At 53.8% G+C, this 461,373-nt stretch carries 390 protein-coding genes, 2 rRNA genes and 16 pseudogenes (2 of these 408 only partly in view); 209 read left to right on the top strand and 199 right to left on the bottom strand.

Annotated elements, in window-relative coordinates; genetic code table 11:
• On the top strand, positions 1-91 hold the end of the coding sequence (locus KRAC_RS48960) for a helix-turn-helix domain-containing protein (RefSeq protein ID WP_007920095.1). 425 nt of this gene lie to the left of the window's left edge; only the last 91 of its 516 coding nucleotides appear in the window; its start codon lies beyond the left edge, outside the window; its stop codon occupies positions 89-91.
• Between the two features lie 978 nt (positions 92-1,069).
• Here KRAC_RS48960 and KRAC_RS48950 read toward each other — a convergent pair.
• On the bottom strand, positions 1,070-1,354 hold the full coding sequence (locus tag KRAC_RS48950) for a hypothetical protein (RefSeq protein ID WP_007920093.1): 285 nt from the start codon (positions 1,352-1,354) through the stop codon (positions 1,070-1,072).
• 362 nt (positions 1,355-1,716) lie between these two features.
• Here KRAC_RS48950 and KRAC_RS48945 point away from each other — a divergent pair, with 362 nt between their 5' ends.
• A complete protein-coding gene (locus KRAC_RS48945) occupies positions 1,717-2,085 on the top strand; it encodes a hypothetical protein (protein ID WP_157508012.1) in 369 nt (122 codons plus the stop codon).
• 257 nt (positions 2,086-2,342) lie between these two features.
• On the opposite strand, the gene KRAC_RS72935 is transcribed toward KRAC_RS48945, so the two are convergent.
• Together KRAC_RS72935 and KRAC_RS48935 are read right to left on the bottom strand one after the other, a co-directional pair.
• Entirely contained in the window at positions 2,343-3,122 is a 780-nt protein-coding gene (locus KRAC_RS72935) for a hypothetical protein (protein ID WP_007920092.1), read from the bottom strand.
• A gap of 119 nt (positions 3,123-3,241) precedes the next feature.
• Positions 3,242-3,850, bottom strand: coding sequence for a hypothetical protein (locus KRAC_RS48935; protein ID WP_007920091.1), 609 nt, complete (start codon positions 3,848-3,850; stop codon positions 3,242-3,244).
• A gap of 310 nt (positions 3,851-4,160) precedes the next feature.
• Between KRAC_RS48935 and KRAC_RS48930 the strand changes: the two genes are divergently transcribed.
• Positions 4,161-5,489, top strand: coding sequence for an integrase core domain-containing protein (locus KRAC_RS48930; protein ID WP_007920089.1), 1,329 nt, complete (start codon positions 4,161-4,163; stop codon positions 5,487-5,489).
• A gap of 877 nt (positions 5,490-6,366) precedes the next feature.
• Here the strand turns inward: KRAC_RS48930 and KRAC_RS48925 are convergent.
• Together KRAC_RS48925 and KRAC_RS48920 are read right to left on the bottom strand one after the other, a co-directional pair.
• Positions 6,367-9,558, bottom strand: coding sequence for a hypothetical protein (locus KRAC_RS48925; protein WP_007920087.1), 3,192 nt, complete (start codon positions 9,556-9,558; stop codon positions 6,367-6,369).
• A 167-nt stretch (positions 9,559-9,725) separates the two neighbouring features.
• Complete coding sequence (locus KRAC_RS48920) at positions 9,726-10,274, bottom strand: hypothetical protein (protein WP_040447381.1); 549 nt, start codon at positions 10,272-10,274, stop codon at positions 9,726-9,728.
• Between the two features lie 165 nt (positions 10,275-10,439).
• Between KRAC_RS48920 and KRAC_RS48915 the strand changes: the two genes are divergently transcribed.
• The 4 genes from KRAC_RS48915 (at position 10,440) to KRAC_RS48900 (ending at position 14,213) form a co-directional block, all read left to right on the top strand.
• Entirely contained in the window at positions 10,440-11,567 is a 1,128-nt protein-coding gene (locus KRAC_RS48915) for an ISAs1 family transposase (RefSeq protein ID WP_007920083.1), read from the top strand.
• 330 nt (positions 11,568-11,897) lie between these two features.
• Complete coding sequence (locus tag KRAC_RS48910; RefSeq protein ID WP_007920081.1) at positions 11,898-12,320, top strand: hypothetical protein; 423 nt, start codon at positions 11,898-11,900, stop codon at positions 12,318-12,320.
• A 42-nt stretch (positions 12,321-12,362) separates the two neighbouring features.
• Positions 12,363-12,590 (top strand): hypothetical protein, encoded by a 228-nt coding sequence (locus KRAC_RS48905; RefSeq protein ID WP_007920079.1) that lies wholly within the window; start codon positions 12,363-12,365, stop codon positions 12,588-12,590.
• Positions 12,591-13,481: 891 nt separating this feature from the next.
• Entirely contained in the window at positions 13,482-14,213 is a 732-nt protein-coding gene (locus KRAC_RS48900; RefSeq protein ID WP_211221471.1) for a GNAT family N-acetyltransferase, read from the top strand.
• Between the two features lie 498 nt (positions 14,214-14,711).
• Here the strand turns inward: KRAC_RS48900 and KRAC_RS48895 are convergent, their stop codons facing one another.
• From KRAC_RS48895 to KRAC_RS48885, 3 genes are all read right to left on the bottom strand, one after another.
• Positions 14,712-15,968: a protein kinase domain-containing protein gene (locus KRAC_RS48895; protein WP_007920076.1), complete on the bottom strand. Its 1,257-nt coding sequence runs from the start codon at positions 15,966-15,968 to the stop codon at positions 14,712-14,714.
• Between the two features lie 588 nt (positions 15,969-16,556).
• Positions 16,557-16,796, bottom strand: a complete 240-nt coding sequence (locus tag KRAC_RS48890; RefSeq protein WP_007920075.1) for a hypothetical protein — start codon at positions 16,794-16,796, stop codon at positions 16,557-16,559.
• The gene (locus KRAC_RS48885) at positions 16,789-17,604 is read right to left on the bottom strand and encodes an adenine nucleotide alpha hydrolase family protein (RefSeq protein ID WP_007920074.1); all 816 of its coding nucleotides are present in this window, start codon (positions 17,602-17,604) and stop codon (positions 16,789-16,791) included. The genes KRAC_RS48890 and KRAC_RS48885 overlap by 8 nt, the downstream gene beginning before the upstream one ends.
• Before the next feature lie 196 nt (positions 17,605-17,800).
• Here KRAC_RS48885 and KRAC_RS69815 point away from each other — a divergent pair, with 196 nt between their 5' ends.
• The 3 genes and pseudogenes from KRAC_RS69815 (at position 17,801) to KRAC_RS80380 (ending at position 19,502) form a co-directional block, all read left to right on the top strand.
• Positions 17,801-18,598 carry an ISL3 family transposase gene (locus KRAC_RS69815; protein WP_083815154.1) on the top strand — a complete coding sequence of 266 codons (798 nt, stop codon included), beginning with the start codon at positions 17,801-17,803 and terminating at the stop codon, positions 18,596-18,598.
• A pseudogene (locus tag KRAC_RS80385) lies at positions 18,510-18,860 on the top strand (helix-turn-helix domain-containing protein); the annotation flags it as partial. The gene KRAC_RS69815 and the pseudogene KRAC_RS80385, both read left to right, overlap by 89 nt.
• Before the next feature lie 189 nt (positions 18,861-19,049).
• On the top strand, positions 19,050-19,502 hold the full coding sequence (locus tag KRAC_RS80380) for a transposase (RefSeq protein ID WP_040445295.1): 453 nt from the start codon (positions 19,050-19,052) through the stop codon (positions 19,500-19,502).
• A 39-nt stretch (positions 19,503-19,541) separates the two neighbouring features.
• Here the strand turns inward: KRAC_RS80380 and KRAC_RS48870 are convergent, their stop codons facing one another.
• The gene (locus KRAC_RS48870; protein WP_211221469.1) at positions 19,542-19,748 is read right to left on the bottom strand and encodes a hypothetical protein; all 207 of its coding nucleotides are present in this window, start codon (positions 19,746-19,748) and stop codon (positions 19,542-19,544) included.
• 474 nt (positions 19,749-20,222) lie between these two features.
• Here KRAC_RS48870 and KRAC_RS48865 point away from each other — a divergent pair, with 474 nt between their 5' ends.
• Positions 20,223-20,582 carry a hypothetical protein gene (locus tag KRAC_RS48865; RefSeq protein WP_007920070.1) on the top strand — a complete coding sequence of 120 codons (360 nt, stop codon included), beginning with the start codon at positions 20,223-20,225 and terminating at the stop codon, positions 20,580-20,582.
• Positions 20,583-20,599: 17 nt separating this feature from the next.
• Here KRAC_RS48865 and KRAC_RS48860 read toward each other — a convergent pair whose 3' ends face one another.
• The gene (locus KRAC_RS48860) at positions 20,600-20,818 is read right to left on the bottom strand and encodes a hypothetical protein (protein ID WP_007920068.1); all 219 of its coding nucleotides are present in this window, start codon (positions 20,816-20,818) and stop codon (positions 20,600-20,602) included.
• 321 nt (positions 20,819-21,139) lie between these two features.
• Here KRAC_RS48860 and KRAC_RS48855 point away from each other — a divergent pair, with 321 nt between their 5' ends.
• Entirely contained in the window at positions 21,140-21,523 is a 384-nt protein-coding gene (locus tag KRAC_RS48855; protein WP_007920061.1) for a VOC family protein, read from the top strand.
• Between the two features lie 292 nt (positions 21,524-21,815).
• Entirely contained in the window at positions 21,816-22,643 is an 828-nt protein-coding gene (locus tag KRAC_RS48850) for an SMP-30/gluconolactonase/LRE family protein (RefSeq protein WP_007920060.1), read from the top strand.
• 541 nt (positions 22,644-23,184) lie between these two features.
• Here KRAC_RS48850 and KRAC_RS48845 read toward each other — a convergent pair.
• Entirely contained in the window at positions 23,185-24,756 is a 1,572-nt protein-coding gene (locus tag KRAC_RS48845; RefSeq protein WP_007920052.1) for a hypothetical protein, read from the bottom strand.
• A gap of 310 nt (positions 24,757-25,066) precedes the next feature.
• Between KRAC_RS48845 and KRAC_RS48840 the strand changes: the two genes are divergently transcribed.
• Entirely contained in the window at positions 25,067-25,576 is a 510-nt protein-coding gene (locus KRAC_RS48840) for a zinc ribbon domain-containing protein (protein WP_007920051.1), read from the top strand.
• A gap of 53 nt (positions 25,577-25,629) precedes the next feature.
• Here the strand turns inward: KRAC_RS48840 and KRAC_RS48835 are convergent, their stop codons facing one another.
• The 7 genes from KRAC_RS48835 to KRAC_RS48805 all read right to left on the bottom strand — a co-directional run bounded on the left by KRAC_RS48835 (position 25,630) and on the right by KRAC_RS48805 (position 37,157).
• A complete protein-coding gene (locus KRAC_RS48835) occupies positions 25,630-27,216 on the bottom strand; it encodes an APC family permease (protein ID WP_007920050.1) in 1,587 nt (528 codons plus the stop codon).
• Positions 27,217-27,348: 132 nt separating this feature from the next.
• Positions 27,349-28,845, bottom strand: coding sequence for a gamma-aminobutyraldehyde dehydrogenase (locus KRAC_RS48830; protein ID WP_007920049.1), 1,497 nt, complete (start codon positions 28,843-28,845; stop codon positions 27,349-27,351).
• Between the two features lie 151 nt (positions 28,846-28,996).
• A complete protein-coding gene (locus tag KRAC_RS48825) occupies positions 28,997-30,505 on the bottom strand; it encodes an amino acid permease (RefSeq protein WP_007920047.1) in 1,509 nt (502 codons plus the stop codon).
• Between the two features lie 183 nt (positions 30,506-30,688).
• Positions 30,689-31,987, bottom strand: coding sequence for a 4-aminobutyrate--2-oxoglutarate transaminase (gabT, locus tag KRAC_RS48820; protein ID WP_007920045.1), 1,299 nt, complete (start codon positions 31,985-31,987; stop codon positions 30,689-30,691).
• A 102-nt stretch (positions 31,988-32,089) separates the two neighbouring features.
• Complete coding sequence (locus KRAC_RS48815) at positions 32,090-33,697, bottom strand: PucR family transcriptional regulator (RefSeq protein ID WP_007920037.1); 1,608 nt, start codon at positions 33,695-33,697, stop codon at positions 32,090-32,092.
• A gap of 122 nt (positions 33,698-33,819) precedes the next feature.
• Positions 33,820-35,769 carry a primary-amine oxidase gene (locus KRAC_RS48810; RefSeq protein ID WP_007920030.1) on the bottom strand — a complete coding sequence of 650 codons (1,950 nt, stop codon included), beginning with the start codon at positions 35,767-35,769 and terminating at the stop codon, positions 33,820-33,822.
• Positions 35,770-35,933: 164 nt separating this feature from the next.
• Positions 35,934-37,157 carry a macrolide family glycosyltransferase gene (locus KRAC_RS48805; RefSeq protein WP_007920028.1) on the bottom strand — a complete coding sequence of 408 codons (1,224 nt, stop codon included), beginning with the start codon at positions 37,155-37,157 and terminating at the stop codon, positions 35,934-35,936.
• A gap of 118 nt (positions 37,158-37,275) precedes the next feature.
• On the opposite strand from KRAC_RS48805, the gene KRAC_RS48800 reads away from it, so the two are divergent.
• The 5 genes and pseudogenes from KRAC_RS48800 (at position 37,276) to KRAC_RS48785 (ending at position 42,156) form a co-directional block, all read left to right on the top strand.
• The gene (locus tag KRAC_RS48800) at positions 37,276-38,781 is read left to right on the top strand and encodes a DEAD/DEAH box helicase (protein ID WP_169461043.1); all 1,506 of its coding nucleotides are present in this window, start codon (positions 37,276-37,278) and stop codon (positions 38,779-38,781) included.
• A gap of 32 nt (positions 38,782-38,813) precedes the next feature.
• Positions 38,814-39,443, top strand: a pseudogene (locus KRAC_RS48795) (IS607 family transposase); the annotation flags it as partial.
• Positions 39,444-39,449: 6 nt separating this feature from the next.
• Positions 39,450-40,118 (top strand): hypothetical protein, encoded by a 669-nt coding sequence (locus KRAC_RS80375; protein WP_420795878.1) that lies wholly within the window; start codon positions 39,450-39,452, stop codon positions 40,116-40,118.
• A gap of 11 nt (positions 40,119-40,129) precedes the next feature.
• On the top strand, positions 40,130-40,699 hold the full coding sequence (locus tag KRAC_RS80370; protein ID WP_420795864.1) for an RNA-guided endonuclease InsQ/TnpB family protein: 570 nt from the start codon (positions 40,130-40,132) through the stop codon (positions 40,697-40,699).
• Positions 40,700-40,884: 185 nt separating this feature from the next.
• Positions 40,885-42,156 (top strand): DUF790 family protein, encoded by a 1,272-nt coding sequence (locus tag KRAC_RS48785; protein ID WP_040447375.1) that lies wholly within the window; start codon positions 40,885-40,887, stop codon positions 42,154-42,156.
• Between the two features lie 2 nt (positions 42,157-42,158).
• Here the strand turns inward: KRAC_RS48785 and KRAC_RS48780 are convergent, their stop codons facing one another.
• Positions 42,159-43,139: an NADPH:quinone oxidoreductase family protein gene (locus KRAC_RS48780; protein WP_007920019.1), complete on the bottom strand. Its 981-nt coding sequence runs from the start codon at positions 43,137-43,139 to the stop codon at positions 42,159-42,161.
• A gap of 142 nt (positions 43,140-43,281) precedes the next feature.
• On the opposite strand from KRAC_RS48780, the gene KRAC_RS48775 reads away from it, so the two are divergent.
• The gene (locus KRAC_RS48775) at positions 43,282-44,079 is read left to right on the top strand and encodes an NAD-dependent epimerase/dehydratase family protein (protein ID WP_007920013.1); all 798 of its coding nucleotides are present in this window, start codon (positions 43,282-43,284) and stop codon (positions 44,077-44,079) included.
• Positions 44,080-44,173: 94 nt separating this feature from the next.
• On the opposite strand, the gene KRAC_RS48770 is transcribed toward KRAC_RS48775, so the two are convergent.
• The 4 genes from KRAC_RS48770 to KRAC_RS48755 all read right to left on the bottom strand — a co-directional run bounded on the left by KRAC_RS48770 (position 44,174) and on the right by KRAC_RS48755 (position 49,521).
• Positions 44,174-45,577, bottom strand: coding sequence for a GH1 family beta-glucosidase (locus KRAC_RS48770; RefSeq protein ID WP_007920011.1), 1,404 nt, complete (start codon positions 45,575-45,577; stop codon positions 44,174-44,176).
• Between the two features lie 61 nt (positions 45,578-45,638).
• Positions 45,639-46,649, bottom strand: a complete 1,011-nt coding sequence (locus KRAC_RS48765) for an ABC transporter permease (RefSeq protein ID WP_007920010.1) — start codon at positions 46,647-46,649, stop codon at positions 45,639-45,641.
• 3 nt (positions 46,650-46,652) lie between these two features.
• Positions 46,653-47,648, bottom strand: a complete 996-nt coding sequence (locus KRAC_RS48760; protein WP_007920009.1) for an ABC transporter permease — start codon at positions 47,646-47,648, stop codon at positions 46,653-46,655.
• Positions 47,649-47,799: 151 nt separating this feature from the next.
• Complete coding sequence (locus KRAC_RS48755) at positions 47,800-49,521, bottom strand: ABC transporter substrate-binding protein (RefSeq protein ID WP_007920008.1); 1,722 nt, start codon at positions 49,519-49,521, stop codon at positions 47,800-47,802.
• A 392-nt stretch (positions 49,522-49,913) separates the two neighbouring features.
• Between KRAC_RS48755 and KRAC_RS64100 the strand changes: the two genes are divergently transcribed.
• Together KRAC_RS64100 and KRAC_RS78835 are read left to right on the top strand one after the other, a co-directional pair.
• A complete protein-coding gene (locus KRAC_RS64100) occupies positions 49,914-53,087 on the top strand; it encodes a tetratricopeptide repeat protein (RefSeq protein WP_169461042.1) in 3,174 nt (1,057 codons plus the stop codon).
• 241 nt (positions 53,088-53,328) lie between these two features.
• A complete protein-coding gene (locus tag KRAC_RS78835) occupies positions 53,329-55,119 on the top strand; it encodes a LuxR family transcriptional regulator (protein ID WP_007920005.1) in 1,791 nt (596 codons plus the stop codon).
• Here KRAC_RS78835 and KRAC_RS48740 read toward each other — a convergent pair.
• Complete coding sequence (locus KRAC_RS48740; RefSeq protein WP_157508008.1) at positions 55,088-55,918, bottom strand: GNAT family N-acetyltransferase; 831 nt, start codon at positions 55,916-55,918, stop codon at positions 55,088-55,090. The genes KRAC_RS78835 and KRAC_RS48740 overlap by 32 nt on opposite strands.
• Positions 55,919-56,369: 451 nt before the next feature.
• On the opposite strand from KRAC_RS48740, the gene KRAC_RS48735 reads away from it, so the two are divergent.
• The 4 genes from KRAC_RS48735 (at position 56,370) to KRAC_RS48720 (ending at position 61,197) form a co-directional block, all read left to right on the top strand.
• Positions 56,370-57,302, top strand: coding sequence for a ZIP family metal transporter (locus KRAC_RS48735; protein ID WP_007920001.1), 933 nt, complete (start codon positions 56,370-56,372; stop codon positions 57,300-57,302).
• Between the two features lie 207 nt (positions 57,303-57,509).
• Complete coding sequence (locus KRAC_RS48730; RefSeq protein WP_007904801.1) at positions 57,510-58,094, top strand: IS607 family transposase; 585 nt, start codon at positions 57,510-57,512, stop codon at positions 58,092-58,094.
• A complete protein-coding gene (locus tag KRAC_RS48725) occupies positions 58,081-59,379 on the top strand; it encodes an RNA-guided endonuclease InsQ/TnpB family protein (RefSeq protein ID WP_007919998.1) in 1,299 nt (432 codons plus the stop codon). The genes KRAC_RS48730 and KRAC_RS48725 overlap by 14 nt, the downstream gene beginning before the upstream one ends.
• A gap of 150 nt (positions 59,380-59,529) precedes the next feature.
• Positions 59,530-61,197: an ATP-binding protein gene (locus KRAC_RS48720; RefSeq protein ID WP_007919997.1), complete on the top strand. Its 1,668-nt coding sequence runs from the start codon at positions 59,530-59,532 to the stop codon at positions 61,195-61,197.
• Positions 61,198-61,257: 60 nt separating this feature from the next.
• Here the strand turns inward: KRAC_RS48720 and KRAC_RS48715 are convergent, their stop codons facing one another.
• The 5 genes from KRAC_RS48715 to KRAC_RS67970 form a co-directional block, all read right to left on the bottom strand.
• Entirely contained in the window at positions 61,258-62,088 is an 831-nt protein-coding gene (locus KRAC_RS48715; protein ID WP_157508006.1) for a hypothetical protein, read from the bottom strand.
• Positions 62,089-62,230: 142 nt separating this feature from the next.
• A complete protein-coding gene (locus tag KRAC_RS48710; RefSeq protein ID WP_007919993.1) occupies positions 62,231-63,466 on the bottom strand; it encodes an alpha/beta hydrolase family protein in 1,236 nt (411 codons plus the stop codon).
• 209 nt (positions 63,467-63,675) lie between these two features.
• The gene (locus KRAC_RS48705; RefSeq protein WP_052569242.1) at positions 63,676-64,257 is read right to left on the bottom strand and encodes an IS200/IS605 family accessory protein TnpB-related protein; all 582 of its coding nucleotides are present in this window, start codon (positions 64,255-64,257) and stop codon (positions 63,676-63,678) included.
• Positions 64,250-66,046, bottom strand: a complete 1,797-nt coding sequence (gene ltrA / locus KRAC_RS48700) for a group II intron reverse transcriptase/maturase (RefSeq protein WP_007905969.1) — start codon at positions 66,044-66,046, stop codon at positions 64,250-64,252. The genes KRAC_RS48705 and ltrA (KRAC_RS48700) overlap by 8 nt, the downstream gene beginning before the upstream one ends.
• 582 nt (positions 66,047-66,628) lie before the next feature.
• Positions 66,629-67,141, bottom strand: a complete 513-nt coding sequence (locus KRAC_RS67970) for a hypothetical protein (protein ID WP_244422539.1) — start codon at positions 67,139-67,141, stop codon at positions 66,629-66,631.
• A 10-nt stretch (positions 67,142-67,151) separates the two neighbouring features.
• Here KRAC_RS67970 and KRAC_RS77390 point away from each other — a divergent pair, with 10 nt between their 5' ends.
• The 3 genes from KRAC_RS77390 to KRAC_RS64085 all read left to right on the top strand — a co-directional run bounded on the left by KRAC_RS77390 (position 67,152) and on the right by KRAC_RS64085 (position 68,328).
• The gene (locus KRAC_RS77390; RefSeq protein WP_007919991.1) at positions 67,152-67,376 is read left to right on the top strand and encodes a hypothetical protein; all 225 of its coding nucleotides are present in this window, start codon (positions 67,152-67,154) and stop codon (positions 67,374-67,376) included.
• A gap of 255 nt (positions 67,377-67,631) precedes the next feature.
• A complete protein-coding gene (locus KRAC_RS72925; protein ID WP_007919989.1) occupies positions 67,632-67,778 on the top strand; it encodes a hypothetical protein in 147 nt (48 codons plus the stop codon).
• 97 nt (positions 67,779-67,875) lie between these two features.
• Positions 67,876-68,328 carry a DUF4383 domain-containing protein gene (locus KRAC_RS64085; protein ID WP_007919988.1) on the top strand — a complete coding sequence of 151 codons (453 nt, stop codon included), beginning with the start codon at positions 67,876-67,878 and terminating at the stop codon, positions 68,326-68,328.
• A gap of 72 nt (positions 68,329-68,400) precedes the next feature.
• Here KRAC_RS64085 and KRAC_RS48685 read toward each other — a convergent pair whose 3' ends face one another.
• From KRAC_RS48685 to KRAC_RS48675, 3 genes are all read right to left on the bottom strand, one after another.
• Positions 68,401-69,051 (bottom strand): YoaK family protein, encoded by a 651-nt coding sequence (locus tag KRAC_RS48685; RefSeq protein WP_007919987.1) that lies wholly within the window; start codon positions 69,049-69,051, stop codon positions 68,401-68,403.
• A 114-nt stretch (positions 69,052-69,165) separates the two neighbouring features.
• On the bottom strand, positions 69,166-71,265 hold the full coding sequence (locus KRAC_RS48680) for a chloride channel protein (protein WP_007919986.1): 2,100 nt from the start codon (positions 71,263-71,265) through the stop codon (positions 69,166-69,168).
• Between the two features lie 117 nt (positions 71,266-71,382).
• Positions 71,383-71,985, bottom strand: a complete 603-nt coding sequence (locus tag KRAC_RS48675) for a TetR/AcrR family transcriptional regulator (RefSeq protein WP_007919985.1) — start codon at positions 71,983-71,985, stop codon at positions 71,383-71,385.
• Between the two features lie 275 nt (positions 71,986-72,260).
• Here KRAC_RS48675 and KRAC_RS48670 point away from each other — a divergent pair, with 275 nt between their 5' ends.
• Complete coding sequence (locus KRAC_RS48670; RefSeq protein ID WP_007919984.1) at positions 72,261-72,758, top strand: hypothetical protein; 498 nt, start codon at positions 72,261-72,263, stop codon at positions 72,756-72,758.
• A 41-nt stretch (positions 72,759-72,799) separates the two neighbouring features.
• Here the strand turns inward: KRAC_RS48670 and KRAC_RS72920 are convergent, their stop codons facing one another.
• Positions 72,800-73,654, bottom strand: coding sequence for a helix-turn-helix transcriptional regulator (locus tag KRAC_RS72920; RefSeq protein ID WP_007919983.1), 855 nt, complete (start codon positions 73,652-73,654; stop codon positions 72,800-72,802).
• A 76-nt stretch (positions 73,655-73,730) separates the two neighbouring features.
• Between KRAC_RS72920 and KRAC_RS48660 the strand changes: the two genes are divergently transcribed.
• Positions 73,731-75,509, top strand: a complete 1,779-nt coding sequence (locus KRAC_RS48660; RefSeq protein WP_007919981.1) for a glycoside hydrolase family 2 protein — start codon at positions 73,731-73,733, stop codon at positions 75,507-75,509.
• A gap of 163 nt (positions 75,510-75,672) precedes the next feature.
• On the top strand, positions 75,673-76,791 hold the full coding sequence (gene ribD, locus KRAC_RS48655) for a bifunctional diaminohydroxyphosphoribosylaminopyrimidine deaminase/5-amino-6-(5-phosphoribosylamino)uracil reductase RibD (protein WP_007919979.1): 1,119 nt from the start codon (positions 75,673-75,675) through the stop codon (positions 76,789-76,791).
• A gap of 140 nt (positions 76,792-76,931) precedes the next feature.
• Here ribD and KRAC_RS72915 read toward each other — a convergent pair whose 3' ends face one another.
• The 3 genes from KRAC_RS72915 to KRAC_RS48635 form a co-directional block, all read right to left on the bottom strand.
• Positions 76,932-78,146 carry a hypothetical protein gene (locus KRAC_RS72915; RefSeq protein WP_157508002.1) on the bottom strand — a complete coding sequence of 405 codons (1,215 nt, stop codon included), beginning with the start codon at positions 78,144-78,146 and terminating at the stop codon, positions 76,932-76,934.
• A 259-nt stretch (positions 78,147-78,405) separates the two neighbouring features.
• Entirely contained in the window at positions 78,406-79,107 is a 702-nt protein-coding gene (locus tag KRAC_RS64080; protein WP_007919977.1) for an HAD family hydrolase, read from the bottom strand.
• 109 nt (positions 79,108-79,216) lie between these two features.
• Positions 79,217-79,774, bottom strand: coding sequence for a ribonuclease FAU-1 family protein (locus KRAC_RS48635; protein WP_007919975.1), 558 nt, complete (start codon positions 79,772-79,774; stop codon positions 79,217-79,219).
• Between the two features lie 288 nt (positions 79,775-80,062).
• On the opposite strand from KRAC_RS48635, the gene KRAC_RS48630 reads away from it, so the two are divergent.
• The gene (locus KRAC_RS48630; RefSeq protein ID WP_007919974.1) at positions 80,063-80,569 is read left to right on the top strand and encodes an NUDIX domain-containing protein; all 507 of its coding nucleotides are present in this window, start codon (positions 80,063-80,065) and stop codon (positions 80,567-80,569) included.
• Positions 80,570-80,653: 84 nt separating this feature from the next.
• Here KRAC_RS48630 and KRAC_RS48625 read toward each other — a convergent pair whose 3' ends face one another.
• Complete coding sequence (locus KRAC_RS48625; protein ID WP_007919972.1) at positions 80,654-81,601, bottom strand: aldo/keto reductase family protein; 948 nt, start codon at positions 81,599-81,601, stop codon at positions 80,654-80,656.
• 230 nt (positions 81,602-81,831) lie between these two features.
• On the opposite strand from KRAC_RS48625, the gene KRAC_RS48620 reads away from it, so the two are divergent.
• The 7 genes and pseudogenes from KRAC_RS48620 to KRAC_RS69780 all read left to right on the top strand — a co-directional run bounded on the left by KRAC_RS48620 (position 81,832) and on the right by KRAC_RS69780 (position 88,447).
• Positions 81,832-82,911 carry a hypothetical protein gene (locus KRAC_RS48620; RefSeq protein WP_040447367.1) on the top strand — a complete coding sequence of 360 codons (1,080 nt, stop codon included), beginning with the start codon at positions 81,832-81,834 and terminating at the stop codon, positions 82,909-82,911.
• Positions 82,912-82,980: 69 nt separating this feature from the next.
• Positions 82,981-84,132 (top strand): annotated as a pseudogene (locus KRAC_RS80365) (IS3 family transposase).
• 221 nt (positions 84,133-84,353) lie between these two features.
• A complete protein-coding gene (locus tag KRAC_RS48605; RefSeq protein ID WP_169461041.1) occupies positions 84,354-84,752 on the top strand; it encodes a hypothetical protein in 399 nt (132 codons plus the stop codon).
• Between the two features lie 392 nt (positions 84,753-85,144).
• Positions 85,145-85,942 carry an SRPBCC domain-containing protein gene (locus tag KRAC_RS67965; RefSeq protein WP_007919967.1) on the top strand — a complete coding sequence of 266 codons (798 nt, stop codon included), beginning with the start codon at positions 85,145-85,147 and terminating at the stop codon, positions 85,940-85,942.
• Between the two features lie 188 nt (positions 85,943-86,130).
• A complete protein-coding gene (locus KRAC_RS74150) occupies positions 86,131-86,298 on the top strand; it encodes a hypothetical protein (RefSeq protein ID WP_007919965.1) in 168 nt (55 codons plus the stop codon).
• Positions 86,268-86,582, top strand: coding sequence for an SRPBCC family protein (locus KRAC_RS48595; RefSeq protein WP_040447364.1), 315 nt, complete (start codon positions 86,268-86,270; stop codon positions 86,580-86,582). The genes KRAC_RS74150 and KRAC_RS48595 overlap by 31 nt, the downstream gene beginning before the upstream one ends.
• A 387-nt stretch (positions 86,583-86,969) precedes the next feature.
• A protein-coding gene (locus KRAC_RS69780; protein ID WP_085954444.1) for a transposase occupies positions 86,970-88,447 on the top strand; the annotation gives its coding sequence in 2 pieces (ribosomal slippage) (positions 86,970-87,843 and positions 87,843-88,447; 1,479 coding nt in all).
• A gap of 295 nt (positions 88,448-88,742) precedes the next feature.
• On the opposite strand, the gene KRAC_RS74985 is transcribed toward KRAC_RS69780, so the two are convergent.
• Complete coding sequence (locus KRAC_RS74985) at positions 88,743-89,054, bottom strand: hypothetical protein (protein ID WP_007919955.1); 312 nt, start codon at positions 89,052-89,054, stop codon at positions 88,743-88,745.
• 570 nt (positions 89,055-89,624) lie between these two features.
• Here KRAC_RS74985 and KRAC_RS48580 point away from each other — a divergent pair.
• Positions 89,625-89,891: a hypothetical protein gene (locus tag KRAC_RS48580; RefSeq protein WP_007919954.1), complete on the top strand. Its 267-nt coding sequence runs from the start codon at positions 89,625-89,627 to the stop codon at positions 89,889-89,891.
• A gap of 115 nt (positions 89,892-90,006) precedes the next feature.
• Here KRAC_RS48580 and KRAC_RS48575 read toward each other — a convergent pair whose 3' ends face one another.
• Positions 90,007-90,420 (bottom strand): nucleotide triphosphate diphosphatase NUDT15, encoded by a 414-nt coding sequence (locus KRAC_RS48575; protein ID WP_007919952.1) that lies wholly within the window; start codon positions 90,418-90,420, stop codon positions 90,007-90,009.
• A 413-nt stretch (positions 90,421-90,833) separates the two neighbouring features.
• Positions 90,834-91,589 carry a DUF4253 domain-containing protein gene (locus KRAC_RS64065; RefSeq protein WP_007919950.1) on the bottom strand — a complete coding sequence of 252 codons (756 nt, stop codon included), beginning with the start codon at positions 91,587-91,589 and terminating at the stop codon, positions 90,834-90,836.
• Between the two features lie 238 nt (positions 91,590-91,827).
• Between KRAC_RS64065 and KRAC_RS80360 the strand changes: the two genes are divergently transcribed.
• Genes KRAC_RS80360 through KRAC_RS48555 form a run of 4 tightly spaced genes read left to right on the top strand, consistent with a single transcriptional unit; the run spans position 91,828 to position 93,582 of the window.
• Positions 91,828-92,148 carry a transposase family protein gene (locus tag KRAC_RS80360; protein ID WP_075164576.1) on the top strand — a complete coding sequence of 107 codons (321 nt, stop codon included), beginning with the start codon at positions 91,828-91,830 and terminating at the stop codon, positions 92,146-92,148.
• On the top strand, positions 92,060-92,749 hold the full coding sequence (locus tag KRAC_RS48565) for a transposase (protein ID WP_040447361.1): 690 nt from the start codon (positions 92,060-92,062) through the stop codon (positions 92,747-92,749). Before KRAC_RS80360 ends, KRAC_RS48565 begins: the two co-directional genes overlap by 89 nt.
• On the top strand, positions 92,736-93,164 hold the full coding sequence (locus KRAC_RS72910; protein WP_040447359.1) for a hypothetical protein: 429 nt from the start codon (positions 92,736-92,738) through the stop codon (positions 93,162-93,164). Before KRAC_RS48565 ends, KRAC_RS72910 begins: the two co-directional genes overlap by 14 nt.
• On the top strand, positions 93,139-93,582 hold the full coding sequence (locus KRAC_RS48555; protein WP_052569237.1) for a transposase: 444 nt from the start codon (positions 93,139-93,141) through the stop codon (positions 93,580-93,582). The genes KRAC_RS72910 and KRAC_RS48555 overlap by 26 nt, the downstream gene beginning before the upstream one ends.
• Before the next feature lie 620 nt (positions 93,583-94,202).
• On the opposite strand, the gene KRAC_RS48550 is transcribed toward KRAC_RS48555, so the two are convergent.
• Complete coding sequence (locus tag KRAC_RS48550; RefSeq protein WP_007919948.1) at positions 94,203-95,840, bottom strand: hypothetical protein; 1,638 nt, start codon at positions 95,838-95,840, stop codon at positions 94,203-94,205.
• Positions 95,841-96,325: 485 nt separating this feature from the next.
• Here KRAC_RS48550 and KRAC_RS48545 point away from each other — a divergent pair, with 485 nt between their 5' ends.
• Positions 96,326-97,066 (top strand): dienelactone hydrolase family protein, encoded by a 741-nt coding sequence (locus KRAC_RS48545; RefSeq protein ID WP_007919946.1) that lies wholly within the window; start codon positions 96,326-96,328, stop codon positions 97,064-97,066.
• Positions 97,067-97,219: 153 nt separating this feature from the next.
• Here KRAC_RS48545 and KRAC_RS64060 read toward each other — a convergent pair whose 3' ends face one another.
• On the bottom strand, positions 97,220-99,967 hold the full coding sequence (locus tag KRAC_RS64060) for a membrane dipeptidase (protein WP_157507998.1): 2,748 nt from the start codon (positions 99,965-99,967) through the stop codon (positions 97,220-97,222).
• A gap of 119 nt (positions 99,968-100,086) precedes the next feature.
• The gene (locus KRAC_RS48535; protein ID WP_007919939.1) at positions 100,087-100,635 is read right to left on the bottom strand and encodes a hypothetical protein; all 549 of its coding nucleotides are present in this window, start codon (positions 100,633-100,635) and stop codon (positions 100,087-100,089) included.
• 193 nt (positions 100,636-100,828) lie between these two features.
• Between KRAC_RS48535 and KRAC_RS67940 the strand changes: the two are divergent.
• Positions 100,829-102,366: pseudogene (locus KRAC_RS67940) on the top strand (zinc ribbon domain-containing protein).
• A 258-nt stretch (positions 102,367-102,624) separates the two neighbouring features.
• Here the strand turns inward: KRAC_RS67940 and iscB (KRAC_RS48515) are convergent.
• Positions 102,625-103,449: an RNA-guided endonuclease IscB gene (iscB, locus tag KRAC_RS48515; protein WP_244422538.1), complete on the bottom strand. Its 825-nt coding sequence runs from the start codon at positions 103,447-103,449 to the stop codon at positions 102,625-102,627.
• Between the two features lie 365 nt (positions 103,450-103,814).
• Between iscB (KRAC_RS48515) and KRAC_RS48510 the strand changes: the two genes are divergently transcribed.
• The 9 genes from KRAC_RS48510 to KRAC_RS48470 all read left to right on the top strand — a co-directional run bounded on the left by KRAC_RS48510 (position 103,815) and on the right by KRAC_RS48470 (position 114,901).
• Positions 103,815-107,141: a glucodextranase DOMON-like domain-containing protein gene (locus KRAC_RS48510; protein ID WP_007919926.1), complete on the top strand. Its 3,327-nt coding sequence runs from the start codon at positions 103,815-103,817 to the stop codon at positions 107,139-107,141.
• Between the two features lie 148 nt (positions 107,142-107,289).
• Positions 107,290-108,366: a hypothetical protein gene (locus KRAC_RS48505; RefSeq protein ID WP_007919925.1), complete on the top strand. Its 1,077-nt coding sequence runs from the start codon at positions 107,290-107,292 to the stop codon at positions 108,364-108,366.
• A 340-nt stretch (positions 108,367-108,706) separates the two neighbouring features.
• Positions 108,707-109,342, top strand: a complete 636-nt coding sequence (locus KRAC_RS64055; RefSeq protein WP_007919924.1) for a TetR/AcrR family transcriptional regulator — start codon at positions 108,707-108,709, stop codon at positions 109,340-109,342.
• A 26-nt stretch (positions 109,343-109,368) separates the two neighbouring features.
• Positions 109,369-111,105 carry an MDR family MFS transporter gene (locus KRAC_RS48495; protein ID WP_007919923.1) on the top strand — a complete coding sequence of 579 codons (1,737 nt, stop codon included), beginning with the start codon at positions 109,369-109,371 and terminating at the stop codon, positions 111,103-111,105.
• A 224-nt stretch (positions 111,106-111,329) separates the two neighbouring features.
• The gene (locus tag KRAC_RS48490) at positions 111,330-111,704 is read left to right on the top strand and encodes a hypothetical protein (protein WP_007919922.1); all 375 of its coding nucleotides are present in this window, start codon (positions 111,330-111,332) and stop codon (positions 111,702-111,704) included.
• Positions 111,701-112,831, top strand: a complete 1,131-nt coding sequence (locus tag KRAC_RS48485) for a DUF4097 family beta strand repeat-containing protein (RefSeq protein WP_007919921.1) — start codon at positions 111,701-111,703, stop codon at positions 112,829-112,831. The genes KRAC_RS48490 and KRAC_RS48485 overlap by 4 nt, the downstream gene beginning before the upstream one ends.
• 232 nt (positions 112,832-113,063) lie before the next feature.
• Positions 113,064-113,843: a COG4280 domain-containing protein gene (locus tag KRAC_RS48480; RefSeq protein ID WP_007919920.1), complete on the top strand. Its 780-nt coding sequence runs from the start codon at positions 113,064-113,066 to the stop codon at positions 113,841-113,843.
• A 30-nt stretch (positions 113,844-113,873) separates the two neighbouring features.
• Complete coding sequence (locus tag KRAC_RS48475; protein ID WP_007919919.1) at positions 113,874-114,104, top strand: hypothetical protein; 231 nt, start codon at positions 113,874-113,876, stop codon at positions 114,102-114,104.
• A gap of 173 nt (positions 114,105-114,277) precedes the next feature.
• Entirely contained in the window at positions 114,278-114,901 is a 624-nt protein-coding gene (locus tag KRAC_RS48470; protein WP_007919917.1) for a Chromate resistance protein ChrB, read from the top strand.
• Positions 114,902-114,949: 48 nt separating this feature from the next.
• On the opposite strand, the gene KRAC_RS48465 is transcribed toward KRAC_RS48470, so the two are convergent.
• On the bottom strand, positions 114,950-115,306 hold the full coding sequence (locus tag KRAC_RS48465; RefSeq protein ID WP_007919915.1) for a DoxX family protein: 357 nt from the start codon (positions 115,304-115,306) through the stop codon (positions 114,950-114,952).
• Between the two features lie 296 nt (positions 115,307-115,602).
• Here KRAC_RS48465 and KRAC_RS48460 point away from each other — a divergent pair, with 296 nt between their 5' ends.
• The 5 genes from KRAC_RS48460 (at position 115,603) to KRAC_RS48440 (ending at position 120,385) form a co-directional block, all read left to right on the top strand.
• On the top strand, positions 115,603-116,220 hold the full coding sequence (locus KRAC_RS48460) for a TetR/AcrR family transcriptional regulator (RefSeq protein WP_007919914.1): 618 nt from the start codon (positions 115,603-115,605) through the stop codon (positions 116,218-116,220).
• Positions 116,221-116,459: 239 nt separating this feature from the next.
• Positions 116,460-116,906, top strand: a complete 447-nt coding sequence (locus tag KRAC_RS48455; protein WP_007919913.1) for an SRPBCC family protein — start codon at positions 116,460-116,462, stop codon at positions 116,904-116,906.
• Between the two features lie 172 nt (positions 116,907-117,078).
• Positions 117,079-118,323: a M20/M25/M40 family metallo-hydrolase gene (locus tag KRAC_RS48450; RefSeq protein WP_007919912.1), complete on the top strand. Its 1,245-nt coding sequence runs from the start codon at positions 117,079-117,081 to the stop codon at positions 118,321-118,323.
• Between the two features lie 86 nt (positions 118,324-118,409).
• Entirely contained in the window at positions 118,410-119,990 is a 1,581-nt protein-coding gene (locus KRAC_RS48445) for an ATPase domain-containing protein (protein ID WP_007919911.1), read from the top strand.
• Positions 119,987-120,385 carry a response regulator gene (locus KRAC_RS48440; protein ID WP_007919910.1) on the top strand — a complete coding sequence of 133 codons (399 nt, stop codon included), beginning with the start codon at positions 119,987-119,989 and terminating at the stop codon, positions 120,383-120,385. The genes KRAC_RS48445 and KRAC_RS48440 overlap by 4 nt, the downstream gene beginning before the upstream one ends.
• A 5-nt stretch (positions 120,386-120,390) precedes the next feature.
• Here the strand turns inward: KRAC_RS48440 and KRAC_RS48435 are convergent, their stop codons facing one another.
• The 5 genes from KRAC_RS48435 to KRAC_RS48420 form a co-directional block, all read right to left on the bottom strand.
• Positions 120,391-121,440 (bottom strand): LLM class flavin-dependent oxidoreductase, encoded by a 1,050-nt coding sequence (locus KRAC_RS48435; RefSeq protein ID WP_007919909.1) that lies wholly within the window; start codon positions 121,438-121,440, stop codon positions 120,391-120,393.
• 106 nt (positions 121,441-121,546) lie between these two features.
• Entirely contained in the window at positions 121,547-122,863 is a 1,317-nt protein-coding gene (gene iscB, locus KRAC_RS48430; RefSeq protein ID WP_007919907.1) for an RNA-guided endonuclease IscB, read from the bottom strand.
• A gap of 364 nt (positions 122,864-123,227) precedes the next feature.
• Entirely contained in the window at positions 123,228-123,797 is a 570-nt protein-coding gene (locus KRAC_RS48425; protein ID WP_244422537.1) for a fumarylacetoacetate hydrolase family protein, read from the bottom strand.
• Positions 123,680-124,120 carry a hypothetical protein gene (locus tag KRAC_RS77380; RefSeq protein WP_244422536.1) on the bottom strand — a complete coding sequence of 147 codons (441 nt, stop codon included), beginning with the start codon at positions 124,118-124,120 and terminating at the stop codon, positions 123,680-123,682. Before KRAC_RS77380 ends, KRAC_RS48425 begins: the two co-directional genes overlap by 118 nt.
• 159 nt (positions 124,121-124,279) lie before the next feature.
• Positions 124,280-125,362, bottom strand: a complete 1,083-nt coding sequence (locus KRAC_RS48420; protein WP_007919905.1) for a potassium channel family protein — start codon at positions 125,360-125,362, stop codon at positions 124,280-124,282.
• Between the two features lie 100 nt (positions 125,363-125,462).
• Here KRAC_RS48420 and KRAC_RS48415 point away from each other — a divergent pair, with 100 nt between their 5' ends.
• Positions 125,463-126,239 (top strand): acyl-[acyl-carrier-protein] thioesterase, encoded by a 777-nt coding sequence (locus tag KRAC_RS48415; protein ID WP_007919903.1) that lies wholly within the window; start codon positions 125,463-125,465, stop codon positions 126,237-126,239.
• A gap of 56 nt (positions 126,240-126,295) precedes the next feature.
• Here the strand turns inward: KRAC_RS48415 and KRAC_RS64050 are convergent, their stop codons facing one another.
• Positions 126,296-127,183 (bottom strand): alpha/beta hydrolase, encoded by an 888-nt coding sequence (locus tag KRAC_RS64050; RefSeq protein ID WP_007919901.1) that lies wholly within the window; start codon positions 127,181-127,183, stop codon positions 126,296-126,298.
• 51 nt (positions 127,184-127,234) lie between these two features.
• Positions 127,235-128,188 carry an LLM class flavin-dependent oxidoreductase gene (locus KRAC_RS48405; RefSeq protein WP_007919899.1) on the bottom strand — a complete coding sequence of 318 codons (954 nt, stop codon included), beginning with the start codon at positions 128,186-128,188 and terminating at the stop codon, positions 127,235-127,237.
• 101 nt (positions 128,189-128,289) lie between these two features.
• On the opposite strand from KRAC_RS48405, the gene KRAC_RS48400 reads away from it, so the two are divergent.
• Positions 128,290-129,504, top strand: a complete 1,215-nt coding sequence (locus KRAC_RS48400; RefSeq protein WP_007919898.1) for a threonine synthase — start codon at positions 128,290-128,292, stop codon at positions 129,502-129,504.
• 70 nt (positions 129,505-129,574) lie between these two features.
• On the opposite strand, the gene KRAC_RS77375 is transcribed toward KRAC_RS48400, so the two are convergent.
• From KRAC_RS77375 to KRAC_RS48385, 4 genes are all read right to left on the bottom strand, one after another.
• The gene (locus KRAC_RS77375; RefSeq protein ID WP_244422535.1) at positions 129,575-129,715 is read right to left on the bottom strand and encodes a hypothetical protein; all 141 of its coding nucleotides are present in this window, start codon (positions 129,713-129,715) and stop codon (positions 129,575-129,577) included.
• Between the two features lie 114 nt (positions 129,716-129,829).
• On the bottom strand, positions 129,830-130,081 hold the full coding sequence (locus KRAC_RS77370; RefSeq protein ID WP_244422587.1) for a zinc ribbon domain-containing protein: 252 nt from the start codon (positions 130,079-130,081) through the stop codon (positions 129,830-129,832).
• The gene (locus tag KRAC_RS48390) at positions 129,969-131,249 is read right to left on the bottom strand and encodes an RNA-guided endonuclease TnpB family protein (protein WP_007919896.1); all 1,281 of its coding nucleotides are present in this window, start codon (positions 131,247-131,249) and stop codon (positions 129,969-129,971) included. The genes KRAC_RS77370 and KRAC_RS48390 overlap by 113 nt, the downstream gene beginning before the upstream one ends.
• Positions 131,250-131,284: 35 nt before the next feature.
• Complete coding sequence (locus tag KRAC_RS48385) at positions 131,285-131,887, bottom strand: IS607 family transposase (RefSeq protein ID WP_007919895.1); 603 nt, start codon at positions 131,885-131,887, stop codon at positions 131,285-131,287.
• A gap of 300 nt (positions 131,888-132,187) precedes the next feature.
• Between KRAC_RS48385 and KRAC_RS64045 the strand changes: the two genes are divergently transcribed.
• From KRAC_RS64045 to KRAC_RS48330, 11 genes and pseudogenes are all read left to right on the top strand, one after another.
• On the top strand, positions 132,188-133,147 hold the full coding sequence (locus KRAC_RS64045; protein WP_007919894.1) for an aryl-sulfate sulfotransferase: 960 nt from the start codon (positions 132,188-132,190) through the stop codon (positions 133,145-133,147).
• A gap of 143 nt (positions 133,148-133,290) precedes the next feature.
• Positions 133,291-133,863 (top strand): annotated as a pseudogene (gene cysC / locus KRAC_RS48375) (adenylyl-sulfate kinase); the annotation flags it as partial.
• Positions 133,864-133,959: 96 nt separating this feature from the next.
• On the top strand, positions 133,960-135,126 hold the full coding sequence (gene sat / locus KRAC_RS48370) for a sulfate adenylyltransferase (RefSeq protein WP_007919892.1): 1,167 nt from the start codon (positions 133,960-133,962) through the stop codon (positions 135,124-135,126).
• A gap of 112 nt (positions 135,127-135,238) precedes the next feature.
• Positions 135,239-136,294, top strand: a complete 1,056-nt coding sequence (locus tag KRAC_RS48365; protein WP_007919891.1) for an ABC transporter substrate-binding protein — start codon at positions 135,239-135,241, stop codon at positions 136,292-136,294.
• A gap of 162 nt (positions 136,295-136,456) precedes the next feature.
• Entirely contained in the window at positions 136,457-137,299 is an 843-nt protein-coding gene (locus tag KRAC_RS48360; RefSeq protein WP_007919890.1) for an ABC transporter ATP-binding protein, read from the top strand.
• A complete protein-coding gene (locus KRAC_RS48355) occupies positions 137,292-138,110 on the top strand; it encodes an ABC transporter permease (protein ID WP_007919887.1) in 819 nt (272 codons plus the stop codon). Before KRAC_RS48360 ends, KRAC_RS48355 begins: the two co-directional genes overlap by 8 nt.
• Before the next feature lie 40 nt (positions 138,111-138,150).
• A complete protein-coding gene (locus KRAC_RS48350) occupies positions 138,151-138,603 on the top strand; it encodes a hypothetical protein (protein ID WP_007919885.1) in 453 nt (150 codons plus the stop codon).
• Positions 138,604-138,818: 215 nt separating this feature from the next.
• A complete protein-coding gene (locus tag KRAC_RS48345) occupies positions 138,819-141,251 on the top strand; it encodes a vWA domain-containing protein (protein ID WP_007919884.1) in 2,433 nt (810 codons plus the stop codon).
• A 189-nt stretch (positions 141,252-141,440) separates the two neighbouring features.
• On the top strand, positions 141,441-144,128 hold the full coding sequence (locus KRAC_RS48340; RefSeq protein ID WP_007919882.1) for a tubulin-like doman-containing protein: 2,688 nt from the start codon (positions 141,441-141,443) through the stop codon (positions 144,126-144,128).
• Between the two features lie 14 nt (positions 144,129-144,142).
• On the top strand, positions 144,143-146,674 hold the full coding sequence (locus tag KRAC_RS48335) for a hypothetical protein (protein WP_007919880.1): 2,532 nt from the start codon (positions 144,143-144,145) through the stop codon (positions 146,672-146,674).
• Positions 146,613-147,455, top strand: a complete 843-nt coding sequence (locus tag KRAC_RS48330; RefSeq protein ID WP_040447345.1) for a hypothetical protein — start codon at positions 146,613-146,615, stop codon at positions 147,453-147,455. The genes KRAC_RS48335 and KRAC_RS48330 overlap by 62 nt, the downstream gene beginning before the upstream one ends.
• Positions 147,456-147,624: 169 nt before the next feature.
• Here KRAC_RS48330 and KRAC_RS48325 read toward each other — a convergent pair whose 3' ends face one another.
• A complete protein-coding gene (locus KRAC_RS48325) occupies positions 147,625-148,110 on the bottom strand; it encodes a DinB family protein (protein WP_007919875.1) in 486 nt (161 codons plus the stop codon).
• A gap of 339 nt (positions 148,111-148,449) precedes the next feature.
• Here KRAC_RS48325 and KRAC_RS48320 point away from each other — a divergent pair, with 339 nt between their 5' ends.
• Positions 148,450-149,616, top strand: a complete 1,167-nt coding sequence (locus tag KRAC_RS48320; protein WP_007919874.1) for an RNA polymerase sigma factor — start codon at positions 148,450-148,452, stop codon at positions 149,614-149,616.
• A 3-nt stretch (positions 149,617-149,619) separates the two neighbouring features.
• A complete protein-coding gene (locus KRAC_RS48315; protein ID WP_007919872.1) occupies positions 149,620-150,924 on the top strand; it encodes an MFS transporter in 1,305 nt (434 codons plus the stop codon).
• A gap of 277 nt (positions 150,925-151,201) precedes the next feature.
• Here KRAC_RS48315 and KRAC_RS48310 read toward each other — a convergent pair whose 3' ends face one another.
• On the bottom strand, positions 151,202-152,515 hold the full coding sequence (locus KRAC_RS48310) for an RNA-guided endonuclease InsQ/TnpB family protein (RefSeq protein ID WP_007919870.1): 1,314 nt from the start codon (positions 152,513-152,515) through the stop codon (positions 151,202-151,204).
• Between the two features lie 59 nt (positions 152,516-152,574).
• Here KRAC_RS48310 and KRAC_RS48305 point away from each other — a divergent pair, with 59 nt between their 5' ends.
• Both KRAC_RS48305 and KRAC_RS48300 read left to right on the top strand, forming a co-directional pair.
• Complete coding sequence (locus KRAC_RS48305) at positions 152,575-153,159, top strand: hypothetical protein (RefSeq protein ID WP_007919868.1); 585 nt, start codon at positions 152,575-152,577, stop codon at positions 153,157-153,159.
• 119 nt (positions 153,160-153,278) lie between these two features.
• Positions 153,279-154,283 (top strand): aldo/keto reductase, encoded by a 1,005-nt coding sequence (locus KRAC_RS48300; RefSeq protein WP_007919866.1) that lies wholly within the window; start codon positions 153,279-153,281, stop codon positions 154,281-154,283.
• Between the two features lie 145 nt (positions 154,284-154,428).
• Here KRAC_RS48300 and KRAC_RS74980 read toward each other — a convergent pair whose 3' ends face one another.
• On the bottom strand, positions 154,429-155,262 hold the full coding sequence (locus tag KRAC_RS74980) for a CHAP domain-containing protein (protein WP_007919864.1): 834 nt from the start codon (positions 155,260-155,262) through the stop codon (positions 154,429-154,431).
• Between the two features lie 382 nt (positions 155,263-155,644).
• Between KRAC_RS74980 and KRAC_RS48285 the strand changes: the two genes are divergently transcribed.
• Positions 155,645-156,619, top strand: coding sequence for an aromatic ring-hydroxylating dioxygenase subunit alpha (locus tag KRAC_RS48285; RefSeq protein WP_007919857.1), 975 nt, complete (start codon positions 155,645-155,647; stop codon positions 156,617-156,619).
• Between the two features lie 120 nt (positions 156,620-156,739).
• On the opposite strand, the gene KRAC_RS48280 is transcribed toward KRAC_RS48285, so the two are convergent.
• Both KRAC_RS48280 and KRAC_RS48275 read right to left on the bottom strand, forming a co-directional pair.
• Complete coding sequence (locus tag KRAC_RS48280) at positions 156,740-158,497, bottom strand: peptide ABC transporter substrate-binding protein (protein WP_007919856.1); 1,758 nt, start codon at positions 158,495-158,497, stop codon at positions 156,740-156,742.
• A 427-nt stretch (positions 158,498-158,924) separates the two neighbouring features.
• On the bottom strand, positions 158,925-161,000 hold the full coding sequence (locus KRAC_RS48275) for an alpha-amylase family glycosyl hydrolase (protein WP_007919854.1): 2,076 nt from the start codon (positions 160,998-161,000) through the stop codon (positions 158,925-158,927).
• A 614-nt stretch (positions 161,001-161,614) separates the two neighbouring features.
• Here KRAC_RS48275 and KRAC_RS48270 point away from each other — a divergent pair.
• The 7 genes and pseudogenes from KRAC_RS48270 (at position 161,615) to KRAC_RS48245 (ending at position 166,690) form a co-directional block, all read left to right on the top strand.
• Positions 161,615-162,451 (top strand): LLM class flavin-dependent oxidoreductase, encoded by an 837-nt coding sequence (locus KRAC_RS48270; RefSeq protein WP_007919852.1) that lies wholly within the window; start codon positions 161,615-161,617, stop codon positions 162,449-162,451.
• Between the two features lie 122 nt (positions 162,452-162,573).
• Positions 162,574-162,759, top strand: a pseudogene (locus tag KRAC_RS80355) (PadR family transcriptional regulator); the annotation flags it as partial.
• Between the two features lie 30 nt (positions 162,760-162,789).
• A complete protein-coding gene (locus KRAC_RS67930) occupies positions 162,790-163,149 on the top strand; it encodes a virulence activator alpha C-terminal domain-containing protein (RefSeq protein ID WP_007919850.1) in 360 nt (119 codons plus the stop codon).
• Positions 163,150-163,195: 46 nt separating this feature from the next.
• The gene (locus KRAC_RS48260) at positions 163,196-163,585 is read left to right on the top strand and encodes a WD40 repeat domain-containing protein (RefSeq protein WP_007919849.1); all 390 of its coding nucleotides are present in this window, start codon (positions 163,196-163,198) and stop codon (positions 163,583-163,585) included.
• 474 nt (positions 163,586-164,059) lie between these two features.
• Complete coding sequence (locus tag KRAC_RS48255) at positions 164,060-164,884, top strand: DUF4097 family beta strand repeat-containing protein (protein WP_007919848.1); 825 nt, start codon at positions 164,060-164,062, stop codon at positions 164,882-164,884.
• Between the two features lie 111 nt (positions 164,885-164,995).
• On the top strand, positions 164,996-165,910 hold the full coding sequence (locus KRAC_RS48250; protein ID WP_007919847.1) for a serine/threonine protein kinase: 915 nt from the start codon (positions 164,996-164,998) through the stop codon (positions 165,908-165,910).
• A gap of 93 nt (positions 165,911-166,003) precedes the next feature.
• A complete protein-coding gene (locus KRAC_RS48245) occupies positions 166,004-166,690 on the top strand; it encodes an NUDIX hydrolase (protein ID WP_007919846.1) in 687 nt (228 codons plus the stop codon).
• A gap of 193 nt (positions 166,691-166,883) precedes the next feature.
• On the opposite strand, the pseudogene KRAC_RS80350 reads toward KRAC_RS48245, so the two are convergent.
• The 5 genes and pseudogenes from KRAC_RS80350 to KRAC_RS48225 all read right to left on the bottom strand — a co-directional run bounded on the left by KRAC_RS80350 (position 166,884) and on the right by KRAC_RS48225 (position 171,041).
• Positions 166,884-168,057 (bottom strand): annotated as a pseudogene (locus KRAC_RS80350) (RNA-guided endonuclease TnpB family protein).
• A 50-nt stretch (positions 168,058-168,107) separates the two neighbouring features.
• The gene (locus tag KRAC_RS48235; RefSeq protein ID WP_007919845.1) at positions 168,108-168,707 is read right to left on the bottom strand and encodes a DUF6939 family protein; all 600 of its coding nucleotides are present in this window, start codon (positions 168,705-168,707) and stop codon (positions 168,108-168,110) included.
• A 25-nt stretch (positions 168,708-168,732) separates the two neighbouring features.
• Complete coding sequence (locus KRAC_RS48230; protein ID WP_007919844.1) at positions 168,733-169,461, bottom strand: HAD family hydrolase; 729 nt, start codon at positions 169,459-169,461, stop codon at positions 168,733-168,735.
• Between the two features lie 230 nt (positions 169,462-169,691).
• Positions 169,692-169,937, bottom strand: a pseudogene (locus KRAC_RS67925) (GNAT family N-acetyltransferase); the annotation flags it as partial.
• A 171-nt stretch (positions 169,938-170,108) separates the two neighbouring features.
• On the bottom strand, positions 170,109-171,041 hold the full coding sequence (locus KRAC_RS48225; protein ID WP_274532216.1) for a WD40 repeat domain-containing protein: 933 nt from the start codon (positions 171,039-171,041) through the stop codon (positions 170,109-170,111).
• A gap of 126 nt (positions 171,042-171,167) precedes the next feature.
• Between KRAC_RS48225 and KRAC_RS80345 the strand changes: the two genes are divergently transcribed.
• Positions 171,168-171,404, top strand: coding sequence for a hypothetical protein (locus tag KRAC_RS80345; protein ID WP_420795885.1), 237 nt, complete (start codon positions 171,168-171,170; stop codon positions 171,402-171,404).
• 256 nt (positions 171,405-171,660) lie between these two features.
• On the opposite strand, the gene KRAC_RS48215 is transcribed toward KRAC_RS80345, so the two are convergent.
• Complete coding sequence (locus KRAC_RS48215) at positions 171,661-172,578, bottom strand: alpha/beta hydrolase (RefSeq protein WP_007919837.1); 918 nt, start codon at positions 172,576-172,578, stop codon at positions 171,661-171,663.
• A gap of 127 nt (positions 172,579-172,705) precedes the next feature.
• Between KRAC_RS48215 and KRAC_RS48210 the strand changes: the two genes are divergently transcribed.
• A complete protein-coding gene (locus KRAC_RS48210; RefSeq protein WP_007919836.1) occupies positions 172,706-173,125 on the top strand; it encodes a winged helix-turn-helix transcriptional regulator in 420 nt (139 codons plus the stop codon).
• Between the two features lie 355 nt (positions 173,126-173,480).
• Here KRAC_RS48210 and KRAC_RS48205 read toward each other — a convergent pair whose 3' ends face one another.
• Positions 173,481-174,446, bottom strand: coding sequence for a phosphotransferase enzyme family protein (locus tag KRAC_RS48205; protein ID WP_007919835.1), 966 nt, complete (start codon positions 174,444-174,446; stop codon positions 173,481-173,483).
• A 317-nt stretch (positions 174,447-174,763) separates the two neighbouring features.
• On the opposite strand from KRAC_RS48205, the gene KRAC_RS48195 reads away from it, so the two are divergent.
• Complete coding sequence (locus KRAC_RS48195; RefSeq protein WP_007919834.1) at positions 174,764-176,017, top strand: MFS transporter; 1,254 nt, start codon at positions 174,764-174,766, stop codon at positions 176,015-176,017.
• Between the two features lie 693 nt (positions 176,018-176,710).
• Positions 176,711-177,511 (top strand): hypothetical protein, encoded by an 801-nt coding sequence (locus KRAC_RS48190; RefSeq protein ID WP_040447339.1) that lies wholly within the window; start codon positions 176,711-176,713, stop codon positions 177,509-177,511.
• Between the two features lie 142 nt (positions 177,512-177,653).
• Here the strand turns inward: KRAC_RS48190 and KRAC_RS48185 are convergent, their stop codons facing one another.
• The 6 genes from KRAC_RS48185 to KRAC_RS48160 form a co-directional block, all read right to left on the bottom strand.
• Positions 177,654-178,451, bottom strand: coding sequence for a GNAT family N-acetyltransferase (locus KRAC_RS48185; RefSeq protein ID WP_007919831.1), 798 nt, complete (start codon positions 178,449-178,451; stop codon positions 177,654-177,656).
• 279 nt (positions 178,452-178,730) lie between these two features.
• A complete protein-coding gene (locus tag KRAC_RS48180; protein WP_007919829.1) occupies positions 178,731-179,618 on the bottom strand; it encodes an ABC transporter ATP-binding protein in 888 nt (295 codons plus the stop codon).
• 46 nt (positions 179,619-179,664) lie between these two features.
• Positions 179,665-180,459, bottom strand: coding sequence for a hypothetical protein (locus KRAC_RS48175; protein ID WP_007919827.1), 795 nt, complete (start codon positions 180,457-180,459; stop codon positions 179,665-179,667).
• Between the two features lie 14 nt (positions 180,460-180,473).
• Positions 180,474-181,214, bottom strand: coding sequence for a hypothetical protein (locus KRAC_RS48170; RefSeq protein WP_007919822.1), 741 nt, complete (start codon positions 181,212-181,214; stop codon positions 180,474-180,476).
• A 40-nt stretch (positions 181,215-181,254) separates the two neighbouring features.
• Positions 181,255-182,457: a HEAT repeat domain-containing protein gene (locus tag KRAC_RS48165; RefSeq protein WP_007919821.1), complete on the bottom strand. Its 1,203-nt coding sequence runs from the start codon at positions 182,455-182,457 to the stop codon at positions 181,255-181,257.
• The gene (locus tag KRAC_RS48160; RefSeq protein WP_007919820.1) at positions 182,421-183,050 is read right to left on the bottom strand and encodes an RNA polymerase sigma factor; all 630 of its coding nucleotides are present in this window, start codon (positions 183,048-183,050) and stop codon (positions 182,421-182,423) included. The genes KRAC_RS48165 and KRAC_RS48160 overlap by 37 nt, the downstream gene beginning before the upstream one ends.
• A gap of 565 nt (positions 183,051-183,615) precedes the next feature.
• Between KRAC_RS48160 and KRAC_RS48155 the strand changes: the two genes are divergently transcribed.
• The 17 genes from KRAC_RS48155 (at position 183,616) to KRAC_RS48075 (ending at position 205,544) form a co-directional block, all read left to right on the top strand.
• On the top strand, positions 183,616-185,184 hold the full coding sequence (locus KRAC_RS48155) for a DMT family transporter (RefSeq protein ID WP_007919818.1): 1,569 nt from the start codon (positions 183,616-183,618) through the stop codon (positions 185,182-185,184).
• Positions 185,185-185,219: 35 nt separating this feature from the next.
• Complete coding sequence (locus KRAC_RS48150; RefSeq protein ID WP_007919817.1) at positions 185,220-187,280, top strand: hypothetical protein; 2,061 nt, start codon at positions 185,220-185,222, stop codon at positions 187,278-187,280.
• A gap of 117 nt (positions 187,281-187,397) precedes the next feature.
• Entirely contained in the window at positions 187,398-188,183 is a 786-nt protein-coding gene (locus KRAC_RS48145; RefSeq protein WP_007919814.1) for a hypothetical protein, read from the top strand.
• 52 nt (positions 188,184-188,235) lie between these two features.
• Positions 188,236-190,158, top strand: a complete 1,923-nt coding sequence (locus KRAC_RS64035; RefSeq protein WP_007919812.1) for a PP2C family protein-serine/threonine phosphatase — start codon at positions 188,236-188,238, stop codon at positions 190,156-190,158.
• A 69-nt stretch (positions 190,159-190,227) separates the two neighbouring features.
• The gene (locus KRAC_RS48135) at positions 190,228-193,239 is read left to right on the top strand and encodes a winged helix-turn-helix domain-containing protein (protein WP_007919811.1); all 3,012 of its coding nucleotides are present in this window, start codon (positions 190,228-190,230) and stop codon (positions 193,237-193,239) included.
• A 108-nt stretch (positions 193,240-193,347) separates the two neighbouring features.
• Entirely contained in the window at positions 193,348-194,307 is a 960-nt protein-coding gene (locus tag KRAC_RS48130) for a tetratricopeptide repeat protein (RefSeq protein WP_007919810.1), read from the top strand.
• Between the two features lie 335 nt (positions 194,308-194,642).
• The gene (locus KRAC_RS48125; protein ID WP_007919809.1) at positions 194,643-196,181 is read left to right on the top strand and encodes a zinc ribbon domain-containing protein; all 1,539 of its coding nucleotides are present in this window, start codon (positions 194,643-194,645) and stop codon (positions 196,179-196,181) included.
• Between the two features lie 122 nt (positions 196,182-196,303).
• Positions 196,304-196,750, top strand: a complete 447-nt coding sequence (locus tag KRAC_RS48120; protein WP_007919808.1) for a hypothetical protein — start codon at positions 196,304-196,306, stop codon at positions 196,748-196,750.
• Between the two features lie 659 nt (positions 196,751-197,409).
• Positions 197,410-197,853: a preQ(1) synthase gene (queF, locus tag KRAC_RS48115; RefSeq protein WP_007919807.1), complete on the top strand. Its 444-nt coding sequence runs from the start codon at positions 197,410-197,412 to the stop codon at positions 197,851-197,853.
• Positions 197,854-197,868: 15 nt separating this feature from the next.
• Positions 197,869-198,627: a 7-cyano-7-deazaguanine synthase QueC gene (gene queC, locus KRAC_RS48110; RefSeq protein ID WP_007919806.1), complete on the top strand. Its 759-nt coding sequence runs from the start codon at positions 197,869-197,871 to the stop codon at positions 198,625-198,627.
• 88 nt (positions 198,628-198,715) lie between these two features.
• On the top strand, positions 198,716-199,171 hold the full coding sequence (locus KRAC_RS48105; protein ID WP_007919805.1) for a 6-pyruvoyl trahydropterin synthase family protein: 456 nt from the start codon (positions 198,716-198,718) through the stop codon (positions 199,169-199,171).
• 104 nt (positions 199,172-199,275) lie between these two features.
• Positions 199,276-199,881 (top strand): GIY-YIG nuclease family protein, encoded by a 606-nt coding sequence (locus KRAC_RS64030; protein ID WP_007919803.1) that lies wholly within the window; start codon positions 199,276-199,278, stop codon positions 199,879-199,881.
• Positions 199,878-200,621 (top strand): 7-carboxy-7-deazaguanine synthase QueE, encoded by a 744-nt coding sequence (gene queE / locus KRAC_RS48095; protein WP_007919801.1) that lies wholly within the window; start codon positions 199,878-199,880, stop codon positions 200,619-200,621. The genes KRAC_RS64030 and queE overlap by 4 nt, the downstream gene beginning before the upstream one ends.
• A gap of 72 nt (positions 200,622-200,693) precedes the next feature.
• The gene (folE, locus tag KRAC_RS48090) at positions 200,694-201,311 is read left to right on the top strand and encodes a GTP cyclohydrolase I (protein ID WP_007919799.1); all 618 of its coding nucleotides are present in this window, start codon (positions 200,694-200,696) and stop codon (positions 201,309-201,311) included.
• Between the two features lie 242 nt (positions 201,312-201,553).
• Positions 201,554-202,642, top strand: coding sequence for an energy-coupling factor transporter transmembrane component T family protein (locus tag KRAC_RS48085; protein WP_007919797.1), 1,089 nt, complete (start codon positions 201,554-201,556; stop codon positions 202,640-202,642).
• 160 nt (positions 202,643-202,802) lie between these two features.
• Positions 202,803-204,575 (top strand): ABC transporter ATP-binding protein, encoded by a 1,773-nt coding sequence (locus KRAC_RS48080; RefSeq protein WP_007919795.1) that lies wholly within the window; start codon positions 202,803-202,805, stop codon positions 204,573-204,575.
• A 198-nt stretch (positions 204,576-204,773) separates the two neighbouring features.
• Positions 204,774-205,544, top strand: a complete 771-nt coding sequence (locus KRAC_RS48075; protein ID WP_007919793.1) for an SDR family oxidoreductase — start codon at positions 204,774-204,776, stop codon at positions 205,542-205,544.
• Between the two features lie 74 nt (positions 205,545-205,618).
• Here the strand turns inward: KRAC_RS48075 and KRAC_RS48070 are convergent, their stop codons facing one another.
• The 9 genes from KRAC_RS48070 to KRAC_RS64025 all read right to left on the bottom strand — a co-directional run bounded on the left by KRAC_RS48070 (position 205,619) and on the right by KRAC_RS64025 (position 215,115).
• Positions 205,619-206,413, bottom strand: a complete 795-nt coding sequence (locus KRAC_RS48070) for an SMI1/KNR4 family protein (protein WP_007919791.1) — start codon at positions 206,411-206,413, stop codon at positions 205,619-205,621.
• On the bottom strand, positions 206,400-206,816 hold the full coding sequence (locus tag KRAC_RS72895; protein ID WP_157507992.1) for a hypothetical protein: 417 nt from the start codon (positions 206,814-206,816) through the stop codon (positions 206,400-206,402). The genes KRAC_RS48070 and KRAC_RS72895 overlap by 14 nt, the downstream gene beginning before the upstream one ends.
• 591 nt (positions 206,817-207,407) lie before the next feature.
• The gene (locus tag KRAC_RS48060) at positions 207,408-208,505 is read right to left on the bottom strand and encodes a WD40 repeat domain-containing protein (RefSeq protein WP_007919787.1); all 1,098 of its coding nucleotides are present in this window, start codon (positions 208,503-208,505) and stop codon (positions 207,408-207,410) included.
• Positions 208,506-208,659: 154 nt separating this feature from the next.
• Complete coding sequence (locus KRAC_RS48055; RefSeq protein ID WP_007919785.1) at positions 208,660-210,153, bottom strand: PfkB family carbohydrate kinase; 1,494 nt, start codon at positions 210,151-210,153, stop codon at positions 208,660-208,662.
• Between the two features lie 252 nt (positions 210,154-210,405).
• Positions 210,406-210,591, bottom strand: a complete 186-nt coding sequence (locus KRAC_RS80340) for a hypothetical protein (protein ID WP_157507988.1) — start codon at positions 210,589-210,591, stop codon at positions 210,406-210,408.
• A complete protein-coding gene (gene iscB / locus KRAC_RS48050) occupies positions 210,542-211,855 on the bottom strand; it encodes an RNA-guided endonuclease IscB (RefSeq protein ID WP_007919784.1) in 1,314 nt (437 codons plus the stop codon). The genes KRAC_RS80340 and iscB (KRAC_RS48050) overlap by 50 nt, the downstream gene beginning before the upstream one ends.
• 592 nt (positions 211,856-212,447) lie before the next feature.
• Positions 212,448-213,107, bottom strand: a complete 660-nt coding sequence (locus tag KRAC_RS48045) for an MOSC domain-containing protein (RefSeq protein WP_007919782.1) — start codon at positions 213,105-213,107, stop codon at positions 212,448-212,450.
• Between the two features lie 625 nt (positions 213,108-213,732).
• Positions 213,733-214,590: a DMT family transporter gene (locus tag KRAC_RS48040; protein WP_007919781.1), complete on the bottom strand. Its 858-nt coding sequence runs from the start codon at positions 214,588-214,590 to the stop codon at positions 213,733-213,735.
• A 246-nt stretch (positions 214,591-214,836) separates the two neighbouring features.
• A complete protein-coding gene (locus tag KRAC_RS64025) occupies positions 214,837-215,115 on the bottom strand; it encodes a hypothetical protein (RefSeq protein ID WP_052569230.1) in 279 nt (92 codons plus the stop codon).
• An 858-nt stretch (positions 215,116-215,973) separates the two neighbouring features.
• Between KRAC_RS64025 and KRAC_RS48030 the strand changes: the two genes are divergently transcribed.
• Positions 215,974-216,675 (top strand): DinB family protein, encoded by a 702-nt coding sequence (locus tag KRAC_RS48030; protein WP_007919778.1) that lies wholly within the window; start codon positions 215,974-215,976, stop codon positions 216,673-216,675.
• Here KRAC_RS48030 and KRAC_RS48025 read toward each other — a convergent pair.
• Positions 216,667-220,701 (bottom strand): DUF6788 family protein, encoded by a 4,035-nt coding sequence (locus KRAC_RS48025; protein WP_007919774.1) that lies wholly within the window; start codon positions 220,699-220,701, stop codon positions 216,667-216,669. The two genes, KRAC_RS48030 and KRAC_RS48025, sit on opposite strands and share 9 nt — an antisense overlap.
• 332 nt (positions 220,702-221,033) lie before the next feature.
• Positions 221,034-221,471 (bottom strand): RidA family protein, encoded by a 438-nt coding sequence (locus KRAC_RS48020; RefSeq protein WP_007919772.1) that lies wholly within the window; start codon positions 221,469-221,471, stop codon positions 221,034-221,036.
• Positions 221,472-222,072: 601 nt separating this feature from the next.
• On the opposite strand from KRAC_RS48020, the gene KRAC_RS48015 reads away from it, so the two are divergent.
• Both KRAC_RS48015 and KRAC_RS72880 read left to right on the top strand, forming a co-directional pair.
• Positions 222,073-223,260: an MFS transporter gene (locus tag KRAC_RS48015; RefSeq protein WP_007919768.1), complete on the top strand. Its 1,188-nt coding sequence runs from the start codon at positions 222,073-222,075 to the stop codon at positions 223,258-223,260.
• 87 nt (positions 223,261-223,347) lie between these two features.
• The gene (locus KRAC_RS72880) at positions 223,348-223,524 is read left to right on the top strand and encodes a hypothetical protein (protein WP_007919766.1); all 177 of its coding nucleotides are present in this window, start codon (positions 223,348-223,350) and stop codon (positions 223,522-223,524) included.
• A 370-nt stretch (positions 223,525-223,894) separates the two neighbouring features.
• Here KRAC_RS72880 and KRAC_RS48010 read toward each other — a convergent pair whose 3' ends face one another.
• Positions 223,895-225,088 carry an RNA-guided endonuclease InsQ/TnpB family protein gene (locus tag KRAC_RS48010; RefSeq protein ID WP_169461038.1) on the bottom strand — a complete coding sequence of 398 codons (1,194 nt, stop codon included), beginning with the start codon at positions 225,086-225,088 and terminating at the stop codon, positions 223,895-223,897.
• Between the two features lie 124 nt (positions 225,089-225,212).
• Here KRAC_RS48010 and KRAC_RS64020 point away from each other — a divergent pair, with 124 nt between their 5' ends.
• The 4 genes from KRAC_RS64020 (at position 225,213) to KRAC_RS47990 (ending at position 232,303) form a co-directional block, all read left to right on the top strand.
• Complete coding sequence (locus tag KRAC_RS64020) at positions 225,213-225,506, top strand: hypothetical protein (protein ID WP_007919762.1); 294 nt, start codon at positions 225,213-225,215, stop codon at positions 225,504-225,506.
• A gap of 95 nt (positions 225,507-225,601) precedes the next feature.
• A complete protein-coding gene (locus tag KRAC_RS48000; RefSeq protein ID WP_007919760.1) occupies positions 225,602-230,458 on the top strand; it encodes a cation-translocating P-type ATPase in 4,857 nt (1,618 codons plus the stop codon).
• A gap of 20 nt (positions 230,459-230,478) precedes the next feature.
• Entirely contained in the window at positions 230,479-230,943 is a 465-nt protein-coding gene (locus KRAC_RS47995; protein ID WP_007919759.1) for a hypothetical protein, read from the top strand.
• 19 nt (positions 230,944-230,962) lie between these two features.
• A complete protein-coding gene (locus tag KRAC_RS47990) occupies positions 230,963-232,303 on the top strand; it encodes an NRAMP family divalent metal transporter (RefSeq protein WP_007919758.1) in 1,341 nt (446 codons plus the stop codon).
• A 178-nt stretch (positions 232,304-232,481) separates the two neighbouring features.
• Here KRAC_RS47990 and KRAC_RS72875 read toward each other — a convergent pair whose 3' ends face one another.
• From KRAC_RS72875 to KRAC_RS47960, 7 genes and pseudogenes are all read right to left on the bottom strand, one after another.
• A complete protein-coding gene (locus tag KRAC_RS72875) occupies positions 232,482-232,655 on the bottom strand; it encodes a hypothetical protein (RefSeq protein ID WP_157507984.1) in 174 nt (57 codons plus the stop codon).
• Between the two features lie 288 nt (positions 232,656-232,943).
• Positions 232,944-233,405, bottom strand: a complete 462-nt coding sequence (locus KRAC_RS47985; protein ID WP_169461037.1) for a hypothetical protein — start codon at positions 233,403-233,405, stop codon at positions 232,944-232,946.
• 363 nt (positions 233,406-233,768) lie between these two features.
• On the bottom strand, positions 233,769-233,912 hold the full coding sequence (locus KRAC_RS74135; protein ID WP_007919755.1) for a hypothetical protein: 144 nt from the start codon (positions 233,910-233,912) through the stop codon (positions 233,769-233,771).
• A 964-nt stretch (positions 233,913-234,876) separates the two neighbouring features.
• Positions 234,877-236,013, bottom strand: a complete 1,137-nt coding sequence (locus tag KRAC_RS47975) for an RNA-guided endonuclease InsQ/TnpB family protein (protein WP_007919754.1) — start codon at positions 236,011-236,013, stop codon at positions 234,877-234,879.
• 453 nt (positions 236,014-236,466) lie between these two features.
• Positions 236,467-237,630: an RNA-guided endonuclease InsQ/TnpB family protein gene (locus KRAC_RS47970; protein ID WP_007919753.1), complete on the bottom strand. Its 1,164-nt coding sequence runs from the start codon at positions 237,628-237,630 to the stop codon at positions 236,467-236,469.
• Positions 237,590-238,240 (bottom strand): IS607 family transposase, encoded by a 651-nt coding sequence (locus KRAC_RS47965; RefSeq protein WP_040448096.1) that lies wholly within the window; start codon positions 238,238-238,240, stop codon positions 237,590-237,592. Before KRAC_RS47965 ends, KRAC_RS47970 begins: the two co-directional genes overlap by 41 nt.
• A 211-nt stretch (positions 238,241-238,451) precedes the next feature.
• Positions 238,452-239,368, bottom strand: a pseudogene (locus KRAC_RS47960) (AraC family transcriptional regulator).
• 190 nt (positions 239,369-239,558) lie between these two features.
• Here KRAC_RS47960 and KRAC_RS47955 point away from each other — a divergent pair.
• The 7 genes from KRAC_RS47955 (at position 239,559) to KRAC_RS47925 (ending at position 244,963) form a co-directional block, all read left to right on the top strand.
• Positions 239,559-240,326: an SDR family oxidoreductase gene (locus KRAC_RS47955; protein WP_007919745.1), complete on the top strand. Its 768-nt coding sequence runs from the start codon at positions 239,559-239,561 to the stop codon at positions 240,324-240,326.
• Positions 240,327-240,495: 169 nt separating this feature from the next.
• Complete coding sequence (locus KRAC_RS47950) at positions 240,496-240,957, top strand: SRPBCC domain-containing protein (protein ID WP_007919744.1); 462 nt, start codon at positions 240,496-240,498, stop codon at positions 240,955-240,957.
• A 77-nt stretch (positions 240,958-241,034) separates the two neighbouring features.
• Positions 241,035-241,433, top strand: coding sequence for an ArsR/SmtB family transcription factor (locus KRAC_RS47945; RefSeq protein WP_007919743.1), 399 nt, complete (start codon positions 241,035-241,037; stop codon positions 241,431-241,433).
• Positions 241,434-241,509: 76 nt separating this feature from the next.
• On the top strand, positions 241,510-242,235 hold the full coding sequence (locus tag KRAC_RS47940) for an SDR family NAD(P)-dependent oxidoreductase (RefSeq protein ID WP_007919742.1): 726 nt from the start codon (positions 241,510-241,512) through the stop codon (positions 242,233-242,235).
• Between the two features lie 158 nt (positions 242,236-242,393).
• The gene (locus KRAC_RS47935) at positions 242,394-243,176 is read left to right on the top strand and encodes a DUF899 domain-containing protein (protein ID WP_007919741.1); all 783 of its coding nucleotides are present in this window, start codon (positions 242,394-242,396) and stop codon (positions 243,174-243,176) included.
• Between the two features lie 56 nt (positions 243,177-243,232).
• Positions 243,233-244,006: a DUF2182 domain-containing protein gene (locus KRAC_RS47930; RefSeq protein ID WP_007919740.1), complete on the top strand. Its 774-nt coding sequence runs from the start codon at positions 243,233-243,235 to the stop codon at positions 244,004-244,006.
• Between the two features lie 120 nt (positions 244,007-244,126).
• Positions 244,127-244,963 carry an SDR family NAD(P)-dependent oxidoreductase gene (locus tag KRAC_RS47925; protein WP_007919739.1) on the top strand — a complete coding sequence of 279 codons (837 nt, stop codon included), beginning with the start codon at positions 244,127-244,129 and terminating at the stop codon, positions 244,961-244,963.
• A gap of 356 nt (positions 244,964-245,319) precedes the next feature.
• Here KRAC_RS47925 and KRAC_RS47920 read toward each other — a convergent pair whose 3' ends face one another.
• A complete protein-coding gene (locus KRAC_RS47920) occupies positions 245,320-245,733 on the bottom strand; it encodes a hypothetical protein (RefSeq protein WP_157507982.1) in 414 nt (137 codons plus the stop codon).
• A gap of 209 nt (positions 245,734-245,942) precedes the next feature.
• Between KRAC_RS47920 and KRAC_RS47915 the strand changes: the two genes are divergently transcribed.
• On the top strand, positions 245,943-246,545 hold the full coding sequence (locus KRAC_RS47915; RefSeq protein WP_007919735.1) for an IS607 family transposase: 603 nt from the start codon (positions 245,943-245,945) through the stop codon (positions 246,543-246,545).
• A gap of 35 nt (positions 246,546-246,580) precedes the next feature.
• On the top strand, positions 246,581-247,999 hold the full coding sequence (locus KRAC_RS47910) for an RNA-guided endonuclease InsQ/TnpB family protein (protein WP_007919733.1): 1,419 nt from the start codon (positions 246,581-246,583) through the stop codon (positions 247,997-247,999).
• 16 nt (positions 248,000-248,015) lie between these two features.
• On the opposite strand, the gene KRAC_RS47905 is transcribed toward KRAC_RS47910, so the two are convergent.
• On the bottom strand, positions 248,016-248,459 hold the full coding sequence (locus KRAC_RS47905) for a GNAT family N-acetyltransferase (RefSeq protein WP_007919731.1): 444 nt from the start codon (positions 248,457-248,459) through the stop codon (positions 248,016-248,018).
• A 135-nt stretch (positions 248,460-248,594) separates the two neighbouring features.
• A complete protein-coding gene (locus KRAC_RS47900) occupies positions 248,595-249,749 on the bottom strand; it encodes an RNA-guided endonuclease InsQ/TnpB family protein (RefSeq protein ID WP_007919729.1) in 1,155 nt (384 codons plus the stop codon).
• A 263-nt stretch (positions 249,750-250,012) separates the two neighbouring features.
• Between KRAC_RS47900 and KRAC_RS47895 the strand changes: the two genes are divergently transcribed.
• The 3 genes from KRAC_RS47895 (at position 250,013) to KRAC_RS72870 (ending at position 251,469) form a co-directional block, all read left to right on the top strand.
• Positions 250,013-250,471 (top strand): hypothetical protein, encoded by a 459-nt coding sequence (locus KRAC_RS47895; RefSeq protein WP_007919727.1) that lies wholly within the window; start codon positions 250,013-250,015, stop codon positions 250,469-250,471.
• A gap of 205 nt (positions 250,472-250,676) precedes the next feature.
• The gene (locus KRAC_RS47890; protein ID WP_007919725.1) at positions 250,677-251,237 is read left to right on the top strand and encodes a dihydrofolate reductase family protein; all 561 of its coding nucleotides are present in this window, start codon (positions 250,677-250,679) and stop codon (positions 251,235-251,237) included.
• A 79-nt stretch (positions 251,238-251,316) separates the two neighbouring features.
• Entirely contained in the window at positions 251,317-251,469 is a 153-nt protein-coding gene (locus KRAC_RS72870; RefSeq protein WP_157507967.1) for a hypothetical protein, read from the top strand.
• Between the two features lie 85 nt (positions 251,470-251,554).
• On the opposite strand, the gene KRAC_RS47885 is transcribed toward KRAC_RS72870, so the two are convergent.
• Positions 251,555-252,823 carry a chitinase gene (locus KRAC_RS47885; RefSeq protein WP_007919723.1) on the bottom strand — a complete coding sequence of 423 codons (1,269 nt, stop codon included), beginning with the start codon at positions 252,821-252,823 and terminating at the stop codon, positions 251,555-251,557.
• A gap of 905 nt (positions 252,824-253,728) precedes the next feature.
• Between KRAC_RS47885 and KRAC_RS47880 the strand changes: the two genes are divergently transcribed.
• Positions 253,729-254,268, top strand: a complete 540-nt coding sequence (locus tag KRAC_RS47880) for an RNA polymerase sigma factor (RefSeq protein WP_007919722.1) — start codon at positions 253,729-253,731, stop codon at positions 254,266-254,268.
• A complete protein-coding gene (locus KRAC_RS47875; RefSeq protein WP_007919721.1) occupies positions 254,268-255,602 on the top strand; it encodes a hypothetical protein in 1,335 nt (444 codons plus the stop codon). Before KRAC_RS47880 ends, KRAC_RS47875 begins: the two co-directional genes overlap by 1 nt.
• Before the next feature lie 86 nt (positions 255,603-255,688).
• Here KRAC_RS47875 and KRAC_RS47870 read toward each other — a convergent pair whose 3' ends face one another.
• Both KRAC_RS47870 and KRAC_RS47865 read right to left on the bottom strand, forming a co-directional pair.
• Complete coding sequence (locus tag KRAC_RS47870; protein ID WP_007919720.1) at positions 255,689-256,480, bottom strand: phytanoyl-CoA dioxygenase family protein; 792 nt, start codon at positions 256,478-256,480, stop codon at positions 255,689-255,691.
• Positions 256,473-256,763 (bottom strand): hypothetical protein, encoded by a 291-nt coding sequence (locus KRAC_RS47865; protein WP_007919719.1) that lies wholly within the window; start codon positions 256,761-256,763, stop codon positions 256,473-256,475. The genes KRAC_RS47870 and KRAC_RS47865 overlap by 8 nt, the downstream gene beginning before the upstream one ends.
• A 287-nt stretch (positions 256,764-257,050) precedes the next feature.
• On the opposite strand from KRAC_RS47865, the gene KRAC_RS47860 reads away from it, so the two are divergent.
• The 7 genes from KRAC_RS47860 (at position 257,051) to KRAC_RS47830 (ending at position 265,049) form a co-directional block, all read left to right on the top strand.
• Positions 257,051-257,857: an AraC family transcriptional regulator gene (locus tag KRAC_RS47860; RefSeq protein WP_007919717.1), complete on the top strand. Its 807-nt coding sequence runs from the start codon at positions 257,051-257,053 to the stop codon at positions 257,855-257,857.
• A 300-nt stretch (positions 257,858-258,157) separates the two neighbouring features.
• Entirely contained in the window at positions 258,158-258,946 is a 789-nt protein-coding gene (locus KRAC_RS64015) for a DUF6585 family protein (RefSeq protein ID WP_007919715.1), read from the top strand.
• 443 nt (positions 258,947-259,389) lie between these two features.
• The gene (locus tag KRAC_RS47850; RefSeq protein WP_157507966.1) at positions 259,390-260,088 is read left to right on the top strand and encodes a zinc ribbon domain-containing protein; all 699 of its coding nucleotides are present in this window, start codon (positions 259,390-259,392) and stop codon (positions 260,086-260,088) included.
• Between the two features lie 315 nt (positions 260,089-260,403).
• Positions 260,404-260,937: a hypothetical protein gene (locus KRAC_RS47845; protein ID WP_052569222.1), complete on the top strand. Its 534-nt coding sequence runs from the start codon at positions 260,404-260,406 to the stop codon at positions 260,935-260,937.
• A 582-nt stretch (positions 260,938-261,519) separates the two neighbouring features.
• Positions 261,520-263,316: a group II intron reverse transcriptase/maturase gene (gene ltrA, locus KRAC_RS47840; protein WP_007919712.1), complete on the top strand. Its 1,797-nt coding sequence runs from the start codon at positions 261,520-261,522 to the stop codon at positions 263,314-263,316.
• A complete protein-coding gene (locus KRAC_RS47835; protein ID WP_052569220.1) occupies positions 263,309-263,890 on the top strand; it encodes an IS200/IS605 family accessory protein TnpB-related protein in 582 nt (193 codons plus the stop codon). The genes ltrA (KRAC_RS47840) and KRAC_RS47835 overlap by 8 nt, the downstream gene beginning before the upstream one ends.
• A 4-nt stretch (positions 263,891-263,894) precedes the next feature.
• Positions 263,895-265,049 (top strand): PD40 domain-containing protein, encoded by a 1,155-nt coding sequence (locus KRAC_RS47830; RefSeq protein ID WP_007919710.1) that lies wholly within the window; start codon positions 263,895-263,897, stop codon positions 265,047-265,049.
• Between the two features lie 344 nt (positions 265,050-265,393).
• On the opposite strand, the gene KRAC_RS72865 is transcribed toward KRAC_RS47830, so the two are convergent.
• A complete protein-coding gene (locus tag KRAC_RS72865) occupies positions 265,394-265,561 on the bottom strand; it encodes a hypothetical protein (RefSeq protein ID WP_007919708.1) in 168 nt (55 codons plus the stop codon).
• A gap of 719 nt (positions 265,562-266,280) precedes the next feature.
• Here KRAC_RS72865 and KRAC_RS72860 point away from each other — a divergent pair.
• A pseudogene (locus tag KRAC_RS72860) lies at positions 266,281-266,424 on the top strand (IS1 family transposase); the annotation flags it as partial.
• 121 nt (positions 266,425-266,545) lie between these two features.
• On the opposite strand, the gene KRAC_RS47825 reads toward KRAC_RS72860, so the two are convergent.
• The 4 genes from KRAC_RS47825 to KRAC_RS47810 all read right to left on the bottom strand — a co-directional run bounded on the left by KRAC_RS47825 (position 266,546) and on the right by KRAC_RS47810 (position 269,021).
• The gene (locus KRAC_RS47825) at positions 266,546-267,097 is read right to left on the bottom strand and encodes a transposase (RefSeq protein WP_157507754.1); all 552 of its coding nucleotides are present in this window, start codon (positions 267,095-267,097) and stop codon (positions 266,546-266,548) included.
• The gene (locus tag KRAC_RS47820; protein WP_007921833.1) at positions 267,079-267,678 is read right to left on the bottom strand and encodes a helix-turn-helix domain-containing protein; all 600 of its coding nucleotides are present in this window, start codon (positions 267,676-267,678) and stop codon (positions 267,079-267,081) included. Before KRAC_RS47820 ends, KRAC_RS47825 begins: the two co-directional genes overlap by 19 nt.
• A 210-nt stretch (positions 267,679-267,888) precedes the next feature.
• A complete protein-coding gene (locus tag KRAC_RS47815) occupies positions 267,889-268,440 on the bottom strand; it encodes a transposase (protein WP_157508172.1) in 552 nt (183 codons plus the stop codon).
• On the bottom strand, positions 268,413-269,021 hold the full coding sequence (locus tag KRAC_RS47810) for a helix-turn-helix domain-containing protein (RefSeq protein WP_040447325.1): 609 nt from the start codon (positions 269,019-269,021) through the stop codon (positions 268,413-268,415). The genes KRAC_RS47815 and KRAC_RS47810 overlap by 28 nt, the downstream gene beginning before the upstream one ends.
• 256 nt (positions 269,022-269,277) lie before the next feature.
• Here KRAC_RS47810 and KRAC_RS47805 point away from each other — a divergent pair, with 256 nt between their 5' ends.
• The 4 genes from KRAC_RS47805 (at position 269,278) to KRAC_RS47785 (ending at position 276,755) form a co-directional block, all read left to right on the top strand.
• A complete protein-coding gene (locus KRAC_RS47805) occupies positions 269,278-271,167 on the top strand; it encodes an ATP-binding protein (protein WP_040447323.1) in 1,890 nt (629 codons plus the stop codon).
• Positions 271,168-271,894: 727 nt separating this feature from the next.
• Positions 271,895-274,042 carry a serine/threonine-protein kinase gene (locus tag KRAC_RS64010; RefSeq protein ID WP_007919702.1) on the top strand — a complete coding sequence of 716 codons (2,148 nt, stop codon included), beginning with the start codon at positions 271,895-271,897 and terminating at the stop codon, positions 274,040-274,042.
• Between the two features lie 17 nt (positions 274,043-274,059).
• Positions 274,060-276,126: a serine/threonine-protein kinase gene (locus KRAC_RS64005; protein WP_007919700.1), complete on the top strand. Its 2,067-nt coding sequence runs from the start codon at positions 274,060-274,062 to the stop codon at positions 276,124-276,126.
• 272 nt (positions 276,127-276,398) lie between these two features.
• Positions 276,399-276,755: a hypothetical protein gene (locus KRAC_RS47785; RefSeq protein WP_007919698.1), complete on the top strand. Its 357-nt coding sequence runs from the start codon at positions 276,399-276,401 to the stop codon at positions 276,753-276,755.
• 10 nt (positions 276,756-276,765) lie between these two features.
• Here the strand turns inward: KRAC_RS47785 and KRAC_RS78815 are convergent, their stop codons facing one another.
• From KRAC_RS78815 to KRAC_RS80335, 3 genes are all read right to left on the bottom strand, one after another.
• Positions 276,766-276,990, bottom strand: coding sequence for an IS1 family transposase (locus KRAC_RS78815; protein WP_157507964.1), 225 nt, complete (start codon positions 276,988-276,990; stop codon positions 276,766-276,768).
• A gap of 64 nt (positions 276,991-277,054) precedes the next feature.
• Positions 277,055-277,360, bottom strand: a complete 306-nt coding sequence (locus tag KRAC_RS78810; RefSeq protein ID WP_083815135.1) for an IS1 family transposase — start codon at positions 277,358-277,360, stop codon at positions 277,055-277,057.
• Positions 277,361-277,411: 51 nt separating this feature from the next.
• The gene (locus KRAC_RS80335) at positions 277,412-277,522 is read right to left on the bottom strand and encodes an IS1 family transposase (protein ID WP_075164632.1); all 111 of its coding nucleotides are present in this window, start codon (positions 277,520-277,522) and stop codon (positions 277,412-277,414) included.
• 300 nt (positions 277,523-277,822) lie between these two features.
• Between KRAC_RS80335 and KRAC_RS47775 the strand changes: the two genes are divergently transcribed.
• Together KRAC_RS47775 and KRAC_RS47770 are read left to right on the top strand one after the other, a co-directional pair.
• Positions 277,823-279,007: an IS256 family transposase gene (locus KRAC_RS47775; RefSeq protein ID WP_007919696.1), complete on the top strand. Its 1,185-nt coding sequence runs from the start codon at positions 277,823-277,825 to the stop codon at positions 279,005-279,007.
• Positions 279,008-279,195: 188 nt separating this feature from the next.
• The gene (locus KRAC_RS47770; protein ID WP_157507962.1) at positions 279,196-280,062 is read left to right on the top strand and encodes a DinB family protein; all 867 of its coding nucleotides are present in this window, start codon (positions 279,196-279,198) and stop codon (positions 280,060-280,062) included.
• A gap of 2,239 nt (positions 280,063-282,301) precedes the next feature.
• On the opposite strand, the gene KRAC_RS47765 is transcribed toward KRAC_RS47770, so the two are convergent.
• Entirely contained in the window at positions 282,302-286,420 is a 4,119-nt protein-coding gene (locus KRAC_RS47765) for a DUF6788 family protein (protein ID WP_007919687.1), read from the bottom strand.
• Positions 286,421-286,975: 555 nt separating this feature from the next.
• On the opposite strand from KRAC_RS47765, the gene KRAC_RS47760 reads away from it, so the two are divergent.
• Positions 286,976-287,464: a GNAT family N-acetyltransferase gene (locus KRAC_RS47760; RefSeq protein ID WP_007919686.1), complete on the top strand. Its 489-nt coding sequence runs from the start codon at positions 286,976-286,978 to the stop codon at positions 287,462-287,464.
• Between the two features lie 129 nt (positions 287,465-287,593).
• On the opposite strand, the gene KRAC_RS64000 is transcribed toward KRAC_RS47760, so the two are convergent.
• The 3 genes from KRAC_RS64000 to KRAC_RS67900 all read right to left on the bottom strand — a co-directional run bounded on the left by KRAC_RS64000 (position 287,594) and on the right by KRAC_RS67900 (position 289,252).
• Positions 287,594-288,487: a pentapeptide repeat-containing protein gene (locus KRAC_RS64000; RefSeq protein WP_007919685.1), complete on the bottom strand. Its 894-nt coding sequence runs from the start codon at positions 288,485-288,487 to the stop codon at positions 287,594-287,596.
• Positions 288,488-288,695: 208 nt separating this feature from the next.
• Positions 288,696-288,878, bottom strand: a complete 183-nt coding sequence (rpsU, locus tag KRAC_RS47750; RefSeq protein WP_007919684.1) for a 30S ribosomal protein S21 — start codon at positions 288,876-288,878, stop codon at positions 288,696-288,698.
• A gap of 5 nt (positions 288,879-288,883) precedes the next feature.
• Positions 288,884-289,252 (bottom strand): zinc-ribbon domain containing protein, encoded by a 369-nt coding sequence (locus KRAC_RS67900; protein ID WP_007919683.1) that lies wholly within the window; start codon positions 289,250-289,252, stop codon positions 288,884-288,886.
• 383 nt (positions 289,253-289,635) lie between these two features.
• On the opposite strand from KRAC_RS67900, the pseudogene KRAC_RS80330 reads away from it, so the two are divergent.
• A pseudogene (locus tag KRAC_RS80330) lies at positions 289,636-290,842 on the top strand (RNA-guided endonuclease InsQ/TnpB family protein).
• 119 nt (positions 290,843-290,961) lie between these two features.
• On the opposite strand, the pseudogene KRAC_RS47735 reads toward KRAC_RS80330, so the two are convergent.
• The 8 genes and pseudogenes from KRAC_RS47735 to KRAC_RS63995 form a co-directional block, all read right to left on the bottom strand.
• A pseudogene (locus tag KRAC_RS47735) lies at positions 290,962-292,333 on the bottom strand (zinc ribbon domain-containing protein).
• 199 nt (positions 292,334-292,532) lie between these two features.
• Positions 292,533-293,516 (bottom strand): integrase core domain-containing protein, encoded by a 984-nt coding sequence (locus tag KRAC_RS47730; RefSeq protein WP_040447319.1) that lies wholly within the window; start codon positions 293,514-293,516, stop codon positions 292,533-292,535.
• Positions 293,461-293,868 carry a helix-turn-helix domain-containing protein gene (locus KRAC_RS74130; RefSeq protein WP_040442046.1) on the bottom strand — a complete coding sequence of 136 codons (408 nt, stop codon included), beginning with the start codon at positions 293,866-293,868 and terminating at the stop codon, positions 293,461-293,463. The genes KRAC_RS47730 and KRAC_RS74130 overlap by 56 nt, the downstream gene beginning before the upstream one ends.
• A 324-nt stretch (positions 293,869-294,192) precedes the next feature.
• Positions 294,193-294,390 (bottom strand): annotated as a pseudogene (locus tag KRAC_RS79100) (hypothetical protein); the annotation flags it as partial.
• 550 nt (positions 294,391-294,940) lie between these two features.
• Positions 294,941-295,294 carry an IS4 family transposase gene (locus KRAC_RS77340; RefSeq protein ID WP_244422530.1) on the bottom strand — a complete coding sequence of 118 codons (354 nt, stop codon included), beginning with the start codon at positions 295,292-295,294 and terminating at the stop codon, positions 294,941-294,943.
• The gene (locus tag KRAC_RS77335; protein ID WP_244422586.1) at positions 295,222-295,797 is read right to left on the bottom strand and encodes an IS4 family transposase; all 576 of its coding nucleotides are present in this window, start codon (positions 295,795-295,797) and stop codon (positions 295,222-295,224) included. Before KRAC_RS77335 ends, KRAC_RS77340 begins: the two co-directional genes overlap by 73 nt.
• Positions 295,715-296,320: an IS4/Tn5 family transposase DNA-binding protein gene (locus KRAC_RS77330; protein WP_040447314.1), complete on the bottom strand. Its 606-nt coding sequence runs from the start codon at positions 296,318-296,320 to the stop codon at positions 295,715-295,717. The genes KRAC_RS77335 and KRAC_RS77330 overlap by 83 nt, the downstream gene beginning before the upstream one ends.
• Before the next feature lie 234 nt (positions 296,321-296,554).
• Positions 296,555-297,970, bottom strand: a complete 1,416-nt coding sequence (locus tag KRAC_RS63995) for a pentapeptide repeat-containing protein (protein WP_007919674.1) — start codon at positions 297,968-297,970, stop codon at positions 296,555-296,557.
• A 404-nt stretch (positions 297,971-298,374) separates the two neighbouring features.
• On the opposite strand from KRAC_RS63995, the gene KRAC_RS47695 reads away from it, so the two are divergent.
• Positions 298,375-299,334 carry a sigma-70 family RNA polymerase sigma factor gene (locus tag KRAC_RS47695; protein WP_007919665.1) on the top strand — a complete coding sequence of 320 codons (960 nt, stop codon included), beginning with the start codon at positions 298,375-298,377 and terminating at the stop codon, positions 299,332-299,334.
• A 154-nt stretch (positions 299,335-299,488) separates the two neighbouring features.
• On the opposite strand, the gene KRAC_RS47690 is transcribed toward KRAC_RS47695, so the two are convergent.
• A complete protein-coding gene (locus tag KRAC_RS47690) occupies positions 299,489-299,998 on the bottom strand; it encodes a pyridoxamine 5'-phosphate oxidase family protein (protein WP_007919663.1) in 510 nt (169 codons plus the stop codon).
• A 384-nt stretch (positions 299,999-300,382) separates the two neighbouring features.
• Entirely contained in the window at positions 300,383-301,696 is a 1,314-nt protein-coding gene (locus tag KRAC_RS47685) for an RNA-guided endonuclease InsQ/TnpB family protein (RefSeq protein ID WP_007919661.1), read from the bottom strand.
• A 152-nt stretch (positions 301,697-301,848) separates the two neighbouring features.
• On the opposite strand from KRAC_RS47685, the gene KRAC_RS47680 reads away from it, so the two are divergent.
• Positions 301,849-302,232, top strand: a complete 384-nt coding sequence (locus tag KRAC_RS47680; RefSeq protein WP_157507961.1) for a hypothetical protein — start codon at positions 301,849-301,851, stop codon at positions 302,230-302,232.
• Positions 302,233-302,426: 194 nt separating this feature from the next.
• The gene (locus KRAC_RS47675) at positions 302,427-302,843 is read left to right on the top strand and encodes an MGMT family protein (protein WP_007919659.1); all 417 of its coding nucleotides are present in this window, start codon (positions 302,427-302,429) and stop codon (positions 302,841-302,843) included.
• 82 nt (positions 302,844-302,925) lie between these two features.
• Here the strand turns inward: KRAC_RS47675 and KRAC_RS63990 are convergent, their stop codons facing one another.
• The 9 genes from KRAC_RS63990 to KRAC_RS47615 all read right to left on the bottom strand — a co-directional run bounded on the left by KRAC_RS63990 (position 302,926) and on the right by KRAC_RS47615 (position 316,627).
• Entirely contained in the window at positions 302,926-304,341 is a 1,416-nt protein-coding gene (locus tag KRAC_RS63990; protein WP_007919657.1) for a PP2C family protein-serine/threonine phosphatase, read from the bottom strand.
• A gap of 116 nt (positions 304,342-304,457) precedes the next feature.
• Complete coding sequence (locus KRAC_RS47665; protein WP_007919655.1) at positions 304,458-304,706, bottom strand: hypothetical protein; 249 nt, start codon at positions 304,704-304,706, stop codon at positions 304,458-304,460.
• A 1,512-nt stretch (positions 304,707-306,218) separates the two neighbouring features.
• Entirely contained in the window at positions 306,219-307,229 is a 1,011-nt protein-coding gene (locus KRAC_RS74975) for a hypothetical protein (RefSeq protein ID WP_007919653.1), read from the bottom strand.
• The gene (locus KRAC_RS47655; RefSeq protein ID WP_007919651.1) at positions 307,213-307,971 is read right to left on the bottom strand and encodes a ParA family protein; all 759 of its coding nucleotides are present in this window, start codon (positions 307,969-307,971) and stop codon (positions 307,213-307,215) included. The genes KRAC_RS74975 and KRAC_RS47655 overlap by 17 nt, the downstream gene beginning before the upstream one ends.
• Positions 307,972-308,242: 271 nt before the next feature.
• Positions 308,243-308,557: a hypothetical protein gene (locus KRAC_RS47650; RefSeq protein WP_157507959.1), complete on the bottom strand. Its 315-nt coding sequence runs from the start codon at positions 308,555-308,557 to the stop codon at positions 308,243-308,245.
• A gap of 96 nt (positions 308,558-308,653) precedes the next feature.
• On the bottom strand, positions 308,654-310,060 hold the full coding sequence (dnaB, locus tag KRAC_RS47645) for a replicative DNA helicase (RefSeq protein WP_007919649.1): 1,407 nt from the start codon (positions 310,058-310,060) through the stop codon (positions 308,654-308,656).
• 11 nt (positions 310,061-310,071) lie between these two features.
• A complete protein-coding gene (locus KRAC_RS47640) occupies positions 310,072-311,037 on the bottom strand; it encodes a P-loop NTPase family protein (RefSeq protein ID WP_007919648.1) in 966 nt (321 codons plus the stop codon).
• A gap of 105 nt (positions 311,038-311,142) precedes the next feature.
• Entirely contained in the window at positions 311,143-313,221 is a 2,079-nt protein-coding gene (locus KRAC_RS47630) for a hypothetical protein (protein ID WP_007919647.1), read from the bottom strand.
• Between the two features lie 2,116 nt (positions 313,222-315,337).
• Positions 315,338-316,627, bottom strand: a complete 1,290-nt coding sequence (locus KRAC_RS47615; RefSeq protein ID WP_007919642.1) for a hypothetical protein — start codon at positions 316,625-316,627, stop codon at positions 315,338-315,340.
• Positions 316,628-316,891: 264 nt separating this feature from the next.
• On the opposite strand from KRAC_RS47615, the gene KRAC_RS47610 reads away from it, so the two are divergent.
• A complete protein-coding gene (locus tag KRAC_RS47610) occupies positions 316,892-317,683 on the top strand; it encodes a DUF1838 family protein (RefSeq protein ID WP_007919640.1) in 792 nt (263 codons plus the stop codon).
• Positions 317,684-317,795: 112 nt separating this feature from the next.
• On the opposite strand, the gene KRAC_RS47605 is transcribed toward KRAC_RS47610, so the two are convergent.
• On the bottom strand, positions 317,796-318,227 hold the full coding sequence (locus KRAC_RS47605; RefSeq protein WP_007919638.1) for a MarR family winged helix-turn-helix transcriptional regulator: 432 nt from the start codon (positions 318,225-318,227) through the stop codon (positions 317,796-317,798).
• A gap of 328 nt (positions 318,228-318,555) precedes the next feature.
• Here KRAC_RS47605 and KRAC_RS47600 point away from each other — a divergent pair, with 328 nt between their 5' ends.
• Positions 318,556-320,295, top strand: a complete 1,740-nt coding sequence (locus KRAC_RS47600) for a peptide ABC transporter substrate-binding protein (RefSeq protein WP_007919636.1) — start codon at positions 318,556-318,558, stop codon at positions 320,293-320,295.
• A gap of 78 nt (positions 320,296-320,373) precedes the next feature.
• Here the strand turns inward: KRAC_RS47600 and KRAC_RS63985 are convergent, their stop codons facing one another.
• Positions 320,374-321,051, bottom strand: coding sequence for a hypothetical protein (locus tag KRAC_RS63985; protein WP_007919635.1), 678 nt, complete (start codon positions 321,049-321,051; stop codon positions 320,374-320,376).
• A 128-nt stretch (positions 321,052-321,179) separates the two neighbouring features.
• Here KRAC_RS63985 and KRAC_RS47590 point away from each other — a divergent pair, with 128 nt between their 5' ends.
• Both KRAC_RS47590 and KRAC_RS47585 read left to right on the top strand, forming a co-directional pair.
• Complete coding sequence (locus tag KRAC_RS47590) at positions 321,180-321,692, top strand: hypothetical protein (RefSeq protein ID WP_157507954.1); 513 nt, start codon at positions 321,180-321,182, stop codon at positions 321,690-321,692.
• 32 nt (positions 321,693-321,724) lie between these two features.
• Entirely contained in the window at positions 321,725-322,384 is a 660-nt protein-coding gene (locus KRAC_RS47585) for an RNA-guided endonuclease InsQ/TnpB family protein (RefSeq protein WP_052569215.1), read from the top strand.
• 153 nt (positions 322,385-322,537) lie between these two features.
• Here the strand turns inward: KRAC_RS47585 and KRAC_RS47580 are convergent, their stop codons facing one another.
• From KRAC_RS47580 to KRAC_RS47560, 5 genes are all read right to left on the bottom strand, one after another.
• Positions 322,538-324,106 carry an amidohydrolase family protein gene (locus KRAC_RS47580; protein ID WP_007919634.1) on the bottom strand — a complete coding sequence of 523 codons (1,569 nt, stop codon included), beginning with the start codon at positions 324,104-324,106 and terminating at the stop codon, positions 322,538-322,540.
• Positions 324,107-324,162: 56 nt separating this feature from the next.
• Positions 324,163-325,800, bottom strand: a complete 1,638-nt coding sequence (locus KRAC_RS47575; protein WP_007919633.1) for a serine/threonine protein kinase — start codon at positions 325,798-325,800, stop codon at positions 324,163-324,165.
• 98 nt (positions 325,801-325,898) lie between these two features.
• Positions 325,899-328,028, bottom strand: coding sequence for a hypothetical protein (locus KRAC_RS47570; protein WP_007919632.1), 2,130 nt, complete (start codon positions 328,026-328,028; stop codon positions 325,899-325,901).
• A gap of 123 nt (positions 328,029-328,151) precedes the next feature.
• Entirely contained in the window at positions 328,152-328,949 is a 798-nt protein-coding gene (locus KRAC_RS47565) for a hypothetical protein (RefSeq protein WP_040447302.1), read from the bottom strand.
• A 1,350-nt stretch (positions 328,950-330,299) separates the two neighbouring features.
• Positions 330,300-330,797, bottom strand: a complete 498-nt coding sequence (locus KRAC_RS47560; protein ID WP_007919629.1) for a hypothetical protein — start codon at positions 330,795-330,797, stop codon at positions 330,300-330,302.
• 802 nt (positions 330,798-331,599) lie between these two features.
• Here KRAC_RS47560 and KRAC_RS47555 point away from each other — a divergent pair.
• Entirely contained in the window at positions 331,600-333,165 is a 1,566-nt protein-coding gene (locus KRAC_RS47555) for a hypothetical protein (protein WP_007919627.1), read from the top strand.
• 135 nt (positions 333,166-333,300) lie between these two features.
• Positions 333,301-333,798, top strand: coding sequence for a YiiD C-terminal domain-containing protein (locus KRAC_RS47550; protein WP_007919625.1), 498 nt, complete (start codon positions 333,301-333,303; stop codon positions 333,796-333,798).
• 30 nt (positions 333,799-333,828) lie between these two features.
• Here the strand turns inward: KRAC_RS47550 and KRAC_RS47545 are convergent, their stop codons facing one another.
• The 3 genes from KRAC_RS47545 to KRAC_RS47535 form a co-directional block, all read right to left on the bottom strand.
• Positions 333,829-334,266 carry a hypothetical protein gene (locus KRAC_RS47545; RefSeq protein ID WP_157507952.1) on the bottom strand — a complete coding sequence of 146 codons (438 nt, stop codon included), beginning with the start codon at positions 334,264-334,266 and terminating at the stop codon, positions 333,829-333,831.
• A gap of 106 nt (positions 334,267-334,372) precedes the next feature.
• On the bottom strand, positions 334,373-335,065 hold the full coding sequence (locus KRAC_RS47540) for an HAD family hydrolase (RefSeq protein ID WP_007919620.1): 693 nt from the start codon (positions 335,063-335,065) through the stop codon (positions 334,373-334,375).
• An 86-nt stretch (positions 335,066-335,151) separates the two neighbouring features.
• Positions 335,152-335,601, bottom strand: coding sequence for a GNAT family N-acetyltransferase (locus KRAC_RS47535; RefSeq protein ID WP_007919619.1), 450 nt, complete (start codon positions 335,599-335,601; stop codon positions 335,152-335,154).
• A gap of 226 nt (positions 335,602-335,827) precedes the next feature.
• Between KRAC_RS47535 and KRAC_RS47530 the strand changes: the two genes are divergently transcribed.
• Complete coding sequence (locus KRAC_RS47530) at positions 335,828-336,856, top strand: phosphotransferase enzyme family protein (protein ID WP_040447300.1); 1,029 nt, start codon at positions 335,828-335,830, stop codon at positions 336,854-336,856.
• A gap of 37 nt (positions 336,857-336,893) precedes the next feature.
• On the opposite strand, the gene KRAC_RS47525 is transcribed toward KRAC_RS47530, so the two are convergent.
• Both KRAC_RS47525 and KRAC_RS47520 read right to left on the bottom strand, forming a co-directional pair.
• Entirely contained in the window at positions 336,894-337,793 is a 900-nt protein-coding gene (locus KRAC_RS47525; RefSeq protein ID WP_007919615.1) for a transketolase family protein, read from the bottom strand.
• Positions 337,794-337,870: 77 nt separating this feature from the next.
• Positions 337,871-338,551, bottom strand: coding sequence for a thiamine pyrophosphate-dependent enzyme (locus KRAC_RS47520; protein ID WP_007919613.1), 681 nt, complete (start codon positions 338,549-338,551; stop codon positions 337,871-337,873).
• 347 nt (positions 338,552-338,898) lie between these two features.
• Between KRAC_RS47520 and KRAC_RS47515 the strand changes: the two genes are divergently transcribed.
• The 3 genes from KRAC_RS47515 (at position 338,899) to KRAC_RS47505 (ending at position 342,320) form a co-directional block, all read left to right on the top strand.
• A complete protein-coding gene (locus KRAC_RS47515) occupies positions 338,899-339,861 on the top strand; it encodes a class I SAM-dependent methyltransferase (protein ID WP_040447299.1) in 963 nt (320 codons plus the stop codon).
• Positions 339,862-340,130: 269 nt separating this feature from the next.
• Positions 340,131-340,970: a helix-turn-helix domain-containing protein gene (locus KRAC_RS47510; protein WP_007919599.1), complete on the top strand. Its 840-nt coding sequence runs from the start codon at positions 340,131-340,133 to the stop codon at positions 340,968-340,970.
• Between the two features lie 105 nt (positions 340,971-341,075).
• Entirely contained in the window at positions 341,076-342,320 is a 1,245-nt protein-coding gene (locus KRAC_RS47505) for an MFS transporter (protein ID WP_007919598.1), read from the top strand.
• Here KRAC_RS47505 and KRAC_RS47500 read toward each other — a convergent pair.
• Entirely contained in the window at positions 342,317-343,285 is a 969-nt protein-coding gene (locus tag KRAC_RS47500; protein ID WP_007919596.1) for a GNAT family N-acetyltransferase, read from the bottom strand. The two genes, KRAC_RS47505 and KRAC_RS47500, sit on opposite strands and share 4 nt — an antisense overlap.
• Positions 343,286-343,568: 283 nt before the next feature.
• Here KRAC_RS47500 and KRAC_RS47495 point away from each other — a divergent pair, with 283 nt between their 5' ends.
• Both KRAC_RS47495 and KRAC_RS47490 read left to right on the top strand, forming a co-directional pair.
• On the top strand, positions 343,569-344,366 hold the full coding sequence (locus KRAC_RS47495) for a GNAT family N-acetyltransferase (protein ID WP_007919591.1): 798 nt from the start codon (positions 343,569-343,571) through the stop codon (positions 344,364-344,366).
• 120 nt (positions 344,367-344,486) lie between these two features.
• The gene (locus KRAC_RS47490; RefSeq protein ID WP_007919590.1) at positions 344,487-345,311 is read left to right on the top strand and encodes an SDR family oxidoreductase; all 825 of its coding nucleotides are present in this window, start codon (positions 344,487-344,489) and stop codon (positions 345,309-345,311) included.
• Positions 345,312-345,422: 111 nt separating this feature from the next.
• On the opposite strand, the gene KRAC_RS47485 is transcribed toward KRAC_RS47490, so the two are convergent.
• Positions 345,423-346,268, bottom strand: a complete 846-nt coding sequence (locus tag KRAC_RS47485) for a sugar phosphate isomerase/epimerase family protein (RefSeq protein WP_007919588.1) — start codon at positions 346,266-346,268, stop codon at positions 345,423-345,425.
• A gap of 282 nt (positions 346,269-346,550) precedes the next feature.
• Here KRAC_RS47485 and KRAC_RS47480 point away from each other — a divergent pair, with 282 nt between their 5' ends.
• The 4 genes from KRAC_RS47480 to KRAC_RS47465 all read left to right on the top strand — a co-directional run bounded on the left by KRAC_RS47480 (position 346,551) and on the right by KRAC_RS47465 (position 356,071).
• The gene (locus KRAC_RS47480) at positions 346,551-347,558 is read left to right on the top strand and encodes an NADP-dependent oxidoreductase (protein ID WP_007919587.1); all 1,008 of its coding nucleotides are present in this window, start codon (positions 346,551-346,553) and stop codon (positions 347,556-347,558) included.
• A 787-nt stretch (positions 347,559-348,345) separates the two neighbouring features.
• Positions 348,346-349,823: ribosomal RNA gene (locus KRAC_RS47475) — 16S ribosomal RNA — on the top strand.
• 297 nt (positions 349,824-350,120) lie between these two features.
• Positions 350,121-353,093 (top strand): 23S ribosomal RNA (locus tag KRAC_RS47470).
• The 16S and 23S rRNA genes sit together here, the layout of an rRNA operon.
• Positions 353,094-353,503: 410 nt before the next feature.
• Positions 353,504-356,071, top strand: a complete 2,568-nt coding sequence (locus tag KRAC_RS47465) for a LuxR C-terminal-related transcriptional regulator (protein ID WP_007919585.1) — start codon at positions 353,504-353,506, stop codon at positions 356,069-356,071.
• A gap of 16 nt (positions 356,072-356,087) precedes the next feature.
• On the opposite strand, the gene KRAC_RS80325 is transcribed toward KRAC_RS47465, so the two are convergent.
• The gene (locus KRAC_RS80325; protein WP_420795877.1) at positions 356,088-356,219 is read right to left on the bottom strand and encodes a CPBP family glutamic-type intramembrane protease; all 132 of its coding nucleotides are present in this window, start codon (positions 356,217-356,219) and stop codon (positions 356,088-356,090) included.
• 159 nt (positions 356,220-356,378) lie between these two features.
• Here KRAC_RS80325 and KRAC_RS47460 point away from each other — a divergent pair, with 159 nt between their 5' ends.
• From KRAC_RS47460 to KRAC_RS47450, 3 genes are all read left to right on the top strand, one after another.
• On the top strand, positions 356,379-357,014 hold the full coding sequence (locus tag KRAC_RS47460) for a Yip1 family protein (RefSeq protein ID WP_007919571.1): 636 nt from the start codon (positions 356,379-356,381) through the stop codon (positions 357,012-357,014).
• Positions 357,015-357,181: 167 nt separating this feature from the next.
• A complete protein-coding gene (locus KRAC_RS47455) occupies positions 357,182-357,598 on the top strand; it encodes a hypothetical protein (protein WP_169461036.1) in 417 nt (138 codons plus the stop codon).
• A 6-nt stretch (positions 357,599-357,604) separates the two neighbouring features.
• Positions 357,605-358,117, top strand: a complete 513-nt coding sequence (locus KRAC_RS47450; RefSeq protein WP_007919567.1) for a hypothetical protein — start codon at positions 357,605-357,607, stop codon at positions 358,115-358,117.
• Positions 358,118-358,265: 148 nt separating this feature from the next.
• On the opposite strand, the gene KRAC_RS72845 is transcribed toward KRAC_RS47450, so the two are convergent.
• A complete protein-coding gene (locus KRAC_RS72845) occupies positions 358,266-358,430 on the bottom strand; it encodes a hypothetical protein (RefSeq protein WP_007919565.1) in 165 nt (54 codons plus the stop codon).
• Between the two features lie 626 nt (positions 358,431-359,056).
• On the opposite strand from KRAC_RS72845, the gene msrB reads away from it, so the two are divergent.
• Together msrB and KRAC_RS47440 are read left to right on the top strand one after the other, a co-directional pair.
• Positions 359,057-359,467 (top strand): peptide-methionine (R)-S-oxide reductase MsrB, encoded by a 411-nt coding sequence (gene msrB, locus KRAC_RS47445; RefSeq protein ID WP_007919560.1) that lies wholly within the window; start codon positions 359,057-359,059, stop codon positions 359,465-359,467.
• A gap of 45 nt (positions 359,468-359,512) precedes the next feature.
• Positions 359,513-359,719, top strand: coding sequence for a TOBE domain-containing protein (locus tag KRAC_RS47440; RefSeq protein ID WP_007919559.1), 207 nt, complete (start codon positions 359,513-359,515; stop codon positions 359,717-359,719).
• A gap of 65 nt (positions 359,720-359,784) precedes the next feature.
• Here the strand turns inward: KRAC_RS47440 and KRAC_RS47435 are convergent, their stop codons facing one another.
• On the bottom strand, positions 359,785-360,180 hold the full coding sequence (locus tag KRAC_RS47435) for an NUDIX hydrolase (protein WP_007919557.1): 396 nt from the start codon (positions 360,178-360,180) through the stop codon (positions 359,785-359,787).
• A gap of 368 nt (positions 360,181-360,548) precedes the next feature.
• On the opposite strand from KRAC_RS47435, the gene KRAC_RS47430 reads away from it, so the two are divergent.
• Positions 360,549-361,763, top strand: a complete 1,215-nt coding sequence (locus KRAC_RS47430) for an IS110 family RNA-guided transposase (RefSeq protein ID WP_007914655.1) — start codon at positions 360,549-360,551, stop codon at positions 361,761-361,763.
• Positions 361,764-362,050: 287 nt separating this feature from the next.
• Here the strand turns inward: KRAC_RS47430 and KRAC_RS47425 are convergent, their stop codons facing one another.
• Positions 362,051-363,022, bottom strand: coding sequence for a DMT family transporter (locus KRAC_RS47425; protein WP_007919555.1), 972 nt, complete (start codon positions 363,020-363,022; stop codon positions 362,051-362,053).
• Positions 363,023-363,142: 120 nt separating this feature from the next.
• On the opposite strand from KRAC_RS47425, the gene KRAC_RS47420 reads away from it, so the two are divergent.
• The 3 genes from KRAC_RS47420 (at position 363,143) to KRAC_RS47410 (ending at position 366,384) form a co-directional block, all read left to right on the top strand.
• Entirely contained in the window at positions 363,143-364,033 is an 891-nt protein-coding gene (locus KRAC_RS47420; RefSeq protein WP_007919553.1) for a LysR family transcriptional regulator, read from the top strand.
• A gap of 176 nt (positions 364,034-364,209) precedes the next feature.
• Positions 364,210-365,865 (top strand): FAD-binding dehydrogenase, encoded by a 1,656-nt coding sequence (locus KRAC_RS47415; protein WP_007919551.1) that lies wholly within the window; start codon positions 364,210-364,212, stop codon positions 365,863-365,865.
• 60 nt (positions 365,866-365,925) lie between these two features.
• Positions 365,926-366,384: a MarR family winged helix-turn-helix transcriptional regulator gene (locus KRAC_RS47410; protein ID WP_007919549.1), complete on the top strand. Its 459-nt coding sequence runs from the start codon at positions 365,926-365,928 to the stop codon at positions 366,382-366,384.
• A gap of 54 nt (positions 366,385-366,438) precedes the next feature.
• On the opposite strand, the gene KRAC_RS47405 is transcribed toward KRAC_RS47410, so the two are convergent.
• Positions 366,439-367,065: a hypothetical protein gene (locus tag KRAC_RS47405; RefSeq protein WP_007919547.1), complete on the bottom strand. Its 627-nt coding sequence runs from the start codon at positions 367,063-367,065 to the stop codon at positions 366,439-366,441.
• Between the two features lie 479 nt (positions 367,066-367,544).
• Between KRAC_RS47405 and KRAC_RS47400 the strand changes: the two genes are divergently transcribed.
• Positions 367,545-368,573 carry an RNA-guided endonuclease InsQ/TnpB family protein gene (locus tag KRAC_RS47400; protein ID WP_007919545.1) on the top strand — a complete coding sequence of 343 codons (1,029 nt, stop codon included), beginning with the start codon at positions 367,545-367,547 and terminating at the stop codon, positions 368,571-368,573.
• Between the two features lie 237 nt (positions 368,574-368,810).
• Here KRAC_RS47400 and KRAC_RS47395 read toward each other — a convergent pair whose 3' ends face one another.
• From KRAC_RS47395 to KRAC_RS63980, 5 genes are all read right to left on the bottom strand, one after another.
• Positions 368,811-370,241 carry a phytoene desaturase family protein gene (locus tag KRAC_RS47395; RefSeq protein WP_007919543.1) on the bottom strand — a complete coding sequence of 477 codons (1,431 nt, stop codon included), beginning with the start codon at positions 370,239-370,241 and terminating at the stop codon, positions 368,811-368,813.
• 211 nt (positions 370,242-370,452) lie between these two features.
• Positions 370,453-371,199, bottom strand: a complete 747-nt coding sequence (locus KRAC_RS47390) for a hypothetical protein (protein ID WP_007919541.1) — start codon at positions 371,197-371,199, stop codon at positions 370,453-370,455.
• Entirely contained in the window at positions 371,196-371,606 is a 411-nt protein-coding gene (locus tag KRAC_RS47385; protein ID WP_007919539.1) for an STAS domain-containing protein, read from the bottom strand. The genes KRAC_RS47390 and KRAC_RS47385 overlap by 4 nt, the downstream gene beginning before the upstream one ends.
• Positions 371,607-371,660: 54 nt before the next feature.
• Positions 371,661-372,032 (bottom strand): STAS domain-containing protein, encoded by a 372-nt coding sequence (locus tag KRAC_RS47380; RefSeq protein WP_007919538.1) that lies wholly within the window; start codon positions 372,030-372,032, stop codon positions 371,661-371,663.
• Positions 372,013-373,683, bottom strand: coding sequence for an ATP-binding SpoIIE family protein phosphatase (locus KRAC_RS63980; RefSeq protein WP_007919537.1), 1,671 nt, complete (start codon positions 373,681-373,683; stop codon positions 372,013-372,015). The genes KRAC_RS47380 and KRAC_RS63980 overlap by 20 nt, the downstream gene beginning before the upstream one ends.
• 229 nt (positions 373,684-373,912) lie before the next feature.
• Between KRAC_RS63980 and KRAC_RS47370 the strand changes: the two genes are divergently transcribed.
• Positions 373,913-374,275, top strand: coding sequence for an STAS domain-containing protein (locus KRAC_RS47370; RefSeq protein ID WP_007919536.1), 363 nt, complete (start codon positions 373,913-373,915; stop codon positions 374,273-374,275).
• Positions 374,276-374,285: 10 nt separating this feature from the next.
• Here KRAC_RS47370 and KRAC_RS47365 read toward each other — a convergent pair whose 3' ends face one another.
• Together KRAC_RS47365 and KRAC_RS47360 are read right to left on the bottom strand one after the other, a co-directional pair.
• Positions 374,286-377,267, bottom strand: coding sequence for an ATP-binding protein (locus KRAC_RS47365; RefSeq protein WP_007919535.1), 2,982 nt, complete (start codon positions 377,265-377,267; stop codon positions 374,286-374,288).
• 241 nt (positions 377,268-377,508) lie between these two features.
• On the bottom strand, positions 377,509-378,870 hold the full coding sequence (locus KRAC_RS47360; protein ID WP_007919534.1) for a hypothetical protein: 1,362 nt from the start codon (positions 378,868-378,870) through the stop codon (positions 377,509-377,511).
• A 604-nt stretch (positions 378,871-379,474) separates the two neighbouring features.
• Here KRAC_RS47360 and glk point away from each other — a divergent pair.
• The 3 genes from glk (at position 379,475) to KRAC_RS47345 (ending at position 382,665) form a co-directional block, all read left to right on the top strand.
• Complete coding sequence (glk, locus tag KRAC_RS47355) at positions 379,475-380,452, top strand: glucokinase (RefSeq protein ID WP_007919525.1); 978 nt, start codon at positions 379,475-379,477, stop codon at positions 380,450-380,452.
• A 748-nt stretch (positions 380,453-381,200) separates the two neighbouring features.
• The gene (locus KRAC_RS47350; RefSeq protein WP_236600994.1) at positions 381,201-381,428 is read left to right on the top strand and encodes a helix-turn-helix domain-containing protein; all 228 of its coding nucleotides are present in this window, start codon (positions 381,201-381,203) and stop codon (positions 381,426-381,428) included.
• A gap of 487 nt (positions 381,429-381,915) precedes the next feature.
• Positions 381,916-382,665 carry a YjbE family putative metal transport protein gene (locus KRAC_RS47345; protein ID WP_007919516.1) on the top strand — a complete coding sequence of 250 codons (750 nt, stop codon included), beginning with the start codon at positions 381,916-381,918 and terminating at the stop codon, positions 382,663-382,665.
• Positions 382,666-382,684: 19 nt separating this feature from the next.
• Here KRAC_RS47345 and KRAC_RS47340 read toward each other — a convergent pair whose 3' ends face one another.
• The 3 genes from KRAC_RS47340 to KRAC_RS69765 form a co-directional block, all read right to left on the bottom strand.
• Complete coding sequence (locus tag KRAC_RS47340; RefSeq protein WP_007919514.1) at positions 382,685-384,310, bottom strand: thiamine pyrophosphate-binding protein; 1,626 nt, start codon at positions 384,308-384,310, stop codon at positions 382,685-382,687.
• Positions 384,311-384,490: 180 nt separating this feature from the next.
• On the bottom strand, positions 384,491-384,967 hold the full coding sequence (locus KRAC_RS63975) for a PLD nuclease N-terminal domain-containing protein (RefSeq protein ID WP_007919512.1): 477 nt from the start codon (positions 384,965-384,967) through the stop codon (positions 384,491-384,493).
• 188 nt (positions 384,968-385,155) lie between these two features.
• Complete coding sequence (locus tag KRAC_RS69765) at positions 385,156-385,404, bottom strand: CGNR zinc finger domain-containing protein (RefSeq protein WP_007919510.1); 249 nt, start codon at positions 385,402-385,404, stop codon at positions 385,156-385,158.
• A 58-nt stretch (positions 385,405-385,462) separates the two neighbouring features.
• Between KRAC_RS69765 and KRAC_RS47325 the strand changes: the two genes are divergently transcribed.
• A complete protein-coding gene (locus KRAC_RS47325) occupies positions 385,463-386,695 on the top strand; it encodes an RNA-guided endonuclease InsQ/TnpB family protein (RefSeq protein ID WP_007919508.1) in 1,233 nt (410 codons plus the stop codon).
• A 26-nt stretch (positions 386,696-386,721) separates the two neighbouring features.
• Positions 386,722-387,426, top strand: coding sequence for an MFS transporter (locus tag KRAC_RS80320; protein ID WP_040447298.1), 705 nt, complete (start codon positions 386,722-386,724; stop codon positions 387,424-387,426).
• Here KRAC_RS80320 and KRAC_RS67885 read toward each other — a convergent pair.
• Entirely contained in the window at positions 387,314-387,658 is a 345-nt protein-coding gene (locus tag KRAC_RS67885; RefSeq protein WP_007919506.1) for a PLD nuclease N-terminal domain-containing protein, read from the bottom strand. The two genes, KRAC_RS80320 and KRAC_RS67885, sit on opposite strands and share 113 nt — an antisense overlap.
• Positions 387,659-387,921: 263 nt before the next feature.
• Complete coding sequence (locus KRAC_RS47315) at positions 387,922-388,281, bottom strand: thioredoxin family protein (RefSeq protein ID WP_007919504.1); 360 nt, start codon at positions 388,279-388,281, stop codon at positions 387,922-387,924.
• 437 nt (positions 388,282-388,718) lie between these two features.
• On the opposite strand from KRAC_RS47315, the gene KRAC_RS47310 reads away from it, so the two are divergent.
• The 4 genes from KRAC_RS47310 (at position 388,719) to KRAC_RS47295 (ending at position 393,777) form a co-directional block, all read left to right on the top strand.
• Positions 388,719-389,630 carry a hypothetical protein gene (locus tag KRAC_RS47310; RefSeq protein ID WP_007919502.1) on the top strand — a complete coding sequence of 304 codons (912 nt, stop codon included), beginning with the start codon at positions 388,719-388,721 and terminating at the stop codon, positions 389,628-389,630.
• Positions 389,631-390,097: 467 nt separating this feature from the next.
• Positions 390,098-391,309, top strand: a complete 1,212-nt coding sequence (locus KRAC_RS47305; RefSeq protein WP_007919501.1) for a 6-phosphofructokinase — start codon at positions 390,098-390,100, stop codon at positions 391,307-391,309.
• Positions 391,310-391,461: 152 nt separating this feature from the next.
• Complete coding sequence (locus tag KRAC_RS47300) at positions 391,462-392,778, top strand: phospholipase D-like domain-containing protein (protein WP_007919498.1); 1,317 nt, start codon at positions 391,462-391,464, stop codon at positions 392,776-392,778.
• 33 nt (positions 392,779-392,811) lie between these two features.
• The gene (locus tag KRAC_RS47295; protein ID WP_007919490.1) at positions 392,812-393,777 is read left to right on the top strand and encodes a D-alanyl-D-alanine carboxypeptidase family protein; all 966 of its coding nucleotides are present in this window, start codon (positions 392,812-392,814) and stop codon (positions 393,775-393,777) included.
• Between the two features lie 65 nt (positions 393,778-393,842).
• Here KRAC_RS47295 and KRAC_RS47290 read toward each other — a convergent pair whose 3' ends face one another.
• The 7 genes from KRAC_RS47290 to KRAC_RS47260 form a co-directional block, all read right to left on the bottom strand.
• Entirely contained in the window at positions 393,843-394,772 is a 930-nt protein-coding gene (locus KRAC_RS47290; protein ID WP_157507950.1) for an alpha/beta hydrolase, read from the bottom strand.
• Positions 394,773-394,972: 200 nt separating this feature from the next.
• Positions 394,973-395,863 (bottom strand): ABC transporter ATP-binding protein, encoded by an 891-nt coding sequence (locus KRAC_RS47285; RefSeq protein ID WP_007919487.1) that lies wholly within the window; start codon positions 395,861-395,863, stop codon positions 394,973-394,975.
• A 19-nt stretch (positions 395,864-395,882) separates the two neighbouring features.
• Entirely contained in the window at positions 395,883-396,674 is a 792-nt protein-coding gene (locus KRAC_RS47280; RefSeq protein ID WP_007919485.1) for a hypothetical protein, read from the bottom strand.
• Between the two features lie 4 nt (positions 396,675-396,678).
• On the bottom strand, positions 396,679-397,416 hold the full coding sequence (locus tag KRAC_RS47275; protein ID WP_007919483.1) for a hypothetical protein: 738 nt from the start codon (positions 397,414-397,416) through the stop codon (positions 396,679-396,681).
• Between the two features lie 74 nt (positions 397,417-397,490).
• Positions 397,491-398,597 (bottom strand): HEAT repeat domain-containing protein, encoded by a 1,107-nt coding sequence (locus KRAC_RS47270; RefSeq protein WP_007919481.1) that lies wholly within the window; start codon positions 398,595-398,597, stop codon positions 397,491-397,493.
• Positions 398,561-399,184 (bottom strand): RNA polymerase sigma factor, encoded by a 624-nt coding sequence (locus KRAC_RS47265; RefSeq protein WP_007919477.1) that lies wholly within the window; start codon positions 399,182-399,184, stop codon positions 398,561-398,563. Before KRAC_RS47265 ends, KRAC_RS47270 begins: the two co-directional genes overlap by 37 nt.
• Before the next feature lie 189 nt (positions 399,185-399,373).
• On the bottom strand, positions 399,374-399,919 hold the full coding sequence (locus KRAC_RS47260) for a hypothetical protein (RefSeq protein WP_007919475.1): 546 nt from the start codon (positions 399,917-399,919) through the stop codon (positions 399,374-399,376).
• Positions 399,920-400,269: 350 nt separating this feature from the next.
• On the opposite strand from KRAC_RS47260, the gene KRAC_RS47255 reads away from it, so the two are divergent.
• The gene (locus KRAC_RS47255) at positions 400,270-401,106 is read left to right on the top strand and encodes an isocitrate lyase/PEP mutase family protein (RefSeq protein WP_007919473.1); all 837 of its coding nucleotides are present in this window, start codon (positions 400,270-400,272) and stop codon (positions 401,104-401,106) included.
• Positions 401,107-401,110: 4 nt separating this feature from the next.
• Here KRAC_RS47255 and KRAC_RS47250 read toward each other — a convergent pair whose 3' ends face one another.
• Together KRAC_RS47250 and KRAC_RS47245 are read right to left on the bottom strand one after the other, a co-directional pair.
• Positions 401,111-401,986, bottom strand: coding sequence for a metallophosphoesterase (locus KRAC_RS47250; protein WP_007919471.1), 876 nt, complete (start codon positions 401,984-401,986; stop codon positions 401,111-401,113).
• A 277-nt stretch (positions 401,987-402,263) separates the two neighbouring features.
• A complete protein-coding gene (locus KRAC_RS47245; RefSeq protein WP_157507949.1) occupies positions 402,264-402,713 on the bottom strand; it encodes a hypothetical protein in 450 nt (149 codons plus the stop codon).
• A gap of 238 nt (positions 402,714-402,951) precedes the next feature.
• On the opposite strand from KRAC_RS47245, the gene KRAC_RS47240 reads away from it, so the two are divergent.
• Positions 402,952-404,184, top strand: coding sequence for an RNA-guided endonuclease InsQ/TnpB family protein (locus tag KRAC_RS47240; protein ID WP_007919468.1), 1,233 nt, complete (start codon positions 402,952-402,954; stop codon positions 404,182-404,184).
• A gap of 186 nt (positions 404,185-404,370) precedes the next feature.
• On the opposite strand, the gene KRAC_RS47235 is transcribed toward KRAC_RS47240, so the two are convergent.
• Both KRAC_RS47235 and KRAC_RS47230 read right to left on the bottom strand, forming a co-directional pair.
• On the bottom strand, positions 404,371-407,598 hold the full coding sequence (locus KRAC_RS47235) for an ABC transporter permease (RefSeq protein ID WP_007919467.1): 3,228 nt from the start codon (positions 407,596-407,598) through the stop codon (positions 404,371-404,373).
• Positions 407,595-408,374: an ABC transporter ATP-binding protein gene (locus KRAC_RS47230; protein WP_157507947.1), complete on the bottom strand. Its 780-nt coding sequence runs from the start codon at positions 408,372-408,374 to the stop codon at positions 407,595-407,597. Before KRAC_RS47230 ends, KRAC_RS47235 begins: the two co-directional genes overlap by 4 nt.
• Positions 408,375-408,690: 316 nt before the next feature.
• Between KRAC_RS47230 and KRAC_RS63970 the strand changes: the two genes are divergently transcribed.
• The 3 genes from KRAC_RS63970 (at position 408,691) to KRAC_RS47215 (ending at position 411,589) form a co-directional block, all read left to right on the top strand.
• Positions 408,691-409,986 carry a sensor histidine kinase gene (locus tag KRAC_RS63970; RefSeq protein WP_007919465.1) on the top strand — a complete coding sequence of 432 codons (1,296 nt, stop codon included), beginning with the start codon at positions 408,691-408,693 and terminating at the stop codon, positions 409,984-409,986.
• A complete protein-coding gene (locus KRAC_RS47220; protein ID WP_007919464.1) occupies positions 409,946-410,620 on the top strand; it encodes a response regulator in 675 nt (224 codons plus the stop codon). The genes KRAC_RS63970 and KRAC_RS47220 overlap by 41 nt, the downstream gene beginning before the upstream one ends.
• Before the next feature lie 114 nt (positions 410,621-410,734).
• Positions 410,735-411,589, top strand: coding sequence for a methyltransferase domain-containing protein (locus tag KRAC_RS47215; RefSeq protein ID WP_007919463.1), 855 nt, complete (start codon positions 410,735-410,737; stop codon positions 411,587-411,589).
• Positions 411,590-411,678: 89 nt separating this feature from the next.
• On the opposite strand, the gene KRAC_RS47210 is transcribed toward KRAC_RS47215, so the two are convergent.
• The 3 genes and pseudogenes from KRAC_RS47210 to KRAC_RS67880 form a co-directional block, all read right to left on the bottom strand.
• The gene (locus KRAC_RS47210; RefSeq protein ID WP_007919462.1) at positions 411,679-413,520 is read right to left on the bottom strand and encodes a S8 family serine peptidase; all 1,842 of its coding nucleotides are present in this window, start codon (positions 413,518-413,520) and stop codon (positions 411,679-411,681) included.
• A gap of 181 nt (positions 413,521-413,701) precedes the next feature.
• Positions 413,702-414,760 carry a nicotinate-nucleotide--dimethylbenzimidazole phosphoribosyltransferase gene (gene cobT / locus KRAC_RS47205; protein WP_420795876.1) on the bottom strand — a complete coding sequence of 353 codons (1,059 nt, stop codon included), beginning with the start codon at positions 414,758-414,760 and terminating at the stop codon, positions 413,702-413,704.
• 130 nt (positions 414,761-414,890) lie between these two features.
• Positions 414,891-416,428: pseudogene (locus KRAC_RS67880) on the bottom strand (zinc ribbon domain-containing protein).
• A 512-nt stretch (positions 416,429-416,940) separates the two neighbouring features.
• On the opposite strand from KRAC_RS67880, the gene KRAC_RS47185 reads away from it, so the two are divergent.
• The gene (locus tag KRAC_RS47185; RefSeq protein WP_007919460.1) at positions 416,941-417,594 is read left to right on the top strand and encodes a hypothetical protein; all 654 of its coding nucleotides are present in this window, start codon (positions 416,941-416,943) and stop codon (positions 417,592-417,594) included.
• A 366-nt stretch (positions 417,595-417,960) separates the two neighbouring features.
• Here KRAC_RS47185 and KRAC_RS47180 read toward each other — a convergent pair whose 3' ends face one another.
• Together KRAC_RS47180 and KRAC_RS47175 are read right to left on the bottom strand one after the other, a co-directional pair.
• Positions 417,961-418,617 carry a nitroreductase family protein gene (locus KRAC_RS47180; protein WP_007919459.1) on the bottom strand — a complete coding sequence of 219 codons (657 nt, stop codon included), beginning with the start codon at positions 418,615-418,617 and terminating at the stop codon, positions 417,961-417,963.
• A gap of 59 nt (positions 418,618-418,676) precedes the next feature.
• Entirely contained in the window at positions 418,677-419,756 is a 1,080-nt protein-coding gene (locus KRAC_RS47175; RefSeq protein ID WP_007919458.1) for a LacI family DNA-binding transcriptional regulator, read from the bottom strand.
• A 349-nt stretch (positions 419,757-420,105) separates the two neighbouring features.
• On the opposite strand from KRAC_RS47175, the gene KRAC_RS47170 reads away from it, so the two are divergent.
• The 3 genes from KRAC_RS47170 (at position 420,106) to KRAC_RS47160 (ending at position 423,919) form a co-directional block, all read left to right on the top strand.
• Positions 420,106-421,788, top strand: a complete 1,683-nt coding sequence (locus KRAC_RS47170; RefSeq protein ID WP_007919457.1) for an ABC transporter substrate-binding protein — start codon at positions 420,106-420,108, stop codon at positions 421,786-421,788.
• A gap of 152 nt (positions 421,789-421,940) precedes the next feature.
• Positions 421,941-422,927, top strand: coding sequence for an ABC transporter permease (locus KRAC_RS47165; protein ID WP_007919456.1), 987 nt, complete (start codon positions 421,941-421,943; stop codon positions 422,925-422,927).
• Positions 422,928-422,941: 14 nt separating this feature from the next.
• Positions 422,942-423,919 carry an ABC transporter permease gene (locus KRAC_RS47160; protein WP_007919455.1) on the top strand — a complete coding sequence of 326 codons (978 nt, stop codon included), beginning with the start codon at positions 422,942-422,944 and terminating at the stop codon, positions 423,917-423,919.
• Between the two features lie 104 nt (positions 423,920-424,023).
• On the opposite strand, the gene KRAC_RS47155 is transcribed toward KRAC_RS47160, so the two are convergent.
• The 3 genes from KRAC_RS47155 to KRAC_RS47145 form a co-directional block, all read right to left on the bottom strand.
• Positions 424,024-425,202 carry a S53 family peptidase gene (locus KRAC_RS47155; protein WP_007919454.1) on the bottom strand — a complete coding sequence of 393 codons (1,179 nt, stop codon included), beginning with the start codon at positions 425,200-425,202 and terminating at the stop codon, positions 424,024-424,026.
• Positions 425,203-425,684: 482 nt separating this feature from the next.
• Positions 425,685-426,473 carry an ABC transporter permease gene (locus KRAC_RS47150; RefSeq protein ID WP_007919453.1) on the bottom strand — a complete coding sequence of 263 codons (789 nt, stop codon included), beginning with the start codon at positions 426,471-426,473 and terminating at the stop codon, positions 425,685-425,687.
• Entirely contained in the window at positions 426,433-427,371 is a 939-nt protein-coding gene (locus tag KRAC_RS47145; protein ID WP_040447294.1) for an ABC transporter ATP-binding protein, read from the bottom strand. Before KRAC_RS47145 ends, KRAC_RS47150 begins: the two co-directional genes overlap by 41 nt.
• 759 nt (positions 427,372-428,130) lie before the next feature.
• On the opposite strand from KRAC_RS47145, the gene KRAC_RS47140 reads away from it, so the two are divergent.
• Complete coding sequence (locus tag KRAC_RS47140; RefSeq protein WP_007919451.1) at positions 428,131-428,463, top strand: hypothetical protein; 333 nt, start codon at positions 428,131-428,133, stop codon at positions 428,461-428,463.
• Between the two features lie 180 nt (positions 428,464-428,643).
• Here KRAC_RS47140 and KRAC_RS47135 read toward each other — a convergent pair whose 3' ends face one another.
• Positions 428,644-428,841 (bottom strand): hypothetical protein, encoded by a 198-nt coding sequence (locus KRAC_RS47135; protein WP_157507943.1) that lies wholly within the window; start codon positions 428,839-428,841, stop codon positions 428,644-428,646.
• Positions 428,842-429,501: 660 nt separating this feature from the next.
• Here KRAC_RS47135 and KRAC_RS47130 point away from each other — a divergent pair.
• The 3 genes from KRAC_RS47130 to KRAC_RS47120 all read left to right on the top strand — a co-directional run bounded on the left by KRAC_RS47130 (position 429,502) and on the right by KRAC_RS47120 (position 432,999).
• Positions 429,502-430,701, top strand: coding sequence for an RNA-guided endonuclease InsQ/TnpB family protein (locus KRAC_RS47130; RefSeq protein WP_007919449.1), 1,200 nt, complete (start codon positions 429,502-429,504; stop codon positions 430,699-430,701).
• Between the two features lie 660 nt (positions 430,702-431,361).
• Positions 431,362-432,321 carry an aldo/keto reductase gene (locus KRAC_RS47125; RefSeq protein ID WP_007919448.1) on the top strand — a complete coding sequence of 320 codons (960 nt, stop codon included), beginning with the start codon at positions 431,362-431,364 and terminating at the stop codon, positions 432,319-432,321.
• A 42-nt stretch (positions 432,322-432,363) separates the two neighbouring features.
• Positions 432,364-432,999 (top strand): pyridoxamine 5'-phosphate oxidase family protein, encoded by a 636-nt coding sequence (locus tag KRAC_RS47120; protein WP_007919447.1) that lies wholly within the window; start codon positions 432,364-432,366, stop codon positions 432,997-432,999.
• 72 nt (positions 433,000-433,071) lie between these two features.
• Here KRAC_RS47120 and KRAC_RS47115 read toward each other — a convergent pair whose 3' ends face one another.
• Positions 433,072-433,968 (bottom strand): LysR family transcriptional regulator, encoded by an 897-nt coding sequence (locus tag KRAC_RS47115; protein WP_007919445.1) that lies wholly within the window; start codon positions 433,966-433,968, stop codon positions 433,072-433,074.
• 159 nt (positions 433,969-434,127) lie between these two features.
• Between KRAC_RS47115 and KRAC_RS47110 the strand changes: the two genes are divergently transcribed.
• The gene (locus KRAC_RS47110; RefSeq protein ID WP_007919444.1) at positions 434,128-435,213 is read left to right on the top strand and encodes a YeiH family protein; all 1,086 of its coding nucleotides are present in this window, start codon (positions 434,128-434,130) and stop codon (positions 435,211-435,213) included.
• Positions 435,214-435,326: 113 nt separating this feature from the next.
• Positions 435,327-436,310: a DMT family transporter gene (locus KRAC_RS47105; RefSeq protein ID WP_007919443.1), complete on the top strand. Its 984-nt coding sequence runs from the start codon at positions 435,327-435,329 to the stop codon at positions 436,308-436,310.
• A gap of 64 nt (positions 436,311-436,374) precedes the next feature.
• Here KRAC_RS47105 and add read toward each other — a convergent pair whose 3' ends face one another.
• Together add and KRAC_RS47095 are read right to left on the bottom strand one after the other, a co-directional pair.
• Entirely contained in the window at positions 436,375-437,430 is a 1,056-nt protein-coding gene (add, locus tag KRAC_RS47100) for an adenosine deaminase (protein WP_007919442.1), read from the bottom strand.
• A 578-nt stretch (positions 437,431-438,008) separates the two neighbouring features.
• Positions 438,009-439,676, bottom strand: a complete 1,668-nt coding sequence (locus KRAC_RS47095; RefSeq protein ID WP_007919441.1) for a serine/threonine protein kinase — start codon at positions 439,674-439,676, stop codon at positions 438,009-438,011.
• A gap of 208 nt (positions 439,677-439,884) precedes the next feature.
• Between KRAC_RS47095 and KRAC_RS72835 the strand changes: the two genes are divergently transcribed.
• The 6 genes from KRAC_RS72835 (at position 439,885) to KRAC_RS47075 (ending at position 443,366) form a co-directional block, all read left to right on the top strand.
• Complete coding sequence (locus KRAC_RS72835; RefSeq protein ID WP_157507939.1) at positions 439,885-440,031, top strand: hypothetical protein; 147 nt, start codon at positions 439,885-439,887, stop codon at positions 440,029-440,031.
• A gap of 21 nt (positions 440,032-440,052) precedes the next feature.
• Positions 440,053-440,178: a hypothetical protein gene (locus tag KRAC_RS78805; protein WP_274532187.1), complete on the top strand. Its 126-nt coding sequence runs from the start codon at positions 440,053-440,055 to the stop codon at positions 440,176-440,178.
• A gap of 610 nt (positions 440,179-440,788) precedes the next feature.
• On the top strand, positions 440,789-442,465 hold the full coding sequence (locus KRAC_RS47085; protein WP_007919431.1) for a phospholipase D-like domain-containing protein: 1,677 nt from the start codon (positions 440,789-440,791) through the stop codon (positions 442,463-442,465).
• A gap of 66 nt (positions 442,466-442,531) precedes the next feature.
• The gene (locus KRAC_RS67870) at positions 442,532-442,678 is read left to right on the top strand and encodes a terminase gpP N-terminus-related DNA-binding protein (protein ID WP_083815127.1); all 147 of its coding nucleotides are present in this window, start codon (positions 442,532-442,534) and stop codon (positions 442,676-442,678) included.
• Positions 442,666-442,872, top strand: a complete 207-nt coding sequence (locus KRAC_RS47080; RefSeq protein WP_040447293.1) for a hypothetical protein — start codon at positions 442,666-442,668, stop codon at positions 442,870-442,872. The genes KRAC_RS67870 and KRAC_RS47080 overlap by 13 nt, the downstream gene beginning before the upstream one ends.
• Positions 442,873-443,060: 188 nt before the next feature.
• Complete coding sequence (locus KRAC_RS47075; RefSeq protein WP_040447292.1) at positions 443,061-443,366, top strand: hypothetical protein; 306 nt, start codon at positions 443,061-443,063, stop codon at positions 443,364-443,366.
• Positions 443,367-443,513: 147 nt separating this feature from the next.
• Here the strand turns inward: KRAC_RS47075 and KRAC_RS72825 are convergent.
• From KRAC_RS72825 to KRAC_RS47050, 4 genes and pseudogenes are all read right to left on the bottom strand, one after another.
• Positions 443,514-443,636, bottom strand: a pseudogene (locus KRAC_RS72825) (IS982 family transposase); the annotation flags it as partial.
• A gap of 174 nt (positions 443,637-443,810) precedes the next feature.
• Entirely contained in the window at positions 443,811-445,364 is a 1,554-nt protein-coding gene (locus KRAC_RS47065) for an NAD(P)/FAD-dependent oxidoreductase (RefSeq protein WP_007919426.1), read from the bottom strand.
• A 417-nt stretch (positions 445,365-445,781) separates the two neighbouring features.
• A complete protein-coding gene (locus tag KRAC_RS47055) occupies positions 445,782-447,140 on the bottom strand; it encodes a hypothetical protein (protein ID WP_007919422.1) in 1,359 nt (452 codons plus the stop codon).
• Between the two features lie 278 nt (positions 447,141-447,418).
• On the bottom strand, positions 447,419-447,841 hold the full coding sequence (locus KRAC_RS47050; RefSeq protein ID WP_083815126.1) for a transposase: 423 nt from the start codon (positions 447,839-447,841) through the stop codon (positions 447,419-447,421).
• A 35-nt stretch (positions 447,842-447,876) separates the two neighbouring features.
• Between KRAC_RS47050 and KRAC_RS63965 the strand changes: the two genes are divergently transcribed.
• Positions 447,877-448,815 (top strand): hypothetical protein, encoded by a 939-nt coding sequence (locus KRAC_RS63965; protein ID WP_169461016.1) that lies wholly within the window; start codon positions 447,877-447,879, stop codon positions 448,813-448,815.
• A 99-nt stretch (positions 448,816-448,914) separates the two neighbouring features.
• Here the strand turns inward: KRAC_RS63965 and KRAC_RS47035 are convergent, their stop codons facing one another.
• The 3 genes from KRAC_RS47035 to KRAC_RS77325 form a co-directional block, all read right to left on the bottom strand.
• Positions 448,915-449,478, bottom strand: a complete 564-nt coding sequence (locus KRAC_RS47035; RefSeq protein ID WP_040447288.1) for a phospholipase D-like domain-containing protein — start codon at positions 449,476-449,478, stop codon at positions 448,915-448,917.
• A 147-nt stretch (positions 449,479-449,625) separates the two neighbouring features.
• Entirely contained in the window at positions 449,626-449,745 is a 120-nt protein-coding gene (locus KRAC_RS80315; protein WP_420795875.1) for a hypothetical protein, read from the bottom strand.
• Complete coding sequence (locus KRAC_RS77325) at positions 449,699-450,271, bottom strand: hypothetical protein (RefSeq protein ID WP_244422529.1); 573 nt, start codon at positions 450,269-450,271, stop codon at positions 449,699-449,701. The genes KRAC_RS80315 and KRAC_RS77325 overlap by 47 nt, the downstream gene beginning before the upstream one ends.
• A gap of 200 nt (positions 450,272-450,471) precedes the next feature.
• On the opposite strand from KRAC_RS77325, the gene KRAC_RS47025 reads away from it, so the two are divergent.
• From KRAC_RS47025 to KRAC_RS47010, 4 genes and pseudogenes are all read left to right on the top strand, one after another.
• A complete protein-coding gene (locus tag KRAC_RS47025; protein WP_007919412.1) occupies positions 450,472-451,884 on the top strand; it encodes a glycoside hydrolase family 32 protein in 1,413 nt (470 codons plus the stop codon).
• A gap of 70 nt (positions 451,885-451,954) precedes the next feature.
• A pseudogene (locus tag KRAC_RS47020) lies at positions 451,955-452,125 on the top strand (MerR family DNA-binding transcriptional regulator); the annotation flags it as partial.
• Between the two features lie 77 nt (positions 452,126-452,202).
• Positions 452,203-453,498, top strand: a complete 1,296-nt coding sequence (locus tag KRAC_RS47015; protein WP_007919409.1) for an RNA-guided endonuclease InsQ/TnpB family protein — start codon at positions 452,203-452,205, stop codon at positions 453,496-453,498.
• Positions 453,499-453,721: 223 nt separating this feature from the next.
• Positions 453,722-454,693 carry a carbohydrate kinase family protein gene (locus tag KRAC_RS47010; protein WP_007919406.1) on the top strand — a complete coding sequence of 324 codons (972 nt, stop codon included), beginning with the start codon at positions 453,722-453,724 and terminating at the stop codon, positions 454,691-454,693.
• A 153-nt stretch (positions 454,694-454,846) separates the two neighbouring features.
• Here KRAC_RS47010 and KRAC_RS47005 read toward each other — a convergent pair whose 3' ends face one another.
• The 8 genes from KRAC_RS47005 to KRAC_RS46970 all read right to left on the bottom strand — a co-directional run.
• A complete protein-coding gene (locus KRAC_RS47005) occupies positions 454,847-455,131 on the bottom strand; it encodes a hypothetical protein (RefSeq protein ID WP_007919404.1) in 285 nt (94 codons plus the stop codon).
• A gap of 174 nt (positions 455,132-455,305) precedes the next feature.
• Entirely contained in the window at positions 455,306-456,127 is an 822-nt protein-coding gene (locus KRAC_RS47000; protein WP_007919402.1) for an energy-coupling factor ABC transporter ATP-binding protein, read from the bottom strand.
• Positions 456,124-456,999, bottom strand: coding sequence for a cobalt ECF transporter T component CbiQ (gene cbiQ / locus KRAC_RS46995; protein ID WP_007919400.1), 876 nt, complete (start codon positions 456,997-456,999; stop codon positions 456,124-456,126). The genes KRAC_RS47000 and cbiQ overlap by 4 nt, the downstream gene beginning before the upstream one ends.
• Positions 457,000-457,019: 20 nt before the next feature.
• Complete coding sequence (gene cbiM, locus KRAC_RS67855) at positions 457,020-458,351, bottom strand: cobalt transporter CbiM (protein ID WP_007919399.1); 1,332 nt, start codon at positions 458,349-458,351, stop codon at positions 457,020-457,022.
• A gap of 401 nt (positions 458,352-458,752) precedes the next feature.
• On the bottom strand, positions 458,753-459,265 hold the full coding sequence (locus KRAC_RS46985; protein ID WP_007919396.1) for a pentapeptide repeat-containing protein: 513 nt from the start codon (positions 459,263-459,265) through the stop codon (positions 458,753-458,755).
• Between the two features lie 131 nt (positions 459,266-459,396).
• Positions 459,397-459,831: a hypothetical protein gene (locus KRAC_RS46980; RefSeq protein WP_007919394.1), complete on the bottom strand. Its 435-nt coding sequence runs from the start codon at positions 459,829-459,831 to the stop codon at positions 459,397-459,399.
• Between the two features lie 247 nt (positions 459,832-460,078).
• A complete protein-coding gene (locus tag KRAC_RS46975) occupies positions 460,079-461,086 on the bottom strand; it encodes a phosphotransferase enzyme family protein (RefSeq protein ID WP_007919392.1) in 1,008 nt (335 codons plus the stop codon).
• Positions 461,087-461,122: 36 nt separating this feature from the next.
• Positions 461,123-461,373 carry the final stretch of a helix-turn-helix domain-containing protein gene (locus KRAC_RS46970; protein WP_169461034.1) on the bottom strand. The gene runs 610 nt beyond the window's last position, so the window shows 251 of its 861 coding nt (coding positions 611-861); the start codon falls outside the window, past its right edge; it ends in the stop codon at positions 461,123-461,125.

Below are 461,373 nucleotides of genomic sequence, written 5' to 3'. Positions count from 1 at the left end.
GGCAGCCGCCCAAGAGACGGGTTTGCTCTCCAAGCTGGAAACGGCGATCACCTCGTCAGGGAGTGAGCCTTTTGCAGAACTGCATATTTAGAATGAGATAAGTTCAGGTGTTATTGGCAAGCGAAAGATGCTCAGCGATGGAAGTCTGGGAGCAACTTCGTACTCATTTAGTAGCCAGGAGTGTGCCTTTATGATGTAGGCATGCCTTCTCGCTCTCTGTCCCAGGGCGATGGGGAATATTCCCGGTTTGACTGGGACTTTCTTCGGGACCAAAACAGGGCCGTCGTCACCTGACGGTGGGATACGCCACCGATTATGCTCCTGATAAGATCACTGCTAAGGGCGTTCCCAACTCTCAAAATGTTTTCACAAGTTATTTGTCTTGTCATTACTATTCCTGCTTCAAGAGGAGAAATTACAGATGGGATCAATACTGAGAGCAACTTGTTCTTGTGGCTTTATACAAGAATGGATCCCGCTAGGTGGTGGAATGAGGAACTATGAAACTGTATGCTCGGCGCCAGCACTCTGCACATCTTGCGGTTTACTTGTTTGTGCCAACTATCTCGATGACATGCCCAGGTGTCCGTGTGGTGGAACAGTTCGCTTTTACAATGACCCGGCCCTCTACCGCACACCTGTTGGGGAACTCACTGTCGCTGATTGGAATATTCGTGAAAAATCCTTCTCGCTTCCAGACACCCACTACCTCTGTCCGAAATGTAGCGAGATGAATATGCACTTTCGCTTCGCAGGATGTTTTGATTAGGTGAATTGAGTTCATGTTCTCCGTCTGCTGGAAAAAGGAACGGTAATCGACCGGTATCTGAGCTATGAGGGGTTCCGACATTTTTCCCGCTGTTTTCTCCGCTAAGCAAGAGAGGAAATAGGCAGCATCAGAAGTATTTGGGGGAGAGAATGGGGCTCTTACAAGCCTATCTGGGCGCCAGAGAAAGAGGAAAAAGCGGTTTGCCACGCAAAATTGAGGGTTCACGCGGCTCCTCGGCGTTTCTTGGCTCAGCACGTGTCTTGAAATACTCTTTTTCACTTCTTATGCATGTACTGCTGCCTACTTGGCGGGAAAAACAACGAAAAAAATGTCGAGAGCCCGTGTTCGGTACAGCGGGAAAGAGAGGAGAACGCCCGTCACACCAATATGCCAATGTTCCCCTGGAAGAAGAGGGCCCACACTTTCCTGGATGAGAGGGATGATGCCAGGAATCCAGGGAACTAGTAGGCCCGCTGCCCCAAAAAAGCCGATCAGGCACAGCAAGGCAAACAAGGCGGCGACCACAGCGAAGACCATCACGCGCCACTTTTTGACCGAACGTTCTGGTGTCGTTATCACAGACATAAGTAGACTCCTTTCGATGGAAGAGATTGTTCCTGGAAGATGAGCCACTCTCATCTTCCAGGTCTACCCAGAGCATAATCGGTGGCGTATCCCACCGTCAGGTGACGACGGCCCTGTTTTGGTCCCGAAGAAAGTCCCAGTCAAACCGGGAATATTCCCCATCGCCCTGGGACAGAGAGCGAGAAGGCATGCCTACATCATAAAGGCACACTCCTGGCTACTAAATGAGTACGAAGCTGCTCCCAGACTTCCATCGCTGAGCATCTTTCGCTTGCCAATAACACCTGAACTTATCTCATTCTAAATATGCAGTTCTGCAAAAGGCTCACTCCCTGCTAACGTACTATAAAAATTTCAAGTCAGTGCTGGGTGAGAAGCTTCCGGCATTAATTCCACAAGTATATTTGCATTTTGATCCGAAGACCCTAAAGGAATTACAGGGAAATAGAAGAATACCAAGGGAGCGAATGGATTTTCTTCTTCTTTTTTCAGATCGGGATAGGGTGGTTCTTGAAGTTGACGGAAAACAGCATTATGCTAAGGGAGATATAGCAAACCCTGAAGAATATGCTCGTATGGTTGCAGAAGATCGCAAGCTTCGGCTGCGTGGGTATGAGGTATACCGATTTGGTGGGTATGAGTTGGCAACTGGGAAAGGGCGAGCCATTATCGATAACTTTTTCCATGTTCTCTTTGAGAAGCATGGCATTATGCCGCTTGTCACCCACTAATAGGGGTTGCGACATAAAAAACCTTCTAAATTCCGATGCCCCTCAGTGTACCGTCCCTCATCTCTTGCCGACGAGAATGAAAATCTCACTTTATGAGTTCGTTTTACCCGAAAATGGGTAAGAATGCCGGTGTTTTCCATGTCCGGAAGCGAGAAGAGAAAACGATCGTTTTCTCTTCCCTCTTTGGACAAAAAATAGGGCAGGAGGAGAATACCTCACTGCCTATAAGAGGGTTACTTTGCGATTGGTGACAACTACTACTGACAATTTGTAGTGTTTCCAAATACATACCCGCGCCAGAACCACTGACCCGTATGATTTGGTTGCTCGAAAACGAATACCACGCTGTCAGGTGGCTCACTTTTTTCTGGTATGGATGAAAAAATTGATCCTACATCATATGCTACATTTGCATTGGGAATATCCATAAGCTTGTATCCTTTCACAGTTACCCCACTTGTACCATAGAAGGCCCCATTGCAATTAAATTTGGCCTCCTCTGGTGTAATGACTACGCGTCTGATGCTGATGGTGATATTACCACTCATAAGATCATGATAGGTATACCCCCACCCTAAATCCCAATAATCAGCTGGATGGATTGGGGTCAATCGAAAGTTCTTTTGATCTGCGACCTTCTGAATGTCATTATAGTCGTAGTTAGAGTTTGCTGTGGAGAATCGACCTATAAAAGTTGGGAAGTCTGATGTTTGCAATGGGTTACTTGTGTTAACTGTAGGTGTAGAAGTTGTAGTTGCTGGCTGAGTTGTTACTGTATGTGTTGTTATCGATGTGGGGGTCGTAGCTATTTCTGCGTGAAATTTGAGCCAGATGACAAGTACACTAGCACCAATCACGCATAACAGGAAAGCGATAAGTACATAATACCAGGGAGAACGTTTCTGCTTCCTATAGGGATCATAGGGATTGGAGTACCATCCAGTAGGAGGCGGAGGAGGCGGAGGAATAGGAGTTCGCTGAGCTGTTATATCATAAGGGCCAGCAGGATACTCGTGATAAGGTTCTTCGTTGGACATACAAATTCTCTCCAAATCTGATATGAATGGTGTTGTGCCATAGTATACCAGAAAAAAAGCGAGCAGGAGGATGATACCTCACTGCCCTGGTGTTCTTCGATTTCTACCTTATAAATGGGCTAACAGTAGGTCTTCGTCCCCAGCGTGATCAGAATGCTAGAGACCTGATTCTCATCTACAGGATAGGCTGCGCCTCCCGATGCTGTTTCATTATTTTCTGTCCCATCGGTCCTTGAATAGAGGGGAAAGAAACTAATGGTGACTGAGCCAGCTGGAGCCAGTCCTCCTTGCTTATCCAGGAAATCCTGGGGCGGGAAGAGTTTGGCCAGGGTCTTGCTGGTATAGGTGAGTGCCTGGCACTGAGAATTTTTGAAATCATTCTCGTGGGGATCATAGGACTGGATAATAGAAGGACTAGAGGTATCGGTTGGGAAAAATCCCTGGGCAATCGCCTGAGCCTGCGCAAGGGTCGTCGGATGTTTGTTCCCGGCGATAAAGGAAATCTGGACTGCACGTGGCTCCTGGTCGATGCTTCCCTTATCAAAAGAAACAATAACACCATTGCCATCAGGGAATGTATCCATACTCCCACGAAAGACATAGATCGTTGGCGCCTCCGACTGGGCAAGTGGTGCACCATATTTCTTGGCCCACGTTGCAGGCAGGGTTCCAAGTCCTGGAGTACGTACTCCAGGCTGATCCTTCTCCTGATCCGCTGGAACAGTCACTGGAGCAGTGGCCTTCTTGTCTTTATTCTGCCAAAGGAAGTTATATCCAACGGGATTTGCAGGAATGCCTGTATGGCATCCCGATAACACCACACAACACAAAACTAAGACTACTGGTAAATAAGGTGACGAGTGATCAGGTTTTAGGGCGAAGAGTGATCACTCGGTGTATGACTTTGCGTCATCGTCACTTCAGCGCGGTAGCGACTTCGTGTCCATCTCATCCAGGAGAGGGAAGAGAGAACGTGGAGGAAAGGGGTAGAATCAGCACAGAAACTAGTTTCGAGACTCCTCATCTTGGAGGAAGAAAATGATGGAAGAAGAATGGATGCGCGATCGCGCTCGCTTGCGCGATGTGCTGATGCGCTACCCCGATTGGAGGGTGCAGGACTACGCCCAGGCCGTCGGACGGTCGATCAGTTGGGTCAAGAAATGGCGCAAACGCTTGCGCCAGGCCGATCCCCATGATCTACAGGTCCTCTTGTCCCGCTCACGTGCCCATCACGCTCCGTATCCGTCCTGGGACCCACGTGTGGAGGAGCGCATCGTCGAGATGCGCCAGACTCCTCCAGAGCATCTTCATCGCGTACCAGGACCACGCGCTTTGTTGTACTATCTGCAGCGTGATCCAGAGTTGCAAGCCTTGCACGTGCTTTTGCCGCGCTCAACGCGCACCGTGTGGAAGATGTTGCACAAACATGGTTGCATCCTGGAGCACCTCACGCCCAAGAAGCAGCCTCTGGAGTCAAGAGCGCCGCTCGAAGAGATCCAGATGGACTTTAAAGATGTCAGCACGGTTCCCAGCAGTGAAAGTCAGGAAGGGAAGCGGCAACACATTGTGGAGGTGTGCAACTTTATCGATGCTGGCACCTCGGTGCTGCTTTGCGCTCAAGCCCGGGAAGATTTCCATGCGCAAACCGCGATGCAAACTGTCATCGGCTTCTTGCGTGAGCATGGTCGACCGCCGATGATGTCCTTTGACCGCGATCCCAGGTGGGTTGGAAGCAGCAGCGGACGGGATTTTCCCTCTGCCCTTCGTCGCTTGCTGCTCTGTCTGGGCATCCAGCCCAATGTGTGCCCGCCTCACCGACCAGACAAAAATGCGTTTGTCGAGCGGTATCACAAGAGTTACGGGCAAGAGTGTCTGCACGTCCAACGCCCCGGTACCTTGCAAGAGGTTCGAGAGGTCACCGAAGCCTTCATCCAGCACTACAATTGGGAAAGGCCACACCAGGGGTGCGCTTGTCGCAACGTTCCGCCACGGGTGGCCTTCCCAACGTTGCCGACGTTGCCTGCGCTTCCGCAGATGGTGGACCCCGATGCCTGGCTTCAAGCCATCGAGGGACAGATCTTCGTTCGTAAAGTGGGAGCAGATGGGTGTGTGAACGTGGATCTGGCCCCCTACTACATCAGTCAGCAGGTCGCAGGGCAATACATGGCCCTACAGGTGGTGGCGAGCGAGCGAACATTTCTGGTCTGGCATGGCCCCACCATGCTCAAAACAGTGCCCATCAAACATCTCTACGGGCAACAGATGCCCTTGGAAGACTATTTCGCCCTCATGATGCAGGAAGCCCTGGCCGAGGAGCGTCGCCTCTCGGCCAGCCAGCGCCATTTTCGGCAACTGGCGCTCTGGTGAAGCGGAGCTTGGACGACGAACACAACGGAGACGTTCTCTGACCTGTTCAGCTCTGCGGCTGAACGGTTGGAGCCGTATGGCCAGCGACGTCCTCTGCACATCACTTCTCACCACGTCCACACTCTCTCAACCTCAACCATCCACACTCTTTTTTCCGCTTTTCATGAGCAGGGACATATCATGTTCAGGTCTGTTGCTTCTCTTCCCTGATGTGGTTTCAATGAGGCTACTTGGTTGGGGAGACGATGACGCAAAGTCATACACCGAGTGATCACTCTTCGCCCTAAAATCTGTCAACTCTTCGCACTTACTACCCAGGGCAATCGCATCTACTGACCTCGTCATAAACAACTAGTGCTGCTTTTGTTAAATCCACCAGTAACAAAAACAAGCAGGCTTATCGCATGATCCGGTTCTAGAAGCCAATCCGTTTTGCTACTGCACTTAACGAACGGAGCACTAGTCCTACAGTGGGAGTTAGCTTGTGAGTCGGCCTGAGAAGCGCCTTGATGTCTCCACTGAGGGAGTCAGCAAACATCGCCTTGCAAGCCATCTCAGACGAAATTTCTCTCCTAACTCCCACTGTAGGACTAGTGCTGCGTTCCTCATTGGCGCTGACATTCCTGCTAGCTAAACCTATGGGTAAGGCATGCCTGCTTTAGCCCTAGACCTTGATTCAGCGTTTTATTCATACCAATGAGGAACGCAGCACTAGTAAGAGACAAGAGTAATCAGCACTCTTCTACAAACTTTGATGAGCTTTTGTGATCTCAGTTCTGACAGAACCCTCTGCTCTGACGCTGCGTCCTATGTGACCGGCGTCACCCTGCCCGTCGATGGCGGGTTGGTCGTGCCGTAAATGTCGTCTCTCCGTGTGCTATGGGACAAAGGTAAATTGTGCCTGTTCCGCGACGAGGGGCGAAGGGTCTGCCCTATATCCATTCAGCCGCGCGATGACCTCTTCGCTCCATCCGCTGGCCTGCTGCGTTTGCGCGATCAGGGCTACGAGGGCGAGGCGGCGCAGGCGCTCATCGTTGCTGCCAGCCAACGCGCTTTCCAGGCGAACAAGGTCAGCATCCGCCCGCGTGGCTGCTTGCTCAATAGCCTGCTCCGCTTGCGCCAGGGCATCGGCGTGTAGTTCGCTGGAGAGCCGGATGACCTCTGGCGCGATCTCTTCCCAGGGCAGACCCGTGACGACCAGCCTGATGCGCAGCGAGATGGTAAGATGATCCTGGGCAAGGACTGCCAGGATCGCGCGCGAGGTCGGCTCAAGGGCCTTTCTATCGCCGGGCAAAGCGGAGAGGAAGTTGTTACAGGCCGTGTTCAGGGCGCGGCGGTTCGGGAGCAGGGTACGCATAGTCTCGCCTACAAGCTCTGCATCTCTGCCTGTATACGTCTCGAAGACAACTCTGGACGCAAAGGAGCTTTCTCGCGGTACCGTTGAGTCCATCAGCGCGAGCAGGCGCGCATAGCAGGCCCGCCCGGCATCGTTTACCGGATGCGAGAGACAGCGTTTGAGCGTCTCCATGCGCACCTGGATATCAGGATGGTCGAGCAGGGAGGCTATCAGGCTTGCGAGCTTCCCCTGGGCCTGTGGCGACATACCATCAGAAGGGACATGGATAACACCCTTGGCGATGGCGACATCCGTCGAGCGCGCGGCCCCGGCGAAGATCTCCCAGGTTTCGGCATGTTCGACGTAGGGCCAGAGGGCGCGTAACAGGGCCACACGAGCGTCGCGGTGCAGGTCACGTTCGTTCAAGATCAGCAGTTCGCGATAGGCCTCTTCCGTCTCCAATTCGCCAATCAGGCGGATAGCCTCCTTCGCCACCGTGACCCGCTCGAAGGGTACGCTGCGCAGGATGTTGAGCGCCTGGGACTGTGGCATGGCGAGTAAGGCCCCGCGTAGGGAGTAGACGGCAACGCGAGCGCGCTGATCGTTCAGTGCCTCCAATAGCGTTGGTATGCCCTGCCCAGCATCCAGCTTTCCAAGTGCTTGCAGCGCACTATCGCGCATGGGCGAACGCTCATCGCTGGCGAAGGGGATGATGTACGCAGGATCGAGCGCGGGCATGGCGGCAAGCTGGTCGATGACATTGGTCAATGAAGCTGTCGCTCGCTCGTTATCCCGGGATATCTCTAGCAGGGTGAGCGCGAAGAATTCCTGTTGCGTCGGCGTCCAGCGATAGAAGCCATCGCGTATTCCCATGACGAAGCGTGTCTTACCCGTCCCGAAGCGTCCCTGGAAAGCGTTCTGTCCCAGGAAGGGCGTCAGGAGATCCTGGCGCTTAGCATGCAGATAGTTGTAAACGATAAAGATAGTGATACTGCTTGGGTCCTGTTCCACCAGGCGCGGAACGAGTATGCTCAGGCGCTCAGGCATATGATCGGCAAAGACACTGATGACGCCGCTGATCGTTGAGGCGCTGCGCGTGTGATCGAGCAGCGAGGCCAGGATATCGGCCAGTTCATTGAAGACCCGGAAGCGACGGCCAAGAGCGCGGGCCACGTTGAGCAGTTGTGATTCGCGTTCCTGTTTCTGCCACGCCTGCAGAATGGGAAGGAGCGGAACCGCGAGAAGCCGGACATGGGCCTCGGTGAGATAGTCTTGAAGGTCCCGCGTCGTCACGTTCCCGCGCGCACGCCAGAAGATAGCCAGTTGCTCCGCGCACCACTGAGGGTGAAATGCGAAGAGTTGTAGGATAATGCGTTCAGCCTGACTCGCGGTGTACGCGGAAAGGTCTCTGGCGTCGAGTGTGTCCTGGATGATCCGCGCGAGATCCGACAGGTGCTCGGCATGCCATATACTACGTGGTAGCTCGACAAGCGCGGCAAGCATGGCATAACGTACCGGGTCCTGCTCATTGCGCCGCGCGCGTACCAGTTGCAATACGTCCGCCAGGTGGTCGCGCTGGTAACGGGCTGTTGTAATCAGGGCTTGTAGGGCCAAGATCCGTAAGTCGGCGTCAGGAGTGTTGAGTGTGCTGGCAAGCGCGGCGCGAGCCTCATCCCACGGTAGGGCGGCGGCATATTGGAGACGCTGGGAAGGGTCCGCTTGTAAAGCGGGAAGCTCAAGGTGACGTCGCCCTTCCCGAACACGCTGCTCAGTTGGCAGGTGCGCGACAACCTCGTAAGGCAGAGCGCTATCTTCATCGCGCCAACCTCGATGGCAGGCGGTATACGTCGCTAGGCGCTGCTCTGGCCTGAGTTGTGGAAAATATTCTGTGCTGATATTGTCTGGAAAGCTCGTAAATAGGGTTACAAGTCGCTCGCTATCCAGGCGATGCGCGATATCGTCAAACTCAAGATCAGTTTTCACGCCCGCCTGGATCACGAGATCCACGACCTCGGCAGGACGTCTTTCAAGCAATGGCTGGAGGCTCAGGTGGTTCAGAGGAAATACCGATGCCATGGTGCGAACGAGGTCTAGTCCCAGGTCGGGGGCCAGGCGAGCCAGGAGTGGCATGACCTCGTTCACCTGTTGGACAAGGTAGATATTGGGGCCGTCAGCCGTGGTGGCGCGAGCCTGCAATTGCGCGACCGCTATTGCAGGGTAATACCGAGTCAACCGCTTCCATTGAACCATCCCAAACGCCTCTATCACCTGCCCAAGGTGGCGCGTGACGACCTCTTGCGAGGCGAAAGGAAGTACATTCTTGAGGTATGTGTCATGGCGTGTGGCAAGCATCTCAATATACGCATCAACCGGGGCCTGCCTGCTGCGCTGGGCGAGCGTGGTGAGCAGCACATCGCGCAGGTCCTGCGGGAGCGTGTCAAGCGCGCCCGGTAGCTCCGCGTCACCACAAACGAGCGCGGCAATACTCGTAGCAAGCTTGCGCACACTGAGGGACGGATCGGAGAGCGCGTGTAAGATCAGCTTGGAGTCGCGGCTCCCGTGGCATGATTGTACCGCCAGGACTCGTTCATAGACATTGCCACGCGTCAGGGTCGCGATAGTCTCGCTCACGCTGGCGTCACTGGCAGCCAGGCGACCAAGCTCAACCATGCGGCGCGTGCGTCCGACATGGTTGAGTCTCTCACACTCTTGTAATAGTTGTTCCGGCGTCATTGCTTCTCCTTCGCATCTATAAGCCATTTTGTGTAGTATTTGCATGTATGAGTATAGTATGCGTCTGAAACAAAGCTGTCAATCAGGCCACGTGGAAAAACAGGGCAATCGCATCTAAATGAAAGTAGGAATGAAGAGGAGAAGAGCCGATTTGAGTAGCAGATACCTCAAGAATTGTTTTGAGGAGGTTTGTATTGCATGGAAATAAGCTTTCCTGACCGTCCATCAAGGATAAATTCTGCCGGTCCAGAGAAACTGCCACCTATTGGAGCTTGTGAAATGCTAATAATGTCGCCTTGTACCGAAGAAATGCTGATAGTGTCCTGACTCAGTTCTTCTGATTCCCACACAAGCCTGGCCTCTTGATCATAACAACACACCCGCTCATTTGTCGTCACAAACAGATATTCGTCAGTTGGATACAGATGGTGAAAAAAGCCCCAGGAAGGCTTGTTGATGATCTGTCGCTGATCTGCATCCAAGGAGATGAAAGAGACCTCTCCTGGAGATCGAAGCACAAGCCATTGCTTCCATATGCATACATCTATATCATGGGTATAGGCATTGACGAGAAGGTAGGGCTCTTCATCCTGAGTAACCACACAATAATATTCTGGAGTTCCCAAACCCTTTGGAACCTCTCCCACAAAGAAAGGTTCCAGAGTGGTCCATGGTTCTTCAATCGTTCGTCTCAGCCACGCGTGAAAATACTTCACAAGAATCGTCCCCCTTTTTTGCATCGGAGGATAGTATACCATTCAGTCAAATGAAGAGCGACTATTGACGCGAAAAGAGAAACCCAGAAGAAAACCCTCCAGAGCAATTACATTGCTCTTTTGAGGGGATGATAAAATAAGGTCTAAAAACCAGGAGACGATGGGATGAAAGAAGTGATGCAAGCGCTGGAAACCGTCTTTGCTCAGGTAGAAGACCCACGTATCGAGCGAACGAAACAGCACCGGTTGCGGGATATTCTGATCATAGCGATCTGTGGCGTAATCTGCGGAGCAGAAGGATGGGTGGGGATTGAAGAATTCGGAAAGGCCAAGGAAGCTTGGTTCACCGAACTGCTCCAGTTACCAAATGGAATCCCTTCACATGATACCTTTGGTCGGGTTTTTGCTCTCATTGATCCCAAACAATTTGAAGCCAGTTTTGTGCAGTGGGTGCAGGAGATCAGCCAAAGGGTCAAAGGCGTGATCGCCATAGATGGGAAGACCCTTCGACGTTCGCATGACGGAGCCACCAAGAAGAAGGCCTTGCATGTGGTCAGTGCCTGGGCAGTGGAAAACCGCCTGGTTTTAGCTCAGCTTGCCACCAAGGAAAAGTCCAACGAAATCACTGCCATCCCGCTGCTTTTGCGACAACTGGCACTGGAAGGGTGTCTTGTCACCATTGACGCCATGGGAACGCAAACCAAGATTGCGGAACAGATCATCGAACAAGGGGGAGAGTATGCCCTGGCCCTCAAGGATAACCACAAAGATCTCTGTCAGGAGGTCATCGCGACCTTTGCGCTAGCAACAAAGGATGCTGAGGCATCGGTTGAATCTCTGCGCACGGTGGAAAAAGGGCATGGTCGCCTGGAGATCAGGGAGTATCAGACCATTTCTGATCCAACCATCCTAAGCTACCTTGATCCAGGGCAGTGCTGGAAAGGGTTGCGCGGGATTGGCAAGGTCCAAGCAGAGCGTCGGATTGGTGAGAAAGTCAGTCGAGAGACCCGCTATTTTCTGCTTAGCTTTCCTTCGATCAAAACGTTTGCTGAGGCCGTGCGCAGCCATTGGGGGATTGAAAACAGTGTGCACTGGATCCTCGATCTGGCTTTCCGTGAGGATGAATCCCGTGTTCGCCAGGGGCATGCTGATGAAAATCTGGCGGTGTTGCGTCACATCAGCCTCAATCTCTTACATCAAGAAAAATCGTCTCGTGTTGGCATCCAGACCAAACGTCTCAAAGCCAGTTGGGATCAGAACTATCTTCTTCGCGTTCTGGATGGGGTTAATTAGATGCGATTGCCCTGACTTACTACCAACTACAACGAGGGGAAGAGCACGCATCATGCGCATAGTTATCCTAACTCCTTTTCCACATAACAGAGAAACATTAACTCATGAGTATGCTTAGTATAGCAGAAAGGGTGACAAGATTGAATCCTGCCACCTTCTTCTTCTTTCTCAAGTTCTGATTTAGCCGAAGAATCGGAACTTCTACTTATTCTTGGCAATACTTTTGCAGTGATCCATTCATCCCACTGGCACCATTTACAATGATCAACCTTCAGCTTGATCGTTCTGCATAGAGAAGATGTATATTCTCGCCTGGAGGAGAAAGAATCTATGCCACAGCCACAATGGCGACCAATCAGCTTTTTGCCCACGCTTGCCACTCACATCGATGGGATGCTGGAAGCTGACCAGGAACAATACCACAATCTGTTGCAGGCAAAAGACAAACCTTATATCCTCGACGACTACACTGTCGGCAGAGTGAAGAACGCCTTCACCACCGCGAAGAATGACTTGCCCCTTTTTGATGAGCAACTAAGACGTTGGGGAGCGGAAAAGACGACGGACGCCCAGCGCCAGGAAATTATTCGGCTCAAGGAGCAAATGCAAAAGTTACACGAGGCTGTTGACCAGGTGCTAGCGTTGGCCGATGAGCTAGCAAAGAGTACGATTGAGAAACAGCTTGCAAAGTCTGATGAGGAGTTAGGGATAGAGTATCTGATGAGGATGCTTGGTGGCGAGCAGAAGTTATAGGTGCAAACGTATTGCTGCTAGCGAGCGAGGAAAGACAAACTGATGCCTTCAGCAGATAGTATGTATGAGCAAGCAGCACAGGCAGCGAGAGCCAGCCGAGGGACGCTTTGGTATCTCGACAAAAAGCTTTCCGAGGGAGAGATTACGCTACCGGAAAATCTCCCAATACGCATGTGGATTTTCACGATGAAGCACCGGCTCGCTGGCCATATGAGCTATGAAATCGTCGTCTGGAACCGAACTCGCTTTATTTCCATTGAAATGCAGTAGTTCCGGGAGTGTAGATTGTACGTATAAGTTTTGCGCTTTCGGTACATGAGTTTTGCGTACAACTGCCATTCGTCAAAGGGTAGGCCCTTGAGTATTAACGGACCGGAATACCACGCTAAGTACTTAGCGTGGTATTCCGGTCCGTTAATACTCAAGGGCCTTTTGGTGCATTCATAGAAATGGAGGATACGAGAATTAGGTTATATTGCATAGATGTTTTTTGTCACCAGAAAAGAGGGCTCCGCGTCATAAATAAATGAGACCACAAATGTTGAGGTTTGTGGTCTCGTCCCTTAGATGTCACAGAACTTCGTCGGCAAACAAAGTTCTGCACTCCCTTAGCAAAAGGAGATAATTTTAATTGTCTACATTCTCGAACGGAGGAGGCGACTCACACGTCACAAATTCTCTCGCCAGCTCCAGGTCCAAACATAAGAAAAGGCCATCTACCAAACTTAGCCAAGCCCAATGGTTCCTAACCCTCTGCACTCCTGTTTATGTATGCATGGCATTTGTTAGCTATCTCATCACAAGAGACATAGTTACAATCGGAGCAACAACTGTCTTCTCAGGGCTGGCCTACATCGTGTACCGCTACCATTTTCGCTAACCTAACTTATTAGACGCCAAAGAGCCAGGTCTTGTGACATTTTCCACCTGGCTCTTTACCACCTAACCGGTGTCGATGTCCTTTGCCAGAATGATTTGCCGAATCGTGCCATAAAGTTTGCCGCCACGAAGAAAGCGGTGATATGCTTGGGAATGGAAGCGGAACTTGTCTTGTTCGAAGAATGATGGAATGAATCGAAAGGAATGCTTGTGGTGTCGTCACTCTTGGATTTCTCAGGCACGGAGAAACCTCGCCAGATCCAGGAAAACCTCATGGCGTACATGCGTCTGTTTGCTGGGCTGTCCGGTACGATGCTGTATGACGCGGAGTCGTTCTGGTTCGTGAGCAACACGTCCGCCCCCGGCAACATCATCCTGCGAACACGTTTCGACGCTTCTCGCATAGAGGAGCAGATAGATACCATGCTCGAACAAGTCGGCCACTATAGTGATCAGATCGATTGGTTTGTCTTCCCGGACGACCAACCTGCCGACCTGGGGAACCATTTGGAAGCACGTGGGATGCCGGGCGGTCCGGGCGGGAACTGGTTGTGGGCCGATCTGACCTCCCTGAGTGCTGACCCCATCTCGCCGAACCGTTTTCGTGTCGAACAAGTCCTCAACGATCAGATGCTGGCGCAGTGGGTCCACGTCTCGAAGGCCGGCTTTGGCTCAGACCTGGCGCTGTTCTACGATGCCTATGCACGGCACGGGTATGGGCCAGATGCCTTTTCGCTGCACTACATCGGGTATCTGGATAACACGCCGGTAACTTCTGGCACGCTGTTGGATGCGGGAGGGTGTGCGACGATCTACGATGTCTCGACTCCACCAGCTTTCCGCCGTCAGGGGTTTGGGAGAGCGATCACACATGTTTTGATGCAGGAGATTCGTCGCCGAGGCTATGCCGATACCTGGATGTGGTCCTCGAACATGGCAAAAAGCGTTTATCAAAAGCTCGGATATATTGAGGTTGATTTTGGCTTACGGGAACATTCATGGCAGAAGCGATAACGAATCAGATCAGGTGGCAGAACATCGGGATCAAGGGTCGAACAAAGCGGCAACATTTATGGCACGATTCGGCAAATCATTCTGGCAAAGGGCAGTCGAGGAATTTACACAGAGGTAAGGGTTCCCTCCCAAAAACAAAAAAGCCCTGCTATGCGCTTCTCAGGGCTTTACGACACCCAACAAAGAGAGGAGCAATCGTCATGGAGGCCTCAGCTGCCGGGTGCGGCAAGGTTTTTTGCGTGAGGCGGAGTTCAGGCAACAAACCGCCACCACAAGCGGCATCGACACATTGAGAGCTTTCTTGAAGAGATGATCATGGGAGATCCGTATGCAACATCGTGTTCTGGCGTGATGGGCCTTCCTCCTCCTCTTCGCTTCAGGCTCGTTCTGGCAAGCAGAACTGCTATGCCTTTTGTTTTGTTTGCTGTTCTCAGTATTCTCTGTCGGCATCAGATCGGTGTCAGATGCTCTTCTAGCTTCTGCCTAAGATAAGTATGTCTAGATTCCTGGTTGAATGTCTCGCGCTTTTTGAAACGCCAGTTCTGCTTCTGTTGTTTGCCCCATCTGTTTGAGCACAAAGCCTTTGTTATAGTGGGCAGTGGCATCTGTCGGGTCAAGGCGAATGGCCTGCTCATAGGCGAGCACCGCCTCCTCTGGTCGCCCGAGCTTGTAGAGCACATTGCCTTTGTTATAGTGGGCATCGACATGCGTTGGGGCAAGGGAAATGGCCTGCTCATAGGCGAGCACCGCCTCCTCTCGCCGTCCGAGCTTGCCGAGCGAGAATCCTTGGTTATTGAGCCTTCCTGCTTGTATTTTGGCAGGTGGAGGCATTTCACGTGGATATGGGTGTCCTTCCAGATGAGCATAGATCACCTGCACGTCCGTTGCCACTTCCAGCAGTGTAGCGGGACGCTCCTCTGCTCGCCACGCAAAACAGCGTGCGAGCAGTTTCACCAGTTCGGTTGGTATGGGCGGAATGGCTTCATCCTGCGGTTTGTGGCTTGCCAGGACCTCACGCGCCTGTATGCCACTCTGCCAGGTCACCTCGCCCACAAACATTTCGAGCACCAAGACCCCCCAGCTCCAGATATCGGTCTTGCGGCTCAAGGGACGTCCTGCTGCCTGCTCTGGTGAACAATAGGCCGGGGTCATTCCGCGCGAGCTCACGAGAATGCTCTCAAGCCCTTCTGTTTCCCTTTGCTCTCCTTGCTCACTCGCTCTTACTCGGGCTTTCGCCAATCCGAAATCGGTCACTTTGGCAATCCCCCACGAGGTCATCATCACATTGGCTGGTTTGACATCCTGATGGACCAGCCCCTGTTCATGGGCTGCGTGTAGTCCCCAGGCACACTGGATAGCGATATCAAGCATGCGTTCTAGCGCACGCGCTGTTCCTCCCTGGTACAAGGTTTGTCGGCGAATCCAGTCCGCAAGGCTTCCTCCATCGATATATTCAACGAAAATCCGTGGGATGTCGTCTACCATCTGCACAAAAGCACACCGGACGATGTGAGGATGATCATTCAGGTTCACCCACGTTTCCGCCTCACGCATGAAGCTCTCTTTGCCTCCTGCCTTGGTGAAGACGTCTGGTTTGGGGCTCTTGACTGCCAGGACATTGTTCCAGTAGCGCAAATGCACCTTGTAGACAACGCCCATACCCCCTTCGCCCAAGATGCCTCTCACTTCGCACACATCCTGGATGATAGGGATGATATCGCCAATCTTCCAGACGAAACGCTGTTTGCTCTTCATGTCCTGTCCTCTCCTTGTGATCGTATCATGGGTGCATGACCTGGTGAGAGACCTGTTCATGCGTTGCTTCTGTAGAGATACGTTTCTATTGTAGTATCTTCTAGAAGTCTATGGCTATGGTCACACTCTGGAAATCTGGTGGAAACACGATGGAGAACGAACGGGAGGAGGGCACAAGATGTGTAAAACGTTCTCACTATGAGCGATTTTTATACGTCTCCTGGACCTTCCTCAATGACCTTAGCAGAAGTCGAATCCTAGCGTTCTAGAGGGCATGAGCAAAAATAAAGCAGGCAATTTGACGAGGTTTCTTTCTGCTTATGGATCTTTGTGGAAATGAGAACATCCTTTCCCTCGCTCAAAAAAATCCTCACGTGCAAAATCGTTCCGCTACACCTCAATCGCGTTGTTCTCTCTCATTGTACCATCTCTCTATGCCCAGATGAGCTCGACGCAAAAAAACTTGCCGCACCCTCAGCTGCCGGCGGGATGACGATTGCCCCGTGTACTCTGACCATTCCTATTTGTTTTTTTTTGCATATCCCCCCGAAACGGTGTACTCGTTTCGGGGGGATATGCAAAAACCCCCTATTTAGCTCTGATCGCTCGGCCAGTAGCGACCGACAAACGATTCCGGTACGGCTCTGGAGTTGCAGGCATGTCAGGAAAGCGAACCTGATACAATATCCCCTTTTCACCAGTCCTGGTGTTAATCACTACTTCCCATGCTTTTGTCACCACGGCTTCCACCCAACCGTACTCCGATGAGACTTCAACCGTCTCACCGCCTGTAAAGCGGAACTCTTTGTCAACAATAACTTTATTCATAGCTAGGATCTCCTTCTTGCACCTCCAGGATTTGAGCAAGCGAATACCCATGCTGTATTGTATGGCCCGTTGCAGCCTCGACCTCCAGGGCACGTTCTATCACTGCGCGCCCCTCCTGCACATAGTAGCTTGCCCGTAGCTGCCCAGGTGACTTGAGGAAACACATCACGCAGGACATACGAGGGCCGCCCTCCTTGTCTACCTCATACATCTGATACTGCGTCATCCCCTGCGCCTCATAGCAGTAGTGAGGCTTTACATCATACTGGCGCATCTTGCGAAAGACTTCTATGCGCTTCCAGGTAAGGATAGGTCGGTACTCATCCATCCATCCCTGTTTCAAGCCAGATCGCCCACGCCACACTGGTAACTTTGCCCGCCCTCGCGACTTCAGCGCCCGCTCGCCCATACAGACGACTGGCGAATCCCCCAGCATCTCAGCGTTGGCTCTGGCCCACGAGTTGAAGTTATCGCGCTTAAAGTAGGATGTACAGAACCTGACCGCCAGAGAGGGCCATGCTCGCCGCCACTCAACAAGATCAAGTACACTCTCAACCTGGCGCAAGTATGCCGCTTTGTGTGAACCACACTGGCGACACCAAGGCGAGGCAGAGCTGGTACAGGAAACTAAGTAATGGTTCTGGCACTCCTGGCATACGTAGCCGCTGTATCGCGCCTGGGTGCTAAAGAGCGGGACACCTAAGAGGCCGCATATGTCCTCGCAATATTCGACCGTTCCCGGCCAGTCCTCCAGTACAATTTGATGATGCGCAATAAGCTGATCACGCGAGATTATGCCCTCCTGCACCTGTAAATGTGATTACTTGATGGCGTAGTTTTTTGATAATTATATGACACCTATTACAAACAGCTCTCTTAATGGAAGAGAGCTTAGACCAGCCAGCAAAGCTCTCTCCATCGCTAAGGGAAGAAAAAGGCAATGCTGGTATTATGCCAAATAATTATCAAATTTTGCGGTTCTTTCTCACTTTCCGTGAAAAGGGATGAGTGATAGAATAAGATCCAGCAAAAGTTTTGTTCCACTTGTTCCCCACGAAGAAAGATACTCACATTCCATGATCTCTCCGTTCGTCTTTCCTTCTTCCAATGACCTCTTGCTAGAAGTGGTCTCCTGGGAGAAGGATACTTTGCTTTTGCACGTACGATCTTCTCAGGCAGAAGGTACTTGCCCTGGGTGTCATCAGATCTCTAGACGTGTTCACAGCCGATATATGCGTACGCTTGCTGACTTACCTTGCCAGGCGCAGGTGGTTCGTCTGCATCTGCAGGTTCGCCGCTTTTTCTGTGATGAGGCCACCTGCCCGCGCAAGACGTTTGCAGAGCAATTTCCCACGTTTGCGCTCCCATATGCTCGTCGCACCTCGCGACAGGCCAATGTGTTACGCGAGGTAGCATTTGCCCTGGGAGGAAAGCCAGGAGCTCATCTGGCGGAAAAGCTTCGGATGCCTGCAAGTTTGCATACCCTGTTACGTCTCATTCGCCGCTCTGCAGTTCCTGATCCAGTGCCGCCACGGGTTGTTGGGATGGACGAGTGGGCATGGCGCAAAGGACGTCGGTATGGCGCAATTCTTTGCGATCTGGAACGGCATATTCCTATTGATCTCCTCCCTGACCGGGAGGCCGACTCGGTCATCACCTGGCTGAAGGCGCATCCCAGTGTGGAGATTGTCAGTCGAGATCGCAGTACTGAGTATGCCGATGCAGCCCGACAGGGAGCTCCTCAAGCCATTCAGGTGGCAGACCGTTTTCACGCGGGTCAAGAATTTGGGAGATGCACTTGAACCCATTCTTGACCGAAACAAAGGGTGTCTTCGCTTCACGGAAGAGCCTAGGCCAGATGCCCAAAGGGAGGGGCAAGCATCCCCCCCACAGCCTCCAGTTCTCAGTGAGATCCGTCCTGCACCCAGCAAAAAGGCTGAGGGGATCCGTTTAGCACAGCGCCAAGAGCGTCAGGAACGCTATGAGCAGGCTATCGCCCTGCGTAAACAAGGCTTCAAAATTGCAGAAATTGCCTCTCGCATTGGTGTCCATCGCAGAACCATTGAACGCTTTCTTGCCGCACCGTGCTTTCCAGAGAAAAAGCGCCGCCGTGCCGAGCAAACCAAACTGGAGGCGTATCACTCCTACCTCTGGGAGCGATGGCAGGCAGGGGTACACAATGCCTCTCATCTGTTTCGGGAACTCACAACTCTTGGCTACAAGGGAAGCTATGCTTCAGTCAATAAGTATCTCGTGTGTCTGCGCACCGGGGCCCGTTTGCCTGCTACTCCGATACCTCCTGCTGTTCGAACGCTGACCGTCAAGCAAGTGCGTTTCCTGTTTTTACGCTCTCCTACCGACTTACAACGAGAAGAACAGCAAGATCTGCAGAAAATCTTAGACCGCAGTGCTGACCTGGCTTTGATCTACCAACTCGTCCAGCAGTTTCGGGAGATGCTCCACCACCGTCGTGCTGATCAACTTGACGACTGGTCACAACAAGCTCTTCAAAGCTCGTGTCCCGAACTACATAGTTTTGTCGCTGGGCTTCGCAAGGACTGGAAGGCTGTCGTAGCAGCCTTCACTTTGGAATGGAACAACGGAATGGTTGAAGGACATGTGAATCGCCTGAAATTGATCAAACGACAAATGTACGGACGGGCTGAATTTGACCTACTCCGCCAGCGAGTCCTTCATTGTGCTTGACCTTTTCACGGAAAGTGAGAAAGAACCATTTTGCCGCCATCAAGTAATCACATTTACACCCAGGGCGAGGAGGTCAAGCTCTGCATCGAATTGTGAGATTGTTACCCAGCGAGGGATGACGCAAACAGTATTGCCATGGAGCATCACTTGGCCGCGTACCTGGATATGCACGACCACCTGATATTGTTCAGTGTAGAGGAGTGCTGCGTGACGTATAACGTCAATGCGTCTAGGAAGCGGTAGCACGACGGACTCTCGTATGCCCAAAGCACCCATGACTTATCCCCTTGTCAGTCAGTAGTAGAAGTGTAGCACCATTATAGCCGCTTGCTGCCTCTGGTGCCACAGTGTACGGAGCCGATCACCCCGGCGAGCGTGACGCCTAATTCCGGGTCACACGTTCCACCTGGCGCTCGGATTGTGACCCGTGTCCAGCCGTCTCACTTGCGGCTCCAGCTCGTTCGAGTGACAGCCGCCAAAAGTCACAAGGCTTGCGCCTGGCTGAGGATGTGACCACGGCAAAAGGGTAGGAATAGGGTACAATGGAGGCGAAGCGACAATTTTGTGAAGGAGCAGCTTACCATGAGTGAGGAGCAAGCCCCCTACCATTCCTCTAGCCAAAGAGGGGTGAAATGAGCGAAGCTGTCATAGCCCGCAAAGTAAGTAAAGGGCAGCGAGTGCGTCGCCCTTACCATATTGAAAAGAATGAGGGGTGTCATAATGTCTAAGCACAGAGACTATATAACTTGGGTAGATTCAAAGACAAATGAGCGTAAATCGCTTATCGGCGAACTTCTTGATGCCGACCAAACCGAAGCAGGAGGGGCAAATAAACTTCACATAGAAGGGCTGCCCCCTCACGAGCAGTATGCTATCTTTATGGCAATGATTAAAAGGGAAAACAAGGCCCTGACATCAGTCAATGAGGTGTTTGAAAGCTATGTAAAGTATGCCCGTGAAAAGGGAGCGCCGCCTGTGGCAAGGGATAGATTTATAACTGAGACGAAGGCAAGGAAGAATGCGACCCTGGTTAGGATCGGAGACAAAGACTATTTTCTTGGCCTCGGCCTAAAAAAGTAGCGCCTGGTGGATCCAATTTACTTACGTGCTACTTTGCGGGCTATGACAGCTTCGCTCATTTCACCCCAAAGACAGCGCCCCGGAGCCAAGGGCGAGACAAAGGTTTTTTTTTGCATATCCCCCCGAAACGAGTACATCGTTTCGGGGGGATATGCAAAAAAAACCACCTTGCCCCCATTCGCGCGAAATTCCTCGATGATCTGCCGATTCCAGGCATTAAAGTTGGGTTCTGCCATAGGCACCTCGCCGTAACATGCTTGACGTATGTGGCCAGTGCAAAGTGAGCAAAAAACTGGAACAGGAACGTGGCGTTTGACGCGCCTGACGCGAGGGGTATCATGGTCGGTGTGAGATCTGGCAGAACTGGGTAAGATCCAATAAGCTGCTGATTTTTTGGCAATTGTTCTGTTGAAAGCATCTCTTCTTCGTCTGCCGAAGGGCAAGATTCGAGAAGTTTTTTCTGCTCACCAGGAGTATTCTGTTTCTACTTGCAAAATGCAAGAATAATTATGTACATGATCGAAGGAAAGTGTACTGTAAATAACAAGGAGAGAGATATGTTTCAACCAAAAACAGCATTTAGCGGGTTTTCAGTGAATGATCTGGCAAAAGCTAAGGCATTTTATATTCAGGCTCTAGGGCTACACGTGGTCGAAGAGGGCGGCGGCCTCCGGCTTCATTTGCCTGGTGGAGGCACAGCGTTTGCCTATCCAAAAGACAATCACCAGCCAGCGACGTTCACGATGCTGGATTTTGTCGTTGATGACATTGATGCTGCGGTTGAAGAACTCAAAAGCCGAAGCGTCAGCTTTGAGCGCTATGAAGGAATGGTGCAAGATGAGAAGGGCATCATGCGCGGCATCTCTCAAAAGATGGGGCCTGATATAGCCTGGTTTAAAGACCCGGCTGGGAACATATTAGCCGTGTTACAGGCGGAATAACCTCATACTGACATGGCTTCATCGCGTTTCTCTATAGTTCGATCATTAGTTGTAAATTATGGAAATAAGCTTTGATTTCTTGCCCATTATGCTAGGCGGTTCTTGCTTCACGTTCTCGCGGGATGAGGCTCGCGAGAATGACTTCATAGGCGAAAGAAGAAGAGATACTTTCAACAGAACAATTGCCAAAAAATCAACAGCTTATTTCCATAATTTGCACTCTACTTGCAAGGTGCAAATAGAAACAGGAGGACAGAGATCCTGTGAATCTTTTGATAAAAGGAGTCTTCACATGCCTGAACTGCAAACCTTGTTGACTGGTCTCGCGTTCGGCGAGTCGCCGCGTTGGCACGAGGACCGTCTGTGGTTTTCCAACTGGGGCACTCAGGAGATCGTTGCCGTCGATCTGGAGGGCCAAAGCGAAGTCATGACCCGCGTGCCGACCACGATTCCCTTTTGCATCGACTGGCTGCCCGATGGGCGTCTGCTCGTCGTCTCAGGGCGTGAGGGACTTCTCCTGCGCAGGGAGCCCGACGGGGAGCTGGTGACCCATGCTGACCTGCGCAGCCTTGCTGACATCTGGAACGAGATCGTCGTGGATGGTCGCGGCAACATCTACGTCAACGGTGGCAGCTTTAATGCTCCTGGAATCATTGCGTTGCTCACCCCCAATGGGTCGGTGCGCCAGGTGGCTGACAACATTGCTTTTCCGAATGGGATGGCCGTGACATCCGATAACAAGACACTGATAGTCGCCGAGTCCCACGGGAACCGTCTCACGGCTTTTGACATCGATGGAGACGGCGGTCTGTCGAATCGGCGAGTCTGGGCCGCGCTCGAAGGAGCTGCCCCTGATGGTATCTGTCTCGACGCTGAAGGTGCCGTTTGGTACGGTGATGTCCCGAACAAGTGTTGCGTGCGGGTGAGAGAAGGTGGTGAGGTTTTGCAGACGATCCATCTTGACCGTGGCTGCTTCGCGTGTATGCTCGGAGGGGGAAAGAAGCAAACGCTGTTCCTGATGGTAGCCGAGTGGCGTGGTTTTGAGCACATGGCAGACCAGACACGAACGGGCCAGATCCTCACCACCCGTGCGCCCGCACCAGGCGTCGGGTGGCCGTAGCCGAGGAGCAGCGCGGTGCGATCTCACGAGAATGAGGCAGTTCTAGAGAGCACATAGGGGGTTTTTGCATATCCCCCCGAAACGAGTACACCGTTTCGGGGGGATATGCAAAAACCCCCTATGTGCTCTCTAGTATATTATCTCGGCGCATCCCATGCTCAGTGTCACGAGGCCACTCCCCTGATCACCTTCTTCTCCGCCAAACTCCTCACGCTCTCATGCCTGACAGCTCGTCGTCTGCTGCGCAGATTCGGGGCCGGTTCCGTATTCAACAGTTTGCTTCTTCCTTCTTAAAAAGGTACCTGGTTCTCCTTCCTCGCTACGGGTTAGCACCTCGCTGTGCATCACGTGGGCAGATCCACTTTTTACCTTATTTACCGCCCGCCACTTGCGTACGCGGCTACTCCACATTGGCTTGCCAGGGCGGCGCATCCAGTAGCAGTGGTCACCCGTATTATTTACATGCATACTACTTTTCAAGGAGGTCATGGGTATGTATTCTGAGGCCTCTCCGGCATAAATGCACGGAGGTTCCTGTTCCTCACCCACCGTTTCCGGCCTCTCCCGAAGGAGAAACCGGCTCTTGGTGGAGATAGGCAGGACTTTTAAGCCGACGCGCTCTGGCACGGGCAGCTCCGCTTTTGCGTCGAGCCACTAAGCCCATGCTTCGGGGCAAGTGCTGCCCCTCATTCGCACGTTGTTGAAGCTCCTCCATCACGGCTCGCAGGCGCGGCTCCGCACCTTCCCAGACGTGCTGGGTGATGGAGGGTGTTGTTTGCTCAGGTTCCAGGTGGGCAATCAGGAAGGCCGAATACAGATCACGCTGCACTGGTCCCAACCCGCACTCACAACGGTGCCAACGCTCAGATCGTGGCTTCTTGTGATACTGCCGACACTGATGGCAATATTGAGACAGTCTGGTCTGGTAGGCTGAGGCTTCGTGCAGGGTGCCGCCAGTTTTTGCAACTATGCGAGTCAAATGCGCTACAAACATCCCTGGGGCACGGAGTCCGATGCTCCGACCATACTGCTTCTGCCATCCTTTGAACGAGGTTTTCTCTATGGTGATCGTGTTCCCCACCGAAGCGATGCGATGAGCCAGATTGCCATGCAGACTCTTGCGGTGAGCGGCGAGTCTGCGCTCAGCATTGGCGTGTTGTCGCCTACTCGCCTGGTATCGCTTACTCTCCTTCCAGGCTCGGCGACCTTTTTTTACACGTCCCTTTTCGTCGTAATTGTTGGGATTCGTGGCGCGTCTTTGCCGCTCCATCTTGCGCTGCAACCGGCGTTTTTTGCTGGCATTGGGGGAAAGCTCCTGGCAGAACGTGACCAGGTCCGCCTTTGCTCGACGAGGGACAAGAGCGAGGGTCGATGGGCCAATATCCAGGCCAATCGTGTCTTTGCCTCCCTCCTCATGCTTCGGTTTGACGAAGGCATGGCCCTCTAAAACCAGTTGCACGTAATAACGATTGCTGTCTTTATCGGCTCCCTGTGCCTGTGGTGAGGAAGCTTTGCGGCGAACCAGGCGCACATACTTGATCTTGTGGCGCATGCCATGCTGCACCACCGGGTCTCGCCAGTCGATGATGGCTGGGATGACCTCTTGGTTCCAGATCAGGAAGCCGCCATCGCCCGCATTGGGATCAAACACGAAGCGCATGCCGACATCGTTGCGTTTGCCCTCCACGCTATCGATGCCACGTCCCTTGCTGCGGAAGCGTACGCGTTTGGCTTTCCCGACACAGACCCGATTGACCGCCTGATAGGCGCGAGTCGCAAGGGTTTGAGCCATCGTGCTCTCAATGTGGTCGACGATCCAGGAAACACGGGCAAGCTTGGCATACTCGTGTAGCTCGTATTCCGAGAAGTGATACTTCTTGCGTAGGGCAGAGAACGCTTGTGCGCGTTCCTGCTTTTTTGAGTGAGGGAGAGCCCGCGCCTTGTTCCATGCCGGATCATTGCGCATGCACAGGAGCCGCTTCATGGCTTCAGAAAGCAGAGCGTTGTAGAGGCACCGAGCCGCTTCCAGGTGCGCACGTACATGGTGTTCCTGGCTCCAATCGACCTGGAGAGGGAGTTCAAGAAGAAAGGTCGGTGTTTTTGTTCGCTTCATGACGTGCGTTGCCTTCCAATGCAAAGTATCTCTTCTGAAAGTGAGGGGACTGCTGCCCGCCCCTGGTGTCTTTCTCCACGTTCACATGCCTACACAGCTATTCCAGTTGGGCAGGCTTCTTCCGGTCACTCGACGACGTACCGTTCGGAAATGGCTTCGTGAGAAACAACTCCGTGCTCTTACGTGAGGTCGAAGAGGAGGATACCATATCCGGCGCTCTGACTTCAATGAGCTTCGCGCGCAAGCGTGAGACAAGAAAAGACGATGATCTTTCTTCATCCTGTGGAGAACACAGTGCGAAAGAAGAGCGATGCTTCCTCTCCACCCACCCAGCCCGAAAGGAACGCCCATTCATCCCCGCCTTAGAAAGAGCGGGGCTTTCTGGGCCGTTCTCTGTAATGCTTGCGGTAAAAGGGTGAAGGATGGCGCGCACTTCTGCGAAAACTGCGGTGCGGCGCTTCGGGAGCCTAATGCTATCACGTCCTACGCGCCTCAAGCGCCTGGAAGGCACAGTAGTGGGGATACAGCTGATCCCTATAAAGATCAGATTGCCGCGCTCAAGCTTGAGATCAAGCAGCTCAAACTTGAGCTAAAACATGTGACCAGCGGTATGTCTAACACGCGCTCACAATATTATCAGACCGCGGCATTTGTGCCTCATGGTCTGCTCAGGCTTGGCTACAAATGGTTCGAGGATCTCCGACTGCTGGGTCCACAGCAGCAGAAGCAGCGCCTCCAGCAAGAGGTTATGCGCCTGGAACAGGAACTCATCGACTTGCAGCAGGCCCAGATGGGATGGAAAACAGGGAGACGAGGCTAGCCTCATCTCCCTGTTCTTTAATAATGCTCAAATAATGCTCAAACGATTTTATTTTATGCCTCAGACGGTTCACTCAAGACTGAGTGCGAGGCCTCTTCGCCAGAGTTCAAATCGAGTTCAACCACTACGTCTTTGTTGCGTTTCTCGCTCTGCCCCCAGATAAAGAAGACGATGGCGAGCAACAAAATCACCACCAGCGGCGTAAACTGCGTCAACTCATAAGTCAGACGCGTCAGACCCTTATAGTTTGCCACGGTATCGTCGGTTGGGATTAAAATGAAGTAGGTAGCAATCCCCGCGTACAGGAAGGTCAGGATCGTAACGGCCCATGCCCCAACCATGCCGCCAGGTACCTTGTACACACGCTTCACCTGGGGATACTTGTAGCGCAAGATGAGGAAGGCCGGGAAGACAAAGAGATAGGCCATCGTCGCTGTCGAAATCGAGAAACCAAGCACCAGGGTAAAGAGCGTGGCAATATTGGGGTCGCTCGAAAATGAGTTGACGGCAATCGCAGCGGCCATGGCAATCGTAGCAACGATACCCGACATAGTATTAACAACGATAGGCGTGCCAAATCTGCTGCTGAAGCGCCCCAGAAAGACTGGAGCAGTGCGATCAAGTGAGGCAATGGCGTACGTACGGTCGGCGCCAATCAGCCAGGTACCACCGCTGGAGGCCAGGCCGATGACCAGGGCCAGGGCCACCAGGAGTCCCAGGCCAGTAGCTACCGGGGCAGGAAGCACGCCAGAAACCACCTGAAAGGCGCTCAAGAAGCCTGTCGCGTTTGAGAGCTGTGATTTTGGCAGGGTAAAGAGAATGATGGCGATAGGAATGGCATAGGCCAGCGCCACACAGATGCCCGCGCGAATGATGGAACGTGGAATATCGCGCTGCGGATTATGCATCTCCTCGCCCGCGCCACTCTGTGTCTCAAAACCCGCCCAGTTAAAGATCAGCACCGGAAGAATCACACTGAAGATCACACCGAAGTTACCCGTAGGCACGAGATCGCCCAGGCCCAGGTGTTCGCCCGAGGAATGACCGCCAAAGAAGAAGACCAGTGCCAGGATGCTAAATACAGCGAAGAGAGCTAATTTGGCGTAAGAGCCGAGAAGTGAGAGCCACTTCCCTACATGCAGAGAGGTAATTGCACACCAGGTCGTACCCCAGATAAAGACGAGGGCCACACCCATCTCCAAAAGGGCATCGCTCAACGCACTCCCACCCCAGAGAATATTAGGATTACCAAACCAGAAGGTCTTGATAGCGGCGATAGAGGTGACTGCCAGGGTTCCACCAACCCACAGCGGATTTGAGATCCAGTATAGAATCGATGCAATGGCACCATAGAAGCGCCCACCTGCCAGTTTACACCACTCATAGACGCCTCCCTCTTGCGGGAAGGTACTACCCAGTTCAGCGGTCAGCAGGCCATAGGGGATAAGAAAGGTTACTGCGGAGATCAAGAGCCAGGTTAACGCCTGGCCACCATTGGAAGAAACCGCGCCAAGTGTATCTACATTGATAATAGCGGCGATGGTGTAAAAGACCAGGTCGAAGAGGCGTAGCTCTTTACGGAGCTTCTTCTTTTCCTGTAGGGTTGCCTCGGTGGTGACTTCGCGGATACTCGTGTCCATACGAATGGTCTCCTTTTCCGGTCATCATGAAGATAGACATCTTCTCATGCAGACATAGGTTTGTACCTGACTAGTGCTAAGAGATGTGGTGGTGGGCTGGCTTCGCCAGCCCACCACCACATCTTGACTACTTTAGGCGGGGTCGCCGAAGATGGTGTAGTGCCAGCCTTTGCGAGCCTCGCCTGAGAGTTCGATCATGACATGCTTGATCTGGGTGTACTCCTCGAAGGAGTAGAACGACATGTCCTTGCCGATACCGCTCTCTTTGTACCCACCGTGCGGCATCTCGGAGGCTAGAGGGAGATGATCATTGACCCAGACGGTGCCAAATTGCAGGGTCTTACTGGCGCGCATGGCTTTGTAGATATCTTTCGTCCAAACCGAGGCAGCTAGGCCATACATTACCCCGTTGGCCTTGCGCAAGACCTCCTCCTCAGACGAGAAGCGGCTCACGACCACGACGGGACCAAAGACTTCAGATTGCACAATCTCGGCGTCCTGCCGATCCTCCGCGATCACAGTTGGCTCGAAGAAAAAGCCCTTCTCAAAGCCAGGGAGAAAGGCGCGTTTCCCGCCAGTCAAGATATTCGCGCCCGCGCGCAGAGCGCGCTCGACATAGCCCTCAACGGCATCGCGCTGTTTGGCTGAGATGAGCGAGCCCATGTCAGTGCTCTCCTGGGCAGGATCGCCAACACGAATCTGCTTGACCTTGTTTAAGAAGGACTCCATGAAGCGGTCATAGATGCTCTCATGGACATAGATACGTGTCGCCGCGGTACAATCCTGGCCGCAGTTGACATAGCCACCAACCACGGCACCATAGGCGCTGGCCTCAATATCCGCGTCCTCATAGACGATGAAGGGGGCCTTGCCGCCCAACTCCAGGTGAACGCGCTTGACCGTCTCAGCGGCGGCACGCATGACATACTTACCGCTGCGAGTGCTTCCCGTGATCGAGACCATGTTGACACCTGGGTGGCTTGCCAAGCTGGGAGCAACCTCCGGGCCATCCGTAATGATATTAAGTACGCCATCAGGGATGCCCGCCTCCAGGGCCAGTTCGCCCAGCTTCAAAGCGGTCAGAGGCGTCTCCGGCGAGGGCTTGAAGACAACGCTATTGCCTGCCGCCAGGGCGGGTCCAATCTTCCAGGCTAGCATCATAAAAGGGTAATTCCAGGGCGCCACCGAGGCCACGACGCCCACTGGCTCACGCCGGATCACGCTGGTATGCCCACCTGAGTATTCGCTGGCGGCAACGCCCGCGAGGTGACGAGCCGCACCTGCAAAGAAGCGCAGGTTATCGATGGCAAAGGGGATATCGCTGTCGCGCGCCAGCTTGATGGGTTTACCTGTATCGCGCGATTCCAGTTCGGCCAACTCTCCCGCGTGAGCCTCCACCAATGAGGCCAATTTCTCAAGCGTAGCGGCACGCGCACCGTGAGGCAGGTTCGACCAGCGACCATCATTGAACGCTTCGCGGGCAGCGGTAACCGCATGCTGCATATCCTCAAGCGAACTCTCAGGAACCTGGGCGATTACTTCACCACTGGCAGGATTGAGGTCATCAACCATCTTGCCCGTACTACTTTTGATAAGCTGCCCATTGATCAGCATATTGTATTCGGCCATAGCTGCTACCCTTTCAAATGACAGGAATACCTCTACGAGAGATACCAGAGGCTCCAGAGAATGCTAGCACACCAGTCATTTAACATGACTGGCATGCTGGCATTGTTCCTCTCACCCGGTGCGAGAGGAATGAAGCCTATCAATATTTAGCTTAATCCGCCTGGGAAGAGGCGATTCCAGGCTCTTCTTCTACTGATGTTCCCTCTAGGGGTAGCGTCTTCAATACCTGTGGGCGCCTCACCAGCATATAGACGAAGTAGATCAGGCCAAGCGCGAACATAACTAGCGAGTAGAGCCAGGGAGTCTGGAACGAGGCGTCGCGGAAGATCGACAACTCAAAGACTAGCCAGACCAGTGCCAGGATCATCACTGGCCATTCGAAAGCTCTCAGGCTAAAACCCTGCGATTTCGGTAACTTATGTCTGGTGCTAATATAGAGAATGACAGTCGCCAGGTAAACGATCGCAGGTAGCAGCGAGGAGGCACTAAACAGATTCGTCAGAGTATTGGTCTGTGTAGCGAAGACCGCCAGGACAATCTCGATCACGATGCCACACAGAATGGTGGCGGCCAGGGGAGTGCTAGTATGGCTATCAACACGCTGGAAGAGACGGTAGGCGGGGAAGCGCTCGTCGCGCGACATGGCCCACACCAGGCGCGTCGCGGTGATGAAAATCACCAGGCCACAGGCAAAAATCGAGAAGGTCACCAGGATCAAGAAGATGTCACCGACGACCGTACCCAGGGTCTGAGTCACGATATCAGCAACCGGGGTGGCCGAGCCAGCCAGGGCCTTGAGATCGCCCGAGGCCAGGTTCAGAGCAATCAGGAAAAACATGCCGACGATGCCGCTTAAGACCACGGCGGTCCACATCGAGAACGGAACGACTTTGTGCGCGTTTTCCGTCTCTTCGGCCAGGTTGGCGGCGGCCTCAAAGCCTACGATGGTATAGGAACCTAGCAAGAAGGAGAAAATAAACGGTCCGACGCTTGTCAGCGTGCCAAGGTTAAAGTAACCAGCCGCGGGGACAGCACCCATGCTAAAGAGGTGATCTGGATGCAGGCCACCCCGCACGAGTCCGACGATCAGCAAGAGTAGGGTAAGACCCACGATGCCAATCACTTCGGTGCCAACAGCCGTGTTATTGATACGCGTAGACCAGGTCGTGGAAAAAAGAATGAGGAGCATCTGCACCAGGACAATCGCAGCTGTCACGATCCATGCATTGACGGGCGTCTCTGTATAGTGGAAGAGGCTCGGGAAAATCGTCTGTGCAATGCCATAGTCTACCGAGACAACAACGACGATCAGATAGGTGAACGAGAGCCAACCAATGAGCCAGCCAATTTTGGGGTTCGCCAGGCGCGACATCCATTGATAGGAGTAGCCCGCGATAGGAATGCGCGAAGCCAGGGCTGCAAAGACGAGGGCGACAAACAACTGGCCAATCGCGACAAAGGGCCAGGTCCAGATTCCCAGGGGACCACCCCAGTTTAAGACGCCGCCATAGGTGGAGAAGATACCAGTGGTAATGGAAATAAACGAGAAGCCAACCGCGAATGAAGCGAAGCGTTTGAGGTCGCGACGAAACTCTTGCTTATAACCGTATTTTTGCACGTTTGCCTCGGATTGATCCGAGACATTATCTACCAGTGACATGGTCTGTTCCTTTCGGTGTAAAGAATAGAAGATAATCAGGCCTGTCAGAAGCGCGAATATATGAAACGACGTTGTTTACTCTAAGCGCTTTACCACAGGCTCCGACAACGCTGGGAGCCTGTGGTAGGGTATATACCTATACCAAGCTGGTAAGAAAACTTTGCCCTCCCTTCCCCAAAAGGTTTATTTCTGCTGCACGACTCCTTTTACCACAGTACGCAGGATCTCCAGCGAACGAGAGATGAGTGGCTCTTCAACCACCAGGGGTACCAGGATGCGTACCACATTCCCATACAGACCAGCCTTGAGCAGCAGTAATCCTTGCTCGCGTGCCTGCTTCACAACCTGGTCGACAAGCTCAGGGGCTGGCTCTTTGCTCTCGCGGTCGCGCACAAACTCGAGGGCAAGCATCATACCCAGACCACGTACATCGCCGATCTCGGCAACCTCCTGCTGTAGCGCCTGGCATTGGCTCGAAAAGCGCTCCGCCAGTTGTTGCGCGCGTCCAAGCAGATTCTCCTGCTCGAAGACGTCCAGCACGGCCAGGCCCGCGGCACAGGCCAGAGGGTTGCCCGCGTATGTACCACCCAGGCCACCCGGTTCGGGGGCGTCCATGATCTCGGCGCGACCAACCACCGCCGAGAGTGGGAGGCCGCCAGCCAGGCTCTTGGCCAGCACGACCATGTCTGGCTCTACGCCGCTGTGCTCGATGGCGAACATCTTGCCCGTGCGCCCAAAGCCCGTCTGCACCTCGTCGGCGATCAGCAAGATACCATGCTCCTGCGTGATGCGTCTCAGCTCACGTAAGAACTCCGCTGGCGCAGGTACAAAACCACCTTCGCCAAGCACTGGCTCAATAATCACCGCCGCAATTTGCTCTGGCGTTACTTCGGTCAGCAGCATCTCCCGGAAGGCGGCCAGCGCTCGCTCGCTATTCCATCCACGATAGTCATAAGGATATGGCGCATGGTACACTTCGGGAGCGAAGGGACCAAAATTCTGCTTATAGGCCGTGGCCTTGCCCGTCAGACTCATACCCATCAAGGTACGTCCATGGAAGCTGTGCGTGAAGGCGATGACTGCGGGTCGCTTTGTCGCGGCCCGCGCAATCTTGATCGCGTTCTCGACTGCCTCGGCACCCGTGGTCAACAGAATCGTCTTTTTTGCCTCAGCACCAGGAACCAAGGCATTCAAGCGCTCCGCCAGGCGCACATAGGACTCATACATGGCAACTTGAAAGCAGCTATGCGTTAGACGCTCTAGCTGAGCCTGCACGGCCTGTACCACTTTGGGATGGCTATGGCCTACATTCAATACACCAATGCCACCCACAAAGTCGATATACTCATTGCCGTCTATATCCCAGAGTTGGGCGCCCTGCGCGCGCGCGGCAAAAATAGGATGCGTGTTTGCCACTCCCCGTGGCACCTGGTCCCTACGGAGTTGCAACAGGGTCTCCGTACGAGATTGTTCTTTGAGCATGAGACCTCCCTCGCTCTCACTGCAGGTTTTTCTTTTAGGTAGACGTATATTGAGAATATAGATGGAAATACGCAGAAAAACTAGTGCTTTGAGCGATAAAGTTTAAAGAGTCTTTTTATCTTGCAAAGATAAAAGATGAACGGCAAGCTGTAAACGGAAACGCGTCTCAGGGTCCGCGAGATCAAGCCTGGTAATATCGGAGGCACGTGACAGGCGGTATTGCAGGGTTTTAGGATGCACGCCCATACGCTCAGCTACCATTGTGGAATGAAAGCCTGTCTGTGCCCAGGTCAGCAGGGTTTCGCACAACACGTCGCCATTGCGCTGCTCCTTGAGCCGACCTAGAAGCATATCCAGAAAAGCCTGCTTGGCATCCTGATCTCCCACCAGAACCCGGGGCAGAAGCAGTGTCTCGTAGTAGCAGAACTTTTCGGCCGGTATATACGGCAGCAGGGAAAGTACCTCGCGATAACTACGCTGCACTCCCTCAATTCCAGCATACGGCAGGCCAAAAGCCAGCGAGATTCCCTTCCCTTTTAAGACATCCCAGATGCGCTGACCAGCATAGCGCTCCGGCAGGAGGAAAATAATCTGGTTGAGCGTGACAGTCAGGAGGGGAGCGGTATCGAGAACGCGCAGGCGCTGCCTTAGCTGTACGACCAACCGCTCGCGCCTGAGAAAGCCCTCGCGTGATAACGGAGTCGGCTCATCCAGCACGACCAGGCCAACCCGGTACTTGCTATCGGGCGAGAAGCCTAACAGTTGGGCTCGCTCAAGTGCCTGGGGGGTTGCTTCAAAGCGACCCTCCAGTAGAGAATCCAGGAAGGTATAGCCAAAGCGCGTCTCCAGCGAGACCAACTCACGTTGATGGGTAATATGTAGGGCCGCTACCATAGCCGCATGTTCCGCTGCCCGTACATCAAGCTCGCTCAGCTCCTGCTCGCCCTCGATGATCCAGACGAAGCCGACCAGCTGGCCTTTGGGGCGAATAGGACAGATAATACAAGAGACCAGACCAACCTCTGGAGCGGCAGGGATATGTAGCGATTCATTGCGCGTGCGCAGCTTCTGGAGATACCCCTGCTTCTCCAGATACCCTACATACCCAGGCAGGCTCTGTTCAAGCGCGGGTAGGGTCTTCACAACACCTGGCTCTTGCGACTCATAAGCGGCGGTCGCCAGAACACAGGCGCTTTCATCCACAAAAGCAATAGTACGTTGAATCAGGCTGCTGAGCGTCCTGGCAAGATCCTGTAAACTGCCCGCCTGGAGCGCGGCGCGTGTGAGCGCGCTGTGAATAGCTTCGGAGTGTTCTATGACCCGGTACTGTTCGGCGAGGATGGCGCGATGTACATCTTCCGTAATGCGCGCGAAGGGGATATCCCAGGGAATTTCGAGGAGGGGCAATTGGGCCGCGTCGGCCTCCTCACGTGCCGCCTCGGAGAAGTGCTCAAAGAAATGCGGGACCGCCAGGCAGATACCGGCAAGGCCGCGCTCGGCAAGCGCGCGTACAATAGCCCGCTCATCCGCTTCTTCCCGTGGCCAGGCATAGCCCGTAGTCAGCAGCAACTGTCCCGGGCGTACCCAGGGCAGAAAATCTGGCAAATCGGTAATATGCACCCAACGCACATCGCGTTCCAACCCGGTTTCGCCTGCCACGACACGGGTACCTTCCAGCACAGGCAGTGAGAGGACATCAACAAGTTTCACAGGCCCAGCCTCCTCTTGAAGCCACTCTGCTACGGATATAGGGGAACTATGCTTTCATTATGCCATGCAACTCTTCAATATACAATGCCTTCGCGCCTACGGCGCGAGCCGTATGAAGGCGATTAGTGCTCGCAGCAGTGATCATGGCTGCTGGTGGGCGGCGGCACGTCCAGAGAAGGGTTGCGATCAAAGAAGCCAACTGGCTTGAGCATAAAGCCAATGTAGGTCGTGGGCATCACGGGCCAGTCCTCGGGGCGCGTTACATGGTGCGCATTCATGACATACCAGAGAACCACGTCCGTATTCTCCAGGGAGCGATTGGCCTGGGTCCAGGCTGGCAGGCCCTCGCCGCCCGCGTGCTGGTTAGGATAATCGCCCGCGGGATAGAGTTCCTTTTCATGGTATGGCGTGACCCAGAGGTTTTTCTTGATAAAGCCAGCACGCTTCATGATGCTTGACTCTGGGTGCAGGAAAGGCAGAGCGTTATCGCCAGGCATCAACTTATAGGCCACAGGTTCACCCAGGCGATTCTGCACATTGGGGTTGGCAACCTTCCAGTAGCGCGCGGAGAAAGGGTCAATCGTCTGCTGAGCTTCGATCTCGGTTGCCAGCAGAGTCGACTTGGCGAAGAAGGCGTTCCCATAGGGATTCTCTGGCCCCAGCGGCTCGGCCTCGGTATGGACCTCGTACACCGAATTATTAACGCCATCAATCATCATATCCATACGGAGACAGAAGATATGCTGGTGAATAGGAGCATTGACCTGGGGCGCCACCAGTTGCCCATACTTTGGCTTCACACCAGGAGGGACCGCACCCGTGCTCACGATACCAGTCAATTTGGCCTCAAACTCGATATTGCCATCCTGATAGAGATACCAGAAGAAACCGTACTCATAGTTATCAATGGTAGCGATAAAGGAGATGACCAGGCGACGCGAGCGGCGCACCTCAGTCCGATCCACGCGCCAATCGGCATGCTTCCACAGGATACCGAAATCTTCTTCGTGCATACAAATGGCGTTGGGCAGGCGCACCGGATTGCCGAAACCGTCTGTAACGAGCGCGTCAAAATAGTGGATATAGCCCAGGCAGTCGCAGCCCATTTCAAGCGCATTAGCCAGGATACCCACGCCATATTCGCCGACATCAAAGGCTGTCTTACGATAATGGCTGACGCCTGGATCACCATAGGGTACAACCATTTCAGCCAGGGATGCCCGGTACATGACGGGGCGTATCCGGCCCTGGTCCTCGTAGCCCAGCGTATGTAGCACCAGCCCCTCACGCGTGGTAAAGCCAATGCGGAAGCGCCACTTCTGCCAGCGCACCTCATGTCCATGCACACTAAAGCTTGGCCCCTCGGGCTGGGTAATCTGGATTGGCTTTAGATCGGTACGCATCTCTCCCACAGCCTCAGGCGTGTATTCGCCTGCCTCGGGCGGTACGGGAACAATGCCGTGGTCTTCAACCCGGATAACCTCCATCTGATTGACATCGATAAAGGCAATAATGCCTTCAATGGGACGGGCATAGCCATTGTCCGTGGGATTGTGGCGCAAATACGCCAGGGAGCGCAGGATACGCCGCGTCCGCTCCTCCTCGTTGCCATAATTCCCCACGGTCCAGGTATCAACCATCACCAGGTCCAGGTCAGTGATGCCACGCCTGCGCAATGCCTCCTGAAACTCAGGATGCGCCTTGAGCACCTTTTCGCTCTCTACAACCTCTTCAAAGAGCACGGCGGGCTGGACGCTGGGGATACGTTTCCAGATCTTCACGCGCTTCTCCGTCACCGAGACCACAGCCTCATAGGTTGCCCCCGATGCTTTATCGAGTAGCACTATAAACGCCTCGCGTGCAATCTCGTCGCCCTCCTTAAAGTTCAGGACGATCTCTTTGGCTGGCTCATGCAGGTTCACCGAGACGAAACGCACATCCGTACTGAGCTGCTGCTCCGCACGCACAATGTCGACCGCGGCAGTAATCTCTTCAAGGGTAAGCGGCTCCAGAGGATGCAAGATTATCTCAGATAGAGAAAGGGCATCAGCGGCCTGGTGAATATCTGTCATAAGGACTTCCACCTCTTCTTTATTAGTGAATCAAATATGGGGCTTCTACTAATATAGATGGAAATAAAAGAGAAAGCCATAGATATCATAGATAAATTTAGCGCCACTTTCTTATCTCTTTCAGATAAGAAAGTGGCGCTCTGCGCTTCTATTCCGCTCTAAAGCTATGCCCTTTGCAGGGTTTTCTGAGTGTGGCCCATAATAGCGTCAGCAGCCTCGCGATAGCCGCCCGTCTGCTGGATGGCGCGCTGCATCTCTTGCGCGCGTACGTGGAAGCTGACATCCTGGCGGACACGCTCGACGGCCTCGCGTAGCTTCTGGGCGGAGTCAGAGCTAGACTCTAGCATGACGCCCAGGCCCATCTCCGAGACGCGGCGCGCCGTCATCTGCTGCTCAACCATCTGCGGAAAAACCACCATCGGCACACCATAGTAAAGGCTCTCCATGGTACTGTTCATACCACCATGTGTAACGAAGACGTCGGTATGCGCCAGGACCTCTAGCTGAGGGGTGTAGGCCGAGGCAATAAAGTTGGTAGGCAGTGGACCCAACTCGACTGGCTGAATGCGTTTGCCATAGGAAAGCACCACCTTCTGCTCAGTTCCTCCAAAGGCCTCGATACAGCCCTTAAAGAACTCAAGCTGATTGTTAAAGACCGTTCCCATAGAGATGTAGAGCACCGGCGCGCCTTCAAGCGCCTCCAGTGGGAAAGCGCTCTTCTCATGCCGTGGGCGAATTGAGGGGCCAACAAAGACAAAGCGCTCATCGAAGGTCTCGCCCGCGGGCTGAAAGGCTCTGGGCAGAAAAACGATATTGAGCGGCTCGGCATGGCCAAAGATCCCCTGAAGATCAAAGGGCGGAAACTCATACTGCTCACATAACGTGGCAATGTCCTCACGGATCTGCTGCATAAATGGAGGCGGCACCGGGCCACGCGCTCCATTTCCCGGCTCCATCGGAAAGAGCTTTACATGCTCATTGACGGCATAGGATGGGCGCAACTGAATAGCTGGAATATGCAGTACCTGGGCCGCGATCCGCGCCCAGAGGCACATTGGATCATACAGAATCGCGTCTGGACGTTCCTGCCGCAGTTGCTCCAGGACCTGAGGGAGGATACGCTGGCTCTCCTTGATCATACGAAATGGCAGGGCATTCTGGATCTGGAAGCCTGGCATCTGTCCCCCCTGACCCATAGCCGGAGGCGCCATATTACTTAGATCTAGCTCATAGGGCCTGAACGTCGCGCCAACGGCCTCTACCGCGTCCTTAAACCCCTCCGGTACATAATAGATGATCTCTTCGCCCCGCGCCACCAACTCCTCCACTACCGGCAAGGTTGGATTGACATGCCCAAAACCTGGCACATTCGCAAGTATATATTTCATATTCTTCTTGTATACTCTCTTTCAAGCTGAAAGCTCTGACTATCCCCTCAGCAAACAACCACCTTTACCCTGCTCAAAGTATACAATATTACAATATATCGTATTGATAAGTGATGAGGTGTCTGATCCAGGTGCGGCGAAAGCCGCACCTGGATCAGACACCTCATCACTTATTATCTCGAGCACCGCAGGCGCGAGGGAAAACTTTTCCCTCTGGACGAAGCGCGTTCATGCTGCTATGCTAAGCAGCATGAACGCGTCAATCTTCTTTCAGGGCGGAACGCTAGTGCTGCGACATGTAGAGCCTAACGCATCCATTCCCCCACCATTTCAATTCATTAAAGGCCTGTGGCGCTGCGAGGCATATCACTATCCCAGCATCCGCCCGTGGCTACAGGAGAACCAGGTGCGCGATGACGTTCCTCGCTGGAAACGCCTGGCACTCAACCTGCATGAGACACGAGAGCCACATGACTACCAGATAGCCGCCCTGGAGGCCTGGAAGCAACATGAGCGACGCGGCAGCATCGTCCTACCCACGGGCGCGGGCAAGACCTTCCTGGCAATCCACGCCATCTATGAGGTAAAGGCTTCGACGGTCATTATTGTGCCTACCATCTCCCTGGTTCACCAGTGGTATGCACGCCTCGTCAACGCCTTCCAGACAGAAATCGGCGTCTACTACAGCGGCGAGAAGCTGCTCCAACCCATTACCGTCACCACCTATCACTCCGCAGGCGACCTGATCGCTGCATCTGGAAATATCTTTCGCTTACTTATTTTTGACGAGGTGCATCACCTGCCTGCGCGTACCTGGGGGGAGGCCGCATTGATGACGCCAGCCCCCTGCCGCCTGGGCTTGACCGCGACCTATCCCGAGGAAGAAGAGCAGACCAATGGCCGCTGGCGCGTCGATGAGCTGCTCGGCCCCACCGTCTATAACCTTCCCCTGCGCGACCTGGTGGGGCAACAGTTGGCCGACTACCGGACGGAGCGCATTCGCGTCAATCTGACGGAGAAGGAGCGCGTGGACTATGACGCGGCCTACGCCACCTATACCGGCTTTATCCGCGAGCGCCGCCTACGCCGTAGCCATGGCCCACACTGGTTGCGCGAGCTGATGCGCCTCTCGGCCTTCGATATCCAGGCACGACAGGCCCTACTGGCCCGTCAGCGTTTACTTGAGATTACCTGGAACTGCGAGGGCAAGTTTGTCGTGCTTGATGAACTTCTGCGCGAACACGCGGGCGAGCGCATCCTGATCTTTACCGAGAGTAATGCCGTGGCCTACATGATCTCGCAACAGTGGCTCATCCCTGTCATCTCGCACGAGACCGGAGTTGCTGAGCGCAAACATATCCTGGACGCCTTCCAAAATGGCACCTATCAGGTACTTGTGACCTCTAAAGTCCTAAACGAGGGCATCGATGTGCCCGCAGCCAAAATCGCCATCGTCCTGGGCGGTGGATCGAATAAGCGCGAGTACATCCAGCGCCTGGGGAGAATTCTGCGCAAGCAAGAGGAGCGCGAAGCCGTACTCTTCGAGGTGCTTGTGCGTAAGACGATTGAGGAAGGCAAGGCCCAGCGTCGTCATGTGCGAAAGGGAGATCCGTCTAGGTATTGACAAAGTGTGCGAAAGTGAGCTACCATTATTACATGTACTCAGCCGCACAGTTTGCCAAGCAGGTGGGCGTCAGCGTGAAAACCTTGCAGCGCTGGGATCGGGAAGGCCGTCTCAAAGCCAAACGAACGCTTTCTGGGCGTCGCTACTATGATGAGGCCGATCTGGCTACGGCGCTCAACCTTCCGAAGCCGCCAGCCATCCGCCGAACGGTGGCCTATTGCCGGGTGTCGAGCCCTGCTCAACGGCCGGATTTACAGAACCAACGGGCCGCCTTAGAGCGTTACGCAGTTTCCAAGCAACTGGTGGTCGATGAGTGGATCGTGGAAATCGGCGGCGGCCTCAATTTTGAGCGCAAACGGTTTCTCAGGCTTGTAGACGCCATTGTCGAGGGAGAGGTTTCGTGCCTGCTCATCGCCCATCAGGATCGGCTGGCTCGCTTTGGCTTTGCTCTGATCAAGCATCTGTGCGAGACTCACCACACGGAATTGGTCGTGATGAACACCCAGACGCTCTCGCCCGAACAAGAGTTAGTAGTGCAGGACTTGATGAGTATTATCCACGGTTTTAGTTCACGATTGTACGGTCTCAGGAATTACCGCAAAGCCTTAGAGAAAGCGCTCAAGGATGAAAACCGCGCACAAGATCAGGATGACCCCACCCCTGAACAGGTGGAGTATCTCAAACGAGCCTGTGGTACCAGACGTTTTATCTACAACTGGGGGCGGGAACAGTGGGAAAAGCAGTATCAGGCGTACAAGCTGGAACAAGAAACGGTCTTCGAAGAGCAGCGCGTGCTCACGCCTCCCAATACGTTCGCGCTCAAAAAACAGTTCCACCAGATTCGGGAACAAGACTATCCTTGGACCTACCAGGTCACCAAATGTGTCGTAGAAGGAGCCTTCGCTGACCTCAAAAGCGCCTACGACAACTTCTTTGCGGGGAGATCGAACTACCCCCAGTACAAGAAAAAGGGGAAGTCGCACGAGTCGTTCTATCTCTCCAACGATAAATTCACCGTGGGGACCCATTGGATCTCTATTCCCGGACTTGGTCGCTTCATCCTCGATCAACGCCAAACGAAGAAGGACCGAGGCAAGCTCTTACGCAGACTGGGAGCGGTGAACGTCGCCGAAAAACTGCGCTTCGTCGAAAAGGGGAAAGCCACCACTCCCGCGAAGAAGCGCAACAAGCGCAAGCAAGTCGTGTGCGAACGAGTCAAGATCCTGGGGGCGACTGTCTCCTGCGAAGCAGGTCATTGGTACGTCTCCATTCAGGTTGAGATCAAGAAACAGCGCCCTCTCACTCCCACGGCTGTCGTGGGGTGGATGTCGGATTAAAGCAGGCTGCCGTGGTCAGTGATGGACGCAAGCTTGAGAACCAAAGGCCATTGGCGCTCCATCTCAAAAAACTTGGCAAACTGCAACGAAAGCTGTCAAAGAAACAGAAAACGAAAGATCCCGAAACCAAGCGAACCGTGTTTAGTAAGAAGTATGAGAAACAACGGCTCAAGGTGGCACGCAAGCATCAGCAGATTGCCAACATCCGGCGGGATGTGCAGCACAAGTTCACCACCGAGCTGGCGCGGACCTGTGGGAGCATTGGCATCGAAGATCTCAACATCCTGGGAATGATGGCCAACCGGAAGCTGGTCAGAGCGGTTGCTGATGCAGCGATGGGGCAACTCTTGCGGTTCCTCAAGACCAAGATCGCCAACGCGGGAGGAGATCTGTGCATCGCCTCCCGCTGGTTTCCCTCGACCAAACGCTGTTCGTGCTGTGGGCATGTCAAGAAGAGGATGCCGCTCAAACATCGCACCTATCACTGTCTGGTGTGTGGGCTGGTCATGGAGAGGGATTTGAACGCAGCCTTGAATTTGCTGTGGTTCGCAACAGAACAGCTTCGCCAGCTTCACGCGTAAAGCTGGTCGTCCTGGAGAGTGGCTACCGCCGGACGTAAAATGCCTGGGGAGTTGATGTGAGACCGAAACGGGAGGGCCGATCCAAAGGTTCCCGTGCTCTGGCTATCGACGGTGAAGCAGGAAGAACTGACCGCTTGAGGGTGGGTTCGCTCACGTTCAAGTATGAGAAAGGTAGCAGATTAAGCATGCTCACCAGTGAGCTTATCCGGCCTCGCCTGCGCCTCTCTGAGACCACGCTCTCAGTCGAGATGGTCGATCCAGAAGATCCTAAACTGCAACAGACGGCGCAAGAGTTAATCGATATCCTGCACAAACATGTGGGCTGCACACAGGAGGCCCTGGAGAAAGCCTTCGCGCTCTATGAGGGCGCACGGGTTGACTATGTCTTCCTGCGTGGCCTGGCCAAGGTGCTTATGGATGGCGCGACCTTTACTCCACGCGCGACTCCCCTGCCACCCAAGAGCATTCGCGAACAGGCCTTTGCCTATGGCCCCGTCTTCAAACAACCCGATGTGTTCAGCCCCCGCAGCCGCGAAGAGGTACTTACAGAACTGGCGCAAACGCTCGCCATTGAACCAGGGCAGTTCGATTCTATGCTCTTCGCCGACCGCAATGCCTTCTATCTACTCACCGATGCTGGGCCTGCCTGGACACCTTCCGGCCTCCTCGCACGCTATAATCTTGAGCTGGCACGCGGCGTCCTCTACTGGGCCTCGCACATTACCATCGAGGCCTTTAGCAACTACAAAGACTTATGGCATTTTATCAAGTTTTTCCAGCTCATGTTCTGGGCCGAGGCGCTGCCCGAGGGAGGATACCGCGTCGAGTTGGATGGACCAATCTCGCCCTTTGTCGCTTCGACGCTACGCTACGGGCGGCAGATGGCCGCCTTCCTACCCGCGCTTCTCTTATGCGACCAATGGCGCCTACGTGCCTCTGTCCACCCGCCACAGGCGCGCCAGGAGCTACGCTACCATCTGGACTACACCTCGGAGCTCCGCTCGCATTTCAAAGCCTCCGGCCCCTTTGATAGCCGCCTGGAGGCCGACTTCGCCCACGACTTTGAGCAAAAAATCGGCCAGAAACGCAAGCACTGGCGCCTGGAGCGCGAGAGCGAGGTCCTGCTCCTGGACGATACCGTGATGATACCCGACTTCACCTTTATTGACGAGCAGGATGAGACGCGCCGCATCCTTGTGGAGCTGGTTGGCTTTTGGCACCCCACCTACCTGCGGCGCAAAATCGAGAAGGTGAAAGCTGCACAGTGCAAGCACCTGCTCTTACTGGTCTATAAGGGCCTGAACGTCACCGAAGAGGACTTTCAGGAAACGGAGAGCGAGGTTCTCTTCTTCCAGCAGAAACCCGTGCTCAAAGACGTCATGGAGCTTGTCGAGGCCATGGCAGAGCGCATGTATGGTCCCCGACCAGCACAAACACGTAAACGTAAACGTAAGTAGGGTTACGGCTCTGCGACTAGCACAACCTTGCCCTTCACCTTACGCTCCATCATATCTCGTAACGCCTCGGGGGCACGCTCAAGTGGATACTTTGCCGAGATCAGGGGCTTGACCTTGCCAGCTTGCAACCAGGCAAAGAGTTCGCTTAAATACTCCTGGTTGCGCTGCGGCTCGCGGGCCGTGAACGAACCCCAGAAGACCCCAACAATCGAGCAGCCTTTGAGGAGCGTGAGGTTGAGTGGGATGCGTGGAATCTCGCCTGTGGTAAAGCCTACTACCAGGTAGCGCCCGCCCCAGGCCATGCCGCGCAGCGCAGGTTCCGCGTAAGCCCCACCCACCGGATCGTAGACCACGTCCACGCCCTCGCCATTCGTCAGGGTTTTGATGCGCTCACGCAGGTCCTCGCTAGTATAGTTGATAACCTCGTCCGCGCCATATTGCCTGCATATATCCAGTTTGTCAGCGCTGGATGCAGCGGCGATAACGCGCGCTCCCATGGCTTTTCCAAGCTCTACCGCCGCCAGACCCACGCCTCCCGCGGCTCCCAGCACGAGCAGGGTCTCGCCTGGCTGAAGCTGCGCTCGCCCTTTGAGGGCGTAATGCGAGGTGCCATACGCGAGCACAAAAGATGCCGCCAGGGGAAAATCTACTTGTGGCGGCATGGGAATAAGCTGTGAGGCCTCAGCCACAACCTCCTCGGCGAAGCCACCATGCCCCGTGAAGACGATAACCGGGTCGCCTACCTTCACTGACGCTACGCCTGGTCCAACCTCTTTCACAATACCCGCGATCTCGCTGCCCGGTGAAAATGGCAGGGGTGGCTTGAACTGATACTTCCCTTGAATGATCAGGGTATCAGGAAAATTCACGCCACACGCCTTGACTGAGACTACTACCTGGCCCGCGCCCGCCTGCAACGGCTCATGCTCCTCAACGACCAGGCTTTCAGGCGGTCCATATGCCTTACATATAACGGCCTTCATAAACATACCTCCTTCTCAACATCGAGAAATAAGCATCTACCTTTATCTATTGGCATTGTACCATGAGGCTAGATTTATCACCGCTTGCCACATACGTATGCTCCTGATATGATACGAACTAAAATGAAAGGTTTCAAGCGGCATGGACAGTCATCAAACTTCGTCATGTACAAGAATTTTGTTAACTGGTGCTGCCGGGGGGATTGGCTCAGCCTTTTTCGCTGCCACCTCCTCGCGGTATACGTTTCGCCTGGCAGATAAAGCACCGTTTACTCTGCCCGAAGAACTGGTAAAGGAGCACGAAGTCATCACGCTGGATATCGCCGATCCCCTGGCATGCCAGGAGGCATGCCGCGATATCGATATCGTGGTACACCTGGCAGCTGACCCTAGTCCCGAGGCCGATTTTTACTCGTCACTCCTCCCCAACAATATCCAGGGCGTCTACAACATCTTTCGTGCCGCTAAAGACCAGGGATGCCAGCGCGTGGTTTTCGCCAGCAGCGCGCATGTTTTCTCAGGCTATGCGGAGGATATACAGGGGCACACCGAGACTCCTGTCCGACCTGGCAATATGTACGGAGTGAGCAAATGCTTTGGTGAGGCCGTGGCTACCTATTTCGCGCATAGTGAAGGCCTCTCAAGTATCGCGATCCGTATTGGCGCCTATACTAGAAACGGCGTTGTTCCCGAGTGGATGCATAAATACCCAGATCCACGTGGGTTAAGCGTATATCTTAGTGAACGTGACTTTAACCAGCTCCTCATTGGTTGCATTGAGACCCCCAATATCCCCTTTGCCATCGTTCACGGTATCTCCGATAACCACCTGAAACGCCTGAATATCAATAGCACGCGCGAACTCGTCGGCTACGCTCCCCAGGATGACGCCTTTGACCTCTTTGAAGAGATCCTCCAGGCCTGGCTACAGAATAAGTGAAACCATAAGCAAAAAGCGGTGCTTGCTCACATAGCATATGTAGCTATATGGGCAAGCACTGCCGTTCAGGCGGGTGGTTGTGATGATAGGCTGCTTATGAAACCGTATTAGCGCGCCAGGCTTCAAGCAGTGCGCTGTACCAGAGGCCACTATCCTTGATAATCCGGCGCTGCGTCTGGTAGTCGACATAGACGATGCCAAAACGCTTGGCATAGCCCTCGGCCCACTCAAAATTGTCCATCAGAGACCAGACGAAATAGCCGCGCACGGGCGCTCCCTGCTCAATCGCGCTAGCAAGCGCGCCAATATACTCCTGCATGTAGGCAACGCGCCGGGGATCATGTACCTGGTCGCCGCCATCCCAGCTATCCTTAAAGGCCGCGCCATTCTCCATAACATACAGGGCCTGCATGCCATACTCGCGGTGCAGGCGGATCAGCAGGTCAGCCAGGGCCTGGGGATAGATCTCCCAACCCATCTCGGTATAGCAAGCTCCGGGAACGGGCCCTACCTTGATCGACTCATTAGCGCGCGCGGACATGGTCCCCCCACGCACGACATCGCGCGTGTAGTTGTTCACGCCCAGGAAGTCTATAGGTGCCCCAATGAGTTCTAGATCCCCGGCCTGGACGGGGGGAGGCTCAACTTCCAGGGCAGCAAAGAGGCCATCAGGATACTGCCCCCGTGCAAGCGGCTCGATAAACCAGCGATTGACGAAGAGGTCCGCGCGCTCGGCATCGCGCAGAGTCTCAGCACGCTCATCGGCAGGATAAATGGGGGTGAAATTAAGTGAGATGCCTACTGGAACGTTGGGCGCGCTAATAGCGCGCAGGCGCGGCAGGGCCAGGCCATGCGCGAGCAGGAGATGATGGCCGGCATCTATGGCCTGTTGCAGGTCCTGCTCCCCTGGCGCGTGAATGCCGATGCCATAGCCTAGATAGGCCGAACACCACGGCTCGTTGAGGGTCATCCAGCCAGCCACGCGATCTCCCAGGCGTCGGGCGACGATCTCAGCGTACTCAGCATAGGCGTAGGCCGTAGCACGATTCGTCCAGCCTCCCTCCTGGTGTAACGCCAGGGGCAGGTCCCAGTGATAGAGCGTGGCGAAAGGGGTAATGCCCTTGGTAAGCAATGTATCTACCAGGCGATCATAAAAATCCAACCCGGCGGCATTGACGGCGCCTCGCCCCTGGGGAATAACACGCGGCCAGGCGATAGAGAAACGATAGCCGCCCAGGCCCAGTTGCGACATTAGTTCTACATCTTCTTGCACCAGGTGATAGTGGTTATTCGCGATAGCGCCATTATCACCTTGATGCACCTTGCCCGGGATAGCCGCGAACATATCCCAGATGGAGGGTTCGCGTCCATCTTCCTGGGTCGCGCCTTCAATCTGATAGGCCGCCGTCGCCGCACCCCAGACAAAGTTCTTTGGAAAGACTCTTGCTAAGGCCAGGTCTGCGGATGATAACGTCTGGATCTGTTCTGTGCTACTCATATATGCTCCTGTCTCTCCATGTGTGGGCATAGGGGTTTAATGCCACACATGGGTAGAGTATTTATGCGACAACCTTCATCCTCTTTGTGAGCCTCAACAACTTGCGCAGACCACGTTCTGTACGCAACGCTGGATTCGCGAACTCGTCGATCCCAAAGTTGATAAAGGCCAGGCCCGCACACAGTACAGCGACACAGAGGCCCGGTGGCACAAATTGCCACCAGCCACCAGAGAGCAACGCGTTCTCCGATTGTGCCCAATAGAGAATTACACCCCAGGTGGGAGTCGTGGCATCGCCCAGGCCCAGGAACTCCAACGCGACCTCTGTCAGAGCAGCATAAATGAAGGTGCCCACAAAGCCGGATGAGACAATGGCGATCTCATTAGGCAGGATTTCGGAGAAGATGATCCGCCAGGGCCTCTCGCCCATGAGTCGGGAGGCACCCACGAACTCGCGCTGGCTGATCGAGAGCGTCTGCGCACGCAGGACACGCGCCCCCCAGGGCCAGCTCGTCAGCAGGAGCACCGCGATGATCGTCCATGTTCCCTTCACGGCAAAGGCTGCGATGACGATGGCCAGGGGTAGCCCTGGCAACACCAGGAAAATGTTGGTCAGGAAGGAGAGCACATCATCGACCCAGCCGCCAAAGTAGCCTGCGGTCAAGCCTATTACCATAGAGAGCAAGGTTGATCCAATCGCCGCGACAAAACTGATCAGCAGTGAGGAGCGCGTACCATAAGCCAGCTGCGCGAAGATATCTTCACCGCGTGGCGTTGTACCCAGCCAATGTTTAGCTGAAGGACCTTGAAACAGGTCATTTGAAAGCCCGGTCGGATTATAATGGGCAAGGAAGGGACCTACCAGGCCTAACAGGACAAAGAAGCCCAGAATACAGAAACCAGTCGTCATACGCGGGTTGACAGTCACAACCGAGACGAACGTCTTCCAGAGGCTCTGCTTCTTCGCGGGCACAATCACGATTCCAGGACTCGCTGTTGTTAAAATGCCTGGCGCAACAGGTTCATTGAGCACGCCCTGTGTATTGGGCGGCGTTCCTCGATCTATCCCCATCAGTTAGCCCCTCTCATTCCGCACGCGTGGATCTAGAAGCATATATACGATCTCAGATATGAAGTTTGCCGCCAGCATCGCAAGCGCGATAAACAGGAAGATGCCCTGGATAAGGCTATAATCGAGATGGTGGATGGCATTAAAGAGGTCGAAGCCAACCCCCGGATATGAGAAGACCATCTCCGTAAGCAAGGAGCCACCCACAACATAACCAAGCGACATACTAAAACCGGTAATGCTGGGGAGAATGGCGTTACGCGAGGCATAGGCCATCATGACGCGACGGTCAGAGAGTCCTTTGGCACGCGCCATGTGCACATAATCTTCCGAAAGCGTGGTAATCATTGAGTTACGCATACTCAGCATCCAGCCCGCGATCGAACTAATGACAATCGTGGTGGCGGGTAAGATTGCATGTTGAATCACACCAGCAATAAAGACCGGGTCCCAACTAGGACCAATATCGCTCGTCGTGTCATAGCCCGAGTCAAGCGGGAAAAAGCTGTTGCGGAAGGCAAGCAGGTAGATTAGTCCAAGCGCCAGCCAGAAGTAAGGAATAGCGGAGAAAAAGGTCAACAAAGGGGCGGCAACGGTATCAAGCAAGGAGCCACGACGCCAGGAGACAAACACACCTAGAAGTGTGCCCAGAAGAAAACTAATCACAGATGCCGTACCAACCAGGCCCAGCGTCCATGGGATATCGGAGGCAATCACCGAGAGCACGGGCGAGGGAAAATGCGAGATCGAGACGCCCATTTTTCCCTGGAGCAGGTTTGTTAGATACTGGAAATACTGAACAGGCAAAGGCGCATCACTTAAACCAAACTGGACGCGCAACGCCTGGAGCGTGGCCTCGGTAATATTTCCTTGCCCACGCAAGTTCGCGACGTATGCCTGGATCGGATCGCCTGGCATCAACCTGGGCAGGATAAAATTAATCGTAACCGAGGCCCACAATGCGGCCACATAGAAGATTACGCGGCGGAGCAAATGACGCATTGGGGTTCCTTTTTCTAGTCCATGCAAGCATGGACTCTACATGTTCTAGCAACTATGGACCCTACATGTTCAGTCACCAACATGGGCCATAAATACCTCGTAGGGTCCATGCTTGCATGGACTGCAAACCGGACCCTACAGGTTGTACTACCTAGCTATTTGCTGGTGACAGGTGGAGAACGATGTTCTCGTTGTCGGGTGCATCGAACGGCGAGCCATACGCGTATGGGTTGCTCTGGTCGGGCCAGCCCACGGCGTTCTTCGTCGTATACTCGAACCAGCCGACGTTGTAGTCCAGCGGGATAACCGGCAACTGATCAACCATGGTCTTCTCGATGCCCTGAATGGCCTGTTTCTGCACATTCGGGTCGGCCGAGGCCAGGTACTGATTCAGCAATTTGTCGGTAGCGGTATCCTGCCAGTGCTCCCAGTTGGTCGAGCCACCAGCAATCACCTTGCCATTACCCCAGGTCTTGTCGCTGCGCAGCAGGTCGACAAAGGTGAAGTACGGAGATGGACCCTTATCCGTCCAGGAGATGGCGGCATCATAGTCGCCCTTGTTCAGAGCTGCTGTGTAAACATCGGGTGTAGCCAGGGAATTAGGCTTAGCGTCAATACCAATCGCCTTCAGGTTATCTGAGATAACCGCGAGCGTGGCCTCCCAGTCAGCCCAGCCGCTAGGCACAATCATCTGGAAGGAGATCTTCTTGCCATTCTTCTGATAGATGCCATCGCTTCCCTTGGTGTAGCCAGCCTCTTTTAACAGAGACTCAGCCTTGGCGGCGTCAGGTGAGAACTTCACGTTCTGATAATCAGAAGAGAGGAAGGCCTTGTGAGAGGGCAGCACAGCCGTTGGGTTGGCGGGATCGGCGTAGAGTGCGGCCTTCGCATGAATGTCATCCCGGTTGATCGCAAGGCTGATGGCCTGGCGAACCTTGAGATCATTAAAGGGAGCGTGCGTCAGGTTCAGGTACAGCATGACGGTGTTATTGCCAGGGAACCAGTGATGATAGTGCTGAGGGTCAACCTGGGTAAAGCTGGCATCATACTTGGGATCCCAACCCACACCGGCCCAGTCAATCTCACCCTTGGAGATCTTCAACTGCGCAGCCGTATTATCGCTCGTGGCCAGGTAACGCAGTTGGTCAATCTTTGGCAAGCCCGACTGCCAATAGGTGGTATTCTTCTGCAAGGTATAAGCCTGTGGACCAAAGGACTTCAGAGTGTAGGGGCCGGTACCAACTGGCTTATCATTGGTATATGTTGTCGGGTCAGACACCGAGGACCAGGTATGCTTAGGGATGATGTAGAGCTGGGAGAAGTTCCAGAGTGCGATGGAGTTGGGACTCTTGAAATCAACCTTGACGGTGTTAGAGTCAGGGTTTGTGACATCTTTAATAATGTTCGTCCAGAAGCCCTGCTGATCGAGAGCGGGGTATTGCTTCAAGAGATTGAGCGTGAACGTGACATCATCGGCGGAAAAAGCCTGGCCATCATTCCACTTGACACCTTTACGAATCGTGAAGGTCACACTGCTGGCATCATCAGCAATCTTGTGATCGGATGCAAGCATGTCGGTAACGGTGCCATCATAGCGATTCATGTAGATAAGCGTCTCGTAGATCATGCCCTGTGCGCCATACATCGCGCCGTTATTAGGGTCGATAAACGGATTGAAGTTACTGGCCTTAAAATTTCCGTTGGGCGAGGCCAGAATATTCAGGGTCGTCGTCTTCGTGCCTGAATTGCTGGCATTGCCACCGCCACATGCTGAGAGCAGCATGGCAAAGATAGCGGCCAGTGAGAACAGGACCATCCTGCCTTTGCCATGGCCCCCTTTACGAGGGCTTCGCGACAATATATTGGGAGTCATACAACCTCCTCAGTCAAAATATCAACGTTGATTTGGTAAGAGAATCTCTGCTGCGATGAATTTGTAGACATAGTGTATCTGGAGACCAGCCAGTCAGACAGGCAACAAAAGTAGTATTTGTGGGTTTATATTTTAAGTAGGTGTAGTGGCATGGACTACAGGCTTGCCCCATAATCCATGCCACTACACCTACTTAAAATATGATTAACCGCTGTTGAGAAGCGGGAAATAATGTAACTAGACATATTTATGGATGTGTATTATAGTATACGTACCGTTAGGTAACCCTGGGAACCAGAAAAGCATCTGACATCGATGAACACACACGGCTATCTCCCTATAGGCACACACTCATGCCCGACTTACCAACACCCTTAACCACAAATACAAATATGCCGCGACCTGAACCAGAAAGCAGAGATATCTTCCTGGTTCATTTAACGCCCCTTATTGGGCGCGAGCGAGAGATAGCCTCGGCAGTCACGTTGCTACGCGAGCCGGCTATGCGTTTACTTACTATTACTGGTCCCGGGGGGGTGGGTAAGACGTGTCTGGCGCTACAAGTCGTGGCAGAGCTCGAACCTGCATTCTCTGATGGTGTACGCCGCATCGCCCTGGCCTCAACCTCTTCCTCCGAGTTATTTATACCCACCCTGGCGCAATCGTTGGGTCTCGTAGAATTCGATGAGATGCCGCTCCTGGAGCGCATCAAGCGTTATCTGCGCGAGAAGCATGTCTTACTCCTCCTCGATAACTTTGAGCAGGTCATCGCTGCGGCGCCGCTTATTACGGAGCTGCTCGCGACCTGCCCGGCTCTGAAAATTCTCGTAACCAGCCGGGAGGTACTGCACCTGCGGGCGGAACACGAGTTTGCCTTGCCCCCACTAGCCTTACCAGATCTAAAACTTACGACCGACCTTGAGGCCCTCGCGCATAACGCGGCGGTCGCGCTTTTCGTCCAGCGTGCGCGCTCCGTCAAAACCGATTTTCAACTCACGGCTGAGAATGCGCAGACGATAGCTGAAATTTGTACGCGTGTCGATGGCCTGCCTCTGGGTATTGAGCTGGCGGCGGCCCGCATCAAAATTCTGCCACCAGGAAAGCTACTCGCTCGCCTGGAACACCGCCTGCAAGTTCTTACGCATGGTGCGCGTGACCTCCCCCGTCGCCAGCAAACGCTACGCGCCACCCTGACCTGGAGCTATGAGCTTCTCGATCCGCAAGAGCAAAAGCTCTTCCGCAGCCTCTCCGCCTTCGTGGGAGGCTGCACTCTGGAGGCCGTCGAGCACCTCTGCCAGGCCATCGATGCCGATGAGGGTGATCCGCTCACGCCTATCACCTCGCTCATCGATAAGAACCTGTTGCGCATGGTTGAGCGCACCAACGAAGAGGCGCGCCTGGTTATGCTGGAAACCATTCGCGAATATGGTGAAGAGACGCTCCGAGCCAGTGCAGAGGCCCAGGTGGCTTATGATGCCCATGCAATGTACTATCTCGCCCTGGCGGAGGAGGCCGAGCCACACCTGCGTCAGGCCCAGCAGGTTCAATGGCTTGAGCGTCTCGAACAAGAGCATGATAATCTGCGCGCCGCCCTCCAGCGCCTCCTGACCCAACCCCAAAGCGAGTTGGCACTACGCTTAGGGAGCGCGCTGTGGCGCTTCTGGCTCATTCGCAACCATCAGAGCGAAGGACTTCAGTGGTTAGAAAGGGCCTTACAGAGCATGATGCCCGCCCGGGTCGCAAAGCATATCCTGGCACGTGCCTGCTATGCCGCTGGCGTCCTGGCGGACAGCCAGGGTCTCTATCAGCGCGGAACCGAGTTGCTAGAAGAGGCCCTGGGTTATTACCGCGAGCTACAGGATCAAAGAGGCATTGCCACAACGCTGCATCAACTCGGCTGTTCCTATGCCCGCACCTCACCTTTTCAGGGTCATGCCCTGTTCGAAGAGAGCCTGACTATCGCGCGCACGCAGGAGGATCTCTATACCATCGCCGATGTCCTGGCATCTCTGGCCGATGAGGCCGTCGCGCTGGGTTATCATCTAGAAAAAGCCCGGACCTACTACGAGGAGAGCCTGGCCATCGCCAGGCGTTTGCAAGATAAACGTAGTATCGCCTACCGCCTGAGTAAGCTAGGCCAGGTTTTAACGCACCTGGGTAGCTATGCTCCTGCTTACCAGTTGCTCACCGAGAGCCTGAAGATCCATCGCGAGGTCGGTGACCGCGTTGGTATCGCCTTCGTCCTCGTTCCCCTGGGCATGTTGACGTTCTATATGGGAGATTACTCAGCAGCCAAAACATGGTTCGCGGAGAGCTCAGCGGTCTCCAGAGAACTGGGCAATGAGAATAAGATTGCTCAGTATCTTGGGACATTGGGCGAGGTTGCCCTCCACCAGAAGGGCGAGGATCAGGCCGCGTGGACGCTTTTAGAGCAGAGCCTGGCGATCTTTCGCGAGACAGAGAACGAAGAGGGCATCGCCTCCCAGCTCTTTACTCTCGGCAGCGTCGAGTTTAATCAGGGTAACCTGCAACTCGCCATAACCTTACTCAACGAAAGCCTAGCAAGCATGCGTCGCCTGGAAAACCATGCCATGACCGCTGCCTCGCTCAATATGCTAGGTCACGTTGAGGCTCATCGCGGCAACTATGACGCGGCACGCACCTACATGGAGGAGAGCCTGGCAATCTCACGCGCCATTAATGACCGCGAAGTTATCTCGCCCCGCCTGATCCAGCTTGGCCTTGTCGTCCTCAACGAGGGCCAGAACACGCAGGCCCGCCAGCTCTTTACCGAGGGACTCAATATTGCACGTGAAGTCAGCGATAGACGCCAGATCGCCGATGCCCTGGGTGTCATGGCCCTGCTCTACATGATCGAAGGCGACTACGAGACCGCGCAGAGGCTCCTGGAAGAGAGCTATAGCGAAAACGATATCCAGACCAATTACTATCGCCTGGCCGACCTCGGCATGCTCGCCCTTCTTCGAGGCGACATGGCGAAAGCCCGAACCTTAATCGTAAAAAGTCTGGAGATTTCCATCCAGATTCGCAATCGCTGGTTTATCGCCTCCTGCCTGGAGCGCCTGGGCGAAATCTGCGTGGCCCAGGGACAGCCCGAGCAAGCGGCGCGCCTCTGGGGGGCCGCAGCTACCCTGCGTAGCGCTATGAGCGCCCCTATTCCGCACATCGAACTCGCTTATTATCAGCTTGCCCTGGCACAGGCCCAGACCCAGCTGGGAGAGACACGCTTTCAAGCCGCCTGGCTCGAAGGCCAGCACATGACTCCAGAACAGGTGTTTACGCAAGAGAAGCAACCCGCAGTTGACACTCCGGTATCTCAGGCGCAACCAACCACATCGACTCTCACCCACCTTGATGACCTGACCGAACGTGAAGTCGAGGTCCTGCGTTCCCTCGCCACTGGCCTTACCAATGCCCAGATCGCCGAGCAACTGGTAATTAGCCCGCGTACCGTTCAGGCCCACCTCAGCTCTATTTATAACAAAATTGGCGTCTCCTCCCGCAGTGCCGCCACCCGTTATGCCCTCGAACACCACCTGACCTAAAAGATTTAATAGATGAGCGTGTTGATATGGCATGTGGGCTTCGCCCACATGCCATATCAACACGCTCATCTATTAAATTGGATTGCAGAGTAAGCATATAGGCCTATATGCTTACTCTGCCAGCTCTCTCTATAAATTAGGCATATATGCGGATGCGTCCGGCACCCTTGATCAGGTACAGTTGAGATTGTTAGAGAGGCTCTTTATTGCATGATTCTTCATAGATGAGGAGTTGCGGGCTATGCTGCGACAACCTATACCACAGGTCTTTGACGACCACTTATACTTACAAGACTACTTACCAGACCATCCACGGGGCTATACACAACACACAACACCGAGAGTCACAGTCGGATCACATCAGTGGCATACCTGGCTCGCCGATGCTCAGAACAAGTCCTTCACCTTCAAGAGCCACTTTGGCTCCTTCACCGCTCGCCACGAGCGTCAGCGTAATAGCTGGTACTGGTATGCCTATCGCAAGCAACAGGGCAAAATTCGCAAGATGTACCTGGGGAGGCCACAGGAACTTACTGCCGAACGCCTCAACTCTATCGCGATTAATCTCTGTACCTACTCTTCCTGCCAGCACAACTACCAACTCTTCGAGGCCAAGTTACGTACGCCATCCCTGGCCAGGGACGTTTTGCCTCGCCCCCATCTGCTCACAAAGCTACAAAACAGTCTGGAGACAGGCCTGACCGTTATCACCGCCCCCGCCGGTTGGGGCAAGACGACCCTCTTACGTCAGTGGCATAATGAGGTAGTCTCGCAGAGTTACGCATGTAGCTGGCTCTCGCTAGACAAAGAGGACAATCAGGCTACCAGGTTCTGGTCACACTTTATCGCGGCCCTCGAACAAGTTATGCCCGGCCTCAGTGACCTGGTATCCATTGAGCTTTTTTGCGCACATGCAACTCTGACGCAGGGTCTACACGCTCTCCTACATGCACTTGACGGACTTTCTACGCCTGCTACGCTGGTACTCGATAACTATCATGTGCTCTATGCACAGGAGATCCACCAGGCACTCACAACACTTATTGAGCTGATGCCACTCCAGCTTCACCTCGTGATCGTCTCGCGCACACGTCCAGAGTTACCCCTGGCCCGGCTACGCGCGCAGCGGCTCCTGAATGAGTTGCATATGGATGATTTGCGCTTCTCGCAACAGGAGATGCTTCAACTCCTGCCGCGGCTGCTCGCGCAGCCTCTCACCACGGAACAATACGTCACCCTGGCAACCCGCGCCAATGGCTGGATTACGGCCCTGCACCTGCTGGTAGCTTCTATCCATGAGGGGGGAACTATAGAGGAGGTATGCTCACTTCCCCAACGCCATCTCAACGATTATATGGTGGAAGAGGTACTGCTACAACAGCCCGAGGAGGTACAGCGCTTCTTACTGGCAACCGCACCTCTAGATAGCTTCGATATCTCGCTCGCCAGCGCGGTCTCACTCCAGGCCAATAGCGAGGCTATGCTCGACTATTTAGCGCGACATAATATCTTCATTGAAGCGCAAGATTCCCAGAGAGGCTGGTTCCGCTATCAGCCTTTGTTCGCAGAGGTCTTACGTGGCTACCTGCGCCAGCAGAACGCCTCCCTGCTCCCTGAGCTTTACCTGCGCGCCTGCACCTGGTATCAACAAAATGGCCTGCTCAACAACGCGCTCTATTACGCCACGCAGGCCACCGGAAACGCGATGATTGCCCTACCCCAGGCGGATAACCAGCTCGGCAACCTGACAAACTATTATTCTGCGGTCCAGACGACACCAACCCTGAAGCACGCAAGGCGCGAGCTATTTACGCAACGCGAAAACGAGGTTATTAATCTGCTATTGCAAGGAGCTTCCAATCGCGAAATAGCCGCGAAGTTAATTATCAGTGAGGGGACAGTGAAGAAGCATGTGGCCAATATCTGCGGTAAACTTGAGGTAAAAAGTCGGACGCAGGCGCTCGCCAAACTTATGCCTCAGCTCACACCTGCATTAAACTCTAGAGACGTACCAGCATCTCGTGCTGGCTAAAGAACTCGATGAAGCCAAGCCTGAGACAGCGCGCATATAGGGCGCTACTCGCAGGTTCATTATAGATCTGAATCTTCGCATGCTCGCCCGCAGCCTCGCGCAGGAGGCTCGCCAGCTCCGCGTCAGTCAGTTCGCTCTGTAGCACGGCGGCCTGCACACGGGTGACGCCATGAGAGCGCTGTATGACCAGGCCATTCATACCACGACCAGGGCCGGGCGCGACAATCGTCTCAGTGCTCAACGCTAACAGGCCCGCCAGTTCACGTCCCCAGCAGGGAAGCTCCGCGTCCTGGCTCAGCCAGGGCAGCAGTGCCTCAAGCGGCACACGCTCAACATGCAGCGACTCGGCCTCTGGCAGCGTCGCGGTCGCGACTTCGAGTCCCAGTAGCCGACGGCGAGCGACGAAGCCAGCCTTCTTGTAAGTCTTAATCGCACGCTCATTCTGGGATAAGACTTCCAGTTGCAGCGTCTCAAAGTTAGCCTCGCGAGCTACATGCACCATCTGCTCCGCCAGGAGATGGCTTACGCCCCTCCCACGAAAGGCGGGCGCAATCCCAAATCCTCCACACCAGGCACGCGTCCCACGTACCCCCAGGCGTGCCAGGCCTACAAATTCGCCCTCAGTGCTATGCATGGCAACAGAGTGATTGGCATCGATATGATTGATGCGCCAGAAGTCTGCAAGCATCTGCGGCGTCATGTGCATAGGAAAGAAATAATCGGTAAAGCTACTATTATGCATCTCGCTCAACTGGGCGAATGTATAGTCCGTCACATCAGTAAAAAGATATTCGCTCATACGTTTGGTCTGTTCCTTATATATGTATTTCCAGCGCATATTCTCCTGGTACCGCCAGTGTAGCACATGTAAAAACGAGGGTGCCACATCTCCTCAGGGCTTCTCAAAAGTTTTTTCTTCGCGCCTGCGGCGCTCAGGGTAGAAGGGATGGGCATGTGACATGGGCAAATGCCCGTGTCACATGCCCATCCCTTCTACCCCTCGGCGAGCTTGCGAGCCGAGAAGAAAAGGTCAAATAGCGAAACGAATCTTCGTCACATCCTGAGAATTTCTTCCTCACCTCTTGATTTTTTTGGGGATAAAGTGCTAAAATCCCAAGCATAGCAGTCGGATATTAGCATGCCCTAATATCACTATTTGCCGACGCAGAAAAACAAAAATACATATACATGTCGTGTCAATCCTGCCCCTCTTTGAGAGATACAGATGCTCACGACGAAAGGATTCAGTTGTGCCTACAGGAACCATTATCCTTCTAGGAGCCTTCGCCGGACTCACTATTTACCTCGGTCTCCCTCTAGCCTTTCTCAAAAAAGCCCCGCAGTCGTTCAAGACTTTTGCCAGTATGCTGGCGGCGGGCGTACTGGTCTTTCTCTTCTATGATGTGATCAGCAAGGGAACAGAACCCATCAATAGCGCTATAGAAACTTTGAGCCAGAAGCATACTGGTGCCAGCACTGTCTTCCTCGAAGCTTTCTTGATGATCGTAGGTTTTCTGGTTGGCCTGCTAGGCCTCGTATATTTTAATAAATATATCATCGCGCGCTACAAGCCTGGCAAACGCGTAATCATCGAGGCTGATAGCGCTGAGGCATCGCCTGCACTTGTTGGGGCTGCCGCAAGCAAAGCCGCCATGTCTGCGCAGACGGAGCAAGCCCAGGCTGTGGCGACAGGTGGTGCCGTGGCGACAGCGATCAAGTCAGCCAGGACGCCATCTCCCAAACTGCTAGCGCTCATGATCGCTATCGGCATCGGCCTACACAACTTTTCTGAGGGCCTGGCTATTGGTCAGTCAGCGGCCACAGGGGCGCTCTCGCTCGCGGGCATCCTCATCATTGGCTTTGGCCTGCATAACATGACGGAGGGCTTTGGCATCGCCGGTCCTCTCACAAACGAGACCGTCTCCTGGAAGTTTATTGCCCTGGTCGGCCTCATTGGTGGTGGCCCGACCTTCCTGGGCACCGTTGTCGGCATGGCCTTCCAGTCTGATCTGCTCTTTATCCTCTTCCTGGCCCTGGCGGCTGGCTCGATTCTCTATGTAATCGTAGAACTGCTCGCCGTCGCCAAACGCATGGCCTCCAACGAAATTATCATGTGGGGGCTCTTCGTCGGCTTTATGCTCGGCTATATCACTGACCTCATCGTCACCTACGCAGGTGCGTAATCCCCTCACCCAACATCAAAAAACTGCTTAAAGGCTTTCTGGCTTGTAGAGACCCGGAAAGCCTTTTCTCTTGCTAAAATTACTGGCTGACCTTAAGTTTTGGCAATTGCGTTCGATTTGTATATACAAAGAGAAGGGTATTGAAACCGATCATTGAAGTTATAGCGAATCCTTGACAATCACTGAGCATCCTGGTACACTTTTCCTATGAAACTCAGTGATTACGCAAAACAACAAGGGGTCCGCTATGAGACGGCCTGGCGCTGGTTCCGAGACGGCAAGATTCAGGGTCGACGCGTGGGAGCGCACACGATCCTGATCGATGAACCTGCAAGATCCGCCAGCCCGGTGAAAGCTGCGACGGTGGTGTACACCCGCGTCTCCTCAGCCGAGAACAAGGCGAACCTGGACAGTCAGGCGGAGCGGCTCGTGGCGTACTGTGCGGCTCGTGGCTATCAGGTGAGCAAGGTGGTCAAAGAAATTGGTTCGGGGGTCAACGACAATCGGCCCAAGTTTCTGGCGCTCCTGGCTGATCCCAACGTCGGGCGGATTGTCATTGAACACAAAGACCGGGGGACGCGCTTTGGCTTTCGCTATATTGAGACGCTCCTCACCGCTTACGGGCGGGAAATCGAGGTGGTCAATCAGGCCGAAAATGGGACCGAAGATCTGCTCACCGACCTGACGAGCATCATTTATAGCTTCTGTGCCAGACTCTATGGGCAGCGTCGAGCGAAACGAAAGACCGAGCGCATTGTCCAGGAATTGGAGGCGCAAGATGCAACTGGTTGAAAAGCATGTGATTGCGCAGACCGATCCGCGCTTTGCCTGCGTGGATGCAGCCTGTTTTGCCTCCAAGAATCTCTACAATGCCGCCCTCTATGAGTTGCGTCAAACCTTCTTTTTGACCAACACCAGCCTCTCCTATCCTGCGCTGGATAAGCGGATGCAAGAGCACGAGGCATACCGGGCGTTGCCTGCCAAAGTCGCGCAACAGGTGCTCAAGCAGGTCTGCACCGCCTGGTCGAGTTTCTGGGCGGCGCTTCTGGTGTATCGAGAGACCCCGGCAAAGTTCGTGGGGCGTCCTCAACTCCCAAAGTACTTGCCCAAGGCGAAGGGGCGTAACCTGCTCGTCTATACCATGCAAGCGGTGAGCCGGGGCAAACGGACCCTGGATCGGGGGATCATCCAGCCCTCGCAACTGGGCATCCAGGTGAAAACCCGGCAAGACCCCAAAGCCATCGCGCAGGTGCGCGTGGTTCCCAAAGTGGGCTATGTCGTGGTCGAAGTCATCTCTGAACACGAACCCACCGTCACGGCGGTTGATCCTGATCTGCTCGCCGGACTCGATCCGGGTATGGATAATCTGGCCACGCTAACTTCAAACAAACCAGGCTTTGTCCCGGTGATTGTTAACGGGCGCGGCATCAAGTCCTGTAACCAGTATTATAACAAACAACGAGCAGTGCTCCAGAAATCCCTCGGACATCCTGGCCGAAGTCGGCGCGTGGAACAGTTGACGACTCGACGCAACCGGCGGATCGAGCACGACCTGCATACGGCCAGCCGCTTCCTGATTGATCTGTTGGTCGCCGAGGGGATCGGGACGTTGATCATGGGCAAGAATCCGTTGCAAAAACAAGAGATCCGCTTAGGGAAGCGCACCAATCAGCACTTTGTGCAGATCCCGCATGCGCGCTTCATTCAGATGCTCCAGTATAAAGCGGAACTGGTCGGCATTCGCGTGATCCTCACCGAAGAGTCGTACACGAGCAAAGCCAGCTTGCTTGATCTCGACCCCCTGCCCGTGTATCGCAAAGGCGAGCAGGTGGCCTACCAGTTTAGCGGCAAGCGCATCGAGCGGGGACTGTATCGAGCAGCCGATGGGCGGGTCATCCATGCTGATGTCAATGGCGCAGGGAATATTATCCGCAAAGTAGCTCCTGGAGCTTTCGAGCGCAAGGGAGTAGAGGATGGGGAGTGCAGGGTCCATCTGCCGGTAGTCCATCCGGTGAGGAAGTCATTCCCTCACAAACCCGCTCGCGAGAAAATCCTGGCTCCTGTCAGGATTCGCTAGTCGCGACGGAACTATTATCAGCTCAAACACAAGCTCCTATTAGAGTCTCTCCCTTTTAAAGGCTATACACATATACTGCATGGTGCTTGCAGTTACGAGCCTCACATAAAGTGATGTGCTCCAGCGGCTAAAACCTCGAAGGAGGCCTATATGCACACAATCAAGCACAAAAAATCAACCTCAACGCTCCAAGAACAGGTTTCACAGCATCCTGCATCTTCTATTGAGCAGAACACTTGGCGCATAAATCCAGGCAATCAGGGTTTCTGGAAACGCCTGTATGCGTTCTGGGGAGCCTCAGTCTTTACACCGTCATATCTGCCAGCCCCTCTACGCCGACCTTTAGCTGGCTATATGTTGGCTCTACTGCTGCCTTTCCTGACAGTTCTGGGAATCTTCTACCTTAAAGGTATCGCTCCGGAATTAAGCTTTGTTAGCGCACCTGTAGTGCTGGGCATCCTCATCGTCTCTCTGGGCTGGGGAGCACTTCCTGGCCTGCTTGCGACACTCTGGGGTACGTTCCTGCTAGGCTTCCTGGTCCTACCACCGCATATCTCGTTGGCACTTGAGCAGATTGAATTTTTCTATAGCATGTTTATGTTTACCCTGGTTGGCCTGGGCATAACCCTGCTGAGCACTCAGGTACAACGTGCGCATCACCAGACAATCAAAGCTCGCGCCGATGCAGAGGCTGCACGCGCGAATCTCTCGCGCATCCTGATGCAAGCCCCTGTTTCCATTATCGTCCTGAGCAAAGATGAGCAGCGCTTTGAACTTGTTAATCCCAATGCCTGGCAGGCCTTTGGTCAGCGCCCGGTTCTGGGCAAAACCTTGCAAGAAACCCTGCCTGAGTATGCCTCTCAAGTCGCGCCCGTGATTCAACAAGTACGTACAACTGGCAAAGAGCATTCGATTGTCGAACATCGTGTTCTTGTCGATCAGCACAACGACGGCTCCCTGGTTGAACAGTACTATAACGTAGCGTATCAGCCTATGCTTGCTTCTGATGGGAACGTCAATGGTGTGATTATCATCGGCTCCAATGTTACCGAGCAGGTGCAGGCACGCCATAAGGTAGAGCACCTATTGGCTGAGCTAGATAACTTCATCAGTGTCGTAGCACACGAGTTACGTACGCCAATTACCGCAGCAAAGATGTGTGTTCAGGTCTCTGAACGCAAGGTACAGCGCGTGCTTGGCAGCCAACCACAGGTAGAGGAGAAGAGTGACCTGCTCTCTCTGTTACGGAAGAATCTCCTGCGCATCGAGCATCAGCTTGAGCTGCAAAACCGCCTGGTTCATGATCTCCTCGATGCCTCGCGTGTGCGCGCCGACCGCATGGAACTGCGCCCGCGTCTATATAATCTCGTCGAGAGCCTTCAGGATTGCGTCGAGGACCAACGCACGCTGCATCCTGATCGCATGATACAGCTCATAATGCCTGAGGAGGCTGAAATACGGATCAAGGCCGATCCCGAGCGCGTGCAACAGGTCATCAACAACTACCTGACCAACGCGCTGAAATACTCTGACACCGATAAGCCCGTCGCCGTCGAGGTTACTCTAAAATCAAACGCGGTCTCTGTTTCTGTACGTGACGAGGGGCCTGGACTGAATGAGGAACAGCAGAAACGAATCTGGGAACGCTTCTATCGCGCCCCCGGCATTCATGTACGCAACGGTTCCGGGGTCAGCCTGGGCCTGGGCCTCTTCATCTGCCGCTCAATTATCGAGCGCCAGGGTGGACGCGTCGGTGTCACCAGCACCCCAGGACTGGGCTCAACCTTCTGGTTTACCCTCCCTCTAAATAAATCATAACGTAAAAATAGTGAGAAGCCAGTTAGGCGGCCGCCTAACTGGCTTCTCACTATTTTTACGTTAGTTATCAAGATCTTTGGGAGCATGGCGCTTAATGACGCGCTCATTAGCCACCATGACCTTCTCCACTTCGTCAACCTCCGCAACGACCTCGTACCCACCATACAGGAATGGCTGCACAAAGAAGTCCTGCGCCAGGATATGGTGAATACCATAATGGGGATGGCGGTGATGGACATCACACAACACCATCATATTCGCCTCGGAATCAACGAAATCCTCGAGAGATTCGTAATCCTTGACCTGGGGAAAGATGTGATGCACCTTCTTTGGATCACAGGCGTTTAGCAGGCTCCGCTCGATTGGATAGTGGTGCGTCTCAATATCCTGCGCGCCAAAGGGATTCTCCTTGGGATCTTGCAGGGTTGAATTACGCACGCCACAGATCGCGCAGGGCGTGTCCAGAACATGCACCAGGTGATGATGCGTGCGCTGGTAGATTGGCGTCTCCTCACGTGGGGGATGAGGCGGCGTCATCTCAATATGCGTGACATCTTCGATAGTCGTATGCACATGCATCAACGTTTCACTTGGCACACCATCACTCTCAACCCTCTTGACCTTAATGTCCTCAGTGATGCGCTCATGAACCTCGGTCGTCGTCTCGCCCCTCCTCCGCTCGACCTTCACGTCTTTCTGGATATTTTCACGTATACGCGTCTCTTTGAGACCCTTGGGGGTCGCCTGAACCTGATCTATCTCCACTTGCTCATCCACATGCACACGCGCATGCTTCTTCGCATTATGCGCCGCGTGAGGAGTCAGGCGCAGGTGAGCCAACCCTGGAATAGCCTTGAGAATGGGATCAAAACGGAGCGGCTTAAACATCATGTTTCTCCAAAGACGTTCTCGAAATTATTAGAATAGCAAACATACAGGCTCATCTATCATAAAATTAGAAGATGAGCTTGTCAAGAATGTATGGCCTCTGTAGGCGAAAACAACTATTAGCTGTAGCGGCGCCACTCCTCTGCTACAATTGATCAAAACGTACTTCAGGATACGCCGAGGCCGGACCACGCAACAATGGCGAAGGCTTCTGGTTGAGATAGGTGTCAAAGAAGGCCCGTACATAAGCACTGGTAATACTTAATCCTCGTGCTCCATCAATGGGACCGAGTATTCCCATAAGCTTAAAGGGCGAAAACATGACCGAGAAGTCAGAGAAATTCATGTGTTTCATGCCTTCAACGCCAAGTATGTATTTCTCGCCCGTGGGTACCGTTCTCAGCACAGAGCGAGCTTGCGTAAACAGGTCCTTGCAGTCGTTACAATCGTCTATAGTACCATGATGCATAAAGAGGAATGGCTTTGTAAGCCCTTGCTGCACAACATTGCCAAAAAGGTTTCCATCCAGGTCAATGCCAGCCTTGCAACGCTCGTCCAGGTGACAGACCTCCGCGGCGGTCGCTCCACCAAAAGAATGCCCGAAGAGGCCCAGGCGCTCCAGGTCTAATCTGCCAGCAAGCAGGCTCTGCCCAACACTATTCAAGTGCTCTAGTTGATTCATGACGAAGATCGTATCCGCGGCCCAGATCTTCTCAATCTGCTGGAGATGCGCATTGATAACATCTGCCGGGTCGGAGTCGTTGCCGCCTTTCCCCTCTTCAGTCGCCTGGACCACACGACCATCAGAGAAGACCACGGCGGAGGCACTATAGGTCGGAGCGATGCCTACGACGATATAGCCATGACTTACCAGGTCTTCAATCAGAGTAGTATAATCTGTGGGCAAGAGGCCCATGCCAGGCGAGAAAATCAGCACTGGGTAGCGAGCCTGGTTCGTGGCGAGTGGCACATTCTCAAATGCATGTGCGTGAATAGTTTCGGCTCGCGAAATAAGCCAGTCTCCAAAGAGAGAACCGCCATGATACTGGTTCCAGGCCTGCGCCCACTTAGAGGGAAGATAACTTGCCGCCTCCTTGCTCGCGCCTGACTGCGCGGGATACCAGACCCAGACCATCAGTTCTCGCTTGACCCCGGGCTTATGGGCAAAAGTCTCGGGCCGCGCCTGGTCGACCCAGTCAAATACGGTTCGCCCAATCGCATACGGGCCGCCTGGCTTTGGCAATTCGCGCGCCGTGTGACTCATGATGCCACAATAGATCAATCCACCACCTCCAAGCACTATACCTCCAAGAATAAGACCCCCAGCCACCTTTAACAGCAGCCCTCCCCGCTTCTGCAAAAGCTTTCTTAAAAAGGTCATACAGCCTCCTCCATGAGGTACACCATTCAGCTCTGGCCCGTTTCGTAGGCCTTGTTGTAGGTAGGAATGTGGCGTGTTTTTGCGGGCTGAGCCCGCAAAAACACGCCACATTCCTACCTTATTAACAGAATAGAGGAAAGCAGTTCGACCAGGCAATGTCCTGCTACAGTATCTTAAAATGATGACGAATATGCCTATAAGTCATCCGTTCAGACGGCCAGCCGTCTGGGGAGAACTGCGGCTCCCGCTACTCCTCGCCCCACTTGCAAAGGGTCGGAGCTACTTTTGCGTAAGATGTTGTAGGATCCGTTGATATCGGCATGAATGAGGCGTCCATCCCTGGCACGATACCAACTGCGAGCCACACGCTTGCCTGAGAACACCGGCTTCTCAGCCGTGTTGGCTTCATAGGTTGGGATGGGGTCGTCGTCCAGAAAACTGGCCTTGCTGGTGTAGCTTTCTTCTTGAAGGATGACCCTGATCCCCACCAGGTGCGCTTTGTAGGTCAACTGCTCAATGAAACGAGCATGGGGAAGCTGCACAAACTGCTGGTTGTTCCTGCGTCCCATGGTCACCTCTTGTTTCCACAAGGGATTCTTGCCAATCACCAGCGTTCCGATGCCTTCGCCCACCAGCAGATCAATGATCCGACGGCTGGCCGTGTGCAGATACGCATCCACACGGCGATTGCGCTTCGTCGTCACGCGATCCAGCTGGCGTGAAGTGTATCGGTTCTCATGCGCGAGGCGTTGCTGCTGCTTGGCGCGCTCTTTGTTGTTAAAACTAAGCATGAGTGTCACCACTCCTACTCGTCTTCAAAACCGTGCTTGACAGTTTCCCGTCACACGGCTCCTCAGTAACATGGCCTTTGTCGTAGGTACCGTTGGCCTTTTTCGAGTGGCGCTCGTCGTGGCAATGACGATGGAGAGCGAACTTGTTGCTCAATTCCTCTCCGCCTCCTTCACTTTTCGGGGTAATGTGATCGATCTCTATGAGGTCTTCATCTTTGAAGTACAGTCCACACCAACGGCATTTTCCCTCTTGCTTCTGTAAAAGTTTTGCTTTAACTCCGTTAAGAAGCGGGTGTTTCTTGAGTCGCTGGCTCCAGTAAAGAAGATTTCCGTCATATGGGCTGGCAGTTCCTTTCACTTTTACATGACGCCGGATGTATGTTTGTTGGTGGTTTCGTAGTTGTAGGTCGGGGGTTCGGAAGATCCATCCCTTTCCTTCATCCACTTTCCAATACTTTTGCATAATCCAGTGTCGATTTTTGTTTGGGTGCCTGCGATTCGCCCATCTTTCCAGTTGTCGAAAAAGTACCATGTCGCAGTGCTTGAATGCCCTTCTTGCACAGATGCTTCGGTAGTAGTTTGCCCATCCGTAAATGACCGGGTTCAACTCTTTAATGAGCTTTTCCTGTTTCATGCTCCGGTGCTCTGCTACCAGACGATGCGTTTCTTTCACATGGTGCGCAATCGCTTCCTTACTGGGTCTGATGAGTGTCTTGAAGCCAAGTGGTTGACCATTAGGCCGCTTTCCGGTGTGTGTTTTCCCCATCGGATACTGGCGTATGGTGAAACCAAGGAAATCAAATCCCGTTTTTCCCTGATATTCCATCAAGGTGTGCGTGATCCGTGTCTTGCTCGGCTTGAGTTCTAGTCCAATGCGCTGTAACCATTCCGAAAGGATTTCTTTTGCTTTTTCGACGCCTTCGAGCTTGGGATGGAAAACCACCAGATCATCGGCGTAGCGGACAAATTTGGGTCGTCCCTCCTTCCACCGGTAGGCCGCTATCAAGTCCGTTTCCATACCATGAAGCGCGATATTCATAAGTAATGGTGAGATGACTCCCCCCTGCGGGGTTCCTTTCCGGGTCTCGTCAAATATGCCATTATCAATGATTCCCGCTTTGAGCCAAGCTTTCACAAGCAGCCTTACTGCGGGATAGGTGTCGAGTTTGGCGAGAAGTGCCTGATGATCAATATGATCAAATGCTCCTTTAATATCGGCATCCAGGACATACTTTGCCTGTGTGCAGATATTGGTGTGAATGGTTTGAATTGCATCATGACAGGAACGTCCAGGGCGGAAACCAAAGCTATTGGGTTCAAATTTGGCTTCCCATTGTGGCTCTAAAGCGAACTTTACGAGGCACTGGTGCGAGCGATCTCGCATGATGGGAATCCCCAAGGGTCTTTTCTCATCCTTTCCAGGCTTGGGAATATAGATCCTTCGCACTGGTTGGGGTTTGTATTGAGACCATTGCTTGGGGTGGATTTGTTCAGCCAGAGTGAAACGCTGGGCCGGTTTGACTGATTTTACTCCGTCAATGCCTGCTGTGCGTTTTCCCTGGTTGTCTTGGGTCACTCGTCGAACCGCTAAAAGCCTTGTCGCTCTGGATTTCATCAGAAGTTTCTGTAGTTTGTGGACTGCTCTTGTGTTGCCACGGCTCTCGGCTTTGAAGATGCGCTTTTGTAGGCGGTAAACATGCTGCTCGAGCTTGCGCCAGGGCAGTTTGTTCCAACTTTCACTCTCAGGGTCAGGTGGTAGCTTGATCTTGGGTGCCTTCGTTTTCACCATACTACTCGTTTCTCTTCATTCCATGTTACCGTGCCTACGTCAGCATATCCTGGGCATTACCCCAGGCATTGGCTTTTTAGGCAATCCTTCTCGGAGGCAGCTTGCGGATGGTTTCCTGCTCATCGTATCGACCTCCAATGAGAGCGTACCTTCGAGTTACTCCGTTCCGATTATCTGTTTTGCGCTGCCGTAGGTTTGTGCTATCCACCGGGTACGCTAGTGAGTGAGGCAGGGTATCACTACACTACCCTTTCACTTTCTCCATTGTTTCGCAGATTGGTACCTTACCTTTTGGTCAAGTCTATCAGCCTGTTTGACTTGTTCAACCTAACGATGGTTCCGTTGCACATTCGCGTTATTCATTCTGTTGAATGAACTGCTAACCATAGCCGCCTGACTCGGAGATGGGTCTGCTTCAGACTAGCAGTTTCCTCTCCTGGATACCCGCTTTACGGATTGAGGACCAGTCGCTACCGTAGGGCATCGTCTTTCCGTGCTCACTTCACAGGTGAGGAATTGCACCTCACGTCAGATAATCAGTTATCAAGACATTGATCAATGTCTTGCCAGCCTTCCCCTTACTTATCCAGCAAGTTTCGGCTGAACGGATCGCACGTAGCACTGATTGAGGCTTTTGAGGGGTTTGCCACTCACCAGGCGAGGCACAAAGCCAGGTTTGTCGCTGGTGATGGCTGCCAGCACATTGACACCCACATCCACGGCTGCTCGAAGCTGCGGGTTGACCGCAGCCGGTTGGAGCTCCTGCTCATAGACGACCTCCAGCATGTAGCCATCAGCGCGTGGAACGATGCGAACCTGCCGGATGGCTTCCCAGGTGATCTGAGTCGCGATCTCGATCGGAAGTCCTGATGGGACCAGCTTGCCCGTGCGCTTGAATACCCTCTTGCCCAGGGCTTTTTTCTCGTAGATGAGCAGGAAACGGCCCTTGGCCTTGTCTTGATAGCCAGGGATCTTGGGGCGTCCCGTGAAGGTAGAGGGGTCTTCGCGATAGGCCTCCATCACGCGCAAAAAAGCTGACCCAGTTGTGGTGGAGCTGAATGAGGATGGCATTACTGACTTTGCGAGGCAGGGCACAATAGGCCTCATGGTGTTTCAAGCGATGGAAGATGGCAGCGTAGGGCAGGTAGGTTCCCTCGTGAATGAAGGCTTGTCGGATCTGGTAATTGGCCTGGTTATAGAGGTTCTTGGAGGCAAAGGCTGCTCGATCAATGACGGCAAAGCGTGCATCCTGATGACGAATGAGATGTCGTTCGACCAACTGCACCTGGTGCCTCCTCCCTTTCCAACAACACGTCCTTCGTGTTGGTGAACCTCTCTTGGCGTTTCATGCAAGAACATTCTTTCTAACGAAACTCTACCAGAGATGTCTCCATTTGTCAATATCTGGCATGATTCCTTGGAAACCACGTACCATCTTCTGCTCTTCTTCCTTTGTTTTGAATGTAGAACAAATATACCACAAAGCCGCTGCTTTTGCAAGGGAAGAGAAGTCCATGGATGTCTTTCTTTGTCTACACGCTCGAAAACAAATTATAGTCCTTCCTCCACGCGAGGGTTACAGGCGATGCTATTGCTGGTATACCTGCTGGGCGCGTTCATTAGTGGGTTAATCGTGCTCAGGTGGCCCACGCTGGCCTTGCTCTTTCCCGGTAGCGCCATTGTGACTGTCTTGCTGGCTGCGTTTTACCATCACAGCCATCAGCATAGGTAAGTAGATACATAGTTCAGTCACCTTCTGCCCTGGTCAGGCGTGTGCCCTCGGTAAAACATGTTTTAGCGAGCTTTCATCGCGAAAGAGAGGAGCACACATGGCAGCACCATTACAGCAGAGATCGACCTGGACCGCTAATCGCCGGATTGCATTACTTATTGGCGTCGTTTTTACGCTCGTTGGACTTGCTGGTTTCTTTATTGCTCCCGGTATGGCGCCACGTAGCTTGCTTGGTTTGGACGTGGATCGTGTGCATAATATTGTGCACCTGGTAACTGGACTCCTGGGGCTTATCGCGGCCTTTACCGGCTGGTCACGCCTGTTTAATCAAATCTTCGGCGTGGTGTACCTGGTGATTGGCCTGGCGGGGCTGGTCTATCCAGCATTTTATTCGCATGGTATGCTCTTTGGTGTCATGCATGTTAATGCCGCGGATCATGTGTTTCACCTGGTCGTCGGCGCAATTGCCGCCTATGTAGGCTACTTTGTGCATGACTATAGCCGGGTCGAGGAGCCTTATGCCAGGGAGAGCCAGAGGAGAACTTATTAACCATCCCTGTCTGATAGACGCGCTGGAGAAGCATACAAGTGCTTTCCAGCGCTCTTTTTGTCTACTGCTACTCTAAGTGCTGAATTTTAAGCACCCAGAGCCTGAAAGAAGGTGTGATAAACGGATAATATACCCTCTCTCCAAAGAGGCATGAGCAAGCTGCCTATGGGGGTACCCCATCACCTGTCGCACCAGGCCGCCAACAAAATTATGGATCGTGCCAGTGATATTGGTTGTCACTACTCCGCTAATTGTTAGCTGGGCAACAGCGCAGCTTTGCAGACCCATAGCCAGCGCAGAGAGCAAGAGGAGTATACACAAAACAGGAGCGGTGGGCGCTGGCAAGGCATACCAGAGCACACAAAAGACGGCAAACACCAGCGTTTCAAGCGCGAGCAGCTTGGTAACGTGAAACGGCCAGGTAGTAGAGCGAGTATCCTGCTGGGGGATAATCGCCCCACTGGCGACGCCAAGGCAGAAACCTACCAGGGCAACGCCGGTGTAGAGCACATCCTGCATTCTTCCCCGGCCTAACGCCAGGCCCAATAAAATGGTGTTGCCCGTCATATTCGCAATAAAGACATGCCCCAGTTTGAGATAGCTAAGCGCATCCATGCTACTGGAGACACAGGTCAGAAACAGCACCATGAGGTTGCGCCCCCGAATCGTTGAGAGCGACAAAGAAGCAGCGATATGCTCTTGCCGATCATGATCCTGTTGCATAACCATCCTCATTCTCAAGACTACTCGCCGCTACGTGGCTCGCTGGGGTATTAGGGATATGGTGAAGCAATGCCTGCGGCATTGCTTCACCATATCCTATACTCTATAAGAATCTTAATCCCCTGCAGGCAGGACAGGTGCTTCACGCCAGGCAAGGTAGCGATGTAATTGTTCTTCAGCCTTGATGCTTACCATGAAGGTCACAACATCTCCCGGCTCAATAACACTGCTTCCACGGGGAAACAGCAACTCGCTCGAGCGGCGAATAGAGACCACCAGGGTTTCAGGCGGCAACTGTGCCTCGCGGAGCGCTACCCCTGCCAGGTGCATGCCCGGCTCAATCGTCGTCTCAATCATGACTGTACCCTCTACCAGGCCACGCATGCGCCGCACGTCCTTGGTGACAGTTTCGCGATAGAGATGCACAATATCCGCGACCGAGATCAAACCCAGCACGCTACGGTCGCCGGTCAGCCCCTCGGCATCTATCACAGGCGCCCAACTTACACGACGCGTACTGAGCCCCTCCAGCGCCTCATCAAGTGTGTCATCTGGATAGAAGGTTAGAACGTCGTTATGCATTGCCTCATTGACAAAACGTTGCGCGCGCTCCTCGCGCGGGATACGCTCGATATCCGCCATTGTTAATACACCCACCAGGTTACCAGCCTGGTCTATAACTGGCACGCCACTCGCCTTATGCTGCCCAAGCAGCACCTCCGCCTGCGAGAGAAACTGTCCAGGCGCAAATCGTAGCATGAGCGGTTGCATCGCCTTCTGGACAGAGAGGGTCGAGAGCAGCGGGAAGGAGAGTTGCAGACGGTGCGCAGGCGAGTCGGCCCGTGTCGGTACCTGGCTGGTATACATCGTGGTGCCACCCACCAGAATAGTGGCGATACCAACCGCGATCATCGCGGGCGCCAGCATGGAGAGGTTTCCGGTCATCTCGGCAACCATCAGCATGACCGCCAACGGGGCATGCGCGATTCCACCAAAGAGAGCCATCATACCTACAATCACAAAGGGTGCGGGCGTCGCGGGCAAGCCGGGAAAGACATGGTAACAGAGCCGCCAGAAGCAGGCACCCACCATACCACCAATCACCATGCCCGGACCAAAGATGCCACCTGAGCCACCCGAGCCAATCGAGAGGCCAGTGGTGAGAATCTTGGCAAAAGGGAGAAGCAAGATCACCCACAACGGGAGTGAAAGCAGGCCCGCCCCCATACTGACCTGAACCCATCCATAGCCCATGCCCAGCGCCTGCGGCATCACCAGCCCGATCAAGCCCACAAGCAAACCGCCGATCCCTGGCTTAAACCACTTGGGAAGCTTCAGGCGATGGAAGATATGCGTGATACCATAGAAACCACGCGCATAGAGCAAGCCCAGCAGACCACAAAGCACACCCAGGACAACATAGTAGAGCAACTGGGGCGGCGAGGTAAAGGCCAGGTTAGGCGGAGTAGCAAAGATAGGTTGCCAGCCAGACCAGGCACCGAAGACACTATAGCCAATGATGGAGGCCATAAGGGCGGGAATAATCGTCTCCACCTCCAGGTCATCTTTATAGAGAATCTCAGCCGCCAGGATCGCACCTCCCAGGGGTGCGCGGAAGATAGCACCGATACCGGCCCCAATACCAGTCGCAAGCGCGATACGCCGATCCTGGACATCCAGGCGCAATACATTAGCAAGGATCGAGCCAAAACCCGCACTGATCTGCGCCGCTGGCCCCTCGCGTCCCGCCGAACCACCTGTACCAATCGTAATCGCCGAGGCCACCAGTTTGACCAGGGGAATACGCGCCCTAATCGCTTTACCTTCGTGGAAAGCGGCGATGGCCGCATCCGTTCCATGCCCCTCTGCCTCGGGCGCCAGGTTAAAGACGATAATACCTGAGATCAAGGCACCAAGGGTCGTCACAACGGGCAGGAGCCAGGGACGCGTCGCCGACCAGAAGGACATCACGGTCGTCTGCCCGCCCTCACCAGCAGGGCTGGGCGGAAGATAGCCGATAAGACGCCCCAGGAAGAAATCAGTCGCAAAGTGAATGGCCGCGTAAAAGGCGATGGCCCCCACGCCCGCCACTAGGCCAATCAAAGTGCTGATAAGCAGCCACTTCAGCAGATACCGTGGGCTTTCAAAACTGCGCCGGCCTCGCCTGATATGAAAGAGGCGCCGCAAAAACGTCACAATAGCAGATGCATTCATAGACCAGGGATAACCTCCTGCAAAAATTCTTGTCCCCTCATTACAATTCTTCTACCAACAATTATGAGTGGGCGGTCGTTCAATAAAAAAGCAAAAAAAGAGCACGGTATTGTCCCCTTATGTAGAGGCAATACCGTGCAGCACCATTTCAGCGACCTTGTTGGCCTGCTGGAGAATAACCTGTTCGGATTGTCCCAGCACGTTAGCTGAGAGCACAAAGGACTCCATGAGCGAGAGTATCATAAGCGAGGTCGACTCTATGTTTGCGCAGCGGATCTCGCCTCGGGCATGGCTCTGCTCCAGCATAAAAGCGATGGTCGCAAGATAATCCCGCATCAGTTTGGTCGCCTCAGCCTGGAAAGCTCGATTCACGCCGTAGAGGGCGCTCATATGGACGTTAAAGCTATCCCGCTCCTCCTGAGCGAGTTGCACAAAAGCGCAGAAAAGACGCTCCAGGCGCTGCTGAATACTTCCATCGGTCGCGAGGGCCGCGCGAATCGCCACCAGGTGATCTTGCGCGATATAGCGCAGCATGGAGAGGAAGAGCTCACGCTTGTTCTCGAAGTAGAGGTAAATGGTCCCCTTGCCAATGCCTGCCTGCTCGGCTATCATGTTGATGTTGGCCTGGTCGAAACCCAGGCGCGCAAACTCGCTCGCCGCCTGGCGGATAATATGGCGACGCGTGGCCTCACGCATCTGCTCATCAACAACTTTTGGCATAGGCTTTCTTCCCCTCAACAAGGCTTCGCCATAAAATGGGCTACTGGTCAGTTATTTCTCTTGTAGTATAGATGACCGGCAAACCACTGTCAAGCACAAATTAAATCAATGTAAGTGATGCTGAAGAGGGCGACTCACTCCAAAATTATTTTACCCAGCGCGCACACAAATCATATACAGTTCACGTTCCCGGTGAGCACTGCGGCAATGGCAAAGATTACTGGCTCGACGATGACTCAGATGACTCCTATATCTGTAGAAACGATGGCTTGCTTATGACGCGGAAAGATAAGCAGTATGGTGATTGGGAGTGGTTCACCTTTGTTCCTGATAAATTGACCACACAGGACGCCTTTTCAGGCTACAACTACTTTCCACATCACTATCGCGTCCAGGTAAAGACTACAATTATTGCAAGTAGTCCAGATACCTGCGTTGCGCTGGCGGTTCATGTGCAAGACTTTGAAGGTCGTCAAAATTTCGATATATGCGTAGACGGCAACTGGTATTATGGGCACTGTGATACGCAATGCAAAACATGGACACAGATGGACTCGGGTCAGCTTCCTTCTGTAAAAACGTCACATCTCATTAGCATGGATGTCTCCGCTAACATCATCGTCTTGAGTATCGATAATAAACCGGTGGCATCTGAACACGATAGCATGTATGAAACAACCAATCAGTTGGGATTTAGCTTATATGGCAACGAGGACACCAAAGAGGTTAACACGGTCCTCCTCTCAGATTTCTCATATCAGCCAGAACCATAAGAGAGCTGGAAGAAGCTATTGAAAATGCACACTTCCTCACCTCAGCGGCTCGCTGATCTCCGTATCTGCTCGCGGTAGGTGGAGGGGGAGACGCCGACGTGGCGTTTAAAGGCGGTGCTAAAGGCGAAAGCGTTGTTATAGCCGATGCGCCAGGCGACCTGCTCGACGCTGTAGGAGTCGCTGGAGAGCAGGGCCATGGCGCGGCGCATGCGTAAGAGGGCCAGGTACTTCATCGGGCTCTGGCCCAGTTGCTGCTGACAGAGGCGGCGTAGCTGCTCGCCGCTGATCCCCAGCCGTGCTGCCAGTTCTTCGCCAGTCCAGTCGTTGCTGATGTCGTTATTCACGGTCTCCCAGAGCTGCTGCAAGCGCCGTTCCTGGCGCTCGGGTCCAATGATGCGCTGGGCATACAGGGCTATAAGCTCGGTCCATTGCTGCATGGCAGCCTGCTCGGCCTGGTCTATATACTCACGGTAGAGGCCTGCGATGACAGTAGCCAGGGGCTGCGGGTCGACCTGGACCTGACGCGGAGCCTCACCTATGATGACTGGCTGCTCCAGGCTGTCATCATAGGCAACCCAGCAGACGGTCCAGGGCACCTCTTCGACAGCGCGATAGGCATGCAAGACTCCTGGCGGTGTGAGATAGGCTGTGCCAGGTGTGCAACGTCGCCACTCGTTCTCCACCAGGATCATGCCCCAGCCTTCCAGGCAGAGCAGCACCTGGCTGGTTGCCGGTCGCTGGCGCACAAAGCGGAATGGTGACTGAGCTTGCGAGATTCCTACCAGGCCAATTCGATGCAAGGCAAAGGCCTGGCATGCCTGCTTGCCCACCATTTGCTCGTGTGTATGCGACCCAATGATGTGGGTTTCACAAAGGTCTATTTGGAATTCACTCATGGACTCGTCTCTCATTTCGCTGTATTCTACCATAAAGAAGAAACACTGTGGTTCGATTTCACAAAGGAGAGATCCTATGAGCATACCTCGTCCAGAATACCCTCGCCCTCAGTTTGTCCGTTCTGAGTGGCTCAACCTCAATGGTGAATGGCAATTTGAGATCGACGCGGGTGATAGCGGCCTTGAGCGCGGATTGGTGCAGCGTGAACTACAAGATCGTATCCTCGTTCCCTTCTGCCCCGAGTCCGAACTCTCTGGCATCGGCAACACCGATTTCATGCCCGCGGTCTGGTATCGCCGTACCGTGACCATTCCTAGTTCCTGGGGTGAGCAACGCGTGCTACTCCACTTCCAGGCAGTTGATTATGATACCACCGTCTGGGTCAATGGCACTGAGGTAGCTCGTCATCGCGGCGGCTTCACACCCTTTAGCTGTGAGATCCCCTCTGGCCTGGCTGGCAGCGATGTGACCATCGTCGTGCGTGCGCGTGATACCGCGCAACCTCCTCAGCCACGCGGCAAGCAGTCCCAGCGCTATGAAAACCACTCCTGCCTCTACACGCGCACAACTGGCATCTGGCAGACAGTCTGGCTGGAGCCAGTCCCCACCGTCTCGCTCAAGCGCCCACGCATTACGCCCGATGTGGCACATGGCTGCTTCAACTTGACCCAACCTCTGAGTGCCCTGGGCACGGGTTTAACCCTGCGCGTACGCCTGAAAGATGATGCGGGCGAGATCTGCACTGTGAGCGTGCCCGCCGACCGTGATTTCTCTCCCAAGGTGACGCTGCCTATTCCCGAGGAGCGCCGTCACTACTGGTCCACGCAGTCTCCCTATCTCTATGACCTGGAGATTGAACTCCTCAACGGAGAGACGGCCGTTGATTCCGCGACCAGCTACGCGGGCCTGCGCAGTGTGACCATTGATGGCAAGGCCGTCAAAATTAATGGGCAAACCGTTTTCCAGCGCCTGGTGCTCGACCAGGGCTACTATCCCGATGGCATCATGACCGCGCCTAGCGATGAGGCCCTGGTCCATGACATCAAGCTTGGCCTGCAGGCTGGCTTTAATGGAGCGCGCCTCCATCAGAAGGTCTTTGAGGAGCGCTTCCTCTACCATGCGGACCGCCTGGGCTACCTGGTCTGGGGCGAATTCCCCGATTGGGGCTGCGGCGGATATGGGCGCGAGGATGATCACCAGCAGCCTGGCGCGACTTATGTCACTCAGTGGCTAGAAGCGATTGAACGCGACTACTCTCACCCCTCGATCGTGGGTTGGTGTCCCTTGAATGAGACCTGGCAGGTCCTCACCGACCGTACCACTGTGCTCGACGATGTTACCCGCGCAATGTTCCTGGCCACTAAAGCCATGGATAGCACACGCCCGGTCCTCGACACGTCTGGCTATAGTCACCGCGTTCCCGAGACCGATATCTACGATAGCCATGATTATGAGCAGGACCCGGTCAAATTCGCGGCCAACCACGCCGGAACTGGAGAGAATAAGCCCTTCATTAATCGTCACCGCGAGCAAGTGATCTCTGTCCCATATCGCAACCAGCCCTACTTTGTTAGCGAGTTCGGTGGCATCTGGTGGAATCCTGAGGTCGAGCCAGGCAAAGATAGCTGGGGCTATGGTGCCGCGCCCAGGTCCCTCGATGAGTTCTACGACCGCTTCAAGGGCCTCTGCGACGTCCTCCTGGATGATGCCGCGATGTTCGGTTATTGCTACACCCAGCTCACTGATGTCTACCAGGAGCAGAACGGCATCTATACCTTTGACCGTAAAGAGAAGTTCGATATAGAGCGCATTCGCGACGTCCAGACGCGCATCGCTGCCATCGAGAAAATCTAATGAGGGAAGTAAGCGACAGGGGAGGTTGCGGGCAGCGCCCGCAACCTCCCCTGTCGCTTACTTCCCTCATTATAACTTATAATTAAAGGAGCAAAATATACTGTGATCGATGAGTGTGTAAACATTCGCAGCGCAGCAGGCTTAATATTCACAGGAGGAAGACATGGACGATCAGGAAGCGATGCGCCTGGCGATTGCTCACGCGCACTCGGTTGAGGGGCGTACAGCTCCACGCCCACCCGTAGGGGCCGTTGTGGTGCGCGATGGCGTCGTCGTAGGACAGGGAGCAACCTCACCCCCTTACGGACCCCACGCCGAGGTACACGCCCTCAACGATGCTGGCGAACTGGCACGAGGGGCCGACCTCTACGTCACACTTGAGCCATGCTGCGTCACAATTCACACGCCACCCTGTACCAGGGCCATCCTGGCGGCAGGCATCCGGCACGTCATCGTCAGCTCGCTTGATCCCAACCCCCTGGTCAGCGGACAAGGACTGACACAGTTGCGCGAGGCTGGGGTCGAGGTCACAGTGGGCGTCGGGGCCGAGGAGACAGATGAGATCATCCGCCCCTTCGCCACCTTTATACGCCAGCAGCGCCCCTATGTGACCGCCAAATGGGCCATGACCCTTGATGGCAAGATCGCGACCCATAGTAGCGATGCCTACTGGATCAGTGGATCAGAGGCCCGGCGTTGGGTTCATAACCTGCGTGACCGTGTGGACGCTATCCTGGTCGGCTCTGGCACGGTCCGTGCCGACGATCCTATGTTAACGGTACGCCTCACGGACGAGGAGCGCCTCTATGCACGCGCTCCCCGCCAGGGGCCTTTGCGCGTCGTCCTGGCCTCCCAGGGCGCGCTACCAGCGCAGAGCAAGCTGCTCCAACCTGACCTGGCGAGCGATACATGCATTATCGTGGGAGAAGACTGCCCGGTAGAGCAACAACAACGGCTACGCGACACCGGCGTCGAGGTCATTCAGGTAGCCAGCAACAATACCAGCCAGTTGGATCTCACATCGGCCCTCTCCGCCCTGGCCCAGAAGGGCGTGATGCATGTGCTCATCGAGGGCGGCAACAGCACGTTGGGGAGCGCCTTCGACCAGCAGCGTATTGACCATGTCGCGGCCTTTATTGCCCCCAAGCTTGTTGGAGGCGAGGCCGCGCTCTCGCCCCTTGGAGGAAAAGGACTCGCTTTCATGCGCGAGGCCCTACAACTCCAACAAGTACGCATACAGATCATCGGTGAAGACGTTCTAATCGAAGGCGACCTCACCTAACTCTATGTGCAACTTTTTCTGGGTAGGAGGTGTGCTGCGGGTTGGCAGCCGAAGGCTGCCAACCCGCAGCACACCTCCTACCCAGGCGAGCGCCTCAGGCGCGAGAAGTCATGCTAAGCAGTTACCCATGATGTGACCCCTTATGGAAACTTCTGCACAAAGAAAGAAGCATTCACAAAGGAAGGCTGCTGCCCATCCTGGGGAATTTGCAGGTACACCTGGCTGCCCGCGCGGTTTTGCAGCGTAAGGAAGCTATTGGCTGGCAGAACCACAAGCACCAGGCCGGTATTCTGCTGATACTGGTCGCCTGAAACGTAGGTCGCTCCTACAATCTCGCTCGTTCCATTGAGGAAGACACTAAACTGGTTAGGGCCAATACCAGACACCGAGAACTGAATCAGGTAGAGTCCAGCACTCGCAATAGCGACCTTCTCCGGGCTGGTCGTCGTACTATGTGCAATGCCTGTCGTTAGTAGACCAGTGTTATTGAAGGCTACCACGCCCCATGCAGCCACAATCTGCGGTCCTGTATTAAAGACATAACCCGCGGCACCACTCACGGTCGGAGGTGGTAGTGGAGGCGGGGTCGTCTGGGGCGCGGGCGGTGGCGATGACGGAGTCTGGGGCAGAGACGCGGCCAGGCGTTGCCCCTGTTGTGGTTTGGTCTGTGAACCCGGATAGCCACCTGGATTCTGTTGTGGAGAACCTGGATGACTATTGGGAGTTGGCTGTTGTTGTCCTGGGTGACCATTTGGATCCTGCCGGCCTGGCCCCGGCTGCTGGCCTGGATAGCCTCCTGGACCTTGCTGCCCTGGATACCCTCCTGGTTGCGGATAGCCGGGATACTGCTGTTGCCCGGGATATCCTGGATACCCTCCAGGTCCTGGTTGTGGATAGCCGGGATACTGCTGTTGCCCGGGATATCCTGGATACCCTCCAGGTCCTGGTTGTGGATAGCCGGGATAGCCATCTGGCCCTTGCTGTCCTGGATAGCCCCAGGGGCCAGGGTAAGGCCCTGGATACCAGCCTGGCCCTTGCTGCCCTGGATAGCCCCAGGGGCCAGGATACGATCCTGGATACCCTCCTGATCCCGGCCTTGGGCCAGGATATCTGCCGGGTCCCTGCTGTCCTGGATAACCATTATGGCCCGGATAGCCGGGATAACCGGGATAGCCGGGATAGCCCGGATAGCCATTAGGGGCTGGAGAATTGGGGTGAGTGTTCGTATTTTGCGGACTATACCCACCGCCAGGAGGCTGCCCTGAAGCAGAATAGGCACCCGGCGCTTGGGGGATAACGGACATGATAAAATCTTCCTCGCCTATGGCTGCATCCTGGTCAAATGATTTGTTCAATGCATCTTCCACTCTTCCACCACCTTCATCCAGAAGAAGAGAGTCACCATACATAGAAGCAATGATTCAACTAGGTTGTGACTCTCTTCTCACAACGAGTACTCTTTTATATGAAAAGAAGTGTTACAACTTCTATCTATAGTATGTACTTCTTCTTACCAAAATTGCAATACCCTAGCGTAGTATTCACGTAAATGGATAAATGATACGTCAATAAGCTGTAGGATTCAAGCTTGCTCGGGCTCTTTCTGCCAGGTCATCAAAGCTGAAGCAGAGGAAGCAGATCCTTCATGCTATTGATCACATGACCATTCCATGTAGTAAGATCTGCGCGCTGTTGATCATAGGCGTCATGCAGCGGAGTTTGAATTAGAACGGGATGCATTCCAATCGCCTTGGCACCCGATAACTCGCGGTCGCTACCATCACCAACATAGAGACAATCCTCAGGCGTGACATTCAGACATTCAGCTGCTAAACGATAAATACGCGGATCAGGCTTCTGCCAACCCGCTTGGCATGAGAAGATAGGCACATCGATGAGTTGAGCAAAAGGTGTCTGTTCCCACAAATGGACGACATCAGGCGAGCAATTACTGACGAGACCCAGCTTATATCCCTGCTGCTTGAGGGTACTCAAAGTTTCAACAACGCCAGCTAGCGGTTGAAGAGCCTGGCGCGTAAATTCATAGCGCACATTGATAACCTCTTTGAACTTTCCATCCTCTAGCTCAATGGCCAGCTCTCGACAAATAAAGGACAGCGCCTCATCAATAGTCGCCAAGCCACCGGTACTCAACTGTTGATAAGTTCCCTCCTCCCATAGGTAGGTAAAACGCTCATGAGGGGCTTGCATCATCTCTGCCATAGTAGTAACCGCTGTTTTAAAAGCCGTCACCGAAAACACGCCGATCAGAGTCCCAAATAAGTCAAAAATAACGGCCTTATACCTTCCATGCATAAGCAGCCTCTTTTCTTTCCTTCTCAAATGGTTCTATAATTTATTGCTAAAATTTATTGCTAAGTGATAAATAAATTGAGCGCAGCAGGCAAGAAGTTATGTGGCAACCTCAAGCCTCTGCAAGGGGCATCTGTGCCAGCAAGCTAGCTCTATACTGCTCAGCCAGCAATACCAGGGGGAAACGCTGCTCTTCAAGCCGCGTCAAGAGGGCGCTGGCCTCATTCCAGGCCAGGTTATACTCATCATCCGAAATAATGCCTTGCTCCAGGGCCTCATCCAGTTCATCGACATCTATTAATTCAATCTTGTCGCCAGGCAGAAAGATAATATCCAGGTACAGGTCTTCATACCACAACACCCCTTGCTCATCCACAAATGTACGTTTACATATGTCGATATACCACTGCACAATCTCGCCTTGCGCATTAAACATAACCGTGGCGGCGTGCCTGGCTCCCTGCGGAAAGAGTTGCAGCCAGGAGTAGCTATCATCCACAATACAGATACTCTGCCCGGCGTAGGGTACCCAGAGCGGTTCCCGCACCTCATCAAAATAGATCAGGCTCGCATGCCCCTGGAAAGTCTCTATCTCGCTTGACTGTAATACAAATCGGTACTTGCTGATACGCTTCCAGCCATCGCCTCTATCTGCGCGCTTTCTCTTCATTGCACTCCTCTCGCCCGCTTTTTTAAAGCACAGCATACCACAATTTCCCACTCAACAGAGGAGAGAGAACAGCTGGGTCATGCAACCCAGAGTGAGAAATCCCTGAGCGTAAGAGGCTCAGGTCTGGCAGTATATCCACATACATGATATTGTTACATCACGTGCAAAATTTTCATCTGAGAAAAACATGGATTCCATCTATGAGCGAGTCATGGCCTTCTTATCTGACCCATTGTATCAACAAGAAATCTAGAACAGAAAACACATTCGATTTAGGAGTGATATGTTATGCCTCATCTTACATTTACCTATTGCCCACTCTGCGCAACGGCTCTTATCGAGAAAGAAATACATACTATTCGCCGCCTCTTCTGTCCAGGATGCCAGTATATTCACTATCCACAGCCAAAGTTAGTCGCGTTAGTGGTAATTGAACACGAGGAAAAGCTATTGCTACTCAAGCGAAATATAGAGCCAGCGAGAGGTTTATGGAATTTTTGTGGCGGCTATATTGAGCTTGGAGAAACCGTTCAGGAGGCGGTCATACGTGAAGCGAAGGAAGAAGCCAATATTGATATTCAATTAGACAGGCTGATCGGTATTTATGGTGGAGAAGAAGGCTCGAATGTCGTGGCTGCATTTCACGCGCAACTGCTTAGTGATCAGGTCAGTCACTTAGCCGTCCAGCCTGAAGAGGCGAGCGAGCTGGCTTTCTTTGCCTGGGAAGAACTCCCAACCCTCGCCTTTCCCGTCCACTACCAGATCCTACGCGATTGGAAAGCAATTAAATTATAGAGATGCGCTACTGACGTATGCGCCTACGCTGGGAGCTAGCACACTGCCCCTGGGCGTAGGCGCATATGTCATGCGTCCCTCCGCCTACGCGAGGATGGCGTCGATGCGCTGGAGCACCTCATTGCCGAGCTTCTCGACGAAGTTGATAGCCTGCACATTGTCCTCGACCTGCTCGGGGCGGGTAGCGCCGATAATGGCACTGCTTACGCCGGAATTGCGCAACACCCAGGCCAGTGCCAGTTGCGCGCGGTTGGCGCCAAGCTCGTCAGCAATCTCTTTGAGCTTGCGTACACGAGTCACATTGGCGTCGTTGAAGAAGCGATCGCGCGCCCATGTCTCGCGGTGGAAGCGTGTACCTTCATCAATACCTTTATCATACTTACCTGTCAGCATGCCCTGACCCAGGGGTGAGAAGGCAACCAGGCCAATACCACGCGGCTCAATAATTGGCAGAATCTCGCGCTCAACGCGCTCGCGCTCGAGCATGGAATACTGTGGCTGCTCGGCAACTGGTGCATAGAGGTTGTAGCGCTCGCAAAGTTGATAGACCTCGGCGATCTGTGAACCCTCCCACATAGAGGTTCCCCAGTAGAGTACCTTGCCCTGGTGAATCAGGTCGTCCATGGCACGCGCCGTCTCCAGCAACGGAGTCTCTGGATCTGGGCGATGGCAGAAGTAGATATCGATGTAGTCCGTGCCAACGCGCTTCAGGCTCTTTTCCACACTTTCCATGATATGTTTGCGCGAGAGCCCCCGGTCATTCACATCATCGCTCATGGGCCAGAAAACTTTCGAGGCAATTACCAAGGTATGACGTGGGAAATCACGCAGGACCGCTCCCATCTCCTTCTCCGCCTCACCACGACCATAAACATCCGCGATATCAAAATAGTTGATGCCCTTCTCATACGCCGTGCGGATAACCTGCTGCGCCGCCTCCTGGGCTGTTTTCCCCTCACCGTAGTTGATCCAACCTCCCAATGCCACGCTGCTCACTTTTGTACCCGTGTTACCAAGACGACGATACTGCATATATCATAACCTCCATAAAAACAATTTAAACAACGCCTCTACATAGGCATTATAAGCACCTTCGAGCTACAATGTCCAATCAATCCACATCCATAAAAGTCTAAGCTACCTAAGTTTCGCCCAAATTGACGACAGTCCAGCGAGCCAGTGCAGAGCTTGCAAAAAGCAGAGCGATACTCCATAGCTAATGAAGGAACAAAGGAGCTTTCATTAGAAAAAGGAGTATCACCATGAACGAGTCTATCACAACAACAACGAACCATTTCACTGGATGCGCCATCCTGGCCGCCATAGGAGCCAAATTGCAGCAATTGGATGTCTTGAGCCCGATCCGCAAGAGAGTGCAGATCAGGCAGAAAACCATCAAGCATACGCCTCTCGACAAGCTGATGGATGCGTTTATCAGTCTGTTGGCTGGAGCCCATGGACTGGTAGAAATCAACAGTCGGCTGCGAGCCGATCCGGGCTTGCAACGAGCCTTCGGTCGAACCTCTTGTGCTGAGCAGTCGGTGGTGCAAGAGACGCTTTCTGCCTGTGCTGAGGAAAATGTCCTTCAGGTGCATCAGGCGCTCGATGAGATCTACCGCGCTCAGAGCCAAGGCTTTCATCATGACTATCAGGCCGCTTTTCAACTCTTGGACGTGGACCTGACGGGCATGCCTTGTGGACCAAAAGCGGCGTTTGCCACGCGCGGCTATTTTGCAGGACTCTATCATCGCCGAGGGCGGCAATTGGGTCGTGTGCTGGCGACCCAGTATGAAGAAGTCGTGGTCGATCAGCTTTTTGCAGGCAATGTCCAACTGATCAAGGCTCTGCAACCGCTGGTAGAGACTGCTGAGACGACCTTGCAATTGGACGATGCCAAACGCAGACGGACCATTATCCGTGTCGATGCAGGTGCGGGAACCGAGGACGACCTCAATTGGCTGCTCTCCCGAGGCTACGAGGTCATGGCGAAAGAATACTCGGGACGACGTATCACGCGACTGTCTCAAACGGTCAAGGAATGGGTCCAGGACCCCACCTGGTCGGAACGTTCCTTTGGCTGGGTGAGCGAGGAAGCCGCTGGCTACGTCCGTCCCATGCGACGTATTGCGGTACGCTGTCGCAGAAGAGATGGCACATTTGCTTATGGCATTCTGATGTGTTCGCTCTCGATTGAGCAGGTTCTTCCCCTTCTGGGATGGGAGGCATCGCAAGCACCTGATCCCACGGCGGTGCTCTTGGCCTATGTGACCTTTTATGATCAGCGTGGTGGAGGCATCGAAACCTCCTTCAAGGGTGATAAACAGGGATTGGGACTGACGTGAGATTGCCCCGATTTGAAAGAGTCCCTAAAGCTGAGATATACTCGAAGCAGATCAGAAAGGGGCTTATCAATGGGAAAGAGCCAAAAGGTCTACACAAAAGAATTCAAAGAGGAAGCCGTGCGGCTGGCGCAAACATCAGGCAAGCCGATTGCACAAATAGCGCGCGAGCTGGGTATCTCCGACAGCGCGATTCATGGGTGGCGCAAGGAATTAGCAGAACATGGGAAAGAAGCATTTCCAGGCAAAGGGCATCAAACCACGCTTGAGGAAGAAAATCGTCGCTTGAAACGCGAAGTCGAAAGACTCCAGCAGGAGCGTGACATACTAAAAAAAGCAGTGAGCATCTTCTCACGGGAATCCAAATGAAACATCAATTTATTGAACAGCACAAGCATGAATTCTCCATTGTTATCATGTGCGATGTGCTCGGAATCTCGGAAAGCGGCTTTTATGCCTGGCGCAAACGTTCAGCCTGCCTGCGCGAACGAGAAGATGCTCATTTAACGCAGAAGATACGGCAGGTGTTTGTAACTCATCAAGGACGATATGGAAGCCCACGCATTTTGAGAGAGCTGCGTGACGAAGGGATCACCTGCTCACGCAAACGGATCGCCAGGCTCATGCGGCAGAAGAACCTTTCTGCCAGACGTAAACGGCGTCGAGTAGTGACCACAAAAAGAGATATGGCTCATCCAGTCGCTCCCAACCTTTTAAATCGGGAATTTCGTGCTGAAGCGCCAAACAAAAAATGGGTGACGGATATCACGTATATCCCAACTCGACAAGGATGGCTCTATCTCGCGGTCATTTTAGATCTGTATTCACGAATGGTTGTGGGATGGTCGATGTCGAGCAATTGCGATGAGAGATTAATAGAACAGGCACGCTAACCTTGCCCTTGCCCGCCGTCGCCCTAAAGCGGGGTTGCTGCATCACAGTGATAGAGGAAGTCAGTACACTTCAAGAGCGTATCAGGCGTGTTTAGAACAAGCTGGAATACAGTCAAGTATGTCACGTAAAGGAAATTGTTGGGACAATGCCGCGATGGAGAGTTTCTTTGGAACCTTAAAAGATGAATGTGTAGGGGAACGCATTTATTCATCACATGATGAAGCGCGATTAGCACTCTTTACCTACATGGAAGTCTATTATAATCGTGTTCGTCGGCATTCTACACTCGGATACGTAAGTCCACTGAATTATGAGCGGACGGGGAATTAAAAAACATAACGTAACGTTTGACGTAGTACAATTTTTATACTATAATAAAAACGTTAACGTCACGTTGCGTCAAAACATTTTTCACTCTCCTCACCTCAAACCTCTAGAGACTCTACGAAAACGGGGCAAGCTCACTTCATCTGATGTTTGATGATGTGGCCTAGCTCTCAGGTATCCATTCGAACATGTATTGGTTTGGAAAGAGCATACAAGAGATGAACATGTTCTTTAATGATGTGATCTTTGCGGAGTTGCATACTTGGTCAATTCTCACAACAATAAGTGCTAGTTTGCCCATCATAGGAACAACCTTCTTTCTGCTAGCCGATCTCATCAGACGTAAAAACATATGGTGGCAAGATAGCCTGTTTTTTCTTGAGCTTATCATAAGCATCTGGTCTCTTGTGGTTGCTCTCAACTTTTATCAGCAGTGGAATGATATTGTTCGTCATGCCCCAACTCATGGCGTTATTGTTTACGAGCTATCTATTAACGATACCTATCGTGCTGCTATCCAAAGATGCCAAAGTCAATTCGTTATTACTATCATATTGATAGTAATCCTCCTTTTTATTACAGGATGGCGATTATTCCGGCCTTTTCAGCCCAAGGCAGCTTAAACTTAAATCGTGCCCTCAACGTTTCCGCTTCCTGATCTCCCCATGCAGGAAGGCATCGTAAGGGTGGAGCAAATATTTCCGTCACATCACGATCCGATGCCAGCGATTGAGCCAGGAGTTCGCCGCTCTGGAGATTGTTCAGGTAGGTGGTTGTCTTGTTTTTTTCTAGGACCGCATTGTTTGCTGGGGAATCCTACGCGAGAGCCTCTTAGCTCATGGATAGTGTTTGTTCAAAAGAGGTTTTTTCCCGTCAATATATTCTTCTGCTAGGTTTCTGCAACTCTTCTTGGCATTGATCTCCATCGTATTCTCTCTTCACTTTGAAGCACCAACTCTTGCATTTCTCGATAATATACGTTACTATATAGTAACGTGACAAAGGAGTAACCTATATGACGGCAAACGATGACTTGATCTGGAAAGCCTTAGCTGATCCCACGCGACGGCAACTCTTAGATTTGCTGCGGGATCGTCATCAAACCACCAGTGAATTAAGTGCCCATTTTGCTCCTAGACTCTCACGCTTTGCGATAATGAAGCATCTTCAGGTCCTCCAACAGGCCGACCTTGTCGTTGTTCGCCAGCAAGGACGTGAACGGTGGCACTCCCTCAATGCGGTCCCACTTCGTCACGTCTATGAACGCTGGGTCAGTGTGTACGCCTCGGATTGGGCTGCATCCTTAGTGCAGCTCAAACGAGCCGCAGAACATGATCCCTCAACATATCAGGAGGAACGAGCCATGAAAACGTTGCAAATCGAACAAGAAGTGCTCATTGTGGCAGAACCTCAGCAGGTCTTTGAGGCCCTGACGACGCACATTGATGCCTGGTGGATGCAAGGCTATGCCAGTCCCCACTCCACCTTTCACCTGGAACCTCTGGCCGGGGGACGCTTTTACGAGGATTTTGGTCCGGGGAAGGGCAGTGCCCTGTACGCCACCGTGACTTATCTTGAACCTGGCAAGAAGCTGCTTTTGACAGGGGCAATGGCGATGCGTGGTCCAGTGCTGGGAACCGTCCGTTTTGACCTGGAGTCAGAGGCCCACGGAACCAGGCTCAAGCTCTCTCACCACATTCTGGGAACCATTGATGATTCAGATCGTGAGATCTACACCACTGGCTGGCAGGAATTGCTCGGACAGCACCTCAAGCGCTTTGTTGAACAGCACCAGGGCTATCGGGAGGTGTGATGAGGAGCAGATAACCGTCATAGCCAGCTATCCGACTCCAGGACCTGCTCTCCGTGGCTTAGCCTGGGATGGGAACGTCTCTGGCGTGTTAATGAACAACTCCAGCGCTTGTTCAAGCTCGATGCCCATACTCTCTATACTGAAGAGAGTTCGCGGGCTTCATGAAGATGAAACGAAAGAGAGCACATATGGCTGTAACTCAATTGCCCTCCGGGTTCGACATCCTTCTGGTTGAAGCAGATTTCCTTTCGGGAACTCCCCATACCCTGACTATTGGACTCAGCCGACGTTGCTTCAGCAGTGGTGGCCACAAGAAGCCGAGCTTGTGTCGCAAGCCGGAGGAGCCTACCACTTGAGTTGGCCTCAGATGAACTGGCATCTACGTGGGCACTACACTTCTTTCGACCCTGGAAAGCGGCTCGGTTTTACGTGGAAGTGGGATCATGACTCGCAGGAGGCTGGCGAGCGAGAAGTCACGATTATCTTTGAGCCAGTCGCACCTGATGGGACACGGCTTCGCCTCACTCATGGACCCTATATTGACACTCCAGAGGATCAAGAACTCCGTATTGAGCACCACCTGGCTGGATGGAAGCATTTCCTTTCACGCTTACAACAATTGCTTGGAGCATCAAGGTAAGAAATACCGATTCATTCTGGAGCATCGGCTTGCTAGATATATCAGCAAGCGAGCAGCGCCAGAATCGCGGAAGAGCAGGACTGGGCTGACTTACGTGGGATGGAAGCCATTTCTGGTATGCCGATGCTCGGACAGATACCATTCAGCGCCTTTCTTGTTCAGCGCTTCCCTCGTGAAGGTTCAGCACCATGTGGAGAACTGCTGCGCATTACGATGATGGAAAGGCAAGACCACCGTGTCTTTGACACGACCAAGGAGTGTTCTTCTATGGCTAGACCTTCCGTAGCTTCTCACGGGCTTCTCGCAGAGACGTTACTCCCCACGCAGCGCACCTGCCGTCTCTGCCACCATTCGGCACACATCGCGTATTACACCCATCGTACGGTAATGACGCTCAGTGGAGGATATCGCTTGCGTCTCGCTGTCCGCCGCTGTCAGAACCCTGAATGCTTGCAGTATCATCGTCCGTATCGGCCAGAAGAAGAGGGAGGATGGGCACTGCCACACGGAGAATATGGCCTGGATGTGATTGCGCTGGTTGGCATGTTGCGCTATCGTCAGCATCACAGCTTAACGGAATTGCATCAGGCACTCCGCGACCGGGGAATCTCCATTGGAGAACGAACCGTCCTTCATCTGCTGGCGCGCTATGAAGAATTAGTATCCGTCCATCTGGCGAATCAAGACCGTCTGCATAGCATCCTTTCCCAACAAGAATATGTCATTCTGGCCCTCGATGGGTTACGCCCAGATATCGGTCATGAAGTGCTATGGGTCTTGCGTGATAGCGTGTCTGGAGAAATTCTGCTTGCCCGCCCTCTCTTGAGTGAGTGTGAGGCTGATCTGGTTGTGTTAATTACGGAAGTACAAAAGATGTTACCCGTACCAATCCGAGGCGTGATTTCCGATGGGCAACATTCCATTCGGAATGCAGTCGCCTCTGCTTTGCCAGAAATACCCCATCAACTCTGCCACTTTCACTACCTGCGAGAAGCTGCGAAACCCGTCTATGAGGCGGATCGCCATGCCAAGAAGGAATTGAAAAAGCAGGTGCGTGGAGTGCGCCCGATTGAGCGGGTCGTCGAGAAACGGAACGATGACGAAGCTGCGATCATTCGCAGTTATTGCTCGGCAGTACGCAGCTCGCTCACCGATGATGGGCATCCCCCACTTGCTGCCCCCGGACTCACGTTGCATGAACGACTCACGCTCATCGTTGCCTCCCTTGAGAGGGGGGCGAAAAAAGGGGCTTCCCGACGGAACTTGAGTGCCTCCATCAACTTCTGACGAAGGGATTAACTACAACTGCTGCCCTCTGGCCCGATGTGCAAGCTGGGTACGCATGGGTGCATCGAGCTGCACACCTGCTCGCCAACGCTGAACAGCAAGCCGCCAAGGAGGTGCAAGAGAACTACCTGTCCCTGCTCGATGAGATGCGACAGGAAGTAGATACATCTGAACCGCTTCGAAAAATGATTGCCACCTTTCTCAAGGTCACAGACAGTTATCGGCCAGGACTTTTCTTCTGCTATGATGAACCTGATCTTCCACGGACGAACAACGACCTGGAACACCTCTTCGGCTCAACACGCTATCACGAACGGCGAGCCACAGGCCGCAAACAGGCATCACCTGGTCTGGTTGTACGAGGGGCCGTGCGCATTGTCGCCTCGGTTGCCAGCCAGCGCTACCACTTCAAAGGCCCAGAACTCCAACCGTGTAATCTCACGCAATGGCGAGCGTTGCGTCACCAGGTGGAAAATCGCCATGAAGCTCGTCGAGAGCAATATCGTTTCAGAAAGGCTCCTGCGGAATATCTCGTAGCTTTGGAGGAGAAACTTTCCCAGCGAACAATGCGGTCCTAGTTTTTTTCGCGCTTGATCCAGAGACAGAGTTGATTTTCCTCTTGTTTGAGAAGAGAGATCTCGGGGATGTGAGAGGCGCAGCGATGGAGATAAATCAAGAACACAATAAGGTGTCAAGTTCAGGTGTCAAGTAATTTTTATTTGAACACAAGACAGGTCCAGAACTGAAGGCAGTGACGCACACATTTTGATATACGTATCATCAGGGGCTTTCTCAGTTCTATAAAGGCGAGCCGACCAGATCCGTTCCACTTCGCTACACGGAGCTGGCTCGGGTCGCCTAATTTTCTACTTTTTAACGGAAGCGGCCACCAAAGCGACCGTAGCCGCCTCCGTAGAAACCACGACCGTAGCCGCCTCGCCAGCCGTAATAATACGGGCGATAGTATGGGTAGTAGTACGGGCGGTAGTACGGGTAGTAGTACGGGTAGTAGTATGGGTAGTAGTATGGGTAGTAGTACGGGTATTGGGTAGCTGTTGCTGTCTTGCTTGGCATCGTCGTTGTGGTACTGGCGGCTGATGCTGATTGTGTTGAACCTATGAGTAGCAGCAGTGCAAACAGCCCACTGAACACGGTCAGCATAACTACCTTTGTAGAGAATTTCACTGAACCCTCCTTTCTGCATAAAAGCATTAAGTTTGAATTTAATGCTTTTACACTAAGAAAAAACTACTGTTGAGATTCATATGCGCAAGCACTACAAAAACCTTTTACTTCGTATGTTTCTATTCATAGCACCAAGAACAAACTCAAGATACATAAATGTAAATGCAACAAACCCTATGTTGACCCATAAAGAATTATGTGAGAGAAAAAGACAAGAAAATAGACATCAATCAACAGGAAAACATGCTGGAACCGCTTGTAGACTAAAAAAACATTTTCTTATAATACTACAAAATGGAGAGCCGACCAAGGACGTTCTACTTTGCTATACGGAGCTGGTTAGAGTCCCTAATTTATAGGTAATGAACTGGTTTCAAAAGACAAATTTTCTGGTCTACAGCAACCAATAAAACTACTTTACTTCTACCGATCTTCCACAATAAAAGGGTATAAAAAGAATAAAAGGCAGAGCAAAACAAGGAAGAAGCTCTGTCTTTAAATTTACGCAGGACTACACTCTATTTTTCTCCACAGACTCATAAAACTATAAGATAAGGAGTGGTCCAACACATGGGATATACGACCTGGTTTACTGGACACCTGAAATTTGACAAACCACTAGCGCCTCCCCATCTGACCTATCTTCGAGCATTCAATGAAATGCCTCATGTTTACTGGGATGTTGAACTGATAAAAGATGTTCCAGATCCTATTCGTGAAGCCGTAGGACTGCCACTCGGTGAGAATGGATGCTATTTTACAGGGGAGGGCTTCAGAAGCAGATATAGCTTTACCGGCTGTGTCTATCGAGGAGCGCCCGATCCAGGCTACCTGTAATTTGGCCCATAAATTCGCCGAAAGGGGGAGATATGTGTCAATATGACAATTTGGCGATTTTATAGGTCAAAAATCTAATCTTGTGCTTGTAGTCTTTGAGAAAACCAATTCGCTCTCAGTCTTCTTTGCCAAGAATATATCCTTGGGAGAGCAGATGCTCTAGCGGGAGAAAACGTGGAGTTGGCAAGGCACTCCAGGAGAACCATCCGACCTCTGACATCTCACGAGCGGATTTGGCCCGTGCTTCTCCAGAAGCATAGGTTCCCTCCATCCAAAGGGTCACATAATGCTTTCCTTCCTTCTCAAAAATATCATTGGTGATCGTGCAAAAGGTGAGGTCAGTAATCAGCACCCCAACCTCTTCCTCAGCTTCACGAATGGCGCACTCCTCTGGTGATTCCCCATACTCTAAATGGCCTCCAGGCATAGACCAGGTTCCACCTCCATGAGAGTTTTGGCGCTTCATGAGAAGGACATGGTCACCCTTTCTGATAATCACACCAACGCCTACAGAGGGGCGTTCTGACATAAGCTTTTCCTCCATTATCTGTTTTTCAATATGTTTGTCCTTGTCAATCGCCTGTACAGGCCCTCGGGCTAAGAATACTTAATTCTTGGTCTAGAAACAAGGTGTTGACGCATTTTCTGATTCTTACGCAACCTCGCTGATGACAAATGTGGTAGACTGGGAGCTTGAACAATTTTTCTCTCCAACGAGAAGGTGATAACCATTTTCCCCGAACTTTTTGAGCAAGAAGGAACTTCGATGAATAAGTTAACCTCTTACCATATCACATGTAGAATCAGCGAAGTGGCGTAAAAACCGATGGCATGTCCTCATAGGACAGCATATGGTAAAAGCATGGTGTAGACATGATTTGGGTAAATAATGATGAATTGATTCTGCTGCCAGGGAACCATTACCTATGTCAATCCACGATATCAGTCCCACCAGAAGCCCCACACTGAAGAGCTAAGCAATTTGGCAGCTAAATCTTCAAGCGTCTCTATACCTGGGGCGACTCCGATCGTATCGGAGCAGTACGCAAACTGTTCCCAAGCGAGTTGCAAGGCACTCTCTCGATCCTGTGGAGGACGTGATACATACATTGCAACAGTATCACTTCCCATGAACATGATTTCGGCTCCATAATGTTCCTGCCAGTGCTTCATCATACAGACGTGTGCTGGAGAATATGGGCATCCATTCCAACCACCGAAGTTCAGATAGGCCGGAACTCGCCACCCTTCTGTCGTAGGGAGCAATATGAAGGGTTCAAATCGTGGTGCTTCGCTCCCTTTTGTCGTGGAGCTGTTCTTTGGTGTGGTCTTGCCCTGGGTCTTATCCGGCCACTCACCGCGAGGGACATCATGATAGTAAAATGAGCGATACTCTTCGATGCTTTGGTGGACCCAGTTCTCTGCATTGAGGCGTAGTCCCTCATCGATGATCTCGTGTGGAGGACGTCTCTTTCCAGACTGATACTCCATGATGTCTTCCAACGACCTATGAGTCAAGAGCGGCCAGTACCCGGTCACATCGACCAGACTGCGCAATGTCTGCCAAGTTGTAATGTCATTTCTACTCTGGACCTCTCCCTGGTAAGATAGGCCGTCCTCAAAAGCCACGGATGGCAGAAATGAAGACATCCTCGTGTCATACTGTTGGTGAAGCGCCGCAAGTGTTTTTTGATCCATCAAGGTCTCTCATGCATTTTATTTCAGTAAGTTAGTTCTTTCTTGCTCAAAAGTTCGGGGAAAATGGTTATCACCTTCTCGTTGGAGAGAAAAATTGTTCAAGCTCCCAGTCTACCACATTTGTCATCAGCAAACTTGCGTAACAACCAACCTTGCTGGTGAGTAATGTGGTATACCAAAAAGTTGAACATTTTTTCGCTTTTTTTTCAGAGCTTTTTTGAGGACCCCAAAACATCCCATGATCATTTTTCCAGACCTTCCCAATGTTGAAGTGGAAGGAGTAGAGGGAGCCGAGGAGATCATCCTGACCCTACGTACGACATCCCCAACAGCCTCTTGCCCCTCCTGTGGAACCGCATCTTCGCGTCTCCAAAGTCGCTATACGCGGACGTTGCGCGATCTTCCCTCCGTTGGGCACTCCATCCGCCTCATCATGCATGTCCGCCGTTTCTTTTGTAAAAAGAGTACTTGTGCGCAAAAGATCTTCGTTGAACGGCTTCCAGAGCTTTGTCGCCCTCACGCGGAGCCGCACCAAACGGCTGCAAAAAGCCCTTTGTGAGTTGGGACTCAAAATCGGGGGCCAAGCCGGAGCGGATGTAGGAAGTGAACTCGGCATCAGCGGAAGTCGCGATACGATCTTGCGTCTGGTTCGCCAATCACACCCGTCGGCTCAGTCAGCACCACACACTATTGGTCTCGATGACTGGGCACGCAAGCGCAGGCTGCGCTATGGAACCCTGATCTGTGACCTGGAATTGGGCCTGCCCATTGACCTGCTTCCCGACCGCTCGGTCAAAACGGTCTCCGCCTGGCTGCTCAAGCATCCCTCCATCAAGGTGGTCAGCCGCGATGGCTCCTCGGAATATGCGTCAGCTATTCAAAAAGGGGCTCCCCAAGCTGTACAGGTACGTGACCGCTGGCATTTGGTGAAGAATCTAGCTGCATGTGTCTCAGTGCAATTGACCCAAAGCCTGATGCAACTGCGTCGTGCTGAGCAGGCAGAAGCCAAGACCCTCGACGGGCAGCAACCCTCACCTGAGCGTCAAAGTCATCCCAGGACACGCGGCTCCGAAACGAGCACAACACGCTCGTCAAGCGGAGCGAACAGCTCGTTACGAGCAGATGATGGCACTGCAACAGCAAGGGATGAAAAGCATTGAGATTGCGGCTCACATGGGCATGGCACCACGAACCGTTCGGCAGTGGCTTGATCGGGGAGATATTCCTTATTCCGGTTCCCGCAAGCCTCGAGCAAGCCTCATCGATCCCTACAAGACCTATCTCCTGGAACGCTGGCAACAAGGGTGTCGCCAAGGAGCACAACTGGAAAGAGAACTGAGAGCAAAGGGATATAAAGGGTCACCACGAGCCATCTATCGCTACCTGGAGACGGTAGATGCGTTGAGCTTTCCTGCCCGCAAAAGCAGTTCCCCATCAGCGACGAAACCGCTCAATCCCTTGTTGGCTCTCTCGGCACCACAGGCCACCTGGCTCTTTTTCCGCAAGCAGGAGGATTTGCGCGGAAGAAGAACAAGAGAACCTTCGGCAGTTGAGGCAAGCGAGCCCACACCTTGAGACCGCCTACCAACTGGTGGAGATGTTTCTTCACATGGTGCGTAAGCGCACTGGAAAACAGCTTGACGCCTGGTTGGCAGCGGTGAAAGCCAGCCATCTTGAAGCGTTTGAGTCCTTTGTGACGGGTGTGCAGCAAGACAAAGATGCCGTTCTTGCGGGATTGACGTTACCTTGGAGCAATGGTCCTTTAGAAGGAAATGTGAATCGGCTTAAGCTCACCAAAAGAAGTATGTATGGTCGCGCCGAAGTCGATTTGCTCAAGCTTCGTGTGCTCTATCAGAGCAAAACGAGTCGAGACAGAAAGGACAAGAAGAAAAAGATGCAAGGGCAGCAGGTGGTTCATCTGAAGAAACCACAGAGCATGAAAAACGATGCAAACTCTCAGCATATCACAACTGCGATCAGCAAGGTTGCGTAAGATTCATTTTATGGTCTTTCTGACACTACCTTGGTCCTCTAGCACCTGGAAAACCAACACGCCGTTGCGATTGGATACCAAGCGACGATGGAGCAGAGTTAGAGGCCGGTGTAGATAAATTCTATGGGTATATTGAATGGCTCCAGTATCTACTCGACCATTTTATTATTTCTTGGGGCTACGAGCTAAACGGCTCATTGGATTGGCATGGAGAATTCGAAGAGGATAAAGGACGTATAGCTGTCACGAAAAATAAATTGACAGTAACTAGATTCAACTTAGACGAACAGGGAAAATAAGCCTGACCAGAAAAAACAAATAAGGTGTCAAGTTCAGGTGTCAAAACCTTTCATTAGAAAGGTCAAAGAAGCTCAGAACCGGACGCAGCATCTCCCACCCTTAGATACTGCATATATCTAAGCTCCTTCTCAGTTTTTCCATTGCTGTACACATTGTTCTGCCATAAAAAAACACGTCGGTAGCTCAGATTTATTCCCGGGAGGAGCCATTAATCAACGCGGAGTTGCTTAAGTGCCTAGCGTTGCTGGCGTTTATTATGCAGAAAGCGCAAGGCAGGCATAAATGTCTCCTTCTCTGAAGCTAGTATGTATCTCCCCGCGCTAAAGCGCTGGGGGTTCCAGGGATTCGTTCCACGCTTCCAGTCCTTCCCACTGATGCAGGAAAGCTGGCTCTTGTGGTGGTTCCCCTGGACTTTTGGACAGACGCGCTCCGGCTCTGGGGATGCCAAAGCTTCGGGGCAAGGACTGCCCCTCTCTCGCGCGTTGTGCTAGACGCTCGTGTGCTGCCCGCAGGCGCGCTTCCGCACCCTCCCAATACCCCTGGTACCGGACACACGAGGGAGTGGGTTCTGCTGGATCGAGATAGGCGGCAAGGAAGGCCGAATACAGGTCGCGTTGCACCGGTCCTACGCCGCATTCGCAGTGATGCCAGCGCTGAGAAAGCGGCTTCTTGACCCGTCTGCCACAGCCGTGGCACCATTGGCTCAGCGCCGTCGTGCATGTGGGAACCTCGACCAGGATGCCGCCCGTGCTTGCAACGGTGCGTCTCAGGAGTTCCACAAACATCCCTGGTGCTCGCAGTCCCACGCTCTTGCCGAAACGTTTCTGCCATGCCTTGTAGGAGACCTTTTCGAGGATGATGGTCCTGCCCAGCGCGACCACCTCGTGCACCTTGCGGCCGTGCAGGCTCTTGCGGTGCGCCGCCAGCTTGCGCTCCTTGGTCGCCTTGCGCCGCCGGGTCGCCTGGTAGCGCTTGCTGTTCTTCCAGGGCAGACGCTTCTTCCCCTGTTTCTTGACGCGCCCCTTCTCGTCGTAGTGCTCTGGATTGCCCGCTCGCCGCTGCCGATCCATCTGCCGCTGCAAACGGCGAATGGCACAGGCCTCAGGAGCCAGTTCCGCGCAGAACACCTGCAAGCTCGCCTCCCCTTGCTGGGGAACGAGCGCCAGGGTCGAGGGTCCCAGGTCAGCCCCAACGATGCCCTGGCCAATCGTGTGCTTGGGTTTGTGGTGGGGCTTGCCCTCCAGGGCCAACTGCACGACGTAGCGAGAGCCCTGTGCATCGGCTCCGGCCGCTCTGGGGCTGCTGGCGGGACGTTGGATGAGGCGGGCGTACTTGATGCGGTGCCTCAAGCCATGGGTCACCACCTCATCCTTCCAATTGATGAGGGCGGGCAACTGGTCTCCGTTCCAGAGCAAATAGCCGGCGTTGCCTTCAGAGGCGGGCTGCAGGACAAAGCGGAGACTGGTATCGTTGCGCTTATTCTCGATGCTGGAGAGGCCACGTCCTCGGCTCTTGAAACGCACCCGTTTCCCCTTGCCCAGACAGACGCGGTTGAGAGCGCGGTAGGCGCGAGTGGGCAGGGTTTGGGCGAGCACGGCCTCGATGTGCGCGGCAATCCAGCCCACGCGCAGCCTCTTGACGGCTTCATGTAGCGCGGCTTCGGAGAAGCCATGCGCCTTGCGCAAGGCGGAGAAGGCTGCCACTCGTTCCGCTTTGTGGGTGCGAGGAAGGGTGCGGGCCTCTTGCCAGGCTGGGTCAGACCGCATGCGGCGCAGGCGCTGTTGTCCTTGGGAGAGGATGGCGTTGTAGAGCTGACGAGCGGCTTCCAGATGAGCGCGCAGGCGGGCGGCTTGCCCTGCATCGACGGCCAGGGGCAGTTCCAGCAGAAAGGTGGGCGTCGCCGGTCGCTTCTCCTGCTGTTCCTTCTGTTTGCGTTGTCCCTGACACTTCTTCGGCATTCTTGCCCCTTCTTCGAACATACACGTGATCTCGATCCACTGACGTCTATTGTACCAGAGGAACGAGAAGAACGCTAGTTCTAGGTATCTGACCCTGCTCTCTTTCCTCTCATCCAGCAGAGGCGGCGATTCATCCCCGGCATCAATGACCGGGGCTTTCTTGCCGCGTTCTCTGTAACATACACACTTATGCTCTGTCTTCAGAAGAGACACGTATCACTAGCAGAGAATGATTACCTTTGAAAATGTTTGAAGCACCTCGCCTCTGCGAGTACCTACATCCTTTTCACAACATCGTCTGGAGATATGACTATACTATAGGCAGATAGCAATCAAACGGCTATCCCGTTACAGAGGTATGGGTTGTCCGTGCAGAAAGGCCTGCGGTCTTTCTGCACGGACAACCCATACCCCTGCGAGCCACATAGTGGCCAGAAATTTCGAGGAAGTGTATCATCCCTAATACTAGAAAGTGTGCTTAGAGTATGTGTCATCCAGGTGATAATAGCGGTTACAATCACGAGACCGAACAGAACGTAGAGCTACCAGGGAGTGGTCGTACGATCCCAACCGTCGCCTATGGCTACCAGCCTGGTGAACAGCGGCCAGCCGTCATTATCTTACATGATATCTATGGCGTGAACCCTTTTTATCGCGATATGGCCCGGCGTCTTGCTGAGCAGAGTTACGCAGCTCTATTGCCAGATCTCTTCTCGCGCGAGGGCAGCATCCCTAATCGCGACCACGAGGCCGCTATCACCCGCTTAAGCAAGAGTAGCCTTGCAACCCAACTAGAAGATGTTCAGTCCATCGTTACTCAGCTCAAAAGCGAGGGACGCAAGGTGGGTGTCATCGGCTTTTGTCTGGGTGGCACGCTGGTGATGCACGCAACATCACGCACCTCGGTCATTGACGCGGGCGTTATCTACTATGGCTTCCCAGTCAACAATAATCCCATTCCCCAGCGACGCGAGAGCCCTATCGACGAAGTAGAGCAGCTCCAGGCTCCCCTCATTGGTTTCTTTGGCGCGGACGATACGGGCGTGGGCGTTCATAATGTCCTCGCATACAAACAGAAGGCTCTGGCCGCCCATAAAGATATTGACTTCACCATCTATCCCAGCGTTGGCCACGCCTTCCTGACCTTTGAGCAAGAGGGACCAACCGTCGCCGCCAGCCAGGAGAGCTGGAGCAAGGCCCTGGCCTTCTTAAAGAAACATCTGTAGAAGAGAGCAAAAGCCCGCTACTGGGGTAGCCGCGTACGCCAGTAGCGGGCGCCTACTAATTACTGTTTCTGCCTCAGAAAACACTTGCCAGGCTACTAATATACCCTGGAACTTTAATTAATAGCACATGGCAAAAATTTTTCCTTCCCACCATCATTTGTCTTTGCTCTCAACTATGGCCCGGCTTCGGCGGTCACACTTCTCCCATGTTCGTATGTAATCCTCAGCCGAGCGGAAGAGGGGAATCAGGTCTTCATGCGTCAGGCCAACGTTCTTCAGGTCCTGGAGCAGATCGGGCAGCAGACCATAGTGCGCGACGCCATCTAGGTTGATGTCAAAGTCGCGCTCACCCGTATAACAGCGCTTGAGAGGAGGATTATCTCCCTCCATCTGCTCCCAGCGCCGCCAGATAGTCATTACCCTGGGATACATCTCGTGGACTGGCTGTGGATCACGCTCCGTCGTCCCCGGTTCCTGGCCCGTTTTCACCAGGAAGGCGACGCGTTGCTCCCACGGCTCATTCCCAGTGAGGAGGCCTGGCCGCTCCAATTGCGCATCATCCAGGGCGAAGAAACCCTTCGCAAAGTGTACCGCTCGATTAAAATAGTTTAGAATATTCGGACTTTTCCAGGGATCACAGCCCGCTTTGTACAGGCCAATAGCCTGCCAGACATCACGCTGTAAGCCATCATAGACATCGCCCTCAAGCACGCCTTCAAAGCGGTAGTGATGAGTATTAGCTAGAGGCTCATCATAGCGCACGCCGTTCCCCTGCGCCTCGACCTGCTCTCTCCTCAAGGATCTGCGCCTGGGATCGCGCCCCATGCCCGGCACATCATAGTCCAGGAAGTAGCTTGCGTTCAGGCCAAAGCGCGGAGCGTTAAACTTGGCGAACCCATTAGTATCGGTGCCAAAGCCAACGCCACGTCCACCCATTTTCTCGACAGCGTAGAGATACGCCTGCGCCCAGGACTTAGACGAGCCAGCACAGTCTCCGCGCACCTTCCCCTGTAAACTGGGAATGACCTCGCCTACTTCCCGCACATCGGCCTGGCAGGCAAGTGGCCCCACGATCCCTCCCAGTTTGGCGATACGTTCTATCTGCGAGGCCGTCTTCAGGCCTTCGCTGGCACACTTCTGATTACAGGCTGTCTCTTCATTGCGCTTCAAAGCCAGTTCGCGAAAACCTGTATGTCCAGCGACCACGGGATAGTCATACTGCTCCACCAGGTCCAGCGTCGCTTCAACAGCTTTATGAGACATATGGTCAACCTCTATGAGCATCCCCAGACTCATCATCTGGCACAATAAGAAGTGTCCCAGTTCGGTCAAGCCCTTACCATTCATATGGCCTCCACTTACCTGGCGATAAGGCGGGTTGTAGCCCTGCATCACACGCGCGATATCGATGGCCAGGCCCGGATCTTCCTGCAAGCGATACTCTATGCCATAGACGCTGCCATCCTCAACCTCGAAATAGTCCTTATGCAGATGATGATTGACCAGGCTAAAGAGATCGTAATAGATCGCCGAACCAGAGAAGATATTATCCGCCATATGCACAGGGAAGAGGTGGCGTACGCCGAGATTATGATAGAGGTGCGCAAGGTAGGTGCTGATCTCCTCTTCCGTGGGCAGTTGCGGCTGCTTCCAGTTCCCTAGCGAGTCTACCTCCACGCCAAGTACGATAGCCAGTTTGTTCTGGTGAATAATCCGTCGGGCCTCGGTGGGCGTATAGGCTATCTCCATCCAGTCATGATACCGGGCCGCCAGTTCTTTCATGGCCTCGATCTGGCGCTCAACCACGCTTTTATCATCGTATGGCTCCTGCCCATTGTAGCTGTTCGCCAGCATCTCATTATTGACCGCGTGCGCGACCAGCAGGCGTAGACCACCATCAAAAGCACGCCGTATCCAGTCGATATACATTTGCTGGTGTACAAGCGTGGTAAAGCGTGGCCAACCATCAAACTGGGGATAGCCACCAACCAGGTGTCCTACATTTATGCCATAACCAATCTGCTCAAAGAAGGACATTAAGATGCTGCTGTGGCGACCAGCGATGCCTGTACCGGCGATGCCATGAGCCTTCACACACTTCGCCATAGCCTCATCTACAGGGCCATCCGGCTGCCCCCAGAAGATGACACCCCCAAAGGCCAGGTGCGCCATCGGATGCGTATGCAGATCGGCGTAGCCCCACACGGGCGCATCGGGATCTATTTCGCCCGCCTCCGTCTCCAGGGTCAACGGAGCCTCAGCCGAGAAACACACATCAGCGACATTAATATGCTCGCTGATCGAACTATCGCTTATACGCACACAAGCCCACTCGCCCACGAACTTCTGGGCATAGAAGACCACTCTCCGCATCATCTCATGGCCACGGCTCGTAGCTTGAAATACCTGGAAGAAGTCGCTGTTCTCCCTAGCTATATAAATTCTGGAATAGCTATCGCTCAGGCAAGAACTATTACTCTCGCTGGCCTTGATCAGGAGAGAGATGCTACAGGCATCGTTGACGTCACTACCACCAAGCAGACAGGTAAACCAGGGAGAAGAGGCTTCGAGGATAAATGTCTCTGACGTCAGGGTGCCCGTTAAATGATCCTCTGTGCTAATCCAATACTCGCCCCGCTGACCCACGGGATATGGACCATCCCAGTAATCTCCGCCCAATGGCACAAGCCCCGGCTTGACCTGGCTCGCGCGAAAGCGGTCACCGCGCACCGGCTGCTCACGAAAAGCCTCGCCCTCAGCATGCCATCTCGACAGATCACCCCCAGCGAAATCTAGACGTAGCTTTCGCTGCGTCTGCTCGCCTTCAGACACTCGATCACTCGCCCCACAAGCACAATTCCCCGCTACAAACTCTTGTAAACACACCCTACACTGTAACATATCCACAACAATCTTCCTCCCCACCACAGCGCCAACGTTTTCTCTAAAAATAAGCTATCCACACCTCCAAAGTAAATAGGAACCGTTTACATATGCAACATTGTTACCACAAACATCGTTTAGACATGGAGCGTCAGCACACCCTCAGCTTCAACCAGGCGTTGAGAAAAATCGCTGGCCATATCGACATAAGCATACCCGAAACGTTCAGCTTCCTGGCGAATGAATGCGCTCCAGCACGGGACATCCTCCACGATCTGGCGGCGGAGTTCCTCAGGCAGACGACCATACCCCGAGCGCCCTGCATATTGATTGAGATCCTCCAGCGTCAGACGAGAGCATCCTAGAAACACTGCGCGGATCGGATACTGAGTCGAGAGCTGTGCTACCTGCGCTGGAAGAAAGTCGACGCCTTCGATCACGTAATTATCTACAAGCGAGCTAACGCCCCAAACAAAGCGCTCTAAATACGGGAAAAACCATTGCGCATTCGTTGTGATGGCCTCGGGGGCCGCGTCCCACTTCATTTTGCGACCGGCAGCGTTCGCAACTCTCAAGAGTTCCATCAGAAGGTCCGTTGAGACCCACCCAACTTTTAAGGTGGTGCAGAGCCGTTGACTCAGGAGACTCTTCCCTGCCCTGGGGGCTCCGACTATGAAGTAAATCATGTCAAGCCTCTTAAATGACACAACGGGCTTTAGCCCGCCGCAAGCTGCGCCGTTTCAACGACGGCAGTGAGGCGTGTCCCGGCTTTAGCCCTTGCATAGCACAATATAGAACATATGTTTGACAACTCCAACGTATTGCAGTATACTCTAAAAGAGACACATATATTTTTTTTTTGAGATGAAAGTACTAAAAATGGCAAAAGCCACGAAAACAATCAGACAAGCGTTGCAGTATCCGCCACAGTTAACCCACTCCTTCGCGGAGCATCAGGCGCTCTACAATCGTGTCGTGGCCTTCTACTTTGAGGTCATCCAGGCCCATGAGGGCATCCTCTCTCTCAAGAACAAGGAGGCCCTCACCGCCCTGGAGAAACTCACCCATGCGACGGAGAAGGGTCCCCATCCCATTCTGCCACTCTCCGACATCGCCCCGGATATCCCCGCGATGTTCCGGCGCGCCGCCATCAATGCGGCCCTTGGCTCTGCTCGTGCATTTTTCTCCTCGCTCAAAACGTGGCGAGCACGCAAAGAGAAGCACGAGGCCAAACCATGCAAAAAGGGCAAGCAGAAGCAGCCGTTCAGGGAGCGGCCACCGGTCCCGCCGCGCACCTGGAACAAGTCGGTCTCCTTCTACGCGGGCTTGTGGAAAGAACGCTCTCAGCACTCCATCATGCTCAGAGTGTGGACCGGCTCGTGCTGGTCCTGGCTCAAAATTGGTGCGCTTTCTCGCGATATTCCCAAGGGTTACACAATAGGGAGCCCGCAACTGGTTCGCAAGGGTAACCGCTGGTGGTTGCATACTCCCATCGAGAAAACGTTGGAGTCCCCCGCCAACGTTGTTGAACAGATAGCATCCAAAGAGACACATCTCTGCGCGGTCGATTTGAACCTCGACCAGCATGTAGCCGTGTGTACCGTCCAGGCAGTCGAAGGCACCATCCTGGCTACTTCCTTCATTGGAAATGGCACAGCGGTATCGGGCACAAGGCGCGCGACTGCTCGGACGCATTGCACACAAGCGATCTCAGACTGGCATCATTGCCCAAGGGGAACAGGACAATGCTGATCTGTGGCGCAAGATCAAGCACGTCGATGAGCACATCGCGCACCAGGTGAGCGCCCGCATTGTCCAGTTCGCCATCGAGCAGCAAGCAAGCATACTGGTCTTCGAGCATCTAGGCAACCTGCGCCCGCAAAAAGGCACGTATTCGCGCCGCAGCAACATGAAACGCGCCTACTGGATGCGCAGGGCGCATCTTCAAGTACTCGAAGTACAAGGCGTGGAATGCAGGTGGTCTCATCACGTGCCGCGTCAATCCGCGCAATACGAGCCGGCAATGCCATCGCTGTCACGCGCCCGTCATTCGCTACAATGAGGGCGAGCCGGTTGAGGGATACACGCCCGGCGCGGTGCTTTGCCTGTGCCTACAATGCCAGATGCGCGACCATGCCGACCGCAATGCCAGTCTGAGAATCGGGCAGCGCTTGATCGAGCGCTCCCAAGAACCGTTGAAGGAAAAGCCTCATGCTCGTTCGCGACGTGCGATGAGGGGGTCGAAAGACCCAGGTGTTGGGATCTCTCAGGATGCCGAACGCGAAGGGCAACCATCTCTTGCTCAAGCAAGGCAAGGGGATCACGCCAACGGGCCTGGCACCGCCCAGGGGGGATTGCGCCGGATGGGTGCGCGCCTCTCAGATATGGCTACCACACTACGCCTCCATTTTGAGTAGTCCCTACGGGACATGTCTCACGGAGGCGCTTACGGCGCCGTGTCAGAAGCTGCTGGGCTTTAGCCCATGCGGAGTGTCACTGGCTAACAACTTGCATTAAAGAACAATCCACAGAAATACGGGCCAGGGAGCTCCGGTCTTTGCAAGCCGGGGTGGAACCCCCATAGGGGGCACGGTGGCCGTTCCTTACGGGGCTGGTTGGGGTTGGGGCAGCGTGCTGTGTCCCAACCTGGTAGGCGTAGCCAGTGCTGCGTCCGATCAGCCGGCAAAAGCGGTGAGGCACATCGGTGACCTTGCCGTGCGCCGCGTGATGGTGAAGTAGCCGCTGGCTTTCACCGCCACACGCCCCACGTGGGTGCCCCGGCAGGCAAAGCGCTCGGGGACCACGGCTCGCACCAGGTCCCCCGTTTGATACCCAAAGTAGCGTTTGCGGCGCTTGCGGTAGCTGACCGGGAATCCCAGCGCATTGACGTTGCACAGCCGCCGATGCCCACGCCCCGTCGCCCGCACGAGCAGGGGCACGACGTCCCCCGTGCGCAGGCGCTCAGGCGTGGAGACTCCCACAACTGCCGCGTCGAGCCAATGCGTCTTCGGGAGGGCCTGCCTGGTTCGGTTGTACTTGGTCAGGCCTCCAGACCCCGTTTCCACGGGCAGGCCGGTCGCATTGAGCCGCTCGAAGAGTTTCCAGCGCGTGACATTGACGGCCGCCGCCTCTTTGAGCGGGGTCTTCGCTTGCCTGAGAATGCGCTCCAGGCGCGCAGGATCGCGGGCGAGGAACACGCGAATATCCTGGGTGCCCTTCTTGCGGTTGCAGGCTTCACACGCCAGGGTGAGGTTGGAGACCCGCTGGCTGCCCCCCTTGGCGCGCGCAACGATGTGTTCCAGTTGGAGTGGGACGCCCGTTGCCCCGCAGTACGCACATGCCCTTCCCCATTTCTCCAGGCAATACTCACGCACTTCGTACCCGAACAGGGCGCCCTGCTGATACTCGATGCCGGAGATGTCCGGGTGCTCCATCTTCTGCCCAGTGCTCATGTCGAAATGCGCAAATACACATACAAGTGTGCTACACAGATAGCACACTTGTCTTCAGCACAAAACCCAAGTGCCTTAAGAACATTTGGTTTGGTGGTCAATAGTAGACTTGCTAACCACCATCAAAGAGCCATTCCCGCCCTCTCTGCATAATTTCTTCTTTACTAGCTTGTGTGTAGCACACTTTCTGGCATAAAAATTGCTTTCTCTAATATTTACAACTATGCGGGTGTCACATGCCATTGCTATACGAAAATACATAGCTTAGCTGAAGCGCTATATAAGGCGCGCATCGATGGCTGACTATACTCGCAACGCTCATTAAACCCCTGTTTCGATGGCGAAACATAGATGCTGTTCTCATTAGATCTGTAGATAAACAATGGTTAGTTTTAAAAAAGGATTGGCTTTCAATGCAGAAAACCGGTATGGATGCCACGCCCACGCGGCGCTTCTCGCGCTGGCGTACCCTCCTGGGTCTGGCCTTCGCGCTCCTCTTGCTTGGCCTGGGAACACGGGTAACTCTGGCCGCTCAAGCCGCCAGTTCTTCCGCGCCCGATGGTCCAGGCACGCTCTCCTACTTCGACCAGGCGCGCAAAGACTGCCTGGGAACGGCTCGCAATACGACCTCTAAGGTCTGGTTTACGCTCGCCAATGGCGTATTGAGCGATGTCTATTACCCGACCATCGACAATACCAATGTCAAGACACTGCAATACGTCGTGACCGATGGCAGCAGCTTCACAGACTTGCAGACACGCGATATGACCTACAGCGTGCAGGCGCTCAATGGGCCTGAGCTAGCCTGCCGCGTGACGGCGACTGCCAAAAGCGGCAAGTATCGCCTCGTGACCGATTATCTGACCGATCCCAACGCCAATACAGTGGTGATGCGCCTACGCTTCCAGCCTCTGGCCGGGAAGCTCTCTGGCTACAAACTCTATCTGCGCTACGACGCCACTATCAATGGCAATGGTGGGGGCGGCTCCGCCAACGGCGGGAACGATTCCGCTACTGTCGATACCTCGACGGGACACCAGGTTCCCATTGCCTTCGATACCAATACAAAGTCCAATGCCGCCAACCGCGACTATGCCGTTCCGGTCTATAGCGCACTGGATGCCTCACAACCCTTCCTCCAGGCGACCAGCGGTTTTGTGGACGGACAGAGCGATGGATTGACGCAGTTGGACAAGTCCCACAGTCTGACGGCGCTCTATACGGATGCCAACAATGGCAACCTCGTTCAGACTGTACAAGCCGATCTCTCACATAGCAGTAACCTGACCTTTACCCTGGGCTTCGGGCAGACCCAGGCCGACGCAGTCAAGGCTGCTGAGAGTTCACTGAAGCGCGACTTTGATAAAATACTGGCTCAATATACCCTGCAATGGGTGCAGTACGACGCCCAACTAAAGCTTCGGGCAATCAAACAACCACACCTCTCCGCTGACCAATATAAACAGTTGCTTGAAGAGTATTATCTGAATGCGAATGTGATCAAAGCCTCGGAGGATAAGACCTATCCTGGCGCGGTAGTGGCCAGCCTGGCTTCTCCCTGGGGACAGGCTGTCTCGGCAGGTGATCCTAATAACAGCTACTTTGGCTCTTATCGCGAGGTCTTCGCGCGCGACCTCTATGAGGCCTGGACCGGCTTCTATGTGGATGGCGACCTGGCGACGGCGCGCGCGATGGTCAACTATCTCTTTGACCGCCAGCAGCAGGCCGATGGCTCGATGCCACGCAATAGCCTGCTCAACGGCAAGACCGCGCCCGACTCCTTCGGGACCCAGCTCGATGAAGCCAGTTACCCCATTCTGATGGCCTATCAGCTCAATATGACTGACGCCACGCTCTATACTCAACATATCAAGCCTGCCGCCAATTTTGTGATCAGTCACGGTCCAAGCTTTGGCGTGGAGCGCTGGGAGGAACAAGGTGGCTACTCACCCTCGACGATTGCCGCCGAGATTACAGGCCTGGTCGCGGCCTCAGATATCGCGCTGAAAAATGGCGATATACAGAGCGCTAAAATCTGGTTGGGCGTGGCCGACGACTGGCAGCGCTCAATTAAGAAATGGACTGTGACGACCAATGGCTCGCTCTCGAGTCAGCCCTACTTTATCCGCCTCTCCAAGACCGGTGATCCCAATGCCAGCATCAGCTATAATCTGGGCAATGGTGGCCCCACGCAGGATCAGCGGACCGTTATCGACGCGGGCTTCCTGGAACTGGTACGCCTGGGCCTGCTTCCCGCCAGCGATAGCGATATCCAGAACTCTTTGAACGTCGTCGACAAGACCATCAAGGTTGATACCAGTAGCGGCAGCGGTTGGTATCGCTACAATGGTGATGGCTATGGCGACAGCTCCAAGGATGGCCATCCCTGGGCACCCAGCGGACAGGGCAATGGACACCTCTGGCCGCTGCTAACCGAGGAGCGCGGCGAGTACGACGTATCAAGCAGCAACTACGACACCGCCGCGACCCTGCTGGACACGCTGCGCAAGTTTGGCTCTGGCGTGGGCCTGATCCCCGAGCAGGACTGGGAGCAACCCGACCTGGCGGCCTCGCCCTACGGGACCGACCCCACGGTTGCCTCCATCGGCTTCCAGAACGGGAAGCCCGCTGGTTCGGCGGCTCCCCTGACCTGGGCCTCGGCCTCCTATGTGCGCCTCTTCAACAACCTAGCGGCGCAAAAGGAGCTTGAACGACCCAGCAACACCTACGAGCGTTACGTTATCAATCACACTAGCCAGACCTCGCTCACGGTAAACATGCCGCAGAATTTCTCGTCGGTCAATGGCTCGCCCGTCACGGTCACGGGTACGACCGCGCCCGGCAACACGGTCTATGTCGCCGCGACCAACACCGATCAGAAGAGTGTAACCACGACCTACAGTACAACCGCGAGCGCGGATGGCTCCTTCTCACTGCAAGTCGCCGTCACAGGCGGAACCACAGTGCTCAACACCGTTGCCGTCAGTCAGAATGGTGCGACCGCGCACGATACGCGTAGCATCGTGTACGACTTCACACCGGGCAAGCTCCTCTTTGAGAGGACTGACCCGAGTAACGACGATAACGGCCCAGGCAACTACGCCTATCCGACCGCCAGCGACTTCCATCCTGGCGCCTACGATATGCAGGACTTCCGCGTCTACGATGATGGCACCAACATCATCTTCAAGGTGCAGGTGACAGATCTGACACCGACCTTTGGCAGCCCGCTGGGCGCGCAGCTCATCGACGTCTACGTACACGAGCCTGGAGCCAGCCAGACCTCGATCGCAGCGGCCTATCCGCAGCGTAACTATAGCATCGATCCAGGTGCGTCCTGGAGCCAGCTCTTAGAAGTCCAGGGCTTTGGTCAGCGCTACGTCGACGCTAGGGGGACAACGCTGGGCACGATCAACATCAGTGCCAATGCCATCTCGCGCTACATCACCTTCAGCGTACCCAAGGCAACGCTGGGCCAGCCCGGCTCCGGCTGGGGCTTCACGGTCACCCTGACCGGGCAGGACGGCTACAGTCCCGACCAGGCGCGCAGCTTCGCCTCGACGCCCCAGCCCTACAACTTTGGCGTCTGCGCGACGGCGAGCAGTGATCCCCACTGCACAGTCGATCCCGCCACCGTGCCCAAGGTCATGGATGTGCTCACCCCCAGCAACGTGCAGCAGTCCAGCGAGCTTGACTACACGAAAGGCCCAGTCGTCCTCCAGGACGTGGTCATACCCTAGACTATTCCTGATTCCTCCACCCTCATGTGGACCCTGAAGCGAAGATGCTTCAGGGTCTTTTTTCTATCCCTCACACTTCCTACTTGTCGCCGCGTGGGTCGTATATATGTTGTACGATAGAGGGAAAAAGTTAGATAGAGGGATGTTCATGCTGGAAAAGGAACGCTTTATCGCTTTCCTGGAGCGGCCAAGTGATCTGAAAGAGATGCAGGCGGGCCAGGAGGTGTTCGCGAGGCAAGAGGTGCACTACTTTATTCGTTCGATACAGGATGTTGACGAGGCATTGCGCGAGCTAGCTCCGTTACTGACCAATGTGGATGGCTTTCACGCGGGGGCGCTGGCTCTACTGTGTGGTTCGCTGGTGGAGCGAGGCGGCAACGTTGCGCTCCCAATTGAGGCGGCCCTGGAGCTTACGCAGCGCCAGTTGCAGCAGGCCCTGAACTATAGGAAAGTCTGTCGTGATTTGAGCGGTGAGGAGCTCTTCCTGCACTTTCCGGAGGCCACACGGGCGCACTATGCACTGAACTTTACGCTCCTGGCGGCGATGACGATGCTCTCACGCGATAAGCAGAAGCGCAAAGAATGGCAGCAACGCCAGGATATACGCGAATTTGTGGGTGATGTCTGGAGGCTATGTGAGGAGCAGAATGAGCGCTATGATCCGCTGGTCTACATCAAAGAGCTGCTGAATCTGTTGGATGATAAAGAGTTGCTCGTTCTCGATCCGCTGGATAAGCGTGGTTTCCTGGTACGCCTGGAGGGTGTGCAGGATCGCATGTATCACTGCTATGCCCTGTTGCAGTATACACTTCTGGAACATGTGGGGCCTGGCTACCTTAACGCGAAGCCTGTTGATTCAGAGGCCGTGCGCTATGCGCAGAATCGCGATCTGACGCCCGAGGATCACCAGCGAGCAGAGGAGCTAAGCGATGAGCAGCGCTTTGCCTTTTACTATCCCGGCGCGCTACAGCAGGATGAAGAGGGCTATGAACTCAACGCCTTTGCCTTCTTCCCTGGCTCCGCCAGCTTCTATGAGATTCCCCGCTTCGATGGTATGCCAGTTCTCCTGATTGGTGAGAAGACGACGACCTTCACCTGGCGGCCCAATAATATGTATCCCGTGCTGCATGATGCCTTGAAGTCTCGCGTCAGGATTATGCGTGAGCTTCCTCTCGAAGAGGTTGAGGCCATGCTCCAGCGTATTGTGGAGCATACCCATTCATAGTGTATGTGATAGCTATCCATCACACTTTGTGTCGTGACTTCTCGCCACTGCGTGGCTCGCAAGAATAAAGAAGTGCCAGCGACGTGCGGGCTGATCGCCCGCACGTCGCTGGCACTTCTTTAAGTATATTTGTGTGCGTGGTCCGCTTTATCAATCACACTTGGGCGTCGACGGCCTTGAATGAAACACACCCATCTCCTCTTGACAGATTGGTGACCTTGTCGTAAAATAATGACTATGAAGTCATAAAATATGAGATGGTCAAAAACCATCTTTGTGGTCAGACTATTACTCACGCGTCTGAATAGCCGAGAAGACACAGTAAAACCTGGATAGACCTATGCAAACACCTACACCACATCTCACATTAAAAGAAAAACAACGTCAGGAGCGTGAGAACCTGATATTACAGACCGCGGAGGAGGTCCTGGAGGAGAAGGGCTACTACGAGACCTCTATGGACGAGATCGCTACACGCGTCGGTATCGCCAAGGGTACGATCTATACGCACTTCCCGAGTAAGGAAGAGCTGGTCGCTACCATTTTCGCGCGTGATATGCAGAAGTTTCTACAAGGCTTTGATGCCATCCTGGAGGCAGAGCTGACACCGCGCACCAGGCTAGAGAATCTCATGTCCTATCTACATGAGGGCTTCTATAGTCGGCGCGCCAAACTGCTCTCCTCGACCTATACCGGCGTCGATCTTAAACGCCTGGTAAACGAGAAGAACGGCTCAATTCGCGAAATGTGGGAGTGCCTGATCTCGAAAGTGAGTAAGCTGCTGGATGAAGGGAAGGCCGTGGGCGATTTTCGCACGGATATCTCGACACGCGTCATGCTCTTCGCAATGCTCAGACTCTTCTCACCGCGCGCCCATGATCACGTCTTGCTGGAACATGATCTAACGCCAGACGAGCTACTACAACAATTAAATACACTCTGCTTTTATGGTATGACACAAAATCAGCCAGAATAACTAATAGAATAGATATGAGGGTATGTATGGAAACAATAACTCATGACGAGGTACAGTCCACAACCTCGTCCCCTGTACAAGATGTAGAGGCGCCTCGCTTCACTCGCCGCGAAACGCTCCTCACCATGGCTGGCGTGCTGCTTGTAATGCTGCTGGCCTCCCTGGACCAGACGATTGTCGCGACGGCGATGCCGCGTATCATCTCAGAGTTGCAGGGCTTTGATCGCTATACCTGGGTCACGACCGCCTATCTGCTGGCCTCCACGGTCATGGTGCCAATTTATGGCAAGCTCTCTGATCAATTCGGTCGTAAACCTATCTTTCTGATTGGTATCGTGCTCTTCCTGACTGGCTCGGCCATGTGTGGCGCCGCCCAGTCAATGAACCAGTTGATTGCCTTCCGCGCCTTCCAGGGTCTGGGGGCGGCGGCCCTCCTGCCTATCGCTATCGCCGTCGTGGGTGATCTGTTCTCACCACGCGAGCGCGGCAAGTGGCAGGGCGTGACTGGTGCCGTTTTTGGTCTCTCCTCCATCCTCGGGCCAACGGTCGGCGGCTGGATTACGGATAACTCGACCTGGCGCTGGGTCTTCTACGTCAACCTGCCCATTGGCATCATTGCCCTGCTGGTACTCATCTTCCTGATGCCTACTTTAAGATCCAAGAGTAAGGATACACGCATCGATTATATTGGTGCGGCGCTCCTGATGGCAGGCACCATTCCCCTGATGCTGGGTCTGACCTGGGCCGGGCAGGAATATGATTGGCTCTCCTGGCAGATCCTGGGGCTCTTCGCTATGGCAATCGTCTTTATGACGCTCTTCTTCTTCTACGAACACATGCTTGAGAAGCGCGACGCGCAGCCTATCATCGAGCCAAGCATGTTCAAGAGCAGCGTCTTCTCCGTCTCGGTAGCGATCACTATGATCACCAATATCGCGATGTTTGGCAGCATTCTCTTCCTGCCGCTCTATGCGCAGGGTGTGCTGGGCATCAGCGCCACTAATAGCGGCCTCCTGCTCGCGCCACTGATGCTCTCACTGATCCTTGCCAGCGTCATTTCGGGTCAGCTCGTATCGCGCTTTGGTCGCTACAAATGGATCGCCTTTGTTGGCATGATCATTACTGTTGGCGGTATGCTCCTATTGCTGCGCCTGGGCGTCAGTTCTACACAGGCAGATTTGATCATCGCCATGATCGTGCTTGGCCTCGGCCTTGGCTTCGGTATGTCGCTATATACACTGATCGTGCAAAACTCGGTCTCAGCCAAAAAGATTGGTCAGGCCACCTCGTCGCTGACCTTCTTCCGCCAGATTGGTGGCTCGGTTGCCAGCGCGGCCCTGGGTTCGGTCTTGCTCAACACCTACAAGCCAGCCTTCCATAACGCGCTAACAACCGATGTGAAGAGCTTCTTCGACATGATTGGTGGCCACGCTCCTGGCGGCCTGGGTGACCAGCTTCTCTCTAGTTTTGATAATCCTAACATTTTGCTCTCGACCGATGCTCAGACGAAGACCGCGGCGTTCTTCGCCAAATTTGGCCCTGCGGGCAAGACCGTATACGGCGAGATCCTGGGCGCGGTCAAAGATGGCTTAGCGCTGGGTATCCATAACCTCTTCCTGATCTCGCTCGGGCTTACCATCGTTGGCTTCGTTCTGCTGTTCTTCCTCAAAGAGGTGCCGCTACGCGGTAGCAGCCAGAGCCAGGCCACACAAGAGGCCGTCGCGGGCAGCGAAGAGATCGCAAATCCAGTATTGACGCATTAGATTTGATAGATGCACTAAGTGCACTAAAATCCATCCTCCAGTAGACATCCATCGGGGGTGGTGATAACCAGCAAGAGAGCGCCGACGACCCTGTCGGCGCTCTCTTGCTATGTTGATGTGACTAATCCCCCAAACGTACGTATATCTTAGTGTACCCAGACTGAACAGTTACTACCTGGTACATTCCCCAGGCATACGATATAGATGGAAAAGGAAAAGTGAGTATGAGCGATAGCAAAACCTTTGGTTTCTTACGTACCTGTATGGATAAGCGCTTCGTGGCCGCCACGCGGGCTGCCTTTGAGCGCGCAAGCGGACTTAGCTCCAACGACTACTGGCATGAGTCCTATGCTGGTGGCTCGGCCGTGCCAGCGGCTAATAACGTGGGCGAGGAGTATGCCGCGGAGCATGGTGCAGCCATCTTTGGCTGGCAGGCCCATATTAACAACTGCGGCGGACAGCCAGGTGTGAGCGATCAAGAAATTGAGCAGCGCCTGGACAGCGTCATTCAGGAGAAAGTGCAGAAATACCCACAGGCCAGGCATTTTCGTATCGTCGCCTCTGAGGCTGGTATTGACATTCGCGAGGTATCTCAATGAGCAACCAGGAATCTATGTATCAGCCGCCGGAGCAATCCTCTGGCGGTCAACAGATCTACAATAATGATCCTTATGAACAGCCTCAAGCCTCGTATGAGGCCTACAATCACGCATCCTCTAAATATAATGGGCCTGCCTCGGGGCAGCCCCATCCTGAGGGATCGGATCAGGAGCGCGCCTACCAGGAGGGCTATAACGGAGCCTCCACTTATAATGAATACGCACAGGAGGCAGGACAGCAGGCATTTCCCTTCATCCGGGCGCGCAACCTTTCAGCCGGGCAAATCGTCTTGCTTATCATTGGCCTGGTCATATTGTCCAGCATCGTACAGGGCCTGTTTTCAGGTGCCTTTGGCTCAATCTTCGGCCTCATAGGTATTATCGCTATTGCTTTTGCTATCGCCAAATTTGGCTTCGACCGGGCTACCCCATTGCATCCACAACAGTTTGCCGTCTCCGGACAAGCCACGCTCCATATTAATAATCCAGCGGGACCAATTCGTATTCAGCGCGGCGAAGGAGATAAAGTCGTGGTCCAGGCCGTCAAGCATATCAGTAGTGTGCTTGGCAAAAACGAAGACCTGGTGCTCGATTGCCAGCAAGAAGGAAACAACATCAGTATCGTCAGCCGCAATATTGCCACACAGGGCATTAAGTCGGGACACATGGACCTGAACATCTTTGTCCCTGAGCACTGCCAGGTACATCTTGATAGCCAGGCTGGAGCCATCCATATACAGGGCATTCAAGGCTACGCCAGGGTCAAAACCAATGCCGGCACCATTCACGTTTCTCAATCTACACTTGAGGCAAACAGTGACCTGCACAGTAACGCAGGCACGATTCATCTTGAGGGGGTCAAGCTTGCGGGAAACACAAATGTCGATACCAACGCGGGTACGATCCACTTCGATGGCGAGTTAGGGGGAGCGTACGACTACCGCCTGCACACCAACGCGGGCACGGTTCATGTCGCCCTTCCCTCCACAAGCGCCTTTGCCCTGAAGGCAAAGACCAGTATGGGAACGGTAGATAACGATTTCGGCAGCGAAATCGTTGGAAATGCGCCCCTGGCGCGCCTCAACCTGAGTACCAATGTCGGCACAATTAAGGTCCAACGCCGGTAGCAGTCCATGCTGGCATGGACCCTATAGGAAGGGGTGTGGTGGAAAGACAGGGCCAAGCCTGTCTTTCCACCACACCCCTTCCTGTTTTATATGTAACACTTGCTACAAATCAAAACATGTTACATAATAGATAGGGAGAAGCCCCCTGGCTTCTCGTTGTCCCCGGAAATATTGGTTGATTTTTACAACAGAGCAAGCAAACACCTGGAGCTTATCGAGGAGGATTTGACTCATGCAATGGGCCATCACTATCCCAGCCTTTCTGGCGTCAGTGGTTGAATTTGTTGAGGCCTTTACTATCGTTCTTGTCGTCGGTGTCACCATCAACTGGCGCAGTGCCATTGTAGGCACGCTGGCAGCGGTGGCAGCCCTGGCCGTTATCGTGGCCATCTTTGGCGTCACCCTGGTTCAGTATGTTCCACTCGACGCACTACGCCTGGCGGTCGGCTGTATTCTTATACTCTTTGGTTTGAAGTGGCTCAAAAAAGCCTTGCTGCGCTATAGCGGGCTGAAGGCTCTTCATGACGAGGAGGCTATCTTTGAGGAAACCATGGCTGAGCTAAAGGCGAGTGGGCAGACCATTACGCAGCGCTTACAGCCTACTGCTGTCGCCCTGGCCTTCAAGTCGGTCTTCCTGGAGGGACTTGAGGTGGCCTTTATCGTCATCACCTTCGGTAGTACCGTCGTTACCCAGAAAGGGATCGGGGGCATCGCCTCAGCCACGATTGGGGCTCTCGCGGCGGGTCTACTGGTCATCCTTGCTGGTGTGTTGATCAAGGCTCCGTTGACCAAGGTACCTGAGAACACGCTGAAATTTGTGGTTGGCATCATGTTAACGACCTTCGGCACCTTCTGGACCGCCGAGGGCTTTGGCTTTGCCTGGCCGTTCGCGGACGCCTTCTTGATCATACTGGCCGCGCTCTACCTGCTGGCCTCACTGGCAATCATCTTCTGGCTCAAGAGTGTACGCCAGCGTCAATTGGCCGCGCCCGCCAACGTCGCTCGCTCATAGTCTTCTCTCATTACGTGGAGGCAAAGCAACATGGTTGTACTCAGACCTATTCTCAATGCTATCAAAGCAGTATATAATTTTATCGTTGGCGATATGATTATCCTTGTGGGAATCTTGATCGCCTTCATCCTACTCGCGCTCATCTACACAGTAAGTGCGTTAGCCGCGCTGCGACCATTTAGTGGCTTCATACTCATCATAGCCGCGCTGGTCGTGCTCATTGCTACCCTGAGTCGCGAGGCGTATAGCCGCCATCGTTAAAGGTTAAAGTTTTAGCATAAAAACGGTGGCGGTGGGCCATGTATAGCCCAACGCTGCTCAAGCACGCGTCTACATATAATGATACGGGCATGGTGCCCATTTATATGTAGACGCGTGCTTGAGCAGCGTTGGGCAGTGGCTTTCTACATACTGCTACAAGCAAAGGTGAAAAAGTGGATTCTCATCAATATATCCTGCTCATCTACCAGGTACCAAGCCAGCCTTCGGCAGCGCGCGTCGGCATCTGGCGCGAGCTAAAACGCACTGGCGCGCTCTACCTACAACAGAGCGTTTGTATCCTTCCACATACTGAGCCGCTGCTCACGACGCTGGAGAAGGTCTGTGAGCGTATAGCAGAGCTGGGAGGGAGCTATCACTTGTTCCCACTCCATGATCTGCCAGAAGAGGAGGAGCAGAAAATCATTGATGGCTTCCTGGCTCAAAGCAACCTGCAATACGACGAGATCATCGAGAACTGCCAGGTAAATTTTACGAAAGAGATCGAGTTCGAGACCTTTCGCCAGAACTTTACCTATGCTGAGGCCGAAGAGATTCGCCAGGAGCTAGACAAAATCCGGCGCTGGTATGAGCGCACGGTTGAGCGCGATTGGTTTGGGGCCGCCAGGCGCGATGAGTCCTTACAGAGCATTGAACAATGTGAGAAATTGCTGGAGGAGTTTGAGGAAAAGGTCTTTCTCAAGCAGGAGGCCGACGAATCACATGGCGTGCCACCTGTAGAGGAGAAGAAGCGCCTGCACCCTCGTCGTCTCGAGCGCCGCTCGGATACACATCGCTAAACGTTGTGGCCTGGTTCTCCCACGGCCACAACGTCCACCACGCTAAACCTATGCCAAAGGATGATGGATGGCCAGCAGGGCAACCGCCAGTATGAGCAGGACCGCCGCTGGAGCGATACCAGAGATCGCGTCCTTCAGGCGAACATGCGTCAGGACCGCACCCAACATGATACAGACCAGGAGCACCGCGCCCAATGTAGCCAGAATCGGTACCCAGATACCCACAATCAAACCCAAGGCAGCCACAATTTCAAGCGCACCGGTCAGGACCATGAACCAGAGGGGATAGTGATAGTGGTTCTGAAAGTTCTCCACCATCTGCTTACTACGTGTTATCTTCGAGAAACCGGCCGCGAGAAATGCCAGCCCCAATAATACCTGCAAGACAAGCGCAACCCAGTACATAAATATTCGCCCTTCTTTACGGACCCTCAGGCCCGACTATATCCATTTGTCAACACTTGTTGACTTACTAGGAAAACTATAAACTATCTCATTCTATTTTGTCAACATCTGTTGACTATGTTATGATTGATAATGAAAGCGGTGGTATAGGATGTGGTGGAGCAAATGCCGCAGGCATTTGCTCCACCACATCCTATACCACCGGAGAAGCGTCGCAGGCGCTGAAAACACTTTATGACAGAGGGACTGAGTAGTTGCTAGAGGTACATGCGGGTCCAGGAAGATGAGGAGTCGAGATGAGTTTACGAGATACCGCTAAAAACACTTTTCGTCGTTGTCGTCGCGAGCGTGACGCGGGCGTGACACGCCAGGCCATCTTAGAGGCGGCACGCACGCTCTTTGCGCACGATAGCTATGAGCGCGTCACTATTCGCGACATCGCCACTAAAGCTGGTATCGATCCCGCGCTGGTCATTCGCTACTTCGGTTCAAAAGAAGATCTCTTCCTGGCGACATTGGATAAAGGCAATGGCTGTATTGGGCTTCCCGGTGGAGACAGAATGAGCCTGGGTCATAGTCTGATTCACCACTACATATCACATTGGAGCAAGCAGGACGCCAGTGATCCGCTCCTCATTATGATCCGCTCCGCGTCGAGCAACGATAGCTCTGACATGCTCCGCAAGGCTCTAAACGAGCAATTCCTGCAACCTATCGCGGAGAAGGTTGGCGGACCCGATGGGTGCCTGCGCGCCGAACTGGCTCTATCTCAGCTTATTGGCGTCAATATTATGCGCAGCTTGCTGCATACCGAGGCCCTGAGCACAATTCCTGACGAGCAACTCATCAAGATTGTTGGCTCCGTCTGCCAGCACTATCTTAGTGGTGATCTTGAGGAGATGAGCACATCTTGAGCATATCTAGGTGTGAGATATCATTAAGCTACTGTCATAGAGGCAAGGGGTGTGGTGGTTTGACGGAGCCAAACCACCACACCCCTTGCCTCTATGACAGTACTATTTAGCATCTTCATTGATAAAAATAAATATTCAGACATATAATAGAGTGCAAATGTAAGTAAAGCGCGAGGCGATCGGAGCCAACCGCTTTCTGCAAAATATATAGTATCATCTATTGTGAGGAATTGATCAGAATGGATTTCACAGGAGAACAGCGGATTCCAGCTCCGCGTGCCACCGTCTTTAACGCACTCCTTAACCCTGAAGTACTCAAGAAGAGTATCCCTAACTGCCAGAGTGCAGAGTATGTCGATCTCCCCAATGGACGCTATCTTAAACTGAATATCACACTCAATTTTGCGATTCTTAATGGTTCATATGATGTCTTCCTGCAAACCACGGATATCGTAGAGCCTTCGCACCTCGTGCTTGTCGCCGAGCCTCGGAGCTCCCTGGGCAGCGTTAGCGCTCGCTGCTCCGTCGACCTGGCCGAAGAGGGTACAATCACCCTGCTCAGCTACAAAGCGACCGCCAGCCTCTCGGGCAAGGTCGCCGCTGTTCCTGAACTTATCGTCAAGCCCGCCGTTAAAGGTATGCTCGACCAGTTCTTCAAGAACTTCGACAAACAGGTGAACGCGTAAGAAGTATGGACGTGGATTGCGGGCGAATGCCCCTAATCCACGTCCATATATCTTTACTCACATCTTGCGACGCCCAATCCTACTCTCTTGCATCGTAGTATATCCTCTGTTACACTTAATCATGCCTGAGCCGCTAATGAATTGTTGTGCTTTTAAGTGAAAAGGGGTTGCCATGCTTCAGCCAGAGGAGAGATCGGAGTCGCTTTTCCTGGATACCCGCTATGCCATTGATGCCTCAAATCCCGTCCAGGCCGTAGTCACAAATGGGCTGGCATACATGCAAGAGGCGATACCACGTTTCACAGAAGACCTGCACAGACTCACGCTCATTGATTCCCCTTCCGAGCATAAAGAGGGTCTGGATACGATGGCGGACCAGCTCGCGGTTCTCCTCCAGCACTTTGAGATGCAAACAACCATCGTAGAACATGCACGCGGCAATGCACTCATTGGCACCCTTGTGGGCGATAATCCTCACGCCCCCACCTGCCTCCTCCTTGGCCACCACGATACCGTTCACCCGGTAGGTTCCGCCCAGACACGCATACAGCTTGATAAAGATAAATTCTATGGTCCGGGGACCGTTGATATGAAGGCCGGGCTGCTCCAGGGGATCTATGCTCTGGAGATCCTCAAGCAACATGACTACAGGAATTTTAAGAAGCTGATCTTCTTATCTGTGCCCGACGAGGAGATTTCGAATCGTTACCAGGCCAGCCTCGTACGGCAGATAGCTCGTGATGAGAAACCGTATGTACTTGGACTGGAAGGCGCAAGTGCTATTGGGACTGTGGTAACCAGGCGCAAGGGATGCGCGCATTATCGCCTTACCGCCGAGGGCAGGGCGGCGCACGCGGGTAGTAGCCCCGAAAAAGGGCGGAATGCAGTTCTAGAACTGGCTCACCAGATTGTCCAGGCCCAGAGCTTTATGGGCTGGCGTCCAGGCTTTACCATTAACGCGGGTCCGATTCAAGGAGGATCACGCGCCAATATTGTGTCCGACTTTGCCCAGATCATGTTTGATATCCGCTTTCTGCGCCTTGAAGACCGCTTCGACGCCGAGGCACGCTGGCGCGAATTATTACGCAATCAGCTTGTGCCAGACGTCCAATTAACATTGACCAGTGAACCTGATTCTATGGTTCCCATGGCTGCAACGGATGCAAGCCTGGGCATGGCTGAGAAAATACGGTTTATCACGGAAAACATTCTGCATACACGCTTTGCCCCGGAGACGCGTGGCGGCGCCTCAGACTGCTGTAAGACGGCGGACGAAGGGTGCCCAAGCATTGATGGGTTGGGCGCAATCGGCTCAGGTGCTCACACAACTACAGAGTATGTTAAACTTCCTCCCATTCCTAAACGCGTGGCGCTGCTGGCTGGTCTAATCGTCGCCATTACCAGCGAAGAGAGTTAGCTGGAAGGCAGGCCGTTAACACTGGTCAGATGCAAGCATTTTGTGTCATACTAATAAGTAGCAAGCAATGATTAGAAGAGGAAAATGTGAGTACACCATCATCCGATGCGGATCAAACGCCAACCTGGTCTTCATCGTCAAACATGACTGAAGCAACAGGCGTACCTCAACTTGATATAGTGTTAGGGGGGGGATTACCCAAAGGCTCGCTCGCGATTATTCTTGGCTCACCCGGCAGCGGCAAGACCACCCTGGCAAGCCAGATCGCGTTTTCTGTCGCCAGGCATGGGCAGAAGGCCCTGCTTTTAACGGCACTTTCAGAGCCAACAACGAAGTTGCTTAGTCATCTCCAATCATATAGCTTCTTTGCCCCCGAGCTGGTAGGGAATGAGGTACAGATCTTTAGCATACAGCAGTTTCTGACACAGGGAAAGCTACCTGCGGCGCAGGATATTGTGGCTGCTGTCCGTCAGACGCGTGCGAATCTGGTCGTTCTGGACGGCTTTCAGGCAATTCGCGCTCTGGAACCAGACTTTGTTACAAGCCGCCAGTTGCTGTATGACCTGGGCGCACGCCTGAGCCTGCTCGGAACGACAACGATCATCACGACAGAAGCTGATCCGCGTGATCCAACCCTCTTCCCCGAGATGACCACCGGTGATTTGCTTATTGGCCTCTATTTCACCCTTAACGGGACACGTGCCTTCCGCAGCCTGGAGATACTCAAAGTACGTGGACGCGCACCAATGTTGGGTCGACATAGTATGGTACTAGGTAAGGATGGGGTGCAGGTTTATCCTCGCCTTGAAGACCGTAGTCATATGATTGATCATTCCAGCACAAGGGTCGCAGCGAGCAAAGAAGATCGCGCCACCTTTGGGCTTCTCGAACTCGACACACTCCTGGGAGGCGGTCTTACGCGCCGGACCAGTACGCTCCTGGCTGGCAGCCTGGGAACAGGCAAGACACTCCTCGCACTCCAATTCGCGCTTTCAGCCATTCCAAAAGGCGAGAAAACCTTATTCCTCAGTTTCCGCGAAACACGCGACCAGCTTCTGCTCAAAGCCGAGTCTTTCCATCTCGGTGAACAGCTTCGCACAGCCCTGGCCCCTGGTGGTGGCCTGATATTGCAACGCTGGGAGCCTGTTGAAATTGATCCTGACGAAGTTGCGACAACCATGCTCAACACGCTCAATGAGAACGGCATACGACGCGTCGTCATTGACAGCATCGCCGAACTCGAACGGGCCGTGGTAGAGAGTAGTGGCAGGGATCGCGTCTCCAACTACCTGGCAGCGCTGTTGGCCATGTTAAGGTCCAGGGACATTACCTTACTCGCACTCAAAGAGGCCCCCAAGGCTATCTCAACCGACGTTGATTTCTCCGCCGACACGCTTTCTATCCTGGCGGAAAACGTCATCCTGGTACAGCACCTCGCGGTCAACAATAGTCTGCATCGCGTCATCTCTGTGCTCAAGATGCGTTTTTCAGCCCATGACCATAATGTACGTGAATTTATCATTACCTCGCCTGAAGGCATTAGTGTCCTGACTCCTCAGGAGAGCGACCTGGACACGCTAGCGGGCCTCACCAGGGAGGTAAGTCGAAATTCTGGCTACCTTTCGCCAACCTACCAGGAACCTCCCTCAGATAGGGGGAGTGTATGACGTTACAGGGCCGTGCTCATGTCCCCACCTCATCATCCCCCATTCTCATTGTCGATGATGAGGTGGCTATTGCCGAAACACTAGCCGAGTTTATTACAGAGCTAGGGTATACACCAGTGCTTGCCTACAATGGGCAAGAAGCGCTCGCGCTGGCTATTGAACGCTGGCCACTACTTGTCATTACAGACTATATGATGCCAGTCCTCAATGGGGTTGACTTTGTCAAAGCCCTCCAGGAAGAGGCCGCTGATAGGGGGCAGGCTCTGCCTCCTATCATTATGCTCAGCGCCGTGAGCGCAGCTCGCGCTATCAAAGGAATTCACGTTGAAGCCATCCTAGCCAAGCCCTTTGATTTGGATGAGTTAGAAGACCTTATTCAACGCCTCCTCAAATAGGGTGCTTACCCCCAGGTCAAGCCGCCTTCTACTGTAGCTGGTGCGGAAAGCTCAAAGGCCTCGGCCAGCAGTTCGTAGGTTCTGGCCCGGTTCGCATATCCATACACCATAGCAGAGAGCATCAGTTCATCCGCACCCGTCTCACTCACCAGGCTCAGCAGTTTCTCGCGTATCACCTCGGGACGACCAATCATCTGCCGCGAGCGATACTCATGCACCACTTCCTCCTCCATCGCCGTATAGCGATACGCTCGAACCTCCTCCGGGCTGGGCAGGGGGGCAGGCCGCCCCGTACGCAAACGCACCCAGGCCAGCGCCATAGAGTCAGACAGTTCCTGCGCCTGCTCATCAGTCTCCGCGCATACGACGGTTGTTGTCAGAATAACCCTGGCTTCCTGCAAGCGTTCAGAGGGCGTAAATAGCTCGCGGTACATCTGGATTGCGGGCACAGCAAAAGCGGGATTGATATGGTGCGCAAAGGCGAAGCCTACGCCAAGCGAGGCCGCGGCCTGCGCGCTATAGTCACTGGAACCAAGCAGCCAGATGGGTGGAAGGGGGACATCGGTGGGAACCGCCTTGACTGACTTAAAGGGATAGCCCGCTGGAAGCTCTTCGCCCTCGTCGGCATAGGCCAGTAGCTCAGCCAACTGTTCAGGAAAATCATCGGCTCCCAGCGCGGCCCGTGAGCGGCGTAGCGCCAGCGCCGTTTTACCATCCGTGCCGGGCGCGCGCCCAATCCCCAGATCGATACGTCCAGGATGGAGTGCCTCCAGAATACGGAAATTCTCCGCCACCTTGAGGGGTGAGTGATTCGGTAGCATGACGCCACCAGAGCCAACACGAATATGCCTGGTAACCTGGGCCACATGTCCAATCATGATCTCAGGGGATGAGCTGGCGAGCATGCTGCTATTATGATGCTCGGCCAGCCAGTAACGCGTATATCCCAGCCGGTCCGTAAGCTGGGCCAGCTTGAGGGTGTTCTGGAGTGCCTCGCGGCTATTTGAACCTGCCTCAACCGGCGAGAGGTCAAGCACAGAGAGTGGTAGTGCCATCTATGTTATATCCTTTTTCGCTTTTTCAGATAGAATTTCTCTAAAGATACACAACAATGGCATGGCCAGATTTATTCACCAAACGGCGGCACGGAAGCCCCGGCGTTCACGCCTGGGGAGGAAGTGCCGCCTCTCCTTGCGCGTAAGCGTAGCCATCGTTGCGATGGACCGGCCGACAATATCGTGCGTGAATTCCCTCGACCATGCCGAACGGACGCCCTGTCAGTTTCAAGTACCCATCCGACTTGATCGCCACACGCCCGACATAGGTGCCGATCTTCTTGCCTTTCGTGACCACCGCACGGACCAGATCGCCTGTCCTCAATCCGCAGATGCCGCTGGGTCCTTTGGCTTTTCCTCGCGGGAACCCCCGTTTATCCACATTGACCATGCGACGAGCCTGCCGCCCCTGTGCCTGAATCAGCCAGGGACGAACATGCCGGATCTGGAGGCGTTCTGGCGTTGATCGCCCTGTGCATGCGGCATCGATCCAGTGGGTCTTCGGAAGGTTTCGGCTTTGTCGGTTCCACTTAGTCAGACCGCCAGACCCCGTCTCGACCGGCAAATCAAGGGCTTTGAGGCGCTCATACAGCTGCCACCGCGTGCTGTTGACCGCCGCTGCATCATGCAGTGGGGCGCGACGCTGCACCTGCACGCGAGCGAGCACGTCTGGTCGGTTTGCCAGAAAGGACTCAAGGGGTTGATCGCCTTTGGCTTGGTTGCAGGGCCGACACGCGATGACGAGATTTGCGATGCGATGCGATCCACCTTTCGAACGGGGAGACACATGGTCGATTTCCAATGGCACCTCGCTCGCCTGGCAATATGTGCATCGATGCTGCCATTTGTCGAGCAGATACTGGCGTACTTCCGTTCCCCACAAGGTTCCGCGTTGGTATTCGACCTCCTCAATGGAAGGGTTCTGCAGCAACGCCAGATCAAAGCGCACGAGTTCCAAGGAGAGCGCGCCAACCGGACACCAGCGGGACAGGCGCTTGACCCAGGTCAGCAGGTGAAGCACGCGACTCTCAAGCGAGGGCGCGAGCCACCCTTTGGGCCGCCTCCGATTGGCAAACCGTGCCGCACGGTAGCGGGTATGGCGGCTGCGTCGAGATCGGCGCACAGCACGCCGCTTCGCGAGCGCCTCGCGAAGCGGCGTGCTTCGATGAGTCAGCTCCGCCGCCCACATCACCTCACCTGATTGTTCATGGAGCACGGCAATCCCGCTGGTTTTGGACCCAGGATCGAGTTTGACGCGCAGCGGCTCCACCACGGCCTCTGGCCTCGCCTCGCGCAAAATCAGCACAAAGGGAAAGCGACGCAAGATGGCTGCCTTGCCCGCCTTGAGCAGAAGACGGGCGCGGGCAGGAGTGCAGGGCATGAGCGGCCTGCGCTCTGCATCCACAATCAATACACGCGACATGGTTTTGTTCCTGTTCTCCCCTTGCGGGGGCCTCGTAATGAGGCATCGCGTTGGTGTGCGCCTTCCTGTCCAGCACACACGAACGGTAATGTTTTCCTCGCCCGGGTGTCAGAAGCGGCGATCTTTGCTCAGCACTGGCTTTGGACACCCCATCAACCTGTTTAACTGAGCAATTAAAGAGCCGGGAGCTGGAAAAGCCACTCCAGGGTCTGCTTTTTCGCGCTCCTTCTGAACGGCTCCGGTGTGCGAGCACACCGGGGGCTGGTCAGCATCGGGGCTCGCAGCCAAGACCACTCAGGGTAGTCTCCCACAAGCCCCCCGGTTTACCGGTGGGGTCGCTGACTTCGATACTCATGGATGAGCATTAACGCATGCTATTTACCAAGCGACCAAGCTTCTCGATCTCAACAACGACCTCATCTCCGGGCTTGAGCCACTGTGGATCTTGCTTGCCCATAAGCACCCCTTCGGGCGTGCCGGTGCTGATCACGTCGCCAGGCTCCAGCGTGAGATACTGGCTTAAATAACTGATAATATAAGCCACGGGGAAGATCATATCGGTGGTAGTAGAATCCTGGCACAGCTCTCCGTTAAGCCAACAGCGGATACCCAGGCGCTGAGGATCGCCGACTTCATCGGCTGTGACCAGGTAGGGACCCACGGGAAGAAATTTATCGAGAACCTTGCCCAGCAGCCACTGGCTGGTGCGGAACTGGAGGTCGCGCGCGCTCAAATCGTTGGCATTGCAGTAGCCCAGGACCGAGGAGAGGGCCTCTTCGACGCTAACAAAGCGCGTCTGCCGCCCAATGACCACGGCTAGCTCCGCCTCGTAATCATACTGAACAGCGTTCTCGTGCAAGGATACCTCCTCGCCACTGGCGGCAAAACTATTGGCATATTTAGGGAAGAGCACCGGGCTTTCAGGGGCCGCCATGCCCGATTCAGCCGCGTGACGCCTGTAGTTAAGACCAACACAAATGATCTGCCGGTACGCGGCACACAGAGGCCATACTGGAGGGACTCTTCAGCCAGCAGCCACGTCCCCGGCTGCTCCTGAGCCTCCACAGCCTTCAGCAGATGGCGCAAGGCCGCAAGGCCTCGCTCGCCTGTGGCATATACTTCTTCAATGGTATCAGGCACAAACTCCATCGAGTGTGCAAGCAACTGCTCGCGCGCGACCACGACATCCACAACGCCTCGTGTGGTCTGGATACCCAGGCGTGGCCCGACAGGCGATTGAAAAGTAAGCAAGCGCATATAAAATATCCTCCTTAATAGTGGCTTGTTCAAACCGTACCATGCGCCACAGCTTACTGTCAAATTTGGGAAGCGTGCTCTTTAGCGCCTGTGACTTCTCGCCACTACGGTGTTGAGGAGATACATACCAGTAAGACAAAGAGACCATTTTAAGCTACACTACTCCTCCTGAAACGTCTGCTTATGGGGCGCTCCCATGTGTTTGTGGCAAAAGGCGGTTATCTGCGCTAACTTGCCAATAACGACCACGCTATCTCCCCTGGTGATGACCAGGCGCTGTGTAGGAGTGCTCAACATAGACCCGTTGCGCTTAAGCGCTACCAGCACTACCCCCTGGTGCAATAGTATATTCTGGGCATCTCGCATCGTCTGACCAATAATCTTTGCCGTTGGCGCAAGCTCCACCTCCTCAACCACTAGGTCTCCAGTCTCAGCTTGCATGATCGCTTCAAAGAGTTCGACCATGGCTGGCTCATAGACCAGGTTAGCCATATAGTGACCACTGATAGTGTAGGGTGAGAGCACGCGATTCGCCCCCGCTAGCTTCAGCTTGATTTTTGTTTCATCATGATTGGCGCGCGCTACAATGAATAACTCACGCTTGAGATGGCGAGCCGAGAGGGTGATCGAAATATTGTGCGCATCATTATCGGTCGCCACCAGCACGGTCCGCGCATGCTCAATGCCTGCCTCGCGCAAGATATCATCCCGCGTCGCATCTCCCTGCAGAGCCAGGTAGCCACGTTGCAGACAGATCTGAATATTCTGCTCATTCTCATCGACCACGATAAAGACCTTCTGCTCCTCCGTGAAATCATCGGCTATCTGCGAACCAACACGTCCAAAGCCACATATAATACAATGGTTGCGTAAGGCCCCGATTTTTCTATCCATGAGATGCCTCCTGACCGCCTGGTTAAAATGTCCCTCGATGATAAACTCCATGCCCGCGCCAAAGGTATAGAGGAGCGAACCGACGCCAAAGACGACGATAAATAAGGTAAAGATGCGACCAGCCTCGGTATCTGGATGCGAGCTACTACCTATTGTGGCCATCATATCCACAGTGGTATAGAGGGCATCGAAGAAGGAGAGTTGCTCAATCTCCATATACCCAACCGTGCCTCCAATAAGCACAGTCAGTACCAGCACAATCGCGATACGCAGGTGCCGAAAGGATGGGACCCGCGAAAAGCCACGCGAGGCAGGTGTGTGCGCATGTGACGATCGTCTACGGATCATTGAATGGCACCAATCTCTCAATTAGGAATGACAAAGATTCGGCTTGTGTTCTATAATCTAGAGAATTGCAGAGAAATTGGATAAAGGAACTTATGGGAGAATGAATCGACAATTCTATCATACACATACCGTTCGCTATGATGAATGTGATAACTATGGCTATCTCACTCCAGCGGCATTCTTACGCTATATGCAGGAGATCGCTTCTCTAGATGCTGAGGACATACAACTGGGGGGAGAGGGCTACTGGATCGTAAAGAGGACCGTTATTTCCTTCGCGACTCCGATCAAGATACATACCAAACTTGATTTAAAGACCTTTGGCATGGGCTTCACACGCATTACCGCGCAGCGTGGCTACGCGGCCTACCTGGCGGGCGAACCACACGATACGCCCGTAGTTAGCGCGCGCACGCTCTGGGTCTATGTGGACAAGCGTGGGCGTCCCACGCGTATGCCCGAAGGCACAGCCGAAATATGGCTACCGGATGGTCCGCAACCTCAGCAGCCAGAGGCGCCACTACCCACCTTTCCTGAAAGCGAGCCCCACCGCTCTGAGGCTACAGTACGCTTCTCCGATACCGATTTAATGCAGCACATGAACAACGCGGCCTATGTTGAGGCATTGGATAATGCCGCCTGGGAGGCCTATGCGCAGGCTGGCATTACGCCTGACAAGGCCATGCCCCAGATCCGCTCCTACGACATCGAATATGCCGAAAGTATTCGCTTTGGCGAGCAATTCGCAATCCAGAGCTGGTTCGACCCCTGGCCTACGGCTGGAGAGGAGTTCAGCCGCCTGCAACGCATCACGCGTAATGGAACAGTAGCGGGACGCGCGTACTCCCGCTGGCTCTGGCATGCTCAAGAGCTTTAGAAAAAAGATAAGGATGTGCAGTAGCGGCTGGCAATGCCAGCCGCTACTGCACATCCTTATCTTTTTTCTTTTAGCCAGGCAATCAGGTCGGCATCCAGGAGGGAGCGGTCAGGCTCAAACTGGCTATCATGGTGGTAGCCGGGATAGTCTTTCCAGGTCTTATCGCGACTGGCCAGGTGCTCGTAGAGCTTCCGGTTGGTCTCAATAGAGACAGCGGCATCATCTTCAGCCTGTAAGACAAGCGCGGGGATCGTGACCTGCCTGGCCCGGGCGAGCGCCGCGAGACGCATCTGCAAGATCTGGATGAGCATGGCAGCCGTCTGGCGCTTGCCCCAATAGGTATCCGCCTCGAGCATACGTATAGCCTCTGGATTGATTGTCATTGACTTTGCGCCATCACCAACCGTCCAGTAGCGCCGGGAACCCAGGAGGCCACCCACGAGGATTTGCAGCACGATTAGCGAGGGAACCTTCGCCGTGTCCTGAATCCAGGAGTTGAGCAGGATCACCCCGGCCAGGTCCTCGCCGTGTCGAGCCGCGACATAAGTGGCAAAGAGGCCGCCCATGCTATGTCCCAGGAGATATATAGCCGCCTCTGGATGACGCTTGCGTATTTCGGCGAGCATAAATACAACATCATCTATATATGTGCGATAACGGTCAATATGACCAGCCATCCCACCCGAGCGGCCAAAACCGCGATGATCCATGGCGTAGACCGTAATGCCCTGCTCAGCCAGGACATTGCCCAGGTCAATATACCACCCGCTATGTCCGCCGAGGCCATGCAGGATCAAGAGCACGCGCGTGGCATGCTCATTGACCCAGCCACGCACAAAATGCGGGCAACCGTCCGCCGTGAGCAGTGTCTCGGTGGTCGCACGCACGTCAGGGATCTCTCGCATGGCGCCCCAATCACCCGGCGCCTCTGGCTGAAAAGACATATTCAGACCTCCTCAAAACAGTACGAGCATCCCGGGCGCGCGCTCCTGGTATTATATTTGACCGATCAAGCGAGCCAGGCGCTCTCGTTCATCTTTGGCATTTGCCACAGCGATGGGCATCACCAGCAATTCATCCAGGCCGGATGCCAGTAGCTTCTTTAAGTGCTCCGTAATCGCGGCCTCATCCCCTGTGACAACCAGGTTCTCAAGCAGCGCGTCACTCAGCTCACCCTCGGGTGAAACGGGGAAGCCCGCCTCGGCAAACATACTGACATAGAAGGGCAGGTGTCCATAATGCCCCAATTGCTTGTGCGCCGCCGCGCTCACCGCCTGCCGATCCTGGCTGAGGGCCACCGGAATATGCGCCACCAGAGGTGGGACCGGGCGTCCAGCCTTCGCAGCCCCGGCTCGTAGCGCTGGCAAGGACTTCTCAAGCAGGTAGGGAACCGGGCAAACCCAGGAGAGCGCACCATCGGTCAGCTCACCCGCCAGGCGAAAAGCCCCCTCGCGCAAAGCAGATATCAGAATCGGCGTATGCGGCGTGCGCGGAAGCGTGCCCTTGACCGTAAAGAAGCGCCCCTGATGCTCAACTTTACCATCCCAGAGCGCCGCACGCAAGACGGTCACATACTCACGCAGGTGCTCCTGTGGGCTATGCATAGGGATACCATAGCCCCCCTCAATAATCGGCCGATGGCTTGGACCCACACCTAGACGTAAACGCTCTGGAGCGATGTCATTCAAGGCCAGGGCTTGCTGCGCCAGCGCCAGGGGATGACGTGGATACGTTGGCACGATAGCCGTTCCCAGGCGAATGCTTTCTGTCTGTACCGCGGCGGCCGCGAAGAGAGTTAGCGTATCGGGAGACAGTCCCCCTTGCGTCATCCATACCTGGCGCACGCCAGCCTTTTCAGCCGCCACAATCGCGGCAATGGCCTCGGACGAGGTGGCGCCAAATACCGCCAGCCCTACGCGCTCACGCGTGGTTTTCTCATGTGTTGACATCCCATGTATTTCCTTTCAAGCCTTGTAATCGAGAGTGGATGTGTTGTAATACTAGTAACAATCATACCGATACCTTATTCTACTAGATTGGATGGTATACCTTGGCCTTTAGCTTTCTTCACCAGCTCGAATGCCCGCGTTGTCACGCGAGCTATGATCCAGATACTCAGGCACATCTCTGTACCTGTGGCTCACCCCTGCTCGTACGCTATGACCTGGAGGCTGCAAGCAAGCAGCTCAGCAAGCAAGAGTTACAGAGGCGTGAACCCTCGCTCTGGCGCTATCACGAGCTGCTGCCAGTTCGCTCGCCAGAGAACGTCATCACCCTGGGCGAAGGCATGACACCCCTTATTCCCCTCAAGCGCCTGGGGGCGCAACTGGAGATGCCTAATCTCTATGTAAAAGATGAGGGCGTGATTCCTACGGGCAGTTTTAAGGCGCGCGGCGCCGCCGTTGGCGTGTCACGTGCCAAAGAGCTGGGCGTTAAAACTCTGGCCATGCCAACCAATGGCAATGCCGGAGGCGCCTGGGCGACCTATGCCGCTCGAGCGGGTATCGAGGCCGTTATCGTCATGCCCGAGGGAGCGCCAACTATTACGCGTAACGAATGCGCTATCAATGGCGCGAGGCTCTTCCTGGTCAATGGCCTGATCAATGACGCGGGAGCCATCGTCGGGCGTGGCGTCAAGGCCCATGGCTGGTATGAGGCCTCGACCCTCAAGGAACCATACCGCATCGAGGGCAAGAAGACAATGGGCTATGAGCTCGCGGAACAGTTCGCCTGGGATGTCCCCGATGTCATTCTCTACCCCACCGGTGGCGGCGTAGGCATCATCGGTATTTACAAGGCCTTGCGCGAGCTACAGCAGATGGGCTGGATTGGTGAACGCCTGCCACGGCTGGTCGCGGTCCAGGCCACGGGCTGCGCCCCCATTGTCCAGGCCTGGCAGGAGGGCAAGCCTGACTCCCAGCTCTGGCCCAACTCGCGCACCATTGCCTTCGGCATCAACGTTCCCAAGGCCCTGGGCGATTTTCTCGTGCTCGAAGCGGTCCGCAACACCGATGGCTGCGCCATCGCCATCAGCGATGAAGAGCTGCTCCAGGCTCAATCCAGGCTGGCCACCACGGAGGGCCTCTTCGTCTGCCCCGAGGGCGCCGCTACCCTCGCCGCCGCGGAGCAACTACGCGCCAGCGGCTGGATCAAAGCTGACGAGCGTGTAGTCCTGCTCAACACAGGCACCGGCCTCAAATATCCCGATACGGTCCAGGTAGAGGTCCCACTGCTCCAACCGCAGGATAACCTGCCAGTAACTTAAAGGAGCCATATGGGGCACAACGCTGCTAAAGCATGCGTCTACATATAATGATACGATATTCTCCGTGCCATTATATGTAGACGCGTGCTTCAGCAGCATCGGCCAGCTCTACCTCTACATAGTGGAGAGTGTGATGGCAGCCTGGCTCCGCCAGGCTGCCATCACACTCTCCTTTCCTTGTGCGCCGCAGGCGCGAAGGCTTACCAGACAAGAAAGCCTCTCTTATACCGTTCTCCGACACTTGGACAAATATGGACAAGCCACATTCACCCGGATCGGTTCCTGCTTCACCGAGGGCAGTTTCACTGAACCATCTCACGACGGATCAGCCAGAGCTGCCCTCTCCGACAGGCGTTTCACCCTTCCCGAGGAACTCCCGGTAGGGACCTGGCTGCCCGCTCAGATACAAGATCGCCAGCGCTGCCAGGTTCAGCGCGGCATTGAGGTCACGATCGATCACCAGCTCACAGGCCGGATGCTCGCAGACATAGATGCGCTCTGAAAGGTCTATCTCTTCTTTGATATGGTTGCAGCCAGAGCACAGTTTGGTGGAAGCAAACCAGCGATCTGCCCACAGCAGGTTTTCTCCTTGCCAGAACGTTTTGTAGCCCATTTGCCGCTTGAACTCGCCTAATCCGACATCGCTGATTGCCAGAGCCAGCTTGTGGTTCAGTGCGCATCCCTGCCACATGGAGGTCTTCAAGCACGACCACGGCAGGACGCCTCTGGGCATCCAAGGTGCGAGCCTGGCGCAGCAGTTTTTTCATCTGCTTGGCTTTGACCTTGTTCGCAATGGTTTTCAGCAGGGGTTCTGGGGGCGGCTCCTTCTTTGATCGCTTGCCACGCTTTGGCTTCACCTTGGCTTTCGGCTCTGACAACGTAGCAGCAATCTCAGCTTTGCGGATTTCACGTTCTTCTGGCGTCAGTTGGGCGCGGGTGAGCTGGCTCGTGCCTTTGTGGAGGGCATCCTCGCGCACATGAGAGACGCGGGCATACTTGCGCGCTAATTTTTGACGGGCTTTGGCGCGGTTCTTGCTCCCTTTCTGTTTCCGGGAGAGCCAGCGATGCAGCCGCTTGATCCGCTTGAGTTCGGATGTGAGGGCTTTGGGGTTGGCAATGGCACGCCCATCGGAGCATTGGGCCAGGGTTTTGATCCCGGTATCCACGCCGATCGGCGGACCAGATGCCTGTGGGGGATCGGGCACCTGCTCACTCACCTGCACCGAGACAAACCAGCGCCCTGCCTCTTCACTGACCGTGGCCGAGAGCACAGCGACGCCGCTGGTAGGCAGATAGCCACACTCGTGCAGGCGCAGCCGTCCGAAGCGCGGCAGTTCAATGGCTTGCTCGTAAATATGAATGCTGCCTGTCAGTCGGAAACTGCCCACTCCTTTCCGTTTGGTCTTGGGCTTGGGGAACCCCGGCTTGCCCTTCCACTTGCCTTCTTTCTTGAGGCCACAGCGGCGGAAAAAGTTCCTGTAGGCTTGATCCAGATCGCGTAACGCCTCCTGCGGCGCGGCTTTTGACACCTCGTACATCCAGGGAATCTCGGTTTGCTTGAGCGTGTTCAGTTCCCGGTGCAGTTCCATCGCGCTGATCCAGCGTTTCTCCTGTTGATAGACCTCTTGCTTGCGTCTGAGCCCCCAATTCCAGGACCAGCGCACTGCGCCTGCATGCTGTTTGCAGAGGGTGATTTGTTGGTGATTGAGATCTAATTGCGTGCGATAGCCGCGTGTAATCAGCATCGATCCGGTCCTGCCTGCATCTTAAGAACGCCTCATCAAACGCACTCCTCGGTCCGCTCCTCTTTCATGAGAGATTCCACGCACTGCTTGATGCGTTCGGCTCTGTGCCGAGAGCCGCGCCTGCCGTACATCCGGGCCGCCATACTGGTAATGAGGCTGACAACGTCATCGACGAGATCGTCCTGCGTCTCATGGGGAAAGATGGCTTCGATGCGGCGTCCCTGGGCTTGGAGCAGCGTTGTGAGATACCTCCACCCAAAACGGGTGCCACGATCGCGGTGTTCGACAAGAATGGTGCCAATACTTGGGTCGGCCAGCAGCTTGAGGAATTTCGGGCGGTTGTCGTTGAGGCCCGATGCAATTTCGACGACGTCTTTGGCCACTGGGTAGCCACGGGCCGCCGCGTAGTCGCGCAGGCGTTGCACCTGGCGCTCGAGATCGCTTTTTTGATCAGCAGAGGACACGCGCGCATACAAGGCGATGCGCCCCGTCTCTGGCTTCTCCGTCACCGGATCGCGCACGATCACCGTCCCTGCGGGCGTTTGGTAGGCATCGAGGGTCCCGGCTTTATACCACCGCCAGGCGGTTTTATAGGTGACTCCCGTTTTTTTGGCATACTGACTCAACTTCATGTCCATAGATTACCATGAAATATCCATATTAGTCAATGTACTCTAAAATATTTTTAACCCCCCAGAATTGAGAAACTCCGTTTTAGTGTACTTCAGCAATTGACAAGCAAGAATCCTATACGGTATAGTTAATAAGGATATTATTAGTATCTTGATAAACTAAGTCAACATATTTTGCGGTAGCGGCATAAGAGCATGAGCGCAAAGGGGCGACTTGCAGGCTTCCATAGAGGGAACAGGGTGTTGATTTAGGTCATAACGATGACAGGCTATCCTGATAGGCATATAGGTAAACGGAGTTCCTGCATGAAGCTATTGCTCAGTTGCATTTCTACGCAACACTCGACGCTCAAACAACACTGGACCCAGACACGCGAGGAGACCTCCTGCCCGCTGACCGTCCTTGGAAGCAAACAGAAGCCTGGGGGTGATCTCGGCGGCTTGGTCTGCCTTATCGATGACCTGGGAGCCACACAGAAGGTGCTCAACCTGAGCATGGCGGCTGGACTGGCACCATTCGAGAAGGATGTCCTGGTCACCACCTTTGATAGCATCCACCGGGTTGATACGCAACTGCAAACCCTTCAGAGCGATTTTATTAGCTCTCCGCTCTTCAATGCCCTGCACTCTGTCTCACGCACCCGGCGCGGCTATCTCGTCGCCAGCACAGGCATTGATCTCCTGGTCGAGTTCAGCCCTACGGGCGAGGTACTCTGGACCTGGTGGGCCACCGACCATGGCTTTAGCCACACTCCCACAGGCGAGCTCCGTGAGCTTGATAAAGAGGCCGATCACCGCATCATCAAATACGGCACGCTCCAGCAGACCACGCATGTGAACTCCGTGGCTGAGCTACCCGATGGACGCGTCCTGGCGACCCTCTTCCACCAGGGTACGGTTATCGCCATTGATCGCGAAAGCGGGAAGTGGGAGACCATCCTTGAAGGACTGGACCATCCCCACTCGGTACGCATCCTGGATGAGGAGCATTTTACCGTCGCCGACACCGTCCACGGCAAAGCCTTGCTCGTACGCCTCAATTCCTCCGGTCACGGCACCACGATTGAGGAAGAGGTGGATGCAGGCACAAGCTGGCTCCAGGATTGCAGCTACAACGCACAGCATAACGTCTGGGTGCTTGTCGATGGCAAGCATACGCGCATCCTCCTGAAACGTGGGCGCAGGAATGGCGAGGTCGCGCAGCAGAACATTGCTCAATTCGACCTCAATCCCGAGTGGCGTCTCTACGAAGCCTACGCCTTCTAGGCACAAGTCACGCGTATTTTTATTCAACACAATGCACATTTTTCCGAGTTGTTGGTGTGGTGGATGCTGGCAGCCTGTGGCTGCCAGCATCCACCACACCAACAACTCGGGCGAGCGCCGCGGGCGCGAGAAGTAAGGAAGAGAAGTCAAGCATGGCAAATACAGGATTTACGATCTGGTTCACAGGCCTCTCAGGGGCCGGAAAAAGCACCCTCTCCGATGCCCTTGAGAAGCGCCTGCGACAGCATGGGCGCAACGTTGAGATTCTTGATGGCGACATCGTGCGTACCCACCTGAGCAAGGGCCTGGGCTTTAGCCGCGAGGACCGTGATACCAATATCAAGCGCATCGCCTTCGTCTGTGGCCTGCTCACACGCAATGGCGTAGTGTGCATCTCCGCCGCCATCTCGCCTTATCGCGAGGCCCGCGAGTGGGCGCGTCAGGAGATCGGCAACTTTGTCGAAATCTACGTGAAATGTCCCATTGAGGTCTGTCGCGACCGCGATGTCAAGGGTCTCTACAAACTGGTGGACGAGGGCAAGATCAAGAACTTTACAGGTGTGGATGATCCCTATGAGGAGCCAGAGCATCCTGAACTGATCATCGAGACCAATACCGAGACAATCGAGGAGAGCATGCAGCGCATCCTGCACAAACTCGTGGAGCTAGAGTACCTGGATGCCAGCTATCTCGAAACGCCAATTTCAACCCTGTAGGGGCCATGCTTGCATTGCCTTAGTCCGAGCAAGCTCTGACCCTACGACATCGCACCCATAGAATTCTTATTTACAGTAAAGGCAGGATAGATACTCATGACAGACGGCTTGATTGCTCCTCATGGCGGCACATTGATCATCAACCTCGCCAGCCAGGCCGAACAACAAGAGCTTCGTGAACGCGCCCAGGCTCTTCCTCAGATTGTCATCGGCTCGCGCCAGCTCGCGGACCTGGAACAACTGGCGAATGGCGCCTATAGTCCCTTGAAGGGTTTCCTCAACCACGCGGACTATGAGAGCGTCGTAAACACGATGCATCTTAGCAATGGCCTCCCCTGGTCTGTACCCGTGACCCTGGCAGTCTCAAGCAAACAGGCTGAAAAGCTCCAAGAGGGTTCCGAGGTCGCGCTCGTGGATCAGGCAGACGAGTTACAGGCTGTACTGACGCTGGAAGAGAAGTATACCTATGATAAGCGACACGAGGCACGCCAGGTCTACCGCACTGAGGAAGAGGCCCATCCAGGCGTCAAGGTTGTCTATCAGCAGGAAGATGTCCTGCTTGGAGGTCCCGTGCGCATCGTGTCCTTGCAGCAGCAGAACTTCGCGCAGTATCGCTACACGCCCACGCAATCGCGCCAACTCTTCGCCGAGCGCGGCTGGAAACGCGTTGTAGGCTTCCAGACTCGCAATCCCGTGCATCGCGCGCATGAGTATATCCAGAAGTGCGCCCTGGAAACCGTGGATGGCCTCTATCTGCATCCCCTTGTCGGCGATACCAAGAGCGACGATATTCCCGCCGATGTGCGTATGCGCTGCTACGAGGTGCTGCTGGAGAATTACTACCCGGCGGACCGCGTGCTCCTGGGCGTGCTCCCAGCCTCGATGCGCTATGCTGGCCCACGCGAGGCCATCTTCCACGCCTTAATGCGCAAGAATTATGGCTGCTCACACTTTATCGTGGGCCGCGATCACGCGGGTGTCGGCAACTACTACGGCACCTATGACGCACAGAAGATCTTTGCCGAATTTGATCCTGCCCTGCTCGGCATTACACCCATGTTCTTCGATAATTCCTTCTTCTGCCGCGAGTGCCAGTCCATGGCGTCGCAGAAGACCTGTCCGCATGGCGCGGAACATCATGTGACTTTAAGCGGAACAAAGGTACGCCAGTTGCTGCGTGAGGGGACGCTCCCACCACGCGAGTTCTCGCGTCCAGAGGTCGCCCGCATTCTTATCGAGGCCATGCGCGAACCCGTAGCGTAAGGACGCGCCACATACCTGCTCTGTGACAAATACAACGGCGTATGCGAAGCAAGCTTTCACCTAAACGAGTTCTCTTTACTCTATTAACTTTTTTCAAGGAGTAATCAAAGGAATGAAACAGAAGCTCCCACACAGCTGGAGCATCCTGGCCCTGTTTGCTTTGCTCGCCGTTGCTCTGCTTGGATGCGCCGGGCAGGACGCGAATGCCAGCAGCAATGGCAAGGTCACGGTCCATCTGGGGTATTTCCCTAATATCACCCACGCGGTCGCGGTCGTCGGCGTACAGCAAGGGACGTTCGCCAAGGCGCTTGGATCAAACGTCACACTGCAAACCACGACCTTTAACGCGGGACCCGCGCTCATTGAGGCGCTCTTCGCCAAGAGCATCGATATCGGCTATGTCGGCCCCAATCCGGCTATCAATGGCTATATTAAGAGCCAGGGTTCAGCCCTGCGCATCATTGCCGGGGCCGCCAGCGGTGGCGCCTCTTTCGTGGTACAACCGAATATTAACTCGCCCGCTGACCTGGCCAATAAGAAGCTGGCCACCCCCCAGCTTGGCAATACTCAGGACGTTGCACTACGCAACTACCTCCAGAATCATGGTCTGCAAAGCACCGATAAGGGAGGCAATGTCCAGGTTATCCCAACCGATAACGCCAATATTCTCTCCTTGTTCAAACAGGGCAAGATCGATGGCGCCTGGGTGCCTGAACCTTATGCCACCCGCCTGGTGGTGGAGGGCAAGGGCAAAGTTCTTGTCAACGAGAGCACGCTCTGGCCCGGAGGGCAATTTGTGACGACCAATGTTGTCGTACGTAAAGCCTTCTATGATCAGCATCCCGACCTGGTCAAGAAGTTCCTGGAGGCCCACGTCGATACCGTTGGCTATATCCAGAGCCATCCCGACGACGCCAAGAAGATCATCAACGGCGAGCTCAAGCGCCTCTCAGGCAAAGCGCTCCCACAAAATGAACTCGATCAGGCCTTCGCCAATCTGAATATCACCTATGATCCACTGCCCAATGCCCTGTACAAGGCCGCTGACCAGGCTTTCGCGCTCGGCTTCCTGGGCAAGAGCAAGCCAGATCTGAAGAGTCTGTATCAGCTCAGCGATCTCAACGCGGTCCTCTCTGCCAAAGGGAAACCGACCATCTCTACCCCGTAAAAAATATTGTTTGTTGGTCAGGAGCGTGCCTCCGGCACGCTCCTGACCAACAAACAAGACCCGTGTGTAAATTATTTCGGGTTGTGAGTGTAGTGCAGTAGCCGCGTACGCCAGTAGCGAGTTACTGCATCACATCCACAATCCGCAGGAGGAAGAGAGATAATGCTTCGGCGCTCGCCAGTTATTGAGTTACCATCCCAGTTCCAGAGTGTATCTGTAGAGCCTAATGGGATTCCTTTGAAAATAGAGCAGGTCAGCAAAACCTACGCCGGGCGAGCACAGGCCGTCGAGGCATTGCGCCCAGTTAGCCTGGAGATTGAGGCGGGCGAGTTTGTCTGCTTTGTTGGTCCCAGTGGCTGCGGCAAATCGACCCTGCTCAGCATTATCGCGGGCCTGGAGAGCGCCAGTAACGGTACGGTCTGGGCCAGCAATAAGCCTGTGCAGGGACCGGGTACCGATCGCGTGCTGCTCTTTCAGGAGGCGGCGCTCTTTCCCTGGCTCGATGTACGCGGCAACGTCGAGTTTGGCCTGCGCCAGGCTGGTCTCCCCGCGAAGAGACGGGCCTCGCTCACACAGAAGTTCATCGACATGGTCCACCTGACCGGCTTCGAGAAGAGCTATATCCACCATCTCTCAGGTGGCATGCGCCAGCGTGTGGCTATCGCGCGCGCCCTGGCCATCAATCCTGCTGTACTGCTGATGGATGAACCCTTTGGCGCCCTGGATGCTCTGACGCGCGACCGCATGTATGTTGAACTCGAAAGCATCTGGTCGGCAACACAAAAAACGATTGTCTTTGTCACCCATAACGTGCATGAAGCGGTGGCCCTGGGCGACCGCGTAGTTGTCTTCTCACCCCGGCCTGGCACGATTGTGCGCGACTTCCGCATTGATCTCCCCCGGCCCCGCTCGCTGGAAGATCATCGCCTGGTAGACCAGGCCGCCGAGATCCTGGCGGTTCTAAAGGATGCCATGGGAGAACAAGAGGTAGTACACAATGGCTAAGGCGACCGCTCAACTTTCGACACCGCAAACAGCGACACATCCAGCATACGCGGCAATTGGCCCCTGGCTGCGCCGCCTCGTATTCTACGCGCTTTTACTCCTGGCCTGGCATATCATCGCTATCCTGAATATCTGGCCCTCCTATTCTCTGCCGGGTCCGCTGGCGGTATTCGCCTCCCTAGTAGATGGCATCAGTAGCGGCCAATATATTCAGGGGGCGCTGGTAAGTGTGCAAAGGCTGGCGCTTGGGTATGCGATCTCGCTCGTGCTAGGGGTGGCGCTAGGCGCGCTCATCGGGCGCTTCCGTCTGCTGGAGGAGACCGTGGGTTCGCTCATCCTGGGCCTGCAAGCCCTGCCTAGCGTGTGCTGGCTTCCCCTGGCCATCCTATGGTTTGGCCTCTCGGAACAGGCCATTACCTTTGTTGTCGTAATGGGTGCCCTCTTTTCGATCACACTTGGCGTCGTCAATGGCATCAAGAATACACCCCCGCTGTATGTCAGAGCGGCGCGCACGCTTGGCACACACGGTATTCCCCTGGCCACACAGGTCATTCTCCCGGCCGCGCTACCCTCTATTATAGAGGGGCTGAAACAGGGTTGGACCTTTGCCTGGCGCTCACTGATGGCCGCTGAACTGATCTATGGTACGCTGAGCCTGGGCAACCTGCTCAATGACGGGCGCAACTTCGATGATGCCGCCCAGGTCATAGCCATTATGCTCATTATTATCGTCATCGGCGTGGCGATTGATACGCTAATCTTCGCCAACATCGAACGCGGGATACGCGAACGCCGTGGGCTCCAGGGTTAAATAGAGCTTTTTATAAGCATGAGAAAGGCATTACACCTCTATGCGCGTGGTTTTGACGATTGCTCGCTCCATTCGCGACGTATACATCCTCATCGGCGTATTCGCCACGTTTCTGGTCGCGCTGGCCCTGCACTTCGCCGCGACCTGGAGTACAAACGTGGCGCAAACCTGGATCGCGCAACCTGGACATTTGATCGCAGTCCTCATCTTCATCGATGGCCTCTTTGTCTGCTGGCAATTTACCGAGAGCATCGCCCAGGACCGCCGTGATACCCGAGGCTGGCATCGCTGGGCTACGATTGTCCTGGTCACAGGCGTGCTGCTGGCGGTAATCGGCGTCGCGCTAGCCCTCTATGCCACACCGATCACCTGGAGCACGCTACTCTTTCTCATGGCCGCCTCGCGCCTGCTCTTCATCCTCATCCCCTTTCTCCTACTGGCTGCCCAACAGACGCTAGAGGAGCGCCTATCAGCAGATAAGCGCTCCATCTAATGTATAAAGCCTGAGGAACGCCTGAAGCCAAAGAGCAGGGAAGCGAGCGCAAATGACGCAGCAGTAATCGCCTGGCTTGGATGTGGGGACTATAGTGAGTAGAGAGCAGTCAACTTAGAATGGTATGCAGGAGCATGGAGCCGCGCGTAGCCCGACGCGTGCTTTAGCAGCGTCGGTCAGCTTCTTCCCGTGTCCCTGCCCGGAAATGTGTGGTGATGAAGGCCTTCTTCCACATTTGCTACATACTTGGCGCACTCCTCAGTGCTCTCTTACTGACAGGTTCCATTGCTTCTCCCGCTTCACAGGCGTTAGCTCAGACGACACGCAGAGAGGCTGGCCTGACACCTGCTGAGCAGAACTCAGTCACGATTCTTGTCCTGGATATGTCAGGCTCGATGAGCACAAGCGATCCCGCTGGCCTGCGCTGCTCGGCGGCCAATGCCTTTATCGATCTAAGCGGACCCGGCAACTATATCGGCGTTGTGGCCCTCGATGGTAATGGCGCAGCCGGCGGACCACATAATTTTCCCCTTGCTCAAAGCTGGGCCGCCCCTGGCGAGATGGCGACGCCCTTGCAGCGCCATGCTCTGCAAAAGACCATCATGGAGCAGTCACATCACTGCCAGCCCGATAACACGACACCGACCTATGACGCGCTACACCAGGCGCTTCAGATGCTCCAGCAGACCACCCAGGATCAGCCGCGCGTAGGCTCGGTCGTGCTCTTAACCGATGGCAATCCCGATCCAGGCACGAATGACCAGGTAAATGCCATTCAGAGCGAGCTTCTCCCACAGTTTAAGCAGCACAATTGGAGCATCGATACCATCGCGCTGGGCAATAACGCTCCTATCCAGGCCGGAACGCCCTACCACTCATTCCACGAGTTTCTCAGTGGCCTCGCCAATGCGACCTCGGGCAAGTTCTATGACGATGCCAACGGGGTTATCCAGGGTCAGCCCTCGCCCCTGAATATCGCGCCCTTCTTTGTGGATATCTTCGCCCGCCATAATCACCGGACGATTGGCGATGACATCGGGCTAACCCAATCCAATGGCAGCATCAGCCGCGCCTTCAATGTGACCAGTTATACCGATAACCTGGACGTAGTCGTCATTAAGGATCAACCAAGTACCACAGTCGCGCTCCAGGATCCGCAGGGGCATACCATCAGCGCGCAATCAGGCGTCTTTGTCTCCAACGCCGACCCCCACTATGTCATCTACTCAATTGACCGCCCCCAGCAGGGAGACTGGAACCTGACCGTGACCGGCTCGGGACGCTTCCTGATGAAAAGCTTAAAGGCTTCGTCGCTGGCACTCTCAGCCCTCGATATCTCACAGGCCAACCTGCAAAGCGGCGCACAATCAGCACTGGCCCTGGGCCAGCCCATCACGGTCAGCACTTACCTGACCTATCATGGAGAAGCAATCACCGATAATACCGTCTCGCTCAGTGGTCATGTCGCCTATAACGGTGCCGGGGGCCAGTATAGCCAGGACTTCGCGCTCGATAGCAAGGCAACGCCTGGAACGTATACGGGCACCATCTTTGTGCCTGAGAACGCCCCCTCAGGCTCCTACGATATCACTGTCAATAGCTATAGCGTCAGCCTCGCGCACACACTCAGTAGTCAATTGCGCTCGCTGCGCCTCGAACATTTTCCCGAGCCCAACTTGCTCTCCCCAGCGACACAGCAACCGACCGATCAGGAGATTACAGTCCAGACAGTTGAGTGGGACCCGGCCCTGCGTCTACTCTATGGCCTTCCATTCCCGCCCATAGCGCGGCTGAGCCAGTGGCCGCTCCAGGGAATTCCAGCTCAGCCCGCCACCTCGATCGAGGGGCAGACATTGCTACGCCAGCAAGCATATACTCACGCCCAGGTGCGGGCCGAGGCGATCCTGCCCAACGCGAAAGATCCAGTTCCCGTGCAGGTACAAAACCGCCAGGGTGGACGCTTTGCGCTAGCACTGCCCAATGTACAAAGCGGACCTTACCGCCTGCTCTTCCATACGCGCGGAAGTTTCGCCGATAGCCATGGTGACTTCGGAACGATTCGGCGCTCCCTGCGCGTCGCCCTGGTCGCTCCCACCTGGCTTCAAACGCTGCGGGCCTGGTTGATTACTCTGCTCTATGGGCTGCTCTTGCTGCTCCTGGTGTTACTCGTGCGCTATGCGCTCCTGCCCCATCCCTTCGGCGAGGTGCTGGTCAGCCAGGAGGGCGAGGCTGTAGGCAACATCCGCCTGCGACGCGCGCGTCGCAGTCCTCTCCAGGCGCTGCTACATCCCCAGCTCCTGCGCTCACGCCAGGCTGGTCTCCCATCCGGCCTCCGCTTCCGCTTCAAACACGGTGGCGGTATCGAGGTGGCAAGGGATGACTCTGCTGGCACCTCCTGGCGCAAGAGCGATGGCGAGCCAGTCCAGCCAGCTTTCCAGGAGCTACACGAGCTACATTATCGCCCTCCAGAAGAAGATCCAGGCGATGCGATGGCTACCTATCATATTCAAGCCCGTCACGCTCCCGACACAGAGGAAATTGATAAGCTAGAATCAGACCGGCCCAATATCTCCTCTTCCAGGTTCCACAAGCATCAGAGGAGGCTCAAGGCCACGCCCATAGACAACTATGAAGACGACATCTTTTAGAGTGTTACATAGAGAGGAGAAAAAGCCTGTAGGGGCAGAGCAAGCTCGGCCTCCGAGCGCAGCGACTTGCCAGCGTCAGGGTATCGGCCTGCGAGGCGGGCGAGTCCATGCCAGCATGGACCCTACTTTTCACGCCATTATATGTAGACGCGTGCTTTAGCAGCGTCGGCCCACTAGAAAGAGATCTGTATGGCCAGTATGCATGAAGATGAGATCCGTTTAGAGTCTGAACTTCCGGCGACGGTCGCGGCGTCACGCGTCCTGACACCTAACCTGGTGGTGCTTCTTGGGAGCACCTCGTCCCTGACCGGTCTCGAACTGATGCGCCATATGCTCTCCCTCAAGCCGGGCGATCAACAGCGCGTGGCCCTGGTCTATATCGATACCGACGATCCTCCGGCCCCCCTGGTCGAGTTTCGCCACCAGCACAACAATGTCTTCCTGGAGTTTCCCCTGCGCATCTCGGTCCCCATTGGCATCTCCAGCGCCACGCGCATCGATGCCAGTGACCAGCATACCTTTATCCAGCAACGCGTACCACAATACTTTACCAATGGCTCAGGCGGCATCCGCAACAACGGTCATGTCGCGGCCTGCTTCAATTATCAATATATTCATGAGGTGCTAGAGCACGCCCTGGTGACCGTGGCGCGCCTGGGGAGCGAGCAGAATATCTCTAAAACCGCGGGTGTGCAGGCCAATATTGTCGCCTTCCTCGGCGGCGGCACCGGTAGCGGCATCCTGGTAGATATCGCCGTCATGATTCGCGAAATTCTGACGCACCACCAGTATAAACAGCGCATCAATGTCTTCTGTATGCTTCCCGAGGCCGTAAATGGCGCGACCGCCAATGACCTGCGCTGGCGCAAGAGCAATGCCACCGCCTGCCTGCTAGAGGTACTGGCCTATAGTCGCGCCGCCGCCACTGCCCCCACTGGCGAGTATCAGAAATACATGCGTAACCGCATGCACCGTCTGACCAACGATCCCATCGCTAACGAGATCTATCTGATCGGCAATGCCTCTATGAACGATAGCATCGATACGGCGCGCATCGTCGGCATGGATCTCTTTCAACGTACGACGAACGCGGCTGGCGTTGGTTTCCTGGAGCATTCAAAGTGGCTTGATCGCCGCACCCTTGGCTCGACGGATGACCGTGGCCTACCCACGCTTTTTGGTACGACCTGTCCGCTTGAGGTACGCTTCCCCGCTACCGAGACGGCTCAAGCCTTCGCCCAGGTCTCGGCCTCCTACCTGCTTCCCCTCCTCGCCAGCTGTCAACCTGCCACAAGAGAGGCGGGCGAGAACGAGCGGCGCGCCTGGAGCAAGGAATGGAATAGCGTGGGGCGCATCGAGGCCGACGAGAGCAATCCCTTTGCCGTGCGCCTGGGGGTCTTCCGCAGCAGCGATTTCGAGGAAGCCTCGCAGGCCCACCTCGATCTCCTCTGGGCGAAACTAGAGCGCTTCGAGCGCAACACCGAGGCGCGTATGCAAGAGGTCACTGACGTGAAGGCCCATGAAGAGCATCGACATATTGAAGGCGTCGGCACCTTTGAGGAGGATGATACGGGTCAGACAAGCCTTTTTAACCGGCGCGTGCAGCATCTGCGTTCTCTCCAGCAGGAGTACCGCTTTATGCTTGAGCGCTTGCAGGAGGGAGAATCGCCCAGGGTCCCCATGCGCCCCTATGAGCTTGAAGAACGACTTGTGCACCAGCCTCATCTGCCTGGCGCCCTGCGCCGCGTCACACGTGACTATGCCAGTGCCCTGGCCGAGGCTTACAATGAGCGCCTGCGCCGTCATGCCCTGGCCACGCGCTACCACCTGCTAGAGCATCTTTTGCATGGCCTCAATGAACGCGTGCGCGAGGCCCTCAATCAGTCACTCTCCTGGTTTCAGAGCGCCAGCACCACCGAGCGGGCGCGTGAATTGCGCCTGAAGGGCCAGGCTAGCCTCGCCTGGTATGGCAAGCTAGAAAACCCTCACCCTCACCAGCGCCATCTCTTCGACTTGAGCACGCTGCGTACACTCAATGATCACAACGTCGCCGTGGAGCGCCTCTATCGCTGGTCCACGACTGGAGACATGCCGCTGGAAGATGAGAAACAGGCCATTAACTACCAGGGCTTCATCAAGCCCTGTACCGAGTTTCTTGCGCGCACGACCAACGCCCCCGGCAGTAATACGCTCTCCATTGAGCGCTATATCGCCGCCCGCCTGGCGGATCGCGTGGTCGATTTCTTTCGCGAATACTATACCAAACGCTTCGCGGATATGAATCTCTTTGAGCTCCTGGATAAAGCCACGCCACCGGCGTATAACGTGCAGACGCGTGGCGAGCAGATCAGTGGCTACTTCATCGCGCACCTGGAGCACATCTATGGCCTGCTCTCTAGCCTCGTGACCTTTGAGGCCGAACTCTGGCCGGAGGGCCTCTCTACGCTGGATAGCTCGCTCTTTATGGGGCTTGACTGGCGCGATGGCAGTCAGGAGGCTCTCTTCAAGCAAGCGCTACAGCACCTAAGCGCCTTCGCCAGTCATGGGCAGATCCCGCTGGTCAACGTCATGCATGATCCACATCGCCTGCAAGTCAGCTATGGTCTGCACGCACTGAGCCTCAGCACGGTGCGCGACTTCTATCTTGAGCACAATAGCGCTATGGAATGTTACCAGCATTTCCAGCGTGCCTGGGAGGAGAGCCACGGCACGGGTCTGATGCCGGTCCATAGCTCAGGTGAGGCTGAACGCCTGGTCACAGACAGAAATGCGCTCGGCTATGCTCTTCCCCTGCCCGAGATGGTCATCCGCCGCTCCTCGACTCCGGTGACACAGCCAACTTCGACAACAAGCGCTCAGAAGCTCGCTGAATCTTGAGAAAGGAGGAGACCATGCGCGCGCCTATTCATCTCCGTTTTCGCCCGGGACTGGTCATCTTCGTCGATGAGACGGGGCAGCATATTTGCGCACAGCTCATGTCGCTCCTCCAGCGGACAAAGCCGGACAGCATTCTCTGCCAGTGTATGGCCCTGTTTCAGCTCGACACACAGAAACGCACGGCAACCCAACTCCCCCTGACCTGGTCACTTGAGCAGGCGCAAATACCCCCAGCAGAGGCACGACCTTTTGAACTCCTGGTCACACAGACCTTACAAGAGATCCAATCCAACCGGCTCATCACGGAGATTACACGCGCGGGCTATCCTGTACCTGATCCTCGCGCGCAAATTTATATCGTTGGAGATCCCACGCGCAGCCCTCTCGCCCAGGTTCAGCAAGCCCTACAGGCTCAACTACAACGCAACAGTAACCATTCGTTCATCTGCTCTATGCTCCGCACCCAGCAGAGCACCCAGTTGGAAGCACCCCTGAATCTTGCGCTCCCAGCTCACTTCTGCTATCTCTATCAAGGGAACTCGATCCAGCCACAGCAGGCCTTTCTCTCGGAGGACGAGACCTACTATGCCATCGCGGAGGCGCTCTTTACCCTGCTACTCACCAGTATCACGACCGAACCCTTCTTCATAGAGATGATTCGTGGTGGCACCAGTCCGGCCACGCCAGTTGTTGTGGGTAGTCTTAGCACTAGCCTGGTGCTCTCTCCCCGAGAGGCCATTCAAGACTACTGTACGCTACGCCTTGGCAGAGACCTCCTTGAGCAATGGCGGCCCGGTCTCCAGGAAACGCCTATCGCGACAAGCAGGCGGGAGGAGCTGCGGGCGGGGGCGCGTGGCTTCGCCCAGACGCTTACCCACTGGCTGGAGGAGAGCCAGGAGCGTCCCCTCACCAATACCAAACACGGCTTACATTGGAGCATGCATCCACGCCAGCGCCCAGAGCATCTCGCCCCCAACCTGGATGGACTCTGCTCAACGCCTCCATCTCAGGTACCAAACTCTGAAGACACAGCTCGGCTACACAACCAGCTCTCAGAGCAAGCGCAGGCGCTCTTCACCTGCTTCTGGCCCGAAGCAGTACAGCACGCCTCCACTCGCCAGCCTGGAGCGGCTATAAACTGGAGTGAGTTGGTCACGTGCCGCGGGAAGAAGGCTCCTGAGCGCTATAACGCGTGGAATGCAAGCGCCACGCTCGCATGGCAGGCCATGACTACACTCATCAACACGAGGCTTCAGCAGATCATTACAGAGACCAGCCAGGTTGATGAGACCGGGCTGCATCTCGCCATACTCTATATCGACGAATTCGCCGCGCAGGTGGCACAACTCGAAAGGCGTTGCCTCGCCTGGCAGAGCCGCCATCAACGAAGCTATAACGAGACCATGCGCACATTTGCGACACGCGCTGGCCTCCCTCAAGCCACACCCGGCGCTCTCGAAGAGCCGCCTCAAGCAGATAAACAGCCTTCGCCAGGCCTGACCGCTGAAGAGGCAGAAATCGCTCAACGCCTGGGGGAGCGTGTCACTCGGCGTGAGGCCCGCGTACCTTCTCCAGCGGCCCAGGTCCTGATCGCACTCCCTTTTCTCATTGCCGTACTCATCACCCTGCCTCTCATATATCCCATAAGCATATTAGCGAACATCATAGCAAGCATGAGCACAGCTACATTCCTCGCGCATGGCCTCTTTCATTATCAACGTCAGCAGGCCGTGCGCGTTGCCCGATCCGACCGGCTAGGCTTCCATCGCCTGGCGTATATCCACCGCTGCGAGCTTCGCGAGGACGAACTTCGCACAAAGCTCTTGCAGGAGCTACAGGGCAGCGTCCACGATCTAAGCGAGCGTCTGCATGACCTGGCCCCATTCCTTGTAACCCTACGCGACCAGTTTAATGAGCAAGCCGAGCGCCTTCAGCAGGAACTCTACAACAGTCCTGCTGGATCGCGCGATGTGCTTGTGGTCAATGGAGAACTCTTGCAGCGTAGGTCGAGTAATACACTTGAGGAGATCGTCGAGCAGGTGAATAAGATGCGCACGCTCGCGCCCATACAGCCCTGGCATCAGACCCTGCCCGCCATCCAGCAGCACTTCTTGCGCGCGCTTACAGCGACAGGCCAGAGCCTATCTACCAGCAACCAGGATGACCTGCGCCGCCAGCTCATAGCCTTTGCCCGGGAGATCGTACAACCATACTGTTCCGGCGAGATGGCAGAACTTGGTCCCGCTCTTGCGAAGGATGATGCCTGGCGCGAAGCCTTCACGCAGGCGCGCAGGCTACTCTACCAGCCTGGGCCTGGCATGTCTGAGCAGAGCATGACCTTTGTGTGTGGGCGTGAAAGAGAGCTACAACGGAATGCGCTCCATATCCCTGACGACGCCTACCCGGTATACCTGTCCGAGGCACATCCCTGGCTCATTATCGCCACCTTTAGTTACGGCAACTTGCTTACAATGGAGGAAAGCTATGCCAGAACCTACACCCACGCCCACCACGACAGCAACCCAGCCAGTTCAAACTCAGAGTGAAGAGCCATCGCCTGAGTCCCTGCGAGATATCATTCGCCAGTATGCCGGTTGGTACCCACGCTGGTGGCTCCTGGCCGCGTTTCTCTGTACATTTGCCATTGTCGTGGGCATGCTAACCTGGGATGTCCTGCTCTGCCCCTCGGTCAAGATTAGCAGTAGTGACGCGCTCATCTGCCACGTGCCAGATGTTCCCTATCTCTTCCAGATCCTGCTCATCTGGCTGCTCTTCGGCCTCCTCTGGCTCCTCACCTTCACCTTTGGCTTCAAACTCGCCGAGCTGCCTACCGACCAGCCAGGCACATTCAGATTCAGTAAAATACTACGCGCCTGTACGGCCTTTGAGCCGCTGTATCCCATGCTCCTGGCTCAAGGGGTTATCTCCTGGCTCCTCATTAACATCATGTGGTGGCACGACAACTCACCGCCCATCTCTTTCGCTCTACTGGCGATCAGCGTCTTCATCGCCCATTGTAGTCTCTTTCACCACAGCCCATCTGCGCGACATCGCCTCTATCTCAGCACTTACGGCCTGCTCTGCCTGCTCCTATTGCTTGCCGAGGTTCTCTTCAAGCGCAATTTTCAAGCCCACCTGGGAGATGAATGGCTGCTCCTGACCATCGAGATCCTGCTTCTATTCGTCGGCATTGGAGCCATCTTCTGGCGCGCCCAGCCCACCAGGCCAACCAGACACCAGCTACCTGTCACCGTGAACGCCTCCATCTCGCCCCTCACCGTCCTGAGCAGCCTCTGGCCCTTTAACCACCTCTTCCCACCACAATAGTAATTGCCGACCTCCCATATCGGCACGCGCCCAAAGACTCCACTGGGAAATTTTGTCCGAACAAATTGCCACGTAAGAACCTGGGACAGTCATCGTGTGCGATGACTGTCCCAGGCCAACCACCAGTAGCCGCGTACGCCAGTAACGCGCCCCACACCCCGCAGGCGTGCTACCGCTGGCTGGCTGTATATGCGGCGTTATTCTGCTCGATCTGGCGAATGTGGACGAGATCGTGCTCGGCCCAATGCTCAAGCCACTTCTCGACGGTAAATTCGCCGTAGCCGGTGTGGAAGCCTGTACGCGCCCAATCTTCCTCGCTCAGGAAGGTCAGGATGTTCAGGCTGGCCACACGCTGGATGGCAAAGTCATGCAGCAGATCGCTCACGGCGTCACGTGAGGTGTTGCGATGGCTATGCCACTTCTTCTCATCGTTATCAGCAAGCGTAGGGTGCTCCTCTTTGACCATGCGCTCCACACGCATACGCATGATAAACATCTCGTCGTCTACCAGGTGAGCCAGGATCTCGCGTGTACTCCACTCCTCCGCGCCTGGGCGAAAATCCAGCGCCTCATCGCTTAAGCTCGCGGTCAATTCGGCCAGCGCCCCATGTGTCTGCTCCAAAGTAGTAATTAACTGAGCACGATTTGCATTCATACTTTTATCCTCATCTCTCAAAATAAGCGATTCAACTATCCTTACTCTAACACACCTACAAGCCCAGGCGTTAGCAATAGTTTTCGATTGCAATCATCATTTTTTTTGATACTGGAGGAAAGTTCTCAGCGTCTACGACGCTCGCAAGGGGGGTATGGTATGTGGTGGAAAACTGCCTGCGGCAGTTTTCCACCACATACCATACCCCCTTGCGAGCCACGAAGTGGAGAGAAGTATTGAGAAGATACAAAATTCGGCCAAATTTTGCGTTAAATCGCGCCCCTAAATCGCGACATAGAAGTAATAGACATGATAGACTACTTCGAGAGGGACATATCGATGGAGAATATGGACGAAGTCATACACAATATAGAAACCATCCTTTGCAGCGAGAGGCCGCGCCTGCTGTGCCTCTGCACTCGCCTGGCAGGTGACGCACACATAGCAGAGGACCTAGTACAGGAAACGCTGCTAGAGGCCTGGAAACATCTAGAAGGCCTGCGTGAGCCAGAGAAGATTTCTGCGTGGCTATCAGGGATCGCGCGCAACGTCTACCTGCGCTGGGCGCGCAAGCAGGGACGCCAGCAGGAGCAAAGCCTCCAGCTACAAACAGAGGCGGACGAGAGCCTGAACGTGCTTGAAGAGACGCTGGCCGATGACTTCGACATGGAGGTTGAGCTGGAGCGCAAAGAGCTGGCCGAGCTACTAGACCGCGCCATGGACCTGCTCCCACCCGAGACCCGCGCCTCGCTCCTTGAGCGCTATGTGCGCGAGTCATCGCTCTCCGAGGTCGCCAGCCTGATGGGGGTCAATGTTCATACCGCCTCCATGCGCCTCAAGCGCGGCACGCTGGCCCTGCGTCGCGTCCTGACCGACGAGTTTAAACTGGAAACGGAAACTTATGCCCCCAATGAGAACGCCGAATGGACCCAGCTCGCACTCTGGTGTCATCACTGCGGACAACAGCGTATGCTGGGCAAGCTCGACCCGGTGCAGGGCGACCTTTACTTAAAGTGTCTCACCTGCTGCCCACGCCCAAACGACTATGTCTCCTGGAACACCGGCATTAAGTTTCTGGAAGGCCTCAAGACCTTTAAGCCCGCACTCTCACGCCTGGATAAATGGGCCAGTAACTATTACCGCACCGCTCTACGTGAAGGCTCCGTCACCTGCATTGATTGTGATCACCCGGTGCCTCTCAACTTTGGCATACCCACCGAAACCTCAAGCTGGGTTCGTCAACGCAATGCCATCGTCATTGATCTACTCTGTAATCACTGTGGCTCCCGCTGCCATACCTGTATAGATACCCTGGCCTTCAACCTGCCAGAGGTCCAGGACTTCCGCCGTCGCTATCCGCGTATTCGCCTCCTGCCACCTCGCCAGATTGAGGCCGAGGGCGTGCCCGCGCTCGTCGCCACCTGCGAGAGCATTACTAGCGCGGCCAGGATCGAGGTCGTCGCGACTCGCGAGCGTTTCGATGTGCTCAACATCTATGGAGGTTAGGCAATGGGAGCAAGCATAGAACAGGAAAAGAATCTTCAAGCAGAGCAGGACACAGAGCTACTAGAGAAACGTGTGCTGCCCATCTACGCGCTCTTCCTCGCCAATACAGTCTCCCTGATTGGCGATAGATTGATGTTTATCGCTATACCCTGGTTGGTCCTACAGACCACGGGCAGCGCGTCCAAAGCGGGCATTACGGCCTTCTTCGAAACGCTCGCAGTCGTGCTCTCATCCTTCTTCGGTAGCCAACTTCTTGATAAACTGGGATTCAAGCGCGTCAGCATCCTGGGGGACGTGGCCAGCGGCATCGCGATCATGCTCATTCCTCTGTGTTATGAGACTATCGGCCTCAGCTTCTGGCAGTTGCAGGTTCTGGTCTTCCTGGCAGGCCTGCTTATGACGCCGGGCAGTTCGGCACGCTATGCCCTCCTACCAGACCTGATCAAGCTCTCGCGTATGCCTGCCGAGCGGGCAAACTCGTTCTATGATGGAGTCAGCCGTGTCTCTGGCTTCTTTGGCGCGCCCCTGGCTGGCGTACTGATCCTCGTTATTGGCACCAGCAACCTGCTCTGGGTGGATGGCGCGACCTTCTTCTTCTCGGCCCTCCTGCTCGCCTGGAGCATTCCCGCGAGCAAAGCAAAGCCGCGTGAACAGGGACAAGAGCAGGGCAACTATCTGCAAAATCTGAAAGAGGGGCTGACATTTCTACGCCGCACGCCAGTCATGTTCGCCATTGCCATCACCATCATGATTACCAACATGCTTGACCAGGGCATGTCAGGTGTGCTAATACCAAGCTATGGCCAGAAGGTGCTTGGGAGCGCAGTTTCGCTTGGCTGGCTAATCGCGGCCTGGGGAGGCGCAGCCTTCGCGGGAACCCTCCTCTTCGCCGCCATTGGTCATCACCTCCCCAGGCGGCTCACCTTCGGCCTCTGCTTCTGCTTTTCGACGATCCTGCGTTTCTTCGCGCTGGCCCTGGGCCTGCCTCTGCCTCTGCTCATCATCTCCTACGCCATAGGCGGTATAGCAATCGGCCCCATCAATCCCATCTTGAGCACCATGGAGCAGGAGCTAGTCCCAACTGAGCTGAGGGCGCGCGTCTTCGGCGCCCTCACCGCCATGGCCTTCCTGGGCATGCCCCTCGGCGGCCTGGTCGCGGGCTTCCTTGCTGATTGGCTCGGCATCACACCAGGAATCCTCATCTTCGGCTGCATCTACCTGCTCTCAACCATCTCCCTCCTCTTCAATCCCAGCCTGAAGGGGATGGATCAACCTAAAAGGACTACCATCGCAGATGGTGTACAATAATGTGCCTTGATGAATACATAAAAAAAGGAAAATAGAATAATTGCAATCACTTACTCAATTAGCTGCATATAATAACGCCGTCTGGTGCGATACTATCTGCCGATCTCATAATATCCTGGGAGAGTTTCATGATGATTTCTGGATTTGTCAACGACAAACGCCAATCTATTACCCCAATCTCGTGACGCTTACGCCAAAAGCCAACATTAACCTTGAGCATAACACTCTCGCTGAGTTTCTTACTACCAAAAGGGAATACAGTGTTTCTGTCAGTACCCTACGGCGAAAGCCGAGGGCTTGGAGTTGTGTCTGAACTCCACCGCAATTCAGCATACCTTTTCAGGCGTGCGGCTTTGGCTTCATCGTCCGACACATCAGGGCGTACTGACAAGAGGCCCGTTCCTATCCAGTCTTGCCGGAGAAGAAGCGTTCGCATCGCAATGTTTCTTGCACCAACCAGATCGGCATGGAGCGTGTACTGACAATTCTGACAGACGAAGAGCAATCCTTTGTTGGGTCTATTCTCTTTGCAGGTGTGCCCACATTTGGGGCACGCTTGCGAGGTGTAGTTGGCATCCACCTTGATCGCCATACTTCGATGTAAGAGCGCTTTATAGGCAATCATGCTATGCAACTCAGCGAAGGACCATTTGGAGAAGGTACGATTGGCTTTTCGCTGTTTTGCATTTTTGCCTTTGCGTCGTTTGGTACGCTCTCGAATGTCTGTCAGATGCTCCAGTCCAATCAAGCTTTGAGGGTGCTGTAGGACAATCCGCTTACTCACGACATGATTGGTATTCTGCTTCAACCGTCTCTCTCGTCCACTGATGGCAACGAGCCTTCTTGTCGCTGAACGAGTGCCTTTCTTTTGCAGACGTTTTCTCAGTCGTGCGGAGTGGTTTGCCTTGGGGACAATCTGTTTGCCTGAATGGAAGGTGCAATCCCCTTGCATCGTCGCCGTGACGGCAAGGTATCGCATCCCCACATCCACGCCAACGACTTGCTTGTGCGTTTCAGGTGTAGGATCAGCCGTCTCAATTTCAAGAGAGACAAGGAGGTAAAATTGTTTCTTGGGCTTGTCATACCAGAGTTTCGATGCACCAATCTCCGCTCCACGCTGGATCAATGCCACATGCTTATTGTAGCCAGTATAGGGCACGATAACACGTCCCTCAAGGGTCAGGATGCTCACCTGCTGCTCTTTCTTGAAGGTGTAGTCTTTCTTGTACTGATAGGTCAACGTGGGGGAGATGAACTTGGGAGCCTTATCAAGCCCTTTGTAGCGTTTCTTGGTCTTCCCTTCCTTACGATGAACAGCATTGTTCTTGACCTTTGTCCAGAGGGTTTTATACGAGGCTCCAACTTGGCGAGGAACAGAACAGGCCATTTGCGAAGGCAGATGAAAACGGAGGCGGATCTCTTCGTAGGTGGCATCTTGCAAACGAACAGCATTGCTCATCTTGCCATGCTCAAAGGCATACTGGCTCACATAGTTGAGAGAATCCCGATATGCCAGTTGCGTTGTACGTAATGCCTTGAATTGCTCGGGCGTTGTATTTAATTTGAGTTTCGCTGTTACTACCGTTTGCATACGCTAAATTATACCATAGTTTTCATCTGACTGTCAACAATACATGAGCAGATGAGAGAATGTCTACGGCGTATTCCACCCAAGCCACCTACAAAGGAACGCCGCATTCCTCCCCATGCCTGAAAGGGCAGGGGCATCCTGCGGCGTTTTGGGTGAAGGATAGTTTCGCGATCCTGGATCTCGCCCCCTTTGGGTTTGAGCAGCTCTTTCAAGCGCAATGGATTCTTAGAGAAATATCTGGAGAAACTGCCTCGACGAGAGACACTAATCTCCAATGGCGGCAAATCACATCAGAGAAGGAACTGCTACGTTGGGAAGAGGCATGGTCCCAAACATCTTTGTCTCAAAATCAGCTTTTCCTCCCAACACTCCTGCATGATGAGGACATTTGCTTTATAGCAGCTTACAAAGCAAAGCAGATCGTAGCAGGAGCGATTGCTAATAGAACTACCGGAGTAGTAGGCATCTCCAATGTCTTTACTCCCGAGCAAGAGCCGGAAAAATACTGGGAAGAATTGGTCAGCATGATAGCTACCTGCTATCCTGATCTTCCTATTGTTGGATATGAGCAGGATGAGAGCCTGGAAACTGCATTACGCGCTGGCTTTACGCCCCTGGGTCCATTAAGCGTGTGGCTAAAATAGCAAAGAGATATATCGATAAACTTAAAAACGTGACATACTAATAGGGGAACAGGTGCGGTCGCCTGGCTGCTCCTGGTGGTAAAAGTAAGTGTGTATTTTTGCTAGAAAGCGATGTATGTATGTCTGATACGCAAGTGACGAGTTTTGCTGAAGATCGCTATGAGCGGATGCAGTATCGCCGTAGCGGCCGTTCAGGGCTGCGCCTGCCGGCGATTTCGCTGGGGGCCTGGGAGACCTTTGGTGGCTATCGCGGTGAAGAGGTGGCGCGCGCCTGCCTCTATCGCGCCTTCGATCTGGGCATCACCCATTTTGACCTGGCCAATAACTATGGTCGCCCTGCGGGCAATGCGGAGAAGGTGGTGGGGAAGATCTTACGCGATATGCCACGCGATGAGCTGATTATCTCGACTAAGGCGGGCTATTATATGTGGCCCGGTCCCTATGGGGATGGCCTCTCGAAGAAATATCTTGTGGCGAGCCTGGATCAGTCGCTGAAGCGCCTGGGTCTGGAGTATGTGGATATCTTCTATGCGCACCGTCCCGATCCCGAGACGCCGCTGGAGGAGACGATGGCTGCCCTCGATCTGATTGTGAAGCAAGGCAAGGCGCTCTACATTGGCGTGAGCAACTTCACGGGTGCGCAGTTTGAGGAGGCAGTGGCGATCACTAAACAGATGGGCCTGGCGCCTATTACGATCCATCAGCCATACTATAACATGCTGGGACGCGGGCCAGAGCATAATCTCTTTGATCATACGCTGCGCGCGGGGAGCGGTGTCATTACTTTCAGCCCCCTGGCGCAGGGTCTGCTGAGCACCAAGTACCTGGGCGATAATATCCCCAGCGATTCACGCGCGGCTGAATGGTGGGACAAACAGCATGCCGAAAGGATGCTCACACCTGAGAAGCTAGAGCAGATTCGCGGCCTGAATAAGATCGCCCAGGAGCGCGGCCAGAGCCTCGCGCAAATGGCACTGGCCTGGAATCTGCGCCACAAGGCCGTGACCAGCGTCCTGATCGGGGCCTCGAAGGTCGAGCAGATCGAAGAAAACGTCGCCGCGCTGAAGAACCTCGAATTCAGCGAGGACGAACTCAAGGCCATTGATAAGATCTCGCCCGTGTAAGTGTAGGCGAATCATACGCGGTGCACCCAACATGTAGGGTCCATGCTGGCATGGACGCGTCCGGCCCGCAGGCCGATACCCCCGACGCGGGAGATCGCTGCGCTCGGAGTCCATGCCAGCATGGACCCTACGGAGTGGGGCAAGGCTAGCTCGCCAGTGAGATGAAGGCGATATCGACGGAGGAGTTATACTGGAAGTCCCAGTAGGAGCAGATGCCCCAACCTCCTCCGTCAGCATACCAGTTGTAGTTACTGGTATGCACACTCTTATTGCCAGTTATTGACTCGACGATGCCGACATGGCCCAGGCTGCCCGCGCCCTGCACATAAGGTTGAAGGGCGATAATGGCGCCTACCGTTGGCGTGCGCGAGACTACCCAGTTGTTACTCTTGGCCTGGTCAGGCCATTTCCACGCATCGCCAAGCCAGGGCACCCAGACCCCATGTACCTGGTGAAAGCGGTAGGCCCCCCAGTAGGTACATTGTCCTGCGGGAAAATTGTTACTCTTGCCAGCCACTGGCTTCTTCACAGGTGGTGGCTTAGGAGCAGGCGTGGGCGTTGGAGTCGGGACGGGAGTTGGGGGTTGTTTAGGAACAGGAGTGGGGGTTGGCGTTGGAGATGGAGCCGGGGTGGGTTGAGAGGGTGGGACCGGCGTTGAGCCTTGGGGCAAGGGGTGGTCAATATGCATAAAGTAGACATCACCACTACCAGGGGGACGGTCATATGTGTGCTGAGGATCGTAGGCTAGAATGGCGCGCTCAAATTTCTGGTATGAGCGAGGCTTGCCAGGCTCAGGCGTGTAGGCATTGCCCAGAGGCAACCCGATATGCGTCAGGCCATTCATGCCAGTAGTACCAAAGAGGCGGTAAAAGTTCAGGATATTCCCGGCGATAATATAGCCTGTCTGCTTACAACACCAGGTGTTGCTATCAACCGCGCTAAAAAATTTCGCGACCAGAGGATTATCTAGACCAAGCATTCTATTCTCCTCCACCATCACATATCCACGTCCAGGATCAGTAGAAGTGTCTATTCCCTACATTAGTGTCGCTATATTGTGTTGAGAGGCTCAAAATAAGTATACTCTATAAATCGTGTATTTGTATAGTGTATGTTTTCTCCCAGGTAAGTTCTTCGCGCCTGCGGCCCTCAGGAGTAAGGGGTGTATGGGTGGTAAATGCGGCAAAGCCGCATTTACCACCCATACACCCCTTACTCCTGAGGCGAGCTTGCGGGCCGGGGAGTAGTGGGGCGAGAACGGCGCTGCCCCCCACAACATTAGGCATTGCTCTTCAGCCTCTTTCGGGTTAAGATACGCTTTAACAAGCGCACAAGCGTAATCCTGGAGAGAGCTAGTAACTATGCTGATTCAAGATACTGTCTTAATTAATGATTGGCATCCTATTGCCCGTTCTGCTGATATTGTCGAGGGGGAACCGGTCGCGGCACGTTTACTGGGCGAGGACCTGGTATTATGGCGTAGCGCGGATGGGGAGATCCATGCCTGGCGCGATCTCTGCATTCACCGTGGCGCGAAACTCTCGCTGGGCAAGGCAACCAAAACGACACTGGCCTGCCCATATCACGGCTGGGTCTATAACGGCGAGGGGCGTTGCATTCGCTTCCCCGCCCATCCTGAGCAGTGTCCGCCCGCCAAGGCTCAGGCGAAGGTCTACCAGGCCCGTGAGCGGTACAACACCATCTGGGTCTCGCTGGGAGAGCCAGAGCGCGATATTCCCGTCTTTCCAGAGTGGGACGACCAGAGGTTTAAGGCCGTCGTCTGTGGCCCTTACAAGGTGCAGGCCGGAGGGCCACGCCTGATCGAGAACTTTCTGGATGTGGCACACTTCCCCTTCGTTCACCAGGGAAGCCTGGGCGACCTGGAGCATACAGCTCTCTCTGATTATCAAGTCGATGTGACGCCAGATGAGATTGTCGCCAACGACATCTGTGTCTGGCAGCCCAATCCCATTGGTGTAGGCCAGGGGGCGTATATGCATTATATTTATAAAGTTCTACGCCCTCTTACGGCTTACCTGGCGAAACAGGACGAGGATAATTCAGGGCTGGCCCTGCTCTTTACCATCACACCTGTAGATATCGATCACTCCCTAGTCTGGACCTATGAGGCGACAACGACAAAGGATGAGTCGGACGAGGAGATCATCAAGTTCCAGGAGGGCATCCTCTTCGAGGATATTCCAGTCGTCGAATCACAGCGGCCCGAACTCCTGCCCCTGGACCTCCAGGCCGAGCTACACCTGCGCTCAGACAGGCTCTCTATCGCCTACCGGCGCTGGCTGCGCGAGAAAGGCGTCACCTTCGGTACAGCTTGATAAAGCGAAAAAGGGAGAGGTGCGTTAGCGCACACTCTCCCTCGCATGTTCCCGGCAAGAGGGCATGAAAGAACAAGCGATATGTCTGTCTCCCTGCTAACCTGTACTATCAGGAACATCCTATTTATAGGCGTTTGTGTTAGCACAGGGGGAATCGCTGGTCTTGTAGACCTTGGCCCAATCGCCAGGAGGCACAAGACTCTGCGCGTTGTCCACAACTCCCTGCACGCAGGGCTTGAGTACATAGCTCGTAGCACGCTGGTCAATGGGAATCCAGGCGACGTCATCCACAAGTTGCTGCTCAATCTGGTTGTACTGGGCAAGACGCTCAGTATTGTTCTGATTGACGTCAGCCTTCAACATCAGCTCCTGCATCTGCTTCTGGATCGCGACCGTCTTGGAATTCCCCATCCCATAATTGGTCGAGTCGTTGGTTGAGCCATTGCCAAAGAGCAGGGTCGTCCAGTCTTCGGGATCGGGATAGTCCGCACCCCAGGCCGCAAACCACATCTGCAATTTGCCATTGCCCACGGTATTTGAGACATCATCCAGGCGTTTGTTAAAGTCCTCGTCGTTGATGGTGACCGTGACACCCAGGGTATCCTTCCACTGTTGCTGCGCAAACTGGAAGAGATTCTTGGCAGTCTGTGAGCCACCAGAGGCGACCGTCACCGTCACAGCAGGGAAGTTTGAAAGGGTGTAACCCTCCTCCTGCATACCTTGCTGGAAGAGCTGTTTGGCCAGGTTTTTATCGCCCTTCGTGCTGGTCACGCCACCAGGAGCCTTGAGGTTGGGATTATACCCCGGCATTCCTTGAGGCACGATGTGGTTGGTCGCCAGGCGCGCACCCTTGTTGATGCGATCCTGAATGGCGTTTTTATCGATGGAGAGGGCAAAAGCCTGGCGGATCTTGATATTGTTAAAGGGCTTGGCCAGGTAGTTCATCGCAAAGTAGTCGATGGTCAACTGAGGCACCTGGCGATACTGCTTATTGGGTAGAGAGCGTGCCTCATCCAGGTTAGCAGTTGGCACACCAGCCTGGTCGACCTGGTTGGTCTTGTAGGCTTTGTAGGCCGTCTGTGGATCTTTGTAGAAGGCGTATACCAGTTTCTGCAATTGAGGCTTGCCACCCCAATAGTTGCTGTTAGGCACAAAGCTAACCTGCTTACCAGAGATATGCTGGTCCAGTTTGAAGGGACCTGAGCAGCCACCCTCGTTCAGGTGCTTAAGAAAATCTGTATCGCCATACTTCTGCACAAAGCTCTTCTCCACGACATACGATGTCGGGTAGGTCAGGGCTTGCAGGAAGTACTGCGCGCTCTGGCTGGTCACAATCTTGACCGTTGTAGGATCGGGTGCGAAGAGGCTATCATTGATCAACGTGGGAACCTTGCCTGCAAAGCGCTTATCTGAATCCTTGATCAGGCTCAGATAGGCTGGAGCCACCGTCGACTTCAGTTCCGGCTTGAGCGCACGGTCAATGCTGAAGATCACGTCGTCTGCGGTGATGGGATTGCCATCATTAAACTTGAGGCCGTCGCGCAGCTTAAAGGTCCAGGTCAGACCATCGCTGGAGGTGCTCCAGTTCTGGGCCAGTTCGCCATACACTTTCAGATTATCATCGAGCTGTACCAGGCCTACAAACATCAGATTGAGGGCGTTAATCGAAGGGGCATCGGTCGAGAGGGCCGGATCGAGTGTCGCGACATCCGATATACCGCTCACCGGGATGACGTACACCTGCTTGTCGTTAGAGAGCTTGGCTCCAGACCCATTACCATTTCCCCCTGAGCCGCCACCACAGGCGGTAACAAGCAGGGCCAGCAAGGTAAGAAGCACTGGCCAGATAAGCATAGAGCGTTTTCTACCCGAAGGCATAACATTAACTCTCCTTTGAGGCTATAACGTACACTAAATCACAAAAAAGACAATGCAACTACAGAACAGGTTGTCGATATGAACTGACTACCTGATGCCACGCGAGAAGTTACGTGTACTGCCCTATCAGTTGTTGTGAAGCCAATAACGCGGAGAAAGAAAAGTCGATCCTTCGCTCTCGACCAGCATCTGCCTGCGCCCTTCAGGGTATTTCGCAGTGCCAAGCCACTATAGTATGGCTTCTCTTCACCCAAAATGTATACATACGTTGCTTAACTATCCTACACTAATTATACGTCGTTAACTTCGTAGATCTCACATAGAAAGAAATATCAAGGAATAAAAAGAAACAAAATGCTTGATAGAAGAAGGTATGAAGAAGGGCATATAACCGGCTCCCCAGACCTGGGGAGCCAGTTAAGTGATGCTATTCTGCGACGTAGACGCGCGATTCCCAGGGAAGAATCGGCTCGCGCCCGGCACGCCTGGTAGGCACAACGCGATCCTGAGTGACCTCGCGCCAGCGCTTGCCTCTGGGCAGTTGAGGCCAGTTGTTGATGACGTATTCCGAGCGCTTATCCTTAGGGTTTGGGGTCCCGTAATCACTAAAGTTAGCTACGATGACCACCTTATTGCGGCTATCTGGCTCACCACGCACCCAGGCCATAATCCGCTTGCCATCCGCGAAATCGCTATGGATAAACTCCGTCTCGTTGACCCAGAGGGACTCGCAATTGGTGCGCAGGCGCACGAGGCGGGCCACGTGATCTACAATGCGCGTACGCCAGGGATCGTAGCGCCGCTCAAAGTTTACGGCATCACGCTGCTTCTCCGGTCCCTCCGCAGGCGTGTCATGCTGGTCGGCAAACTCCTCGCCAGCCAGAATCATCGGGACACCAACGGAGGTAATCAGGCAGGTAAAGGCTAGCTTGATGCGCTGCTCCTTCTCGTTGACCCCGCAGCTATTCAGGTAATCGAAGAGTCGCTCATTCCCATAGCCCTCGACATCATGCGAAGTGACGTAGTTGATGGCCTGCGAGCCATCGCCAAAACCGACCAGGCGGCAATCCACCATCTTCTTGACGGTATCCTCGAAGCTCTCCTCGTCGGGATGCTGCTGACCGATAATGGCCGCGCGTACATAGCGTTTAAAGTACTCGTTCCACAGGCTATCCACGCGATGCTGATGCACCAGGTCGAGGGGCATGTCCAGCTCTTCACCGGTGACAAGGAAACGCGCGCCCGCGATCTCAGGCTCGTTGTCCTGCTCCACCCAGCGCGCCTGGTAGACGCGATGCCCCAGGTCTTTAAAGCTCTCGACAAAATCCCAGCTCGCAATATTCACGATGCTATCGATGCGCACACCATCGATGCGATAGTAACGCATCCAGTGGTCGAGATAGGCCAGCATAAAGGAGCGCGCCGGAATAAATTTACCCGGCTCTCCGGTGAATGGATCATAGCCCTCGACCGCGTGATTATACTTGAACAGGTCGCTGCCAAAGCCATCGCGCTTGATATCCCCCACATACTCTTCGGGATCACCAGAATTCGCCTTGACAAAGAAATCGGCGTAGTTGATTGAGCGATAGGGATTGCGAGCCGCAAAGGCCATGACAACATCCGCGAAGAAACGCACGCCATTTTGATGGCAGGCACGAATCAAGCGCGCCAGCTCGGTCGTTGGTGCAGGCCGCTTACCCTTCCCATAACTGCCCAGGCTATAGTCGGCGGTAAAGTAGTTCGTAGTGGCATAGCCCCATCCACCATCGACATAGCTATCGGCGGGCGGCAACAACTCCAATGCCGTAATGCCCAGGTCGCGGAGATGCGCTCGCCCCTCCTGCAAGACAGTCAGGCCAAAGAAACTGAAAGGTATGGCCCCGGGATCGACCAGCGCCAGAACATCACGGAAGTTGCCGCCCGCGACCTGCACTCCGCCCTCTTTGCGCATTCTAGCCCAGGCTGTGGGCAGCTCATAGATAACCAGTTGCGTGTTGACCGGCAGGCTCTCCAGAGGGGGATCATTGCGCCAATCGGGACTCTGGCCCTCGGGATCGCACGGCACCAGCTCGCCATCCTGATACTTCACCACGCTCGCTGGATAGCGATCCTCGTTGCTAAACGCGTCATCTTCTGGCTTTGGCGAGAGCAAGCGCCAATCGACATTGAGGGCGAAAGGATCGGTGCAGAGGATACGCGGGTGACTTTCCTTGTAGGCATTGCTATCGGTGACCTCAAACCAGTAGTGATAGATCTTACCGTTTTCGAGCTGGCAGTCCTTAGCCGCGATATCCCATAATCCCTCACCTTTTGCCGAAGGAGACAGGGTAAAAGCCTGCTCCTGGCCTAGTGTTGGCGGCTCCCCAGGCACAAACTCACCAATAAGAAGCCTGGGAGCGGGATCGGTAACGGCGGGGCGCCAGAGCGCGAAGTGGGTTCTCTTATGTACCAGGAGGTCGGCCTCCGGCTGTGCCTCTGCCGGAGCTTTGATTACTTGCATCTATTACTACCTTTCACACGAGGTGGGTCTGCTCATTTTATAGGGGCGTGGCGAGAAAACCACGAGGTCTTCAGCCTCGTGGATGAATCGCCGGACCGCCCCCTGTTCTTTTGAACAAAAGACGATCCATTGACTCAAAAAGCTCTGCCCGAAGGCAGGTGGTGCGTATCCCTTCGCTCTGACCACGAAGGGAATCCGGCTTCATCTCGACAAGGTTCAAAAGGCTTTTTACACCGAGAGCACCGGCCCTTCCCTCAAGCCTACTTAACTCTCAGCGACAGAGCAGCGGTCTGATGCGTCAACCGCAGGTGTCATGACCTATCGAACGGAGCTCCCATTTCTGGGGCACAGTCTGGTGAACTCAAACTTCCGAAGAAGTTACTGAACCAAGTCTTCAGTGACTTCCGAAGAAGCCACTGCGTCTTCAGCTCAGTGGTAGTTCACGTAAGGGAATGGCATCGCAAGAATACCCCCACATATATAACTCGTATCACAGGCATAAATAGTCTCAACAAGACGACTTGAGTCTCTAAGTCAAACCAAACGCCTTGCCTCTACCAGTAAACAGGCATACAATACAGGCATAGCAAAAGCGAAAAGGATCAATCTACATCATGAAATTTGCGCTTAATACCCCCAACTTTGGCGCCTATAGCGACCCCCGCTTGCTCGCGGAACTCGCCCGGGAAGCAGAGGCTGCCGGTTGGGATGGCTTTTTTATCTGGGACCATATTCATCCGGGCCGCAACCTCGTAGAGCCAACAGCCGATCCCTGGATCGCGCTGGCCGCCATGGTCATGACAACAAGCAAAATTACACTGGGTTCACTGGTAACTCCCTTGCCACGCCGTCGTCCCTGGAAGCTTGCTCGCGAGATCGTCACTCTTGACCACCTCTCGCAGGGACGCGTTATCCTGGGGCTGGGCATCGGCTCCGACCGCCGCCAGGAGTATAGCGGCTTTCAAGAGTCCGCAGACAGCAAGCGCCACGGCGAGATGCTCGATGAGGGTTTGGAGGTGCTTTTGGGACTCTGGAGCGGCGAGCAATTCAGCTATACGGGCAAACACTACCAGGTCAACAAAGAAGTTTTCCTGCCCAGACCAGTTCAGCAGCCACGCATCCCCATCTGGCTGGCAGGAACGTGGCCACATAAGAAGCCCTTTCAACGCGCAGCACGTTGGGATGGCATCAATCCTATCTGTTGGGATAAAGCCTTGACCGCCGAGGATTATCGCGAGATTCGCGCATATATCCAGCAATATCGCACCAGTGACGCGCCTTTTGATGTCATCGCGAGCACACTTGAAACAGGCACGGACCCCGAAAAGGACCGCACAACCGCCAGGGCCTATATAGACGCTGGCGTTACCTGGATGCAAGAGCGCATTGAGTGGCATACCAGCGTACCGCAAGCACTCACGCGTATCAGGCAGGGACCCATCCGCATCTAGCCAGCCAATGAGATTAAACCTCTTTGAAGGAACGCATGTCTATATGCCTTCCCTCTTCTCTTTTCTCCGCCAATAATGCTATTATTCCAATATTGGAATAATAGCATTATTGGCGGAGAAAGATTATCACGACTCTAGGCTACGCTCTTCTGGCACTTCTCGCTCGCCAGGAGTCCTCTGGCTATGACCTGGCTCAACGCCTTAAACGACCTATTGGCTTCTTCTGGACTGCTCATTCCAGCCACATCTACAGTGAGTTGGCCCGCCTGGAAGAGGGGGGATTTATTACCGCGCAAGTGGTCGCGCAACCTACTCGCCCGGCCAAGAGGCTTTTCTCCGTGACAGAGAGTGGTCTTGCCGCCTTACGCACATGGGTGACCACACCCATTGAGCTATCACCGCCACGAGATGAGCTTGTGCTCAAGGCCTACGCTATCTGGCTAGCTGACCCTTCGCAGGCTATCACGTTGTTTCGGCAGCAGGAGAAGCAGCACGCGGCACGTCTGGCTGAGTATGAACACATCCTGGCCCGAATCGAGCACAAGCATGGCGAGCAACTGGATATTACGCTGCCCGATTTTGGCAATTATGCGACTCTCCATGCGGGTGTGTACGCGGAGCAAGCCTCAGTCGCCTGGTGTCGTTGGATGGTGGAGCAGTTGACAAACCATTCTCGACAGGAAGCAGAGCAAGGATAGTCGCTTACTTACTCACATCTCGAACCGCTATGATAAGTACACATTTATGTGGGACACCCAAAGTAGTAAGATTACCCACCAGCTCCCACCCCAGGACCAGCCCAATGGCGTTGCTTACTCGCCAGATGGACAGTTTGTTGCCACATCAAACGACGCTGGAACTGTCCAGATCTGGGATGCACAAGGCAAACTTGTACGTGTTCTAACCGGTCATACAGATGCGGGCTGGGCTTATCCCGTCGTGTGGTCGCCTGATACCTCACTCCTGGGCACCGCACGCGCCTATGGCCTGGTACAACTCTGGGAAGTGCAAAACGGGCAAGAGCTGGCCGCCATTCAGAGACACAACGCAGGTGTATTTACAGGGAGCTGGTCGCCTTCGGGTACTGTTATTGCTACTGGCAGCGACGATGCAACGGTTCGCCTCTGGGGGTAACGCGGTAAAGCCCTTATCTGGTACTGCTCAAGTAGGCGAAACACTGGGTTTACGAAAAAGAATACCTTATTCACAGTTGGAGGAGCCGCCCCTTTTTCCTCCTTGTCTACACCTCTCTGTCGCATGCATGTCAGTTCAGATTGCTGCACGAGTGTAGACTATGCTAGTCCTAAGGTAGAGAAAAGTCGCAATGATACTGCCTCCCATGCTCTTACATTGCATCGACACTACTGGCCAGAGATCCCAGAGGCCGAACGGAAAACCCGCATCCTTTCTGGCTACTCTAAACTTTCCATTTGTAGAGCTGTAACCTCTTTTCACTTACATTATAGGCTAATGCCTACCAGATCATTATTAACTACATTTGCATGCAGGAGTATAATTTTGAGTGAAGCATACTCTCGCTACACGTGTTCGGCAAATCTTATCTTCGAGAGAGTATCAGTGCAGGTGGAAAAGGTGGAGGTAAAGTAGATGTGTCTTCTATTTTCAAACTATAAAGCTGCGTGCAAATGCCTGATCAATGCCTCGGCGCGTGCAGGCTCGCTCCTGCTCTTCATGGGCCTGCTTTTGCTCCTCGTGAACGCATGCAGTGGAGATACGATCTCGCATTTTTTCTACAATGATCAGCAGGATGTAGAGGTCTCGCAGGATATGTATACCGTCTCTGGGCACCCCTTAATCTCCATCCAGAGCGATGCGGCCAGTATACATATCCATAACGGACCTACTCAACAGATCATCATTAAGGGCACGAAGCATACCGCACACGGCGATACCATCGAAGCCAATTACTCACAACAAGGCAATACCATTACAATTACCTCGCACATCAACCGGGCTGAGGCCAGGAAGGAGGCTTCCAACCTCACTTATAGCAGCGAGACAACCTTCCTGGAGCTTGACATCACCACGCCCGAAACGAGCGACACCAATATTCAGGATGCCGCTGGCTCTGTCACGCTAGAGAACCTTTCGGGCCAACAAATCGTCAAAAGCGAGGGAGGTTCTATTATTCTCAACCAGACCACCCTTACCCGTGCCTCCTGGATAGAGACTATCGCAGGCACCGTCACCTTTGATGGAGATGTCGCCCCTCAAAGCAACATCACCATGAAGACCACCGCCGGCACGATTGAAGCTACTCTCTCCAAAGATGACCTCGTTGATGTCAGCGTCGATTCCATGCTGGGACAGGTGCAAAACGATTTTGACTCCTCAAGCACATCGCCAACTCAATCGACCCTGCACATCGAGAACACAACCGGCTCCGTCCTCGTCCACCAGCGCACCAACTAGATCTATAAAATCCCCATCACAAACGTACTAAGCAATTGACAGCTGAACAATCGTAACATAAAATCGAATAGAAGATATATAGGTGGCAATGGCTTTAGCAACGGGACGAATATGCAAATTACGGAGAACACGCAAGACCTGGATCGAGATATCGATGGCTACCGCTTGCTCAAACTCCTGGGGCGCGGCGATGGCTCAGAAATTTATCTCGCGCAACGGGAAGGCCAGCAGCTTCCTGTCGCAGTAAAAATTCTCCCAGGGCAACGCGCAGGTGACGACCTGGCGCGCTTCTATGTTCATGCCGCTCGCATCAAGCGCCTACAACATTCACATATCGTATCCGTACGCGACTACGGCACACGGGACCACTTTACCTATCTCGTCATGGACTATATGCCCAATGGCAATCTGCGTGAGCGCCATGCCAGGGGTAGCCTCGTCCCTCCAGCCACGGTTATTCGCTATACCCAACAGCTCACGCAAGCCCTGAGCTATCTGCACCGGCAGCAGCTTATCCATCGCGACCTCAAGCCGCAAAACATGCTGCTCAACGCTCGTAACGAAGTTGTGTTAAGCGACTTTGGCATCTCAGTAGTCTCGCACAGTCTCGATCCCATCGCGCCAATTCAGCATGATTTTGAGGGAACTGTGATCTATTGCGCACCCGAACAACTTCTAGGCAGGCCACGGCGCGCCAGCGACCAGTATGCTCTAGGCGTGGTCGTGTATGAGTGGCTCTGTGGCGCGCGACCCTTTACTGGCGCCTTCGATGAGATGGTCGAGCAGCACCTGCACCATATGCCCCCTCCATTGCGCAGCCAAAATCCCTCACTCTCGCCCCTGATTGAGCAGGTGGTCATGAAGTCCCTGGCCAAGAGTCCCGAGAAGCGCTTCCCCAGCGTCGACGACTTCGCCCAGGCGCTCACCTGGGCCATCGAACAAGATTTGCCGGAGGCGCTTCCCCCACCTCCCGAGACGCCACGCCCCGAGCTCCTGCGCCAATTCAAGCGACCTGGCCTATTTTAAATCTCTGAAATAGCCTATGCTATGCTGCTACCAGCACGAAAATAGCATATTCATGCCGTGGAAAAGATTTCCTTTCAATAAAGGTGACGAATAATGACGACCAGAGAGTATCTGACCTTTGCCCAAAAGCACCCTCAACTATTCGTGAATCCACCAGGCGTAATCTTCACAATCCTACTGGACGAAGACAAAATACAGCAGGCGGAAGCGGAGATGACCAGGCGCCTGGCTGCACATAATTTGCCAACAGAGTGGGCAAAGGTGGGAATCGTCTATCAAGATCAATATTTGCTTTTACTGCGCGATGCAGTGTGCTTCCCCGATGGCTCTCTAGGCACGTATATACGCTTTGTGAATCCTGGTGGAGATCCAGGCGTCATTATCCTTCCCGTCTGCCAGGGGCGTGTGGTGCTGCTGCGTCATTTTCGTCATGCAACGCGCACATGGCATTTAGAGGTTCCGCGAGGATTCGGCGAGCAGGGATCGTCAAGCGAAGCAAATGCCAGGCGAGAGCTAGCCGAGGAGATTGGAGCGGCTGGTGCTGGAGTACGCCTCGTCTTTTTAGGAGAAGTCTATAGTGATACTGGAATCAGTGCGGCATCTAACAAACTCTATTATGCAGAGATCGAAACATACCACGAGGCAGAACTGTATGAAGCCGTTGCCGAATTACACGTGGTACCAATAGCAGAATTTGAGCACCTCATCCGTGACAATGAAATTATAGATGGCCTGACGCTCTCAGCGTACGCGTATGCAAAAGCCAGAGGACTTTTCTAGCACAATTGATACAACTCCTATACCACTCTTTTAACGCGTCGCCTCTTCAGAGGAGAGTGCCTGCCTGGCCTCCTCTTCATCCTTCGCCACACTGATCCTCCCCACTAGTGCCTTCAAGGCATTACGTAGGCCAGTTGTTCTCCAATTGACATCCTCCCCATGGCTGGCAGCCAGGGGATTCCTAGAGTCGCCTCTAGGGTTTCCTGCTTCGCTGAGTCTTGCCTGAACGAGACAAAGCCCGTCCAGGTCTTATGGACTCTCCACAGGCGAGGACCGTGAGCCCCACGGTCACAATATTCTTGGCAGCGTTGATATCGCGGTCATGATGGACGCCACATTCCGGGCAGTCCCATTGACGGACATCAAGCGCTAAGGAGTCGAGGAGATAACCGCAATCGAAACAGCGCTTACTGGAGGGATACCATTTGTCAATCTTGACCACGTTTCGACCATACCAGTTGGCCTTGTATTCGAGTTGGGACACAAACTCGCTCCATCCCACATCGCTGATCGCTTTGCTGAGGGTTGGGTGCTTGACCATGTTCTTGACTGCCAACGACTCGACACACACCACTTGGTTCTCGCGTATGAGTCGGGTCGAAAGTTTCTGCAGGAAGTCACGGCGGCGATCAGCGATACGGGCATGAATGCGTGCTACTTTGAGACGTGCCTTGTCTCGGTTTTTCGAGCCCTTTTTCTTCCTGGCATGACAACGTTGGGCTTTGCCCAGTTTCTTTTCATCCTTGTGGAAGAACCTGGGATTGCCCACCACTTCGCCTGTTGAGAGGACCACAAAGGACTTTAAGCCAAGATCAGCACCAATCGCCTGCTCATTGGCAGGTACATGCTCAATCTCATCTTCCACAAGGATGCTGATGCGCGTAACGGCCAGCACAGTCTTTGGAGATGGTCACACTCGAAGGGGGGGCATCTTTTGGCAGAGGGCGCGACCAGCGTATATCAAGGGGGTCGTTCATCTTGGCGAGGGTGATAGCTCCATTGTGCCAGGTAAAAGCGTTTGCGGTATAGGTGGCGGATTGCTTGTTGCGTTTTTTGTGGAAGGTGGGGTACTTGGCACGCCCTTCAAAGAAGTTGAGAAACGCTTTGTCCAGGTGACGAAGAGCTTGCTGCAAGGGCACGCTAGAAACGGCGTTCAACCAGTGTGTCTCTTCTTGCTTTTTCAAGTCAGTCAACAGGAGACTCAACTCTTTGTAATAGAGTCGCTGATGGTCGTTGTAATAGGCATCGGTTTTCTTGCGCAATGCCCAGTTATAGACGAAGCGACAGCACCCAAAGGTTTGAGCAAGGATCTGCTGTTGTTCTGGCGTGGGATACACGCGGTACTTGAAAGCGCGTTTCTGTTTCATAGGTTACATTATAGCAGTTACGGTGCAAAAATGCAACAATTTGCACTGCCCTATCCACCCCAAGAAAGGAGCGCGCCATTCATCCCCATGTTTGCGCAACAGGGGTCTTCTGGCGCGGTTAGATAAGCTTTAATGAGTGCGGCGTGGGAGAGGGGGCGACGCAGGTCATCAATGTTGGCATTGGTCTCGTAATCTAAAAGAATCACACTCGCCTGGGCGGAAAGCTGGCGCAGGGTCTCTAGCTCGGGCTGGAGCTCATGCTCCAGGACCCAGCGATAGGTGGGCAGGTAGATGGCCGAACGCGCCTCGCGGTAGCCAAGCAACCGCTCACCATCCACGCCCTCGCGATGCCCAAGCACACCGCCCAGGCTGCGACCGGAGCGCTTGATACCCTTCATATTGGCGATACGAAACTTGCTCACATCCACGCCAGCCTGCTCAAAGACCTTCAAGCCCTGCCAGACACCCTCGACGCTCCAACTGGTATACCCAGGCGAGAAAGGCACAGGAATATCGCCATGCGGATAGAAGGGGCTGAAGCGCACCCAGGGATCAGCCCCACGCGATGTAACATCGATAACCTGCACCTCGCCATGACGATGCTTGATCGTCTCACCACTGAGGCGATGGCTCTCAACAAATACTGGCATGCTGCTTTCTCCCTGAAAAAATGCGCTACTGACGCACGCGGTCCGCTTGCAGGGTGAAGCGGGCATATTTGGTGCCATCAGCCTGGATGACGAGGGTGCTGAAATCGCTCACACTGGATGGCGCCAGATGCATAGAGCGGAAGTCGGAAACGACGAGGGTGGCTCCAACATCGCGCAGGGCCTGTGCTCTCTCGGTGTCATCCTGGATACCTACGCAGGTCGCGCCGGCGGCGTATCCGGCGCGAATGCCGCTGACAGCGTCTTCAAAGACGAGGCAATCCTCGGCGGCTTTGCCAAGCAGGCGCGCTCCAAGCAGGTAACATTCTGGATCGGGCTTACCGTGAGTGATATTCTCTACGGTCACGATGGCGTTGAAGAGTTCGCTAATGCCAATATGCTGGAAGGCGAGATTGACGCGCCAGCGTCTGCCACTGGTAACGAGCGCGGTAGGAATACCCTGGCGCTTAAAGTCGCGCAGGAGGTCGACGACACCCGGCATGGCCTGGTAATACATGTTGCGCTCAAAAACCATGATATCTTCATGGATCGCCAGCCGCGTCTCGGCGCTCATATGTGGGAAGAGTCTGGTCAGGGTATGCTCCGCCGGGCAACCATAAATATGATGCTTAAAATCTTCTTCGCTCAGTGTGATGTTTTCGCGCCGTGCCAGCATATACCAGAAGTCTCTAACCGATTGATTGGTATCCGCGACAACGCCATCCATATCAAAAAGTGCTGCCTGATAGTTTTTCATAATTTTTTTCTGTGTGATCCTTTATAAATTTGGTCTGGCTACCTCTTCTATTATGTTCGCACGCTTTCTGGCTCAACGCAAGCTAACAAGACAACACCACAGGATAGGCCTCGGCTCGCAAGCTCGCCAGGGTAAGGGGTGTGGACGTGGAAAATGGAGCAAAGCTCCATTTTCCACGTCCACACCCCTTACCCTGAGCGCCGCAGGCGTGAGGCTCTTCTGGAAGGGCTTTACGTTTGTTTGCGATAGCGGGGGAGGGTTTTGACGAGCTGGAAGCCAAGCTTCTCATAGAGGGGTCTAGCCCGGCGGTTCCTTTCGGCGGTGCTGATGCTGACATGTGTCACGCCACGCTCGCGAAGGCGGTAGAGGGCATGTAGAATCAAGCTTCTTGCCAGGCCCTTGCGCCGGTAGTCGGGATGGGTGCTCACTTCATCGATAAGGCCTCTGAGTATTAATGGACCGGAATACCATGCTAAGAGCTTGGATGGCGATAACGTTCGTTATCGCCATCCAAGCTCTTACAGCCTATCCGAATAACCCTGTCAACAGAAGCGTGTGTACGAGAAGATGTAACCCTTTCCAACCGGGAGGGAATCCGTAACCAGGGTTCTGTTGCTCACGTGTTCATTTATTTTGAAGGATCTTGCTCAGGAGAGCTTCCAGATGCGAACGGTCTGGTCGTGGCTGGCCGTGGCGATATGGGTACCATTGCTTGACCAGGCGACGCTATTGATCCCCTCCGTGTGGCCAGTGAGCATGAAACAAAGTTTGCCCGTTTGGGCCTCCCAGATGCGGGCAGTCCTGTCTTTGCTGGCAGTCACAAGATACATGCCATCAGGAGACCAGGCGGCACTTTCGACGAGGCTGGTGTGGCCACGAAAGGTATGGAGCATCTGACCAGTTGCAGTGTCCCAAATGCGGCTGGTGTGGTCGGCGCTGGTAGTGGCGATCTGCTGGCTATTCGGCGACCAGGCCACACTATACACGACGTTTATGTGACCCGTAAGGATACGCGAGGATTGTCCTGTTAGCGCATCCCAGATGTGAGTCGTTTGGTCATCGCTGGTAGTGGCGATCTGACGATTATCCGGCGACCAGGCGACGCCATTGACAGGCTGCGTGTGACCAGCAAGAGGATGCACCAGTTGGCCGGTCAGCGCATCCCAAATGCGGGCGGTCGTGTCCCAACAAGCCGTGACAATCTGATGACTTTTGGGCGACCAGGCTATGCCATGAAGAGGGTGCGTATGGGTGAGCGTGAGCAAGGATCGACCGGTCGTCGTATCCCAAATGCGGGCAGTGGTATCCTGGCTTGCTGTTGCGATGAAGCGGTTATCGGGAGACCAGGCGGCATTTTCGACACCTGCCGCGTGGCCTGTCAGGGTGAGCAGAAGGTGACCCGTCTGAGCGTCCCAAATGCAGGCGTGCGCATCCTGGTCGGTAGTAGCGATGCGGAGGCTATCAGGGGACCAGGTGGTGCCCCAGATAGACCCCGTGGTATTGGTAAGGATAAGGATTGTCTCTCCTCTGGAGAGTTGGCTCATAAAAGTTCGCCCTTCCGTGAGCTCGCCTGATACCAGGCGAGTTTTGGTACTTGATCTTTTTCATTGCTCGTCAGGCTGTTGTTTCATGGGTACACCAATTATACCCTCCAAGTCATCCTTGATGCTAACAGCCTCTTTGAATAACCTGCTACAATAGAAGTCATGAGCAAACAAGAAACGAAGAAGCGACAGCGACAGCGCACGCCCAACAACCGCACCACGACCGGGTTTCGCATCTCTGATGAGTTGTGGGCTCTGCTTGAGCCACTGCTCCCCGTCTACGTCAATACCCATCGCTTTGGTGGAGGCCGACCACGCAGGGCTGATCGCACCTGCGCCGATTGTTGTTTGTCGAATAAAACGGATCTGGCACACTTTGAGGGTAGACTAAGATCCTAGCGATTTTGGTAACTATTCAGAAGACCCATGTAGAAGACACAAATCGTGCATGCGCTTTCGCTTTTGAGCTTGATATGGCTGCGAACATAACAGCATTTGCACGTAATAATGCTTTTACTCCACCCTTCTGAATAGTTACCGCGGTTCAGTTTATGCAAGAACGGAGAACAAGTTGGATTATTTCAGCCACACTTCCAGCGCCAGGAGCTTTGATGCAGCTTTTACAAAGTGGTCAGCTTGATGTCAGGACTTTCACTCATAATGTCCTTGTCTGAGAGCGGATAAACCTTCCCATGTTCTCAATTGATTGCTGTCCTTCAGGTAAGACGGAAGCGTATTGCTGGAAGACGTGCCACAGGCCCTCCCAGACGGTCAGTTCGACCGGAACCTGCGCGGCTCTGGCGTGTTCCGCGAGCTGAAGAGAGTCATCTAAAAGGACTTCATCATTGCCCACCTCGATCAGCAGGGGTGGGAAACCGTGTAGATCTGCGTAAATGGGCGATAGCAGTGGATTATGTTTCTCTTCCGTCCCAGCATAGAAATTCGCCAAAAAGTTAATCAAGCTACCAGAAAAGATGGGATCGGCCACGTCACGTGTCGCTCGACTGTCAACGGCGCCAGCGAGATCGGTCCAGGGGGAAAGGAAAACTGCCCCTGCTGGCATGGGAAGGTGTTGATCACGCACGACTTGCAGCAAGGCAAGGCCCAAGCCGCCACCCGCCGAGTCACCAGCAAGCACGATCTGCTCTGGTCTGGTCCCGTGAGCAAGGAGCCAGCGATAAGCCGTCAGGGCATCATCGAGCGCGGCCGGAAAGACGTGTTCGGGCGCGAGACGATAGTCAACCTGCAAGCTGCGGACCCCAGCCGCAGCGCTCAGACGCGCGACGAGCTCACGATGTGAGGTGAGCGAACCGAGGACATACGCCCCCCCATGGAAGAACAGAACCACGCGTTCCTGGTCCGCGCCAGCCGGGCTAATCCATTCCGCAGGGATGCCATCGATGTCCACAGACTCAATGCGTGTTCCTTCTGGTAAGGCCAGAGGATGCCCCACATAGGTTTCGATGCGCTTCTCATAGGAAGCGCGCTGCTCTGCCAGTGGCGCTGGAGCGCCTTGAGCAGCCTTGAGGGCCAATAAGTAGGATCGAATCTGCAAGCTTTCTGGGCTAGGCATCAGGAAATCTCCTTTTTCATATGGATATTCATCTAATAAGATGAGTGGATAACCTCTCACTGGTAGTTACTATAGTTGAAAAAATGGTTTCTTGTAAGAAGGAACCAAAAAGTGATAGACTTACCTTATGGTAACAAAGAAGCAATCACGCCCTGATATTTTCCGGGCCGACTGCCTATCGCGGGATACCCTCCAATTGATCGCTGATGAGTGGACGCCCCTGGTCGTCTATGCATTGGAAGAAGGCGCGATGCGGTTCAGCCAGATACTCAAACGTATCGACGGCATTTCGACCAAGATGCTCACGCAGACCTTGCGGGCAATGGAACGCAATGGCCTGGTCCAGCGCGTCGTCCATGCCGTTGTGCCTCCAATCGTCGAATATTCCCTCACGCCTCTGGGACAAACACTGGTTAAGCCCGTGAATATGCTCCAGATGTGGGCATACGAGCATTTGCAGGAGGTCGCGCGAGCGCGTATGGCCTATGATCAGAGCGATCATCCTCCGATCCAGGAAGAAACCGCTACCCGTGTTCAACAGCGATAGTGGTGAAAAGCCCAGCACCTATCATTCTAAGATTTACACTCAGGGTCATAATGCCTCTTCCGCGAGGGAATACCCATGACGATTAGAGCAGAAAGGGTTTCTCATTACGAGTGCAGTCGCGTCCCTTCTCTAGAGAAGGGGCATTTGTTTTTATAATTGGCAAATGAGCCACTCACGAGACCTTTCTGACTGAGAACTCTTGGCATTTCTGAGGTATCTAACAAGGTCGTCAGACCAGGTGTGGACACTACTCACCGCCCTGTGGCATAAGAGCAACATCCCTCCTACGTGGGTTCTTGGACACTTTCGGTGTGCCTCCCACATGGGCCCAGCAGATAGATGGAGTCGTTTGAGACTATTCTGTCTTAGAAAGGACAGATTGCACAGGTATCACAGCAAGCGATTGCTCCAAGAGATGCTCAAGCGTCGTTCTGTTTTCTCTTAGCGCCAATTCATTGGCCAGGGGATCAGGATTACCGAGAGTCGCTTGATGCGCCAGACGCCAGGCGAAGAACTTTGCCAATTGCGCATGGTGCAAGGCCTGGTAGAATTTCAACCCTTCCAACTCTTGTGGCTCGATCGGGGCTTCAGCCAGATAGCTCTGCAAGAAACAGTCAGTTTGAGCCTGGCTAAAAGAGAAAAGCTCTGCTGTAAGAGCCACATCGAACAGAAGCGGTCCCCAGCCAATCGCTCCCCAATCGATCAGGCCCACTTGATGTGTTTCTCGGTCATAGAGCACTTGCAAGCTGTCTCCATACAGTGTTCCGTAAGTGACCTGGGTGCGCACTTCAAAGGCTTCTACAGCCTCAACGGCTCTTTGGAGCAGGGTAGGTAAGCCAGTCTGAGCAGCCACCTCCACCGTTTCTTCTTTCAGATAGGCAAAGAGGCGGTCGCCGCTTCGTGGCCTGAACTGTTCACGGAGCAGAATGGTGTGGATACGTCCCAACAGGGAACCTGCGAGGTACGCACTCCCTGGCTGTTTCACGTCCAGAGGTTCTCCTGGAACAAAATGCAGAAGGGCTAAAGGATGAAAGAGGGTCGGTGGTCCCTCAAGCATGACGGTTCGTTTCCCAGCCACAGTTCGTAGCGGTGCGCCACTCGCAATACCAGCACGTTCGATGATCTCAGCAGCTTGCAGCCCAGCCTCGAACGCCTCCTGAGTGTCATAAGCAAATTTGGCCACGAGGCGTCCCTGGCTGGTATCCACATACCAGATATCACCCGTAAACCCTCCGGCAATGCGGGTGAGCGTCAGTGGCTGGGGAAGCGACCAGACAGTCAGAGCCGAAACCAGAGCTGCATCAGGCAAAGTAAAGGGCATGTTGCTTTCCTTTCATTCGGCTCAAGGATCCTCATGAGCCTGATCTTTCACAAAAACGTTCTTCTCCCTAACGAGCAGCACACCGAATGTGTCCAAGAACCATAATCTGGCGTGGTATCGGGAATAGTTCTTTTTCTGTTCTTCCCTTCTCTTCTTCGTCAGATCTTGCTGCTCATTCGCCAAGATATTTGGGAAATGCGCCAACAAATGGTTAACAATGGTCGCATTGCTGGCAAATCTCAGGTATACTTACCTATGGCCAAAAGGCCTCTCAGTGTCTTTTTGACCAAAAGATAACAAAAAAGGGCGAGCATTGTATGGAGTACTCCCGTAGAAAAAGCCTTTGGTCGCAGAGCAATTTTCTCAAACTCTGGACAGCTCGGACCATCTCCCTCTTTGGTTCCGCGATTACGACGCTCGCACTTCCGCTGACAGCAATTAGCATACTGCATGCAACGCCATTTCAAATGGGATTGCTTCTCGCGCTGGGGCAGGTCCCTCAGCTCCTCTTCGGATTTGTGGTGGGAGCATGGGTTGATCGTGTACGGCGGCGTCCCTTGCTGCTGATCGCGGACCTTGGACGAACAGTGCTCCTGGCCCTTATCCCCCTCTTGAGCTTTCTGCATTTTTTAGGAATCGAAGCACTCTATGTATTGAACTTTTTCATTGGTGTGCTGAGCGTCATTTTTACGATTGCTTCCACTTCGTTTCTCCCTTCGCTGGTTGAGCGTGAGGATCTGGTTGAGGCCAATACTGCGCTTCAGGTCAGTCAATCGGCCGCGCAGATTGCTGGTCCCAGCCTTGCGGGTATTTTTATTCAGTTGGTGACGGCGCCCATGGCGATTATTGGTGATAGTATCTCCTTTTTTCTTTCTGCCCTCTTTATCTGGCGTATGGGTGGGAAAGAAGGGGGTGACGTTTCCCTGGCCTCTCGGCAAAATCTCTGGGAACAGATTCGCGTCGGACTCGACGCTGTGGTCAAAAATCCTATTTTGCGTGCGCTTGCCATGGCGAATGGAGTGGCGAATATCTTTTGGGGAGCGCAACTCTCGCTGTTGTTGGTCTACATGACTGAAGTCCTCAAAATCAACTCGCTGTGGATCGGGATCATCTATGCGTGTGGAAATGCAGGCTTTCTGATAGGAACACTGCTGGCAAAACGCGTGTTGCAATGGTGGGGTCTGGGGTGGTCGCTGTGCGCAGTGCCTCTTTTGAGTATCAGCGGGGCACTTCTGGTCCCTGTTGCCCATGGTTCGTTCCTCGAAGTCGCTCTGGCCCTGGCATTTGCCCAATTTCTGACGGTGTGTCCACTCATCATCTATCACATTCACGAGGTGAGTCTTCGCCAGTCGATCACACCGGATGCCCTGCAAGGGAGAGTGAATGCAACGACGCAAGTAGTAAGTTGGGCAACAACTCCTCTTGGAGCGCTCCTGGGAGGATGGCTTGGAGAATGGATAGGCATACGCTCAACCTTGTTTCTCATTGTTGGTGGTCTCCTTTTAGCTCAACTCTGGCTCTGGTTTTCTCCTGTCCGTACTCTGCGTACGCTTCCACAGGAGGAAGAGTAGAAGTACTGATGCTGGGATGTTACGAGATAAAGCATCCAGTGCTCAATGAACTCCCCATTTTCCCATTGTCGCTTCATGGGGTCACAATATTTTTACCCAGCAAAATGGGGTCCCGACATAAAAGCCCTTCTCAATTCCGGTAAGAGCGACCCTACCCTTAGCGGATTCTAGAGTTTTTTATGCCGTGACCCTAATTAAACGAGAGAGGCTCAAAAGTGGCAGAAACATCCAATTTGACTTTATTCGTCCATATTTGTTAAAATAGATCTCGATACTTTGTAGATACAAAATTTTTCACAAAGGAGCTATCTATGCCGGGTCATTGCTAATGTGTGCCAGAGATAACAGGAGAAAAGCTACACTGTTGCTGTAGGGCAGCAGGATTTTCTTTTGCGTCTCAATGATGGATGGCATCACATTAGCAGCTTCATCGCAAGGATCGGCATTGCTCACTTCTCGCTATCTCGCAATCCTCTGAAGTTGCCTCCCGTTGCAAAACAGCACATGGATGCTTTTTTGTGCATATCTCTGGCATATCATCCTTTCTCCCTCTCTCCCGTAAAAGTGTGTGCAACCCATGCTTGGCATATGATTTCTCACATTGTAGAAACCCTGAGAGCGCCGCAGGCGCGACACCGGGCCGGAAGCGGGAGCATTACAAACGGATTCACAAAAGATAGGAAAGGAACGATTATGTCATCATATTCGCGTAGAGACTATGCCCGCAACAGAGATGAACACTTGGAGCAGATTCTTGCCTTTTTACGCAACGATGAGCGTTTCGTCGCAGCCTGGCTCACTGGCAGCATTGGGCGAAACGAAGGGGATGAGCTGAGCGATTTTGACCTGCGCGTCGTGGTCGCCGACGCTTACGCGGAACAGTTATGCGCTTGTAGTCCACAGCAGGTAGGAACCGTTACCAGCGCCGAGCGACTTGCTCTCTATAAGCAGTTTGGTCAACCGCTGGTCCTTTGTGAGGCTCCAGGCTTTCCGCCAACGGGGGGATGTTTCAATCACGTTGTCTATCGCGAGACGGCCATTACGGTTGACTGGGTGCTGATTCCGCAAAAAGACGCGCAAATCCAGCAACAGGAGTGCCGCTTGCTGCTCGATAAAGTTGGCCTCCCCAGCGCGCCCCCAGCCTCAGAATCCGCCGAAGAGCGTCTCCGGCTCGCGTCACGCGATGTAAGCACCTTCTGGATGATGACATCTATCAGTATTAAATATGTTCTGCGTGGAGATCTCATCATGGGAGATCGCTTCATATTTGGCAATGCTTACTTGTTGCAGGATGTGAAACAGCGCGTTGCAGGAGAGACGCTGCACTGGCAGCGTTTGAACATGTCCTTTGCCACGACGCGAGCGGAGCAGGTGGCACTGATCAGGCAGCTTTGCACGGAAATGCAGGAGGAGATGAGGAAGCTCGTAGCCCAGGGTGGGCAGGTCCCCGATGATCCGATGTCAATCATCGAGGTCTGGCTCTCGATTGAGTGACCTTTTAGAGTGACCCTCTGGGGTCCCGCCATATTTGCCTCTCTAGATCTCGCTAGGGGCAGGGGCGCTCTTACCGGAATTGAGAAGGTTTTTTATGTCGGGACCCCAAATTCCTTAGCGTGCGTTTTCGTTCCATTCATACTCAGAGGCCGATAACGCCTATATTGCCTATTATACTCGTCTGTACGGTAGCAACGGGACGCTCGCCCGCGAAGAGCAGGTACCAGAGTGTAGGATCGACGCGCCCCTGCTCAAAGTTGGCGAGATACTCCTGATAGGCCGCCTCGTCCATAGCCTCGATGCCAAAGGCGCTCTGATCGGCCCAGAACTCGTTATGCTGCGCCTCCCACAGGATACGATAGAGTTCGGGACGAATGGTGCTCACGCTATATTCAGCTTCAAAGCTCGCCTGGGACAGGTTCGCCAGGTCATATAGCTCATAGATCACGCCTGTCCAGGCCTGGTGGTAGCCTTCATGCTGGAGCAGCTCGGTGGATGAAGTCTTTAAGCCAGAGGGATTGGCAGCATACTCCCATTTCTCGACATCGGGATTGCTGCTCACCAGTGCGCGCAAGCGCTCCTCGGCCCAGTGAAGCAGGCCGGTTCCCAGGCCACGCCCGCGCCAAGTGGGCACGACACGCCCCATATGCAAGTAAGCCCAGGTACCCGAATCTTCAGGCCACCAGTTCAGGCGCACAAAGCCAATGATCTCCTCTCCCGCGCAGGCCACAAGCATGTTCGCGGGATCGATCTGTTGGAGCAGTTCCCGCACATCAGTGAGCGTCGGCATACTCTCAAGTGTACTCACGCTAACGATCTGGTCGGTCTCACGACAGGCCTCAAACAGGGCTACCAACGCCCCGGCATCCTCCACACCACGCGGCTGCCGATACGTCACACCTTCAAGCACAGGCAAATAGGGCGAGAAAATAGCAGTCATAGCAAACAGCACCTTCCCGAAAATACACTAGAAATACACTATATCCTGGAAGCATACATATTATCTAAAATAACCAAGCAGACTTTCATAATATCATAACACCTGATTTTTGTCGATTTTCCAAAATTCATTCATTTCCGATGGGTAAGGGTGTGTGGCGGCGCGCTGGCGAGGCCAGCGCGCCGCCACACACCCTTACCCATCGGAAATATTCAGCTATGAAGCGCTCTTATGTATGGGCAGTTTTGAACTCTTTGAACCCTGAAGCCAAAGCAGGCTCTAAACTGTTTGAAATGAATGCTGCTCACGCATCAACCAGACGTAGCCATCTTCTAGACCTGGTTCAACAGGTGTCGCATTCGACAACGAACTCAGTTCACCAACCACGCGGTATTGGATATTTCCTCCCATATTGAGGGTCGAAACAACCGTAAAGTTTCCCCGGGGCTTAACACCATTGGGCATAGAGATAACCCATACTTTACCATGTGCTTCCTGTAAAAGCTGGGCAATAGTTCCCTGAAAGACCACTGCTCCGCTGTTCATCACAGCTAGATTATTGCATGCCTGCGCGATATCCTCTACGATATGGGTGGAAAGTAATACAGTTCGGTCGCCGCCCAGGTCAGAGAGCAGATTACGGAAGCGAATACGCTCTTCAGGGTCCAGACCCGCAGTCGGCTCATCAACAATCAATAACTGGGGATCGTTCAAAAGCGCCTGGGCAATCCCAACACGCCGCTTCATGCCACCCGAGAAGGTCTTAATCTTGCGTTTTGCCACATCACTCAGCGCGACCATGGCCAGTAAGTCTTCAACCCGCTGCTGGCGTTGCTTACGATTGTCCATTCCTTTGAGGATGCCGATGTAATCAAGAAATTCACGCGCAGAGAGATCAGGATACATCCCCAGGTCCTGCGGTAGGTAACCTAATATGCGTTTGATTTCTGTGCGCCCATGCTCTGTCATCCCATTAAGCTCACCGATACGCAACATACCATCGGTTGGACGTAGAATACCCGCCATAATACGCATCAGCGTGGTTTTGCCCGCACCATTAGGGCCAAGCAAGCCAAACATCCCATTTGGGATGGTCAGGTGAATGCCCTTGAGGGCTTGCACATTACCACGATAGGTTTTCGTCAGGTTTTGAATTTGAATATTCATGAAGAACTCAACTCCTTCTCTAAAGTACTCGGAGACTTCCACGCCACTATTGGCGAGCCTGTTGCCATTGCAAGTAACGCGTCAAGGCAAGCATGACAAGTAGCGCCGTCCCAACGAGGACCGCTATACTGGCAAGGCCAAGCGCAGGTGTAATGTGCAAGCCACGTGTATCAAAGCCAGCATGTCCGAAGAGGCCAAAGGCCATAAAGATACCGATGGGGGCAATAATCGTGCGACCAAGCGTTGGGATTTCGGGTCGAAACCAGAAGATGTTTCCCCAGAGCCAGTAACCAATAAAAAGGAATTGATAAATTGGCACTTTCATCACAGCCGGACACGCAATAGAGAAGGCGCTGATAAAGAGCATACCCGGTATGACAATAGCTAGAAATGTGACCACGGCAATCGGTATGGTCATTATATTTTGTGAAAGAACAGTGATGTAAATTGTTCCAATAATGTAGAAGAGCACCATCGGCATTAAGGTTGCTGACATCGCTCCCAGATACTTTCCCAGAAGGCGGACATTTAACCCCGCAGATGTGGTTGTGAGCAGTTCATCAACCTTAACGCGGTGGTCACGTGGGAGGCGATCAGCCAGCAGAACACCAACGCAGATTGGCAGGTACGTGTTGATATACAACGTCCAGAAAATGATCACCGTTACCAACGAGGTCTGCGCCAGGAACGCAGGCACATCCTTGAGAATATCGGAGGCGACAAAGAAAAGTGAAAAGAGCAGAAAGACGACCGTAAACGTGATCCAAAGGGCACGTCTGCGTACCTGCATCAGGAACTCGTAGCGGAAGACCCCCAGAAAAGCGGACAACTGATTGCTCACGGGAAACACTCCTTCTATTCTTCAGTTGATCCCTGTAAAAGACGCTCTGTGTTGTGCGACAAGAGCCAACCGAGTGGTAAGAGAACAATTGCAGTGGCAAGCACCTCAAAGCGCGGAACCAGCCACTCGTCCTGCCAGGCAGCAGGCGTGATGGTCGTGATGTACTGATATGCGGTAAAGGTTGGAAAGAGCAGTATTGGTCGTAACCAGCCCGTCTCCAGAATGAAGCCTGTCGAGGCGAAATCGATCATCCAGATGACGCCAAGCAATGCGCCTGTAGCAGTGCGGCTATTTGTCAGGAGCGAAAGGCAAAAACCCACAGCGATAAACCAGAGCAAGGGCGCCAACCAGACGAGCTGTAGCAGCAGGAACTGTAAGAGAAATGGCCAGCTACGTGTAAAAGGGGGTTGCTCAAAGGCGCCAGCTAGTCCCAAACCGCTGATGAAAAGTAGAGCAATCAGCGCGCTCCAAGTGAAGATGAGCCCTACACGCAGTAGCCCTGTATGATGATATTTTCTTGGCATAGTGAGTTGGAGCTCTAGCGCTGGCTCCTGAGCCAGTGTGCTCCCCACGATGACCCCCGCTGCCAGTGGGAGAAACATTTCAAATGACGTGAGAAGCAGAAGCATCGGACCTTTATGCATAACGCGAAGCAGCACGGCAACAAGGCCAATACCTGCCATAATGAGCAGTGGTGTCAGGATCAAGGTCGTCCAGCGCAGCTTGATCTCGTAACCAAGACGATCTAACGACATAGATTCCCTTTCTCTTCAAAGTCGAATACACAACGGGCCGCTACATTTCTCTGGCGTTATGTAAGAGACGGCTTTGCTTTGGTAAGTACAGGAAGGTAAAGAGCAGGCATACGAGTGCCAACCAGACTGGCAAAGCTGAACTATTCTGCCAATGAAGCAGAAAGACCTGCCCATCGGAGCCAATCGGTAGCAACTCCAGGAAAAAAGTGAACAGAAAAGAGAGCCATGAGCCAATCAGCAGCGCTGAAGCCAGCGTTAGCGAAGAAGCGAAGAGCATCGGGCCGAGCCAAAACTGCACCAGACTCCACAATCCTTGTGCGTATATCTGAGCAACTATCATTGACGCAAACAGAGAAAGCAGCAAATGTGAACCGATAACGATCAGAAAACGGCAGAAGGTGATCAGGCGTAACGAGGTGGGAGTGGAAAGGGTAATTTCCAGCCCGGCATCTAACCTCGCATTCGAGGTAAAGGCAATACCCATTGCCGATGAGAGAGTAGTCACCAGTGTCAGGATAAAGGCTATGTTATGCACGTTACGCTGTTGCCAGATCGTAAACACGACAATGCTATAACTCAGGACCTGAACAATAAAGCACGCCACCCAGTAACTTTTGAGCACCTGAAATTGTCGTGTCAGAACCAACCAGCTATGGGTTATGCTCTGTACAAAACGCTGATAATGTGCTCTTTTCTCTTGAGAATGAATATGCTGTTTCGTATCTGATGAGGAAACATCCCCAAATCGATGCATTGCCTCCTGAGCGACTTTGCGTACAGCCTCATGTGAATCTTGTAAGGCTGCCAGGAGAAGCGAATGCCTTGTTTCCTCCGCGAATGATGAGCAGTCAGCAAGAGCCATAACTGCCCGTTCACGAACCTGCCAATCGTGATCACGTAATGCGAGAAGCCATTGCTCCAAAGGGATATGCGTACGGGAACGAGCAAAAGCTTGAACAGCAGTGATACGCACAGATATGTCCTCGTCGTGTAATGCCTCCAGGAAAGGATCAAGGGAAGAATAGTTTTTACGCTCGCCCAGTGCATGCAGAGAGATCGCACGGATGTCCCAACTATCAGCATGAGTTGCGCGCAACAACTCGTCTTCCGATGCCTGTTTCTGATGCGCATGTAAGTGGTCAACACGACCGAGTATGGTAGCAAGAAGTGTATCAGGAGCTTGATGCATGCTCTCCTGAGCGGCATTTAGGCCTTGCGGCTTTTGGGGATGCTGCTGTTCCATGTTTTATCCTCCTTCCCGGCAGGTAATCGCACTGCCATTTGTGCGCGCAAAAGACGCAGTCCACGGGAAATATGCGACTTTACCGTTCCAAGTGGCTGGTTGAGCAGATCAGCGATATCTTGATAGCTAAGGTGCTCGAAATAGAAACACAGCACAGGAACACGATACCGCTCAGGCAGGGCAATAATCTGACGCTCCAACTCCTGGGCTTGTTCTCGCTGTTCAACGTGTATTTCGGGGCTCGTTACCGTTGTATCCTCGATTTCTAGTACCTGGCTCTCCTCCTCTGAAGGATCCATGGAGACAATATGGAAATGTGTCCTACGGGTATGCCGATGAAACTCATTGAGTGTGACCTTATAAAGCCAGGGCTGAAGCTTCAACGCCTGAAGGCGCTCTTGAGGGTATGTTACCAGTGCGATATAAGCACGCACAAAAGCTTCCTGAACAATATCTTCAGCATCGGCCTGACTTCCCACTAAGCGATATGCAAAAGTGTAAAGGCAATGCCCATAGCACTCTACAAGTAGCGGAAACGCCTGGTGGATATCAGTGGCGAGCAGAGCCAATACATCCTGCTGGCTACACTCCATAATTCAACCTTTCATAGAGGGAATCTAAGCTCCTAACTTATAGAAACCCAAAAATGGCTCTAAAGTTGCAAAAAATGTAGTTGGTAAAGCATAAATTGGGTGCAAAGTGTAGAATAACACTGTAGTTAGAGCAAGCTGGGGCTGCTCAGGAAGACACTTCTTTAAATTTGTCGATACAAGATTTATGAGTATAATAAATAGCAGAAACAAATTTTCATGTTACAAGACATGTATCTCTCTACTACTTCTGGTGACGTGTGCCTGTTGGCTGGTAAATCATGGGGATCGCTGGCATCTACCTGCCGAGATGCTTGCAGTTATTGTTTACCAGCCAGACTGGCATACTCTCCTTCTCTTCTGCGAACCATACAGTGTCATATCTTCTCTGAATTACGCGGTACCACATCCAAATATTTGACGAGGCAGGTCACAAATTATCATCCCCTCCTGGTTGCCTTCGGTGAGTACACAGTGCCAAAAAACCGCAAAAAAGGCCTTCTATGCGCTCTTAAACAGCTATACTTCTCCCTAGAATGTCATGAGCTGCTTGAAGGGAGTCTACCGTATGCGCATGAAGTTACTGGCCTGTGGCGCGTTCTTCCTCAATACCTTTCTCTATGGCACCTACTACGCGGTCTCGAAGGGGTCGCTGGGGCGCATTGATCCGATTGTGTTTACCTTCTTTGTGATGCTAGCCCTCCTACCCCTGGCCCTGTGTATTATTATCTATTCCTGGCACGAGATTAATCGCGAGGTGATAAAGAGTGGAGTATTGCTGGGAAGCTGCATCTGTATCGGCCTGTTTACGCTCTCGGTGGCGTTGAAATACAATAGCGCGACGAGCACGGCCTTCTTCCCCTCGCTCAATGGCTTCCTGGCGGCGATCTGCGTCTGGCTCTTTATGCGCCAGCCCCTGCATAAGGCGACATGGTTCGCCGGGCTGGTCTCGGCCTGTGGCGCGCTTCTGCTCATCTTGAATTCACCCATCGGCGGCCTGCGCGGTGCGCTGATCGCCTTTATCGGGGGCCTCTTCTGCACATTCTATGTCTTCCTGGCAGACCATGAGCAGCGCGGCAAGGCCTATCTTCCTCTCTTCGGCATTCAGTTGCTAACAATGGCCATCTGGGGCAATTTCATCGCTCTGCTCTTTGGTAACTGGCAGGATGTGCATCCACTGCTTCCTAATGATCTGTGGAGCGTGCTCTATATTGCCTTCGGCACGACCTGCCTCCCTACGCTGATTACGGTACGTTTGCAGAACTACATCTCGCCAATAACGGTCTCTTTCATCTATATCCTGGAGCCGGTGCTGGGCGCGGCCTTCGCCAACTACTACCTGCACGAGGTTCTCCCCCTGGATGGCTACCTCGGTGGGGCCCTGATCGTGGCCGGTGCCTTAATCAATACCTGGGGTTCGGCGGAGCGGCCAGCAACACAGGGAAAGCGGAGCATGGCACTCTTTGGCGATCGCCTGATGCAGACCTGGCGAGGCAGTGATGGCGGCTTGATCCTGCCCGTTCTGGGTGTGATCGCTGGCGCCTTTGCCCTGCTGCGCCTGGGTGGCTTCCCGCCCGCGGCCTGGATTCTGTTGGCCCAGGTGTGGCCGGAGTACCAAACCATTGTCGCGCATGGGCATGGCTCAATGCTGGCCCTGGTCATAGGGCAAGCGCTCTGCTGGCTCCTCGCCTGGATCGCGGTCGCGGGACTGAGCATGCTTAGCTTACGTCGGCTGATCCGGCTCTTCAATACGCCTACAGCTGCAAGATCTATCCCTTCCACTATCCCACGTGAGCATGAAGCTAATACACAGGAGGTATCTGACATGGATGTCCTGGCAAGGTCATTTGAGGTCGAGGATGTACCAATGGAGCAAGCCCCCACCGTAGCCTACACCCTGGAGACCTGGGACGAGCACGCGCGTCACCAGCCCGGCACAACTCCCGCCAGCATCTACTGGCGCCCAAGGCAGCGCGAACGCAAGCGCCTGCTTCACCAGCATCACCAGGAGGCCCGGGCCTCCGCCGGGCTAGCCAATAAAGCTCGCCTGCGCCGCCAGACGGTCGATCTCTCGGGCCTGCACGCCGACGCCATCTTCGGCGAAGAGCTACCCGCGTACGACCGCCTCGACCGATAAACAGTAGCCGCGTACGCCAGTAGCGGGAGGAACGAATGAAACGAAGTGATACAGGCGACTTCTGCGTACTCTACCTGGAGGCCGCCGACAATAGAGCCACCCTGAGTCAGGCCTTGAGCGAGCTGCGCAAGCCAATAGTCATCATGCTGGCGGAGCAGGGACGCCTCTTCCAACGACCAGATGACTTCTCGGCGCTTAAGCATATCAAGCGCCAGCTCGATATACCCGTGATCTTTGTCATTCCTAATAGTGCGCATATAACACAGCTGGCGACACGTTTTGGCTTCCCTGTCTATCCCTCTGTAGATAACCTGGCGAACGCCCTGGCCATGGGCCAGCTCTCACGTCAGCGCACCCATACAGGGCAAACGAGCCCACAACGCATTACCGCCCCGCTTAGTCCCACGGCCTCCCTGCACACACTCAAAGCCGATCTACGCAGTACGGGACCACGCGGATCAATCAGCCAACCCCTTCATACAGCCAGCGAGAGCGAGCCGGTAATGGAGTTGTCCGCGGGTGGACAGCCACTTGATGCACGCGAGCGCACGACAGGCCATATGCCTCCCATCTCACAGATGGATGTGCCTCCACGTGTGGAGAAGCGACCAACCGCGAGTCCACAGCCCTCCCTACCACGCGAGCGGCTGAGGCATAACCCTGCGCTAGAGAGGTTTGATCCATACACCCAGGCACTTCAAGACGAGAAGTCAGAACTGGAACCTCTCCCAGAACCTCTCATACTAGAGCGCAATGCTCCACCTATGCGCCGGAACGGAGTCACACAAAGAGCGAGCACGGGTATGCTCGTCGAAAAGACACAGCCCCCACCACGCAAGGAGCCACTGGCTCCAGCGCCACGGGCACCCAGGAATAATTTCGCCAAATTTGTGGCTATCGTGGCCATCATCGCGCTCTCGGTCGCGGGCCTGAGCTACTTCCTGGTCTTCTATCACCAGTGGCCGACAAGTACCACGACGGCTGGCACTATGCCATCTATCGTCGGCGACGTCTCATATGCCAGCAGCAACCAGATCAGCGAGAATAGCAGCCAGGGCATCTCCGACCAGGTAACTATCGACCTCCAACAATTAAACTCACCCGCCAGCGGCAAGGCCTACTATGCCTGGCTGCTGGGAGATAAGAGCCAGAGCGAGGCGCACACTATCCTGCTGGGACGCCTAAACGTGAGTAATGGCAAGGCACACCTCTTCTATGGAGGCGACCCTCAGCACAGCAACCTGCTGCTTAGAACGAGCCGCTTCCTGGTGACTGAGGAGAGCGCCTCGGTCACCCCCATCTCGCCCACGCCCGATTATAACGCCTGGCGCTACTATGGCGAGGTCTCGCAGGCCCCAATTAACGAGCCCGATAACACCAACCATTTTAGCTACCTTGATCACCTGCGGCACCTGCTGGCCAGCGACCCCACGCTGGAGAAGCTGAACCTTCCCGGCGGGCTGAACACCTGGTTCTACCGCAACACGGCTAAGCTGGTGGAGTGGACCACGAGCATGCGCGATCCCTGGGAGGCGAACAAAGACATTAACTATGTACGGCGCGGGACAGCCCGCACGCTGGCCTATCTCGATGGTGCATCCTTTGTTGGGCTAGACCTTCCACCTGGCACACCTGCGCTCGTCGATGGCCGGCTGGCCCAGATAGGTCTGATCCAGGTCAACGGACCCGACCAGGAGCCACCCTGCTACCTCTCGCATGTCATGAAGCACCTGAACGGACTCTTGCAGGCGCCGGACGCACCGACCTCTCTGCGCCAGAACGCGACCGATATCGTCAATGCTCTGAGCAACGTCAATCGCTGGCTCAACCAGGTGCGTAGCGACGGCAAGAAGATCATGCAGATGAACGACAACCAGTTACGCCAGCCCTCGACGCTCTCGCTCATCAACGACATGATCGTCAATGCCAACAACGCCTACATCGGACAGACCGACGCCAACACAGGGCAGACACTGCACGGGGCGAATTGGATTCACGACCACATGCAATCCATCTCCACCTTCCAGGTCTCGCCCTACCACCCCAGCCCACAATCGATCCAGATGATTCAAGATATTCTCCACGCCAAGGCATAAATGCCTGGTAGGTGGTGCGGTGCGGGTTGGTAGCCGTAAGCTACCAACCCGCACCGCACCACCTACCAGAGCGAGCGCCACAGGCATGAGATTTCACAGTCAGAAGGAAGGCCAATCATGACAAGGCGTGTCATCGCCATAACACTCTTACTAGTGCTGATGCTCCTCGGCTTAACGGCGGGCGTCTTCGCGAATACAATTCAGCGCTCGCTTACCCTCCCGGACATGCAGCGCATGTTTCACGACGGGCCAGTGGGCAAGCCTACGGTAGTGGCACAGAAGCCCATGACGCCCACAGGCAAACCGACCACGCCAAAAATAAATGTACTGGCCCAGGATACCTTTCAACGCCAGAACCAGCCCTTCTGGGGCCAGGCCAGCGATGGCCATACCTGGACGGCCGACGCTAATGCGCTGGCGATCTTCTCAGTCCAGAATACGGCTGGCTCCATCACCGATGGTAACGGCACATTTAACGCGGTGCTGGGGCCTGCCAGCGACAACGTTGACCTGCTGATCAATGGCTCACTGAACAAATTCACGGGCCAGAATAACTTTGGCTCGGTCCTGCGCTGGCGTAACGTCAATAACTGGTACAAGGCCTATATCGATGGCAATCACCTGATCATTATGCGCCGGGTCGCTGGAGTCAATCAGCAATTGGTCAGTGTGCCCTTCGCCGCTCAGAGCGGTGCGAGCTACGCACTCCGCTTCCGCGCTCTTGGCAGCCAGCTTATGACTCGTGCCTGGCAGACTAACACGCCCGAACCAGCCACCTGGCAGGCAACGATCAAAGATGCCTCGCTCAACAAAGGGCAGGCGGGCGTACGTGTGCTCATCCAGCCAGGTACGCTGGTCAAAATAACGTCCTTCACGGCCAGTGCCGCGACTGGCACAGTGTGAGTGATAGAAAATTTCAACAGCAAGCGCCACGAGCGCGAGAAAGAGCGGACCTATGCAGCAAGAACTAAAACAACTCTATCAAACTCAGGTGGCGGTGCGGGTAGTGGTCTATGGCTGCTTACTGCTCTGTGCCGTCCTGCTTTACACGCTGTCTGGGGGCTTCCCTCCCTGGGCCTGGCGCTTCCTGGCCTCGCTTTTGCCACGCCTCTCCGAGCTGTGGCGGGCCCAGGGACCAGCCATGCTGATCCCCTTTACAGGCCTGCTCCTGCTCTCGCTCTCGCTCCTCATCCTGTGGATGATATTGCTCACAGTGACACTACGCCTACTCTTTCACCAGTGGCGTGAGCGTTATGAAGAACAGCGCTTCGCCCGCGAGCTGGCCGAGGCTGATGCCCTGTCTGAGGAACTCCTTGAAGATGTGCTGGATAATGAGTACACACAGCCAGAGCGCGCAGCAGCCCCCACCATGCCGCGTACCTCGCGCAGGCCCTATATAACGCAAGCAGCTCGCCTCACCGCCAATAATATGTATGAGGACATAGAAGATGATGTGTACGAAGAGGAGGAGCCTCAGCCAGCCTCTATAGGGCTACGTTTGCGCGCCTCGCAACCTGTCTCGCCCCTGGCGCCCACGCAGGAGGTTGATGTGCCTCAGCGCGAGGGACTACGTTCGGCACGCGCCCAGGTCGCCAACCGAGCTGCTAGAACCTCAGCCACGTGGGAGGAGCTAGAAGAGCCACGCCGCGCGCCAGCGCAGGCCTTTGGTTCCTCCACACCTGCTATCATCCCCGCGCGCCCGGTAGCCAGGCAGGCCCCAGCAGAAACGCCAGTGCCAGAATGGCCAGACACAGCCTATCCAGCGATCCCATCCGGGTCATCAGCGTCACCTTCAGGGCAATCCTATACCGGGTACGGCTTCCAGTTCGCCACAGGTATAGAGAAGCATGCGCCCCTGCCCCAGGCCGTCAATGGCACGCCACAGTCAGTGCGCGCACAGCAGGCAGCGCCAATAGAGCTGGCCACGCGCCAGCGTGCACGTGTCGCTGGCACAGTAAACAATATCAGCCAGGCCAGTATCGCGCCAATCTCAGACGACATCGAGGAGTATGACACACGCCCTGTCCAGGCTGAGGAGGAGGAGGAAGAATACGTCGAAGATGAGATGCTTCCCCAAGAGGCCAGCAGTGAGCCACAGTATCGCCTGAGCGTAGGCATGGGTCTGGACCCTGGCCTCGTACGCAAAGACGCGCCCAACGAGGATAACATCTTTGCCATGCAGGGCATTCGCCCAGGATCGTCTGGTCCCGAACCCGTGGGACTCTTTGTCGTCGCGGATGGCATGGGAGGCCACGCCGATGGGCAGGAGGCCAGTCGCCTGGCCATCCAGATTATCAGTGATATCGTCTCGCCAACTTTGCTGCGCGAGGCGGAGCTTGAGGAGTCCTTCGGCGGCATCATCAAAGACGCGACGCATCGCGCCAATCTCACGCTCTACCAGCGCAATCGCCAGAAAGAACATATGATGGGCACTACTCTTACCACGGCCCTGGTCGTCGGCACCATGGCCCATGTTATCAACGTCGGCGATAGCCGCACCTATCGCTATCGTCCCTCGGAGGGCCTGACACAGATTACCCGCGACCACTCGGTCGTAGCGCGCCTGGTCGAGAAAGGGCTGCTAGAGCCACACGAAGTGTATACTCACCCCAAGCGCAACCAGATCTATCGCTGCCTGGGCGAGCACGCCTCGGTCGAGTTTGACTACTTCAAAGTCGAGCTACAAGAGCATGACATACTGCTCCTCTGCTCAGACGGACTCTGGGAGATGGTGCGCGATCCCGAGATTGAGCGCATCCTCTCTGGCGCAAGCCCCCATGCCTCGCGCGCCAGCTCCCTACTCATCCAGGCAGCCCTGGCCCACGGCGGCCACGACAACATCAGCGTCGTCATAGCCTGCCTGCTTGCGGAAGAATAGCATCTTGACTCATGCTCAGCGTCATGCTATGTTTTGTGTAACTTTGTGCGACTTCAGGGGTGAGCATCTATGGCCCGCATGACGGCGAGAGTTCAACAGGGGTTACTCAATACACATGATGATACACAGGCGATATCCATTGACTCGCCAGCCTGGTTTGTCTGGCTTAAGGAGCACCGCGTTTTCAGATTCACATCGCCGAATGGTAACTTTACTGCGCGTAAGGAACAGAGGGCTGTAGGTTGGTATTGGTATGCCTATCGTCGTCAGCATGGCTCGCTGCGAAACGCCTACCTGGGCAAAAGCGAGGAGCTAACCCTCTCGCGTCTCACGGAAATCGCCAACACACTGAACACAGTACCAACGTTTTCCAGACAAAATGCGAGTTCCCTCGCCCAGCAAATGCTACTCACAACAAAAATAACTCCCCCTGCACTCTCCCCCACAATTATTGCACGTCCACGGCTCACGGCGTTATTACACGAGTATGCCTTCTGTAAACTGCTCCTGGTGACTGGACCCGCCGGTTCCGGCAAGACAACACTGCTTTCTTCATGGCTATACGAATCATCTTTGCCAGTGACCTGGGTCTCACTAGATGAGAGCGACAATGATCCAGGCCGTTTCTGGGGCTACTTACTCACTGCTCTACAAAAACATTTCCCTGGCTTTGCCAATCACCTGCTTACGCTTCTACCCACATTACAGACTGATACTCTGGAGCCATTTCTGGTCCTCCTGATAAACGCTCTGGCGACTTTACCCAACGAAATCGTGCTTGTCTTAGATGACTATCATCTACTGACCAGTCAGCCAATACATAAAAGTGTGGCCTTCCTGTTAGAGCATATGCCTGAACAATTGCGCATGGTTGTGGCCAGTCGCTTTCTTCCACCGCTTCCTGTAGCTCGCCTGCGCGCACGTGGAGTGCTAGCTGAGTTCGACTTTGCTGATCTTCGTTTTACCCCCCAGGAAACCAGGGAGTTACTGGAGGCACTTATCGGCGACTTCCTGCCTGACGAAAATTTCTCCAGGCTGCTAGAGCGCATGGAGGGCTGGGCGACTGGCCTGACCCTGGCAGCCCAGGCCTTGCGCGCTGGACATAGGAGGACATATGCGCAGGCCCCTCCTCAGAGAGATTCTCAAGCAATCTTCGAATATCTCGCCAGTGAAGTCCTGTCTCATCAATCCGCGCAGATGTGTGATTTTCTTTTACATACCTCGATTCTGGAGCGCTTCCATGGAGAGCTGTGCGATACAGTAACCTTACAAAAACAGAGCCAGGATCTCCTGCGACAACTGGAGCATGAAAATCTCTTTCTCTCTCCTCTCGACAAGCATCATCTCTGGTATCGCTATCACCAGCTTTTCACGGACTTCCTGCGTAATCGCCTGGAACAGACCTATCCAGCGCAAATTCCAATGCTTTATGGTCGGGCGGCTCACTGGCATGCGCAAAATGATATGCTGGCCGAGGCCATCACATATGCCTTACAAGGCCAGGATTTCGCCCTTGCGGCACAACTCATAGAGAAACAGGGGCAGGATGTGCTCTTGAGGCACGAGATCATTATGCTAGGAACGTGGCTGCGCGCCCTGCCGGAAGAGGTCATTTGTGATCGCCCACATCTCTGCATCTTTGCGGCCTGGACGCTCCTGCATACCTCGCATACTGGTTCCATAGAGCGCTATCTCCATGCTGCTGAACATGGCCCTGGTAATACTTGCCTGGAGGAAAACGAGCGTCGCTTACTCCGGGGAGAGATTGCCGCTATTCGAGCACGCGTGGCGATCTATCAGAATCGCATAGAAGATGGCGTTACTCTCGCCCGCCAGGCCCTGGGCTGGCTCTCGAAGGACGACCATTCAGCGCGCGGCGAAGCTGTCCTGAGCCTGGGCACTGCGAGTGAAGTGCTGGGTGAGACGCAGGTAGCCGAAAATGCTTATCGTGAAGCGATTGAACATAGCAAGCAATGTGGCAATCTACGCGCAACCATGTTGGCGTTCCGCTCCCTGGCGATGCTTTACAGGGATCAAGGCAGGCTGCACCTGGCTCGTAAGCTCTATGAGGATGGTCTTGAATACGCATTACAGACACGCCAGGAACATTTGCCACCCGTAGGTTTCCTCTATGTTGGCCTGGGAGAACTGTTCTATGAATGGAATGATCTTGAAGCTGCCGAACATTATTTGCGCAAAGGAATTACATTAGGTCAGCGCGGCGGCGATGTAAAGATCTGGCTGCTAGGCTATGTTGGACTGATATATACGACGCTAGCATGCGGCAAACATGAGCAAGTCTGGTCGCTCTTTGTCGAAGCCGAACGCCTTGCTCGCCAGACAAACTTCACGCGTGGCATCGCCTGGTTAAAGTTGATCCGCCCACGCTTGAGCTATCTCCAGGGTGACACAGTACCCCTCCTGGATTGGGCCCAGGAGTGCGAATTGGACCTTGATTCGGAGCTAGATGGTTTCTACGAGTATGACTATCACCAGCTAGCCCAGGCTTTTATTGAGCTCCATAAACCGGATCTCGCACTACACCTCTTGCACCGGCTACAAGCTAGATCAGAGCAAACCAGGCGGCCTGGCCTCAAATTATCCCTTCTCCTGAGCATGGCTCGCGCCTATGATCGGCAAGAAAGACCTGATCGGGCATTAGCATCCCTGGAAGAGGCACTCAGTCTTGCGGAACCGCAGAGATATATGCGAACTTTTATTGACGAAGGGCCACAGATAGCATCCCTTCTTAAACGATTGCGCCAGTCCTACCAACAAAGCACCTCGGCAGCACAGTCTTGCTCCCTTGGCTATCTCAATCGCCTGCTCTCAGCCTTCCACGGCACTCATGCACCTCAACCTGTTCAGGAAAACGTTATCTCCCTTACCGAGCAATTAAGCCAGCGCGAACAGGAGGTTCTGCACCTCCTCGCTAGCGGCCACTCGAACGCGGAAATTGCTGAAACGCTCATTATTGGCCTCAATACAGTCAAGACTCACTTGAAAAACATCTATGGCAAGCTAGGAACACATAATCGCACACAGGCCATCGCTCAAGCTCGTACTCTGCATCTGCTCTGATGGCAATCCTCCACGCCCAATCCTCCTTTCAGGTGATGTACTTCAGCTCTTCAGACACTATCCTATGGAAGTAGATCGAACACAAATATGAGAAATGAGGTTCCTACTATGTCGCTATCTACAGAAGCTATCTCCGAGCGCTACGCTACCTCTCTCAAAGCCACGAGCGAGATCGCCAATGCATATTACTTCCAGGGTAGCATTGACGAGGCTTTGCAGCTTTTCCAGGCTGGCGAGCGTATGCTCTCGTTACAAGAAGTGTCTCAGGAGGATAAACTAAACTTCCTGCTAAAAGACGGACAATTCATGATACATTACTACTTCCTGACCAATCGCGAGGAAGAGCGCATGAGCTCGCTAGCACAGCAGGCGCGGCAGCTAGCAGAGGCCAGGCAAGATGAGCCTGGGATCGCCACCGCGCTCTATCTCATCGGTCAAACACTGTATTACCATAACCTGCAAACAGGTGAGAGTGATTATCTCGAAGCACGTAGCTACTTCGAGCAAGCATCGACCCGCTATGAGCAGCTTAACGATACGTATCACCTGGCCGAGTCCCTCTTCTACACTGGCCTGACCTATGAACGCCATCATCAAGATATACAGGCTCAGGAATATTACCAGCGCGCTCTGAAGCTTGCAGAAAACTCTAGCAATGCCTGGGGAGCCTCTGAGGCCACGCGTCATCTGGCGGGCCTCTACATGTCTATAGACCTGGAACAGAGCCTGGGTTACGCATTGAAGTCCCTGGCTCTTCGTGAGGAGATAGGCTTCAAAAGAGGCTTGCCTCCGGCTCAATTGTTAGTCAGCGACGTCTATGTCGAACGGGGCGACCTGGAGCAGGCATTAGAGTATTGCCAGCAAGCCCAACAGCTTGCCTGGGAGATGAACCTCCAAAACTACCTGGTCTATGCGCAAGTCGTACATGGCGACATCGCCTACAAGCAAGGAAAACGCGACGAGGCCCGCGCCCGTTTTGAGGAGGCAGCCAGCCTTGCGCGCCAACTCAACATTGCCTTTGCCATCGCAGTGGTCAATGAGAAGCTAGAGATGCTTAAACAAGCCTAGCCTTAGCGCTCGGCGACACTGAGGGTGTGATGGATAGGCTGTGCGACGCGGGCGAATGCCCGCGTCGCACAGCCTATCCATCACACCCTTTTAAAACCGCATGAGAAGAAGCTTTTATCAGAAAGAGAAATATGGTAATATTCTGAGATAATACATGACAGGAGAGGGCTTGAGCCCGCCGCAAGCCACGATTCTTTAGACCGTGGTCAGGCGTGTTATTGGGCTTGAGCCCTTGTAAAATATAGCACTATATAGAACGGATGTTTGACGATTTCAAATCAGTCTGGTACTCTCTAAGAGAGATACCATATATTTTGCGCGAGGAGGTACTGAACATGGCAAAAGCCACGAAAACCATCAGGCAGGCATTACACTATCCACCGCAGTATGCTGCCTACTTCGCGGCAAACCAGTCCCTCTTCAATCTGGTTGTGGCCTTTTATTTTGAAGTCATCCAGGCACACGAAGGTCTTCTTGCCCTCAACAATAAGGAGGCCCTCACGGCCCTGGAGAAACTCACGCATACAACGGAGTCCAACCCCAATCCAATCATGCCACTCACCGATCTCGCGCCAGATATCCCTGCTCTGTTCCGACGCGCTGCTATCAATGCCGCGCTCGGCTCGGCTCGCTCCTTCTTCTCCTCTCTCAAAACATGGCGAGCACGTAAGGAGAAACATGAAGCCAAACAAACGAAGAAGGGCAAGAGGAGGCCGTTCAGGGTGCGGCCACCAGTCCCGCCCCGATCATGGAAGAAGTCGGCTCCCTTCTACGCAAGCCTTTGGCGCGAGCGTTGTACCCGTTCTATCATGCTCAAAGTCTGGACCGGCTCGTGCTGGTCCTGGCTCAAACTACACACGCTCGGTCGCGATCTCCCTGATGGTAATCTGATGGGCAGTCCGCAACTCGTCCGCAAGGGAGATCGCTGGTGGTTGCATACCCCTCTCGAAAAGACATTCGAGGCGCCCGCAAAAGTCAGAGAGCAACTCACCGCCGCCCAGACACGTCTCTGCGCGGTGGACCTCAATCTCGATCATCATGTAGCTGTGTGCAGCGTCCAGACCGTTGACGGCACCATCCTGGCTACTTCCTTCATTGGAAATGGCACAGCGGTATCGGGCTGTAGGAAGAAACTGCTTGGACGTATTGCGTGTAACCGATCTCAGACTGGCATCATTGCCGAGAACGAACAGGACAATGCCGACCTCTGGGCCAAAATCAGGCACGTTGACGAACAGATCGCGCACCTGGTGAGCAGCCGCATTGTCCAGTTCGCTACCAAGCACGAGGCGAGTATTCTCGTCTTCGAGCATCTAGGCAACCTGCGACCAGAGCAGGGCAAGTATTCGCGTCGGGGCAATACGAAACGGGCCTACTGGATGAAGGGCCGCATGTTCCGCTACGCAAACGCAAAGTACAAGGCGTGGAATGGAGGCGGTATCATCACCTGCCGTGTGAATCCGCGCAATACGAGCCGGAAATGCCATCGTTGTCATGGCCTGGTCGTGCGCTACAACCAGGGACAACCCCAGGAGGGCTATACTCCCGGCGCCGCCCTCTGCTTCTGCCCACAGTGCCAGATGCGCGACCATGCCGACAGAAATGCCAGCCTGAGAGTCGGGCAGCGCTTGATCGAGCGTACGCAAGCACCTTTGAAGGAAAAGCCTCGTGCTCTGACGCGACGTGCGAAGAGGGAGCCGAAAGGCTCAGGTGTTGGGATCTCCCAGGATGCCAAACGCCAGATGGGACCATCTCTCCCTGCGGCAAGGCGTGGAGATCATGCCAACGGGCATGGCACCGCCCAGAGAGGAAGGCGCCGGATGGGCGCGCCCCTCTCAGATATTGTGTCCCAACTACGGATTCACTTTGAGTAGTGGCTACGCCACATATCTCACGAATCCGACTACGGCACAGTGTCAGAAGCCGCTCGGCTTTAGCCGACGCGGAGTGTCACCGTCTATACAGTCGCGCGGAATGTAGCGTAGAAGGACTTCCCATGAATTACGAGAAGAGCCTGCTTCGTAAGCGTATTCGGATGTATCTGGCTCTGGCATTGTTTGGCGCGATGATCGCCGCCGATATTTTATTTGTCATAGGTTTTAGCAACAATGTCGTCACCCCCTGGATCACGATTTCTATCTTCGTCTTCGGCTTTACTGGTCTCCTTACCCTCCTGGAATATTTATTCGCGCGCGGCCTGCGCGCGGTTGGCAACGCCCCCTTTAGCTCCTGGTTTTCCCGCCCCGCCATGCTGGCCTTTCTCCTGGCGGCCTGCGCCTATCTGCTGCTGCTGGGCGGCTATGTGCTTGGCGTTCTCTCCCAATTTAGCCATCCCTTTGTCACACCCATTCTAAGCCTGGCCTTTCTCCTCATGGCCAGCGTGGCATCCTATCTCGTCCTCAGCTTCTGCCGCCACCTCTATATACAGCTAGCCTCCAGGTAAGCTGTAAGACCTCTCGCCACTACGTGGCTCGCCAAGGGTAAAGGGGTATCCGTGGAAAACGGCAATGCCGTTTTCCACGGATACCCCTTTACCCTTATACGATGCACCGCAGGTGCTGAGGCGTCATGATATCAGCATGTTGTAGCTCACAGGTGGGCCACAACATGTTATAATACTTTTCGGCATTTATCAGTGAGTGGTTGGTTGGGTTGAGGGTGTTGTATCAGGGGATGCTGATCTTTGCATACAGGCAGGTATAGGGGAAGCGGTGCGTGGTCAGAAGCCTTTCTACATCATGGCGTTCTCACGTTCATAGACTTCGTGCTTTTCTTGGACGTCCGCCCCAAAAGCACATGCAGCCGCTGAAAAATTAGCTTGCAGTGTGGCCTGTCGTCACGGAAAAAAGACCTTTATGGACCAGCTTTCCATGGTATCTTTTGTGAGGGATAGCGAACAGGGTCCTCCAGGCTCTGCCAGTGATACCTACAGCGTAGAGGGTTTTGAGTTTCCACCTCTTATATGTAACGTCACGGTCGTCACAGAGCCCACAGATTACTCTGGCGTTCTGTAGGTATCCCCTCCCTTATTTAGACTTTACGGTTTGGCGCATTAGGCAAGTAGGAATAAGAGAGATTAGCATATAAAGGAGATAAGACAAGATGGAGAATGAACAGCAGCGCGTCCCTGGACGCTATGGCTTCGATGAGATCAAATCGAACCGCCTGGAGCCGTGGCCTAATGCCTATCCAGAGAGCAAGTATGTAGTGCATTTTGAGATTCCCGAGTTTACCTGTCTCTGTCCACGCTCTGGCTTCCCGGACTTCGCGACGATCATTATTGACTATGTTCCCGGTCCCTCTGTCGTGGAGCTGAAGAGCCTTAAGCTGTATATCAATAGCTATCGCGAGCGCCAGATCAGCCATGAGGCGTCCGCCAACGAGATTCTCAATGACCTGGTGACGCTGCTCTCACCCCGCTGGATGCGCGTGGTTGGCGATTTTACCGTTCGTGGCAACATCAAGACTATCATCTTTGCCGAGCACGAGGAGTCGGGTTATAATGGTCCCCGACCCGAGTATCGCCGTTATCAACAGTATGTCTAAGTGAGGAGCATTCCTATGACCACGAAGAGGCGCGGAGAGAGCGCAGTTTTGATCGTAAGCGGCGGCATGGATAGCTGCGTGCTGTCCCATTACTATGCCGCGGCAGGCTTCGACCTGCACCTTCTCTCCTTTAATTATGGCCAGAAGCATGTCAAAGAGTTAACCTATGCCGAGCGCTATATCAGCGCGCTGCGCGAGCGCTATAGCAACCTGGAGATCCAGCACCAGGTGGTGGCGCTGCCCATCGCACACCTCTCACCTAATTCTGGCTCGGCCCTGCTCAACCCCGATCAGAGCATGCCGCACGGGCACTATACCGATGACAGCATGAAGGCAACGGTCGTCCCCTACCGCAATCCGAACATGCTCTTACAGGCGGCCACCGTGGCCTGGAACGAGAACGCGCGTGTCGTGGCCTTCGCCGCGCACTATGGCGACTATGCTCAGTATCCCGATTGCCGCCAGGAGTTCGTCGACGCGTTTAACACCATGCTCAATCGCGCCATGGACTCGGACCAGGTCACGGTCGAGGTTCCCTTTATGCGCTTCTCTAAGGCCCAGATCGCCCGCTTCGGTGCCAGCCTGGATGTCCCCTTTGAGCTGACCTGGAGCTGCTACGAGGGCGGTAGCGAGGGCTTTGGCGATAAACACTGCGGCCACTGCGGCACCTGCGTCGAGCGCTATGAGGCCTTTAAACATGCCGGCGTGGAAGATCCAACGCAGTACGCCAATGATCCCGAGTTATTCCTGAATATCCCTGGCCAGCGCGCTTAATCTCGCAGACACGCACAGTATTGGGGCACTCAGACAGCCAGGGAGGTGCACCCACGCTGCACCCAGTGTTTCCCGTAAGGAGGGACCTATGCCAAGATACGCTATCGTGACGCGCGAGTTCAATTTTGAGGCCTCGCATCACCTGCCCAATCACCGGGGGAAATGCCGGCGTCCACATGGGCATTCCTATCGCCTGGAGGTCTCTCTGCGCGGACCCATTATCGAAGCACCTGGCGAGTCGAGCGATGGCATGGTGATGGATTTCGAGGATCTGAAAGAGATCGTCAACCACTGCATTATCGAGAGTCTATCTGACTCTGTGCCACGCGGGCCCGAAGCCATACCAGTTGAGAAGGGTGGCATGGATCACAATGACCTCAACGCGCTCACGGGTATCCGCACTACCGCCGAGAACCTGGTCCACTGGATCTGGGACGCCCTGGTGAGCGGCGGCGTGCGCGAGGAGCTGCTCTACCGTGTGCGCCTGTGGGAGACCGCCAAGGGCTATGCCGAAATTACCCGCGCTGAGCGCGGCCTGGAGTAGATTCTTGTAGATTAGGTTAGTATCACAAGTCGCCTAATAGCATAAATACAGTGATTTGCATTAATAAGTATACTTTTCTCATCAGGAGAAAGGTCGTACAACAGATGACAGAGAAGCCCGGGATTTATGCTATTAGACACCTTATATCTGGAAAAGTTTATATTGGGAGTGCCAGTAACATTAGTAAGCGTTGGCACAGGCATAAGAAGGATCTACGTTTAGGTCGGCATAAAAATGAGCATTTACAGTATGCTTGGACAAAGTATGGAGAAGAAGCTTTCGTCTTTGAAATCTTGGAGCTAACGAGTGAGCTAGATCTAAGAGAACAATTTTGGATAGATTACACGGGATGTATCAATCCCGATAAAGGCTACAACCGTTGCCCTACTGCACGCTCATCTCGTGGCTTCAAAAGAGGTCCTGAGTCGGAGGAGTATCGAAAAAGAAAAAGCCTATTCCTAAAGGGAAAATGCGGAATAGGTAATGCTTCACCTGTACATAGAGGTGTCGATAACCATCTTGCAAAATTAACCGAAAATGATGTTCATGAGATAAGGAGAAAATATGGTCAACATACATTTAATGGTAAAGGGAGAAAAGAGGGACGCAACGGAGGAGTGACTTATCAGTCATTAGCGGATGAATACGGGGTATCTATGTCAACAATTCATGATATTATTCTACACGTTACTTGGAGGCATGTTACATGAGCGCGAAAGATCATATCCAGATTTCAGAGCTATTTGGGTGCACTATCCAGGGAGAGGGCGCGTTGATTGGCAAACCAACTGTCTTCGTGCGTACAGGTGGCTGCGATTACCGCTGCCAGCGCTGCGACACCCTCTACGCCGTCCTGCCGGAGCATCGCGGCGAGTGGCAACAGATGACGACACAGGAGGTCTTCGCCCAGGTACGCGAGCTCGCCCACAACCGGCCCATCCTGGTGACGCTCTCCGGCGGAAATCCCGCCATGCAGCCACTGGAGGAGCTACTCGACCTGGGGCATACCGAGGGTTACACCTTCGCCATCGAGACCCAGGGCAGCATCGCCCAGCCCTGGTTCGCTAAACTAGACTACCTGACCCTCTCGCCCAAGGCCCCCGGGATGCAGAATCCCCAGCCCACGAACTGGGAGCGCCTGGACCGCTGTATCGCCTATGCACGCACAGGTCATAACGGCAAGCAGCCAGCCATCTGCCTGAAGATCGTCATCTTCGACGAAGAGGACTACCAGTACGCCAAACACGTGGCCGAGCGCTACTCCGATATCCCGCTCTACCTGCAAGCGGGCAATCATACGCCGCCGCACCTGGCGAATGAGATCGATATCAACGGTATTCTCAGCCGCATGGACTGGCTGATCCAGCGCGTCGTCGAGGACCAGTGGTACGAGGTCACGATCCTGCCGCAGCTGCACACCCTCCTCTGGGGCAACAAGCGCGGGGTATAGAAGTTTCTGCGGAACCGCGTACGCGGTTCCGCAGAAACAGGATGTGTTTTGTTTCGAGTGAGGGAAGCAAGAATGACAACACATATGAACAAAGGGCAGTTGAACGGCCATGCCTCTTTAGAATCGCTGCTGACCGCCGGGCAGAAGAAGGTCGATTATCCCAGGCTGCTTGAGCTGGGGCGCGAACTGCTGATCGCGATTGGCGAGGACCCGGACCGTGAGGGATTGTTGGACACGCCACGCCGCTGGGCCGACTCCTGGCGCGAGTTTGTGGAATATGATCCAGGTTCGACCGAGACTTGCTTCTCATCAGCCTCGACCGACCAGATGGTCTGCGTCTCGGGCATGCGCGTCTTCTCGATGTGTGAGCACCACTTGATGCCCTTCTGGTGCGATGTGGCCATTGGTTATATCGCGGGCGACAAGGTCCTGGGTCTCTCCAAATTCGCGCGCATCGCGCACCAGTTCGCACACAAGCTCCAGCTACAAGAGCGCATCGGTCATGAGATCGCCGACGAGATTACGCGCATCACAGGCTCGCCAGATGTGGCCGTGGTACTGAAGGGTGAGCATATGTGTATGACAGCGCGTGGCATCCGCACACCCGGCGTGATGACCTCTTCGGTGATGCGCGGCGTCTTCCGTAGCGAGAGCGAGGCCCGCCTGGAATTCTTACGCCTGATTGAGTAAAAATCTGGGGCGTTTCCCCAGGCCCCTCATTCTTGCCCCATCGCGCCTGCGGCGCAAAGGGGGTAAAGGGTGTCTGGGGGCGGGCTGGCTCCGCCAGCCCGCCCCCAGACACCCTTTACCCCGAGGCGAGCTTGCGAGCCTCTAAACGAACAACCCGGTACTATACCATGAAGTTTCAGCATAAATCAGCTATACTAGATGCTATAGATACATGTGTTTAAAAATGCTGAAGGAGGCTTATTGTGAAGGGCAGCAAGGGCCTGCGCACACCGCTCCCCATATTTATGGATGTGCCTCCGGGGCGACGCTATGTGCGCTCTTTTATCTTCTCACGGCGCGTCAATGCCCCGTTCGCTCGCTTTCATCTGCTGGTACGCTTCCTGCTCGTGATTTGTATCTCAATTGTCCAGTTACGAGCGATTGATGTGGCCAGGCCTGATCCGCTGGCGGCGGCGCTGCTGAGCCTACTCTCGCTGGCGATGTTCCTGGGGAGCGGCATGCATAGCCGCGTGGCTCGCATCTACGTCCTGCTGACCATTCCCACGCTGATCAGCCTCTTCTCAACCTGGATTGTCTTTAATCCGGTGTTAGGGCGTGTTACGCTGTTAGAAGCGCCAGTGTATAGCGGGCATCTCGACCTGGGCATCTCGACCTGGTTCCTGCTCTGGCTGGGACTGACGCTGGGCTATTTCCTCTGGACACGCAAGGTCATATTGGGCCTGGTGCTGGCGGCCCTCTTCACCTTTATTGGCTCACACTTCCTGCCGCTGTCCGCCTGGACCTTCGCGCAGGTCCCTTTCTTCCATCCCCTGACCCTCCTGGTCAGCGATCATGGCCTGCTGATCGCGCTGACGAAGGTCATTGGCTACTCTGGACTGATCTTCTCGACCATCGCGCTCGTGGTCTCCAGCCGCGATGCGGAGTTGATTGGCGCCCTGCGCCAGTTGCGCGTACCACAACCTGTGATCTTCTTTATCAGTACCGTCTTTCGCGCGCTCGACCTGGCCCTGGTCGACTACCAGACCATTCACCAGGCGCAACTGGCCCGCGCCATCAACGCGCGCCCGCGCAGCTTCCTGCGCCAGCTCAGCGATCTTGCAAGCATCTCGGTACCCTTGATCGCAGTCATGATCCGCCGCTCAGGCGAGATTGGCGACGCCCTCATGGCGCGCGGCTACCGCATCAACCAGGTGACCAACGATTTCTATGAGACCCAGCCCTGGAGTGTGATGGATTGGAGCGCCATCGTTCTCTGCCTGCTCCTGTTCTACCTCTCCTTAGGCACCCATTTTAACCTGACAGCCCTCCTCTGGCCAGCGATACTCGTTTGAGGAGACAACCTTTTCAGCACCTGCGGTGCTACAAATGGGGTAAGGGTGTGTGGGAGCGGCGTGGCGGAGCCATGCCGCTCCCACACACCCTTACCCAACGAGCCACGTAGTGGCGAGAAGTCGCATTTCGATGATATGCATGGAAAGAGAGAAGATACACATGACGAGCGCGGTCTCCGTATCTGGCCTGTGGTGGCGATATCCAGACTATGGTGAGGGCAAGCCCGGCGAGAAGACGCGCCCCTGGACGCTGCGCGATATCGCGCTCCAAATTGAGCCGGGAGAGTGCTTCGGCATTACGGGTCCCAGCGGCGCAGGAAAAACCACGCTCTGCCGTATGCTGATGGGCATTCTTCCCTATAGCGCACGCCTGAGCACTGAGCAGCTACGCTCGCATTTTCGCGGCAGCCTTGAACTACTCGGCGAGCCTATTACCTCGAAGACCGCCACCAGCCACAAGGTGGGTATGATCATGCAGGACCCCGAGAACCAGTTCCTGCGCATGAGCCTGCTGCATGAGCTGGGCATCGGCTTGCAAATTCAGGATATACCCAGGGAAGAGATACTCCAGCGCGCCCACGAGGCCCTGGCATGGGTTGGCCTGGAGCGACTCTGGCATGGCGCGTTCTATACCCATCCCGCCGACCTCTCGGGCGGGCAGAAACAGCGCATAGCCATCGCCGCCTTCCTCGCCATGCGCCCCCAGATCTTGATCCTCGATGAGCCAACCAGCGATCTCGATCCCGTGGGCAAACGCGAGGTCATCAAAACCATCGCTCGTTTACGCCATGACTACAAGATAACCGTGATCCTGGTAGAGCAGGACCCCGAGATTTTGAGCGCCTTCTGCGACCGCATCGCCCTGCTCCATGGTGGGCGCATAGAGCTGGTCGCCTCGCCAGGAGAGTTTTACGCGCGCCAGGACATTCTGGAGCGTTACGGGGCCTCAGTTGGTGAGCTGACACGCATCTCCTGGGAGAGCGGTTGTACCTTCCAGGGTCGTCCCCCGCTCACGCTTGACGAGGCGGAAGAGGCCTTCGCCCCCCTCTTAACGTCCGGCGATGCCCATAGTTCTGCGCCTGGCGTGGTTGAGGAGGAGCCAGGCGAGCCAGTTGTCTGTGCCGAGCAGGTGGGGTATAGCTACGAGGATGGCACCATCGCACTCAAAGGCATCGACCTGAGCTTGAGGCACGGCGAGATGTTGGCCCTGCTGGGTCCCAATGGGAGCGGAAAGACAACCTTCGCCAAGATCCTGGCGGGCATCTATCGCGCCAGCTCGGGACGCGTGCAGGTCCTTGGGCAAGACCTGGCAAATAAACGTATGCGTAAACGTCTCCCCTCCTATGTCGGCTATGTCTTCCAGAATCCTGATCACCAGCTCTTCTGTCGCAAAGTGAGCGATGAGATCGAATATGGTCTGAAGAACCTGGGCCTCTCGGCTGAGGAGCGTAAGACCAGAGTGCGCGAGACACTGGAGGCCGTAGACCTGGTCGATTACGCCGACGAGGACCCGCTCTTCCTGAGCAAGGGGCAGCGCCAGCGCCTGGCCGTCGCCGCCGTGCTCGCCATGGGACCTGATATCCTCATCGTCGACGAGCCAACCACAGGCCAGGATTACCGCTCTGTCAACAGCATCATGCAACTACTGCGCGCCCTCCAGCAGCAAGGAAAGACTATTCTGATCATCACGCACGATATGACGCTAGTGGCGGAGCATTGCCAGCACGTAGTTTCCTTCCGCGATGGGCAGGTCGTCTTTAGCGGCACTCCGCTCCAGCTTTTCAGCGAAGAGGAGGCCCTGCAAACCACAGGCCTGCGCGCCCCAATCTCGGCCATGCTCTCCACACGTCTGCAACAGCGCGACTCGCGCCTGCCCAACTTTATCACCGTCGAGCAGGTAGTCACCCTACTGGCTCTCCAACCGCGCTGCTAAAGCACGCGCCTTCATATAATGGTACGAGGCAAACGCGCCATTATATGAAGACGCGTGCGTTTAGCAGCGTCGTCGTGCCACACAGATCTTTAAATTGGCGTATCCACTCTTGTTCGCCATACGTGTTGTAGGTGGACAATCACGGCATTGAACATCTTTTATAGCAGAATATTCTCGCGAGAAAGGATACAGAAAAGCATGGGATTACTTGAGCGAAGGGTCGCGCTTGTCACGGGCGCCGATAGCGGCATTGGGAGGGCCATCGCGCTCTTATTTGCTCGGGAGGGCGCCTCCGTCGTAGTTAACTACGCGCATAATGAGCAGAAAGCCAATGAAGTCAGGAGCATGATCGAGCAGCAGGGCGGAACCTGCTTTGTACAACAGGCGGATATCTCACAGTACCAGCAGGCCCAGGGGCTGGCGCAGCGCGCCTCAGAGCAGTTTGGGCGCCTGGATATCCTGGTCAATAACGCGGGCATGGAGATTCACAGCCCCTTCCTGGATGTCACGGAAGAGCAGTTTGACCGCGTCGTCGATACCAACCTCAAGGGGGCTTTCTTCTGCGCCCAGGCGGCGGCGCGCGAGATGGTTAAACAGAATACACGAGGCCAGATCATCAACATCTCATCGGTGCACGAGGATTTGCCCATGCCCGAGAACGTCCCCTACTGCTGCGCCAAGGGCGGGATGCGCATGATGATGCGCACCATCTGCCTGGAGCTAGCCAAGCACAACATTACCGTCAACAACATCGCGCCAGGCGCCATCGACACACCCATCGACGCCGACGTAAAGTCTGATCCCAACAAATACAAGGCCCTGATCGACGAGATTCCCCTGCATCGCATGGGCCAGCCCGAGGAGGTCGCGCACCTCGCGCTCTACCTGGCCTCCGGCGCCGCCGAATACGTCACCGGCTCCACCTTCGTCATCGACGGCGGCCTCATGCGCAACACTGGCGCGCTATAGCCCACCTTCTCATTATCAAGAATAGAGGCATGGATTTCGGATGCGTGTCCAAAATCCACGCCTCTATGCTCTATTTACAAAAATTGGAGTTGCTCGCCAACCAACCAGCGCTCAAGCCACTCTTCGAGCGAGGCCGCGACCAGAAGGTCCGCGCCTCGCATACCCTGAAATATCTGGCCAGTAGCCACATTCATATACGTGGTAATATTGCACCCCCATTGGCAAATTGGTAGGAGTTCGCTGGGCCAGGGAGAGCCCATAAGCACGGGATTTTCCACCTCTTCCTCCTCCAAACCGGCAAGCTCTTCAGCCTCCCAGAGTTCTCTTGATCCAATGCCATCATCCCAGAGCACCTGACGCTCCTCAGGTGTTAAGGCTTTCCATCCACCCTGGTCTATGTGAATAAAGGCATTAGCGAAAGTTATTTCAAAGCGATACCTGTGAGCCACACTCCCAGGAGTGTTATCAATTCCCCCATAGCCGCCTTCCGCGCCCAGGATACCATAGCCTGGACCAAAGCCCCCATTGGCGACCTCAGTGTAGAGCAGCCGGAGCAGCGGCGGCAGTGAAAAACCTAGCTTCTGCTCGGTCTCCATGATCTGCTGCTGGGTCGCGGGAGGAAAGGCCAAATTTGGATCTTCTGTCTGGCTAAGGGTGTTGGTAAGAAGGATATATGTAGTGTTAATCCGCCAGCTTTCATAACCATTTCTTTTTCTGCCAGCAGATACCTTGAGATCACTGGTATCTTTCGCACGCCATATACGCGACTGATAGTCCAGCACAGCCCAGATTGCCTCCTCACAGTGAGCGCGAATACGAGCCAGGAGGTCGGCATATTGAGTGTGATTCTTTTCGTTATCGCTGACCATATCTACCTCGCATTGCCAGCTTCATCGCGCGTTCGCGGGCGCGCTTTTGCGCGGGTAGACGCAAATCATAGAGGGGAAGACCTGTCTTCGCTACGATGAGAGAGGCAAGCGGCTCGGTCTGCCTATCCCGGTCTGAAAAGGCGACTCTACCAGAACGGAGTAAGCTGTCATGTTCAAGGAAGGAAGCCGCGAGCCAACAAATGATGTTCTCGCCATCGCAGAGCTCATAAACCTCGCGGTTGAAGGCGCCATTTGTCGTGAGCGCCTTCTCAAACATCGCGCTACTCGTCAGCCCAAAGTAACGTACATCCCGCCAGCGCATAGTGATGGCCTGGCGCCCATAATGGGCTGTGATGCCATCCTCATCGATAGAGAGTGAGGGATACAAATAACGCTTCAGCATCCAGGGCTGAACTACTCTAAATATTCCAGGAATGCCAAGTACCGTTCCTGGCCCAAAAAGGAACGCTACCATAAGCAAATAGAAGGGAAGCATCGAGAAGCCGTAAACAACAGCTGTATAGCTCATGCTTAAAGCAAAAATAAAGATCACACCGCCAATAGCTGGTTTTATTAGAGAAACTGACTTCACCTCGCGCTCAATATGAAGCGGTAACGAGAGCTCACTCAGCGCACGAGGCTGAATTGGAGCGAGTAAAAAACCATTTTCCTTAAGTGCTGCTTGCCGTAAGGCCTTCCTCTCTCGCTTCTCCCGTCTACTCCTAATAAAAGAAGAGCATGGAGAGGCTAAACCACAAACAAATACAAGTACACTCAAGGCAATAAAAACTGTCAGGTTAAATTCAATAAAAAAGAGGTTATTGTATAGTGGAAACAAGGCCACGCCAACAGGTACTGTTTCAGCCCAAAGCAGAGAGACAACCAGGTTCCACTGAGAAATTTCTCTTACGGGATCATAACCACGCAGCATACGTGCTTCACCTTTACAGGCTTACCAAAAGAACAACAAAAGCTTCAGCAGTTGATTTGGATGCTACATCCAGTCCCAGTTCTCCTGGGCATAAAATGTGCCAATGACAACAATGTGTTTCCCATCTCTTGACCAGCCAAGTGCCTCAGGAACATACGCCGTACCACGATTAAATGAGTGTATGGTCTTTTGTTGAGTGATATCCCATACGTTAAATCGACTACCAAGAGAGGCAGTCCAAAAGTCCATAAAATCGCTTGCATCTATTACAGCTAAGTACTTACCGTTCGGGGACCAGCACATTTTCCCATGATCACTCTCTGTCAGTAAGTAGCTAGAAGAGGTATTTTTAGTCTGGATAATCTGCAATTGTCCACCACCCCAGGCCGCAATGCGATTACCATCTGGTGACCAGGCAAGTTGAGAATTATAAGAGTTAGGATGTCCTTGAAAAGCTATCTCCTGGCTCTTGCGGCGCGACTGGAGGTCCCAGATCTGCACACTCCAGGCGCTCTGTTCGGGAGTGCTTATGATGAAAGCTAGCTTCTGACTATCAGGGGACCAGGCAAATGTTCCTACCGCAGAGGGTAATTCCAGGGTAAATAGTGGCCAAAGGGGTTGGGCAGCCAGCAGCAGGAGCTTGTTTTGATCTCGGCTGAGCAAGGCTATTTTGGAGCCATCAGGAGCCCAGCAAACCAGGTCAGCCTCTCCATACTTTTCATTAGCGTAGCTAGATACCTTCTGCCTGGTTTGAATGTCCCAAACATACATAGAAACACTATTATCGCCCTGGCTCTCTTGATAGAACAAATACTGACCATTGAACGACCAGGCCGATGTGTTCCAAAGTGGGGTGGCAGACAGTGTGATCATACGCTGTTGCTGATAGTTCCAAATATACAACTTCCCATCGTGATCAGATTTAGTTAGCGCCGCCAAATTCAAATCCGCTGAACAGCTATAGAAATCTAAGTCGGCAGCAGAGGGAGCCGCTTTCGCGTTAAAGGCGACTTGTAGGTTCTGGGCCAGGTGTATAAGCGGCGGGCTGCCCAGGCCCAGAATGACGCCGCTACCTAAAATAGCTGTGAGGAATTTCCGCCGGCTTGATGGGCGCACAATTTTTATATGTGGTTCGTCTGCCTCTGCGTGTAGCTCTTCCATAAAGGGGAGACCTCCTTGCCTTCCGCGCTGGCTCTGTAAGGCCCAGCGCTTGCTTTATAACAGAAGTATACGCAAAGCTCAGCCTGATATCAAATATGCTGCTAGCCCGCTGCGTACGAACCGTGCGCGGCGGGCTAGCAGCATATTTGATATGTTAACTCTCTTGTTGGGCGACGATGCGTTCAATGACGTTGCTGGTGCTGGCGCTGCCGACGAGGGGGAGGATGACGAGGCGGCTGCCGGATTCCTGGATGGCAGCTGCTTCTGGGATGGCCTCATCGCTGTAGTCTCCACCTTTGACGTAGACATCGGGGCGGAGCGTGCTGATAATCGAGCTGGAGGTGTCTTCGTCGAAGAGCAGGGTGTAGTTGACGGGGTCGAGCGCCGCGACGAGGGCCAGGCGATCTTGCTCGCTGTGAATGGGCCGGCCTGGACCCTTCAGGCTGCGTGTACTGCGGTCACTGTTGATGGCCACGACGAGGACATCGCCCAGCTGTCGGGCCTGGCGCAAGAAATGAATATGTCCGGCGTGCAGAATATCGAAGACGCCATTGGTAAAGACGATGGTTTTCCCGCGCAAGCGTTCGATTTCCAGCGTGGCGCGAAGCCTCTCAAGCTCATCTTCCTGGGTTTGCAAGACAGCCGTGAAGGTACGTAAACTCGCCCGTTGCAGCAGTTCCTGTTGTGAGACAAAGGCCGTGCGGGGCTTGGTGACCGCGATGCCCGCGTTATCAAGTCCGATCTGGGCAGACTCTTCGATGCTTCCCCCGGCGGCCAGAGCTAGTGAGAAGGCGGCGGCAAAGGAATCGCCCGCACCGACGTCCTGGGCGTTCTCGACCGGGCGAGTAGGTACATGCAGGCCGGGGGCGTCACCGCGCGGGCGCAGGTAGACGCCATGTTCCGCCAGCGTGATGGCGACATAGTCAACATGCAGGATCTTATGAAGCTGCTGCGCAAGCTCTTCCCAATCCTCGGCGGGTGTCTCTCCGCCCAGTTCAACGAGGCGCTGGGCTTCGGCGTGGTTGGGGGTGACAACCGTGGCCGGGAGATGCTGGAAGCGCTGCAAGGCCTGCGAGTCGATCAAGATGGGCTTGGGTTTGCGCCTGGCAAGGGCTGTGAGTTGTTCGATGACTGGCTGCGAGACAACGCCATAGTGGTAGTCTGAGATCACGACCACGTCACAATCGGCGTAAAGCTCTTCAATATATTGATGTAAGCGAGTGCGGAGAGCTTCATTCGTAGGGCGCACGGTCACGCCCTGGCGCGCGCCATCGTCGAGGCGAATGACATACTGACCTTCGGCAAGGATACGCATTTTATGGGGAGTCAATGGCGTGTCGTCTTCCAGCAACCATTGCGGGTCGATGCCCATATCCTCCAGTTCGCCACGCAAGAGAGACCCGGCGTAATCGTTACCGATCACACTGAGAAAAGAGACGTGAGCGTTCAAGGCCTTGAGGTTGGCGGCGACATTGGCGGCGCCGCCCGGGGCATGCTGTTCTCTCGTCTTCCACAGGAGCGGAACTGGTCCCTCGCGACAGAGCCGCGAGGCCTCTCCCTCCAGATAGGTATCCAGGAGCGCATCGCCTATAAGAAAGACGCGCTCCTGGGGAAACTGCCGCACAAGGTCTATTGCTCTCTGACTCATACTGGTCCTTTATTCTAAAGATGGTTTATCTTTTTATAGAGGCGTGGCGAGAAAACCACGAGGTCTTCAGCCTCGTGGATGAACGCCGCGCTTCACCGCTGACTTCCGATATCCTGACGGATAGTCTCCTGACTGATGTTTCCAAGAGTACGGCAGACGTATCCATTACTCCAAAATGTCCGCTCTTTCCAGAACTTCGTTTTCAACGTTTTGCGCATGCCTTTGTCATCCCTGAACGGTCGATTTCTGTTTTCATGGACGGACAAGAGCCAGCGGTAACATGCGAGGTTCGCTTTTCACCAAGCCGTGAAGATAGTCTTGACCTACTTCAATCGCTTCAAAAGCAACATGCGACCGATTTGCCATTTCTTCAAGCACCAGCTTTCCCTCATCTCCAGAGAAAACCAGCAGCTTTTTGCGACCCTTCCGCACGAACATGAGGTGGGAGAGGATCAACAACCTGGCATGGTTTTTGACTGATCATCCATGTGGATCGTGCACTCACGCGCTTCATCTTCTCAAATTTGGGAATGGGCTTCAGATCGACCTTCTTGCCGTCCAGTCCCATCAGGATCGCATAGCCGGTCGACATGCGTCCCTTGATAAAGTATTCCTGGCCCCGGTAGCGAACGGTGTCGAATTTGCGAAAGCCCTGGATTTTGCCCGTGGTGATGGGCTGCTCACTTCGCACCCCTTTCGTCTGCTGGTAATCCCCATCCGAGATACATTTCTTCTGGAGCACCTGCGTCGTGCAGAAAATCGGCGCGATTCCTCGTGTGGCAATGATGGCGGCGTCATGGGCATGGGTTTTGGGTAGACCTGCCAGCATCCGATGCTCTTTAGTGACAAATCCCCACGTTTCTTCGGCGCGAAGACGCTTGAGCAGTTGCACCCGGATGCTATTCATCTGCGTGGCATGTCGCAATGTTCCTTTCTTCTTGCCCTTCTGTTTGAGGGTGATCGTTCCTGCATGCAGGCCATCATGACAGGTTTTGCAGAGGGTAAGCAAGTTCTCTGGCTCATTGCTTCCGTTCTGGCTACGGAAGATGATGTGGTGAACTTCCAGTCGTCGGTCTTTTGATTTCCCTTTGCACTGTTGGCAGGTGTAATCATCTCGTGTGAGCACAAATGCTTTGGTGTTGGCAAACCCATAATTGATCCCCTGTTGATACAACCACTTCTTGCGCAAGACCTCCGGGTGTTTGAGGGCATGCGGGTCAAAAGTGCCTGTTTCTAACACAATATGCGTGATCGGGAAGATTGCTTGCACAAAGCGAAATTCCCGCAGGTGTCCCTCGATTTTGCTGCCCATCGTCGGGGAGAATCTTCCCTGCTTCGTCGAGTTGCGACGGTTGTTGAAGCGTGCTGGACGATAGCGCGTCTTCCGTTGGCGTCGGTTGCGCCGTTTGGCTGCCCGTTCTTTCATGGTGGTGGTGATATCGTTGCGCAGTTCCGCTTCAGAAAGGTAGACTACCTTTCCCTGCTCATCGGCAACGGCTGCGCCTACCACCGTGCTCCCTGTATCCATACCCAGGGTCAAGGGCTGAGTATGCTCGTGTGTTAGGGGCACAAGCAGTTTGATGGTAAAGGGGGTACGCCGCACCACTTTAGCTTTGCCTGCTTTGAGCAGCAGTCGGGCGATGGGCGGGAGGCATGGCATCAAGGGCCTGCCATCCGAGTTGAGAACAGAAACAAGAACCATACAGCGTTCCTTTCGGAAAAATGCTCTCCCCGAAGGGAGGTGGTGCGTATCCTTTGGCTGTGACCACCAGAGGAATCCGGCTTCATCTCGACAAGGTTCAAAAGGCTTTTTGCACCTGAATCACCGGACTTTCCCTCAGTCCTACTTAAACCCAGGCGACAGAGCAGCGGTCTGATGCGTCAACCGCAGGTGACATGACCTAGCGAACGGAGCTCCCATTTCTGGGGCTGAGTCTGGTGAACTTGAGCTTCCGTAAAAGCGACCAAACCTCAGACCCGACGACTTCCGAAGAAGCCGCTGCGTCTTCAGCTCAGCGGGAGTTCACTGATACTCTTCTAGACTACTTATATCGTACGGCCTATCTCATCGTCAAAAATATGGCTGCGAGATACGCAAAAGTCACACCTACCTGGTCTCTTCGCACCTACGGCGCTCTTAGAGTAAGGTAATGGGCGATGGTTTTCTTGCGCAACGCGCAAGAAAACCATCGCCCATTACCTTACTCTGTTTTGAGAGGTACGCGCCTCAGTAGCCGTGAAGCCAGTAGCAAGCCTCAGCGCGCGAAAACCATCGCCCATTACCTTACCCTGTTTTAGACTAATGCTTCTTTTCTGCGTAGGGAGCGGGCAAAGATGGCGCGGACCTTGGGAGGGAAATGCTCAAGTTCGGCGGCGCGGCGCAGGGCCACGAGGTCGCTCTTATCGCCGATGACCGCTGCGACTTCGGCGATGCTCATACTGGTCTCGTCGCGCTTGAGCAGTTCAACTAGATCACCCGCTGCGACATCGCCCTCTTCAAGCACAGCCAGGTAGAAGCCGACGAGGCCACTATCTTGAAAAGGCTTGATAAAGCGCTCCTGCTGGAGGCGCGCCTCTAGCTTATAGCAAGGGGTGCGCGGCTGTGTGACCTGGAAGATTGCATTGCCTATACGAAATATATCGCCGATGCGTACCTCGCGCTCGTTGAGGCCTGTGAGAGTCAGATTCTCGCCAAAGGAACCCCAGGGCAGTTCATCACGATTCAGTTCTCGCTGCCAGTAGGGATAGTTGTCGGCGGAATAAGCGTAGACGGCTTTATCAAACCCACCGTGGTTCTTCAGGTCAGTCTGGCGGTCACCGTCTAGGTTCTCTTTGCGCACACGTACACGCCCTTCTACCGGCTGCTTATAGATGGCGGTCTGGAATTCTTTGCCTTCCCAGTTGACCGTTCGCGGCAACCCCACGTTGACCGAAATAACCCGCATAGTTGGCATATGTATATTTCTCTCTTCCTATTTTCGCGGCGTTCTCTATTGTTGCTAATAGTATATCTTATACTACTCATGATATACTCTTCAATTTCTAGGCGAAGGAAACTTTCCTTCTGTTCTTGGCTTCTACTGAATTGGAGTAACGCCGTAAGCACATACCCGATACGCGGCTTCTGTGGAGCCATAACCGCATCTAATGCCTCTGTAGCGATACCTTCCTGACATTTATTGAAAGCGGCAAGGACATATCGCCAAAAGGAGAGGAGATAATTGTCACCTTTATCAAGCGTTACCCAGGCCGTAAACACCGACTTCTGCGAAAGTGCTTTCTGCCATTGTGCAAGTAGCGTTGTTTTGCCGAAACCAGCTGGCGCTGAGACAAGAAGTAGTTGCCGCTGCAATCCTTGATTGAGCAGAGTGGTCAGCCGAGGACGAGTCATCAAGGCATGTGGTGAAATGGGAATGGCAAACTTGGTCTCCAACAACGGATCGTGTATAAACGTATACGCCCTCCAACATCTACAACTACTTCCTTTCGCCTCTTCTTTATGCTGCCCAGTAAACACAAAGTATGACTATCACGAATATATGGTAGCATAGTTTCTTGCTTTTTGATGCAAAGGGTGTCTCAACTATTGACAAGAAAAATTCCCAGAAAAATGGTACCAATTCCCAGCCATTGCCGCCAGAAGAGTTGTTCATGCAAGACAAACCAGGCCAGTAGGACGGTGACAGCGCTAAAGAGGGAGCCAAGCACGCTCACAAGGGAAACTTGAGCCAGCGTAAACCCGAGCGCATTAGCGACAAAGGCACCCGTGTCAAGAAGACCTATACCTATGAGATATTTCCAGACTGGGTAGGGCGGCAACTCAAGAGATTGCTCAAGCGGACGTGCTCCCAACATGAGCAGGACTGGTGCCACCAAGCGGAGCAGCCAGATTGGCGTGATCCCACCCAGCGTTGGTGTAATATGGAAACCTAAGATCCAGAAGGTGAAGCCCAGACCGATGGCTGCACCTATGGCCCAGCCAATGCCGCGTGCTCGCATCTTAGACTTCTCTGTTCCTGAAGCTTGCGGAATGACTGCGAGTAGTACTCCCACAAGAGCAAGACTTATACCCAATACATGAAGCCGGGAAAGTTGCTCACCACTCACAAACGCGAGCAGCGTCGTAAGAGCCGCGTAACTGGCTGCGATAGGAGAAACCAGGGCAAGCTTGCCAACTTCAAAGGCCCGGTAAAGCGCCAGTGTGCTTCCAGTATAAAGGAGAGCCGCCAAGCCCATCCAGATCCAGATGTCACCCGTCAAGCGAGAGAGAGATTGTAGAGACCCAGTTGCAAACATGACGACACTCAAACCAGCCAGGCCAATGAACTGAATGAAGAAGAGCGTGCGATAACTCCCAATATAACGCGTAGCATACCGTGCAAGAAAATCGGCGCTTCCCCAACCAATCGCGGCAAGTAATCCTAAAATGCCTCCCATAGATGTTTGTTTGCTCCTTATAGCCAGTCTGTTTTTCGTTGTAAATCTTCAAACATATTTTGCCAATGTAGACTGTGTATTGAAGACATTTAACCTCTCAAAGAGAGAGCGAAATTGTTGCTCAAGTGCTTTCCTGATGGGCTGCTGCTTGTTCCATCCCTCTTCCCACTCCCCCTGGCAGTTATTCTCTGCCCACTGATACATGCGTGTGCGCAATTCCTCTGGCAAGCTGGCGTAAAGCGTATTCTAAAATCCGGTCGCCAGGTGAATCTCAAGCGTTTGATGCCTGGGAAACTGGTCAAAGAGTTCGTTGGGAAGTGTTGACGCACCGTGTTGTACTACTCCACAGATGTGATACTTCTCACGCGCGACCTGCCCAGTCCGTTCGAGAACTGAGAAGTCGAGTTTCACTTCGGCCATTCCCCCATCAGGCAGGGGTACGCCGCCATGGCTGGTCCCAGTTTGGACGCTAATCTTACTGATACCAGGAAATTGTGTTCCTATGGCTTGAGTATAGCCACGCATAAAGGCATCTAAATCCTCTGGTGTACTGTTCTTCCCTCCAATATGACCTATCTCTGCGCCAGTAGTATAGGACGTACCTCACGACGTGTCATGGCCTAAAAGGTGTATCGCCTGTGATTAAAAAGATGTAATCCTGTTTCCCTCAGCTTCCTCCATGCCAACCCCAGCACCATTTACAATGAAGCTTCGCGTACTACTTACTTTAGGCCATAATTAATTTGAGCAAAGAGCAGATTACACCTCATATGTTACTTATTTTTGGCCATAAAGACCATAGTACAATTCGTTCATCTTAAGTGATACTGACTGCTCTGCTTGTCTCCAAGAGCTGCTTTCAGGCCAAAATGCGCCAGCATTTCTTTAAATTGAGTGGTTCGGCGTGTATATTATTCAGCGAGAGCATTCCCGCTCTGCAAAGGTCCTGTAGAAGCAAGTTTGCTGTATGCAAGAGAAGCGGCGCACCTAGCAATCGAATGGTGCGTCCGCTCCTTATTTCTCTCGTCTTTGCGATATCTCGGTATGATTGTATCCTCATGTAGCAGATCCCTTACTCTTTTTTTTACCTTGCTAGAAGCGGGGCATTCTGGTATACTCGGCTTATTGGATGACGTTTTTGCTAGACTGAAAGGAGGTGCGCTTTATGAGCCGTTTCTTTAGGCCTTCAATGGGGCTCTGCATCTCAGGTGTCAGGAATATTTGCTGCTGATAGGCAAGCGTTATATCCTCTCTTCCGGTGCATTGCCTCCTTTTGTTCTCTCCCATCTTTAGATATTGTGATGTTAGATGTTGCTTGCAGGGCTATGTATGCCTTGCGTATGTTCCCATTTCATTCAAACAATGCAAGGAAGAAAAATAACCATGAGCAAACAGGCTTTTAAACCCATTTTACTTGACCTCTTACGCCAGGCACAGGCTGAGCAGAATGCCTTTTTTCAGGGACTGCCTTCCGCCGAGCTGGCTGCTATTGGCGAGCCTGACCACTGGTCTGCCAAAGACCATGTGGCGCACCTGTCGTTCTGGCGGCAGCGACTCGTGCTCAAGTTGCAGGCCCAGTTACGCCAGGAGCCACAGCCGGAGGAGATTGGGCATTTTGAGCAGATCAATCCCGTCGTCTTCGAGGAGAACCGCTATCACTCCTGGCCAGACATTCTCGCTGAATCCAACCAGGTATATGCCGATCTCATCGCGTTGACCGAGCAATTCTCAGAAGAGGATTTGACGGCCTTCAAGCGCTTCGACTGGGTGCAAGAAGGTATGCCACTCTACCTCTCCTTCATGGGAATTTGCTACGAGCATACCCAGATTCACCTGGGGTATTATCTCCTCGACCGGCACGACGTTGCAGGCGCGCTACACACATATGAGGCCTGGGCGGGCAGGGTCGTAGAGGGTGAGGTGCCCGACACGCTAAAAGGTTACATGCTCTATAACCTGGCCTGCTTCTACGCTACGCATGACCAGCTAGAGAAAGCCAAGACGACGCTACAACAGGCCTTCGAACTCTATCCTGAAAGCAGGGAATTTGCCCCCACCGACCCCGACCTGGTCGAGCTACACTAATAGGCGCTCGCTTTGTTGGACGAGGGAAACGAGGTCGCAGGCGCGGGCCTCGTGGAGAGCCTGGTGCAGGTGTTCGCGGGCATCAGGCTGCTCCAGGAGGAGTTCAGCGTGGGCGTGGGCCAGGTGAGCACGCACACGGGTCTCGGCTTCGAGACCTTCGAGGGCGAGGGCACGCTTCAGGTTGTGCAGGGCGTGTGTGAGCAGGCGACGGCGAATGGTGGGTAGGGTCTCCATGCCCAGGGCTTCGGCGATGCGGTAATTTCCCAGGCTGACAAGGGCACGCCCCAGGCTGGGGTTGTTGCGGATAACACGGGCGGTCCTGACGGCTTGTACGATGCAGTTCGCAGCCTCCGCAAGTTTGTCCTCTTCAAGGAGGACGGCGGCCAGGCGACTATTCCATTGGCTGATATAAACCTTGTCTTTATGGCTATGAGCATAGGCCAGGCTGCGGCGATACCAGTTCTCGGCCTCGTCCAGCTCGTTTTTCATGGCATACAATTCGCCGTAGTTGCTGCATATGACGCCGATAAGGGGAGCATCGTCGACGCTCTGGGCCAGGTTGAGGGAGTGACGCAGCTTGGCCTGGGCATCTTCAAAGTCGCCCTTCTTGATCTGCACATAGCTCAGGTCGCAGCAGACGTGCGCGATCAAGCGCTTATGCTCGGCTTGTTCAAAGATGATGAGGGCGGTCTCCAGGTGCTCCAGAGCGTCTTCGGCGTGTCCTTCAGCATCGGAGAGTGATCCCAGGAGGCGGTGGGTATTCCCCAGGTCAACGGGATCACCGGCCAGGGCACGCTCCAGGCGCGTGGCCTGAATAATGGGGCCCACCAGGTGCATGGTCTGCTGACTATCGAAGAAGTCCAGCGATTCGCGCGCGGCCTGGCGACCCTCGCGATAGCGTCCCTCCATGCGATAGATGCTGCCTTGCTGGTAACGCAGGCGCGCCCAGGCGGGTCCACTGGTAATGCCAGCCTCCCGCAAGACGCGCTCGCCACGCTCACAGCAGGTGCGAGCCATACTGGTATCACTGGCATTGCGCCAGCAGCGACCAACCTCGCCCCAGAGCAGGGCCTGTTTCTGGGCCTCGAAGGGCGCCAGGGGCTGCTCTGAGTCGCGCATCTGCAAGACACGCTCATAGAGCGCGCGGGCCTCGCTGAAGTGCCCGCGAATCATGGTACACTCCGCTAGGCGCTCAAGGAGGCTAAGGCGTAGATTATGCTGCTCCTCTGATTCAGGTATAACAGCCGAGCTGTCGCGCCTGGCGAAGGGACGCTCCGGCGCATCGAGCTGCTCCAATGCTAGCCGATAGTGGCGCTCGGCCTCGGCATATGCGGGCAGGGCATAGGCATGCTCAGCAGCAAGCTGCGCGTAGTAGACAATACGTTCCGCGGGAGCACCTGCGGCGACGAGGTGGCGTACAATGGTCGCGGCAGCCTCGTCTTCATGCCCCTCATACATTTCTTGCAAGACATTGGCGGCTCGCTGGTGCAGGCGAGCGCGACGAGCGGCGGAGACATGGTCATACAGATGGTTGACCAGCAGGGGGTGCCAGAAGTGATAGATAGCACGTACGCCCACACGCTCCTCGCTCAATACGCCAGATTCCAGGGCCTCTTCCAGATACTCGATCACGGTATCCTCATTGACCGGGCTAGAGGAGGCAGATTCCATGGCATAGAGTGTAGTAAACTCGAACGATCCTCCCAGCACGGCGGCGCTCCCCAACAACTGTCGGCAGGCGTGACTTAATGTGCGAACACGATGCTCAAGCGCGGCGGTGATGGAAGAGGGCAGGGTGGGAGGCGTCGAGTGCGCCAGCTCTTCCGCGAAATAGGGGTTGCCCGCGGCCTGCGATTGAATGCGCTGGACCATGTCTTCTGGCAGGTGCGACACCAGGCGCGCGATCTCCTCGCTGCTCAACGGCTCAATCTGGAGGGTACGCACCGAGTGCTCACGTTGCATATGGTTGATCAGGTTGCGCAAAGGGTGCGTCTCCGGCAGCTCGGTCTCGCGACAGGTGGCAACGAAGAGCAGGGGTCGGCCCGCAGCATGGCGCGCGAGATAGCCCAGCAGATCACCGCTACTGGCATCTGCCCACTGGATATCGTCAAGCACCACCAACAGGGGCGCGGACTCACTGGCGGCGAAGAGGAGATCACGTACGGCCTCGTGCAAGCGTAACTGCTCCTGCTCAGGCGAGAGGAAAGGCATAAGGGTGCCACGCGGATTAGGTACCAGCGAGGCCAGCTCAGGCAGAAGGGTTACCAGCGGCTGGAGTTGCAGTGAAGCGGTAGGCAACGCCTCTGGCGCGGGCGGCATCTCACGAGGCGCACGCCGTGGGCGGCCCCTGGTGGAGCGCGAGAGGTTCTTCTGCTCCTGGGTCACCACCTGTGTGCGCTCCTGGAGAGCAAGGCGCGAGCTTTGCGTACCCGGCGCCGCGAGCGAGGATGAACCCGCTAGCTGTGCATGAGTACCAAAGGAGGCGAATATATCCGAGAAGAGCTTGGCTTCGGCTATGGTCTTGCGGAGCGCATCGGTCCAGATGTGGTAAGGAATACCGCTCTCTTGATGGTAGACACGGCTCCAGGCGATATTCCAGCCATGCAGACGTGCCTGGCGCGCCATCTCTTCCGCCAGGCGCGTCTTGCCAATACCTGTCACCCCCATTAAAAAGACACATTGCGGACGACGCTGCGTATCCAGTGGCAGGCCCGTGGCCCGACGCTGTGAGTGATATGCCTGGCGCCCCTGCTGCTCCACCTCGTCGAGTAAGCCATACAGCGTCTCCAGCTCGCTGGTACGCCCTACAAGGGGACTCTGGCGCGGGCGACCAATCTGGACTGGGGGTCTGCTACTGGCGTACGCGGCTACTGGGGGTACAGAGGCCGTGGGGGATGCAGGAGCCGCGGGAACCGAATGAGCCACCTGGGGTGTGGCGTGTGTAGAGGCGAAGACAGGTTGTGGCTCGCGCCCATTGCGCACGGCATCATAGAGTTCACGAGTTTCGAGCGAGGGTCTACGTCCCTCTTCCCGGAACAGTTCCGCCTCCAGGCGCTTATAGGCACGTAGCGCATCACCGCGCCAGTTAAGACGCGCCATCAGATAGATCGAGCGCTGCACCGCCTGCTCATTGAGAGAGTCGACCGCCAGCACGCGATCCAACATCTTGAGGGCACCCAACGAATCCTGGCGGGCTATCGCGAGATCAGTCAGCTCAATTAGAAGCGAGAGCCAGGCCTGGCGCAGGCGTAGGCGACGTTCTAGCAGCCATGGGGCCTGGCGCTCCTCAGGTAGGAGGTCTCCGCCGTAGAGCGTGGCGGCCTGTACCAGTAACTGCTCACGCTCTGGTCCTGGCTCGCTAGTAGCTGAGCTTGTCAGCACGTCTACGAGTTGCTCAAAGCCATCGGCATCTACCCAGATCTGGGCCTGTCCCGCCAGGATAACCTCGTCTTCCGTGATCCGTACTAGGGGCTGCTGCGCACGTGCCTGGCGGGCCGTCGCCTTCCCGCCTTTCATGGAGAGGGGAGTCGCCAGCTCATGCTCCAGGTGGGCCAACGTCTTATCCAGCAGTGACCAGGCATCGACCCCGGCGGCGGGCCAGAGATCGCGCACGATATCCTGCTTACTGGCACACCGTCCGGGCTGGCAAAGCAGGTAAGCGAAGAGCGTGCGGAGCGTCCCCTGCCGCCATTCGCTCTCGGTCACGGGAGCCCATTGGCGTTGTGCACGACGCTCCAGGCGTAGCTGCCCCAGCAAATGGGCACGGAAGAAGGCCGAGCCACTCTCCAGGGCTGCGGCACTCGTCACGCGTGGTGACAATTTATCCAGTTGCATACCAGCCAGCTCCTCCTGTGTAGCCTTTACCTCGGGGGGAAGCTCCTTGCCGATATATGTACGCGTTGTGTGGCCATTCTCAGTCTTGTAGGCATACCAGTAAGGGCCGTGGCCGATCCCTTCGCGGCAGCGGCTACACGTTGGCTTACCACAGTAGCTCACCTGCTGGTGATAGGTTATTTTCGTACTCAAGGCTCCCTCCTTACCGAAACGCCGCCAGATCTAAGATGAATAGCTCATTGCCGCCAGGCTAGGAGACAAGGAACCATGGGGGATAAGGGCAGTCAAATGTAGTAATATAAAGAAAAGCGTACTATCTTCCATTATAGCGTCTCAAATGCTAAATTTCAGCACTCTACCTGATAAAAATACCACATATTTCCTAATTCTTCTATTTTTTAGCCACACAAATATAAGACGTACGAAAACTCGTATATTCTAATGTATTCTAAAAGGTGCCAGGAACCGAGTATGCGGTTCCTGGCACCTTTTAGAATACATTAGAATATAGGTTGTACAATTAATTAAGCTAATGGAACGACTGCGGTGACATCCATTTCCAGGAGGAAGTCGGGATTCGCCAGCCCCGCGACATAAGCCATAGTAATAGCAGGTGGATTGGGACGCTGCCCCCAGAATTGCTGAAAGGCCGCAAATCCTTCACGCAGCGATTGACCCTGGACAAGGTATAGATTCCATTTGATGATATGCCTGGGCTCGGCCCCGGCGGCAGCTAACGCCTCGCGTATGTTGGCGAGCACCTGTTGAGTTTGTGCTTTGATATCCCCCTTACCTATAATATTTCCCTGTGCATCCACTGCGTTCTGGCCACCAACATAAATGGTTTTCGCTGGCCCACTAACGCTAATTACCTGTGTAAACGCTGGATTTTTATGCAGATGCTCAGGATTGAGGTATTCTACAAACCCCTGGTCCAAAGGTGATTCTGTAGGATGAGTCATCTCTTTTCCCCCTTTAAATAAAATATGTCGAATACTTGTGTATCTACCTTGTCAACTCATACATGTAATATACTTTATAAAAAGGACAAATTTGGCCCTCTTTCTTGACGCTCTCTATATTCCTCGCTCTGCAAGCGGCTTGACAGAGCGTCAGTCTCCTGGTAGAGTTTTGTGTACAAAAGATCTGACCTTACCCAGAGAAAACCATTTGTGTGAAAGCAAGCGAAACCATGATTAACGCAACTAAACTACCCGCCTAAGCGATCACGCCGGGCTTACGCGGGGTAATACAGGCTACAAATCCACAATTATACCTGTTCTGTTATAACAGGCTGTTTTCTCATAGCTTCCTACCTCTCTTCTCATCTTCGCGGCGTGTATCGCCGGGCATCTCGCACTTAAGAGGTGATCCTGCGATGGAGTTTATGCTGCGCATCTCATTCTCCTTTTCGCTGCATCTCCACTCTTCAAGCGAGTATGTCCCCTTCACTACCACTTATGGACAAATAAAGGCCACATCGGCCTCGTAGAGTCAGTGTGCCCAAACCTTTGTATACCATGGCATCTTTGGGCACCGCTCTCTCCTGGAATGAAGGGTGCTATGATAACAAAATCTCAGCAAACAGATAAACGGCGCTCAGATCTAGCTCGAATAGCAGTGAGTGTCTTCTTCTTCTTGAATGGCCTGATGACGGCTACTATGTCAACACGTCTTCCTGAGCTACAAATGAAGCTTGCCCTACCTTCAGGCCAACTAGGGCTGGCCTTACTGGGATGTACCGTCGGTGGACTTCTCGCTATGAATATTGCCAGTCGCCTCTCCAGGCACTATGGCAGCAATGTGATTAGCACTGTTGCCGCGCTTGGTATGGGTGTTGCACTTCCTCTGATGGCTGTAGCGCCAACCTTGCCGCTACTCTTCCTGGCGCTTGCCTCCTTTGGGGCCGGCAGTGGCGCAATGGATATCACAATGAATATGCAGGGCGCCGATGTCGAGCAGGCATATGGCCGATCTATTCTGAATTCGTTCCATGCGTGCTTTAGCGTGGGCAGCCTGGTCGGCGCCTCACTCGGTAGTATTTTGGCTGCTTTACATGTAAGCCCTGATCTCCATTTTCTCTCCATCGCTATCTGCGCCTGTGCTGGCCTCATAGGGAGTTCGTGTTGGCTTTTGCCATCAAGGTCGATACAAAACGCACGAAAACAACCCACTCAGAAAGCGCTACCTCTGCATTTCTCACGGCCACTCATATTGTTAGGGATAATTGCTTTCTGTGCCTTCCTCAGCGTAGGGGCTATCTTCGATTGGGGCGCTGTGTATCTCTCCAGTACGCTCCATACCGGAGCCGGATTAGCAGCGACAGGCTTCACTGCCTTTTTACTCTGTATGACTCTTGGGCGCAGTGCTGGCGATAGGCTGGTAATGCGCTTCGGGGCGGCTATGCTTGTGTGTAGCGCCTGCTTACTTGCGGCCATCGGGCTTACTCTGGCGCTAGTGTTTACCTGGACACCCATGGTGCTCTTTGGCCTGAGCCTGGTAGGAATCGGCCTTTCCGTTCCGTTTCCTCTTGTGGTAAGTGCGGCGGGACGCCTCGCCAGGCAGGATACGGGTTCCCCTCTTGCAACGGTCACAACATGGGGATATTTTGGCATGATTGCCGGTCCATCCATGATTGGTTTTATTGCTGATCGAGTGGGACTTCGACTCGCGTTATTCCTGGTGGTCTTTCTATGTGTACTTGCCGCGCTCTGCGCCCCGGCGGCGAGTACTGCCGAAAAGATCGAATAGTGTTTGCAAACCCCTCTCTCCACTAGTAGCCGCGTACGCAAGTAGCGGGCCTGCTACTGACGTACGCGGCTACTAGTGGGAAGGCGCATGCTCGAAGCGCTTGCGCTGGTGGAGGAAGCGCGTGCGAGCGTGAGTGATCTCCTCTGCAAGCTGGGGGAGGGCCTGGACTGCCAGGTTGTAGCTTTCAAGGACCAGGGACTGGATGGTGGCAAATCCCTGGTGGGGAGCAAGCTGATAGGCGCGAGGTCAAGCCACTTACCATAATGGCGCTGACAGCAGGGTTACCGGCGGTAATGGGCGCGATACGCCGGGCGATATCGCAACGCCACTGGCTGGCATAATGCATGCATATTTACCTTTAGAGACTATTGGTGCATATAGCATAGCACAGGCACCCAAGATGGTGCCATATTGGGGGCTATATTGTTACTTCCTGTAAGACAGGGGCGTGTTTTCTCTACTAAGCCAAATTTTATAAACCGACTTTGCGTATTTATCTTCTTTCAACTGTTCCTTAAGGATAGGTATTTGTGCTGGTGGGATGGATTCCTCAAATTGTTGTACTACGTGACAGATTTTCTCAAAGAGAGGTAGCAATGTCAGATACCCCATGGCGAAAGCCAGGGGCTTGTCCCTAAGCCGAAGCGTGAGACGAGAGGACGTCTGACAGCGACCCACTCAGGACAGGTCTACCACCCTGAGCAAGACAAAATTTGTCTCGGATGTTGTATGCAGCATTGAGGTCTGCATGAAGTTGATACCCGCAGGAGCGACAGTGAAAGACCGATTGAGAACGCCGATTGTTGCGTGCTTGATGCCCACAACGAGAACAGGTCTGCGAGGTATGACGCGGATCAATGCGTTCAACCACCATTCCCTGTTCTTGCCCTTTGTAGACAATGAAGCCGTACAACTGCGCAAAGGACCAGGAATGCAACTTACGTTGTCCTTCACCTTTGCGATGTCGGACTCCTTCTCGAATATTGGTCAAGTTCTCAAGCACAATTGTTGCTCCAGGGGTTACGCTTTGCACGATGCGTTTGGAGAGCACATGGTCACAGTCCCGGTGGAAAAGCATCTGCTTACGCGACAGCTTTTTGAGATGCCGTTTGGCAGACGTGGTTCCTTTGGACTGAAGTTTGCGACGGAGACGGAACGTACGGCGGTCAACCTCTTTCCAGTGGCGAGAGCCAAGGAAGTGACGGTTGGAAGTCACAGCAGGACGATTCAAGCCCAAGTCCACACCAACAACCGTGTCATTGGCTTGAACAACAGGTTCGGGAACATTGACCACGACATGCAGCCACCATTTCCCTTTGCGGTGGATCAGGTCAGCAGTAGCAATGTTACACCCACGATATCGCTCACTGAAATGAGGAACGGTAAAGGGAAGAGTCATTTTGCCTTGCGTGGTCGAAACGCGAATCGTTTGTGTTTCCCAATTGAGGGAGTAGGTGTGAACATTGTAACGAACCGCACACTGCTCAGAGGAAGGGCAACGAACAGGCTTGAAGAGAGGAGCGGGTTTCCCCTGTTTCTGTGCGTTAGCAACCTTTTTCGGATAGGACGCTTCCTTCTTGGCTTTCCAGGTGAAAGCACTGCGAAGCGTTTCGGTGGCTTTGACCCGAGCCTGAATGAGCAAGTCACTCACCAGACCAGGACACAAGGATTTCGTCTCGTAGTAGGTGGCATGATGAAGCCTGACACCGTTCTTCTCGCAATGCTGCCAACCATAGACACACACATGATTGTAGGCAACGGTAAACTGCACCAACGTTTCCTGCAAGACGTGGGACTGTTCTGTATTCGGTTGAAGTTGAATCCGCACCGTTCTATCCATGCACAAATTATACCATATATGTGATATTTGTGCCAAATAGTAAAAAAAGAAAGGAGTGCGCCATGCTCCTCCCCATGTCTAAACCCAGGGGTCCACGCATGGCGCGGTTCTTATGATGGATCTTGAAGATTTCGTGGAGCCGGAGGTAGCTGCTACAGCAGTGGTAGCTGCAGCGATCTTCTCGCCAAAGGCACGTAAACTTCTACGCAAAGGGGCCGTCTATGGCCTCGCAGGCGCATTGATAGCTGGAGAGACAGCCGCTTCATTTGGCAAGAGCATGGCTCATGGTTTCCAGAAAGGGCGTGTTTCAGCCGAAAGCTCTCCACAAGCTAATAGGCAAGCTGTAACAACCAATCAGCAACAACCCACTGACCCTGCGACCAAATCTATAAATCAGGGTAAGTAGAGTCTATATTCGCATGGACTCAGAGACCGAGCAAGCTCTGCCCCCTATAAGAGGTGTGCTTTGTTGCGTATTTGAGCAAGAAATTGGGGGCTATTATGGGCATAGTTGTCACAGAGAAAGTCCAGGTTCTACACGCAATACCAGGGAGAATACGGGTACACGTACCAGGTTGGTTCGGGCAAGGGATGCAACGCCTGGAGGCACAGCTTCACCATGTAACGGGTGTGCAGCGTGTGCAGGCTAATCCTCTTACAGAGAATATGCTTATTCAATTTGACCCACACCTCACCAGTGAGCCAGCCATTCTTGAAATGCTACAAACGCTTGAACCGCCAGCGGACACTACCTCTACGAAGCAACTGGCCTCCACTCATAAACCATTCCGGCCGTCTGTAAAAAAGGAGCGGCAGGGGAAAACAATCCGGATGCGCATCCCAGTGCGCGGCTTAGATTGCGATCCGAGCCTGGCTAAGCGCCTCATAGAGCGCCTGGAGCAACGCCCCGGTGTACATGTCACCGCAAACGCGCTCACCGGACGCATACTCGTCGAATATACTGAACATGAAGTAGAGCTGGAGGATCTGATCGCAGATGCTATGGGGGTAGATTTGCCAGATGTTCCCGATGAGACGCAACCGAGTGATCCACTTGATCCTGGCCCCTTAATACGTAGCGCTACACACTCCATTGGGGCCGCTCTAGGGCTTGGACTCCTCGCCACACGCCGCTTTCTAAGCGTTCAGGAACCGCTCCCAGGCGCCTCCGTCGCGGCACAAGTCGCCAGTATTCTCGGCATTCTCCAGGGTATTCCGCCTATTCGCTATGGTGCGCGCAAGCTATTAGGGCGAACCGTGTCCGACTTTCTCTTTAGCATTCCAGGGATGATTACTCAGACCCTCTCCAATAATGCTCTGGCTCTAGGCGTTAACGAGTCTGATTCGCTCCTCCTCTCTACTGAAACTTATGAGCAGCGGACAGCCTGGCGAAAGCATGAAGAGAGCATTGCGCAGGCCCCTTCGGCTCAACCAGGCGCAACCATTCAGCTTGAGGCGAGTGAGCGTACGCCTCTGGCGGCCTCCGTTATAGAGGGAAGAGGCACCGCGATTGGACGCGATGCTCTGCCGATGCCCGTCTATCCAGGAGGCACCATACCCCCCGGCGCTCTCCTCTTTGGTGGTCCCTTTACTTTGCGCCTACAGCGCGATACCTCATTTGAGGCCTTTACACCAGCCCCGCGCCCGGCACCGGTCGCGCCAACGCTTTTTGAGCGTTATCTACAGGTGGTAAGCCCGCTCTCACTGGTGTATGCAGCGGCGACAGCCCTGCTTACCCGTTCCTGGACCCGAACGCTTGCGGCCCTGCTCCTGGTCAATCCTCGACCGGCTATGATTGGTCTGGATAGTTCGGAACATCGGGCGGCTGCGCGCGTGCTTCGAGCCGGGAACGTCATTGTAGGAACACGGCCAGATCGCAAGATCTATCGTCCAGACTGCGTCTTTCTGGATGGTGCGCGCCTGCTCAGTGATCGCCTGGAACTAGCGAGCATACTATCTCTGGACGAGAGCCATGATCCAGCCCAGCTTCTCGCGCTCGCGCAAGAAATAACTGCCGCCGCTGGCTTTCCCTGGGGAGGCGTCTTTGGTAGCACGCAGATTTTAACTCTTCCCAGCGCGACCTTTGATGGCACCAGGGTCACAGCGACCATCGAAGGCACGCAATATACGCTTGGCTACGTCGAGGACTGGGCGGCACTGCCTGAGGCCGCGCCCTTACGCCAGAGCGGCAACACCGTCCTGGTGCTGCGCTCTCAGCGTAAGCCGCGCCCGCTTGGTATCTTCGCGCTCAGGCCAGCTCTTGCGCCAGGTGTGAGCGATCTTGTCGAGACCTGCCAGCGGAACAGAGTAGAGCTGGGCGTCCTGGTAGAGCATGATCAAATGGCGGTTCAGGCCCTGGTGACGCGTGCTCATGTATCTCTTGTTGATAGAGATAATGCCGTTGAAGCCATTCATATGAAGCAGCAAGCAGGGGCGAGAGTCGCCTTTGTCGCGGACCACGCCGGAGCTGCAGCCGCCTTTGACGCCTGTGACCTGGCAATCGGGATGAGCAATGAACACACACGCCTTCCGGCCCGGGTAGATCTGTTGACACCCAATATTAAGGCTGTCGCAGCCATTGTGGAGGCGGGCGCTCGCTGTGACGAGACGGTTCGCGATGCCGTTGCCTGGTCCAGCGTCGCGAACATTATTGGTGCTGGGCTGGGCTTCCGTGGGATAGCGGGGGGACTGGAGCCAGCCTCACGTGTTGTCTCTATCGCCACGCTCGGAGCCATTTTTGATGGATGGTTACGCCTGCGCGGCGGGGAGAGACCCGGTTCAGTCATCTCTCATCTCACCGATCCCCATCCTGAGCGTTGGGGGCAACGCGAGCCAGAGGCGGTTCTACAGGCCCTACAGACCTCAGAAAAGGGACTTAGCAGCGTAGAGGCTGCAGCACGGCACCACAAAGAGGCACCACGAGCGCGGCGCTTTGAACTTCTTTCGACGTTCCTGGACCAGGTACGCTCGCCGCTGATCGCAGTGTATGCCGCCGGGGCGGGTCTCTCACTCCTGCTAGGCGCGCCTGGCGACTTTGCCATCATCAGCGCGACCATTCTGGCAAATGTCTCTATTGGCGCCTGGCAAGAACATAAGGCCAACCGGATCGCGGAGGCGCTGGAACAAATGGAGTCTCCAACGGCACACGTCCTGCGAGATAGCCAGCCCGTAAGTGTGCCAGCGCAAGAGGTGGTACCTGGGGATGTGCTCTTGCTCACCCCAGGCGAACATGTCGCAGCCGATGCGCGTGTCTTAAGCGCTCAAGGTCTAGAGGTAGACGAGGCGGCGCTCACTGGTGAATCCCTACCGGTCGCCAAAGTGACGGTTGGAGGAACGGATAGCAGCCGTATCGTGCTGGAAGGGAGCGATGTGACGACTGGCACCGGGCAAGCGATTGTAATCGCGGTGGGGCATCAGACACGTATGGGAGCGACTGCCGCCGCCCTGGCGGTTGAGGAGACCGAACAGAGCCCGCTCGGTGTGCGCCTGAATCGCATGCTCAAGACCCTCTTGCCACTCTCACTGGCAGGAGGAGTCATCGTCATCGCGTCAGGGCTGCTGCTCAAACGACCCCTGGCCGCGCAACTGGCCACGGGAGTAACCATCGTGCTGGCGGCCATCCCCGAGGGCCTGCCCCTCCTGGCCAGCGTCAGTGAGGCAGCGGTCGCCCGGCGCCTGGCCAGCCGTAATGCCGTTGTCCGGCGCCTTTCAGCCGTCGAGGCGCTCGGCAGAGTCGATGTCGCCTGTACCGACAAAACTGGCACGTTAACTCAGGGACAACTCGCGCTCAACCTGGTTGCAGACAATGAGCACGAGGTACCCGTTTCGAACGTACTCTCGGATGATGCCCGACATGTGCTGCTCACGGCGGCCCTCGCCAGTCCTCATCCCGAGGCGCCCGACGCCGCCTCTCACCCAACGGACTTCGCTGTGATTCGTGGAGCACAGAAGGCTGATCTCGATGAACAATTGCACGTCAAGCGCGAGGCAGAGCTGGCCTTTGATCCCTTGCGCTCTTTCTACACCACGCTTGCGCTGAAACGCCTCTGTATCAAAGGCGCCCCAGAGGCCTTGATCCCACGCTGTCGTGCATTCAGGCTCCATGGAGAGAAACAGCCCCTCGATGAGGCTGGCCGACAGGAGCTGCTGACACGCTCCCAGCGCCTGGCTGAGCGAGGACTACGCGTACTTATGGTCGCGGAGGGACCTCCCGATATGCCGCTGGATGATCCACAAGAACTGACGGCGCTCGGCTTCCTGGGCATCAGTGATCCCTTACGTCCAACAGTCCAGGCGGCGGTACAGCGTTGTCGCGACGCTGGGGTACGTGTGATCATGATTACTGGCGACCACCCACTCACGGCACGTACAATTGCGCGTGAGGCAGGGCTACTGGGGAGTGGCGATGGTGTTCTAAACGCCGCTGAAATGGCGGCGCTATCCGACGATGAGTTGGGTGCTCGCCTGGAGCATATAACCGTCATTGCCAGGGCGACTCCGCTGGACAAACTACGCATTATCGAGCGGCTGCGACAGTATGGTCACACCGTCGCCATGACTGGCGATGGCGTCAACGACGCGCCCGCGCTCCGCCTGGCAGATGTCGGGGTCGCCATGGGTCGTGGAGGCACAGAGGTCGCGCGTCAGACCGCCGATGTCGTACTTGTTGACGATGATTTCTCGACCCTGGTTGAGGCCCTGGTTGAGGGACGCAGCTTCTGGCGCAACATTCGCCGGGCGCTTGGTTTACTATTGGGCGGCAATCTAGGCGAGCTGGGGCTGGTGGTTAGCGCGAGTCTCCTGACACTCAACTTCCCGCTTAATGCACGTCAAATTCTGGCGATGAACGTCATCACGGATATACTGCCCGCAACTGCCGTAGCCCTTCAGGAGCCTGAGCACCGCGATCTCGCTGGCCTGGAACGCGAGGGCACGGCGGCTCTTGGCAAGCCACTTCTTGACGATATCGCTCGTCGTGCCCTGGCCAGCGCTCTCCCGGCGTTGGTCTCCTACATTATTATGCTCGGCTCAGGCATAGCAGAGGCACGCTCGGTGGCCTTTGCGAGTATTATCGTCACCCAGCTCGCCCAGACGCTCGACGCTGGCAAAACTGAAGAGACGCTCACGCGAACCGTCTTTGGAGCCGTAGCGATCTCCGCCGGAGTCCTCCTGGCAACATTTACCGTGCCGCCTCTGCGCAGTTTCCTCAGGCTTGTGATGCCAGGGCCGCTTGGATGGGCTCTCATTGGTGGTGGGGCAATCGAAGCAGTCATTCTCCATCGCCTGGTTACGTTTCTTCCCGTAGTGCGTCTACCACATCTACGTTTAACACAGGCTCAATTAGCTAACGCCATATAAAGGCTTCTGGAGAAGACAAAATGAATGAACAGGCACATGGATTAACCAGTCGTGTGGGTCCCATTGAGATTGATTGGCCACGTTCCATCGGCTACTATAGTGGACTCGGAGCGACGGTAGCCCTGGAGTTCATTGAGCCTCCTCTCGCGATCTTTATCGCCGCTATCCCGTTTTTTAAGATACTTAATCGGCCACTGGCCTCGCGCCCAACGCGTTTCGTCTCTCAAATGCTTGAGGGCATGGCCAAACCAGTGGGCGGCGACAGTTCGGCGACGATTGAGCTGACAAGTCCAGACATTCCTAAAGGGCAGGAAGAGCAGAGGGCAGAGGGCCTCTGGCGGAGAGTCAGGTCCAGCATGGCGGCTGGCTACAGCTCTGCCATGAGTGAAGCGCCAGAGCCAGCCATGCTCCCCGCTGGCTCCTCCAGCAGCATTCTGCAGGAGGCACGCCAGACAGCGGAGCGCCTACGTACCAGGAAGCATTAAAGAAGTATGGGAGGAGTGTATGGGTGTGAAGACAGAAAAAGCGGTCTCTCTGGACCAATATACTACAAATAGGGCAACAACATCTCTACATGAGTATATGTTGATATCAGCAGAAGACACCCCCTCTGAGAAAGCAGAGGTCAGACGGCACGCCTTCTTACGCCTCCTGGGGCCTGGCTTGCTTTCGGGAACATCGGGGAATGATCCTTCAGCCGTCACCACCTATGCTATCGATGGAGCCAGGATAGGGTATGGTCACCTCTGGCTGCTGCTGTTCACGACGCCACTTTACTATGCGGTACAGTTTGCCTGTGCTAAAATAGGGCGCGTTAGCCAGAAGGGACTCTCGCAACTCTTGCTTGAACGCTACGGGACAAAAGTGGCGCTGGCAATCTCACTCCTGTTAAGCATCAGCAATGTGGCCTTAATCGCAGCAGACCTTGCTGCCATAGGGAGTGGGCTAGAACTCATTATGGGTATTGCCTGGGGCTATTTCATCGCTCCGCTCGCGCTAGTCCTCTGGTTTCTTACCTGTCGCCCTGACTTTGAGGCCTTCAAGAAAATCTTTCTGACGATGAGCCTGGTTTTTCTCGCTTACATCCTCGCGTCCATCTTTACTCACGCAAATTGGGGCAGCGTGCTTATGCACACACTCATACCACAGATGAGGTGGGACCTGGCGGGAATCAGTAGCGCAGTTGCCCTGCTGGGTGCAACTATCTCACCCTACTCTATGTTCTGGCAGTCACACGCCGAAATTGAAGAGCAACGCGGCGGAACTCTCAAGCAACAATTACGGGCCACGCGGCTAGATGTAGGGAGCGGAGCCATGATTGGTCAGACGATTGTCTATTTTATTATGGTCACAACCGCCTCAACGCTCTTCGTTCACCACAGGCCCATGTTGACCGCGACAGATGCGGCCTATGCTCTGGAGCCTCTCGCCGGAAGATTGGCCCGCTATCTCTTTGCCATTGGCCTCATTGGCTCCGGCCTGGTCGCCATTCCCGTCCTTTTAAGAAGCACATTCTACGCGGTCTCAGGTGCCTGTGGCTGGTCGCCATTCTCGGGGGGAAGATCATGGCAAAGGGGGATTTACCTGGTGCTCCTCGCAGCGGTTGTGCTGACCTTCACGAGTCTCGCGCTCCACATTCCCGGCATCGAACTCATCTTCTGGTCAAACATCCTGGCGGCCATCATTGCCCCGCTGCTCGTAATAAGCATTTTATGGATCGGCAACCAGCGCGCGATCATGAAAGACCAATGTCTTAGCCTGCCCCACAGCATGAGCCTGGTCATAATCGTGTTCATCCTCGTTGCCAGCGTCCTACTACTCTTCTATCAACTCTTCGCCCCATAATATAATTTTGTTGGGAATTTTTGTCCATACAATTTTCCGAGCTTGGAGGGCCATCCATTGGGCGAAACGGCATCCCAAGTCGGTAGGGACCAGCTTTAGCGCGTCCCTACCGCATTTTGGGATGCCTTTCACGGATGCTTATTCAAACAACCTGGCAAAATCTCCCTGCAAAATCAATTTATATACCGCTGGGGACAAGGTTGAGGCCCAGGGCGGGAGAGGGTTGCGCCTGGAACGATTTCATGGAGGCGATCCAACGAGAAATAAGCGCAGAGATGACTTTTATGGCCAGTTCAATAATGAGGGTCTTGAGAATATCGAGCAGAATCATCGAGGCCAGTTTCCACAGCATAGGGGTGTCCTTTTGTCACGAGAAAAAATGCATCAGTTCAGTTGGATAACACAACAGTGCTTGCTTGCATTTTCATTATAGTAGATATTTGTTAAAGCAACTTTATATAAAGGTTAAAACATTGTACAATAATAATGCTCTAATATTAAATCCGAGAATGAGGATGCTCACCTATTCTCTGGTTAATTATTAAAACAGCATCATTCCTTCCTTTACAGAGAAAGGCACAAAGCGAGAAAGTCTTTGCCTATTCAGTGGGAGAACCTGTCATCTCCCACAGCGCGTCTACTATCGTTCGAGTCGTCGTCGCCTCTGGCGCTTTCGAAGCATCTGACTCTCTACCCATATATCTTCGACATCTTCGCGAATACGTGCAACCGTCCTACGCATAAGGATGCGCGAAACTGTGAAAAGCGTATCCAACTGGATACCCACAATTTCTATCATATCCTCTGCTTTCGAGGTCCCGGTAGGCTCAGGCTGCCTGGGAGTCGCAGCATATTCAGTGATGATTGAATTCGTCTCCATTTGCTGCTCTAAAGGCTCCCTTTGCGCTTCCACAGGCTCCTGGTGTATGTGATTTGATTCTACATTCCCCTCACGAAAGGCTTGAGCGAAATGCTGAGCGCGTAAACGCGTATTTCCCAGAAAGTAGCCCAGGGAATAAGCTATATTGTTCAGGCGTTCGTCCACGTGTTCTGTCTTCTCTGGCTGAGACTGTTTTTCCTCTGGCCCACTCATGAAACTCACCCCACTGCCTTTCTAAACCTACTCAAAGGTGCTTACACACCATCGAATAGATTCAATTGCTGCACTTGGCCCTCACAGGAAGTCCCCATGACTTCTACGCTGCTTTGGGTCGCCTGCAGCACACCGCACTCGGCAAGCCGAGTGTGTGGCCCTCGCCGGGCAAGGAACCTCATCAAGATGTTGTAGAGTAGACGGTAAGCGAGGTTCCTTGCGGACCTTTTCCTGCCGTCCCTCCCCAAACCGTGCTTGCGAGTTTCCCCGCACACGGCTTTCCAGTTTCTTACTGCTTCGTGGAGGTAGGCATTACGCATCTCGCGTACCACTCCGTTCACAGTAGTACTCCCTGTTTCCCTTCCCCATGTCTCAGGCATTACCCTGAGCGTTTGAGATGAAGTAGACCGCCAGCGAGGTACTGATGCTGTCCCGACCTGCCTGATATTTCAGGTGGTTTCCTGGACTCAGCCCTTTTCCAACGGTCTCTTCCCGAACCCAGCGGGCCACTTTCATGGCACTGTGGCTCTCCAGAACCCTTTGCCTCGTTGCGCAAAGATCGTGTGGCCCATCCAGGCCAACCTCTGCCGCTGAGACGAGTTCCTGGGACCCTTCGCCCTGTCTGTGTCTTTCTCACAGGCCCCGGCGGAGCGTGACTTCCGCGACTACTTCGGTCCCTCTGTACCCATACACCTCGCGGTGGTTAGGGCAACCCCAAGTTGCCTCCAAGAATCTCAGTTCGTGCTCCAGGTGTCCTTTACGTCTTTTCCCGTTCCGTACGGGTAGGCTTCGACGGAAGCTTTGCAGGGAAATAGTACCGTTCCCGGCAACGTCGAACACAGGCGCTAGTACCGTGTCCTGTGGGCTGCCCCAATTCCGCCTTGACTGGGCTTCAGACAATCAGTCTTCACCATACACGACTTACCTGATCGGCCTCTGGCCCCTGGTACTGGGACTTCACCGACCTTCCTGACAACATGCTACGGTCCCCTCATATCTTTCGACTGAAGGTAAGTTGCTGGTTTATCCACTTCGCTTCAGTGGACTCACCCCGACGGGTGAGAGAGGTTCTTGTGCCACATGGGCGCACTACTATGAAAACTCCGTCGCCTTGAGCCTCTCGGCTTTTAGGCGATCCCGTATTTGCGCACATGAGACGTTTAGTGCGTTTAGGTGCCCATTTCGTTTCCTTCAACCAGTTCCTTACTGGTCGTCTGCTGGAGAGAGCTTCCGTACTCGCCGTCAATGAAGTACGTAATCCAAGCAGCGTCACTACAGGTATGGTGTGACGGGCCAATAGTTAGACCACTGGAAACTTGGGTTCAGCCAATACAGGTTTCACCATACGCACAGGACTTGCGGTGCATCACGTTACATACCTTCACGTTTAACCGCGTTCCCAACATGCTTCTTTCCCCTTTGAGTTTTCCCGCTAGGTAGGTTGGGTGTCCTTGAGGCATTACTCTCAGCCTCACTCCTTTCAAAGGAGGATCTCACGTGTGCCGAAACGGCGCACGACGGCGCTATTGTCGTCTCGATCCATGCTGAGTCCACATTCCACGCACTGATACGTCCTCTTGCGCAATGGCATATCTTGCAGATTGCCACAACCACTACACTGCTTGGACGTGTTGCGCTCAGCTAGAAACTGAAGCTCTTTCCCATACAACTGGCATTTGTAGGTGAGCATCTGGACAAAGGCATACAGGCCCCAGTCATTGTAGACCGCCCGATTGAGCGCCTTCTTGCGCTCCTGATGCTCTTTCATGACCATTTGCCGTTGGGAAAGGTCTCCCACGACGACAGTTCTCTCAACCAATCGCCGTGCGATGAGATGCGACGCCTTGTGCAGGCTATCGCGCTGTTTGTTGCGTTTCCTCTGCGACACGCGCTTGTACACCTTACTCAAATGAAGATAGCGGCGGGATTTTTTCTTGCACGTGCTGCGTTTTGAGCGCAGTTTGTCAAGTTGTCTGTTGTACCAACGCGAGCCTTTGAACCCGCCGATGTGATAGAAGCGCCCCTCTTCCGTGACGCCAGTTGCCAGCGTCTTGATGCCCAGATCAAAGGCCACGATGCCACCATCGCGTTTGGTCTCTTCTTGTTGAAGATAGCTGAAGGAGGCATAGTAGTTACCCCTTCCATCACGACTGATTGCCACCTCTCGAAAGCCTTCGGGAGGCCGTTCGGTGAGGGTCGCATGGATAGCGGGAGACTGTTTATGCTTGCCCTTGCCTCCCGTGGGCAAGAGAAGCGTATTTCCCTCACGTGTGAGATACATCGCCGGATAACAGAGGGTAAAGAAACAATGGCGAGGGCGCACGCGGGGAAAGCCTGGGGTTTCCCCATTGGCGACCCGACGAAAGAAGGCTCGCATGGCTCCATCCAGGCGATAGTAGACTTCCGCAAGCAACTTGCCATACACCTGATTGAGTTCAGGATCATAGGCACGACTCTCGGCCAGCGTCTTCTTACATGCGTTGAAGCGCCACTTCGCCCCGTCTCGCAATTTCATCACCCACCAATTGTAGAGGCCTCTGCATTTTGCTTGCATGAACTCAAGGGTAGCCGCATCTTGCTCGCTGAGGTCAAGTTTGATCTTTTTGCAAAGGAGCATGAAGACCCCTTCTCTTTCAACACCACCTCGAAAGATGAAAACATCTTCCCTCGCCAGAGGCATAAGATGCCCCGACGTAGAACATTTTTTCTTATTTGTTGCGTGTATCATACCATGCTATCGTCTCTCTGTCAATGCATACACATGTGTTTAACAAGCCCACATTTGACCATGTTTGCGCATAGTTTTGATTGCTGTTCTTATTACTCCTTTCTCTAGCTCTCCAAGCGACAAAAGAGTACTCTACTAGAGTATCGGTCAAGAAATGCGAGAGAAGGATTGACAGGCCGGTTCCCTGCTGTCAAACGGGTGGTACCAAGCACGTTTCTCGATCAGAAGAGTGCTCTTGCCTGCTCTGATTAATGTAGTAAAATGTATGCAAGCATCACTTTGCTACACCTTTCATTGTTCCTGTTTCACTCCCAGGTGCCTCCGGGCCCAAGCCCATTGGTCTTACCCCAGGTCCGCAGGCGTCTTTAACGTCTCGTCGGAGCCACTGCCGAAGACGGCTTGATCAACCAATGAGATCAAGCGAAGAGCTTCTTGTAAGATATTCTTCGCGGCATTTTCGTCTCGGTCCTGCCTCACGCCTGACATCGCGCATGTTGGGCTCTGACAGACAAAGACCCGATCCGAGAGCGTGATGTCGTGCCAGCGCCAACCGCAGCAGTGGCACCGTTGCGTCGAGGGAAAGAAACGATCTACCTTGACGATCATGCCCCCTTGCGCGCTCACTTTTGAGGTCAGCAGTGAGAGCAGTTTCCCCAAAGCGGCATCGGAGAAGGAGCGGGCAAGCGCCCTGTTTTTCATCAGGTTCTTGAGGTGAAGTGTTTCGACCCCGATGAGACCATACTCATGTGCCAGCGTGGTGGTGAGCTTGTGCAAGACATCGTCGCGCAGGCAGGTAATTTTGTAATAGAGCCTGGCAACGTTGCAGCGGGCCTTCTCCCGGTTCTTGCTCCCTTTTTTGCAACGCGAAAGATGTTTTTGAGCCTTTCTCAGGTTTCTGAGAGCGGTTTTGAGGAATCTTTGGTTCTCACATCCCTCCCCCGTACTCAAGGTGGCCAGTCGATTCAAGCCCACATCCAGGCCCACGCTCTTGGGTTTCTTCTCAGGGATCTTGCCTTCCAGCTCGACCGTGATGCTGAGAAACCACCAATCAGCGACATGGGTAATCCGCGCCCCCGTGATTTTTCCTTTGAACCGAAGGTTCTCCGCCATATTGACCCATCCGAGCTTGGGAATCCAGACTCGATGATCCGCGAGTTCAAATTGATCATTCGCCAGGTAGAATGAGGGGCATGTTTTCTTCTTGCTTTTGAACTTGGGACGGCGTGCTTTTCCTTCAAAAAAGGCGGTAAAAGCCTTGCCCAAATCGAGGAAGGGCTGATCACAGGCGTTTTTTGTCACGTCCCAGGTCCAGGGGAACTGCTCCCGCCTGATCTGGTTGAAGTGTTTTTTGAGCTTGAGCGCCGTTGGTTTCTCACCTGCTTCATATTGGCGGTTCCACTCAGCCAACGCCCAGTTCCACACAAAGCGGCTTGTTCCCGCTGCCTTCGCAAAGTAGGTTGCCTGCTCAGGGGTGGGATGGAGCCTGATCTTGTGCGCCTTCATCATCAGGGACGTCCTTTCGGAGTGCTGCCGCGCGAATTGCGTTCTTGTGCGAACGCAGGCCGTGAAGCCGCGCCGAAAACACTGTCACAATAGCAAGAAGATCACGAACAAGTTCTTGTTCAGGGGAAAGCTCCTCCCCATTGACCACGATGATGTGCGTCCCATGCCGCTGGCAGAAGGACTCGAACCAGTCGTACCCAAAGCGCACAAAACGATCCTCGTAGCCGATGATGAGCCGCTTGACCTGCCCTAACTCGATTTGCTCAATCACCTGATTGAAGCCTTTGCGCTTGTAGTTGAGCGCGGAGCCGATATCCTCCACCCACTGATCCACGCGGAGAGCGTGTTCCTGGCAGTAGGCTCGGAGGGCATTCTTTTGATGAATGAGGTCAGCTTTTTGTGCAGGGGAAGAGACACGAGTATATGCGATGGTCAATCCTTGGTCGGATGAAACCAGCCCCCGGTAGTGCAGATATTGTTCATGCGTGTAATAGCGCCGATTGGTTGGGCTGCGATAGGCATGTAAAATGCCTTTGCGGTCCCACTTCTGTAAGGTGTTCACGGATTTTCCAATCAGCTTGCCGAACTCGCGTGGCGAATATGTATGCTCCATGAGCATATTTTACCAGATTAGCCACGGATTTTCAATACTGTTGACATCTCTTTTTTAAGGATCTTAGCTTTGCTTCAGCCCTGCTGTTTACCTTTCAAAAAACGCAACATGTGTTTTTGCTCTCTTGGCTACAGGAGACACATCAGTGCCCTCTCCCATCGAGAGCGTTATCTCAACGAGGTTTGTGGAAAAGTTCCGTCGTGGAGACTGGTTACCCGAGCTTTCGATACCTGGCCGAAGTCATGCCGACTTCTCGCTTGAAGGCTTTGTGAAAGGCGACTCCTGATTCATAGCCGAGAAGCTCTGCAATCTTTTCCACCTCGACGTTGTTTTTGAGCAAACGGGTCGCTCTGTGCATGCGCCAACGGGTCAGATACGTGATGGGGGTTCCCCTACCAGACGGGTAAAGCGAGCAGAGAAGACCGCGCGGGAGAGCGCCACCGCCTCCGCCAGTTCCTCAACCTTCCACCCGCGTTCAGGCGATTGATGGATCAAGCCCAGAGCCGTGCTGATGGACTGATCGTGGAGCGCTGCTAACCATCCGGTTTCGGCCCCCGCTTGCTGCTCAACCCAGATCCGTATTACTTGAATGAAGAGCAGTTCGGTTAATCGCCTGAGCATCACCTGCGTGCCCAGCCGAGGCGTGGTCGCTTCACGTGCGATCAAACGCACAATCTCGGTGAAGCCCGGCGCTATGTGGCCTTGTTCTGCAGGAATGTGAATCACTTTTGGCAAGCTGTGCAGCAAGGGAAAGGCTCCGGGATGCTCCAAACGGAACGCGCCACAGAGCACGACCATCTTTGATCCCTCGTCCGTATCTGGGAAGGCTCGGAACTCATTTTGCGCGGAATACGCCACATGCAGGACTTGCGTCAGGGGTGACGTGAGTTCATCGCAGATCGCGTGAGCGTGCCCAAAAGGGAAGAGCAGGACACCCCCACCCTCGACCCGCATCGGAGGTGTTGGATCTCCTTCGAAAGAGAGGTAGCCACCACCAGAGCTAAGCAGGTGAAAGATCATATCTTGACTGGCGGCAAAGTGATAGCGCCAGGGAGGAACCAGCGCTCTGCGCGCAGTGATACACCCTTGCAGTTCAAGTGCATCCAGGACATCTGTGAGCACGTCCATGCTCTTCTCCTCTCTTGAGACGATCAGACAACTATTCAAGACGATCTATCATAGATTGTCTCAGCATGCAAGGGTATACTCTGTCTATCGAGAAGATTTGTTCGAGTTTTGTCGCTCGAAGCTGGGTAGCTTTTCAAAAGACGTTCGTTTTTGTGGGCTACCTTTGTTAGTAGAGAAGAAAGAAGAAGGTATGAACGAAGGAATCAAGGCACCACGCTTCCACGACAAGAACGTGGTCGTCATTGGAGCGAGCCGTGGTCTGGGGCGCGCCATTGTTGCTGCAGCTCACGCTGAGGGCGCGCGGGTGCTTGCCGTTGCCAGATCAGCCGAGCCGCTCAAGCAGCTAGCAGCCGAATTTCCAGGCGTGCGGATACTCGCGCTGGACGCGACTTCGGAGGACGCTCCCGCACAGGTGTTTGAGACGCTTGCCCCAGATGTCCTCGTCGTTTGCGCGGGTGCTATCCCTCATATGGCGCCACTGGTGGAGCAAAATTGGGAGCAGTTTTCACGCAACTGGAATAGCGATGTGAAGATGTCCTTGCTCTTCTCTCAGGCCGCCTTGACCACACCGCTGCCTGCGGGGACGACCGTTATCCTCATTTCCAGCGGCGCGGCTGTGAATGGTTCGCCGCTTTCAGGCGGCTATGCAGGAGCCAAGCGCATGCAGATGTTTCTGGCGAATTACGCTCAGAAGGAAGCCGATCGCTTGCAGCTCGGTTTGCGGTTTCTCGCGCTTGTGCCGGGGGGGATTATACCTACTACCGATCTGGGGAAAGTGGCGGTCGAAGCCTACGCTTCCTCTCTCGGTATTTCCACTGCCGACTTTATCGAAAACAGGGAAGTGAAGCCGACAGCAGAGGATGTCGCCAATGCTGTTGTCGAGTGTGCAAGCAATCCGCAAGAGAGAGCAGGAAAGGCGTTCCTGGTTTCTGGAGCGGGGGTCAAGCTGGTATCGTAGGTCCGCTCCCACCACTTCTCGAATCTTGCGCTTGTTTCTGATGTCCCTGAAAAACGCAACTTTGGGGTTGCCTATTGTGGTTTTTCCTGGTATACTCTCAATAGGCAACCTGAGGATTGCCTATTGAGTAACACACAAGAGCATCTTGTTTCACTAGAGAGGAGACCCAATGACTCTTGCTGATCGTATCGAACGAACCATGGTCTTGCCTGCCCAGCGCCAACGTGTCTGGGAGGCTGTCACGAAACCAGAACAGCTTGCCCGTTGGTTTGGGGTGGTGAGTGACATGGATTTTCGCGTAGGTGGTGCCATCCAATTTACCTGGGAAAATGAACCATGCCCCTATCCTGGCGTGATCGAGGTCATTGAGCCAGAACAGCGTTTTGCCTTTCGCTGGCCTTCCTATGCTGTTAGCCATCCCAATGTCACATTTGCCACCGCGCCCAGTACGTTGGTGGAAATTACTCTGGAAGAACACGCCGAAGGGACCCTCTTGACGCTAGTTGAGTCGGGGTTTGCTTCCCTGCCTCAGCCTATTCCGGCAGAGGAAGCCTATCGCGACAACTTTGATGGCTGGCAAGAGTGCCTGAACGGGTTGCATGCCTACCTCCAGAGCCAGGAAGTCGTGTAGTCCTGGTCTGAAGGTGCTTGCTTGTTGTAGGTGATGCGGAAAAGCACCTCGTCGAAGCCGGAGAGGAGAAACAGGTGATGACTGATGAACATTCGCAGCGAGTCTTTCTGGCGCTCGCTGATCCCACGCGTCGTCTCTTGCTTCAACAATTATGCGAAGAAGGCTCAGGGACAGCAGCGGGCTTCGCTACCCGTTTGCCCATCACGCGTCAAGCAATCATCAAGCATCTGGTGACCTTAGAGCAGGCTGGTCTCGTGACGGCCCGCGAGACGGGTCGGGAGCGGCGGTATATGCCACGGCCAGAGGGATTGCAGGCCGTCACGACCTGGATTGAGGCCATTGAAGCCCAATGGGATCAGCGTCTAGCTGCCCTGCGGAGCTATCTGCTTGAGGAACCAGGCACATCCTCCGCGCAGGAGCAAGAAACCAATGCCAGAGCGAAGACACAAACGGACAAGGAGTCTGGGAGTCCATAGCTTGCGTCTGTCCAAATGGAGAGAATCATGAGTCATCCCGCATTCAAGAGGGATAGGAAAGAAGGAGTAAAATCTTATGAATATCACAGGCAAAACAATTTTGATAACAGGCACCAATCGCGGCCTTGGGAAGGCACTGGTTGAGGAAGCCTTGAGGAGAGGCGCGAAGCGGGTGTATGCCGGTGCGCGTGTACCAATGGAACATTCAGATAAGCGCGTCACGCCTTTGACCCTGGACATAACGGACACGGCCCAGATCGAGGCCGCTGTTGAGAAGGTCACATCTCTTGATATCCTCATCAACAATGCCAGTATAGCGCGATCTTTCGACGTGAGCGATCGGAGCGCGATCGAAGAGCATCTCGCCGTCGTCTTCTTCGGCACATACGACCTGACCCAGGCCTTCCTGCCGCTGCTCACTCGTGCTCGGGGAGCTATCGTCAATGTCCTCTCCCTGGCAGCCCTGGCCGCCTTGCCGGTCGTTCCGCCCTACTCAATCGCAAAGGCAGCCTCGTTCAATCTGACACAATCACTACGCGCTTTGCTGGCTGGACAGGGCGTAAGCGTTCATGCCGTCCTACCCGGACCTATAGATACCGAGATGTCCCGATCCCTGGACATACCGAAGGCCTCTCCAGAGTCCGTCGCACGAGCTATCTTCGACGGAGTGGAGAAGGGAGAGGAAGAAATCTTTCCCGACCCCATGTCTGAGTCCCTTGCAGAGAGCTGGCGCAGCGGTGCGGTCAAGGAGCTTGAGCGCCAGAATGCGACCCTCGTAGCTGCAGGGGAGGGCAAGTCATGAGCAAATTGCAAGGCCGTCGGACGAGACTACGAGAGCATTCATAGGACAGCCCTCACAAGATCGGATCGAACAACCGGATGATCAGAAAAGATAGAGAACTGTGTTGTGTCTTCATGGACAGATTGAGCCATGAATGGATTGAGTAAAGGAGAGAAACCATGACCGATCATCAGACTGGAACACGTGAAGAGTGGCTTGCGGCCCGGCTGGAGCTGCTGGAGGAAGAGAAGGCGCTGACGCGGCGCAGCGACGAACTGGCGCGGCGAAGGCTTGAACTGCCCTGGGTTCGCATCGACAAGCAGTACCGCTTCGAGACAGACGAGGGTACAGCGTCCCTCGCCGATCTCTTCAGGGGGCGCTCGCAGTTGCTCATCTATCACTTCATGTTCGGACCCGAGTACACGGCAGGGTGTCAGACCTGCTCGTCGATCGCCGACGGCTTCGACGGCTCGGTCGTCCACCTTGCCAATCACGACGTCACGCTCTGCGCGGTGTCGCTGGCTCCGCTCGCGAAACTGCAGGCGTACAAGCAGCGGATGGGCTGGAGCTTCCTCTGGGCGTCTTCGTTCGACGGCGACTTCAACTACGACTTCAACGTCTCCTTTACGGAGCAGCAGCAGCAGTTAGGAGCCATCGAATACAACTATCGCAAGGGCGACGTCAGCTCACGCACCAACGACATCGCCGCAAACGAGGCGGCAGCTGAAGGCAGGGCGAAGTTCGCGGCGGGTACCGGCACGGACTGGGCAACGTATGCGCGACAGACCCCTGGCATGAGCGCGTTCGCGCTTGAGGACGGCGTCGTCTACCATACCTACTCGACCTACACGCGCGGGTTGGACGGGCTCTGGAGCATGCAGCAGTGGCTCGACCGCGCACCACGCGGTCGCAACGAAGCAGGCCCCTGGTGGCGCCGCCACGACGAGTACGACAAGGAGTAAAACCATGCCGGGGACAGGCACGCCTGTCCCCGGCATTTGAGAAAGCGGAAGCACAAATGAGTTTGCAACGAGAATATCGTCTTTTTCTGGCGCTGCTGCTGATCCTAGCCGCTGCTTCATGGGCCATGCTGATCTGTCAGTCTGGCATGATGAAGAGTATGGGCATCGGGTTGGGGATGAGAGGGACTATGGGGATGGGAGCCGCGTTGTTCCTGGCGATCTGGGTCGTGATGATGATCGCGATGATGTTTCCCGCGACAGCCACGATGAACCTGGCTTTCGCACGAGTCCAGCGTGAGAGGCACACTGGCTGGCGGGCCTCTGTGTCTCCCTGGATCTTCGTGGGTGCGTACCTGCTGGTCTGGGCGCTCTTCGGCGTGTTCGCGTATCTCGGCGCGCTCGCCGCCTCGGGGTTGGCCGGGCAGATCCCCTGGATCATGATGAACGCGGCCCGGATTGGTGGCGGCATCCTGGTGCTGACCGGGCTCTACCAGCTTACACCCCTCAAACGGGTCTGCCTGGCAAAATGTTGCACGCCTCTGAATTTCATCCATGGCAGGTGGCATGACGGCTACATGGGTGCCTTTCGGATGGGCCTTGAGCACGGCATCTTTTGCCTGGGATCGAACTGGCTGCTCTTTGTCCTCCTCTTCCCCCTGGGCATCATGAATGTCGCAGCGATGGCAGGGCTTACCGTTGTGATCTTCGCCGAAAAAATGTTCCCCCGAGGGGAGCGCATTGCTCAGGGAGTGGGCCTGGCCCTGATCCTCTCTGGCATTCTCGTGATTGTCGTGCCCACTGCGCTCCTTCTGAACGGAACAGGGATGTAATGCTTGTACGCAATGTCGAGAGGATAATAGCGCACCCGACTCGTGACTGGAGCACCTATCCCTTCTCAAGAAGATCAGGTCTTTCGAGAGCCGAGAGCCGCATACTGCATCAGAAAAGCTATGAAAAAGATCGCGCTGGTCACCGGAGCGAATCAAGGATTAGGGCTAGCACTCGTTCGTCGCCTGAGTTGGCAATGGGGAAAGCAAGGCATTGTCTACCTGGGGGCACGTCATCGAGAACGCGGAGAGGAGGCGGTTGCGCTGTTACAAGCAGAGGGCTTGTCGCCACATCTGGCCGTTGTTGATGTCAGCGATGATGCCAGTGTCCAGAACTGTGCAGACCTGATCGGGCAGCGACATGGCGGCATAGACATCCTGATCTCCAATGCCGCTGCACGCATCATCCCCGATATTCCTTCCTCCGAGCAGATTACTGAGTTTGTCACTACCAATAATCATGGCACCGTTCGTATCCTGCGTGCGTTCGTCCCATTGCTCAATGAGGGCGGTCGGCTCCTGGTAGTTACCTCTGCCTTTGGGCGTTTGCACTACCTGCCGACCCATCTGCATTCTCACTTTGACGAGACCACTATGAGCCTCTCGGATGTGGAAAGCGTCATGGACACCTATGCGAGAGCCGTGCAGGCGGGAACAGCACAACAGGAGGGCTGGCCGGAGTGGATCAATATTCCCTCCAAGATTGGACAGGTGACAGCTATGCGCGTGCTCGCCCGTGAGATGGAGAAGCAGGTCAGGCAGAGAGGCATCCTTATTAACGCAGTCTGTCCAGGTCTGGTGGATACGGCAGCCTCGCGACCCTGGTTCACTAATATGGTGGAGGCGCAGAGCCCGGATGAGGCCGCCGAAGACGTCATCTGGCTCGCAACACTGCCCAAAGGGACTCCTGCTCCCTATGGAGAATTGGTTCAGCATAAGCAGGTCTTGCCGTTTCGCTAAGTAACCGCCGACTCCCAGGTTGAGCAGAAGCGCTCTTTTTCATCACATCACTCAATGGCTCAACCTGGGAGCTGATTTTGAGTTGGAAGCTGTAGGGTTTGCAGAGCCGATGCAAAGCGGGGAGGGGTAATACCCCAATTGACACTCAAGACTTTTGCTCTTTTTGTGGCTCACACCTCCAATAAATAGGCGCCCCGTTGACGGCGCCTATTTATTCCATGGAAGCAAGAACTAGCCTCAAACATGTCAATAACCTATTATATAAAACGAAAACGCGATATCCAACTTGAACTCAAACCAAGCCTTTTCATCCATGGATTGAAACGCGTTCCATCAGCTTCGGCTAAGTAACGGCTTTACTCCAGATCAAAGGCAGCAGGCCAGGTTACACGTCCAGGAACACGCTGGCCACTCGCAACAAGGGCGAGATACTCATCTAGTAGACTGCTCTGATTCAGCGAACATGCCATGGCGGCCTCCCAGGATGAGCATATGGCCTGACCAAATGCACTAGCTGAGGCTGAAGCTGGATGTAGAGGCAGGATACACTCGACATCAGAAGCTGCCGTCTCCACCCCCAGAACCATGGTGGCAACAATGGCCCTAGCCGCCTCATGATCACACGCGAGAAAAGCGCGTGGTTTATTGGGTTCTCTCACATGTGTTCGTGTGTAACCTACCACCTCGTGGTGGCGCGTATAGACCGTAGCATGTATCTCTGGATCAGGGCTAAGCCAATCAAGCAGGTCCAAACCTGGCTCAAGAGCCATATCTACGGTGCCCTCCTCATGACGCCATAGAGCATTGAGAGCCGCTAAATCTTCGCTTGTCGGAGCACGAGCATCAAGCTTCTCCCTGGGAAGGTTCCTAATGGGGATAGCAAGTTGTGAAGAGCCAAAGGCGTGTGTACGATAGCCAAAGCGAGGGTTAAAAATATATTTAGAGTACATTGACTAATATGGATATTTCATGATAATCTATGGACATGAAGTTGAGTCAGTATGCTAAAAAAGCTGGAGTCACCTATAAAACCGCCTGGCGGTGGTATAAAGCCGGGACCCTCGATGCCTACCAAACGCCCACAGGGACGGTGATCGTGCGCGATCCGGTGGCGGAGAAGCCAGAGACGGGGCGCATCGCCTTGTATGCGCGCGTGTCCTCTGCTGCTCAAAAAAGCGATCTCGCGCGCCAGGTGCAACGCCTGCGCGACTACGCGGCGGCCCGTGGCTACCCAGTGGCCAAAGACGTCGTCGAAATTGCATCGGGCCTCAACGACAACCGCCCGAAATTCCTCAAGCTGCTGGCCGACCCAAGTATTGGCACCATTCTTGTCGAACACCGCGATCGTGGCACCCGTTTTGGGTGGAGGTATCTCACAACGCTGCTCCAAGCCCAGGGACGCCGCATCGAAGCCATCTTTCCCCATGAGACGCAGGATGATCTCGTCGATGACGTTGTCAGCCTCATTCCCAGTATGGCGGCCCGGATGTACGGCAGGCGCGGCTCTCGGCACAGAGCCGAACGAATCAAGCAGTGCGTGGAATCTCTCATGAAAGAGGAGCGGACCGAGGAGTGCGTTTGATGAGGCGTTCTTAAGACGCAGGCGGGACCGGATCGATGCTGATTACACGCGGCTATCGCACGCAATTAGATCTCAATCACCAACAAATCACCCTCTGCAAACAGCATGCAGGCGCAGCGCGCTGGTCCTGGAATTGGGGGCTCAGACGCAAGCAAGAGGTCTATCAACAGGAGAAACGCTGGATCAGTGCGATGGAACTGCACCGGGAATTGAACACGCTCAAGCAAACCGAGATTCCCTGGATGTACGAGGTGTCAAAAGCCGCGCCGCAGGAGGCGTTACGCGATCTGGATCAAGCCTACAGGAACTTTTTCCGCCGCTGTGGCCTCAAGAAAGAAGGCAAGTGGAGGGGCAAGCCGGGGTTCCCCAAGCCCAAGACCAAACGGAAAGGAGTGGGCAGTTTCCGGCTGACAGGCAGCATTCATATTTACGAGCAAGCCATTGAACTGCCGCGCTTCGGACGGCTGCGCCTGCACGAGTGTGGCTATTTGCCTACCGGCGGCGTCGCTGTGCTCTCGGCCACGGTCAGTGAAAAGGCAGGGCGCTGGTTTGTCTCGGTGCAGGTGATTGAGCAGGTGCCTGATCCCCCACAGGCAGCTGGTCCGCCGATCGGCGTGGATACCGGGATCAAAACCCTGGCCCAATGCTCCGATGGGCGTGCCATTGCCAACCCCAAAGCCCTCACATCCGAACTCAAGCGGATCAAGCGGCTGCATCGCTGGCTCTCGCGGAAACAGAAAGGGAGCAAGAACCGCGCCAAAGCCCGTCAAAAATTAGCGCGCAAGTATGCCCGCGTCGCTTATGTGCGCGAGGATGCCCTCCACAAAGGCACAAGCCAGCTCACCCGCGCCCAACTGACGCTAGAAGAACGTGAAATCCGCAAAGCTGAGATTGCTGCGACGTTGCCAGAGCCGAAAGCCAAGGTGAAGCCAAAGCGTGGCAAGCGATCGAAGAAGGAGCCGCCTCCAGAACCCCTGCCGAAAACCATTGCGAACAAGGTCAAAGCCAAGCAGATGAAAAAACTGCTGCGCCAGGCTCGCACCTTGGATGCCCAGAGGCGTCCTGCCGTGGTCGTGCTTGAAGATCTCCATGTGGCAGGGATGCAACAGAACCACAAGCTGGCTCTGGCAATCAGCGATGTCGGATTAGGCGAGTTCAAGCGGCAAATGGGCTACAAAACGTTCTGGCAAGGAGAAAACCTGCTGTGGGCAGATCGCTGGTTTGCTTCCACCAAACTGTGCTCTGGCTGCAACCATATCAAAGAAGAGATAGACCTTTCAGAGCGCATCTATGTCTGCGAGCATCCGGCCTGTGGGCTGGTGATCGATCGTGACCTCAATGCCGCGCTGAACCTGGCAGCGCTGGCGATCTTGTATCTGAGCGGGCAGCCAGGTCCCTACTGGGAGTTCCTCGGGAAGGGTGAAACGCCTGTCGGAGAGGGCAGCTCTGGCTGATCCGTCGTGAGATGGTTCAGTGAAACTGCCCTCGGTGAAGCAGGAACCGATCCGGGTGAATGTGGCTTGTCCATATTTGTCCAAGTGTCGGAGAACGGTAGTAGCTGCTATGTCCAAGAAGGATGCTTAGCGCGTATCCCCTGGTGGCAGCGATGGCATGTCCCCTGATGATAAGCTGTCCCCCAACTCCTCGCCTCTGATAAACAGGGTCAACAGCCAGTGGCGCGAGATTAACGATAGGCAATGTTTGGCCGAGCAAGCGCATCTGGTAGGGAGAGAACAGGACATGACCAACGATTTGCCCATTTTCCTCTGCCACAAGCGAGAGCTCCGGGTCAAATGCGCGGCGCTGGCGTAGCAACATAACAATCACGGCCTCTAATGAACGATTGCCAAAGGCACGCGCATGCAAGGCGCCAATATCCGCGTAGTCGGAGACCTGTTCTGGTCGAATAAGCATACATCTTCTGCTCCAATTAATGTAGTAAAACATATGCACGCATAGCTCTACCACATCTTTCGTTGTTCCTGCTTCGTTCCCAGTTGCGCTCACACCGCAATGTGAGCCGTCTTACACCAAGTCCACAGGCACGTTTCACGTCGCGTCCGAGCCAGTACCGCCGACGGCTTGATCAATGAGCCCGATCAAGCGAAGGGCTTCATTCAAGATATTCAGACTTGCGTTATGATCGCGGTCCTGCGCGCACTGATAATAGGGGCATGATGGATTCTGGCAGGCCAAGGTGCGATCGTTCAGCGTCATCGCTTCCCATTTCCACCCACAGCAGTGGCAGGTCTTACTCGAAGGGAAGAAGCGTCCTACCTTGATTACCTGTCCACCGCGCTGCCCGACTTTGCTGAGAAGCAGGTTCAACAGTTTGCCTAGCGCGGCATCAGAGAACGAGCGAGCTAACCGCCGGTTCTTGAGCAACCCTTTGAGGTTGAGATCCTCGATGCCAATGATCCCATAACAGTTAGCAAACTGGGTCGTGAGCTTGTGGAGCACATCATCACGCAGACAGGTCACTTTATAGTGGAGTCGTGCCACCTGTCTGCGAGCTTTCTCTCGATTTTTTGAGCCAAGCTTGCGACGATGGAGCCGCTTGTTCGCCTGACGAAGTTTCTTGAGCGCGGTTTTGAGGAAGGCTTGGTTCTCGACCTTCTCTCCTGTGCTCAAGGTGGCCAGTCGGTTCAGCCCCACGTCGATGCCAACAGCAACTGGTTTCTTCACTGGGACAGGGTCGGGGAGTTCGACCTGAATGGAGACAAACCACCAGTCTGCTGTTTTGGTGATGCGCGCACCTGTCACGTTGCCCACAAAACGCAACTTCTCTGCCATATTCACCCAGCCGAGCTTGGGGATCCAGATCCGATGGTCTCCAAGCTCGAATTGATCGTTGGCGAGATAAAGGCTCAGTTTGCTTTTCTTCTTGCTCTTGAATGTGGGCCGACCGGTCTTTTTTCCCTGTTTCAAGCCGTCAAAATACGCGGCCCAGGCTTTTGCCAGATCGAGGAAGGGTTGATCAGAGGCATTCTTGGTGACCTCCCACGTCCAGGGATACTGCACTCTCCGGATCTCATTAAACTGCTTCTTGAGCTTGAAGGCTGTAGGTTTTTCGCCAGCCTCGTATTGCCGATTCCACTCAGCGAGTGCCCAGTTCCAAACGAAGCGCGAGGTGCCTGCAGCTTTGGCAAAATAGGTTTTTTGCTCCTCTGTAGGATGAAGGCGTATTTTGTGGGCTTTGATCATCCTGATCTTCCCTTTCCAACACTGCAGCTCGCTTCTATCACATTCCTGTATTCTGCAAGAGAATGCCTATTCTCCGTTCCTACATTTTAATGCATTCTCATAGCTTTTTCAATACTGTTCCAAACTCTTCCGTAGAGAGGTGTCACATGGCACCTTCTCAATGCGTTGTGATGTTGGAAGGTATGGCAAACTCATGGATTGCCTTCGCGCCTTCCTCACAATAACTGCTAGATATTAAAACGCATTGAGAAGGAGGTATCAACATGCTTCGTATGTTTTCCTGGCGCAAGGCCCTCGTTATGCTTGTGGTGAGCATGGCCCTGGTGTTGGGAACCACCCAGGCCGTGCAGGCACATGGCCTCCGTCATCATCATCACCAGGTTTCACCGGCCATCTGCCAGGTAAGTGCACGCGCGCCAGCCCTGGGACAGACTCAGCAGGTCACATCCGCGAGCAGCATCCAGTGCGCCCGCGCAGTCACCTCGCTCACAGTCAATTCGCGCCTCGAAGTCAATGTAGGCGGCTCCTGGTACAAACTCAGCGAGAGCAATTCCTCGGGTCCCTCATCTGCCAAGACCATGAGCGCAGCCGCCTCTGCCGCCTGCTCGCAGGGCCAGACCCTGACCTTTAGAAGCGTGGCCTCCGGCAGCTACCAGGACAGCACCGACTGGCATCAAGTTCCCGAGAACGCCTCCTCGGAGGTCGCCCTCAAGTGCGCATAAAGCAATAAGCTTACGCACGCGCTTACGCATAGGTAGACGCGTGCGTAACTAATACTCTTGCCTCCTAATGAACCTCCTCTTATTGCACACGAATGGTGGGAAACAGAGAGCAAAATCAGAGAAGTTTTTTTATATCTTTTAGCATAAAATGTTTTTAGCTATCTGCTGTTAGATTGCAACAACAATTACAAAGAAGGAGTGTATTATGGGAAAAGTCATGTTTGGCCTCTCGGTATCATTGGATGGATTTATCGCGGACAAGAATGATGATGTCTCACAGGTATTTGCCTGGTTTATCAACGCGTGGGAGAACTTTCATGAGATTGCGGGCGATGCACTCAATGAGAACGGCGTGGTAATCATGGGGCACAGGAGTTTCAATATGATTGATAGTGAGAATGGGTGGGTTTTCCCAGATGGTACGGCTCCCGACTGGCCAGTGATTGTCTTGCAATCGCAGGCACGCGAATCGGTGAAAAAAGGTAAGACACAATTTCACTTTGTCACTGATGGCATTGAAAGCGCGATTGCGAAAGCCAGGGAGATCGCGGGCGAGAAAAATATTGCCCTTCATGGTGCAAGCGCGGTCCAACAAGCTTTGAAGGCGGGCCTGCTCGATGAATTACATATGTCTATTGCCCATGTTCTCCTGGGTGAGGGCATCCGCCTCTTCGATCATCTCGGCCCTCAACCTATACAATTGGAGCGCATACGAACGCTTGAAACGCCGGGCGCGACCCATCTCTCATTCCGTGTGGTGAAGTGAACCCAACTTATGCCCTGTCACACTCTTTCTCAGGCGATTTTGGTCTGTTGGATCGGACTCAGCCATCATCGGTTGCCATGTGCTGACCCCGCTGGCCAATGACACACAGATTACACATATCATTGAAATTGAAGGTCCCGATGCCGAGGGCCTGGCCCAGGCGATGGGCTTCAAACAAGAAGAATTGCAAGAGACCGTTAACTCACTGGCGTGCTATGCTGAAGAGAACTAAGGCAGATCATAAATAGAGAACTAAAGCAATTATAAACGCCACGCTGACGATGCACCGTCAGCGTGGCGTTTATAATTGCTACTAGCTAGCAGGATGAGATGAGGGTCCAGACGCCAGCTGCGCCTCCGGGGACATCATTCTCTGTCCACCATTTGGCCTGCCAGAGGGAGCCGTTATAGGTCACGCGATTCCCTCCAACGTAGGCGACATTCAATTGCCACGCGGCAACACCCGCACATGAGCCGCCGGGATTGGGCGTGGGGGTCACGGTCGTAGTAGGCGTGGGGGTCGGCGTGGAGCCTGACGTGGGCGAGGGCGTGGGAGTCGGTGGAGGTGGTGTCGCCCCCGCGAACTGCACAATAACCTTGGTAAAGTCCCAATCGCTCTGTGGAACACTGCTACAAGTACCCGAGAGTGAGCCATTGTTATCAGGGGGATTGCACTGGCGATCCCGGTTGACCGACCAGAAGGTGTAACGCGCCAGGTGGTTGCTCTCGGCAAAATTGAGCACGGTCTGGAAATCTGACTGGTAGAAGTATTCCGCGCTATCGGTCCGACCATTCATCGATGAGATACCCTCATGCGCGTAGGCAGTCGCGCTACTCCAGCCAAAGGTATTCATCAGAATCGTGTTAAAGCTCTGTAGGGCACTGATCTGGCTGCTGGCACCGCTAAAACCGCCATCGAAGGGCATGATCGCGTAGTTGTTGGGGGTATAGCCCAGCGTCTTCGCGTTGTTGAGCAGTTGCTGACCAAAGTAGCCCGTGCCGCTAGTGGTACCAGGAATGGTAATCGATTCGTAGAGGCCGGGATTATTGGCCTGGAGAATCTGGGCCGCAGCCAGCTCGTTATTGATGGCAGTAGCGTTCTCGTATTCTGGCTCCTCCAGGTCGAAATCAAGGGCGTGGAGACTATACTTGTTAATGATGGCCTGCTCCGCGGCGGCGGTGGCCTGGGGCGTGCCACAGGTCTGTCCAAGCTTATTGCCATTATAGCCGCCAAAGGAGACCACGACATCCCCGCCAGCCGCACGAATCGCGTTGATAATGGGAGCCATCTGCGTATCGGAGGAGACATTGTCCAGCCCAGCATCGGTCTCCCAGGCAGGGGTACAACCGCCGTTGGCCACGATAAAGGCCAGGGTAAAGGCCTTGACCCCGCTCGCCGACATGACCGATGTCAGGCTGGGAGGGTTGTTGGCGAGAGGCATGACATAGGGAGCCGCATTATACCAGTTTGTGTTGAAGGCCGCCTTCGCCGTGGATGGTTTATCGGCGATAGCGATCAGAAGAGAGAAGAGAAACAATCCAACCAGGGAGAGGGCGCCCAGGCGCAACAGCTTCTTTTTCGACATGCGTCACTCCTTGCGTTACATAGTGCCAGCAATCCTTGCGGGCAAACATTACCGCTGTCAGTCGATCCCAATTGCGCTTTGATCCAGCTATGCAACCCATCACACCTTCCCGGCTCGCTTACTTACATACATCCGGTAGACAGGTCTACCGTTCACACAAGTTTTAGGGCACAACCCTCCAGGCTACAAAAAAGCTTATTTTGCAGCAGAAGAGTGAGCAAGGTGAGTAATACGTTGAATAGCACTGTAACAGGAAGACACTAAATACAAGTGAACTTATACATGAGTGTACCCAATCCTCATACTAATGTCAATATGTATATACCAATTTTTTAAGCCAATTTTTAAGGTTTTCTCACATATTTTCTCTTCCACCTCGGCTCGCAAGCTCGCTTGTATGTAGTATGTGTGAGCATGTGGCACTGACATTCGCCAGTGCCACATGCTCACACATACTACCTTGAGCGCCGTAGGCGCGAAAGTAGGCAATACATTCGTGACGACTCCCCACGGATAAATCCGGGGGCTTCTCGAGCCGCGCCGAAGCGCGCCTGAAGGCTCCGTCCGAGCCTATCGTTCGTTGCAACCACACCGAGCGGCTTGTGGGCTCTAAACTCAGTGTATCGGCTGGCACACAAACGGTCAACACGGTAGTGTTTTTACCCCAGGCCCTTCGCCTGGGAACCTGTACACTATTTAGTTGGAAGTGTGCTCTGAACTACCTGACTATTCTCGCACAGGAGTCGAAAAGCGGAAAACCCCGCCACCCTATCCTCCTTCAAAGGACTCGCTTCTATCCCCGGCCATAAATGGCGGGGTCTTACGCTCGACGTGATAAGGCTGCGCGTTATTTTGTCCATTTTTGCGAATATACTAATGAGATCTCAAAAATAGTGGAGTAAGCAATGCAACAACCCGACCCGGTCCCTGAGCAACCAATGGATCTTTACGAGAGGCACGCTCCGACTGTGTTGGCATACCTGCTGAGGCAGCTAGGTTCGCGTGAAGATGCGGAAGATATATTGCTGGAGGTATTTACTATCGTTCTGGAAAAAGGGTCAGCTTTACGACAGGATGAACGTCCGTTACGCCCATTGATTATGGCCATAGCTCGTAACAAGGTCGTTGACCATTACAGGCGCTCACGACGCTTTCCCCAGGTATCGCTTGTTGGTGTCGAGGAGCGTATTTACGAGCGCGAGGAACGTGAGCCTGAACAGGCAACCCTGCGCCAGGAAGAGTACCAGCAACTACAAAGGCATGTGCGAAACCTGCCAGAGATGCAACGCGAAGTCTTGCAATTGCGCTTTGGCGAGGGCATGCACTGCGCGGAGATTGCCCAGGTGGTATCGAAAAGTGAGAGCGCAGTTCGCGCCTTACTCTATCGCGCGCTAAAACTGCTACGTAGCGTCTACGACGATGAGCGGGCAGAAAGGAGTTTCTGATGAATGAGCATAGCAAAGATTTCCACCAGGAGCAACTCGATCAGCAGATCGAACAGCCTGCTCGCTACCTGGATGGCAAGGCAAGATATCTGGTGGAGGATCTCCAGCAGATGTATCACACCCAGAGGGATGATAAGCAGGCAAACGAGGAGTCGCTACAGCGCGTGCGCAGACTCCTGGAGAGCCGCTTGCAGCCTTCACACCAGGAAACAAATATCCTTACATTCGCAGAATTACGCGAACATCGTGAAAGGAAGACGATGATGATCGATAATGCCCCTCAATCTGAGGCAGCCAGTCCACGCAAGAAGGATCTTGCATCTCAGCGCAAACCCAGGTGGCGCCGCCTCTCGCACCTTTTCAATACCATCGCCGCCGTCCTGGTCGTCGCTGTCCTGATTGGCAGCGCCGCACTCCTGCTAAATGCACGCCGAAACGCTAATCCAGCGACAATAACTGGCTCCTCCAACCATGTCACGACCCAACCACAAGTGAAGCTTGATTGTTCTCATATTTTCGCAGATGGCAACTACATTCCCGAAAATGGCGAACATGCAGTCTGTTTGCAGGGCAAAGAGACGCCATTGCAGAAATCAACGACACTTAACAAGCATAAGTTCACACTGATCTCCGCCTATGCGGATGCCAACCGCTTACTCATTAAGTTTGCTATATCTGGTAACGCTATTAATGATGGCTGGGTAGCCATATCTAAGCTAACCATTCAGGATGGTAATCAGACAGACGTGTACGATCCAGCAAATACCTACTGGTCGCATGGTGGTGGCTATTACTATGATCAAAAGAGCAATCAGACGTTTTTCCTGGCGCCCTACTCAACGCCCCAGGATGTAATCAACACGAAACAGCTTCAAATAACGGCTGAGTTCTATGCGCTTGGAGGTGCCACCGATCCCGCAGGGACGAGCTTCTCAACCCCACCTTTCAACTTTACCGTGCCAATGCAAAGCGCAAAACGGATCGTGAACCCTAATCAGAGCCTCGTCATCAACGGACACCGTTTGAAGCTCACCCAGGTCTGTATCACCCCGAGCGCGACCTACCTCTCCGTGACACCTGAAGAGGCAATAAACACTCCTCCCGAACGAACGTATTCAGCCACAATCAACGGGAGCAAAGCCGAAATCTTTGAGGTCGACAATCAGGGACACCTCCTTGGCAAAGGAGATCCTCTCCAAAGCATGTCCATCGCCATCACCGAGAACTGGCTCGACCAGCCAACCGCCTGGACTTTAAAGCTCCGATCCACAGGCGCCCCCCTGGGCACCGGCAGCAGCGAGATCCACTTCAACGTCCCACCCGCCTCCAAGTAGTTGTCTAAATCTATGTAGTGTGTTTACAAAAACGTGTAGGGTCCAGGCTAGCCCGGGGACCCTACACGTTTTTGTAAACACACCATTTAGCCAAGCGCCATGCGCGTCAGGGCTTTTTCAAAGGAGACGTCGACGAGATCATCGCCGGTAACGTAGCGCCAGAAGCGGGCACGCATGATATGCTCCAGGCGGGCCTCGTTCCCCTGCCAGGGCAGATAGCCGCGCTCAATGATGCTCGTGACCTCGGGATCTTGATAACCCTCGGTATTAAACAGGTTGCGCTGCTGCTGCCGGGGATGCAGGCGTAACTTGAAGACATAGCGCGTCTGGTCAGTATGATTGGGCTGAGCGCAATGCCAGATAGCCTGGTGCATAAAGACAATCGTGCCTGCCTTGGCGGCGAGCTGACGCTGACCAACGATATTCTTGTAGCGGGCGATACTGCCAGTATTAACACGTCGCAGGTGCGAGCCAGGCAGAATCAGCGTCGGCCCCATCTCGACGGGTGCATCATGCGTGAAGTAGAAGGCCTGAATATCAAAGGCAAAAGGACGCGTATCAATCACGGAGTCGGCGTGCCACTCCTGGGCTTTGAGGCGGCGCGGACCAACGATATGGAGATAGGAGTGATCATAAGTGGGATCGACGCCAACGAAGCTCTGCACTGCGCCTTTGACCTGGGGCAGATCAAACACGGCTCGCACAACCTCTGAACGCTGCCAGAAATGATAGCCCGCATCTGGTATACGCTTCTCATCCGCCAGCACGGCCTCGTTATGTTCAGGCGGCACCAGTTCATCGAGCTGCAAATAGCCATAAGTGACAAAATGCGCCATCTGGCTAGCCGTCAAGAGATGCTGCCGTTCTACCTTACTCATGAAGCGTTACCTTTCGTTCCAGGACATACTCATAGGGGAGATGTCCGCTTTCGTGCTCATATCCATGGGTATAGAGAGGCAGCGTTGGCACCTGGAGCACATTCCAGCCATCGCGCATGGCCTCCAGGACGGAGAGATAGGGGGGGTCGTAGGAATCCCCCGACTGCATTGGAGGGGTTCCACTGGGTGTGGCTCCATCGTAGAGCGCCCAGGCGACTGTGTCTGATTCCAGACTGGGCAGCGCCAGGTGGAGAATCAGAATTTGCTGGCGAGTCTGACTCATTGAGACACCTTTCTTGTTTCTTTGCTAATGAGATCTGTAGGGTCGAGACCCATGATTCATCGTTGGTGTACCCGCAGGCCGACACCCCCGCGTAGGAAGGGTCGCCGCGCTTGGAGGCCGAGCAAGCTCTGTCCCTACAGGAGGCTGGATGCCCCAAGAAAACCGTGTCGGTTTCTTTCACAAAGAGTACACTCTATGGCGTCTCAATGGTATACTCAGATTCGAACCAGTTGTGTCCGATTCCGACCTGTTTCTCTACTCAGGCAAGCCTTCAAAGAGGAATTTAGATGCTTGACCACGTTCATATCCGACTCCTGGCTTACCACGTTATACGACTGGAGCCACCCTTCTGGCACTTTCCCACGCGCTACAGCAGTTTCTGGCGCTTTTATTGCAATGACGCCAATGGAGCATGGATTGAACACGCGGGACAGCACTATACCCTGGAACAGGGACGCCTGTATTTCATTCCCGCCAAGGTACCCTTCTCCACCAATCTCTTGCAAAGCGTTGGGCACCTGTATGTCCACTTTGACATGCTAGGCCTCCCTTACCAAATGCAACAGGAAAACTTTACCAGCCCCATCTGTCTACCAGCCAGGCCCACACTAGAAGAGGCCGTATGCACACTCCGCGCCGAATTAGAGCAACAAAAGCTGGATCTCTTCTTACAGTTACGCATTAAGGCTATCCTCTACGAGGCGCTGCTACTCTATCTCCAGAACCTGACGGATGAACAGATCCAGCGTTATCTGCTACAATCTGAGACCATCGAGCCGATTCTCCCCGCGCTACAATATATCGAGGCTCACCTGGAGGACACGCTCTCCAACGCTATCTTAGCGCAGCTCTGCCATATGACGCCTGACTACTTCATCCGTTGCTTCCGCCTGAGCATGGGCCGCACCCCCGTCCAGTATATCCAGGAACAGCGCGTCAAACAGGCCGAACAGCAACTCCTGATGACCAATCAGAGCATCGAACAGATCGCCGCCGCCAGCGGCTTTGGTAGCCGCTATTATTTCACGCGCATCTTTACGCGTCACATCGGCGTCTCACCCGCCGCATACCGCAAAGGCCTCTGTGGAGTATGATGTTATGGTCTGTGGCGAGAATGCGGTCAAACTGTTCACTGCTGACGCTCACCTGGGAGAGAATAATGGGTTTGAGGGCTTGATAGAGGTAAGGGTTATTGGCGGGAGCGTGGCTCTGCCACGCTCCCGCCAATAACCCTTACCCAGCGAGCACCTCAGGTGCGAGAAGTGGTATTACCTCACATTTGTAATAAAACTAGATAAAAACTCTAGTCAAATCTCAGTTTATCTGCTAATTTATATACATATCGCGCCATTGGCGCCTGTGATTTTATCTATTCATAAGGAGAAATCCCTTTTATGGCCTACTCATATCAAACAGGTCCAACTCTCTCTCCCGCTGCCCAGCAGGCATTGGGCACCTATCAGCTGGGCACCCCTCAGGCGGAGTTTAAGGTAGGCTTAAACCGCCACTACCTCACTGGAATTATCGCAGGGCTTGTCGTGACCGGTATCTTTGGTGCCATTGTCCTCGTAGGTGGCGATGGCAGCAGCAGCAGCGTGATTCTCTCCCTCTTCGCGCTGCTTGGTCTGGTGCTCCTGGTTTACTATGTTGTAGATTTCCTGGTCCATATGTCCTGGCGTGTCTACCTCTGCGACCAGGGCTTCCTGCTGATGAAGGGTAACCAGCCGGATGTGTATCGCTGGGACCAGATCCAGGGCATGTGGCAGGAGGTCACCAGACACTACCGCAACGGCATCTATACGGGTACGACGCATAAATACACGATTCAGCGCCTGGATGGTCAGAAAGTCATCTTTAATGACAAATTCAAACAGGTGGAGAAGCTCGGCGATGCCCTGAGCGGGGCCATCACCGACTTTCTGCTGCCACGCGCCCTGGCCTCCTATAACGCGGGCCAGGTCCTCAATTTTGGTCCCCTCAGCGTGAGCAAGCAGGGCGTCAGCAATAGCAAAGAGACCCTTCCCTGGCACGAGATCAAAGAGTTCGGCGTCAATCGTGGCTACATCTCCGTGCGCAAAGAGGGCAAGTGGCTCAATTGGTCCACCATCGCCGTCGCCAAAATCCCCAACTTCTTCGTCTTCATGGCCCTGACCCGCTCCATCCTAAAGCAGGTCAGGAGGTAGCAATATAGGCCCCGAGCGACGCTGCTATCGGCAAAATGCCCAACACACTCGTCAGCCTGACCCCCACGGGCCAGGAAGCCATCACCCGCCACTGGCACCTCCTTGACAAACTCCGCCAGGGTGCGCAAAACCCAACATAGGCCCTACTTTCGTCCATGCCAGCGCGCATGATACAGCCATCCCACGCCCATGCCGGCGAAAATGCAGCCGCCCGGCAGGTGCGCAAGGTAGGTGCGCCGTTTACAAGCACCTTATCCTTGCGCACCTGCATGGGCGGCGTGCCTGCTGGCATTCTCTTTGCGCAACGGCCCCGCTACTGGCGTACGCAGCTACTGTCCTTATTGCCCGAACAGAGCATTTATTATACAATATCCAGCAAAAAGTATATTTATGGTTTTGCGTTTAAATATTTGCTATCCCTCTTAGAAAGGATTATTTCGCTCATGTCGGAACATGTCGGGCAGCCTCTCTGCCCCCGGTGTCAGTGCTCCAATCCCACCGATGCAATCTTCTGTGCCTATTGCGGTCATGCTCTCGCGCCTGGGCAGCAGGATGCGACGGAGCGCCGCCAGGCCGATACACACGCAGAAGCCAGTATATCCCTTCCTGAAGAGGCTATCACGCGTTATGAGGAGCCAATGCCCCTGGTCGCGCCGACGCCTACCGCCAGCACGGCGTCGGTGCCATCGGCGCCGGAAACGCCACAGGTGAGCTTGCCCGCCAGCGCTCCGGGAACGCCCACGGGCTCCTCGCTGGCGGCTAAGTCAACTCTGGGCAAGGCTGCTTCAGGCTTCTTACAGACTGCCCTGGGCAAGGTGATTATCAGCGTCGTGGCCGTGGCTATTGTGGCTACCGCAGCGGTGCGTGTTGTACCCATCCTGGCCCATGGAGTGCCAGGAACACAAGCCACGCAGGCCAAAGATGTGGCTGCTCCACGCAAGACCGAGCCAATGCCCGCGACGCAGACAGAGTGTCCCGCCACTGGCAAAGCCCACCCCATGGTCAAAGCCTACCTGGCTCAGGGTACAAACGCGAATCTTGTCTACTATGAGACCTTATCAGGGGCGCCCGTGCTCAAGCGCTATGATACGCAGACTAGGCAGAGCAATACCATTCTAGCCCTGCCACAGGAAAAGGTGTGAGAAACGTTTCCAAGGAATCATTCTAGATATTGACAACTGGAGGCGTCTCTGGTAGAGTTTTGTTAGAAAGAATGTTCTTGCATGAAACACCAAGAGAGAGGTTCACCGACACGAAGGACGTGTTGTTGGAAAGGAAGGAGGCACCAGGTGCAGTTGGTCGAACGACATCTCATTCGCCAGAATGATGCACGCTTTGCTGTCATTGATCAGGCGGCCTTTGCCTCCAAGAACCTCTAAAATCAGGCCAATTACCACGTCCGACAAGCCTTCTTTCACGAGGGAGCCTATCTCCCCTACGCTGCCATCTTCCATCGCTTGAAACGGCACGAGGCCTATTGTGCCCTGCCCCGCAAAGTCAGTAATGCCATCCTCATTCAGCTCCACCACAATTGGAGCGGCTTTTTTGAAGGCATGGAGGCTTACCGCGAAGACCCCTCTGCCTTCACGGGACGGCCCAAGATCCCTGGCTACAAAGACAAGGCCAAAGGCCGCTTCCTGCTCATCTACGAGAAAAAAGCCCTGGGCAAGAGGGCGTTCAAGCGCACAGGCAAGCTCGTCCCATCAGGACTGCCCATCGAGATAGCGACTCAGATCACCTGGGAGGCCATTGCGCAGGTTCGCATCGTTCCACGCGCTGATGGCTACATGGTCGAAGTCGTCTATGAGCAGGAGATCCAACCGGCTGCGGTCAACCCGCAGCTTCGAGCAGCCGTGGATGTGGGTGTCAATGTGCTCGCTGCCATCACCAGCGACAAACCTGGCTTTGTGCCTCGCCTGGTGAGTGGCAAACCCCTCAAAAGCCTCAATCAGTGCTACGTGCGATCCGTTCAGCCGAAACTTGCTGGATAAGTAAGGGGAAGGCTGGCAAGACATTGATCAATGTCTTGATAACTGATTATCTGACGTGAGGTGCAATTCCTCACCTGTGAAGTGAGCACGGAAAGACGATGCCCTACGGTAGCGACTGGTCCTCAATCCGTAAAGCGGGTATCCAGGAGAGGAAACTGCTAGTCTGAAGCAGACCCATCTCCGAGTCAGGCGGCTATGGTTAGCAGTTCATTCAACAGAATGAATAACGCGAATGTGCAACGGAACCATCGTTAGGTTGAACAAGTCAAACAGGCTGATAGACTTGACCAAAAGGTAAGGTACCAATCTGCGAAACAATGGAGAAAGTGAAAGGGTAGTGTCGTGATACCCTGCCTCACTCACTAGCGTACCCGGTGGATAGCACAAACCTACGGCAGCGCAAAACAGATAATCGGAACGGAGTAACTCGAAGGTACGCTCTCATTGGAGGTCGATACGATGAGCAGGAAACCATCCGCAAGCTGCCTCCGAGAAGGATTGCCTAAAAAGCCAATGCCTGGGGTAATGCCCAGGATATGCTGACGTAGGCACGGTAACATGGAATGAAGAGAAACGAGTAGTATGGTGAAAACGAAGGCACCCAAGATCAAGCTACCACCTGACCCTGAGAGTGAAAGTTGGAACAAGCTGCCCTGGCGCAAGCTCGAGCAGCATATTTACCGCCTACAAAAGCGCATCTTCAAAGCCGAGAGCCGTGGCAACACAAGAGCAGTCCACAAACTACAGAAACTTCTGATGAAATCCAGAGCGACAAGGCTTTTAGCGGTTCGACGAGTGACCCAAGACAACCAGGGAAAACGCACAGCAGGCATTGACGGAGTAAAATCAGTCAAACCGGCCCAGCGTTTCACTCTGGCTGAACAAATCCACCCCAAGCAATGGTCTCAATACAAACCCCAACCAGTGCGAAGGATCTATATTCCCAAGCCTGGAAAGGATGAGAAAAGACCCTTGGGGATTCCCATCATGCGAGATCGCTCGCACCAGTGCCTCGTAAAGTTCGCTTTAGAGCCACAATGGGAAGCCAAATTTGAACCCAATAGCTTTGGTTTCCGCCCTGGACGTTCCTGTCATGATGCAATTCAAACCATTCACACCAATATCTGCACACAGGCAAAGTATGTCCTGGATGCCGATATTAAAGGAGCATTTGATCATATTGATCATCAGGCACTTCTCGCCAAACTCGACACCTATCCCGCAGTAAGGCTGCTTGTGAAAGCTTGGCTCAAAGCGGGAATCATTGATAATGGCATATTTGACGAGACCCGGAAAGGAACCCCGCAGGGGGGAGTCATCTCACCATTACTTATGAATATCGCGCTTCATGGTATGGAAACGGACTTGATAGCGGCCTACCGGTGGAAGGAGGGACGACCCAAATTTGTCCGCTACGCCGATGATCTGGTGGTTTTCCATCCCAAGCTCGAAGGCGTCGAAAAAGCAAAAGAAATCCTTTCGGAATGGTTACAGCGCATTGGACTAGAACTCAAGCCGAGCAAGACACGGATCACGCACACCTTGATGGAATATCAGGGAAAAACGGGATTTGATTTCCTTGGTTTCACCATACGCCAGTATCCGATGGGGAAAACACACACCGGAAAGCGGCCTAATGGTCAACCACTTGGCTTCAAGACACTCATCAGACCCAGTAAGGAAGCGATTGCGCACCATGTGAAAGAAACGCATCGTCTGGTAGCAGAGCACCGGAGCATGAAACAGGAAAAGCTCATTAAAGAGTTGAACCCGGTCATTTACGGATGGGCAAACTACTACCGAAGCATCTGTGCAAGAAGGGCATTCAAGCACTGCGACATGGTACTTTTTCGACAACTGGAAAGATGGTCGAATCGCAGGCACCCAAACAAAAATCGACACTGGATTATGCAAAAGTATTGGAAAGTGGATGAAGGAAAGGGATGGATCTTCCGAACCCCCGACCTACAACTACGAAACCACCAACAAACATACATCCGGCGTCATGTAAAAGTGAAAGGAACTGCCAGCCCATATGACGGAAATCTTCTTTACTGGAGCCAGCGACTCAAGAAACACCCGCTTCTTAACGGAGTTAAAGCAAAACTTTTACAGAAGCAAGAGGGAAAATGCCGTTGGTGTAGACTGTACTTCAAAGATGAAGACCTCATAGAGATCGATCACATTACCCCGAAAAGTGAAGGAGGCGGAGAGGAATTGAGCAACAAGTTCGCTCTCCATCGTCATTGCCACGACGAGCGCCACTCGAAAAAGGCCAACGGTACCTACGACAAAGGCCATGTTACTGAGGAGCCGTGTGACGGGAAACTGTCAAGCACGGTTTTGAAGACGAGTAGGAGTGGTGACACTCATGCTTAGTTTTAACAACAAACAGCGCGCCAAGCAGCAGCAACGCCTCGCGCATGAGAACCGATACACCTCCCGCCACCTGGATCGCGTGACGACGAAGCGCAATCGCCGTGTGGATGCGTATCTGCACACGGCCAGCCGTCGGATCATCGACCTGTTGGTGAGCGAAGGCATCGGAACGCTGGTGATTGGCAAGAATCCCTTGTGGAAACAAGAGGTGAGCATGGGGCGCAGGAACAACCAGCAGTTTGTGCAGCTTCCCCATGCTCGTTTCATTGAGCAGTTGACCTACAAAGCGCGATTGGTTGGGATCAAGGTCATCCTTCAGGAAGAAAGCTACACCAGCAAGGCCAGTTTTCTGGACGACGACCCCATCCCAACCTATGAGACCAACGCTGCTGAGAAGCCGGTGTTCTCAGGCAAGCGTGTGGCGCGCAGTTGGTATCGCGCCAGGGATGGACGCCTCATTCATGCCGATATCAACGGATCCTACAACATCTTACGCAAAAGTAGCTCCGACCCTTTGCAAGTGGGGCGAGGAGTAGCGGGAGCCGCAGTTCTCCCGAGACGGCTGGCCGTCTGAACGGATGACCTCTAGGCATAGTTGTCATCACTTTAAGATACTGTATAGCGCTCAAGTCTCAGGCGATGGGCAGTGGATCTTCTTTGCGACGCAATCAGCCAACGCCCAATACGGAAATATTACGGGAGTAGCTGCCGATGGAGAGGTAAAATTAAAGGCTATACGTATGGATGGCAAGGGGCTACAGACCCTCTATTGTGGCAAAAATATCGGCAATTTTGTCTGGTCGCCTGATGGCAGACAGGTCGCCTTTTTCCAGACCGATGGCAATTCGCCACAGACTGCTATCGCTAATCCAGGTTCTCCTGCTGCTACCGGTGGCATATATGTTCTCAACACAGACAACACCTCCATTCATGTCACCTACACATATAAATTTGATAGCAACAACATTAGCTCCAGCAACGATAACTACTATTCACCCCTGTTCTGGGCCGATAGCACACGCCTGGCAGTCATACAGAATGAGGTAGCCTTTGCCAGCCCAGTACCACCCCATAACGTCTATCTGCTGGATACTACACAGCAGCAGATCGCTCAAGATAACAGGCAGCCACGCCAAATTGTTGACGAAAGATCCCTCTTCTGCTGGAGTTACGCGCTTGCTCCCGATATGCAGACGCTCTACCATAGCCAGTGCCCCGACACCCAGGGTGGCATTATCTCACCAGGTGTCAGCTTACTTGTTGCGCATCCCTTTAAAGGAGGCTCACCAGAGACCGTGCTCAAAGAGGCCTACCCGCCCTTTCCCTCACTCTTGATTGGTCAGATCATCGCCGTGACCGATACCAGCATCGTCTTCGAGGCCGCCCAGGCGACGGGACTCTCTCAAGGCAACATGGTAAAATCTTCACCTACCGGAACCTGGCGCGTCAATCGTGATGGCACAGGCCTCAAGGAGATCTTGCCGAGGCAAAGCAGCGCCTATTACCTTCAAGCATCCCTCCCAACAGAAACCATGCCCTGGGATAGGGTCTCACGCGATTCCCGCTGGTTTGTTAGCACGGTAGGAACCCTATCAAGCGATGGCACCATGACCACGCAGACACTACAAATCATGTCAACCCAGGATGGCTCAACCGTCCACAAGCTTGCCACCTACCAGCAAATCAATACCACCCAAGCCCCTCTGGGCATCATCGGCTGGACGCGTATATAGACATGGGACATATCTCGAAAACGCAGCCGGCCGGGCGTGGGGCGTTCCACGTGACATTTACACCTGCATGGGCGGCACGCCTCTCCTCACACAAAAGAGGGCCATCCCTGGCTCACTAGGGATGGCCCTCTCGTTCGCGCGGTGTCGGGCAAAGCCCGAGACGGAGTAGTGTCGAGATGAGATGTTATCTGCCTGGTTAATCGTAATGAGACATGGTCACGATCCTTTCAACAGGCCTGGTTGACGATGTACTGGCTGGCGAGCGCTAAAATTGCGTCCCTGCGGTTTGCCCAATCAAGCGGCTCGTCGCAGATAATAAGTTCTGTTAACCAAAGAATTAGCTTCTAGCCGCCCGGATATATCATATTGGGCTTGAAGTTAAAAGTGGAAAAGAAATGCCACAGGTTGATGTGAGCAATGGTGCTGAAGGCGACGAGGCCGACGACGATCAGGGTTAGCATGGCAAGCAGGACGAGAGCGAACATCTGGTTTTTGCGCAGTGCGAGACTCATGGGTGGCACATCCTTTCTGGGTGCGGACGGGTGTGTCATGGGTGCCTGCCCTGGTCGACGTACCAGGTATGCAGGCTAGCGAGCTAAGGATCAAAGGGTGCGACTTGATGACGGTGGGCGAGCCTGGTACTGACCTTTTTTACTTTTGGGTTTCGCTTACGTCATATCCTTGTGAGAGAATAATACCGGATAAAGGGGCTTTAGCACGGCCTTTTGATCACAATTTTCACGCGTTGCGGACATGCCTCGCTGGGCGCGGGGGGTCGTAGAGATGGACGGCTATCGTCGCTTTCGTCGCTGGGGATTACAAGTTGATTGGGGTATACCATTTTGAGGTGAGCGTCGTCGAATTCTGGGATGTCTACACGGGTATTCGGCAACAATCGGTAGACGCGTACATAAAGGTTACCGTGCGCTACTTACGTACGCGCCTTCGCGTTAAGTGAGCATTACAGCAATGCAACAGATATATCACTCAGCTTAGACGCATGGGCAAGTAGCACCAGGCCAACCAGCATAGGCGCGTACGTAAGTAGCGCACTACCTACACCCGTGCGTGTAACAATCAAGGTTTTTTGCGGGTCGCACTTCATCTGCCAAAGAAGAAATACACTTCATTCCTCGCTTCGGGTACGCTTCTCAAATGGGTCAACCACACCTAGATTTCATCTTCTTTGGCTCTACCAAACTGGATAAAGCTCAGTGTTGGAAAAGAAACTGGGGAGACGGCACACATGGAACACTGGAACAATACGTTACGCCAACGGCTTGGGCGTTATACGCGACAAACACTCTCCTTTTCCAAGTCCGATGAGTATCATTATTTGATCACGCTAGGATTCATTGTTCAGTATAATTCGAGTCTAACACTTACTACTGCTATGTTCCTCATTGGTGATAACAAAAGGGATGGACTCGTAGAGCCACATCGCTTTATTTTTAATAATAGCGCTAATGAGGAACGCGGCACTACTGCTCTATTCCTCAAAGGCGGTAAGAAAAGAGACGGTGCAGGTGGCGTCGCGTTTTGGGCGGCCGTCCCCAGATCCACGGTTTGGCTCGCCGATTGAGTTGCGCCGTGGCGACGCTCATCGCTCGCTCGATCTCATGAGCATTGGCAAAACTCTGGCCAGCGAAGGCATCGCGTCGGAAGAGGCGCCACCACCCTTCTTGCAGATTGAGCCAACAGGCGCCTTTGGGAATGAAGATGTGCTGGAGGCGCGGATGGTCCACCAGCCAGGTGCGGGTTTCCAGACTATTGTGACTGGAGAGATTGTCCGTGATGATAAAGATGTCCCCTGTCGGATTATCCGCCTCGATGTCTTTGAGCAGCTCAATGTAGTTCTTGGAATTACGCGCAGCCGCACAGCGCGTGATCTCCTTGCCATCGCGGACCCGCAGCGCTCCATAGATCCACACCTTGTCATCCCCACGACTGTATTCCAGGGGAGCTTTGATGCGGTGCCCATCCGCTGACCAGCCAGGCGCTGGCGCGAAGGTACGCGGGGTCACCGGTCCTAACTCGTCAGTGCAGATGGTCGTCGACCCGTCGGGTGGCTCGGTGTAGTGGGTGACGACCGCAGTTCTTTTGGGGCAAAGTCTTTGTCATCACTGGTTCCCCAACTATGGCGATTGCGCCAGCGTACCCCTTCACGCAGGTAGATCCGTCGGATCTGGCTCCGCTCCACCTGGATACCCGCGGCATGGGCCGCCTCCGTGAGAGCATCCAAGCTCCATTGCGCTGAACCTTCTTCCTCGCGGGCCTGCAGGCTCCCATCGGCATACCGCTCTAACCTCCCTGGAGGTGGTCGCTTCACCAGGGCGAGAATCCGGCTGCGCTCCTGCTCGGTCAAGCGCGGTTTACGTCCCGCTCCTTCCCGCATTCCCAGGCCGTTGATCCCTTGCGCATTGAAGCGGTTCAGGTGGATGCGCACGGTTCTCGGATGGCATGAGAGCGTGGTGGCGATCTCTTGCGGCGTCTTGCCTGCCCAGCTCTCCACCACCATCTGGGCATGAAACTTCCAATCAGCAGGTGCGTGGTGACTCCTGGCCAGTTTGCGCACCTGGCGTTCTTCCTGGGCATCCTGCGCCGCTCGGGCTTGCACGTGTTTGGGCATAGCTCTGCTCCTCTCTTGGTGACTTGCTTTCTCTCTTTTAGCGTATCACCAATGAGGAATTGAGCACTACCGGTACTTTGTTGACTCAGAAAATCCCATCCATTGATGGCAGATGAGGGCTGGACTCATCATAACAGAACCAAGACGCTTCATTCGCTCTCCGAGCGCGGAAGTTCCCAAATCAACAAACCACCGCTACTGCTGCGTTCCTTAAAGGCGGTAAGAAAAGAGGCGATGCAGATGGCGCCGCGTTTTGGGCGGTCGTCCCCAGATCCACGGTTTGGCTCGATGATTGAGTTGCACCGTGGCCACCTGCATCGCGCGTTCAATCTCATCGGCATTGGCAAAGCTCTGGCCAGCCAGAGCATCGCGGCGGAAGAGGCGCCACCAGCCCTCCTGCAAGTTCAGCCAGCACGCTCCTTTGGGAATGAAGACATGTTGGATACGTGGGTGGTCCGCCAGCCAAGTGCGGGTTTCTAGGCTGTTATGACTGCTCAGATTGTCCGTGATGATGAAAACGTCCCCGGTTGGATTGTCGGCTTCGATGTCCTTGAGGAGCTCGATATAGTTCTTGGAATTGCGCGCAGCTGCACAGCGCGTGATTTCCTTCCCATCGCAGACCCGCAGCGCTCCATAAATCCAGACTTTGTCATCCCCGCGACTATACTCCAATGGCGCCTTGATGCGATGGCCATTGGAAGACCAGCCGGGAGCGGGTGCAAAGGTGCGTGGGATCACCGGTCCGAGTTCGTCGGTACAGATGGTCGTCGACCCTTCGGGTGGCTGGATATAGTGGGTGACGACCACAGTCCTTTTGGGACGAACTCTTCATCATCGCTGGTCCCCCAACTGTGGGTACGGCGCCAGCGAGCCCCTTCGCGCAGGTAAATCCGCCGGATCTGGCTGCGTTCCACCTGGATGCCTGCGGCATGGGCTGCTTCGGTGAGGGCATCCAGGCTCCACTGCGCCGAGCCTTCCTCGTCGCGAGCCTCCAGGCTCCCACCTGCATACCGCTCTAGCCGTCCGGGCGGCGGCTGCTTCGCCAGGGCGAGAATCCGGCTACGCTCTTGCTCGCTCAAGCGCGGCTTGCGCCCTACTCCTTCTCGCATCCCCAGACCATTGATCCCTTCGCTGTTGAAGCGGGCCAGGTGGATGCGCACCGTTTGGGGATGACAGTGCAACTCGGCTGCGATCTCATTGGGCGTCTTGCCTGCCCAACTCTCGGTCACCATCTGGGCATGAAACTTCCAATCAGCGGGCCCATGGAGGCTTCGCGCGAGTTTGCGGATCTGGCGTTCTTCCTGCTCATCCTGCGCCGCTCGGGCTTTCACGTGTTTGGGCATGGCTCTGCTCCTCTCTCATCGGCAACACTTCCACCTTCTATTTTAATACCAATGAGGAACGCAGCACTACAGCGATATTCACAAAGATTGAGCTACCTCATTATTCAGCCCTTCTCTCAAAACCAAAGTGTTCTTCCTGGCAATTATCGTGTGATGAGATTGAAGTCTCTTTTCTACGACGCATACAATGAACTTAGAATAATGTTCTTTTTCTCAGCTTGCAGCGCAATTGAGCATTGCCGAAAGAGATTATGTGGTGGGTAAAAGCTCGCACCATGTCACACAACGCAAACAGAAACGGGGTGGAACGTCTGCAGGGAAGTCGATTCCTCACTCCCGCTCTTTGAGGATCACACCCCACGACCAGATGCAACTTCGCCAGTTGAAAGCCGTTTGGGAGTCTTTTCCAGAGGGTCTCATTGCGTATGATCGCAACCAGAAGATTGTACGGATCAATGCCGCTGCTCGCAAGCTCTTTGAAGTGGCTTCCGAAGCCCAATGCCAAGGAAGAGACTACCAGCAATTTCTCACTTCCTACATCCGCTCTGATGAGCAGCCACCATGTGCTCCCTCAGAGCAATGGCTGATGAACCTCGCTCTTGCCGGGACAACAGGAGCCGGTTTGCCAGAACAGACGCTGCTGCTGCATCTGCCTTCGGGGAGCAAGATCTCGGTCACGGTTCGCTCCTTTCCCGTGAGTGCGCAAGGGCGCGACACAGAGGAAACCGTCTCGGTCTTCCATTGTGGGGATGAAATCTCCTATCTCCAACGTGTCCACGAGGCCATGTTGGACCTGCTCAACGCGATCGCGAAGATTCCCGAGCAGATGGATCGCGTCTTGCCGAAAGAAACCTTCCTCCTCTCGTCGCCAGTGCTCTTCGTGGCCCAGCAGGTGGTGGATGTCATCCAGTCTGTCCTGAATTGTCACACTGTGGATATGCTCGCGCACGGTCATCGAACGGGCCATCTGTATTATGTCGCGGGAAGTGGCTATACTGCTGAACAAGAACAGTACTGGCGAGATATCGGGGGATTCTTCCATCCCTCAGAATTGCTTGGCGACGCGGCATTCGCTCGCCTGGGCGCCAACCAAGAGGTAGTGCTTGCGATGAATCGGTTGCACACCATTGCACGCCTCGGGAAACAATTGCCTTTTCCGGCGTCTCTTTACCCCGCGTTTCCTAGCTCCGAGACGATCCTGCTCGTTCCTCTGTTTCTGGAGCAGCAGTGGGTTGGGTTGCTGATGGTCACCAAAGCGAGTTCGGAAGGAGCGTACACGCCAGAGGAGATCGCGCTCGTGAAAGCCGTCACCGCGCAGACCATGCTGCTCATTAAGGGCATTCACGATTTCTCTGCACAGGAAGGGAAAAAGAACCGAGCACTTGCCCAGCAGGAAGTGAGGCGCCTGGCTGGCGAATTTCTGACCCTGGCCAGTCATGAACTGCGCACCCCACTGACGGGGATCATGGGCAATCTGCAATTAGCACAGCGCCGATTGCAGACCTTCAAAGGGCAGCTTGCTCCTTCGTCCGTTCAGGTCCGCGAACCCTTTGCCCATATTCAGCAACCCCTAGCAGCCGCCTCGCAGAGTGCCCAACTTCAGCAGCAGATGATCAATGACTTGATCGATGATGCGCGTATCCAGACCAATACGCTCCCATTCTCCCTGTACCCTGAGGATCTGGGCACCCTGCTCAGAGAGGTGGTGGCCGGGCAGCAACACGCTGCGCCAGAGCACCCCATCATGCTGGATGTTCCGTCTCCGGAACAAAAGGTGCCCATCCTCGCCGATGCCGGGCGGATCACGTACGTGCTCACCACCTATCTGACGAATGCACGCACCTATTCTCCCCCAGGACGACCTGTCGAGGTGCACGTACGGGTTGAGGAAGCACTCGCCCGGGTCTCCGTCCACAACGAGGGAGCAGGCATTTCAAGAGAAGATCTTAATCATCTTTGGGAACGCTTCTATCGCGCCAAAGGCAGTGCCATCCAACATGGACTGGATCTGAGCTGTGGATTGCCCCTGTATTTGTGCCGGGTGTTCATTGAACGGCATGAGGGGAGCGTTGGGGTGGAGAGCGCTCCTGGTCAGGGAGCCACCTTCTGGTTTACCTTGCCCATCACCCCATCTCCGGGAGAGTGACACAAGCTCCCTTGCCATGTCGCTCAATCTTTGTGAATATTGCTGTACTTAACCACCACCAGTTCTTGGATCAGCCAGTCGATTTGAGCATCTCGATCCATGTGGATAGCGTACCTGATTCTTTGTGGAGATTGCAAGTCTTTCTCGTGTACCTAAATAGTTACCTTTTTGTGTGCACTACTTCATAGTCCTTTTTCCTTTTTTATTGCATACTTCTCTCAGTTCTTCCGTACATCGTTCCTAACATATTTGAATACTCAAACTTTCAGGAGGTATGCTCATGAACGCACTATTTGCTCTTATTACCCCTTTCTGTACATATGCTACCATCTTAATACTCATAATCACCTGTCTGTCTCTGCTGCTCATTCTTTTCAGTTTCGCCTTTCCCTCTTTCCACATCTGGGCTGGTCCTACCTCTTCCCCCACACTCGCATGGGCCGGTCCTACATTCATCGGCCCTGGCACTTCTCCTTCTGGATTTATCGCTGTTGATTAAGAGTCCACTCTTCTCAAGGGCGTGGAGCAACCAGGCCATCACGTTCCCATGTCCACGAGGAGATTGCTCTCCTCTTCCACTCCCTAACCGAAACGTATTGCCCACAATTGCCTACTGCCACACAAACCTTAAGCCAAGTGGTTGCATGGATCGCACCAAAACCCATTATGGTTATAGACAAAATGATTATTTATAATAATAAGAATACTTTTAGATTAGAGGTGATCAATGGCTGACAAAAACGTCATGGTGCCAGGACGGCGACTTGGAAACTATACGTTGACCAGGGAACTTGGCTCAGGTGGCTTTGCTGATGTCTATCTGGGCGTGCATAGGCACCTGGAGACGCAGGCGGCAATTAAGGTGCTGCAGGCTCAACTCAACCAGGCCGATCAGGAAAATTTTGTGGTCGAGGCCCGCACGGTAGCCCGTCTCAAACATCCCCATATTGTCCATATTTTAGAGTTTGGCATTGAAGACGATGTGCCTTACCTGGTCATGAACTATGCCGCGCACGGTACATTACGTGGCTATTTTCAGCGCGGCGTGCCCCTGGCGCCAGATGCATTTTTAACCTATCTCAAGCAGATCGCTGCGGCACTGCAATATGCCCATGATCAAGGGCTCATCCATCGCGATATCAAGCCGGAGAACATGCTACTGGATGAGCAGGATACGGTTTTCCTCAGCGATTTTGGCATTGCCACCCAGGCGCGCAGTTCGCAGTCACAGTCGGTAGAGAAGGTGATCGGCACGGTTGTCTATATGTCACCGGAACAACTACAGGGCAAGCCGCGCACAACCAGCGATCAGTATTCCCTGGCTATTGTGGTCTACGAATGGCTAACCGGCACGCGTCCATTCCAGGGGAAAAATTATCTTGAGATCGCCAGCCAGCATGTTACAAAGCCCCCTCGGCCGCTACGAGAACTTATGTCGGACATCGATCCAGCAGTTGAGCAGGTTGTACTGACTGCGCTGGCCAAAGATTATCACCAGCGCTATACCCGCGTACAGGATTTCGCGGAAGCACTGGAGCAGGCATATCTTCACAAACGGTATCTCAGTCCTCAGGATTTAACGGGCCGCCCGGTTGCAACTACACCAGCACTGCTAGCGGGCGCGAATCCACTCCCCGAAGTCACAGCGACACAATATGGTCTGGCACCAACGCTAGCTGTCTCTTCCATGGACAACACACAGAGACAGTCAGAGCCTAAAGGAACCTCCTACTCACGGCGTGCCATAATCGGCGGCGGCCTGGCTGCGGCTGTGCTGGCTGGAGGAGGCCTCACCTGGTGGGCTACTACATATTTCGTGTCTGACCAATATACTAACGCGAGCAAGCAGAACGGGGGCCAAACCACCAGCAAAGGGACGACAATCAAGAGTCGCTTTATGACGCAAGCCAGCCTGATTCATACCTATAAGCACACATCAAAAGTTGCCAGTGCAACCTGGTCGAAGGATAACAAATATATCGCCTCGGTCGAAGACAACACGGTGGTGCATGTCTGGGATGCCTTCACAGGCGAGGATATCTGGCATACAGATCTCTTAGAGGCACCGGTTATTGTCCAGATCGCCTGGTCTCCTGATGGTAAATCGCTCGCCGTGCTTGAAACTGAAAGCCCTCTTGTAGGTAGTAGCGACCCCATCAGCATAGTGGAGATCTATGATACAACTACGCACAAGTCACGCTCAAACTGTCATATTGCAGGCCAAGTGATGGCCTGGTCGCCCGATAGCAAATTTCTGGCAATAGCAGGCAAGTTCAATAATGGCTCGATAGATCAGACAATGGTTGCCATCTGGGATGGATATACCAATCATGATCCTACTTACCAATTTACATACATGGATGCAGTAATGGATCTCGCCTGGAAACCAGATAGCAAAGAGTTAGCAATCAGCTTTACTAATCCTGATGGAGCATTCAGTTGGGCTATCATCTGGTCGCTGGGAAGCAAAGCAGAGCCTGAGGATACAAATAAAATAGATCTGGCAAGCGTGAGTAGCGAGCTTTCCACCATGTCCTGGTCTTCTGCCAGCAAGAACCGGATTGCGTCGGCGAGTAATGAGACAGTTGAGATCTGGGATGCCAACTCGCGGGGAAAAAGTTATAACCATAATTACGTCCAGTATAAGCAACCTGCTATCTGGTCTCCCGATGGACTCTATCTTGCATCCGCTGCAACTGCTGACAAAACGATTCGCGTCTGGAACGGCCAGGATCATAATATTGTCTCGACCTGCGCGGAGCATGGAGATACCATTGCCAGGATTGACTGGTCACCAGACGGAAAGTATCTCGTCAGTACGGCTCAGGACAAAGACCAAAACTATACTGTACGCATCTGGCAAGTGGAAAATTAACAAGGATGTACTACAACATGGATCAAGAGTTAATCAATGCTCAGGTGGGCAATTATCGCGTTCAGCGGCGACTGGGGCGTGGTGGTTTCGCGGAAGTGTACCTGGGAGAGCATATTTATCTGAAAACGGAGGCAGCAATCAAGCTGCTAAATACAGTCCAGCAGGATACGCAACAGTTTGTCCAGGAGGCACGCCTGCTGGCCAGCCTGCGCCATCCCCATATTGTCGCGATCCGCGAATTTGATCTGTATCACGACAGGCCCTTTCTGGTCATGGAATACATACCTCACGGGACCCTGCGCCAGCGTTTTCCGCATGGTTCACGCTTGCCGATCGAAACCATTCTTACCTGTATTCAGCAGATGGCAAAGGCATTGGACTACCTGCATAGGCGTGGACTGGCCCATGGCGATGTAAAGCCAGAGAATATGCTGCTCGGGATGCAAGATCAACTCTATTTGAGCGATTTTGGCATTACTATTCTGGCTGGCCAGCAACAGCGAGAAGAGTTGTTGGGCACAATCGCTTATATGGCACCAGAACAGTTGCAGCACCAGCTCCAACCGGCCAGCGACCAGTACGCGCTTGGCATCATCGCCTATGAATGGTTGTGTGGTACTCCTCCCTTCACTGGCAACTATATCGAGGTAGCCACGCAACACGCGTTAACACCTCCCGACTCGTTGCGCAAGCACGTGTCTGAGCTGCCCCCAGAAATCGAGACCGTAGTCCTGCGTGCCCTCGCCAAGGAGCCAGCACAACGCTATCCCAGCGTCGGTGCCTTCGCCAAAGCCCTTGAAGACGCATATGATGGTACACATCAGACAGTCAACCGCGAACAACTGCTCCCGACGCATCCGGCCCCTCTGGCTGACCCCACCCAACAGGAAAGTGCAGCGCTCACTACTTCCACTCAGCCTGCGCTTCCAGAAAATCCAGCCACCAACAAAATAACCTCACGCCGTGCTCTACTTATCTCTGGTAGCATCGGTATCACTGTCCTCGGTGTGGCCGGAGCCAGTAGTCTGCTCTGGTTCAAAAATTCTCAAGCCACACACACAACTGTCAACCTGCCGCAGCCTAAGCCTACGGCAACCATGCAATCAGCACGACCACAAGGTAGCACCTATAATATCTATCACAAGCAGAACGCCTCTATTTACGCGCTGGGCTGGTCACCAGACGGCACACGCATCGCCTCTGCTAGCAGCGACATTCTCCCTCTTGTAGATCCCCCAACAAACGTAACAGTTAGCAAGGAACACCTGATTCACGTCTGGGATGCCTTGACCGGCAAACACCCAATCATTTATCGGGGCCATACCGCCAATATATACACTTTAGCCTGGTCGCCAGATGGTAAATATATCGCCTCCGGTGGCGTCGGAGATAAAGCAACCAGCAGTGCTTCGCTCCAGGTCTGGGAATCGGCAACCGGCAAACATGTGGCTTCACTCGATAGTGATACCAGCATCATCACCCAGATCTACTGGCACGAAACCAATCAGATTCTTGCCATAGGAGGCATAAGCGGACAAGTCATTTATTGGAACCCATTCAAAAATATAAGCACTATCCAGAAATTTACGCTAGAAGTGATCGATCCAAACAGCACCTGCTCAGTTTCACCAGATGGCAAGTACATCCTCGTTAACAACGGTAAGCAGATCATCGGTACTGCCTATCGCCTCGCAGATATGAACCAGATCTCACAAGATCCCACAGAGGGTGGCACCGGAAGCTTTCCCGAGTTCCCTTATTTCTGGTCGCCCAACAGCCAACGCTGCATTAGCATGCACTGGCGCAAGCCGCCTCAAATCTGGGATCTGCTCACTAGCCAGAGGATTGCCTCATTCGATAAAGTGTGTTTTTACACAGGCCACAGTTGGTCGCCCGATGGCCAGAAAATTGCCTCCTATGGACAATCCGGAGCGCTTTTTATCTGGAATGCCACAACAGGAAAAGTACTCTATACATATGCCCCCCATATATCAGACATCGGCAGCACTGCCTGGTCACCTGATGGACGCATGATCGCCAGCGGTTGTGGCAACGGCAGCATCGAGGTGTGGCAAGCGGTATAGTAGATTTGGGACGGCCAATTAGCAAGCTCAAAATCATTTCGGTTACGCTTTTTTGACGGGATGGCTCGACGTGAATAGCAATCTTTTACTGTTTCGAGCAGGCAAAAGACGCAATATCGGGTAGTGGCGAAAAAGAGAATGATATCCTTCCCTTCTCCATCATTCCCTCTCCCGACTCGACGTTAAGCGCCAATATAGGATCAGTAAAATGATCACCAAAGTGGCGTAAAATCCTGGTATAATCACGAGAAAACGATAGGATTTGGTAAATCATGATCTCTCGTCGAATACTCATAAAACGGCTTGCCACGCTCTTTTTTGGAAGCACCGTCTTAAGTGCTTGCACAACAGGGCAAACTCTCCTGGATCCTAAGACTATTGCCCAACAAGTGGCCAAACATTACGGTGAATCCTCACCTGCGATTGTCTCAGTCAAGAAGACGGAGACGGATAGTCCTCCGAACGGTCCCATGTATATAATAGGACTCGCAGGGCACTTCCAGAAAGGCAGCCTGGTGGCTACCTCTCTCGGTTTCTCCGCCTTGGCCGCCAGAATGTATGTCTGGAATATTCATGGTTATAAAGCATCTGGGCAGGAAGTCTGGATGGATATGGAACTCCCAGCTTAATTCGCTTTCCCTATCCAACACGATGCAAGAGCCTGAAGCTGATAGCTCGCTCAACGTTGTACCGATGGAGAAAGAGCTTTAGACAAGCATCGTGCATCACCAGCGATTTGGAGAAAGACAGCGTTTTGCGGACAAAGCGCGCCAGGCGTTGTCGGAGGGTATTATTCCACCGTTCCACATGGGCTGTTTCACCGGTTTCCTTTCCGGCAGCTGTGTGCTGCTCTTCTGGGATCACCGCCTGGTATGCTCCCCAAAAAATCGGTGAAGCAGTGCCCTGCACGATAGGCGGGTGGAATAGCCTACCATAAACGGCGACAGGTGGCTTGGCTGCGATCCCCAATGACATAGGCGACCACTTGACGGCTCTCTCGGCACAACGCAATCCATATCCACGCCTGACACGTTTTTTTCGCGACAAAGGACCACAGTTCATCCAACTCCAGGAACGTCGAAGTCTGATTGGTGGCATCAGGAGCAATCACCGTTTCGCTCAAGGCTGGGAGCTTCGCGGCTTTTTTTATCCACGCGATGACCGAGTTGCGTGAGACCCCAAAGATCCGTTCCAGACCACGTAAGCTGCTGCGTTCTTCATAGGCACGTAAGATCTCTTCACGGCGTTTGTCTGGATAGGCATGTGGTGTCGGGTTCTCCCGGCTTTACCTCTGACAAACACGACAACGGTATTTCTGCTTTCCATTGGGGGATCGGCCGTTACGCACGAGCGCGTCGCTCCCACAATGGGGACAATGAACGATGACTGTTACCATGTGACGTTTGGCCTCTCGCATGTATGATACTCTTACTCTACTGCATCATTCCCTTTTTGGCCACTACCGGAAAACGGAAGCGTTGGCAAGACGGAGCACCTCATTTATGATTGATTGGAGACAAAACTATTTCCCTCCATCTTTTTCTACGAATAGGGGTTGCAAGCTCAGCACGGAAAGTGCGGAAGATCCCGAGTTGTGTGTAAAGGGATGGCTGTTCAAGGAGGTAGAGTAGAGGCGATACTACAGTCATGGAGTTCCTTTAGAACATTTCACTCAATTCTCAAAAAGGAGAAGACCATGCCCGCGAACAAGAAGCAGCATACCACAGCCAAGCCGAACCCAACAGCAGAAGAGCTATCTTCCTCTCAACAACTGGTACAGCAAACCTTTCATCAGCATTTACGTGAACAGATACGGAGTGCAACACAGATGGTCATGGAAGCAATCATGCGTGAAGAACTCACCCTGTTTCTGGGAGCCGAATGGGGAGAGTGTTGCGCAGAACGGAAAGGGTACCGTAATGGAAGCTACACACGTGATTTGGCGACCACCTCAGGTCAGATCGAAGATCTTCAGGTTCCCAGAGATCGCGCGGGAGAGTTTCATACGCAGATCTTTGACCAGTATAATCGCTATGAACAGCAGGTAGCAGATGGGTTGATCCAGATGTTTGTGAGTGGCACGAGCACCCAGAAAGTGGGGGAAGTAGTGCAAACACTGATGGGAGTTGCACCCAGCGCCAGTGCGGTCAGTCGTCTGAACCGAGGGCTTTCCGAACAATTTGATGGCTGGCGTGAACGCACGCTGCAAGGCCATTGGCGGGTCCTCTACCTCGATGGTATCCACTTTGAAGTGCGTCATGGAGATCAGGTCGATTCCACCATCATTTTAGCAACTTTGGGGATAGATCTGGAAGGAAGCAAAGACATCCTTGCTATGCGTGCCTGTGCAGAAGAGAGTAAGGATGGCTGGATGTGCTTGTTACAAGACCTGCGCACACGCGGGGCAACAGAGGTCGATCTCATCGTGACAGATGGGCATGATGGGCTTCTCGCAGCGGTTTCCGCGCTGTTTACGGCTACACCACGTCAGCGCTGTCTGGTCCATAAACAGCGCAATGTCATGAATGCTATCCCCAAGCGTGAGCAGGACCCCATCGCCGCCGAATTGGCCGGGATCTGGAAACAACCGACAAAGGAGCAAGCACTGGTCGAATTGGCGGCCTTCAAAGCCAAATACCACCAACGCTATCCAGAAGCGGTGCGGAGCTTGAGTGAAGATGAAGAGCATCTCTTGACGTTTTATGCCTTTCCACAGGTCATGCATCGTTATATCCGCAGCACCAACGCGATTGAAAGTTTGTTTAGCAATGTTCGGCGGCGTACCAATCAGATTGACACTTTCACCACGGAAACCAGTTGTCTGACCATTGTTTGGGCCGTGATGCAAGGGATTCATTTACCAAAGATTCCGGTCGGCTAAAAGCTGAGCTCTGAGCGCTGACCGTTGTCGATAGACAAGCAACCAGCCGGAAAGGGTGGAGTAGAGGAAGGTGATGTTTGCAGACGATCCTGTGTAACAATGTTGTTCTCTGTAGTATACTGAACCACGCGAGAAAACACATTTCTCTCTTTCTGATCAATCCATATCTGTCAAGAAAGGCGAAACAGATGCCTAACAAAGCACGAGTAGCCATCAAAGTCTTCGATGTGGAGACCAGCATTGCATTCTATACCAAATTCCTGAACTTCGAATTAGTGGAGTTTCAGCCCAATGCGGGAATAGCCTACATACGGGATAGCGATCATGATCTTCTGTTACTTACTCCCCCGCATCTTGAAGATCCGCGCAGCCTTCTAGATGAACCCCGTATTGTCTTCAAGCCCGGTGACACCCTTGACTTCTCTGTTGACACTTTTGAAACTCAGCACGCCAGACTGGTCGAGGATGGACTCAGCAATATGCGCGTCGAGGAAAATGAGCGTGGCGAGCGAAAACTCCTGGTGACCGATCCCAACGGCTATCACTTCGTTTTCGTGATCCCGGTGAAACGCTCACCCGAAGCGATGAGAGCTGCCTACGCTGGGCTCAGCGACGAGATTACAGCAGCACTTGACGGCCTCACCGAAGCCGATCTCGATCTGGAGCGCACCCCCAATGAGTGGTCAATTCGCCAGATCATCCATCATCTTGCTCTGAGCACCTCATTGTCCCTGATGCCCATCGAAACCGTCCTGGTTAATCCGGGGAGCGTCTTTGTACGGCCTACCTACGATCAGGAAAAATGGGTTGAGGTGCTGGATTACAAGCATCGACCCATCGGGACTTCGCTGGCTCTCATCAGAGCAGTGCAGGCCCATATTACCCAATTACTGCTCCACGTGCCCAACAGCTGGGATCACTCCATCGTGAGGAAGTTTACTTCGGAGGATGAGGGCCATACAACCACGCTCAGCGATATGATTGCCATCCAGATCGAGCATACCACTGCACACCTCGACGAGATCCGCCAGACCCGCAAGATACATCACCGCTAACACAATGATTGGAGGGCATCGAACCCCTACAGGTTGGTGTCCTTTAAGACGGTTTGCAAAAAATGACAGACACCCGGCAAAAATGGGATTTTCGGTGATGCATGAGCTAATGTACCTCTACGTTTAAACTCTCCTGAGAGCATTTCCAAACCAAGTAGCATAAGTCCTGGTTTGGAAATGCTCTCTGTACCCTTACACAACATTCGGGTTCTTCCGCTTTCCGTGCTCAACAATACGGAGAGCCAGGTATCATACGGCCTCACCAGAGGTAGGAAGGCTTCTTCGATGGCTTTGATCATCTTTTCAATGCAAACAGACCTCATCGCTCTCTGGGTGTGATTTTTGCCAGGATGTTGAAATTGTTGAGCACGGAAAGTGATACCGCTGGCGAACCTTGGAGAGAGCCATGAGACAGCCAGGTAACATGTGTATTGTGGATGTTCTCGGAGCGGCTAGCATTCACGAACCACGCAGATGCCCAGCAAAAGATGCAATTGTTGATCTCTTCTGCATCACGCTAAAGATCTATGCGTCTTCAGCGTGATTGAGATCCAGATGCGCTCTTTACAATGCCATCTTGATGCTCCTGAGGAGGATTCGCCAGCGGTATCGAAAGTGCGGAAGAACCAACATTCGGGATGGCATCTTCTGGTATGTGCCACACTCATTCTCCTCAATGTTGTGAAAAGAATAGATGACATTTCATCCATACACGCAGACACAGTCGCATCCGCATGGACCCAGAGCAGACAGAAAACATGTGGCAAAAAGACCAGCGTGTGATGGTAGCGAATACAACCGAGGACATGTTCTTCCAGCCCATTGAGATGGGAAAATACCAAAATTTGGTAATTCTATAAATAATAGAATTCATTGCTCAAACAGATGACATTCTTTTGAAGAGGGCTTTGGCTTTGTCGTAACTTCATGATGTTACCAGGAGGCAGGGGGACACTCTCGCGCCACCTCATTCGTTTCCCATCGCGCATACATCCTTCTTCCGTCGAAAGGCGCAGTTTTCCTCGGAAAAGCAAGGGCCAGTTCAGTACTTCCGAAGCCACGTGCAGGTGCCCTGAGGCACCGTGCAGAGCGAGATGAAGGCGGTGAGATGCTCCGTTCTCTCGAACAACTCCTTATTTGTCTGTTTATTCTTCCATCGGAAGAGGCCCGCGTCACACAGGCCCAGAACACAGGGTGCTTCTGCCTTCACATCGTGTGCAGCCAGAGAGCAACGCTACCACCTGGCGCACGGGCAGTGCCAGGAGACCCTGAGTGAATGGAGAGACTCAACATCCACCCGGATATCCCTTCTTATGCACTGCGGTTCCCATAGAAGAGAACGCATGTTCAATTGTAGTACGATTGAGAGAGAGGCATGGTTACACGGCGTGCTCACTTCCAGGCGCTTTACAAAAAAATCATGGGATACTCCTGAGTTCTTGGCATTGTGCTTTTCAACTAGGCACTCCTGCTCATGTTTCAATGCGTATGCGCACACAGGTAGACTTTTCTTTGTCATACATCATTGTCTGCCGGTCATCTTTTCTTTCTTGGCTTCACCAACCTGGAGAAGCCACACATGTGCCCAGTTCGCCTAAAATAGGGAATGACTTCGCCCACTATTGGGTGGTTTTCCTCTTCCCTTTTTGGCGGGCTTTTCAGTATACTAGGAGCAAGTCGTGTGGTGCTTCCGTTGATCCCTTTCCTGTCTTCCCCTCATTCTCCAACGACCATTCAATACGTAAGAACTACATGACCTCATCATTATGGAAGGTAGACACAACATGATGACAGAAATCCCCATCCTTCATTCGTTGGATATTCTCAAAGCACCCAGGCCTCTTTCGTTTCCATCACATACCGGAGAGAACCTGGAGATGAGGGCTGGCCTCAACCCTCTGCATCAGGTTCCCACGCCTCTTGCTTGAATGTATAGAACAGCTTTTTAGGCCCACACACGACCGGTTTGACCCCTGTTGCAGGGTACGGTGATAATACTCAGCGTAATCGCTGTTCATGGCGATTCGTATTCCCTTCTTCTAACGCCGCAAGAGATATCTGATGTTCAGAAACGTAGACAAAACATCCGAGAGATGCTCTGGTGTTCGCTGTATGGAAAAACCAGAGCGTTTCTTCTATTTTTCCTCCAAATCCTGAGAACACATGATACAAACAATCGAAATTTCAATCAGAAATGCAAAAATTCCATTGTTACACGCAGGGGCACCCCCACCATAATTTACAGGTCTTCGAGGATCTTTTCGGCACGCCGGGCATCCAACTCCGCACCACATTCTTTGAAGATACGCAGGGCGTCTTGCAAATAGCGCATACCACGCTGGTAACTTTGCTCTTCGTGATTTGCAAGATCAGGATGCTTCTTAAGCAGAAGTTGCCCGTAGCTCAAGAGTGTGTGGGCCTCTTCAAGGCGCATACCGTATTTACGTGAAGCGCTCAAGGCATGATCATAGCTTCGAGCTGCTTCTACTACATTCGCTGCATGTGCTTTTACGTTCCCAAGGATGCGCTGCTCAAGGCATTGCAGCCATGTAAGCTCATATTTATCAATATTAGCAGAAGCTTGCTCCACCTGCTCGTCAGCCTTTACGTCTTCTCCCATTAGAAGCCAAACTTCAGCCAGAGCCAATTGGCCCTCAATTCTCGTTTCAACTTCCAGGCCCTCAATATTGAGAGCCTTTTCCAGAGTAAGCCTGGCTTTTTTCAAAAACATGCTTTGTGTAAGATGATTTTCTTCGCCCATTACGCTTTCCAAATACTGTCTTAAGCGTAAGTTACCTAATGAAACTAGACTCATTCCTGTATACGGAGGAATTTGCATGGAATAACTAAGCTTCAAAGCTTGTCTTAAAGCAACTCTAGCTTTACTTAGCTTTCCTAAATCCTGTTGTACTGTGGCAAGTGTGGCTTGCATAATACTAATAATAGCTGTCTGATTAAGACTCTCTGCATCTGCAATACTTTGCTCTAGATCCGCTTCTGCTTCTCGCAAGTTTCCCCTGCGAGCATCCAAGACACCTAAGTTGCCGCGAGCAAAAGATATTAATTGAGTCTCACCAACACGCTCAGCAAGATTTAAAGAGCGTCTCAAAGCAGCTTGAGATTGTTCAAATTCAGCCCTTCTCAAATGCACATCACCCATGTTGCAAGATAACAAGGCAATATCTCTAGCCTGGTCATACTGCTCAAAAATCGTCAAAGCTTTACTGTAGTAATTAAGTCCATCACTACTTCTACCACTAGCCGTTTCAATCATTCCTAAGAGATTATACATACGCCCTAGGATGACGGGGTCACCCAGTAAAGTCCTCTGTATTTGAGTTGAGTAGCTAAGCTTCCCTATGCCGCTATTTCCTCGGTTTGTCGTATCTTCAAATAGGTGAATTGCTTCTAATAGCACTTCTCTCGCCCTATTATAATTCCCTTCTCTCCAGCTATTACGACTCTCCCAATACCAAAGATATGCCCAGGCATGACCAGCTGTGATATCAACTTTTTTAAGTAGCTCCTCACTCAGCTGGTAGAATTGCTGAGCTTTTTGCGCATTGCCAACCTCGTACCAATTACTGCCAATCTCACATAGCAGCAAAGCTTGTATTTGAGCCTCCTCCTTAGAGAAGGCATTATAACCATTAAGTTTTCTATGCTCTTCAAGTGCTTGCTCATAAAAGCTACGTGCTTCTTCAAATTTTCCCTGAAATCGCGTACATTCGCCCACGCACTCCAGCAAGTACGCGTAGTGCTCCTGGTTCTGGGTGGTGCGGTCGAGGTTTTCGAGGGCGATCTTGTAGTGCTTCTCGGCGTCGGGGTAGGCGGAGAGGCTGTAGGAGAAGCGGGCCGCCAGCTCGGCGAAGTGCGCGATTTTGCTGGAGATGGCCCCACCCTTGACGAGGTGGTCGGTGATGGTGGCGGCGTGCTCCTCGTGGTCGCCGTACATCTGCTGGAAGACATCAGCGGCGCGGCGGTGCAGACTGGCACGGCGTGCGGCTGAGAGCCTGTCGTAGAGGTGGCTGACGAGCAGGGGATGCCAGAACTGGTAGGTGACACGGGTGCCCGTGCCCTCTTCGGTGAGCATGCCAGAGGTCAGGCCCTCTTCGAGCAGGTCTAGCACGAGGTCTTCGTCCATGTCGGGCGTGTTGGCCTCCATAGCACAGATGACCTGGAACTGGAAGGAGCCTCCCAGGACGGCGGCCTTCTGCAACAGGCGGCGGCAGGCGTCGCTCAGGCGCTCCAGGCGCAGGTCGAGCACGGCGGAGATGGTGTCGGGTAGAGGCTCCTCGCCATTGGCATTGACCTTGCCTAATGTGCCCCTTACTGTAGTGTGGCCGTTACCGTTCTGGCCAGTGCTGGCGGAGGCGGTCGCCAACTGCGCGCCGAGGCCACGCGCCAGCTCCTCAGCGAAGAAGGGGTTGCCATCGGCGCGCTTACTGATGCTCTGCGCGAGGGGCTGCGAGATATTGGAGACATAGGAGACGAGTGTGCTGATCTGCTCCGTCTCCAGGGGTTCCAGGCTGACGGTCTCGACGGCATGCTCGCGTTGCAGGTCGGTGAGCAGGGCCTTAAGCGGATGATTGAGCGGGAGTTCGTTGTCGCGGCAGGTACCGACGATAACGATGGGGTAGCCCTGGATGCGCCGCGCCAGGTAGGCCAGTAGCTCGCAACTGCTGCCATCGGCCCATTGCAGGTCGTCGAGGGCGATAATCAGGGGCGTGCTCTCGCTGATAAGTGTGAGCAGTTCGCGTGTGGCCTCCCAGAGGCGCAACTGCTCCTGCTCAGGTGGCAGGGGCGGCGTCAGCGCCACGGGCGGCAGGAACTCCGTCAGCTCGGGCAGGAGCGCGGTCAGCGGCTGGAAGACAAGGGGGCGGCGCGTCAGCTCCTGGCGTTGCCATGCTCCCTGGGTCGTGGCCTTGCGCAACACCTCGGTCCAGAGACGATAGGGGATCGAGCCTTCCTGGGCATAGACACGACTCCAGGCCACGGCCCAGCTCTTGCCCCGTGCCTCGCGGCTCAGCTCCTCGGCCAGGCGCGTCTTGCCAATGCCAACCTCGCCCATCAGCACACCGCACTGCGGACGGCGTGGGGTATCCAGGGTCGAGGCGATGGTCTTCTTCTGCACGGTCAGCTTGAAGCGCGCGGCGTGCTCGGTCGTCTCAACCATCTCGCGCAGGATCGCCAGCTCCTTCTCGCGACCAATCAAGGGACTCTGGTGGGCACGCCCAATCTGGATGGCCGGGCTGGTCTCAGTACCGCCGGTGCGCGTGGCCTGGGCGCTCGCGATCTGCTCGGCAACCCCTATGGCGGACCCGCGCACCTCGGTCGCGACGCTCTTATTGCCACGCTTGAGATCTTCATAGAGCTGGCGCGTATCCGGCAGAGGGACGATATTATACTCCTGGCGCAGGACCTGGGCCAGGTGCTTATAGGCGCGCAAGGCCTCGCCGCGCCGGTCCAGGTGGACCAGTAGCTTCATTATGCGCTGTACGGCGGCCTCATTAGTGGGATCGACCGCGAGCAGGCGGTCAAGGGGTATAATGGCATCCTGAAAGGCTTCGCGCTGGGTACGCATATCGGCCAGTTCCAGCAGCATGCCGATCCAGCTCCTTTGTAGCGAGCTGCGGCGCGCACCGGACCACTCCATCTTGCGCATCTCGGGGAGGAAGGAGCCGCCATAGAGCGTCGCCGCCTCGTTCAGGCGCTTCTCGGCCTGTCCTGGATCGCTATGTATCAATGCATTGGCCTGGGTCAACAACTGCTCAAAGGCATCGGCATCGATCCAGACCTGGGATTGATCGCCCAGGACCAGGACTTCACGCTCGGTTAGCAGGAGTGGGGAGGTCGCGGGACGGCTACGTTGTGGCTCAAAGAGCTGGCGCAGGCTATAGACGGCGCGATCCAGGCGATTGGAGGCCGTCTCATAATCGAGATCTTGCCAGAGCATCTCAATAATCTGCTCACGACCCATCTTGCGCCCATTCGCGCAGACCAGGGACGCCAGCAGGGCGCGCACCCGCTGGTGCTGCCAGGTCGATTCCGTCACTGTCTGCCACTCGCCCGAGCGGGGAGAGCGGCGCTCCAGGCGGAACTGGCCCAACACATAGATGCGGACCAGGGCCTGAGACTGCGAACTGGCCTCCGCCAGCGCGGAGGTCTCAGAGCGACCCTCAAGCTGGGCCTGAATCTCCGGCGGCAGGTTTTTACCAATATATGTACGCGTGGTGCGCCCATCGACCGTCTTATACGCATACCAGTACGGCCCATGACCCGTCCCCTCGCGGCACTTTCGGCAGCGTGGCTTACCACAATAGCTGACTTGCTGATGATATGTCGTTTTGCTATTCATCCCACAAACTCTCCTTACACCGCCGAAGTATACAATGAAATACGCGAAACGTCATGAAATGAGATGATTAGCCCTGGAAAGCCATCAAGGCCCCCAACCCGGTTAGGCGACGACGCTGCTGACCCCCATTCGGGGGCAAGCGCACGCGTCTACATATAATGGTACGATTGGCCCGTACAAGTTACCTGCCTGAATGGCCATCTATGCCTTTAAAATGAAATAATCCCTTACATTATACCAGAGGAACCCCTTGAAAAAGAACCAGCGCCACTAGGAGAATTGGGTGAAACGCGCAATTTTATACAAGATTTTAATACCCCCGTTAGGGGGACGACAAATCCGCCGTCCGCGAGACACTCTATCGCATCTACCGCGAGTACACCGGCGCCACCCAGCCAGAGGCCAAGACCTGGCTCCAGCAACTGAGCAGCAGCGGCCGCTACTCCACCGACATCTGGATTGAGTAGCACCCGGCGCTAACCTTTAAATTGATGTGCTAGAATGAGGGACGTTAAGGTATTTTTTCTCTCACTAGAATAGGGTAAACCATCTTACATGAGTATACAGACCATCCCCACACTCCGCAAAGCCGTCCTCGAAGACATCGAGGCCCTCGTCCACCTGCGCCTGGACTTCCTGCGCGAGACGCGCAAAGTTAAGGATGAAGCCATCTTCTCCGCCCTGGAGGGGGAGTGCCGCAGATACTTCCTGGCAAAGATCGCCGACGAAAGTTATCATAGCTGGGTCGCTGAGGCCGAGGGCGAAATCGTCGCGTGCGGCGGCCTCATCTTCATCGAGAAACCACCCTCGCCCAGGCACTTCTCCGGCAAAGAGGCCCTCATCTTAAACATGTATACCACCCCCGCCTGGCGCAAACACGGCCTCGCCACGCGCATCCTGCAAGACATGCTCGCCTTTATCAAAATGACCAGCGCACACCGCATTTGTCTCTATGCCACCCAGGACGGCCAGCCCGTCTACGAAAAGCTCGGCTTCGCCATTAAACACAATCACGTCCCCGAAATGGAACTCATCTGGGAATAAGCAAAGCAGAGGCGCCAGGTTGACGGTTTGCCGTCAACCTGGCGCCTCTATGAAGATCCAGACTTGTTCCCATGTCTAATTTATAATTGACAGAATAATTGACAGACCGCATCATGAACTATCTTTCGCTTATGATTCGTTTTTATGATATAAGTCACAGATGCGATGGGCAAATCCAATCCACATGGCCTGAAGTGTTTGCTCGTTGTAGTCATTTCCCGTCTGAACGAGCCAGGTGTCAAAGAGGTTGCGAGCCTGAGCAAAGGAAAAACCTTGTGGAAAAAGTCCACGAAGTTTTTCTGGATCAGAGCCAGCCAGGAGAGCCTGCTCTCCGAAAAGGTAGGCTTCCCGCTCGGAAAAGATTGGCTTAACTTGCTTTCTCTCCTGCCCTTGAATAGGCAAAAAATGTTCTTCCATGAGTATGGCCTGAGCCGCCGGAGCTACCTGTTTCCTGGTCTCCCTTCCTCGACCCCGGTATCCTCCTCTAGTGCTGAGAAACGCACCACGATGCAAGATGGCGCTTCGCAACTCAGGGCCGTCCAGGCGCACGGTACTCAAATCTGCTCCCTGTAAATTTGCTCCATGAAGCACCGCCCCCCTCAGATCGGTCCCGTTCAGATCGGCATTCTCCAGGTCAAGTTCTGTTAGGTTAAATCCACGTAGATCGACTTCTCTGAGGATCGCATAGCTGAGCTTTGCTCCGTGAAACTTCACGCGATTCGCTTCTGTATCGCCCAAATGGGCATGACTCAGATCTGCCCCATCAAGGTCTGCCTCACTAAGATTGGCTCCTTGCAGATCCACCTCAGAGAGATTAGCCCCTCGAAGATTAGCTCCTTGCAAGTCAGCCCCTTGCAAGTTTGTCCCTTGCAAATCCATGTAGGAGAGATCAATCTCTCGCAGATTTTGAAGATGGAGATCAAGTTGAGCACTCTTCTCGACAGTGCTTAAGAGTCGTTCAATATCTACTCTCGTCAAGGGGAAAGCTGATTTTCCTGTGCCAGTGGATTCCTCTGTATTCACAATCACGCTCCCTCAGACTTCCTGATATCTTCACGATGAGTCTCGCAACAGTATACCTCATGAACACAGAGGAAACATTCTCTAAACAGAAAACCTAACGAGGCAAACATTTTTCCGTCCCGCTACTTGCGCATGCAAAAACCAAAGAAGACCCCGCCACCTGCATAGATGACGGGGTCTTCTTTGGTTTTTGTTTGGACAAAGCGACTTAGCGGCTGCGACGCTGACGGCGCTTGGAGCTCTCCGCCTTGCGTTTGCGCCTCTCCTGGGGACTTTCGTAGAATCTGCGTCTACGTGCCTCTGCCAGGGTACCCGCCTGCTGCACTTTACGTGAGAAGCGTTTAAGGGCAAACTCGAAGGAATCGTCTGGTCCTACAATAACTTGACTCATCAGGCTTACCAGCGCGATCTACCGCGGCTGCTGCCGCCAGAGGAACGCTGAGAAGAAGGCTGCGCCTGATAGCAATCACGGCAGTAGACAGGACGGTCAGCGCGAGGCTGGAAAGGAACCTGGGCTTCGTTACCACAGCTCGCACAAACGGTTGTGTACATCTGGCGAGGCTCGCGCTGCTGGTAACTGCCGCCACCCTGAGACCCAAAGCTGTCACGACGACCACCAGACTGTCTGCGCGAGGAACGGCAAGAAGGACAACGTGTGGGGGTGTTAGTCAAACCACGGCTAGCGAAAAACTCCTGCTCTCCAACGGTGAAAATGAATTCCTGATTGCAGTCGCGGCAATACAGTACCTGGTCACTTAAAGACATGTGTTACTCTCAATTCTAAACAAAGGGAAAGTTTCCCGATAAACTAATCTCTGTATCGCGCGCGCAGCTTCAAAACAAGGGTCTCATAACAGAAGGTCATCTCGAATTTGAGCAACTATGCACCAATACAGTGTCTGGTGACAGTATAACATAAAAAATCTTACATTGCTACGTTTTTAAGAGGCTTTCGTAGCCGTTGAAAGAAAAATCATGCGTTATGTCTCGTTTATCTTGTTCGGCCAGGGACCGTAAAAACTTAAGCACAACATTAGATCAGTGTTAAGATCTTTCCTAAGAAATAGTGCCATAGATTGTCAAATATTGACATATACTGGCATTTATAGTACAATACAGGGAAATAAAAGGAAAAGAGGTGCTGTAGGATGCAACTCGTTGAGCGGCATATCATCTGCAAAGGTGATTCTCGGTATACTGCCATCGATGCAGCCTCCTTCGCCTCCAAAAACCTCTATAATCTCGCGAACTACCGCATGCGCCAATCCTTCATCCATACGGGTACGTACCTCAGTATAGCTGAGGTCTATCATCTGGTGAAGGACACCGAAGCCTACCAAGCCTTGCCGCGTAAAGTGAGCAATGATGTCCTTCGGCTTCTTGAGAAGAACTGGAAGTCGTTTCGTAAAGGGCTTGCAGCGTGGTTTGAAGATCCATCGAAGTTTCAAGGTCGTCCTAAGCTGCCTCGCGTACAAAGACAAACAAAAGGGGCGCAATATCCTCATTTACGATAGACAAGCTCTCTCGAAGAAAGCCCTCAAGAAGCGAGGAATGATTGCTCCATCACAACTGGGAATCGAGATTCCTACCAAACAGAACAACGTCAAACAAGCTCGTATCATTCCTCGTAGTGGGTTCTATATTATGGAAGTGGTCTACGAACAAGAACCCAAACACGCAGGAGTTGATCCTTTGCTCGTCGCTGGTATCGATATTGGATTGAACAACGTAGCAACGCTAACATCAAACAAAGCAGGCTTTACGCCTCTGCTGGTTAACGGGCGTCCGCTGAAGCACATCAACCAATGGTATAACAAAGAACGTGCAAGGTTACAGAGCCATCTCAGCAAGCACAAGCGTCATACCTCCACTCGTTTAGAACGCCTTACCCAGAAGCGCACACGCAAAATTGATCATTACTTGCACACCCAAAGCCATCGTATCATCGAGCATCTCGTTGAGGAAGGTATAGGAACAGTCGTAATCGGGAAGAACGATGGGTGGAAGCAAGAAATCAACATAGGGAAGCGCAACAATCAACAGTTTGTGCAAATCCCCTTTGCTCGCTTCATTGATATGCTCAAATAGAAAGCAGAATTGGTGGGAATACATGTGATCCTCCAAGAAGAAAGCCACACCAGTAAGTGTAGCTTTCTTGATCTTGAGCCAATTTGCCATCATGAGCACTACCTGGGCAAACGCATCAAACGTGGCTTGTTTCGTACCAGTACTGGCAGGCGTATCAATGCCGATGTGAATGGCAGCCTCAACATTATCCGAAAAGCAATCCCTGACTCCTTCGGGCAAGGGATCGTGGGCGTGGCAGTCCGTCCAGTGGGTGCTCCCACATACTGAGCAATGCTTGTCATTGTTTAGGTGAACTGTTATACGCTAGTGACACTCCGCATGGGCTAAAGCCCAGCAGCTTCTGACACGGCTCCGTAAGCGCCTCCGTGAGACATGTCCCGTAGGAACTACTCAAAATGGAGGCGTAGTGTGGTAGCTATATCCGAGAGGCGCGCACCCATCCGGCGCAATCCTCCCTGGGCGGTGCCAGGCCCGTTGGCGTGATCCCCTTGCCTTGCTTGAGCAAGAGATGGTTGCCCTTCGCGTTCGGCATCCTGAGAGATCCCAACACCTGGGTCTTTCGACCCCCTCATCGCACATCGCGAACGAGCATGAGGCTTTTCCTTCAACGGTTCTTGGGAGCGCTCTCTCAAGCGCTGCCCGATTCTCAGACTGGCATTGCGGTCGGCATGGTCGCGCATCTGGCATTGTGGGCACAGGCAAAGCGCCGCGCCGGGCGTGTATCCCTCAACCGGCTCGCCCTCATTGTAGCGAATGACGGGCGCGTGACAGCGATGGCATTCCCGGCTCGTATTGCGCGGATTGACGCGGCACGTGATGAGACCACCTGCATTCCACGCCTTGTACTTCGCGTACTTGAAGATGCGCCCTGCGCATCCAGTAGGCGCGTTTCCTGTTGCCGCGGCGCGAATACGTGCCTTTTTCCGGGCGCAGGTTGCCTAGATGCTCGAAGACCAGTATGCTTGCTTGCTGCTCGATGGCGAACTGGACAATGCGGGCGCTCACCTGGTGCGCGATCTGTTCGTCCACGTGCCTGATTTTGGCCCAGAGGTCGGCATTGTCCTGTTCCCCTTCGGCAATGATGCCAGTCTGAGATCGGTTGTGTGCAATACGTCCAAGCAGTTTCTTCCTACAGCCCGATACCGCTGTGCCATTTCCAATGAAGGAAGTAGCCAGGATGGTGCCGTCAACCGTCTGGACGCTGCACACAGCCAGATGCTTGTCGAGATTGAGATCCACCGCGCAGAGACGTGTCTGGGCGGTGGTGAGTTGCTCTCCGCTCTTTGCGGGAGCCTCGAAGGTCTTCTCAATGGGAGTATGTAACCACCAGCGATCCCCTTTGCGAACAAGCTGTGGACTGCCCATCGCGTACCCCTCGGGAATATCGCGAGAAAGCGCACCAATTTTGAGCCAGGACCAGCACGAGCCAGTCCACACTCTGAGCATGATGGAGTGCTGAGAGCGTTCTTTCCACAAGCCCGCATAGAAGGAGGCCGACTTGTTCCAGGTGCGCGGCGGGACCGGTGGCCGCTCCCTGAACGGCTGCTTCTTCTTGCCCTTTTTGCATGGTTTGGCCTCGTGCTTCTCTTTGCGTGCTCGCCACTGTTTGAGCGAGGAGAAAAAGGCGCGAGCAGAGCCAAGGGCCGCATTGATGGCGGCGCGCCGGAACATCGCGGGGATATCCGGGGCGATGTCGGAGAGTGGCAGAATGGGATGGGGGCCCTTCTCTGTATTGTTTTCCGACTTCAGCTCTTGCAAGAGTACTTGAGATTACAAAAAACAAGCGCTCAAGCAAAAAGCAAACGAGTAAGCATGAGAACATGAGCGAGAAAAATGAGGAAAGAGTCGTCCAGGAAGGGAGAAAAGTAGGCGCGCAAGTGATGAAGAGCAAACGAGCAAGCAGAAAAGTGGACAGCAGTCTCCTCGACGAATCTACTCCCGCAAGCAAGCACAAAGATTATCGCGCCTGGAGGTGTCGCCGTCGCAGGTTCATCATGCGCTGTCGTTCCTCTGAACGAGCGCGCTCTTGCATCAAGGCAATGTAGTCATCGAGCGGCATCCGTTGGCCTTGCAGCCCTTTGATGGGAAGCTGCTTGATGATGCTCTCATGCTGCAGAACCTCGAAGCAGCGCTCAACTGCATTGACACACAAGGTGATGAGCTGTCCAGCCAGTGCTTGCTTGATGGAATAGTCAGCCCCATCAACGCTCACGCGACCGTCTGACTTGACGCGTCGTGCATAGGTCCGCCCGTGAACCGCTTGTAACCAGGCATCCGGGTCGACCACAGCTGGAAGCGCGGGTAAGGTGGGCAGAACAGGATGCGCCTGGCTGGGAGGACGATTGCGACAACTGCGCCCCTGATGAGGACGTTGTGTGTTGTAGAAGTGCTCAAAGGCCTCGGTAACGTTGCGCACCTCTTCGAGGGTCCCAGGACGATGTACGAACAGACATTCTTCTTTGTAGGTCCGATGATAGCGCTCCACATAGCAGTTAAGTTCCGGGTGGCGTGGTGGCAAGATATTGGGTTGCACGCCGACACACAAGAGAAATTGGCACAGGGCCGAGGGAAAATCGCGTGCTGTTGCACTTCCCACCCAGCGGGGATCGCGATCAAAAGTCAAGATGCTAGGACAGCCATAGCGACGCAAGAAGGCGACCACCGCCTGGAAGGCCGTTTCCGCGTGAAAATCTTCATGAACCTGGGCATCGAGCAAGAGGGAGGTGCCCGCGTCGACAAAGTTGCACGCTTCGATCACATGCTGCCGCTTGGCATCAGGATCATGCAGATCAGCAGGAACGGTAGAAATGTCTTTGAAGTCGAGTTGGACTTCTTCCAAAGGGGCTCTTGGCAGGCGCGGAGAGCGTTGACGAGGGGGATCGCGCTCAATGGCTCCTGCAGCATCCAGGATGCGCCAGATGGTGCGTGTCGAACGAGGCAAGCGGGCCTTTTTTGCCTGCAAGGCGCGCATCTCGCTGCAGATAATACAGGATCGCCAGTGGTCCAGGCGTGCGCTGCAACGGCTCTGGGGGAGCCTGACGGATCGAGAGCACCCGCTCTTTGACCTCAGTGTCAATGCGAGGAGGGTGATGGTGAGGGGCGCGAGAGCGAGAAAAGAAGATGGAAGCATCGAGCGCTCCCTGGGCTTGGGCTTCTCGAAACCGCTGACGCCAGGTACAAACCATGCTCACAGAGCAGCCGACCGCATCAGCATACTGCTGAAGTGTCCACTCAGGATGCTGCTGAAGCAGGTGGAAGAGGTGAGCACGCTTTCCAACATATTCAACTTCCATAACACTCCCTTTCTGAGAAGCGGAGAGCAGAGAAAACGATCACCTGTCATGGAGTTTACCTGATGAAAGGGAAGGGAGTCGAGCAAGCGGACAAGGGCTATTTCACAGTGAGAAGCAAGGAGTAAAAAGAGAGCCTGCTCGCTTGATTTTGAGAAGCGAGCAGGCTCTCTTTTTACTACTTGCTTGCTTATTTCAAGCAATCAAGGAAGCGCAAATTTACTGTTTGCTTGCTAAAACAAGCGAGCAAGTGCGATATTCATAGCTTGTTTGCTTTTTCGATCTCAAGTACTTTTGCGAGAGCCAAAGTCGGAAAACAATACACTTCTCCGTCGCATGGGTGAGTTTCTCCAGGGCAGTGAGGGCCTCCTTGCTCTTGAGAGAGAGGATGCCCTCATGGGCCTGGATGGCCTCAAAGTAGAAGGCCACGACACGATTGTAGAGGGCCTGATTCTCTGCGAAGGAGTGGGCTGACTGTGGCGGATACTGCAATGCTTGTCTGATTGTTTTCGTGGCTTTTGCCATGTTTCGTACGTTTCTCTCAAACAAATATATCGTGTCTCTTGTAGAGTATACTCCAATGTATTGGAGTTGTCAAACATACGTTCTATATTGTGCTATGCAAGGGCGAAAGCCGGGACACGCCTCACTGCCGCCGTTGAAACGGCGCAGCTTGCGGCGGGCTAAAGCCCGTTGTGTCAGCAGTATCAAAGGGTCCAACCAGTGACGACTCCCCACGGATACATCCGGGGGCTTCTCAGCAAGCCGAAGCGCGCCTTCAGGCTCCGTCCGAGCCTATGGTGTGTTACTCTCTTGTGTGCGCATGCGGCTTGTGGGCTCTTAAAGACCTTTCGAGAGGTACAGGAACACGTGTACGCAAGCATTTTTACCATAGGACGCGAATTTACCTACGAACCCAGGAAACACTTTTCATTTGTGTATGTACAAAAACACTTGTTCTAGTCTATCGGAGAAGAGTGAGTATGTCAATACGGGTGTATCCCCCACAACCCTATCCACCAGAAAAGGACTCGTTTGTATCCCCATGCCTGAAGGCCTGTCTCTTCTACACAAATTACAAACGAAGATGAGAAGCGAGTCGCACCCCTTCAAGAAGGGTTTGAACGCGAAGCCAACCTCTCCAAAGGGGTTTCCAGCCGGGAGGACCATCGCTGCGGCGGGCCAAATAGCCTCCCATTTGAGCAACGGCTTTCCAAGCGGCTTCCATGGTCATCTGTGTGGGCGAGTGGCCCGTTTGCGCCGCGACCACGGCGAGTACATCGGCTTCGAACCCCTCAGACGCCGGCACCTGGGGTTCTTGGCGGGAAAGATCTCGCAGTTGCAGCAATCGTACGGCTAAGGGAGAAGCAATCCCAACAACCGCATGATGCGTTCTGCACGTTGCAATTGGCGTTCCTCCAGACGACATCCTGTTTTGAGGCACTGATGATATTCCTCAACCACCCAACGATGTTTGTACCACTCGACTCGTTCCCAGGCCTGAGCAAGGGTGGTCGTCGGCACCGATGTCAGCAGGATCCACTCCAAGGGCTCTTCACCAGTTGGAGTCGACTCTTCCCAAACGCGCACCGCCCAAAGAGGCAATGGGGTGGTGCTTGCACTTGGCTCATTGCGAGGGGGCAACACACTCAACGATCCAAATGCGAGATGAACCTGGGTGCAACGAGCGCTTCTGCCATGAGTAGCAGGCACGTTCAAAGGGTGTGTCTCTTGAGAGAGCCAGGAGCGGATCTCATCAAACACATGCGTTGCTTCTCCATGTTCCTCGTAGGCGCGCCGGTTTTGCATGCCTCGTACCAAAAAGTGGGTCTGTGTGGCTTGGCATGCCTCAAAAAACGCGAACAGGTCGGCGGTGCGATCTCCAACATGAATCACGAGAAGCTCTGGCCGAAAGCGGCCCAACCGCCTCACCAAACGCACCCAGACATCCGTCTCCCGTTGGCGCGCGTTGCCGTCGCTGGTCTCGTGTCTCGCCCTGGGGGGCAGGAGTACGTACAAAGGACTCCTGCATGGCACAGCCCATCACCTGGCCACTCTCAGCTCGTACAGCGAGCACTGTTTGCAGATACAACCCTCGTCCCCGCTCGTTGCCAACCTGACCCAGACCTGTGGTTTTGGGGTGGTTGCTCAAGTCGACCTGTGTGGTGTCCTGCACGAGCAGGACAACGGATTGCATCTCAATGTGTTCGCAGGTCTGCTGCCAGTGAGGCTGCATGAGGGCCTCAAATGTGACATCGTCTTCATCGAGCAAGCGATACAAGGCCATCACATCCTTCCAGGTCTGCATTTGGGCCAGCAAGGAGGCCGAGGCATTCTCAGCCATGCGACGAGCCGCCTTGACGGCTCGTCCCGTTCGCCGAATATCCTTGAGCCTGGCCGGCCCGAACGTCTTTTGGGCCCAGCGTTCTGGGTCCAGGAGGTCTTGTGTGTTCATCTTCCTATTCTAGCAGTTTGTTAAATCCGTAAAAGAGACAGGCCTGAAGGCAGGGGTCTTACGCTCGGTCTGATAAGCCCAAGCAGAATGATGGCAAAAAGAAGATAAGACCTAATTCTGTCAATACATGAGTTTTTCTGTGAATTTTTCTCTGGAGAAACGCTCCTATTGTGCGAACACAGCCATGCAAGTATGGCCCCTACACATTCTCTGTTGCTTTGTTGGACACACCATCTACGCCTCCTTGAGGTGAGGGAAGAGGCGCTCAAGCAGTTGTTGGCGCTCTTGCAGGCGGCTCTGGGCGGTCGAGACCATGCGCTCCGGCAGGGTAGTGCTTAGCTCTTCGGGCTGCTGGTAGAAGAAGGGGGGTCGATAGACCCAGGGCTGGGCAAAGAGAGCGCTACCACGCAGGGCCTGGCTATCCGCCCGCGCCGAGGCGAAGGGGATGATGGGCGTCTGCCCGCGCTGGGAGAGTGTGATCAATTCGGGCGCGATCTCGGGACCGCCGATATCAGCTATGACAAAGCCAACGACGCTTGCCAGGCGCTGGAGCATCTCCCAGGCTTTCTCGCCCTGCGCGGCACTCAGCTCCACCAGGATAGGTTGATAGTCTAGCTCACGCAGGCGGGCGGCGATGCTCTGTGCCTCCTCATAACCACCATCACGTCGCGCCAGGACAAGCACACCTTTAGGCATGGCACAGCCAAAGGCGACCCGCGAGTGCGTCTGCTTGAGCAGGAGATAGAGCATCTGGCCCGTCTCCAGGTCGTCCACAGTAATCACCGGCTCATGCTCGCCTGCGTTGGTAATAATCAACTCCTGCTGGCGCGCGCCTTCCAGTTGAATGTCCCAGGCGTTAATGCCATAGACCAGGCAGTGAGCCAGCATAGCCTCACGCAGATCGCTCTGCACAAGATTGGCATTGCTCAGGTCGACGCGCTCCAGCGTGGCTCCTCGCAGCTTTGTGCCAATCAGGCTGGCCTTGCTCAAGGTCGTTCCGCGCAGAATGGCCTTGGAGAGATCGGTCTCATCGAGAATACTATTGTGCAGGTTGGCGTTGGAGAGGTCGGACTCGCTCAGGTTGGCCTGGTCCAGCAGGCCATCGCTCAGGTTGGCGCCAGTAAAATTGGCTTTATGAGCCACGGCGTCCTTGAGGTCGATGCCTTCCAGGATAGCGCCTGTCAGGTTGGCTCCGCTCAGGTCAGTGTGATGCATACGGGCCATGGACAGGTTCGCCTTGCGCAGGTCTGCCTGGCAGAGATTGGCCTCGTGAAGTGTGGTGTCAAAGAGGTTCGCCCCCGCGAGGGTGGCGCGATAGAGAATAACTCGCTGCAAATCAGCCTTGTGGAGGGTGGCTCCGCTCAGATTGGCACCCGTCATGTTGGCCTCGCGGATGCTTGCCTCGCTTAGATCGGCCTTGAAGAGGCTTGTGCGGTACAAGACGGCATTTTCGAGGCGCGCTCCCTGCAATGATGCACGCACAAGATTGGCTCCGCTAAAATTTGTCTGGCTCAGATCGGCCCCCATCAGGTCGATCTCCCAGAGCGTGGCCTCACTCAGGTCTGGCTTGATTCCCGGTGCCTGCTTGCGCCACGCATTCCACGCCTCAACACCCTGGCGCAGAATATCTAAATGTTGCTGGTTTGCCATTGCCCTTGCCCCCCTCCAGGCGATAATCAAAAGATTTGCTTGTATTGTAGATATTGTAAGACATGCCGCGCGTAAACAACAGCCTCAGTCTCGCGGCTCTATCCTCTACAAAGCATAAACGTACAAGCAGGCAAATTCTCTCAAATGAAATTTGCTTCTACATAGCGTAAATTCGTTTAGATAAGACCGGTATAAGAAATACATGGTTTTTGCATAAGGGGTGGTGCCGCCTGAGTAGCCTGCGGCTACTCAGGCGGCACCACCCCTTATGCAAAAAATATCTTCTCATGGCCTTCATGAGGACTGATTTTCATGGAAGGAGATTGGGAGATCATAGAAAGGGCCTTCCCCTATACTTCTATCAAACAACAGTATTTGCTAGATTTCGGTTGGAGGGAGTTCTCATGATTGACATGACCGTGAGGAGTCGAGAGGCGCACGCGACCCGTATTCAGGCTGACCCCGAGGCGATGAATATCAGCGATTCGACCCATTTCTATCGCTATGAGATCGGGCAGGTAGAGCTGCTCTCAAAAGATGAGGTCACCGACCTGGCTCAACGCATTGAGAAGGCTCAGGCTAACATTAGAAAACAGCGCGGTCTTTCACGCTCGGCACGCCTGGACGACAATGAAGCTCAGGAAGCTAAACGCCAGCTCATTGAGGCTAACTTGCGTCTCGTCATGCACATCGCCAGGAAATACAGAGGCTTTGGCGTCGACCTGATGGACCTTATCCAGGAAGGCAATCTCGGACTTATGCACGCCGTCGACAAGTTCGACTATAAAAAGGGCTATCGCTTCAGCACCTATGCCACCTGGTGGATCCGACAGTACATTACACGCGCGCTCTCGGAGCAGGCTCACATGATCCGTGTGCCGCTGTATAAGATTGAAGAGATCAAACGCCTGGGGCGGGTAAAACGCAAGATGCAGCAGGGAGAGACGGGCGAGCCTACGCTCGAAGAGCTGGCCGTCCAAATGGAGATCAGCGTTCCCGAGGTCATTGCCCTGCTCTCAACGAACCAGGAGACCATCAGCCTGGATATGCCGCGTAAAGGAGGTGACGACGAGATTTCGTTAAGCGAGGTATTAGAGGATGATCCGATCTATTCGCCCGAGCGCGTGGTCCTCACCCAGACTCTACAAGAACAGGTTCAGGATATTTTGAATTGTCTGACACCCCGAGAAAAGAAAGTGCTTCAGCTACGGTTTGGGTTAAACGGGAACGGTGAGCATAGCTTAACGGAGACGGGAAAGAAAATGGGCTTAAGCCACGAGGCTGTACGCCAGATGGAGTTTCGCGCACTAAAAAAACTGGGGCATCCCTGCCGAGACCGCAGGCTCCAGGACTTCTTGGGGTGACTTAGCGAAGGGACGATACATTGAGTCACTACGACGATGGGGAGTAGAGGTTATCCCCAACCTCTACAGTTTGTCTGACACCACCCGAGAGAGAGCATATGTAGCGAGCGATCCGACGCCAAAGGGTCGCCCGCTTTTTTTATTTTTCTATCACTCACTCTTCGGGATAAATTTCGAGTTCGCGAGCGTAGGTGTAGAGGATGGCCGGGTCCATACGTAGGAAGACTCCTTCGCCCCAATCGCTCACACCCTGGCCACTGCACTCGCGCATGCAAGACTCCACCTCGGCAAAGGTTGCCTGGTCAGGCCAGATGATGGTGGCATTGCCATGGGCGATAACAGCAAGCTCATTCCCCTGATAGAGGGTAAAGCTCACGCCAGGCCGATTTACCACGTGCCGAGTACGGGTCGCACTCTCCAGCGTAGGAATATAGAAATAGCCATGAATCAGCAGAGCGCCTATGGGAGAGACGCGCGGCTCCCCCTTCTTCGTCACTGTAGCAAAGGCGACCGTCTGTGGCTCCCGCCATAAATGGACAAGCTGGCGAGCAGAGAGTGAGTGTTCCGGCATCTGGAGTGACTCCCGCACGAATGCCCCCGCTTGCTCTATACTTTTCTCCATCAACGTTTGCAGACGCTCAAGGTCTTCTTCCGTCTCATGCATACTACGCTTCCTTCCAGACCCCCAGGAAAACAAACTTACTCCACATAAAACTTAATCTACTTTCAACAGCAACAAACCATTATCGTATAATGAGCACAGTGAACACAAGCACAACAGCAGAGGAGAGGCATAATATGCCAGAGGACATATACTCGCTTATCGAAAACAGTGGTCTACCGCGCATCGCCAAAGAACTCAAAGGTTTAGTGCGCCATGCTATCATACTTCAAACGCAATCTATGGACAGCGAAGACACCCTTGCGCTAGGCACCTCCAAAATCGGTAGTCTCCCCGATCTTCCACCTGACCTGGAGACGAGACTTCTCGCAGACGCTTATGGTTATGCAATGTTGTTGAGAGAGGATACAAGTCAGTACCCTACGGCTAAAGCCGAGGGCTTGGAGTTGTGTCTGAACTCCACCGCAATTCAGCATACCTTTTCAGGCGTGCTGCTTTGGCTTCATCGTCCGACACATCAGGGCGTACTGACAAGAGGCCCGTTCCTATCCAGTCTTGCCGGATAAGAAGCGTTCGCATCGCAATGTTTCTTGCGCCGACGAGATCAGCATGAAGGGTATACTGGCAATTCTGACAGACGAAGAGCAGGCCCTTGTTAGGACGATTCTCTTTGCAGGTGTGCCCACATTTGGGGCAAGCCTGCGAGGTATAGTTGGCATCCACCTTGATCGCCATACTTCGATGCAAGAGCGCTTTATAAGCGATCATAGTGTGCAACTCAGAAAAAGCCCATTTGGAGAAGGTACAATTGGCTTTTCGCTGTTTTGCACTGGCTTTTTTGCCTTTCCGTCGTTTGGTACGCTCACGAATGTCTGTCAGATTTTCCAGTCCAATCAAGCTTTGAGAGTACTGGGTAATGATCCGTTTACTCACGACATGATTGCAGTTTGCTTTCAACCGTCTCTCTCGTCCACTGATGGCAACGAGCCTTCTCGTTGCAGAACGAGTGCCTTTTTTTTGCAGACGCTTTCTCAGTCGTGCATAGTGATGAGATTTGGCAATAGTAGAGGTGGCAGCATGGAAGGTACAATCCCCTTGCATCGTCGCCGTGACGGCAAGGTATCGCATTCCCACATCCACTCCGGCGACCTGCTTGTGCGTTTCAGGTGTAGGATCAGCCGTCTCAATTTCAAGAGAGACAAGAAGGTAAAATTGTTTCTTGGGCTTGTCATACCAGAGTTTAGATGCACCAATCTCCGTACCACGCTGGATCAATGCCACATGCTTATTGTAGCCAGTATAGGGCACGATAACACGTCCCTCAAGGGTCAGGATGCTCACCTGCTGCTCTTTCTTGAAGGTGTAGTCTTTCTTATACTGGTAGGTCAACGTGGGGGAGATGAACTTGGGAGCCTTATCAAGCCCTTTGTAGCGTTTCTTGGTCTTACCTTCCTTACGATGAACAGCATTGTTCTTGACCTTTGTCCAGAGGGTTTTATACGAGGCACCAACTTGGCGAGGAACAGAACAGGCCATTTGCGAAGGCAGATGAAAACGGAGGCGGATCTCTTCGTAGGTGGCATCTTGCAAACGAACAGCATTGCTCATCTTGCCATGCGCAAAGGCGTACTGGCTCACATAGTTGAGAGAATCACGATACGCCAGTTGCGTTGTACGTAATGCCTTGAATTGCTCGGGCGTTGTATTCAATTTGAGTTTCGCTGTTAATACCGTTTGCATACGCTAAATTATACCATAGTTTTCATCTAACTGTCAACAATACATGAGCAGATGAGAGAATGTCTACGGCGTATTCCACCCAAGCCACCTCCAAAGGAACGCCGCATTCCTCCCCATGCCTGAAAGGGCAGGGGCATCCTGCGGCGTTTTGGGTGAACGATACCAATCTTTTGCCAGAAGCATTGCGCAAACAATCACTCTCAGAGCGTGAGATTGTGCTTCCTTTCCAAGAAACCTTACAAGCCTTAGAAATACTTGCTACAGCAGGCTACTCATTACAAGGATGGGAGGGCTGGATACGCTATGCCAATGGTAAGTATGGCCATCCACTTATGGTTATAGGAGCGATAGAGTTCGGGCGACGCCCTGGTCAGACATGGGTAGATTATGTCCAAGAAACTAAAAACTTCTGTCGCCAGACAATCGAAAAAGAACAAAAGCATTGGAATATTCAGGCCAAGAGTCAGGAGCAGACTCTTTATTTCTGCCTTGCTATTGAGGCCGAGAACGAGAAGAGCAAAGAGAATTGCCCTTAATATGCAGAGAAGAAAAGGGAGACTCGAAAACTGTCTACCTGGCGAAACTGTCCTGTACTTTTGGAAAAACCTTGAGTAGATATATTTCATCCTACTATGTTATAATAAAGGCTATTAGTACATTCGTTCGCTGCTTTCGATAGAGAGAGTAGCCAGAGGTAGTAACGCTTAAAGAAGCATGATCAGGAGGTCTTATGGCACAAGAGGTAGACACCATTGTGGATATTCCCGAGAACCGGGTTAAATTCTTTGGTAGACGGGGGAAAATGTTACTTCCAAGTCCTGCGGCGCTGGAGGCATTAATCCAGCAGATACCAGAGCAGCAGCTTATAACAACCGATCTTCTGCGAAAGAAGCTCACAGAACAATTCCAGGTCCAGGGCACCTGTCCAGTAACTATGAGAAAATCCCTTCAGGCCCTTGCGCGAGACACAAGCAAGCATGTCGCCTACTGGCGGGTCATTAATGCCAATGGTAACCTCATTGTTAACTTTCCCGGCGGTGTAGAGAGCCAAGCCAGAATTTTAGCGGAGGAAGGCATCTCCATTGATACACAGGGCAAAACTCCAAAGGTAAAAGAACTCACCAGGCACCTGGCCCGTTTCGCTTAACCCCCAGGCCATCTCCTGGATTAGCAATATCTACTCTTTTACGTATACGTATGTGTATACAATGCCGTAATATCAAAAGAGGTCAAGGGACGCGGGCAACAATGACGCTGATGTTATCGACGCCGCCTCCAATGAGGGCAGCCTTGGTGAGGGCATCGCTGGCGGTGACGGCATTGGGATATTGCTGGAGGAGGCGCGCGATCTCGGGATTGCGTACCATCTCCCACAGGCCATCTGAACAGAGCAGGAGCCGATCCTGGGAGAGCAGATTAAGCATAAACCAGTCAACTTCGATATGCTCATCCTGGCCCAGGCTGCGATAGACCTTATTGCGCTCGGGATGAGTATAGACCTGTTCTGGCGTAATCTCGCCGAAGGCAACCAGCGTGGCTACGACTGAGTGATCACGTGTAACCTGCTTGAGACCGAAACCCTCGCGGTAGAGATAGGTCCGGCTATCACCGACATTGACGATATAGGCCTTGAGACCTACCACCAGGGAAGCGGTCAGTGTTGTCCCCATATTCCCGTTTAGCTCGCGGCCACGCTGAATGATGGCACGATTGGCCCACTCCACTCCTCCAATGAGCATATCTATCAAGAACTCATCGCTAAGTTCCTTGCTCATCACAATATTCTGTAGCACGGTATGCATCATGCTCTGCATCGCCAGGCGACTGGCATCACGTCCATTGTCGTGTCCCCCCATGCCATCGGCGACGACGAAGAGAGCAAAAGGCATCAACTGCTCTTCATAGGTACAGGTTCCCTGCAAAACCATCACACTATCTTCATTTGGCTTACTCATACGTACGATGCCACTATTCCAACCAATTCCCACCTCCAGGGGTTCTAGCACTGACGAACGCGAGGAGAGCGGATCCGTTGCGGAACGACCCGCGGGCCGCGTCGAAATCTCCGGCAGCTCCACCATGGTCGCCACAGAGGGGGGAACGGATCGATCTGGTAAAGAAGGGCGCACCGAAGGGAATGGCGAGAGATTAAGCGCCAGGTTACCCGTCTGCATCTGTGGTGTACGTTGCGGTAGACGTATACGTTGCATCTGTGCCGTCAGGCTCTCGATCCCTTTATAAGGGGTAAGCTCCACCAGTCCCGGCAGAGACGCTGAGGCAACCTTCTGTATCGTGGGAGAAGTCGGCATGGGCAGAGACTGCCACTCTGCCTGTACGGAAGACATATCGGCTACAGGCCGAAATTGCAAATGATGGATTACCAGCCAGAGGGCCAACCAGAGCAGACCTCCCCAGGCAATAAACCAGAAGAGAGATGCCAGGATCAGCACAACGAGCGTCGCCTGGTACATCATCTCCCGCCAGTGCGTGGACCAGCTGAGAAGCGCCTGAAGACAGAGCGACCAGGTACGCGGAGGAAAGCCACCCAGCAGCACAAACGATATAGGTAACAGCACCAGTACACACCAGGCACACCAGCGTAATTTTACATGGAGATCGTAAGCGGCTTTCAGCTCCTCCAACATCGCGCGAAATCCCTTCCAGAACAAATAAAGAGCAAGACCTTCAACAGTAAGTAGCAAATACCTGACGAACAGACAGAGAAGGCAGAAACGAAAAGGTCTTAAAACTATAAGAAATTTTATAAGATCACGGGAGTGGGTTCCTCCTGCTCCATCGCCTGCACATATAGCTCACACACTACGAGATTCGCCTCATCTGCTCCTACATGGAGAGCCAGAGCGTCCTGAAACGAACCCACGCGCTCCATACGAGCATTAATAAAGCCGTGGCGTGCCATACCAAGCGCAACCTCGGATAACGCGCGCTTCATCGCCAGCATCTCCAGCTCAATCTGCTGGCGTAAGAGCGCGACCTCGCTTGTGTTCATTCCTCATATCCCTTCTCGCTCAAGAACAAACGCATCTTATTATAAGGACAGCTGACTACTGACTACCGGTGTTGCCCTGTCCCTGGCCTTGCACCTGGTAAACATAGAGGAGGAGTACATGTTAACCTTTTCTGAGATTAAGTATAAGAGTGACACTTAGCTCGATCTCCCAATATCCTCCTGCCGCGCTCCACCCCTATCCTGGAGAAAGTATAAGAGAGAGCACGCTCCTACACCTCTAACACCCTCAAGCATAACAAGCTCTAACACACATATAAGAGTCTTATACCTGTCTTATAATAGAACTTCACAGTCCCAGAATTTAGTAGCGCTGTGTTTTACTAAGTCAGAGGAAGAAAGACACCACGAACAGGCCATTTAGGCCCTTTCCTCGGTAAACGTAGACGTATACATATACAAAGGCATAATATCGCTCTATGAGCACTCCATTCAAAGACTATAAGAATAGCTGGCACTTAAGTAGCACTTACCTCCTCGATCAGCAAAACATTTAGAGTTGCAGACAGATGTAAACGTAAACGTACTTGTTTACGTTTATGAGTATGCACAACCAGTAGCTCAACGTAAATGGGAAATTATGCCAGGGCCAGGAGAAGGATATCAGAATAGCTCTACGTAACCAGGGACGTTGGCGTATACGCCAACGTCCCTGGTTACAACAACATCTTCGTGTGCATACACGTTGTTGTTTGTGAATACATCTCCGTACCTGGTTACGCATATGTCTTTGTTTATGTAAACGTATACGTAAGCATAAACAAAGACATATGCGTTTATGTTTACAAGTACACTTACACAGACGTTTCCATTTACAGTAACGGCTGCGATTATGTAAATGAAGATGTTGCCATAAAATCTACGCCACCGCAAACGCAATCGACAACGTACACGTATACGCTTATGTATACGCTTATGTTTGCGATTATGCTTGTGTTTACAGCAACAGTTGCGTAAATGTATGCGATTACAAAAACGAGAGTGTAGACACATATGTTTCTGTTGCCAGACGCGTTTACAAGTACAGAAACAAGTACATCTTCACTTACAGCTACAGCTATGCTTACATACTCATCTTCGCTTACAGCTACAGCTATGCTTACATACTCATCTTCGCTTACAGCTACAGATACAATTGCACATACGTGCATGTCTACGAGATCGTGCACGAAAACAAGTACAGAGACAGCAACAATTATGTTGCTATCAACATCGTCGTTGCTGGATGCGTCATCGTAGCCAAAACCGTAGTCGATGACAGAGACTTATATGTTTATGAGCTCGCGGCATGAAATTATCAAATAAAATGCCTTCGCGTCTGCATACAAATACATATATGTGTACGTACACGTTTGCAAAATAACTAGCGGTTTATTCAACAATGAGGGAGCACGTACACGTGTACGGTTACAGCATCATACACAAAAATGCTTACGTAGACGTTTATGCTGCTTTGAGCCGTCTACGTAAGCATTTAAAAGGGAGCATGGGGAACTAACCGCGATATTTACGCAAGAGGTCCGCGATTGCTTCATTGAGGAGAGCCGTCTTAGGAAGTTCGCTCTCATAGGCCAATTCATCAAAAGCCTGCTTCAGGCGTTTATCGATCCAGAGAGTGATACGCTCATGGGTTCGCTCAAAAGTTTGGGCACCGCGCCGTCGCCGCAGCGAGCCTCGAGCAGAAAACTCAGTCGTCTCTAGAAGTTCGCCCGTTCGATGCTCAAACGACTCCGACAGGGCGGGAAAGGGTGCTGTCGATTGAGACGGTAAGAACTGGGAAGATGAAGATGAAGCTGTATAATCTCCGATCTCTGCCTGGGTATAAACAAGGGGACCCGACACACTTCTAGCATCCTGAGTATAGCCAGGAGCAGCAGATATATTTCTATTATAAGGAGCGGTTTGGAGCTCCGGTACCTGCTCGCTATATGCAGCTGGCTCAACAGGCCGCTGCTGGCGCTCATACATAGGGCGTCGCTCCTCAGTAGCATAGGCTGACGCTGGCAACTGAGTTGGTGGTGGCGGAGCCGGAAACTGAGGCGCCTGCGCTTGCTCAAGGCGTGCCTCTTTAGGCCGGCTTTGGCGATTCTGGGCAGGCGCTTGCTGTTCTGGCTGAGATGTATACGTATACGGAGCCGTATATGTTTGTGTCTGCGTCGATGCCTGGGATTGGGCAGACATTGCGCTAAAAGCTGGCTCCCTGGTGGGAACTTCAATTTCTGCCTCTGCCTCGTCTTCCTCAACGTGAGAAGGAATAGTACTCCGCGACACTTCAGGTGAGGGAAGCTGTTCTTGAGGCTGCTCCTCGCGGATTCTGGTGGTCTGCACAGGAGCAGGAACAACATCCTCTATCTGCGCTCCAGGTTGAGAAGGGGGAGAAGCGGACTTCTCGGCAGAGGTTCTGCGAGAAGGCTTCTCCACTACTTGCTCAGGCTCTGGCTTCTGTTCAGCGGCAGGCGAGGGACGCAGCAAGGGATTAATAAATTTCTTAGGCTCCTTCGGCACGATGTAAAACCTCCTGTACAAGTTTGCTATATGCCTGGGCGCCCGTGCTGGCAGGGGCATAATCGAAGAGGCAGGCAATCTGATTATGGGCTTCTTCTACCTTAATATTACGGGGGATAACCGTATCAAAAACCTTGCCAGCAAAGTGATCACGAACAGCCGCCAGCACATCGGTACTCAAGCGTGTGTGATCATCGAGGTTGGCCACCACACCAAAGATAGGCAGTTCCACGTCCAGGTTTTCGCGCAGCTCCTGCATGGTGCTTTCTAGAATACCAATACCAATCAAGGCATAGGTGGTAAGGGCAATCGGAATGATCACATCGGTACAGGCCATAAAGGCATTTACCGTCAGCACACCCAAATTGGGGGGCGTATCGATCAGGATATAATCAAAGTCTTTGACAGTGGAGATTGCTCGTGCCAGTTTTCGCTCACGACCAGCAGCCGAGGCCATCAAGAGATCGGCGGCACTCAGATTGATGGAACTGGGTACCAGGAAGAGATTCTCTTGCTGTGTAGGTACAATCGCATCGGTTATCTTTACACCATTGATCAAGACATCAAAAAGGGTCGGTTCCTGATCAAGATGTCCCAGGAGACTGTAGGTACTATTGCTCTGAGCATCGGTATCGATAATAAGAACACGGCGCCCAGCGCGCGCAAGGCCATACCCCAGGTTGACCGTAGTGGTCGTCTTGGTCACGCCCCCCTTGTTATTCGCCAGACTAAAAATTCTCAATGCATGCTCCTTATAAAAAAATAACTACTAAATACAATGGCGACGTCCACCTTCTCCAGGGACAGTCAGCTCACGTATACGTCTACGTTTGTGTCGGCGTATACTATGATGTTTACCACAGATAACGCCTATTCCTCCACATTGTAACATATGTCATTCTGTTTGTGTACCAGAAAAAAGGCTTAAAATGAGCTATAAGGCATATTACACAAACGTATACGTCACGTACACGTAGACGTCTATGTGTAAATATAGCCTGGTGAAAAGGTGCTTAAGCCTGTGCATCCTTTGGCTTGCGTGAACGTCCCTTGCGCCACCCACGACCTGGGCGATGTTGGGCCGCCTCAACGGCATATCTGGGCACCAGGCGAATGCCGCTACCGGGGACTCCTCTCACACGACCAACAGTCAGCAGTTGCGCAACTTCTTCACGGGTAGCGAAACGCGAGGGTAGAGCACCACTCTCAATAAGTGCGTGTACGCGGCCTGTCTTCACCCCAAGCAGGACCGCCGCTTCCGCGACTACCAGCATCTCCTCAAATTTATCCTGGCTGGCAACTTCAGTGGTTGTTCGCATTACGTTCATGACGCACCCCATTTTTAGCTAGGCAGACAATAAAAAGAACCTTGATTCTTTTTATCACCAAACTGCCAACACAGGCAATGGTCAACGGAGGAAGACCTAATCCTCTTCGCTCTCCACGAGCATATAGTCGCTCTGACCATCGGAGTCAGGAAGAGGAGTCCTGGTGGGTGCGAGGCGCGTATCAAAGTCCTGAAAACGAGTCTGGCTGCGATTAAACGAGAGACATACTTCTCCTGTGGGACCGTTACGATGCTTGGCGATGATGATATCAGCCAGGCCCTGGCGTTCTGTATCGGGATTATAGACCTCGTCACGATAGATAAACAGCACGACATCGGCGTTCTGCTCCAGACCGCCAGATTCGCGTAGATCGGAGAGCATAGGTATCTTTGATTGGCGTGACTCGACGGCGCGTGAGAGCTGAGACAGGGCAATGATGGGAATATTCAGTTCACGCGCCAGCACCTTCAACTGGCGACTCATCTCGTCAACCACCTGGACGCGATTCTCAGCGCGTCTCTCGGAGGCGGGGGACTGCATAAGCTGGAGATAGTCGACAATCAGAAGATCCAGCCCACCATACTCAGACATCCACTGGCGAGCTTTACTACCCAACTGTGAGACCGAGATGCCAGCGGTATCATCGATGAGAATGGTGGCACTGGAGAGCGAAGCCATAGCGGATTCCAGCAGGTTCCAATCCTCGTCATACAGATCGCCTGTGCGCAGGCGCTGTTGATCAATCTGAGCATCCATAGAGACCAAGCGCTGCACTAGCTGCTCAGAGCTCATCTCCAGGCTAAATATGCCCACGACGCTCTTGCTCTGTAGGGCTGTGTTATATGCCAGGCTCAGGGCAAAGCTCGTTTTACCCACAGCGGGCCTGGCTGCCAGAATAATCAGGTCAGAACGTTGCAGACCGCCCAGGATACGATCCAGGTCAGAAAAGCCCGTAGGAACGCCTACAAGCGCGCCCTGGCGTTCTGAAAGGGTTGAAAGCCTCTCCATATAGTTTGTGATCACATCCGCTATGTGATGGCTCTGAGCGCGTTTATGCGCATATCCCTGGCGCACAGCGAAAAGCGTTTGTTCTGCCTGCTCAAGGGCCGCCTCTGCATCTTTCTCACCATAGGCCGTCGCCACAATCTGACTTCCAGCATGGATCAAGCGCCGCAGCAGCGCCATTTGCTCAACAATACGTGCGTAGTACTCAGCATTTCCGCTAGTCGGAACCTGGTTAATCAACGCAATAACATAATCTTCGCCGCCAGCCTCCTCAAGTTTGTTACGGCGCTCAAGCTCATGGCAAACCGTCACAAAATCGGCTGGCTCATGCCGATCATAGAGCATAACAATCGCCTCATAGATCAGGCGATGTCCATCGCGATAGAAATCTTCTGCGCGCAGAAAGCTGGTTATATTTGCGATTGCCTCGGGATCAATAAGCAAGCTACCAAGTACGCCAGCCTCGGCCTCAACATTCTGGGGTAAAAGACGCTCCATCACACTTACTCCTAGCGTAGATCAGTACCGGGCAATTCGTTGAAGTAGCACAAGCCCTGCATACGTGAGAAGATGGCATCGCCAAACTGGTCACACAGCTGCTCATTATCTAGCTCAGTAGTAACCAGTGTAGGTAATGAAGCGTTGTAACGCGCGTCAAAGATATCCAGAAGAATACGACGCACGGAGTAAGGGGCAATATCCATTGATTGAGCGTCCCCTAGATTATCCAGGGCCAGGATAGGCGTACGCCGCAGAGTATAAAGCATCTGCTCTCCTTGCTCTGAATGTTGAATGAGAGAGATTAATGTTGGGGCTTTAAGAGCGAGCATATAGTGTTCTGACTGTAACAAAGCAGCCCTTGCGCTTAAAATCAGGCCTGTTTTCCCTACCCCTGGATAGCCCTGGATACATAATCCCTCTTTCTTCTCCGCAAACTCTGGCTGCTGGATTGTCAGCACAAAAACCTCAACTGAGTCTCGCACTCTCTCACGTATAGTCACATACGTTTGATATTCAGCATCACTGAGAGAAGCTGGTCGCTTAAAGTGTGCTGGCCAGCTTACAAAGGCATATTCCTTTGAAGGGGAGGGTAATAATGCTGTTTCAAAGAGCCGACAGGCGTAGATGTAGCTTTCGAGGGTACTTTTGCGATAATGCTCCTTGCGCTCACGCTCAATACGCTGGCTATAGCGCACTCCCAGCTCGCAATCACAAAACTCTGGGGGGACAAAAAAGCCGCGCCTTTCGCACACAACGGGAAGCTCCATTCCATTAACGCCTAACGGTACTCCTTGATGAGTACAACCAATACATTCACCATTATTGTGGCGGACAAGCATACGCTGCTGGAGCGAGGTACGTTTCTGTTCTGGTATGGAGGATATATGTTCAGCAAAGGCCTTGCTGCGCTTTCCTGGTATGTGGCTGGGTCTTTTAGAGTTGGACGAGCGTTTATGTTGAAAATCGAATACCATCCTTTTCCTCCCTTGCAACATCGCGAAATCGAACAAAGATTCAAATCGCGTACGATTGTACGCGAAATTTCGCGAAAGGGCAATAAAAATTGTATTAAAAACTCATCAATGCATATCTAGATTGTTCTGTGACGATCTCATCGGATAAATGTTGTGATGGGTAAACTTAGTGCGATACACGATCTTACCATTTTGACGTACCCGAACCTGACCATTTTGTGTGGTAGGTATCTGTTGGTCAGGTTTCTCAAATAGCGGAGCCTGTTTTATCTTGCTGTTAAGATTGGTCAGGTAGTCATATATTTGCTCACAAGTAAGCTGTCCTAGAAAATTTATATCTTTCTGGCTAATTAGCAACTTTTGTTTCTGGATTTTGTTGCAATTGCTGTTGAAAAAAGCGCCAGGACTTTCGATAGTATGTCCGTTAGAACCGGACATACATTGCAGAGAGTAGATGAAACTAGCTACAATCGTGGAGACATCCGTTGTTTCAAACAAATTTTTATATCTGTTCGCAGACTGGCGATTTCTGTCGAATATCTCAGCTAAAAGCTTTTGTAGCTCAAAGCGTAACGTTACGTTAGTAATATTATTATTTAAAATATTATTAAATAACTTACTTACGTCTAACGTTACGTATAGCTCTGCAAACTCTTGAGAGTAAAAGTTCAAGTCTACCAGAGTTTTCCTCGTTTGAGCTTGGGAGTCTACCAGAGAAGTGTTCTGATCGGTAGACTCCGTGTTGGTAGACTTTAGTTCTCCATCAGCCTGTGAAGCCGGCTCAATTGGCAAGTCTACCGGCATTGGTAGACTCTCCAGCGACTCTGGCAAGGGGGTCTCAAAGTCTACCTGTGTTGGGAAAGAGTCTACCATGGGTAACTGCTGAGCCTGTAGCGAGTCTACCTGCTCAGGCAGCGAGTCTCCCGCCTTTGGCTGGGTAGACTTCAGGTATGTACCAAATGCAGATGGGCGGGAGAGCAAGGCGCTAAGCGCATTTGGCTTTCCTGGTACTTTTTGCTTTTGAGCAGGATAGGGAGACTTCTTCGAGTCTACCCGGGCAAGTGAGGGAGACTTAGATCCATTTGCAGTCACTTGCTTGCTAGAAAGTCTCCCCGGTGCGGGAGACTTTCCCTCCATTGAAGTTGCCTGTGTAGAGGAGTCTACCCTTGGAGTAGACTCCTCTACACAGGCAACTTCAATTTGTGGCAGCATAGAGTCTACCTTCACGGTAGACTTTTCTTGCTTATCCTCTATCTGTGACGGAGTAGAGTCTACCGCGAAAGGAGACTTTTCCTCTTCTTTCCTCGCAGATAGAAGAGTGGAGTCTTCTTTCATGGTAGACTCCAACTCGCTAGAAGAAGCTTCAGGAAAAAGTCTACCTTCAGTGGTAGACTCAAGCTCATTAACGTTTGCCTGAACGCCTGGTGCCGCGAGTCTACCTTGTTTGGGAGAGGAGACTTGCGCGGAAGGATAGGTTAGCAGCTTGCCAATGATCTCGCTGGAAATGCGCATGACCAGGCGCTGACGGCGCTCAGCATCGATATTCTCCGTGCGCAAAATGCTATGTAGCCGCGTCATGAGTTCTTGCTCTGGCGAGGGAGGGGTAATGCTAGAACCTGGTGTGAGCGCGGTCGTAGATATGGCAACAACGTCGTAAATAAGACAACGCTCGCGTACACGTTTGGCAAATTGCTGAACCTTGGGTCGGCTCTTGGTAAGCAGGCGATCTAGTTCATGTAACGAGCTGGGAGGGTCGTAGTGTTGGAGCGGGAAAAGCAGTTCAATCCGGTCAGACGAGCGACGCTTGATCAGCAGATCGAGCGCACAAAACGTCACAACATACTTGTGGGTTGTATCATACCCCCAATGAATACGTTGTGCCAGTTCGCGAATATTTTGCAGTGAAATGACCGCAAACGCGATAGGAGTTTGCGTTGAGGAGGTCGGGAGAGCCTCTTGTTTTACCACAGCCTGTGTCAGGAGCAGGGCAAGAAATTCAAGCCCCTTTAAGGGCTTAGCAAAGACTTTCTCCACGATATGGAAGATAGTGGGATTAACTTGTTGAATATCAACGCCTATGTTGAATATGGGCGCCTCCTCACAGTCGCTGTGAGTACTTGTGATAGGTAACGTGCAGCCATCTCCATCGTTATGCGGCTGATGTGACGAATACGACTCGGTCATACAAACCCCCTAAAAACACTATCTACCAAAGACCTGGAAAAGAGCCAGTAAAGCAGCAGGCGCCGTCGCCTGTTTGTTTATTTTTATTAGTGCCAATGAGCAGGTTAGGCCATAAATTAGGTTGTGTAAATAAGCGAAGGCTAGAAAGCATCCAACCCTACGAACTTTAAAAAATTTTAACCATTGATCGACAAGCAAAGATAACTTTAGCCTGCCAATTTTCAACTCTTATGTAGAGAACATATTACACTCACAAAACGGATTTTACTAGTGGAGTAATACGCAAAAAACTACTTACTGGTGTCTGGCCTCTGAGCTCAGTTTTGCACCTAACAATGGTGGGGTTTTCACCACACCCCGGTGGGGTTTTCACCTAACTCCGGTGGGGTCGCGTTATGACTTTTGGGTGAGCAGTTCTTTCCAGAGCATTATTTTGTGGTTTTAGCAGCGAAAGCTTGCAAATGAAGAAAATAGCGAAGCAAATAAAAAGTACCTTGATCTTATCTTATTTTACAAATAATACGTATGCACCTAACCCTGGTGGGGATTCTCAACAAATGTATATCGACTATAAATAAATGCAAATCGCGAACGATTGCTAAAAGAAATTGTATCCTAGTGTAATTAAAATACCGCAAAAGCCATTCAATGCACCCGACCCTGGTGGGGCAAACGTGACAAAATGCGGAAGAAAATTCAGGCCAGCAAAATTTTCTAATTTGCACTCTGCTATGGCAGAATGCACCCAACCCTGGTGGGAGTATTAAGACCAAAAGGTAGCTGTAATGCACCCAACCCTGGTGGGGGTGTCAGGGCCAAAGAGCTATCGTAATGCACCTAACCTCGGTGGGGATAAGAGGGCAAAAAGGATGATGGAATGCACCCAACCCCGGTGGGGATGTCAAGACAAAAGATTTGCTGTAATGCACCTGGCCTCGGTGGGGGTATCAGAAAGAAAAAGGATGGTGGAATGCACCCAACCCCGGTGGGGGTATCAGAAAGAAAAAGCTGTCGTAATGCACCCAACCCTGGTGGGAGTGTCAGAGCAAAAATTGGTTGGAATGCACCTAACCTCGGTGGGGAATATTGGACAAAAAAAATCTATAGGCGGTTTTTCTAAAGGCAGAAAAATGAGCGAATGCACCATACCCTGGTGGGGAATTTAAGCTCAAATGAGCTTAAAAACGAGGGGTACGGCGCTATTTAAAACCAGAGAGATACACCCAACCCCGGTGGGGAAGAAGTAATATATTTTTATTTGCTGATACAAGCTTTAGCTGGTGGAATGCACCCAACCCTGGTGGGGGTATCAGGGCCAAAGAGCCATCGTAATGCACCTAACCTCGGTGGGGGTAAGAGGGCAAAAAGGATGATGGAATGCACCCAACCCTGGTGGGGGTATCAAGACAAAAGGTTTGCTGTAAGGCACCCAACCTCGGTGGGGGTAAGAGGGCAAAAAGGATGATGGAATGCACCCAACCCTGGTGGGGGTATCAAGACAAAAGGTTTGCTGTAATGCACCCAACCCTGGTGGGGGTAAGAGGGCAAAAAGGATGATGGAATGCACCCAACCCTGGTGGGGGTATCAAGACAAAAGATTTGCTGTAATGCACCCAACCCTGGTGGGGGTAAACAGTGCCAGGGAGGGAAAAATGCACCTGACTCTGGTGGTGATTATATGGCATAAAGAGTGTATTGATGCACCTAACCTCGGTGGGGGAGTTTTATCAACTGGAGCTAAAGCAAGGGCTGTGAATTCCCTTATCAGAGGTCAAATAATTGTACAATTGGCGTTACGTGAAAAGCACCTGAAAGCCCCAAATTGTCGCCTTTAGGGGTTGGAATGCACCATACCCCGGTGGGGAAAACAGAAATTGAGGCAAACATGCGAGGGAAAATGTGTGTAAACGTGAAAAGACCTTTATAGACAGAAGCACTATCTAACCTATTTAGCTTATATAGGAGTAGTCTGTTGGGATATAAGTGGGAATGTCCAAAGAGAGGTATGGCAGTTTTAGCATGGAACTAACGATAAAAGCGAAGAGGGCAGTGGGAAACGCCTGTCCAGACATTTCCCGCTGCCCTCTTCGCCTTTATTGCAAAAAGGTTTTCTGCTTTATTCTTTCTCTTTTGGTACTTCGCGAGCGCGTACACGACGCGGGCGTTTTTTCTGTGCACTATTAAGGGCCTGATATTCCTGGATCAGCTTCAACGGAGGAAGGATCTCCCAACGTGATGCTAGCCAATCTTTACTCCAGCGCGCCTGCTCTTTATTGACTTCAGTCAGGCAAATTTGCTTACCCAAAATTCCCATTTGCTCCAGTTTGGAGAGGGATTTCTCGATGGCTGGGACGAAGCGCGTTGTCATATGGCGTTCATCAACCTCGACCATACTGGAGGCGAGCAATTCTGACATGGTAATTGGTGTGCTAAAGTTGCCTTGTTTGGCTTGCTCGCGCCAGCGTTCAGTCATGTAGAGAGCGATACGCAGTGCATAGCGATCATTTTGTGGATTGAGCTTGAAGATCTGGCTATCAATCTCAGCGAGATAGTAGTTCTGATGCTGCTCATAGGTACTGATCCAGTCGCCAGGCGAAACCAGGAAGCCGATGATAATCTTATCATTTGTTAATGTCTTGCGGCTGACAACCGAGTAGCGCATATAGGGACCATCGACCTGGATAGGCACGGCCTTGCCACGTACCGTGATTGTACAATTGCCGCGCACATTACAGGATGCCAGCAGGGTCAGGTCCTGGAGCACGCGGCGCTTCTGCTCGGTGCGGTAGCCATCGGTGTAGCGCTTATTGGCGCCTGGATGTGCGACTCGGCTATGCTTTTGTAGCCCCTGCCACTGAAGGATCTCATCGAGGAGAACAGGCACACTACCATTTTTGGAGACGCGATCATTATGGCGACGAATATTCCATAGGCCAAGGACGATACGCGCCGTTAGTACTGTACTCTCGCTCAACTGGCGAATTTGTTTTAAGGCCTGGGGAATCTCCAGCGGGCGTTCGGGTGTGCCGAGATAGACCTCAAGCGTATTGGAAGCCAGGTAAGAGATCTCACCATCGCCAGGACGCCACATGCTTTTCTGAGCCAGCGAGGCTTCGCGCACAGCCTGGTCGGGCCGGTAATTCGTAACCTTGAGGTTCTCCATCACATATGGAGTAATACGATCAAAGAGGGAAGACTCATGTTCAATCTCGCCGCCTTCGAGAATGGTCGCGAGATATTCTGTGGCCTCCTCCTCCGTCATATAGTCAGTGACATCGGCGAAGGTCTGATCCAGCAGAGCTTCTAGTTCAGTATCATACTCATCTTCCTCGTCCTGGGAAGTGAGGTCAGCGTCATCAGCATCTTGTGGAATCAGGCTAAGTTCTGGCTGCTTGTGTTCCTCCATAAGTGTCTGCGGTTGGGTCCTACTGAGCAAGAGCCTTACCGCAAGCCTCCTTTTTCTGTGCTGAACGTGGCGGCGGAGTTAGCCGCTACAAAGCGGCGTTCACGATTGCTTTTCATAGTATACCATGAGAGCGTATGGACGGAAACGCGATAAAATTCTTATAGCCGAATAGTAAGCCCCGCTCTCAGGAGCGGGACTCAAGTAATGAGCGTGCTATACTGATTATGATCTATTCATATGTACCAAGAGATTCGGAAGAAAATTATGCTCGATTTAACGCAACCTGAACATAACCTACGAGCATATATCAAGGCTCGTGCGTCCCTACAGCCCGAAGAGATTGTATTCTGGTGGAGCGGCAATATCTATAGCGTCATTCCTGGGCAGAAAAATCACCTCCTCTTCAAGATTGATGGCTACAATATTGGTCGCTGTATGGAGATCGAGGGAGGATACCAACACCTCATGCGCGAGGTTACATTCTACAAAAATCCCTCCACGGATGAGATCCTTGAGCGCTGGTCTAACCCCTTTACCGAAGAAGAGGTCCCCGTTGTGCATGTCTGGAATGATCCTGTCAACCAGACGTACCTGCTCAATGGTCCTTATGGGCCATTTATGATGCCAACGCTGTCTGTAGGTGAGGATCGTCTATGCCTGGCTCTCGATGTTATGCTGGCCTATCCCTCGCCGTTGCCACGCGCACAATATCCCAAATACTCGCAGAGCGATCTCTACCAGGGGGCAGAACTCTTTCAATTTTTTATCAGCCGCCGGGACGCGGAGAACGATGCGCTTGCCTCCATTCCCTGTGAGATCTCCTGGACGCGCCTTGGCCCCTGGCTCCCCTGGATGGCGATGGCGGATCGCCCGGGCAACCTGCTCTACCAGTGCGCTGGCTGCAAGGTGATGGGTGGCTATGTGGCTCTTCCTGAAGATGTACGCGCCTATGTTGAGCAACATCAGCCAATCTACACGCAGGCACCCACAGAGTTTACACGCCCCAACGAGACCTCCTGGACGTATTTCAAGAAATACCTTGAGAGCCGGAAGTAGACGCGTACGCAAGTAGCCTCGGTTGGATTGTACCGTGTCTAATCCGTTATGGATGCCGAATAATAAGAGAGGAGTCGTCACATACAGGTGGCAACTCCTCTCTTATTATCTGTTAGCCATGCTGAGAGATAAGCTTGTTCAGTGTTTGAACCAGCAGGGGGCCGGTTGTACTTAGCTCGGCCAACATTGTTGCTGCAAGGCGCTGGAGCACATCCTCTCCTTTGAGAGTAAGCTGCACGAGGACGCGCCGCTGATCGACAGTATCGCGTTTGCGCTCAACATACTCGCGTTCGACCAGGCGATCCACCAGTTCAACGGTGCTATGATGCTGAATTTGTAGGCGCTCGGCCAGGTAGCCTATGGTTGGCTTCTGTTGCTGGGGCAGACCCTTGATGGCCAGGAGGAGTTGATGCTGCTGGGGTTCCAGGCCCACAGAACGTGCCATTTGCTCACTAAAATGAATATAGCGACGAATCTGGTAGCGAAACTCGGCCAGTTCCTGATAATCGGAAAGATGTAAATCGTTATTCGTATTTTCTGCCATAGTAAAACCTCTATATTAACGAGGAGTGTAGGATATGCGACCTATTTTGTCAAGGCAATGCTATTGATGAGAGGTTTCAGCTATACGTCTGCTATAATGAAAGATACTTCCTGGTGTTTTCAGCGTCGCAGACGCTTCACAGGGGTCAGGGATGTGGTGCTGGGCTGGCTTCGCCAGCCCAGCACCACATCCCTGACCCCTGTGAGCCACGTAGTGGCGAGAAGTCTTGAGTAGATATAAATAAATATAAAACAGCTGTGCAAAGCTTTCATGCTCTAGAGGATATATGCAAGGGAGAAAGATTATAAACAAGGGGCGAGGCCCCTCTATGGCGTTTGGCTTGTTTTTGTGCCTGCTAGTGCTCGTGCTTGCGGGCTGCGATCAGCAAGATAACACTCTGGATGGGCCGAATGCACCTCTCGCTGTCAACCAGCAGACCGGCGTTTTTCCCGCGGTGGGAGAGAACAGCCAGTCAGACTTTACCAGCCTGGACCCGGCACGCGCGAGCGATCACGCCTCAGCCCAGGTAATAAGCATGGCTTTTACCGGCCTGGTAAGCCTTGACAGCCACTTACAGGTCAGACCACAGCTCGCAGAATCCTATACCAGTAGCGATAATGGGCTGACCTGGACCTTCAAGCTCAAGCCTAACCTCAAGTTTAGTGATGGCACACACCTGACCTCGCAAGATGTTGTGTATAGCCTGGATCGAGCTTTACAGCCCTTGACGGCCTCGTCGACAGCCTCGACATTTCTTGGCTCCATTAAAGACGCGGACAAGTTGCGTAGAGGAGAGATACAGACCCTTATTGGCGACAGTCTCCAGGCGCCCGATGCGCAGACCGTGATCATTAAATTGGCGCGACCAGACCAATCTTTCCTCTCGGCTTTGACTAATGGTTGTGCCTCTGTGGTTAAGAAGCAACTGATCGAGAAATACGGAAGCGCCTGGACGGATCATGTTAATGAGGGTGGTAGCACAGGCCCCTGGGTGATAGCACGCTCTATCAAACAGGCCACGCGTTATATCGTGCTCACTCCCAATACCTACTACTATGGACCTAGGCCTAAACTGAAAAAGGCCATCGTGACTTACTATATCAATCCTCAAACAGTCTATCGTGCTTATGAAGCCGGCCAGATAGACATTGCGCCTGTCCCATCTAACCAGATTGGACGTGCGCGCGCCCTACCCGTGGGCGAACTGCACCAGGTACCTGGACTTACGATGTATTACTATGGCCTGAACTACCTCGCGAGGCCCTTTGATAACCTCAAGGTGCGCCAGGCCCTGGCACTGGCCATTAACAAAGATGCTCTGGCACACGATGTCTATAGTGGTACGATGCTGGCTACCAATCATATCGTACCAGCGGGAATTCCCGGCTACACGCCTCAATTGAGCGGCCCTCTCGGTGTCTCCAGCACGAAGGGCGATCCCCAGAAGGCGCGCCAGCTCCTCGACGAGGGTCTGCAAGAAGAGGGGGTGACGCGGGACATCTTCAAAAATGTGAACTTTGAGGTGTTTAGTGGTATTCCCTCTGATGTGAATATCAAGAGCGAGTACAACTCTATTCGCACTATGTGGAAGGACTTTCTGGGTATCGATGTCAAGATCAACGATACCAGCGAAGCTAAGTACTATAGCGATCTACAGAATACCGTGAATAATGCTAAAGGTTTGGGTATCTGGCGCTTGAGCTGGAACACCGATTACCCCGATCCGCATGCCGTTCTCTCGCCACAGTTTGGTCAGGGAATGTCCAACAATATTCAGAACTATGGACAGAACAAAGCCTTAAATGTGGATCAGCAACAGGAGACGCAGCGCTTGCTTACCCAGGCCGATGCCGTCACCAACCAGCAGCAGCGTTATCAGCTTTACGCCCAGGCTGAGCAGCGCCTGATTGACGATGTGGCCTGGCTTCCCCTCTTCCAGGGAGTGAAGAGTACGGTGGTCAAGCCATGTGTGCAGGGCTGGACCGATAGCCCACTCGACCAGGTCGCGCCCGACGATTGGGCTAAGATCTCCTTGAGCAGCAATGCCAGTTGCGCACATAACGTGTAGCAACTAGTCAATTGATGTTAAAAACACGGGAGCATCCAGCTACAAGCTGGATGCTCCCGTGTTTTTAACATCAATTCCTTAATTGAGCATGTTGCGGATGGTGAGGCCAGAGCGCTCCACGACTGGACCCAGGGCGCGTAGTAGGATGGGGCCAATGATGATCGTTACCACAATATTCGAGAGCGACCATACCAGCCAGCCAGGTAACAGCGTGTTCGCGGGAGCCGTGCCCGTGGCGACCAGGATGAAGTTCCCATAGAGTCCACCGAGAATATTGTTGGGGAGGACCGCGCAGAGCACGAAGAAGATAAAGCCACGCACCGTCAGGACGTCCTTACCGATGGAGCTAACGCCGAAGCGAGGTGCTAGCAGGCGATAGAGAATCATTGGCAGACCAAGCTGGATCAGGTCCACGGTGCCAAACCAGAGCGCCACTGGCAGCGGTAAGGGCTGGGGCGAGAGCAGGCCTGCTCCCAGGAAGTTGCCCAAATAGGCAATCACAAACGCCCAACCACCAAACCAGAGCGCGAAGGGAATACCAAAACCGATCGCAATAAAAAGTGCCGAAACCAGGGGGATACCTGAAGGAATCGGAATGGAGAGCCAGGAGAGCACCGTGTAAACCGCAGCGGCCACAGCTACGGCTACCAGTTGTCCCAGCGCTGGCAGGCCAGTGTAGCGCAGCGTATAGCTTACACGTGCAGGACGAGCCTCTTCTGTGTAATCAGCGGGAGCGTCCAGGCGGTTCTCGGGCATCGCGTCTTCCATCATAAGAATCGCGCCATGCGGGACCCCTGGCTTGAGACATGGGGAGGAGCATGGCGCACTCCTTTCTTCTTTTATGCTATTTGATACAAACAATACATATATGGTATACTTTGCGTATGGATAGGACTGTTCGGATTCAACTTCAACCGAATACAGAACAGGCGCAAGCCTTGCATGAGACGTTGGCGCAGTTTACCATAACCTACAATCATGTGTGTGCCTATGGGTGGCAACACAGCGAGAAGAATGGTGTTAGGCTTCACCATGCCACGTACTACGAGACAAAAGCGTTGTGCTCTAGTCTGGTGAGTGACTTGCTCATTCAAGCGCGTGTCAAAGCCACGGAAACCCTTCGTAGCGCCTTCACCTGGAAAGCCAAGAAGGAAGCGTCCTATCCGAAGAAGGTTGCTCAGGCACAGAAACAAGGCAAGCCCGTTCCTGTCTTCAAGCCTGTTCGTTGTCCTCACTCTCAGCAATGTGCGGTTCGCTACAATATCCATACCTATTCCCTTCATTGGGCAACACAAACGATTCGTGTTTCGACAACGCAAGGCAAAATGACGATCCCCTTTACAGTGCCTCACTTTAGCGAGCATATCGTGGCTGCAACATTGCCACCGCTGACCTGATTTCCCGCAAGGGGAAATGGTGGCTGCATGTCGTGGTCGATGTTCCTGAACTGGTTGTTCAAGCCAATGAGACCGTTGTTGGTGTGGACTTGGGCTTGAATCGCCCCGCTGTCACCTCCAATCGCCACTTTCTTGGCTCTCGCCACTGGAAAGAGATTGACCGCAGTTCCTTCCGTCTCCGTCGCAAGCTTCAGTCCAAAGGAACCAAGTCTGCCAAACGGCATCTGAAAAAGTTGTCGCGTAAGCAGATGCTTTTCCACCGGGACTGTGACCATGTTCTCTCCCGACGTATCGTTCAAAGCGTCCCCCCTGGAGCAACAATTGTGCTTGAGAACCTGACCAACATTCGAGAAGGCGTCCGACATCGCAAAGGCGAAGGGCAACGGAAGCTGCATTCCTGGTCCTTTGCTCAGTTGTACGGCTTCATTGCCTACAAAGCACAAGAGCAAGGAATTGGGGTTGAGCGCATTGATCCGCGCCATACCTCGCAAACCTGTTCCCTATGTGGGCATCAAGCTCGGAACAATCGGCGTTCTCAAGCGGTCTTTCACTGTCGCTCCTGTGGGTATCAACTCCATGCCGATCTCAATGCGGCATACAACATTCGAGACAAATTTTGTCTTGCTCAGGATGGTACATCTGACCTGAGTTGGTCGCTGTCAGACGGCCTCTCGTCTCACGCTTCGGCATAGGGACAAGCCCCTGCCGCAAAGGTATGGGGTTTCTGACAAAATACATGTCCTTTCCATTGATAGGATGGAGCACTATCAGATACCAAGCTACAGAGAGTCATATCAAGATTCATATCGAGATCTATATATATTAACTCTTTTTGAGTGAGTATTTCACTCTTTACTTTGATGATGTAAAACCATATGCCGTAATGTATCAATTTGCGACATAACGGTGTGTGTGTTTTCTGCTATGGCTGGCGTTTGCGTCTGCCAGTCTTTCTGGCATAGCTCGCGGATCTCCTGAATGAGCGCTGTTTCATCGAGCCGTGTCAGCTTGCCATGTTCGATCACGGTTTTGCCATGTACGATGACCGTATCTACTGCTGAACCTGGCTCACAGTACACCAGGTGCAGGTAGGGATCGCGCAGCGGCAGGAAGGCCGTACTGCTCAGGTCGAGCATGACGAGATCTGCCAGCTGGCCAGGTGCGATCTCGCCCAGCTCTGAGGCGAGGCCCAGGGCCGCGGCTCCGCCAGTCGTGCTGGCTGAGAATATCGCCGCCGCGCCTGGCCACTTCTTATAGTCTAAGCGTGGGTAGTTGTGGAGCAGACCCGCTAGCTTGAGCACGCTAAACATATTCTGGTTATCATTGCTGGCGGAGCCGTCGCAGCCAAGCGCTACGCTTACTCCCAGGTCGAGTGCGCGCTTGAGAGGGAAGCGCCCACTGCCCAGGCGTAGATTGCTGACCGGATTGTGTACAAGCGTAGCCCCTGAGCAGGCGATACGCTCCAGGTCGCCGGGTGCCAGCCAGATGGCATGCGCCAGCGATGTTCCGGGGCGCATAACATATTGATCGGCGAGATAGGCGATACCTTCCTGTCCCAGGTACTCACGGATCACTTGCGCTTGTAGAGCTGTCTCGACGGCATGAATATGTATGCCCGTCTCGTAACGCTCGGCGAGTAGGTTGCAGTGCTCCAGGAGCATCTGGCTGCACCAGTGAATGCCACTTGGGCCAACCAGGCAGCTCAGGCGACCAGAAGAACTCTGGTGCCAGCGGGTGATGAACTGCTCCAGGGTCTCCAGTTGTTCCTCAATGGGAGGCCAGAGTTCGAAGCGATCTGTAAAGGGGTGCTCAGGAAAGTGCAGACCTCGTTGCAGGCCACAATCCAGTACCAGGTCCTGATCTTCAATAGAGGGAGCGACAGCTGCGCGAATACCAATATCTTCATATGCCTGCATGACCGCGTCGAGAAATGGCTCTGAGACGCCCGAGGGAGTCCAGAGGTGATCGAGAACGGCGGTTGTACCACTTTTTAGCATCTCGAGTGCGCCCAGGGCCGCGCTCAAATAGGCCATGCGTGGCGTCCACTCAAAGGTATTGCCAAAGAGAGGCACCAGCCAGAGTTCCAGCGGCAGCGAAGGGGATGTTGCTTTGAGCATGTTCTCTAGCGAATGCGTATGGGCGTTGATCATGCCAGGGATGACCAGGCGGCCCTTGCCACTTATGACCCGATCAAGCCGTAAGGGATTATAGCAGAGTGAACCAGATGGGCCAACCTCCTGAATCCGCTCGCCAACGACGAGAATATCCTGGTCCATGAGCAGGTGCCCTGGCTGGGTAGGCGCGAGCACATTGCAGCCCTGTACAAGGATATGCGGTAGCTCATTGATAGAAGTAGAGCTACTGAGCTGCTTAGGGATATATGGTACATCATGTGCCAACTCAAATTTACGCATCCCGTGCCTCTTTCCAAATGTTTACCGAAATGAACAAGTCACTAGATCACAAAACATTACGCTTCCAATTGTTCCGCGCGTTCATAGCATTCCAGGGCCTCCTGCCTGCGCCCCAGGACGTCGAGGACTGTGCCACGGTTCGACCACGCTTGCGCGTCGTTAGGATTGAGCTGCAAGGCTTTTTCGTAGGCTGAGAGGGCCTCTTTGTGCTCTTCAAGCGCGAAGTGGGCGTCGCCCAGCGCGAGCCAGAGCGTTGAACGATAGTTATCCAGGGCCAGGGCCTGGCGATAGGCACGCACAGCCCCCGCGAAGTCGTGAGCGGTAAATAGTTTGTCGCCCTTTTTCTCCCACTCGTCAACAGGTGAGGAGGGAAGTGAAGCGGCAAGATCATAGTTCATCATCTTCTGATACTGCTCAATCTCTGGTGACGAGGGTGCGCTGCCAGGAAGGGTCGATGGCAGATAGCGATTGTCTGAAGTAGTAGCTCGTACCTGCGCTGGCGAGCTTCCCCGCTGATAGCTAGCATAACTGGAAGCACTCGTGGCCAGGGGAGCATGGACTGGATTGCTGCCTGATGTAGTCTTAACGCTTTGTGGTAGCATTGGATTGCTAGCGCCTGTGGTGGGGAAGGCCGTCCCCGAGGTGGAGCGCAACTGTGGCAACAGTTCGTGAAGAAAGGCATCCACGCTGGAGAAGCGGCGCTCCGGTTGTGCCTGCGCAGCGTTTCGTACGACCGGCAGCGCCTTCTCATACTCTTCAGAGGAGAGCAAACGCGTGAAGAGCAACTCGCAGACCTGCGCCAGCATATACTGATCGCTGGCGGGTGTAACCGCCCGCCAGAAGTCTTGCCAGTGGCCGATTTGCGCTCCTCTACGTACCACGTCCTGTAGCTCAGGGGCCAGGTAGGGTTCAAAGGGAGGGTGTAGACGCGCCAGGCCAAAATCTGCGATCCAGAGGCGATCACGCCCATCGAGTAAGATGTTGCCTGGCAGGAGCGCGCCATGGACAAGGTTACGTGCATGCGCGGAACTGAGGGCCGAACCTATTTGCTGGATAAGCGTCACCAGGTGGTTACGTAGCGAGATGCCACGCGCCTTTAATGCCTGTTGCGCCTCGCGCTTCTCATAGTATGCGATAAACTGTGTCAGGTTAGCATGGGTATACTGGCACAGCGTGAGCAGATACTGGTCCCTGGCGCTATACTTTGTGATCAGTTCATGCAAGGGTTTGCCAGGAGCCTGCTGGCCGTTTGGTTGCCAGTGTGTGCAGCTAAAGACGGGTAGGATAGAGCGATGGTTGAGCGCGGCAGCGGTCCTGGCCTCCTGGCGTGCCTCCTCCCACAATGGCGTACTCATAGGATCAGGCGGAAACAACTTGAGCACGACCTGCTGTTTGGAGCGCGCATGGATAGCGAGATAGGCATGACCGCCGCGCCCACTGCCGAGAAAACGCTGCACCTGGTAAATACCCAATTGCGCGCCCGCCGCCAGGTGGCCGCAGAACTGGCAAATCATCTCGCCGGGCTGCATTGGATGCGTCTCTTGCCCCAGGCAAGAATACATCGCGTTCTCGCGAACACCTGAGGAGCGAATGCCACTCGTATGCCGTTGATAGGGGGAGCTATGCTCCAGGGTTTCCCTGGCATACTGCTGCGAATAGAGTTGTGAGTCCGCCTGATCCCTACGCGAGTCCATCTCGACCGACCTTTCTGCGCACTGCCCATCAACAAAACAGGGTGCTCGGAGGTAGTTTTCGTTTCCCCCCAAGGAGAACCTGCCCCCGAACTGGCTACTTACTGCTCGTCTGTGTTACGACGAATACGCTGATATGGATTATAGAGACTCTGTGACTTGCCATTGGGCGATTGGCTCTGTTGAGCGCGCTCGTTGGGGACAGCCTCTTGAGCGCGTCTCGACGGAGTCGGGGCCTCCAGTTGGTATGCCTGTGGCATGGAGATAGGTGTCAGCACCTGGGCGTCGATGTTCTTGCCGAGCAGGTTCTGAATCTGTTGCTCCATCAGATCCAGCTCGCGTATGACGCGGTCGAGGAGCATACGCTCAAAGTTTACCTGAGCTTGCTCCTCAAAGAGGGGCGAGCGGCGAACCTCGTAGATGGAATCGCGGAAGCGACGCATCAGGTTGTTTAAGGTCGAGAGACTGCCCTGTTGGCGGCGCTGCTGGCTATCCTGCGAGCGCTGTAAATGACTGAGACCAAGGAAGAGAGCGCGCAGTTCTGGATGATTCACCGGAGGCTGATTATTTGGCATAACTGGTTTGCCCTGTGTCAGGCGCTCGATCCCTTGCTGGAGCGCGCGACAGTCCTGTACCAGGCGATCATAGCGAGAGCCGCGTTCTGAGAGCGAGCTTAGGCGGTCAAGCATCAGGTTCAGGCTGATAGCGATTGGGAGTAGGGGTCCAGGAACCGTGGGTGCGCGAGCCGCGATATCGCCCCTGGCTACGCGCGCATGCACCTCTCTCAAGAGTGTGATACCCTCTTCGAGCACCTGTTTATCCTGTGCGCTACGCGAGGCCTCGTCCGCTTCACGGCGCGTCACCTGGAGTTCGCGGCGCGAGATAACCAGCTCGCCGCGCATCTGCATGGTCAGGCGGTTATTCTCAATCAATGTCAGTGCCTGGCGTACGATGATAATGAGTACCAGCCCGAGGGCAACCAGGTCAGCCTGCATCAGAATCTGGCCACCTTTAGGGGCCACAACCGTTAGCAGCAGGGCACAGGTCAGGAGGATCAGGATAAAGGGTGCGATGGCCTGGGCGATACCTGCCGTCTGCGAGTTCTGGTTGCGCGCAGAGAGCGAGGTTACCACAATACGAGCGTTCTGTGTATTGGCCTGCTGCACCTGTCCGCGTGCGATACTTAGAGGATATTCGATAGCGGCCAGGCCAATGAGGGCCATGCTCAGCGGCCAGAGCACATCCTGCAAGGTGCCGGTGTTGAAGCTGAACGAGAGCGAATAGTAGGCGAGCAGGCTATCTGTCACAGCCAGGCAGAACAAGCCGAGACAGAGGCGCATAAAAACAGACTGCTGATCGCGATTCGAGAGCGGGCTGAACATCAGTAGCGCGCCGACTGCCACCAGGAAGAGATCGCCTGTCGGAAAATAGACCGAGAGAAAGGCCGCGCCCTGACTTGGCTGCTGGGCAAGGCTTGCGATCAAGGGATTGAGCAGGAAGAACCAGGAGATAGCCAGTGCGGCCCCGATAACCGCCAGAGCATCAAGCAGGAGACGCACACGCCCCACTGCCGCTTTATTACGTCGTGTGAGCAGGAGTGTGCCGAGCAGGAAGAAGGGGTAACAGGCGACGAAGCCGATATCATAGAGGCCAGGAAAAGGCACATCAGCGGAGTTCATGCGTACATCATAGCTGGTCCAGACGGCTTGGCCACTGGCGTAGAGGGCGATAGCGATGGCCAGGCAGGTCCAGGCCAGGAAGGCGCGTTGAGCGGCCTGGTAGGTCGCGCGGGCCTGCGCCGTCTCGTTGGGACTATGCTTCCAGGCCTCCTTCTGCCTTAGCTCCTGCTTAAGATGGCGTGTGACACGCCGTAGACGCAGGGCGACGCGTACACAGAAGAAGAGGCCAATGCATTCTCCGGCAAATTGCATGATATCAGAGATGCTCTTGAGCGGGAAGCTCTTGCCAGGTACATTTCCCGCCAGGACCATGACGATGAGGAAGAGCGCAAAGGCCAGGGTAAAGCAGAGCACAATCCAGAAGCCATAGCGCTCGCCCCAGGTATCGCGAGCCAGGGCCTCGCCAGTAAAGGTAAAGCTCTCCTGGGCAGAGCTTGCCGCTTTGTTGTCTGGCGCATTGAGCGACTGCATAAAGCCAGCACCAGATGCTGGATTAAATACTCCTACTGGGCGCGAATTGGCAAATCGAGCCGAGTCTTGGTACGAAGACATACTTACCTACTCCACTTCTCTCGCTGTCTACCTCTTCAGACGGACAGCCAGGCGCTGAACTGGCAATGCCAGGTGAACCAGGAAATGCCATACGACATATCAATGGGCATATTAACGGGCATGTTAGTGAGCGATAGGTCCAGGTGTTTGTGCGCGTGTGTCATGTGAGCGAGGTTCGCGTCGATCTATATGTAAGGGCGAGAGGCGTTGTCCGCGAATGGCGTTTAAGCGCGATTGTGTGTTGCTACTGTATGTCTCGAAAGCCTGGTCTGTGTGACCCGTTTCATCTCTTGAGAGCCTGGAGGCGCGAGTCGCGGGCATTACTTGTGTACTCATATGCGCGGAGCCGCGTGGGGGAAGCCAGAGTACCTGGTTATATGGATCTTGTAAATCAAATTGCGTTTGTGGCTTGTGAATCACCTGGCTGGATGCGGATGAAAGAAAATACCAGCGTCCCAGCCACGTGCAGAGGAAGCGGTCAAGCCCAAAGGGATAACCCGCGTTTCCGACGATGAGGCCAAGAAAGACCAGGGTATACGTCAGCATCGCGCCGGGGCTGATGACGTTATAAGGCAACACAAAGCCTTCAGCCGTCGACCAGAGAAAGAGCGAGAGCACAATTCCCACCAGGCAGATCGCATTGGTCAGGGTGCCTGCAAGCAGACCTAGACTGATGGTTGTCTCTAACAAGGCGATAAGGCCGGAAAAGAAGGCAGGATTGATGCTAAGGATGGACACCCAGAGGTGTATCCAGCTCTGAATGAACGTGGGCTGGCCAGGCAATGTCGCCATGGCATGTACCGTCATCGCTGTGAGGAAACCAGGCTGCCAGGCAAACCAGGCATTGACCAGCCAGGTGAGGCCGAAGCAGACACGAATGGCGTTGATCCCCCGCACCCGCCAGAGCTGCAACTGAAACACGAGGTTACTCCCTTCGAAAACACAGCCAATCCCCATTGGATAAGGTACTAATGCCCCGCAGCCAGGGCGGGAGAGCCGCGCGCTATGACCTCCCATAGCGACTGCTCTCTACCCCTTGCCGCGTCTTATACCACGCGGCCTCGCTGCCTGGCATACCTTGCAGGTAACTAGCGTCTTCTACCGTGTAACAGAGTGGCCTTCTGCATTGCGCGCGCGACCCTTGCATCTCCACCCATCGATGAAGAGTCATCCGTGAGAACGGAGCTCTTCCTGGGTCGCAGTCCAGGTGAGCATGAACGCGAACAAACGTGGAAGCTCTCCCTCGCTTGAGGGCCTGGCACGGTATCCCTACGAGAACGCAATACGCTGACAATACTCCGTAAGCACCTATCTCTGCGCGAACAAGGAGACAGGCACTCTTTTGCACTGCACCTGGATGAAGTATAGGGTGTCCGGCTTCTTGTCATCTCCTAGCTGTCTTCTCATCTTTATCGCGCCTGCGGCGCAGGTAATAAGGGTATGGAGCGCGAGCCTTCGCCCGCGCTCCATACCCTTATCGATATTGGGGGTTATATAGTGCGATGGGAAAGGCGAGAGCCTTCACCCGCGCTCCACACCCTTATTTAACAGGCCAGCTTGAACCCTGCTATCTTTTCTTTGCGGATAAGCCATCAAAATCACTAAACTCCCCCTATATGCTGCGGTGGGGCAAGGCCGCAGGCCTTGCCCCACCGCAGCATATAACCCCTGCGAGCCACGTAGTGGAGAGAAGTCTTCAGTAAGACATTACAAAGCTTTTGGTATAAGCTTTGCAATGTCTTATACCAATCTTCTGTATAAATGTAACGCACATTTTTTATAAATTTTTTATACTTTTCGCTGGAATTGTGCTTGGAAATGTGTTACTCTGGAGAAGGACGATGTTTCATTTGTTCCGAGGTTTGTACTTGTTGCGTCACCGCAATAGCGAGCGAACTGGGTGGGTTGCGGTGGCGCGGCAGGACAGCCATACTTTATAGTCGATTGGCCACTGGAGCTTGCTCACATGCCATAGCACTTCAAGAAAAGAACACCTGCACTAATAATAGTTGGGGGAGGGAAGAAGGGTAGCGAGGGAGATAACCACGTGTAAAAACCACACCTGGCGTTGTGAAGCGCATACATTTCTTGTGAACCGATACCTGCCAGCCCGGGGTACCGGCAGGTATATGCACCGCGCGTAGAAAGCTAGAAATGGAAGTAGCTTGTATAGACTTTGTACTACAATGTACGTTTCTAGTCGAACAGCATACGATTAAATTTCTGCGGTCTCCGATTTGGCATATACATGAGTATGTAGCCAGTTTCGGATTAAATTTCTGCGCGTCTCCGATTTAGCATATACATGAGTATGTAGCCAGTTTCTAAAATGGATGAAATCTCGATGCCGAAGGAGCGTGTTTTGATACGTGTGCGCGAGAGCACATTGCGCACAGGACGCATCTCCTGGTCCCACACACCTGCCTCTTGAGCCTCTTGCAGGCGTTCACGACAACGAGCAATGGTCGTTTCAGTGACACGACCACTGGTGAAACTGGCGAGCAGCACTTCGTAAGGACAATAATACGGATAAGATTCCAACAGGGGTAGCAGGACGCAGATCTCGCTGGTGGTAAATTGCTGTTCCATCAGCATATGTGGGCGATCCTGTTCACAGACGAGATGGGAAAGCGTGCCAAGTGTCGTGTTCAACGCAAGTGTATGGCCAGGCGGCAGAAGCCCCTGTAAGGAGAAGTGCATTACCTCCTCGTCGATGTCCTGTATATAGCTCATCGGCGTTTTAACCTTGCGCAGGGACACTTTTTGCATACTGGTGCTCCTTGTCTGGGTGGTAGTGCTTACAATCACATGTAAAGCGGCGAAGGATGCATCTTCTGCTCCCTTGTGCTATCGATAACAGCCTGTCATCGATATAGCAATTGTTCAATCTCTCCTCGTTCTATATCCCATCCTCCTTTCTGCTGGCAGACATCCAAAAATCGGATGTCTTTGAAGCTCATAAGACTCTCTCCATAAAACTATCAAAGTAGTGTATTCAAATACACATTACCTAATTGAACGTTATAAATCAAGGCTTTTTCGCTTTAGTCTATTTTCTGATTAACACATGTTAAAAATGTTGTATAAGATGCGGTGTGGAACTGCCTGCGATAGCTCCATACCACACACCTTTCTCCTTGTGAGCACCGTAGGCGCGAAGGCTCGCAGACCCTTACAGAGAACGGCCCAGAAAGCCCCGCTCTTTCTAAGGCGGGGATGAATGGGCGTTCCTTTCGGGCTGGGTGGGTGGAGAGGAAGCATCGCTCTTCTTTCGCACTGTGTTCTCCACAGGATGAAGAAAGATCATCGTCTTTTCTTGTCTCACGCTTGCGCGCGAAGCTCATTGAAGTCAGAGCGCCGGATATGGTATCCTCCTCTTCGACCTCACGTAAGAGCACGGAGTTGTTTCTCACGAAGCCATTTCCGAACGGTACGTCGTCGAGTGACCGGAAGAAGCCTGCCCAACTGGAATAGCTGTGTAGGCATGTGAACGTGGAGAAAGACACGAGGGACGGGCAGCAGTCCCCTCTCTTTCTGAAGAGATACTCTGCATTGGAAGGCAACGCACGTCATGAAGCGAACAAAAACACCGACCTTTCTTCTTGAACTCCCTCTCCAGGTCGATTGGAGCCAGGAACGCCATGTACGTGCGCACCTGGAAGCGGCTCGGTGCCTCTACAACGCTCTGCTTGCTGAAGCCATGAAGCGGCTCCGGTGCATGCGCAATGATCCGGCATGGAACAAGGCGCGGGCTCTCCCACGCTCGCACAAACAGAAACGCGCTCAGGCTTTTTCTGCCTTACGCAAGAAGTATCACTTCTCGGAATACGAGCTACACGAGTATGCCAAGCGTGCCCGTGTCTCGTGGATCGCTGATCACATCGAGAGCACCATGGCTCAAACCCTTGCGACTCGCGCCTATCAGGCGGTCAATCGGGTCTGTGTTGGGAAAGCCACACGCGTACGCTTCCGCAGCAAGGGACGTGGCATCGATAGCGTGGAGGGCAAACGTAACGATGTCGGCCTGCGCTTCGTGTGTGATCCCAATGCGGGCGATGGCGGCTTCCTGATCTGGAACCAAGAGGTCATCCCAGCCATCATCGACTGGCGAGATCCAGTGGTGCAGCATGGCATGCGCCACAAGATCAAGTATGTGCGCCTGGTTCGCCGCAAAGCTTCCTCACCACAGGCACAGGGAGCCGATAAAGACAGCAATCGTTATTCCGTGCAATTGGTTTTAGAGGGCCATGCCTTCGTCAAACCGAAGCATGAGGAGGGAGGGAAAGACACGATTGGCCTGGATATTGGCCCATCGACACTGGCTCTTGTCCCTCGTCGAGCAAAGGCGGACCTGGTCACGTTCTGCCAGGAGCTTTCCCCCAATGCCAGCAAAAAACGCCGGTTGCAGCGCAAGATGGACCGGCAAAGACGCGCCACGAATCCCAACAATTACGACGAAAAGGGACGTGTAAAAAAAGGTCGCCGAACCTGGAAGGAGAGTAAGCGATACCAGGCGAGCAGGCGACAACACGCCACTACCGAAAGAAGGCTGGCCGCACACCGCAAGAGTCTGCATGGCAATCTGGCTCATCGCATCGCTTCGGTGGGGAACACGATCACTATAGAGAAAACCTCGTTCAAAGGATGGCAGAAGCAGTATGGTCGGAGCATCGGACTTCGCGCCCCAGGGATGTTTGTAGCGCATTTGACTCGCATAGTTGCAAAAACTGGCGGCACCCTGCACGAAGCCTCAGCCTACCAGACCAGACTGTCTCAATATTGCCATCAGTGTCGACAGTATCACAAGAAGCCACGATCTGAGCGTTGGCACCGTTGTGAGTGCGGGTTGGGACCAGTGCAGCGTGATCTGTATTCGGCCTTCCTGATTGCCCACCTGGAACCTGAGCAAACAACACCCTCCATCACCCAGCACGTCTGGGAAGGTGCGGAGCCGCGCCTGCAAGCCGTGATGGAGGAGCTTCAACAACGTGCGAATGAAGGGGAGCCATTCCCCCGAAGCATGGGCGTGTCGGCTTCTGGCAAAGCTGCCCGTGCCAGAGCGCGTCGGCTGAAAAGTCCTGCCTATCTCCACCAAGAGCCGGTTTCTCCTTCGGGAGAGGCCGGAAACGGTGGGTGAGGAACAGGAACCTCCGTGCATGTATGCCGGAGAGGCCTCAGGAGAACCTGTTATACTGCTATATGAGCTTTGCAAATATATCTATTTCTGCTATAACTGAACAATAACACCTTGTTACGGAGAAGGTTGGAAAAGATGCAAGAACGTTTAGCCCAATTACAGGATATGCTCTGGACCCACATCCCTATTACCAGGCAGCTAGGTCTGAAGGTCGATACCTACGATGGCCAGCGCCTCTGCTTTACCGCGCCCCTGACTGCCAACGTCAACCACGCAGGTACTGTATTCGCAGGTAGTTTAAACGCCCTTCTCACTCTAACTGGTTGGGGTATGACCTGGCTGCTTATGCAAGAGCTGGAGCTGGCTGGAGAGATTGTCATTCAAGATAGTAGTTGTCGCTATCTCGCACCTGTGACGCAGGATTTCGTAACCATATGTGCTCGCCCACAGCAGCAGAGTATTGAACAGTTCGTGCGTATGCTTCGCAGGCGAGGCCGAGGACGCCTGGAACTCAAGGTTGATATTGTGGAAGGCACAACCACCGTTGTCTCCTTCACCGGTCGCTATGTGGTACACAACGATGGTGAGCAGCATAACTCCAACTCGCCCTACAATAGTAACCTGATCTTCTAATGGCTCCTTCGCCTGTTCTACGCTGACTTCCTATAGTCTAAATTTGTTGGTTACAGGTGGTGGAGTTTTAAAAAGCGGTGGCATACGTAGCAAGGGGGAGGCTTTCTTGAACCTTGCGAGGCGTTCCCGAGTCCACACTGTTCGCCTGGTTAGAAGATAATAGCTTGCACAGTAGTCGAAGAGGAAAAGCAGGCCAGGGAGATTGATAAGCAGGAGTAGAACCAGAACAAGCTTGGGATGAGCGCCGAAGAAGACATTTGCCTGGTTATGATCATAAACCAGGGCCGCGATATCTCCCGTGAGCATGCCAGCAAGGATGGCGACGGCCTCTCTCAATGATGGCCTGGCGTCTCGCGAAGCATGTGCGAGACGCCAGTAACTTATACTAAGGGGCGTAACCACAAAGAGCAAGATGCAAGCAATTGTCAGCAGTACTAGAAATAGCTTTACGTCACCGGGAATATGCATATGTACGAACCCTTCCAGCCACCATCCCACAAAACCCATATTCCTATCCAGTATAAGCGTCGTAAAAAGCTACACATGCTAATACAGCATTATTATGAATGCTATTTTAGTGGCTCTCTAAAGTCATGGTCTCGATATTGGCTATGAGCGTATGGATATGCTCAAGCGAAAGCTCTGTCAGCGAGTTGAGTTGCAAGCTGGCCCCGGAAAAGTCGAAATGCCTGGTGAGCTCGTTGGGGATGACCACGCAGAAGATGCCCGCGGCTCGCGCGGCGCGCATGCCATTGAGCGAGTCTTCGAGGGCGATTGCCTCATGTGGCTGTACTCCCAATTGGGTCAGCGCTGATTGGTAAACATCGGGCTGGGGCTTGGCATGCTTCACCTCGTCACCACAGGCGATGGCATCAAAGTAGTGCAGGAGATTCCGCTCTTTGAGATGGCCTGTGACCCAAGCGCGTGTGGAGCTTGAAGCGACAGCGAGCAGGAGACCCTTCTCTTTTGCCTGGCGTATAAGCGCCTCGACGCCCGGAAGCACAGGCTGGCTGGCAATTAGCTCATGATGCCGCTTCATGCGCTGCATACGTAGGGCTTCGCGGTTAAAGCTCTTGCCGCTCTTCTCTTCCAGGTAATCATAGGGATTGAAGGGGCTGGTGCTGGGTCCGGTACCAACCAGGGGCAGCCAGTCCGTAAGCGCAAAGGTGACGTTATGCTCCTGATAAATCTCTTGCCAGGAAGTGAAATCTGGCATTTCAGTATCAATAACAAGACCATCAAAATCAAAAATAATTGCTTTTAGCATATGTCTCTTCCTAATATTTGACTTTATCTGATTTCCTCATCCATCATATAACACAGGGAGCGAGCAGGCCAGAGTGTGGATCTGCTTTACTCTAGCCACCGGGTCATAAAGTGCCGCTCATGCTCTTCAAAGCCCAGCCTGCGATAAAGGCGATGTGCCCCAATGTTCTCATGTTCCACCTCAAGATGAAGTGCATGCATGTCCATTTGCTTACAGGTTTCTTCTATAAACTTGATCGTCTGCTCGCCAATTTTCTTGCCTCGATACTGCTCATCAATAAATAGTTCGTCAATCAAAGCGTCACGCCCATGCATTTCGATGCTATAGCCAAACGTCAGAATTATATAGCCTGCGGTCTGCTGATCATAGTGGATAAGCCAGATGCGCCCATAGTCAGGTTTCTGAAGAAGCTGCTCAACGGCGGCGAGCTTGCTCTCATCTAGAGAGTAATTAAAATGAGTATAGAACTGGCGCATGAACCCTGTCAGGATATCCAGAGTATCGAGGGTAACCAGTTGAAAGGTTATAGTTGGCATGTGAAAACCTATCTCTACTCAGTATGTTTCAAACGAATATCGCCAGGATATCTATGCTTCATCGTATCATACCCCTTTGCACCCCACCAATAAAAAGGATCAAGACCTATTTTATTGTGTGGGATTGAGGTAGTAGAATTGGCTGAAAGCGCTTGTAACGGCAACGAAGTATGGTAATATATTTGAGGTTGAAACTGTGTTGGCTAGTTTGTATGGGTCAAGGTGGATGGAGACTGCGATAAACGAATTAACTTATAATGGGCGTGTGCGGCGGTTGCGCGAGCTGGCTGAGGCGGCGCTTGCCTACTATGATATCGGAAATGCGCGTTTAAGTTTGATTAATGCCGGTGTGGATACCCTCTTTCAGGTCGCTGCCCAGAGGCGCGTCTTTAATGAAGATAGCTTGAGCATGCATCTGGAGAAGGCGCGATATATCCTTCGTTTCTATGGCCGTGAGGAGGTGAGCCCAGAGGCGATTCTCTCAGAGCTACGCTGGCTGCTGGCCTTGCGACGCGATACTGAGCTACTCGTGCCAGAGCCGGTCTTCATGCGCGACGGCTCGCTGCTGATCCAGGTATGTATTGCCGATATTCCCGAGACGCCACGCTGTGTCCTCTTTCGCTGGGTAGAGGGGCGTTTCGCCGAAACCTTGCTTAGCCCTGGTCGGTTGGAGCGCGCAGGTATGTTTCTGGCGCGCCTGCACCAGCACGCGGAGAACTATATGCTGCCCGCTGACTTTGAGCGACCCCGCTGGGACTGGCAGGCGTTAGTCAAGCCTGAGCTGACCGAGGTTGGTGGCAAGGCCAAGCTCTCGGGACGCGATGCCGCGACCTTTGCCGTGCTCTTTGAGCAGACAGAGGACATGCTTAACCAATTGACAACAAATAAGACAGCCTATGGATTGATTCACAGCGATTTTCAGCCCACTAATTACCTCTTCTATAAAGACGAGGTACGCGCCATTGACTTTGAGAAATGCCAGTTTGGCTATTATCTCTATGATATGGCGATTGCACTCCTCTGCCTGCAAGGTCGCGAAAATGAGGCGGCCCTGCGTGAGGCCTTCTTCAACGGCTATGCCCAGATTCGCGTCTTACCCGATCACTACGAAGAACGTCTACGCCTCTTTACCGCTATCCATATGCTTGAGCCACTCTTAGGTGCGATGTGGCCGCGAGGCGTCCCAGCCCGCTCCGCGTTTGTGCGTGAGATCAAACAGGCCGCCGAGCAGCTGCGTGCATACTTGCACCTTTAACCATAAGCGCGCCGTTGGCACGCAGCCACATCACGCCTTATAGAAACTGCTCGATGCGCCGATGTATTTCCTCAGGTGTAAGTCTGAGTGCCGCATTGTATTGCTCTAATGTGCCGTAGCGATGTAAGAACTGGCGTGGAACACCAATAGCCTTAATGCGTGTAGGCATGTCTTCTAGCGCCGCGCTAATGCCTGGTACAAGTGCTCCCTCATAGTATGGCTCGACCACGACTATCTCTCCCTTGCTAGCATAAGCGCGCAGGGTCTCTTTATCGAAAGGAGCGACCGTTGTACAGTAGAGCAGCGTTACATCCAATCCCTCGACCGCTGGAAGCACGTACTCCAACGAAGGGCCAACCGCGATCACCGTTGCCTGACTCCCCTGCTTGATAACCTTGAGCTTTCCAAACTCGATATCCAGATGTTCGTTGTGCTCAGCGACCGATGTGCGATAGTATGTGGGCGAACCATTAGCATACGCTGCTTGCAATAATTGATCTAATTCGTGAGCCGTACCAGGAACCACGATCTGCATATCCGGAAGCTGCATGAGCAGCGGAACGTCCGCAGGCCCATGATGTGTCGGACCGTCGGTGCTATAGTCGTAGGAGGCACCAATGCTGAGAAAGTTACCGCCCAGTCCCTGGTAACAGAAGTCATCTTTAAGCTGTTCAAGTGGTCTTTCAACCAGGAAGGGAGTAATCGTGTGCGCGAAGGGAATAAAGCCTTCCAGGGCAAAGCCCGCGGCAACGCCGATCATGCTCTGTTCCATAATGCCGAGATTTAGTGCGCGTTGGGGATAGCGCTGCAAGATAGGTGCGAATTGTGTGGCGCTTACCGCAGCCAGGACCAGGGCTGTACGCTCGTCTCGCTCGAATAATTCGGCTATTGTGGCGACCATCTGATCGCGCATACTTAATTTCTGTGTTGTTGTCATTCTTCTTTATCCATTTCGCTCTAGTGCTTGTTTCTTCTGCCTCTCAAATAGTACGTATTCGTATTTGCTGCATTAGCTCACCGGGCGATATCAGCAATGATTACGTGCGGCTGCGTGGTAGCGGTCATGCTTAATGCCTGGTAAAGCTGCTCATGATTACGCCCATCAACATTGGTAGTTTGCCAGTGGAAGGCGCTAAATTTTGTTTCCAGGTCGCTAAAGTTGTAGAGGCTGGAGTGGTTATTTACCAGGATGCAGGTCAGATTTGCCAGGTTAAGCTGCCCAGCCAGCATTACCGCTTCCCATATACTGCCTTCATTACACTCTCCATCGCCGATGAGGACGAAAACGCGTTGTTCGCCTTTCTTCGCGCGTAGCGCCAGGGCCACTCCTACCGCCATAGGTAGCCCATGCCCCAGTGAGCCAGTAGAGATCTCTATCCCCGGCACTTGCTGGCGGTCAGGATGTCCCCCTAAAATCCCCTCCCACGTCCCAAAGCGTTCCAGTTCCGTGGTAGGGAAAAAGCCCTTCGCAGCTAGAATGGCGTATAGAGCTAGTGGTCCATGCCCCTTGCTGAGTAAGAAGCGATCGCGTTCCTTTGCCTCTGGCTTGTCAGGGACATAACGTAAAACACGGTCATATAACACCCAGAGTATATCGAGTGTAGAGTGGGCGCTGACATCGTGTTTCTCATCACCCACGGCCATACGCATGAGCTGCTTTACCTCATCCAATGTGGTTGACGTTGTCGTATCCATAGCATTTATCCTCGCTTTCATGTGCTTGAAGTGTAGCGCACGTAGACCCGTTGCATATATGGCCTGAAGGGCAGATTATTCCTGTCCCATTGGGCAGTTTAAGCGTTTGCTCCGTAGCAGATAGGAAACAACGTACCCTATTGTTAGGATATTTGTGTTTAAATGCGTGTAAATGTATACTAAGCACAGTATGGTAAATAGGAGTGCTTTAAACATTTCTATGCACCTCATCGTAAAATGTATGGATGCCATAGGCGGAAAGCAGCCATACATGTGTGTTTATGGGCAAGGGAACGTTGCTATAGGGCGGAAAGCGACGAAAAAGGAGATATGTACCAGTGTCCGAAATGAGCAGAGAGTCTCACCAGAGAGAACGCGAGGATACGTATGCGCTCGATCCTGAGGATACAGCGGAGATGCTTCGCCTGATGAACCAGGATCGACTTGTTACTCAGGGAATGGGGGGACTATTCCCTGAACTCGATAATCAGCTCCCTAAAGGCTACGGGCGTATCATCGATATCGGTTGTGGACCAGGAAGCTGGGTCTTGAATGTGGCATACGAATATCCTGAGGTTGAGGTGCTTGGACTGGATGTCAGTAAACGTATGATCAAGTACGCTCATACTCAGGCACAGACTGAGGGCAGAGAGAACGCTATTTTTATGGAAGGTAACGTGCTAAAGTCGTTACCTTTTCCTGATAACTCATTTGACTTAGTCAATGCGCGCTTTATGGTTGGCGTGATCATGCGTGATGTATGGCCGCAGGTTGTGGAAGAGCTCTATCGTATTGTACGGCCCGGTGGCATTATTCGCCTGACCGAGCCAGATGATATGGGAACGTCTAATAGCCAGGCCCTGGAAGAGTTGATGTGCTTCGCAGCCATGGCGCTTCATCAACTGGGCTATGGTTTCTCGCCGCATGGCCGCTCCTTTGGCATTACACCTCTGCTGGGCGAGTTTTTGCATGATGCAGGATGCGAGCAAATTCAACATCGCCCACACGCCTTTGACTTCTCATATGGCACCACATTTAACCAGAGCCAGTATGAGAACTGGCGTAGCGGCTTCATGAGTTTGTTGCCCCTGTTTAAAAAGTGTAATCTGACGACTGATGAAGAGTTCCAGGTTCTTTATGAGCGCATGCAACAGGAGATGCTCGCCGAGAACTTCCGCGCCCTCTGGTATATGCTAACCGTCTGGGGCTTCAAACCCTTCAAACTCGAAGAGGTTGCCTTCCAGGTTGCGGAAGAAGCAATCAAGCATCAGGAATCACAGCCCCTCGCCGAAGCGATGGGCGAAATTTAGTGAAATAAAGACGAATTTACAAGAAATCACACCAAATAGGGTGTGTAGAGATAATGTGTGTGTGAGCTATAGCCCACACACACATTATCTCTACACACCCTATTTTTAAGCGTCACAGACGCGAAAAATTATTCTGAAGGTCAAATTCTAAGATATTTTTATTTTGTATTCTTAAAGCCTTGACAAGTATTCAAAAGTAATGGTAATTACTTTATAGTAATGCAAAGTAACTCATAGTGATAGGAAGTTAGCAGAAAGCGAGGTTTGTTATGGACCCTTTACTCACTTCAGATGAGCTAGCCGCCATTCTCAAGGTAGATGTCGTTACCATTCGCCGCCTAGTCAATCGCCAGGAGATCACGGCCTACCGCGTAGGCAATGAGTTTCGCTTTACCGAAACAGAATTGGAGCGATACTTGCAGCGCCAGCGCCTTCCCGCCAAAGGCGAGCGCGCTGAGCCTGGCGGCTTTCCAGGCTTTATTCGTAGGTTAATGGACAGGCCAGGTGGGCATGATCGTTTTGAGCGCTTCACCAGGCGCGCTCGTAACGTTTTAGCCCTGGCCCAAAAGGAGGCGGTTGGTCTCAATCATAACTATATTGGCACTGAACATCTCTTGCTTGGTTTGATAAAAGAAGAAGGAGGCATCGCAGGGCGTGTATTACACGAGCAAGGCGTAAGTCTGGAGCAGGTACACGAGCGAATCACCTCTATTATTGGCAAGGGAGATAAACCATCCGCTGGCGAAGGAACTTTGACACCACGTTCAAGAAAAGTTATCGAATACGCCGTCGATGAGGCCAGGCGTCTTGGACATTCCTTTGTAGGCACTGAGCATATCCTCTTAGGCCTTATCCGTGAAGGTGAAGGTATCGCTGCCCACGTGCTTCGAGATGTCTTGCGTACTGAGCAGCTAGATAGCGTGCGTGAAGCGGTGTTACGCATACTCAACCAGGAGGGCGTGACCACTGAAAGCACGCCTCCTATTCCTGAAGAAGCCAGCGCGCTTCTAGGCGACCAGGAGGAGGCCCTGACCTGCTCCGTTTGTGGCGCTCGTTGCCTCACCTACTTCCACTACTGCTTCAACTGTGGCGCCCCTTTCGAATCATAAATTATGTAGGGTCAGAACTTGCTTGGACTCCATGGCTACAGAGTCCGAGCAAGCTCTGACCTACGGGAAAATTGTATTGCTCACACAGACAGGGATGTAAAAACGATGGCGGAAGATTCCACTCAATCAGGCGAGCTTAGCCCCGAAAAGCGCGAGAGTCTATGGCGTAATTCAGCCTTTAACCTTTTCTGGTTTGGACAGATATGCTCCACTTTTGGTGATGCCTTTTCCAGTATCGCGCTTCCACTTCTCGTGCTGGAGGCGACCGGTTCGGTGGCCCAAATGGGGTTGGTAACGGCTATCTTCAGTGCGGGTTTTGTGCTGACAGGTATTTTTGCGGGCGTGATTGTAGATCGCTCTGAGCAACGCAGATTACTCCTAGCTTGCGATATATTACGTATGCTCTGCTATTTGCTTATTCCTTTTTCTTGGTGGCTGATAGGGCCGAGCCTGGTAGTACTCTATTTCGTTACAGCACTGGTTTCTTGCCTGGGAATGCTTTTCCGTGTGGGGTATATGGCGCTCGTACCCAGGCTGGTTGGTTCCACCTATATAGCAGAGGCCAATGGTCGGCTGGAAGCCAGTTATGCCTTTATGTCCATTGTTGGCACCTTCCTGGCGGGTCTTGTCGTGAGTAAGTTTGGTGCTCCAGGTGCTATCACAATCGATGCCTTGACCTTTGGTCTCTCGGCTCTCTCCCTCTTTTTCGTACGGTTGCGAACAGCCGAGCCTATTCAGCAAGAAGAGCTTGAGCCTTCCCTCTGGTTGCGCTTCCTGGCTGGGTGGCGCTTTCTCTGGCAACAGCCAGCTCTGCGTTCAATCACTATCTTGTTAACACTTCTCTCAACCCTGACGGCGGCGATCACAGATATCTTTATTTTTCATATAAAGCATGATCTGGGGCAGAGCTATACGACTGTAGGCCTCGTCTTTGCCTTGGCGACCATTGGTGCTATCCTCGCGGGTTTGATAATGCCATTTCTACGCAAGCGCCTGGGTTTTGCCATCTGCTGGATTGGTGGCAATATCTTGAATAGTCTCTCTCTTCTCTTGATGGGACTGGCGATTAACCTTTCGTGGCTTGTGCTTATTGGGGTATGTTTTATGTTTACCAGTACCCTGGCTAGTATTTGTTCTGTCTCTTTGCGCCAGGAGATTACGCCTGGACCCCTCCTGGGGCGTGTGACCTCTGCTTTCTGGACTATTCACTATGCTCTGGCTCCTTTAGGTGCTATCTCAACAACCTGGATCTCCGAGCGTATTGGAGTGCCGCTAGCTGGGGTCATTCTGGGGAGCCTCTGCCTGCTTATAAGCCTGAGTGCTCTTTTGACGCCCCTTAGGCGCTATTAATGCGCAAATTCAATGCGGCAGGCCAGACTAAAGTATCCACCCTTGATCTGGTAGCCCAGTTTGCGGTTAATTGCCAGCATGGCGGCATTCTCGGCATCGTTGCGTGTGAGGATATAGTCGGCGCGGCGCTGGCGGGCGTAGCGGATGGCAAGGAGCTTGAGCGCGAGCGCGATGCCTCGGCCTCGGTAGGCTCGCTCAACGCCTGTAAATGTATTGTGCATCGAGTTACAGTTTATGTAATGGCTCACAGTAGCTGTGCCCATCCAGCGTTCGCCATCAGCAGCAATGAACTGGCCCTCTGGGCGAAACCAGGGCGCGAGAAAGAGCATGCGCTGAAAGTCATGAAATGAGGAGATAGAGACGCGTTTCTTGTGAGCCGAGTTTGAGCCGGTCTCATAAATACGCCGATGTAAGTCGTATAGCCATCTCTGGTGCTCATTTGTCGCCTCTATATCAGCCAGGGTAAAGAATTGGATGCCAGAGGCTTGCAGGTGCTCGGGGAAATCATGGAAGCGCGCATAGTCGAAGTCAGAGAGATAGAGCCAGGATTCCAGGGTATAGCTGGTCAGGGTAAAGCCACGGTGGAGCGCGAACTCCAGGCCGGGAGCGGAATTATCGCGCACTTGGGTGATAAGTAGATTGGCCTCTTGTGTGTCCAGAAATGCGAGCGCATGGTCATACAAGGCGCTACCGATTCCCCGCCGTCGCCATGCGGGATCGATGACAATAGAGATCCAGAATTGACCTCTATGCACCCATGGATTATGCAGAATTTGCGAAAATCCCAGCACGCTATTTTGTGTACTGATCGCAAGTGTGGTATGTTGAACTTGAGCGGGGGGAGCACTTTGCTGGCGTGCGAGGAGCATGTCTGGACTGACTGGCTCAAGCTCCGTTGTACTCAGCAGGTCAGCAAGGCGAGGATAGTCCTGGTTTGGATTGAGGGTGCGTAATCGAATGTCCATAGAATGGCCTTTCTTCTGCTACAAAGGAAGCAACAACTATCCCACCTCTTTTCTATTGTACTCTGAACCTGAGTGGTCTCTAATAGAGTAAACGCCAGAATATGCTCATTTCGTCAGGCACTCTCAGCGTCTGCAACGTTTTGGGGTTAGTGTGGTGTGGGTGGAAATGCCTGCGGCATTTCCACCCACACCACACTAACCCCACGAGCCACGCAGTGGCGAGAAGTCCTGTATAGCCTGTATAGATATTATAAATCCAGATCTGCTTAGGAAAGGCTTCTGAATGTTGGAAGAGTTATCAGCGCAAGAGCTTAATGCCGCCATGGAAGCCAACTCGGTTGGATATCTGACCTACTTTGCTGCGCGTACCCCTGGCATGCGAGTAGTGGATGAAGGCGATCTCCTGCTCGTGGACTCTGGCGTGGCCTCGGATACCTTTAACTATATCTGTCGCGCTCAATTAAATGTAAATCAGGTTCAGGCACGTACACAGGAAGCTATCTCCTACTTCACCGCGCGTGGCTTGCCTGTTGCCTGGTGGGTTGGACCAGCTAGCCAGCCAGGCAACCTGGGCGTTTACCTGGAACAGGCTGGACTGGATGCCGTAGAGGTGGATGAGGGGATGATAGCCGACCTGCGCGCTCTACCACGCGCTGTAACGGCGCCAGAGGACCTTTCTATCCAGCGTGTGAGCTCATCCCAGCAATTAGAGCAGTTTGCCCAGGCCGTCTCGCGGGTCTTTGAACCACCAGATACCAATGTCCATCTCTTCTACAAGCGTGTTGAAGCTGTAGCCTTAAGCCAGGATGGTCCCTTGCGCCTCTTTCTTGGTTACTGGCGCGGCGAGCCAGTGGCGACGAGTGCTGTCTTCCTGAATGCCGGGGTCGCGGGTATCTACTCCGTAGCCACCGCTCCTCATGCGCGTAAACGTGGTATTGGTACAGCGCTCACACTGACTGCGCTCCAGGATGCTCAGGCTGTGGGCTATACTATCGGTGTCTTACAGGCCTCGGGCGAGGGCCAGCGTATCTACCAGCGTCTTGGCTTTCGCACGATCTGTCTCTTCAAAGTTTATCAGTAAACTACCTATCCGAAATCCTGAGCGCTTGCCGTGCCACATTCATGTGGTCCCCGAATGGGGGCGAAGCGCTAGTCACGAGAGTGACGTTGGGTTCTGGAATAAGAGCTAAGAGGTTATCTTATGCAAAATCTCTCTTCATTATTTGCGCTCAATGGACAGACCGCCATTGTCACGGGTGGCAGTGGTGTGTTGGGGAGTGCGCTGGCCCAGGGGCTAGCCGGAGCAGGCGCACGCGTCGTCGTCATAGGTCGGCGCCTGGAGGCCTGTGAGAATGTTGTGCGTACTATCAAGGCCAATGGCGGTGAGGCCCTTGCTCTCGCCTGTGATGTGACCAGCAAATCGGACCTGGAACGCGCTCTCGAACAGATACAGCAGCGCTTTGGCGGCATCGATATCCTTGTCAATGGTGCGGGAGGCAATCAGCCAGCCGCGACCGTCTCACCCGAGCGGTCCTTTTTTGAACTGGATGAGCAGGCCGTCAATACCGTTTTCGGCCTCAACTTTCAGGGAACTCTGCTTCCATGCCAGGTCTTTGGGAGTGTTATGGTCAGCCAGGGCCACGGAAGCATAGTTAATATCTCTTCTATGGCCTCGCTACGCCCTCTGACACGTGTTGTTTCCTACGGCGCGGCCAAGGCAGCGATCAATAACTTTACGCAGTGGCTGGCTGTACATATGGCCCAGGAGTACGATGCGCGTATCCGCGTGAATGCTATCGCTCCTGGTTTCTTTCTTACTGAGCAGAATCGTTTTCTGCTGACAGATGAGCAGGGCGCGCCCACCGCGCGTGGCCAGGCCATCCTCTCGCATACCCCCGCGGGACGCTACGGTCAACCCGAAGATCTCGTAGGTACACTACTCTGGCTCGTCAGCCCTGCTGCTGCTTTCATCACCGGCATTGTAGTTCCCATTGATGGTGGCTTCGCAGCCTTCAGCGGTGTCTAATCTAAAAAGATATCAATCACTAAAGATATCAATCATTATGGTATGCGCTCCCTCTGACCAGTCAGGGGAGCGCATACCATAATGATTGGTGGGTGTGATGCTACAGATGTGCTACTGTTCCAGGCGGATGCTCTCGAGTGTGGGCAGGAATGTGGATAGCCAGGAGATGTGTTCGGGGAGCGCGACCTCTGGCTCGGGGATCTCAGGATGCCACATCTTCTCCCACTCTACCGAGATCCAACCATCATAGCCTAGAAGCTTGAGCTGTGTCAGTTGATCGGCCACGGGTACCTCGCCATCGCCCAACAGCTTCAATTCCCAGCCATTGTCCGTTGTGCGTACCGCGTCCTTGACATGGTAATGGGCGATCCGTGAGCCCAACTCGTGAATCACCTCTTCCGATGTCTCACCGACGCGGTAGGTATGCATGCTATCCCAGAGGGCCGCGATATTGGGCGACTGCACCTTGTTCAGTACTCTGGCGACGCGATAGGCTGATGAAAAGGCGTCATGCGTCTCTAACGCTATTGTAACGCCAGCCCGTTCAGCCTCCGCAGCCACAGCCTTTAGCTCTTCAGCGATCAAGGTATTTACCTCTTCTTCAGAGGGTTCGGCTGCGTTGCCAGCTTTGTTTTGTCCACCAAAGACGCGGAGCAAGGGTATATGTAGCTTTCCTGCCAGTCCGATCCAGGCGCGCATTCCCTCGATCTGGTCCTGTCTCTCCTCCTCAGTAGGCTGATTGAGCGTACACGATGTGTCGATGGCGCATACCTCCAGCCCGGCATCACGTATCTGCTTGACCGCTTCCCCAATTTTTACACTGTCACGCTCAAGTTCTAACACAGTATTGTCCAGCACACGCAACTCCAGGCCATGATAACCAAGCTGCTGAGTAGTCGCGATAATCTGCTCCAGGCTCCAGTTGGGACAGGATAGCGTACTAAAGGCAATCTTCATATTACACACCTCTTTCTTCAGCGTCGTCGATATTTTGCTACTTCATTATACGCGCATCTAAGGCTGCTTGTGTTTCAAGCCAGAGGAATAAACGATGCATCAACTCGTTTCTATGTATTGCCTATCGAAAACCTGAGCGCGGTAGCGCTAGTCACGGCAGTGACGTTGGTTTTCGTGTAAGAAGATAGTGGGCTGGGCTACTATAACATGTGTAGACTTATTATGACGCTTGTTTGCTCGCGCTCATAGCGCTTGCCTATTAATCCAAAAGGAGATTTCATCATGAGTGATAAAAATATGCAGGTTTTATTCGCGAACCGGCCCAAAGGGTGGGTGCAGGAGAGCGACTTTAAAATTGTCGAGAGCGAGATTCCCCAGCCAAAAGAGGGCCAGGTCCTGGTCAAAAATAGTTATCTCTCGCTTGACCCCTACATGCGTGGTCGTATGAGTGCTGGCAAATCCTATGCTGCTCCCATGGAGATTGGTGATGTGATGGTTGGTGGTACAGTCGGCGTGGTCGTTGAGTCTAAGAATGAGCAATTTAAGCCGGGTGATGTTGTACTTGGCTATTTTGGTTGGCAGAAGTACGGCCTCTCAAACGGGAAGGGTCTGCTGAAGGTACCTGCGGACAAAATCCCCCTCTCCGCCTTCCTGGGTGTGTTGGGCATGCCTGGCATCACCGCCTGGATTGGCCTGAACATGATTGGCGAACCCAAACCTGGCGAGACGGTCGTCGTTTCGGCTGCCTCGGGCGCAGTCGGTAGCGTCGTTGGCCAGCTCGCCAAAGCGAAGGGCTGTCGTGCCGTGGGTATCGCGGGTGGCAAGGCTAAATGTGACTATGTCGTCAATGAGCTTGGCTTTGATGCCTGCGTCGATTATAAAGCCGGAAACCTGGACCAGGATCTCAAGCAGGCTGCTCCCAATGGCATCGACATCGACTTTGAGAACGTCGGCGGCGAAATTCTCGATACTGTGTTGACGCAACTCAACGCGTACGCGCGCATCCCGCTCTGTGGTTTTGTATCGCAATATAATGTGACTGAGCCGTATCAGTTGCGCAACTTCGGAGCCTTCCTCGCCAGCCGTGTCAAGCTTCAGGGCTTTATTGTTGGAGAACATATGAACTTATGGCCGCAGGCGCAGCAGGAGCTAACGCAGCTCTATACCTCGGGCAAACTCAAGTATCGCGAAAGCGTCGCCGAAGGCTTGGAGAATGCTCCCAAAGCTTTCATCGGTATGCTCAAAGGCGAAAACTTCGGCAAGCAGCTCGTAAAAATTGCCGATCGCTAACCACACGATCGACAAATGTAGGGTCCATGCTGGCATGGACTAACGCTCCCATCAGTAGCCGCGCCAGTAGCGGGCTACTGATGGGGCATTACCCATATGGGTGGGTATATTCGCACAGCTTGACAGTGTCGAGTGGCTGTGGGATAATGCACTTCGCTCCAACACATGGTAAACAGCGACAATCACCAACCTGATCGGTGCTCCTGTCCGATTTACCCGGCGTCTGTACCTCGCTTTTGAAGCGCAGGTGAACAGATGCCCAGGTGCCACGCTAAGGTGGCTCGCCACGGGTACTTTTCCCCGCTGCATCACACGTTCCTTCACACGATGAATGGGCGTGGTTTTGTGCTGTCTCTGACAGGATGCAGAGAGGGTCCTTGACCAGGTTTTGAGCGACTGAAAACGAGTTTTCAGCGATCTCCAAAAGACGTCAGAAAAGTACTTGACAAAGCGCAAAGCATATGCGATACTGACATAGTCAACGGCGAACACGAACACCGCGAACGCCGGAGCGACACCAAGAATACAAGCGCAAGCCCACGGGTTTGCCGGGTTGCGGTTCAACAAGCAAAAGAAGAACGAACCAGAGCACCCTGAACAACTGAAGAGTGGAATGCAGAAGTACAACGGAACTTCGTTGAGTAAGCTTGTCTTGCTTACGGAGAACACCGTTCCTGTCAATTCTGCGAACAAGCAATTTGAAGTAACGACAACGTGCTTCTAGCCTGGACGCAAACTACATGATCATGACAGATGCCTGTTGGTGTCTGTGAGATACATTCACATTTGAATGGCGAGTTTGATCCTGGCTCAGGATAAACGCTGGCGGCGTGCCTAACACATGCAAGTCGAACGCCCTCTCGCAAGAGAGGGAGTGGCGGACGGGTGAGTAACACATGGGTACCTGCCCCGAGGTGAGGAATACCGGCGAGAAATCGCCGACAATACCGCATATGTTCCTCCGGGAACAAAGCTCGCAAGGGCGCCTTGGGATGGGCCTGTGGCCGATTAGCTTGTTGGTGAGGTAAGAGCTCACCAAGGCCACGATCGGTAGCTGGTCTGAGAGGATGGTCAGCCACACTGGGATTGAGAACGGCCCAGACTCCTACGGGGGGCAGCAGTGAGGAATTTTCGTCAATGGGGGCAACCCTGAACGAGCAACGCCGCGTGCAGGAGGACGCTTTTCGGAGTGTAAACTGCTTTTCTTGGGGACGAGTAAGGACGGTACCCAAGGAATAAGCCCCGGCTAACTACGTGCCAGCAGCCGCGGTAATACGTAGGGGGCAAGCGTTGTCCGGAGTTATTGGGCGTAAAGCGCACGCAGGCGGTTTCGTACGTCCGGAGTGACAGTTCCCGGCTCAACTGGGAAAGGTCTTCGGAAACGGCGAGACTTGAGGGCTTCAGAGGGACACGGAATTCCGGGTGGAGTGGTGAAATGCGTAGAGATCCGGAGGAACACCAATGGCGAAGGCAGTGTCCTGGGAAGCATCTGACGCTCAGGTGCGAAAGCTAGGGGAGCGAACAGGATTAGATACCCTGGTAGTCCTAGCCGTAAACGATGACCACTAGGTGTGGGAGGTATCGACCCCTTCCGTGCCGTCGCAAACGCAGTAAGTGGTCCGCCTGGGGAGTACGGTCGCAAGATTAAAACTCAAAGGAATTGACGGGGACCCGCACAAGCAGCGGAGCGTGTGGTTTAATTCGATGCAACGCGAAGAACCTTACCAAGTCTTGACATGCAGATGCACCAGCGGTAATGCGCTGTCCCTTCGGGGCGTTTGCACAGGTGCTGCATGGCTGTCGTCAGCTCGTGTCGTGAGATGTTGGGTTAAGTCCCGCAACGAGCGCAACCCCTACTGCCTATTACAACTTCTAGGCGGAACTGCCCTCACGGGAGGAAGGCGGGGATGACGTCAAGTCAGCACGGCCCTTACGACTTGGGCGACACACACGCTACAATGGCCAGTAACAAAGGGATGCCAACCCGCGAGGGGGAGCCAAGCTCAAAAACCTGGTCTCAGTTCAGATTGCAGGCTGAAACTCGCCTGCATGAAGGTGGAGTTGCTAGTAACCGTAGGTCAGCACACTACGGTGAATACGTTCCCGGGTCTTGTACACACCGCCCGTCACACCACGAAAGTCGGCAACACCTGAAGCCGCCAGGCTAACTCTTCGGAGAGGCAGGCGTCGAGGGTGGGGTTGGTGATTGGGGTGAAGTCGTAACAAGGTAGCTGTACCGGAAGGTGCGGCTGGATCACCTCCTTTCTAGGGAGTTATCAGTGCTCACTGTAGCACTGCACTCTCAGGTCGAACAGGAACGACCTGTCCGTTGTCCCCTGCTTCCACTCTTCAGCGGTTCGGCCGCTGGTTTTGACCAGTACCGAGACCCGCATAGTACCTGAACAACCAAAGAAGTATTCCTTCAATTTTGCTGAGCGAGCACGTTGGCATGCAAGTGTTCAACCGTGACGGAAGTCATGTTCAGCTCGTGACAGTGAAGAAAGAAGACCGAGATCCCATACAACAAGGGTAACAGACCAACAAGAAGAAGCAGACAAGGCAGAACAAGCGAAACAGAGTACGAGGTGGATGCCTTGGCGCTGAAGACCGATGAAGGACGCGGAGACCGGCGAAACGTTCAGGGGGAGCTGCATCCAAGCGATGAGCCCTGAGATTCCGAATGGGGCAACCCCTCCAGAGTGATGTCTGGAGACCTATCGCTGAACACATAGGCGATATGGAGGATCGTGGGTGAACTGAAACATCTCAGTAGCCTGCGTAAGAGAAATCAACCGAGATTCCCGTAGTAGTGGCGAGCGAACCGGGAAGAGCCCAAACCATCTATTCCTCGTGAATAGGCGGGGTTGTAGGACTTCTATCAGCAGACGTTTTCTTACTCGAAGGCATTGGAACGTGCCACCAGAGGGGGTGAGAGTCCCGTAGAGGACGAGAGAACGACTGTGAGAAGTATCCTGAGTACCACGAGACACGTGCAATCTTGTGGGAAGCTGGGGGGACCACCCTCCAAGGCTAAAGAACTTCAGCGACCGATAGCGAACAAGTACCGTGAGGGAAAGGTGAAAAGTACCCCGAGAGGGGGATGAAAGAGTCCCTGAAACCACGTACTCACAAGCAGTCAGAGGCCACTGTTCCGTTGCGGAACCAAGGGCTGATGGCGTGCCTTTTGTAGAATGATCCGGCGAGTGCATCGCACGTTGCAGGTTAACCAGCGCTAAAGCTGGGGAGCCAGAGGGCAACCGAGTCTGAAACAGGCGTACTGTGTAGCGGCGATGCGACCCGAAACCGTGTGAGCTACCCATGAGCAGAGTGAAGCGGATGTAACAGTCCGTCGAGGCTCGAACCCACCAGTGTTGCAAAACTGGGGGATGACTTGTGGGTAGGGGTGAAATGCTAATCGAACACGGAGATAGCTGGTTCTCCCCGAAATGTATTGAGGTACAGCCACCTGAAACGACTATCCTGGAGGTAGAGCACTAGATAGGCTAGGGGCCCTGTGCGGGTTACCAACCCTACTTAAACTCCGAATGCCAGGACAGGATCCAGGTGAGTGAGACGGCGGGGGCTAAGCTTCGTCGTCAAAAGGGAAACAGCCCAGACCATCGGCTAAGGTCTCCAAATCGATGCTCAGTGTCAAAGGGGGTCAATGCGCCCAAACAGCCAGGATGTTGGCTTAGAAGCAGCCATCATTTAAAGAGTGCGTAATAGCTCACTGGTCGAGTGCAATGGCACCGACAACGTATCGAGGCTTAAGCATCGTACCGAAGCCGTGGATCTCTACCTTGTGTAGAGATGGTAGGGGAGCGTTCTCGACGCCTGAGAAGCCAGACCGTAAGGACTGGTGGAGGTAAGAGAAGTGAGAATGCCGGAATGAGTAGCGCAATGTCTGCGAGAACCAGACACACCGAATGCCTGAGGGTTCCTGGGCAACGTCAATCGTCCCAGGGTGAGTCGGGCCCTAAGCCGAGGGCGTCATGCCGTAGGCGATGGAAAGCAGGTCAGAGAATCCTGCACCGGAACGTTTCGTTATGAGCAATGGGGGGACGCGGTAGGGAAGGTGAGCCGATCGAATGGACAGGATCGGTGCCTCTGTTGAAGCGCGTGACCGAGGAAAATCCCGGACACAGTATGCGTAACACTGAGGCCGAGCGCCCGCGAGGGTGCGGAAGTCATTGGTCCCCAGGCCGTCAAGAAAAGCCTCTCGCCAGAAATTGTTCCGCCCGTACCGCAAACCGACACTGGTAGGCAGGGGGAAATCTCCCCAGGTGATCGAGCGACCCTCTGTTAAGGAACTCGGCAAATTAACCCCGTACCTTTGGAAGAAGGGGTGCCTGCGTAGCTGTGTGTGCTTGCACACATGGTGAGAAGGTTGCAAGAAATCGGCTCAAGCGACTGTTTACCAAAAACACAGGTCTCTGCGAACGCGAAAGCGGAAGTATAGGGGCTGACTCCTGCCCAGTGCCGGAAGGTTACGAGGAGTGGTGTGCGTAGCCACGAATCTAAGCCCCGGTGAACGGCGGCCGTAACTATAACGGTCCTAAGGTAGCGAAATTCCTTGTCGGGTAAGTTCCGACCCGCACGAAAGGAGTAACGACTTGAGCGCTGTCTCGACAGAGGACTCGGCGAAATTGAAGTACCCGTGAAGATACGGGTTACCCACGACAGGACAAAAAGACCCCGTGGAGCTTTACTACAGTTTGGCCTGGAAACGAAGTATGGTGTGCGTAGCATAGGTGGGAGCCGGAGAACTCATCCTTGTGGGGGTGAGGGAGGCAGCAGTGAAATACCACTCTCACCATGGTTTGTGTCTCACACGTCACCGTGAACCGGGACGTGAACAGGGCCAGATGGGTAGTTTGACTGGGGCGGTCGCCTCCCAAAGAGTAACGGAGGCGCCCAAAGGTTCCCTCAGGGTGGATGGACATCACCCTTTGTAGAGTGTAAAGGCACAAGGGAGCTTGACTGTGAGGCTGACACGCCGAGCAGGGACGAAAGTCGGGCTTAGTGATCCCACATTCCCGTGTGGAAGGAGTGTGGCTCAACGGATAAAAGCTACCCCGGGGATAACAGGCTTATCTTGCCCAAGAGTTCACATCGACGGCAAGGTTTGGCACCTCGATGTCGGCTCGTCGCATCCTGGGGCTGGAGTAGGTCCCAAGGGTTGGGCTGTTCGCCCATGAAAGCGGCACGCGAGCTGGGTTCAGAACGTCGCGAGACAGTTCGGTCTCTATCCGTCGTGGGCGTCGGAAAAGTGAGGGGAGTCATCTTCAGTACGAGAGGACCGAGATGGCTTGACCGCTAGTGCGCCAGTTGGGGGGCCTCCTCCAGAGCTGGGTAGCTACGTCAAGAAGGGATAAGCGCTGAAAGCATCTAAGCGCGAAGCCGACCCGAAGATAACTTTTCCCACTCTCTTCGAAGAGTCAAGATCCCAGGAAGAAGACCTGGTGGATAGGCTGCGCGTGGACGCCTGGTAACAGGTGGAGCGGAGCAGTACTAATGATCGTACGGCTTGTTTCCCAGTGTGTTTCTTCATGAGTGGTGTGCGTCTCCTGTTGTGTGTGAGAGCGGTCTTTGATCGGACCTGAGCACGAGCGAGAGGGCTTGGCGGCACGGGGAGCATGAGCGGGCCAGCGTGGCTCAGCAAAATTGAGGGAATACTTCTTTGGACAGGTAACATCAGAACGAAAACGAGCAACACTGCGACAGATTTTTTGCGGTGACTGCTTGTTTTCTGTTTTTGGCGGAATACTTCTCCACTCGCATAACAAACACAGAGTAAGGTATGTTGGGTAAAAAAACGAGGGCAAAGCCCTCGTTTTTTACCCAACATACCTTACTCTCTTGCTGTTCGCAAACTTTTTAGGTATGCTCAAATAAACGCGTCTCGCTGTACAGAAAAAGTATTTAAAGAGGGAGTAACCATCCAAATGAATCTTGAGGAGCCAATAGCCTTCCCCAATGCATACAATAACCTCCCTCTACAGCTAACCTCGTTCATTGGCCGCCTGGACGAGATCGAAGCAGGTTGCGAGCTCCTCAAGCGCGATACTATTCGTCTGCTAACTCTCACAGGACCAGGAGGCGTGGGCAAGACACGCCTGGCACTTCGTATAGCCGAATATCTGTCACCCACATTTGCCCATGGTGCATGTTTCGTTCCTCTGGCCGCCATAAATGATGTGGACCTGGTGTTGCCAGCCATCCTCCAGTCTCTATCGCTTAAAGAGAATGGCTCACAGTCGATTTTAGAATTACTTCAGGAGAGCCTGCGCCCTCTGCACGTACTTTTAGTGCTCGATAACTTCGAGCAGGTTATAGGAGCTACCCCTGAGATCGAGCTTCTGCTCCGCTCGTGTCCCCACTTGCAGCTACTGGTAACCAGTCGCGCTCGATTGCATATCCAGGGGGAGTATGAGTATATAGTAGCTCCCCTGGTGCTGCCAGATGCACTAGAACCGATTTCGGTAAGCTCACTGGAGAGCTATCCGGCAGTCGCTCTTTTCTGTGAACGCGCTCGTGAAGCCCATTTTGATTTTACTCTCACGCCCGAGAACCAGAATGATATTATTGAGTTATGTAGGCGCCTGGATGGTCTGCCCCTGGCGCTTGAACTGGCCGCCGCTCATGCTAAATTGCTCTCCCCACGCGCCCTTCTGGAGCGTCTGAAGAGGCGCCAGCCACTTCCCTCTACTCGTCTTCGCAATATTCCCGCACGCCAGCGCACCCTGCGCGATACTATTGAGTGGAGCTATGAACTCCTAAATGATGAGGAGCGTACTCTTTTTCGTCGCCTGGGCGTTTTCTGTGCAAGCAGCACTATTGAGGCAATTGAGGGCCTCTATGCTCTCCTGAGCGAGCCCGAGGCCCCTGACCTCTCGCTTGCGGCTTCGCTCCTGGATAAGAGCCTTCTTATTCAACGCGAGCAGGAAGCGGGTGAACCCCGCCTTTTTATGTTGGAGACTCTACGCGAATTTGCCCTGGATCAGTTGCTGGCCTGTGATGAGGCTGAGCAAGTGCAGGAGGCTCATGCGCGCTACTATCTAGAGTTGGTTGAACGTGCTGCGGAGCACCTGCTCGGACCAGAGCAGGCACACTGGCTCTCTGTCCTTGAATATGATTATGAGAATATACGCGCTTCACTACGCTTTTTTATAGAGTCACGCGATGGCTCATGTGCTCTCGGCCTTGCCGCCAGGTTGGTGCGTTTCTGGTCCATCCGGGGACACATCAACGAGGGGCGCCAGTGGTTGCACAGTGCGCTCACGCTCTCTGCCTCTTGTGAACCGCTTACCCTGGCCGAAGTGCTGGTTGGCGCCGCCTGGCTGGCCTTGCTCGCAAATGAGATTTCCCAGGCCGAACAACTCTGTAATAAGAGCTTACAAATCTTTCAAAGCCTGGGAGATAAACGTGGCGAGGGCCTGGCTCTGCATCGTCTCGCCCTCTTACACCTGACAAAAGGCGAGAAGAAGACGGCTTACAGCTTATTTATGCAGAGTATTGCCTGCTATTGTGATGCTCTTGACCTTAACGGTCAGGCCTATTCGCTTATGGCTCTGGGTGGCTTGCAGCTTAATAGTGCCGAGAATGAACAGGCCGCGCTCTCACTTAAAGAGAGCCTGCGGCTATTTAGAGAGGTGCGCAATATCGAGGGAGAGTCCTGGTCGCTCTCGATGCTGGCGCAATCCTTGCTCATGCAGGATGAAGAGGAGCAAGCTGCTGAATATGCTGAAGAGAGTCTGCGGCTTTTCAAGGCTATGGGCTTACGTGAAGGCATAGGGCGTACCCTGAATCTACAGGCTATGCTCTACCTGCGGCATGGCCAGAGCGAGCAGGCCGTTATTGCCCTTGAAGAGAGTGAGCGATTCTTTACCGCGCTGGCGAGTCAGCGCTACCTGGCTCAGACCTGTTTCCTCCTAGCCTACACTTACACTTTATGCAACGATGAGATCCTGGTGGAGCGCTACTGGCGACGCTGCCTGAACTTTCTTCCCCTGGAAAAGAACCTGGGTAGTCTTCTAAATCTGCTTGAAGAACTTGTGCGCCTATCGACAGTACAGGGCAACTCCTTCTGGGGGGCGCGCATCGCTGGCATGTGTGAGAGATTGCATCAACGCGCTCCAGGCTCACCAGGCCAGGACGCCTCCCAGCCTGAAAAAGAATACATCGCCCACCTGGGTACGCAGAGCGATCAGCAATCCCTCACACTGGCTTATGCTGAAGGGCAAAATCTGCCTTTAGTGGAGGCCTTCACCGCACGCCATAGAGGACAACCAGTTCCTCAAGATTCTCCGATGGCTCACTCTACCGATCTCAGCCAGCGCGAGCTAGAAGTGCTGCACCTCCTGTCCCAGGGCTTGAGCAACAAGCAGATCGCTGCGCAACTGGTCATCAGCCCGCGTACTGTTGATGCTCACGTCCGCTCTATCTATAACAAGCTCGCCCTCAATTCGCGCGCCGCCGTGGCCCGCTATGCTCTTGAGCACCACCTCTGTTGATATATTGTGACATAGCTCATGATGCATGGAAAAGGATACTCAAGAGAAAATCATTGAGACTATGCATAATAATAGAGGCCCAGAGGGATTTAGAGTAGTAAAAAGCTGTGGCAAAAATGGCGCCAAGGAGAAAAATCAGCTCATGCATTGAGTCAATGAAAATCATTTTATGTGCCATCATTTATGTGTCTATAATCCCCAAATTAGGTACTACCAATAGGCGAAATTACCGATGCTCGACAGGCGTGGTTCAAGGTATATTCTTCTCAGATAAACGTGAAGCCGTTATGTGCGAAAGGATAAAGCCATGGCCAGTGAAATCGCTAACAATCACACTTGGTCACACAAACGTTCTCTTGGTGTAGAACTCCGCTCCCTTCCACAGCGTTACCTGCATATTACTATCCGGCTCTCCGTGATGCGCTTTGAGGAAGAGAAGCATGCTGCGAGCTGGGGAAGTACGTTTTTACAATTAATCACACTTGGCGTCATATGCGCCCTCCTCCAGGGGCTGGCTTTCTGGATAGATCCAAGCACCCTTGCGGGTATGACGGGCGAAGTGCAGCCGGGCGTGCTTATGCTTGCTTCCACTATTGGAATTGTGATCATTACTCCGTTATCGTTTCTCTTTTCGGCTGGAGTCATCTACTTCTTTGCGCGTTTGCTTAGAGGGAGAGGCGCTTACCTGGAACAGCTCTATACCATGACCCTCTTTGGTGTTCCCATGGTGATATTGAGCTATCTGTTGTTACTGCTGCCCGCGACTAGTAGCTGGCTTCCTTACCTGCCGCATGTATATAGCCTCGTGTTGATGATCCTGGCCTTACGAGCTATCCACGGTTTCTCGACTGGCCGTGCTATCACCACACTGCTTTTGCCTGTAATCACATTGCTGCTATTGATTGTCATCGGGGCCGTGCTGTATGTCGCGTTGGCCCACTAATCCCATGAACATGTACCGCTTCTTCATCGATCCCTATATAAAGGAACAACTCGAAACATCCAATAAAAGAAGTTGTAGGGTCCATGCTTGCATGGACTAATACTTACGGCGGGAAAAGTCCATGCAAGCATGGACCTTACAACTTACTAGAGAGGGGAAAGGATTATATGCATATGCAAGATGTGTCGGCGCGAAGCGAGGATGCCATCATCAATGTGCGCAAGCTTGTGGCCCTGGATATCGTCTTTCATGGGCCAGTGTTTATTATTGGCGAGTTCGCGCTGGCGGTCGTGGGTGCCAGCGCGCTGGGATTGTTCTCAATCTTTTTCTTTCTTTCGCGTGGTGCGTATCCCATCTTTGTTGGTTGCTACCTGCTGGGGATGGCGTTGAACTACGTGCCATTGCTGGTCTATGCTATCGCTATTGTCAGACGTAAGAGTGCGCGTGAGGAGGTCGCCTTTGAGGTGGAGCATAGAGGCAGATATGTACGCAGATATACGCTTCAATCGTTGCTGCTGCTCGTGCCATTGCTGGTCTTCTTCCTGGCGCTCTACCAGGAGGCTCGGAGCCGCAGAAAGGAGTAATTAGCTATGCAGAACATTCAGGCTTATGCCGGACAAGAATTAAGCTGGACGCGAGCAAAGAGTAAGCCTCACCCATTCGAGCTAAAGGCTGGTGAAGAGCTTCTAATGAGAATTACGCTGCGTGGCAAGCTGGGCCAGGAGGCGTTGATCGAAGTGGAAGGTGAAGAGTGGATCTTTACACGTAAGGCCCTGGGGCAGACAATCAATGTGCGTGACGCTGCCACACAAGAAGAGATCGCGAGCATACGGCGGAGTATGAGCGGTAGTGCTACCTGTTTTCTTAGAGGAGGTGGTGAGTATCGCTGGGCCAACACGGGTTTCTGGCGTGGCGAATGGACCTGGTTTACCAGCGAGCGTGTGCCATTGCTACGCACAGTCAGGGGGAAACGAGTGTATATAGAGGAGACGGCTCGTGACCTCTCCGAGTTAGCTTTGCTGGTCGCGCTTGCCTGGTACCTCAACCGTGCACAGGATGAGGATGCCGCCTGGATCACCGCGAGTGTAGTTCCCAGCGTCTAGTGCGCCATCAGGACCAGGCAAGCACAAAAAAAAGAGAATGCCATGGGTGAGCCGGTAGGGTCCATGGCATTCCAGTGCGGTCGGAAGAAAGCAGTCAACGAGTTTTCTTCGACGGAACAAGGGAAGAACGTCTTTAGCGACCGATCGCTTAGTCATCGTCGTCAGACGAAAAGGTGCTATGGCAGCCAGGGCAATAGTACTGAAGATCGCCGTTTTCGTCAGTCTCGGGCATATCTTCGTCGATATCGACGAGCAGGATGCCATCTTCATCATCGTTTGGGCAACTGTGGTATTTAATCTGCTCCAGATTCATCTTGAGTCTCCTGTGTTTGAAACAAGCAACGACATACTCCGCGACGAGACCCATCCCTCTCGAAATTATTTGGTAAGAGGGTGCCTCTTGTAATTGGCGAACCGGGTGTCTTCTTCTCCGAAAACCCTGAGCGCGAAGCGCTAGGCACGTGAGCGACGTTGGGTTTCGGAATAAGATCTGTATGCAATAGTTCGAACTTTGCTTCTGCCACTGACTCTATATGGTATTTTTTCGATCCTCAACTTCCCCCGACTTTATGGTGCGGAAGTACTATCTTTTCATGCAGGAATTAGCGTCTCTATTGTAGACAGAGTAATCGCGCTCAGGTTTCCGAGAGGCGGTATGTCTTCGTTGCTGTCATATCCAAAAAGACGTTTGAAATTTTTACTTTCGAAACATTGTTGACATAAATAGGAAGAATATCGGCAAACTGTAGGAAAATGCCAAAACGCTGCAAATGACATTGTCATCCTTATGTCGAGCAAACATTCAATAACATGTGGGTGAGGGGGTGGTGAGAAGTCACTATGAACGATAGGGATGACCTTTTAGCAAAAACTTTGAAGATGTGAATAAAATACAATTAAGATATACATAGAAAAGAGAAAGCAGAAGGAGCAAAAAGCATGAGCAACGACCTCAAGAATATGTCCGAATCCTACTGGAAAGAGAAGCTAACACCTGAGCAGTATCAGGTCTGTCGCCTCAAAGGTACAGAGCGACCCTTCACTGGTGAACTCTACTATAATCATAAAGAGGGAACGTATCAGTGTGTCGCCTGTGGAGAGCCGCTGTTCTACTCCGATAACAAGTATGACTCTGGCTGTGGTTGGCCCAGCTTCGATGATCCCGTGAACAAGAGCAATGTCGAATTCCACGAGGACAACTCCCATGGCATGCACCGCGTCGAGGTCACCTGCAAGAACTGTGGCTCGCACCTGGGCCATGTCTTCGATGACGGCCCCCGTGACACGACAGGCCAGCGCTACTGCATCAACTCGGTCTCCCTCAAGTTTCAGCCCAAAGACCAGAAGTAAGGTCCAGCGAGTAGAGTAATACTTGCGAAAGGAGGGATAATTCTTATGGAGATGAGCGCGCGCAACCGCCTCAAAGGAACCGTCAAGTCGCTCAAGGAAGATGGTCTGATGGCCCAGGTCACCGTTGAACTGCCAGATGGTCAGAGCATCACCTCAATCATCACTCGGGATGCGGCCCAGGCCCTCAGCCTGCAACAGGGCGATACCGTCTACGCCATCATCAAATCCACCGAAGTCATGATCGGGAAGTAGATATCCAGCAAAAAGATGCAGGAACAAACCGCCCCTGCATCTTTTTGCTGGATATCTACATGCTCTTAATTTAATAGATTCTGTTCTTTAAAATGGTCGAAAATAATCTTGTCTACTGGGGAGCTTTTCTCCCGGTCGCTGTGGGTGAGCCATGCAATCTCTTCGATCTCGCTTGCCGCTGTGAGTTGACCGTCGAAGTCTGCGGTGTAGCAGCGCATCTGCACCTCTATACCCTCAGCGTGTCCATGTGCCTGGGCTACGAACTCCCCGAAAAACTTGATAGTTTCAGGTATCAGGTCTACGCTTAGTTCTTCTTTGATCTCCCGAATTAGGGCTTCCTGGTCGCTCTCTCCCTGCTCTCTTTTCCCGCCAGGGATGTAGTAGGTGTCTTTGTTCCTGGAGCGTGTACTGAGAATGCGTCCATCTACGATATAAATCCAGGCCAGTTTATCAATAAGCATTTTCTAGTATCCTTCTAGATAATATTCTTTGCTTGCTTGGTATGACGCTTGTTATTGTATCGCAGATACCCCATCAAGAGAATCCCATATGAAGAATTTCCCCATGGTTTCCTTCCCTTTTACAGTAAACTACTACCAGGCCTTCTCGACACAAGGGCACAGCAAGCGGTACACTTGCTGGTATGAATGCTCGAATCTGGAAGGCGAAAGACTCTCTTTCCCACGTGGCTTGACCAATTAAGGAAGATCGCTCTTCGCCTTCCTGGGTTCCTGGAAAACGAATCATTGGAGAGTCGCGCCGTGAGCGCCGCAGTAAAAGGACCCTCTCGCCTCACCAGGAACCGTTGTTTCAGCAGGAGGACCTGCTTATGTGGTTTGCAGGAATCGATTGGGCAGACACCCATCACGACATTCTCGTCCTCGATGAACGAGGGCAAAAACTCGCCTCGTTTCGGGTCATGCACACCTCGAAAGGCCTCGACGAGCTGGCCAGCCGTCTGACAGCCATTTGTGGTCCAGAGCACAAGGCAGAACTGGCCTGCATTGTCGAGACCACTCGTGGCTTGTTGATTACCCACTTGTTGGAAGCAGGTTTTGCTGTCTATCCGGTCAATCCCAAGACGGTGGATCGTAAACGTTCGGCATCGGGAGCCAAAACGGACCAGGTCGATGCGTATCTGCTGGCTAAACACGGGCGGTCGGAAATTGCTGATCTGCGGCGACTGGAACCCGATAGCCCGCTGATTGCCGAACTGAAAGCCCTGACACGCGATCAAGATGGCTTGATCCAGATGCAAACCCGCCTGGTCAATCAACTGACCGCCTGTCTCAAAGCGTACTATCCAGTTGCGCTTACTCTGTTTACCAAGGTGCAGCAACCTTCGACCTTGCACTTCTTGCTCGCCTATCCGACCCCGCAGGAGGCGATGAACGCTTCGTGTGAAGAGATTGCTGAGCTGTTGAAAAGCACTGGGTATCCAACGCCAAAGAAGACTGCGGCCTCGATTGTGCACCAGGTGCATCAGCCCCAGTTGACTGCCGATGAAGTGACGTGCAGGACCAAATCGCGTTTGTTGATTGCTCTGATCCGTCAATTGCAGCCCGTGATGGAAGAGATTGCCGCCTATGATCAGGAGATTGAGCGCCTTTTTTTGATGCATGCTGACAGTCATCTCTTTCGCACGCTGCCTCGTGCAGGCAAGCGGATTGCCCCACGACTGTTGGCTGAAATTGGGGATGACCGCTCGCGCTATCAGGATACTGCCAGTTTGCAAGCCTTGGCTGGCACCTCGCCAGTGCCTTATGAAAGTGGCAACTATGCCAAACCGCATCGGCGCTATGCCTGCATCAAACCGTTGCGCAACGTGCTGCAGCAGTTTGCCTGGCAAAGCATCCAGACCGAAGCATGGGCCAGCGAGTACTATGAGCGCAAACGTCGGGAAGGCAAAAGCCACACCGTCGCTGTCCGTGCGCTGGCTAATGTCTGGGTACGCATTCTCTTTGCGCTGTGGCTTAAAGGAGAACACTACCAGTCTGCGATCTTTGAACAAGCCAGACACCTGCATGCGCCTCGTGCAGCGTGAGTGCTCAACCAACCACAGATGAGCGAAGCGCTCCTTCTCCCAGGCAAAACAGGCGCCTGTTTTTTGCCTTTCAACTCGGCATGCCTTTTTTTGACCACGCAAGCTCAGGTGTGTCAAGGAAAGCGCAGCGGCTTGACACGCCTGAGCGGCGTGGTACACTCCTTCATGCCGTGTTGAAAGCATCGTTTTTCCTCCTGTTCTCAATTTTTGCCTTGTTTCAAATTGACCGTTTTTTGACTTGACATAGAGAGTCTTCCTAAGCAGGCAAAACCGATGGAGTGGACCTGCTAGGAAGGGTCCACTCCATCGGTTCTGCGGGTCTGGGTTTTGCCAAAGACATTTACGATGATCACACCTGAGATAGCGATTACACCTCCTACCAGGGCAAGCCATGTGGGCCACTCTCCCAGCCAGAACCAGGCAATGCCAAGCGTCACTGGGGGGACCAGGTATAGAAAGCTCGCGGCGCGTGTGGCAGGGATGCGTGCCAGGGCATAAGCGTAGCTCACGTAGCCAATGGCGGCTGGGAAGATTCCGAGGTAGACCACGGCTGTAGTTTCAGACCATGATGCCGCTTGTATCTCTGGTATGAGTCCAGGGGAAAAGATCAGAAGCGCAAGCGTGCCCGTCCAGATCGCATAGGTCGTACATTGCAGCGCGCTGTAACGTGCAAGATAGGGCTTTTGCCAGACAAAATAGAGGCTCTGAGCCAGGGCCGCTAATAAAACGAATAACACACCAACAGAGAGATGTATGCCTTCGCCAGTGCTCAAAGTGATGATAGATACCCCTGTGATGCTCAGAAGAATTCCTCCCCATCCCAGGGGCCGCAAGCGCTCTTTAAGCAAGACCATTGCCAGTAACGCGGTGATAATGGGTCCGGTATTGACCAGGAAGCTAGAGATCCCGGCAGAAACGCTAAGTTCGCCCGTATTGAGCACGACATTGTAGAAAGCGATCCCTACAACGCCGGTAAGTGTCAGGCCTGGTAAGTCGCGCCATTGGGGGAGTGGCATGCGCTTTACACTCGCATAGAGAGCAAGCACAAGAGAGGCGACGAGATATCTTAGCAGTGCGAGATGGGTTGGGCTATATCCATGTAGTCCAGCCCGAATGCCCACAAATGAGGATGCCCAGCAGAAAATCGTTATGACGAGCGCTAGTAGCGTTCCTCTCCCCAAATGTGTTTGACTTTTATGTGCAGGAATCGTTTCATGGGCAAGTATTTCTGTGGCCTGTTGCTTTTGTATTGACTTCATACCTGTTCCTCCATTGATGCTCATTAATACTTGCGCCCATTATAAGTGTCGCGATATAATCATGTCCAACGATTAATTTTGATTATATTGATCGTCTATTTCGATCATTTAGAGGGAAGTATGGATCTTCGTCAACTTGCGACCTTTCGCGTTCTCGCCATGACCTTAAATTTTCATCAGGCAGCTCAACGCCTGGGATATGTTCAATCAACGGTTACGGCGCAGATTCAAGCGTTAGAGGCAGAATTGGGCGCTCGCCTTTTTGATCGGCTGGGCAGGCATATAACGCTGACGAATGCTGGAGAGCGCCTGCTTCCCTATGCTGAACAATTACTAAAGATAGCTGAAGAAGCGCGCCAGGCAGTATCAGAACCCCAGGAATGCACCGGTACCCTGACGATAGGCGCGACCGAAACACTCTGCACCTATTGCCTTCCCGCCGTGCTTCACCAGTTCCGTCTCTCTTACCCACAGGTTAGACTCCTCTTTTACCCAACCCCATTTTCCGCGTTGCGCCGTCTCGTCACTGAAGGCCAGGTTGATCTGGCATTTCTTATGGAGGAACCGCTCACAGCCGCCGCGCTACAAGCCGAGCCACTTCTCCCCGAATCCATTTACCTTGTGGCTTCACCCGACCACCCTTTCGCGCAACGGTCCGCTATTTCGCCCTCGGATCTGGAGGATGAAACTATACTGCTGACAGAGGCAGGCTGTAGCTATCGCACGCAGTTTCAGCACCAGTTAAATGCAGCAGGAGTACAACCAGCGACTATGCTGGAATTTGATAGTGTCGAGGCCATCAAACAATGTGCTCTGGTGGGCATGGGAATCGCGGTTCTGCCAGCTATTGTAGTTGCCACTGAGATCTCCCAGGGGAGATTAGTGGTTCTTCCATGGAGCGGAGAGCCGATTTGCCTGGTGACTCAAATGATCTGGCACAAACAAAAATGGCTGTCGCCCACTCTTCAGGCCTTCTTACAAATCACACGCCAGATACTGATGCAGCCTTGAGGCGCCCGCATAGCAAGTCTTTGAGTAAGGATATGTGGATGGATGTGGCGAATCCCACGTCCATCCACATATCCTTACCCCTGAGCGCCGCAGGCGCGAAGGCGGTTACTTGACGTTCCTAGCTTTATCTATATACAATCTCTACACAACATTATTTCAAAGACGGGGGAAGAGCAATGAGCAATGAGGCTGATGTAATCATCGTCGGGGCCGGGCTGGCTGGCCTGGTCGCGGCCGCGGAACTTGTCGACGCGGGCCGACGCGTCACCATCCTTGAGCAGGAGCCAGAGGCATCCTTTGGAGGGCAGGCTTTCTGGTCCTTCGGTGGCCTGTTCTTCGTCAACTCGCCTGAGCAACGGCGCATGGGTATTCACGATTCTCATGAACTCGCGCTACAGGATTGGATGGGGAGCGCGGGCTTCGACCGCGAAGAGGATCACTGGCCCAGGCAGTGGGCCAGGGCCTATGTTGATTTCGCGGCGGGCGAGAAATACTCCTGGCTACGTGCTCAGGGCCTGCGCCTCTTTCCTATAGTCCAATGGGCGGAGCGAGGCGGCTACCTGGCAGGTGGGCACGGCAACTCTGTGCCGCGCTTCCATGTCACATGGGGTACAGGTCCAGGGGTACTGGAACCGTTTATTCGACGCGTGCGCGAGGGGGAGAAGCGCGGGCTGATACGCCTCTGTTTCCGCCATCGCGTTACCGGGCTTGCTATCAGCGGTGGCGTGGTGACTGGCGTGCACGGCGAGGTGCTTGAGGCCAGTAATGTCGAACGGGGTGAACGCAGTTCGCGGGAGGTGGTAGGCCAGTTTGATTTCGGAGCGCAGGCGGTGATTGTCACCTCGGGAGGCATTGGTGCTAACCATGAACTGGTACGACGCAACTGGCCGCAGCGTATGGGGCCACCCCCGCAAAATATGCTCTCAGGTGTGCCCGATCATGTGGATGGACACATGCTTGAGGTAGTTGAGCAGCAGGGCGGACACATTATCAACCCTGATCGTATGTGGCATTATCCAGAGGGTATTATCAACTATGCGCCGATCTGGACACGCCATGCTATTCGTATTTTGAGTGGACCCTCTCCGCTCTGGCTAGATGCACGCGGACACCGCCTACCCGTGCCACTCTTCCCCGGCTTCGATACGCTGGGATCTCTGCAACATATCACCACCAGTGGATATGATTACTCCTGGTTCTTGCTCAACCAGCGCATCATTGAGCGCGAGTTTGCTCTCTCTGGCTCTGAGCAGAATCCCGACCTGACTGGCCGCAGTATCCCCCTCGTCTTTAGCCGCGTTCTACCTGGAGCGCCCGCACCAATCGAGGCCTTTAAAAAGCGCGGCGTCGATTTCATTGTGCGCTCGACGCTGCCAGAACTCGTACAAGGTATGAATGAGCTGACTGGCAATACCCTCATCGATGAGGCAGAGCTGGAACGTGAAATTAAAGAGCGTGATCGACAGATTGCGAATCCCTTCGCCAAGGACTTGCAGGTCACGGCTATCCGTGGCGCACGTGCGTATTCTGTGGATAAGTTTATCCGCGTAGCGAAGCCGCACCGCATCCTTGACCCCAAGGCTGGTCCCTTGATTGCCGTGCGCCTCTCAATTCTCACGCGTAAGACGCTAGGAGGGCTGGAGACTGATCTCTCTGGTCGTGTGCTTCAGGCCAATGGTGAGCCGCTACCAGGCCTCTACGCTGCGGGCGAAGTGGCCGGTTTTGGCGGAGGCGGTGTGCATGGTTACCGCGCTCTGGAGGGAACCTTCCTTGGCGGCTGCATCTTCTCTGGCCGAACCGCAGGTCGGGCGGTTGCGCAAAGCGTGTTGTAAACAATATCAGCTTCGTTATAAGAGAGATCCAAAAATAGGGAGCGGTTGGAGGTAATACATATGCCTGGCAAGGAGGCAGTAAATGAACAAAGTGTTTATCACCTGCTTATCAAAACATTCTTTCTTTTGGATGATAGTGATCGCCAGTTCTTCGCAGCCTATGGCCTGAGTACGCGTCAGTACTGGACGCTGCAACATCTGGATGAGCAGCGGGGCCGTTCAATGGTAGACTTGAGTCGGGTTCTATTTACGGACAAGAGTAATGTGACGGGTATTGTAGACCGTCTGGAGCGCCTGCACCTGGTAGCACGTACGGCGGACGCCAGGGATCGCCGGGTCATCCTGATCACACTTACTCCCCAGGGGCGTGAGTTGCGGGATACTTTGCAGACGCAGTACGATGCGCGCATTCAGGAGCACCTGGGCGTGATAGATCCCAAGGACCTACCGGCAATCCTGGCATCTCTGCAAGCGGTCTGTCTCAATGTCGAGGCTTACCTGGAGAAGATAAAGGAGTGAAAGCTAACATTGCTGGTGCCCAAACGGTCGCCAGCAATGTTAGCTTTCACACACTCAGGCACGTGCCTCAGAAAAAGAAGCCTCCCTATCTGAAAAGGCTTCTGGTGCCTTTAAGAGTGTCATGCTCATCCATACAAGTGCGCAATAAAAGACAAGTGAGGCAATGAGAGTTACAATGCCTGCTTCCTGAAGCGTGCCTCCTATGGCTTGAACGAGAAGTGTTGCCAGGAGCAAGAGAACGGGCCAGCGAGGAAAAATTTCTGTGCGTAGGCTCGAGAGACAGAAGATGATGCCTCCTACCAGTTGAAGCAGGGAGCTGACCAGGAAGAGTCCCCCCAACCCATCAGGTCCTTGAGCTAGCTTGGGGTCCATATTTGCCAGCCAGGGAACCAGAAAAACGTTGAGCATAGTGGCATCAATATTCAAAAGGAACATCCCCAGGCTAAAGCCAATGAAGCCAATCAACCCTCCAATTCCTACGCCTGGCACCTGCCGAAGGAAGAGTGCGGGCAAGCACAGACAGACTATGAGTCCACCCACAAGCAGAAGGAGACCACCTGCCAGGGCCAGCATATCATTCTGCCCACTCAAGAGCTGGCAGATGTGAGCCAGAATAATCAGGCCGGACGCACTTATAAGGCCAAATCCACTCAAACGGAAGAGCACTTGTAGAGAGAGCATAAGATTGAAACCTCCTTTGAAGGCAGTACATGTTCTATGTTATTGTTTCTCTCTTTAGCATAGAGTACTGCTCCAAACGAACCAGCTCGATGAAATCGCCTTATAAGCCACATGAAGCCGAGTTAAACTGAGCCATAATCTTACCTTGCACCCAATTTGACACCCAATGGCCAAAAAGATGTCCTTACCCCAAATGTTCCCGGTTTTAAACCTTTGTATTCAGGTCTTCCATCGCTGCGCTATGCATTGACGGCATAACATGGCTGTAAATATTCATGGTGATAGTTATTATGCTACTATGACCCAGTATCTCCTGCACTACTTTGGGGTGTGATAAACGTTTCCAAGGAATCATGCCGGATATTGACAACTGGAGATATCTCTGGTAGAGTTTCGTTAGAAAGAATGTTCTTGCATGAAACGCCAAGAGAGGTTCACCGACACGAAGGACGTGTTGTCGGAAAGGGAGGAGGCACCAGGTGCAGTTGGTCGAACGACATCTCATTCGTCATCAGGATGCACGCTTTGCCGTCATTGATCGAGCAGCCTTTGCCTCCAAGAACCTCTATAACCAGGCCAATTACCAGATCCGACAAGCCTTCATTCACGAGGGAACCTACCTGCCCTACGCTGCCATCTTCCATCGATTGAAACACCACGAGGCCTATTGTGCCCTCCCTCGCAAAGTCAGTAATGCCATCCTCATTCAGCTCCACCACAACTGGGTCAGCTTTTTTGATGGGATGGAGGCTTACCGCGAAGACCCCTCTCCCTTCACGGGACGCCCCAAGATCCCTGGCTATCAAGACAAGACCAAGGGCCGTTTCCTGCTCATCTACGAGAAAAAAGCCCTGGGCAAGAGGGTATTCAAGCGCACAGGCAAGCTGGTCCCATCAGGACTTCCCATTGAGATAGCAACTCAGATCACCTGGGAAGCCATCCGGCAGGTTCGCATCGTTCCACGCGCTGATGGCTACATGCTGGAGGTCGTCTATGAGCAGGAGATCCAACCGGCTGCGGTCAACCCGCAGCTTCGGGCAGCCGTGGATGTGGGCGTCAACGTGCTCGCAGCCATTACCAGCGACAAACCTGGTTTTGTGCCTCGTCTGGTGATTGGCAAGAATCCCTTGTGGAAACAAGAGGTGAGTATGGGATGCAGGAACAACCAGCAGTTTGTGCAGCTTCCTCATGCTCGTTTCATTGAGCAGTTGACCTACAAAGCGCACCTGGTTGGGATCAGGGTCATCCTTCAAGAAGAAAGCTACACCAGCAAGGCCAGTTTTCTGGACGACGACCCCATCCCAACGTATGAAGCCAACACGGCTGAGAAGCCAGTGTTCTCAGGCAAGCGTGTGGCTCGCAGTTGGTATCGTGCCAGGGATGGACGCCTCATTCATGCCGATATCAACGGCTCGTACAACATCTTACGCAAAAGTAACTCCGACCCTTTGCAAGTGGGGCGAGGAGTAGCGGGAGCGGCAGTTCTCCCTAGACGGCTAGCCGTCTGAACGGATGACTTCTAGGCATATTCGTCATCATTTTAAGATACTGTAAGCCCATGGCTAACATTCAGAATTGTCTTATGAGGGCATAGACCTCCCACTTGAGCCTTCAGTGCGTGGTTTAGCTGCCCAGAGAGTGCGTCAATTGCGTGATCCGGCTATTTATGAGGAAGACGGAAACCACTATTTGCTCTATATGGTTGCTGGTGAATATGGGATAGCTCTCGCACAATTGATGTTTTCCTACAGGTGACGCAGGGCAGCCTGAGCGGCAAAGTAGCCACACATACCGTGGACACCTCCTCCTGGCGGTGTGGAGGAGGAACAGATATAGAGGCTCTTATCGGGGGTGGAGTAGGGCGTTGGCGAGATGGTTGGGCGGGTGAACATTTGCGTGAGATCCTGCATGCCGCCGTTAATATCCCCACCAATATAGTTGGCGTTGTAGCGTTCCATTTCCATGGCATTGGTGGTATGTCGAGCCAGGATGCGGTCGCGAAAGCCAGGGGCGAAACGCTCAATCTGTGCCTCGATGCGCTCACCCATATCGACATCTGAGCCATTGGGGACATGGCAATAGGCCCAGACTGTGTGTTTGCCCTGGGGGGCACGAGTCTCATCAAAGAGGCTCTGTTGTGCGAGTAGAGCAAATGGACGCTCAGGATGTTCCCCTCGCCAGATCGCGCGCTCGCTCCTGGCAATCTCGTTGAAGGTGCCACCGACATGGACCGTACCAGCTCTCCTGCACGCGTCAGCACTCCAGGGAATGGGGCCGTCGAGCGCGAGATCGAGCTTGAAGATGCCCGGACCGTAGCGATAATGCTCCAATTGGCGTTTATAGAGGCCGGAGAGACGACTTCCCGCGATGCGCAGAAGTTGGCGTGGGGTGATATCGCAGAGGATGACGCGCGCCGGGGGGAGCGTGTCGAGCGATTTCACCTCCACGCCCGTGACAATTTCACCACCCAGGTCGCGCAGGTAGGCCGCGAGCGCGTCAACAATCTTGTGTGACCCCCCACGTGGGATAGGCCAGCCCACCGCGTGGGCCAAGAGGCCCAACATCATGCCCGCCGCCGCACTGGAGGGCGTATTGAGAGGGAGCATCGAATGGCCGCTCATGCCCGCGAAGATCGCGCGAGCTGCCGCTCCTTTAAATTGAGTTTGCACCAGACCGCTGGCTGAGCGCAAGGCCGCCAGGCCAAAGTGCGCTATTTTGAATGGGTGCAGCATCGTTTGCGGGCGCAATGGTCCAAGAAAGGCGTTGATGATGCTTTCCCAATTATCAAGAAGTGGTTGCATCAGTTTGGTATACGCTACGGCATCCACGCCCAGGCTGGCGGCGGTCACCTCCAGGCTACGGGCCACCAGTGCCGCCTGCCCATGGTCGAGCGGGTGGGCCAGGGCAAATTCTGGCTGAATCCACTCGATGCCATAGCGAGCGAGTGGTAGGGTGCGAAAGAATGGCGAGGCCAGCCCCATGGGGTGGATTGCCGAGCACACATCGTGCGTAAAGCCAGGCAGGGTGAGTTCGGCTGACCGGGCGCCGCCGCCGATCTGTTCTTTGGCCTCAAGCACGAGGACCGAGCGACCTGTGCGCGCAATGGTAATGGCGGCTGCGAGGCCGTTGGGTCCTGAGCCGATGATAAGCGCGTCATACGATGGTTTTGTAATCATAAAAAAAGAGTCTTTCCAGCAGCTATTTTCTACTACGATCTTATTCCGAATCCCAACCACCTGAAGGTATCACGGAGTCACTTGCGTGACTAGCGCTTCCCCCATTCGGGGACCACCTGAAGGTGGCACGGCAAGCGCGCTCAGGATTTTCGGATAAGAAGTCATCAGAAAAAGGCGGGTGAAAGTGCGCCGCACTCTCGCCCGCTTACAGTTATTTCCCGTGTCGCCGAAACCAGAGCGCTGGATGGGTCAGCAGGTGAACTTGTGTGCGAATGGCCGAATTATGCCAGATGTTTTTGGCTTGTGGCCAGCTCCATTTTTTATCAACGCAGATGGTTTCCGTCTGCACAGGCGTTTCCACCTGGAAGTGCTTTGCCAGCTTTCCTAGCGTATGCTCCCAGAAGATATCCTCCTGCTTATGTCCGCCGAAACGCAGTCCTAGCTCATAAATGGGATCGCTGGCGCGCATTAAGACCTGAGCCTGGACGAGGGTCTCTCCTTCCTCTTTATACGCGCTAAAGGTAATCCAGCCGGCGAACATATGGCCTTGAGGTGTCATCAGAGTAAAGCTCTCATCATCAGCATACAACACCAGCACGCCAGTTGAGAGTGGCATCCCGCCCACTGCCAGGTTGAGGAGTGCCACTTCACCCGGTGCAATCCCTGTCAGTGGGCCAAAGAAGCGCGAATTCGCGGGCCAGAATTCGGCGAAGTGTTCTTTCCAGACAGCAATGACGGTCTCTGGCTCTACCTTTGTGCCTGCTAAGGAGACACGGTAGGTTTTCTGCCACATCGAGCCAAAGCCCTGGAGTGGCCCGGTGATTTGTCGACCATCAACGTTGAGGTTCAGCGCTCCGCTCGGGGCATTTTGTATCCGTAGCGTGTGTGTATGTTGTGGCGCCCAGCTTGCCGTATTGCGGGGCTGGCCCTCTTTCGCAGGCGGTTGTGGGTTTGTCATCGGGTCTCTCTCCTTTTAAAGAAGCGTGGCCGATTCTCCGTTACGGTTACAACGGAACGGAGCGCTTTGATGGCCTCGTTTTCGTTCGCATAAAGCTGGATAGAATCGTTAAGACGGGTCAATTGAAAAATGTTCTGATAGTGTTCGCTTAACCCATACCCGAAGAGTTGCTGTTTCTGGCGATTTGCGCGAATCAGCAGCGTGACGATCAAGCCAATGCCACTACTATTCATATACTCCATTTCGCTAAAATTGAGAATAATCGCGCGGATATTTGGCGCGCTGACAGTGTTGTACATCTCCATCAATATGCCTTCCGCGAACGCGTTGAGTTCGCCCTGGATATCGATGATGCCGGCAATCCCGTTGACCGTGCGTGCTTGCATAGTTGCTTTGGCCTCTGGCATGCTTTTCTCTGCCTCCTGCAATTGCTACATAACGCAACAAAAACGACACTGTTTTTACATAGATTGGCTGGATTCACTCATGTCTTGTGTGAGAGCGCTTGTCTCATCGGGGAAGATGTGTAAGAAATCGGCCAGGCGGGTGACCTGGAATATCTCCACATAATGTTGGCTCAGGCCACAGGCGAGCAGACGACGGTGCTGTTTGCGGGCACGGGCGAGCAGACTGACAATCAGCGCGATACCGGTGCTGTTGATATAGTTCACACCGTGAAAGTTGAGCAGAATGACCTCTAAGCCATATGTCTCAGCTTCGGCATAAGCGTTGTTCAACACACTTTCAGCCTGGGCGTTGATCTCGCCATGCAGGTCCACAATAGAGACGCTTGGTTGGTGACGGACCGCGGCTTTAAGCACTTTGGGGGGCATAGGGGCCTCCTTCTAGGGACATCACAAGTTCGATGGTATGGGTATGTTCGTCGTTGAGAATGCGCATCTCATCGACCATATTCTGGATCAAGAACAGGCCCCAACCACGGGGCGATTGTAGTTCAGCCAGCTTGGCCTCGATATCAGGCGTTTCCGGAGCCTGGGTGGGCTGATAACCACCTTGATCGCTGATCCGTACTGCGATGGCCTGCTCTGACGAGAGGAGTTGGAGGGTGACAGGGAACTCCGGGCGGTAGTGGTTTCCATGTTCCATAGCGTTCATCGTGGCCTCTGCCACCGCTGTTTTGAGTTGCTCCAGACGACGTTCTGGCAGATGAAAGGGCTGAACACGCTGGGTTATATATGAGATTGCGATCCGTTCATTGCCCATTGCGCTGGGGATAGACCATGTTTCTAGGGGCTGCCAGCCATCTCCGCTTTCAATGGATCCTTCGTGGACTTCGGGCTTCCTCAGAATCTCGGTTGTTTCCTGGGGGGTCTGCACTGGAACGTGTTGTAAGGTCACCAGGGTGATATCATCCTCCTGTTCCCAGTCTGCTCCAGTAAAGGCGCTGAGTTCTGCGCGCAAGTAATCGATAGGAGAGTTTTCGTCCTGGTACATGCCAAGCAATGTAATCAAGCGAGGAAAGCCAAACATGTTGCGAGTAGGATTGTGCGCCTCAACCAGGCCATCGCTATAGAGCAGCATGCTTTCGCCAGGCGCCAGGGTGACTTCTTTCTCTTCATAGAACATGCCAGGCATCAACCCCAGGGGCATACCTGTGGCGCGTAGCTCGCCTACCTCGCCCTCGTGCCAGCGATAGGGCAGGTCATGCCCGGCATTGGCATAGCGCAGGAATCCACTCTGAGGATCGAGAATGGCATAGAAACACGTGACAAACATTCTCTCCGGAATATCGGGAAAGAGTAAATCGTTGGCGCGTTCCAGAACGGCGCCGGGAGAGAGATCTTCCTGGGCCGAGGAACGCAGGATACTGCGGGTGGTCGCCATAACCAGGGCGGCAGGAATGCCCTTATCAGTCACATCGCCAACGACAATCCCCAGCCGGCCATCTTCATAAGGGATAAAGTCATAGAAGTCGCCGCCAACCGCGCGCGCTGGCTGATAATAGGCAGTCACTTGCCAGTTGGGCAGGTCGGGCAGTTCTTTAGGTAGCAGTGTTTGTTGAATGATGCGCGCCACCCGCAATTCCTGCTCAATGCGTTCGCGTTCGCGGGCCTGTGCCTGTTGATCCAAGACCATCTGGGCGACACGGAGAGCGGGCGCGGCCTGGGTTGCCAGCGAGTTCAGCAGTCCTTTGTCATAACTGGAGTAGTCCTGCTCACTCAAACGTCCTCCTAGATTGATCAGCCCAACCAACTCACCCTGGCTCACCAGCGGCATCGTCAGCTTGACTCCTGCTTCTTTGAGTTCGCGCAGAATTGGCGAATCGAGATGCAGTTTCTCGACCTCAATCGCGCCAGGCGAGCTCAGGAAATAGGCAATAAGCGCGTCGTTGGGCGCGATGTTCACTGCCTGCGAAACAACGCGCTGAGTTGCGGGTAATACAGGCGTCGGGAGAGCTTGCTTTTTTTGGGTGCTTCTCCGGAAAGGCATTCTCTGGCGAATGTACTGGAAAAATGTTGCCATCTCGAACTCCAATATTCTTTACGATGTATCTTTCCTTCGTAGTATAGAGTCTGCACGTCCTCTAAACGTTACGGTAAAGAGGAATATTCTCGCACCTTTCTCGTGACATTTTGCGCCAGCAATAAGAGAGAATAATTTCTCGTAACGTTTAGAGGACGACCAGGAATTATAATCAAAAACGAGAGAGAGCTTTTCAGCAGCGCTCTACTACAAGAGAGGACTATTTGTCATGGCAACGGCTAGTTTCGAGGCCCATATTCGGCACCGGACGCGGGCCGCGATTATCGATTTACAGGGCGAAATCAACAATTTCGCGGCAGATGCGCTGGATAGTGCGTATACGGAAGCTGTCAGCGGGCACCCTGAAACGATCTTGCTGAATTTCAGTCAGGTAAGTTATATGAACAGTGTTGGAATCGCGCTGATCGTTGGGATACTCAAACGCGCTCTTAAAGCCAAATGTCCCCTGATGGTGTACGGTCTGAGTGAGCATTTTGTAGAGATTTTTCGCATTACGCGCCTGGCCGATTTTATGAGCATCTTCTCTGATGAGGCACAAGCATTGAATAGTATCCCTCCATCTCGACCATAGATTTGAGTGGCTACCACTCGACCAATTTCCAGATCTCTGGCTGCATCGCGCCTGCTTCTCCGTCGATTTCAGTGTAGATGCGGGCGGCAAGCTTAAGCTGACTCATTGCCTCATCGGTGCGCTCGGCTTCGTGCAGGAGGTCAGCCAAGTTGCTGTGCAGGGCAGCTTCGCGGTGGCGATCACCCTGGGAACGACAGAGTGCCAGGGCCGTTTCCGTGAGCGCAATGGCGCGTACAACCTCCCCGCTGGCTCGGTAGGCCAGCGCCAGGTTATTCAGGGCGGCGGCCTGAATGCTGGCGTCTTGCAGGTTTTCCGCCAGGGCCAGGCTGCGTTCCAGATGAAAATATGCTGTGGTCATCTCTCCCTGGCTATTGGCAAGAACGCCCAACATATTGTGTGCCTGGGCCAGTGCGTGGGTATCGTTGGTCTGTTCTGCCAGGTCGAGTGCTTGCTGTGCCAGATCGTGTGCCTGCTGGATATGTCCATGATGGTGGGCAGAGAGACTCCAATCGGCGCATACTCGCGCCTGCTCCTCCTCTGATCCAGCCTGCGTTTGGAGTAAGTGGAGGGCGAGGGCAAAGTGTTCTTCCGCAAGTTGCCAATTCCCCCGACGCTCATAGATCTTGCCTTGTTTCTGTTCCAGAATAGCGCGTGGCGTGGCACTCAGGGCTTTGGCAGCCCGATAACTTTTGAGGGCTGTTTCATATTCTCCCAGGAAGGTATACAGGTCAGCAATGGTTTCAAGCAGTTCGGAGCTTGTGGGATGGCCCAGCGCCAAGGCGGTGTGAAAATGGGCCAGGGCTTCCGTGTGTCTGTAGAGAGAACGCGCATACTCGCCAGCCTGACAAAAATAGGTGGCGGCCAGGGCTCGCTGGTTGGCTGCCTGATAGTGCAAAGCGATCTGGCCCGCGAGTATCCCGAGCTCACGTTGTCCACGCATACGCGCCACCAGCGTCTCTGCGGTGCGACGGTGAAGCAGGCGGCGGCGAGCCAGAGTGATCCCGTCGTACACCAGACTGCGCATTTTTTCATGACAGAAGTCGTAGATGAGCGTGGGTTCGTTGCTTAAAGGGTAGTGGTAAGACGTGGGCAGATTGCCCATCTCTTTAACCAGACCCATGCTGATCAGTTCTTCCAAGCCATTCACCGTCTCTTCCTCGCTGCGACCGCTGATCTCACAAAGGATATCGAAGTCGAAGGAACGCCCGATGGTTGCGGCGGTCCCCAAGAGTTGTCGGCTGGTCTCCCCAACTGCTTCCAGGCGCGAGTTGAGCAAGTTACGCACGCCGCCGGGCAGGCTCCATTCGGTGTCTTCTGCCTTGATCGCTCCAGTAGTCAGAGCGGTGAGATATTCAGTCAGGAAGAGCGGCACGCCCTCGGTTTCCTGGTAGAGCTGGCTGGTAAAATGCGGCGGGAGATCCACACCACTGGCCGCAATATGGCGTACCAGCCGCTCAACGGTTGGTTGATCCAGGCGGGCCGGGGTGAGGAGCTGCGCTTTGCCGCTCTGCTGGGCCTCTGCTAAGGGACGCTGAAAACGTTGACTGATAGTCTGCTGGTTGTTGCGCCAGGTAAGGAGCAGGCAGAGTGGTTTTTCATCAAGCCGTCTGATCAGATAGCCGAGAAATTCCAGCGAGGCTGCATCGGCCCAGTGAATATCATCAAAAAAGAGGAGGCCAGGCGCAGATAGACGAGTATCAGTGCAGAGGGCAAGCCAGACCTGGCGCAGCCCCTCGAAAAAGCGACTCTGCGCGCCAGGACTGGCAAGCGGCTGTGGCGAGGGCACATCGGGACGCTGCTGCGCCAATTCGGGAAGGAGCCGTGTGGCCTCGCTCAGCCAGTGGGAAGCAAGCTGATTGTGCCAGTGAGAATCTTGCTGCTGATTGATGGCAACGCGTAGCCCTGCCGCAATCGGCCCGTACGCGAGATCAACCTCACCCTCGTAACAGCGCACGCTCACCGTCCGGGCACCCCTGGCTTTTGCCTCGGCAACCAGATCTTCGGCTAAACGTGTTTTGCCGATCCCGGCCTCTCCTTCAAGCGCGACAATATATCCAGAGGGAGCCTTTTCAGCGTAAATGGAGAGCAGTTCCGCCCACTCGTTCTCGCGCCCAACCAGGGGATAATCGAACGAGGCCAGATGCGGTTCATCTGACCGCTCTAGCGGCAACGCGTGACTGGCGGTAGCTGCGTTTTGGGAAAATGGCTGGCGTCGCTCTGGCGGTGGTGATAGGCGGTTTTCCTTGATGGCTTCATAGAGTTGTATGGTTGCTTCCAAAGGGGTCACGCCCAGTTCTTCATCGAGTGCTTTGACGCATTCCTGGTATTGCTGGATGGCGGTGGAGCGCTGACCAGACCAGGCGTAGAGCTGCATTAAATAGCGATGCGCTGGTTCATGGAGGCGATCCAGGGAGAGTAAACGCCGGGCCTGGGTGATTGCCAGGCCAATTTCTCCACTGGCGATATACGCGAGGACCAGTTGCTCCAGGGCGCCAGCGAGCTCGCGCCGTAAGCTATCGGCCTGATAGAACTGCCAATCGTCAAAAGGCGCGCTATCTGAGAGCGAAAAGCCAGCCATAAAGCTATCGCAGTAGAGCGTCACTGCGCGATTCAGCCCTGCAAGGCAGTTCGCGCAAGGTTCTCCCGCCTGGTGCTGATGAGTGTGATAATCGGTCAAGAGGGACCTGAACGCCTCGACATCCAGCCAGAAACCATCCTGCTGCTTGAGTCTGATTGTCTCACGGTCAATCTGGAGCCACGCGCCCGCGAGGGCTTTATGCAGGGAGGAAAGCGTGCGGCGCAGGGTGGCACGCGCGTGGGGCTGGTCATACTCCGGCCAGAGTAATGCCGCCAGCGTATCGCGGCTGTGCGTTTGGCGTGTCATCGCCAGATAAGCCAGGAGCGCGACCGCTTTGCGTGTATCGGTAGTGACGGGGCTGCCATCGAGTTCTATCAACGGCGGCCCAAAGAGCGAGAGAGTCAACCGAGACATCGAGTACCCTCAGTTTGGAGATAATAGAGATCTGTATCATGGCGATGTATAAGCGCACACCTCTGCTATGGATGTCATTGTAAGCTATACAATAGAGGATTACAAGAGAAGAGAAGAGAAGAGTAATTAAGAAATAGAAGCATATTTCGTGATTTGGCGAGTGGAAAGACGGGATAATCGCTCGTAACGGTTTTGAGATGATTGTGCGGTATTCTCTATCGGTCATTTCATAGGGGGAAGTTCATTCCCGCCCTGATGAAGCGCTTTCACTCTCCCGTTCCGCAGGCCTACACAGCCAGAGCGAGACCGATGCCGGTTGCACTGTCTCCTGTATAACCGCCATAATCTGCCCACTAAGCTGTGCCAGATCGGTCTGCTGATGCAGGGTGGCGCTAAAGGCTTGCAGAGTGCGCTGGGCATCGTATTTCTGGCGGTAGAAACGCCGATCAATCACATTTTGAATGCCTCGACGCAAGGGCTGGAAGAGCACCGCCACGACCAGCGTTGATCCCACGATCACAATCCCATCGTTTTTGCCGATCAAGCCCACGAGTAGGGCCTGCGCACCAAAGACCAACCCAAAGTACACCGCTGCCAGAATGAGCGTGAGCAAGCCATAAACCAACGTGCGATTGATCAACACATCGATATCCCAGAGGCGATAACGCAACAGGGCAACGCCTAAGGCGAGGGGTATTGGCAAGTAGTCGAACATCAATGTAAAGGGGTCAGCCAATTGTAGTATAGAATGTGGTCCGTTCAAGATCAGAAGAAGACTCTCAAGCGGGAGAACTACAAAGATAACCAGTCCAAAACCGAACGCCAACCATTTAATTTGCTGGCGCTGGAGAGGCGAGGCTACAAAGAAATAACGATAGATTTGCGTTCCTACTGAACCTCCATAGACCAGAAGTATCTCTAGTAATTGGAGGAACGGCGGCCAGTTTTGGAAGTTCCAGGGCGAGGGTAAAACGTAAAAAACAAACTGGACAACAAAAAGGCAGGGAAAAATCCAGGACCAGCGAGGGACCAGGCGCCCATCGGGAAAGGTGCAAAAGAACAGACCGAGAGCAGGCCATACGAGTAAATCTAGTGCCCCACTCAAAATGCTCAAAAAATTGTAGATCAGAAAAATGAGATTGTTCGAGGGCAGAATGTCAGGAAGTGCATTTGTGTGTACCAGGTCCATCCCCAAACCGCCAAAAGTGATGAGCAGGATCGAGACAAAGAGTCCCATCCAGTCGTTCGATTTATGCCAGAAGATCAAGGCCCCGATGATAAAAAACAGCAGCGTGATCAGCAAATCGCACGTTACAGTATATGCCGCGTAAGCTCCGGGGGTGATCCCCAGGAATTGGGCCGCAGCCATTTGTGTGGGGAGAAGTTGAAGACTGCTGCAAGTGGCCCTGGTCAGATCAAGACATGGTTTCTGCACCTGGATTGTCAGGGCAGGGACACCAATGATCAGAATGATCAGATCGACGAATGCGATGGCTGCCCAGATTATTCTGGCAATGACCAGCCCCCACCCTTGCAGGGGCTGAAGCCCCCTGGTGCTCGCTGTACTCGTCTCTTTTGCCTGTTTCTTCCGTGAGTTCGCCATACGTTTCCTCTTTTCTGCTTGAATGGGTATTATGAGTATAACGGAGTAAACGTCCGAAAAACGTTACGGCTCTCCACAACGCTATTTGTCCATACCAAAACCATTTTTACTGACCCCACCAAGGTACTCACGTAACTGTTGCACATCGACTTTCTGGCTTCTCTGGATGTTCCCTTTTTCGAGGTATACTGTACGTGGGCACACCCAATTCCTTGCTGCTCAGAGCCCCCCGAGCGCTCTTATCCACTGCCTGGGCGCTGCACCCAATTGTGTACCCAATATGATTGACACAGGGGTACTTTGGTTGACACCGTTTTACAACTTTGGGGTGGCCCTGAGCTAAAGCAGGCGAGTGGTAAGGGGACCAAGCATAGGAAATAAGGGCCGAATAAATACTGTTTAGTACTATTTCTAGGATACAATGAAAATTGTTGGGCCTCGTTCATGAGGAGGATAGCCGTATATTATGGTGGTTATAGCGATAATCATCATCTATATTTTTTGGTGGCTATGCTCTAAACTATGGATGTCTGCCTGATTGTGCCTACGGATTTGCTTAGGACTTATAAGTATAAAAGCAAAAAAATAGAGTGGAGATCTTATTATGTTACTGGCGGGTGATATTGGTGGCACCAAAACCCATCTGGCGGTTTTCTCCTCACCAGGCGAACTGCGCACACCTGTAGTAGAGAAAACCTTTCCCAGCGCGCGCTACGCAAGCTTGGAGGTAATGGTTAAAGAGTTTCTCACGCAAGTTGATGTTCAGGTTGATCGGGCCTGTTTCGGCGTCGCGGGTCCCATCATGAATGGAAAAGCCAAGATTACGAACCTGCCCTGGGTCATGGATGAAGAGGAGATGCAGAAGAGCCTGGGCATTCCTAAGATCTGCCTACTCAACGATCTGAGCGCCATGGCCTATGGTGTGCCTCTATTAGAGGAGCAGGATATCTATACTCTGAACGCGGGAACGCCTCAGCAGGGAGGGACAATCGCGGTCGTCGCGCCAGGTACTGGCCTGGGCGAGGCCTTCCTGGTGCATAATGGTTCACGCTACGTCGCGCATCCCAGCGAGGGCGGCCACGCCGACTTCGCTCCACTCAACGTGCGCGAACTCGACCTGCTCCGCTTTATGTTGCAGCGTTCGGCACATGTTAGCTATGAGCATGTCTGCTCGGGTATCGGATTGCCGAACCTCTATGCGTTCCTGCAATCAACGGGAGCCTATGAGGAGCCGGACTGGCTTAGCGATCAGCTCTCACTCGTCTCAGACCACACGCCAATCATCGTCAAGGGCGCTGTAGAGTCGGCGGTCCCCATCTGCATCGAGACCCTTAAGACGTTTGTCTCGATCCTGGGAGCTGAGGCGGGAAACATGGCCCTCAAAGTGCTCTCCAGCGGTGGCGTCTATATCGGTGGTGGCCTGCCCCCACGCTTCCTCTCCCTCTTCACTGATGGCTCATTCATGCAAGCCTTCTTGGCCAAAGGACGCATGGGCCAGATGCTCTCCCACTACCCGGTATACATTATCTTATACCCCAACGTGGCCCTCATCGGCGCCGCCGCCCACGGCTTCACCCTCTAGTAGTAAGAAAAAGAGGGACGAGGTGCAGGTAATTGCCTGCACCTCGTCCCTCTTTTTCTTACTCTCTGACTAGAAATCTTAATCTCAGTTTAATCTCAGGAAAATCTCAGCCTGTTTTCAGGGCTGGATTGTACAATAGGGACAAGGTATTTCTGGCGGGTGTTCTGTTATGTGTCGATACGCTAAAGGGGCTGATCGATGTCTTTGCTCTTGAAGAGATACCTTTTAATTTGCCCGAGAAAACGAGGGCAAATTTTTTTGCGTTTTAATTCGTGAAATCTGGCATAAAGCTAAAAATGACCGAGGCCACTGCCTGGTGCGTAGCAGTGGCCTCGATACGAGAGAAGGGTAAATGTGAGTTGTCTCTTCCTATGTCTCTTATGTTCATACTATAACGCATAAAGATGAACTGATACTGTGACAAAGCTGAATTAGATCTGAGAATTGCAATTTGTGTATTTACCCCTCGGGGTAAATACACAAAAATTCCCTCGATGGGTCCAAGAACCCATATATATGGTGTCTTTATACTGAAGACATAAATGCACCAGGGTAGATTGATGTGGTGAAGGTGCTGATAACACATCCAGGTATTGCAGGCAATGCTGGCATGTTCAGGATGACTTCAGTTTCTTCTAAGTATCAGTTAATACGTTGCGACTACACTATGTAGCATCGTACAAAATTGCCTGCTACACACGGCACAAAAGTATCTTTTAACATACGTCGAATTCAGGAGGTTAGGATCGTGAAAGCAACTCTACATGAGGAGAAGGAAATGACTCAAGGTGATGAACTATTGACGGTGCGCGAGGTGGCGCGCCATCTGCGGGTGGACGATACAACGGTACGGCGCTGGATTAAGAGTGGCGCTCTGGAGGCGGTGACGCTGCCACACCGTGGCAAGCGCCGTGGTTATCGTGTGCGCAAAATGACCCTCGATACCTTGCTCAATAACTCCACACTGCCCGCATAATCGAGAGCAGGGTAACTATTCAGTACTCCTCGCATGCATACAGAAGTCTTACGCAGTCAGGAATTGTATCCAGGCGCGGCAAGACCACCAGCTGAGGAGGCTGAATAGTTACAGGGGCAGTGTTATTGATGAACTGGTGTGATGTAGTGCCCTTCTCCACTTTGAGATCTGATACCCAAGATTTGATATTCAAACGGACTTTGCGTTTATACATATGTCCATATAAATGGATGGACGCACATAGTCGAAGAGTTATAGAGAAGTGAGAAACCACGCCAGGGGCGGAGGTTTCTTTATTGCATATGGTAATGAGTAAAGAGGTACATCTGACGTTTGTAATGTGCTAAAAATGTGATACTACTATAGTATAGAAATGTCAGGGAGAAGAGGGGGAAGCGCATGAGGATGTAAACCTTTGCTCGGGGGATACAGGGCTGTTGTAGGCAGGTTGTAATACAATCAACGTTCGCTGAAAGGCATAGATACAGTGTTCTCATTAATAGCGGGTTTTAGTATTGTAGAATTATTAAAAATTGTCCTGGCGGATCTGGCGCTTAGTGGCGATAATGCGCTAGTAATTGGCGCCGCGGCGGCGGGCCTGGATCAACGGCGCCGCTGGTGGGCTATCTTGCTTGGTGGTGGAAGCGCCATTCTGTTGCGTATTGTGTTCACGGTTATTGCCTCGGTCCTGTTAGGTCTGCCGCTCCTCCAGGCCATTGGTGGCGCTATTTTACTCTATATCGCGATCAAGCTTCTGCTGGAGCGGGGCGAGAAGGCTCAGTCAGACCAGGGGCAGCAGGCAGTCTCTGAGCAGGAGAAACCTGGCAAGAAGCGTAATAGCCTGCGGAGCGCCTTGCTGACGATCCTGGTCGCCGATGTCACGATGAGCCTGGACAATGTGCTGGCCGTTGCTGGCGTTGCTGACGGTCATATTCCTACTCTGATTGTGGGCCTGTTGCTGAGCGTGGTTCTATTACTCCTGGGAAGCGCACTGATATCCGCCTTGATGTCGCGCATCCCCTTACTCCTGGACCTGGCGGCCCTGGTGTTGGCCTGGACGGCGGGCCATATGCTGCTCGATGATCACCAGGTTGGCCCGATCCTGCTGCATATCCCCTCGGCAGATATTGTATTTCCCATCGTGACAATCATGCTGGTTCTGATCGTAGACGTTTTTATATGGCGACGCGAAGCACTGGCCAAACAGGCCGCCACCAGTAGCCGCGTACGCAAGTAGCGGACCACAACGCGGCTACTTACCAGGGCTTAGGTGATAGGGGAACCTCGATCAGGGTGGGACGTCGGGAGGCCAGGCCTTCCTGGATAGCGGCCTGGAGCGCCTCGAGACCCTCGGCGCGTATGCCCCGCAAGTGGAAGGCCTGGGCCAGAGCCACATAATCTGGCTCAACGATGTCGGTCGCGATATAGCGACCCTCGTAGGCCTGGCGCTGTTCAGTCTTGACGCAGGTAAAGGTTGAGTCGTTGAAGATCACGACAACCACGGGAAGCTGTTCCTGAACGGCGGTCGCCAGTTCGCTGGAGTTGAGGAGGAAGCCGCCATCGCCGCAGAGCGCGACAACGGGCCGCTCTGGCTGGGCAACCTGCGCTCCGAGCGCCAGGGGCAGGCCACAACCAATTGTACAGAACTCGCAGGGATGAATAAAGCTTCCAGGCTCGTAGACCGGCAGGAATACGGTGCTGGCGTATCCAAGCATGGTCATATCCGCGACAATCATGCCATGAGGCGGGACGGCGGCGCGCACACTATCCAGCAGGGCGACTTCTTCGCCGAAACGTGCTCGCGTCTCCTGGCGAATTTTGGCTCTAACCTGGCTCAGCTCAGTCTCTAGCTCTGGGCGGGCGCTGGCGAGATCGCCTAGTTGAGTATTGAGGGCTTGTAGAGCCTCGCGGGCGTCCGCGACAATTCCGAGCATCGCGGGATAGGTATGCCCGATGACCGTGGGATCGATATCGATATGCACCAGGCGAGGTGGCAGGGGATATTGCCCATAAGCTGTGCGCTCGGCTCCCAGCTTGCTTCCCACCACCAAGAGTAGATCAGAGCTCTCCAGGAGCGGATGCAGTTCGGTATTGGTATAGGTGGTGGTCAGGACGGCCAGGGGATGGTCATTGGGGATGACGTCGTGGCTCTTGCTGCCCAGGATGACCGGTGCTTGCAAGCGTTCAGCCAACGCGATCAGCTCCTGGTTGGCGTGTGCCATGGTGGCACCTGTGCCCGCGAGAATAACAGGCTTGCGGGCCTCGCGCAGCAACTGGGCCGCCTGTATAATATCCGCCTCCTGTGGGCGTCGTGGCTCAAAAATAAGTTCTTCTGCTGTGGGCAGGGTGACAGTGGCGTATGCGCGAAACAGGTCATAAGGTACTTGCAGGTAGGCTCCCCTAGCGCGCCCGGAACGCATGATGCGCATGGCATCTTGAATGGCTCCAGGAATTTCCTCGACACACTCCACGGCACGCGCCCAGCCCGCGAGCGACTCCATTACCCCAAGCTGATTTTTGAGTTCGTGCAGCTCGCCGCGCCCGCGAGAGGCGGTGGCGTGGGGTCCGCTGCTGCTGATGACAAGGAGCGGGATAGAGTCGGCGAAGGCGCTGGCAACGGCGGTCGCGACATTGGTGAGGCCAGGACCGGTGATCGTGCTAACCACGCCGGGGCGACCCGTGGCGCGGGCATAGCCCTCAGCCATAAAGCCCGCGCCCTGCTCGTGGCGCGCCAGCACATGACGCATACCGGGTGTCTTGTGGATCTCGTCGTAGAGGGGAAGTGTATGAATACCGGGAATGCCGAAGATAGTATCGACCTGGAATGCCTGCAAGGTAGCAATAATTGCCTGCGCACCACTCAGGTGCTGCCTGTTGTTCACGCTAGAGGATCCTCCTTAAGTTTCGCGGTACCAAGAGGGGGATAGATTGATATTTTTCTTCTTACAGCGCAGTACACGCCCCTTCTTTAGTCACTATATCTTAACCTCAAATAGCAGAGGATGGCAACAAAAGTGGGTATAAGCCTGGCCCAGGCGGGTAATATGGGGGATAGGTAGCCTCTACTGTTGCAGTGGCGGCTCGGACTGTTCGGGATAAGAGGTGCGAGGTAGCTCAGAGGAGTGCCAGTCTGGCTGGTGTGCCTCAGGCGAATACGCCTGCTCTCGCGAGGCCTGATAGCCTTGCTGATAGAGGGGTGGCTGCTGGGCCTGTACCTGAGCATTGGGAATATAGGGAGACACATACAGCGGGGCGTTTCTCTTGCGACCGGAGTACTCGGTCAGATAGTAGACGAAGGCGCCTATCAGGTGGGTAAAGAAGATGACCAGCGCCCACACGACTCTGGCATCGTCTTTCAAGTAACGGTTGCGCACACAATCAATAAGCATCCAGACCCAGAAGGCGGTAAGGGCCAGGCCGAAAAGCGCGGCGACGAATATCACACCAATAATAAGAAAAGCAGCTCCCGCACCAGCCAGGGAGAGCACGGTTTGGAAGGGGTGCGCCAGAGAGTTAGACCAGAATGTCGCGATCTGCATGATGGCTGGCTCCTTGTTTACTTTTGTATAGACACGCCTCTATTATAAGGATCTTTTCTCTACAAGGCAAGCACAAAGAGCAGCAAATCGCGGTTGCGCGTCACGCCTGCCTGCTTCTCGCGGCGCAAGGAAAGCGCCCTGTGTGCGCCGAGGGCTGTTCAGTTTAGTAGATGTTCAACTGATCCAGTTTAGTGTGCTAGAGGTGGCGAGAAGTCGTGGGCACGCTTTTTTTCACGAAAGCGACGTACACGCATCATATTCGCGCAGGTATCCTCACACCAACGGCGCGTGTGATTTGGACTCTCGTCGTATTTTCTCTGCCCTTCCAGGTATTTTTCTTTCACCCAAAACGCCGCAGGATGCCCCTGCCCTTTCAGGCATGGGGAGGAATGCGGCGTTCCTTTGTAGGTGGCTTGGGTGGAATACGCCGTAGACATGCTCTCATCTGCTCATGTATTTTGACAGTCAGATGAAAACTATGGTATAATTTAGCGTATGCAAACGGTATTAACAGCGAAACTCAAATTAAATACAACGCCCGAGCAATTCAAGGCATTACGTACAACGCAACTGGCGTATCGGGATTCTCTCAACTATGTGAGCCAGTACGCCTTTGCGCATGGCAAGATGAGCAATGCTGTTCGTTTGCAAGATGCCACCTACGAAGAGATCCGCCTCCGTTTTCATCTGCCTTCGCAAATGGCCTGTTCTGTTCCTCGCCAAGTTGGTGCCTCGTATAAAACCCTCTGGACAAAGGTGAAGAACAATGCTGTTCATCGTAAGGAAGGGAAGACCAAGAAACGCTACAAAGGGCTTGATAAGGCTCCCAAGTTCATCTCCCCCACGTTGACCTATCAGTACAAGAAAGACTACACCTTCAAGAAAGAGCAGCAGGTGAGCATCCTGACCCTTGAGGGACGTGTTATCGTGCCCTATACTGGCTACAATAAGCATGTGGCATTGATCCAGCGTGGAGCGGAGATTGGTGCATCTAAACTCTGGTATGACAAGCCCAAGAAACAATTTTACCTCCTTGTCTCTCTTGAAATTGAGACGGCTGATCCTACACCTGAAACGCACAAGCAGGTCGCCGGAGTGGATGTGGGGATGCGATATCTCGCCGTCACGGCGACGATGCAAGGGGATTGCACCTTCCATTCAGGCAAACAGATTGTCCCCAAGGCAAACCACTACGCACGACTGAGAAAACGTCTGCAAAAGAAAGGCACTCGTTCAGCGACAAGAAGGCTCGTTGCCATCAGTGGACGAGAGAGACGGTTGAAGCAGAATACCAATCATGTCGTGAGTAAGCGGATTGTCCTACAGCACCCTCAAAGCTTGATTGGACTGGAGCATCTGACAGACATTCGAGAACGTACCAAACGACGCAAAGGCAAAAATGCAAAACAGCGAAAAGCCAATCGTACCTTCTCCAAATGGTCCTTCGCTGAGTTGCATAGCATGATTGCCTATAAAGCGCTCTTACATCGAAGTATGGCAATCAAGGTCGATGCCAACTCTACCTCGCAAGCGTGCCCCAAATGTGGGCACACCTGCAAAGAGAATAGACCCAACAAAGGATTGCTCTTCGTCTGTCAGAATTGTCAGTACACGCTCCATGCCGATCTGGTTGGTGCAAGAAACATTGCGATGCGAACGCTTCTTATCCGGCAAGACTGGAGAGGAACGGGCCTCTTGTCAGTACGCGCCTTCTGTGTCGGACGATGAAGCCAAAGCAGCACGCCTGAAACGGTATGCTGAATTGCGGTGGAGTTCAGACACAACTCCAAGCCCTCGGCTTTCGCCGTAGGGTACTGACTTTTACCATGACTATTGCTGTGATCAATACATTGCTTGTACCTTTTGCCACGAGCGTTTTGAAGGTGGGAACATCTGGCCTTGGTACCATCGATGCATGTTTCGCCATCGGAGCAATTGTGGGAGGCATTTTGTTGCCGTTACTGAGATATCGTATTGACGAGAAGCGGCTGATGGTCTATGGGGTTGCGGTGACAGGGCTATGTGTGCTCTTCCTCGCCTTCGCGCAAGGCCTGCTGGCGGCAATGGCTGCGAACTTTTGTATTGGTGTGTTTATAGAGATTCGTATCTTTTACAACACAAGTGTGCAGCGTCGCGTCGATCCAGATTATCAGGGACGGGTGTATGCGACGTTTGCAACCTTTTTCGCATTGATCACACTGGTAATTTACCTGGGCATGGGACTTTTGCAGGAGGTGCTTTCTCAGCGCTACCTTTATAGCTTGCAGGGCGTGGTGCTGTTGCTCGTTGCACTCATCGTCGCGGGCCCAAAAGTCTTACGCATCAAAAAGCCCCTTTTACAGGACTTTAGAGTTCATGATGTGGCTCCTGCTCTTGCGCCGAAGCTTCTTCGACTATGGGATCTTCGGCGTGAGCATGATGCGAGAAGTGCTCAAGGTGCTGAAAAGGAGCGGGGGTAGCTGCTTGCCTGGCTGCCTCTGTTGCGGGAAAGTTCTGCGCCTTATGTTCGGAGCGACGGCGCTGGACATAGAAGAGCGCGCCAATCGCGGGTACAAGCGCGACGAAAGCGATCCAGCGTTTTCGGCCTGCCTTGTCGAGTTCGGGATCGCGAATACAATCCAGCAATACCCAGATCCAGCAAATAATGCCCACACCGACAATGATAAACCCCATAATATTGTCGCTTTGCATGCTCTATGCTCCTTTACTGTTGTCTGCCGTTTCTTTCTCTCACTATACTCTATTTTGCTTCCAAGGGGAACTCATAAAAGAGAAGAAGGGCTTTCTAGTTCTTGCCTCGGCTCGCTACGCTTGTCTCAAGATAAGGGATGTGGGTAGAAACAGCAATGCCGTTTTCCACCCACATCCCCTTATCTTGAGCGCCGCAGGCGCGAAGGCTTTCCTGAGAAAGAGAAACATCCCCAGGCTGCCTGGAATGGGAAAGCTTCGCGCTCCTACAAGGAGGGTTGAGAGGCGCTAATCTCCGCAAGCGCTCGCTCGATATGTTGTTGTAAACGTGTGGGATGTGGGCCAACGATGCGTGCAACGGGTTTGCCAGTGTGGAAGACTATCAAGGTTGGGAGTCCCTGTACGCCGAAGGTGGCGCCAATGCTTGGGCTTTCATCAGCGTTGATAGTAGCAAAGCGTAATTTGCCCTCAAAAGTTGTGCTCAACTTCTTGTATACAGGAGCGAGAGTATGGCAATGGGGGCACCACTCGGCCCAGAAATCGACGATAACCGGCAGGTCGGATCGCAATACCTGCAACTCAAAATCCTGGTCATTTACGGCAAAAAGATTGTTGTATTCCTGCATGATTTGATCTCCTTGTTATTTTTGTATGCTGATGGATATCAGTTTCCATGAAGTGTACATATTCAAGTTAACTTGAAGTCAATAGATAGACAAAATATAGTAGCGCCACATTCGCAAGGTTGTGATTTCTCGCCACTACGTGGCTCGCCGGGTAAAGGGATGTGGGCGTGATGTGCGGGCAGCTGCCCGCACATCACGCCCACATCCCTTTACCCGGCGAGAAGCGCCGCAGGCGCTGAATAGCTTATAGATTGGCAATATTTTGCAAGTATTTGATATTTTTATCCAAAATAGGGTTGACATTCCAAATCTGCTTATGTTAATATTGTGCATGTGATCGGTAAAAAATACCAAATAAAAAGCAAAGATTTAAAAAGCAAGAGGTTTTAAAGATTTAAAGAGTATATTCAACAGCCAGAGAAAGGTGGAGCAGACATATGGCGACACAGACATTTACCGTGCTGGGTAGGAGACCCCATATCGTGCTTGAAGATATTGAGGGGAATGTGACCGTGCTGCCGTGGGAGCGCAAAGAGATCGCGATTGAGACGGCTGAGCCAGTCCAGGGTATCCAGCAGGAGGGCGAGCGGCTCTATATTCGTGGTTATCGTAGCGACATTACCTTGCGTGTACCCTTTATACGCAATATCCTCCCAAGGCTGACGACCTCGATTACTGCCTCGCGCGTCACCGGGAGTGTGAGCACGGATTGCGTGGGAAGCGTTGAACTGCGCCAAGTGAGCGGCAATGTCAATCTGGAGCAGACGCATGGCAGCGTGCATCTGGAGGACCTGAGCGAGCAGGCGCGGCTGCATAGCGTTGGTGGGAGCCTGACCGTAGTGAACGCCCCTTACATTCAGGTCTGGGGTGGCGTGGGCGGTAGTGTCTCACTGAGATATGCTCGCGTGGCTGAGGTCGATAACATTGGTGGCAGCCTCGACGCGCAGAATGTCGATGAGAAGCTCATTTGCAAGCATATAGGCGGAAGCGCGACAGTCCTGGGCTGCCAGAATGCCGAGGTCGAGGTTGGGTCTGCGGGTGGAAGCGTGAACATCGACGGCGCCGCGGTCCTGCACTCGGTCTCCGCAGGTGGCAGCGCCACTCTGACGGGAGGCTTCTCCCCAAGTAGCTACAACAGGGTCGCAGTCGGCGGAAGTGCTACGCTCACCCTGCCTGCGAATAGCGATATTGCTGTAAAGGCCATAGCAGGCGGCTCCGTGAGCGGAAGTGCGCTTGAGCGCAGATATACTAATCATGCCAATGTTGTGTACGGTAACGGGAGCGCCTCCCTGACGATCACCGCTGGCGGCAGCGTAACCGTTAATGGTGATCTGCGCCCCTTGCGCTAACGAAGAATTACTCCTTGTCCACGATTGGCTGTGGGATGCCCTGAAGGTGCTTGCCAGAACCTTCAGGGCATCTTTTGTGTTTTCTTCTACTCATGACTTCTCGCACCGGAGGCGCTCGCCAGGGTAAGGGGATGTGCGCGTGGAGAACGGACTGCGGTCCGTTCTCCACGCGCACATCCCCTTACCCCTGTGAAGAAAGGGTGTGGTGGCTGGTGACAGACTGGCAGAGCCAGTCCGTCACCAGCCACCACACCCTTTACCCTGTGTAGCGCCGAAGGTGCTGGGATGACTTGCATGAGAGATCTATAAGGGCTAGAGGTGTGAAGTAGTATAATAAAATAGTGGGAATGACACGGTGCACTGAATAATTGTAAAAGGCGTGAAACAATAGAGAATATGTTTCCCTGTGCTATCAAGCCGAGTCAGGCGTTTGTTAGCGCAGTGTTTCTTGTTGAGGAGGAAAGTTTATGCCCGCTAAAGTGACGAGTCCTATTCGCTCGCTAGGTGTGCTGACTGGTGGTGGCGATGTGCCGGGTCTGAATCCGGCGATCAAGGCAATTGTGTATCGTGCGGAAACGATGGGGATACGCGTGGTGGGCCTACGCGCAGGTTGGGAAGGCATTACGCTCCTCCAACGTGAGCAGGGGCTTGAGAACCTTATCTTTCGTGCCGAAGATCCCAATACCTGGGATGGCGGTTATGTCGTCCCCCTGACGCGGCTGAACACGCGTGATATCGACCGAGAGGGTGGCACAATCTTGCAGTCTACGCGTACCAATCCAGCACGGATGCAGGTCAAGGATCTGCCCGCGCATTTAAAGCAATATGGCGAGGGGCGCGATCCCGAGGAGCGCGTGGACCTGACGGATGAGGTGATCGCCAATATGCAGTTCCTGAGCCTGGATGGTCTGGTGGTAATCGGCGGCGATGATACGCTGAGCTATGGCGCAAAACTGGTCGAGCGCGGCGTCCCGGTCTGGGGCATTCCCAAGACGATGGATAACGATGTCCCGGGAACCGATTACTGTATTGGCTTCCAGACAGCAATCAGCCGAGCGACAGAGTATATTAATCGCATCCGCTCTACGGCAGGCTCGCATAGCCAGACGGTTCTATTCCGCATCTTTGGTCGTGACGCGGGCTTTACCGCGCTCGAGACAGCGGTTGTCACCTGGGCGGACCGCCTGATCATCCCCGAGGTGCCAGTCAATATTGATCGCCTGGCCGACCTGGTGATGCACGACCGACATAACCCGCAGCACTACTCGATGGTGGTCCTCTCCGAGGGCGCCAACCTGGGCGTACCCGTTCCCGAGATTGGACCGGCGGACGCCTATGGTCATCGCAAGAAGGTCAATGTGGCCGAATTTCTAGGCGAAGAGCTTTCCAAGCGCATCCATGGCGTGCGCTTCCTGCCTATCGACCTGACCTACTTCCTGCGTAGCGGCGAACCCGAGGTCTACGATAAGCATGTAGCCATTTTCTTCGCTAACCTGGTCATGAGCATGGTCGAGAAGGGCGAGCATAGCGTGATGGCGGCCTATCGCAATGGCGCCTTCATCGCCACAGATATCCCCGGCAAGGATATTCCCGCGCGCCGTGTCGATCCCGCGGAGTATCACGAGGAGCGCTATCGCCCCCGCTTCGAACATATCAGCGGCGTCTACCAGCCCCAGTAGAGAATGTGATCATAGTTCAGCGTCGGGCCGCCTGAAGGCGGCCCGACGCTGAACTATGATCACATTCTCTTTTATGTAGCGTTTATCTCCCCTGAAACGTTCTCAAAGTAAGAGGTTAAATACTTAGAGAAAGAGTGGGAGCAGGTGTAGGTATGTCGAAGCAAGTGAATAAATCGGTTCTCACGAAATTGATAGAAGGGCAACCAGCCAGGTTGTTCAAGCAGGTCAAGCGGAGACGCTGGCGGGCATCGCTTATTGAAGCAGGGAAGCGAGTGGGTATTGGCCTATTTCTGCTCCAACTTGCAACCGCCTTTGTCTTGCTGGTGATCTCCTCTCTGCGCAATAAGCGCCAGCGCCTCAAGTCCTTTCCCCACTTTCATGTAGACGAGGTGCGTGTAGGGGAGAATTGTTTGCAGCTGTATAGCTTTGGGCGTGAGCTATATGATGACATGCTTGCGGCCATTGATCGTGCGCAGGAATGCGTCTTCATCGAGTCATTTATCTGGAAGGATGACGAGGTTGGGCGCGCTTTCAGAGATCACCTGGCGCGCAAGGCGGATGAGGGCGTCGAAGTATATGTCATCTACGATGGCTTTGGCAACCTCGTGGTGCCACGTGCGTTTAAGCACTCGTTTCCCGCAAATATGTATATTCTTGAATACAAAGCCATTCGCCGCCCCTGGCATATCTTTGATCCACGCTGTTACTCGCTGGACCATCGCAAGCTGTTAATAGTCGATGGTCAAACGGGTTTTATAGGGGGCTATAATATTGGTAGCCTCTATGCGACGGAGTGGCGCGATACGCACCTGTGCATCAAAGGTCCAGGCGCGGGCTACCTGGCCAACTCGTTTATCCAGTTCTGGAATCGCTTTCAGTTCCGGGGGCATATGATTAAGCGACGTTATCCAACTGGCTTTGATCCCCTGGTAACTGTGCATGGAAATAATGCTTTACGTCTGATCTTCCCAATTCGCGACATGTACATCGACGCCATCGACCGGGCGCAGCGCTGTATTCTGCTTACCAATGCCTATTTCGTGCCCGATCACACGCTTTTAGAAGCCTTAAAGGCGGCGGCGAGGCGAGGCGTAGATGTGCGCGTCCTGGTACCCTGGATCTCGAACCATATCCTGACAGACTGGGTCTCGCATGGCTACTTTCAGGAGTGTCTCCAGGCAGGGATACGTATCTTCAGTTATCGCCACGCCATGCTGCATGCCAAGACTTGCATGATTGACGATCAGTGGACCACGATTGGCACGGCGAACCTGGACCGCTTGAGTTCTATCGGTAATTATGAGATCAATGTCGAAATCTACAACGAAGAACTGGCCCTTCAGATGCGCGAACTCTTTGAGTGCGATACCTCGGATACCTTTGAGTTGACGCAGGAGAGCTGGCAGGAGCGTCCCTGGTATACAAAAGCGAGCGAGAGAATTCTGGCCCCCTGGCGTTTTATGATGTAGAGATTATTTTTTGAAGAATGGACGAAGCACACAATGGGACGGAGAATCCTCGGAATTATCCTCTTATGCCTGGCGCTCTTAATCATTATTAGTATTCCAGTGGCCCTCTTCACTCCAGTAGGCGGCACGGTTACTAACCTGTTTGCGCCACCTACACCGACCCCCACGCCGCGGCCTGTGCTCACGGTTCGCGGCACGCCGCCCGCTATAGGCAGCAAGATCGCCTACCTGGTAGATGACGATACCGGCAATGTGCTGGTCAACGTCAAAGGTCGCGAGCGCGTACCCATGGCGAGCACAACCAAGATCATGACCGCTATTTTGACCATCGACAAGGCCGACTTGAACCAGGTCGTAACCATCAAACAGGATGCCGTTGACGAGGCCAAGGTTCACAATGGTAGCAACGCGCAACTGGTGATTGGCGATCAGATTCGCCTGAAGGACTTGCTCTACGCCTTGATGTTGCCCTCGGGCGACGACGCAGCTACCGCCATCGCTGACTCCGTCGCGGGTTCGCAAACGCAGTTTGTCACCATGATGAACGCTTACGCCAAACAGCTCAAGCTGCAGAATACGCACTACATCAACGCCGATGGCCTGACCTATGAGGGCAAGGATGGCAAGCCCGATCCTAACCACTACACCACGGGCGAGGATCTCGTCAAGCTGACGCGCTACGCCTTGCGCAATCCCCTCTTTGCCCAAATTGTGCAGTTGCAGAAGTATGTTCTGCCCGCCAGTGGTGTACACCATGCCTATACCTGGGAGACCACCGACACCATGCTCAGCACCTATGCTGGCCTGACAGGCGTGAAGACGGGCTTCACGGGTGAGGCTGGCTACTGCCTGGTCTTCTCGGCCTATAGCTCGGGTCATCGCCTCGTGGGGGCCGTCCTGGATGCCAAAGACGAAGAGGAGCGCTTCAAGGACGCCAGCTCGCTTCTCGACTGGGCCTTTGTCCTTCCGGTCCTGCCGCCTCCCGCGCCCAAGCAATAAAAAAATGAGGAAAGGATGTGGCGGCGAGCTGGTAAAGCCAGCTCGCCGCCACATCCTTTCCTCATTTATAGATAGTGCGCGAAGTAGCTTAGTACGCGCTGGGTGTATTCCTGGGGATGGGCCTTGAGCGCGCCAGTGTGGCCACCACTGGGCGCGATCCACTCTTGCTTTGGCTCTCCGGCTGCCGCGAAGAGCTGGTGCTCGCCTGAGGGTGGCGTGGTCGCATTCTGGTCGTCGGAGGAGTGAATAAGAAAGACTGCCCGGGGCGCGATCTGGTGGATGACCGCCAGGGGGCGTGTATCGGCTAACTTTGCGCCTATAAGCTGGTCGACGAGGGCCGGTTCGTAGGGTAGGAGAGGCAGCGTCAGGCGTCCGACCGGGATATCATACATGCGGTCTAGCTGGGCATGTTCATCGATCCAGGAGCTATCGGCCACCGTCGCCAGGATCGCTGGCTCGCGGGCCGCCGCCAGCAGGACAATCCCCGCGCCAAGCGAGTTCCCCATCAGGCCAAAGTGTTTGTTCAGCAGGTCTGAGCGCCCTTTGAGGTAGCGCATAGCTCCCAATACATCATCTGGCTCGCGTGCGCCCAGGGTAATCTCCCAGCCATCGCTCGCGCCACAGCCCCGGCTATCATAGAGCAGGACATTATAGCCAGCCTGGTAGAGGAAGCGCGCATCGGGCAGCATGCCCATGCGATTCTCCTTAAAGCCATGCACAAGAATGATCGTGGGCGCCTTGGGCGAGGCCAGGGCCAGCCAGCCCGAGAGGCGTACACCATCTACGGCCTGAAACTGGACATCCTTTACGGGAATACCGGCTGAGGTGGCCTGGGGCACAAAGTGACGCTTATTCTCTACAAGTGTATAGCCCCGAATGGCAGGGATAATCGCCCAGACCAGAAATAACACAACAAGGCAGAGACCAAGCAGAATCTTGAAGATGGGAAAGGGCTTGTGTGCCCTTTTCGCTGTCGTGTTTATGGTAGGGTCCAAGCTGGTTTGGACTTCTCTCTCTTTTGCCAATGCAAATATTCCCCTTCACATGTTTATCGTGTCATTGTGGTTGATCAGATTATAGCAGGCAAGCACAGACAAGAACTGTGAAGCAAGTTACAACAGTAGCCGCGTACGCCAGTAGTGGGCCTCGCTACTGGCGTACGCGGCTACTGTGATTGGTAGGGCGTATGCGGTTATTACCTGGCGGGAACAGGCGTGCGTCGGGAATCGCGCATAAACCAGACGTAGCTATCTTCCAGGCTGGGATCGAGGGCTATGGCGTCGGGACTGGAGGGCTTCTCGCCCACAATGCGGTACTGGACGCTGTTGCCCATGTTGAGGGTCGAGACAACGGTAAAGTTGCCCTCGGGCTTCTGGCCTGGGGTGGTGACCTGCCAGACCTTGCCATGTGTCTCCTCGAGCATGCTCATGATTGTGCCCTGGAAGAGGACGCGGCCATTCTTCATCAGGGCCAGTTGCTGGCAGGTCTGGGCGATATCCTCGATAATATGTGTGGAGAGGAGCACGGTGCGCTCGCCTGCCAGATCTGAGAGCAGGTTGCGGAAGCGGATGCGCTCTTCAGGGTCAAGCCCCGCAGTTGGCTCGTCGACAATGAGGAGTTGAGGATCGTTGAGCAGAGCCTGGGCGATGCCCACGCGGCGTTTCATGCCGCCGGAGAAGGTCTTGAGCTTGCGGCGCGCCACGTCATTGAGCGCCACGGTTTCCAGTAGCTCGTTGACGCGTTGCTGGCGCTGCTTGTGCTCGTCGAGGCCTTTGAGGATACCGATATAGTCCAGGAACTCGTAGGCCGAGAGATCAGGATACATCCCCAGGTCCTGAGGCAGGTAGCCCAGGACGCGCTTGATAGCTGTACGTCCACGTTCAGTGGTGCCATCATAGCTACCGACGCGAATCGAGCCCTTCGTAGCTGGCAGAATGCCCGCCAGGATACGCATAAGTGTCGTCTTGCCCGCGCCATTGGGGCCAAGCAGGCCAAACATCCCGCTGGGGATAGTCAGGTTTAGATCCTGAAGGGCATGTACACCACCGCGATAGACCTTGGTTAGATGCTGAATTTCTATCTGCATGATAATTATTCTCCTTAAACTATTGCTGTGTCTGTTGCCACTTCATGAGCGCTATAAGGACGATTAAGACCAGAGCCGCGAGGCCCACGAGCAGGCCCAGGCTTATAAAGCCATTTACTAGAGGTACAGGGTCGTGCGAGATGAAGAGATTATCTTGACCGGGGAAGAAGGCACGGCTAAGATTATCTCCTATGGGCGTGAGCAGGGTATAGCTCAGGGAAGGAATGTTGGGATTATGTAAGAGGTTGCCCCAGAACCAGTAGCCAACGAAGAGGAACTGGTAGAGTGGCACCCACATGACACGTGGGCAGGCTAACGAGAACGCGCTAATGAAGAGCAGCCCTGGTAGGCTGACCAGGGCGAAGACGGCCAACCCCAGGGGGAGCGCCAGCCAGTCGCCAGTCTGAAACAGGATATACAGAACACCAAGCATATAGATGGTGAACAAAGGGAGCGCGGCGGCTCCCAGGCCGCCCAGGTATTTACCAAGCAAGCGCGAAGACAGCGCATTGGGGAGAGAGGTAAAGAGTTCTTCTACCTGCGTCTTGCGGTCACGGTAGAGACGATCTGCCATCATCAGCCCGACTCCAATGGGGAGCAGGATGCTGAGAAAGTCCATCCATACCACCAGTGTCGAGGCTGCAGACTGCTTATTGGCATGTTGCGCATAGGAGACGAGAAACGCACTGCGGCCTGTCGAGGCGAGGATGAGGAAGATAATAATCGTCATCGTAATCCAGAGCGCTGGTCGACGGATCTGCATGCGGAACTCGTAGCTGAACGCACCCAGGAAGCTTGCAAGCTGTTTCATAGTTTTATGCCTCACTAGAACTTTTCAACACGGCCTCAGTATTATGCGTGAGCAGCCAGCCGATAAAGAGGAGCGCTGCCGCAATGGCGCACATCTGCCAGCGCGCAGTTAGCCAGGCTCCAAATGTGCTTGAGGTAACCTGTTCAATGGGTGTAAGTGTCGTCGCGAAGAAGAAGATCGAGTGCAGCCAGTCTGTCGCCTTCAGATAGTCCTTGAAGACGATCTCCAGAAGCCAGATGGCGCTGAGGACGGTCGTGCCCGCGACCCAGTTGCGCAGGAGCGCGCCCAAGCAGAAGCCCGCACAGACGAACCAGGCCAGTGGCGCAATCCAACCCAGTTGCGTCAGGAGGAAGTTAAGTACCAACGGCCAACTGCCCAGGTCGAGATGGAGTAGGCTGAGATTGACTGTAGCGATGATTAAGCTGGTAAACAGCCCGACCAGTATGCACCAGCCGAGCAATAGCAGTAGGCGACGCAGTACCGTCAGATGGTAGAGGCGAGGCACCGTAAGCTGGATTTCAATGGCCTGGTCATAGCTGGTAAGCATCACAGTAATGATGCCCGCCGCTAGCGGCAAAATCATCTCCAGCCCGCCCATCAGGAAGCGTGGGAGGACGCTATTATTGTGCAGGTAGATGAGCAGAAACGAGAGCAGGCCAAAGCTGAGCATGCTCACAACGGGAGTGAGCGTAACCTTCCCTCCCATCAGTTTCAGTTCATAGCGTAGTCGATCAAGAGACATCGGACACTCCATTTACATATATAGTTGAATCTGTCTTGAGTAAGGTCGTGTTAAAAGCTTTTTAGGTTAAGAGATCAGGCGAAACGCATATTCCTGGGTGTGTAGAGCAAGGCAAAGATGAGTAACAGGGCTGCTATCAGGAGCACAGCAGGCTGAGTTTGCCAGAGACTTGAAAGTGCCATATTTAGATGTGGGATGCCCTCATGAACCTGTACTGTGAGCATCTGGGTCAACTCAAAGGCCAGGGTGGCGATAATGGCCACTAGCGAACCTAGCAACATCGAGATGGCCAGACTAGTCGCCGACAGAAGTAGCAAGGGACCAAGCCAGAGCTGAACGACGCTCCAGAGTGTACCGCCGTTGAGCAGGACAAGCAGCGACGAGAAGGCCACAGCCAGGGCGAGATTATAGCCTGTCACCAGCAGCATGCGGCAGAGCAGGATCAGGCGTGGCGAAGTGGGGGTCGCCAGGGCGAACTCCAGGCCTGGATCGTGCGCGCGCCCATAGACATAGGCCATATTGATCACAGAGGCGGCAGTAATGCTGATCGCCAGCAGGTCGCGCGTTATATGGTCCTGAATAAGCACCATGTTGCCTCGTAACAGGTGCAAAGCCAGGATCATAAACAGGACTGTTGCCGAACTCGCCCAGATACTCCTGGGAAGAACTCGTAGCTGTCCCCACAAAACGTTCCAGGCGTAGCGCCAGGGCTGGGAGAAGAGCCGCAGTGGTGAGACCACAGATTGCTTTTCTACACTTGGTTGCTCATTAAGTAGGACCAGTGCCATCTCGCGTACTTCATCGTTGTCATCCTGAAGCGTCTGAATGATATACTCATACACAAGCGAAGAGTTCGGGCGCAAGGCGACCAGGGCACGCAAGGCAGCGACGCGCACGAGTGGATGTTCATCGTGCAGGGCCTGGCCAAGGGCGGCCTCAACGATGGCCGTGCTATGACTTGCCAGAGCCTTCGCAGCGGCGCTACGCATCTCCCACGCCGGGTGCCGGAGCGCCTCAAGCAACTCCTGTTCACCGGGTCGCTTACTGATATCTGAGGTAAGCAGAGCCTCGCGCTGGTTCAGGCGTTGCTGGACACCTGTCAGGAGCGAGGGGGGCGCGGCATACTGCCATGTCGTTGGTTTGCTTACGGATTTTTGTGTCTGGGCGTTCTCTGACTCCATGACTGTTCCTCCCTCTCCTGTTCTTGAGCATCGATGCTGGCGCGCAAGAGGCGTAGTCCCCTTGAGATGGTCGATTTCACGGTTCCAATGGGTTGAGCAAGCAGCTCGGCGATCTCGCGATAGCTGAGCTGTTCGAAATAGTAGCAGGTAATCGCGACACGGTAACGCTCCGGCAGTCGGGCCACGAGGCCCTCCATCTCGCGTTGTTGCTCCCAGGTCGTGCAGAGCAGTTCGGGTTGTTCCTCCTCGCGGTCCGCCGGGTCTAGCTCGGGATGCTCCTCAAACGTCGTAAGCGGCACCAGGTGTAGCTGCGTATTGCGCCTGGAGTGGCTATAGATGTTAAAGACCACGCGATAGAGCCAGGCCTGGAGCTTGAGTGCGCGTATACGCTCGGGAGTATAATTCTCCAACGAGACATACGCGCCCACCAGGGCCTCCTGCACAATATCTTCCGCATCCTGAAAGCTGCGCGTCAGGCGTAGGGCGAAGGTATAGAGGCGGTGCTGGTAATGCTCCACCACCCGCAGAAAATTGCCGTGTAGATCGCTTGCCAACAGCGCCAGTAGTTCCTGCTCGCTCTCTTCCATATCTGTCCTTCACAAAAAGAAATCATCATCTATGGAGTAGATACCAGAAAGCCCCATAAAGGTTGCATTTTTCGCGCCCACGGCGCTTACGTGGTAAAGGTGTGGTGATGGCGTGGTTGTTTGGCTGGCTCCGCCAGCCAAACAACCACGCCATCACCACACCTTTACCCCAGGCGAGCCGCGCAGCGGCTATTTCTCATCTTCTGATTGGTGGATCTGGCTGAGGACAATATAGGTGATGTTGTCCCAGGCGTTGTGGATACCGATGAAGATGAGCAGGACCGTCATCGCGCCGATGACGAACAGGGTGGGTACCGGGTATGTTGGTAGCACTATCGCTGCGACAAAGAGTGTTGTATACGCAGCGAGCGGTAGGATGGTATGGAATATCCAGTCTTCCATGACTGGTTGATAGTCGTTTTGACGGCGCGTCCGTCGTACGATGATTATGATGTATATCATCCCTGCCACACCGACCATGCCAAGCGGGAAGCTAGTGTTCCAGAGTGCCTGCCAGGGAGCAGCCATCGTCACGGCAATAAAGAGTGCGGCACAGAAATGCACGACATTTGGCGTGCTAAATGCCGCGATAGCCTCGCCTGATCTTCTACCCCGAAACCCCGCGATTAAGGTGATGACTATGAACATCAGTCCAGTCAGCGCGGCGGCAGAGGAACCGACGATAACGTAAAAGTTTTGCCAGGTGGGAAGCGGCGATATCACAGCCTCTTGCACTAGAGATCCCCCTTCTGTAGATAGAGATATGTTAATGGCCTTTCCGCAGCATTGAGGAAGTGTATGAGGTCGAATTGAACGGCTTAAAGTAAAGAGAAACGCAAAGTACGATGTAGCTTCCCTGCGTTTCTGAGGAAGAATATTTATTGTCTTCCATATTATCACATCAGCGCTTTATGCGAAAACTAAAACGTCGTAAATTAAACAGGTGCAGAGGCAGAAACCGCTTCACATAATAATGGCCCTATAAGCGTGATGAAAATCGGCCCTTGTATTAAGGCCAATATTATCCTACAGTGATGAGAAAAGAGCCTGTAATATTGTGTAAGAGAATAGAGGGAGTTTTATCTATGGATTATCAGAAACAACAAGAGAGAGCGGCGCAATTTCGCCAGTTGCATTACGATGCGCCTCTGCTGGTCTTGCCAAACGTCTGGGATGCTGCGAGTGCGCGAATTATCGAGCAGGCAGGCTTTCCCGCTATTGCCACCACTAGCTCTGGAGTTGCCACTGTCCTTGGTTATAGTGATGGTCAGCACATTAGCCGAGGCATGCTGATAGAAGCGCTTGCGCGGATCACACGCGTGGTCGATTGCCCGGTTACAGCGGATATTGAGGCGGGGTATGGAGACTCTATTGAGGAGGTATTGCAAACCGTCAAAGCGGTGATTGAGACTGGCGTTGTAGGTATCAATATCGAAGATTCGCTCAAACAGCAGGAAAACACGCTAGCCGATATTACCTACCAGGTTGAATTGATACAGGCACTGCGTGAACTAGCGAACTCGCTGGGCGTGCCCTTCGTCATCAACGCGCGTGTCGATGTGTTCTTACTCGCTATTGGTGAGCCAGAGAGCCGCTTTGAGCATGCAGTTCAGAGAGCTAATGCCTATCTGCAAGCGGGTGCCGATTGTGTCTATCCTATTGGCTTCCTTGAGCGCTCCACGATTACTGATCTTGTCAGGGCCATCAATGGACCCATCAACATTCTTGGTAGCTCTCCTGACCTCCCACTTCCAGTGCTTGCGCAACTCGGGGTTGCCCGCGTCAGCCTTGCCAGCAGGTTGATGCTCTCAATACTCGGGCATATGCGCACAATTGCGCGTGAGTTGCTTGAGCATGGCACCTATACGAGCCTGCATGCCGAGGCTCTCTCAAGCACGGAGTTCAAGGCGCTTTTCTCTTAAATCGCTACAAGGCCTGGCACTCGATGATTGTGATCTCGGGGCGGCAGTCGAAGCGTACCTGGGGCTTGACCATGCCCAGGCCGCGATTGGTGTACTGGAGCATGGAGCCGACCGAGTAGAGGCCGGAGACGTACTTGTGTCCCAGGGGCGGCGTTCTGGGAGTGCCCACAAGAGGAATCCGCACCTGCCCGCCATGAGTATGGCCGGAGAGCTGGAGATCGAAGCGTCCTGTTTTCGTAGCGACATCGGCAAAGTCAGGCTCATGCGCGAGCAGGATGGCGGACCCTTCCGAAGGAAGGCGCTTGACCAGGCCCGCGATGGTATCGCTGTACTCCCAGACCGAGTTGATGTATGAGGGATCGGGCCAGAGATCCTCAATGCCAACGATATGCAGCATCTCACCATTCCCACGCTTGATGGTGTGGAACTCATTGGTAAGATCGTTGATGCTAAGCGGTTTGATGAGGGTACCAAGCCAGTCTGTGCCACTCCAGGCATCGTGGTTGCCATAGATGGAGAAGATGCCATCGCGGGCGTGGAGGTCTCCCAGGGCCGCCAGGGGGCGCGCCGCCCAGGGATAGTAGCGCGTGACAAAATCGCCAGTGATCACGATCAGGTCAGGATGTTGCGCGTTGACCTGTTTGACAATGTCGCTTAGGCGCTTAAAATCCATCCAGGTATCATCGATGTGAATGTCGCTGAGCTGAGCGATGCGATAGCCATGGAAGGCGGGCGATAGGCGTGGTAAGCGGAGTGAGAGCTGGGTACAATCTATATTTGCTGGCTCAATATGTGTGCTGTAGAAGGAGGTGCCAGTCCCGAGAAGGACAGTGCCAGCGACAGTCCCGCCAGCTACTTTGAGAAATTGACGCTTATGCATATATAGTAAGCTCACTTCACATAAATTCGGGGCGTTGATGAGAGTTCTTATGCGGTTAGATAATGCTTAAATCTCTATTTCTCTTGTATTCTACCACGGCTATGTGTGTCTAGTAGGCTGTATAGTAAGTTTGGCATAATGCCAGGTGATACATTCGCTGAAAAAGTTCATCAAATGTGAACATTCGCTTGTCCTGAAAGATGGAAGATGCATGCGCAAAAAACTTTTCTGGCTCTTGTCCTCAACCTGGCGAAATGTCAGGTTGAGGACATCTGCCTTAATGATCGAGAAAATCGTATTTGATACTCGTCGCCAGGGTCTGTAGATTCCGAATGCGGAGATCTTGCATTCCGGCGTCTGATTGCTGCTGGGTGAGATATCCTCCATGCACCAGGACATCATGGCCCCTCTGTTCAGCTTCAAGCAAAATCGTGCGCAATTGTGCAGCAGAAATGCCCTGTTGCTCTGCCAGCGCAATGAGCTGAACACCTGCTTGCAGCTTCGTTTTGATTTGCGCCTTGCTCATATGCAACTCCTGGGACACATACTGTTCCACTGCATCATAATACGCCTGAGGATCGCCTGGCCCCGATTTTGTAGGTTCAGCAGTAGGCGTCGAAACTACGCTCGTCTGAGGAGGAGATGCTTGCGATGCTATAACCTGCCAGAGGAGGATAGTGCCCCCTACCAGGAGCAAGAAACCTCCCAGCAGTACTACCAAAAGCAAACGCCTTCTCTCTAGTTGAGGCTTGGATTGATTTTGTACGTGCTCTGTATCGTATTTCAGATGTCCCATGTTTGTTTGCCTTTCACCCAAAACGCCGCAGGATGCCCCTGCCCTTTCAGGCATGGGGAGGAATGCGGCGTTCCTTTGTCGGTGGCTTGGGTGGAATACGCCGTAGACATGCTCTCATCTGCTCATGTATTGTTGACAGTCAGATGAAAACTATGGTATAATTTAGCATATGCAAACGGTATTAACAGCGAAACTCAAATTAAACACAACGCCCGAGCAATTCAAGGCATTACGTACAACGCAACTGGCGTATCGGGATTCTCTCAACTATGTGAGCCAGTACGCCTTTGCGCATGGCAAGATGAGCAATGCTGTTCGTTTGCAAGATGCCACCTACGAAGAGATCCGCCTCCGTTTTCATCTGCCTTCGCAAATGGCCTGTTCTGTTCCTCGCCAAGTTGGTGCCTCGTATAAAACCCTCTGGACAAAGGTCAAGAACAATGCTGTTCATCGTAAGGAAGGGAAGACCAAGAAACGCTACAAAGGGCTTGATAAGGCTCCCAAGTTCATCTCCCCCACGTTGACCTATCAGTACAAGAAAGACTACACCTTCAAGAAAGAGCAGCAGGTGAGCATCCTGACCCTTGAGGGACGTGTTATCGTGCCCTATACTGGCTACAATAAGCATGTGGCATTGATCCAGCGTGGAGCGGAGATTGGTGCATCGAAACTCTGGTATGACAAGCCCAAGAAACAATTTTACCTCCTTGTCTCTCTTGCAATTGAGACGGCTGATCCTACACCTGAAACACACAAGCAGGTCGCCGGAGTGGATGTGGGGATGCGATACCTTGCCGTCACGGCGACGATGCAAGGGGATTGCACCTTCCATTCAGGCAAACAGATTGTCCCCAAGGCAAACCACTACGCACGACTGAGAAAACGTCTGCAAAAGAAAGGCACTCGTTCAGCGACAAGAAGGCTCGTTGCCATCAGTGGACGAGAGAGACGGTTGAAGCAGAATACCAATCATGTCGTGAGTAAGCGGATTGTCCTACAGCACCCTCAAAGCTTGATTGGACTGGAGCATCTGACAGACATTCGAGAGCGTACCAAACGACGCAAAGGCAAAAATGCAAAACAGCGAAAAGCCAATCGTACCTTCTCCAAATGGTCCTTCGCTGAGTTGCATAGCATGATTGCCTATAAAGCGCTCTTACATCGAAGTATGGCGATCAAGGTCGATGCCAACTATACCTCGCAAGCGTGCCCCAAATGTGGGCACACCTGCAAAGAGAATAGACCTCACAAGGGCCTGCTCTTCGTCTGTCAGAATTGTCAGTACACGCTCCATGCCGATCTGGTTGGTGCAAGAAACATTGCGATGCGAACGCTTCTTATCCGGCAAGACTGGAGAGGAACGGGCCTCTTGTCAGTACGCGCCTTCTGTGTCGGACGATGAAGCCAAAGCCGCACGCCTGAAAAGGTATGCTGAATTGCGGTGGAGTTCAGACACAACTCCAAGCCCTCGGCTTTAGCCGTAGGGTACTGACTGTCTTAATTAGTATAGGCATTTATTATTTGAAAACTGAGGAATGAACTCTTTCTCTTCGACTTGATAGGCCTCTTATTCACCTGGTGTTGCTTTCTATTCGTAGCGCAACGCCTCAGCTGGAGGGATACGCGAGGCCCGGCGCGCCGGGAGTGCGCTACAGACGACGGTGATAAGGTAGCTCCCCAAGAAGATCAGAGCGACTGTTCCCACGGGGAAAGGGAAGTCCTGATATAGTTGGTGAGCAATGTGAGCAGTGAGCCATACGGCCAGACCAGTTCCGGTTGCCAGACTAACGGTAATGATAAAACTTGACTCGACGACGAATAAGCTAAGAATGCGCGTGCGTGTGAAGCCCAGGGCACGCAACATGCCAATCTGTTGGCGGCGTTCAACCACTGTTCGGCTAACAATGACGCTGATGGAGAGCGCTCCGAAGAGCAGCCCGCTGGCCAGGTAGCCTACCAGGAACAGCGTTAGATCCGCCGTCAGCGCGTTTGCATCGGCGGCATCAAGCGAGACAAATTGAATACCATAACGAGCAGTGTGAAGCACTTGCTCCAGATGGTTCGTCGCCTGACCTGCTTGTACCCCTAGCTGTAATCTGAGGTAATAGTATGTGACGAAAGAAGATAGTTGCGGCGTGATTTGATGTGCCGTTCTGGTTGAGAGGAGGATATTCGACCAGTGGACATTGGCAGGGAGTAGCCCAATGATCGTCAGGCGATGATAGGGAGCCGAGCGCGCCGAGCTCTCTGGAACCTCTACGGTAAAAGGCGTAAATCCATTGGAGGTTGGCAAACCTTTCAGACTACTATCGTAGCGCATTACGGCATCTCCTGGATGATTTTTGACAGCATCCCAGACCTGCCTGGCAGAGGTATATCCCTGGGCGCTGGCAAACATGGGTATGGTGGATGTTGCTAAGAAAGTATCATCGGCTACAAGCGGGCCACCTAACGGCGCAGTGCCAGTCTGTTGTACTGACTGCCCTGGCAGTGAGATCCGGACTGGTTGAGGTGCTGAACCATCCTGATTGACAGGATCGTAGAGCGGATGCATCTGGGAGACTGTGGCGATATCTTGCGGGAGCGTGCTGGGCAAGTGTTGGATGGGTGCCCCCAACTGCTGCTGTTCATCCGGCGTCAGCTTGACTTCCAACTGGAAATTCCCGCTGGTTACCTGTACTTGCCCCTGTTGCGCTTGTCCTAGATTGTTCGTCAGGAGCAGCATGATGAGGAAGATGATGCTACTTAAGAGAGTGACAGTGATCTGGGCACGAAAACGAAAGGTTAATGGATATGCCACACACATGCGACTGAGAGGGGCGAGGCTGCGCGAGCGTCTCAACAGGAAAGAGAGCAAGGCCGCCATAAGATCCAGGTTAGTCATCACCACGACCACACAGCCCCCGATTTGTAACAGAAGACTCAGGAGGATCGGTTCCAGCCCTACGGTCGTGTTGTCAAATGTGGTATTCGGCAATGAGGCCAGAGCTGAGAACAGCGCATTGCTGCCCACCTGCATCCCGTATACCATCCAACTCACTCCTATCCAACTCCATCCCAGTCGTTGGGAGAGTGCTCGCAACAATTGTCCACTCCTTAAGCCCTGACCTGCCCAGGCCACGAGAAGACCGCCACTTGTGAGAAGCAAAACGATCCCTGCCTCATACATCCACACAGGACCAGACATGAGTAACACAAGGCCACAGAACAAGCAGAGAGGACCACGCTGAAATGCTCCCCAGAATAGCTTCCCCACTCTCTCAAGAGAGTGCGTGAAGCGCCGAGCCAACTTTTTCGAGTGAGGCTGAACAGAAGAGGCATCGCGCGATTGCTGCCAGAGCGCGGGGAGCTTGCCAGAGAGTGAGGAATGGGCGACTACAGAGTCATCCAGATTACGGATTGCTGCGACAATATTCAGCCGGCTGATCCAAAAAGCGGCCAGACTCGCGACGCCTACTGTTGCGATCACGCTCAGACAGCCGGCACTGAGCAGGCTTTGCCAGCTTACCTGGAGATAAAGTGGCACATGGAAGGCACTGGAAGCGATGACATCTGGCCCCAAATTGACTGTCGGCAGTTGTCCCAGTGCCCACAATTCCAACGCCACAGTCCCCAAACCCAGTGGCACACCAAGCAGTGCAGCCAGCACACCATATCCGCACGCTTCCATGAGAAAGAGCTGGATCAGATGTCGCCTTTGCAAACCAAGCGCTCTACTGATTCCCAACTCGCCCCTGCGTTCAGTGGCGAGCAGTAGGCAAAGCAGGACCAGGAAAACCATTCCAGCACCAATGAGTAGCCAGGTAAAAGCGGGGAGAAGCAGCATGTATTCCCGGCCTGCAGGCGAATTGTCTAGTGCGAGACCAGAGGAGAAAGGCACTTCATTCAGTGCTCCTACGATTGCTGAGCGTAACGGGTGAATTTGTGTGATATCAAATTGTGTCGTTCCCGGAATATGGATGTGGGGATCAAGAGGGGCGACCTGAAAGATCTGCTGTAAAAGATTCAGAATCACCTGGCTCGATCCCTGAGTCATGTTACTGATACAAAGCACATTGGGCGCGATGGAATGGTGTAATCCCTGTTCGTACATCTGTTGAAATGTGGCCAGAGGAAGCAGGATTTCAGGAAAGGGAGCATTACTCAGCAGCTCACCCGAGGTCACAACGATATCTGTTGAGAGAATATGGCTGACCTTGCTAGAAAGCTCGCCGACTTCTGTTTGGATGCTTAAAGTGTCCCCAGGGCGCACATCCATGATTTTTGCCACCGTGGCACTCACCATGATTTCATTAGCCCGCAGGTCCGCGAAATGAACGATGTTTCCGTGTGTATCGGTTACTGGTCCGTAGACCTGATCGAAGGCAGGTGGCAGACCGTAGATATCCAGACGGGTCTGGGTGCGCAAGGTTCGCTCATTTGCCACATCTGCACCGTGCCGGAGCAGCAGAACACCAGCAGTCACCCGGACCCCTGGTTGCTGCTTGAGACGGGCGCTGGATGTCGCAAACTGGTCAACGGAGAAATGGCCGCTCACCGCTTCGTCGACCTGTCCCATTTGTGCCAGTCGATACATTTTCTCTGAGCCGGTAAAGCTATCAGAGAGGCCCAATGAGGCAGTAATAAAGATGGTAGAGAGTATCAGTCCACACAACAGAATCACACTCTGGCTGGGACGGCGGACCATGTTGCGCAGGCTCATGCGTAAGAACACTGGGTGGCTCAGTCCCACGACCAGCAGGAGACACCCAGATGTTGCCAGGAGGAGTGCCAGGGCTATGGCGTCAGGGGCAAGACCAGAAAAGAGCATGCTCATAGCTGCACCTGCTTTCTGTCAGTGGTCTCTCCATTCCTCAGATGGGCGTCCACGGGTTGATCCGTTTCGATTAGCCCGTCGCGCATCGTAATCAGACGCCCGGCTTGTTGGGCAATATCTGGCGCATGTGTGACCCAGACAAAGGTCAAACCCTCTTCCCGGTTCAGATGTAACATCAGGTCAAGAATCTCCTGACTCGTCTGACTATCAAGCGCCCCTGTTGGTTCATCCGCCCAGACCAATGAGGGGTGTGTTGCTAGGGCGCGCGCAATGGCGAAGCGCTGGCGTTGTCCTCCGCTCAACTCTGCTGGACGATGGTGGGCGCGATCACGCATGCCCACACGCTCAATACTTGCCCACGCCCGCTTACGCGCCTCGCGCGCGGAGATGCCACTCACTAGCATGGGTAACTCGACATTTTCGACTCCGTTTAACACCGGGAGCAAGTTATATGCCTGGAAGATAAAGCCCATCTCGCGCGCGCGGAAGGCCGTCAGTTTGCGATCCGAGAGACCACGCAGATCCCGGCCTGCAATCTTGACTGTGCCGGATGAAATGCTATCCAGCCCGCTCAGACAATTGAGTAAGGTGGTCTTTCCACAGCCGCTGGGACCCATGATTGCCACCACTTCTCCAGGCTCAATGCGCAGGGTAATATCGCGTAGCGCCTGGACTGTGGTTTCGCCGAGACAATACTCCTTCGAAACACTGCTTGCCTCAATCAGTGCCTTGCTGGAAACTATGTGTGGTGATGCCACCTGGTGAGATGTTTCCATTTTGCCCATTCCTAATCCTATCCTTTGTTGTGAGAAGGCGAGAAACACTGCCTACGAACTTCTTGTTCCTTGCCATCACCATACCCTCTGACCATTGATCTCCACATCGTGCGTTTGGGCAGGCAGCAGCTGTTTTTCGGGAAGCTGCGCGATCTGCCCAAAAGGGCAGAAAGAAGAGGAGTCTCTGCCCGTTCGGGTCGTGTCTGAATGGACGCTCTCTTCCGGCGGCTGAGTGTGTTATACTTGCGATAATCAACAGGTATCCTTCGAGGGAAGGACGTTCAAGAGTGTTTCCCGCATTGGGAAGGAGCAGTGCATGCCTGTATCATCGCCACTTCGCGCTCTCCTGCTCGTTTGGATAGGCATCGTGTATCTCTGGGGGCTGGAGGAGTTGAACCGGTTCGTGCTACCTGTGTGTGTGACGTCCGATCAAAGCTGCCAGTTCTCCCTCACCTTTTCTGCGTTCGATGTTCCAGGGACGACCACATTCACGCTCTTGTTGCTATTGCTTGGAACCACGCTCTGGTTTAGTCTTTCAGGCAAACTGACTCGGCACCCCCTGTTCGCGTGTATGCTCGCACAGATCATCCTCATCTTTGCTGTGTATCTGCTGGCCCAGCAGGAGCCACTCACACTCAGTTTGGCCCTGGCTCTCGCGCTGGAGATCATCACGCTTCCCAGGCTTTCCTCTGCTCAGGTGCTGCCGCTTGCTCTGGGGAGTTATCTCCTTCTTAGCATGGGAATGTTGGCTGCGCAACGAATCACTCTAGGCCCAGGGATGAAATGGCTGTGGATCGACTTGCTCCAGAATATCCCGGTGTACCTGGCCCAATTACTGTTCCTTACTGGCTATTTGCTGCTCTATAGGCAACTGGCTCGCTCTCACCAGCACCTCCAGGTCGCCTCGACCCAGATTGAAGAATTGACGCGCGTTACGGAACGCCAGCGCCTGGCACGAGATTTACACGACACGCTGGCCCAGGGACTTGCGGGGCTGGTCATGCAGCTCGAAGTGGTCAACTCGCATCTCCAGCGAAACCGAGTCGAACGTGGACAGGAACTTGTTCAGGAAGCGCTCTCTGGTGCTCGCTCAACGCTGATCAGCGCACGACAAGCCATTGATGATCTGCGTGAGGAAAGGAGTGCTGAAGGGAGGCTGATCGAGCGTATGCAAGAGGAGATGCGCCGCCTTACCAACACCACAGGTATAGTCTGCCAGGCGAACCTGAGAGACTTTGCTGCCTTACCCCCAGTGTTTGCTGAACCTGTCTCACGCTTCATCATGGAAGGACTCCAGAACATTGCCCGTCATGCGCATGCACAGCAAGTGTGGATCGAAGTAAGGCGAGAAAAAGCTCACTACATCTTCATGGTGCGTGATGATGGCCGGGGCTTTGACCCGGAGACTCTGTTGCTCACACCTGGTCACGGCAACAGCGGGACTGGTCACTATGGATTGCTTGGCTTACGCGAACAGGCAGGGCTTGTTGGAGGGCAGCTTGACATTCAGAGTGCGTTAGGGCAGGGCACCACCCTCTTGTTACGCCTGGTTTTTGAGGGAGGAGTAACACATGGAGATGACAGACAAACCGCTTCGTATCCTGGTAGCTGACGATCACCTGGTGGTGCGCAAGGGCCTGCGCCTGCTCTTAGAGGAGATGGGAGAGGGTTTTGTTCTGGTTGGTGAAGCAGTGGATGGGAAAGAGGCCATCCGCCTTACCGACGAATTGCAGCCAGACGTGGTCTTGATGGATATCCGTATGCCAGGAATGGATGGGTTGGAAGCGATCGAGCAGATTCACTGGTCCTGGCCTCATGTGGCGGTAGTCATCCTCACGACCTATACTGATGACGAAGCACTATTGCGTGGCCTCCAGGCCGGAGCCTGTGGCTATTTACTCAAGGAAACGAGCGCAGAAACCCTTTTTCATGCCATTCGTACGGCGGCACGGGGAGAATTTCTCCTTCAACCAGAAATCATGGCACGTATCCTTGCTCAGACCCATCGTTCGGTGCCAAACTCTTCTCCAGGGGCTCCTTCAGGTAATTCCACTGTGGAACTGACAGAGCGTGAACGAGCCATTCTCATCGCGGTTGCCCACGGTGAACGCAGCAAAGAAATTGCCCAACACTTAGGCGTTTCTGAACGCACAGTGAAAGCGCATCTCACCAACATCTATACCAAGTTGAATGTTGACTCCCGTGCCTCGGCAGTTGCCAGCGCACTTGAACGCGGCTTGCTCTGAGAACAACTGCAGGCATGATATTTGGAGACAAATAAAGCTCGTCTTTTCATCTACGCACAACGCGCCTGGGTGAATTAGGCCATAACGTTAGCCTCTTTGTAGGAGGAGAGTGTGATGGATCGCGAAAACGATATGCCACGGAGAAATGAGCGTGAGCGATATGCGTTGGGATACAGTGATAAGGTACTGGAATGGCTGCGTCGACGCAGTGTGAAGACGCATGCCACCTTCCTGCTGCCCCATCTGCATTCGGGGATGCGAGTACTGGACTGTGGCTGTGGACCGGGATCGCTCACACTGGACCTGGCGCGGCTGGTCACGCCGGGAAGTGTGATCGGTCTGGATATTGAGGGTGCGCAGTTTGCCTATGCCCAGGAGTTGGCTAGAACAGAAGGAATCGAAAACGTTAGCTTCGAGGTTGGATCAGCCTATGAGTTGCCCTTTGAAGATGAAAGTTTCGACCTTGTGTTCGCACACGCCACGCTCTTCCACCTGAGCGATCCCGGGCGCGCCCTGCGCGAGTTCCAGCGCGTGCTCAAAATTGGCGGGCTGATAGCTGTGAGGGATACGGATTACAGTACCTGGCAACTGGAACCGGAGACCCCACTTTTAGCTCAGATGCGTGAGCTTATCCTGAAGTATATGCAAACGCGCGGTGCGAGTCCAACCTATGCGCGCCGTATGCGCTCATACCTTGTAGATGCAGGTTTTACCAGGACCGAGGCCTACGCAAGCTGTGTCTCTAACGGCACCCCCGAGCGCGTACGAACATCCGCCTCTACCTATCTGGGATACCTGCAAGCTCCGGATATTCTTATAGCCATAAAAGAGCAGGATGAGAGAAGCGTAGGAAGCATAAGTAGCGACGAATTAGAGGCAATACGTGCCGAAGTCCACGCCTGGAGTGAGCGCCCCGACGCCTTTGAACTACTCATATGGCGCGAGGGCCTCGCCTGGCGCGACAAGTAGTGGGACGACGCTACTAAAGTACGCGTCTACATATCATGGCGTGATATGTAGACGCGTACTTTAGTAGCGTCGGGCAGGTGGCACATTCGTCACGGAAACTGGGTCTGGGACGTGTTCGGCAGTTGGCCCTGGGGCAGAGTTGCTGGGGGGGGCGAAGAAGGTGTGTCCTGCCCCTGAGCTGGTGCCTGGTTCTGTTGCTGTTGATTGGTGGATTGGTTTTGCGATTGATCCTGGCCCTGGTTCTGGGGCTGATATTGGGGCTGATATTGATCGCTGGTACTGACGGCGCTGGCGGCGTCAATGATACCGGTCCCCATTTCGTTATTGGAGATGGGCGAGGCCTTGTAGTCCAGGGTCGCGCTGTAGTAGGTGCTGTTGGAATCTGTAGGCAGGGGCGGAGTCGCGTTAGGATCAGCGAACTTGCTCACCGATTGATGGAGCCACGAGACCAGCTCGGTAGGCGTCATATCGGGATGGGCCGCCAGGGCCAGCGCGGCTACACCAGCCACCTGGGGCGCGGCGGTTGAAGTTCCTTGCAGGTAGGCATAGCAGTTATTGCAGCTCTGCCCATTGCTATCGGTTCCATAGGCACCGAAGACGCCGGAGTTGTCGCTGGCACCAATAAGCGAGGAGCTGGCCTCCAGACGGCTGCACTCTTTGGAGATGCAGTCGCTTGAGGGAACATTGTAGTTGCGCGCCCCACCGGGAGCCGAGAGGTCTATGCGAGGCCCATAGTTGCTGTAGTAGGCAAGCTGTTCACGTTTTGAGGAACCATACTGACCGTACCTGGTTGTGCTGGTGTCGCCCGTTCCTGTAGCGCGATTGACCGCGCTCACGGCCACGACCCCTGGAACGCCTGCGGGAACCATGCGTGTGCCACGCAGGTCGGCGCGGCTCTCGCCATCACCACTGGGGAGACTACCAGCGCTGATAACGCGCCCATTCCGGTCGAGCTGGACGTGATCGTTGCCAGCGGCGGCAATGACGGTGGTACCATTCTGCTTGAGATAGTCAACCATACGTGCGAAGGCATCCCAGGTGGCCTCATCGTTGCCAATGTCTTCCTGGTTGCCGCAGCGAGCGGAGCCGGAGATAACGCCATCGGCGCAGATGTAGGTTCCCATAGACATATTGATGATCTGGGCGCCGACGCTATTAGCGTAATACATGCCGTCGAGCAGCCAGCTTAGTGCGCCGCTGCCGCAGGCGTTGAGCACGCGAACGTTGATAAGCGTCGTACTGGGCGCGATACCGCTGATCTGGGGACCATCCTTGCCCGCGATATGCGTGGCGGTCCAGGTACCGTGTCCGTCGAAGTCTTCCAGGCTGCTGGGATCATCGGTCTTGTTACAAGAGGAAGAGGTCTCAACAAAGGAGCGGCTATGATCGCGGTCATAGTTCATGCCCACGGCCTCGTGAGTTGAGAGCAAGCCTGTGTCGAGATTGGCGACACGCACTTTGGCTGAGCCCTGTGTTTTCTGCCAGGCCTGGGGAATATTCATGAGGGCCAGGTCCCACTGGAGGGGGCAGGCTTTCTGTGTGGTCGCGCACCCTTGAGAGGTAGTTGAGCTGTCGGTGCTAGATAGAGATTCGTTACGCGTAAAGGTGGTGGGTTTCTCGTCGGGCATGGCCAGAGTAAAGGTGTCGCGAGCGATGCTCTTTACTCCAGGTAGAGTGGCTAGGTCATCCCGGTTACTTGAGCGTACAACCAGCATGTTCGCCTTGCTCAGGTCACGCAGAATTTTATGGCCATGATTGAGAAGCTGTTGGGTATCGATACGAAGTTTGGGTTGGAAGACGACGATATAATTATCCTCACTCTGGCGGAACTCCGCGCGCGAGATAAAGGTTGGTGCGAACACAATGACCACACCGAACACAAGTAGGGCTATGAGTGCCGGGAGAGCCAGGCGATGCCGAAAAATACGCATTACTTTGATCCTTTCGTCCAATTGCTCCCCATTATTGGCGAAAGGTGCTATCCAGGCAATAGCTTGAAGTTACAGTCTGGTTACGGTTCAGTTGCATTTCACAATACTTTATACATTCTAAATACACTGATAAGATATTGGTATAGTTGGCGGGCAATTGCTCGCCAACTATACCAATATCTTATTCCTCTTCTTTTTCGGAGACGCCAGCCTGGGCGAAGGTGGCCATCTCGTTATGGGTGTGGAGCGCGGCCTCAAGGATGTGCATGGCGAGCACCGCGCCTGTGCCCTCGCCGAGGCGCATATTTAGATTGAGGAGGGGTTGAAGCTGAAGATGCTCAAGGATCAGGCGGTGGCCGGGTTCAACCGAGGTGTGGCCGGCAAAGAGATAGTTGCGGATAGCGGGATTGAGTGCGCAGGCGGCAAGAGCGGCCGAGCCAGAGATAAAGCCATCTATCAAGACGGGAATGCGGCGCGCGGCGGCGGCGATAATAACGCCGGTAAGGCCCGCGATCTCCAGGCCGCCAACCTTAGCCAGGACATCCAGGGCATCGTTAGGATCAGGCTGGTTAAGCTCAAGTGCGCGCTCGAGCACGCGAACCTTGTGCTGGCGCTGTTCGGTGTTGATGCCAGTGCCATGTCCGGTGAGGGCATCAACGGGTTGGCGCAGGAGCGCGGCGCTGATAGCACTGGCGGCGGTAGTATTACCGATGCCCATTTCGCCAATCGCGATGAGATGGCAGCCCTTCTCAGCGGTGGCATCCAGAACCTCAAAGCCGACCTGGATGGCCTCAAATAGTTGCTCACGGGTCAGGGCAGGCCTCTCGGCCATATTGGCACTGCCCAGGGCTACCTTGCGCGAAATAAGCTGGGGATGCGCCAGGGGAGCGGCAACGCCGATATCGACAATGACGACCTCGGCCTGGGCCTGGCGCGCCAGGGCATTGATGGCCGCGCCTCCAGCGAGAAAGTTCAACACCATCTGAGGTGTCACCTCGGCGGGATAGGCGCTGACGCCCTCACGCGTTACCCCATGGTCGCCAGCCATCACGATCACGCTCTTCTGCTGGATGTGTGGTAGGGAGGTGCCTTGAATGCCAGCCAGGCGAATGGCGATCTCTTCGAGGCGACCAAGGCTCCCCGCTGGCTTAGTAAGCTGCTGCTGGTGCTGCGCAGCCTGTTGCATGGCCTCTTTATCGAGCGGCTGCACCAGCGCGAGCCGCTCCTGAATCTGCTCTATAGACATAGAAAATCCTCTCGTAATGCCTCGTAAGGACGAAATAGGTGTCTGTGACACTCCGCATGGGCTAAAGCCCAGCAGCTTCTGACACGGCTCCGTAAGCGCCTCCGTGAGACATGTCCCGTAGGGACTACTCAAAATGGAGGCGTAGTGTGGTAGCCATATCTGAGAGGCGCGCACCCATCCGGCGCAATCCCCCCTGGGCGGTGCCAGGCCCGTTGGCGTGATCCCCTTGCCTTGCTTGAGCAAGAGATGGTTGCCCTTCGCGTTCGGCATCCTGAGAGATCCCAACACCTGGGTCTTTCGACCCCCTCATCGCACATCGCGAACGAGCATGAGGCTTTTCCTTCAACGGTTCTTGGGAGCGCTCGATCAAGCGCTGCCCGATTCTCAGACTGGCATTGCGGTCGGCATGGTCGCGCATCTGGCATTGTGGGCACAGGCAAAGCGCCGCGCCGGGCGTGTATCCCTCAACCGGCTCGCCCTCATTGTAGCGAATGACGGGCGCGTGACAGCGATGGCATTGCCGGCTCGTATTGCGCGGATTGACGCGGCACGTGATGATACCACGTGCATTCCACGCCTTGTACTTCGCGTACTTGAAGATGCGCCCTGCGCATCCAGTAGGCGCGTTTCATGTTGCTGCGGCGCGAATACGTGCCTCTTTCCGGGCGCAGGTTGCCTAGATGCTCGAAGACCAGTATGCTTGCTTGCTGCTCGATGGCGAACTGGACAATGCGGGCGCTCACCTGGTGCGCGATGTGCTCATCGACGTGCCTGATCTTGCGCCACAGATCAGCATTGTCCTGTTCCCCTTGGGCAATGATGCCAGTCTGAGATCGGTTGTGCGCAATGCGTCCGAGCAGTCGCGCGCCTTGTGCCCGATACCGCTGTGCCATTTCCAATGAAGGACGTAGACAGGATGGTGCCTTCGACTGCCTGGACGGTACACACGGCTACATGCTGGTCGAGGTTCAAATCGACTGCGCAGATACGTCTCTCTTTGGATGCTATCTGTTCAACAACGTTGGCGGGGGCCTCCAACGTTTTCTCGATGGGAGTATGCAACCACCAGCGGTTGCCCTTGCGAACCAGTTGCGGGCTCCCTAGTGCGTACCCCTCGGGAAGATCGCGAGAAAGCGCACCAATTTTGAGCCAGGACCAGCACGAGCCGGTCCACACTCTGAGCATGATGGAGTGCTGAGAGCGTTCTTTCCACAAGCCCGCGTAGAAGGAGACCGACTTGTTCCAGGTGCGCGGCGGGACCGGTGGCCGCTCCCTGAACGGCTGCTTCTGCTTGCCCTTTTTGCATGGTTTGGCCTCGTGCTTCTCTTTGCGTGCTCGCCACGTTTTGAGCGAGGAGAAAAATGCACGAGCAGAGCCAAGGGCCGCATTGATGGCGGCGCGCCGGAACATCGCGGGGATATCCGGGGCGATGTCGGAGAGTGGCAGAATGGGATGGGGACCCTTCTCCGTCGCATGGGTGAGTTTCTCCAGGGCGGTGAGGGCCTCCTTGTTCTTGAGAGAGAGGATGCCCTCATGGGCCTGGATGACCTCAAAGTAGAAGGCCACGACACGATTGTAGAGCGCCTGATGCTCCGCGAAGGAGTGGGCTGACTGTGGCGGATACTGCAACGCTTGTCTGATTGTTTTCGTGGCTTTTGCCATTTTTAGTACGTTTCTCTCAAACAAATATATTGTGTCTCTTTTAGAGTATACGACAATGTATTGGAGTTGTCAAACATATGTTCTATATTGTGCTCTGCAAGGGCTAAAGCCTGGGCACGCCTCACTGCCGCCGTTGAAACGGCGCAGCTTGCGGCGGGCTAAAGCCCGTTGTGTCAACCAGAAGCTGGATGCTTCCTGCACCGTGTCATTATAGCGCATAAAAGAGAACTATTTGCATAGACTTCGCCTGGTAAGGCCTTCGCGCCTGCGGCGCTCAGGGGGTAAGGGTGTGTGGTGGCGGAATGGCGCAGCCATTCCGCCACCACACACCCTTACCCAAGCCGAGGAAGGCGCCAGAGGAAATATGCATGAAGAAAGAGACAGGGGCATTGAGTGTATTGCGCCTGCTTGGATTGAGGCCACACATACAGCCATTTTCATGTTATAGTGTCTTGTACACAAGAGCTTATTTTAGTGTATGAGTGAGTGTTTTATTTTTTGAGGAGGCAATAGTGGTGCGACCATTGCCATTGGAGGCCTATCGCCTGGCGGAGAAGTATCGCCTAGGTGTGCCTCAGCTTTGTTTCCAGCGTGGGGACGTGCGTCGAACGCTTCTGAGCCTGTTATTTGCGTTGCCAGCTCTCTATGGTGGGTATCAGCTTGTCCTATACACCAGCCCGTTGTTATTTTACTATTTTGGTGACCACCAGGGCAGTCTCTACGTGCTGGGACCTTTTAGGCGCTTCGACGCGGTTTTTGAGCGTGATGGAAGTGTGATTGATTTGGAGTTATGGGCGCGCTCGCACTGGAGTTACATATTTCTGCTGGTGCTGGGGGCGCTGCTTGTTGTGAGCGCAGGCGTTCTGCTGATGAATGTGATCAATCGCCTGGTCAAGCAGGAGCGAGCCTATATCTGTGCGGAGGGCTTTCTCTTGCTCAGGGGGCGCGAGAAGGTAGAGGCTGCACTCCGCTGGGAGCAGATACGTGAATTGCGCTACCAGGTCGAAGAGCTTTACAGACACTATCGCATCCCGCCAGCCAAAAGCGCCTATGTAGTAGCCACCAGCGGCAAAATGCTGCGTGTACCCATCACCGCGCTGGCAAGGATAATCAACGAACGGCTGAATGATACTTCGGCATTAGCAACACCTGGAGATAATGCCTAAACACAAGCGCCACGTTAATGACCCTGCTAGGAAACGCATCACACTCGGTAGGGAGGGACCCGGTTTACCGCGTCCGAAGGCGATTATGAATTTTAACAACCAAGGTAGATAACTTTTTCGCGCTATGCAGTTTCCCGATTTTGAAAGTTAAAATTCATAATCGCCTGTGGGCGCAGTCCGAACCGTTCCTCTGCTCCGTTTTGCGTGATGGGTTATCTCTTTCTCGGCAAAAACAGGCTTACGCCGCACTGCCATGAATGGCATTCGGACGCGTTGAAGCTGGTCCCTACCGAGGGAGAGCGCGTTTCCCAATTTCCTAGCAGAGTCATAAATCGGGCACCTATGATGTTTTACGTTATCTAGGGCTTACCACTGGTTCCAGTGCAGGATTTTGCTTAGTGGCTCGCGGGGGGCGGGCTTAAAGTCGGTGCCGAGGGTATAGGCGACGGGTAAGAGTGCGGCCTGCGTGATTTTGTTGTAGGGGATATCGAGGATGTCGGCGGCCTCTTTCTCATAGGTAAGATGGAGGGTGGTCCAGGAACTGCCCAGGCCACGGGCGCGCGCGGCGAGCATAAAGCTCCAGGCGGCGGGCAGGATTGACCCCCAGATGCTGGCCTGGATGCCGCTAGGTAGATTCTCGGTGCGGCCACGGAAGCAGGGGATGAGCATGACGGGAACCTCGTGCATATGCTCGGCCAGGTAGTCCGCCGAGTTGCCGACGCGCTCCTGCACGCGACCGCGCTCGGGATTTTTAGCGAAGGCCGTACCTGACGTGGCGGCAGTGGCCTGGCGATAGTCCTTGTAGCTGCGGCGATAAAGTTCTGCCAGGGCGGCCTTCTTCTGCGCATCATCTACCACGACGAAGTGCCAGGACTGCATATTGCTGCCAGTTGGTGCTTGGAGTGCGATCTCCAGGCATTCTTGCAGAATCTCTGGCTCAATGGGGCGTGAGAAATCGAGCCGCTTACGTACTGAGCGTGTGGTGGTGAGTAGCTGGTCGGACGAGAGGTCGAGTAATGACATATTCTACTCCTTCTGACGAGAAATAAAATGGATCCTTCTTGCATAGCATACTACATTGTTCAGCGTGAGTGCTGAGGCGGAGCCACCGATTCTCGTATCACCAGTTCTGTGCCTATCAGCCGGGTCATATAAGGGGCCTCGGGATTATTTGCCCGTTCGATTAACGTATGTAGGGCGATAGTTCCCATCGCAGTAGTATTGACGCGGATCGTCGTGAGAGCCGGGGTGACGTGTTGTCCCAGTTCGATGTCATCGAAGCCAATCAGTGAGACATCGCCTGGTATCCGGCAGCCAGCCTCGCGTAGGGCTTTCATCGCGCCAATGGCCGTAATATCGTCTGCGCAGAAGATCGCACTGAAGGCAACCTCACGCTCGAGCAAGCGTTTGCAGGCTGCATACCCTCCCTCCATCGTAAGATTACCAGCCTCTACAAGATCAAAGTTGATGGGCAAGTTGCGGCCGAGGAAGGCCATACAGTAGCACATCCAGCGTTGTTGAATGGAGTAAATTTGTTGTGCAGGCGCGGGTCCGGGAAGTGTTGGGCCGCCAATAAAAGCGATCTGCTGGTGTCCCCGTTCAAAGAGATGATCCATAGCCAGTCGGGCACCCTGGAGATTATCGGGTAGGATCGTATCAATTGGCGTGGGCAAGTCCGCGACATAGTTGTCTACCTGGACGACCGGTGTATGTGTGGCATGAATGGCCGCGATGGTCTGGGCATTGGCCTGTCCAACCAGGATGATGCCTCCCAGGCGCATCTCATACAGAACGGTTGTCAGCAGGGCTGGGTTGAGGTAAATATCGGTGATGGTGCGGTAGGTGATTTTAATATTTGAGGGCCGGGAGGCGCTTTCAACGCCGTGAAATATCGGCGCCCAGTAGGGGTCCATCGTGGCAGGAGTTGGCTCAATGCTTGAGCAATAGAGAAAGCCTACCTCTTTCAATATCCTGTTTTGTGTACGCGGTAAGATTGCCTGTCCCCCTGTGTTCCGGTAGTAGCCCAGTTCGGCCGCTACCTTGAGGACACGTTGCCGAATCTCTTCACTGACGTTGCTGTGGTTGTTGAAGACCCTTGATACAGTTCCCACGGACACTTCAGCCAGTTTAGCGACATCCCTGGCGGTTACTGAGCTTGTCACATTCTCCTACTTTCCGGCAAAAATGATGCGCAATAAGTTCATGAAAGTATGATAAGCAAATTTCACCTCAAAGTCAATGCATGAACATAGTGTTTTGCTATTTGAGTCCAAAACGTATTTTTACCATGGATAGAGGAAGTGAATGTAGCAGATTTTAGATTTTAAATAAAATGGCTTTGGAAGCAGCATGGTGCTATGTATATTACTATATTTGAGAAGGGTTAATATTGACAAGAGCGTAAAAATGATACATAGTTATTTCATCATTAATATAGCGCAAGAGGTTCATTGGCGTTTTGTCTACTCTGTTTAGCTGAGCGTATTTCTCAGTCGCTTCAGGAGGTGTCTGGTGGCACACACTAATTTGCTGACGCGCAAGAGCAGAACCACGATGGCATGCCTCTCTCTGCTCATGCTGCTCTCTCTCTTGTTTGTTGCTTGTGGTGGTAGCACCACAAGCAAAAGCAACAAAAGCACATCCTTGACGATGCTGGCGAATGCTGGTGGAGATTACACACGGAACTTCAATCCCTACTCATCCAGCGTGATCAGTGGCACACCGGGTATGATCTATGAGACATTGTTGTATTTTAATCGCCTCAATGGCGACATTAAATCCTGGCTGGCCCAGAGCTATGACCTTGCCAGCGATGCTACGAGCATTACCTTCCACCTGCGCAAAGATATAAAGTGGTCGGATGGTCAGCCCTTTACCAGCGACGATGTCGTATTTACCTTCAATCTGATCAAGCAGAATCCCTCGATTGATGTCAGTGGTATCTCGCCTCGCTTCAAAGATGTTGTCGCGCCCGATAGTAGCACCGTGAAGGTAACCTTGAACGCTCCCTACTATCCGATTATCTGGTACTTAGGTGGCCAGACCTATATTCTACCCAAGCATGTCTGGTCCGCTGTGAAGGGAGATCCAGCGCAATATGCCGATCCTAATCCCGTTGGCACCGGTCCCTTTGTGCTGAAATCCTTCACGCCTCAGTTGGTGACCCTGAGCAAGAATTCCAGGTTCTGGCAACCTGGTAAACCCGAGGTAAGCGAACTAAAGATTCCGGCCTATAACTCCAATACCAGTGCCGAACTGGCTCTTCAAAAGGGCGAGATCGACTGGACCAACCTCTATATTCCTGATATTGAGAAAACATACATCAAGCTCGATCCAGTGCATAATCATTACTGGTTCCCCTCCAGCGACGTGGTCATGCTCTTCATGAACATCACAAAGTACCCCTTCAACCAGCTCCCGGTGCGCCAGGCGATCAGCGATGCTATCAATCGCGACCAGTTGAATAAAGTTGGCGAGAGTGGCTATGAGCCTGCCGCCAGTCCGACGCTGATCCTTCCCGCCAATAAAGACTATACGGCGCCTGAGTATGGCGGGCTGTCCTTTTCGGTGGATGCCGCGAAGGCACAACAGCTATTGGAGAGCGCGGGCTTTAGTAAGGGTGGAGACGGCATCTATGCCGATAAACAGGGGAAGAAGCTGACCTTTAACCTCAATGTCGTCAGTGGCTATACCGATTGGATTACCGATTGTCAGCTTATAGCGAGTGATTTGCAGGCTATTGGCATTAAGGTGACGGTCAATACCATCGCCTTTGATGCATACTACGATGCCTTGCAGAAGGGGAACTATGATCTGGCGATGCTCTGGACCAATCCCGGCCCGACCCCCTACTACATCTTTGATGGTTTGCTCAGGAGCACTAATAGCGCGCCCAATGGCCAGGCCGCACCCTCGAACTATGAGCGCTGGAACGATCCCAATACGGATAAACTGCTGGATCAATATGCCTCATCGACCGATCCCAACGCGCAGAAACAGGCCATTCAGGCCTTGCAGAAGATCATGGTTGAGCAACTGCCCAGCATTCCCCTGACCAATGAGCCGTACTGGTATCAATACAGTACTAAGAAGTTCACGGGCTGGCCTGACGCGCAGCATCCCTATGCGGCCCCTGGCACGGCCACCTATCCAGATATCGAGTATGTCGTGCTTAATCTGCACCAGGTTGAGTAGGCATTTCGAGCTTATGGACGCTATACCAATATAGCGTCTACATACCGGGTTGGGTCGCTGATGGCCGCTCAGCCCGGTCCCCTATTGGTAGTGTTCTCTGCATGTGACAAGGCTTTTTGTACGGTGATTTTTTCATCTAGAAGGGGGCAGGCATGCGCCATATGCTTCGCCGTATTATCTTCTACATCCTGGCCCTGTGGGCATCGGTCACGCTTAATTTTCTCATTCCACATCTCTCGCCAGGCAATCCAGCCAGCGCTATGATGTCACGTATGCGTGGTAAGTTGTCGCCGCAGGCCCAGCACGCATTGGAGATCTCTCTAGGCGTCAACCATGACTCGCTCTGGTCGCAGTACGGACAATACATAAACAATTTGATGCATGGAAATCTAGGGACGTCCATTACCTACCTGCCGACTCCAGTCTCTGAGGTAATCATGCAAGAGTTGCCCTGGACGCTGGTCCTGGTGGGGACGGCCCTCGTCATCAGCTTTGTTATTGGTACATTACTGGGCATCATCGTTGTTTGGCGGCGTGGTTCACTGATGGACGTGGTACTCTCGCCCTTTTTTACTTTTATCTCGGCAATCCCCTATTTCTGGCTGGCACTGGTGCTGCTCTATGTACTTGGCTCCCAGCTAAACTGGTTTCCCATTCATGGCGGCTATGACTCGGATGTAGCCGATCCGGGCTGGAACCTCGATTTTATCCTGAGCGCGGCCTGGTACGCCGTTCTTCCCGCCTTGACGATTATTATTGGCTCGCTGGCTGGCTGGCTGCTGGGTATGCGTAATGCCATGGTTACGACGCTGGCCGAGGACTATGTGCTGATGGCGGAGGCCAAAGGTCTCTCGCCCTGGCGGGTCATGTTCTCTTATGCCGCCCGCAACGCCATTTTACCCAACATTACTGCCTTTGCGCTCTCGCTGGGATTTGTCGTTAGCGGCTCGCTCTTGACCGAGATTGTCTTCTCCTATCCTGGAATTGGCTTTGCCATCTTGCAGGCGGTCGATAACCTGGATTACGCGCTCTTGCAGGGAATTTTCCTGGTAATTACGGTGGCCGTGCTGGCGGCGAATCTCATGGCGGACGCGCTCTATGTTGTGCTCGACCCGCGTGTGCGCATAAGTAGAAGCTAGAGAGGGAAATGTATATGCAGGTAACAACGAGTGAAACAGCGACCGGACTCTCGGCTCGAAGCTTGCGCTTGAGTGACCTCTGGCGCCTTCTGACGCAGAATCGCAAGGTAAGTTTTGGCCTGATTGTGTTGGGTTTCTTCTTACTCCTGGCGATTGTGGGACCTCTCATTGTGCCGCAGGATCCCAATGCCTTTAGCCCGGATCGCCTGACACCGCCTTCAGCTTCCCACTGGCTGGGAACAACCCAGACAGGACAGGATGTGTTGGCACAGGTGATTGTCGGGACGCGTATCTCCGTCTTCATGGGCATAGCCATTGGTGTTATGACCATGCTTATTTCTATCGTGATTGGGCTGGCCTCAGGCTATTATGGTGGTTGGGTAGATGAAATTCTCTCAATGATCACGAATATCTTTCTCGTGCTCCCTACCCTGCCCCTGGCGATTCTGCTGGCGGCTTTTATTGCCTATAAAGGACCATTGACCATCGTTATCGTGCTCACGGTTACCGGCTGGTCCTGGGGGGCACGTGTCCTGCGCGCTCAGACGCTCTCTATGCGCAGTCGTGAGTGTATAGAATCAGCGCGTGCCAGTGGTGAGAGCGACTGGCGCATTATTTTTTATGAGATCTTGCCTAATGAGATCGCCATTGTGGCCGCGCAGCTGTTGGGTACCATTATCTACGCTATTCTTGCGGAGACCGGTCTGGAGTTCCTGGGCCTGGGCGATATCACGGCTGTGAGCTGGGGAACGATGCTCTACTGGGCTGGGAACAACGATGCTCTGTTACTGGGTGCATGGTGGTGGTTTCTGCCGCCGGGCCTCTGTATCGCCCTGCTGGGTGCGGGCCTCACCTTTATCAACTTTGGTATTGACGAGATCGCCAATCCACGCCTGCGAGGCAAAAGAAAACAGAAGAGGCTGGAAAACGATAAGAGGCCTGCCACGCCGCCCGAGTTCAATGAGGCACAAATTCCAGTTGAGCAGGCATAGCATGCTTTGGTAAAGCGTGGTGATGAGCATATGAAAAGGCCTTGCCACCTCGCGGCAAGGCCTGAAAGAGAAGAAATGCTAGTTTATAAGCTAGAAATCACAAACTAGAAGGCTCCAGTTCCATTGGGTGTACCCAGGCCAGTGGGTCCATCGTAACCAGTACCGGCTGTGCAAAGGTAGGAACCGCCGCAGCTGCCATTGCTGCCACTGGTCACATCAAAGAGATTACCCGTATGACTATAGAGAGAAGAAGCGGCGTTGACGCTGCTGGCATTACCAGCCAGAGCATAAACGCTAGCGATAATGGGCGAAGAAACGCTGGTGCCGCCGAAAACGAGCCAGCCGCCGACATTCCCATAGGTGTCGTAGACTGAGACGCCCGTGTTTGGATCGGCAACCGCCGATACATCGGCGATGGTGCGCCTGGAGCAGCCAGTATCTTTCTGCCAGCTTGGCTTGGAGATGTAGGCGCTGCATCCGCTGCCTGCGCCATTCCAGGCCGTTTCGGACCAGCCACGGCTATTGCTGCTCTTGCTGAGCGAGGTACCACCAACCGCAACAACGGTGTTGTAGGCCGCGGGAACCTGTGCACCATAGCCGCTATCACCAGAGCTGGCGGTAATAATGTGTCCAGGATGGTTGTAAAATGAGGCGTAGGCGGTTTCGCCGCTGGACTCGCTGCCACCGTAGCTGTTGCTGACGGTGTTAGCGCCCAGATTCACAGCTGTGTTGACTGCTGTGCCCAGGTTGGTGAAAGAAGCGGAGCTGGCTTCAACCAACAGGATGTGGCAGTTGGGGCAGATGGCGCTAACCATGTCCAGGTCGAGAGAGATCTCCTCAGCCCAGCCGCTATTAGCACGTGGGTATTTTGTGCCGCCAGTTTGGTTGACCTTCCTGAAGCAGCCATTAGCTGTGGTACAGGCGGGGAGACCAAACTGTGAGCGATAGACGGCCAGGTCTGACTCTGCGTTAGGATCGTCGTAAGCATCGACGATGGCGACGGTCTGCCCGCTGCCCGCGCTGGCGGATGGCAGCTTGTACGCCGACTGAAGATCGGCAGGATTGTAACCAGAGGGACTACTAGCATTGGGCTTCACGCCGCTGGTGTTGGCATCAATCTGGATGGCGTTACATTGCGCGAGGTCAACCACTTTAATACCACAAACACTATGGAAGCGAAGTTTGGATGGGTGCTGCTGAGCAAATACGTTAGTAGAGTTAAAGCTGAGCAACATGAAGGAAAGTAGGGTTGCGATGCTGAAGAGACTGATAAGCCTTTTCAATGTGCCTTCCTTTCGCTAAGGTCTTATTCCGAAACCCAATGTCACTTGCGCGCCTAGCGCTCAGGGCTTCGGATAAGAAGTAATGCGAATTCCTCTTTCAGCAAGAGAGCTTTTCTGTGGGTGAGCAGCTTTCTTGCCTGCGAAACGCCCTTTTTCGCGCGAAGAATGCATCAAACACAACGCAAAGAGGTTCTTTAGAAGAAATGGCACATAAAAGTCGCGAGGTGACTTCCATGCCTGGCACAAACATTTCCTCTCCTGAAAAAAGGCACAAAATATTCGATGCGGTAATTGCGACATTACCATAAAGAATTGTGTCTTAGATAGAAGTATAAATATATATTGATTATTGTCAAGCAAAAAGTGTTAAAGGAATTAACTTAATCCTAATCTTTTTTAACAGATGCAAGAAGTCGTCATGTAGTTTATGAGGGCTTACGTACAATACGTAAGCCCTCATAAACTACATGAGCAAGTATGTGCTAGACACTCCAGTCCAGTTTGCGGTTGACGAACCAGAAGGCAATAACGGTGAGACCAGCCATGACGCCTATATCGATGAGGAGCTGGTTGGTGATAGGTCCCAGCAAGACCTGGCGTAGGGCCGAGGCCGCGTAAGTCGCCGGACTAAAGCGGCCAATGAAGATCAGGAAGGGCGGCAGATGATCGGGCGGAATCATCACAGGGCCAAGGGCGACCAGTACCAGTGTCAGGATATAGCCTAAGGCGTCAGCGGTCTCAGGTGTGCGTATACGTGCTCCAATGATCGCGCCTATGGCGGAGAAGGGCAGCGTGCATAGAGGCAGCACAATGAGCAGTAAGGGACTGATTTGGAGATGCACACCCAGAATAAGCGTTCCACCGATGACTGTCACCAGGAGTGAGGGGAGCGAGAGAAGGAGAAAGGCCGCCAGGAGCGCTAGAATCAGGACATAGCGCCGGATGGGCAAGGTCGCGAAGTAGTCGAGCGTCCCATGCTCGCGTATAAATAGGACATGCATCTTGACGTTATTCATATTATTGAAGAGGGTAGCCAGAACGATATTGCCAACCAGGACATAGCTCAACGAGAGTGGGCCTGAATCGCGGGCAAAGGTGCCGAGGGCTGTAATACTGAGTAACGGTGAGATCATGCCCAGGACGAGCAGTGAGCGCCAGGACCAGCGCCAGTTGGTTAGCTCGATCAAGAATACATCGAGAAATTGCGTCAGCAGTGAAGGCGCGCGGCGCTCACCGGGTAGCGTTTGTGGTAGCTGGATGTTTTGTGACATAGTGCAGGTAAATATCCTCCAGTGTCGCGGAATACAGGTGGAAGTCGTCAATAGTATGCAGGGGAAGGGCATCAATGACCGCGCCAGCCTCGTGACGCTCTAAGAGCACGAGCCAGCGCCCAGGCGCGAGCTCGTTGTATTGCAGGTGTGCTGGCAGTGGTGGCGGAGACTCAGCCGGAAAGAAGAGCTCCAGGCGCATCTTCTCGCCGACCTCGCGCTTAAGCTCAGCCAGGGGACCCATAGCCACGAAACTGCCCTGGCGCATGATGCCTACGCGTTGCACGATCTTCTCAGCCTCGATGGCATCGTGTGTGATAAAGATAATTGTCGTGCCATACGCGCTATTCAGGTGGCGCAGCACATCCCAGACCAGCTTGCGCTTCTGGGGATCGAGATCGTTTGTAGGTTCGTCGAGGATTAGAATGGGCGGACACGCGGCGGTGGCGACGGCGAGGCGCAGGATACGCTTCTGGCCGCCTGAGAGCCTGGGGCTATATTTATCGCGTAACTCCTCGACTTGCCAGAGCTTGAGCAGATCGTCGCGTTCACGACGCGCATCTGATCGGCTCATCCCTCGCAAGTGGGCCGTAAAGTAGAGGGCCTCGCTCACACTCATATTATTGAGCGCCTCGCTATCCTGGGGCATATAGCCAACATATTGCGCAATGAGATAGGGATGCTGACGAATATCCCTGCCATAGAGTGTGATCTGGCCCGAGGTGCTGCGTTGCAGGTTAACCATCTGGCGTACCAGCGTCGTCTTGCCAGCACCGTTACTGCCTAGAATACCAAAGATCTCACCTTGCTCAATCGCCAGGTTAATATCCTTATTCGCTGGCTGCTCCTGCCCCGGATACTGCTTGACCAGGTCATGAACAACATACACTGAATCACTCATATAGATTACTTTCATTCGTAATGGCCGACATTATTATTACACGCGGGACTGATGGCGCATGACGCGTAGGGCTTTCCAGAAGATACATGCAGAGAATGCCACTGTCAAGCGGGGCAGGTATATTTGTATATTGGCCGCAAAAAGCCTTTGACATTCAGGTCAAGCCTGGCTGGCTGGATCCCCTGAGCGCCGCAGGCGTGAAGGCATAAACAGTCAGCAAGATACTATGAGCAAACTCACAGAAAATTTATGAAGTGACGCATTGAGGCGCGTGAACGTTTAGTACATACTATGTATTAGTGATTCATTATGTTTCTTTGAGTACTTTTTCCTCTTATCGTTCGTGTTGATACCTGAAGGTTTTCTGATCCTACTGGTTGTTTATTGGGGAGTATGAAATGACAAATTTAAATTATGGTGGCTCTAATGCCAAGCATGCTATATATGTTCTTTTGATCGCTTTTACTGTTGCTGTGTTGTTTGGTTCTCTTTTGTTCTTCTTCTAATCACTACTCAGCGCCTGCGACACTGGGCAGATGTATATGAAGTGGAGGGATGGCAATGTCGAGACATTGCCATCCCTCCACTTCATATGCTAAATGAGCTATGAAGTAGCGCTGACAGTTTTTGTCTGTGTTCTTCTTTCTTCTCAAATACATCTATTCCTTGACAAAGCATTTTCTGAGATGTTAAAACATATATAAAAAATAAGTATTAACATACATTGCTATTGGTTATAATAGATGAAAGGATGTACCTATGGAGAAAGTACGACGCCTACTGTGGAACGTAGGCCTGGTGCCAAATAAGGAGACGTTTATTTTTGTAGGTATTGCCCTGGTAAGTTGTTTAGCGACTCTTGTCTGTGGAATTCTACTCGCTATCACACACGATCTCTTATTTGGAAGCTTGATTGTATTGGTATCGCTTCCAGCGTTTATTATCTCGTTTGGAGGCTCTTACCGTCTCATGAACTGGACTCTCTCGAGCAAAGAAGAGCGCGCAAACATAGAGAAAGAAATGGCTGTGCAGCTTTTGCGTAGCTGGAATCAGGCTCAGGCAGAGAAAGAGGATACACCAGAGCGAGAGTGATAAGGGGATAAAGACATAGGGAGAGCTATGTTGATTGGCTAAAAAAACCTGCCTTAAAGGTCAGTTGCGTAGAGGAGAGGCGAGGGAAGATTGGGGCCGAAGCAAGGCACGAGGCGCCCTGTTATGCTTATCAACTAGAAAGGGGCGTTCAGAGTTCTCCAACCGAGATACCTGTTCTAGCTATGCATCTTTGGGGCGAAGCGTGAGGCCGTACCAGGTAGGATGCTTGTCACTGCTGGAGTGGTAGCCTCGCTGTGTAAGTTCAACGCGAAACTGGCCAAGCAGTGCCGGATGTGGTTCGCCCTGCCATACTCGTTTGTAGTATGCGCGGAAATTAGCGAAGAGCTGGGCATCCTCAATGCTTTGTTGTTCTTCCAATATGCAGCATTCTTGCAAGAATTGCTCTACAACATTTGCAAATGTAGAGGGTGTCTTTGGTAACTGATCTATATCCATGTGATTTATCACTATATTCATCAATGTCTCTCTCTTGTTCAGTTGATAAGGCTGAACTACAAGTAGCTAAAAGCAAGCTATTACTATTCATTGTACCTGAGTGTAAGCTTTTCTTCACTACCGGGCATGGATAGGAGCCTTACCGTTCTCTGTTTGCTCAGGCGAATAATTCTCAGCTTGATACAAAGGAACCTGATACTTTACGCTTAGACAAGAGAAAACACTGGTAAGCAAGCATAAAACAGATGCACTGGCATTTAGTTTGCTCCTCACAGAATAGCCTCTGTTACAAGAAACGAGCCAGAAAGCCCCCGTCTTTTAAGCGGGGGATGAATGGCGAGTCCTTGTTTTGGGGTGGGTTGGGTTGATACGTTGGATCGTCCCACAGAAGAAACGCATCAACGGCACGCCGTACCAATTCCGCAACCGGAACACCCTCTTTCTCAGCTTGCTCATGTCATTTCTGGTGTTGTTTCTCGTTCAGATACATAGTTGTACGTTTCAATTCTTTCACCTCTTGCATACATCAATATTTTAATGTACCATATACCACAGCAAGAGGGAAGGAGCAAGAGTGAGAGAATGCTGATCTACGAGTACAAACTGGATGGCACACAGGCCCAATATCGCGCCATTGATGAAGCCATACGGGTGACCCAGTTCATCCGTAACAAGTGCCTGCGCCTCTGGATGGATACTCGTGGCATTAACAGGAACGATCTGCAATGCTTTTGCTCCCAACTTGCCCAAGAGTACGACTTTGCCATCCTGCTTAATTCTCAGGCCCGGCAAGCCGCTGCTGATCGCGCATGGGCTGCTATCTCCCGCTTCTATGACAACTGCCGCAACCAGAAACCCGGCAAGAAAGGCTATCCCCAATTTCAGCACGATTGCCGCAGTGTGGAGTACAAACAGACTGGCTGGCGGCTTGAGCCAGATGGTAGACATCTCACCTTCACCGATGGCTGTGGCATCGGTCGTTTGCGTCTGATCGGGAGTCGTGATCTTGCTACTCGTCCCCTACCTGCTATCAATCGCGTTCGTCTCATCCGGCGTGCCGATGGCTACTATGCTCAATGTGCTATACAAGCTGAACGACACATTGAGCATGTACCAACAGGCAAGCATACCGGCATTGATCTCGGACTCAAAGCGTTCTTGACCGATGCAGAGGGCAACACCGTCGCCAACCCGCGCCATCTGAGAAAGGCCGAACGCAAGCTCAAGCGGTTGCATCGTCGCCTGTCTCGCACACAGAAGACATCTCAGCATCGCAAGAAGGCAAGAAAGAAGCTTGCCAAAGGCTATCTCAAGGTTCAGAGGCAGCGTGAAGATTTCGCCAGAAAGACGGCGAACGCGCTGATCACATCTCACGATCTGATTGCTTATGAGCACCTGAGAATCGCCAATCTGGTGAAGAACCGCAAACTGGCAAAGTCGATCAGTGATGCCGCCTGGGGCCGCTTCATTGGGTGGCTCACCTACTATGGGCATATTCACAACATCCCCGTCATCGCCGTCGAGCCAGCGTTCACGAGCCAGGATTGTAGCGCCTGTGGGGCACGGGTCAAGAAGTCACTCAGTGTGAGGACCCACATCTGTCCTTCCTTTGGCGTGGTGCTTGACCGCGATCACAATGGGGCGCGCAACATTTTAGCAAAGGCCTATCGTACTGTCGGGCAGACAGGAACGGGTGAGGCGCAAGCCACACCGAACGCTTCTGGACAGAACGCCTCTACGCGTTCTGGTCGCAAGGCCAGAACGGGCAAGCGGGCTGGATGAAAGAAGAATCCCCCTTGCTTTAGCAGGAGGAGTGTCAATAGAGTATACGTTGTGGCGTGCTACAAGGCTTCTCTGACCGCACTCAATACTCCCCTTTTTTAGGGTGTGTACTCTTCTCCTAATTGCATTTCCGCTTTTTGTGCTGAATAGCATATGCATTTAAGGATTTGATAAGATGTATGGCGGCAGTGCTCGCCCTACTCGGTGCGATTGCTAACTTCCCCATCAAGAGCGTGCGCTAAACATTTATCATTCTCATAAGAAGAGTGTGGGGCAAGGTGATTCCACGCCCCTTGCCCCCACACTCTTCTTGGCATCTACCAGTGACTTCTTGCCACTACGCCTCATTCTCCCCAAGTGTCGTAGGCGCTGAGAATACTTTATAGATAACAAACGACAGGTGGCTGAGAGGTGGTATGCTGTGTAAGGATGAACGCATGTGCTAGATACCCCAGAGAAAATGTATTAGTGAGAAGCGGCGATTCATCCACGAAGCTGAAGACTTCGCGGTTTTCTCGCCACACCGTATAAATGTCATGTGTATGTTTTCTCGAAGGGGTCTAGGGGCAGCGCCCCTGGCGGGGTTTGGGGTTTCCCTCTTGCCGCTGTAGACAGCAGAAACAACTTACACATAGGGCTAATGAGAAGAGGAGGAAAACATTGGAGTATCGCAAGTTGGGACGGACGGGACTCAAGGTCTCGCAGCTCTGCCTGGGAACCATGCAGTGGGGCTATACAGCCGATGAGCAGGCGGCCTTTGCTGTGATGGATGCCTTTGTGGAACAGGGCGGCAACTTTATGGATACGGCGGACTTCTATGCGCGCTGGGTAGATGAGAAACTGGGTGGTATCTCGGAGACAATTATTGGACGCTGGCTTAAGGCGCGTGACAATCGGGGGCAGGTCGTGATCGCTACCAAGGTCTATCAGCCTATGGGGCCTGGACCCAACGAGCGTGGCCTCTCGCGTCAACACATCATTCAGGGAGTTGAGGCCTCGCTACGCCGTCTGCAAACGGATTATATTGACCTCTACCAGGCCCATGCCTTCGATGACGAGACGCCCATCGACGAGACCCTGCGCGCCTTTGATGACCTCCAACGCGCTGGCAAGGTCCGCTATGTAGGCGCGGCCAACTATCCCGCCTGGCGTTTAATGGAGGTGCTCTGGAAGGCCGATGTTGGGCATACGACGCGCTATGACTCATTGCAGCCACATTATAATTTGGTGCATCGCGCCGAGTTCGAGAGCGAACTTAAGCAGATCTGTGAGCGTTACCAGATCGGGGTAATTCCCTATAGCTCGCTGGCGGGCGGCTTTCTGAGCGGTAAATATCGGCGCGGCGAGCAGGCTCCTGGGAGTCAGCGCGCGGAGAGTATCCTCAAGCGCTATGATAATGCTCGTGCCTGGAAGACCCTTGAGAGCGTGCAACGTATCGCTCATACCCATGAAACGACCTCTTCCGCAATCTCCCTGGCCTGGCTTCTGGCTCAACCAGTGATTACCGCGCCCATCACCGGAGCTAACTCCGTCGAGCAACTACGCGCCAGTCTTGCTGCCACTGAGATAAAGCTCGCGCAGCAGGAGTTAAGCGAGCTGAGTGAAGTTTCGGCCTGGTAGTGTGATGGCTTAAAAAACGAGTGCGAAAGGACGTATTTATTTATGGACGCTCCCAGATTTCAAGAGATAATTTCTTCAGAGGAAGAACTGCGTGAGCTGCTCGGTTTTCCGAGTGAGCTTGTTGTGCGTAAGCAGCTCTCAGCTTTGGATGAGCACTGCTATAACTTTATCGCTCACTCTCCCTTTCTGCTGCTTGGAACGGCGAGTGCTGATGGACACTATGATGTCTCGCCGCGTGGTGATGCTCCCGGTTTCGTCCAGGTGTTGGATGAGAAGACGCTGCTCATTCCTGAGCGCCCTGGGAATCGCAGGCTCGATTCCTTGCGCAACATTCTCCAGACCTCGGCGGTCGGCCTGCTCTTCCTGATCCCGGGCGTTGAGGAGATACTGCGCGTGAATGGGCGCGCGCAGATCATTCGTGATCGCGCCCTACTCGAACGGATGGAGGCCCAGGGGAAGCTTCCGCTTGTCGCCATCGCGCTTGAGGTCGAGGAGTGCTTCATGCACTGTGCCAAAGCGGCCAAACGCTCACACCTCTGGGATCCTACAACCTGGCCTGAACGCACGGTTATTCCCTCCCTGGGACGAATCCTGGTAGAGCAGATCCATCCCGCGAACACCTCTGTTGCAGACATGGATGCCTATCTGGAGGAAAGCTACCGCAAGCGCCTCTATTAGCAGCATATTGCCAAATGTAGGGTTCATGCTTGTATGGACTCAAATCGCAGAGGCAGAGCGCAGAGGACGGAGTCAGAGCTTGCTCTGCCCGTACAAGAATTCGAGGAATTTCTGCACGGCCCGGGGAAGGCGCTTCTGGCGTGGGTAGGTGAGGTAGAGAGAGCGCTCAAGCGTGAAATCCGTGAGCTCGATATGTTTGAGTAGCCCCGCCTGTAGTTCAAGCTGGATGGTGTGGAGCGAGACGAAGGAGATGCCCAGTCCGGCGATGACGGCCTTCTTGATAGCCTCGGTGCTGCCCAACTCCATGAAGGGGCGTATGGCGGGGAGCTCGCGACTCGCCAGGGCCTGCTCAAAGACTTCGCGTGTCCCCGAACCCTGTTCGCGCAACAGAAAAGGGTGACCCTCCGCGAGTATCTCTTCTAGACATATGTTTTCTCGGCGCGCAAGTTGATGGTCATTGCCCACGATCAGCACAAGCTCATCACGCTGCCAGACCTCGTGGTGAAGGTCGGCATGGGTGACAGGTCCCTCTACGAGGCCCACCTCTACCTCGTTGGCCAGCAGGCGTTCCTGAATGTCGTCGGCGTTGGCGATCTCCAGGGAGAGCTCTATCTTAGGATAGTGCGAGCGATAGTATCCCAGGATAGCGGGCAGGAGATAAATTCCTATAGTCGTGATAGCGCCGATGGAGAGGTGGCCCTTCTCCAGTTCGTGCATCTCCTCCAATTGTGTCTCGGCCTCGTCTACCAGGGCGAAGATACGCCGAGCATAGTCATAGAGCACCTCACCCGCCTCGGTGAGGTAAACCTGGCGCCCAAGCTGCTTGAAGAGGGGTTGCCCCACTGCGCGCTCCAGTTCGCGTATCTGCTTGGAGACAGCGGGCTGGCTGATGAGGAGCTCCTCAGCTGCCTGGGTAAAGTGGCGCCTCTCGGCGACCTTCGCGAAGATAAGAAGGTGGTGCAGGTTCATGCTTATTCCTCTTCATAACTTTAAGTTATAGCATTAGTATAAAGCATGTATGGGATTTATGCTGCCGCTTCCCTTAGACTTGAGATCAGAGCAAAGATCTCAACCACCGTGTATACGTATACGTCTCGGCGCATACATGATAAAGGGAGGCATATGTCAATGCAGGAAACCGAAGTTCGTGAATTGGAGATAAAGCAGAAGTCAACCAGGCGGGAAATAGCCTCCGGACAGCGTTTAGAGCGTCCAAAATGGCCGCCATTTCTCCTGGGCCTGGGACTGACGGTTATCCTGGGTGTGATCGCTATGTTTCTGGCCCCTTTGCCGGGGCTGACGATCATGGGGAGCCTGACTGTGGCGCTACTGCTGGGCCTGCTCTGGCGCGGAACTATTGGTTTGCCCAGGGCATATACCAGTGGTGTACGCTTCTCGTCGCAGAAGCTATTGCGCTACGGCATTATCCTGACAGGCGTGCGACTAAACTTTGGCCTGCTGATTTCGGGCGGGGTGCGCATTCTCATCCTGGACCTGGTGATGATCTTGGTAGGTGTCGGTGTGCTGCCCTGGTTAGCGCATAGGCTTGGTCTCTCGAAGCGCCTGGCTTTCCTGATCTGCGTTGGGCAGTCGATCTGTGGCGCCTCGGCGGTTGGCGCGCTGGCCGCCGTTATGCCGGATGTCGATGAAGACGATGCCTCACTGGCGGTAGCCATCTGTGGCTTGATTGGAACGGTCGGCGTACTGCTCTATGCCTTTGGTGGCCATCTCATTGGCCTTACCTCGACACAATATGGTTTGCTGGCAGGCTCGACGCTGCACGAAATCGCCCAAGTGGTTGCTGCCGGCCCTGCGGGCGGTCCGGGCGCGGCGGACATCGCCATGTTGACCAAGCTGACGCGTGTGGTGTTGCTAGCCCCGGTGGCGGTGGTTGCGACATTCCTCTTCTCCTGGCGCGCCAGTAGGCAGGCTGGCGTGAGCAATAGCCTCAACCTGAAGAAGATTCCTTTACCCTGGTTTGTGCTGGGCTTCTTGCTGGTTGGTGTGATCAATTCGCTGGGTTTCTTCTCTAAAGATATCGCAGCCTTACTGGTGCAGGCCAGCACCTTTCTCATGGTGGCCGCGATGGCCGCAATGGGCCTGATGGTGGACTTCGCTGTGTTGCGCAGGCGAGGGCTGCGCGCTCTAGGTGTCTCGCTCCTTCTTCTGGCAATTTTTATCGTGCTCAGTTCAGCTATCATTTTCCTGGGATAACATTCGTTACAGCCAATATGATGTAGGTTGCGTGCGATTGGCTGTAGCAAAAGCGCACCTGGACGGCTACCATTATCTTTGACATATGCAAATTAGAATGGAGTCATAACTGGATGGATACGGCAGACCAGGCGCGCGCGGCGCAACAAGAGCCTTCAACAGATTTTTCTCGGCAGGACGAGAGTACAGTGGGGAAGGTAGCTTCTCCCACCCGGCGTTCGCCGCTGATTGTGGTTGTGGCACTCTTCTATATTCTGCTCTGGGGTTCGGCCTTTATCGCTACCAAGGTTGGCGTGACCTATAGTCCGCCACTTACCCTGCTCTCAGTACGCTTCCTGACGGCTGCGTTGCTAATGGCGCTTCTGGCCTGGGTTTATCGTGTGCCCTGGCCGCGTGGCTGGGCTGCCTGGGGCCGCCTCTCTATCTTTGGCCTGCTCAATTGCGCCGTATACCTGGGCTGCAATTACGAGGCGCTGCGCTCCCTCTCGGCAGGTATGGGTTCGATTATCGCGGCGACAAACCCGTTGTTGCTGACCCTGGTGGCGCCCTTTGTGCTGCGGGAGCGCTTGACATGGTGGCGTGTCCTGGGACTTCTCCTGGGCTTTGGCGGCGTCCTCTTTGTCATGGGAGCCAGGCTAAATGGGCATGGACAGCTCGATACCGCGAGCGGAATGCTCATCTCCTTTATCGGCGTCATTGGACTGGTTGCGGCTACGCTTTTCTACAAGCGCTATCCACCACGTGAGCACGCCTTCGTCGTCAACACCGTGCAACTAGGGGCTGCTGGCCTGGCGCTGGCGCTGCCAGCTCTGCTCTTTGAGCATCCCGAGCAGTTTTCCCTGAACGCGCCACTGATCGAGTCTTTCCTCTACCTTGTGCTGGTAATCAGTATTGGGGCCTCGCTACTCTGGTTCTGGCTGCTGCGGCGAGGTGAGGCCAGCGTGGTCAGCGCCTACTACTTCTTGACGCCTATCGCAGGCCTGGCCCTGGCGGCCCTCCTGCTGGGCGAACCCTTCACCCTGCGCGACGCTCTGGGTCTGGTCGCGGTCGCCGCCGGCATCGCCCTGATCAACCGCCCGGTACGCGCACGTAACTAAACATAGGCGCCACGTTCACGGCGCCTATATTGCATGAAAAAACATTGATCACATGTATCAGAGGTTACTCTGCCAGCAGATGGCGCTTGGTGAGGTCTAGCATCTGAGCCTCGAACTCCGCGAGCAGGGTAGCTTTGCGCTCGGTGGGCAGGAAGCTGTAGCGTATCCCATTTAATAGGAGCGTATTGATGGTCGCCACTTCAAGCTGGAAGGCGCTGTGGAGCAGGCCTATCTCGTGGTTAAGCGTCGTATTAAAGAGTGGTGGATCGTCGGTATTGACCGTTACGGGGATGCCTGCGTCCATCAATTTGAGCAGGGGATGGTGTGCGTAATCGGGATAGACGCCCAGGCAGATATTGCTGGTTGGATTGACCTCCAGGGGGATCTGGTGCTCGGCGAGGTAGGTCAGCAGGCTCTCATCCTCGGCTGAGCGTACACCATGCCCAATGCGTTCCGCACCCAGGACCTTCACCGCGCCCCAGACGCTCTCGGGACCTGCGATCTCGCCCGCGTGAGGATCGCTATGCAGGCCAGCCGCGCGTGCCTCGTCGAACCAGCGCTCGAACCACTCAGGAGGATGACCAACCTCGTTGCCGCCCAGGCCCAGGGCCACAACCCCGTCGCGCATCCCTTCCTTAGCTACCTTGACGGTGTAGTCAGCACGCTCAGAAACGCCTGGCTTATTGCACATATTGCGCACGATATCAAAGACCCAGTTGATCTCGACGCCAAAATCCTGGCGCGCCCGCTCCCGGCCGCGTGTCAGGCCCGCGAAATAGATATCGAAGGGCACTCCCAGGGTAAAGGCATGTGTGCAGGGCGAAAAGGTCGCCTCGGCATAGCGCACGTTCTGCTGCGCCATCGTCTCTCCGAACTCATAAGCAATCAGCTCATAGTCCTCGGCCTGCTTCAGACAGCTCGAAATAGCCAGGTAAATCTCAATAAAGTGCTTGAAATCACGATACTGGAACCACTGCTGAAGCTCCTCCACGCTCTTACCCGGCAAGGATGCTCCATTGCGCTGCGCCAGCTTTAACAGCGTATCGGGACGGACTGCGCCCTCCAGGTGAACATGGAGTTCCGCCTTTGGTGCCTCCCGTAAATACTGCTCTATCGACATACATCTCTCCCAATGCTGAATAAACATAGTCTCTTCTATCTGCATACAGTGTATGAGGTTCTAGCGGGAGATGCAAATTGTAGGGTCGAGATGAAGCCATCAGTTGTAGCGACTGTTCCGCGAGCGAGGGCATAGCCAAGTCGACCCAATTGCACCACTTCAAAGTCTTGCGAGAAGCTGGTGTGACCAATACGACGCCCAGGGGACGAGGCTCTTTATCACCCTGCGTCGCGAGGACCTGCAAGCGCACTTCCCTAGCCTGCTGGACGCGGTTCTGCATGCTTACCACGCGACGATGGCGATAGAAGAGTGAGCGTGTTCTCGTCTATTCAGAAGGGCCGCCCGCTACTGGCATATTAAGAGAGCTTAGCGCTCACTTTGTCGCTCAGCCCAACTGGACCGATCATGTAGAGCGTGATGGCAAATTAATCGCCGGTCAAAATCCTCAGTCGAGTAAGTAGCATTGCGCATGCTGTCGTTGATGTTCTGAACAGATAAAGTAACTTCTGCTAGCAGGCTGGAGCTTCTTGCTCTTTTAACCAGATTACTCGTAAACTGTAGCAGCGTCGAGCGCCATCCTAGTCGCCCTCTCCCTTGTGTTTTTTCTTATTCCCGTTGCCATCACCATTGTTATTGCCACCTCCACTGGTTTGGGTTGGAGGCGGTGTGACAGATTTCGTCGGTGTGGGCGTGGGTGGGGGAGACGCGGGGGTGGCGCTCCAGGTGCCGGTGTCGCAGATGGTGCTCTGGGTCTGGGGGCAGTAGCTGCCGGAGAGATGCCCATCAGGGTAGACCTGGCCCTTGAAGAGGAGCGTTCCGCTGTTGCTGGCGACGTTGAACTGGAGAGTGTGATCGATAGCGGTTGTGCCCTCAATATGCAGGGAGCCGGGTTGGCCTGCCATGAACAGGGTTCCGTTGAAGCTAGCGTCGTGTTGCTGGACCTGACCCAGGGTAAGTGCAGTGTGATGGATAGATGTTTTGGGGGTCATTATCCCGGTGTAGTAACTGGCGAGAGCGCTGTACATCGAGGGCGCGGTAGTAGGTGTGATGGTTTGCGCGTGTGTGTCCCTAGCCGTTGCCTGCTGGGCTGTGGCGTAGATCATGGTGCCCAGGATGAGCGCCAGGACTACGACCAGGGTCAGGGCTGCCAGGCCACGATGCACATTCCATGGCCGCTCCTGGCTGGTTTTTGCCTGTGAGGATCGCTGTAGGGTGTGTGCTTGCGTGGCGACGCGCGAAATCGAGGAGTTTGCAGGTGTGCCTAACATAATGGCTTCAGGCACGGACCGTTTACGCGTGGGTCGTTCGCCGATAGGTAGGGGGGTGTGGAGTGCCTGCCAGAAGTCACTGACGGAGGCGAAACGATGCTGTGGTTCCATGGCCATGGCGCATTCGATGGCCTCCGCTATGTGCTCAGGGAGGTTGGACGCCAGTTGCAAGACTGGTACGAGCGGATCAGCCTGGTGGATGCTAATATGGGCGAGGCGTGTCAGGGCGTCGGCGGGTACCTCGCCTGTCAGGAGGGTATAGTAGGTGGCGCCCAGGCTATAGATGTCTGTCTGAGGACAGGTGCCGGTCATATATTGTTCAGGCGCGCTGTAGCCGGCGGAGCAGACGCGGTGAATGCTGGTCGTGCTATCCTGTTCGTATACCTTGGCGATGCCGAAATCGACCAGGACTGCTCCCTGGCCCGATGCTGGCATGATAATATTGGCGGGTTTGATATCACGATGAACGATGGATGATGTTTGCCGGTGTAAATAGATAATGGCATCGACAATCGGTGTCATCATGGAGAAAACCTGCGCGGGCTTGAAGCGTTTCTCAGGCTGTTGCCTGCGCAGGCGCTCCAGGTTGGGTCCAGCGATATAGTTCATTAAAATACCAGCGCGCATGCGCTGTGGATCTTCGACGATGCCGTAGAAGCGCGGAATGGCGTGGTGGTCGAGTTGCTTGAGTAGTTCGGCCTCAAACTGCACGCTTTTCCATTCCGTTTTCTGGCGGATGGATACCTCTTTGAGCGCATAGACCTGGCCGTTGCCTTGCATATCTCGGACGCGATAGACAGACCCAAAGCCACCCTCTCCCAGCACTTCATCTACCATATAGCGCTCATAAAGGATATTTTCGGCTGGGAGATCAACGTACACAGTGGCTTGTCCTTTCCCTTGCGTGACTTCTCGTGCCTGCAGCACTCGCCGGGGTTGTGAGTGTAGAGCATGCTGGGAGCCTGCGGCTCCCAGCATGCTCTACACTCACAACCTGAAATACCTTGCATTAACAGCGCGCCTAACTTGTTGGCAGGAGGCCATGCGAGCATGGCTCCTATAGACTATTACGGCCGATAGGAGCGAAAGAGATTCATTTTTGCGCCTCTTCCTCAAGCCAGCCATGCTCTTCGCGGAAATTCAGGCCCTGGTTAGCGGCCTCGGCGACGCTTAGGTAGGGCAGGAGATGTCCGATCAGAGGCCGGTTCTCTTTGTAGCGCTGGAGATTATTCCAGGCGCACTCGTGCATAGCCTGGAGAGCGGCTCGTGGCTCTCCCAGGCGTTCCTCCAGGTAATCATGGATGTATACAGCGCGCTCTTGCTCGCTGGCTGAGAGGCGCTGGCGACCCAGGAGGTGCGAGAGGACAAAGAGGTCCGCATCCTGTACCAGGCCCAGGTGCTCGCCCTGGAGCAGCAGGCGCAGGTTACGGGCCAGCCTGCTATCGAGAACGGCAACGTTGATCTCCGTATCTACCGATAAGCCTACTTATCGCTTATGAAGAGAGGAGACACTGGCGAGGATCTTGACCCTATGTAGAAAATATAAAGTGTTTCAACGCTGGCCCACCAGGACTGGAGTCAAATGGGGAGCGAACTTAAAGGTGCGATGCAAAATACACTCTCCATCTTTTTTCGACTTGGGTATGAAGATGCGAAATGGGCTGCTCCCTGGATTGGTGAGATCGATCCCTACCAGGTCAAGCATGTCAGTGATACCAGAGACACACAAGATCTTCGATCTTTGCCAAATTTTCCTGAGCAATATGAGGTGTGGACAAAGAAACTCACTAGCCTAAAATTACGTGAAGCATATATACAGCTTGAGAAACGGGCGAAGATACAAACAGTTGCAATTTCCTTCTATCCCTCAACAGCTAATGCTATTGAACAGATTAAAGAGCGGTACGCATATATCTTGCTTACTCCTAAAGACCAGATACAAACGAAGACCGTCAGCGCTCCCAGCAGCAGGCTGAGCAGAACGCGAAAGGTATCCTAAATTGTTTGGAATCGTTTCGTGAACGAAATTACTCTCCATGTCGAAAATATTTATGAAAAGCGCATAGGATTGACAACTGAAAGGAACTCAAATGCAATCTGAGACGAATTACTCTCCTGATCAATGGTGGGCGGAAGGAGATGCGCCAGTCCGCACAAAATCTCGCGTTACCTATCTCATCGATGGCCGTGCAGCACTGTTAACAATGTGCCGCCACTTTGTAAAGGCCCAGCACTATATCTATCTCGCCAACTGGGGTATGACACCTGCGATGGAGCTTGTGCGAGGCACCGATCACCTGGGGAAACCAGGAACACAAAACACTCTGGTTGAAGAGTTACGAGCCGAAGGCTTTTCAGAAGCGGATATTGCCTTCTGGATGGGAACACAATCACTGTCAGTAGAAAATGTCCTTGCCTATGCAGTACAGAAAGGTGTTGAGGTCAAAGTGTTGCTCTGGAAATGTAGCAATCTTTTCTCACACTACGAGCCAGAAGCAGCCTATCAACAACTTACCCAAAGAGGTATCACCTGTATCCTTGACGATAGCGCACAAGGTATCCTCCACCATCCCATTGAATCGCTCCATCAAAAAAATTCAATAGTTGACGGCACCCATGCTTTCGCCGGAGGAGTCGATCCACTTATCGAAAAAGCGGGAGACTATGATCGTTGGGATACGCCAGAACATCCTTTCACAACACCGCTACGGCGCAACCAGCAGGGAACTACTCCGCATCCGTGGCATGACGCGCACGCACTCATTGAAGGGCCAGCCGCTGCCGACGTTGAGACCAATTTTCGTCAACGCTGGAATGATGTGGTAGAACTCCATAGGCTGAATCAGTCACTCCTCGTTCCAGAGCATTCACTACCACCTGAAGTGGACTCCGCCAGTATTTTGCAAGTTGTACGCACTATTCCACAGCATACTTATCGCTTCCCTCCTCCCATTATCCGTGGCATCGCCCAGGTGTACCAAAAGGCTACCAGGAATATTCAACGCTTCATCTACCTGGAAAATCAATACTTTTGGCTCCATGCTTTCTACGGCATCGATATCCCATTTGCTGGCACTGATAGCCCAGAGATGGAACAAAACATTCGCAATCTGAGCACGGCCCTGAGACATGGCGCTGCAATGGCGCTGATCTTACCTGATCATCCCAATGTTGGGCGTGCCTTTACCGATGCTGGATTAGCACAACTGCGTGCTGAAGCCCCGGAAGCAGTTGAAGAGGGAAGGCTGGAACCCTTCTGCCTGGGAACTTTTACACGTGAGCAAGGTCGTGAACATTATCGCCCAATTTATGTCCATGCCAAAGTCGTAGTAGTAGACGACCGCTGGTGTACCATTGGTTCAGGTAATTTGAATAATAGGGGAATGGCAGATGATACTGAATTAAATATTGCGGTACTTGACGCCGATCTCGCACAAGCTTTGCGCATTTCTCTTCAGGCTGAACATCTGGGACTTGTGCCGGGTGATGATCTTCTTGCACTTTCACGACTAATTGGAAAACAATATCAATCAACAGATGAGCGTACACACGCAGAGCAGTTGCTCCATTCCCTGAAAGGGATACTTGGTGATCCACTCGTAGCCATGCGCCTAATGCATGAGCGGGCCTGGGAAAATCTTCGACGTTACCAGGCGAACCAGCCCTTGATTGGTCACCTCCTCCCCTATCTGACACAAGAAGAAGCACAGTATCAAGGATTACCATTTCGTGAAGAGCATGGTTGGCTTGAAGAACCGGAAAATTGACTGGAATCTCTTATTGATCTCAGCAGAACTAGCTAAACAAAGAGAGGTCCGGAGTACACTGGTGGTATGAGCAAACACGAACCACTCGTCCACGATTGGCGCGAATGGCGAAGACGACGTGCCTGGTACCTCTATGAACAAGGTTGGCAACAAAAGGATATTGCTCACGCTCTTGGAGTGAGCAAAGGAGCCGTCAGGCCATGCGAAAACTGAACGGACAAACGGCACGCCGCGGCCTGGAACTGCATTTTCCTCGGTATCACTACCAGCACCAGCCGGACCAAGAAGCCTTTCAACGCGCTCTGGTGACACTTCTGGGCCAGGTTCCTCTGGAGACCGATATCGAGGCGTTGGTGCAATACTGGCCCTATTTTATGAGCGGAGTATTGGCTGCATCGGTGTCCTGAAAGATTGGCTTGTCCGAGCGGTTGCTGCCAGTCTGGCAGAGGGATTGGACAAGCTTATATTGGAACGCATCCAGGAATGCGCGTTGCCTTTGGCGCAGTATGAAAGCATGGCGATGGAAGCAACAGCGGGTGAGCAAGAGTTACATTACACTGCCAGCCGTCGGCAATATCTTTAGAAATTGCTGGGGATGGGTGATCTGGCTGAAACGTCCACCCCGCCTGTTCCTCACCCAACCCCACAGCCTCATGTGGGAGAGCAACGCCCAGTGCGCCATGAGGTGGGAGCACCAAAGAACGAGAATATCACAGGGCATTGCCCCTTCTCGGGCGAATACATAGCCATTACGCCATCTGAATTACAGCAAGCAGGGGTGGCAAAAGTTCAGTGTCCCGAATGTGGTGCGATTTGGACAGCGCGTATCAAAGGCGAGAGCGTTTTCTTCCCATCACATCAGACGATTACCAGAAGACGTGCGCAGACCATTGAGCGCTGAATCAAACAAAGTAGAGGGTGGGTGCTCATCCAGGCCAAGAAGTAGAAGGTAATGAGAACCACCATATCAAATGGAACCATATCTTGTCCATCGCGTTTTTGAATCATATCATGTCCATTTTGGTCAAGATCATTGGCAAATCACAGATACTTCGCTATCCGTCACTTTGGGCATTGGACCCCGTTGTCGCAGGCGCTTGCCTTCCAAGACCTGTGGCAAGAGGTCGTCAATCACACAGAAACATGTGATAATCAAGTCGTCCAGGTTCATGAGTCTCCTCCTCGAAAGCTTTGTCATCTCTTTGAGGAGGGTAGACCTCATGAACCTTCTTTGGCAAGCCAAAAACTTGCACATCGAGTTAGTTACACACCTTTTTAGAACAGAGAAAGGTAAGCTCGGCAAACTCTCTGCCCTTCATGGGTCGGTCTCGTCCGTGGCTAATTCCTACTTAGCTCGCTGCGGCACGAGTCGCCCCGATAGATCTTCGACGTCACGGGTTCCCTCGTGATATTCAGCGTCAGTGTTGACACTCCAGGGGTCCAGATTTGCGTTGACAGCGATATTGCGTGCAGCACACAGCGCACTCATCATCGAATGGTCCTGGTTGTTGTAATGGTGCATGCCATTGCGTCCGACCAGTTGCAGATTGGGGGCATGCGCCTCCAGGTAATCACGGATGGTACGTACGTGCGTCTTATACTCATCATTGTAGACAGGATAAGCCTTTGGCTGGCGCACGACAAATCCTCCAAGGATCTCTTCGGGCTTGCACATTTTGAGCTTGAGTAGATCCTTACCACCGAGCTTCACCAGATCCTCGTCGCTCGAGGTCCACAAACCATCACCCTCAAAGCAGAAGTATTCCAGACCCAGGCAGGTTTTACTGGCGTCGGGCACCATGTCGGGACTCCAGTTTTTGAAGTTCTGAATACGCCCGGCTACAATATCGGGATCGTGCAGATAGATCCAGTTATCAGGAAACATTTCCGCCCGGTCGACAATCAATGCTACCGTTAAAAAATCTCGATACTTCAATTTATCGGCTGCCTGACGAATATGAGCGGGCAGCGGGGGATCAAAGGCATAAACTAGCTCGCGCATCGGCAGCGTCGAAATATAGTGCGAGCCATGTTCCATCATCGTGTTGCCCTTGGTATCGCAGCTGATGACGCCTGTGACCTGTTTGCCATCGTGCTGAATGCTGACGATCTCTTTGCCCATCTTCACCGGATAACCATGCTTTCCAATGATCGATGCTGTCCGTTCCCACAGTTCGCCTGGACCACGGCGTGGATAGCGGAACTCATCAATCAGGGTTTTGATCACCTCACCGCCTTTTTTGGTCTTCTTGTTGGGCAGCAAGGCGTTTTTGATGGCGGACGACAGACTCAGCCCTTTGATGCGTTGAGCAGCCCAGTCGGCGGACAATTCTGTGGTACTGATCCCCCAGACCTTTTCAGTATAGGTTTTGAAGAAAATCTGGAACAGGCGTTTGCCGAACTGGTTGGTCACCCATTCCTCAAGGTTTCTGGGATTGCGAGTGGGAGCGAGGCGCGCTTTGATATAACTGCTGATGCAACGGATGGTTTCGATGGGTCCCAGACCAAAAAGCGCATTGGCGGCCTTGAGAGGATAATCGAAATATTTCCCTTTGTAGACGATGCGGGAGAGGCGGGGGCGAACGAGGAGATCCTTGCCCATAATCTCGGTCCACAAATTTTCGATCTCGGTACTCTTGGAGAAAAATCGATGGCCGCCGATATCAAAACGATAGCCGTCGTGTTCGACGGTGCGTGAGATACCGCCGACGTAGCAGGGATCCTTTTCTAAGACTGTAACACCTACCTGTTGATGTACTACCAGCTCATAGGCAGCCGTTAAGCCAGCAGGGCCTGCTCCCATAATTACTACGTGTTTCTGGGCCTGTTCCGCGGAGGAGGATGCATCTTGCATCTGGGGCGAAGCTGAATCACCAGCGTACGAAGAGATCAAGGACATAATCAAGCCTCTCTAACAATTTAGATCACATAATCAGTCACATCGAATAAGGACAGTGCCTATGAATACTATGTTCCTTTTTTCGTTGATGGCACTATTAAACGTAAGGCTGTATAATTCTACAAGTCCTGGCTTTGTTGAGGAACACAGCACTGAATACATTCAAGCAACTTCTGAGAGGTATATGTTTCTCACTGAGATGCGACATGCAGCAGAAGTCATACAGATGTACTTAGCTAAGCTCCGGTATATTATAGGTGATATACATAGTTCACAGTCAATATATAGGACTTCTGACCAGGATCTGGGAATTCTTGTGAGAAACAAAGGCTCCAGAAAATGAGATTTCTGGAGCCCGCAAACTTCTATGCATCAATGGACGATGTTCGACTTAGCGGAAACGCTTCGGGCTTCTTTTTATCGAGAAAAGCCGGCTTTCTTTCTTCCGCGGAGGAACGATAAGAGTTGATAGATGCCCAAACCAAAAGACCCCCAAACGACAAGAGTGATCAATGGGTCAAAGATAACGTGTATACGCGGATATTCACTTTCAGAGTAACTACCGAGCGTGGTGATGATCACCGCGTAGACAACAGTAAGCACGAGTAACCCCATTGTCTGAACACCAAAAGCATGTCGTGTCTTTCGATAGCAGCAGAGGGTAAGCCAGATGAGCGCACAGAGCGGGAAAAGAATATTTGTGGTAGAAAGGCGTAGCTGTATCAACAAAAGAGGATTGATGATGTTTACAAATTTTCCAGGCGCTATATGGGGAATACTAGGTGCAGGGTAGTAATATAAAGATGTAAAAAAGAGAGGAACGGATTTCATCAGAAATTCTACTGGGTGGTGGAGAATAATATTTTTTGCCCAATCAGCAGAGGCTTGAGCGTAATGGTCACCAATACCCGGAGCATGACTAGCGATGTAGAAAGGACTGGCGTGACCCTGGCGAAGATAGTCGTCATAGATATGGCTCAAGTATGGGTTGTACGGCGTTTCATCTTGCATTCGATATTGTAGTACTTTCCCTATGAGATTCATATTCGTGACTGTTGAGAGGCTGGCAACATTATTTATCCTGGCATTGGCATAGATATAGCCTCCAATGAGAAGGTACATGACCGCCAACGAGCTTATCACCGGCAGGGCGATCGTTCGCCTGGGCAGCTTTTTCCAGGTAAAGACAATGAGAATGAGAAAAAGCAAACAGGGGAAAAGCACCCATTCAGGGCGGGCAAAGAGGAGGAATAAGAGGCAACCGGAGCTTATCCAGAGAAAGAGCGGGCGAAGGGTTTTGAGAAAGACAATAGCGTTGAGCATAACCGTCGTGAGAAGCCAGAGGGAAAGTCCTTCCGCCATGATGAGCTTCGCGCTGTACAGAAGAAAAATATTGGTCCCAACCAGCAAACCAACAAGAAATGCAATCCATGGCCGCCGAGTTATCAGAAGGGTAAGCAGGTAGATCTCGGCCACTGCGCAGATGAAGAGTATCCCCTGGACGATGCTGACTGCCATTAAATTCCCCTGGTGGGTAAAGGCATAAACTCCTAAGATAAAGATCGAATAAGTCGGGAGACGAAAATAGTTCACTGGATTACCCGTTGTTTGCAGTTGATGTACGGCTCCAAGATAGCCATATGTATCTGGCCCAAATTCAACAAAAGGGGCATTCAGGTAATAGATGCCCACGACACCAATAATGATAAGAAGAAGAAAAGCGCCTAAATAATAGGAAAGCCGAGTCTCCACTCCGGCTTGTTTTTCTGAAAGCATCTTAACGTTCCCTTTTTCTAAAATATCTGTAGGAGAAGTTTCATTCCAGTTTAAAACTCCGTTCTCGCTGATTTATGAAACTATCCATTCATAAAAACGATTTAAACATATCCATGGCTCGCACAACGTATTTCATAGCCAAAGGTCCTGTTTATAGCGTAGAGAAACAGAGAAACTCGGCAACTCCAAAATAGCTCTGCCAGTGTGAGTGTAAATCCTTTTTCTCGGCTGCCGATAATAGAAAAAGAAGGTAACTAACCCGATGTGCAAGTTTTTTGCTAGGCGATTAACCCAGCGAATTGAAGGGACGGACGGTCATGTTGCTGATTGAGAAACAGGCAAAGCGCGTGCATGATAACCACACGCAGAAGACGACTGCGCCGGTGCCAGAGATCTCTGGCCCACATGCGCTTCCAATCGCCGTAATCAATCAGCTGAGCAAAGACCGTCTCGATCCGATAGCGTACCCGACCGTGGACACGGCTCTCATAGGCTTTCGCCTTGGGCGACTGCGGCTTTTTGAAGGGCGCCTGCAAGAAAATGCCTTGCACGCGTAGACGCTGCTGAACCTCAGGCAGCCAATAATTGCGGTCGCCCAAGAGCAAGCCACTGGTCCCTTCAACCAGTTCTTCGACGACCGCTCCCTCATGTTCATTGGCCGGAGCCAGTTCCATCTGGGTAATCAACCCTTGCCAGCACATGCGAGCATGCAAGCGAAACCATAAAAGCGTTGTTTTTGCACCGGGTCCCAGCCATAGCGAGCCTGCCCACGGAAGATCCGGCAGCGCGTCGCTCGTGCAAAGCGGCAGACCGGATGCCACAGCTATCCACGATGGCTGTCTGTTCGTCGGCCAGAATCAGTTGGTCGCGCAAGAGCATCCACAAGCGTTCTTTGACTGCCCACAAGTTGGCCAGCGGGATCAAACTCATCGACCAATTGGATTGGCTCAAAAGTATGACCAACACCACTGGGGTCTTGCACGTTCTTGTGGGAACCTATGAACTCCTGGCCATGCGAAAACTGAACGGACAAACGGCACGCCGCGGCCTGGAACTGCATTTTCCTCGGTATCACTACCAGCACCAGCCGGACCAAGAAGCCTTTCAACGCGCTCTGGTGACACTTCTGGGCCAGGTTCCTCTGGAGACCGATATCGAGGCGTTGGTGCAATACTGGCCCTATTTTTATGAGCGGAGTATTGGCTGCATCGGTGTCCTGAAAGATTGGCTTGTCCGAGCGGTTGCTGCCAGTCTGGCAGAGGGATTGGACAAGCTTATATTGGAACGCATCCAGGAATGCGCGTTGCCTTTGGCGCAGTGTGAAAGCATGGCGATGGAAGCAACAGCGGGTGAGCAAGAGTTACATTACACTGCCAGCCGTCGGCAATATCTTTGGAAATTGCTGGGGATGGGTGATCTGGCTGAAACGTCCACCCTGCCTGTTCCTCACCCAACCCCACAGCCTCATGTGGGAGAGCAACGCCCAGTGCGCCATGAGGTGGGAGCACCAAAGAACGAATGTATCTGTTATGAGAGGAGGAAAAAGTACCACGCTGGATACCAGAGGAGGTTGAATACCTCAAAGAAAACTTGCTCACCGCTAGTAAGGATGAACTTATGGAACACCTGGATACAAGAACCTGGCAAGCCATTAGAAATAGAGGGTATGTGCTAGGGATTGTACGGAACAGGCACGATTTTAGTAAGAAGTACACGCCTCATGACGCAAATTTTTGTGTTAGAGACTATCAATTCATCTGGGAGAAGGGACTTTCTATGACTTCAACAAGCACCGAGTGGGGGCTTGTATATCGTCGCGCATCCCACGATTGTTGAGATTGGCGGACCCTACAGTTGACCAGAGGTCGTCGATGATGGCTACCTTGGCGTGTACGTAGATGGGGCGGTAATGTGTCTTACCATCAATCTGACCACTACTGCCGAGGCAGAAGGCCTCAAAACGCCCCTCCTCAAAGGCCCGGGGCGCCTCAGCGTGTAAGCGCTGTAGACCGGCGTCGCTGAAGGCGCGTCCAACATTGGGATGGTCGGGCAGGATGATACTGGCGAAGGCCCCACGCAGGAGCGCAGCCCCCAGGGTGCGTAGGTTTGTCTCCATGTCCGGACTGTCGGAACCCATCAGGGGCAGGTCGACGCCGATAAAGGCGCGCAGCCAGAGATACTGATTCTCCAGATAGGCGAAGCGCTGAATATTGCCCAGGGCCTTAGCGTAGACCTGCGCGATGTCTTGCAGACCGGGATCGGGATCAAAATCGTAAGTATGCTGTGGAATCGTGCGCACGACCTGGATCGTCTGCGTCCCCTGTACAGGTGAAGGCAAGGGGCGTTCTGGAATAGTAAAGCTGGTATCCAGGCGCTGGCGAGCGACGACATCGTTCCAGCGCTGGCGGAAGTTAAGCTCTACATCCCCGGCGGCGCAGCCTTCAATGAGGGAGTGGACATCGTGCCAGGGATGTGGCGTCTTCTGCTATTCGTTGCGCCTGAGAGGAGTATTGAAGGCGTGCATGGGCGTGTCCCAGCGGTCATAATCACCCTGTTTCTCAATCAGAAGATCCACGCCACCCACAAAGGCATGTGTACCATCGATGACCGCCGTCTTCTGATGCAGCGACTCTACGGGATGGTGAACCAGGCCGCGCGCTATCATCCAGGATGCAATGTACTCCAACCGCTTCAAGCTCCTGTTTTGTCTCAAGCGGCTGGTAGTGTGAAAAAGCCTTCTGGCTGTGCCAGAGGAGCACTTTTATCTCCACTCCCTTGCTGCGCGCGTAGCCCAGCACGGCCTGAACCGAGAGATTATGCGTCAGCCAGAACTGGATATAGGCCTCAGAGAAACCCTCGACGCGCAGTCCCTCAATCAATGCTGTCCGCTGGGGGCTGCCATCGGGTCCGCCGAGATAGTCATCGCCTCGCACCAGCTCCATTTTAGCCGTCATACCCCAGTTGGCTAAATAGATGTATTTCTGTGCTTTGATACAGTGGCGACATATGGTCCACATTGCCTGCCAGCCGTCTACCAGGTAGGTCACATGCGAATCGTTAGCACGGACAGGCGTACTGCCCTGTGTCCACCAGTCCCGTTGTTGGGTATTGATATTTGCTTCTTGCGTCATAATTGCCACCTTCCACAAGCGTTTTGTCAGCATATATTACGCGTGTGCTAGACATAACTATATCTTTATTACTTTTCAGGCAGAGATTTAGTTGTATATTTGTATCTGTAAAACATTGACAAAGCGTTAACACATCGATTACAACAAATGGAGTGTGACTAAACTAATTGGTGGCAGCAGTGATGGAGAAAAATAATTTCATGAGTACAAATACAGGTATGCAGAGCGCTTTCAATGAGCCGGAGCGTCCACAGTTTCACTTTACGCCACAGGCGAACTGGATGAACGATCCCAATGGTCTGCTCTATTACCAGGGTGAGTATCACCTCTTTTATCAGCATCATCCTGGTAGTATCAGCTCGGGACCGATGCACTGGGGGCATGCCGTGAGCCATAACCTGGTACATTGGACACATCTCCCCATCGCGCTTTATCCCGATGAACAGGGGGATGCCTGGTCGGGGAGTGCTGTGGTTGACGCGAACAATACCAGTGGTTTTTTTCCTGGTGGTTCAGGGCTGGCCGCTCTCTATACGGGTGCTCATACGGTGCCACAGCAGCAGTGCCTTGCCTATAGTAGTGATCGTGGTAGAACCTGGACGAAGTATAAGTACAATCCTGTCATCGCGAATCCAGGTGTGAATGATTTTCGCGATCCCAGGGTCTTCTGGTACGAGCCAGAGCAACGCTGGTTTATGATAGTCGCGGGCGGCCAGGTTCGTTTCTACTCCTCGCCCGATTTAAAGAGCTGGCGACTGGAGAGCCAGTTAGATGACCATACCGAGTGTCCCGACCTCTTTCCACTGGCGATAGATGGTGATCCCAACAAGCAGAAATGGGTACTTAGCCTCGGCGGGCGTTTCTACTATGTTGGTAGCTTTGATGGTCATATCTTCAGCAAAGAGTCTGATCTGTTGACGACTGATTATGGGTCAGACTTTTACGCGGCCCAGTCCTGGAGCGACATTCCCGCTAGCGACGGGCGGCGTATCTGGCTTGGGTGGATGACAGACTTAAGCTATGCTCCGGTTATCCCAGCTACGTCCTGGCGCGGAACTATGTCTGTCGCGCGCAGTCTGGGGCTGAAAACGATCCCGCAGGGCTTGCGGCTCGTGCAAATGCCCATACGAGAGTTGGAGCAACTGCGGAGCGAACAAGTACATCTGGATCGTAGCGAGCTCACGCCGGGAACAAACCTGCTTGCAGACATGAGGAGTGATACGCTGGATATTGTGGCCTCATTCCAGCCTGGGAGTGGCAGAGAGTTTGGCTTCAAGCTGCGCGTAGGCGGGGAAGAGCAGACCCTCGTCGGTTATGACACGCGGACCTCCAGGTTCTTTGTTGATCGTACTCAATCCGGTCGTAGCGATTTCAATAACAGGTTCGCGGCCCGGCACGAGACTTCCCTGCTGTTGAAGAACAACATGCTTACGCTGCGTATTCTGCTGGATCGTACCTCCATCGAGGTCTTTGCTAATGATGGAGAGGTCGTGATTAGTGACCTGATCTTTCCCAATGTCTCCAGCCAGGGCATCGAACTCTATACTAGCGGTGGCGAGACGATACTCCATTCCCTGGATCTGTATCACATGAGCTCCGCCTGGAAACGATAATTGCAAAGTATAATAGGGAGATACATACCAGGTATTGACAACGTGTGCGAAAGTAAGTGAGAATAAGTAGATGTACGCAGTCGTACCGTTTGCCAAGCAGGTGGATGTCAGCGTGAAAACAGTGCAGCGCTGGGATCGAGAAGGCAGGCTCAAAGCCAAAGGAACGCTTTCTGGGCGTCGCTCCTCTCATGAGGTCGATCTGACCACGGCGCTCAACCTTCCGAAGCTGCCAGCCGCTCGCTGAACGATCGCCACTTGCCGGGTGTCGAGTCCTGCTCGACCGGAATTCCCGCAAAGCGGGAGAATAGGCGCTCAAGGATGAAAACCGCACACAAGATTCGGATGAACCCCACCCCTGAACAGGTGGAGTATCTCAAACGAGCCTGTGGCACGAGGCGATTTATCTACAACTGGGGACGGGAGCAGTGGGAAAAGCAATATCAGGCGTACAAAGCCGAGCAGGAAAGCGTTCCCGAAGAGCAGCGCGTGCTCAAACCGCCACATGCCCTCGCACTCAAGAAGCAATTCAACCAGATCCGGGAGCAGGAGTATCCGTGGACCTATCAGGTGACGAAGTGTGTGGTGGAGGGTGCGTTCGATGACCTCAAAAACGCCTATGACAACTTCTTTGCGGGCCGAGCGAACTACCCGCAGTACAAGAAAAAGGGGAAGTCGCACGAGTCGTTCTATCTCTCCAACGATAAATTCACCTTGGGAAGCCATTGGATCTCGATTCCCGGACTTGGCCGCTTCATCCTCGATCAGCGCCAAACGAAGAAGGACCGAGGCAAGCTCTTACGCAGACTGGGAACGGTGAACGTCGCCGAAAAACTGCGCTTCGTCGAAAAGGGGAAAGCCACCACTCCCACGAAGAAGCGCAACCAGCGCAAGCACGTCGTGTGCGAACGGGTCAAGATCCTGGGGGCGACGGTCTGCTGTGAAGCGGGCCACTGGTACGTCTCCATCCAAGGAGACATCGCACGGGAGCGCCCCACAACGCCCGAAGCAGTGGTGGGGGTGGATGTGGGCGTAAAGCAAGCTGCTGTGGTGAGCGATGGGCGCAGGCTTGAGAACCAAAGGCCTTTAGCGCTCCATCTCAAGAAACTCGGCAAGCTGCAACGCCAACTCAGTAAAAAACAGAAGACGAAAGACCCGCAAACCAGGCGAACCGTGTTCAGTAAGAATTACGAGAAGCAACGACTCAAGGTCGCACGCAAGCATCAGCAGATCGCCAACATCCGGCGGGATGTGCAGCACAAGTTCACGAGCGAACTGGCGCGAACCTGTGGGGCCATCGGCATCGAAGACCTCAACATCCTGGGGATGATGGCCAACCGGAAGCTCTCGCGTGCCGTGGCCGATGCCGCGATGGGGCAACTGTTGCAGTTCCTCAAGACCAAAGTGGCCAACGCCGGGGGAGAGCTCTTCATCGCCTCTCGCTGGTTTCCTTCCACCAAACGCTGTTCGTGCTGTGGGCAGGTCAAAAAGCGCATGCCGCTCAAACACCGCACCTATGAGTGCGTGGCCTGTGGGCTGGTGATCGACCGGGATCTCAATGCCGCCTTGAATCTCCTGTGGTTCGCAACACAACAGCTTCGCCAGCTTCACGCGTAAAGCTGGCCGTCCTGGAGAGTGGCTACCGCCGGACGTAAAATGCCTGGGGAGTTGATGTGAGACCAAAACGGGAGGGCCGATCCAAAGGTTCCCGTGCGCTGGCTATCGACGATGAAGCAGGAAGAACTGACCGTTCGGGGGTGTTTACACACGTTCGAGTATGAGAAAGGTAGCAGGTGCGCGATTAAGTGATCTGTTCACGAACTTCAGGAGCAAAAATATTATGCGTAGGTTGATTACTTGTGTTGGTGAATGCTTGATTGACTTTATGCCCTTGAGAGAGGGTCAGCATAGTCTGGGCTATGGCGTCGATTTTCGCATGTATGCGGGCGGCTCTATCTTTAACGTCGCGGTAGCTCTGGCGCGCCTGGAGCAGCTCACGGCCTTCGCTTGCAAAGGTGCAGATGACTATTTTGGACAGTATTTACGCACATATATGCAGCGCGAGCAGATCGACACGCGTTTTCTCGTCGAGGCGCCTGGTACGCACACGACGCTGGCCTTTGTCGCCGAGCAAGACGGCCATCCCGTCTTTAGCTTTTATGGTGAGGGCGCGGCGGACGCGCTTCTCATGGCGAATGAAATTCCTGAAGCACTGTACACTGAGACACGTATCTTGCACTTTGGTTCCATTAGCTTGCTGCGTGGTAGTACGCCTCGGGCCGTGTTGCACATACTGGAGCGACTACACGGGAAGGCGTTGCTTTCCTTTGATCCTAATTTACGCCCCAGCCTGGTGCAGGATGAGCAGGCGTATCGCGAACTACTCAGGCGGGCCTTCTCCCTGGCGGATATCGTCAAATGCAGCGATGCCGACCTGGAGTGGATCTATCCCGGGCTCGGCAATGAAGAGGCGCTCGCCGAACTGTTGCGGCAGGGACCCGCGCTCGTCGTTATCACCCGGGGAGGGCAGGGAGCTATGGGGGCGCGCATAGATGGCCCGGTTGTGCAAGTCCCCGTATTTCCAGTAGAGATCGCGGATACCGTGGGCGCGGGCGACTCCTTCTGCGCGGGCCTGCTGGCGCGACTAAGCGAGCTTGGAATCGACGAGCGCGGCCGCCTGGAGAGCCTCACCCCGGAACAGTTGAGCCAGGTTTTGCGCTTCGCCTCAGGCGTATCTGCTCTCAACTGCTCCAGGCCAGGAGCTAATCCACCCCACCGCGCGGAAGTCGAAGCCTTTTTGAGTAAGGCTTAACGATGCGAGCGATGGCGAAGAGCGAAATGGCCGAGACCACAAAGGTCAAGGCATCAAAAGAAGTAACAAGGCTCTAGAGCAAGAACTTGTGCAGAGAAAGACATTCTTGTTCTAGAGCCTTGTTATGTTGTAGGAATGAAGAATACCAGAGAATTAGCGCTCAGTGTGCTCGCGCCCTCCTCCAAAGAGGCGGCTGATAATATTGCCAGCCTGCCCAATAATATTGCCAGAGCGCTTGTGCGCCTGGTCTTGCACCACGTTCAGCGCTCCGCTTGCCATGTCTTTGGCCCGCTGTTCGAATTGTTGCCCACCTGGAACCTTCTTCGCGAAGTCGCCAATGACCTTGTCAATTCGCTCTTCTGCCACTTTGCGCGCGGAGTCTATCTGCTCATCAAACTGTCCCGGCTGCTCATTTTCGGGCTGATGTGGATCTGTCATATGTATGTTCTCCTGCGAGAGGGCCTGTATGGATTTCCTGATTTACGCTGGTCGTTTACAGTTCTATTATAGACAGATGCTTATGCTTGACCTTTCGCGCCTGCGGAGTTCAAAAATAAAGTCGAGGGGATGTGCGAGCGTGCGCTCGCACATCCCCTCGACTTTATTTTTACCCTATGAATTACTGGTTGCTACTTGGAGTGATGGCTGTTCTATACCAAGCTGGTGGAGTTGTGGGTGGATCAGGTTGGCTTGTACCAGGAGATCGCGGTTGCTGAGAACGCGCTCAGGCGTACCGTCGGTCAGGATGCGTCGCTCCTCGCCGAGGACGATGACGCGCTCGGAGATGATGGGTACAATATCTAGCTCGTGTGTAGAGGTAATGATTGTCTTGCCTGCCTGACCCAACTTGCGGATGAGGTTTACCAGGACCCACTTGGTACGGGGATCGAGGGCCGCCGTAGGCTCATCAAGCAGGATGACATCGGGGCGGAGGGAAAGTACAGAGGCAATGGCGGCACGCTTCTTCTCACCACCGGATAGCTCGAAGGGGGCGCGCCTGGCAAGGTGCGTGATCTCCATTTGCTCCAACGCCTCGTCGCAGCGCTCGCGTACCTCCGCGGACGAGAGGCCCAGCTGAAGCGGGCCAAAGGCGATGTCATCATAGACCGTCGCGCTAAAGAGCTGGATATCCGGGTCTTGAAAGACCAGGCCAACCTCGCGGTGAAAGGTAAAGGCCTCCTCGCCCGCCGCTACCGCCTTAATATCACGTTCCAGCATACGCATTGTACCAGACGTGGGAGCGTAGATACCGTCCATGAGCTTGAGCAGGGTCGATTTGCCGCTACCGTTGGCTCCCAGGAGCGCTACCTGTTCGCCAGGGTAGATGTCCAGGTCTACGCCAGCCAGGGCCATGCGCTGGCTGTGATATTTGTAGCATACATCGCGTAAGTGAAAGAGTGGCTGCTGACGCGGCTGATCAGGCGAAATGCTCATAATATGTATCCTCCTACGAAAAAGATAATCAACGCCAGGCCGGTTGCCAGCGAGAGCGCCATCCAATCATCAGCGCTCATGCGATAGTCCTGATGCGTGTGGATGGTTCCTGTGAAGCCGCGTGCCATCATTGCGGCATAGACATCATTGCTCATACGAAACGAGCGATTCATCAAGACACCCATAGAAGCGCTAATCCATTTGCGCTGTTCATTCCCACTCAAGTGGCCTACGGTGCGGCTCTTGCGTGCCTCAAACATGCCATTAGCGGTGTGGAGAAAGAGAAAGATATAGCGATAGGTCATGGAGAGCAGCAGGGTAAAGACCTGGGGTACACGCAGGACCTGCAAGCTTTTTAGAATATCGGCCCAGGCCGTGGTGAGAATCAGGAGCACCGCCAGCGAGACGGAGACGCCCACACGCGCGATAAAGATCAAGCCATTCAGGATGCTGGCGTATGTTGGACCAAAGTGCCAGGCTCCCAGGGGAAGATCGAAGAGGCGTGGCCCGTTGGGTACCAGGAAGATCGCTGGGAGAATCACAATTCCCGCGAAGAAGGGAATGCCCAGCCAGACGCGGCGCACAAAGAAGTCGAAGGGGACCTGGCTACCCCGCGCCACCAGGAGTAGCACGAGGTAGAAGGCCAGTAACATGAAGAGCGAGTGCGATAGGCTAGCCGCCAGCACTGTTACCAGGAACATGCCCAGCTTGGCGCGTGGATCAAGCTTCTGGAGCCAGCCGGCCTTATGTGCATGCTCCTCCGTGAAGACGGCTCGCTCAATGGCCTCGGAGATGCCGCCAATGGTCTTCTCGATCCAGCCAAATTGTCGCCTGTGCTCTTTGTTGGTTGATTGATTGGTATGTGAAAGCATATATTCTTTCTATCTGGCGATTACTTGCTATCAAAGGCCAATTCTTTGTTATGCTCGGTAGTTGTAACTGGTTGGGGTTCTCTCACAGGCGCAGGTTCATTGCCGCGTAGTCGCTTTAGGAGCGTGAGGAGACCAAAGACCGCCCCTCCTAAGACCAGAATGCCAACGATCCCTGAAAACTCGTAGCCAATTGCCTGGTGCCATAGCGGCGCATTATCACCATTGAAGAATGGAAGCGGCAGGTTATAGCCAGAGAATGGCGCGCTAAAGATACCAGAGAACTCTTGCAACCCCTTTGGGACGTAGTGGAAGGCTTGCTGGACATCCTGGGTGCTTCCCTCGCCAAAGGCAAAGCCAGGTGCAATCAGGCCGACGGGCGCGATGATGGCGATAGCCAGGAAGGCAGTTCCTACCTTGCGAATCGAGCGTGGAAGCAGGAACCAGGCCAGGGGGACCATTACCAGGGCCAGGATCAGCACTATCAGCAGCATTACTCCGACATCCGTCCAGTTGACGCTGCTCCAGTCCGCGCCAAAGAGGTGATTGATACTTCCTCCGCCTGTGATAAAGCCCGCGATAAAGAGAATTACAGCGATACCTACAAGCGCGGCTGTATAGAGCTGCCACTGTGGCATCTTTGCTGGTTCGCCTTCCTCGACTGTCTTCCCAGCGACTATGGCACGTAGCGAAGTCAGGTAGTAAGGATGGTTACGCTGGATGTAGGCCAGGCCTAGCGCGGTCACCAGGGCTTCAACGAGCGAGGCCCCAAAGGCATGTGAGAGCAGCATGGCCGGAATGGCGGCCTCAAGTCCATAGGGACTGTAGAGCGGCCTGCCTCCATCTGAGAAGAGCAGAGGTTGTACGCCCAGTTCAACGCCGACAGCCAGGGCCGCCACTGTAATGCCAATGTAAGAGCCAATGCCTGCGGCCCAGACGCGCCTGGTCGAGAGTAGCGGCGAGCGACCAGCGATCAGGCGATAGGCGAAGTAGCCCACGAAGGGCAAGATAATCCCCATATTGAGGCAATTGGTAAAGATGGCCAGGATGCCGCCATCACCAAAGAAGAGGGCCTGAATGATCAAGGCGATGCTGACCCCAATAATAGCGGCCCAGGGACCCAGAACAATCGCGATCAGCGTTCCACCAACGGCGTGGGCCGTGGTGCCACCCGGCACGGGAATGTTAAACATCATAATGGTAAAAGAGAACGCCGCAAAGATCGAGAGCAGCGGAATGGTGCGATTATTGAGTACAGAACGCACACGTTGGGCGGCAATGGCCCAGCCCGGCACGGTGATAACACCTGTACCAAGCGAAAAGACGGGGCTGAGATAGCCATCAGGAATGTGCATAGAGACCTCCGAATCCTTTACTTAAAAAAAAGCTCATCTAAGATACCCATGTTACGGAGGATGAGTAATGGAAATTGGAAACTTTTGACAAACATTACTTATTGCAAATGTTTCGCAATAAGCAGTGTACACGCTGGAAGCGTTGAATGTCCAGTGCTCAATAGCTTGATTTTATAATGGTAGATAGTGTAAGTTATATTTATGTAAACTAAGATGTATTTAGTAATATTGGAAGCAAAAATAGTGCCTGCTAGCTTCGTCGTAATGGAAAACGTAAATGATCATACAGGTTAGGCATTGTGGGGGTGCGCAGAGCGCACCCCCACAATGCCTAACCTGTATGATCCCAAATTAGGGGTGTTCTATATATTAGAAGCCTGAGAAGTAAATTGAAAACCGGGCTATCTAAGATCTTCAAAAGGGCGTGAGCAGAAGTAGGCGTTGAGGAGATGTGCGCCTTGCAGGTGGGCCTTGCTTAGATCAACGTCGTTCAAAATGGCGTCCTTGAAGACGGCCCCGCAGAAGATGGCCTGTTCCAGATTGGCGCCCGCGAGGATAGTTCCGCGCAAATCCGCATCGCTCACATCGGCGTTTGCCAGGAGCGCGTTGCGCAGGTCGGTATCGCTCAAGATAGCGGCACGTAAGTTTGCCTTCTGGAAATTGGCGCTATTGAGGCGGGCACGGTGGAAGTTTGCGCCGCCGCAATCGGCCTCGATAAAGAGCGATTCTCTGAGGTCGGCCTCGCTTAGGTTGGCTTCATGTAGGTAGACACCGCTCAGGTTGATATGCGCTAGGGACCAGCCACGCAGGTTGGCCCCCGCCAGGTTGGGGCGAATTTCATGATGAAGCTGCCGCCAGAGATTCCATGCCTCTACGCCTTGCTTCAGCAGTTCAAGGTGATTCGGGTTTGCCATTTTTAGACCTCAACTTTGCTTTCTTCGGCTAGAGAGAGCAATTTGCTTCCAGGATGAAAGGCTCGTCAGGGAGCCTGCCAGGAGCGTGCAGGCGCGAGTTCCTGCATCTTGGGAGCACGCGTGAGTATGGTTTACAAGAGCGTTCCCTGTGGAATGTTGGGATTATAGAAACCGATGTGTATATTCATGACGGTTTCTGGTATGTGACAGGGTATATGTGTGAGTGCGTCATAGGCGCCGTGTCGCAACAAAATATCTCTGGCTTCATGGACGCGCTCGGGAGGCTGAACGACTACAATAATGCGATTCTTTTTGAGCAACTCTTTCTGGTAATAGCAACGCTCGTCCTGGCTGAGTGGAGTGAAGGCAAGGGTGTCTAACAGATCCTGGATGGTAATGGTGCTAAGCTTGATGGGCGTACCTACGCCATCTCGGGCGATGAACATGGCGGCATTACACCGTGTCCAGTTATGAAATTCTGCCACACAAAGCTGCTCTACGGCCTGGGTTGCCCTGTGTATATCCGTAAAAATACCAACGACGATGGAGCTTGTGATCGTTTTCATAAGTGCCTCCAGATGATGCAGCAATGTGCACGCTTCAATTTGAAGCATGCTCTGCCATTGTACTTAACCATTATACTTAAAACACACGCTAATGCACTACAAGTACCACTAACAGCCTGGAAAAATAATGCTTCTTTCAGTTATAAACTCGTACCTGTTGTTTTGCCTATGCTTATCACGCCTTACTATAAAGAAAGGTGACTCACCAATACAACAATACCTGTATTGTCCTGTTCAGGGCTTGTGACTACGCATTTTGTGAGAGGGAGAGGTGGCGAATGGCGTTCCTGGCGATGCTAGTGATAGTTGCACTGGCCTCAAATTGAGAGCGCATCTTTTGCAGCCAGAGCTGCTCCTGCCAGGGAGTGGATGCAGTAAGGGTGGCGAACAGGTTCTCGCTGGCGGCCCGACGCGCCAGGTTGTAGCGGATGGCGTCGAGAAGGTAGGTCTGCTCATGAGCAGTAAGGGTGCGCGCTCTCAGGTACCCTTTGATAACAGCCTGAATGAGGGCTGGCTCGGCCTCCAGCGAGGGCAGTTGAGGCTTGCCCAGGTGGCAATACATGAGCAGATAGCCGAGATCAAGGATTAGTGGACCGAGTCCCGCGCCATCCCAGTCGATAAAGGCCAGCGTTTGAGCGGTGGTGCGTATGGCATTGTGGGGCCAGCAGTCTCCATGGAGCAGGCCCTGTGGCAGATCATGGGTTTGCTGTATGCGTTGGAGTGAGGCGAGAAACTCGCTGCCCATGTTTTGTAGCTCTTGAGGCAGAGGCGTCAGGGCTTGCTCCAATTGTTTCATGTGCTCTGGTATCACCAGCGTAGGATGCAGGCGCGAGAGTGGGAGCATGGCGCTATCTACAGCGGGCAGCTTATGAAGGCGCGAGAGTTGAGCGCCCATGGCAGAGAGCGTTTCTGGGGCGAAGTCTGCCATCTGACCCTCGATAAAGGAGACAAGGATAGCTGTCCATTGTCCAGCATGAGCGATAATCTCTCCCTGGCGTGTGTATTGTACTCTGGGCGCAGGATACTGTTGTTGGTGGAGATATGAAAGCACGGCTACCTGTCCTATTAACCATGGCGTGGCATCGTAGCCGAAGGCGCGCAAGAGAAAGCCATTGTTATCAGGCGAGCTGACCTGGTAGATGCCTCGGTCCTCAAACCAGTAGTGGGCCACATCGTGCAGTGTGATATCACCTCCTAGATCGTAGTTCTCCCTTACCAACTGGCTCAGTTGGTTTCTTTGCTCCTCTGGCTGCATGTTCTGCTTCCTCCTTGTGCTGGCGTTTTCATTTATCTACGAATGCTGCTTCTGGGTAGTTCGATATGCGCGTGGACTCATGCCGAAGTGTTGTTGAAATTGGCGACTAAAGTAGAAGGCGGAGTGGAAGCCAGTTTCGTCGGCGATGGTGGCAATGCTGTCGCTGGTGAAGGTCAGCAGGCGTGCCGCATGCATCAGGCGCAGCCCTACAAGTGTATTGATGAGTGAATCGCCTACCTCTTGTTTGAAGAGATGCGCCAACCTGGAGGGGGAGAGTGCGACCTCCT

This window comes from Ktedonobacter racemifer DSM 44963, assembly GCF_000178855.1.
GTDB lineage: Bacteria > Chloroflexota > Ktedonobacteria > Ktedonobacterales > Ktedonobacteraceae > Ktedonobacter > Ktedonobacter racemifer.
The sequence above is the reverse complement of the archived record's forward strand: the minus strand, read 5'-3'. Positions and strand labels throughout refer to the sequence as shown.

Excerpts from the sequence above, each read along its gene's own strand:
- KRAC_RS48950 (WP_007920093.1), bottom strand. The coding sequence starts at position 1,354 with ATGTCTGTGATAACGACACCAGAACGTTCGGTCAAAAAGTGGCGCGTG.
- KRAC_RS72935 (WP_007920092.1), bottom strand. The coding sequence starts at position 3,122 with ATGTCCAACGAAGAACCTTATCACGAGTATCCTGCTGGCCCTTATGAT.
- KRAC_RS48930 (WP_007920089.1), top strand. The coding sequence starts at position 4,161 with ATGATGGAAGAAGAATGGATGCGCGATCGCGCTCGCTTGCGCGATGTG.
- KRAC_RS48925 (WP_007920087.1), bottom strand. The coding sequence starts at position 9,558 with ATGACGCCGGAACAACTATTACAAGAGTGTGAGAGACTCAACCATGTC.
- KRAC_RS48915 (WP_007920083.1), top strand. The coding sequence starts at position 10,440 with ATGAAAGAAGTGATGCAAGCGCTGGAAACCGTCTTTGCTCAGGTAGAA.
- KRAC_RS48910 (WP_007920081.1), top strand. The coding sequence starts at position 11,898 with ATGCCACAGCCACAATGGCGACCAATCAGCTTTTTGCCCACGCTTGCC.
- KRAC_RS48905 (WP_007920079.1), top strand. The coding sequence starts at position 12,363 with ATGCCTTCAGCAGATAGTATGTATGAGCAAGCAGCACAGGCAGCGAGA.
- KRAC_RS48900 (WP_211221471.1), top strand. The coding sequence starts at position 13,482 with ATGCGTCTGTTTGCTGGGCTGTCCGGTACGATGCTGTATGACGCGGAG.
- KRAC_RS48895 (WP_007920076.1), bottom strand. The coding sequence starts at position 15,968 with ATGAAGAGCAAACAGCGTTTCGTCTGGAAGATTGGCGATATCATCCCT.
- KRAC_RS48890 (WP_007920075.1), bottom strand. The coding sequence starts at position 16,796 with ATGAATAAAGTTATTGTTGACAAAGAGTTCCGCTTTACAGGCGGTGAG.
- KRAC_RS69815 (WP_083815154.1), top strand. The coding sequence starts at position 17,801 with ATGAGTGATAGAATAAGATCCAGCAAAAGTTTTGTTCCACTTGTTCCC.
- KRAC_RS48865 (WP_007920070.1), top strand. The coding sequence starts at position 20,223 with ATGTCTAAGCACAGAGACTATATAACTTGGGTAGATTCAAAGACAAAT.
- KRAC_RS48860 (WP_007920068.1), bottom strand. The coding sequence starts at position 20,818 with ATGGCAGAACCCAACTTTAATGCCTGGAATCGGCAGATCATCGAGGAA.
- KRAC_RS48855 (WP_007920061.1), top strand. The coding sequence starts at position 21,140 with ATGTTTCAACCAAAAACAGCATTTAGCGGGTTTTCAGTGAATGATCTG.
- KRAC_RS48850 (WP_007920060.1), top strand. The coding sequence starts at position 21,816 with ATGCCTGAACTGCAAACCTTGTTGACTGGTCTCGCGTTCGGCGAGTCG.
- KRAC_RS48845 (WP_007920052.1), bottom strand. The coding sequence starts at position 24,756 with ATGAAGCGAACAAAAACACCGACCTTTCTTCTTGAACTCCCTCTCCAG.
- KRAC_RS48840 (WP_007920051.1), top strand. The coding sequence starts at position 25,067 with ATGCTTCCTCTCCACCCACCCAGCCCGAAAGGAACGCCCATTCATCCC.
- KRAC_RS48835 (WP_007920050.1), bottom strand. The coding sequence starts at position 27,216 with ATGGACACGAGTATCCGCGAAGTCACCACCGAGGCAACCCTACAGGAA.
- KRAC_RS48830 (WP_007920049.1), bottom strand. The coding sequence starts at position 28,845 with ATGGCCGAATACAATATGCTGATCAATGGGCAGCTTATCAAAAGTAGT.
- KRAC_RS48825 (WP_007920047.1), bottom strand. The coding sequence starts at position 30,505 with ATGTCACTGGTAGATAATGTCTCGGATCAATCCGAGGCAAACGTGCAA.
- gabT (WP_007920045.1), bottom strand. The coding sequence starts at position 31,987 with ATGCTCAAAGAACAATCTCGTACGGAGACCCTGTTGCAACTCCGTAGG.
- KRAC_RS48810 (WP_007920030.1), bottom strand. The coding sequence starts at position 35,769 with ATGACAGATATTCACCAGGCCGCTGATGCCCTTTCTCTATCTGAGATA.
- KRAC_RS48805 (WP_007920028.1), bottom strand. The coding sequence starts at position 37,157 with ATGAAATATATACTTGCGAATGTGCCAGGTTTTGGGCATGTCAATCCA.
- KRAC_RS48785 (WP_040447375.1), top strand. The coding sequence starts at position 40,885 with ATGCTCACCAGTGAGCTTATCCGGCCTCGCCTGCGCCTCTCTGAGACC.
- KRAC_RS48780 (WP_007920019.1), bottom strand. The coding sequence starts at position 43,139 with ATGAAGGCCGTTATATGTAAGGCATATGGACCGCCTGAAAGCCTGGTC.
- KRAC_RS48775 (WP_007920013.1), top strand. The coding sequence starts at position 43,282 with ATGGACAGTCATCAAACTTCGTCATGTACAAGAATTTTGTTAACTGGT.
- KRAC_RS48770 (WP_007920011.1), bottom strand. The coding sequence starts at position 45,577 with ATGAGTAGCACAGAACAGATCCAGACGTTATCATCCGCAGACCTGGCC.
- KRAC_RS48765 (WP_007920010.1), bottom strand. The coding sequence starts at position 46,649 with ATGGGGATAGATCGAGGAACGCCGCCCAATACACAGGGCGTGCTCAAT.
- KRAC_RS48760 (WP_007920009.1), bottom strand. The coding sequence starts at position 47,648 with ATGCGTCATTTGCTCCGCCGCGTAATCTTCTATGTGGCCGCATTGTGG.
- KRAC_RS48755 (WP_007920008.1), bottom strand. The coding sequence starts at position 49,521 with ATGACTCCCAATATATTGTCGCGAAGCCCTCGTAAAGGGGGCCATGGC.
- KRAC_RS64100 (WP_169461042.1), top strand. The coding sequence starts at position 49,914 with ATGCCGCGACCTGAACCAGAAAGCAGAGATATCTTCCTGGTTCATTTA.
- KRAC_RS78835 (WP_007920005.1), top strand. The coding sequence starts at position 53,329 with ATGCTGCGACAACCTATACCACAGGTCTTTGACGACCACTTATACTTA.
- KRAC_RS48740 (WP_157508008.1), bottom strand. The coding sequence starts at position 55,918 with ATGAGCGAATATCTTTTTACTGATGTGACGGACTATACATTCGCCCAG.
- KRAC_RS48730 (WP_007904801.1), top strand. The coding sequence starts at position 57,510 with ATGAAACTCAGTGATTACGCAAAACAACAAGGGGTCCGCTATGAGACG.
- KRAC_RS48725 (WP_007919998.1), top strand. The coding sequence starts at position 58,081 with ATGCAACTGGTTGAAAAGCATGTGATTGCGCAGACCGATCCGCGCTTT.
- KRAC_RS48720 (WP_007919997.1), top strand. The coding sequence starts at position 59,530 with ATGCACACAATCAAGCACAAAAAATCAACCTCAACGCTCCAAGAACAG.
- KRAC_RS48715 (WP_157508006.1), bottom strand. The coding sequence starts at position 62,088 with ATGATGTTTAAGCCGCTCCGTTTTGATCCCATTCTCAAGGCTATTCCA.
- KRAC_RS48710 (WP_007919993.1), bottom strand. The coding sequence starts at position 63,466 with ATGACCTTTTTAAGAAAGCTTTTGCAGAAGCGGGGAGGGCTGCTGTTA.
- KRAC_RS48705 (WP_052569242.1), bottom strand. The coding sequence starts at position 64,257 with ATGCTTAGTTTTAACAACAAAGAGCGCGCCAAGCAGCAGCAACGCCTC.
- ltrA (WP_007905969.1), bottom strand. The coding sequence starts at position 66,046 with ATGGTGAAAACGAAGGCACCCAAGATCAAGCTACCACCTGACCCTGAG.
- KRAC_RS77390 (WP_007919991.1), top strand. The coding sequence starts at position 67,152 with ATGGTGTTTCAAGCGATGGAAGATGGCAGCGTAGGGCAGGTAGGTTCC.
- KRAC_RS72925 (WP_007919989.1), top strand. The coding sequence starts at position 67,632 with ATGCTATTGCTGGTATACCTGCTGGGCGCGTTCATTAGTGGGTTAATC.
- KRAC_RS64085 (WP_007919988.1), top strand. The coding sequence starts at position 67,876 with ATGGCAGCACCATTACAGCAGAGATCGACCTGGACCGCTAATCGCCGG.
- KRAC_RS48685 (WP_007919987.1), bottom strand. The coding sequence starts at position 69,051 with ATGCAACAGGATCATGATCGGCAAGAGCATATCGCTGCTTCTTTGTCG.
- KRAC_RS48680 (WP_007919986.1), bottom strand. The coding sequence starts at position 71,265 with ATGAATGCATCTGCTATTGTGACGTTTTTGCGGCGCCTCTTTCATATC.
- KRAC_RS48675 (WP_007919985.1), bottom strand. The coding sequence starts at position 71,985 with ATGCCAAAAGTTGTTGATGAGCAGATGCGTGAGGCCACGCGTCGCCAT.
- KRAC_RS48670 (WP_007919984.1), top strand. The coding sequence starts at position 72,261 with ATGACGCGGAAAGATAAGCAGTATGGTGATTGGGAGTGGTTCACCTTT.
- KRAC_RS72920 (WP_007919983.1), bottom strand. The coding sequence starts at position 73,654 with ATGAGTGAATTCCAAATAGACCTTTGTGAAACCCACATCATTGGGTCG.
- KRAC_RS48660 (WP_007919981.1), top strand. The coding sequence starts at position 73,731 with ATGAGCATACCTCGTCCAGAATACCCTCGCCCTCAGTTTGTCCGTTCT.
- ribD (WP_007919979.1), top strand. The coding sequence starts at position 75,673 with ATGGACGATCAGGAAGCGATGCGCCTGGCGATTGCTCACGCGCACTCG.
- KRAC_RS64080 (WP_007919977.1), bottom strand. The coding sequence starts at position 79,107 with ATGCATGGAAGGTATAAGGCCGTTATTTTTGACTTATTTGGGACTCTG.
- KRAC_RS48635 (WP_007919975.1), bottom strand. The coding sequence starts at position 79,774 with ATGAAGAGAAAGCGCGCAGATAGAGGCGATGGCTGGAAGCGTATCAGC.
- KRAC_RS48630 (WP_007919974.1), top strand. The coding sequence starts at position 80,063 with ATGCCTCATCTTACATTTACCTATTGCCCACTCTGCGCAACGGCTCTT.
- KRAC_RS48625 (WP_007919972.1), bottom strand. The coding sequence starts at position 81,601 with ATGCAGTATCGTCGTCTTGGTAACACGGGTACAAAAGTGAGCAGCGTG.
- KRAC_RS48620 (WP_040447367.1), top strand. The coding sequence starts at position 81,832 with ATGAACGAGTCTATCACAACAACAACGAACCATTTCACTGGATGCGCC.
- KRAC_RS48605 (WP_169461041.1), top strand. The coding sequence starts at position 84,354 with ATGTTCTTTAATGATGTGATCTTTGCGGAGTTGCATACTTGGTCAATT.
- KRAC_RS67965 (WP_007919967.1), top strand. The coding sequence starts at position 85,145 with ATGACGGCAAACGATGACTTGATCTGGAAAGCCTTAGCTGATCCCACG.
- KRAC_RS74150 (WP_007919965.1), top strand. The coding sequence starts at position 86,131 with ATGGCTGTAACTCAATTGCCCTCCGGGTTCGACATCCTTCTGGTTGAA.
- KRAC_RS48580 (WP_007919954.1), top strand. The coding sequence starts at position 89,625 with ATGGGATATACGACCTGGTTTACTGGACACCTGAAATTTGACAAACCA.
- KRAC_RS48575 (WP_007919952.1), bottom strand. The coding sequence starts at position 90,420 with ATGTCAGAACGCCCCTCTGTAGGCGTTGGTGTGATTATCAGAAAGGGT.
- KRAC_RS64065 (WP_007919950.1), bottom strand. The coding sequence starts at position 91,589 with ATGGATCAAAAAACACTTGCGGCGCTTCACCAACAGTATGACACGAGG.
- KRAC_RS80360 (WP_075164576.1), top strand. The coding sequence starts at position 91,828 with ATGATCATTTTTCCAGACCTTCCCAATGTTGAAGTGGAAGGAGTAGAG.
- KRAC_RS72910 (WP_040447359.1), top strand. The coding sequence starts at position 92,736 with ATGAAAAGCATTGAGATTGCGGCTCACATGGGCATGGCACCACGAACC.
- KRAC_RS48550 (WP_007919948.1), bottom strand. The coding sequence starts at position 95,840 with ATGCCGAAGAAGTGTCAGGGACAACGCAAACAGAAGGAACAGCAGGAG.
- KRAC_RS48545 (WP_007919946.1), top strand. The coding sequence starts at position 96,326 with ATGTGTCATCCAGGTGATAATAGCGGTTACAATCACGAGACCGAACAG.
- KRAC_RS64060 (WP_157507998.1), bottom strand. The coding sequence starts at position 99,967 with ATGTTACAGTGTAGGGTGTGTTTACAAGAGTTTGTAGCGGGGAATTGT.
- KRAC_RS48535 (WP_007919939.1), bottom strand. The coding sequence starts at position 100,635 with ATGATTTACTTCATAGTCGGAGCCCCCAGGGCAGGGAAGAGTCTCCTG.
- KRAC_RS48510 (WP_007919926.1), top strand. The coding sequence starts at position 103,815 with ATGCAGAAAACCGGTATGGATGCCACGCCCACGCGGCGCTTCTCGCGC.
- KRAC_RS48505 (WP_007919925.1), top strand. The coding sequence starts at position 107,290 with ATGCTGGAAAAGGAACGCTTTATCGCTTTCCTGGAGCGGCCAAGTGAT.
- KRAC_RS64055 (WP_007919924.1), top strand. The coding sequence starts at position 108,707 with ATGCAAACACCTACACCACATCTCACATTAAAAGAAAAACAACGTCAG.
- KRAC_RS48495 (WP_007919923.1), top strand. The coding sequence starts at position 109,369 with ATGGAAACAATAACTCATGACGAGGTACAGTCCACAACCTCGTCCCCT.
- KRAC_RS48490 (WP_007919922.1), top strand. The coding sequence starts at position 111,330 with ATGAGCGATAGCAAAACCTTTGGTTTCTTACGTACCTGTATGGATAAG.
- KRAC_RS48485 (WP_007919921.1), top strand. The coding sequence starts at position 111,701 with ATGAGCAACCAGGAATCTATGTATCAGCCGCCGGAGCAATCCTCTGGC.
- KRAC_RS48480 (WP_007919920.1), top strand. The coding sequence starts at position 113,064 with ATGCAATGGGCCATCACTATCCCAGCCTTTCTGGCGTCAGTGGTTGAA.
- KRAC_RS48475 (WP_007919919.1), top strand. The coding sequence starts at position 113,874 with ATGGTTGTACTCAGACCTATTCTCAATGCTATCAAAGCAGTATATAAT.
- KRAC_RS48465 (WP_007919915.1), bottom strand. The coding sequence starts at position 115,306 with ATGTACTGGGTTGCGCTTGTCTTGCAGGTATTATTGGGGCTGGCATTT.
- KRAC_RS48460 (WP_007919914.1), top strand. The coding sequence starts at position 115,603 with ATGAGTTTACGAGATACCGCTAAAAACACTTTTCGTCGTTGTCGTCGC.
- KRAC_RS48455 (WP_007919913.1), top strand. The coding sequence starts at position 116,460 with ATGGATTTCACAGGAGAACAGCGGATTCCAGCTCCGCGTGCCACCGTC.
- KRAC_RS48450 (WP_007919912.1), top strand. The coding sequence starts at position 117,079 with ATGCTTCAGCCAGAGGAGAGATCGGAGTCGCTTTTCCTGGATACCCGC.
- KRAC_RS48440 (WP_007919910.1), top strand. The coding sequence starts at position 119,987 with ATGACGTTACAGGGCCGTGCTCATGTCCCCACCTCATCATCCCCCATT.
- KRAC_RS48435 (WP_007919909.1), bottom strand. The coding sequence starts at position 121,440 with ATGGCACTACCACTCTCTGTGCTTGACCTCTCGCCGGTTGAGGCAGGT.
- iscB (WP_007919907.1), bottom strand. The coding sequence starts at position 122,863 with ATGTCGCGTGTATTGATTGTGGATGCAGAGCGCAGGCCGCTCATGCCC.
- KRAC_RS48425 (WP_244422537.1), bottom strand. The coding sequence starts at position 123,797 with ATGGCGGCCCCTGAAAGCCCGGTGCTCTTCCCTAAATATGCCAATAGT.
- KRAC_RS77380 (WP_244422536.1), bottom strand. The coding sequence starts at position 124,120 with ATGCGCTTGCTTACTTTTCAATCGCCTGTCGGGCCACGCCTGGGTATC.
- KRAC_RS48420 (WP_007919905.1), bottom strand. The coding sequence starts at position 125,362 with ATGATCCGTAGACGATCGTCACATGCGCACACACCTGCCTCGCGTGGC.
- KRAC_RS48415 (WP_007919903.1), top strand. The coding sequence starts at position 125,463 with ATGAATCGACAATTCTATCATACACATACCGTTCGCTATGATGAATGT.
- KRAC_RS64050 (WP_007919901.1), bottom strand. The coding sequence starts at position 127,183 with ATGTCTTTTCAGCCAGAGGCGCCGGGTGATTGGGGCGCCATGCGAGAG.
- KRAC_RS48405 (WP_007919899.1), bottom strand. The coding sequence starts at position 128,188 with ATGTCAACACATGAGAAAACCACGCGTGAGCGCGTAGGGCTGGCGGTA.
- KRAC_RS48390 (WP_007919896.1), bottom strand. The coding sequence starts at position 131,249 with ATGCTGATTACACGCGGCTATCGCACGCAATTAGATCTCAATCACCAA.
- KRAC_RS48385 (WP_007919895.1), bottom strand. The coding sequence starts at position 131,887 with ATGGACATGAAGTTGAGTCAGTATGCCAAAAAAACGGGAGTCACCTAT.
- KRAC_RS64045 (WP_007919894.1), top strand. The coding sequence starts at position 132,188 with ATGAAGCTATTGCTCAGTTGCATTTCTACGCAACACTCGACGCTCAAA.
- sat (WP_007919892.1), top strand. The coding sequence starts at position 133,960 with ATGACAGACGGCTTGATTGCTCCTCATGGCGGCACATTGATCATCAAC.
- KRAC_RS48365 (WP_007919891.1), top strand. The coding sequence starts at position 135,239 with ATGAAACAGAAGCTCCCACACAGCTGGAGCATCCTGGCCCTGTTTGCT.
- KRAC_RS48360 (WP_007919890.1), top strand. The coding sequence starts at position 136,457 with ATGCTTCGGCGCTCGCCAGTTATTGAGTTACCATCCCAGTTCCAGAGT.
- KRAC_RS48355 (WP_007919887.1), top strand. The coding sequence starts at position 137,292 with ATGGCTAAGGCGACCGCTCAACTTTCGACACCGCAAACAGCGACACAT.
- KRAC_RS48350 (WP_007919885.1), top strand. The coding sequence starts at position 138,151 with ATGCGCGTGGTTTTGACGATTGCTCGCTCCATTCGCGACGTATACATC.
- KRAC_RS48345 (WP_007919884.1), top strand. The coding sequence starts at position 138,819 with ATGAAGGCCTTCTTCCACATTTGCTACATACTTGGCGCACTCCTCAGT.
- KRAC_RS48340 (WP_007919882.1), top strand. The coding sequence starts at position 141,441 with ATGGCCAGTATGCATGAAGATGAGATCCGTTTAGAGTCTGAACTTCCG.
- KRAC_RS48335 (WP_007919880.1), top strand. The coding sequence starts at position 144,143 with ATGCGCGCGCCTATTCATCTCCGTTTTCGCCCGGGACTGGTCATCTTC.
- KRAC_RS48330 (WP_040447345.1), top strand. The coding sequence starts at position 146,613 with ATGCCAGAACCTACACCCACGCCCACCACGACAGCAACCCAGCCAGTT.
- KRAC_RS48325 (WP_007919875.1), bottom strand. The coding sequence starts at position 148,110 with ATGAATGCAAATCGTGCTCAGTTAATTACTACTTTGGAGCAGACACAT.
- KRAC_RS48320 (WP_007919874.1), top strand. The coding sequence starts at position 148,450 with ATGGAGAATATGGACGAAGTCATACACAATATAGAAACCATCCTTTGC.
- KRAC_RS48315 (WP_007919872.1), top strand. The coding sequence starts at position 149,620 with ATGGGAGCAAGCATAGAACAGGAAAAGAATCTTCAAGCAGAGCAGGAC.
- KRAC_RS48310 (WP_007919870.1), bottom strand. The coding sequence starts at position 152,515 with ATGCAAACGGTAGTAACAGCGAAACTCAAATTAAATACAACGCCCGAG.
- KRAC_RS48305 (WP_007919868.1), top strand. The coding sequence starts at position 152,575 with ATGTCTACGGCGTATTCCACCCAAGCCACCTACAAAGGAACGCCGCAT.
- KRAC_RS48300 (WP_007919866.1), top strand. The coding sequence starts at position 153,279 with ATGTCTGATACGCAAGTGACGAGTTTTGCTGAAGATCGCTATGAGCGG.
- KRAC_RS74980 (WP_007919864.1), bottom strand. The coding sequence starts at position 155,262 with ATGCTTGGTCTAGATAATCCTCTGGTCGCGAAATTTTTTAGCGCGGTT.
- KRAC_RS48285 (WP_007919857.1), top strand. The coding sequence starts at position 155,645 with ATGCTGATTCAAGATACTGTCTTAATTAATGATTGGCATCCTATTGCC.
- KRAC_RS48280 (WP_007919856.1), bottom strand. The coding sequence starts at position 158,497 with ATGCCTTCGGGTAGAAAACGCTCTATGCTTATCTGGCCAGTGCTTCTT.
- KRAC_RS48275 (WP_007919854.1), bottom strand. The coding sequence starts at position 161,000 with ATGCAAGTAATCAAAGCTCCGGCAGAGGCACAGCCGGAGGCCGACCTC.
- KRAC_RS48270 (WP_007919852.1), top strand. The coding sequence starts at position 161,615 with ATGAAATTTGCGCTTAATACCCCCAACTTTGGCGCCTATAGCGACCCC.
- KRAC_RS48260 (WP_007919849.1), top strand. The coding sequence starts at position 163,196 with ATGTGGGACACCCAAAGTAGTAAGATTACCCACCAGCTCCCACCCCAG.
- KRAC_RS48255 (WP_007919848.1), top strand. The coding sequence starts at position 164,060 with ATGTGTCTTCTATTTTCAAACTATAAAGCTGCGTGCAAATGCCTGATC.
- KRAC_RS48250 (WP_007919847.1), top strand. The coding sequence starts at position 164,996 with ATGCAAATTACGGAGAACACGCAAGACCTGGATCGAGATATCGATGGC.
- KRAC_RS48245 (WP_007919846.1), top strand. The coding sequence starts at position 166,004 with ATGACGACCAGAGAGTATCTGACCTTTGCCCAAAAGCACCCTCAACTA.
- KRAC_RS48235 (WP_007919845.1), bottom strand. The coding sequence starts at position 168,707 with ATGCCAGTATTTGTTGAGAGCCATCGCCTCAGTGGTGAGACGATCAAG.
- KRAC_RS48230 (WP_007919844.1), bottom strand. The coding sequence starts at position 169,461 with ATGAAAAACTATCAGGCAGCACTTTTTGATATGGATGGCGTTGTCGCG.
- KRAC_RS80345 (WP_420795885.1), top strand. The coding sequence starts at position 171,168 with ATGAGCAAACAAGAAACGAAGAAGCGACAGCGACAGCGCACGCCCAAC.
- KRAC_RS48215 (WP_007919837.1), bottom strand. The coding sequence starts at position 172,578 with ATGCCTAGCCCAGAAAGCTTGCAGATTCGATCCTACTTATTGGCCCTC.
- KRAC_RS48210 (WP_007919836.1), top strand. The coding sequence starts at position 172,706 with ATGGTAACAAAGAAGCAATCACGCCCTGATATTTTCCGGGCCGACTGC.
- KRAC_RS48205 (WP_007919835.1), bottom strand. The coding sequence starts at position 174,446 with ATGCCCTTTACTTTGCCTGATGCAGCTCTGGTTTCGGCTCTGACTGTC.
- KRAC_RS48195 (WP_007919834.1), top strand. The coding sequence starts at position 174,764 with ATGGAGTACTCCCGTAGAAAAAGCCTTTGGTCGCAGAGCAATTTTCTC.
- KRAC_RS48190 (WP_040447339.1), top strand. The coding sequence starts at position 176,711 with ATGTCATCATATTCGCGTAGAGACTATGCCCGCAACAGAGATGAACAC.
- KRAC_RS48185 (WP_007919831.1), bottom strand. The coding sequence starts at position 178,451 with ATGACTGCTATTTTCTCGCCCTATTTGCCTGTGCTTGAAGGTGTGACG.
- KRAC_RS48180 (WP_007919829.1), bottom strand. The coding sequence starts at position 179,618 with ATGAATATTCAAATTCAAAACCTGACGAAAACCTATCGTGGTAATGTG.
- KRAC_RS48170 (WP_007919822.1), bottom strand. The coding sequence starts at position 181,214 with ATGTCGTTAGATCGTCTTGGTTACGAGATCAAGCTGCGCTGGACGACC.
- KRAC_RS48165 (WP_007919821.1), bottom strand. The coding sequence starts at position 182,457 with ATGGAACAGCAGCATCCCCAAAAGCCGCAAGGCCTAAATGCCGCTCAG.
- KRAC_RS48160 (WP_007919820.1), bottom strand. The coding sequence starts at position 183,050 with ATGGAGTGTAGCCAGCAGGATGTATTGGCTCTGCTCGCCACTGATATC.
- KRAC_RS48155 (WP_007919818.1), top strand. The coding sequence starts at position 183,616 with ATGCGCATGAAGTTACTGGCCTGTGGCGCGTTCTTCCTCAATACCTTT.
- KRAC_RS48150 (WP_007919817.1), top strand. The coding sequence starts at position 185,220 with ATGAAACGAAGTGATACAGGCGACTTCTGCGTACTCTACCTGGAGGCC.
- KRAC_RS48145 (WP_007919814.1), top strand. The coding sequence starts at position 187,398 with ATGACAAGGCGTGTCATCGCCATAACACTCTTACTAGTGCTGATGCTC.
- KRAC_RS64035 (WP_007919812.1), top strand. The coding sequence starts at position 188,236 with ATGCAGCAAGAACTAAAACAACTCTATCAAACTCAGGTGGCGGTGCGG.
- KRAC_RS48135 (WP_007919811.1), top strand. The coding sequence starts at position 190,228 with ATGGCCCGCATGACGGCGAGAGTTCAACAGGGGTTACTCAATACACAT.
- KRAC_RS48130 (WP_007919810.1), top strand. The coding sequence starts at position 193,348 with ATGTCGCTATCTACAGAAGCTATCTCCGAGCGCTACGCTACCTCTCTC.
- KRAC_RS48125 (WP_007919809.1), top strand. The coding sequence starts at position 194,643 with ATGGCAAAAGCCACGAAAACCATCAGGCAGGCATTACACTATCCACCG.
- KRAC_RS48120 (WP_007919808.1), top strand. The coding sequence starts at position 196,304 with ATGAATTACGAGAAGAGCCTGCTTCGTAAGCGTATTCGGATGTATCTG.
- queF (WP_007919807.1), top strand. The coding sequence starts at position 197,410 with ATGGAGAATGAACAGCAGCGCGTCCCTGGACGCTATGGCTTCGATGAG.
- queC (WP_007919806.1), top strand. The coding sequence starts at position 197,869 with ATGACCACGAAGAGGCGCGGAGAGAGCGCAGTTTTGATCGTAAGCGGC.
- KRAC_RS48105 (WP_007919805.1), top strand. The coding sequence starts at position 198,716 with ATGCCAAGATACGCTATCGTGACGCGCGAGTTCAATTTTGAGGCCTCG.
- KRAC_RS64030 (WP_007919803.1), top strand. The coding sequence starts at position 199,276 with ATGACAGAGAAGCCCGGGATTTATGCTATTAGACACCTTATATCTGGA.
- queE (WP_007919801.1), top strand. The coding sequence starts at position 199,878 with ATGAGCGCGAAAGATCATATCCAGATTTCAGAGCTATTTGGGTGCACT.
- folE (WP_007919799.1), top strand. The coding sequence starts at position 200,694 with ATGACAACACATATGAACAAAGGGCAGTTGAACGGCCATGCCTCTTTA.
- KRAC_RS48080 (WP_007919795.1), top strand. The coding sequence starts at position 202,803 with ATGACGAGCGCGGTCTCCGTATCTGGCCTGTGGTGGCGATATCCAGAC.
- KRAC_RS48075 (WP_007919793.1), top strand. The coding sequence starts at position 204,774 with ATGGGATTACTTGAGCGAAGGGTCGCGCTTGTCACGGGCGCCGATAGC.
- KRAC_RS48070 (WP_007919791.1), bottom strand. The coding sequence starts at position 206,413 with ATGGTCAGCGATAACGAAAAGAATCACACTCAATATGCCGACCTCCTG.
- KRAC_RS72895 (WP_157507992.1), bottom strand. The coding sequence starts at position 206,816 with ATGCTGAAGCGTTATTTGTATCCCTCACTCTCTATCGATGAGGATGGC.
- KRAC_RS48060 (WP_007919787.1), bottom strand. The coding sequence starts at position 208,505 with ATGGAAGAGCTACACGCAGAGGCAGACGAACCACATATAAAAATTGTG.
- KRAC_RS48055 (WP_007919785.1), bottom strand. The coding sequence starts at position 210,153 with ATGAGTCAGAGAGCAATAGACCTTGTGCGGCAGTTTCCCCAGGAGCGC.
- KRAC_RS80340 (WP_157507988.1), bottom strand. The coding sequence starts at position 210,591 with ATGTTCGTGCGGAAGGGTCGCAAAAAGCTGCTGGTTTTCTCTGGAGAT.
- iscB (WP_007919784.1), bottom strand. The coding sequence starts at position 211,855 with ATGGTTCTTGTTTCTGTTCTCAACTCGGATGGCAGGCCCTTGATGCCA.
- KRAC_RS48045 (WP_007919782.1), bottom strand. The coding sequence starts at position 213,107 with ATGCCAACTATGCGGGTTATTTCGGTCAACGTGGGGTTGCCGCGAACG.
- KRAC_RS48040 (WP_007919781.1), bottom strand. The coding sequence starts at position 214,590 with ATGGGAGGCATTTTAGGATTACTTGCCGCGATTGGTTGGGGAAGCGCC.
- KRAC_RS64025 (WP_052569230.1), bottom strand. The coding sequence starts at position 215,115 with ATGCGTGGCTATACTCAAGCCATAGGAACACAATTTCCTGGTATCAGT.
- KRAC_RS48030 (WP_007919778.1), top strand. The coding sequence starts at position 215,974 with ATGAGCAAACAGGCTTTTAAACCCATTTTACTTGACCTCTTACGCCAG.
- KRAC_RS48020 (WP_007919772.1), bottom strand. The coding sequence starts at position 221,471 with ATGACTCATCCTACAGAATCACCTTTGGACCAGGGGTTTGTAGAATAC.
- KRAC_RS48015 (WP_007919768.1), top strand. The coding sequence starts at position 222,073 with ATGATAACAAAATCTCAGCAAACAGATAAACGGCGCTCAGATCTAGCT.
- KRAC_RS72880 (WP_007919766.1), top strand. The coding sequence starts at position 223,348 with ATGCTCGAAGCGCTTGCGCTGGTGGAGGAAGCGCGTGCGAGCGTGAGT.
- KRAC_RS64020 (WP_007919762.1), top strand. The coding sequence starts at position 225,213 with ATGATGGATCTTGAAGATTTCGTGGAGCCGGAGGTAGCTGCTACAGCA.
- KRAC_RS48000 (WP_007919760.1), top strand. The coding sequence starts at position 225,602 with ATGGGCATAGTTGTCACAGAGAAAGTCCAGGTTCTACACGCAATACCA.
- KRAC_RS47995 (WP_007919759.1), top strand. The coding sequence starts at position 230,479 with ATGAATGAACAGGCACATGGATTAACCAGTCGTGTGGGTCCCATTGAG.
- KRAC_RS47990 (WP_007919758.1), top strand. The coding sequence starts at position 230,963 with ATGGGTGTGAAGACAGAAAAAGCGGTCTCTCTGGACCAATATACTACA.
- KRAC_RS72875 (WP_157507984.1), bottom strand. The coding sequence starts at position 232,655 with ATGCTGTGGAAACTGGCCTCGATGATTCTGCTCGATATTCTCAAGACC.
- KRAC_RS74135 (WP_007919755.1), bottom strand. The coding sequence starts at position 233,912 with ATGAAAGTGGCCCGCTGGGTTCGGGAAGAGACCGTTGGAAAAGGGCTG.
- KRAC_RS47975 (WP_007919754.1), bottom strand. The coding sequence starts at position 236,013 with ATGCTCCTTTGCAAAAAGATCAAACTTGACCTCAGCGAGCAAGATGCG.
- KRAC_RS47970 (WP_007919753.1), bottom strand. The coding sequence starts at position 237,630 with ATGATGAAGGCGCACAAGATCAGGCTCCATCCCACCCCTGAGCAGGCA.
- KRAC_RS47965 (WP_040448096.1), bottom strand. The coding sequence starts at position 238,240 with ATGGAGCATACATATTCGCCACGCGAGTTCGGCAAGCTGATTGGAAAA.
- KRAC_RS47955 (WP_007919745.1), top strand. The coding sequence starts at position 239,559 with ATGAACGAAGGAATCAAGGCACCACGCTTCCACGACAAGAACGTGGTC.
- KRAC_RS47950 (WP_007919744.1), top strand. The coding sequence starts at position 240,496 with ATGACTCTTGCTGATCGTATCGAACGAACCATGGTCTTGCCTGCCCAG.
- KRAC_RS47945 (WP_007919743.1), top strand. The coding sequence starts at position 241,035 with ATGACTGATGAACATTCGCAGCGAGTCTTTCTGGCGCTCGCTGATCCC.
- KRAC_RS47940 (WP_007919742.1), top strand. The coding sequence starts at position 241,510 with ATGAATATCACAGGCAAAACAATTTTGATAACAGGCACCAATCGCGGC.
- KRAC_RS47935 (WP_007919741.1), top strand. The coding sequence starts at position 242,394 with ATGACCGATCATCAGACTGGAACACGTGAAGAGTGGCTTGCGGCCCGG.
- KRAC_RS47930 (WP_007919740.1), top strand. The coding sequence starts at position 243,233 with ATGAGTTTGCAACGAGAATATCGTCTTTTTCTGGCGCTGCTGCTGATC.
- KRAC_RS47925 (WP_007919739.1), top strand. The coding sequence starts at position 244,127 with ATGAAAAAGATCGCGCTGGTCACCGGAGCGAATCAAGGATTAGGGCTA.
- KRAC_RS47920 (WP_157507982.1), bottom strand. The coding sequence starts at position 245,733 with ATGGCTCTTGAGCCAGGTTTGGACCTGCTTGATTGGCTTAGCCCTGAT.
- KRAC_RS47915 (WP_007919735.1), top strand. The coding sequence starts at position 245,943 with ATGGACATGAAGTTGAGTCAGTATGCTAAAAAAGCTGGAGTCACCTAT.
- KRAC_RS47910 (WP_007919733.1), top strand. The coding sequence starts at position 246,581 with ATGCTGATTACACGCGGCTATCGCACGCAATTAGATCTCAATCACCAA.
- KRAC_RS47905 (WP_007919731.1), bottom strand. The coding sequence starts at position 248,459 with ATGCTTATTCGACCAGAACAGGTCTCCGACTACGCGGATATTGGCGCC.
- KRAC_RS47900 (WP_007919729.1), bottom strand. The coding sequence starts at position 249,749 with ATGATCAAAGCCCACAAAATACGCCTTCATCCTACAGAGGAGCAAAAA.
- KRAC_RS47895 (WP_007919727.1), top strand. The coding sequence starts at position 250,013 with ATGCTTCGTATGTTTTCCTGGCGCAAGGCCCTCGTTATGCTTGTGGTG.
- KRAC_RS47890 (WP_007919725.1), top strand. The coding sequence starts at position 250,677 with ATGGGAAAAGTCATGTTTGGCCTCTCGGTATCATTGGATGGATTTATC.
- KRAC_RS47885 (WP_007919723.1), bottom strand. The coding sequence starts at position 252,823 with ATGTCGAAAAAGAAGCTGTTGCGCCTGGGCGCCCTCTCCCTGGTTGGA.
- KRAC_RS47880 (WP_007919722.1), top strand. The coding sequence starts at position 253,729 with ATGCAACAACCCGACCCGGTCCCTGAGCAACCAATGGATCTTTACGAG.
- KRAC_RS47875 (WP_007919721.1), top strand. The coding sequence starts at position 254,268 with ATGAATGAGCATAGCAAAGATTTCCACCAGGAGCAACTCGATCAGCAG.
- KRAC_RS47870 (WP_007919720.1), bottom strand. The coding sequence starts at position 256,480 with ATGAGTAAGGTAGAACGGCAGCATCTCTTGACGGCTAGCCAGATGGCG.
- KRAC_RS47865 (WP_007919719.1), bottom strand. The coding sequence starts at position 256,763 with ATGAGTCAGACTCGCCAGCAAATTCTGATTCTCCACCTGGCGCTGCCC.
- KRAC_RS47860 (WP_007919717.1), top strand. The coding sequence starts at position 257,051 with ATGCTTGACCACGTTCATATCCGACTCCTGGCTTACCACGTTATACGA.
- KRAC_RS64015 (WP_007919715.1), top strand. The coding sequence starts at position 258,158 with ATGGCCTACTCATATCAAACAGGTCCAACTCTCTCTCCCGCTGCCCAG.
- KRAC_RS47850 (WP_157507966.1), top strand. The coding sequence starts at position 259,390 with ATGTCGGAACATGTCGGGCAGCCTCTCTGCCCCCGGTGTCAGTGCTCC.
- ltrA (WP_007919712.1), top strand. The coding sequence starts at position 261,520 with ATGGTGAAAACGAAGGCACCCAAGATCAAGCTACCACCTGACCCTGAG.
- KRAC_RS47835 (WP_052569220.1), top strand. The coding sequence starts at position 263,309 with ATGCTTAGTTTTAACAACAAACAGCGCGCCAAGCAGCAGCAACGCCTC.
- KRAC_RS47830 (WP_007919710.1), top strand. The coding sequence starts at position 263,895 with ATGACCTCTAGGCATAGTTGTCATCACTTTAAGATACTGTATAGCGCT.
- KRAC_RS72865 (WP_007919708.1), bottom strand. The coding sequence starts at position 265,561 with ATGAGTCTCGCACTGCGCAAAAACCAGATGTTCGCTCTCGTCCTGCTT.
- KRAC_RS47820 (WP_007921833.1), bottom strand. The coding sequence starts at position 267,678 with ATGCCCAAACACGTGCAAGCCCGAGCGGCGCAGGATGCCCAGGAAGAA.
- KRAC_RS47810 (WP_040447325.1), bottom strand. The coding sequence starts at position 269,021 with ATGCCCAAACACGTGAAAGCCCGAGCGGCGCAGGATGAGCAGGAAGAA.
- KRAC_RS64010 (WP_007919702.1), top strand. The coding sequence starts at position 271,895 with ATGGCTGACAAAAACGTCATGGTGCCAGGACGGCGACTTGGAAACTAT.
- KRAC_RS64005 (WP_007919700.1), top strand. The coding sequence starts at position 274,060 with ATGGATCAAGAGTTAATCAATGCTCAGGTGGGCAATTATCGCGTTCAG.
- KRAC_RS47785 (WP_007919698.1), top strand. The coding sequence starts at position 276,399 with ATGATCTCTCGTCGAATACTCATAAAACGGCTTGCCACGCTCTTTTTT.
- KRAC_RS80335 (WP_075164632.1), bottom strand. The coding sequence starts at position 277,522 with ATGGTAACAGTCATCGTTCATTGTCCCCATTGTGGGAGCGACGCGCTC.
- KRAC_RS47775 (WP_007919696.1), top strand. The coding sequence starts at position 277,823 with ATGCCCGCGAACAAGAAGCAGCATACCACAGCCAAGCCGAACCCAACA.
- KRAC_RS47770 (WP_157507962.1), top strand. The coding sequence starts at position 279,196 with ATGCCTAACAAAGCACGAGTAGCCATCAAAGTCTTCGATGTGGAGACC.
- KRAC_RS47765 (WP_007919687.1), bottom strand. The coding sequence starts at position 286,420 with ATGAATAGCAAAACGACATATCATCAGCAAGTCAGCTATTGTGGTAAG.
- KRAC_RS47760 (WP_007919686.1), top strand. The coding sequence starts at position 286,976 with ATGAGTATACAGACCATCCCCACACTCCGCAAAGCCGTCCTCGAAGAC.
- rpsU (WP_007919684.1), bottom strand. The coding sequence starts at position 288,878 with ATGAGTCAAGTTATTGTAGGACCAGACGATTCCTTCGAGTTTGCCCTT.
- KRAC_RS67900 (WP_007919683.1), bottom strand. The coding sequence starts at position 289,252 with ATGTCTTTAAGTGACCAGGTACTGTATTGCCGCGACTGCAATCAGGAA.
- KRAC_RS74130 (WP_040442046.1), bottom strand. The coding sequence starts at position 293,868 with ATGGAAGTTGAATATGTTGGAAAGCGTGCTCACCTCTTCCACCTGCTT.
- KRAC_RS77340 (WP_244422530.1), bottom strand. The coding sequence starts at position 295,294 with ATGTCGTCTGGAGGAACGCCAATTGCAACGTGCAGAACGCATCATGCG.
- KRAC_RS77330 (WP_040447314.1), bottom strand. The coding sequence starts at position 296,320 with ATGAACACACAAGACCTCCTGGACCCAGAACGCTGGGCCCAAAAGACG.
- KRAC_RS63995 (WP_007919674.1), bottom strand. The coding sequence starts at position 297,970 with ATGGCAAACCAGCAACATTTAGATATTCTGCGCCAGGGTGTTGAGGCG.
- KRAC_RS47695 (WP_007919665.1), top strand. The coding sequence starts at position 298,375 with ATGATTGACATGACCGTGAGGAGTCGAGAGGCGCACGCGACCCGTATT.
- KRAC_RS47690 (WP_007919663.1), bottom strand. The coding sequence starts at position 299,998 with ATGCATGAGACGGAAGAAGACCTTGAGCGTCTGCAAACGTTGATGGAG.
- KRAC_RS47685 (WP_007919661.1), bottom strand. The coding sequence starts at position 301,696 with ATGCAAACGGTATTAACAGCGAAACTCAAATTGAATACAACGCCCGAG.
- KRAC_RS47675 (WP_007919659.1), top strand. The coding sequence starts at position 302,427 with ATGGCACAAGAGGTAGACACCATTGTGGATATTCCCGAGAACCGGGTT.
- KRAC_RS63990 (WP_007919657.1), bottom strand. The coding sequence starts at position 304,341 with ATGTTGGAGGAGCTGAAAGCCGCTTACGATCTCCATGTAAAATTACGC.
- KRAC_RS47665 (WP_007919655.1), bottom strand. The coding sequence starts at position 304,706 with ATGAACACAAGCGAGGTCGCGCTCTTACGCCAGCAGATTGAGCTGGAG.
- KRAC_RS47650 (WP_157507959.1), bottom strand. The coding sequence starts at position 308,557 with ATGAACGTAATGCGAACAACCACTGAAGTTGCCAGCCAGGATAAATTT.
- dnaB (WP_007919649.1), bottom strand. The coding sequence starts at position 310,060 with ATGGAGCGTCTTTTACCCCAGAATGTTGAGGCCGAGGCTGGCGTACTT.
- KRAC_RS47640 (WP_007919648.1), bottom strand. The coding sequence starts at position 311,037 with ATGGTATTCGATTTTCAACATAAACGCTCGTCCAACTCTAAAAGACCC.
- KRAC_RS47630 (WP_007919647.1), bottom strand. The coding sequence starts at position 313,221 with ATGACCGAGTCGTATTCGTCACATCAGCCGCATAACGATGGAGATGGC.
- KRAC_RS47615 (WP_007919642.1), bottom strand. The coding sequence starts at position 316,627 with ATGGAGGAACACAAGCAGCCAGAACTTAGCCTGATTCCACAAGATGCT.
- KRAC_RS47610 (WP_007919640.1), top strand. The coding sequence starts at position 316,892 with ATGCTCGATTTAACGCAACCTGAACATAACCTACGAGCATATATCAAG.
- KRAC_RS47605 (WP_007919638.1), bottom strand. The coding sequence starts at position 318,227 with ATGGCAGAAAATACGAATAACGATTTACATCTTTCCGATTATCAGGAA.
- KRAC_RS47600 (WP_007919636.1), top strand. The coding sequence starts at position 318,556 with ATGGCGTTTGGCTTGTTTTTGTGCCTGCTAGTGCTCGTGCTTGCGGGC.
- KRAC_RS63985 (WP_007919635.1), bottom strand. The coding sequence starts at position 321,051 with ATGCCCGAGAACCGCCTGGACGCTCCCGCTGATTACACAGAAGAGGCT.
- KRAC_RS47590 (WP_157507954.1), top strand. The coding sequence starts at position 321,180 with ATGGATAGGACTGTTCGGATTCAACTTCAACCGAATACAGAACAGGCG.
- KRAC_RS47580 (WP_007919634.1), bottom strand. The coding sequence starts at position 324,106 with ATGCGTAAATTTGAGTTGGCACATGATGTACCATATATCCCTAAGCAG.
- KRAC_RS47575 (WP_007919633.1), bottom strand. The coding sequence starts at position 325,800 with ATGGACTCGCGTAGGGATCAGGCGGACTCACAACTCTATTCGCAGCAG.
- KRAC_RS47570 (WP_007919632.1), bottom strand. The coding sequence starts at position 328,028 with ATGTCTTCGTACCAAGACTCGGCTCGATTTGCCAATTCGCGCCCAGTA.
- KRAC_RS47560 (WP_007919629.1), bottom strand. The coding sequence starts at position 330,797 with ATGCAAAAAGTGTCCCTGCGCAAGGTTAAAACGCCGATGAGCTATATA.
- KRAC_RS47555 (WP_007919627.1), top strand. The coding sequence starts at position 331,600 with ATGAAGCGAACAAAAACACCGACCTTTCTTCTTGAACTCCCTCTCCAG.
- KRAC_RS47550 (WP_007919625.1), top strand. The coding sequence starts at position 333,301 with ATGCAAGAACGTTTAGCCCAATTACAGGATATGCTCTGGACCCACATC.
- KRAC_RS47545 (WP_157507952.1), bottom strand. The coding sequence starts at position 334,266 with ATGCATATTCCCGGTGACGTAAAGCTATTTCTAGTACTGCTGACAATT.
- KRAC_RS47540 (WP_007919620.1), bottom strand. The coding sequence starts at position 335,065 with ATGCTAAAAGCAATTATTTTTGATTTTGATGGTCTTGTTATTGATACT.
- KRAC_RS47535 (WP_007919619.1), bottom strand. The coding sequence starts at position 335,601 with ATGCCAACTATAACCTTTCAACTGGTTACCCTCGATACTCTGGATATC.
- KRAC_RS47530 (WP_040447300.1), top strand. The coding sequence starts at position 335,828 with ATGGAGACTGCGATAAACGAATTAACTTATAATGGGCGTGTGCGGCGG.
- KRAC_RS47525 (WP_007919615.1), bottom strand. The coding sequence starts at position 337,793 with ATGACAACAACACAGAAATTAAGTATGCGCGATCAGATGGTCGCCACA.
- KRAC_RS47520 (WP_007919613.1), bottom strand. The coding sequence starts at position 338,551 with ATGGATACGACAACGTCAACCACATTGGATGAGGTAAAGCAGCTCATG.
- KRAC_RS47515 (WP_040447299.1), top strand. The coding sequence starts at position 338,899 with ATGAGCAGAGAGTCTCACCAGAGAGAACGCGAGGATACGTATGCGCTC.
- KRAC_RS47510 (WP_007919599.1), top strand. The coding sequence starts at position 340,131 with ATGGACCCTTTACTCACTTCAGATGAGCTAGCCGCCATTCTCAAGGTA.
- KRAC_RS47505 (WP_007919598.1), top strand. The coding sequence starts at position 341,076 with ATGGCGGAAGATTCCACTCAATCAGGCGAGCTTAGCCCCGAAAAGCGC.
- KRAC_RS47500 (WP_007919596.1), bottom strand. The coding sequence starts at position 343,285 with ATGGACATTCGATTACGCACCCTCAATCCAAACCAGGACTATCCTCGC.
- KRAC_RS47495 (WP_007919591.1), top strand. The coding sequence starts at position 343,569 with ATGTTGGAAGAGTTATCAGCGCAAGAGCTTAATGCCGCCATGGAAGCC.
- KRAC_RS47490 (WP_007919590.1), top strand. The coding sequence starts at position 344,487 with ATGCAAAATCTCTCTTCATTATTTGCGCTCAATGGACAGACCGCCATT.
- KRAC_RS47485 (WP_007919588.1), bottom strand. The coding sequence starts at position 346,268 with ATGAAGATTGCCTTTAGTACGCTATCCTGTCCCAACTGGAGCCTGGAG.
- KRAC_RS47480 (WP_007919587.1), top strand. The coding sequence starts at position 346,551 with ATGAGTGATAAAAATATGCAGGTTTTATTCGCGAACCGGCCCAAAGGG.
- KRAC_RS47465 (WP_007919585.1), top strand. The coding sequence starts at position 353,504 with ATGAATCTTGAGGAGCCAATAGCCTTCCCCAATGCATACAATAACCTC.
- KRAC_RS80325 (WP_420795877.1), bottom strand. The coding sequence starts at position 356,219 with ATGCATGAGCTGATTTTTCTCCTTGGCGCCATTTTTGCCACAGCTTTT.
- KRAC_RS47460 (WP_007919571.1), top strand. The coding sequence starts at position 356,379 with ATGGCCAGTGAAATCGCTAACAATCACACTTGGTCACACAAACGTTCT.
- KRAC_RS47455 (WP_169461036.1), top strand. The coding sequence starts at position 357,182 with ATGCATATGCAAGATGTGTCGGCGCGAAGCGAGGATGCCATCATCAAT.
- KRAC_RS47450 (WP_007919567.1), top strand. The coding sequence starts at position 357,605 with ATGCAGAACATTCAGGCTTATGCCGGACAAGAATTAAGCTGGACGCGA.
- KRAC_RS72845 (WP_007919565.1), bottom strand. The coding sequence starts at position 358,430 with ATGAATCTGGAGCAGATTAAATACCACAGTTGCCCAAACGATGATGAA.
- msrB (WP_007919560.1), top strand. The coding sequence starts at position 359,057 with ATGAGCAACGACCTCAAGAATATGTCCGAATCCTACTGGAAAGAGAAG.
- KRAC_RS47440 (WP_007919559.1), top strand. The coding sequence starts at position 359,513 with ATGGAGATGAGCGCGCGCAACCGCCTCAAAGGAACCGTCAAGTCGCTC.
- KRAC_RS47435 (WP_007919557.1), bottom strand. The coding sequence starts at position 360,180 with ATGCTTATTGATAAACTGGCCTGGATTTATATCGTAGATGGACGCATT.
- KRAC_RS47430 (WP_007914655.1), top strand. The coding sequence starts at position 360,549 with ATGTGGTTTGCAGGAATCGATTGGGCAGACACCCATCACGACATTCTC.
- KRAC_RS47425 (WP_007919555.1), bottom strand. The coding sequence starts at position 363,022 with ATGAAGTCAATACAAAAGCAACAGGCCACAGAAATACTTGCCCATGAA.
- KRAC_RS47420 (WP_007919553.1), top strand. The coding sequence starts at position 363,143 with ATGGATCTTCGTCAACTTGCGACCTTTCGCGTTCTCGCCATGACCTTA.
- KRAC_RS47415 (WP_007919551.1), top strand. The coding sequence starts at position 364,210 with ATGAGCAATGAGGCTGATGTAATCATCGTCGGGGCCGGGCTGGCTGGC.
- KRAC_RS47410 (WP_007919549.1), top strand. The coding sequence starts at position 365,926 with ATGCCTGGCAAGGAGGCAGTAAATGAACAAAGTGTTTATCACCTGCTT.
- KRAC_RS47405 (WP_007919547.1), bottom strand. The coding sequence starts at position 367,065 with ATGCTCTCTCTACAAGTGCTCTTCCGTTTGAGTGGATTTGGCCTTATA.
- KRAC_RS47395 (WP_007919543.1), bottom strand. The coding sequence starts at position 370,241 with ATGATTACAAAACCATCGTATGACGCGCTTATCATCGGCTCAGGACCC.
- KRAC_RS47390 (WP_007919541.1), bottom strand. The coding sequence starts at position 371,199 with ATGACAAACCCACAACCGCCTGCGAAAGAGGGCCAGCCCCGCAATACG.
- KRAC_RS47385 (WP_007919539.1), bottom strand. The coding sequence starts at position 371,606 with ATGCCAGAGGCCAAAGCAACTATGCAAGCACGCACGGTCAACGGGATT.
- KRAC_RS47380 (WP_007919538.1), bottom strand. The coding sequence starts at position 372,032 with ATGCCCCCCAAAGTGCTTAAAGCCGCGGTCCGTCACCAACCAAGCGTC.
- KRAC_RS63980 (WP_007919537.1), bottom strand. The coding sequence starts at position 373,683 with ATGGCAACATTTTTCCAGTACATTCGCCAGAGAATGCCTTTCCGGAGA.
- KRAC_RS47370 (WP_007919536.1), top strand. The coding sequence starts at position 373,913 with ATGGCAACGGCTAGTTTCGAGGCCCATATTCGGCACCGGACGCGGGCC.
- KRAC_RS47365 (WP_007919535.1), bottom strand. The coding sequence starts at position 377,267 with ATGTCTCGGTTGACTCTCTCGCTCTTTGGGCCGCCGTTGATAGAACTC.
- KRAC_RS47360 (WP_007919534.1), bottom strand. The coding sequence starts at position 378,870 with ATGGCGAACTCACGGAAGAAACAGGCAAAAGAGACGAGTACAGCGAGC.
- glk (WP_007919525.1), top strand. The coding sequence starts at position 379,475 with ATGTTACTGGCGGGTGATATTGGTGGCACCAAAACCCATCTGGCGGTT.
- KRAC_RS63975 (WP_007919512.1), bottom strand. The coding sequence starts at position 384,967 with ATGCAGATCGCGACATTCTGGTCTAACTCTCTGGCGCACCCCTTCCAA.
- KRAC_RS69765 (WP_007919510.1), bottom strand. The coding sequence starts at position 385,404 with ATGTCTACGGCGTATTCCACCCAAGCCACCTACAAAGGAACGCCGCAT.
- KRAC_RS47325 (WP_007919508.1), top strand. The coding sequence starts at position 385,463 with ATGCAAACGGTATTAACAGCGAAACTCAAATTAAATACAACGCCCGAG.
- KRAC_RS80320 (WP_040447298.1), top strand. The coding sequence starts at position 386,722 with ATGCTGAATTGCGGTGGAGTTCAGACACAACTCCAAGCCCTCGGCTTT.
- KRAC_RS67885 (WP_007919506.1), bottom strand. The coding sequence starts at position 387,658 with ATGCAAAGCGACAATATTATGGGGTTTATCATTGTCGGTGTGGGCATT.
- KRAC_RS47315 (WP_007919504.1), bottom strand. The coding sequence starts at position 388,281 with ATGCAGGAATACAACAATCTTTTTGCCGTAAATGACCAGGATTTTGAG.
- KRAC_RS47310 (WP_007919502.1), top strand. The coding sequence starts at position 388,719 with ATGGCGACACAGACATTTACCGTGCTGGGTAGGAGACCCCATATCGTG.
- KRAC_RS47305 (WP_007919501.1), top strand. The coding sequence starts at position 390,098 with ATGCCCGCTAAAGTGACGAGTCCTATTCGCTCGCTAGGTGTGCTGACT.
- KRAC_RS47300 (WP_007919498.1), top strand. The coding sequence starts at position 391,462 with ATGTCGAAGCAAGTGAATAAATCGGTTCTCACGAAATTGATAGAAGGG.
- KRAC_RS47295 (WP_007919490.1), top strand. The coding sequence starts at position 392,812 with ATGGGACGGAGAATCCTCGGAATTATCCTCTTATGCCTGGCGCTCTTA.
- KRAC_RS47285 (WP_007919487.1), bottom strand. The coding sequence starts at position 395,863 with ATGCAGATAGAAATTCAGCATCTAACCAAGGTCTATCGCGGTGGTGTA.
- KRAC_RS47280 (WP_007919485.1), bottom strand. The coding sequence starts at position 396,674 with ATGAAACAGCTTGCAAGCTTCCTGGGTGCGTTCAGCTACGAGTTCCGC.
- KRAC_RS47275 (WP_007919483.1), bottom strand. The coding sequence starts at position 397,416 with ATGTCTCTTGATCGACTACGCTATGAACTGAAACTGATGGGAGGGAAG.
- KRAC_RS47270 (WP_007919481.1), bottom strand. The coding sequence starts at position 398,597 with ATGGAGTCAGAGAACGCCCAGACACAAAAATCCGTAAGCAAACCAACG.
- KRAC_RS47265 (WP_007919477.1), bottom strand. The coding sequence starts at position 399,184 with ATGGAAGAGAGCGAGCAGGAACTACTGGCGCTGTTGGCAAGCGATCTA.
- KRAC_RS47255 (WP_007919473.1), top strand. The coding sequence starts at position 400,270 with ATGGATTATCAGAAACAACAAGAGAGAGCGGCGCAATTTCGCCAGTTG.
- KRAC_RS47250 (WP_007919471.1), bottom strand. The coding sequence starts at position 401,986 with ATGCATAAGCGTCAATTTCTCAAAGTAGCTGGCGGGACTGTCGCTGGC.
- KRAC_RS47240 (WP_007919468.1), top strand. The coding sequence starts at position 402,952 with ATGCAAACGGTATTAACAGCGAAACTCAAATTAAACACAACGCCCGAG.
- KRAC_RS47235 (WP_007919467.1), bottom strand. The coding sequence starts at position 407,598 with ATGAGCATGCTCTTTTCTGGTCTTGCCCCTGACGCCATAGCCCTGGCA.
- KRAC_RS47230 (WP_157507947.1), bottom strand. The coding sequence starts at position 408,374 with ATGGAAACATCTCACCAGGTGGCATCACCACACATAGTTTCCAGCAAG.
- KRAC_RS63970 (WP_007919465.1), top strand. The coding sequence starts at position 408,691 with ATGCCTGTATCATCGCCACTTCGCGCTCTCCTGCTCGTTTGGATAGGC.
- KRAC_RS47220 (WP_007919464.1), top strand. The coding sequence starts at position 409,946 with ATGGAGATGACAGACAAACCGCTTCGTATCCTGGTAGCTGACGATCAC.
- KRAC_RS47215 (WP_007919463.1), top strand. The coding sequence starts at position 410,735 with ATGGATCGCGAAAACGATATGCCACGGAGAAATGAGCGTGAGCGATAT.
- KRAC_RS47210 (WP_007919462.1), bottom strand. The coding sequence starts at position 413,520 with ATGCGTATTTTTCGGCATCGCCTGGCTCTCCCGGCACTCATAGCCCTA.
- KRAC_RS47180 (WP_007919459.1), bottom strand. The coding sequence starts at position 418,617 with ATGTCATTACTCGACCTCTCGTCCGACCAGCTACTCACCACCACACGC.
- KRAC_RS47165 (WP_007919456.1), top strand. The coding sequence starts at position 421,941 with ATGCGCCATATGCTTCGCCGTATTATCTTCTACATCCTGGCCCTGTGG.
- KRAC_RS47160 (WP_007919455.1), top strand. The coding sequence starts at position 422,942 with ATGCAGGTAACAACGAGTGAAACAGCGACCGGACTCTCGGCTCGAAGC.
- KRAC_RS47150 (WP_007919453.1), bottom strand. The coding sequence starts at position 426,473 with ATGTCACAAAACATCCAGCTACCACAAACGCTACCCGGTGAGCGCCGC.
- KRAC_RS47145 (WP_040447294.1), bottom strand. The coding sequence starts at position 427,371 with ATGAGTGATTCAGTGTATGTTGTTCATGACCTGGTCAAGCAGTATCCG.
- KRAC_RS47140 (WP_007919451.1), top strand. The coding sequence starts at position 428,131 with ATGGAGAAAGTACGACGCCTACTGTGGAACGTAGGCCTGGTGCCAAAT.
- KRAC_RS47130 (WP_007919449.1), top strand. The coding sequence starts at position 429,502 with ATGCTGATCTACGAGTACAAACTGGATGGCACACAGGCCCAATATCGC.
- KRAC_RS47120 (WP_007919447.1), top strand. The coding sequence starts at position 432,364 with ATGGACGCTCCCAGATTTCAAGAGATAATTTCTTCAGAGGAAGAACTG.
- KRAC_RS47115 (WP_007919445.1), bottom strand. The coding sequence starts at position 433,968 with ATGAACCTGCACCACCTTCTTATCTTCGCGAAGGTCGCCGAGAGGCGC.
- KRAC_RS47110 (WP_007919444.1), top strand. The coding sequence starts at position 434,128 with ATGCAGGAAACCGAAGTTCGTGAATTGGAGATAAAGCAGAAGTCAACC.
- KRAC_RS47105 (WP_007919443.1), top strand. The coding sequence starts at position 435,327 with ATGGATACGGCAGACCAGGCGCGCGCGGCGCAACAAGAGCCTTCAACA.
- add (WP_007919442.1), bottom strand. The coding sequence starts at position 437,430 with ATGTCGATAGAGCAGTATTTACGGGAGGCACCAAAGGCGGAACTCCAT.
- KRAC_RS47095 (WP_007919441.1), bottom strand. The coding sequence starts at position 439,676 with ATGCTGGGAGCCGCAGGCTCCCAGCATGCTCTACACTCACAACCCCGG.
- KRAC_RS72835 (WP_157507939.1), top strand. The coding sequence starts at position 439,885 with ATGTCCGATCAGAGGCCGGTTCTCTTTGTAGCGCTGGAGATTATTCCA.
- KRAC_RS47085 (WP_007919431.1), top strand. The coding sequence starts at position 440,789 with ATGCAATCTGAGACGAATTACTCTCCTGATCAATGGTGGGCGGAAGGA.
- KRAC_RS67870 (WP_083815127.1), top strand. The coding sequence starts at position 442,532 with ATGAGCAAACACGAACCACTCGTCCACGATTGGCGCGAATGGCGAAGA.
- KRAC_RS47080 (WP_040447293.1), top strand. The coding sequence starts at position 442,666 with ATGCGAAAACTGAACGGACAAACGGCACGCCGCGGCCTGGAACTGCAT.
- KRAC_RS47075 (WP_040447292.1), top strand. The coding sequence starts at position 443,061 with ATGGGTGATCTGGCTGAAACGTCCACCCCGCCTGTTCCTCACCCAACC.
- KRAC_RS47065 (WP_007919426.1), bottom strand. The coding sequence starts at position 445,364 with ATGTCCTTGATCTCTTCGTACGCTGGTGATTCAGCTTCGCCCCAGATG.
- KRAC_RS47055 (WP_007919422.1), bottom strand. The coding sequence starts at position 447,140 with ATGCTTTCAGAAAAACAAGCCGGAGTGGAGACTCGGCTTTCCTATTAT.
- KRAC_RS47050 (WP_083815126.1), bottom strand. The coding sequence starts at position 447,841 with ATGTGCTGGCAAGGGTTGATTACCCAGATGGAACTGGCTCCGGCCAAT.
- KRAC_RS77325 (WP_244422529.1), bottom strand. The coding sequence starts at position 450,271 with ATGACGCAAGAAGCAAATATCAATACCCAACAACGGGACTGGTGGACA.
- KRAC_RS47025 (WP_007919412.1), top strand. The coding sequence starts at position 450,472 with ATGAGTACAAATACAGGTATGCAGAGCGCTTTCAATGAGCCGGAGCGT.
- KRAC_RS47015 (WP_007919409.1), top strand. The coding sequence starts at position 452,203 with ATGAAAACCGCACACAAGATTCGGATGAACCCCACCCCTGAACAGGTG.
- KRAC_RS47010 (WP_007919406.1), top strand. The coding sequence starts at position 453,722 with ATGCGTAGGTTGATTACTTGTGTTGGTGAATGCTTGATTGACTTTATG.
- KRAC_RS47005 (WP_007919404.1), bottom strand. The coding sequence starts at position 455,131 with ATGACAGATCCACATCAGCCCGAAAATGAGCAGCCGGGACAGTTTGAT.
- KRAC_RS47000 (WP_007919402.1), bottom strand. The coding sequence starts at position 456,127 with ATGAGCATTTCGCCTGATCAGCCGCGTCAGCAGCCACTCTTTCACTTA.
- cbiQ (WP_007919400.1), bottom strand. The coding sequence starts at position 456,999 with ATGCTTTCACATACCAATCAATCAACCAACAAAGAGCACAGGCGACAA.
- cbiM (WP_007919399.1), bottom strand. The coding sequence starts at position 458,351 with ATGCACATTCCTGATGGCTATCTCAGCCCCGTCTTTTCGCTTGGTACA.
- KRAC_RS46985 (WP_007919396.1), bottom strand. The coding sequence starts at position 459,265 with ATGGCAAACCCGAATCACCTTGAACTGCTGAAGCAAGGCGTAGAGGCA.
- KRAC_RS46980 (WP_007919394.1), bottom strand. The coding sequence starts at position 459,831 with ATGAAAACGATCACAAGCTCCATCGTCGTTGGTATTTTTACGGATATA.
- KRAC_RS46975 (WP_007919392.1), bottom strand. The coding sequence starts at position 461,086 with ATGCAGCCAGAGGAGCAAAGAAACCAACTGAGCCAGTTGGTAAGGGAG.